Origin of the sequence: Paraburkholderia tropica (assembly GCF_914484835.1) — a bacterium.
Taxonomy (GTDB): Bacteria; Pseudomonadota; Gammaproteobacteria; order Burkholderiales; family Burkholderiaceae; genus Paraburkholderia; species Paraburkholderia tropica_A.
Genome location: NZ_CAJZAR010000068.1, coordinates 1 through 360,604 on the forward strand (window position 1 = coordinate 1; position 360,604 = coordinate 360,604).

General features: G+C 64.7%; 332 protein-coding genes, 1 tRNA gene, 5 pseudogenes and 1 riboswitch. Of the genes and pseudogenes, 154 read left to right on the plus strand and 184 right to left on the minus strand.

Annotation, left to right across the window (positions count from 1 at the left end; all coding sequences use genetic code 11):
* On the plus strand, nucleotides 1-986 hold a 986-nt coding region (locus LDO54_RS24520), incomplete at its 5' end, for an FAD-binding protein (RefSeq protein WP_224013266.1).
* A gap of 30 nt (nucleotides 987-1,016) precedes the next feature.
* A complete protein-coding gene (locus tag LDO54_RS24525; protein ID WP_205997583.1) occupies nucleotides 1,017-1,718 on the plus strand; it encodes a succinate dehydrogenase iron-sulfur subunit in 702 nt (233 codons plus the stop codon).
* Nucleotides 1,719-1,790: 72 nt separating this feature from the next.
* On the opposite strand, the gene LDO54_RS24530 is transcribed toward LDO54_RS24525, so the two are convergent.
* Complete coding sequence (locus LDO54_RS24530; RefSeq protein ID WP_224013267.1) at nucleotides 1,791-2,357, minus strand: hypothetical protein; 567 nt, start codon at nucleotides 2,355-2,357, stop codon at nucleotides 1,791-1,793.
* Nucleotides 2,358-2,468: 111 nt separating this feature from the next.
* Between LDO54_RS24530 and LDO54_RS24535 the strand changes: the two are divergent.
* From LDO54_RS24535 to LDO54_RS24560, 6 genes and pseudogenes are all read left to right on the plus strand, one after another.
* A pseudogene (locus LDO54_RS24535) lies at nucleotides 2,469-2,580 on the plus strand ((Fe-S)-binding protein); the annotation flags it as partial.
* Between the two features lie 304 nt (nucleotides 2,581-2,884).
* Entirely contained in the window at nucleotides 2,885-5,074 is a 2,190-nt protein-coding gene (locus tag LDO54_RS24540) for an FUSC family protein (RefSeq protein ID WP_224013268.1), read from the plus strand.
* Nucleotides 5,075-5,532: 458 nt separating this feature from the next.
* The gene (locus LDO54_RS24545; RefSeq protein ID WP_224013574.1) at nucleotides 5,533-6,552 is read left to right on the plus strand and encodes a sugar ABC transporter substrate-binding protein; all 1,020 of its coding nucleotides are present in this window, start codon (nucleotides 5,533-5,535) and stop codon (nucleotides 6,550-6,552) included.
* Nucleotides 6,549-8,231, plus strand: a complete 1,683-nt coding sequence (locus tag LDO54_RS24550; protein ID WP_224013269.1) for a sugar ABC transporter ATP-binding protein — start codon at nucleotides 6,549-6,551, stop codon at nucleotides 8,229-8,231. Before LDO54_RS24545 ends, LDO54_RS24550 begins: the two co-directional genes overlap by 4 nt.
* Complete coding sequence (locus tag LDO54_RS24555; RefSeq protein ID WP_224013270.1) at nucleotides 8,228-9,301, plus strand: ABC transporter permease; 1,074 nt, start codon at nucleotides 8,228-8,230, stop codon at nucleotides 9,299-9,301. Before LDO54_RS24550 ends, LDO54_RS24555 begins: the two co-directional genes overlap by 4 nt.
* Entirely contained in the window at nucleotides 9,294-10,253 is a 960-nt protein-coding gene (locus LDO54_RS24560; protein WP_224013271.1) for an ABC transporter permease, read from the plus strand. The genes LDO54_RS24555 and LDO54_RS24560 overlap by 8 nt, the downstream gene beginning before the upstream one ends.
* Nucleotides 10,254-10,271: 18 nt before the next feature.
* On the opposite strand, the gene LDO54_RS24565 is transcribed toward LDO54_RS24560, so the two are convergent.
* Both LDO54_RS24565 and LDO54_RS24570 read right to left on the minus strand, forming a co-directional pair.
* Nucleotides 10,272-10,859 carry an isochorismatase family cysteine hydrolase gene (locus tag LDO54_RS24565; RefSeq protein ID WP_224013272.1) on the minus strand — a complete coding sequence of 196 codons (588 nt, stop codon included), beginning with the start codon at nucleotides 10,857-10,859 and terminating at the stop codon, nucleotides 10,272-10,274.
* A gap of 116 nt (nucleotides 10,860-10,975) precedes the next feature.
* Nucleotides 10,976-12,058, minus strand: a complete 1,083-nt coding sequence (locus LDO54_RS24570; RefSeq protein ID WP_224013273.1) for a tartrate dehydrogenase — start codon at nucleotides 12,056-12,058, stop codon at nucleotides 10,976-10,978.
* A gap of 303 nt (nucleotides 12,059-12,361) precedes the next feature.
* On the opposite strand from LDO54_RS24570, the gene LDO54_RS24575 reads away from it, so the two are divergent.
* The gene (locus LDO54_RS24575) at nucleotides 12,362-13,741 is read left to right on the plus strand and encodes an aspartate aminotransferase family protein (RefSeq protein ID WP_224013274.1); all 1,380 of its coding nucleotides are present in this window, start codon (nucleotides 12,362-12,364) and stop codon (nucleotides 13,739-13,741) included.
* A 100-nt stretch (nucleotides 13,742-13,841) separates the two neighbouring features.
* Complete coding sequence (locus LDO54_RS24580) at nucleotides 13,842-14,345, plus strand: Lrp/AsnC family transcriptional regulator (protein ID WP_224013275.1); 504 nt, start codon at nucleotides 13,842-13,844, stop codon at nucleotides 14,343-14,345.
* 12 nt (nucleotides 14,346-14,357) lie between these two features.
* Here LDO54_RS24580 and LDO54_RS24585 read toward each other — a convergent pair whose 3' ends face one another.
* The 11 genes from LDO54_RS24585 to LDO54_RS24635 all read right to left on the minus strand — a co-directional run bounded on the left by LDO54_RS24585 (nucleotide 14,358) and on the right by LDO54_RS24635 (nucleotide 24,899).
* On the minus strand, nucleotides 14,358-14,789 hold the full coding sequence (locus LDO54_RS24585) for a helix-turn-helix domain-containing protein (RefSeq protein ID WP_224013276.1): 432 nt from the start codon (nucleotides 14,787-14,789) through the stop codon (nucleotides 14,358-14,360).
* 23 nt (nucleotides 14,790-14,812) lie between these two features.
* Nucleotides 14,813-15,994, minus strand: coding sequence for an NAD(P)/FAD-dependent oxidoreductase (locus LDO54_RS24590; RefSeq protein WP_224013277.1), 1,182 nt, complete (start codon nucleotides 15,992-15,994; stop codon nucleotides 14,813-14,815).
* Nucleotides 15,991-17,367 carry an NAD(P)/FAD-dependent oxidoreductase gene (locus LDO54_RS24595; protein ID WP_224013278.1) on the minus strand — a complete coding sequence of 459 codons (1,377 nt, stop codon included), beginning with the start codon at nucleotides 17,365-17,367 and terminating at the stop codon, nucleotides 15,991-15,993. The genes LDO54_RS24590 and LDO54_RS24595 overlap by 4 nt, the downstream gene beginning before the upstream one ends.
* A complete protein-coding gene (locus LDO54_RS24600; RefSeq protein WP_224013279.1) occupies nucleotides 17,346-17,657 on the minus strand; it encodes a (2Fe-2S)-binding protein in 312 nt (103 codons plus the stop codon). The genes LDO54_RS24595 and LDO54_RS24600 overlap by 22 nt, the downstream gene beginning before the upstream one ends.
* Nucleotides 17,654-18,430: an amino acid ABC transporter ATP-binding protein gene (locus LDO54_RS24605; protein ID WP_224013280.1), complete on the minus strand. Its 777-nt coding sequence runs from the start codon at nucleotides 18,428-18,430 to the stop codon at nucleotides 17,654-17,656. Before LDO54_RS24605 ends, LDO54_RS24600 begins: the two co-directional genes overlap by 4 nt.
* Nucleotides 18,431-18,437: 7 nt before the next feature.
* Entirely contained in the window at nucleotides 18,438-19,097 is a 660-nt protein-coding gene (locus tag LDO54_RS24610; protein ID WP_224013281.1) for an amino acid ABC transporter permease, read from the minus strand.
* Nucleotides 19,098-19,233: 136 nt separating this feature from the next.
* Nucleotides 19,234-19,995 carry an ABC transporter substrate-binding protein gene (locus tag LDO54_RS24615; RefSeq protein WP_224013282.1) on the minus strand — a complete coding sequence of 254 codons (762 nt, stop codon included), beginning with the start codon at nucleotides 19,993-19,995 and terminating at the stop codon, nucleotides 19,234-19,236.
* 71 nt (nucleotides 19,996-20,066) lie between these two features.
* Complete coding sequence (locus LDO54_RS24620; protein ID WP_224013283.1) at nucleotides 20,067-21,344, minus strand: NAD(P)/FAD-dependent oxidoreductase; 1,278 nt, start codon at nucleotides 21,342-21,344, stop codon at nucleotides 20,067-20,069.
* A gap of 62 nt (nucleotides 21,345-21,406) precedes the next feature.
* Nucleotides 21,407-22,075, minus strand: a complete 669-nt coding sequence (locus LDO54_RS24625) for a haloacid dehalogenase type II (RefSeq protein ID WP_224013575.1) — start codon at nucleotides 22,073-22,075, stop codon at nucleotides 21,407-21,409.
* Nucleotides 22,076-22,299: 224 nt separating this feature from the next.
* The gene (locus tag LDO54_RS24630) at nucleotides 22,300-23,793 is read right to left on the minus strand and encodes an aldehyde dehydrogenase family protein (protein ID WP_224013284.1); all 1,494 of its coding nucleotides are present in this window, start codon (nucleotides 23,791-23,793) and stop codon (nucleotides 22,300-22,302) included.
* A 494-nt stretch (nucleotides 23,794-24,287) separates the two neighbouring features.
* Complete coding sequence (locus tag LDO54_RS24635) at nucleotides 24,288-24,899, minus strand: helix-turn-helix domain-containing protein (RefSeq protein ID WP_205995249.1); 612 nt, start codon at nucleotides 24,897-24,899, stop codon at nucleotides 24,288-24,290.
* A gap of 292 nt (nucleotides 24,900-25,191) precedes the next feature.
* Here LDO54_RS24635 and LDO54_RS24640 point away from each other — a divergent pair, with 292 nt between their 5' ends.
* Genes LDO54_RS24640 through LDO54_RS24660 form a run of 5 tightly spaced genes read left to right on the plus strand, consistent with a single transcriptional unit; the run spans nucleotide 25,192 to nucleotide 29,858 of the window.
* Nucleotides 25,192-26,079, plus strand: coding sequence for a GNAT family N-acetyltransferase (locus tag LDO54_RS24640; RefSeq protein WP_224013285.1), 888 nt, complete (start codon nucleotides 25,192-25,194; stop codon nucleotides 26,077-26,079).
* Between the two features lie 6 nt (nucleotides 26,080-26,085).
* Entirely contained in the window at nucleotides 26,086-27,009 is a 924-nt protein-coding gene (locus tag LDO54_RS24645) for a 2-hydroxyacid dehydrogenase (protein WP_224013286.1), read from the plus strand.
* 34 nt (nucleotides 27,010-27,043) lie between these two features.
* Nucleotides 27,044-28,522, plus strand: coding sequence for an NAD-dependent succinate-semialdehyde dehydrogenase (locus LDO54_RS24650; protein ID WP_224013287.1), 1,479 nt, complete (start codon nucleotides 27,044-27,046; stop codon nucleotides 28,520-28,522).
* Nucleotides 28,523-28,524: 2 nt separating this feature from the next.
* Nucleotides 28,525-29,517, plus strand: coding sequence for a M14 family metallopeptidase (locus LDO54_RS24655; RefSeq protein WP_224013576.1), 993 nt, complete (start codon nucleotides 28,525-28,527; stop codon nucleotides 29,515-29,517).
* Nucleotides 29,514-29,858, plus strand: a complete 345-nt coding sequence (locus tag LDO54_RS24660; protein WP_224013288.1) for a cupin domain-containing protein — start codon at nucleotides 29,514-29,516, stop codon at nucleotides 29,856-29,858. Before LDO54_RS24655 ends, LDO54_RS24660 begins: the two co-directional genes overlap by 4 nt.
* A 48-nt stretch (nucleotides 29,859-29,906) precedes the next feature.
* Here the strand turns inward: LDO54_RS24660 and LDO54_RS24665 are convergent, their stop codons facing one another.
* The 4 genes from LDO54_RS24665 to LDO54_RS24680 are packed head-to-tail and all read right to left on the minus strand — an operon-like array spanning nucleotide 29,907 to nucleotide 33,134.
* On the minus strand, nucleotides 29,907-31,124 hold the full coding sequence (locus LDO54_RS24665) for a pyridoxal phosphate-dependent aminotransferase (RefSeq protein ID WP_224013289.1): 1,218 nt from the start codon (nucleotides 31,122-31,124) through the stop codon (nucleotides 29,907-29,909).
* Nucleotides 31,124-31,771 (minus strand): RraA family protein, encoded by a 648-nt coding sequence (locus LDO54_RS24670; protein WP_224013290.1) that lies wholly within the window; start codon nucleotides 31,769-31,771, stop codon nucleotides 31,124-31,126. The genes LDO54_RS24665 and LDO54_RS24670 overlap by 1 nt, the downstream gene beginning before the upstream one ends.
* Entirely contained in the window at nucleotides 31,768-32,448 is a 681-nt protein-coding gene (locus LDO54_RS24675; protein WP_224013291.1) for an RraA family protein, read from the minus strand. Before LDO54_RS24675 ends, LDO54_RS24670 begins: the two co-directional genes overlap by 4 nt.
* Before the next feature lie 26 nt (nucleotides 32,449-32,474).
* Entirely contained in the window at nucleotides 32,475-33,134 is a 660-nt protein-coding gene (locus LDO54_RS24680) for an RraA family protein (protein WP_224013292.1), read from the minus strand.
* A 166-nt stretch (nucleotides 33,135-33,300) separates the two neighbouring features.
* On the opposite strand from LDO54_RS24680, the gene LDO54_RS24685 reads away from it, so the two are divergent.
* A complete protein-coding gene (locus LDO54_RS24685) occupies nucleotides 33,301-34,221 on the plus strand; it encodes a LysR substrate-binding domain-containing protein (protein ID WP_224013293.1) in 921 nt (306 codons plus the stop codon).
* An 18-nt stretch (nucleotides 34,222-34,239) separates the two neighbouring features.
* Here the strand turns inward: LDO54_RS24685 and LDO54_RS24690 are convergent, their stop codons facing one another.
* Complete coding sequence (locus LDO54_RS24690; RefSeq protein ID WP_224013294.1) at nucleotides 34,240-35,058, minus strand: alpha/beta fold hydrolase; 819 nt, start codon at nucleotides 35,056-35,058, stop codon at nucleotides 34,240-34,242.
* A 199-nt stretch (nucleotides 35,059-35,257) separates the two neighbouring features.
* On the opposite strand from LDO54_RS24690, the gene LDO54_RS24695 reads away from it, so the two are divergent.
* Both LDO54_RS24695 and LDO54_RS24700 read left to right on the plus strand, forming a co-directional pair.
* The gene (locus LDO54_RS24695) at nucleotides 35,258-36,328 is read left to right on the plus strand and encodes a catalase family peroxidase (RefSeq protein ID WP_224013295.1); all 1,071 of its coding nucleotides are present in this window, start codon (nucleotides 35,258-35,260) and stop codon (nucleotides 36,326-36,328) included.
* On the plus strand, nucleotides 36,325-36,858 hold the full coding sequence (locus tag LDO54_RS24700) for a cytochrome b (protein ID WP_224013296.1): 534 nt from the start codon (nucleotides 36,325-36,327) through the stop codon (nucleotides 36,856-36,858). The genes LDO54_RS24695 and LDO54_RS24700 overlap by 4 nt, the downstream gene beginning before the upstream one ends.
* Before the next feature lie 24 nt (nucleotides 36,859-36,882).
* Here LDO54_RS24700 and LDO54_RS24705 read toward each other — a convergent pair whose 3' ends face one another.
* Nucleotides 36,883-37,929, minus strand: a complete 1,047-nt coding sequence (locus tag LDO54_RS24705) for a peptidyl-alpha-hydroxyglycine alpha-amidating lyase family protein (RefSeq protein WP_356791572.1) — start codon at nucleotides 37,927-37,929, stop codon at nucleotides 36,883-36,885.
* A 314-nt stretch (nucleotides 37,930-38,243) separates the two neighbouring features.
* Between LDO54_RS24705 and LDO54_RS24710 the strand changes: the two genes are divergently transcribed.
* Both LDO54_RS24710 and LDO54_RS24715 read left to right on the plus strand, forming a co-directional pair.
* Nucleotides 38,244-39,197 (plus strand): 3-hydroxyacyl-CoA dehydrogenase family protein, encoded by a 954-nt coding sequence (locus LDO54_RS24710; protein WP_224013298.1) that lies wholly within the window; start codon nucleotides 38,244-38,246, stop codon nucleotides 39,195-39,197.
* A gap of 270 nt (nucleotides 39,198-39,467) precedes the next feature.
* The gene (locus LDO54_RS24715; RefSeq protein WP_224013299.1) at nucleotides 39,468-40,754 is read left to right on the plus strand and encodes an ATP-binding protein; all 1,287 of its coding nucleotides are present in this window, start codon (nucleotides 39,468-39,470) and stop codon (nucleotides 40,752-40,754) included.
* A 105-nt stretch (nucleotides 40,755-40,859) separates the two neighbouring features.
* Here LDO54_RS24715 and LDO54_RS24720 read toward each other — a convergent pair whose 3' ends face one another.
* Together LDO54_RS24720 and LDO54_RS24725 are read right to left on the minus strand one after the other, a co-directional pair.
* Nucleotides 40,860-41,804, minus strand: a complete 945-nt coding sequence (locus LDO54_RS24720; RefSeq protein ID WP_224013300.1) for a 2-hydroxyacid dehydrogenase — start codon at nucleotides 41,802-41,804, stop codon at nucleotides 40,860-40,862.
* The gene (locus tag LDO54_RS24725) at nucleotides 41,801-42,214 is read right to left on the minus strand and encodes a VOC family protein (protein WP_224013301.1); all 414 of its coding nucleotides are present in this window, start codon (nucleotides 42,212-42,214) and stop codon (nucleotides 41,801-41,803) included. Before LDO54_RS24725 ends, LDO54_RS24720 begins: the two co-directional genes overlap by 4 nt.
* A 128-nt stretch (nucleotides 42,215-42,342) precedes the next feature.
* On the opposite strand from LDO54_RS24725, the gene LDO54_RS24730 reads away from it, so the two are divergent.
* From LDO54_RS24730 to LDO54_RS24745, 4 genes are all read left to right on the plus strand, one after another.
* Nucleotides 42,343-43,200 carry a LysR family transcriptional regulator gene (locus tag LDO54_RS24730; protein WP_224013302.1) on the plus strand — a complete coding sequence of 286 codons (858 nt, stop codon included), beginning with the start codon at nucleotides 42,343-42,345 and terminating at the stop codon, nucleotides 43,198-43,200.
* 228 nt (nucleotides 43,201-43,428) lie between these two features.
* Entirely contained in the window at nucleotides 43,429-44,322 is an 894-nt protein-coding gene (locus LDO54_RS24735) for an ABC transporter substrate-binding protein (protein ID WP_224013303.1), read from the plus strand.
* 205 nt (nucleotides 44,323-44,527) lie between these two features.
* Complete coding sequence (locus LDO54_RS24740) at nucleotides 44,528-45,691, plus strand: porin (protein WP_436975674.1); 1,164 nt, start codon at nucleotides 44,528-44,530, stop codon at nucleotides 45,689-45,691.
* A gap of 71 nt (nucleotides 45,692-45,762) precedes the next feature.
* On the plus strand, nucleotides 45,763-46,755 hold the full coding sequence (locus LDO54_RS24745; RefSeq protein ID WP_224013305.1) for a threonine ammonia-lyase: 993 nt from the start codon (nucleotides 45,763-45,765) through the stop codon (nucleotides 46,753-46,755).
* A gap of 77 nt (nucleotides 46,756-46,832) precedes the next feature.
* Here the strand turns inward: LDO54_RS24745 and LDO54_RS24750 are convergent, their stop codons facing one another.
* Genes LDO54_RS24750 through LDO54_RS24780 form a run of 7 tightly spaced genes read right to left on the minus strand, consistent with a single transcriptional unit; the run spans nucleotide 46,833 to nucleotide 54,416 of the window.
* On the minus strand, nucleotides 46,833-48,098 hold the full coding sequence (locus tag LDO54_RS24750) for a glutamine amidotransferase-related protein (protein ID WP_224013306.1): 1,266 nt from the start codon (nucleotides 48,096-48,098) through the stop codon (nucleotides 46,833-46,835).
* Between the two features lie 37 nt (nucleotides 48,099-48,135).
* Nucleotides 48,136-49,365, minus strand: a complete 1,230-nt coding sequence (locus tag LDO54_RS24755; RefSeq protein ID WP_224013307.1) for a pyridoxal phosphate-dependent aminotransferase — start codon at nucleotides 49,363-49,365, stop codon at nucleotides 48,136-48,138.
* Between the two features lie 46 nt (nucleotides 49,366-49,411).
* Nucleotides 49,412-50,587 carry a M24 family metallopeptidase gene (locus LDO54_RS24760; protein ID WP_224013308.1) on the minus strand — a complete coding sequence of 392 codons (1,176 nt, stop codon included), beginning with the start codon at nucleotides 50,585-50,587 and terminating at the stop codon, nucleotides 49,412-49,414.
* A 20-nt stretch (nucleotides 50,588-50,607) separates the two neighbouring features.
* Entirely contained in the window at nucleotides 50,608-51,723 is a 1,116-nt protein-coding gene (locus LDO54_RS24765) for a mandelate racemase/muconate lactonizing enzyme family protein (protein WP_224013309.1), read from the minus strand.
* Nucleotides 51,720-52,919, minus strand: a complete 1,200-nt coding sequence (locus LDO54_RS24770; RefSeq protein ID WP_224013310.1) for a M20 family metallopeptidase — start codon at nucleotides 52,917-52,919, stop codon at nucleotides 51,720-51,722. The genes LDO54_RS24765 and LDO54_RS24770 overlap by 4 nt, the downstream gene beginning before the upstream one ends.
* 14 nt (nucleotides 52,920-52,933) lie before the next feature.
* On the minus strand, nucleotides 52,934-53,683 hold the full coding sequence (locus tag LDO54_RS24775; protein WP_224013311.1) for an amino acid ABC transporter ATP-binding protein: 750 nt from the start codon (nucleotides 53,681-53,683) through the stop codon (nucleotides 52,934-52,936).
* 10 nt (nucleotides 53,684-53,693) lie between these two features.
* Nucleotides 53,694-54,416: an amino acid ABC transporter permease gene (locus LDO54_RS24780; RefSeq protein ID WP_224013312.1), complete on the minus strand. Its 723-nt coding sequence runs from the start codon at nucleotides 54,414-54,416 to the stop codon at nucleotides 53,694-53,696.
* Nucleotides 54,417-54,611: 195 nt separating this feature from the next.
* Here LDO54_RS24780 and LDO54_RS24785 point away from each other — a divergent pair, with 195 nt between their 5' ends.
* The 3 genes from LDO54_RS24785 (at nucleotide 54,612) to LDO54_RS24795 (ending at nucleotide 58,307) form a co-directional block, all read left to right on the plus strand.
* Complete coding sequence (locus tag LDO54_RS24785; protein ID WP_224013313.1) at nucleotides 54,612-55,577, plus strand: GntR family transcriptional regulator; 966 nt, start codon at nucleotides 54,612-54,614, stop codon at nucleotides 55,575-55,577.
* Nucleotides 55,578-55,831: 254 nt separating this feature from the next.
* Nucleotides 55,832-56,926 carry a 3-phosphoserine/phosphohydroxythreonine transaminase gene (serC, locus tag LDO54_RS24790; protein ID WP_224013314.1) on the plus strand — a complete coding sequence of 365 codons (1,095 nt, stop codon included), beginning with the start codon at nucleotides 55,832-55,834 and terminating at the stop codon, nucleotides 56,924-56,926.
* Entirely contained in the window at nucleotides 56,919-58,307 is a 1,389-nt protein-coding gene (locus LDO54_RS24795) for a tetratricopeptide repeat protein (RefSeq protein WP_224013315.1), read from the plus strand. Before serC ends, LDO54_RS24795 begins: the two co-directional genes overlap by 8 nt.
* Nucleotides 58,308-58,357: 50 nt before the next feature.
* On the opposite strand, the gene LDO54_RS24800 is transcribed toward LDO54_RS24795, so the two are convergent.
* From LDO54_RS24800 to LDO54_RS24855, 12 genes are all read right to left on the minus strand, one after another.
* Entirely contained in the window at nucleotides 58,358-58,663 is a 306-nt protein-coding gene (locus LDO54_RS24800) for a hypothetical protein (protein WP_224013316.1), read from the minus strand.
* A gap of 53 nt (nucleotides 58,664-58,716) precedes the next feature.
* A complete protein-coding gene (locus LDO54_RS24805) occupies nucleotides 58,717-60,204 on the minus strand; it encodes an alginate export family protein (protein ID WP_224013317.1) in 1,488 nt (495 codons plus the stop codon).
* A gap of 5 nt (nucleotides 60,205-60,209) precedes the next feature.
* Complete coding sequence (locus LDO54_RS24810; protein ID WP_224013318.1) at nucleotides 60,210-61,154, minus strand: VOC family protein; 945 nt, start codon at nucleotides 61,152-61,154, stop codon at nucleotides 60,210-60,212.
* A gap of 43 nt (nucleotides 61,155-61,197) precedes the next feature.
* The gene (locus tag LDO54_RS24815) at nucleotides 61,198-61,929 is read right to left on the minus strand and encodes a YoaK family protein (RefSeq protein ID WP_224013319.1); all 732 of its coding nucleotides are present in this window, start codon (nucleotides 61,927-61,929) and stop codon (nucleotides 61,198-61,200) included.
* Nucleotides 61,911-62,174, minus strand: a complete 264-nt coding sequence (locus LDO54_RS24820) for a DUF1427 family protein (RefSeq protein WP_224013320.1) — start codon at nucleotides 62,172-62,174, stop codon at nucleotides 61,911-61,913. Before LDO54_RS24820 ends, LDO54_RS24815 begins: the two co-directional genes overlap by 19 nt.
* Nucleotides 62,175-62,226: 52 nt before the next feature.
* Entirely contained in the window at nucleotides 62,227-62,928 is a 702-nt protein-coding gene (locus LDO54_RS24825; protein WP_224013321.1) for a phosphohydrolase, read from the minus strand.
* A gap of 62 nt (nucleotides 62,929-62,990) precedes the next feature.
* Nucleotides 62,991-63,395, minus strand: coding sequence for a DoxX family protein (locus LDO54_RS24830; protein ID WP_224013322.1), 405 nt, complete (start codon nucleotides 63,393-63,395; stop codon nucleotides 62,991-62,993).
* A gap of 16 nt (nucleotides 63,396-63,411) precedes the next feature.
* The gene (locus LDO54_RS24835; protein WP_224013323.1) at nucleotides 63,412-65,334 is read right to left on the minus strand and encodes an amidohydrolase; all 1,923 of its coding nucleotides are present in this window, start codon (nucleotides 65,332-65,334) and stop codon (nucleotides 63,412-63,414) included.
* Between the two features lie 145 nt (nucleotides 65,335-65,479).
* Entirely contained in the window at nucleotides 65,480-66,115 is a 636-nt protein-coding gene (locus LDO54_RS24840; RefSeq protein ID WP_065059686.1) for a hydrolase, read from the minus strand.
* Nucleotides 66,116-66,218: 103 nt separating this feature from the next.
* A complete protein-coding gene (locus LDO54_RS24845; RefSeq protein ID WP_224013324.1) occupies nucleotides 66,219-67,211 on the minus strand; it encodes an alpha/beta fold hydrolase in 993 nt (330 codons plus the stop codon).
* A 311-nt stretch (nucleotides 67,212-67,522) separates the two neighbouring features.
* A complete protein-coding gene (locus LDO54_RS24850) occupies nucleotides 67,523-68,434 on the minus strand; it encodes a LysR family transcriptional regulator (RefSeq protein WP_224013325.1) in 912 nt (303 codons plus the stop codon).
* A gap of 91 nt (nucleotides 68,435-68,525) precedes the next feature.
* The gene (locus tag LDO54_RS24855; RefSeq protein WP_224013326.1) at nucleotides 68,526-71,489 is read right to left on the minus strand and encodes an ATP-binding protein; all 2,964 of its coding nucleotides are present in this window, start codon (nucleotides 71,487-71,489) and stop codon (nucleotides 68,526-68,528) included.
* A gap of 488 nt (nucleotides 71,490-71,977) precedes the next feature.
* Here LDO54_RS24855 and LDO54_RS24860 point away from each other — a divergent pair, with 488 nt between their 5' ends.
* On the plus strand, nucleotides 71,978-72,910 hold the full coding sequence (locus LDO54_RS24860) for an AraC family transcriptional regulator (RefSeq protein ID WP_224013327.1): 933 nt from the start codon (nucleotides 71,978-71,980) through the stop codon (nucleotides 72,908-72,910).
* On the opposite strand, the gene LDO54_RS24865 is transcribed toward LDO54_RS24860, so the two are convergent.
* Genes LDO54_RS24865 through LDO54_RS24875 form a run of 3 tightly spaced genes read right to left on the minus strand, consistent with a single transcriptional unit; the run spans nucleotide 72,907 to nucleotide 78,782 of the window.
* Nucleotides 72,907-74,433 (minus strand): efflux transporter outer membrane subunit, encoded by a 1,527-nt coding sequence (locus LDO54_RS24865; RefSeq protein ID WP_224013328.1) that lies wholly within the window; start codon nucleotides 74,431-74,433, stop codon nucleotides 72,907-72,909. The genes LDO54_RS24860 and LDO54_RS24865 overlap by 4 nt on opposite strands.
* On the minus strand, nucleotides 74,426-77,593 hold the full coding sequence (locus tag LDO54_RS24870) for an efflux RND transporter permease subunit (protein WP_224013329.1): 3,168 nt from the start codon (nucleotides 77,591-77,593) through the stop codon (nucleotides 74,426-74,428). The genes LDO54_RS24865 and LDO54_RS24870 overlap by 8 nt, the downstream gene beginning before the upstream one ends.
* Before the next feature lie 13 nt (nucleotides 77,594-77,606).
* Nucleotides 77,607-78,782, minus strand: a complete 1,176-nt coding sequence (locus LDO54_RS24875) for an efflux RND transporter periplasmic adaptor subunit (protein WP_405045117.1) — start codon at nucleotides 78,780-78,782, stop codon at nucleotides 77,607-77,609.
* Between the two features lie 344 nt (nucleotides 78,783-79,126).
* Between LDO54_RS24875 and LDO54_RS24880 the strand changes: the two genes are divergently transcribed.
* On the plus strand, nucleotides 79,127-79,843 hold the full coding sequence (locus LDO54_RS24880; protein WP_224013330.1) for a TetR family transcriptional regulator: 717 nt from the start codon (nucleotides 79,127-79,129) through the stop codon (nucleotides 79,841-79,843).
* On the opposite strand, the gene LDO54_RS24885 is transcribed toward LDO54_RS24880, so the two are convergent.
* From LDO54_RS24885 to LDO54_RS24905, 5 genes are all read right to left on the minus strand, one after another.
* The gene (locus tag LDO54_RS24885) at nucleotides 79,822-81,120 is read right to left on the minus strand and encodes an ATP-binding protein (protein WP_224013331.1); all 1,299 of its coding nucleotides are present in this window, start codon (nucleotides 81,118-81,120) and stop codon (nucleotides 79,822-79,824) included. The two genes, LDO54_RS24880 and LDO54_RS24885, sit on opposite strands and share 22 nt — an antisense overlap.
* The gene (locus LDO54_RS24890) at nucleotides 81,095-81,835 is read right to left on the minus strand and encodes a response regulator (protein ID WP_224013332.1); all 741 of its coding nucleotides are present in this window, start codon (nucleotides 81,833-81,835) and stop codon (nucleotides 81,095-81,097) included. Before LDO54_RS24890 ends, LDO54_RS24885 begins: the two co-directional genes overlap by 26 nt.
* 317 nt (nucleotides 81,836-82,152) lie before the next feature.
* Nucleotides 82,153-82,647: a hypothetical protein gene (locus tag LDO54_RS24895; RefSeq protein WP_224013333.1), complete on the minus strand. Its 495-nt coding sequence runs from the start codon at nucleotides 82,645-82,647 to the stop codon at nucleotides 82,153-82,155.
* Between the two features lie 45 nt (nucleotides 82,648-82,692).
* A complete protein-coding gene (locus LDO54_RS24900; protein ID WP_224013334.1) occupies nucleotides 82,693-83,118 on the minus strand; it encodes a hypothetical protein in 426 nt (141 codons plus the stop codon).
* A gap of 162 nt (nucleotides 83,119-83,280) precedes the next feature.
* Nucleotides 83,281-84,168, minus strand: coding sequence for a LysR family transcriptional regulator (locus tag LDO54_RS24905; protein WP_224013335.1), 888 nt, complete (start codon nucleotides 84,166-84,168; stop codon nucleotides 83,281-83,283).
* 149 nt (nucleotides 84,169-84,317) lie between these two features.
* Between LDO54_RS24905 and LDO54_RS24910 the strand changes: the two genes are divergently transcribed.
* A complete protein-coding gene (locus LDO54_RS24910; RefSeq protein ID WP_224013336.1) occupies nucleotides 84,318-85,610 on the plus strand; it encodes an MFS transporter in 1,293 nt (430 codons plus the stop codon).
* Between the two features lie 65 nt (nucleotides 85,611-85,675).
* Entirely contained in the window at nucleotides 85,676-86,605 is a 930-nt protein-coding gene (locus tag LDO54_RS24915) for an amidohydrolase family protein (protein ID WP_224013337.1), read from the plus strand.
* Here LDO54_RS24915 and LDO54_RS24920 read toward each other — a convergent pair.
* Nucleotides 86,572-87,645, minus strand: coding sequence for an alkene reductase (locus LDO54_RS24920; protein WP_224013338.1), 1,074 nt, complete (start codon nucleotides 87,643-87,645; stop codon nucleotides 86,572-86,574). The genes LDO54_RS24915 and LDO54_RS24920 overlap by 34 nt on opposite strands.
* A 126-nt stretch (nucleotides 87,646-87,771) precedes the next feature.
* Between LDO54_RS24920 and LDO54_RS24925 the strand changes: the two genes are divergently transcribed.
* A complete protein-coding gene (locus LDO54_RS24925) occupies nucleotides 87,772-88,659 on the plus strand; it encodes a LysR family transcriptional regulator (RefSeq protein WP_224013339.1) in 888 nt (295 codons plus the stop codon).
* 34 nt (nucleotides 88,660-88,693) lie between these two features.
* On the opposite strand, the gene LDO54_RS24930 is transcribed toward LDO54_RS24925, so the two are convergent.
* On the minus strand, nucleotides 88,694-89,587 hold the full coding sequence (locus tag LDO54_RS24930) for a LysR family transcriptional regulator (RefSeq protein WP_224013340.1): 894 nt from the start codon (nucleotides 89,585-89,587) through the stop codon (nucleotides 88,694-88,696).
* Nucleotides 89,588-89,773: 186 nt separating this feature from the next.
* Between LDO54_RS24930 and LDO54_RS24935 the strand changes: the two genes are divergently transcribed.
* Nucleotides 89,774-90,757, plus strand: coding sequence for an aldo/keto reductase (locus tag LDO54_RS24935; protein ID WP_224013341.1), 984 nt, complete (start codon nucleotides 89,774-89,776; stop codon nucleotides 90,755-90,757).
* Nucleotides 90,758-90,845: 88 nt separating this feature from the next.
* Entirely contained in the window at nucleotides 90,846-91,586 is a 741-nt protein-coding gene (locus tag LDO54_RS24940; RefSeq protein WP_224013342.1) for an SDR family oxidoreductase, read from the plus strand.
* Nucleotides 91,587-91,604: 18 nt separating this feature from the next.
* Here LDO54_RS24940 and LDO54_RS24945 read toward each other — a convergent pair whose 3' ends face one another.
* The 3 genes from LDO54_RS24945 to LDO54_RS24955 form a co-directional block, all read right to left on the minus strand.
* The gene (locus tag LDO54_RS24945; RefSeq protein ID WP_224013343.1) at nucleotides 91,605-92,063 is read right to left on the minus strand and encodes a hypothetical protein; all 459 of its coding nucleotides are present in this window, start codon (nucleotides 92,061-92,063) and stop codon (nucleotides 91,605-91,607) included.
* Between the two features lie 112 nt (nucleotides 92,064-92,175).
* The gene (locus tag LDO54_RS24950) at nucleotides 92,176-93,426 is read right to left on the minus strand and encodes an MFS transporter (protein ID WP_224013344.1); all 1,251 of its coding nucleotides are present in this window, start codon (nucleotides 93,424-93,426) and stop codon (nucleotides 92,176-92,178) included.
* A gap of 241 nt (nucleotides 93,427-93,667) precedes the next feature.
* On the minus strand, nucleotides 93,668-94,627 hold the full coding sequence (locus LDO54_RS24955; RefSeq protein WP_224013345.1) for a LysR family transcriptional regulator: 960 nt from the start codon (nucleotides 94,625-94,627) through the stop codon (nucleotides 93,668-93,670).
* A 109-nt stretch (nucleotides 94,628-94,736) separates the two neighbouring features.
* On the opposite strand from LDO54_RS24955, the gene LDO54_RS24960 reads away from it, so the two are divergent.
* Nucleotides 94,737-95,903, plus strand: a complete 1,167-nt coding sequence (locus LDO54_RS24960; protein WP_224013346.1) for a mandelate racemase/muconate lactonizing enzyme family protein — start codon at nucleotides 94,737-94,739, stop codon at nucleotides 95,901-95,903.
* A 69-nt stretch (nucleotides 95,904-95,972) separates the two neighbouring features.
* Here the strand turns inward: LDO54_RS24960 and tehA are convergent, their stop codons facing one another.
* Nucleotides 95,973-96,968: a dicarboxylate transporter/tellurite-resistance protein TehA gene (gene tehA / locus LDO54_RS24965; protein ID WP_224013347.1), complete on the minus strand. Its 996-nt coding sequence runs from the start codon at nucleotides 96,966-96,968 to the stop codon at nucleotides 95,973-95,975.
* Nucleotides 96,969-97,162: 194 nt separating this feature from the next.
* Nucleotides 97,163-98,215: an Ig-like domain-containing protein gene (locus tag LDO54_RS24970; protein WP_253074420.1), complete on the minus strand. Its 1,053-nt coding sequence runs from the start codon at nucleotides 98,213-98,215 to the stop codon at nucleotides 97,163-97,165.
* On the opposite strand from LDO54_RS24970, the gene LDO54_RS24975 reads away from it, so the two are divergent.
* The gene (locus tag LDO54_RS24975) at nucleotides 98,205-98,468 is read left to right on the plus strand and encodes a hypothetical protein (protein ID WP_224013590.1); all 264 of its coding nucleotides are present in this window, start codon (nucleotides 98,205-98,207) and stop codon (nucleotides 98,466-98,468) included. The two genes, LDO54_RS24970 and LDO54_RS24975, sit on opposite strands and share 11 nt — an antisense overlap.
* Before the next feature lie 36 nt (nucleotides 98,469-98,504).
* On the opposite strand, the gene LDO54_RS24980 is transcribed toward LDO54_RS24975, so the two are convergent.
* The gene (locus LDO54_RS24980; protein ID WP_224013348.1) at nucleotides 98,505-99,407 is read right to left on the minus strand and encodes a LysR family transcriptional regulator; all 903 of its coding nucleotides are present in this window, start codon (nucleotides 99,405-99,407) and stop codon (nucleotides 98,505-98,507) included.
* Nucleotides 99,408-99,510: 103 nt separating this feature from the next.
* On the opposite strand from LDO54_RS24980, the gene LDO54_RS24985 reads away from it, so the two are divergent.
* From LDO54_RS24985 to LDO54_RS25000, 4 genes are all read left to right on the plus strand, one after another.
* Nucleotides 99,511-100,716, plus strand: a complete 1,206-nt coding sequence (locus LDO54_RS24985) for an MFS transporter (protein ID WP_224013349.1) — start codon at nucleotides 99,511-99,513, stop codon at nucleotides 100,714-100,716.
* A gap of 46 nt (nucleotides 100,717-100,762) precedes the next feature.
* A complete protein-coding gene (gene dkgB / locus LDO54_RS24990) occupies nucleotides 100,763-101,569 on the plus strand; it encodes a 2,5-didehydrogluconate reductase DkgB (protein WP_224013350.1) in 807 nt (268 codons plus the stop codon).
* Between the two features lie 10 nt (nucleotides 101,570-101,579).
* On the plus strand, nucleotides 101,580-101,996 hold the full coding sequence (locus LDO54_RS24995; protein ID WP_224013351.1) for an SRPBCC family protein: 417 nt from the start codon (nucleotides 101,580-101,582) through the stop codon (nucleotides 101,994-101,996).
* Between the two features lie 106 nt (nucleotides 101,997-102,102).
* Nucleotides 102,103-102,321: a hypothetical protein gene (locus LDO54_RS25000; RefSeq protein WP_224013352.1), complete on the plus strand. Its 219-nt coding sequence runs from the start codon at nucleotides 102,103-102,105 to the stop codon at nucleotides 102,319-102,321.
* Nucleotides 102,322-102,336: 15 nt separating this feature from the next.
* Here the strand turns inward: LDO54_RS25000 and LDO54_RS25005 are convergent, their stop codons facing one another.
* Nucleotides 102,337-103,668 carry a cation:proton antiporter domain-containing protein gene (locus tag LDO54_RS25005; RefSeq protein WP_224013353.1) on the minus strand — a complete coding sequence of 444 codons (1,332 nt, stop codon included), beginning with the start codon at nucleotides 103,666-103,668 and terminating at the stop codon, nucleotides 102,337-102,339.
* A 177-nt stretch (nucleotides 103,669-103,845) separates the two neighbouring features.
* On the opposite strand from LDO54_RS25005, the gene LDO54_RS25010 reads away from it, so the two are divergent.
* Both LDO54_RS25010 and LDO54_RS25015 read left to right on the plus strand, forming a co-directional pair.
* Nucleotides 103,846-104,241 carry a DUF3022 domain-containing protein gene (locus LDO54_RS25010; protein ID WP_224013354.1) on the plus strand — a complete coding sequence of 132 codons (396 nt, stop codon included), beginning with the start codon at nucleotides 103,846-103,848 and terminating at the stop codon, nucleotides 104,239-104,241.
* A 5-nt stretch (nucleotides 104,242-104,246) separates the two neighbouring features.
* The gene (locus tag LDO54_RS25015) at nucleotides 104,247-104,975 is read left to right on the plus strand and encodes an MgtC/SapB family protein (protein WP_224013355.1); all 729 of its coding nucleotides are present in this window, start codon (nucleotides 104,247-104,249) and stop codon (nucleotides 104,973-104,975) included.
* A 12-nt stretch (nucleotides 104,976-104,987) separates the two neighbouring features.
* Here LDO54_RS25015 and LDO54_RS25020 read toward each other — a convergent pair whose 3' ends face one another.
* The 3 genes from LDO54_RS25020 to katE form a co-directional block, all read right to left on the minus strand.
* Nucleotides 104,988-105,302: a chemotaxis protein gene (locus LDO54_RS25020; protein ID WP_224013356.1), complete on the minus strand. Its 315-nt coding sequence runs from the start codon at nucleotides 105,300-105,302 to the stop codon at nucleotides 104,988-104,990.
* Between the two features lie 125 nt (nucleotides 105,303-105,427).
* On the minus strand, nucleotides 105,428-106,261 hold the full coding sequence (locus LDO54_RS25025) for a CHAD domain-containing protein (protein WP_224013357.1): 834 nt from the start codon (nucleotides 106,259-106,261) through the stop codon (nucleotides 105,428-105,430).
* A gap of 27 nt (nucleotides 106,262-106,288) precedes the next feature.
* Nucleotides 106,289-108,397, minus strand: a complete 2,109-nt coding sequence (gene katE, locus LDO54_RS25030; protein WP_224013358.1) for a catalase HPII — start codon at nucleotides 108,395-108,397, stop codon at nucleotides 106,289-106,291.
* Nucleotides 108,398-108,598: 201 nt separating this feature from the next.
* Here katE and LDO54_RS25035 point away from each other — a divergent pair, with 201 nt between their 5' ends.
* Nucleotides 108,599-108,859 (plus strand): DUF1488 domain-containing protein, encoded by a 261-nt coding sequence (locus tag LDO54_RS25035; RefSeq protein WP_224013359.1) that lies wholly within the window; start codon nucleotides 108,599-108,601, stop codon nucleotides 108,857-108,859.
* 86 nt (nucleotides 108,860-108,945) lie between these two features.
* Here the strand turns inward: LDO54_RS25035 and LDO54_RS25040 are convergent, their stop codons facing one another.
* Together LDO54_RS25040 and LDO54_RS25045 are read right to left on the minus strand one after the other, a co-directional pair.
* The gene (locus LDO54_RS25040) at nucleotides 108,946-109,212 is read right to left on the minus strand and encodes a DUF1488 domain-containing protein (RefSeq protein ID WP_224013360.1); all 267 of its coding nucleotides are present in this window, start codon (nucleotides 109,210-109,212) and stop codon (nucleotides 108,946-108,948) included.
* Between the two features lie 96 nt (nucleotides 109,213-109,308).
* Nucleotides 109,309-110,214: a LysR family transcriptional regulator gene (locus tag LDO54_RS25045; protein WP_224013361.1), complete on the minus strand. Its 906-nt coding sequence runs from the start codon at nucleotides 110,212-110,214 to the stop codon at nucleotides 109,309-109,311.
* Nucleotides 110,215-110,341: 127 nt separating this feature from the next.
* Here LDO54_RS25045 and LDO54_RS25050 point away from each other — a divergent pair, with 127 nt between their 5' ends.
* Nucleotides 110,342-111,937 carry an MFS transporter gene (locus LDO54_RS25050; RefSeq protein ID WP_224013362.1) on the plus strand — a complete coding sequence of 532 codons (1,596 nt, stop codon included), beginning with the start codon at nucleotides 110,342-110,344 and terminating at the stop codon, nucleotides 111,935-111,937.
* A gap of 110 nt (nucleotides 111,938-112,047) precedes the next feature.
* Complete coding sequence (locus LDO54_RS25055; protein ID WP_224013363.1) at nucleotides 112,048-113,724, plus strand: tannase/feruloyl esterase family alpha/beta hydrolase; 1,677 nt, start codon at nucleotides 112,048-112,050, stop codon at nucleotides 113,722-113,724.
* 78 nt (nucleotides 113,725-113,802) lie between these two features.
* Here LDO54_RS25055 and LDO54_RS25060 read toward each other — a convergent pair whose 3' ends face one another.
* The gene (locus tag LDO54_RS25060) at nucleotides 113,803-114,591 is read right to left on the minus strand and encodes a COG4705 family protein (protein WP_224013364.1); all 789 of its coding nucleotides are present in this window, start codon (nucleotides 114,589-114,591) and stop codon (nucleotides 113,803-113,805) included.
* Between the two features lie 100 nt (nucleotides 114,592-114,691).
* Between LDO54_RS25060 and LDO54_RS25065 the strand changes: the two genes are divergently transcribed.
* Entirely contained in the window at nucleotides 114,692-114,955 is a 264-nt protein-coding gene (locus tag LDO54_RS25065) for a hypothetical protein (RefSeq protein ID WP_224013365.1), read from the plus strand.
* A 49-nt stretch (nucleotides 114,956-115,004) separates the two neighbouring features.
* On the opposite strand, the gene LDO54_RS25070 is transcribed toward LDO54_RS25065, so the two are convergent.
* Nucleotides 115,005-115,412: a TraR/DksA family transcriptional regulator gene (locus tag LDO54_RS25070; RefSeq protein ID WP_224013366.1), complete on the minus strand. Its 408-nt coding sequence runs from the start codon at nucleotides 115,410-115,412 to the stop codon at nucleotides 115,005-115,007.
* A 381-nt stretch (nucleotides 115,413-115,793) separates the two neighbouring features.
* Here LDO54_RS25070 and LDO54_RS25075 point away from each other — a divergent pair, with 381 nt between their 5' ends.
* The 4 genes from LDO54_RS25075 (at nucleotide 115,794) to LDO54_RS25090 (ending at nucleotide 119,306) form a co-directional block, all read left to right on the plus strand.
* Nucleotides 115,794-116,711: a LysR family transcriptional regulator gene (locus LDO54_RS25075; RefSeq protein WP_224013579.1), complete on the plus strand. Its 918-nt coding sequence runs from the start codon at nucleotides 115,794-115,796 to the stop codon at nucleotides 116,709-116,711.
* 185 nt (nucleotides 116,712-116,896) lie between these two features.
* Nucleotides 116,897-117,040 carry a hypothetical protein gene (locus LDO54_RS25080; RefSeq protein ID WP_224013367.1) on the plus strand — a complete coding sequence of 48 codons (144 nt, stop codon included), beginning with the start codon at nucleotides 116,897-116,899 and terminating at the stop codon, nucleotides 117,038-117,040.
* 128 nt (nucleotides 117,041-117,168) lie between these two features.
* Nucleotides 117,169-118,197 (plus strand): GGDEF domain-containing protein, encoded by a 1,029-nt coding sequence (locus LDO54_RS25085; RefSeq protein ID WP_224013368.1) that lies wholly within the window; start codon nucleotides 117,169-117,171, stop codon nucleotides 118,195-118,197.
* A 188-nt stretch (nucleotides 118,198-118,385) separates the two neighbouring features.
* Nucleotides 118,386-119,306, plus strand: coding sequence for a bestrophin family protein (locus LDO54_RS25090; protein ID WP_224013369.1), 921 nt, complete (start codon nucleotides 118,386-118,388; stop codon nucleotides 119,304-119,306).
* Nucleotides 119,307-119,348: 42 nt separating this feature from the next.
* Here the strand turns inward: LDO54_RS25090 and LDO54_RS25095 are convergent, their stop codons facing one another.
* Complete coding sequence (locus LDO54_RS25095) at nucleotides 119,349-120,773, minus strand: PLP-dependent aminotransferase family protein (RefSeq protein WP_224013370.1); 1,425 nt, start codon at nucleotides 120,771-120,773, stop codon at nucleotides 119,349-119,351.
* A gap of 200 nt (nucleotides 120,774-120,973) precedes the next feature.
* Here LDO54_RS25095 and LDO54_RS25100 point away from each other — a divergent pair, with 200 nt between their 5' ends.
* The 3 genes from LDO54_RS25100 to cydB (LDO54_RS25110) all read left to right on the plus strand — a co-directional run bounded on the left by LDO54_RS25100 (nucleotide 120,974) and on the right by cydB (LDO54_RS25110) (nucleotide 125,819).
* The gene (locus LDO54_RS25100; RefSeq protein ID WP_224013371.1) at nucleotides 120,974-123,301 is read left to right on the plus strand and encodes an FdhF/YdeP family oxidoreductase; all 2,328 of its coding nucleotides are present in this window, start codon (nucleotides 120,974-120,976) and stop codon (nucleotides 123,299-123,301) included.
* 90 nt (nucleotides 123,302-123,391) lie between these two features.
* Nucleotides 123,392-124,786 carry a cytochrome ubiquinol oxidase subunit I gene (locus LDO54_RS25105; protein ID WP_224013372.1) on the plus strand — a complete coding sequence of 465 codons (1,395 nt, stop codon included), beginning with the start codon at nucleotides 123,392-123,394 and terminating at the stop codon, nucleotides 124,784-124,786.
* Between the two features lie 46 nt (nucleotides 124,787-124,832).
* The gene (cydB, locus tag LDO54_RS25110) at nucleotides 124,833-125,819 is read left to right on the plus strand and encodes a cytochrome d ubiquinol oxidase subunit II (RefSeq protein WP_224013373.1); all 987 of its coding nucleotides are present in this window, start codon (nucleotides 124,833-124,835) and stop codon (nucleotides 125,817-125,819) included.
* Here the strand turns inward: cydB (LDO54_RS25110) and LDO54_RS25115 are convergent.
* A complete protein-coding gene (locus tag LDO54_RS25115) occupies nucleotides 125,816-126,049 on the minus strand; it encodes a hypothetical protein (protein WP_224013374.1) in 234 nt (77 codons plus the stop codon). The two genes, cydB (LDO54_RS25110) and LDO54_RS25115, sit on opposite strands and share 4 nt — an antisense overlap.
* A 90-nt stretch (nucleotides 126,050-126,139) precedes the next feature.
* On the opposite strand from LDO54_RS25115, the gene LDO54_RS25120 reads away from it, so the two are divergent.
* The 6 genes from LDO54_RS25120 to moaD all read left to right on the plus strand — a co-directional run bounded on the left by LDO54_RS25120 (nucleotide 126,140) and on the right by moaD (nucleotide 133,222).
* On the plus strand, nucleotides 126,140-128,419 hold the full coding sequence (locus tag LDO54_RS25120) for an FdhF/YdeP family oxidoreductase (RefSeq protein WP_224013375.1): 2,280 nt from the start codon (nucleotides 126,140-126,142) through the stop codon (nucleotides 128,417-128,419).
* A gap of 110 nt (nucleotides 128,420-128,529) precedes the next feature.
* Nucleotides 128,530-129,918, plus strand: a complete 1,389-nt coding sequence (locus LDO54_RS25125) for a cytochrome ubiquinol oxidase subunit I (RefSeq protein WP_224013376.1) — start codon at nucleotides 128,530-128,532, stop codon at nucleotides 129,916-129,918.
* Between the two features lie 4 nt (nucleotides 129,919-129,922).
* Entirely contained in the window at nucleotides 129,923-130,930 is a 1,008-nt protein-coding gene (gene cydB / locus LDO54_RS25130) for a cytochrome d ubiquinol oxidase subunit II (RefSeq protein WP_224013377.1), read from the plus strand.
* A gap of 275 nt (nucleotides 130,931-131,205) precedes the next feature.
* Nucleotides 131,206-132,309, plus strand: a complete 1,104-nt coding sequence (gene moaA / locus LDO54_RS25135) for a GTP 3',8-cyclase MoaA (protein ID WP_436975676.1) — start codon at nucleotides 131,206-131,208, stop codon at nucleotides 132,307-132,309.
* A gap of 62 nt (nucleotides 132,310-132,371) precedes the next feature.
* Nucleotides 132,372-132,914 (plus strand): molybdenum cofactor biosynthesis protein MoaE, encoded by a 543-nt coding sequence (locus LDO54_RS25140; RefSeq protein ID WP_224013378.1) that lies wholly within the window; start codon nucleotides 132,372-132,374, stop codon nucleotides 132,912-132,914.
* Between the two features lie 50 nt (nucleotides 132,915-132,964).
* Complete coding sequence (gene moaD, locus LDO54_RS25145; RefSeq protein ID WP_224013379.1) at nucleotides 132,965-133,222, plus strand: molybdopterin converting factor subunit 1; 258 nt, start codon at nucleotides 132,965-132,967, stop codon at nucleotides 133,220-133,222.
* 91 nt (nucleotides 133,223-133,313) lie between these two features.
* Here moaD and LDO54_RS25150 read toward each other — a convergent pair whose 3' ends face one another.
* The 4 genes from LDO54_RS25150 to LDO54_RS25165 all read right to left on the minus strand — a co-directional run bounded on the left by LDO54_RS25150 (nucleotide 133,314) and on the right by LDO54_RS25165 (nucleotide 138,961).
* Complete coding sequence (locus tag LDO54_RS25150; RefSeq protein WP_224013380.1) at nucleotides 133,314-133,727, minus strand: DUF3331 domain-containing protein; 414 nt, start codon at nucleotides 133,725-133,727, stop codon at nucleotides 133,314-133,316.
* A gap of 333 nt (nucleotides 133,728-134,060) precedes the next feature.
* On the minus strand, nucleotides 134,061-135,260 hold the full coding sequence (locus LDO54_RS25155) for a type VI immunity family protein (RefSeq protein ID WP_224013381.1): 1,200 nt from the start codon (nucleotides 135,258-135,260) through the stop codon (nucleotides 134,061-134,063).
* Nucleotides 135,257-136,609 carry a VRR-NUC domain-containing protein gene (locus LDO54_RS25160; RefSeq protein ID WP_224013382.1) on the minus strand — a complete coding sequence of 451 codons (1,353 nt, stop codon included), beginning with the start codon at nucleotides 136,607-136,609 and terminating at the stop codon, nucleotides 135,257-135,259. The genes LDO54_RS25155 and LDO54_RS25160 overlap by 4 nt, the downstream gene beginning before the upstream one ends.
* A 3-nt stretch (nucleotides 136,610-136,612) precedes the next feature.
* The gene (locus LDO54_RS25165; RefSeq protein ID WP_224013383.1) at nucleotides 136,613-138,961 is read right to left on the minus strand and encodes a type VI secretion system Vgr family protein; all 2,349 of its coding nucleotides are present in this window, start codon (nucleotides 138,959-138,961) and stop codon (nucleotides 136,613-136,615) included.
* 592 nt (nucleotides 138,962-139,553) lie between these two features.
* Between LDO54_RS25165 and LDO54_RS25170 the strand changes: the two genes are divergently transcribed.
* The 10 genes from LDO54_RS25170 (at nucleotide 139,554) to LDO54_RS25215 (ending at nucleotide 149,620) form a co-directional block, all read left to right on the plus strand.
* Nucleotides 139,554-140,408, plus strand: a complete 855-nt coding sequence (locus tag LDO54_RS25170; RefSeq protein ID WP_224013384.1) for a transporter substrate-binding domain-containing protein — start codon at nucleotides 139,554-139,556, stop codon at nucleotides 140,406-140,408.
* 39 nt (nucleotides 140,409-140,447) lie between these two features.
* Nucleotides 140,448-141,110, plus strand: coding sequence for an amino acid ABC transporter permease (locus tag LDO54_RS25175; RefSeq protein WP_224013385.1), 663 nt, complete (start codon nucleotides 140,448-140,450; stop codon nucleotides 141,108-141,110).
* Between the two features lie 31 nt (nucleotides 141,111-141,141).
* Nucleotides 141,142-141,795, plus strand: coding sequence for an amino acid ABC transporter permease (locus LDO54_RS25180; protein WP_224013386.1), 654 nt, complete (start codon nucleotides 141,142-141,144; stop codon nucleotides 141,793-141,795).
* On the plus strand, nucleotides 141,792-142,619 hold the full coding sequence (locus LDO54_RS25185; RefSeq protein ID WP_224013387.1) for an amino acid ABC transporter ATP-binding protein: 828 nt from the start codon (nucleotides 141,792-141,794) through the stop codon (nucleotides 142,617-142,619). The genes LDO54_RS25180 and LDO54_RS25185 overlap by 4 nt, the downstream gene beginning before the upstream one ends.
* Nucleotides 142,616-143,875 (plus strand): M20 family metallo-hydrolase, encoded by a 1,260-nt coding sequence (locus LDO54_RS25190; RefSeq protein ID WP_224013388.1) that lies wholly within the window; start codon nucleotides 142,616-142,618, stop codon nucleotides 143,873-143,875. The genes LDO54_RS25185 and LDO54_RS25190 overlap by 4 nt, the downstream gene beginning before the upstream one ends.
* A gap of 40 nt (nucleotides 143,876-143,915) precedes the next feature.
* Complete coding sequence (locus LDO54_RS25195; protein ID WP_224013389.1) at nucleotides 143,916-144,614, plus strand: DUF1989 domain-containing protein; 699 nt, start codon at nucleotides 143,916-143,918, stop codon at nucleotides 144,612-144,614.
* A 79-nt stretch (nucleotides 144,615-144,693) separates the two neighbouring features.
* Nucleotides 144,694-145,470: a cupin domain-containing protein gene (locus tag LDO54_RS25200; RefSeq protein ID WP_224013390.1), complete on the plus strand. Its 777-nt coding sequence runs from the start codon at nucleotides 144,694-144,696 to the stop codon at nucleotides 145,468-145,470.
* A gap of 12 nt (nucleotides 145,471-145,482) precedes the next feature.
* Nucleotides 145,483-146,463 carry an agmatinase gene (gene speB / locus LDO54_RS25205; protein WP_224013391.1) on the plus strand — a complete coding sequence of 327 codons (981 nt, stop codon included), beginning with the start codon at nucleotides 145,483-145,485 and terminating at the stop codon, nucleotides 146,461-146,463.
* A gap of 429 nt (nucleotides 146,464-146,892) precedes the next feature.
* Nucleotides 146,893-148,053: a porin gene (locus tag LDO54_RS25210; protein WP_224013392.1), complete on the plus strand. Its 1,161-nt coding sequence runs from the start codon at nucleotides 146,893-146,895 to the stop codon at nucleotides 148,051-148,053.
* Nucleotides 148,054-148,216: 163 nt separating this feature from the next.
* Nucleotides 148,217-149,620, plus strand: a complete 1,404-nt coding sequence (locus tag LDO54_RS25215) for a DHA2 family efflux MFS transporter permease subunit (protein ID WP_224013393.1) — start codon at nucleotides 148,217-148,219, stop codon at nucleotides 149,618-149,620.
* Nucleotides 149,621-149,657: 37 nt separating this feature from the next.
* On the opposite strand, the gene LDO54_RS25220 is transcribed toward LDO54_RS25215, so the two are convergent.
* The 6 genes from LDO54_RS25220 to LDO54_RS25245 form a co-directional block, all read right to left on the minus strand.
* Nucleotides 149,658-150,902, minus strand: coding sequence for an acyl-CoA dehydrogenase family protein (locus tag LDO54_RS25220; RefSeq protein ID WP_224013394.1), 1,245 nt, complete (start codon nucleotides 150,900-150,902; stop codon nucleotides 149,658-149,660).
* A gap of 48 nt (nucleotides 150,903-150,950) precedes the next feature.
* Complete coding sequence (locus LDO54_RS25225; RefSeq protein ID WP_224013395.1) at nucleotides 150,951-151,715, minus strand: SDR family oxidoreductase; 765 nt, start codon at nucleotides 151,713-151,715, stop codon at nucleotides 150,951-150,953.
* Between the two features lie 46 nt (nucleotides 151,716-151,761).
* On the minus strand, nucleotides 151,762-152,445 hold the full coding sequence (locus LDO54_RS25230) for a histidine phosphatase family protein (protein WP_224013396.1): 684 nt from the start codon (nucleotides 152,443-152,445) through the stop codon (nucleotides 151,762-151,764).
* A gap of 124 nt (nucleotides 152,446-152,569) precedes the next feature.
* Complete coding sequence (locus LDO54_RS25235) at nucleotides 152,570-153,469, minus strand: LysR family transcriptional regulator (protein ID WP_224013397.1); 900 nt, start codon at nucleotides 153,467-153,469, stop codon at nucleotides 152,570-152,572.
* A gap of 107 nt (nucleotides 153,470-153,576) precedes the next feature.
* Entirely contained in the window at nucleotides 153,577-155,409 is a 1,833-nt protein-coding gene (locus tag LDO54_RS25240; RefSeq protein WP_224013398.1) for an SLC13 family permease, read from the minus strand.
* 167 nt (nucleotides 155,410-155,576) lie between these two features.
* The gene (locus LDO54_RS25245) at nucleotides 155,577-156,509 is read right to left on the minus strand and encodes a LysR family transcriptional regulator (protein ID WP_224013399.1); all 933 of its coding nucleotides are present in this window, start codon (nucleotides 156,507-156,509) and stop codon (nucleotides 155,577-155,579) included.
* Between the two features lie 154 nt (nucleotides 156,510-156,663).
* Here LDO54_RS25245 and LDO54_RS25250 point away from each other — a divergent pair, with 154 nt between their 5' ends.
* From LDO54_RS25250 to LDO54_RS25280, 7 genes are all read left to right on the plus strand, one after another.
* A complete protein-coding gene (locus tag LDO54_RS25250) occupies nucleotides 156,664-157,533 on the plus strand; it encodes an NmrA family NAD(P)-binding protein (protein ID WP_224013400.1) in 870 nt (289 codons plus the stop codon).
* 248 nt (nucleotides 157,534-157,781) lie between these two features.
* Entirely contained in the window at nucleotides 157,782-157,853 is a 72-nt protein-coding gene (pqqA, locus tag LDO54_RS25255; RefSeq protein ID WP_110327818.1) for a pyrroloquinoline quinone precursor peptide PqqA, read from the plus strand.
* Nucleotides 157,854-157,937: 84 nt separating this feature from the next.
* Entirely contained in the window at nucleotides 157,938-158,849 is a 912-nt protein-coding gene (gene pqqB / locus LDO54_RS25260; RefSeq protein ID WP_224013401.1) for a pyrroloquinoline quinone biosynthesis protein PqqB, read from the plus strand.
* Between the two features lie 103 nt (nucleotides 158,850-158,952).
* Nucleotides 158,953-159,699, plus strand: coding sequence for a pyrroloquinoline-quinone synthase PqqC (gene pqqC / locus LDO54_RS25265; RefSeq protein ID WP_224013402.1), 747 nt, complete (start codon nucleotides 158,953-158,955; stop codon nucleotides 159,697-159,699).
* Nucleotides 159,700-159,721: 22 nt separating this feature from the next.
* Nucleotides 159,722-159,997: a pyrroloquinoline quinone biosynthesis peptide chaperone PqqD gene (pqqD, locus tag LDO54_RS25270; RefSeq protein WP_224013403.1), complete on the plus strand. Its 276-nt coding sequence runs from the start codon at nucleotides 159,722-159,724 to the stop codon at nucleotides 159,995-159,997.
* A complete protein-coding gene (gene pqqE, locus LDO54_RS25275; protein WP_224013404.1) occupies nucleotides 159,990-161,138 on the plus strand; it encodes a pyrroloquinoline quinone biosynthesis protein PqqE in 1,149 nt (382 codons plus the stop codon). The genes pqqD and pqqE overlap by 8 nt, the downstream gene beginning before the upstream one ends.
* Complete coding sequence (locus tag LDO54_RS25280) at nucleotides 161,104-162,951, plus strand: S9 family peptidase (RefSeq protein ID WP_224013405.1); 1,848 nt, start codon at nucleotides 161,104-161,106, stop codon at nucleotides 162,949-162,951. The genes pqqE and LDO54_RS25280 overlap by 35 nt, the downstream gene beginning before the upstream one ends.
* 44 nt (nucleotides 162,952-162,995) lie before the next feature.
* Here LDO54_RS25280 and LDO54_RS25285 read toward each other — a convergent pair whose 3' ends face one another.
* Complete coding sequence (locus tag LDO54_RS25285; RefSeq protein WP_224013406.1) at nucleotides 162,996-163,304, minus strand: non-heme iron oxygenase ferredoxin subunit; 309 nt, start codon at nucleotides 163,302-163,304, stop codon at nucleotides 162,996-162,998.
* Between the two features lie 51 nt (nucleotides 163,305-163,355).
* Entirely contained in the window at nucleotides 163,356-164,438 is a 1,083-nt protein-coding gene (locus tag LDO54_RS25290) for a fatty acid desaturase family protein (protein ID WP_224013407.1), read from the minus strand.
* 175 nt (nucleotides 164,439-164,613) lie between these two features.
* On the opposite strand from LDO54_RS25290, the gene LDO54_RS25295 reads away from it, so the two are divergent.
* From LDO54_RS25295 to LDO54_RS25330, 8 genes are all read left to right on the plus strand, one after another.
* Complete coding sequence (locus LDO54_RS25295; RefSeq protein WP_224013408.1) at nucleotides 164,614-165,675, plus strand: LacI family DNA-binding transcriptional regulator; 1,062 nt, start codon at nucleotides 164,614-164,616, stop codon at nucleotides 165,673-165,675.
* A gap of 463 nt (nucleotides 165,676-166,138) precedes the next feature.
* Nucleotides 166,139-166,537, plus strand: a complete 399-nt coding sequence (locus LDO54_RS25300) for a hypothetical protein (protein ID WP_224013409.1) — start codon at nucleotides 166,139-166,141, stop codon at nucleotides 166,535-166,537.
* 230 nt (nucleotides 166,538-166,767) lie between these two features.
* A complete protein-coding gene (gene hpnI, locus LDO54_RS25305; protein WP_436975689.1) occupies nucleotides 166,768-167,955 on the plus strand; it encodes a bacteriohopanetetrol glucosamine biosynthesis glycosyltransferase HpnI in 1,188 nt (395 codons plus the stop codon).
* A 58-nt stretch (nucleotides 167,956-168,013) separates the two neighbouring features.
* Nucleotides 168,014-169,069 carry a flippase-like domain-containing protein gene (locus LDO54_RS25310; RefSeq protein WP_224013411.1) on the plus strand — a complete coding sequence of 352 codons (1,056 nt, stop codon included), beginning with the start codon at nucleotides 168,014-168,016 and terminating at the stop codon, nucleotides 169,067-169,069.
* A 40-nt stretch (nucleotides 169,070-169,109) separates the two neighbouring features.
* Nucleotides 169,110-169,898 carry a metallophosphoesterase gene (locus LDO54_RS25315; RefSeq protein WP_224013412.1) on the plus strand — a complete coding sequence of 263 codons (789 nt, stop codon included), beginning with the start codon at nucleotides 169,110-169,112 and terminating at the stop codon, nucleotides 169,896-169,898.
* Nucleotides 169,899-170,037: 139 nt separating this feature from the next.
* Entirely contained in the window at nucleotides 170,038-173,313 is a 3,276-nt protein-coding gene (locus LDO54_RS25320) for an efflux RND transporter permease subunit (RefSeq protein WP_224013413.1), read from the plus strand.
* A gap of 66 nt (nucleotides 173,314-173,379) precedes the next feature.
* Nucleotides 173,380-174,588 carry an efflux RND transporter periplasmic adaptor subunit gene (locus LDO54_RS25325; RefSeq protein ID WP_224013414.1) on the plus strand — a complete coding sequence of 403 codons (1,209 nt, stop codon included), beginning with the start codon at nucleotides 173,380-173,382 and terminating at the stop codon, nucleotides 174,586-174,588.
* On the plus strand, nucleotides 174,585-176,060 hold the full coding sequence (locus LDO54_RS25330) for an efflux transporter outer membrane subunit (RefSeq protein ID WP_224013415.1): 1,476 nt from the start codon (nucleotides 174,585-174,587) through the stop codon (nucleotides 176,058-176,060). The genes LDO54_RS25325 and LDO54_RS25330 overlap by 4 nt, the downstream gene beginning before the upstream one ends.
* An 11-nt stretch (nucleotides 176,061-176,071) precedes the next feature.
* Here the strand turns inward: LDO54_RS25330 and LDO54_RS25335 are convergent, their stop codons facing one another.
* The 3 genes from LDO54_RS25335 to LDO54_RS25345 all read right to left on the minus strand — a co-directional run bounded on the left by LDO54_RS25335 (nucleotide 176,072) and on the right by LDO54_RS25345 (nucleotide 178,668).
* Complete coding sequence (locus LDO54_RS25335) at nucleotides 176,072-177,547, minus strand: heavy metal sensor histidine kinase (protein ID WP_224013416.1); 1,476 nt, start codon at nucleotides 177,545-177,547, stop codon at nucleotides 176,072-176,074.
* On the minus strand, nucleotides 177,547-178,224 hold the full coding sequence (locus tag LDO54_RS25340) for a heavy metal response regulator transcription factor (RefSeq protein WP_224013417.1): 678 nt from the start codon (nucleotides 178,222-178,224) through the stop codon (nucleotides 177,547-177,549). The genes LDO54_RS25335 and LDO54_RS25340 overlap by 1 nt, the downstream gene beginning before the upstream one ends.
* A 153-nt stretch (nucleotides 178,225-178,377) precedes the next feature.
* Entirely contained in the window at nucleotides 178,378-178,668 is a 291-nt protein-coding gene (locus LDO54_RS25345) for a DUF4148 domain-containing protein (protein WP_224013418.1), read from the minus strand.
* Between the two features lie 323 nt (nucleotides 178,669-178,991).
* Between LDO54_RS25345 and LDO54_RS25350 the strand changes: the two genes are divergently transcribed.
* The 9 genes from LDO54_RS25350 to LDO54_RS25390 all read left to right on the plus strand — a co-directional run bounded on the left by LDO54_RS25350 (nucleotide 178,992) and on the right by LDO54_RS25390 (nucleotide 188,323).
* Nucleotides 178,992-179,495, plus strand: a complete 504-nt coding sequence (locus tag LDO54_RS25350) for a sigma-70 family RNA polymerase sigma factor (protein ID WP_224013419.1) — start codon at nucleotides 178,992-178,994, stop codon at nucleotides 179,493-179,495.
* Between the two features lie 12 nt (nucleotides 179,496-179,507).
* On the plus strand, nucleotides 179,508-180,521 hold the full coding sequence (locus tag LDO54_RS25355) for a FecR domain-containing protein (protein ID WP_224013420.1): 1,014 nt from the start codon (nucleotides 179,508-179,510) through the stop codon (nucleotides 180,519-180,521).
* A gap of 140 nt (nucleotides 180,522-180,661) precedes the next feature.
* Nucleotides 180,662-183,124, plus strand: coding sequence for a TonB-dependent siderophore receptor (locus LDO54_RS25360; RefSeq protein WP_224013421.1), 2,463 nt, complete (start codon nucleotides 180,662-180,664; stop codon nucleotides 183,122-183,124).
* 17 nt (nucleotides 183,125-183,141) lie between these two features.
* On the plus strand, nucleotides 183,142-183,900 hold the full coding sequence (locus tag LDO54_RS25365; RefSeq protein ID WP_224013422.1) for a hypothetical protein: 759 nt from the start codon (nucleotides 183,142-183,144) through the stop codon (nucleotides 183,898-183,900).
* A 199-nt stretch (nucleotides 183,901-184,099) separates the two neighbouring features.
* Nucleotides 184,100-184,426: a hypothetical protein gene (locus LDO54_RS25370; RefSeq protein WP_224013423.1), complete on the plus strand. Its 327-nt coding sequence runs from the start codon at nucleotides 184,100-184,102 to the stop codon at nucleotides 184,424-184,426.
* A gap of 18 nt (nucleotides 184,427-184,444) precedes the next feature.
* Nucleotides 184,445-184,864, plus strand: coding sequence for a MarR family winged helix-turn-helix transcriptional regulator (locus LDO54_RS25375; protein WP_224013424.1), 420 nt, complete (start codon nucleotides 184,445-184,447; stop codon nucleotides 184,862-184,864).
* Nucleotides 184,865-185,174: 310 nt separating this feature from the next.
* Complete coding sequence (locus tag LDO54_RS25380) at nucleotides 185,175-186,485, plus strand: chloride channel protein (RefSeq protein WP_224013425.1); 1,311 nt, start codon at nucleotides 185,175-185,177, stop codon at nucleotides 186,483-186,485.
* A gap of 33 nt (nucleotides 186,486-186,518) precedes the next feature.
* Entirely contained in the window at nucleotides 186,519-187,199 is a 681-nt protein-coding gene (locus tag LDO54_RS25385) for a hypothetical protein (RefSeq protein WP_224013426.1), read from the plus strand.
* Between the two features lie 101 nt (nucleotides 187,200-187,300).
* Nucleotides 187,301-188,323, plus strand: a complete 1,023-nt coding sequence (locus tag LDO54_RS25390; RefSeq protein WP_224013427.1) for a D-cysteine desulfhydrase family protein — start codon at nucleotides 187,301-187,303, stop codon at nucleotides 188,321-188,323.
* A gap of 27 nt (nucleotides 188,324-188,350) precedes the next feature.
* Here LDO54_RS25390 and LDO54_RS25395 read toward each other — a convergent pair whose 3' ends face one another.
* From LDO54_RS25395 to LDO54_RS25440, 10 genes are all read right to left on the minus strand, one after another.
* Nucleotides 188,351-189,820 (minus strand): MFS transporter, encoded by a 1,470-nt coding sequence (locus LDO54_RS25395; RefSeq protein WP_224013428.1) that lies wholly within the window; start codon nucleotides 189,818-189,820, stop codon nucleotides 188,351-188,353.
* A 125-nt stretch (nucleotides 189,821-189,945) separates the two neighbouring features.
* Nucleotides 189,946-191,178, minus strand: coding sequence for a type II toxin-antitoxin system HipA family toxin (locus LDO54_RS25400; RefSeq protein WP_224013429.1), 1,233 nt, complete (start codon nucleotides 191,176-191,178; stop codon nucleotides 189,946-189,948).
* Nucleotides 191,175-191,534 (minus strand): helix-turn-helix transcriptional regulator, encoded by a 360-nt coding sequence (locus tag LDO54_RS25405; protein ID WP_224013430.1) that lies wholly within the window; start codon nucleotides 191,532-191,534, stop codon nucleotides 191,175-191,177. Before LDO54_RS25405 ends, LDO54_RS25400 begins: the two co-directional genes overlap by 4 nt.
* A gap of 191 nt (nucleotides 191,535-191,725) precedes the next feature.
* The gene (locus LDO54_RS25410) at nucleotides 191,726-192,385 is read right to left on the minus strand and encodes a glutathione S-transferase family protein (RefSeq protein ID WP_224013431.1); all 660 of its coding nucleotides are present in this window, start codon (nucleotides 192,383-192,385) and stop codon (nucleotides 191,726-191,728) included.
* A 245-nt stretch (nucleotides 192,386-192,630) separates the two neighbouring features.
* A complete protein-coding gene (locus LDO54_RS25415) occupies nucleotides 192,631-193,890 on the minus strand; it encodes an MFS transporter (RefSeq protein ID WP_224013432.1) in 1,260 nt (419 codons plus the stop codon).
* A gap of 344 nt (nucleotides 193,891-194,234) precedes the next feature.
* On the minus strand, nucleotides 194,235-195,176 hold the full coding sequence (locus LDO54_RS25420) for a hypothetical protein (protein WP_224013581.1): 942 nt from the start codon (nucleotides 195,174-195,176) through the stop codon (nucleotides 194,235-194,237).
* Nucleotides 195,177-195,435: 259 nt separating this feature from the next.
* Nucleotides 195,436-197,535: a TonB-dependent copper receptor gene (locus LDO54_RS25425; RefSeq protein ID WP_224013433.1), complete on the minus strand. Its 2,100-nt coding sequence runs from the start codon at nucleotides 197,533-197,535 to the stop codon at nucleotides 195,436-195,438.
* A gap of 113 nt (nucleotides 197,536-197,648) precedes the next feature.
* Entirely contained in the window at nucleotides 197,649-198,020 is a 372-nt protein-coding gene (locus LDO54_RS39050; protein WP_224013582.1) for a DUF2946 domain-containing protein, read from the minus strand.
* 433 nt (nucleotides 198,021-198,453) lie between these two features.
* Nucleotides 198,454-198,538 (minus strand) — tRNA-Leu (locus tag LDO54_RS25435).
* A 120-nt stretch (nucleotides 198,539-198,658) separates the two neighbouring features.
* Entirely contained in the window at nucleotides 198,659-199,378 is a 720-nt protein-coding gene (locus LDO54_RS25440; protein ID WP_436975677.1) for a DUF4232 domain-containing protein, read from the minus strand.
* Between the two features lie 13 nt (nucleotides 199,379-199,391).
* Between LDO54_RS25440 and LDO54_RS25445 the strand changes: the two genes are divergently transcribed.
* Nucleotides 199,392-200,780: a uracil-xanthine permease family protein gene (locus LDO54_RS25445; protein WP_224013435.1), complete on the plus strand. Its 1,389-nt coding sequence runs from the start codon at nucleotides 199,392-199,394 to the stop codon at nucleotides 200,778-200,780.
* Nucleotides 200,781-200,993: 213 nt separating this feature from the next.
* Entirely contained in the window at nucleotides 200,994-201,323 is a 330-nt protein-coding gene (locus tag LDO54_RS25450) for a DUF4148 domain-containing protein (RefSeq protein ID WP_224013436.1), read from the plus strand.
* Nucleotides 201,324-201,344: 21 nt separating this feature from the next.
* On the opposite strand, the gene LDO54_RS25455 is transcribed toward LDO54_RS25450, so the two are convergent.
* Both LDO54_RS25455 and LDO54_RS25460 read right to left on the minus strand, forming a co-directional pair.
* Nucleotides 201,345-202,148 (minus strand): transporter substrate-binding domain-containing protein, encoded by an 804-nt coding sequence (locus tag LDO54_RS25455; RefSeq protein ID WP_224013437.1) that lies wholly within the window; start codon nucleotides 202,146-202,148, stop codon nucleotides 201,345-201,347.
* A gap of 171 nt (nucleotides 202,149-202,319) precedes the next feature.
* On the minus strand, nucleotides 202,320-202,622 hold the full coding sequence (locus LDO54_RS25460; protein WP_224013438.1) for a hypothetical protein: 303 nt from the start codon (nucleotides 202,620-202,622) through the stop codon (nucleotides 202,320-202,322).
* Between the two features lie 201 nt (nucleotides 202,623-202,823).
* On the opposite strand from LDO54_RS25460, the gene LDO54_RS25465 reads away from it, so the two are divergent.
* Nucleotides 202,824-203,189: a DUF3175 domain-containing protein gene (locus tag LDO54_RS25465; RefSeq protein WP_224013439.1), complete on the plus strand. Its 366-nt coding sequence runs from the start codon at nucleotides 202,824-202,826 to the stop codon at nucleotides 203,187-203,189.
* Nucleotides 203,190-203,249: 60 nt separating this feature from the next.
* On the opposite strand, the gene LDO54_RS25470 is transcribed toward LDO54_RS25465, so the two are convergent.
* Nucleotides 203,250-204,800: a methyl-accepting chemotaxis protein gene (locus LDO54_RS25470; RefSeq protein ID WP_224013440.1), complete on the minus strand. Its 1,551-nt coding sequence runs from the start codon at nucleotides 204,798-204,800 to the stop codon at nucleotides 203,250-203,252.
* A 188-nt stretch (nucleotides 204,801-204,988) separates the two neighbouring features.
* Here LDO54_RS25470 and LDO54_RS25475 point away from each other — a divergent pair, with 188 nt between their 5' ends.
* Complete coding sequence (locus tag LDO54_RS25475; RefSeq protein ID WP_224013441.1) at nucleotides 204,989-205,831, plus strand: alpha/beta fold hydrolase; 843 nt, start codon at nucleotides 204,989-204,991, stop codon at nucleotides 205,829-205,831.
* 60 nt (nucleotides 205,832-205,891) lie between these two features.
* Here the strand turns inward: LDO54_RS25475 and LDO54_RS25480 are convergent, their stop codons facing one another.
* The gene (locus LDO54_RS25480; protein WP_224013442.1) at nucleotides 205,892-207,472 is read right to left on the minus strand and encodes a methyl-accepting chemotaxis protein; all 1,581 of its coding nucleotides are present in this window, start codon (nucleotides 207,470-207,472) and stop codon (nucleotides 205,892-205,894) included.
* Between the two features lie 235 nt (nucleotides 207,473-207,707).
* Here LDO54_RS25480 and LDO54_RS25485 point away from each other — a divergent pair, with 235 nt between their 5' ends.
* Nucleotides 207,708-208,229, plus strand: a complete 522-nt coding sequence (locus LDO54_RS25485) for a hypothetical protein (protein WP_224013443.1) — start codon at nucleotides 207,708-207,710, stop codon at nucleotides 208,227-208,229.
* Here the strand turns inward: LDO54_RS25485 and LDO54_RS25490 are convergent.
* The 8 genes from LDO54_RS25490 to LDO54_RS25525 form a co-directional block, all read right to left on the minus strand.
* On the minus strand, nucleotides 208,192-208,998 hold the full coding sequence (locus tag LDO54_RS25490) for a pentapeptide repeat-containing protein (RefSeq protein WP_224013444.1): 807 nt from the start codon (nucleotides 208,996-208,998) through the stop codon (nucleotides 208,192-208,194). The genes LDO54_RS25485 and LDO54_RS25490 overlap by 38 nt on opposite strands.
* Before the next feature lie 142 nt (nucleotides 208,999-209,140).
* Complete coding sequence (locus LDO54_RS25495) at nucleotides 209,141-209,881, minus strand: SDR family oxidoreductase (protein WP_224013445.1); 741 nt, start codon at nucleotides 209,879-209,881, stop codon at nucleotides 209,141-209,143.
* Entirely contained in the window at nucleotides 209,881-211,035 is a 1,155-nt protein-coding gene (locus tag LDO54_RS25500) for an alkene reductase (protein WP_224013446.1), read from the minus strand. Before LDO54_RS25500 ends, LDO54_RS25495 begins: the two co-directional genes overlap by 1 nt.
* A gap of 122 nt (nucleotides 211,036-211,157) precedes the next feature.
* Entirely contained in the window at nucleotides 211,158-211,850 is a 693-nt protein-coding gene (locus tag LDO54_RS25505) for a type 1 glutamine amidotransferase domain-containing protein (RefSeq protein ID WP_224013447.1), read from the minus strand.
* A gap of 116 nt (nucleotides 211,851-211,966) precedes the next feature.
* Entirely contained in the window at nucleotides 211,967-212,572 is a 606-nt protein-coding gene (locus LDO54_RS25510; protein WP_224013448.1) for a TetR/AcrR family transcriptional regulator, read from the minus strand.
* A gap of 105 nt (nucleotides 212,573-212,677) precedes the next feature.
* A complete protein-coding gene (locus tag LDO54_RS25515) occupies nucleotides 212,678-213,316 on the minus strand; it encodes a hypothetical protein (RefSeq protein ID WP_224013449.1) in 639 nt (212 codons plus the stop codon).
* 26 nt (nucleotides 213,317-213,342) lie between these two features.
* A complete protein-coding gene (locus LDO54_RS25520; RefSeq protein ID WP_224013450.1) occupies nucleotides 213,343-214,749 on the minus strand; it encodes a cytochrome-c peroxidase in 1,407 nt (468 codons plus the stop codon).
* A gap of 144 nt (nucleotides 214,750-214,893) precedes the next feature.
* A complete protein-coding gene (locus LDO54_RS25525; protein WP_224013451.1) occupies nucleotides 214,894-217,095 on the minus strand; it encodes an alkaline phosphatase family protein in 2,202 nt (733 codons plus the stop codon).
* Between the two features lie 370 nt (nucleotides 217,096-217,465).
* Between LDO54_RS25525 and LDO54_RS25530 the strand changes: the two genes are divergently transcribed.
* Both LDO54_RS25530 and LDO54_RS25535 read left to right on the plus strand, forming a co-directional pair.
* Nucleotides 217,466-218,443 (plus strand): 2OG-Fe(II) oxygenase, encoded by a 978-nt coding sequence (locus tag LDO54_RS25530; RefSeq protein WP_224013452.1) that lies wholly within the window; start codon nucleotides 217,466-217,468, stop codon nucleotides 218,441-218,443.
* Nucleotides 218,444-218,659: 216 nt separating this feature from the next.
* The gene (locus LDO54_RS25535) at nucleotides 218,660-219,664 is read left to right on the plus strand and encodes a hypothetical protein (protein ID WP_224013453.1); all 1,005 of its coding nucleotides are present in this window, start codon (nucleotides 218,660-218,662) and stop codon (nucleotides 219,662-219,664) included.
* Nucleotides 219,665-219,765: 101 nt separating this feature from the next.
* Here the strand turns inward: LDO54_RS25535 and LDO54_RS25540 are convergent, their stop codons facing one another.
* The 4 genes from LDO54_RS25540 to LDO54_RS25555 form a co-directional block, all read right to left on the minus strand.
* The gene (locus tag LDO54_RS25540; protein ID WP_224013454.1) at nucleotides 219,766-221,781 is read right to left on the minus strand and encodes a polysaccharide lyase family protein; all 2,016 of its coding nucleotides are present in this window, start codon (nucleotides 221,779-221,781) and stop codon (nucleotides 219,766-219,768) included.
* Between the two features lie 65 nt (nucleotides 221,782-221,846).
* Nucleotides 221,847-222,659, minus strand: a complete 813-nt coding sequence (locus tag LDO54_RS25545; protein ID WP_224013455.1) for a DUF6250 domain-containing protein — start codon at nucleotides 222,657-222,659, stop codon at nucleotides 221,847-221,849.
* A gap of 110 nt (nucleotides 222,660-222,769) precedes the next feature.
* Nucleotides 222,770-223,735 (minus strand): FecR family protein, encoded by a 966-nt coding sequence (locus LDO54_RS25550; RefSeq protein ID WP_224013456.1) that lies wholly within the window; start codon nucleotides 223,733-223,735, stop codon nucleotides 222,770-222,772.
* The gene (locus tag LDO54_RS25555) at nucleotides 223,732-224,283 is read right to left on the minus strand and encodes a sigma-70 family RNA polymerase sigma factor (RefSeq protein ID WP_224013457.1); all 552 of its coding nucleotides are present in this window, start codon (nucleotides 224,281-224,283) and stop codon (nucleotides 223,732-223,734) included. The genes LDO54_RS25550 and LDO54_RS25555 overlap by 4 nt, the downstream gene beginning before the upstream one ends.
* A gap of 209 nt (nucleotides 224,284-224,492) precedes the next feature.
* Here LDO54_RS25555 and LDO54_RS25560 point away from each other — a divergent pair.
* The 6 genes and pseudogenes from LDO54_RS25560 to LDO54_RS25585 form a co-directional block, all read left to right on the plus strand.
* Nucleotides 224,493-225,413, plus strand: a pseudogene (locus tag LDO54_RS25560) (TonB-dependent receptor plug domain-containing protein); the annotation flags it as partial.
* A gap of 131 nt (nucleotides 225,414-225,544) precedes the next feature.
* Nucleotides 225,545-226,654, plus strand: coding sequence for a TonB-dependent receptor (locus LDO54_RS25565; RefSeq protein ID WP_253074422.1), 1,110 nt, complete (start codon nucleotides 225,545-225,547; stop codon nucleotides 226,652-226,654).
* 7 nt (nucleotides 226,655-226,661) lie between these two features.
* Complete coding sequence (locus LDO54_RS25570) at nucleotides 226,662-229,520, plus strand: Tat pathway signal sequence domain protein (protein ID WP_224013459.1); 2,859 nt, start codon at nucleotides 226,662-226,664, stop codon at nucleotides 229,518-229,520.
* 186 nt (nucleotides 229,521-229,706) lie between these two features.
* Complete coding sequence (locus tag LDO54_RS25575; RefSeq protein WP_224013460.1) at nucleotides 229,707-230,486, plus strand: amino acid ABC transporter substrate-binding protein; 780 nt, start codon at nucleotides 229,707-229,709, stop codon at nucleotides 230,484-230,486.
* Between the two features lie 13 nt (nucleotides 230,487-230,499).
* Nucleotides 230,500-231,177, plus strand: coding sequence for an amino acid ABC transporter permease (locus LDO54_RS25580; RefSeq protein WP_224013461.1), 678 nt, complete (start codon nucleotides 230,500-230,502; stop codon nucleotides 231,175-231,177).
* Entirely contained in the window at nucleotides 231,177-231,935 is a 759-nt protein-coding gene (locus LDO54_RS25585; protein WP_224013462.1) for an amino acid ABC transporter ATP-binding protein, read from the plus strand. The genes LDO54_RS25580 and LDO54_RS25585 overlap by 1 nt, the downstream gene beginning before the upstream one ends.
* Nucleotides 231,936-231,948: 13 nt before the next feature.
* Here LDO54_RS25585 and LDO54_RS25590 read toward each other — a convergent pair whose 3' ends face one another.
* Nucleotides 231,949-233,169, minus strand: a complete 1,221-nt coding sequence (locus LDO54_RS25590) for an MFS transporter (RefSeq protein WP_224013463.1) — start codon at nucleotides 233,167-233,169, stop codon at nucleotides 231,949-231,951.
* A 2-nt stretch (nucleotides 233,170-233,171) separates the two neighbouring features.
* A pseudogene (locus LDO54_RS25595) lies at nucleotides 233,172-233,420 on the minus strand (serine hydrolase); the annotation flags it as partial.
* 211 nt (nucleotides 233,421-233,631) lie between these two features.
* Between LDO54_RS25595 and LDO54_RS25600 the strand changes: the two are divergent.
* From LDO54_RS25600 to LDO54_RS25630, 7 genes are all read left to right on the plus strand, one after another.
* Complete coding sequence (locus tag LDO54_RS25600; RefSeq protein WP_224013464.1) at nucleotides 233,632-234,540, plus strand: LysR family transcriptional regulator; 909 nt, start codon at nucleotides 233,632-233,634, stop codon at nucleotides 234,538-234,540.
* Nucleotides 234,541-234,687: 147 nt separating this feature from the next.
* Entirely contained in the window at nucleotides 234,688-236,904 is a 2,217-nt protein-coding gene (locus LDO54_RS25605; RefSeq protein ID WP_224013465.1) for an FUSC family protein, read from the plus strand.
* A gap of 77 nt (nucleotides 236,905-236,981) precedes the next feature.
* Entirely contained in the window at nucleotides 236,982-238,469 is a 1,488-nt protein-coding gene (locus LDO54_RS25610; protein WP_224013466.1) for an efflux transporter outer membrane subunit, read from the plus strand.
* Entirely contained in the window at nucleotides 238,453-238,653 is a 201-nt protein-coding gene (locus tag LDO54_RS25615; protein WP_224013467.1) for a DUF1656 domain-containing protein, read from the plus strand. Before LDO54_RS25610 ends, LDO54_RS25615 begins: the two co-directional genes overlap by 17 nt.
* 56 nt (nucleotides 238,654-238,709) lie before the next feature.
* A complete protein-coding gene (locus LDO54_RS25620; RefSeq protein ID WP_436975679.1) occupies nucleotides 238,710-239,672 on the plus strand; it encodes an efflux RND transporter periplasmic adaptor subunit in 963 nt (320 codons plus the stop codon).
* Between the two features lie 195 nt (nucleotides 239,673-239,867).
* Nucleotides 239,868-241,469 carry a Na+/H+ antiporter gene (locus LDO54_RS25625; RefSeq protein WP_224013468.1) on the plus strand — a complete coding sequence of 534 codons (1,602 nt, stop codon included), beginning with the start codon at nucleotides 239,868-239,870 and terminating at the stop codon, nucleotides 241,467-241,469.
* A 172-nt stretch (nucleotides 241,470-241,641) separates the two neighbouring features.
* Nucleotides 241,642-242,775: an NADH:flavin oxidoreductase/NADH oxidase gene (locus tag LDO54_RS25630; protein ID WP_224013469.1), complete on the plus strand. Its 1,134-nt coding sequence runs from the start codon at nucleotides 241,642-241,644 to the stop codon at nucleotides 242,773-242,775.
* A gap of 76 nt (nucleotides 242,776-242,851) precedes the next feature.
* On the opposite strand, the gene LDO54_RS25635 is transcribed toward LDO54_RS25630, so the two are convergent.
* The gene (locus LDO54_RS25635) at nucleotides 242,852-243,898 is read right to left on the minus strand and encodes a LacI family DNA-binding transcriptional regulator (protein WP_224013470.1); all 1,047 of its coding nucleotides are present in this window, start codon (nucleotides 243,896-243,898) and stop codon (nucleotides 242,852-242,854) included.
* 210 nt (nucleotides 243,899-244,108) lie between these two features.
* Here LDO54_RS25635 and hisD point away from each other — a divergent pair, with 210 nt between their 5' ends.
* Together hisD and LDO54_RS25645 are read left to right on the plus strand one after the other, a co-directional pair.
* Nucleotides 244,109-245,422 (plus strand): histidinol dehydrogenase, encoded by a 1,314-nt coding sequence (gene hisD, locus LDO54_RS25640; RefSeq protein ID WP_224013471.1) that lies wholly within the window; start codon nucleotides 244,109-244,111, stop codon nucleotides 245,420-245,422.
* A gap of 226 nt (nucleotides 245,423-245,648) precedes the next feature.
* Nucleotides 245,649-247,040 carry a GntP family permease gene (locus tag LDO54_RS25645; protein ID WP_224013472.1) on the plus strand — a complete coding sequence of 464 codons (1,392 nt, stop codon included), beginning with the start codon at nucleotides 245,649-245,651 and terminating at the stop codon, nucleotides 247,038-247,040.
* 87 nt (nucleotides 247,041-247,127) lie between these two features.
* On the opposite strand, the gene flhC is transcribed toward LDO54_RS25645, so the two are convergent.
* Both flhC and flhD read right to left on the minus strand, forming a co-directional pair.
* Nucleotides 247,128-247,733, minus strand: a complete 606-nt coding sequence (flhC, locus tag LDO54_RS25650; RefSeq protein WP_224013584.1) for a flagellar transcriptional regulator FlhC — start codon at nucleotides 247,731-247,733, stop codon at nucleotides 247,128-247,130.
* 21 nt (nucleotides 247,734-247,754) lie between these two features.
* Nucleotides 247,755-248,072: a flagellar transcriptional regulator FlhD gene (gene flhD / locus LDO54_RS25655; protein WP_224013473.1), complete on the minus strand. Its 318-nt coding sequence runs from the start codon at nucleotides 248,070-248,072 to the stop codon at nucleotides 247,755-247,757.
* A gap of 382 nt (nucleotides 248,073-248,454) precedes the next feature.
* Here flhD and LDO54_RS25660 point away from each other — a divergent pair, with 382 nt between their 5' ends.
* The gene (locus LDO54_RS25660) at nucleotides 248,455-249,246 is read left to right on the plus strand and encodes a PhzF family phenazine biosynthesis protein (RefSeq protein ID WP_224013474.1); all 792 of its coding nucleotides are present in this window, start codon (nucleotides 248,455-248,457) and stop codon (nucleotides 249,244-249,246) included.
* Between the two features lie 95 nt (nucleotides 249,247-249,341).
* Nucleotides 249,342-249,857, plus strand: a complete 516-nt coding sequence (locus tag LDO54_RS25665; RefSeq protein ID WP_224013475.1) for a GNAT family N-acetyltransferase — start codon at nucleotides 249,342-249,344, stop codon at nucleotides 249,855-249,857.
* A 25-nt stretch (nucleotides 249,858-249,882) separates the two neighbouring features.
* On the opposite strand, the gene LDO54_RS25670 is transcribed toward LDO54_RS25665, so the two are convergent.
* Nucleotides 249,883-250,734, minus strand: a complete 852-nt coding sequence (locus tag LDO54_RS25670) for an AraC family transcriptional regulator (RefSeq protein WP_224013476.1) — start codon at nucleotides 250,732-250,734, stop codon at nucleotides 249,883-249,885.
* A gap of 258 nt (nucleotides 250,735-250,992) precedes the next feature.
* Here LDO54_RS25670 and LDO54_RS25675 point away from each other — a divergent pair, with 258 nt between their 5' ends.
* The 6 genes from LDO54_RS25675 to LDO54_RS25700 all read left to right on the plus strand — a co-directional run bounded on the left by LDO54_RS25675 (nucleotide 250,993) and on the right by LDO54_RS25700 (nucleotide 259,869).
* The gene (locus LDO54_RS25675) at nucleotides 250,993-253,188 is read left to right on the plus strand and encodes a TonB-dependent siderophore receptor (RefSeq protein ID WP_224013477.1); all 2,196 of its coding nucleotides are present in this window, start codon (nucleotides 250,993-250,995) and stop codon (nucleotides 253,186-253,188) included.
* A gap of 26 nt (nucleotides 253,189-253,214) precedes the next feature.
* Nucleotides 253,215-254,069 (plus strand): ATP-binding cassette domain-containing protein, encoded by an 855-nt coding sequence (locus LDO54_RS25680; RefSeq protein WP_310631908.1) that lies wholly within the window; start codon nucleotides 253,215-253,217, stop codon nucleotides 254,067-254,069.
* Between the two features lies 1 nt (nucleotide 254,070).
* The gene (locus tag LDO54_RS25685; RefSeq protein WP_224013479.1) at nucleotides 254,071-255,063 is read left to right on the plus strand and encodes an ABC transporter substrate-binding protein; all 993 of its coding nucleotides are present in this window, start codon (nucleotides 254,071-254,073) and stop codon (nucleotides 255,061-255,063) included.
* Complete coding sequence (gene fhuB, locus LDO54_RS25690; RefSeq protein WP_224013480.1) at nucleotides 255,060-257,111, plus strand: Fe(3+)-hydroxamate ABC transporter permease FhuB; 2,052 nt, start codon at nucleotides 255,060-255,062, stop codon at nucleotides 257,109-257,111. Before LDO54_RS25685 ends, fhuB begins: the two co-directional genes overlap by 4 nt.
* 49 nt (nucleotides 257,112-257,160) lie before the next feature.
* Nucleotides 257,161-258,900, plus strand: a complete 1,740-nt coding sequence (locus LDO54_RS25695) for a cyclic peptide export ABC transporter (protein WP_224013481.1) — start codon at nucleotides 257,161-257,163, stop codon at nucleotides 258,898-258,900.
* A 75-nt stretch (nucleotides 258,901-258,975) separates the two neighbouring features.
* Entirely contained in the window at nucleotides 258,976-259,869 is an 894-nt protein-coding gene (locus LDO54_RS25700; RefSeq protein WP_224013482.1) for a hypothetical protein, read from the plus strand.
* On the opposite strand, the gene LDO54_RS25705 is transcribed toward LDO54_RS25700, so the two are convergent.
* Nucleotides 259,870-260,982 (minus strand): alkene reductase, encoded by a 1,113-nt coding sequence (locus LDO54_RS25705; protein ID WP_224013483.1) that lies wholly within the window; start codon nucleotides 260,980-260,982, stop codon nucleotides 259,870-259,872.
* A 41-nt stretch (nucleotides 260,983-261,023) separates the two neighbouring features.
* A complete protein-coding gene (locus LDO54_RS25710; RefSeq protein WP_224013484.1) occupies nucleotides 261,024-261,524 on the minus strand; it encodes a nuclear transport factor 2 family protein in 501 nt (166 codons plus the stop codon).
* A 135-nt stretch (nucleotides 261,525-261,659) separates the two neighbouring features.
* Between LDO54_RS25710 and LDO54_RS25715 the strand changes: the two genes are divergently transcribed.
* Nucleotides 261,660-262,586: a LysR family transcriptional regulator gene (locus tag LDO54_RS25715; RefSeq protein WP_224013485.1), complete on the plus strand. Its 927-nt coding sequence runs from the start codon at nucleotides 261,660-261,662 to the stop codon at nucleotides 262,584-262,586.
* Between the two features lie 287 nt (nucleotides 262,587-262,873).
* The gene (locus LDO54_RS25720; RefSeq protein ID WP_224013486.1) at nucleotides 262,874-263,161 is read left to right on the plus strand and encodes a hypothetical protein; all 288 of its coding nucleotides are present in this window, start codon (nucleotides 262,874-262,876) and stop codon (nucleotides 263,159-263,161) included.
* A gap of 102 nt (nucleotides 263,162-263,263) precedes the next feature.
* Here LDO54_RS25720 and LDO54_RS25725 read toward each other — a convergent pair whose 3' ends face one another.
* The 6 genes from LDO54_RS25725 to LDO54_RS25750 form a co-directional block, all read right to left on the minus strand.
* Complete coding sequence (locus LDO54_RS25725) at nucleotides 263,264-263,599, minus strand: ribbon-helix-helix domain-containing protein (RefSeq protein ID WP_224013487.1); 336 nt, start codon at nucleotides 263,597-263,599, stop codon at nucleotides 263,264-263,266.
* A gap of 134 nt (nucleotides 263,600-263,733) precedes the next feature.
* Nucleotides 263,734-264,312, minus strand: coding sequence for a DJ-1/PfpI family protein (locus LDO54_RS25730; protein ID WP_224013488.1), 579 nt, complete (start codon nucleotides 264,310-264,312; stop codon nucleotides 263,734-263,736).
* 132 nt (nucleotides 264,313-264,444) lie between these two features.
* Nucleotides 264,445-265,980 carry a glycosyltransferase family 39 protein gene (locus LDO54_RS25735; protein WP_224013489.1) on the minus strand — a complete coding sequence of 512 codons (1,536 nt, stop codon included), beginning with the start codon at nucleotides 265,978-265,980 and terminating at the stop codon, nucleotides 264,445-264,447.
* A 47-nt stretch (nucleotides 265,981-266,027) separates the two neighbouring features.
* On the minus strand, nucleotides 266,028-266,420 hold the full coding sequence (locus tag LDO54_RS25740) for a GtrA family protein (RefSeq protein WP_224013490.1): 393 nt from the start codon (nucleotides 266,418-266,420) through the stop codon (nucleotides 266,028-266,030).
* A complete protein-coding gene (locus LDO54_RS25745; RefSeq protein ID WP_224013491.1) occupies nucleotides 266,417-267,406 on the minus strand; it encodes a glycosyltransferase family 2 protein in 990 nt (329 codons plus the stop codon). The genes LDO54_RS25740 and LDO54_RS25745 overlap by 4 nt, the downstream gene beginning before the upstream one ends.
* Nucleotides 267,407-267,977: 571 nt before the next feature.
* The gene (locus LDO54_RS25750) at nucleotides 267,978-268,301 is read right to left on the minus strand and encodes a hypothetical protein (protein WP_224013492.1); all 324 of its coding nucleotides are present in this window, start codon (nucleotides 268,299-268,301) and stop codon (nucleotides 267,978-267,980) included.
* 276 nt (nucleotides 268,302-268,577) lie between these two features.
* On the opposite strand from LDO54_RS25750, the gene LDO54_RS25755 reads away from it, so the two are divergent.
* The 6 genes from LDO54_RS25755 (at nucleotide 268,578) to LDO54_RS25780 (ending at nucleotide 275,315) form a co-directional block, all read left to right on the plus strand.
* The gene (locus LDO54_RS25755; protein ID WP_224013585.1) at nucleotides 268,578-269,660 is read left to right on the plus strand and encodes an ABC transporter ATP-binding protein; all 1,083 of its coding nucleotides are present in this window, start codon (nucleotides 268,578-268,580) and stop codon (nucleotides 269,658-269,660) included.
* On the plus strand, nucleotides 269,650-270,576 hold the full coding sequence (locus tag LDO54_RS25760; RefSeq protein ID WP_224013493.1) for a carbohydrate ABC transporter permease: 927 nt from the start codon (nucleotides 269,650-269,652) through the stop codon (nucleotides 270,574-270,576). Before LDO54_RS25755 ends, LDO54_RS25760 begins: the two co-directional genes overlap by 11 nt.
* The gene (locus LDO54_RS25765; protein WP_224013494.1) at nucleotides 270,573-271,436 is read left to right on the plus strand and encodes a carbohydrate ABC transporter permease; all 864 of its coding nucleotides are present in this window, start codon (nucleotides 270,573-270,575) and stop codon (nucleotides 271,434-271,436) included. Before LDO54_RS25760 ends, LDO54_RS25765 begins: the two co-directional genes overlap by 4 nt.
* Before the next feature lie 137 nt (nucleotides 271,437-271,573).
* Nucleotides 271,574-272,905: an extracellular solute-binding protein gene (locus LDO54_RS25770; RefSeq protein WP_224013495.1), complete on the plus strand. Its 1,332-nt coding sequence runs from the start codon at nucleotides 271,574-271,576 to the stop codon at nucleotides 272,903-272,905.
* A gap of 107 nt (nucleotides 272,906-273,012) precedes the next feature.
* Complete coding sequence (locus LDO54_RS25775; protein WP_224013496.1) at nucleotides 273,013-274,524, plus strand: alpha-N-arabinofuranosidase; 1,512 nt, start codon at nucleotides 273,013-273,015, stop codon at nucleotides 274,522-274,524.
* 17 nt (nucleotides 274,525-274,541) lie between these two features.
* Nucleotides 274,542-275,315, plus strand: coding sequence for a FadR/GntR family transcriptional regulator (locus LDO54_RS25780; RefSeq protein WP_224013497.1), 774 nt, complete (start codon nucleotides 274,542-274,544; stop codon nucleotides 275,313-275,315).
* Nucleotides 275,316-275,372: 57 nt separating this feature from the next.
* Here LDO54_RS25780 and LDO54_RS25785 read toward each other — a convergent pair whose 3' ends face one another.
* Both LDO54_RS25785 and LDO54_RS25790 read right to left on the minus strand, forming a co-directional pair.
* Nucleotides 275,373-276,332, minus strand: a complete 960-nt coding sequence (locus tag LDO54_RS25785; protein ID WP_436975681.1) for a hypothetical protein — start codon at nucleotides 276,330-276,332, stop codon at nucleotides 275,373-275,375.
* Nucleotides 276,333-276,518: 186 nt separating this feature from the next.
* Nucleotides 276,519-276,701: a helix-turn-helix domain-containing protein gene (locus tag LDO54_RS25790; protein ID WP_224013499.1), complete on the minus strand. Its 183-nt coding sequence runs from the start codon at nucleotides 276,699-276,701 to the stop codon at nucleotides 276,519-276,521.
* 333 nt (nucleotides 276,702-277,034) lie between these two features.
* Here LDO54_RS25790 and LDO54_RS25795 point away from each other — a divergent pair, with 333 nt between their 5' ends.
* Nucleotides 277,035-277,349, plus strand: a complete 315-nt coding sequence (locus LDO54_RS25795; RefSeq protein WP_065060806.1) for a DUF4148 domain-containing protein — start codon at nucleotides 277,035-277,037, stop codon at nucleotides 277,347-277,349.
* A gap of 110 nt (nucleotides 277,350-277,459) precedes the next feature.
* Here the strand turns inward: LDO54_RS25795 and LDO54_RS25800 are convergent, their stop codons facing one another.
* The gene (locus tag LDO54_RS25800; RefSeq protein WP_224013500.1) at nucleotides 277,460-279,157 is read right to left on the minus strand and encodes a DHA2 family efflux MFS transporter permease subunit; all 1,698 of its coding nucleotides are present in this window, start codon (nucleotides 279,155-279,157) and stop codon (nucleotides 277,460-277,462) included.
* Between the two features lie 205 nt (nucleotides 279,158-279,362).
* Here LDO54_RS25800 and LDO54_RS25805 point away from each other — a divergent pair, with 205 nt between their 5' ends.
* Both LDO54_RS25805 and LDO54_RS25810 read left to right on the plus strand, forming a co-directional pair.
* Complete coding sequence (locus LDO54_RS25805; protein ID WP_224013501.1) at nucleotides 279,363-279,803, plus strand: hypothetical protein; 441 nt, start codon at nucleotides 279,363-279,365, stop codon at nucleotides 279,801-279,803.
* 63 nt (nucleotides 279,804-279,866) lie between these two features.
* Complete coding sequence (locus LDO54_RS25810) at nucleotides 279,867-280,364, plus strand: GNAT family N-acetyltransferase (protein WP_224013502.1); 498 nt, start codon at nucleotides 279,867-279,869, stop codon at nucleotides 280,362-280,364.
* A gap of 8 nt (nucleotides 280,365-280,372) precedes the next feature.
* On the opposite strand, the gene LDO54_RS25815 is transcribed toward LDO54_RS25810, so the two are convergent.
* Entirely contained in the window at nucleotides 280,373-281,260 is an 888-nt protein-coding gene (locus tag LDO54_RS25815; protein WP_224013503.1) for a LysR family transcriptional regulator, read from the minus strand.
* Between the two features lie 117 nt (nucleotides 281,261-281,377).
* On the opposite strand from LDO54_RS25815, the gene LDO54_RS25820 reads away from it, so the two are divergent.
* Nucleotides 281,378-281,989 (plus strand): NIPSNAP family protein, encoded by a 612-nt coding sequence (locus LDO54_RS25820; RefSeq protein ID WP_224013504.1) that lies wholly within the window; start codon nucleotides 281,378-281,380, stop codon nucleotides 281,987-281,989.
* Nucleotides 281,990-282,314: 325 nt separating this feature from the next.
* On the plus strand, nucleotides 282,315-283,271 hold the full coding sequence (locus tag LDO54_RS25825; RefSeq protein ID WP_224013505.1) for an alpha/beta hydrolase family protein: 957 nt from the start codon (nucleotides 282,315-282,317) through the stop codon (nucleotides 283,269-283,271).
* A gap of 92 nt (nucleotides 283,272-283,363) precedes the next feature.
* On the opposite strand, the gene LDO54_RS25830 is transcribed toward LDO54_RS25825, so the two are convergent.
* Nucleotides 283,364-283,819, minus strand: coding sequence for a GNAT family N-acetyltransferase (locus LDO54_RS25830; protein ID WP_224013506.1), 456 nt, complete (start codon nucleotides 283,817-283,819; stop codon nucleotides 283,364-283,366).
* A 146-nt stretch (nucleotides 283,820-283,965) separates the two neighbouring features.
* On the minus strand, nucleotides 283,966-284,835 hold the full coding sequence (locus tag LDO54_RS25835; protein WP_224013507.1) for a LysR family transcriptional regulator: 870 nt from the start codon (nucleotides 284,833-284,835) through the stop codon (nucleotides 283,966-283,968).
* Nucleotides 284,836-284,963: 128 nt separating this feature from the next.
* On the opposite strand from LDO54_RS25835, the gene LDO54_RS25840 reads away from it, so the two are divergent.
* Nucleotides 284,964-286,145, plus strand: a complete 1,182-nt coding sequence (locus tag LDO54_RS25840; RefSeq protein ID WP_224013508.1) for a multidrug effflux MFS transporter — start codon at nucleotides 284,964-284,966, stop codon at nucleotides 286,143-286,145.
* Between the two features lie 49 nt (nucleotides 286,146-286,194).
* Here LDO54_RS25840 and LDO54_RS25845 read toward each other — a convergent pair whose 3' ends face one another.
* Nucleotides 286,195-286,479 (minus strand): DUF1330 domain-containing protein, encoded by a 285-nt coding sequence (locus LDO54_RS25845; RefSeq protein WP_224013509.1) that lies wholly within the window; start codon nucleotides 286,477-286,479, stop codon nucleotides 286,195-286,197.
* 185 nt (nucleotides 286,480-286,664) lie between these two features.
* Between LDO54_RS25845 and LDO54_RS25850 the strand changes: the two genes are divergently transcribed.
* The 8 genes from LDO54_RS25850 (at nucleotide 286,665) to LDO54_RS25885 (ending at nucleotide 294,677) form a co-directional block, all read left to right on the plus strand.
* Nucleotides 286,665-287,267: an amino acid synthesis family protein gene (locus tag LDO54_RS25850; RefSeq protein ID WP_224013510.1), complete on the plus strand. Its 603-nt coding sequence runs from the start codon at nucleotides 286,665-286,667 to the stop codon at nucleotides 287,265-287,267.
* Nucleotides 287,236-288,054 (plus strand): alpha/beta fold hydrolase, encoded by an 819-nt coding sequence (locus LDO54_RS25855; protein WP_224013511.1) that lies wholly within the window; start codon nucleotides 287,236-287,238, stop codon nucleotides 288,052-288,054. The genes LDO54_RS25850 and LDO54_RS25855 overlap by 32 nt, the downstream gene beginning before the upstream one ends.
* A gap of 1 nt (nucleotide 288,055) precedes the next feature.
* Entirely contained in the window at nucleotides 288,056-288,979 is a 924-nt protein-coding gene (locus tag LDO54_RS25860) for a flavin reductase (RefSeq protein WP_224013512.1), read from the plus strand.
* Nucleotides 288,980-288,990: 11 nt separating this feature from the next.
* The gene (locus LDO54_RS25865; protein WP_224013513.1) at nucleotides 288,991-290,028 is read left to right on the plus strand and encodes an LLM class flavin-dependent oxidoreductase; all 1,038 of its coding nucleotides are present in this window, start codon (nucleotides 288,991-288,993) and stop codon (nucleotides 290,026-290,028) included.
* A 12-nt stretch (nucleotides 290,029-290,040) separates the two neighbouring features.
* Nucleotides 290,041-291,510 (plus strand): aldehyde dehydrogenase, encoded by a 1,470-nt coding sequence (locus LDO54_RS25870; protein ID WP_224013514.1) that lies wholly within the window; start codon nucleotides 290,041-290,043, stop codon nucleotides 291,508-291,510.
* Between the two features lie 129 nt (nucleotides 291,511-291,639).
* Entirely contained in the window at nucleotides 291,640-293,052 is a 1,413-nt protein-coding gene (locus LDO54_RS25875; RefSeq protein WP_224013515.1) for a purine-cytosine permease family protein, read from the plus strand.
* 312 nt (nucleotides 293,053-293,364) lie between these two features.
* Nucleotides 293,365-293,829 (plus strand): hypothetical protein, encoded by a 465-nt coding sequence (locus LDO54_RS25880; RefSeq protein WP_224013516.1) that lies wholly within the window; start codon nucleotides 293,365-293,367, stop codon nucleotides 293,827-293,829.
* Nucleotides 293,826-294,677 carry a DUF2145 domain-containing protein gene (locus LDO54_RS25885; RefSeq protein WP_224013517.1) on the plus strand — a complete coding sequence of 284 codons (852 nt, stop codon included), beginning with the start codon at nucleotides 293,826-293,828 and terminating at the stop codon, nucleotides 294,675-294,677. The genes LDO54_RS25880 and LDO54_RS25885 overlap by 4 nt, the downstream gene beginning before the upstream one ends.
* Nucleotides 294,678-294,735: 58 nt before the next feature.
* Here LDO54_RS25885 and LDO54_RS25890 read toward each other — a convergent pair whose 3' ends face one another.
* The 9 genes from LDO54_RS25890 to LDO54_RS25930 all read right to left on the minus strand — a co-directional run bounded on the left by LDO54_RS25890 (nucleotide 294,736) and on the right by LDO54_RS25930 (nucleotide 304,666).
* Nucleotides 294,736-295,896: a porin gene (locus tag LDO54_RS25890; RefSeq protein WP_224013518.1), complete on the minus strand. Its 1,161-nt coding sequence runs from the start codon at nucleotides 295,894-295,896 to the stop codon at nucleotides 294,736-294,738.
* 157 nt (nucleotides 295,897-296,053) lie between these two features.
* Entirely contained in the window at nucleotides 296,054-296,761 is a 708-nt protein-coding gene (locus LDO54_RS25895) for a GntR family transcriptional regulator (RefSeq protein WP_224013519.1), read from the minus strand.
* A gap of 12 nt (nucleotides 296,762-296,773) precedes the next feature.
* Nucleotides 296,774-297,874 carry an ABC transporter ATP-binding protein gene (locus LDO54_RS25900; protein ID WP_224013520.1) on the minus strand — a complete coding sequence of 367 codons (1,101 nt, stop codon included), beginning with the start codon at nucleotides 297,872-297,874 and terminating at the stop codon, nucleotides 296,774-296,776.
* Between the two features lie 31 nt (nucleotides 297,875-297,905).
* Entirely contained in the window at nucleotides 297,906-298,700 is a 795-nt protein-coding gene (locus LDO54_RS25905; RefSeq protein ID WP_224013521.1) for an ABC transporter permease, read from the minus strand.
* Between the two features lies 1 nt (nucleotide 298,701).
* Nucleotides 298,702-299,583 (minus strand): ABC transporter permease, encoded by an 882-nt coding sequence (locus LDO54_RS25910; protein ID WP_224013522.1) that lies wholly within the window; start codon nucleotides 299,581-299,583, stop codon nucleotides 298,702-298,704.
* An 86-nt stretch (nucleotides 299,584-299,669) separates the two neighbouring features.
* Nucleotides 299,670-300,701 carry an ABC transporter substrate-binding protein gene (locus tag LDO54_RS25915; RefSeq protein ID WP_436975682.1) on the minus strand — a complete coding sequence of 344 codons (1,032 nt, stop codon included), beginning with the start codon at nucleotides 300,699-300,701 and terminating at the stop codon, nucleotides 299,670-299,672.
* Between the two features lie 172 nt (nucleotides 300,702-300,873).
* Nucleotides 300,874-301,830, minus strand: coding sequence for a flavin reductase family protein (locus LDO54_RS25920; RefSeq protein WP_224013523.1), 957 nt, complete (start codon nucleotides 301,828-301,830; stop codon nucleotides 300,874-300,876).
* A 483-nt stretch (nucleotides 301,831-302,313) separates the two neighbouring features.
* On the minus strand, nucleotides 302,314-303,000 hold the full coding sequence (locus LDO54_RS25925) for a GntR family transcriptional regulator (RefSeq protein ID WP_224013524.1): 687 nt from the start codon (nucleotides 302,998-303,000) through the stop codon (nucleotides 302,314-302,316).
* 412 nt (nucleotides 303,001-303,412) lie between these two features.
* Entirely contained in the window at nucleotides 303,413-304,666 is a 1,254-nt protein-coding gene (locus tag LDO54_RS25930) for an NAD(P)/FAD-dependent oxidoreductase (protein ID WP_224013525.1), read from the minus strand.
* A 146-nt stretch (nucleotides 304,667-304,812) separates the two neighbouring features.
* Between LDO54_RS25930 and LDO54_RS25935 the strand changes: the two genes are divergently transcribed.
* On the plus strand, nucleotides 304,813-305,577 hold the full coding sequence (locus LDO54_RS25935) for a class I SAM-dependent methyltransferase (protein WP_224013526.1): 765 nt from the start codon (nucleotides 304,813-304,815) through the stop codon (nucleotides 305,575-305,577).
* Nucleotides 305,578-305,643: 66 nt separating this feature from the next.
* Here the strand turns inward: LDO54_RS25935 and LDO54_RS25940 are convergent, their stop codons facing one another.
* The 18 genes from LDO54_RS25940 to LDO54_RS26025 are packed head-to-tail and all read right to left on the minus strand — an operon-like array spanning nucleotide 305,644 to nucleotide 322,821.
* Complete coding sequence (locus LDO54_RS25940) at nucleotides 305,644-306,084, minus strand: excinuclease ABC subunit A (protein WP_224013527.1); 441 nt, start codon at nucleotides 306,082-306,084, stop codon at nucleotides 305,644-305,646.
* A 19-nt stretch (nucleotides 306,085-306,103) separates the two neighbouring features.
* Nucleotides 306,104-306,553 (minus strand): signal peptidase, encoded by a 450-nt coding sequence (locus LDO54_RS25945; protein WP_224013528.1) that lies wholly within the window; start codon nucleotides 306,551-306,553, stop codon nucleotides 306,104-306,106.
* Between the two features lie 46 nt (nucleotides 306,554-306,599).
* Nucleotides 306,600-307,844, minus strand: a complete 1,245-nt coding sequence (locus LDO54_RS25950; RefSeq protein WP_224013529.1) for a beta-ketoacyl synthase N-terminal-like domain-containing protein — start codon at nucleotides 307,842-307,844, stop codon at nucleotides 306,600-306,602.
* 2 nt (nucleotides 307,845-307,846) lie between these two features.
* On the minus strand, nucleotides 307,847-309,073 hold the full coding sequence (locus LDO54_RS25955; RefSeq protein ID WP_224013530.1) for a beta-ketoacyl-ACP synthase: 1,227 nt from the start codon (nucleotides 309,071-309,073) through the stop codon (nucleotides 307,847-307,849).
* On the minus strand, nucleotides 309,073-309,822 hold the full coding sequence (locus LDO54_RS25960) for a 3-ketoacyl-ACP reductase FabG2 (protein ID WP_224013531.1): 750 nt from the start codon (nucleotides 309,820-309,822) through the stop codon (nucleotides 309,073-309,075). Before LDO54_RS25960 ends, LDO54_RS25955 begins: the two co-directional genes overlap by 1 nt.
* Nucleotides 309,819-310,310, minus strand: a complete 492-nt coding sequence (locus LDO54_RS25965; protein ID WP_224013532.1) for a hotdog family protein — start codon at nucleotides 310,308-310,310, stop codon at nucleotides 309,819-309,821. The genes LDO54_RS25960 and LDO54_RS25965 overlap by 4 nt, the downstream gene beginning before the upstream one ends.
* Nucleotides 310,307-311,536, minus strand: coding sequence for a beta-ketoacyl-ACP synthase (locus LDO54_RS25970; RefSeq protein WP_224013533.1), 1,230 nt, complete (start codon nucleotides 311,534-311,536; stop codon nucleotides 310,307-310,309). The genes LDO54_RS25965 and LDO54_RS25970 overlap by 4 nt, the downstream gene beginning before the upstream one ends.
* Complete coding sequence (locus LDO54_RS25975) at nucleotides 311,536-313,974, minus strand: MMPL family transporter (protein ID WP_436975683.1); 2,439 nt, start codon at nucleotides 313,972-313,974, stop codon at nucleotides 311,536-311,538. The genes LDO54_RS25970 and LDO54_RS25975 overlap by 1 nt, the downstream gene beginning before the upstream one ends.
* On the minus strand, nucleotides 313,974-314,648 hold the full coding sequence (locus tag LDO54_RS25980; protein WP_224013534.1) for an outer membrane lipoprotein carrier protein LolA: 675 nt from the start codon (nucleotides 314,646-314,648) through the stop codon (nucleotides 313,974-313,976). The genes LDO54_RS25975 and LDO54_RS25980 overlap by 1 nt, the downstream gene beginning before the upstream one ends.
* Nucleotides 314,636-315,070, minus strand: coding sequence for an acyl-CoA thioesterase (locus tag LDO54_RS25985; protein ID WP_224013535.1), 435 nt, complete (start codon nucleotides 315,068-315,070; stop codon nucleotides 314,636-314,638). Before LDO54_RS25985 ends, LDO54_RS25980 begins: the two co-directional genes overlap by 13 nt.
* Entirely contained in the window at nucleotides 315,067-316,644 is a 1,578-nt protein-coding gene (locus LDO54_RS25990) for an HAL/PAL/TAL family ammonia-lyase (RefSeq protein WP_224013536.1), read from the minus strand. Before LDO54_RS25990 ends, LDO54_RS25985 begins: the two co-directional genes overlap by 4 nt.
* A complete protein-coding gene (locus LDO54_RS25995) occupies nucleotides 316,631-318,358 on the minus strand; it encodes a glycosyltransferase family 2 protein (RefSeq protein ID WP_224013537.1) in 1,728 nt (575 codons plus the stop codon). Before LDO54_RS25995 ends, LDO54_RS25990 begins: the two co-directional genes overlap by 14 nt.
* Nucleotides 318,355-320,130, minus strand: a complete 1,776-nt coding sequence (locus LDO54_RS26000; RefSeq protein WP_436975684.1) for an AMP-binding protein — start codon at nucleotides 320,128-320,130, stop codon at nucleotides 318,355-318,357. Before LDO54_RS26000 ends, LDO54_RS25995 begins: the two co-directional genes overlap by 4 nt.
* Nucleotides 320,127-320,765: a hypothetical protein gene (locus tag LDO54_RS26005; protein ID WP_224013539.1), complete on the minus strand. Its 639-nt coding sequence runs from the start codon at nucleotides 320,763-320,765 to the stop codon at nucleotides 320,127-320,129. The genes LDO54_RS26000 and LDO54_RS26005 overlap by 4 nt, the downstream gene beginning before the upstream one ends.
* Nucleotides 320,766-320,773: 8 nt before the next feature.
* Complete coding sequence (locus LDO54_RS26010) at nucleotides 320,774-321,025, minus strand: acyl carrier protein (RefSeq protein ID WP_065060839.1); 252 nt, start codon at nucleotides 321,023-321,025, stop codon at nucleotides 320,774-320,776.
* Nucleotides 321,026-321,028: 3 nt separating this feature from the next.
* The gene (locus LDO54_RS26015; RefSeq protein ID WP_224013540.1) at nucleotides 321,029-321,328 is read right to left on the minus strand and encodes a phosphopantetheine-binding protein; all 300 of its coding nucleotides are present in this window, start codon (nucleotides 321,326-321,328) and stop codon (nucleotides 321,029-321,031) included.
* Nucleotides 321,303-322,097 carry a lysophospholipid acyltransferase family protein gene (locus tag LDO54_RS26020; protein WP_224013541.1) on the minus strand — a complete coding sequence of 265 codons (795 nt, stop codon included), beginning with the start codon at nucleotides 322,095-322,097 and terminating at the stop codon, nucleotides 321,303-321,305. The genes LDO54_RS26015 and LDO54_RS26020 overlap by 26 nt, the downstream gene beginning before the upstream one ends.
* Nucleotides 322,081-322,821 (minus strand): beta-ketoacyl synthase chain length factor, encoded by a 741-nt coding sequence (locus LDO54_RS26025; RefSeq protein WP_224013542.1) that lies wholly within the window; start codon nucleotides 322,819-322,821, stop codon nucleotides 322,081-322,083. The genes LDO54_RS26020 and LDO54_RS26025 overlap by 17 nt, the downstream gene beginning before the upstream one ends.
* Nucleotides 322,822-323,356: 535 nt before the next feature.
* On the opposite strand from LDO54_RS26025, the gene LDO54_RS26030 reads away from it, so the two are divergent.
* Nucleotides 323,357-323,956, plus strand: a complete 600-nt coding sequence (locus LDO54_RS26030; RefSeq protein WP_224013543.1) for a LysE family translocator — start codon at nucleotides 323,357-323,359, stop codon at nucleotides 323,954-323,956.
* Between the two features lie 76 nt (nucleotides 323,957-324,032).
* Here the strand turns inward: LDO54_RS26030 and LDO54_RS26035 are convergent, their stop codons facing one another.
* From LDO54_RS26035 to LDO54_RS26090, 13 genes are all read right to left on the minus strand, one after another.
* Nucleotides 324,033-325,070 carry a helix-turn-helix transcriptional regulator gene (locus LDO54_RS26035; protein WP_224013544.1) on the minus strand — a complete coding sequence of 346 codons (1,038 nt, stop codon included), beginning with the start codon at nucleotides 325,068-325,070 and terminating at the stop codon, nucleotides 324,033-324,035.
* Between the two features lie 60 nt (nucleotides 325,071-325,130).
* A complete protein-coding gene (locus LDO54_RS39055; protein WP_356791555.1) occupies nucleotides 325,131-325,424 on the minus strand; it encodes a YkgJ family cysteine cluster protein in 294 nt (97 codons plus the stop codon).
* Nucleotides 325,425-325,452: 28 nt separating this feature from the next.
* Entirely contained in the window at nucleotides 325,453-326,445 is a 993-nt protein-coding gene (locus LDO54_RS26040; protein WP_224013545.1) for a hypothetical protein, read from the minus strand.
* Nucleotides 326,446-326,455: 10 nt separating this feature from the next.
* Nucleotides 326,456-327,091: a hypothetical protein gene (locus LDO54_RS26045; RefSeq protein WP_224013546.1), complete on the minus strand. Its 636-nt coding sequence runs from the start codon at nucleotides 327,089-327,091 to the stop codon at nucleotides 326,456-326,458.
* 48 nt (nucleotides 327,092-327,139) lie between these two features.
* A complete protein-coding gene (locus LDO54_RS26050) occupies nucleotides 327,140-328,744 on the minus strand; it encodes a hypothetical protein (RefSeq protein WP_224013547.1) in 1,605 nt (534 codons plus the stop codon).
* Between the two features lie 113 nt (nucleotides 328,745-328,857).
* A complete protein-coding gene (locus tag LDO54_RS26055; protein ID WP_224013548.1) occupies nucleotides 328,858-329,826 on the minus strand; it encodes a helix-turn-helix transcriptional regulator in 969 nt (322 codons plus the stop codon).
* Nucleotides 329,827-330,225: 399 nt separating this feature from the next.
* Nucleotides 330,226-330,558: a hypothetical protein gene (locus tag LDO54_RS26060; protein WP_224013549.1), complete on the minus strand. Its 333-nt coding sequence runs from the start codon at nucleotides 330,556-330,558 to the stop codon at nucleotides 330,226-330,228.
* 31 nt (nucleotides 330,559-330,589) lie between these two features.
* Nucleotides 330,590-330,916 (minus strand): hypothetical protein, encoded by a 327-nt coding sequence (locus tag LDO54_RS26065; protein WP_224013550.1) that lies wholly within the window; start codon nucleotides 330,914-330,916, stop codon nucleotides 330,590-330,592.
* Nucleotides 330,889-331,047 (minus strand): hypothetical protein, encoded by a 159-nt coding sequence (locus tag LDO54_RS26070; protein WP_224013551.1) that lies wholly within the window; start codon nucleotides 331,045-331,047, stop codon nucleotides 330,889-330,891. The genes LDO54_RS26065 and LDO54_RS26070 overlap by 28 nt, the downstream gene beginning before the upstream one ends.
* Before the next feature lie 346 nt (nucleotides 331,048-331,393).
* Nucleotides 331,394-332,275: an NmrA family NAD(P)-binding protein gene (locus tag LDO54_RS26075; RefSeq protein WP_224013552.1), complete on the minus strand. Its 882-nt coding sequence runs from the start codon at nucleotides 332,273-332,275 to the stop codon at nucleotides 331,394-331,396.
* A gap of 113 nt (nucleotides 332,276-332,388) precedes the next feature.
* Nucleotides 332,389-332,961 carry a TetR/AcrR family transcriptional regulator gene (locus tag LDO54_RS26080; protein ID WP_224013553.1) on the minus strand — a complete coding sequence of 191 codons (573 nt, stop codon included), beginning with the start codon at nucleotides 332,959-332,961 and terminating at the stop codon, nucleotides 332,389-332,391.
* 125 nt (nucleotides 332,962-333,086) lie between these two features.
* The gene (locus LDO54_RS26085; RefSeq protein ID WP_224013588.1) at nucleotides 333,087-335,612 is read right to left on the minus strand and encodes an ATP-binding response regulator; all 2,526 of its coding nucleotides are present in this window, start codon (nucleotides 335,610-335,612) and stop codon (nucleotides 333,087-333,089) included.
* A gap of 17 nt (nucleotides 335,613-335,629) precedes the next feature.
* Entirely contained in the window at nucleotides 335,630-336,853 is a 1,224-nt protein-coding gene (locus LDO54_RS26090; RefSeq protein ID WP_224013554.1) for a hypothetical protein, read from the minus strand.
* A 392-nt stretch (nucleotides 336,854-337,245) separates the two neighbouring features.
* Here LDO54_RS26090 and LDO54_RS26095 point away from each other — a divergent pair, with 392 nt between their 5' ends.
* Nucleotides 337,246-337,755, plus strand: coding sequence for a GNAT family N-acetyltransferase (locus LDO54_RS26095; RefSeq protein ID WP_224013555.1), 510 nt, complete (start codon nucleotides 337,246-337,248; stop codon nucleotides 337,753-337,755).
* 9 nt (nucleotides 337,756-337,764) lie between these two features.
* On the opposite strand, the pseudogene LDO54_RS26100 reads toward LDO54_RS26095, so the two are convergent.
* From LDO54_RS26100 to LDO54_RS26120, 5 genes and pseudogenes are all read right to left on the minus strand, one after another.
* A pseudogene (locus tag LDO54_RS26100) lies at nucleotides 337,765-338,005 on the minus strand (LysR family transcriptional regulator); the annotation flags it as partial.
* A gap of 45 nt (nucleotides 338,006-338,050) precedes the next feature.
* Nucleotides 338,051-339,238 carry a M20 aminoacylase family protein gene (locus tag LDO54_RS26105; protein ID WP_224013556.1) on the minus strand — a complete coding sequence of 396 codons (1,188 nt, stop codon included), beginning with the start codon at nucleotides 339,236-339,238 and terminating at the stop codon, nucleotides 338,051-338,053.
* A 75-nt stretch (nucleotides 339,239-339,313) separates the two neighbouring features.
* On the minus strand, nucleotides 339,314-340,648 hold the full coding sequence (locus LDO54_RS26110; RefSeq protein WP_224013557.1) for a DUF3100 domain-containing protein: 1,335 nt from the start codon (nucleotides 340,646-340,648) through the stop codon (nucleotides 339,314-339,316).
* 37 nt (nucleotides 340,649-340,685) lie between these two features.
* Nucleotides 340,686-342,194, minus strand: a complete 1,509-nt coding sequence (locus tag LDO54_RS26115) for an aldehyde dehydrogenase family protein (protein WP_224013558.1) — start codon at nucleotides 342,192-342,194, stop codon at nucleotides 340,686-340,688.
* 48 nt (nucleotides 342,195-342,242) lie between these two features.
* Complete coding sequence (locus LDO54_RS26120) at nucleotides 342,243-343,124, minus strand: NAD(P)-dependent oxidoreductase (protein WP_224013559.1); 882 nt, start codon at nucleotides 343,122-343,124, stop codon at nucleotides 342,243-342,245.
* A 162-nt stretch (nucleotides 343,125-343,286) separates the two neighbouring features.
* On the opposite strand from LDO54_RS26120, the gene LDO54_RS26125 reads away from it, so the two are divergent.
* Nucleotides 343,287-344,195, plus strand: coding sequence for a LysR family transcriptional regulator (locus LDO54_RS26125; protein WP_224013560.1), 909 nt, complete (start codon nucleotides 343,287-343,289; stop codon nucleotides 344,193-344,195).
* Nucleotides 344,196-344,199: 4 nt separating this feature from the next.
* Here LDO54_RS26125 and LDO54_RS26130 read toward each other — a convergent pair whose 3' ends face one another.
* Nucleotides 344,200-345,411, minus strand: a complete 1,212-nt coding sequence (locus LDO54_RS26130) for a phytanoyl-CoA dioxygenase family protein (RefSeq protein ID WP_436975687.1) — start codon at nucleotides 345,409-345,411, stop codon at nucleotides 344,200-344,202.
* 106 nt (nucleotides 345,412-345,517) lie between these two features.
* Here LDO54_RS26130 and LDO54_RS26135 point away from each other — a divergent pair, with 106 nt between their 5' ends.
* Nucleotides 345,518-346,573 carry a LacI family DNA-binding transcriptional regulator gene (locus tag LDO54_RS26135; protein ID WP_224013561.1) on the plus strand — a complete coding sequence of 352 codons (1,056 nt, stop codon included), beginning with the start codon at nucleotides 345,518-345,520 and terminating at the stop codon, nucleotides 346,571-346,573.
* Here the strand turns inward: LDO54_RS26135 and LDO54_RS26140 are convergent.
* The 7 genes from LDO54_RS26140 to LDO54_RS26170 all read right to left on the minus strand — a co-directional run bounded on the left by LDO54_RS26140 (nucleotide 346,555) and on the right by LDO54_RS26170 (nucleotide 356,527).
* Nucleotides 346,555-347,469, minus strand: a complete 915-nt coding sequence (locus LDO54_RS26140) for an ABC transporter ATP-binding protein (RefSeq protein WP_224013562.1) — start codon at nucleotides 347,467-347,469, stop codon at nucleotides 346,555-346,557. The two genes, LDO54_RS26135 and LDO54_RS26140, sit on opposite strands and share 19 nt — an antisense overlap.
* Before the next feature lie 75 nt (nucleotides 347,470-347,544).
* Nucleotides 347,545-348,516, minus strand: coding sequence for an ABC transporter permease (locus tag LDO54_RS26145; protein WP_224013563.1), 972 nt, complete (start codon nucleotides 348,514-348,516; stop codon nucleotides 347,545-347,547).
* Nucleotides 348,517-348,562: 46 nt separating this feature from the next.
* Nucleotides 348,563-349,561, minus strand: a complete 999-nt coding sequence (locus tag LDO54_RS26150) for an ABC transporter substrate-binding protein (RefSeq protein ID WP_224013564.1) — start codon at nucleotides 349,559-349,561, stop codon at nucleotides 348,563-348,565.
* A gap of 74 nt (nucleotides 349,562-349,635) precedes the next feature.
* Entirely contained in the window at nucleotides 349,636-351,471 is a 1,836-nt protein-coding gene (atzF, locus tag LDO54_RS26155) for an allophanate hydrolase (RefSeq protein WP_224013565.1), read from the minus strand.
* A complete protein-coding gene (uca, locus tag LDO54_RS26160; RefSeq protein ID WP_224013566.1) occupies nucleotides 351,468-355,091 on the minus strand; it encodes an urea carboxylase in 3,624 nt (1,207 codons plus the stop codon). Before uca ends, atzF begins: the two co-directional genes overlap by 4 nt.
* The gene (locus LDO54_RS26165; RefSeq protein ID WP_224013567.1) at nucleotides 355,091-355,744 is read right to left on the minus strand and encodes an urea amidolyase associated protein UAAP2; all 654 of its coding nucleotides are present in this window, start codon (nucleotides 355,742-355,744) and stop codon (nucleotides 355,091-355,093) included. Before LDO54_RS26165 ends, uca begins: the two co-directional genes overlap by 1 nt.
* A 9-nt stretch (nucleotides 355,745-355,753) precedes the next feature.
* Entirely contained in the window at nucleotides 355,754-356,527 is a 774-nt protein-coding gene (locus LDO54_RS26170) for an urea amidolyase associated protein UAAP1 (protein WP_224013568.1), read from the minus strand.
* 56 nt (nucleotides 356,528-356,583) lie between these two features.
* A riboswitch (guanidine-I (ykkC/yxkD leader) is annotated at nucleotides 356,584-356,724 on the minus strand.
* A 69-nt stretch (nucleotides 356,725-356,793) separates the two neighbouring features.
* On the opposite strand from LDO54_RS26170, the gene LDO54_RS26175 reads away from it, so the two are divergent.
* A complete protein-coding gene (locus LDO54_RS26175) occupies nucleotides 356,794-357,078 on the plus strand; it encodes a hypothetical protein (RefSeq protein ID WP_224013569.1) in 285 nt (94 codons plus the stop codon).
* 225 nt (nucleotides 357,079-357,303) lie between these two features.
* On the plus strand, nucleotides 357,304-357,705 hold the full coding sequence (locus LDO54_RS26180; RefSeq protein WP_224013570.1) for a hypothetical protein: 402 nt from the start codon (nucleotides 357,304-357,306) through the stop codon (nucleotides 357,703-357,705).
* 33 nt (nucleotides 357,706-357,738) lie between these two features.
* Here the strand turns inward: LDO54_RS26180 and LDO54_RS26185 are convergent, their stop codons facing one another.
* Entirely contained in the window at nucleotides 357,739-357,951 is a 213-nt protein-coding gene (locus tag LDO54_RS26185) for a DUF1059 domain-containing protein (RefSeq protein ID WP_224013571.1), read from the minus strand.
* A gap of 456 nt (nucleotides 357,952-358,407) precedes the next feature.
* Between LDO54_RS26185 and LDO54_RS26190 the strand changes: the two genes are divergently transcribed.
* Together LDO54_RS26190 and LDO54_RS26195 are read left to right on the plus strand one after the other, a co-directional pair.
* The gene (locus LDO54_RS26190) at nucleotides 358,408-359,802 is read left to right on the plus strand and encodes an FAD-binding oxidoreductase (protein WP_224013572.1); all 1,395 of its coding nucleotides are present in this window, start codon (nucleotides 358,408-358,410) and stop codon (nucleotides 359,800-359,802) included.
* A 56-nt stretch (nucleotides 359,803-359,858) separates the two neighbouring features.
* Nucleotides 359,859-360,152: a GYD domain-containing protein gene (locus tag LDO54_RS26195; protein WP_224013573.1), complete on the plus strand. Its 294-nt coding sequence runs from the start codon at nucleotides 359,859-359,861 to the stop codon at nucleotides 360,150-360,152.
* 34 nt (nucleotides 360,153-360,186) lie between these two features.
* Here LDO54_RS26195 and LDO54_RS26200 read toward each other — a convergent pair.
* A pseudogene (locus LDO54_RS26200) lies at nucleotides 360,187-360,604 on the minus strand (hypothetical protein); the annotation flags it as partial.

Below are 360,604 nucleotides of genomic sequence, written 5' to 3' on the forward strand. Positions count from 1 at the left end.
GTGAAGGCGGCATTCTGCGGAACTCGAACGGCGAGCGTTTCATGGAACGTTACGCGCCGACGCTGAAGGATCTCGCGCCGCGCGACTTTGTTTCGCGTTCGATGGGGCAAGAAATTATCGAAGGCCGCGGCGTGGGTCCGAAGCAGGATCACATTCTGCTCGACCTCTCGCATATTGGCGCCGAGACCATCATGAAGCGTCTGCCTTCGATTCGCGAGATCGCCATTCGTTTTGCGAACGTCGATCCGATCAGGGAGCCGATTCCGGTCGTGCCCACCATCCATTATCAAATGGGCGGCATTCCCACCAACGTTCATGGCCAGGTCGTGGGCACGTCGAAGGGCTTCAAGGACCCGATCAACGGTTTCTACGCCGTGGGCGAATGTTCGTGCGTCTCGGTGCACGGCGCGAATCGTCTGGGCACGAATTCACTGCTCGATCTCGTGGTGTTCGGCCGCGCAGCGGGCAATCACATCATCAATCATGTGAAGGAAATTCGCAGCCACAAGCCGCTGCCCGCCGATGCCGCCGACTTCGCGCTCTCGCGTTTGAACAAGCTGGAAAAATCGACGTCGGGCGAACCGACGCAAAACGTGGCGCGTGACATCCGCTCGACCATGCAAAACCATGCGGGCGTGTTCCGCACCGAAAGACTCATGGCTGAAGGCGTAAAAATGATCGGCGACGTGGCGCAACGCGTCGGCGATCTGCATCTGAAAGACAAGTCGAAGGTGTTCAACACGGCGCGCGTGGAAGCGCTCGAAGTGGCGAACATGATCGAAGTGGCGCGCGCCACGATGGTCTCGGCGGAAGCGCGCAAGGAAAGCCGCGGCGCGCACGCGCCGAGCGAGCACAAGGAACGCGACGATCAAAACTGGCTGCGCCACACGCTGTGGTACAGCGAGGGCGACCGCCTCGACTACAAGCCGGTGCAGATGCAGCCGATGAGCGTCGCGTCCGTGCCGCCGAAGCCGCGTACGTTCTGATCGCGCACGCCTGTCACAAGGAACTGGAAAATGGCTAAACGCATTTTTGAAGTCTATCGCTACGATCCCGACAAGGACGCCGCGCCGCGCATGCAAACCTACGAGCTGGACCTCACGCACGAGCGCATGCTGCTCGACGCGCTGGTGAAGCTCAAGGAAGTGGACGAGACGCTGTCGTTCCGCCGCTCGTGCCGTGAAGGCGTCTGCGGTTCGGACGCCATGAACATCAACGGCAAGAACGGTCTCGCGTGTCTGACGAACCTGAACGATCTGCCGCAGAAAATCGTGCTGCGTCCGTTGCCGGGACTGCCGGTCGTGCGCGACATGATCGTCGACATGACGCACTTCTTTAATCAGTATCACTCGATCAAACCGTATCTGATCAACGATACGCCGCCGCCCGAAAAAGAGCGTCTGCAAACGCCCGATCAACGCGACGAACTCGACGGCGTATACGAGTGCATTCTTTGCGCGAGCTGCTCGACGTCGTGCCCGAGCTTCTGGTGGAACCCGGATAAATTCGTCGGCCCGGCGGGCTTGTTGCAGGCGTATCGTTTTATCGCGGACAGCCGCGACGAAGCGACTGGCGAACGTCTCGACAATCTCGAAGATCCGTATCGTCTGTTCCGCTGCCACACGATCATGAATTGCGTCGACGTGTGCCCGAAGGGTTTGAATCCGACCAAGGCAATCGGCAAGATCAAGGAATTGATGGTGCGCCGCGCAGTTTAACGAAGCGGCCCATCAAGCCAAACGCCCCGGCAAGTTGAAACTGCCGGGGCGTTTTTTATGGCGAAAGAAAATTCAATCAGCGATTTCGAATACGGGAATCACCGATCGGTCGCCGTCCATCAAAAAGTTCAGCAAATGCGCGCACGACGATTCGTAACGATGCGCGGGCAGCGTCTGAAGCTGCCAGTCATGCAGGCTCAACACCGTTTTTAGCGCCTCGATTTCCGCGTCGTTCAAATGCCATGCGCCCTGATCTTCCGCGCGGCCGCTGCATCGGGTCAATGCGGCCTCGGCTTCCTGAAACACGTCGATCTCGCTGCTCTGCTCGCTGACGTCGCTCATCAAATACGTCAGGTAGACCGCGCGAAACAGAAACGTCACGTGCAGGCTCGCGCCGTGACGGCTGCGCAGCGCTTCGAGCGCGAGATGGTTTTGCAGCGACGTGGCCTGCACCATCGCAGCGGAAAGCGGCAACAGCTTGCTGCGGGTGACGCCCTGGCGACCGGCTTGGTTGAATTTGGCGTGACCCATGCGCTGACTCCGTAACTCTAAACTGATCTTTAACTGAGCCTGTATTGTAGAGAAACGGCCTTTTATCAATGCCATCGGGTTTTGAAAGGTGAATCTCAAATCGCTCAACGATCTTCGCGCGGATTGCGTACGCCACCAATTCATGAAATGACATCACATGCCGCGTTACGAATGTAATCCGCGTGCGGCCAGTCGATGGGCAATAGCGACTGCGAAAAGCAGGCCGCCGCCGAAACTCTAGTCGAGTTCATTCACGACGTGCTTCAGTTGCGCGAGTTTCCGTGGGCCTCGTTTCCGCATCAGGTCGGCCTGCACCATAGCTGCGGCACGCTGCGCGCCGCCAGCATAGGCGACGAAAGCCGCCGGTCAGGTACTCGCGCATCCGAAGCGCTATCGCGCGGCCATCAATGGCGCGGGCAAGGCAGTTGCGACATGGCCGCGCGCGGTGCTCTACAATCCGCTCAACGCCCGGGGCAAGCAGCGCGAGCTACCCGAAGCGCTGAAGCAGACCTTCCGCGACGGGTATCGGAAACACAACAAGAGGAACAAGTGATGAGTAGCCGCGACGCCATTCTTTCCCGTCTGCGCGAAGTCGGCCGCGCCGCGCGCCGCCAGCTAGTTCGACGAGGACGCGCATGATCTTTTCGATGGCCGGGCGCGCCGCGCTCCTGCGTTCCCTCTCGCATGGCCGCCACCGGCTGCCGTTTTCCGAATCGGTGCGCGGCGGCCTGATCTGCGCCGCGCCCGCCGTGCTCGCGGCGGCGTGGCACGCGCCGCTGCTGTGCTGGTCGGCGATCGCGGCGTTCTGGACCTGCCTCTGCGACGACTCCGGCACGCGGCCACGCGAGCGCATCGAACAAGGCTTGTTGTTCGCCGTGCTCGGCGCGCTCGCGGCGGGCTATGCGATTGCGGCGGGCGCGGTGCCCGGCCTCGCCATCGTGCTCGCGGGCGTGAGCGCATGGCTCGGCGCGCTGGTGCGCTGCCGGGGCGCGCTGCCCGGCCTGCGCGGCCTGCTCGTGGCGACGGCCTTCGCGGTCTGCGCGGCCTTCCCGGTGCATGGCCTGCAAGACGCGCGCGATTACGCGCTCTACTTCGTCGCCGGCGGCGTCTGGGCCACCGCCTGCAATCTCGCGCTCTGGCAATACAGCGCCGATACGCGCGTGCGTTCTGCGACCTTCGCGTGGCTCTACGCGCTCGGCTCCTACGTCGGCAAACTCGCGCAAGCGCCCGACAGCCGTCACGGCGCCGCCGCGAGCCGCGCCGAACTGCGCACTACGCTCGACACGATGAGCGCCGCGATCTCCGCCGCACCCGGCGCGGTCGCGCCCGCCTGCCGCCGCTGGCTCGCCGACGCCGAACAGGCAATGGCGCTGCTTGCGGGCATCGAAAGCCTGCTGCACAGCCGCAGCCGCGCGCCGCAAGCCGACGCCGAAGCGGCCACGCTCGAACTGATCCGCGCGGTGCTCGAACGCCTCGCCGAAGCCATCGACGCCTGCGCGGCCGACCTGCGCCGCGCCGCCAAACCAGACGCCGCCCTGACCGCCAAGCGTCTGCGCCCGTTCGCCGAGCACGCGGAATTCGCGCGCGAATCCGCCGATGCCGAAGCGCCGTCGATCGACGCCCGCGCGTGGCGCGAGTCGTTCATGACGCTGTGCGCGCGCCTCGCCACGCTGGCCGCCGACGCCGATCCCGACAGCGGCACACGCAACGCCGCCCGCGCCGCCGATGCGGCCGCGTCACACGCGAGCCAGCCGTGGCGCGACGCGCTGCGCGCCGTGGTCGCGCAAGTCCGCACGCATGGCGTGTTCGCGCGCTACGCGGCACGCCTCGCGGTCGCGGCGATGATCGCCGTATCGCTTGCGCGCTGGCGCAGCGGCGAGCAAGGCTACTGGCTCGCGCTCACGACCATGTTCATCGTGCAGCCCACGTTTTCGCAGACGGTGCGCGTGTCGAGCCTGCGCATCGGCGGCACCATGCTCGGCGCGGTGCTCGCTTCGGCGCTCGCGCTGGCGATCCACAGCCCGATCCTGCTCGCGCTGGCGATCCTGCCGCTCGCAACCGGCACCCTCGCGGCGCGCGCGGTCAGCTACGTCTCGTACATCCTGTTCCTCACCTCGCATTTCGTGCTGGTCGCGCATCTGGGCACGCCCGTGGGCGAGCCGTGGGATCTCGCGGTCTCGCGCGTGCTCAACAGTCTCGCGGGCGTGGCCGTGGGCGTCGCGGCGAGTTTTCTCGCGTGGCCCGAATGGGAGCAGCACAAGCTCGGCCCGGCCGCCGCGCACGCGCTCAAATGCGTGAGCGAGTATGTGCAGGCGGTGTTGCGCGGACACGCATCGGCAAGCGAGAGTGAAAGCGCGGACTCCGCCGATGCCGCGCAGCGCGAAGCGCAAGCCGAACGCAATGCCCGCGATATCGCCGCGCTACGCCGCCAGGCGTGCCTCGCCGTCGATGCGCTCGAATCGGTGATCTCGGCCACGCGGCTCGAATCGCTGAGTTCGAATCACCGCGCGGCGCATGCGAGCGTGCTGATGCTGCGGCTGCGCAAGCTCGTGGGCGTGGTGTCGCCGCTCGAAGGCGCCGATGCCGCGCTTGACCACGCGGACCGAGCGCGCCTCGCCGCGCTCGCGCAATCGGTGGGCGCGTTGCTGCGCGCCACGCGTGAACAGCGCGCCGGTTTGCGCGCGCAACTCCAGGCCGCCGATGACGCCGAACCAACCGCGCAGACGCGCTCGTTCTTCGCGCGCCATATCGAACATGAGGTGATCGACGGCGCGCTGGCCGTCTCGATGGTGGTGCCCGATGTGCTCGATGTGCTCGATGCTTGAGCGATACCTCAGCGCATCGAGCATGTCGAAGCAGCGTTAAAGCGTGCCGCTCCAGCCCGTCGCGTTCATGATTTTCTCGACGGGCACCGCGCACACATAACCCGCGCCGGCCGCTGGGCGGCGGCCCCGAGCGGACCACCGTCGCCCGTTTACGGGAGCGCGGTTATGGGCGGGTTTCGGGCGGCCAAGCGGCGGATGACACATGCCATCCGTGCGCCTGCCATCGCGGTTTAAAACCGCTGCAAAAGCATTCCACGCCCGCGCAACTATCCTTAGCTCGATTCGATACTTCGCATCGCGGTCCGTGCCGCTTAGATTCGTAGCGCAACGCTCCCCGCCCGCCCGGGCGGCCGCCAGAACAACGAATCGACGACGACATGAACCGCGAGACAACCCGACCCTTCGCCCTCAAACGCGCCGCCACGGCGTTCGCCCTCGCGCTCGGCGCGTTCGCCGCGATGACGGCGATCAGCCCCGCCGCGCTGGCGCAAGGCGAGGCCCAACCGAGTGCACAATCGAGTGCACCGGCGAGCGCGCTTTCAACCCCGCAAGCCAACGCCGACGTTCCGTCGCTCAAGGGCAAGCGCATCGGCATCACGGCGGCCGGGACCGATCACTACTGGGACCTGAAGGCGTATCAGGGCGCCATCGACGAAGTGAAGCGCCTCGGCGGCACGCCTATCGCGCTCGACGCGGGCCGCAACGACAACCGCCAGATCGCGCAGATCCAGACGCTGATCGCGCAAAAGCCCGACGCCATCATCGAGCAGCTCGGCACCGCGACCGTGCTGGAGCCGTGGTTGCAGAAAATCCGCCAGGCGGGCATCCCGCTGTTCACGATCGACACGGCCTCGCCGTCGAGCATCAACGACACCACCTCGGACAACTTCTTCATCGGCGAGCAACTGGCGCTCAAGCTCGTCAACGACATTCACGGCGAGGGCAATATCCTCGTGTTCAACGGTTTTTACGGCGTGCCCGTGTGCGCGATCCGCTACGACCAGTTGAAGGCCGTGCTCAAGTACTACCCGAAGGTGCATATCATTCAGCCCGAGCTGCGCGACGTGATTCCGAACACCGTGCAGAGCGCCTATGCGCAGGTCAGCCAGTTGCTCGCCAAGTATCCGAAGGGGCAAATCGCGGCGATCTGGTCGGCGTGGGACGTGCCGCAAGTCGGCGCGACCCAGGCGGTCGACGCGGCGCATCGCAGCGAGATCCGCACCTATGCCGTCGACGGCAGCCCGGACGTCGTCACGCTCGTGAAGGACCCGAAATCGAGCGCCGCCGCCGTGGTCGCGCAACAGCCCGCGCTGATCGGCAAGACCGCCGTCGACAACGTCGCGCGCTATCTGGCCGGCCAGCGCGATCTGCCGCCGTACACCTATGTGCCGTCGATTCTCGCGACCAAGGAGAACGCCGCCGAGGTGCAGAAGGCGCTCGGTCAGAGCGCGCAAACCGGCCAGCTCGCGGCGAAATGAGCACGCTCATCGACGACGCGCGCGGCGAATCGCCGACGCCTGCCGCGATCCCTCCCGATACGCAAGGCGCGCAGGCCACCCCCGCGCCCGCGCTCGAACTGCGCGGGCTCGTCAAGCAGTATGGCGGCGTGCAGGCGCTGCGCGGCGCGTCGTTGAGCGCGGCGCGCGGCACCGTGCATGGGCTGATCGGCCAGAACGGCGCGGGCAAATCGACGCTCATCAAGATCCTCGCCGGACTGGAACGCGCGGACGCGGGCGAGATTCGCGTCGATGGCGTGAAGCTCGACGGCGGCGCGCCTGGCGAGATCGCGTTCATTCATCAGGAACGTCTGCTTTCGCCGACGTTTACCGTGGCCGAAGCGCTGGCGCTCGGCGACGAAGCGACGGTGCCGCGCGGCGCGTTGCCAGGCTTCCGCGCATTACGCACGCTGCTGCCGCTCGATCTGCGCCGCATGCGCCGCCGCGCGAGCGACGCGCTCGCCGCGCATTTCGATATCGCGCTGCCGCCCGATAAATTGATCGGCGAACTGAGCGTGGCGGAACAGCAGATCGTGCAGATCACGCGCGCGCTCATGCGTGCGCCGCGCATTCTCGTCTTCGACGAACCGACCGCCGCGCTCGTGAGCCGCGAAGTCGAGCGCCTGTTGCAGATCATCGACCGACTGCGTGCGCGCGGGCTGACGATCCTGTACGTCTCGCACTATCTGAACGAAATCGCCTCGCTGTGCGACCGCGTGACGGTCTTGCGCGACGGCGTCGACGTGGCGCAGGTCGAGGCGCGCACGACGCCCGTCGAAACGCTCGTCGAAGCGATGATCGGCACGCCGCCCGCTGCACGCGCGCGACGCGCGCCGAACACCTCACCGGAAGCACAAGGCGCGGTGCTCGAAGCCCGCGATCTGCACGCGCCGGGCCGCTTCGGCCCGCTCTCGTTCACGCTGCGTCGCGGCGTAGTGCTCGGCGTGACCGGGCTGGTCGGCTCGGGCGGCAAGCCGCTCGTGCGCAGCCTGTTCGGCCTGGAGCGCGGCGTGCTCGGCGAATTGCGCGTGCACGGCAAGACCGTGCGCCTGCGCCGTCCCGCCGACGCCGTGCGCCGCGGCATCGCCTTCGTGCCCGAAGACCGCCGCCGCCAGGGCGTCGCGACCGCGCTGCCGGTGCGCGAGAATCTTTCGCTCGCGAGTCTCGCGCGCTTCAGCCGCTTCGGCCTCGTCGATACGCGCCGCGAGACGGCGGCCGCGCGTGCGCTCATCGACACGCTCGGCGTGCGCACGCCCGGCCCGCATGCGCCCGTGCGGCATCTCTCGGGCGGCAATCAGCAGAAGGTCGCGCTCGGCAAATGGCTGGGCCGCGCGCAAGGCGGCGGCGAGCGCGATAGCGGCGGCATCTACATCCTCGACGAACCGACCGTGGGCGTCGACGTGGGCGCGAAAGCCGATATCTACCGCCTCATCGATCGGCTCGTGGCGCAAGGCGCGTCGGTGCTGATCTTTTCGAGCGATCTGCATGAACTGCTCGACGTGACCGATCGCGTGCTCGTGCTCGCGCGCGGCGCGATCGTGCAGGACGTGGCATCGCACGACGCCAGCACACAGGATCTGCTCGCGTGGGCGACGCTCGCGCGCGGTGGCGCGCACGCCGCGCCGAACGACGCCGCGCCAACCCAGGAGAACGCCGCATGACCGGCAAGGTGATCGAGCGCCTCGACGCGCTGCGCGACAACAACGACGAAGCCGAAATCGAAGCCGATATCGAAGCCGCCGCCCCGCTGCGCGGCCACGCTCCAGGCGCGCAATTCTGGCTGCGCGGCGGCGCGGTGTTCGCATTCGCACTGGTTTTCGCGGTATTCGCGCTGACGTCGCCGCTGTTTCTCTCGGTGGCGAATCTCGCCAACATCGTGCAGCAATCGGCGGTGGTCGGCGTGCTCGGACTCGGGCTCACGGCCGTGCTGATCGGCGGCGGCGCGGACCCGATCAAGGGCGGCCTCGACCTCTCCATCGCCGCGAATCTGGGCCTGTGCGCCGCCGTCTATGCCGTGACGCTGCGCGCGGGCGCAACAAGCGCGCAAGCCGTGGGCCTCACACTCGCGGCGGGCGTGGCCGTGGGCGCGCTCAACGCCTTCGCCGTGCTCGGCCTGCGCATTCTGCCGCTGCTCGCGACGCTCACGACGATGAATCTCTGCGCGGGCCTCGAACTCGTGCTCACGCAAAACACGTCGGTGCCCGCGTCCTCGCCGCTGCTCGGCTGGCTGATCGACGAAGGCGCGTTCGGCATTCCGCATCTGGCGACGGCGCTCGTCGCGGTCGCGGCGCTGTTCACGCTCGTGGTCCACTACACGCCGTTCGGGCTGCGATTGCGTGCGAGCGGCGAACACGCGCAGGCCGCGCGCGCGGCGGGCCTGAACGTGCGCGCCTACGTGGCCGCGAGCTATCTGCTCGGTGGCCTCGCGGCGGGGATTGCCGCGCTCGCCTCGTCGGCGCTGTTGAGCGGCAGTTCGCCGGGCGCGGGCGAAAACCTGCTGGCCGTGGTGGCATCCGCGCTGCTCGGCGTGGTGTTTTCGCGCCGCATGGTGCCGACGATGCCCGGCACGCTGCTCGCGGTGCTGTTCATCGGCGTGGTCAGCAACGGCTTTCAGCTCGACAACGTCTCCAGCTACTGGGTCAATGGCGTGGAAGGCGCGCTGATCCTCTTCGTGGTCGCCACGACGGCGCTGCTGCGCCGCCGTCATCTCGGAACCCATGCTCATGACTGACTGGTTCGCGCGTGTTCAGCGCTTTTCGCTGCCGGGCGCGCTGGTCGCCGTCAGCGTGTTTTTCGCCGTGTGCTCGCCGGGCTTCGCGCGTCCCGCCAATCTTGCGGACGTACTCCTGAATAATTTCGCACTGCTGGCGATTGCCTCGCTCGGCATGACGCTCGCGCTTTCGATTGGCGCGGTCGATCTCTCGCTCGGCACCGCCGTCGATGTGGGCAGCCTCGTGTTCGTGCTGCTCAGCGCGCATCACGTGGGCGTGCCGCTGGCCGCGTTCGCGGGACTCGGCGCGGCCTTGCTGGTCGGCGCGTTCAACGGCGTGCTGGTGGCGGGACTCGGCATCGCGCCGTTTCTCGCGACGCTCGGCACGCTGTTCATCGGCCAGACCTTGCAGCAACTGGCCACCGATGGCGGGCAGCCCATCTATCTGCTCGGCATGAGCCTGCCGCCGCTGTTCGGCGCGCTCGCGCACGGCACCTTCGCGGGCGTGCCTGTGCCCTTGTGGATCGTCGCGGCGCTCGCGCTGGCTGTGCACTTGGCGCTCGCGCATTCGGTGTTCGGACGCTACAGCGCCGCGCTCGGCTCGCAGCCCGGCGTCGCGCGTTATTCGGGCTTGCCGGTCGGCGCCGTGGTGGTCGCGACCTTCGTGGCGGGCGCGCTGATCTATGGCGTGGTCGGCCTGCTGCTCTCGTCGATGGTGAAAGCCTATGTGCCGCAAGCGGGCAACGGCTATCTGCTCAACGCGATTGGCGCGACGTTCATCGGCACCACGCTCTCGCGCGCGCGACGGCCCAATGTGCCGGGCACGCTGCTGGGCGTGCTGCTGCTGAGTCTCGTCGCGAATGGCTTGTTGCTGATCGGCTGGAACTTCTACTGGCAGCAGGTCGCCACCGGCGTGCTGATTTTCGCGGTGCTCGCGCTGAGTTTCGCCTCGCGGCGCGCGGAATTCGCGTGATGCCGTTTTGCCGTTTGCTTACGCGAGCAGGCGCAGCGCCTCGTCGAGTGACAGCACGGTGCTGCGCGTTTCGAATGCCGTGGCAAACAGATGCTCGTGCACGACCTCATCCGGGTCGTAGCAACAGTCCTTGACTGTATAAAGGCAGAAATCCGCATCGCTCGCGTGGGAAAGCGACGAGAGCACCACGCCCGTCGATGCAATCCCCACCATGATCAGCGAATCCACGCCGTGCGCCGCGAGCCGCGCCTGCAAATCGGTGCCGGTGAACACACTCGCGCGATGCGCGGCGATCAGCAGTTCATCGGGCCGTTGCGCCAATTCCGGCGCGGTCTGGTCGTCGATAAACAAACCCAGACTTTTAATACCCTGCCCGTTCTTGTTCAACGCGCTGACTTCCCGATAATCCGCACTGAAACGCAGATTGGCGAACATCACGCGCACGCCTTTCGCGCGCGCCGCATCGCATAACGCGCGCGTATTCGCGAGCAAACCCGGCGCGACCACCGGAAAGAGCCCGAGAATATCGGTTTGATAATGCATGACGAGCAGCGCGGTACGCGCGGGCTCGAAGGCGGCCAACGGTGAATTCGCCTGAGCGCTCATGACGGCTCCGTGAGGAATCGGACCGCCACACGGTAACGCGGCTGTCCGATCCCATCAAGCGATGCAGTCGAGCGATCCCATCGAGCGCTGCCATCGCGCGCCAGGCGCGCCTGCGCTTATTGCAACGCAGCAAGCACCGCCGCGCCCACGTCCGCCGTCTTCGACGTGCCGCCCATATCGGGCGTGCGCGGACCTTCCACGAGCACCTTCTCGATCGCCTGCATGATGGCGTCGTGCGCGGCCTTGAACTGGGCGTCGCCGTTGCCGAGGAAGTCGAGCATCATCGCGCCCGACCAGATCATCGCGACCGGATTCGCAATCTGCTTGCCGAAAATATCGGGCGCGGAACCATGCACCGGCTCGAACAGCGACGGAAACTTGCGCTCGGGATTCAGATTCGCCGATGCCGCGAGGCCAATCGTGCCCGTGCAGGCGGGACCGAGATCGGAAAGAATATCGCCGAACAGATTCGAGGCCACCACCACGTCGAAACGATCGGGCTGCAACACGAAACGCGCGCACAGAATGTCGATGTGCTGCTTGTCCCATTGCACTTGCGGATACTGCTGCGCCATCTCCGCAACGCGTTCGTCCCAATACGGCATGCTGATCGAAATGCCATTCGATTTGGTGGCCGCCGTGAGTTTCTTGCGGCCGCGCTGATTCGCGAGTTCGAATGCGTATTTGAGAATGCGATCCACGCCATGACGCGTGAACACCGATTCCTGCAATACGAATTCGCGCTCGGTGCCTTCGAACATCTTGCCGCCCACCGAGCTATATTCGCCTTCGGTGTTTTCGCGCACGACGAAGAAGTCGATGTCGCCGGGCTTGCGGTTCGCGAGCGGACACGGCACGCCCGGCAGCAGACGCACGGGACGCAGATTCACGTACTGGTCGAATTCGCGGCGGAATTTGAGCAGCGAACCCCACAGCGAAATATGGTCGGGCACCTTGTCGGGCCAGCCCACCGCGCCGAAGTAAATCGCATCGAAGCCCTTGAGCGTGGCGAACCAGTCGTCGGGCATCATCTTGCCGTGCTGCAGGTAGTAATCGCAGCTGGCCCAGTCGAAATGCGTGAATTCGATCGAGAGGCCGAATTGCTTCGCGGCCGCTTCCACCACGCGCACGCCCTCGGGCATCACTTCCTGGCCAATACCGTCGCCGGCAATGGCCGCGATCCTGTATGTCTTGCTCATTGTGTCGGTTACCTGTTCGTGTGTGAAGAATTCATTGGGCCGGAATCGCGAGTGTTCATCCCGCCACGCCACAAAACCGCATCGAATATCGCCGCATTGTAGACGCGAAACGGCGAACAGCGAAGCGCTTCGAAGCACGCGGCATGCGCTGTCAAAGCCCCGGCATAAAATGCCGAATGGCCCGCAAAAAGAGCATGGCGCTGCTGTTTGCGCCGTTTTTTCCCTGCGCGGCGAGGCGCGCGCGGCGCTACCATCGAGCGGTCTTCACTGTCATTCACCGCCATTCAACGGGGCCGTCACGCCATGTCCAACTCGCCGCTCATCGAAGCCGACCGTAAGCATCTGATTCATCCTGTCATCAATTACCGCGCGCACGAAGCGCGTGGGACGACCGTGCTCGAATCGGGTCATGGCGCGTATCTGCGCGATATCGACGGCAATGAATTGCTCGATGCGTTTTCCGGTCTCTGGTGCGTGAACGTCGGTTACGGCCAGCAGAGCATCGTCGAAGCCGCCACGCGCCAGATGACGCGTCTGCCCTACGCGACCACGTATTTTCATTTTTCGTCGGAACCGGCAATCGAACTCGCGCAGAAGCTCGTCGAACTGACGCCCGCTTCGCTTCAGCATGTGTATTTCACGCTCGGCGGCTCCGATGCGGTCGATTCGGCCATCCGCTTCATCACGCATTATTTCAATGCCACGGGCCGCCCGTCGAAGAAGCAGATGATCGCGCTGGAACGCGGTTATCACGGTTCGTCGTCGGTGGGCGCGGGTCTCACGGCACTGCCCGCATTCCATCGCAACTTCGATCTGCCGCTGCCGAACCAGCATCATCTGCCCTCGCCCTATGCGTATCGTCGCGAGGACGGCGCCGACGACGCCGCGCTGATCGCCGCCTCGGTCGCGTCGCTCGAAGCGAAGGTCGCGCAGCTCGGCGCGGACAATGTGGCCGCGTTCTTCTGCGAGCCGATTCAAGGCTCGGGCGGCGTGATCGTGCCGCCGCGCGGCTGGCTCAAGGCGATGCGCGATGCGTGCCGCCGTCTCGACATTCTGTTCGTGGCCGACGAAGTCATTACGGGCTTCGGCCGCACCGGCCCGCTATTCGCCTGCGAAGCCGAGGACGTCGAACCCGACCTGATGACGGTCGCAAAGGGCCTCACCTCGGGTTATGCGCCGATGGGCGCGGTGCTCATGTCCGACGCCGTTTATCAGGGCATCGCCGGCGACAAGAACGACACGGCGATCGTGGGCCACGGCCAAACCTATTCCGCGCATCCGGTGAGCGCCGCCATCGGCCTCGAAGTGCTGCGCCTCTATCACGAAGGCGGTTTGCTCGCGAACGCTCAGGCGCTCGCGCCGCGCTTCTCCGCCGGGCTCGACGGCCTGCTCGATCATCCGCTCGTGGGCGATTCGCGTCATCGCGGCCTGCTCGGCGCGCTCGAACTCGTCGCGAACAAATCGACGCGCGCGCGTTTCGATGCGTCGCTGAAGCTCTCCGATCGCATCGCAGCGGCGGCTTATCGTCATCGTCTGGTGTTCCGCGCATTCGGCGACAACATTCTCGGCTTCGCGCCCGCGCTCTGCTATGGCGAAGCTGAATTCGAGCAGTTGTTCACGCGCCTGAAGCACACGCTCGACGACGTGCTCGAAGACCGCGACGTGCGCGCCGCCCTTTCCTGAAACTCGCGCGCCTTTAAAAAAGCGCGCGTGCTAACATCGCTTAGCTTCCTGCCGCGAGATTCGCCCTGGATCTCGCGGCTTTTTTATGGGCGAAACGATCATGATGCTTCACGGCGACAGCAAACTCGACCGCATCGACTTGCGCATTCTTTCGCAATTGCAGAAGAAGGGGCGCATGACGAACGTCGAGCTGGCCGAAGCCGTCGGGCTCTCGCCGAGTCCGTGTCTCACGCGCGTGAAAAGGCTGGAAAAAGCGGGGTATATCGCCGGTTATGGCGCGCAGATCCAGATCGAGAAACTCGGCGACGTGCAGATCGTCTTTACCGAAGTCACGCTGGCCGACCATCGGCGCGAGGACTTTGCGAAATTCGAAGCGGCGATTCGCCCCGTCGATGAAATCGTCGAATGCCATCTCGCGAGCGGCGGCTACGACTATTTGCTGAAATTCGTCACGCGCAGCGTGCACCATTACCAGAGCGTGATCGAAGGCTTGCTCGAACGCGATATTGGTATTGAGCGCTATTTCAGCTACGTGATCATGCGCACGCCGTTCGTGAAGAACGGCTGGCCGCTCGAAGCGCTGTTTAATTCAAAAGCGGATTGATATTCGTACGATTCACGCGTTCGGACTAAACGGCGCGCCCGCGTTGAGCCATTCCATCGGCGTGCGTCCGAGCACGCGCTTGAAATGGCGGCACAAATGGCTTTGATCGAAGAAGCCCACTTCGGCGGCCACCAGCGAAGGCGACACGCCACGGCGCAGCAAACGCTGCGCGTGGCGCACGCGCACGATGCGCACGTATTGCTGCGGCGAGACGCCCATTTCGCCGCTAAAACGCGCCGCGAAACGCGAAACGCTCAATCCCGCCACGTCCGCAAGCTCGGTCAAACTAATCGGCTCGGCGAAACAGGCGTCGATGAAATCGAGCGCGCGCTGTACGGCGCGTGTCGTTTCCGTGGCGCGCGCGTCCGCTGAACAATCCGCGGAGCGCGTTTCGCCGCTGCGCCGCGAAATAAGCGCGGTCTGCAAAGTCGATGCAATCAACATGGCATGCCTGCGTATCCGTTGAATCAGGTCGCAGGAACCGATTGCGGCGCGGCGTGCGGCCCGCCTTCGGGCGGCTGAAACGCGGCGAAGCGGCGAATATCGAACGGCTCGATTGGCGTGGTGGTCGCGCCCGTGTCGATCAGTTCGGCCATCGTGTCGCCCACGCCCGGCCCGAGTTGAAAACCGTGGCCGCAGAAACCGAATGCGTAGAACAGGCCACTCGTGGTGCCGCTCGCGCCCATGATCGGACGGTCGTCGGGCATATAGCCTTCCACGCCGCTCCAGACGCGAATGATATTGAGCCGCTTGAGCGCGGGCGCCACGCGCTGCGCCTGACGAAATTGCAGCAAGGTGCTTTGCGGCAGCACTTTCGCGCGACGCGCATCGAGAAACGCGGGGCCGCGCGCGCAGCCGCCAATCACGATATTGCCGCGCGCGACCTGACGGAAATACACGACCTCGGCGATCTGCGGCGACGACACGCCCACAGCCGGCGCGATGCTATACGGCACCGGCTCGGTCACGGCCATTTGCGGACCGTGCACGGCGATCGGCACCGGCTCGCCGAATTGCTCGCTCAGCGTGCTGCCCCACGCGCCCGCCGTAATCAGCAACACGGGCGCATGAAACGTGCGGCCGTCGGCGCTGGTGGCGCGAAATTCATTGCCTTCTTTTTCGACCGAGACGATATCGGTATTTTCAAAAATCTGCGCGCCGAGTTTCGCGGCGGCGCGCCCGAATGCGGGCGCGGCAAGACGCGGATTCGCATGGCCGTCGATCGGCGCATACGAACCGGCCAGCACTTCAGGTCCGATAAACGGAAAGCGCTTGCGCAAAGCATCGCCGTGCAGCATTTCCAGATCGAGGTTGTAATGCTTCGCGTCGCGCGCGTAGGTCTCGAACATGTCGGCCTGCTCCGAGCGATAGCAGACGCGCAAATGCCCCGACATCAGAAACTCCGCATCGTGACCGATCAATTCGGGCATGCGCAGCCAGATTTCGCGCGAGCGATTCGCGAGCGGCAATTGCGCGAGCAAACGCCCTTGACGGCGCACGTTGCCGAAATTGGTGCCGCTCGCCTGCTGGCCGATCAACTGGCGTTCGAGCAGAATCACCGACTTGCCGCGGCGACGCAGGAAAAACGCGGTGGCGGCGCCCATGAAGCCGCCTCCCACGATCAATACATCGGCTTGCGCGCGCTTCACTCGGTATCCTCCACAGTCGCGATCGCCAGCGGCTTCACGGGCGCCTGCCCGCGCAAGCGACCGACTTGCTCGAGCGGCACGCGCGCGGCGTCCGCGATGATTTCCGCCGCTGCATGGCCGCAATAACGGCCCTGGCAACGGCCCATGCCCACGCGGCTCAGCGCCTTCGCGCGGTTGGCTTCCTGCGCGCCCTCGTCGCGGATCACGCGGCGCAATTCGCCCGCTGTGATGCCTTCGCAGCGGCACACAATGGTTTCGTCGGGCAGCTTCGCCGCCTGCTGCGCGGGCCACACGAAGGCTTGCGCGAGCCCTTCGCGAAAGCGGTCCATGCGGCGTTGCTCGCGCTTGAGCGCATCGAGCGCGCTCGCTTGCGCGCCGCGGCCCAGATCGATCAGCGCGGCATGCGCGGCGAGACGCCCCGCGTTTTCCGCACCATCCGCGCCCAGCACGCGCACGCCGTCGCCCGCGAGATACACGCCGGGTTCGCTGCTGCGTCCGAGTTCGTCGATTTGCGGCAGCCATTGGCGCGTGAGCGTATCGAAGCGGAACGCACAGCGCGCGAGATCGGCGAGCTGCGTTTCGGGGCGCAGGTGATAACCCATGCCGATGGCGTCGCAATCGGTCTGTTCGATCTTGCCGCTCGCAGTGCGAAAGCGCACGGCGCTCACGCCTTCATTCGGTGTCCCGATGATTTCAACCGGCTCGATGCCGTTGTGAATCTGCACGCCCGCTCGCTTGAGCGACGCCACGAGCGCGCTGCCCTTGCGCAAGACATCGAAGCGCGCCAGCAGCTTCGGCAAGGCGCGAATGCGCGCGCTCGCCGCCGACGTATCGAGCACGGCGGCCACCTTCGCACCCGCCTGCACATACTGGCTAGCAACCAGATACAGCAGCGGCCCCGTGCCCATGAACACCACGCGCCGCCCGATCGAACAGGCCTGCGATTTCAGCGCAATCTGCGCCGCGCCGAGGCTATAGGTGCCCGCGAATTGCCAGCCCTTCACGGGCATCAGACGATCGGTGGCGCCCGGACACAGAATCAGCGCATCGTAATCGAGCGCGCTCGCATGGCCGTCGCGCACGATATGCAGTTTGCGGTCCCAGATATTCCACGCGAGCGTTTGCGGACGGTAATCGATCTGCGGGCGCAAACGCGCAAAAGTCTCGTGCAGATCCTGCGCACGCAGCGCCTCGGTGCCGTAGAGCTTCGCATACGGCCGCGTAAAGCCTTCAGGTTGACGCCGATAAATCTGCCCGCCGTCGCGGCGGCCTTCGTCGATCAGCGTCGGGCGAATGCCCGCGGCCAGCAGCGTCTGCGCGCAGCGCACGCCCGCCGGCCCCGCGCCGACGATCACAATGCGAGGTTCGCCCATTGCGCCTCCGGTTGAGTGGTCACGAGACGCATGCCCGCCTCGACGACGGTCGTGCAGGCGCGCAGACGTTCGCCCGCATCGGTCCAGACCCAGCAGTCCTGGCACGCGCCCATCAGGCAATAACCGGCGCGTTTTTCCTCGCCGAATTCCGACTGGCGCACGTGGCGCACGCTGCACAGCATGGCCGTGAGCAGCGTGTCGCCTTCGAGCGCGTCCACGTTGTTTCCGTCGATCACGATCGACACCTTGGCGCGCGCGGTTTCGCCGAGCCGCACGAATCGTCCGTTCATGCCGCCGCTCCCGCCGCGCCTTCGGGCGCGCTCTGCGCTTCGCCGCGATTGCCCAGCACGTGACGCAGGAATTCGCGCGTGCGGGCTTCGCGTGGCGCGCACAACACCTGCTGCGCGCTGCCTTGTTCGATGATATGGCCGCCGTGCAGGAAGCACACGCGGTCCGCGACTTCGCGCGCAAAACCCATTTCGTGCGTGACGACCAGCATCGTCATGCCTTCCTTCGCGAGCGTGCGCATCACGTTGAGCACTTCGCCGACGAGTTCGGGATCGAGCGCCGAAGTCGGCTCGTCGAACAGAATCGCCTTCGGCTTCATCGCGAGCGAACGCGCAATCGCCACGCGCTGCTGCTGACCGCCCGAAAGCTGATGCGGATAATAGTGAAGCTTGTGGCCGAGCCCGACCTTGTTGAGCAGTTCCTCGGCGTCGCGCTTCGCCACGTGCAGCGGTTCTTTCTTCACATGCACGGGCCCTTCCATCACGTTTTCGAGCGCGGTGCGATGCGGAAACAGATTGAAGCGCTGAAACACCATGCCCACTTGCGTGCGCAGATGATTGATATGACGCGAGCGCTGTTCGACACGTTGATCGAGCAATTTAATCTCGCCCGCGTCATACGATTCGAGCGCGTTGATACAGCGCAGCAGCGTCGATTTGCCGGAACCGGACGCGCCGATCAGGCACACCACTTCGCCCTGTTCGATCTTCAGCGAAATGCCGTTGAGCACGGGCGTGGCGCCGAAGCTCTTGTGGACATCGGTAATTTCGATCATCGCAACCTCACTTCTTCGCCTTGTGCTTGCCGAAACGGCGCTCGAGATGCCGCGTCATGCTCATGAGCGGCAGGCTCATCAGCAGATAACCGATCGCCACGAGCGTATAGACGGTGATGTTCTGGAACGTCGATGCCGCGATCAACTGGCCTTGCCGCGTCATTTCCGCCACCGTGATGGTGGACGCGAGCGACGAGTCCTTGAGCATCATCACCAGCGTATTGCTGTACGGCGGCAGCGCGACCTTCACCGCTTGCGGCAGGATCACGCGCACCATCGTTTTCACGCGACCCATGCCGAGCGATTGCGCGGCTTCATACTGGCCCGGATCGACGGCCTCGATACCCGAGCGGATGATTTCCGCCACATAGGTCGAATAACCGAAACTCAAGCCGATAATGCTCGCCTGCAATGCCGAGACTTCAATATGAAAGTCCGGCAAGACGAAATAAATATAGAACAGCAGGACGATCATCGGCAGGCCGCGCACCACGTTGATCATCGCGCTCACGGCCGTCACCACCGCCGGATAGCGCGACATCTTGAGCAGCGCCCACACGAGACCCAGCGCGGTGCTCAGCAGCAGGCAGCCAATCGTGATGATGATGCTCATCACCGCGCCTTGCAGCAGGATCGGGACAAAATCGACTATGTCGTTCCAACGCATGGTGTGCCTTATGCTTTCGTTCGCGAACGGGGGAATGCCCGCGAGTCATACGCCGCGCCGCAAAGGCGGGCCGGGCCGGAACACGGCGGCGGTCGAACATTCGGGCCGCGCCGCATTCCGGTCATTCAGTCGCGGATCAGCCCGCCAGGTGCCACTTCTTCAGGATCTTGTCGAGCGTGCCGTCGGCCTTCATCTTCGTGAGCGCGTCGTTCACTTTCGCGAGCAGCGCCGTGTTGCCCTTCTTCACGCCCACGGCGATATCGAACTTCTCCATCGGCACGTAATCGTCGTCCACGCGCGTGCCGGCCATCGCGCCCGCGGCTTCCTGCGCCTTGAGAATCGGATAGTCGTTGAAGCCCGCCACGATACGGCCGATCGCAACGTCACGCGTCATGTCGGCGGGGCTGTCGTACATCTTCACTTCCTTGAAGATGCCGAGCTTGACAAGCTGGTCGCCGTAATCGGTGCCCGTGGGCGCGCCCACCGACATACCCTTCATGTCCTGCACCGACTTGTAGTTGGTCTTGTTCGACTCCTTCACGATAATGCCTTCGCCGAACGCCGTGACCGGCTGCGAGAAGTCCACCACTTCGGCGCGCTTGGGCGTGGGCGTCATGCCCGCGACGATGATGTCGATCTTGCCCGAGACCACGGCCGGAATCAGCGCCGAGAACGGCACGGCCTGATACGACACGTCGAAGCCCTCGCGCTTGCCGATCTCGCGCACGACGTCGGGCATGATGCCTTCGATCTTTTGCGTCTTGACGTCGAGGAAGGTGGTCGGCGCGCTCGACGGCGGCGAGCCGGCGGTCACCGTCGGGGCATCGGCATGGGCCGCGCTGCAGAACAGCGAGAACGCGACGGAAGCGGCGGCGAATGCAAGGGTGGTACGCGACATGGTCTGGTTTCCTTGTGGAGAGTCTTGACTATTTGCGCTGCGCCGTGAAAGTGTCGGCGCTTGGCATCGGCTCAATGAAGCACATCCTGCAACCGGTAATACGCGCCGACGAGCGGCAGAAACCACGCGCGCCCGAAATGTCCGGGAATCGCAGGCCATTCGAGCGCTCGCCACGGGTTGCGCGTGGCGGCGCCGAACATCACATCGGCCATCACGCGGCCCATGTGCACCGACATCTGCACACCGTGGCCGCTGTAGCCCATCGAATAGAACAAACCTTCGTGCTCGCCCGCGCGCGGCAGCCGGTCGGCCGTCATGTCGACGAGACCGCCCCAGCAGTAATCGAGGCGCACGTCGGCGAGCTGCGGAAAATACTGGAGCATGCCGTCACGCAAGATGCGGCCGCTCTTTTCGTCGGAGCGCGGATTCGACATCGCGAAGCGCGCGCGGCCGCCGAACAGCAAACGGTCGTCGTGCGTCGGGCGAAAATAATTGCCGATCTGGCGCGTCGTCACATACGAACGGCGCGTGGGCAGCAGCGCGTCGAGCCGTTCCTTGCCCAGCGGCTCGGTCACGACGATGAAGCTGCCGACCGGCGCGATGCGGCGGCGGAACCATTGCAGCGGCCCGCTTTGCGAAGCGCCCGTGGCGAGCAGCACGCGGTCGGCGCGCAGCGTGCCGCGCTCGCATTGCACTTCGTAGGCGTGGCCGCCGAGCGGTTTGAGGCCGACCATCGGCGTGTCCTCGAAGATCTGTGCGCCGTGACGCGCCGCCGCTTCGGCCAGACCCACGCCGAACTTGCCCATATGCAGTTGCATGCCGTTGTGCTGCACGAGGCCGCCGTAAAAGCCGTCCGACGCGATCTCGTCGCGGATGCGCTCGCGCGAAATCAGTTCGACATCCTGATCGACATCGCGCTTGAGCGCTTCGAACGTCTTCGCCAGCGACGCATAGTGATGCGGCTTCGCGGCGAGCTTGATCTTGCCGCTCTTGCGCAGATCGCAGTCGATCTGTTCTTCCTCGACGATCTGCGCGACCGACTTCACGGCTTCGGCGTAAGCGCGATAGAACAGCGACGCGCGTTCCTTGCCGAGCTTCGCGGACAGCGCCGCATAGTCCTGCGCGACGCCCGTGTTGCAATGCCCGCCGTTGCGGCCCGACGCCTGGCCCGCAATGCGGCCCGCCTCCAGCACGGCCACCGAGTGCCCGCGCTTCGCGAGCGCCAGCGCCGCCGAGAGCCCCGTAAAGCCGCCGCCCACCACGACCACGTCCACGCGGCCGGCAAGCGGCCCCTGGGCGGGCTTCGTCAAGCGCGGCGCGGTATCGAGCCAGTACGAATCGAGCTTCATCGTGTTGCGTTCCTGATGACCGACGGTGAGTGCAAGGAGTTGGCTGGGCGGACAGACCGCGATTACAGGCCGAGCTGTTCCGCGAGATGCGGCAGGCTCTTGACTTCGTTGACCTGGTAATACGGCGTAAGCGGCTCGTGGCCGCGATTCACGAAGGCCTTGTGCTTGATGCCCATGTCGTAGGCCGTCATGAGGTCGTAACGGAAGCTCGACGACACGTGCAGCACGTCTTCCGGGTTGCAGTCGAGCTGGTCGAACATGTATTCGAAGGCCTTGCGCAGCGGCTTGTACGCCTGCGCCTGCTGGGCCGTGTAGACCTTGTGGAACGGCGCGCCGAGCTTGGCGACGTTGCTGTCGATCTGCTCGTCGGCGGCATTCGAAAGAATCACGAGCTTGTATTTCGACGCGAGACGCGAGAGACCTTCCGGCGCGTCCGGGTGCGGGCCCCACGTGGGCACCGCGTCGTAAATCTTCAGCGCGGTTGCTTCCTCGAACGGCACGCCCGTGCGCTCGCAGGTACGGCGAATCGAATTCACCACCACGTCGCGATACGGCTTCCATGCGCCGAGCACCTCGTCCAGACGATAGCCGCGGAAGAACTCCACGAACTCGTTCATCTTGGCGGCATCGAGCTTGTCGCCGTAGAGCTGGCGCGCGGTCTCGCCCATCTGGAAGTTGGTCAGCGTGCCGTAGCAGTCGAAGGTGATGTACTTCGGCTCGAAATCGATCATGGTCTGCATCCTGTCGTCGTGGCGAACCTGTTTTTCAGGCTCAATTCAAGTGAGAACGGCGAGCTGCGCATGAATGCCAACTAATCAGTCATGCTGACGAAATCGGCGCGGCCCGGGGTGTCGAAGTTTCCTGTGAAGCGCTGCGCGCAATCCGTGTTCACTGAAATGAACGCTGCACGGATCGTGCGCCCCTACGGCGAAGTTGAAACGAAAACTCGCGCAGATCAGGCGGTGTCGAAGTCGATCAGCACGCTCTTGTGACGCATGCTGGCCTCGAGCGCCTGGCGGCCGAGATCCTTGCCGATGCCCGACTGCTTGAAGCCACCGGTCGGAATGATCATGTCGCCGCTGCGGCCATAACGATTGATCCAGACCGTGCCCGCCGCGATGCGGCGCATCGCGCGCATGGCCTGGCCGATGTCGCTCGTATGCACGCCCGCCGCGAGACCGTAGGTCGGGTGCGCCGCCATGGCGATGCCTTCCTCTTCGTCCTCGAAGGTCTGCACCGTGAGCACCGGGCCGAACAATTCCTCGCGCACCGCGGGGGTGTCGTCGGTGACGTTGGCGAGCAGCGTCGGGCGATGAAACCAGCCGTCGTCCGTGCCTTCGAAAAAGCCGCCGCCGCACAGCACTTCCGCGCCCTGCGCGCGGCTTTCGTCGATCAGCGTGGCGATGCGTTGCGCCTGCGCGGCGCTGATGATCGGCGAATAGCGCGTCGTGCTCGACCACATCGCGCCCGGCGCGATGCCTGCGAGTTCGCGCTGCACGGCCTCGATCAGCGGCTCGGCAATCTGCTTGTGAACGATCAGGCGCGTGCCCGCCACACAGGCCTGGCCGCCGTTCGCGGTGAAGCCGCGCGCCACGCAGCGCGCCGTGTGCGCGAGGTCCGGCACCTGCGCGAACACGAGTTGCGGGCTCTTGCCGCCGAGTTCGAGCGTGACCGGCTTGGTGCCGTGAAAAGCGGCTTCGCTCATGATCGCCGCGCCGGTGCGCGTCGAGCCGGTGAAGCTCACCTTCGAAATATCGGGGTGGCGCGTGATGGCCGAACCGGTGGTTGCACCGCGTCCGTTCACGACATTGAAAATGCCGGGCGGCATGCCCGCTTCGATCGCGAGCTCCGCGAGACGCAGCGTGGAAAACGGCGTCATTTCCGAGGCTTTCAGCACGACGGCGTTGCCAGCCGCGAGTGCGGGACCGCATTTCCACGAGCACATCGAGAGCGGGAAATTCCACGGCGTGATCGCGCCGATCACACCATAGGGCTCCGATGCAACGAAGCCGAGACTGCTCTGACGCGTCGCCGCGATGTCGCCGCCGAGCTTGTCCGCGAGTTCCGCGAAGAAGCGGATCGCCTCCGCCGTGAACGGCACGTCCGACGCATACGCCTCCGCGACCGGACGCGTGGAGCTGACCGCTTCGAGCTGCGCCAGCGCGACCACGTTTTCGTCGATCAGTTGCGCCCAGCGCGTGAGCACACGGGCGCGTTCGCGCGGCGAGCGCGTGCCCCAGCCGCTCGTCTTCCAGGCCTGCAACGCGTTCGACACGGCGTAATCGACGGTCTGCGCCGACGCATCCGGCACGTAACCGAGCAGACGGCCATCCGAGGGACGATGCACGGCGATCGGCGTTTCATCGGTCTGGTAATACGCGCCGCCAATGAAATGACCTTGCGGCAGCGCGATTGCGGACGGATCGAAATCCAGCGACGGAGTAGTCATGCTCAGCCTGTTCGAAAACCGGTTAGCCCGGCGATGGCGCGCTCGCGAGTCGTTGCGTGCGCGGCGTCGCCGCTTCAGCAAGTGGGGGTTCGCTGCCTCAGCGGCAAAATGAACAACCACGCATTGAAGTTCATTATAGTGAACAGACGAGGCTTGGCTAGTGATCAAAAATAATTCTGTGAAAAGCATGCTCATGCGCTTTGCTTACGCGAGAATCGGGCCAGGGCTAACCCGTAGCGGCGATTCGACTCAACTCGATTCATGCGCGCTTAGCAGGTTAGGCACCGGCAATCGACAGAGGAATGAAAAACGATAGCGCGCGCGTTCAGCCGCTTAAAGCGGGCAGCAATCGAGCGGCAAAGAGAATGAACAGACTGAAGATCGCGCAGCGCGTGTACAGGCGCGCGTTCAGGAAGGGGAAACGAAGGGGAAAAAGAAAGAACTGCTGGGACGCGGCGCCGATACAAGCGATAAGCGGCGCCGCCAGAGAAGGCTTAAAGATGAATGACCGGCGGGCGCGTGTTCATGATCCACAACAGCCGCGCCGTCTTGCTGCTTTCATTGCGCACGCTATGCGGGACCGTGCTCTTGAACTGAAAGCTGTCGCCCGCACGCAATTCCGCGCGCTGATCGCCCACGTTCAGGATCACGGTGCCTTCCATCACGAGCCCGCACTTCTCGCCGACGCCCACGAGCACTTCCTCCGACCCCGAGCCCGCCGGCAGCATGATGACCATCATCTGCAGATCGTGCTCGCCGTGCGGCGAAAGCAGCTCTTTCTGCATGCCGTTCTTGCCCACCTCGAACAGCGGACGCTCCGCCGCGCGGCGCACGAAATCGCCCGTGAGCGGATCGGACGGCGCATCGTCTTCTTCCAGTAGCGCGCTCAAGGGCACATCGAGCGCCTGGCGCAGACGCTCCAGAATGCGCACGGACGGATTGGCCTTGTTGCGCTCGACCTGGCTCACCGTGCCGACCGAGACGCCCGCGCGCAGCGCGAGTTCATTGACGGACAGGCCGCGCGCGTTGCGCAGCGCGCGCAGCCGGGCGCCGACATCGGCGTGGCTAGGCAACACCGCAACTTTCTTGCTGGACTGGGTTCGCATGAGTTTCCTGTTGAATTCGGTGCCGGACGCGCAAAACCGGTTCGTTCCCCAACGCCGGCGCACGGTTTCGGTGCATCGCAGCGACACGGCAAGCACGCTGCGTGATAGTGAAAGCACGCACAATGTCACTCATTATATTGAAACTTTCTTGAATGCGATGAACAATAAAAAAGTCGCGCGCTGTCGCCGCTTGCGCACGCTCAAGTCAGGAAGATCATCCTATGAAGCCCGCGAGCCGCATGCGACAGTCGAATCTGAACAGGCCGTCCGCGCCGTTATACAGGAGTCCGCTGTGTCCGAATCCGCCGTCAAGCCCGACCTTCACTACCGCCGTTTCAGCGCCGACGACATCGACGCCGCCCACGGTCTCTCCGTGGCCGTGCGCTGGCCGCATCGTCCCGAAGACTGGCGCTTCGCCTACGAGGCGGGCACCGGTTTCGTCGCCGTCGATAACGGCGTCGTGATCGGCACGGCGCTGTGCTGGAAGTTCGGCGCCGACCGCGCGACGCTCGGCATGGTGATCGTCTCGCCCGATCAGCAAGGACGCGGCATCGGCCGCAAACTGATGGAACTCGTGCTCGAAGAACTCGGCGAGCGCGTGACCTTCCTGCACGCCACGCCCGCCGGTCAGCCGCTCTACGAGAAGCTCGGCTTCGCGGCGTGCGGCGGCCTCACGCAGCATCAAGGCACCGTCGAGCAGGCGCCCGCCGTCGTGCTGCCGCAAGGCGAAACGCTGCGCGCGGTCACGCCCGCCGATCTGCCGACGCTCGTCGATCTCGCCTCGCGCGGCTGCGGCCTCGACCGCAGCGCCACGCTGCCCGCCCTGCTCGCGGTCGCGCAAGGCGGCGTCGTGCTCGAACGCGACGGCGCGATCACGGGCTTCGCGCTCGCGCGCCGCTTCGGCCGCGGTCACGCCATCGGCCCGGTGGTCGCCGCGCCTTCGGACAACGACGCGCGCGCCAAGGCGCTCGTTTCGCACTGGCTCGCGCAACATGTGGGCGGTTTCGTGCGCATCGACGTGCCGGCCGGCGCGGGCATCGAAAGCTGGCTGCCGACGGTCGGCCTCGTGCCGGTGGATTCGGTCGTCAAAATGGTGCGCAACGCGAGCGCCGCGCAGCACAGCGGCGAGCCGGACGCGGCCTGGCGCGCCTACGGCATCATCAATCAGGCGATGGCCTGACGCGCCATGACGGTGCTCTACAAGGCCGATCCGGTGCGCGGCGCGCAGTGGGCGGCGCTGTTCGCGCAGCGTGCGCCCGACTTGCCGTTTCGCGTCTGGCCCGACATCGGCGATCCGGCTGCGATCCGCTATCTGGTCGCGTGGAATCCCGGCGATCTCGCGCGCACGCTGCCCAATCTCGAAGCGGTGTTTTCGGTGGGCGCGGGCGTCGATCAACTCGATCTCGCGAGCGTGCCCGCGCATCTGCCGGTCGTGCGCATGATCGAGCCGGGCATCGTCGAAGGCATGGTCGAATACGTGACCGAAGCCGTGCTGGCGATTCACCGCGATCTGTTCGATTACGCACTCGCGCAGCGCGCGCGTGAATGGAAACCGCTGCCGCTCACGCCTGCGCGCGAGCGCCGTGTGGGCGTGCTCGGTCTCGGCATGCTCGGCGTGGCCGTGCTCGAACGGCTGCGGCTGTTCGGTTTCGATTGCGCGGGCTGGAGCCGCTCCGCGCATACGCTCGACGGCGTGCGCTGCTACGCGGGCGCGGACGAATTCGACGCGTTTCTCGCGCGCACCGACGTGCTCGTCTGCCTGCTGCCGCTCACCGCGGCCACGCGCGGCCTGCTCTCGCGCCGCGTGTTCGACGCGCTCCCCGCCGGTGCGTCGCTCGTGCATGTGGGGCGCGGTCCGCAACTGATCGCCGACGATCTGCTCGATGCGCTCGCGCGCGGCCAGTTGCGCAACGCCGTCCTCGACGTGACCGACCCCGAACCGCTGCCGCCCGAACATCCGCTCTGGACCCAGCCGCGCGTGCGCATCACGCCGCATATCGCCAGCGCCACGCGGCCCGACACGGCCGTGGACAGCCTGCTCGACAACCTGCGCCGCCTGCGCGCGGGCGAGCCGATGATCGGCCTGATCGATCGCCAGCTAGGTTACTAGGCATCCTAAGTATTTTAAAAACGGAAACACGCGCATGAGTCTCGATCTCGAAGCGTCCGCCCGCGCGTTGATTCGCACGGACAATTTCATCGGCGGCCAATGGCTGGCCGCGCAAGACGGCGAGCGTTTCGCCGTCACCGATCCCGCCACGGGCCGCACGATTGCCGAGGTCGCGCAAAGCAGCGCCGCCGACGCGCGCGCAGCCGCCGACGCCGCCTCGCTCGCCTTCCCCGCGTGGCGCGCGACGCTGCCGAAAGAGCGCGCCGCGATCCTGCGCCGCTGGCACGCCGCCATCGTCGCGAACGAAGCGGCGCTCGCCGCGCTGATCTCGCTCGAACAAGGCAAGCCGCTCGCCGAAGCACGCGGCGAAGTCGCTTATGGCGCGTCGTATGTCGCGTGGTTCGCCGACGAAGCCACGCGCATCTATGGCGACGTGATTCCCATGCAGCAGCGCGGCAAACGCATGAGCGCGGTGAAAGAACCCGTGGGCGTGGTCGCCGCGATCACGCCATGGAATTTCCCGCTCGCGATGATCGCCCGCAAGATCGCGCCCGCGCTCGCCGCCGGCTGCACCGTGGTCGGCAAGCCTGCGGAAGATACGCCGCTCACCGCGCTCGCGCTCGTGCAACTCGCACACGACGCGGGCGTGCCGCCCGGCGTGCTCAATCTCGTGACGGCTTCGCGCGCCGAGACGCCGAACACCGTCGACGCCTGGCTCGCCGACTCGCGCGTGCGCAAGATCACCTTCACCGGTTCGACGCCCGTGGGCAAGCATCTCGCGCGCGAATCGGCGGGCACGCTCAAGAAGCTCTCGCTCGAACTCGGCGGCAACGCGCCCTTCATCGTGTTCGACGACGCCGATCTCGACGCCGCCGTGGAAGGCCTGCTCGCCGCCAAGTTCCGCAACGGCGGCCAGACCTGCGTGTGCCCGAACCGCGTCTACGTGCAGCGCGGCGTCTACGACGCGTTCGCCGCGCGGCTGTGCGCGCGCGTCGCCGAATTGCGCGTGGGACCGGCAAGCGATCCGGCTTCGCAGATCGGGCCGATGATCAACGCGCGCGCCGTCGACAAGATCGCGCGTCACGTAGACGACGCCGTCGAATACGGCGCGAGCGTGCTCGTGGGCGGCAAGCGCCTCGATGCGCTCGGCCCGCACTACTACGCGCCCACCGTGCTCGGCCACGCCACGCACGCGATGGCGCTGTGCGGCGAGGAAACCTTTGGTCCGGTCGTGCCGCTGTTCGCATTCGATCAGGAAAGCGAAGCAATTCAATCCGCCAACGACACGCCGTTCGGTCTCGCCGCTTACTTCTACAGCCAGGACCTGCGCCGCATCGAACGTGTGAGCGGCGCGCTCGAAGCGGGCATCGTCGGCATCAACGAAGGCGCGCTGGCGTCCGAGGCCGCGCCGTTCGGCGGCGTGAAGGAATCGGGCTATGGCCGCGAAGGCTCGAAATACGGTCTCGACGATTATCTGTCGATCAAATATCTCTGCCAGGGAGGTCTCGCATGAGCATGGACGCCTATCCGATCGAAGTCGCGTTCCCCGACATCGCCGCGCACGCCGAAGGCAACGCCGGCATCGCCTACGTGCATACGTTCGACTCCGGCGCGCCCGGCCCGCATGTGATGGTGAACGCGCTCACGCACGGCAACGAAGTGTGCGGCGCGATCGTCGTCGATGCGTTGTTGCGCGCGCAGCTACGCCCGCGCCGTGGCCGTCTCACGCTGGCGTTCGCCAACGTCGACGCCTACGCGAGCTTCGATCCCGCGCAGCCCGACAAGGCGCGATTCGTCGATCAGGACTTCAACCGCGTCTGGACCGCCGCCACGCTCGACGACACCGCGCGCCGCTCGTCCGAACTCGATCGCGCGCGCGCCATGCGCCCGGTGATCGACAGCGTCGATCTGCTGCTCGATCTGCATTCGATGCACGAAAAGAGCGCGCCGCTGATCGTCGCCGGTCCGCTCGACAAGGGCATCGCGCTGGCCGCGCAACTCGGCGTGCCCGCCACCGTGATCTGCGACGAAGGCCATCCCGAAGGCCGCCGCATGCGCGATTACGAAGGCTTCGGCGATCCGCTCAGCGCGAAGAACGCGCTGCTGATCGAGTGCGGACAGCATTGGGAAAAGCGCGCCGTCGATGTCGCGCGCGACAGCACCGCGCGCTTTCTGCTGCACGCGGGCGTGATCGACGCGAGCGATCTGCCCGATGGCTGGCTCATGCCGCTGGCCGCACAGATGACCGTCGTGCGCGTGACCGAACCGGTGGTGGCGAGCAGCATGGATTTTCGTTTCGCGGGGCCTTATACGGGCCTCGAAACCTTCGATACGGCGGGCACGATCATCGGCTGGTCGAACGGCGAACCGGTTCGCACGCCTTACGATGACTGCATGCTCGTCATGCCTTCGCTGCGCCAGTTGCGGCCCGGCGTGACCGTCGTGCGGCTCGGCCGCATCGAACAACGTCTCGATCACACTTCACGTCAACAGGAATTCATTCAGTGAAAGTTCAGCAGATCCAGCAAGCCGCGCAGGTCGCGGAACTCGAAGATTGGGGCACGGCCGGCCTGCCCGGCACGGAGCCCGCGCGCGTCACGGGCCGTCAGGTGGTGATTCCCGGCGCGGAAGCCGTCGATACCGGCGTGTTCGAATGCTCGCCCGGTACGTACCGGCGTTCGGTGAAAGAAGCGGAAGTCATGCATTTTCTTTCGGGCTCGGGCAGCTTCACGCCCGATGGCGAAACAACCCTGCATTTCAAGGGCGGCGACACGATGTTCTTCGAAGCCAATACGGAAGGTCTTTGGCAAATCGATGAAACGCTGCGCAAGATCTACGTGATTTTCTAACGTGGCATGGGGACGTGCGCGATGCTTCGCCGCACGCCCCGCTTTCCTTCATGGCGAAAGCGAATCGCAGAACCGCTCGATCGCATCGCACGCGCGCGTGAGCATGGCATCGTCGAGCGCATACGCGATGCGGATATACGGCCCGAGCCCGAACGCGCTGCCGTGCACGGCGGCCACGCCCGCTTCGTCCAGCAGCGCATTCACCACGTCCTCATCCGAGGCGAGAGGCCTTCCGCCAGCCGTCGTCTTGCCGATCAACGCCTCGCACGACGCGAACGCATAAAACGCGCCTTGCGGCACCTCGCAGCGCAACCCGCGTGTGCGATTCAAACGCTCGACCAGCAGATCGCGTCGGCGCTGAAACACCGTGCGCGATTCGCGGACGAAATCCTGCGTGCCCGTGAGCGCGGCAAGCGCCGCATATTGCGAAATCGTCGATGCGCCCGAGGTCTGCTGGCCCTGCAACTTCTCCATCGCATCGATCAGCCATTCGGGTCCCGCGCCGAAACCAATCCGCCAGCCCGTCATCGCATACGCCTTCGACACGCCGTTCATCGTCAGCACGCGTTCGCGCAGGCGCGGTTCGACCTGCGCCATCGTGAAGAACGGTTGGCCGTCGAAAATCAGGTGCTCATAGATATCGTCCGATAGCACCATCACGTGCGGATGCGCGAGCAGCACCCCGGCCAGCGCCTGCAGTTCCGCGCGGCTGTACACCGCGCCGGTCGGGTTCGACGGCGAGTTGAGTATCACCCAGCGCGTGCGCGGGCCGATGGCCTGATCGAATTGCGCGGGCGTGAGTTTGAAGCCGCTTTGCACGCCGCATTCGACGATCACCGGCCGGCCGCCGCACACTTGCACCATCTCCGGGTAGCTCACCCAATACGGCGCGGGCACGATCACTTCGTCGCCTTCGTTGAGCGTCGCGGCGAGCGCATTGAAGATCACCTGCTTGCCGCCCGTGCAGACGAGCGTCTGCCGCCAGTCATAATCGATCCCGTTCTCGCGCCGGAACTTGTCGGCCACGGCTTCGCGCAGCGCGCGCAAACCGGCGACCTGCGTATAGCGCGTCTGCCCGCAGCGGATCGCCGTCACGCCCGCCTCGCGGATAGGCGCGGGCGTGTCGAAATCGGGCTCGCCCGCGCTCAGCGAAACGATGCTCTTGCCCTCGGCGCGGCGCGCGGCCACGCGATCCATCACGCGATAGGTGGCCGATGGTTTCGCCTCGGCCAGAAAGCGGTTCAGCGTGGCGTTGATGGCTTGCATCAGGCTTGTCTCCATTGCGTGAGCCCGAGCAGATCGAGCGTGGTCGCGCCTTGCGCGAGCGCGGCCATCATGTGCGCTTCCTTGTCGGCGCGCGCCTGGCCGTTCGCGAGCGTCGCTGCCGCGTGGGCGGCGGGTATCACGATCACGCCATCGTCGTCGGCGACGACGAGATCGCCTGGCGCGACCGGCGTGCCCGCGAGATGCATCGGCAAGCCGACCGAAGGCGCGCTGTCCTTGCGCGTGCCGCGCACCGAGATGCCGCGCGCGAACACCGGAAAGCGCCGCGCCGCGAGCGCCGCGATATCGCGCACGCCGCCGTCGATCACGAGCCCGGCCACGCCCGCCGCCTGCGCCGCGACCGTGAGCACTTCGCCCCAATAGCCTGCGACGAAGCCCGCCGCCGACACCACGAGCACGCAGCCGCGCGGCGCGCGCTCCATCGCGATGTGGATGGCGAGGTTGTCGCCCGGCGCGCATTCGAGCGGATACGCGGCGCCCGCCACCGCTGCGCCCGTCCAGACCGTGCGGATCGCGGGATCGACCGACGCGGTCGCGATACCCGACGCCTCGTAGAGCGTCGACGTGCCGAGCCGCCGCGCCTGTTCGAGCGCGGCGTGATCGTATGGCGTGCTGGCGTTCGTCATCATGCCTTCCGTTGCAGGGTGTGATAGCCGAGTTCGGCGCGCGCTTCGCGTATCGTCGCGCCTTGCGCGATGCGTTCGCGGATACGGCTCTCGACGGCTTCGATCTGCCGCGCGGTGTCCGCGACTTCACGCGCGCGCTCGCGCGGCACCACGACCACGCCGTTGGCATCGGCGATCACGATATCGCGCGACGCCACGCGCGCGGTGCCGACCGAGACCGTGGCGTTCACCGCCTCCACCTGCACGCGGTCCTTGCCGGTGCGCATGAAGCGGCCCGCCGTGAACAGCGGATAGCCGTCGCCGAGCGCCTTGTTGACGTCGCGGCACACGCCGTCGATCACCGTGCCCGCGATGCCGCGCAAGCCAGCGTACTGCGTGAGGATGTCGCCCCACACGGTGCAATCGGTGCGGCCGTCGTTGTCGATCACGACGACATCGCCCTCGGCCACATCGTCGATGAAATCGCCCACGGTTCCCGCGGGCACCGTGGCGGGCACGTACTTGACCGTGAACGCGGGGCCGACGACCGGCTTCGCGTAGTCGGCGAGCGGCGCAATGCCGAGCGCCTGGCCGTGCAGGCCGAGCTTGTCCATGGCGTCGGAGACGCCGGGCGTGTCGAGACCGTCGAACAGGGCGACCAGCGCCTGGTCTTCGGCGCGGGCTTCGCGGGGATTTTTCATGGTTTGCGATCCTGGGTGTGTGTGATTCAGCGAGCGCGAATGGCTTCGAATTCCTTGTCGTGCATGACGTCCGCGACCGAGCGACCCGCGCGCACGGCGGCAACCATGCCGTCCTGGCGGCGCGCGATGCGCTCGCCGAGATCGAGCACGGCGTCGATGTGCGCGGCGGGCACGAACACCGTGCCGCAGCGGTCGGCGATCACGTAGTCGTCCTCGTGGACGGTCACGCCCGCGATCTCCACCGGCGTGCCGGACGCGATCTGCACCACGCGATTGCGCGCGCTGATCATCGTCACGCCGCGCCCGAACACCGGATAGCCGACGGCCTCGCTGCCTTCGATATCGCGGCTCACGCCGTCGATGATCGAGCCGCGAATGCGCTTCGCGACGGCCGCATTCGCGAGAATGTCGCCCCAGCACGAAATGCCCGGCAGGCCACCGCCGATCACCAGCACGCGGTCGTCGGTGCGGATGGCGTCGACGACCGGCGTGATCAGATGCACGGTGGGCGCGGCGTCGGTTTTCGGGCCCAGTTGAATGGTGCTCGCGCGGCCCACGATCTTCGGGCAGTCCCACAGCGGACGCAGACCGAATGTCGCGCCGGGCTGTTCGAGAAAATCGAGCGCGTCGGAAACCGTGTTGGAATCGAGCGAGGCGAGGCGGTCGAGCGTGCTGTTTGGCTTCATGGCGAGGTTCATCGTTGGGAGCAATGCCGCCATCGTCGCGTCGTGGTGTTGATCTGTAAATTCGCGATCCGGTATGGCTGTGATACGTTTGTCGAATTAGCCGGCGCCACGCGAACGTGGTCTATTGCCGGCCTGTCGATGAACGCGGAACCACGAGAGGCAACGCATGAGCACGATCGATTTCCGGCTGATCCGCCAGCTCTGGATGTTTCTGGCCGTCGCCGAAGAAAAGCATTTCGGCCGCGCGGCGCAGCGGCTGAACATGTCGCAGCCGCCCTTGACCGAGCAGATCAAGGTGCTGGAACAGTCGCTGAAAATGACCTTGTTCGAGCGTTCGCGGCGCGGCACGCAGCTGAGCCCGGCGGGCGCGGCCATCCTGCCCGCCGTGCGCCAGTTCGCCGATCAGGTCGAGCGGCTGGAGCGCGCGGTGCGCGAAGTGGCGTCGGGGCAGTCGGGCGTGTTGCAGATCGGCGCGATCACGTCGGCGATGCTGGATACGGTGCCCGCGCTGCAAGGCGCACTCAGGCGCGACTATCCGCATCTGAGCGTGTTCGTGCGCGAGATCGACAGCGCGGAGGCGATTCCCGCGCTCGAAAACGGCGAACTCGACGTGGCCTTCGTGCGGCTCGACGGCCCGGTCGGTCAAGGTATCGAGAGCCTGCCGCTGGCCGAGGACCGGCTCGCCGTCGCGGTGCCGCGCGGACATGCGCTCGCGGATCAGGCGCGCGTGCGTCTGCGCTCGCTCGCGGGCGAGCCGCTCGTGATGTCGTCGCGTCAGGTGAGTCCGGCCTACTTCGATCTGCTGACCGCGATTTGCCGCTCGAACGGTTTCAGCCCGCGCGTGATGCACGAAGTGCGTTCGGTGACGTCGCAGATCGCCTATGTCGGCTGCGGGCAAGGCGTGGCGCTCGTGCCCGCGTCGATGCGCAAGCTCGCCTCGGAGAACGTGGTGTTCCGCCCGCTCAAGGAGCGCGTGATGGTGGTGACGGCGGCGCTCGCGTGGAACGCCAGGCGGCATCATCCGATGGTGGACGCCGTGGTCGAATGGGCGCGTGGCGTGGGCACGCGCAAGAGTTCACGCGGCTGAACGGCCGCGCGTGGGCGCTCAATCCGCGCCGATGAACGCGGCGATCTCGTCCCACATCTGCACGGGGTTCGAATACATCGGGAAGTGGCCGGAGCGCGCGATGCGCGCCAGCGTCACGCCCGCCGCCTCCAGCTGCGGCAGATAGGAAAGGTGCGCGTTCTGCTCGCCGAGCATGAACATCGTCCTGCACGGCAGACCGAGGAAGCGCGCCATCAGGCCGCCGTGATCGGAGAGTTCGACCATCGACGTGAAGATGCCGCGCACCGCCTCCGCGCGCACCTTGTGCTTCAGACTCGCGGCGTAAAGCGAACTCGAATATTCCGGCGACTGGCGCGCTCGCTCGATGAAATCGGCGAAGAACGCGTGCGGGTCGTCGCCCGGATGCGTGTAGATCTGGCGGCTCAGAAAGCAGTCTTCCGGCGCGACGTTGCCTTCGATATCGACGAAGCTCAGCACGCGGTGCGGCTCGGCGTCGGCGAGCATGAGCGCGGTGAGGCCGCCCATCGAATGACCGACAAGATGGAAGCGCTCGATGCCGTGACGCGCGAGCACGGCGCGCGCCGTATCGACCAGCAGCGGAATATCGACTGACGAAAGATCGCTGCACGCGCTGGCTCCGCAGCCCGGCGCGTCCCAGGCCACGAACGGCCGCCCCGCAAACGCCGCGAGCCGCGCGACATCCGCGTAATCCTCCTTGGTCGAGCCGAAACCGTGCAGGAACACGATCGGCGCGCCCGTGCCGGTGCGCGAGATCGTCGGGAGACGGAGGTCGACATCGTGGACACGGAGTTCGATCGTTGCGTCGATCGTTTCGTTTTTCACGGGGCTCATGCTCATGGCAGTGACTCGGATGGCGGACGGCGGAAGAAGATCGCGCCATCTTGGGACCGCTGCGGGAGGCTGTCTATTCTGGATTGCGTATCAGGGTGATACGCGATGCACGCATAAAAAGGGCTTCATCACGCGCGACAGCGGACGCCCACGTTTTTTTGTCACCTGCTAGATTGCACGAACGCTCAGCTAAGGAGACCGTGCAATGGCTGGCAATAACTCCACCCCACCCTCGAATCCGCCTCCCCTCGGCGCGCTGGCGCTGATCGCCGTCGTGGTGCTGGCGCTGGCCGCCGCGTTCGCGTGGACGGCCGGCTGGCTGTCGCCGCATCGGCTCACGCCCGCGAAGCTGGTCGACCGCTTCGCGCCGCCAGGCGGCCCCGCGCTCGGATTCCGCCGCAATCACGCCAAGGGCATCTGCTTCACGGGGCGCTTCGAATCGAACGGCGCGGGCGCGCAACTGTCGAGCGCGCCGATGCTCGCCGCCGGCACCTTCGCCGCGACGGGCCGCTTCAACCTCGCGACCGCCGATCCGCACGCGCCCGACCCGAGCGTTCACGTGCGCGGCCTCGGCTTGCGCATCGGCACGCCCGGCCGCAGCGAGTGGCGCTCGGCGATGATCGACGCGCCCTTCTTCGCCGTCGCCACGCCGCAGGCGTTCTATGAACTGCTCGGCGCGGCGGGCAACAAGAGCGATCCCGACGCGATGAAGCACTTCATCGCCGCCCATCCCGAGTTCGCGGCCTTCGGCGCGTGGGCATCGAAGACGCCGCTGACCGCGTCGTTCGCGCAGGACCGCTACAACAGCCTGAACAGCTTCATCTTCACGAACGAGGCGGGCGAGTCGCATGCCGTGCGCTGGTCCTTCGTGCCCGCAGCGGCGCCGCAAACGCTGTCCGCCGCCGACGCCGGACAGCTCGCGCCCAACTTCCTCGAAACCGATATCGTCGAGCGCGTGAAGGCCGCGCCGCAACGCTGGACGCTGCGCATCACGGTCGCCAATCCCGGCGATCCGACCGCCGATCCGAGCCAGGCGTGGCCCGCCGACCGGCGCACCGTGGACGCGGGCACGCTCATCGTGACCGCCATCGAGCCCGAAGCGGACGGCCCCTGCCGCGACCTCAACTTCGACCCGACGGTGCTGCCCTCGGGCATGCACGTCTCGGACGATCCGTTCCCGGCCGCGCGCTCGGCGGCCTACTCGGTGTCGTTCAACCGCCGCACCGCCGAAGACAAGGACTACCCGCGCGGCAGCGCGCAAGGAGTCGCGCCATGACCGCCGCACACGACCGCTTCAGTCCCGCACAGCGCGCCCTGCACTGGCTCATGGCGATCTGCATCCTCGCGATGCTGTTTATCGGCGTGGGCATGGTGTCGACGGTGCGCCCCGACTACCTCACGCTCGTCTCGATCCACAAGCCGCTCGGCATCGCGATTCTCGTGCTCGCGCTGATCCGCCTCGTGCTGCGGCTCGTGCGCGGCGCGCCGCCGCTGCCCGCCGCCATGCCCGAACCGATGAAGCTCGCCGCCCGTCTCTCGCACGTCGTGCTCTACGCGCTGATGATCGCGCTGCCGTTGATCGGCTGGGGCATGCTTTCGGCCGCCGATTATCCGGTGATGATCTTCGGCGTGCGCCTGCCCGCGTTCCTGCCGCACAGCAACGCGCTGCATTCGGCGCTCTGGAACGCGCATCGCTTTCTCGCGCTGTGCTTCTTCGCGCTGATCCTGCTGCATCTCGCGGCGGCGCTCCTGCATGCGCTGGTGCGCCGCGACGGCGTGTTCGAGTCGATGGCGTCGTGGCGCTGACACACGCCCAGGCGCCTTTCGCCCTCACGCGTGCAGAACCAGCTTCTGCACGCGCCAGTTCAGCAGCTCGGCCACGTAAAGCACGTTCTCGGCGGGACACGCCATCTGGTGAATCCAGCCGAACTGCTTGAGCTGCTTGCCCGACTGCCCGAGCACGCCGAGCAGTTGCCCGTCGAGCGTGAGCTTGTAGATGCGGCCCGGCCACGCATCGGCGCTATAGAGCACGGGATTCGGCCCCGGCGAAATGCAGATCGCCCACGGCGAGCCCGGCGCGAAGGTGCCCGCGGCCAGCGCCGCTTCGTCGGGAATATTGCCGATCGCGGGACGCGCGCCCGGCGGCACCGGCACGTCGATGGTGAACTGGCGCAGGAACCGGCCGTCGGTATCGAAGACCTGAATGCGCCGGTTGCTGCGGTCCGCCACGTAGACGCGATTCTGCGCATCGACGGCGATGCTGTGCGGCGTATGGAACTGCCCCGGTCCCGTGCCGCGATCGCCCCACGACTTCAGCCAGTTGCCGTCCTTGTCCACCTTCGCGACGCGCGAGTTGATATAGCCGTCGCTGATATAGGCGTTGTCGTCGCTGTCCCAGGCGACGTCGGTGACCTGGCGGAAACGCCCCGGCTCGGCGGGCAGCGGCGGATTCGGATGCTTGAGCGGCGCGGTCTCCTCGTCGGCGGCTTCCTGCTTGCGGCCGAACACCATCTCCACGCGTCCTTGCGGCGTGAACTTGATCACCATGTCCGAGCCTTTATCGGTGACCCAGATATGGTCGTGACGGTCGATCTTGACCGTGTGCGCGAACGACCACGCATAGAGATGCTGGCCGATCTCGCGCACGAAGCGTCCGTCCGGCGCGAACTCGAACAGTTGCGCGGCGGCCGCGCCATAGGCCGGGCCGCTGGTGTTGCCGCGCGAGAGCACGAACACGTGGCCGTGCGAGTTGACGGCCACGCCCGAGCATTCGCCGAAGTATTGATCGACGGGCAGGCGCACCGGATCGGGCACGGACTCATAGGCAATCGACGGCACGTTCGCGGCGCTGCTTTGCGCGTGCGCGAGCGCGGGCATGGCGGCCCACGCCGCAGCGGCGGCGAGAAAACGGCGGCGCGGCCAGGCGCCGCTACAGCACGGACACTGCAAATCATGTTGTTGCGGACTCACGTGATTTTCCCCCTCGACATGGAACATGGATGAAGGCGGCAGACATCGCTCGAAGCAAAAAACATGGCAGGCCGGGCGCGCATGAGCGCGAGGCTCGCGCAACCGTGGAGCGACTGAACCAGTCTAGGCGAAAGAATCCTGTACCCTTGCCGGCTCGGCACATGATTCGTACACATCATTCGGCATTTGATTCGGCATTTCAGGCCCGGAGGGCGATTGGCATGAACCAGGCAGTGGCAGCATCAGTGGCTTCACAGCAGGCAGCGGTAACAACAGCGGGCGTGGTCGGCTCGGGCCTGATGGGCGTGGGCATCGCGACGCAATGCGCGCTGCACGGCCTTCGCACCATCGTCCACGATGTCGATCCCGCGCGCCTCGCGGGCGTGACGGCGAAGGCCGAAGCCGTGCTCGACGAACTGATCGACGCGGGCCGCATCGACGCCACGCAGCGCGCCGCCGCCCTCTCTCGCATTGAAACGAGCGCATCGCTCGACGTCATGGCGCAGGCGCAATTCGTCTTCGAGGCCGTGCCCGAAGTGCTCGAACTCAAGCACGCGCTTTACGCGCGGCTCGGCGCGGTGCTCGCGCCCGAGGCGATCCTCGCGAGCAACACCAGCGGCTTCGAGCCCGATCTGCTCGCGAGCGCGCTGCCCGCGCCCGAGCGCTTCGTGATCGCGCATTTCTGGAATCCGCCGCACATGATCCCGCTCGTCGAAGTGGTGCCCGGCAGCGCCACGCTCGCCGACGTCACGGCGCGCACCGAGTCGCTGATGAGCGCCATCGGCATGGAACCGGTCGTGCTCGCGAAGTCGATTCCCGGCTTCGTCGGCAACCGCCTGCAATTCGCGGTGCTGCGCGAGGCGCTCAATATCGTGCGTTCGGGCGCGGCGAGCCCCGAGGTGGTCGACCGCGTGATGAAGGCGTCGCTGGGTCGGCGCTGGGGCATCGTCGGCCCCTTCGAGGGCGCGGACATGGGCGGGCTCGACACCTTCGTCGATATCTCCTCGCATCTGATGCCCGAACTCGCCAAGGACGAAGGCGTGATCGACGTGCTGCGCGAGCAGGTGGCCGCCGGGCGCGTGGGCGTGCGCAGCGGCGCGGGCTTCTACGACTGGGACGACGCGCGGCTCGCGCGCGTGAAGGCCGCACGGCGCAAGCTGATCGCGGGCGGATAACGGACGATCGACGCGATCAAGACGATCAAGACGAACAAGCGGCTGACGGTCAGCTTACGATGGCCGTTCAATCGCCTCGCCGGAACCTCACGAACGCGTCAATCCGCGCACCTCGACATCGAAAACGACCCGAATTACCGCGCTTTTCGTCGGATTTAAATCATCGCGCATCGCGGACAATACCCGTCATAGCCCAAAAAGCGGCTACTTCAGGGGGCGCCTCACCGCGTCGACCCGAAGTTCGATGTCAATAAAAAAGGGGTGACCGCCGTGTTCGTTCGGATCGTGCTGCTATCGATTGCGTCGCTGATGCTGGTGCAGGTCGGCTTGCGCCAGTTCGATGCGGGCGCGCCGTTCATGTCCGGCGACGCCGCCTTCGATCACGCGTACAGCGCGTCCTCCGCCTGGCAGGACGACCTCGGCGCCGATCTTTCCGCCTCCGCCGAATCCACGGGCATCGCGCCGCGCGTGTCGATCCGTCCGCATATCGTCGATTTGCGCGCGAGCGTGAAGCCGCGTCTGCGCGACGCCGTGTGGGAAGCCGACGCCGCCCTCGCCGCAGCCAGCCGCGACGCAACCGCGCATTGCACCACGGCCCTCTCGTGCATGCAGGCGTTCGCGCGCTCGATCGACGCGCGCCTCAACGCGGACTTCGCCGCGCGCTTCGCCGCGCTCGCGCTGGCCGTCGGCGCGTTTCTGTTCGCGCTGCGCGCCTGGTGGCTGCGCCGCATCCGCGACGATCTGCGCGAATTGACGGCGGCCTTGCGCGCGTCGACGTGCTGCGCGGCGTCCGCAACTTCCACGACTTCATCGGCGTCCGCGCCTTCGGCCCCGCCCGCGTTCGACAGCCTGCGCGAACTGCACGGCCTGGCCCGCGCGCTCGGCGATCTGCTGTGCCGCCGCAGCGGCGCGGCTCAGGATCGCTCGACGACCTTCCCCGCGTTTCTGCGCCAGATCGAAACGCACGCGGCGCGGCTGCGCGCCTATGCGATGAATGGCGCGCGCTGGAATCTGCGCGTCGCGCTCGTCGAGGACATCGATCTCTTTCAGGACCTCGCGCGCCAGTTCGCCGATACGGCGGGCGGCGGCGCGAATCATGCGCCCGTGGGCGTCGAAGCCTATTTGAAGGACCGCTTCATCTACGGCGCGAACGCCAGCGATGCGCGCATCGTGCTGCATCTCGAAGCGGGCGACGCGTTCGAATTGCCGCGCACGGCGCTCGTGCGTCTCGTCGATAACCTCGTGGGCAACGCGCTCGCGCACGGCGCGCCGCCGGTCGAAATCTGCACGGCGCGCGGCCCGCGCTCGTGGACCTTGAGCGTGCGCGATCACGGCACGGGCGTCGGCGCGAATCTGCCCGACGAGGGCGCGCTGGCCGCACCGTCGCTCGCCGCGCGCGCCGCGAGTCTCGGCCTCGGCAAGCACTGGGGCATGGGCATGTCGATCGTGCGCCGCCTCGCGCGCCTGTGCAACGCGAAGCTCAAGATCGGCGATCACCCGGAAGGCGGTTTGTGGGTGCGCGTGATCGTGCCGATGGACAAGGCGCAGCGCGCGTAAAAGAACAACGCAAACACAGCGGGCCGGTCGAAGCATCAAGCTCGACCGGCCCGCTGCGCATTGCGCGAACGTTCAGCGAACGCTCAGTTAACGCTCAGTTAGCGTTCAATACCCGCGCGCCGCATCCACGCAAGGCGGAATCGCCCCGCTTTCACGATACGCCGCGATATTGGCCGCCACGATGCGCGAGGCCGTCGAGCGGTCGGTCGGCGCGGAAATATGCGGCAGCACCGTCACGCGCGGATGCGCCCAGTGCCAGCTCTGGGCGGGCAGAGGTTCGGTGGCGAACACATCGAGCACCGCATGCGTGAGCGCCTCGCGATCGAGCGCCGCGCGCAAGGCCGTATCGTCGACGATCGGGCCGCGCGCGAAGTTGATCAGCGACGCGTGTGCGGGCAATTGCGCCAGCCGTTTCGCATCGACGATCCCCGCCGTCTGCGGCGTGAGCGGCAGCAGGCACACGAGGATATCGGTCTCCCCGAGCATCGCCGCCAGTTCGTCCTCGCCCGCATGACACTGCACGCCGTCGATCGCCTTGCGCGTGCGGCTCCAGCCGCGCACCTTGAAACCCGCCGCGAGCAGACGCCGCGCCGCCGCCTCGCCCAGCGCGCCCAAGCCCAATAGCGACACCGTCTTGTCCTGCGCCCGCACGTAATCCTGCGCGCGCCACGTGCGCGCCGCCTGCTGCGCCGCGTAGCGCGGCATGTCGCGATGCAGATAGTAGGTCCACGCGAGCACGGCTTCGGCCATCGTGTCCGCGAGTTGCGGATCGACGAGGCGCACGATCTGCAACTGCATGTCGGCGAGATCGGCGACGAGGCGCTCGACGCCCGCCCACACGCTATGCACCCAGCGCAGATTCGGCAGCCGACGCAAGTCCTCGGGACGCGGATTCGCGACGATCGCGACCGTGCATTGCGCGCGCTCGGCCTCGCTCATGTCGTCGAGCGCGACGAGCGTTTCCTGCGGCATCGCCGCCTGCAACGCGGCCCGCCACTGCGCCGTGAACGCGTAATCGGGATGCGTGATGAACGGCAGCACGCGCCTCATTTCGCGTACACCTTGCCGAGATTCGCGAAGCCCTTCACCTCGATGGGATTGCCGCACGGATCGAGAAAGAACATCGTGGCCTGCTCGCCGGGCTGGCCTTCGAAACGCATCGTCGGCTCGATCACGAATTCGAGTCCGCTCGCGCTCAGGCGGTCGGCCAGCGCGCGCCAGTCAGGCATGTCCATCACGAGGCCGAGATGCGGCATCGGCACCCAGCGGTCGCCGACGCGCCCCGTGTTCGTGACCGGAAACGGCTCGCCCAGATGCAGCGAGATCTGATGGCCGAAGAAGTCGAAATCGACCCACGTGTCGGTGCTGCGGCCTTCCTGGCAGCCGAGCAGATCGCCGTAGAAGGCGCGCGAGGCGTCGAGATCGCGGACGTGGTAAGCGAGGTGAAAAGCGGTGTGCATGAGCGTTCCAGTAGCAGAAGGAAGCGGGACGGAAGCGGGACGAAAGCAGCGGAAGAATGGAAGCGAGCGTAGCAGCGCGACTTCAAAAGAGATAGCATGGATTTTTTTATGCATCGAAAGGAAAACTTTTGGAAACGCGCTATCTCAAGAGCCTGATCGCCATCGTCGATTGCGGGTCGATCGCCGACGCGGCGCGCACCGAGCACGTCACGGCGGCCGCGATGGGCCAGCGCGTGCAGGCGCTCGAACGCGAACTCGGCTTTGCGCTGCTGTCGCGGCGCGGTCACACGGCGCAGCCCACGCCCGCGTGTCTCGCGCTGCTGCCGCGCGCGCGCCGTCTGGTGCGCGACGCGGCCCTGCTCGGCGGCGACGCCGACCGCGACGGCCTGAGCGGCACGCTGCGGGTCGGTGCGATTTCCACGGCGCTCACCGGCATGCTGCCCGCCGCGCTGCGCGCGCTCACGCGCGACGCGCCGAAGGCCCGGCTCGCGATTGCGCCCGGCACCTCGCAGAGCCTGTTCCAGCAGTTGCAGGCGGGCCAGATCGATGCGGCCATCACGGTCGCGCCGCCGTTCGACTTGCCGAAAACGCTGCGCGCCACCGCGCTGCGCCGCGAACCACTCGTCATGCTCGCGCCCAAGAAAGCGCGCGGCACGCCGCTCACGCTGCTGGCCGAGCGGCCCTATATCCGCTACGACCCGAACGCGTGGGGCGGCCGCTTCGCCACGCGCTGGCTCGCCGATCAGGGCACGGAACCGGCCGTGCTCTGCGACCTCGACGCGCTCGAAGCCATCGCGATGCTGGTCGCGGACGGCATGGGCGTCGGGCTCGTGCCGCGCTGGTCGGGCATCGAGCGTTTCGCGGGCGATTGCCGCGTGATCGCGCTGCCGGGCGCGGCCTACGAGCGCGAGATCGTGCTGCTCGCCGACGCCGATCCCGAGCGTCCGAATCTGCTCGCCGCGCTGGCCAACACGCTCGCGCAGTAAGCGGCGCGGTTTATGTGCGCCTGCACGCGATTGTTCTTTTCTGCGGCCCGCTATGTACAACTGTGCGATAAAAATACAAACAGCCGCGCGCGCCGCGCATAAAAAATTCATGTGATTTCAAGGCCACACGAGGACGGGTTTTTAAATTCTCGCTTGACGTGCATTTTTCACGTTTGTATAAATTTGTACAACTCAAGCAAAACACGATTCCCGCCAACAGGACCCGCCATGAACGCACGCTTGCCCTTTTCCTCTTTTTCCGCCCTTTCCGCTGTCCGCGCCGTTCCCGTTCTTCCGGCCCTCGTGGCCTCCGCCGCGCTGTGCTGCGCGCTCGCCGCGCCCGCCGCCTCGGCGGCCGACGCTGTCAAAACGCTCGATTCGGGCAAGCTGACCTACGGCGTCGCGGCCACCTTCGCGCCGTTCGAATTCACGCGCAGCGGCGCGCTGACCGGCTTCGACATCGACCTCGCGCAAGCCGTCGCCAAGGAGATGAAGCTCGAACCCGCGCCGCAGAACATGCAGTTCAGCGGCCTGATTCCGGCGCTGCAAGGCGGCCGCATCGACCTGATCAATTCGGCGATGTACATCACGCCGGCCCGCAGCGCGCAGGTCGATTTCGTGCCCTATCTGCGCGTGGGCGACCGCATCATCGTGCAGCAGAGCAATCCCGCGAAGATCACGGGCCGCGACGACTCGCTGTGCGGCAAGAACGTGGCCGTCACGCTCGGCGGCATCGAGGAAACCTACGCGCGCGCCGACGCCAAACGCTGCACGGCGGAAGGCAAGACCGCGCCGAACGTCATGACGCTCCCGACCGCGCAGGACGCCGCGCTGAGCCTGCGCCAGGGCCGCGCCGACGCGATCTACAACTCCACGCCCGGCACCGTGCAATTGCTCGCCGAAGTGCCCGACACGTACAAGGCCGTCGGCCCCGAATTCGAACAGACCACCACGATCGGCTTCGCCGTCGCGAAGGGCAACACGGCGATGGCGGGCGCGCTCAAGGACGCGCTCGCGAAAGTGGTCGCGCAAGGCACCTATCGCCAGTTGATCGCGAAGTGGAAGCTGCCTGCTTCCGTGTCGATTTTCGACGGCGCGAGCAACGTCGCGAAGGCCGACTGACCGACGCGCCTCGCGCGCGCTGCGTCTCCTTTCTGTTTCGTTTCGCTGGTTTGCGTTGACGGTTCCGGGGCGGCCTCGCCGCTCCGGCGGGCGCGCTCGCGCCTGCTCGCCCTGACACCACGACGTTCGCTTTATCGCATCTCTCGCTTTTATCCGCCGCACGCTTCTCGCTCACGACCTCAATCACAATTATTTCGTACAACAGATGAACCTCATGAAAGCACGACTCGCACTCACCGGCGCGGTACTCGCCGGCGCCAGCATCGGCAGCGCACACGCGCAAAGCAGCATCACGCTCTACGGCATCGTCGATGCGGGCATCAGCTATCTCAAGACGAACAACGGCAACCGCTTCAGCCTGCTGAGCGGCGGCCTCTCGGGCAATCGCTGGGGTCTCAAGGGCAGCGAGGATCTCGGCGGCGGGATGAAGGCGATCTTCCAGCTCGAATCCGGCTTCGCGATCGGCACCGGCAAGTCGCTGCAAGGCAGCCGCGAATTCGGCCGTCAATCGTTCGTGGGGCTTTCGGGCGACCGTTGGGGCTCGCTCGTCGCGGGCCGCATGTACGATCCGATCGTCGATCTCGTGCAGCCGCTCACCGCCGACGGCGCAGGCGGCAGCGTGCCCTTCGCCACGCCCGGCGACGTCGACAACAACGACTTCAGCGCGCGCGTCTCGAACGCCGTGAAGTACACCTCGCCGAACTTCGGCGGGCTCCAGTTCGAAGCGCTCGCCGCGCCCGGCGGCGTGGCCGGTTCGCTCGGCCAGGGCTACACGCTCAGCGCCGCCGCGCTCTACGCGAACGGCCCGCTCAAGCTCGCGGCGGGCTACTTCCAGGCCGCCAACGCGAACGCGTCGACGGGCGCGCGCACGGGCTGGACCAGCGCCACCACCGACGCCCTCTTCGAAGGCGGCTCGATCAACACCGCCTACCAGAGCGCCCACGTGCTCGGCATCGCCCAGGCGGCGGCGCAGTACCAGCTCGGCGCCTTCCTGCTCGGCGCGGGCTACAGCAACGCGCGCTACACCGCCGACGGCGAATCGACCTTCGCGCACACGCAGCACTACAACACCGGCCGCGTGTACGCGTTCTACCGCGTCTCGCCCGCGCTGCGCTTCGGCCTCGGCTACATCTTCACCGACGCGAGCGGCGACGCCTCCGCGCGCTACAACCAGGTGAGCACGGGCGCGTTCTACACGCTCTCCAAATCCACCGACGTCTACGCCACCGCCGCCTTCCAGCACGCGAGCGGCGAGCAGCGCACGAGTTCGGGCGCGCTCCAGGACGCGCGCGCAACGATCTCGTCGTATGGCGTGGACGGCACCAGCACGCAGGCGATCGTGACGGTCGGTCTGCGGCATCGTTTCTGATCCGGCTCACGCCGGATCGCCTGGCGCGGCGGACCGCATGCGTTCGCCGCGCGTTCATCGAGGATCGCAACATGTTGTCTTTTCAGACCCCCGCCGCCCGCGACGTACTCGACGCCGCCGCGCGCCTGCACAACGTCGCCGTCGACACGCCGCTCGTGCGGTCGGATCTGCTCGACGCGCTCACGGGCGCGCGCGTGGTCGTCAAGCTCGAATCGCTGCAACACACGGGCGCGTTCAAGTTTCGCGGCGCCTATAACTGCCTCTCGCGGCTCGACCGCGCGCTCTGTCCCGACGGCGTGGTCGCCTACTCGACCGGCAATCACGGCCAGGCGATCGCCACGGTCGGGCGCATGCTCGGCCTGCCGACCACGGTCGTGATGCCGTCGAATGCGCCTGAAAACAAGGTCGAAAAAGCGCGGCTCGCGGGCGCGCGCATCGTGCGCTACGACCGCGAGCGGCAAAGCCGCGAAGAAGTGGCCGCTGAACTCGCGCGCGAAGGCCGCTACACGGTCGTGCCGCCCGGCGATCATCATCATGTGATCGCGGGCCAGGGCACGGTCGCGCTCGAATCGCTGGAGCGACTGGGCGCGGCGGAAGTCGATGCGATCGTCGTGCCCTGCGGCGGCGGCGGACTCGCGGCGGGCACCTGTCTCGCGGTCGAGGCGGCGGGCTCGCACGCCGAAGTCTGGGCCGCCGAACCGGCGAGCTTCGACGACACGCGCCGCTCGCTCGCCTCGGGCGCGCGCGAAACGAATCCGGCCGGACGCGTGTCGATCTGCGACGCGCTGCTCGCGCCCGTGCCCGCCGAACTGCCGTTCTCGATCAACCGTTCGCGCCTCACGGGCGCGCTCGTCGCCGACGACGAGGCCGTGCGCCGCGCAATGGCGTTCTGTTTCGAAGCGTTCCGCGTGGTGGTGGAGCCGGGCGGCGCAACGGCGCTCGCCGCGATGATGGCCGATCCGGCCGCGTCGGCGCTGCGCGGCAAGCGTGTGCTGGTGGTCGCGTCGGGCGGCAATGTCGATGCCGAATTGTTTGCGTCGGCGCTTGCATCGCAGGTCGCGTAAGCGCTGAGTCGTCGCAGAATGTGAAAACGGCGCGCCAACGTGGCGCGCCGATTTTGCCTGCGATAACTGAAATGCGTTCAGCGCTCTCGCGCCGCCTTCAACCACGCAAGCAGCAACGGATGCGCCGCGCCCTCGCGCGACGACAATTCCGGGTGCCCCTGCATGCCCGCGAAGAACGGATGATCGCGCGCCTCGATCGCATCGGCGATTTCGCCGCTCGCATCGCGCGCGGCAATCGTCACGCCGACACGCGCCAATGGCGCTTCCAGCGAACCTTCAAGCCGATAGCGATGATTGCAGCGGATCGCCGCTTGCGTGCCAGCGAGCCAATGCACGAACCGCGAATCGTGGGCGAGCGCTATGGGCTGCACGCCCGCGCGATGCACGAGTACGCCATCGCTGGATTCGCGGATCGGCACGAAGCTCGCCACGCGCGCATGCGGTTCGGCTTCGAGCATGCCGATGTCGTCGCGTTCGAGCGCCACGCGGGCGAGCGCCGTCGCCATCGACTGCATGCCGAGACAGAGCCCGACGATCGGCACGCGCGCGGCCCACGCGAAGCGCGCCGCCGCGATCTGCCCGGCGACGCGCGACATGTCCGCGCCTCCCGGCAGCAAGACGGCGTGCGCGCCGCGCAACGGCTCCGCCACATTCGACGCATCGAGCGATTGCGCCGCGACGAAGCGAACATCGATGTCGAGCGCGAGCGCATCGGCGGCGTCGCCGAGCGCGGCGAGGGTTGCCGGATATTGCTCGCGTTGCTCGCTTTCGCTGCCGATCAACGCGATCACAAGCGAAGCACTCGCCACGTGCGAAGGCGCTTGCGCTTGCATATCGGCATCGGCGTCGCGCCATCGGCCGAAGCGGTCTTGCATGGCGGCATCGTGCAGCGTCTGATGCTGATCGATCACGCACGCAACAGACGACGCGCGCGCGACCGCGTAGCGCATCAACGCCACGCCTTCGCGTTCGGCGCGCGTCGCGAACGCCTCGCGCAACGCCGCAAACTCGCCGTTCGCCGGATGCACGGGCACGACCACGTCGCCGTGCCGCGCGTGCATCACGATCTCATCGATATCGAGTTCGCCCTGCACGCCGCCAAGACACGCGCGGTCGCGCCAGAGCAAGCCGCTCGCGACCAGCGCGCCCTGCGTGCAAACGTGCTGCACGGCGTCGGGAAAGCGCGCAGTATCGAAACGCGCGGGCAGATGCGCGAACCTCACCTCGCGCGCCGCCGAGCCCGCGCCCGCGGTCAGCCGCTCCGCGAGTTGAGTCGCCAGCCGCGCCGCGAGCGCACCATACTGCGCGGGCTCGCTCGCGGCATCCTCGATCAGATGCAGCATCGCTCGCCGCCTGAAGTCGCGTGGTGACGGCGCGCGCTCATGCGCCCGCTTCCAGCGGCGCGAGCGTGAGCGTCGCGCACGCGGCTTCGATCCGGCGGCACGCTTCCTTCAGCGTCTCCACCGGCACCGCATACGCGATGCGCACGTGGTCCTCCACGCCGAACGCGCTGCCGTGCACCACGCCCACATGCGCCGATTCGAGCAGCCACGTCGCCACCGCGAGATCGTCGCGCAGGATCGTGCCGTCGGGCGTGGTCGCGCCGATCAGGCCCGCGCAGTTCACGAACGCATAGAACGCGCCGTCGGCGGGCTCGCAATGCAGCCCCGCGCAGCGCGCGATGGTCGCGTTCACGAGATCGCGATTCGCGCGCAGCTCCACGAGCCAGTCGTCGAGAAAGCTCAAGCCGCCGCGCAAGGCCGCGACGGTCGCCGCCTGCGAAATCGTGCTCGGATTCGAGGTGCTTTGCGATTGCAGGATCTGCATCGCGCGCACGAGCCACGCCGGGCCGCCCGCGTAACCAATGCGCCAGCCCGTCATCGAATAACCCTTCGAGACGCCGTTCACCGTGAGCGTGCGCTCGCGCAGACGCGGCTCGACTTCGGCCGGCGTGCTGAACGGGCCGCTGAAACGCACGTGCTCGTAGATGTCGTCGGCCATCAGCAGCACGTGCTCGTGATCGAGCAGCACGTCGGCGAGCGCGCGCAACTCCTCGCGCGTGTAAACCGCGCCCGTGGGATTGTTCGGCGAGTTCAGGATCAGCCAGCGCGTTTTCGGCGTGATGGCCGCGCGCAGCGTCTGCGCGTCGAGCTTCCAGCCATTCGCGGGGTCGCCGCTCAGCACGCGCGCGCGGCCTTCAGCGAGCGCCACCATGTCGGGATACGACACCCAGTACGGCGCGCAGATCAGCACCTCGTCGCCGGGCGCGAGCGTCGCGAGCAGCGCGTTGAAGATCAACTGCTTCGCGCCCGTGCCCGCGATCACCTCATCCATGCCGTAACGCACGCCGTTCTCGCGCGCGAACTTCTCGACGATGGCCGCGAGCAGTTCGCTCGTGCCCGCCACGGCGGTGTATTTCGTGTCGCCGCGCTCGATGGCTTCGATGCCTGCGCGCTTGATATGCGCGGGCGTGTCGAAGTGCAATTCGCCTTCGCCGAGATTGATGACGGATTGCCCGGCGGCGAGCAGCTCGCGCACCTTGTCGGAGATCGCGGCCGTGGGCGAGGGACGCACGCGGCTCATGCGCGGCGCCAGTTGGGAAAAAGACATAGACACCTCTTGATACTTTGGACTGCGCACTAAACCGCGCGCGTAATCAGGCCGCGACGCGCAACAGCGGGCGCGCGATATGGCCGAGCGCGCGATAACCGGTCTCGGTCACCACCACGGTTTCGCTCACGCCCACGGTGAACTCGCCGTAGATGCGCAGCGCGGGCGGAATATGGAACGTCATGCCGGGGCGCAGCGGCGTGGTCACGCCCGTGTAGAGACTCAGGATCGAGCCTTCGCCCCAGTCCGGCGCGAACGAAATGCCGACCGAGTAGCCGGTTCGCTTCTTGAAGTTGTCGGTGTAGCCCGCGCGGTCGATCACGGCCTGGCACGCGAGGTGCGGCGCTTCGCACGGCGCGCCCGGCACGATGGCGTCGAGCGCCGCCTGCAAGGCTTCCTGGCAGACCTTTTCCATGTCGAGCGCTTCGGGGCGCACTTCGCCGATCCACGCCGAACGCATCAGCGCCGCGTGATAGCGGTCATGGCACGCGGCCATTTCGAGGAACGCGGGCGCGTTCGCTTCGAGCGCGCGGCGACGCCACGTGCCGTGCGGCACGCCGGTGCGCGGACCGGCCGAGACCAGCGGCTCCATGCCCACGTATTCCGAACCGGCTGCGATGGCCGCGCCCATCATCGCCGCGACCAGGGTGTTTTCGGTGTTGCCCACATGCACCGCGTCGAGACCCGCGCGCATGCCCGCATCGACATAGCTCGCGGCTTTTTCGAGCTTCGCGATTTCGGCGGGCGACTTCACCGCGCGCAGTTGTTCGACCACGCCCGCCGCGTCGGCGATGGTGCCGAGCTTCGCGCCCAGCGCCTCGTAGACCGCAATCGGCAGGAACCAGCCGCGCTTGTCGATCGCCACGCGCTTGCCCGCGAGACCCTTCTGCTGGATCACGCGCACGAGCACGTCGACGGGATTGTCGCCGTCGCCATAAACCTTGGCATCCGAAATAAATGTGTTGGCGATGAAGTTGAAATATTCGAGCTGGCGAATCACGAACACCGGATCGCCCTCGACCGGCAGCACGAGCGCCTGGAACGTGTAGTAACCCGGCGTCTGCTGGCCCGTGAGATAGAAGATGTTTTCGGGGCCGGTCACGACCATCGCGTCGATCTGGTTGCGCGCGAGCAGTTCGCGGGCGCGCGCAACGCGATGCGCGTATTCGGCGGCCGTGAAGGCCGATTCGCTGCCCTGTGCGGGGCCCTGGTTGGCTTGCATGCTGTGTGTCCTTGTGTCGTTCAAAGTGTCGTGGTGAGGGCGGCGTCGAAGCTCACGCCCAGTCCGTGCGGGTCGGTGACGTTCACGCCGCCGTCGCGGTAGACGATGCCGCGCGCGGGATCGTCGAGCAGGCCGTCCGCGCCGTAGAGTTCCGCCCAGCGCGGGCCGCATGCGCTGCACGCCTGGAGCGCGGCGGCCGTGGCAAGCGCGCCTTCGTTCATCTGGCCGATCATGAGCGCCACGCCTGCCGCCTGGAGCTTGCGCGCCGCGGCCACCGTCGCCGCGATGCCGCCGAGCTTGAGCAGCTTCAGATGCGCGGCGACCGGCAAGCCCGCAAGCGCGCAAAGCGCGTCGATATCGGCGGACGATTGCAGGCTCTCGTCGAGCATCAGCGTGATCGGGCTCGCTCGCGCGACGTCGCGCAGCGCGTCCCAGTCGCCGGCCGCGATGGGCTGCTCGACGTACTCCACGCCGCGCGCAGCGAGCGCCGCGAAACGCGTCGCGCAATCTTCGGGCCGCCACTGCCCGTTCGCATCGACGGAGAGCGTGATGCGTGCGCCGAAACGCGAATGCAGCAGGTCGATGCGGCGCAGGTCGTCGTCGAAATCCGCGACACCCACGCGCAGCTTCAGTTCGCGAAAGCCGCGTTCGAGATACTGCGCGGCGCGTGCGAGCATGGCCTCGTCGCTGGACCAGAACAGCGTCTGGTTGCTGCGCCACGACGGCGCCTGCGCGCTCGCCGCCGCGCCATACAGCGCGGCCACGCTGATGCCGAGTTGACGCGCGCGCAAGTCGTGCAAAGCGCTGTCGATCAGCGTGCGGACCGGCGCGCTATAAGGCGCGATCACTTCGCCGAGCGAAGCGAACAAGGCGTGCGCGCCGCGCGACCAGTCGATCTGCGCGAGCGCCGTACGCGCTTCGTCGACGATCTGCTCCGCCGTGTAACCGTTGAGATACGCGCAGTTGATGCGCACCTCGCCAGTGCCGCACCGCCCCGCTTCGTCGAGCCGCAGATAGAGCGCGTCGAGACTCGCCACGCTGCCCGACGACGCCGTATGCAGCACGAGGCCGCCGCCGTAATGCAGCGCCGCGCGGCGCAGGCTCGCGTGGATTGCGCCGAGCGCGGCGTCGCTCATTGCTCCGCCTTGAGCATGTCCAGCGCGACGTCGCGATAGATCAGGCTCGACGCGAGGAATTCGTCGATCGGCACGAACTCGTCGGGCTTGTGCGCGACTTCGAGCGTGCCCGGGCCGATCACCACGCCCGCCGCGCCCACGCTGCGGAAATGCACGAGATCGCAGCCGCCCTGAAAACCGAACGGACCCGGCTCGCTGTTGCCGTGCGCGCGGCACGCGGCGAGGCTCGCCTGCACGATGCGCGAGTCGGCGGCGGTTTCGGTCGCGCCGCCCGTGGTCGGCTTGTATTCGAGCACTTCCGCGCGCACGCCGAAGCGTTCGCGCGCCGTTTCCAGCAGTTGCTCGATTTCGCGCTTGACGTCCTCTTCGAGTTCGCCGGGCACCATGCGGCGATCGAGCAGCAGATCGCAGGCGCCGGGCACGACGTTATCGGCGTGACCGCCGAACGCGCGCGTGACCGTGAGACTCGCCGAACCGACGAGCGGATGGCAGCGGCAACGCACTTCGTTTTCGTGATGGCCTTCGACGAGCTTGAGCAGTTGCGCCGCGCGATAGATCGCGTTGTCGCCGAGATGCGGCGTACCCGAATGCGCCGTCACGCCGTGCACGCGCACGAGCGGACGCAGACTGCCCTTGTGCGCCGAGAACGTGGCGTTCGAAGTCGGTTCGCCGACCACCACGAAATCGACATGCGGACGGCTCGCCGCGTAGAACTTCGCACCTTCGCTGGCGATTTCCTCGTCGGCGGTGAACACGCCGAGCAGCGTGCCCGACCAGCGCGAGCGGTCGGCGGCGAGCATGCGCATCGCTTCGAGCATGGCCGCGAGCGGGCCTTTCGCGTCGCACGAACCGCGTCCGTAGAGACGGCCATCGGCTTCGCGCAGCACGAACGGATCGGACTGCCAGCCCGTGCCGGCGGGCACCACGTCGAGGTGCGTGTTGAACGCGAAGGTCGGGCCCGGCCCGTTTTCGAGGCGCGCCATCACGTTGGCGCGGCCCGGCTTGTATTCGCTCAGCGAGAGATCGAAGCCCGCTTCCTCAAGCAGACGATGCACGAGTTGCGCAGCCTCGATCTCGCGCCCCGGCGGGTTCTCGGTATTGATGCCGACGAGCGCGGCGAGATCGCGCTTCATGCGCGCGAGATCGGGTTGTGTGGCGGATGTAGCGGAAGACGGCGTGGAAAGAATCGCGGACATGCAGGGGGCTCCGGTCAATGCAGGATCTGGTCGAGAAAGCGGCGCGCGCGCTCGTGCGTCGCGCCGCCGAAGAACTGTTCGGTGGACTCGGTGAGAATCACCTCGCCCGCTTCCATGAAAACGATGCGGTCCGCCGCGCGGCGCGCGAAACCCATCTCGTGCGTGACGACGAGACTCGTCATGCCTTCGGCGCTGAGTTCGGCCATCACCTCGGTGACTTCGCTCACCATCTCGGGATCGAGCGCCGACGTCGGCTCGTCGTAGAGCATGACCTTGGGCTTCATCGCCAGCGCGCGCGCAATCGCCACGCGCTGCTGCTGACCGCCCGAAAGCTGGTCGGGATAGTGATCGGCGCGCTCGCGCAGATGCACCTTGTTGAGCAGTGCGAGCGCGAGATCGTGCGCGTCGAGCCGCGAGACGCCCGCCACCGACATCGGCGCGAGCATGATGTTTTCGATCGCCGAAAGATGCGAGAACAGTTCGAAGTTCTGGAACACCATGCCGATCTGCTGGCGCACCTGATGCACGCGTTTGAGTTCGCGCGTGAGGTCGCGGCCTTCGAACAGGATGTTGCCGGCGTCGACGCTTTCGAGCAGGTTCACGCAGCGCAGCAGCGTGGATTTACCCGAGCCCGACGGCCCGACGATCACGATGGTTTCCTTCGGTGCGACTTCGAGCGAACAGCTTTTGAGCACCTGGGTGCCGCCATAGCTCTTGTCGATGCGGTGAATCTTGAGAAGCGGCGAAGCGGGTACGGTCGACATGAACAAGCCTTTAGCGGACGACGGGTTGCGAGACACCGAGCAGACGTTCGGCGAAGGACGTGCGGCGCACGCTGGTCTTGCGGCGGCGGTTCAGCGCGCGCTCCATCCAGCCTTGCAGCAGCATGAACAGCGTCGTGAACGCGAGGTAATAGACGCCGGCGGCGCTCAGCGCCTCCAGATAGCGGAAGTTCGCGCTGGCCGCCTGATTCGCGACGAGCAGCAGTTCCTGCACGGCGATCACCGAGACCAGCGCGCTCAGCTTGAGCATGCCGATCATCTGGTTGCCGATGGGCGGCAGCACCACGCGCAGCGCCTGCGGCAGCACGATATGGCGGAACACCTTCGCGCCGCTCATGCCGAGCGCGAAGCCCGCCGTGCGCTGGCCCTGCTTCACCGCGTGCAGGCCCGAGCGGAAGATCTCGGACATGAACGCGCCTTCGTTGAGCGAGAGCGCGAGCACGGCGCACACGAAGGCGCTGAAGCGGATGCCGAACGACGGCAGCACGTTGTAGATGAAGATGATCTGGAATAGCACCGGCGTGCCGCGGAACAGCCACAGATAGAGGAACGTGAAGGTCCGCGCGACGCGATTGCGCGTGCCTTGCAGCAGCGCCAGCACGAGGCCGATCAGCATCCCGCACAGCAGGGAAACGACGGTGATCGCCAGCGTCATGGCCGCGCCGCGCACGAAATCGGCCGAGATGAGGTAGTCGAACAACAGGGATAGAGACATTCGCAAACTCCGTTCTTTGCATCACGTTTGTTTCAATTGTCTCAATTTATACAAACGACAAAAACACGGGTCAAGCGATAAAAAAGCCCTCTTGCATGGTTTTTTTTGGCGAGCGAGGATGTTTGCGCCCTCTTTGTGGCACCCAGAATTTGTATTTTTTGTTATTCTTCCGCCATCGATTGGAGGAATGCGGAAATGATCAAGCGCCCGGGCAAAGCCGCCCATGTGCTGGCCAAACAGATCATCGACTTGATTCAGGAAGCGCACTTCGAGGTCGGGCATCATCTGCGTGAGCAACAGCTCGCGGATCTGCTCGGCGTCTCGCGCACGCCCGTGCGCGCGGCCATGGCGCTGCTCGAATCGTTCGGCGTGATCGAGTCGCGCGAGAACCGCGGTTTCTTTCTCGCGAAGCCCGCCGACGGGCTGCATCGCATCGAACTCGAACTGCCCACCTCGGGCGACGAAGACCTGTACAACCGCCTCGTCACCGACCGGCTCGCGGGCACGCTGCCCGCCTCGCTCACGCAGACCGACATCTGCCAGCGCTACGGCGTCGACCGCATGACGATGACGCGCGCGCTCTCGCGGCTCTCCGAAGACGGCCTCATCGTGCGCAACAAGGGGCATGGCTGGAGCTTTCAGCCGTCGCTCGATACCGCGCTCACGCTCAAGAGCAGTTACGACTTCCGTCTCACGATGGAACCGGCGGGCCTGATGCTCGCCACCTTCTCCGCCGACCGCTCGGCGCTGGAGCGCTGCAAGCGCGAGCATCTGTTTCTGCTCTCGCAACTGGGCGGTGAAAACGTCACGCCGCGCCAGGTGTTCGACACCGACGCGAACTTTCACGAAATGCTCGCGGAGTACAGCGGCAACGTGTTCATGCATCAGTCGATGCAGCAGCAGAACCGCTTGCGCCGCCTGCTGGAATTTCAGGGCTATGTGAACCGCAAGCGCATTCGCGAGTGGTGCAACGAGCACATCGAGATCATCGACGCGATTCTCTCGGGCGATATGGAAGCCGCCGCGTCGCGCATGCACGAGCATCTGCGCCACGCGTATCACACAACGGGCGCGGCCGATGCGAACGTGAAGCCTGCAACGAAGGCGGCGGCCAAACCCGCGGCCAAGGCGGCGCGCGCGAAGAAACCCGTGACGGCCTGAGCACGCGCGCGGGCTTCAGGCGCCACGCGGGCAATGCGTGCAATGCGCCTGAAAGCCTCAGATTACAGTTCTGAATATTACTGAAAGCCTGCGGAAATCCACATCCGCGAAATTGGCGTACGTTTGCCCCTTTGCTCCGCTCCTCGTCGCGGCGTCATGCTTGTTAGGCTTGAGCGTCACTGAAACCGGCGTCTGAAGCGCACCTCCGCGCTTTAACGCGCCGCTGAACACACGCTCCGACGCCCCGACGCCCGATGAAGTCCAACGCTCTCAATTTTTCCGGCGGTCCCGGCGCCTTGCCGGCCGCCGTGCTCGACGCCACGCAGACCGCCATCGCCGCCTTGCCCGAAACGGGCCTGTCCGTGCTCGGCATGAGCCATCGCTCGGACTGGTTCGTGCAGATCGTCGACGAAGCCGAACGCAATCTGCGCGCCCTGCTCGGTTTGCCCGACCGCTACGAGATCTCGTTTCTGCAAGGCGGCAGCAGCCTGCTGTTCGCGACGATTCCGCTGAACTTCGCGACGCGCGCGTTCGCGCCGCCCGACTACGTCAATTCCGGCTACTGGAGCCGCCGCGCGAGCAGCGAAGCGAAGCGCGTAGGCGCGTGCCGCGTGGTGTGGGACGGCGCGCCGTCGAGCTTTCGCGAGTTGCCGTCGCTCGACCGGCTCGCCGTCGCGCCGAGCGCCGCGTATCTGCATTACGTGTCGAACGAAACCGTCGAAGGCTTGCAGTTCGCCGCGCCCGACACCACGCCGCGCGTGCCACTGATCGCCGATATGTCGTCGGACTTTCTCTCGCGTCCCATCGACGCGGGGCGCTACGGCATGATCTACGCGCACGCGCAAAAGAATCTCGGCCCGGCAGGCGTGACGGTCGCGCTGATCGACCGCGAACTGCTCGCGCGCATTCCCGACGGCCTGCCGCAGATTCTCGACTTGCGCACGCAGATCGAGCATCGCTCGAACTACAACACGCCGCCCGTGTTCGCGATCTACGTGCTCACGCTGGTCACGCGCTGGCTGCGCGAGACCGTTGGCGGACTCGATGCGATGCAGCGCATCAACGAGGCGAAGTCGACGCGGCTCTACGACACGCTCGACGCAATGCACGACGTGGTCGACGTGCACGCGCTCAAGCCGTGGCGTTCGCAGATGAACGCGGCCTTCACGTTCCGCGATGCGCGTCTCGATCGCGCGTTCCTCGACTTCGCGGGCGAACGCGGCATGGTGGGACTGGAAGGCCATCGCTCGATTGGCGGACTGCGCGCGTCGATCTACAACGCGGTCACGCTGGAAGCGGTCGAAACGCTTTGCGACGCGCTGCGCGAATTCGGAGCGCGTCATGGCTGATGTGCTCATCGCGACGGAAGCGGATTCGATTGAAGCGCTCTCGCAAGCGCTCGACGCCGCGCCGCTCGATATCGGCCTGCATACGCGCATGCTCGCGGCCCTGCGCGCGGCGCACGATCTCGCGGGCAGCGCGGCGCATGAACTGGCGCTCGCGGCCTTTGGCCTCCTCGGTGCGACGCACGGCGATCAGCCCACGGATCAGCACGCCCTGGTGCTCTACAACATCGCGACGGTCTACGCGATGAACGGACGGCGCAAGGACGCGATCCGCTGGTACCGGCATGCGCTGCGAGTCGATCCTGCGCTCGCCATCGCGCATCAGAATCTGGCCGCGACGCTCGACCGCGAAGGACTCGCCGATGAAGCGCGCGTGCATCGCGAACGCGCGTATCGGCTGCAACGCGTGTTCGTCGATCCGGCGATCAGGGCGGAGCAATTGCGCGTGCTGATATTGGGCGTGGGCCAAGGCACCGGCAACGTGCCGATCGACGCGCTGCTCGACGCGCAAACGACCACGCGCATCCGCTACGCGATCGATTGCGCCGACGAAGCGGAAGACGCGCAGTTGCCGCCGCATGACGTGGTGTTCAATGGCATCGGCGACGCCGACGTGGCCGCACGCACGCCCGAACTCGCCGCGCGTCTCACGCGTTTCGCGGCGCGTTGCGAACGGCCGCTGCTCAATGCGCCGGAAGCGATTGGGCGCACGCATCGTCATCGGCTGGAGACGTTGCTCGACGGCGTGCCCGATGTGATCGTGCCGCGCTGCGTGCGCTTCGATGAACGCCCGTCGAACGTGGATGAACTCGCGGCGCACCTCGCGCAAGCGAAGCTCACGCTACCGCTCTTGCTGCGCCCGCTCGCCGCGCACGGCGGCGAAGGCGTGACGCTGCACGCGTCGATCGAGTCGCTGTGGCATGCGCTCGCCGATGTCGATGCGCCCTGCTATCTCACGGCCTTTCACGATTTCCGCGCCGCCGACGGGCATTACCGCAAATACCGCACGCTATTCGTGGCAGGCGAGCCGTATCCCTACCATCTCGCCATTTCGCGTCACTGGATGGTCCACTACTTTTCCGCCGAAATGGCCGGGAATCCGTGGAAGCTCAACGAGGAACAGCACTTTCTCGCCGACCCGCGCGCAGCGCTCGGCGAGCGCGCGAACGACGCGATCCGCGCGATCGGCGAGCGGCTCGGGCTCGCTTATGGCGGTGTCGATTTCACGCTCACGGCCGATGGACGCGTGCTCGTGTTCGAAGCGAACGCGACCATGCTCGCGCATCGCGAAACGCCGCACGGCCCGTTCGCGCACAAGAACCACACCATCGAGCGGATCATCGACGCCTTCGGGCGCATGCTGCGCGACGCGGGCGCGCGTTAATGCGCTAACGCACCAAAGCATTAACGCATTGACGCATTAACGACGCCGCCTCACCAGAATTGCGGCAGCACGAGCGCGCTCGTCTTCGGCGCGCTCTTGCGGCGGCGGTGCAGTTTCACCTGCGTCTGCGCGATGCCGCTCCACGCCTGCTCCGCGCGGCGCACGGCGCAATCGAACGATTCGTCCTCGACCGTGCAACGGTTATCGACCGTAATCTGCCAGCCCTGACGCGTGCGCGTGCAGCGCACGCGGTCGTCCTCCATCAGATCGGCGTACCAGCGCCAGACGCGTGCGTCATCGGCGTTTGCGCGCGCGGCGGCGGACAGCCGCGCGACTTCGAGATTATGCGTCGACATGACCATCTCGTTCCCCTGTTTTCATTACGCTCAACGGTTCCATCGTCAATCCGTCACCAGCCGAATTTCGCTTCGACGCCGACATAATCGGCATTGCGCGCGCCCAAGGCGCGCAGCGAATCGCCTACGTTGAAATGCACGGCTTCGAGCGCGAGCGCCACGTTGTCGTTGACGATCCAGTCCGCGCGCACCTGCGCATACATGCCGGTCCAGCTATTGCCCTTGCCCGCCGTGCCCGGCACCGTCGCCATGCCCTGACCGTAGACCGCGTCGGCAGTCGTTTCGCGCCACTGGAAACCGAGCGCGGTCAGCAGCGTGAGCTTCGGCGTGATCTTGAAGGTCAGCGAAGGCTTCACATGAATCAGGTTGCTATAGCCGGTGTAGCCCGCGAGCGTGAAGTAATAGCCGTTCGGAAACAGCGGATTGAACGTGCCCACGTGGCCGTCGCCGGGATGCCGGTCGCCGGATGCGCCATCGACCTGCAAGCCCACGCGCGGCGTGCCCGGCAGCGCCGCGAGCGTATAGCCGCCCAGCGCGCCGAACGCCCACGCGCTGACCGCGCTCGCGCCCACGTGACCGGTCTGGAACATCGTTTCCACGTCCCAGTCGAATGGCGCCGATTTGCCCGCGTAGCGCGCATCGAACACATCGCGCCGCTCGTTGCCGCTCGCGTCGATGAAGCGCGCGTTGTCGCGCTCGTAGCGCGACCAGTACGCCGAGAGATCGCCGGGACCGAGACTCGCGCGCTCGACACGCACGCCGTCGAAAGTCAGATGACCGTTGGAGACATCGTCGAAAGTCGAATCGTCGCGATACTGCACCGGCTGCGTCAGATAGCCGATGAAGCGCCATTTGCCGATCTCGTAGTCGGCCCAGAGCGCGTCGAAGGCCTGGCGCACGTTCGGGCCGTCGCGCACGGACACGAAGCGCTGCAAGTCGAACGCCATTTCCTGACGCCCGACGCGCGCCTTGAACGTGCCGCCGCCCACGCCGTAGACGAACGCGACGAACGCCTGTTCGATGTCGAGCGGGTTCTTGTCGACGGGCGTGACGGAGTCCTTACCATAGGGACGCGCGTCTTCAAGCTGAAAAAACGCCTGGACGTGTTCGCCGAAACGCGCATCGGCATGCACTTCGGCGCGCTGGATCAGCCAGCTATCCGGTTTGTTCGCACCGAGGCCGAACAGCGGCGTGTTGTTCAGTTCGAAGCGCTCGCGCAGATTCGCGCCGAGCGAGAGATACCACGACGGGTCGCTCGACAGCGGAATGTACTTGAGCGCATCGAGCGGCTTGCGCGGCACGCACGGATTCGCGAGCGCGCCCCAGTCTTCCTGCCAGCGGTTGAACGACGGGATCGGGCGCTGCGCGTTGCAGGCCGCAGCGGTCGAAGCCGATGCAGAAGCAGAAGCCGCCTGCGCGTCCGTACTCGCCGTACTCGCCGCATTCGCCGCGCCCGCGTGCAGCCCGGCGAACGCGGCACCCGCGAGCGCCGCGCGCCGCCATCCCTGCGCCTCGCGGCGCGATCTCTTGCTCGTGCGCATGCTGCTTACTTCGCGCGTTGATGCAGTTCGGCCACGTAGCCGCCGGGGAACTCGACCATCGCCGTGCGCCCTTCCACGTTCTGCGCGACGGGCACCAGCACCTTCACGCCGGCGGCCTGCGCCTTGGCGAGCGTGGCGTCCAGATCGGGCACGTCGTAGCCGGTGGTTTCGCGGCCATACGGGAACGGCAGCTTGCCGTCCGTCACGAACACGAGCATGTTGCCGAAGCCCGATTGCAGACGCACGCGGCGAATCGTTTCGCCCGGCTTGCCGATCTCGCCGCCGTCCGCGCGATGGTTATCGGAGATGATCTTGCCGTGCGAGAAGCGCAGGAATCGCTTGATGAAGTTCTGCGCTTCGTACTTCGAAACATACACGCGGTTGTCCGGCACGTATTCGAGCGGCGCATACGACGGCGCTTTCGTGTGCCAGTAAAGCTGCATCGTCAGACCGCCAGGCCACTGGATGACGGCGTCCTTGCCGATCGGATCGTCGAACGATTCGACCAGCACGTCGGCGCCCGCCGCGCGTGCGGCGCGCACGGCCTTGTCGATATCGGTGACCAGATAGCCGGTGCGCTCGTTGCCGAACGGGTAGGGAACCGGCGTCTGGAACGCGAACACCGAGAGCATGCCGACCGGCGTCTGCACGTATTGCGACGCGGTCTTGCTCGGCGTCGGCGTGACCGTGAAGACGGCGCGCGGCGACGCCTTGCCGCCGAAGGTCGCGAGGAAACTGTTCACGAACGCGTCGATGTCGTCGTTGGCGACGTAGACGTGCGTGGTGTCGTATTGCGGACCGACCGAGACGACCGGCGACTGCGCGGCTTGCGCGGATTGCGGATATTGCGCGTCGTCGGCGAAGGCGCTCGACGCGGGCAGCATGACGCCCAGCGCCGCAAGCGCGACGACGAGCGTGCGCAGGGGTCGTTGAAATGCGGAAAGATTCACGTAGTGCTCCTGATGAAAAAGCGAAACGATAAGACGTAGAGAGTCAGGCGGCGGATTCGACAGGCTCCGCGCGCCACGCCGAGGCGGCCAGCGCGGCGAGCAGCGCGAGCGGCACGATCAGCGCCCAGAACGAGGCGCTGAGCCAGCCGAGCGCTCCGCCGCCCGCGCCCAGCGCGAACGCGAGCACCGGCGGCAGCGTGCGGGCGAGCCGCTCGCGCGTGTCGGCGCGATCCACCTGCGCGCGGCCCGGAAACAGCAGATCGAATACGTCGATCACGGCCTGCGTGACGTTGCCGGTCATCACCGTGTTGGCGACCACGCTGCGCGACGCGAGCCGCGCATGCGCGTTCTGCACGCCCATGCCCGCCGCGCCGAGCAGGCCGCAGACGATCGTGAGCGGCGCGTCCGCATTCGTGATCGGCGCGGCCAGCACGCCCGCGATCATGAACGCGGCGAGCAGCGCGATCTGCAAGGTGTACAGGCCGCCCGCGCGCGTGCCGTGCGCCGCATCGCGCAGCGCGTTGTCGAGCACGCGCGCCGCCACGATGCCCGCAATAAAGGCCGGAAACGCGAGCCACTTGATCAGCAGCCCGCTGCCCGCGCCCGCGAGCCCCGAGCCGATCAGAATGAAATTGCCGGTGACGTGCGCTGTGAACAGCCCGAACAGCGCGACGAAGCCGAGCGTATCGACATAGCCCGCGACGAAGGCGAGCGCGACATTCTCGCCGCGCAACGGCGCGAGCATGGCGGCGGGATTCAAGGCTCGTTGCTGCATGACGTTTGCGCCGTGGCGACGGTGGTGGTCGGGTTGACTGGCTGCGATTGTGATTGCGTCTGCGATTGCGTCTGCGCCACGGGCTGTTTCAGTTGCGCCTGCACGAACGGAATCGCGTGCTCGCCGATCACGATGCCGAGCAGGCCCGCGAGCGCGATCAGCGGCGGCGCGGGCGACTGCACCCGCGAAAAGTAATAGAGGAGACCGACCACGAGGCCCGCTCCCAACGAAATCAGATACGACATGATTGCTTCTCCTTGCTGTGCTGCTGCACCGACCCGCAACGGCGCGGCGCGCTTACCGGGAATGAAGGCGCACGCGCCCATCCGCTGCGTGTGCGTTTCGCCAGCGCGAGCCCAGAATCTGCCCGCAAAAATTCGTGCGGCAATAGTCGGGGTCGACGCGGTCGAGCACGTCGGCGCTCGCGGTGCCGAAAGTCGTGTGCGGCCGGTGCGCCACGCCGCGCCCAATCGCGCCAATGATCTCTTCCTCGAAGCCCTTGCCGCGCGGATACGCGGCCAGCACGCCCGAGCGCTCGCCGCACGTGTAATCGTCGAACTGCGCCGCGACGAGATCCGTGCGCACCGCCGCCGCGAGCACCTCCGCGAGCGGCGAAACACGCGCGGGCACGCCCGGCGTGGTGTGCAGCGCGATCGCGAGCCACGCCTCGTCCTGATCGCGCACGCTCGCGCCGTAGTGACGCAACAGGCGGCGCGCGGCATCGGCGCTGTCGAGTTCGTAGCGCGCCGTCGAATGCGCGTAGGCTGCGCTCAAACCCATGTTCGCGTACATCGAACTGACGTAGAGCGTGCCCTCGTCGCAGGCGAGCCCGCCGCGCCGCGCGTTGAGCGCCGCGAATACGAACACGCGGCTCGCGTGACCGAGCAGGACGGGCGGCAGCGCCGCGTGCGCGCTCTCCGCTGCGGCGATGGCGACCGGCGTGCACGGAATATGCACGCCCGCCACTTCTCCGCCCGCCCTCCATGACGCTGTTCGCATGCCCCGTTTCCCGTCTCTTGTTCTGATTGATTGTCGATGGCGAGCGCTCACGCGCGCCGCCATCAGGCGCGATGCGTCCGCGCGGCGAGCGGCCCCTTCAGCCGGAAACGGCCCGCGCCGCCGATCGCCACGGTGCCGAACAGGATCAGCAGCATCCACGCGAACTGCCCTTGTTCGAGCGTCCAGTCGGGATGCACGAGCCCGAGCGCGACCAGCGTGACGACGAGAATCGGCACCGACGCAAGCCGCGTGTAGAGGCCGAGGATCATCAGCACGGGGCACACGACTTCGGCGAAGATCGCAAAGGCGAGCGTGAAGCCGCTGCCCAGATGCAGCGGATCTTCGATCGCGCCCAGTTGCGCATGCACGTGCAGCGCCTTCGGCAAACCATGCACGAACAGCACGAGCAGGCTCGCGGCCACGCGCAGGAACAGCAGCGCGGCGTCGGTGGTATCGATGCGTTTCATGGCGGCGCGCTCCCGTTCAGAACGCGAAGCAGCTACAGCCGAGCGCGCCCCAGAAACCGTTCTGGTCCGAGACCGGCGCGTTGCTGCGCCACGCGCGGCCGTGTGCGTGCTGATGCACGCCGCACAGATTCACGCAGGCGTCGCTGCACGATTGCGCGAGCGTGGCCGCGTTCGCGGAATTCGCCACCGAATTGGCGACTGAATTTGCGACCACCGGCCGATAGCGCGCATAGCCGCCGAACTCCGCGACCGGCGACCACGTCGGGCTCACCGGCAGCGCGGGCGGTGCGAGCGTATCGAATTCCTCAACGGCGTAGACCACGCGGCCGTTCACCACGGTCAGCACCGAAGTCAGATGCTTGATCGACTCTTCCTCGATCGTGAAGAAGTCGTCGCTGAGCACGGCGAAGTCGGCGTACTGGCCCGGCACGAGCGCGCCCTTCTTCGTCTCGTCGTTCGAGAACCACGCGCTGCCCACGGTGTAGCGGCGCAGCGCTTCCATGCGGTCGAGACGGTCGCGTTGCGCGTACATCGGCGTGCCGCCCACGGTGCGGCCCGAAGCCAGCCAGTAGAGCGAAACGAACGGGTTGTAGCTCGCGACGCGCGTGGCGTCGGTGCCAGCGCCCACGGGCAGGCCCGCTTCGAGCATCTTGCGCACGGGCGGCGTCTGCGCGGCGGCTTCGGCACCGTAGCGCGCGATGAAGTATTCGCCCTGATACGCCATGCGATGCTGCACGGCGATGCCGCCGCCGAGCGCCGCGATACGCTCGATATTGCGTTCGGAAATCGTCTCGCAGTGATCGAAGAACCAGCGCAGGCCGTTGAACGGCGTGTCGGCGTTCACACGCTCGAACACGTTCAGGAAGCGGTCGATCGATTCGTCGTAGGTCGCGTGCAGACGCCACGGCCAGCGGTTCTGCACCAGCAGGCGCACGACGTCTTCGAGTTCCTTCTCCATGCCTTCGGGCAGGTCGGGACGCGGCTCCAGGAAGTCCTCGAAGTCGGCGGCCGAGAACACCAGCATTTCGCCCGCGCCGTTGACCTTGAGGAAGTCGTCGCCGTCGCCGGGACGCGTGGCCTTCACCCACTTCGCGAAGTCTTCCACCTCGCGCTTGGCGTTCTGCGTGAACAGGTTGTACGCGATGCGGATGCTCAGCTGATCGCGCTTCGCCAGTTCCATGATGACGGCGTAATCGTCGGGATAGGCCTGATAACCGCCGCCCGCGTCGATGGCGCTCGTTACGCCGAGGCGATTCAGTTCGCGCATGAACTGGCGCGAAGAATTCATCTGGTCGTCGAGTGCGAGCTTCGGACCTTTCGCGAGCGTGGCGTAAAGCAGGCCCGCGTTCGGACGCGCGATCAGCATGCCGGTGGGATTGCCGCGCCGGTCGCGCTGGATTTCGCCGCCCGGCGGATTGGGCGTGTCGCGGTCGTAGCCCACCGCGCGCAGCGCCGCCGCGTTGAGCAGCGCGCTGTCGTAGAGGTGCAGGATGAAGACCGGCGTGTCGGGCGCGATCGCGTTGATTTCTTCGAGCGTCGGGCCGCGCTTTTCCGCGAACTGGAATTCGTTCCAGCCGCCCACCACGCGCACCCATTGCGGCGCGGGCGTGCGCGCGACCTGCTCGCGCAGCATGTTGAGCGCATCGGCCAGCGACGGCACGCCGTCCCAGCGCAATTCCATGTTGAAGTTCAGACCGCCGCGAATCACGTGCAGATGCGAGTCGTTGAGACCCGGAATCACGGTGCGGCCGTTCAGGTCGATGCGGCGGGCGTCGTCGCGCGCCCATTGCATGACGTCGCGCTCGGTGCCGGTCGCCACGACCTTGCCGTTCGATACGGCCAGCGCGGTGACGAACGAGCGGCGCTCGTCCTGGGTTGCAATCTTGCCGTTGTAGATCACCAGGTCGGCGACGCGGGCAGGTTGATCGGGTGCGCTCATCGACGCTCTCCTGTGTTCTCGATGCGATGGATTGATGCGGCTAATTCGGTGTGCTGCTGCGCGCGCGAAGCCGGCCTTCAGTTTTTTTCAGGCCGCTTCGCGCGCTTCATCCAGCGAGGGCTCGCGCAAGCGCGAGCGTTCAGCTTCAGCCCGCCTCGCTCGCGTGCTCGCCGAGGATCTGCTTGGCGTAACGCACGCCGATGCCGTAGGCGCTGTGCGCCTTGAAGATGTCCATGCAGCCTTCGTAGGTCTCGCCGCGCGCCCAGTCGCGTTGCAGTTCGCACATGAATTGCAGCGAGTTCATCGGCACTGCGCCCGCCTGAACGATGCGCTGCACGGCGCGCTCGTGCGCTTCTTCCGTGATGTCGCCGCACGCGTCGGTCGGCACGTAGATCTCGAAGCCTTCGTTGAGCATCTGGATCGTCGGGAACGTCACGCAGACTTCGGTCCACAGACCGGCGATGACGATCTTCTTGCGGCCCGTAGCCTTGATCGCTTCGCGGAAGCCCGCGTCTTCCCACGAGTTCATCGACGTGCGGTCGATGGGCTTTTGCTGCGGAAACACGGCTTGAACTTCCGGCAGCAGATGGCCGCTGAACGAGTCGGCGGCGATGGTCGTGAGGACCGTCGGCACCTTGAAGAGCTTCGCGGCTTTCGCGAGGATCTGCACGTTGTGCAGCACCGTGGTGCGCTCGTGCGAATGCGTGCCGAAGAACATCTGCGGCTGGTGGTCGATCAGCGCGAGCGCGCAGGTGTCGGGGGTCAACAGTTCTTTTGCCATGAGAGGCTCCGTGTAGAGGTTGAGTCGGCGACGGTGAGATTAGGGCTCACGCGCCGCCGTGTCCTTGTCCGTATCTGAAATGTCCTGAATCGCTCAGGATCGCTTACGACTTCAGGAAAGCCAGCAGATCGGCGTTGACCTTGTCGACGTGCGTGCTGCACATGCCGTGCGGCGCGCCTTCGTAGATCTTCAGCGTGGCGTTCTTGACGATCTTCGCCGAGAGCTTCGCCGAGTCGTCGATCGGCACGATCTGGTCGTCGTCGCCGTGCAGGATCAGCGTGGGCACGCTGATCTTCTTCAGGTCGTCGGTGTAATCGACTTCCGAGAACTGCTTGATGCACTCGTACTGGCCTTTGATCGAACCGGCCATGCCCTGACGCCAGAAGTCCTGCACCAGACCTTGCGAGACCTTCGCGTTCGGGCGGTTGAAGCCGTAGAACGGCAGCGCCAGATCCAGATAGAACTGCGAACGGTTCGCGGCGACGCCCGCGCGGATGTTGTCGAACACCTGCATCGGCAGGCCGTTCGGGTTGGTCGGCGACTTGACCATTTGCGGCGGCACCGCGCCGATCAGCACGGCCTTGGCCACGCGCTTTTCACCGTGACGGCCGATGTAATGCGCCACTTCGCCGCCGCCCGTGGAATGGCCCACGAGCATCGCGCCCTTCACGTCGAGCGCGTCGAGCACGGCGGCCAGATCGTCGGCGTAGGTGTCCATGTCGTTGCCCTCGGACGGCTGGCCCGAGCGGCCATGACCGCGGCGGTCGTGCGCGATCACGCGATAGCCCTGGTTCACGAGGAACAGCATCTGCGCGTCCCACGCATCGGCGCACAGCGGCCAGCCGTGCGAGAACACCACCGGCGTGCCCGTGCCCCAGTCCTTGAAGTAGATCTGCGTGCCGTCCTTCGCGCTCACGTAGCCGCCGCCGTGATGGTGGCCCGTGCCGTGCGCGTGGGGCGCGGCGCCTGCCGGGGTGGCTGCGTTCGCGGCCAGGCTCGACATGGCGGCCATGGCGCCGGCCATGCCCGCGCTGGCCGAAAGCATCCGGCGACGCGAGGCCGAAGGAATGGTCGTGTCGATTTGCTGCGTGTTCATGCTGGATCTCCGTCGTTGCATCGCTGCGTGTGCAGGGGCGATGAGGTTGCGCGTGTCGGCGTGTCGTTGAAGCGCAGTGCGGCGAGCGAGAAGTGATGAAGTGGGCGCCGCATGCGTGAGCGCAGATTACGGAGACGGACCTGCAAAGTCCTTGTCGCGATCTGAAAAGTCCTGAATTCAGAAACGCACGGTTGGACGGAAAACGGACGAGCGGCATCGGCGGCCCAGGCGGGGCCGCGATGTTTCGAGGAATCGGAGGGTGAATCGGAGGGAGAAAAGACGTGCCGCGCGTGCGTTCACGCGCGACGGAGTCAGCGCACGTTCAGGTGTGCTTCGAGAAAGCGCAGCAGCGCGCGCACCTTCGTGGAGTGACGCCGATTCGGCAGATACGCGGCATGCACGACCGCATCACCGCCTTGCGGACTCACCTGCCATCCGTCGAACACGCGCACGAGCCGACCGGCAGCGATCGGCTCGCACACGAGCCATTCGGGCAGCAGCGCGAAGCCCTGCCCCGCGAGCACGGCGGCGAACAGCATGTCGATGCTGTCCGAGACGAGGCGGCCGCGCACGTTCACCGGCTCCTGCGTCTCGCCGCGCGTGAAAGTCCAGATCTGGCGCGCACGATAGCCGCCGCCATAACTCACACGCAGACATTCGCGCTGCGCGAGTCCGGCGGGCTCGTCGGGTACGCCCTCACGATCGAGATAGTCCGCGCTTGCCACCACGACGCGCGCATTCTCCGCGAGCGTCTTCACGACGAGTTGCGGATTCGAATCGGGCAGGCCGATGCGCACCGCGAGATCGATGCGCTCCAGCGCGAGATCGACATAGCGGTCGGCGGCCACCACGTCGAGCGTCATACGCGGATGCGCTTGCAAAAACGCGGCCAGATGCGGCGCGAGCACCACGCGGTTATAGGTGGACGGCACCGCGATGCGCAACATGCCCGCCGGTTCCGCGCCGCTGTCGAGCACGCTTTCGTCGGCTTCCGCGAGATCGTCGAGCACCTTGGCGATCTGCTCGACATAAGTCGCGCCCGCGTCGGTCAGGCTGACGCGGCGCGGCGTGCGCGTGAGCAGCACGGCGCCCACGTCCTGTTCGAGCGCATCCATCAGCCGCGTGACCGACGAGGTGGCGACGCCGAGCCGTTGCGCGGCCTTGGCGAAACCGCCGGCGTCCGACACTTCGAGCAGGGTCTTGAGGGCGAGTAGCTTGTCCATGGCGGGCATTATGCCAGCGCGCAAACTGCGCGGATTTCAGGCGCTCTCGGGCGTTTTCAGGCGTCGCCGGTTTCAGCCGCGCGCGCGGCGCTTACTGCGGTTGAAGCCGTTCCGCGTGCTGCGCGCGCGCCGCTTGCAGCGCCTGCCTGAGCGCCGCGAGACGCTGAAAGTCGGGTGCGTTCGAGGTCAGATCCCAACCCGACGCATTCAAGCCCTCGATCAAGGCCGCCGCGCGCGTCGTCTCGCCCTTGTCCCGCTCATACGCCGCGAGATCCAGCGTGGCGCGCAGCGCCCACAGCGGCGCGCCATCCGCGTGCGCCATCGAGATCGCTTCGTCGAGCAGACGCCGCCCCGCTTCCTCGCGCCGCGCCGCGTCGTCGGGCGGCGTGCCGCGCTGCGCCGCCCGACGCAACTCCAGCCAGCCGCGCGCGCGCTGCAACTCGGGCGCGAAGTAACGTTCGCCATTCGCGCGCGCATTCACAAGCGCCTCGTCGAGCCGCGTGCGCGCTTCGTCGAAGCGGCCCGCGTGCGCGAGCGCCTGCGCGTGCAGCACGACGAACGGCGTGACCACGCGCCGGAAGCCGCGCGATGCAAGACGCGGCAACGCGTTTTCCAGCCGTTCGAGCGCGACGTCGGCGTGGCCCGCGAGCATGTCGCGCTTCGCTGCCAGGCATTCGGCGTAATCGAGCCAGATGCCCAGCCGATGACTCGCCGACTGTGAACGCAGCAGCGACAGATAATTGGCCGCCGCCTGCTTCTCGCCGCAGTCGAGCGCAATCGGCACGGCCACGCAGGCCAGCACATGACTCAGCGACGGCTCCAGCGCATCGCCATGAATCAGGTCGAGCGTGCTCTCCACCAGTTGCATCGCCTTCGCGGGCTGGCATTGCAGCAGCGCGATGCGCGCGAGCGTGCCGCGCGCGTAGATCAGCGGATACACCGTGAGCCAGCCGCGCGACGGCATCGTCGCGCCGAGCGTCGTGAAGGCTTCGACGGTGCGTTCGAGCCGTTCGCGCGCCTGATCGTGCTCGCCGAAACAGTGCAGCGAAATCGCGAGCGTCTGCTCCGCGAGCCAGCGCCGCCACGGCGAATCGCCACTCGCCACCGCCTGCTGAAAACGCGTGGCGTAACGCAGCGACGTGTGGATGTCGCCGCTCGATTGCATCGCGTTCCAGAGGCCCCAGAGCGCGTCGGCGGCAAAGTCGGCATCGTCGGCGGCGCGCGCGAGACGCAGCACGCGCTCCCACAACGCGACGGCCTGGCCCATGTCGTCGCCCACGTGCAGCAGCGAGGTCGCGTAGGCGGCGCACAGCTTCATCTCGCAGACGACGTCGACGGAACCCGCCGGCAGCGCGTCGAGCACCGCGAGCGCGCGTTGCGCGCGCTGGCAGCACTCCTGCACGTGCGAAGTGCTGAGCAAGGTGCCGACGAGCGCGCCCGCGAGCGCCACGCCGAGCACCTTGTCGCCGTCGTCGGAGAAGGCCCAGTCGTAGGCGCTGCGTGCGTCGTCGAGCGAGAGACGCGTGCTCACATCGGCGCCATCGTGTTCCGGCTGCCCGACAAGCGGTCCGCTCTCTTCGATACGCTTGCGCATATAGCGCACGTGGCGCGTGGCGATGATCTGCGATTCGCCTTCGTCGCGCAGCTTTTCGAGCGCATAGGCGCGCGTGCTTTCGGTAAGCCGATAGACGGCGATCGCGCCGCGAAACTCCACATTGAGCAGCGACTTGGTCGCGAGTTCCGAGAGGCTCGACACGATCACCGCGATCGACATGCCGGGCTCGGCCGTCACCGCGCAAACGGCCTCGAACGTGAAGGCGCCCGCAAAACAGCCCGCGCGGCGAAACAGAATGCGCGACGCGCCGTCGAGCAGCATGTAGCTCCACTCGAAGGTTGCGCGCAAGGTTTGGTGGCGCGGCAAGGTCGAGCGCAAGCCGCCCGTGAGCAGATTGAGGCGGTCGTCCAGGCGCGAGGCCACGCCTTCCACGCCGAGCGTGGCGACGCGCGCGGCGGCCAGTTCGATCGCGAGCGGCAGACCTTCGAGGCGGCGGCAGATTTCGGCGACCAACGCGATGCTCGCCTGATCGCGCGCGCAATCGGGCGCGAGCGCGCGGGCGCGGCACAGAAACAGCGCGACGGCGGAATGCGCGAGGATCGCCTCAGTGGACACGCCGTTGGCGGGCACCGCGAGCGGTTCGAGGCGCAGCACGGATTCGGCCCAGATATGCAGCGGCTCGCGGCTCGTCACGAGCAGGCGTGCGCCATGATGGCGCGCGACCAGCGTATCGACGAAACCGGCCACCACGTCGATCACATGCTCGGCGTTATCGAGCACGAGCAGACAATTCGACGCCGCCACGGCCTGGCAGATCGCGTCCTCGCGCGACACGCCCGGCTCGCCGGGCAGATCGAGCGCTTCAGCCAGCGCGGCAAGCACGGTCTCGCGCGAGCTGGCCTTGTTCAGTTCGACGAAGCAGACGGCGCGGCCCTGGCGGCGCTGCATTTCGCGCGCCGCGTGACGCGCGAGACAGGTCTTGCCGATGCCGCCCGCGCCCACCACCGTGGTCACCGGCACGTGCTCGAACTGCTCGACGATGCGCGCGATTTCGGCTTCGCGGCCGATCAGCGGCGCGGTGCGAAGCGGCGGCAACGAAGGCACGGAAGCCGCTTGCAGCTGCGAAGGCGACAGTGGCGGCTGTGGCGGCTGTGGCGGCTGTGGCGGCTGTAGCGTCGAAGGCGGCGCGCTATCACGCACGCTGTGATGCACTTTCGGCACGACGAGCACATAGCCGCGCCCCGCCACCGTCTTGATGAGGTCGCGCTCGACGCCGAGCAGCTTGCGCAGCGCGGCCACGTGCACTTGCAGGCGGTTCTCTTCGACGATCGCGCCGGGCCACACGGCGTCCATGATCGCGTCCTTCGAGAGCATCGAGCCATTCGCGCGATACAGCACTTCAAGCACGTCGAATGCGCGCGCGCCGATGCGCATCACGAGCCCGTTGCGCCGGATCTCGCGTTGCTCGAAACTGACCCGCAATGTGCCAATCTGAATCATGGTCATCTCCAGGACATATTTGCGTGTTTGCACGTGACCTGACACGCACCTGGTTGAACACCGTCATTCGAAACAGCGTGACCGCCCGGTTTCGAACCCAATATCGCGCCTCCTCTCATTGACCTTCGGCTGTCCCCTCTATTTCGTGCCGCGAAGTGTAATGATTGGCAATAAATCCGTCTTGAACAATAATTCGCGTTATGCGCGGCGAGGCGCGCCAAATGGGCCGCACGCATCGCGCGAGGCGATTATTTTTCAAGTCATTTCGGGTTCGAAATTGTTAGCAATCGGCAGCTGATTCACTGCCGAACCGGCATTCAGCGGGCATTCGGCCGGCATTCAGACCGATAAGCGCAAGGCATGGCGCGCGTTGCCGCTGTTTCTGACCAATGGTATAAATGTCACCTCGAATCTGGCGAACCGGTTACAGCGCAGTGTTGTCCGCGCCGTCCAATACATCCGGGCAATCCGGCACGAGGTCACCGTTCATGATTTCGCGAGTCATTTCCGCGCCGGTTGCGGCCACGCCCAAAGACAATCTGGGCTGTGTTTCCAGCAAATTGCGAAAAGATATCCATGTGGACAGCGGGGATATCACGTTCTATCGAAAATGCATGGAAGAAGCGGATCTCAGCCGCGTGACCATGCCCGCCTGCGAACGCGGATTTTTGACGGGCATTTCATTAGGCCATGCGCACCGCCGGAAAATATTTACGGGTGCACGCACGTTAGATCGGCATTTCGATACCGATTCGATCTATATCCGCGATTTTTCTGAAGATTATCAGGCGGATATGTATGGCAATTTCGATTTCGTATTGATCGAATTGTCACGGCCCTTTCTGGACCGCCTCGCCGACGAGCAGGACCTGCCCGCCATCAGCGGCCTGACCTGCGACGTGCAGCAGAAGGATGCGGTGCTCGGCCATCTGGCCCGCGCGCTCGCCGCGAATCTGGAACTCGCGGGCTCGATCAATACCTTGTTCGTCGAGCAGATCGGTCTCGCGATCGGCTCGCATGTCGCGCGCCAGTACGGCAGTTTCAATGCCGCGAACGAACGCGCCAAGGGCGCGCTCTCGGCGGCCAACGAAGCACGCGCGAAGGAACTGCTGCTGGAGCGTTCGCGCGACGGCGTGTCGATTGCCGACATCGCGCGCGAGTGCAATCTGTCGCGCGGCTATTTCATCCGCGCATTTTCGAAGTCGACGGGGCGCACGCCCCATCAGTGGCTGCTAGAACAGCGCACCGACGAGGCGCGCCAGCTTGTCGAACGCACCGACATGACGCTCTCGGAGATCGCCGCGCAATGCGGTTTCGCCGATCAGAGTCACTTGAGCCGCGTGTTCCTCAAACTGGTGGGCGTGTCGCCAGGCGCCTGGCGGCGGCACGCCCTGCGCGCCGCACTGTCTCGACAGGATTAACGCACCGCGGTCGCGGCGCTCGCCGGCACGGCCGCGCGCGACGTTTCCATCGCCGTGCGGTCCGAATCGGCGTTGCGCGGTGCGTCGCCGGTCTGTGCGACCCAGCCGCCGCCCAGATACTGGTAGAGATCCACGAGATTCGTGAGACGGCTCAGATTCGCGCTGATCAGCGATTGCTGCGCGGAATACAGATCGGTCTGCGCGCTCAGCACCGAGAGGTAGCTGTCCACGCCGTTGCGATAACGCAGATCCGAAAGCGTGTAGCGGCGCTGCTCGCTTTCGGTGTACGCGCGCAGATCGCTGATCTGCGAGTCGTAGGTGCCGCGCGCGGCGAGACCGTCCGCCACTTCGCGGAACGCCGTCTGAATCGCCTTCTCGTACGACGCCACGTCCTCGTCTTTTTCGAGCTTCGCCACGTCGAGGCTGGCCTTGTTCGCGCCGCCCTCGAAAATCGGCATCGTGATCGTCGGACCGAAATCCCACGCGAGTTGACCCGGCTTGAACAGCGAGCCGAGGCTCGCGCTCGCATAGCCGAACTGGCCCGTCAGGCTGATGCTCGGGAAGAACGCCGCGCGCGCCGCGCCGATATTGGCGTTGGCGGCCTTGAGCGTTTCCTCGGCTTCGAGAATGTCGGGACGGCGCGTGAGCAGATCGCTGGGCAGGCCCGCCGGAATATCGGCGAGCAGCTCCTGCGAATCGAGCGGCAAGCCCTCGGGCAGATCGGCGGGCAACGGCGCGCCCACCAGCAGCACGAGCGCGTTTTCGGCCTGCGCGCGCAGACGCACTTCGCTCTCGTAGTTCGCGTGCGCCTGCTGCACCACGCCCGCTGCTTCACGCAGATCGAGTTCCGAGCCGGTGCCGGTGTCGAATTCCGTCTTCGTCAGTTCGTACGATTTCTGCGCGGCGTCGAGCGTCTCCTGCGTGACCTTCATCGTGTCGTCGTAGGCGAGCATCGTCAGGTACTGGTCGGCGACTTCGGAGATCAGCGTGAGCTCCGCCGCCTTGCGCGCCTGCGCCGTCGACAGATAGGTGTGCAGCGCCTCGTTCGAGAGGCTGCGCACCTTGCCGAAGAAGTCGAGTTCCCACGACGCGCCCGCAGCCGCGTCGTAGTCGCTCGCGACCGTCGCGCGGCCCACGTACGAGAGGTCGGCCGGCGTGCGCGTGCGCGTGCCGGTGCCGGTCACGGAAACCGTCGGCATCAGGTTGGCGCGCTCGATGCGGTACTGCGCGCGCGCCTGCGCCACCTTGAGCACGGAGACACGCAGATCGCGGTTGTTCTGCAACGCCAGCTCGATGAGCTTTTGCAGGCGCGGGTCCTTGAAGAAGTCGCGCCAGCCGATATCGGCGGCCGAGTGACCTTGCGCGCTGCGCGCGCCGGCACCCGGCTGGCTTTCATAAGCCGGACCCGTGGGATAGGCCGCCGAAACCGGCGCGGCCGGTTGCGTGTAGTGCGGCTCCAGCGTGCAGGCGGCGCTGAGGAACGCCGCCGCCACGCCGAGCGCGGTCAGCGAGAGCTTATTCATCGTGGCTCTCCTGCGTGCCGTGGGCCGCATCGGTGCCGCTCTGCGCGTTGTCTTCGGAGCGGCTGAATTTCGATCGAATGACCACATAGAACATCGGAATCATGAAAATGGCGAGGAACGTGGCCGTGAACATGCCGCCGATCACGCCGGTGCCGATCGCGTGCTGGCTCGCCGAACCCGCGCCGTTGCTGATCGACAGCGGCAGCACGCCGAGCACGAAGGCCATCGACGTCATCAGGATCGGGCGCAGACGCAGGCGTGCAGCTTCCAGCGCCGCCGCGACCGCGGTCATGCCGTGCTGCTCCTGCAGTTCGCGCGCGAACTCCACGATCAGAATGGCGTTCTTCGCCGAGAGACCCACGGTGGTCAACAGCCCCACCTGGAAGAACACGTCGTTTTCGAGGCCGCGCAGCGTCACCGCGAGCAGTGCGCCGATCACGCCGAGCGGCACCACCAGAATCACCGCGAACGGAATCGACCAGCTTTCATACAGCGCCGCGAGACACAGGAACACCACGATGATCGAGATCGCGTAGAGCAGCGGCGCCTGCGAACCCGATTGCAGTTCCTGGAACGAGAGACCCGTCCACGAATAGCCGATGCCTGCCGGCAGCTTCGCCGCCAGTTGCTCCATCGCGCTCATCGCCTGGCCCGTCGACTTGCCTGCCGCCGCCTGGCCCTGGATTTCGAGCGACGAAATCCCGTTGTAGCGTTCGAGCTTCGGCGAGCCGAAAGTCCACTTGCCTGTGGCGAACGAGGTGAACGGCACCATCGTGCCGCTCGTGCCGCGCACGTACCACTTGGCCAGATCGTCCGGGTTCATGCGGAACGGACCGTCGGCCTGCACGTAGACGCGCTTGATCCGGCCATCGGTGTCGAGGAAGTTGTTGATGTACTTCGAGCCCCACGCGATCGAGAACGTATCGTCGATGTCGGCGGCGGCGACACCCATCGCCTGGGCCTTCTCGCGATCGATATCGACCTTGTATTGCGGCGTGTCGTTCAGGCCGTTCGGACGCACGAGCGCAAGGTTCGGATCCTTCGCGGCCATACCGAGCAGTTGATTGCGCGCGGCCATCAGCTTCTCGTGACCGAGCGAAGCGTTGTCGGTCAGTTCGAAGTCGAAGCCCGATGCGGTGCCGAGTTCAGGAATCGAAGGCGGATTGATCGGGATGATCATCGCGTCCTTGTCGCCCGCGAAGTGCGCGAACACGCGGCCCACCAGCGCCTGCACCTTCTCGTTCGACGCGCGGCGCTTCTCGAAGTCCTTCATCTGCACGAACACCATGCCGGAGTTCTGGCCACGGCCCGCGAAGTTGAAGCCGTTCACCGTGAACACCGACTCGACGATGTTCTTCTCGTCGGTCAGCAGATAGTCGGTGACCGCCTTGAGCGAGCGCGCCGTGGTTTCCTGGGTCGAGCCCGGCGGCGTCTGCACCTGCACGTACATCGTGCCCTGGTCTTCATCCGGCAGGAACGACTTCGGCAGACGCACGAACAGGAAGCCCACCGCGACGATCACGCCGAGATAGATCACGAACCAGCGCGACGAACGGCGAATGACATGCTGCACGCCGCTGTGATACTTGTCGCGGCTCTTGTCGAAGTTGCGGTTGAACCAGCCGAAGAAGCCCTTCTTCTCTTCGTGATGGCCCTGCGGAATCGGCTTGAGAATGGTCGCGCACAGTGCGGGCGTGAGAATCAGCGCGCAGAGCACCGAGAGCACCATCGCGGCCACGATCGTCAGCGAGAACTGACGATAGATCGCGCCCACCGAGCCGCCCGAGAACGCCACCGGCACGAACACGGCCGAGAGCACGAGCGCCACGCCCACGAGTGCGCCGGTGATCTGGCCCATCGCCTTGCGCGTGGCTTCCTTCGGCGGCAAGCCTTCTTCCGCCATCACGCGCTCGACGTTTTCGACCACCACGATCGCATCGTCCACGAGCAGGCCGATTGCAAGCACGAGCCCGAACATCGAGAGCGTGTTGATCGAGAAGCCCGCCGCCGACATCACCGCGAACGTGCCCAGCAGCACCACGGGCACCGCGATCGTCGGGATCAGCGTGGCGCGCAGGTTCTGCAGGAACAGATACATCACGAGGAACACCAGCACGATGCCTTCGAGCAGCGTCTTGACCACTTCCTCGATCGACAGACGCACGAACGGCGTGGTGTCGTACGGATACTTCACGACGAGGCCGTGCGGGAAGTTCTTCGACAGTTCCGCGAGCTTCGCGCGAACGAGTTGCTCGGTTTGCAGCGCGTTCGCGCCGGTCGCGAGCTGAATGCCGAAGCCCGCCGCGGGCGCACCGTTGTACTTGGTGTCGAAGTTGTAGTTTTCGCCGCCCAGTTCGATACGCGCCACATCGCGCAGACGCACCTGCGAACCGTCCTGGTTCACCTTGAGCAGCACGTTGCCGAATTCTTCAGGTGTCCGGAGGAACGAGGCTTCCGTGATGGTCGCCTGCATCGCCTGGCCCTTCACGGACGGCGTGCCGCCGATCGAACCGGCCGCCACCTGCACGTTCTGGTTCGTGATGGCCGTTTCCACGTCCACCGGCGTCAGCGCGTACTGGTTGAGCTTGTCGGCGTTGAGCCACACACGCATCGAGAACTGCGTGCCGAACAGCGTGACCGTGCCGACGCCGTCGACGCGGCTCAGCGGATCTTCGATGTGCGACGCCACGTAGTTCGAGAGGTCGTAGCGGTCCATGCTGCCGTCTTGCGAGACGAACGCCATCACCATCAGGAAGCTGTTGCTGGACTTCGTGACCTTGATGCCCGCTTCCTGCACGACGGTCGGCAGCACGGGCGTGGCGAGTTGCAGCTTGTTCTGCACCTGCACCTGCGCGATGTCGGGATTCGTGCCCGCCGCGAAGGTCAGCGTGATGGTGGCCGCGCCCGAGTCGTCCGACGTCGACGACATGTACAGCAGATGGTCGAGGCCGCTCATCTGCTGCTCGATCACCTGGGTCACGGTGTCTTCGACGGTCTTGGCCGACGCGCCCGCGTAACTCGCGCTGATCTGGATGGAAGGCGGCGCGATGGTCGGATACTGCGCCACCGGCAAGGAGAAGATGGAGGCCACCCCCGCCATCATCAGGATGATCGCGATCACCCAGGCGAAGATGGGCCTGTCAATAAAAAATCGAGCCATTTAACGCGTCACCTCACACTGCGCCAGCGGACGCCGCGGCGGGCGAGGAAGCGGAAGCGGCCGCAGCCGCATCCGTTGCTGATACCGGCGTTGCGCCCTGATCGACGGCGTGCACGGTCTCGCCCGGCTGCACCTTCATGCCGCCCGAGATCACCACGCGGTCGCCCACGTCGAGACCCTTCTCGATGATCCAGTTGTTGTTCGTCACGCCGCCCGTGGTGAGCTGGCGCAGTTCGACCTGGTCCTTCGCGTTGACGACGAGCGCGGTCGGGTTGCCCTTCTGGTCGTGCTGAACGGCGGCTTCGGGCAGCAGCACGGCCTGCTCGTTGTAGCCTTCGTCGATACGCGCGCGCACATACATGCCCGGCAGCAGCACGTCGTGCGGATTGTCGAAGGTCGCGCGCACGGTGACCGAGCCGGTCGTCTGATCGACGGTGACGTCGGAGAATTCGAGGTGGCCCGTGCCCTTGTACGGCTGGCCGTCTTCGAGCGTCAGCTGCACCTTCGCGGCGTGCGGGCCGGTCAGCGTGACCTTGCCGTCGGCGGCGGCGCGGCGCAGCTTCAGACCGTCGACGCTCGATTGCGTGAGGTCCACGTACACCGGGTCCATCTGCTGCACGGTGGCGAGTTCGGTCGCGCCGCTCGACTGTACGTACGCGCCCGGCGTCACCGACGACTTGCCGATGCGGCCCGTGATCGGCGAATAGACCGTCGTGTAGCTCAGGTTGATCTTCGCGGTTTCCACGCTCGCGGCGTCGGCTTCGACATCGGCTTGCGCTTCGTCGGTGGCGGCCACGGCGTTGTCGTAGTCCTGCTTGCTGACCGCGTTGGCCGCGACCAGCACCTTATAGCGGTCCGATTGCGCCTTCGCGGCGATCAGCGTCGCGCGCGCTTTCGCGAGCGCGGCCTTGGCGTTGTCGAGCGTCGCCACATAGGGCGCCGGATCGATCTGATAGAGCAACTGCCCGGCCTTCACTTCGCTGCCTTCGACGAAGGTGCGCTTGAGCACGATGCCGGTCGCGCGCGCCTGCACCTCGGCGACGAGATGCGCGCTCACGCGGCCCGGCAGATCGACGGTCACGGGCACGGCAGTGGTCTGCACGCGCATGACGTTGACTTCCGGCGTGGCGGCGGCGGTGTGTTGCGGTTTGTCCGAGCAGCCTGCAAGGCCGATGGCGGCGCAAATCACCGCGCAGTGCGCGGCGAGCGTACGGAGTGACGGCGTTCCCGGTGTGATGGCGTAATTTCCTGAGTGTCTTGTCATATTCGCTAGAGGCGCGCCGGGCCCCTGCCCGGCTAACTTACCAATCCCTTAACCATTGCTTCACGCGGAGGTTACGCAAACTACACATACGCCGCGTTACGTAAAAAACGCTCCGTAAGATTCACTAAGCAAACGCGGCGCGAGCGTTGATAAGATCGGCGCGAGTCGATGTTCCACTCGCGTTCGCGCACCGTTTCGTCACGTCGTCGCGTGGTGGGGCCGGATGCCATGACGGTGTGGGACGCACGGAATTTGAAGGGCCGAGTGATATGAGAAGGACGAGGGAGCAATCGCTCGCGCAGCGTCAGACGCTGCTCGATTGCGCGGAGCAGATCTTCTACAAGAAGGGATTTGCGGCCGCCACGCTTGAGGAAATCGCCAGCAAGGCAGGCGTGACGCGGGGCGCGATCTACGTGCATTTCCGCAGCAAGGCGGCGATTTTCGAGGCGCTGTTCGAGCGCCCCGATCTCTCGCTCGCGCCATTCGATCTGCCCGTGCGGCCGGCGTCGGCGCGGCCGATGGCCTGGCTCGCGCAGGAATTGCGCGCGCGTCTCAAGCGCATGCTGGGCAACCGCTCGGCGCGCCGTCTCTACGGCATCGCGCTCGCGGACGCCGAATCGGTCCGCCGCAACGCGCCGCTCGCCGCACGCATGCAAAGCGCGGCCACGCACGCCGAAACGACCATCGCCGCCGTACTCGACGACGCCGCGCATCTCGGCGAAATCGACGGGCCGCTCGATGCGCTCGGGTCCGCGCGTTTCATCTATTCGGCGCTCACGGGATTTTTCTGCCGCCAGCTATCGAGCGGCCAGCCCGCCGCCGACGATCTACTCGTCGCGCGCGTGGTGGAGACGGTGCTGTGCTGCGTGCAGTTGAGCGTCTCCGATCATGTACATCAACCGGCGGCGATGCGCGAGACACCGGCGCGCGTAACCAGCGCGCCGACGCCCGCCAGCAGCGCCGATCAACCCGCCTTGCGCGGATAAGGAAAGCTCATCGTCACGGCGAAGCCGCCTTGCGGATCGTTGGCGACCTCCATCGCGCCGCCGTGATGACGCACGAGACGGCGCACGATCGCAAGACCGAGGCCGCAATGCGCATCGCCGCTGCGGGCCGCGTCGAGACGCACGAACGGACGCTGCACGCGATGCAGATCCGCTTCGGGCACGCCCGCGCCGTGATCGCGCACGTGCAGCACGTAACGGCCATCGGCGAGCGCGGTCGAGACTTCCACGGGCGGCTCGCCATACGTGAGCGCGTTTTCGATCAGGTTCGAAAGGATGCGGTCGAGATCGACGGCGGGCAGCATGAAGCCCTCGCCCGCCTGGAGATCGAGCTTCACGAGCGCGTCGTCTCCCGCTTCGCCGGATTCGCCCGATTCGCCCGCTTGCGCGCCGTAATCGCGACGGCAATGCTCGTCGACGCTCACGAACACCGAGTCGGTCACGTTCTCGCGCGCGAAGTCGAGAAACTGCGTGACGATGCGCGACATCGATTCGGTCTCGCGCAAAAACGCGGCGCGGTCGGCGGGCGTGGCGAGCAGATCGGCGCGTAGCTGCATGCGCGTGATCGGCGTGCGCAGATCGTGCGCGATGCCCGCGAGCATGATCGAGCGCTCGCGCTCGCTTTCCGCGAGTTCGCTCACCATGTCGTTGAAATCGCTGACCAGTTCGCGCACTTCGTGCGGTCCCGCCTGCCTCACGCGATGCACGCCGCGCCCGATGCGATATTCACGCGCCGCGCGCGCGAGTTCGCGCACGGGCCGCTGCACCTGCCACGCGAAAATCACCGCCGTGACGATCGCGAACACGAGCGTGAGCGCCGAAAAACCCATGAAGCGGCTGAACGGCGGCATGTAGCCCGGCATCACGATCCAGTATGGCGCGTCGCGCTTGCGCACCCACACGCTGCTGGTTTGCGGCTCGACCACCACGTGACTGCCCTCGCCCAGACGCGGACGCAAACTCTCTTCGAGCGGACCGTCCGTGTCCGTGCACGGCGCGGGACAGCCGGTCGCGATCGCGTGCTCCGCGCTCACGTAGCGAATGCCGAGCGTCTGCGCCACGTGATCGGCGAGCACCGGATCGCGCTCGCGCACCTGCGCCGCCACGACGAGATTGTTGAGCGAGCGCTGTGCGTCGATCTTCGCGCGCTCCTTGTCGATCAGCAGCAGCGCCATGACATGCACCATGATCACGAGCCCGACGATCATCAGCGAAAGCCGGCCGAACAGCGTGTCAAGCGGGCGGAAGGGATGCATCATCGGCGTCATCGTCGGGAACGAACATGTAGCCCACGCCGCGCATCGTCTGCAGACGGCGCGGGTTGGATGGATCGACTTCGATCAGGCGGCGCAGCCGCCACACCGGCACGTCGATGCCGCGCTCGGTCACGGCCGCGCCCGGCCCGTGCAGCAGGTCGAGCAGCTTCGCGCGCGAAAGCGTTTCCATCGGATGCTGGGCGAAGATTTCGAGCATCGCGTACTCGCTGCCGGTGAGCTTGACCGGCTCGCCGTCACGCAGCAGCGTGCGCGTCGCGAAGTTCAGTTCGAACGGCCCGAAGCGGCACGGCGCGCGGCGCTCGGGCGCGCCGCGATCCGGTTCGCCCTGGCGGCGCAGCACGGCGCGAATGCGCGCGAGCAGTTCCTGCGGCATGAACGGCTTGCCGAGATAGTCGTCGGCGCCGAGTTCGAGGCCGACCACGCGGTCGGCGCCATCGGCGCGCGCGGTGAGCATGATGACCGGAATGCGGTCGCCGCTCGCGCGCAATTGTTTGAGCGCCGTGAGGCCGTCGACGCCCGGCATCATCACGTCGAGCACGATGACCGAGGGACGCTCGCGTTCGAGGCGGCGTTCGATCTGCGTGGCGTCGTGCAGCACCGAAAACGCGATGTTGCGCTGCTGGAAGAATTCGCGCAGGAGGTCACGCAGCGATTCGTCGTCGTCGACGAGGAGAACCTGGAACTCAGGATCGGACATCGTGGACGCCTCCGGGGAAAGGGCAACGACGGTCGGCGGGAGGATGGCGCTGGATCACGGAAAATCTTTGTCAATCAGGGTGTTGCGGCTCGCAGGGCGAGACATGGCGAGTCGGGGCGGCACGGGGTCGAAGCGGATCGACCGGCGCGCGCTGGGGCTATTGTGCCTGTGTTGGCGGGGATGTGGCGGCGAGGGATGCTGCGGAGAATGAATGCGGGGCGGACTGCGTGAGTCGCAATGGCAGATTCGCAACAGCCTCTGCCTGGCGCATAACCAGGCAAAGGCCGCGCGCATTTCACGATCTAACGATCTAACGATCAGCGCAATTTAATACAAGTCAGCCCTTTCTGGCGCGGGCTGACCTTTCGCAGTTTCACGGGCGTGGCCGGATGGCCGTCGTTATCGACTTCGATCGCGGCCATGATGCACTGGTAGTCGTTCACATGCCCTAACGCGCTGAGCCACGAGCGGTTCGGATCGCTGGGCGCGCGCCCTTCCTGCGCGACCATTAGATAATGCGTGCCTTGGCGCGGCGTGAATTTCGCCTGCATCATGCAGCCGTCGCCCTCGTAGGAGATGACCAGCGGCTTGTCCGGTACGATTTTCACCGGCGCGGCGTCCGAATTGCCATCGACGAGCGTTTTGCCCGCATAGCAATCCTTTTCGTTAAAGGAAAGCAGATAAACCCCGGCGCCGCTCACGCGTAAATCTGCCGATGGCTCCGAGTCTTTCGGGAAAGGATACGGCTTGCCGAGCGTGGTGCAGCCCGCCAGGAGCGCACCCAGGCAGGCGATAATGATGGTCGACTTCACGGTGTATTTTCTTCTAATGTCGTTACGCGAATGGCGAGGCGCGCTTCATTCGAAGCTGAAACGCAGATCCTTGACGATCGGCTCGTTGCCCCATTTGAACGAACACATGCGCGCGACTTCGACGCCCACCGTGCCCGAGCCGGAACTCGACGGCTGCTTTTCGCTGACCGGCACGCATCCGCCTGCGATGGTCACCGTCGGCGTGCCCTGCTTCGAGAGCGGGAATTCAATGCCGGCGTCTTCGGGAATCGTGTGCGTGAGCGAGACGTTTTCGATGTAATCGTCCGGCGCGGTGAGGATCAGCGCCTTGTCGACCACGAGCGAGTAATAGTCGTGCTGGAACGGCACTTCAGTGATGCACACCGTTGCGGTGTGTTGCCCGAGCGTTTGCGATTCGCAGCGCGGAGCCGGTGCAGCAGCCAATGCTGATACTGCGCCGAACAACAGGGGAAGCGTAACGAGTGATTTCATTCAAGTCGAATATCGTGGATATTGTGTCCGTTATTTCGACCGTTTCAATGAAATCTTGAGTCATTTATTACGCCGTGCTTTTATTCATGTTTAAAAAGAAATACACCATTGCGCCATTTATTCGATAAAACAACCCGATAGCGCATGGCAAAAGCCGCTCAATCAACCGGCGCTCAGTAATTCGGCGAATTTATCCGCGAGCGCGGGACGCGAACGATGCGGCCAGATCGCGCTGAGTTCGAAAAACGGCAGCACGTCGCCTTCGCGGACCTCGCACACGCGCACGCCCGCGAACTGAATTGCCTTGACCGACTGCGGCAGCAGCGAAGCCCCGCATCCCGCCGCCACGCAGGCGAGCACGGTGAGCGAGCGATTCGCGTCCTGCACGATATTGGCCTCGCACCCGAACGTGCGAAACGCGCTGAGAATGCCCGCGCGCACCACCGGCAATTGGCCGTGCGGAAACCACACGAGCCCCATGCGCGCGAGTTCCGCGAGGCCGATCTTGCCGTCCTCGCCAAGCGGATGCGACACGGGTACGACCGCCTGCAGGCGCTCACGCACGATCAGCTTTTCGCGCATGCGTCCACGCACGGCAACCGGCGTATGCAGCAGCCCGATATCGATCTCGCCCGACTCCAGCGCGCTCGCCTGCTCCGCGTTGCTCATCTCGCGCAGCGTCAGTTCGACATTGGGCACGGCCGCGCGCAAGGCCGCGATCGCCTTGGGCATCACCTCGAACAGCGCCGCCGAGGCAAAGCCGATGGCGAGCCGCCCGCCGCGTTGCGCACCGATATCACGCGCCCGCTTCTCCGCCGCCTCGATGCGCGCAACGCTCAGACGAATGTCCTCGACCACCGCCTCGCCCGCCGCCGTGAGCGCCGCGCCCCGGCGCGTGCGCGCCAGCAGTTTCACGCCCAGATCCTGCTCCAGCCGCGTGACGGCCTGGCTGAGCGCGGGCTGCGCCATGCCGAGCTGGGCGGCCGCGCCGGTGACGCTGCCCGCGTCGACGATAGCCAGAAAATACTTAAGCGTGCGGATCGATTCCATCGACGGTTTTCCATATCGCGATGCTATGAAAGAACAACATTTCCATAGTATGCACGTGATCCACGCTTTTCTAGAATGGCGTCCAATTATTCAACAGCGAACCAACAGCGGCTGCCCGGCCAACGGCGCGGCACGCACAGGAGACGACCATGCGCTGGTACCGCGACATCACGCCCATCGAAAAACGCACCTTATGGAGCTGCTTTGGCGGCTGGGCGCTCGACGCCGTCGACACGCAGGTTTTCTCCCTCGTCATTCCGTCGCTGCTCGCGACCTGGGGCATCAGCAAGGGCCAGGCGGGTCTGATCGGCGGCGCCACGCTCGTCGCGGGCGCGCTCGGCGGCCTGCTCGCGGGCATTCTGTCCGACCGCGTCGGCCGCGTGCGCGCCTTGCAGATCACCGTCATCTGGTTCTCGCTGTTCACCTTCCTGAGCGCATTCGCGCAGAGCTTCGACCAGTTGCTGGTGCTGAAGGCGCTGCAAGGCATCGGCTTCGGCGGCGAATGGACGGCGGGCGCGGTCCTGCTCAGCGAAACCATGAACCCCAAACATCGCGGCAAGGCGATGGGCATCGTGCAAAGCGCGTGGGGCTTCGGCTGGGGCGCCGCCGTGCTGCTCTACATGGCGGTGTTTTCGTTCGTCTCGCCGCAATGGGCGTGGCGCGTGCTGTTCGCCATCGGCCTTGTGCCCGCGCTGCTCGTGCTTTACATGCGCCGCAACGTGGTCGAGCCGCCGCGCGAAGCGCAGCCCGCGCGTGACGTACATGGCGATCAAACCGGGCGCGGCGTGTTCCGCATCGCCGCCGGCATCTTCGATCCCGCCGTGATCCGCACCACGCTCGTTGGCGGCCTGATCGGGCTGGGCGCGCACGGCGGCTATCACGCCATCACCACGTGGCTGCCGACCTACCTCAAGACCGAGCGCCATCTTTCGGTGCTGGGCACGGGCGGTTATCTCGCGGTGGTGATCGTCGCGTTCATCGTGGGCTGCTTCGTGAGCGCGTGGTTGCAGGATCGCATCGGACGGCGCTGGAACGTGATTTTCTTCGCGGTCTGCTGTGCGGTGATGGTGAACATCTACACGTTCCTGCCGATCGGCGACACCACCATGCTGATCCTGAGCTTCCCGCTCGGCCTCTTCTCCGCCGGCATTCCGGCGACGCTCGGCGCACTGTTCAACGAGCTTTATCCGCAAGGCGTGCGCGGTACGGGCGTGGGCTTTTGCTACAACTTCGGGCGCATCGTCTCGGCGGGCTTTCCGGTGCTGATCGGCCATATGAGCGCGTCGATGTCGCTGGGCGCGGCGCTCGGCATCGACGCGGGCGTGGCCTATGGTCTCGTCGTGGTCGCGGCGCTGATGCTGCCCAACACGCGCCGCCAGCGCAGCGCAACGGCCGCACAAGACGCCACGCATGGCGAGACGGCGATGGCCTCGCGGCACTGAGCGCATCCGAGATGCCGCTGAGCGCAGCTCGCACATCGTCAACCGACTCACAGGGATTCCCCACGATGGACCTCTCCTTGCCCGGCACCCCGGCCGATCCGTTCGACGGTCTTTCCCCGGCGTCTTCCGACTGGCTCGCGGACACCCGCGCGCCCATCACGGGCATCGACTCGCACGCGCACATCTTCGTGCGAGGACTGCCGCTCGCGGCGCAGCGCCGTCACGCGCCCGACTACGATGCCACGCTCGATCAGTACATCGAACGACTTTCCGCGCACGGCATGTCGCAAGGCGTGCTGGTGCAGCCGAGCTTTCTGGGCTTCGACAATACGTTTCTGGCGAGCGTCTGCGCGCGCTATCCGCAGCGCTTTCGCGGCGTGGCCGTGGTCGCGCCCGAGATTTCCGATGCCGAACTCGCGGCGCTGAACGCCGCGCATATCGTCGGCGCGCGCCTGAATCTGATTGGCCTGCCGCTGCCCGACTTTAGCGAGCGCCGCTGGCAGGCGCTGCTGGCGCGGCTCAATGCGCTGCGCTGGCATGTGGAAGTGCAGGCGAATGCCGCCGATCTGCCGGTCGTGCTCGATGCGCTGCTCGCACAAGGCTGCACGGTCGTCGTCGATCATTTCGGGCGGCCCGATGCGCAACTCGGCGCGCGCGACGCGGGCTTTCGCGATCTGCTGTCGCACGCGGCGAGCGGCAAGGTGTGGGTGAAACTCTCGGCGGCCTATCGCAGCGCGCAAGAGACGGACGGCACGGAAAACGCCAACGCCCTCGCCGACGCGCTGCTCGCCGCGTATGGCCCGCAGCGGCTCGTCTGGGGCAGCGACTGGCCGCATACGCAGCATCGTCATCGGATCGATTACGACGGCGCAGTCAACGCACTGCATGCGTGGGTCCGCGACGACGCCGCGAGACAAACGATCCTCACGACGTCGGCGGCCGAACTGTTCCGCTTCGAGGTTCAGACCGCCAGCGCGGCATCGAGCGTCGGATAGTCGGTATAGAACTGCGCGGTGCCGCCAAAGAAGCCTTCGCGGCGCGGCGCGTTCATCGGCGCATTCGTCTTGATGCGCTCGACGAAATCGGGATTCGCCAGCACCATCGCGCCATACGATTCCAGATCGGCCACGCCCGACGCGACATCGTCGCCCACCTGATCGCGCGGACGCCCCGCGCGGTTCAGCATCAGCGTGCCATTCCAGCGCGCGCGAATCTCGGCCAGCAGCGGCTCGTCGCCCTGATGCGCGAGATGCAGATACGCCAGCCCGAGTTTGTCGAGTTCGCTCACCAGGTAGCGGTGCAGCGCCGGACCTTCCGCGCCCTCGTCGATGCCCCACAGCGACATGCCCGGCGACAAACGAATCGCGGTGCGGTCCGCGCCGATCTCCTTCGCGATGGCCGTCGCCACCTCGATCGCAAAGCGCGCGCGATTCTCGATCGGGCCGCCGTATTCGTCGGTGCGCTGATTGGCGCTCGGCGCGAAGAACTGCTGCACGAGATAGGCATTCGCACCGTGAATCTCGACGCCATCCGCGCCCGCTTCGATCGCGCGGCGCGCCGCCTGCGCGAAGTCGTCGACCGTGCGGCGGACTTCGTCGGTCGAGAGCGCGCGCGGCACCGGAATGTCCTGCATGCCCTTCGCGGTGAACATGCCCGAGCCCGGCGCGATCGCCGACGGCGCGACACCGGCGCGATGATGCGGCGTGTTATCGGGATGCGACATACGCCCCGCATGCATCAGCTGAATGAACAGGCGGCCGCCCTGCGCATGCACGGCGTCCGCGACCGGCTTCCAGCCCGCCACGTGCGCGTCGGTGTAGATGCCCGGCGTGCTCATATAGCCCTGACCATCGGCGGACGGCTGCGTGCCCTCCGTGACGATCAGGCCCACGCTCGCGCGCTGCGCATAGTAAGTCGCGGCGAGTTCGCCGGGCGTGCCGTCGAACTGGGCGCGCGAGCGCGTCATCGGCGCCATGACCAGGCGGTTGCGCAGCGCATGACGGCCGACGCGGACGGAATCGAACAATGTATTCACGGCGAACTCCTCGAATGGGTTGAACGCAGGCGATATCGGCCTGCGATGGAGCCATGATCGTCTGCTTCATGAGGAAGATAAAGACGGGTAATCGGATATCATTGATCCACTGATGGAGCAATGACGATGGACGATTACCTCAATGACATGGCGCTGTTCGTGGAAGTCGTGAAGGCGAAGGGCTTTCGCCACGCCGCCGACGCGCTGGGCATGCCGAACTCCACGCTCTCGCGGCGCATCAGTGCGCTGGAGAAGCACATCGGGCTGCGCCTGCTGCATCGCACGACGCGCAAGATCGAGCTGACCGAAGCCGGGCAGATTTATTTCGAGCGCTGCAAACGCATCGTCGACGAGGCGCGGCTCGCGCACGCCCAGCTCGGCTCGTTGCTCGCGCAGCCCAGCGGGACGCTGCGCGTGTCGCTGCCGGTGGATTTCGCGCTCACGTATCTCGCGCCGCTGATCGTGGAATTCGGCGAGCGTTATCCGGGCATCCGCTTCGATCTCGATCTCACGCCGCGCCGCGTCGATCTGGTGAGCGAGCCGTTCGACGTGGCGATCCGTATCGGCGAATCGGAAAACTCGCAGTTGATCGCGCGTTGGCTCGCGTCGCTCACGCCGTCGCTCTATGCGTCGCCCGGCTATCTGAAACGTTCAGGCGTCCCGGAGAAGCCCGCCGATCTCGAACGGCACGCATGCCTGACGATCCTGAAGGCCAGCGCGTGGACGCTGCACGACAGCCAGCGCAAACGCTCGGTCACGGTGCCGGTGAGCGGCCGCTACACGCTCAACAGCGTGGGCATGATCCGGCGCCTCGCGACGCTCGACGGCGGCATCGTGCTGGTGCCGCGCGAAGTGGTCACCGACGATCTCGCGAGCGGCGCGCTCGTGCCCGTCATGCCGCACTGGCACGGCACGCCCACGCCGATCTACGCGATGACGGAAACGCGCTTGCTGCCCGCCAAGACCCAGCGCTTCATCGAGTTTGTGCAGGAGCGTCTCGCGGAACGCACGTAGCGCACACAAACGTCGCGCACCGTTCCGCGCCGTTTCATGCCCCGCGCCGCAACGCCTCGGCCACGACCGTAAAGGCCGGCGTCGGCTGTCGTCGACTCGGGTAATACAGATAAAAACCGGGAAACGGCGCGCACCACTCGCTGAGCACGCGAATCAATTCGCCGCGCTCGATATAGGGCAGCACGCGCGCCTCGGGCACACAGGCGAGCCCCGCGCCCGCGAGCGCGGCCTGCACCGCCAGCGTCGCCGTATTGAAGATCAGCCGCCCTTCCACGCGCACCTTGAGCGCGCGCCCGCCCTTTTCGAATTCCCACGCGTAGAGGCTCCCGGCGCTCGGCAGCCGGATATTGACGCAGTTATGCGCGGTCAGATCCTGCGGCGTTTTCGGCTTCGGATAACGCGCGAAATACGCGGGCGTGCCGACCACCGCCATGCGCATCTCGGGCCCGATGCGCACGGCCACCATATCGCGCGCGACCTGCTCGCCGAGCCGCACGCCCGCATCGAGCCGCTGCTCGACGATATCGGTCAGCCCGTTGTCGATCACGAGTTCGATCGTGATGTCGGGATACGCAGGCAGCAGCTTTTCGATAGCGGGCCAGAGCAGCAATTCCGCCGCGTGCTCGCCCGCCGCGATGCGCACGGTGCCCGCCGGTTTGTCGCGCAGCGCCGTCAACGCGGCCAGTTCGGCCTCGACTTCGTCCAGCCGGGGACCGACCGACTGGATCAGCCGCTCGCCCGCCTCGGTGGGCGAGACGTTGCGCGTCGTGCGCGCGAGCAGCCGCAAGCCCAGACGCGCCTCCAGATTGCGCACGGTCTGGCTCAGCGCCGACTGCGACACGCCCAGCTGCGCGGCGGCTTTCGTGAAGCTGCCCTCGCGCGCCACGGCGAGAAAAGCGGTGATATCGGAAAGATCGGATCGCGCCATTGATAAGCCCAGCTTCTAACTTCATCCCGATTCTAGCGCTTAATCGCAAGGCGACACGCTGCTAAATTGATCGTCGTGCCGCAGTCGAAGGGAAATCGCAGCGCGGGTCTCGCGCGCCACGCGCATTCGCTGCATCCGGCAATGGGCAACAGGCCGCCACGGCCGCCAACGCATAAGGAGTCGATGATGAAAAAACGTGTTCTCGGTAACAGCGGTCTCGAAGTGTCCGCGATCGGTCTGGGCTGCATGGGCCTGAGCTACGGCTACGGCCCGGCCACCGACAAGGCCGACGCCATCAAGCTGATCCGCACCGCGTTCGAGCGCGGCGTGACCTTCTTCGACAGCGCCGAAGCCTACGCGCAAGGCGCGAACGAGGCACTGCTCGGCGAGGCGCTCGCGCCGTTCCGCGACGAGGTGGTGATCGCGACCAAATTCGGCTTCGAGGGCGGCGACGTGCAGAAAGGCGTCAACAGCAAGCCCGACAACATCCGCGCCGTCACCGACGCCGCACTCAAGCGGCTGCGCACGGACCGCATCGACCTGCTCTATCAGCATCGCGTCGATCCCGAGGTGCCGATGGAAGACGTCGCGGGCGCGGTCAAGGACCTGATCGCGCAAGGCAAGGTCAAGCATTTCGGCCTGTCGGAAGCGGGCGCGCAGTCGATTCGCCGCGCGCACGCCGTGCAGCCGGTCGCCGCGCTGCAAAGCGAATACTCGATGTGGTGGCGCGAGCCCGAGAAGGAAATCCTGCCGCTGCTCGAAGAACTCGGCATCGGTTTCGTGCCGTTCAGCCCGCTCGGCAAGGGCTTTCTGACCGGCGCGATCGACGCCACGACGAACTTCGACAAGACGGATTTCCGTAACGTCGTGCCGCGCTTTTCGGAAGAAAACCGCAAGGCCAATCAGCGTCTCGTCGATGTGCTCAAGCAGATCGCGGCGGGCATGAACGCGACGCCCGCGCAAATCGCGCTCGCCTGGCTGCTCGCGCAAAAGCCCTGGATTGCGCCGATTCCGGGCACGACCAAGCTGCATCGGCTGGAAGAAAACGTCGGCGCGGCGGCGGTCGAATTGACGGCGCAGAATCTGCGCGACATCGAAGCGGCGCTCGCAAGCATCGCCGTGCAGGGCGACCGCTATCCGGCGCATTTGCAGGCGCGCGTCGGCAAATAAGCGACGCAAGCCGCACACCCATCCGCACGCACATTTCCGGGCGCGATGCGCACGCGCGCTCGCGCCCGGCTCCGCTCAAGGAATCACCATGTCAGCGAATATCGCGGGAAAAGTCATCGTCATCACGGGCGCGAGCAGCGGACTCGGCGAGGCCGCCGTGCGCCGTCTCGCCGCCAGCGGCGCGAAGCTCGTGCTCGGCGCGCGGCGCGTCGAGCGCCTTAAAACGCTGGCCGCCGAACTCAGCCTGCCCGAGAACGCCGCCGTCGAAACCGACGTCACCGACGCCAGCCAGGTTCTGGCGCTCGTCGATCACGCGGTCGCCGTGCATGGCCGCATCGACGTCATGATCAACAACGCCGGCCTCATGCCGCACTCGCCGCTGGAGCGCGGCAAGATCGCGGACTGGGACCGCATGATCGACGTGAACATCAAGGGCGTGCTGTACGGCATCGCCGCCGCGCTGCCGCACATGACGCGCCAAAAGAGCGGCCATATCATCAACGTGTCGTCGGTCGCGGGGCACAAGGTCGGCAAGAACAACGCCGTGTATTGCGCGACCAAAACGGCGGTGCGCGTGCTCTCCGAAGGGCTGCGCCAGGAAGTGAAGCCGCACAACATCCGCACGACGATCATTTCGCCGGGCGCGGTGCAGTCGGAACTGCCGCAGAGCGTGACCGAAGCCGATGTGGCCGCCGGTATCGCCGACTTCTACGAGAAGTTCGCGATTCCCGCCGACAGTTTCGCGCGCATGGTCGCCTTCGCGATCGAGCAGCCCGACGATGTGGACGTCAACGAAATCCTGTTCCGGCCCACGGCGCAGGAGCTTTAATCGACTGCGTGGCGCGCGTCAGTGCACGACGAGGCCGTTGGACTGCGCGTTGCCCGCGCCCGCCGCGATATTGATGCCGATATTGCCGCTCGCGTTGGCGAGCGCGCCCGCGCCGAGTTCGGCCGTGCCGCTGCCCGTCATGTGCGCGACGCCCTGCACGGTCTGTTGCGTGACGATTTCCGCGCGCGGCGTGTTCACCAGCGCGATCTGGTTGGCCTGCGCGTTGAACGCGCCCGCGGCGAGGTTCACGCCCGCGTTGCCGGTCGCACCGCGCAGCACGTCGGCGCCCACGGTGGCCGATTGCGCGTCGAGATCCGCGCGGCCTGCCGTGTTTTGCAGCGTGGTCAGTTTCACCGGAGCGAACACGGCGGCGCTTTCGTCGGCGGACAGTTCCATCGCACTATCCGCGAACGCCGATGCCGCGCTCGCGCACGCGGCCGCGCAGATCGTCGCGGCAATCCACAAACGCAGTTTCATCGGCGGCTCTCCGGTGTGGGTGAATGATTTGGATAGCTGCGATATCGGCCATCGGCGGCGCGCTTGAAGGGCGGGTTTTCCCGGCACGCGCACGCCGTGCGATCGCATGCGATCACATCACCTTCGTCATCGCTTCCGTCCCTTTCACCGGCAGCAGCACGATCACCAGCACCGCCAGCGCCGCGACCGCCGCGCCCGCGACGTAATTCGCGCCCAGACCGGCCGCATCGACGAGATAACCCGCCAGCACGGTCCCGCAGCCGATGCCCACTTGCGTCGTGAGCGTGAACATCGCCGACACCGTTTCGTCCTCAATTTCGCGGATCTGCCGATGCCACATGTTCAGCGCCAGCGGCAGCGCGCCCCACGACACGCCCCAGAGCGCCACCAGCGCGAGCACCACGCCGCGCAGGCCCGTCACCGCGGGCAGCGTCAGCAAGACGACGGCCATCAGCGCGGTTGCGCCGAGCAGCGTGTTGCGCAAGGTCTTCGCCACGTAGCGGCTCGCGAGCGCGTTCGAGAGGAAGCCGAACGCGCCGTAGGCGAGCAGCACCCAGGTGGCGTCCTTGCCCGCGAAACCGGCCTCGTTGAGCAGCGGCACAAGGAACGTGTAGGTGCCGAAATGCGCGGCGAACAGCAGCGTGATCGTCGCCATGCTGCGCTGGGCCATGCGGTTGCGCGCGAACGCGAGCAGGCGCGCCGCGCCGGGCGTGGCCGCCGCCGTCGCGGGAATCGCGGGCAGCGCGACGATCTGCACGATCAAGGCGATGGCCGAGAGCGCCGCCGCCGCGAGAAACGCGCCGCGCCACGACGTCAGGTCCGCGACGAAGGTTCCGAACGGCACGCCGACGATCATCGCCGTCGTCGCGCCGCCGAACACGGCCGCCGCCGCGTAATGGACGTGATCCGCGCGCACCAGCCGTCCGGCGACCGCCAGCGCCATCGCCCAGAACGCGCCGAGACTGGCGCCGACCATCGCGCGTCCGAGCAGCATCCAGCCGAACTGCGTCGACACCGCCGAGGTGAGCGCCGACGCGAGCAGCAGCACCGAAAGCGCGAGCAGCAGCGTGCGCCGGTCGATACGCTTGCCGACGAGCAGCACGCCCGGCGCGGCGATGGCGGCGAACACGCCGGGCAGCGTCATCATGAGGCCGCCGTGTCCGGCGGTGACGCCGAACGACTTCACCACGTCCGGCAGCACGCCGACCGGCAGAAACTCCGTGGTCACCGATGCGAACGAGCCGAGCGCCAGGGAGGCGACGGCGGGCCATGCGTCGCGCGGCGCTGCGGCGATGGAATCGGTGACGGAATCAGAAACGGAATCGGTGACAGAACAGCAGACTCGGGGATCGATTTCAGACATAAAACGCCAGCCGGCCGAACGAACCGCATTCAGCCGACGATTGAAGAAGGGAGCGGGAGGCGAACGCCTCGCAATGAATGGCGCACAAGTGCAAGCGCCAGCGCAACAACGCGTCAGGGACACATCGCGCGATGCCGCGCCAACCTGATCCGCAAGAAGCGAATGGTAGCGCGACTCGATCGTGACTGGAAGCCGCGCGTAAGCTGCGTGCACCTGGATTGCGCCTGACTTGCGCCTGCGTTCAGCGCTTCGCCCTGCCCGCTTTCTTGCGCTCCGGCGTCGCCTGGCTCACGTCGACCGGCACGAACGGCGCCTCGAAATGCTTGACCAGAAAATCGATGAAGGCCCGCGCGCGCGGCGACTCGTTACGCTGGCCAGGATAGTAGACATACAGATCGGCGGACGGCAGCACGACCTCAGGCAGCACGAGCTTGAGCCTGCCGCTCTGGATATATTTCGCGAGATCCCATTCCGAGCGGATCAGAATGCCGTGGCCGTCCAGCGCCCATCGCAGCACGATATCGCCGTCGTTGCTCGCGAGCGCGCCGCTCACCTTCAAGGCCTCCAGATGATCGGCCTGCATGAAGCGCCAGACGCCCGACGCGTCGTCGTTCTGCGTGTGAATGATGCAGCGGTGATCGACCAGATCTTCCTTGCGCTGCGGCACGCCATGCCGCTCCAGATATTTCGGCGACGCGCACAGAAAGCGCCGGTTGCTCATCAAGCGGCGCGCACGCAGGCGCTGATCGGGCAACTCGCCGAAACGGATCGCCATATCGAACGCGCCTTCGACGAGATCGACGGGCCGGTCGGTGACTTCGAACTGAATATCGACACGCGGATAACGCCGCGCGAACTCCGACACCAGCGGCGCGATCGTGGTGCGCCCGAAGCCGAGCGTCGCGTTGATGCGCAGGCGACCGTGCGGATCGGCGGGCGAACCGGCGATCGCGTCTTCCATCTCGCGCACCTGTTCGAGAATCTGCGCGGCGTAGCGCGCGAAGGTCTCGCCTTCCGGCGTCAGGCTCACGCTGCGCGTCGTGCGGTTGACGAGCCGCGTGCCGAAGCGTTCTTCGAGTATCCCGAGCCGCTTGGTCGCCGCGGGCGGCGTGATGCCCAGCGAGCGCGCCGCGCCGGACAGGCTCTTGAGCCGCGCGAGCTGCACGAAGAATTCGAAGTCGGACGTCGAGTCAGTTCTCACTTTTGGTAAAGAATGAAATGAATTAGGGTGAAGTATAGGGCGCGCCGCGGCGGCTATGCTACGTCCCATTGCGACATCGCACCAACGCCTTATTCCAGGAGACCGCCTCATGAGAATCGTCGAGATTCGCGAGCAAACGCTGCCGATCAGTTCGCCGATCCGCAACGCCTATATCGACTTCAGCAAGATGACGCTGAGCCTCGTCGCCGTGATCACCGATGTGATTCGCGACGGCAAGCCGGTCGTCGGCTACGGCTTCAATTCGAATGGCCGCTACGGTCAGGGCAAGCTCATGCGCGAGCGCTTCATTCCGCGCCTGCTCGAAGCCGATCCGGCCTCGCTCGTCAACGACGCCGGCGACAATCTCGACCCGCACAAGATCTGGGCGACGATGTTCACGAACGAGAAGCCCGGCGGCCACGGCGAGCGCTCGGTCGCCATCGGCACGATCGACATGGCCGTGTGGGACGCCGTGGCGAAGATCGAAGGCAAGCCGCTGTTTCAACTGCTCGCCGAGCGCTACGGCAACGGCGAGCCGAACCGCAAGGTCTTCGTTTACGCGGCGGGCGGCTATTACTATCCGGGCCAGAATCACGACAAGCTCAAGGACGAGATGCGCAGCTATCTCGACCGCGGCTATACGGTCGTGAAGAAGAAGATCGGCGGCGCGTCGCTCGACGAGGATCTGCGCCGTATCGACTCGATTCTGAGCGTGCTCGGCGACGGCCAGAAACTCGCGGTCGATGCGAATGGCCGCTTCGATCTCGACACCGCGATCCAATACGCGAAGGCGCTCTCGCAATACGACCTGTTCTGGTACGAGGAAGCGGGCGATCCGCTCGACTTCGAATTGCAGGCCACACTGCGCAACTACTACGACAAGCCGATGGCGACCGGCGAGAATCTGTTCTCGATGCAGGACGCGCGCAACCTGATCCGCTACGGCGGCATGCGCGCGGATCGCGACTGGCTGCAATTTGATTGCGCGCTGAGCTATGGCCTCGTCGAGTATCTGCGCACGCTGGACATGCTGCATCAGCACGGCTGGTCGCGCAGCCGCTGCATTCCGCACGGTGGCCATCAGATGTCGCTGAATATCGCGGCGGGCCTCGGGCTCGGCGGCAACGAGTCGTATCCGGATCTGTTCCAGCCGTATGGCGGCTTCCCCGATGGCGTGAAGGTCGAGAACGGTTTCATTACGATGCCGGATCTGCCGGGCATTGGCTTCGAGGGTAAGGCGGATTTGATTGCGGAGATGCGGAAGGTTTCGGGTTGAGGTTTCGTCGTTCGCTAACGTAAAAAGGCCTCACGGATGTGAGGCCTTTTTATCGCGTGAATCGCCCGCTCACGACACCGCACGCACCGGCAGCAACTTCCCTTCCCAGAGCAACGCCGCAGTCTTGACGATCAACAACCCGATCACGAGGTTCGCCGCCACGAACAGCACGAACGCCAGTTCATGCTCCCACTGCGGTGCGCCGCGTTGCGCGATCAGCATCGCGAGCGTGGGCAGCGCGGCCGTGCCGAAGCTGAAGGCCCAGTACGAAGGCGCGAAAGCTTGCGCACGGATCCACGGCAGCAGACGCAGCAGCAACAGCGCCTGATACAGTCCATAGCCAAGCAGCGCGTAAGCGATCAGGTTCGTCGTACCACTCGAACCCAAAGTCAAGCCTGTATGCGCGGCCGCTCCCGTGATCGCCATCCACGCCACGCCGCCCACCACCGGCGGCGCGAGTTGCACGCCGAAGCCGGGACGCAGCGCGGGCGCGGTCGGCGCGGCATGCGCGGCGCGATTGAGCAGCATCGATTCGATCGCGAGCCACGAGAGCACGCCCGCGCCGAAGAACAGCATCGCCAGTTCCGGCAGACCGAACGCGGCGGCCGTGGTCGCGGCGACGAAACCCGGCGCGACAGTCGGCAGATAGATCGCCGGGGTCACGAGTTCGGCGTTGCGCGCGCCTTGCCAGAGCCGTCCGTGCAGCATCACGCCGACGCCCAGTTGCGCGACCGCGCCCGCCGCAAACACCGCCAGCGCGAGGTCGTGCGACCAGAGCTTGAGCGCCTGCGCGGCCAGCATCGTCGAGACCGGGCCGAGCGCCACGAACGACGACTGCACTTCGTGCTGCCACTCCTTGCGCGCGGCCTCGCGATGCGCGATCCACTTCAGCGCGTACATCGCCATGATCGCGCCCCACACCACGAGCGCCGCGACCGTCAACGCCTGCGCCGCGACTTCCGGCACCTGCCACAGCTTCGCCGCGACGCGCCACGCGCCCGCCAGCGCCAGCGCGCCCACTGCGATGCCGAAGAAGCCCGCCGGCATCGGTTCATGCTTTGCCATCCATGCGTTCATGACCCACTCCCAGACTTGAGACGGCGGAAGCCGTCGTTCGATGGAGTGACTCTAGGCGCACGCACGCGCCGCGCGAATGCCGCGCGCGCTCAGGAATATGCCCGATCGTCTCAAGCGGCCCGAACGCGCGCGAACGTGCCTAAAAGTGCCGGAAAGCACCGGACAGCGCCCGCCAGGCCTTGTCAGGAAGCCGTCTGCGCGAAATCCATCACGGCCTTGAACCAGCCCGAGGTGGTGTCGATCACGAGCAGCGCGCCCGTCGACGGATCGGTCTGACTGCTCGAAATCCACAGGATGCAGCCGTCCGCGCCTGCCGCGCGCAGCGCATCGAGACGGTAAGTTATCTGGTCGTAGGTCAGCAGGTGCTCCGTGCCCGCGCTGTCGGTCCAGACCGGCGTGATGTACGGCAGCACTTTTTTCGAGGTGCCGTTGAGCGTGTCGAACGCGCGCGACTGCGCGACAGCGAAGGTCGCGGCCGAATTCCAGGTCGTGTCGCCGGTCGAGGTGCCGTCGTAGCTGTAGTTGTAGAGCGACGGGCTGTAGTAATCGACCAGCGCGGCCACGCTCGCGTACTGCGGGTTGAGCGCGCTATAGGTGGCCTCGGTCGACGAACTCCAGCCGAAGGTGTTTTGCGGCACTTCCCCGTAAAGCCCGACCACGGCGCCAGGATTGTCGGCCTTGAAAAGCTGGAGCGCCTCGCTCAGATTCTCGACGATGGTCTGGCCGTTGCCGGTCGCCACGGTCGGATAGAAGCGCTTCGTGTCCCACACTTCCAGGTCGAGCGAGACCGGCGTTTTACCGGTACTGTCGGCGGCCTCGGCGGCGGTCGCGATCTTCGTGCTGTCGACGACGTATTCGTCGGTGCAGCTGGACAGCGGGCAGGTCACGAGATTGCTCGAATAGATCAGATTGAGCGGCTCGACGCTCTCGCTCTCGAACCACGCGTCGCTGATCGAGTGCGTGCCGCTCGCGTCCTGATACTGCTTCAGCTTCAGGAACTCGTAGACGGAAAACGGCTTCGCGCAGGTGACGGCGATCGTCGCCGTGTGGCCGTCCGCCGTGCTCACGCTGATGGTGGCCGAGCCCGCCGCCACGCAGCTCACCGCGCCCTCCGACGAGACCGTGGCGATCGATGAATCGCTGCTCGACCACGTCAGCGCGCTGCTCGCGGGCAGCACGGTCGCCTGCGCCGCCGCCGATTTGCCGACCACCAGCGCGAGCGTGGTGGGCGTCACGCTGACGCTGGATGTCGTGGTGTCGCTGGGCGTGCCGCCGCCGCACGCGTTCAGGGAAACGATCGCGGCGCCCAACAGCACCGCGCGAAAACACTGGAGAGAAATCTGGCGCGAAATTTGCCCCGAAAATTGCCGCCCAATGCGGCTCGAAAACGTCATGTACAACCTTTTATGCGATGGCAGGAAGAATCCGGCGGCGCGCGCGTGGGCGCGTCGCCTTTATCCTTGTCGGCAAAAATGGGGCATGACTTGAGGTCGCGGCGCTCACGATGCGCACGCAGCGACGCGCTCAGCGCGCGAATTCGCTGTCGCGCACGGCCTCGATCAGATAATCGACGAAGGACGCGATGCGCGCCGAAATCGCCGTATTGCGGTAGTAGACCGCGTTAATCGGCTGAAGCACTTCGAGCGTCTGCGCCGCGAAAAGCTGCACGAGCGCGCCTTCGCGGCGGTCGCGCGCGGTCATGAAATCCGAGAGACAGACGATGCCCTCGCCCGCCAGCGCGAGTTGCCGCAGCGTCTCGCCGCTCGACGAACGGATGCCCGGCGCGATGCGGTACGGCTCGTTATCCGGCCCCGCGAGCGGCCAGACGTTGAGCGCCTCGGGCTCGGTGAAGCCCAGCAGCGTGTGCTTCGCAAGGTCCGCCACGCGACGCGGCTGGCCGTGCGCCTTCAGATACGCGGGACTCGCGAGCACGCGCACGCGGCTGCGCCCGACCGGCTTGCTGTGCAGCGTGGAATCCTTCAACTGGCCGATGCGGATCGCCACGTCGGTGCGCCGCTCCAGCAAATCGATGATCCCTTCGTTGCTGTTCAGCTCCAGCTCGATCTGCGGATAGCGCGCGCGATAACCCTGCACGAGCGGCACGATCACATGCAGCATGAACGGCGTGGCCGCATCCACGCGCAGACGGCCCGACGGCCGCTCGCGCCGCGCGGCCATCTGCTCCTCCGCGCCCTCCACCGACGCGATGATCGCCCGCGCGTCGCGCAGGAACGCGCTGCCCTCCTCGGTCAGTTCGAGCCGCCGCGTCGTGCGCCGCAGCAGCGTGGTCTTGAGCTTGTCCTCCAGCCGCCCCAGCGTGCGGCTGGTGGCCGAGATCGTGAGCCCGAGCTGATGCGCGGCCGCCGTGATCGAGCCCGTATCGACCACGCTCACGAAGGCCTGCAATTCGTCCAGTGTGACTTTCATTCTTGATTTGAAATCAAAACTCTTTCGTTTATAGACGACTTTTTCAGCAAAAGTAAAGCGGGCACACTGCGTCCTGTTCAAAAACCGCTGGAGCCTTTCCGCCATGACCCCGCCCCTCACTGCCACGCCCGAACGCCCGGGCCACGCCTGGCTTTCGCTGCTGGCGCTCGCCATCGGCGCATTCAGCATCGGCACGACCGAGTTCTCGCCGATGGGCCTGCTGCCCGTGATCGCCGAGGGCGTGCACGTGTCGATTCCCACCGCCGGCATGCTGATCACCACCTACGCGATCGGCGTGATGGCCGGCGCGCCGCTGATGACGCTCGCGCTTTCGCGCTGGTCGCGGCGCGGCGCGCTGATCCTGCTGATGAGCCTGTTTACGATCGGCAACCTGCTGTCGGCGTTTTCGTCGGACTACACGACGCTGCTGCTCGCGCGCCTCGTCACCAGCCTCAATCACGGCGCGTTCTTCGGCCTCGGCTCGCTGGTCGCGGCGAGCGTGGTGCCGCGCCACAAGCAGGCCAGCGCCGTCGCCACCATGTTCATGGGCCTGACGATCGCCAATATCGGCGGCGTGCCCGCGGCGACCTGGCTCGGCCAGACCATCGGCTGGCGCATGGCGTTCGCGGCGACCGCCGGGCTCGGCGTGCTGACGATGCTGATCCTGCGCGTGGCGCTGCCCAAGGGCGAAGCGGGCCAGGCGCCGAACCTGCGCGGCGAGTTGAAGGTGCTCACGCGCCCCGCCGTGCTCACGGCGATGGCGACCACCGTGCTCGGCGCGGGCGGGATGTTCACGCTCTACACCTATATCGCGCCGACGCTCGAACAGATCACGGGCGCTTCGCCGACCTTCGTGACGGCCATGCTCGTGCTGGTGGGCGTGGGCTTCTCGATCGGCAACGCAGCGGGCGGCAAGCTCGCGGACCGCTCGCTCAACGGCAGCCTCGTCGTGTTCCTGACGCTGCTGGTCGCGATCATGCTGGCCTTCCCACTGCTCGCGAAAACCCATCTGGGCGCGGCGTTCGCGGTGGTCGTCTGGGGCCTCGCCACTTTCGCCGTGGTGCCGCCGCTGCAAATGCGCGTGATGCGCGCCGCCGCCGAAGCGCCGGGCCTCGCCTCCTCGGTCAACGTGGGCGCCTTCAATCTCGGCAACGCCGTGGGCGCGGCGGCGGGCGGCGCGGCGATTTCGGCGGGCTTCAGCTACGCCGCGGTGCCGGTGGTCGGCGCACTGATCGCCGTCTCGGGCCTCGCGCTGGTGCTCGTGCAGATCGCCCAGCAACGCCAGCCCGCGCCGAGCGCCGCGCGCTGATTTCCCTCTTCACGCTTTTCAATCGCATTCTTTTACGGAGCCCAATATGAGCCACATTCCCGCATTCGGTCTCGGCACGTTTCGCCTGCAAGGCCAGGTGGTCATCGACTCGGTGCGCAACGGCCTCGAACTCGGCTATCGCGCCATCGACACCGCGCAGATCTACGGCAACGAAGCCGAAGTCGGCGAAGCCATCGCGGCCTCAGGTGTCGCGCGCGACGAACTGTTTCTGACCACCAAGATCTGGGTCGACCACTACGCGCGCACGAAGCTGATTCCGAGCCTCAAGGACAGCCTCCACAAGCTGCGCACCGACGTCGTCGATCTCACGCTGATCCACTGGCCCGCGCCGAATAACGGCGTCTCGCTCGACGAATTCATGAGCGCGCTCGCCGAAGCGAAACAGCAAGGTCTGACGAAACAGATCGGCGTGTCGAACTTCAATATCGAACTGACGAAGCAGGCCATCGCTGTGGTCGGCAAGGACAACATCGCGACGAATCAGATCGAATTGAGCCCGTACCTGCAAAACCGCAAGCTCGTCGATTATTTGCAGCAGGAAGGCATTCACGTGACCTCGTACATGACGCTCGCATATGGCAAGGTGCTCGGCGATCCGGTGATCCGCGCGATTGCCGAACGCCGTCACGCGACGCCCGCCCAGGTCGCGCTCGCATGGGCGCTGCGGCTCGGTTACTCGGTGATTCCTTCGTCGACGAAGCGCGAAAACCTCGCGAGCAACCTGCTCGCGCAGACGCTCGAACTCAGCGACGACGACATGGCGCAGATCGCCGCGCTCGAACGCAATGGCCGCGAAGTGAGCCCGGAAGGTCTCGCCGCGCAATGGGATTAACGCAATGACGATGGCAAGCGTAAGCGTCTCCGTCGATATCGACGCGCCCGTGGAATCGGTCTGGGCCGTGCTCGGCGACTTCGACGGCCTGCCCGCGTGGCTCGAATTCGTGCGTTCGTCGCGGCTTTCGGATGGCGGCCGCCTGCGCCACCTCGAAGCGATCGGCGGCGCGATCATCGTCGAGGCGCTGCTCGAACACAGCGACACGCAACGGTTTTATCGCTATTCGATCGTGGAAGGCCCGGACCCGGTGTCGGGTTATGAGGCGAAGGTGTCCGCGCAGCGCCTCGACGCGAATCGCACGACCGTCACGTGGGCGAGCCGCTTCGAGCCGCTCGACGCGCAAAACGGCGCTTCACTCATCGGGCATTACGAGGTGTTGTATCGTGCGGGGCTGAACGGCCTGAAAACGCTGGCCGAGCGTTGAAACCCGGGCGGGCGCGCGCAGATCGCACCGCGCCATCGCCGCCCGCCTGGGGACGCGCTATTTCCCTTAGAATGGACGTCCACCCACCCTGCAAGGCGACGCGCCGATGGAACAAGAGCGATACAAGGGCTATGTCCTCTGGGGACATGCCATCGCGCAGCAGGAAGAACTGCTCGCGCCCGAGCGCTATGCTTCGAGCGGCACCATCACGCTCGACCTCAAACTGATCGAAGCCTCCGGCATACTCGGCATTTTCGACACCGAGCTGGAAGCGCAGGACGTCGGGCTCTCGTGGGCGCGCGCGTGGGTGGATTCGCACGGGTAAGGGCCGGCGGCACGCTCATGCCGCCGCTTTCCTCGCCTCCGGTTGCCGATAGTAGCGCCGATAATATCGGCCCAGCACATAGCCCGCCGTCGATCCATGCAGCAGCACGGAGATCACGATCGCGTCGAGCGCCGCGGGCAACACGGGCCGTAACACGTCGCCCGCTTCGGCCAGCCCCCAGACCGCGTAATAGAACGCGCCCACGCCGCGTATCCCCATCCACGCCATCAGGCCGCGCTGCCGCGCATCGGCGCGCGCGCCCGCCATCGACGCGAACACCGCCAGCGGACGCACCACGAACACCAGCACGAGCGCGAACGAGACGGCGCGCCAGTCGAGCATCTCGCGCCAGTGCGCCGACACCACGCAGCCGATCATCAGCAGTACGGAGAACTCCGCGAAGCGCTCGATTTCCAGCGTGAAGCCCGTCATGCTTTCGGCCAGCAGCGCATGCGCGCGCTGCGGATCCTTCGCCGCCTCCACCTGCTCGCCGAGCTGCACGGTTTCCAGCGCCTCGGCGGGCAGGCGCTCCCCGGTCGCACGCAATTCCTCGTGGCGCAGCGCGACGCCCGCCGCAAACACGGCCACGAACGCATACGCGTGCAGCAGCAGCGCCGCGCCATAGGTCACGGACATCAGCCCGATCGCGATGAAGCCGTCGAGGCCCACGGCTTCGCCATAATGCGTGCGCAGATGAAACACGAGGCGCACGCAGAGCGTTGCCAGCGCCGCGCCGATCAGCAACGCGCCCGCGACGCCCCACGCGAGCGAAAGCGCGAACGCGGGCACGCTCGCCATGCCAGCGACGTGCACGCCGCTGAGCGCGAGGCCGAGCAAGGCGAACGGCAGGGCCGCGCCGTCGTTGAGCCCGCCTTCGCCGGATAGCGCGAAGCGCACGGGCTCCGCGTCGCCGGCCGCCTGCACGCGCAATTCGTTGGCGAGCACCGGATCGGTCGGCGCGAGCGCGGCGGCGAGAAAGAGCGCGACGCCTGGCGCTGCGCCCATCGCCAGCCCGAAGGCGAACATCAGCGCAACGCTGATCGCCATCGCGATCACGCCGAGCCGCAGCGGCAAGATCCAGAGCCGGTCGAGCAAGCGCACGCGCAAATGCATGCCGACCGAGAACAGCGAGACCACCAGCCCGGCTTCGGCGAGCACGGCGAGCGTGCGCGCGTTTTCGGCCAGATCGGTATGAACGAGACCCAGCACGCCCGGCCCGGCGACCACGCCGACCGCCAGATAAATCATCGCACCCGTGAGCGGCAGACGCGCAATCGGCCCGCGCGCGAGCGCCACGAACATCAGCAGCACGCCGACCAGCAAGAACCACAGTGCTTCCTCAGGCATCGTCCAGACCTTCTCCTTTTTTTGGCTGCGGCGCTTTGTGCAATCCATCGCGCAATCGAAGGATGATCGAAGGATGATCGCAACGGGCGTGCCACGCGCGTGATCGCGCCCGGACGCCGACGCGGCACGCGCGTTGCGCGCCGTATCGGCAGATCCTCCCGTCCGATGGAGCGCACCATGAACACTTACGATTTCGAGCAGCGCATCGAAGAAATCCAGCTGTCGCTCGCGCAGATTTTCGACTCGCCGAAACAGCCCGCCGTCAGTCTCGTCGACGAAGGCGACGTGCTCGTGCTGCATCTGAGCTGGGTGACGCAATCGGAGCGCGATACGACGCTCGACGCGCGTTGCGCCGCCACGCTACGCGCCACGCGCGCGCAGATCGAGCGATACGCCGGGCTCGACACCGCGCAGCGGCGCACGATCCAGCAGCGTATCGGCGCGCTCGTGCGCGGGCGTTATGAACTCATGCGCGAGTCCTCCGCGCAAAGCGATGACTGCGCGATCGAACTCGTGCTCGACGACGTCCTGTTCGATACCGAAAGCGATCTCGACTATCGTCCGACGCTCTGAGCGCGATGAACACGATGCCGCTCACCGTCACCTGGCTGGATTTCGCGGGCCGCCTCGCGCTCGCGATGCTCGCGGGTGCGCTTATCGGCCTGAATCGCGGCGAATCGGGCAATGCGGCCGGATTGCGCACGACCTTGCTCGTGTGCCTCGCTGCGTGCCTCGCGATGCTGCAAGTGAATGTGCTGCTTCTTCAGCATGGCAAAGATCAGGATTCCTTTGTGATGCTCGACCTGATGCGGCTTCCGTTGGGCATTCTGTCCGGCGTCGGCTTTATCGGCGCGGGCTCGATCCTGCGCAAGGACGGTCTCGTGCAAGGCGTCACCACGGCGGCGACGATGTGGTACGTCACGGTGATCGGGCTATGCGCGGGCGGTGGACAATACGCGCTTGCGATTGCCGGAACCGCACTCGGCCTCGTCGTGCTGCAGGCGCTTCAACTGCTCGAACACCGCTTGCCGCGCGGCCGCCGCGCGCGCGTGGCGCTCGGCCACGACGCAGGCGACGACGTGCGCCCCCTGCTCGACGAAGCGCTGCGCGATTGCCGCGATTGCCATTGCCGCGTGCTCGCGCTCGGCGTCTCGCATCGGCTCTCGGAAAGCATTGCGCATGGACGGCTCAAGGCGTCTTACGAGGTGCGCTGGCAAGCGCGTCCAGGCGACGAAACGGTCGAGTGCGCGCTCTCCGCGCTCGTCGCGCGTCTGCACGACGAGGCGTCGTGGTCCCTGGAAAAATGAATCGATAGTGAACTACAGGTCTTCCGGCCCTTCGATGCGGTCGGGCAAGATATCGTCGTCGGGGCGCAGCGTTTCGTCGCCGTCCGCCGCCGCGCGCTCGCCGGTGCCGCTGCGGTCGGTGTCGCTATGTTCCTCCTCTTCGCCGGCTTCGAGCGCGTGATTGTCGAGTTCCGTGTCGCGGTCGAATTCGTGGCGCTTCGCGCCGAGCGTGTCGCTGCCGCTATCCGACGAGTCGCCGGGACCGAGCGATTCGATATCGTGTCCGGGCGCGGCCGGTTGCGCCGTGTCGCCTGCGTCGTCATTGTCGGGGTCGAGTGTGCTGGTCATGATGATGTCCTCCGTGCGGTTGGGCGTGCGATGCAATCGCGTCACGCGCGCGCATCGTCACGCCTTTAGCACGCAATCGTCGAACCCGGCAACAGCGGACGTGACGCAACATCCGTGACGCAACATCACGCGCCGATCAACTTCGCCGCGCGGCGCATCCGGCGTTTGCGCGTGCGTGCCAGCGCGGCGAGCGTGGCATCGGCGCTCGCCGTGTCGGCAAACACTTCGCGATGCGCGTCAAACAGCTGCGCAACCGACACCGCATCGTTGAGCGCGCCGAACCGGTTCTGCAATCTCTTGAGCGGCTTCAGGCGCTTCACCTCGCGGCGCGGTAAATCGGCAGAAAAAAACTCCAGCACGTAACGCAATTTTTTCGCCGCTTTGCGCACGTCGTGCCACGCGGCGTAATCGCTTCGCTTCGCTCGTTTCGCGCGGCGCTCGCGTTTTTTCAGGGCGCGTTGCGCCGCACGCAAACGCTCGCGCGCGAAGCGTTTGACGGGCACGCGGCGGTGCGCCGTATTCAACTCGCGATTCATCGCATGCAGCATCTCGCGCAACGCGGATTTGAGGCCGGTGGCCGCCAGCGTCGCGCGCGCCCGTTCGCGCGCCTCGGTGCGCGCCGCCTGCATGCGCTCGCCGACGATGGCGGCGGCGTCGGCGTACTCATGCACCAGCGTCATGGCGATATCCCAATCGCGCGCACTGCCCGCCGCCATGCCCGCGCGCTTCAGATACGCGCGCTCGATCTTCACCGCTTCCCGATCCAGCAGCGGACGCCACGCCCACAACAGCGTGCGCAACCGACGCAATGCGACACGCAGTTTGTGCAACGTGTCCGCGCCAGCGTCGAGATGCGCGGCGTGCTGGAGCGCCTCATCCACAAGCGGCTTCGAACAGGTGGAAAAGCGCGTCTGGGCATTGTCGCGCGGCCTGGGTTTCTTGCGACTTCGCGTTGTCATCGTCACCTCGCCTGATGCGGCCCGCGATCACGCGGGCACCGATTCGGCCTGCGCCGCGCGGGTCCAGACACGATGCTGTCCGGCGGCTTCGATAAACGCCTTCAGCACGGCCTTGAGGTCGGACGCGTCGCCTTGCGCCACGCCATCCGCCGGATCGGGCAACCGCGCGGCGCCCAGCAGCAAACGACCCGTGTCGATCGCGGCGAGCGCCTTCAGATGCCGGAACGCTTCGGCCACGAAGTGACGCGCGTCGCCCGACTGCACGAGCGTTTGCGACGCGATCTCGCCGCCCGTCACGAACACCGCGTCGAACATCACCGACGGCATGCCCGCGAGCGTGGCGTCCGGCACGAGACCGTCGATGGGCGCGAGCGTGGGCGCGACGATCAGCGCCGTCGCGCCTTCCTTCGCGAGCGCATCGCGCACGGTCTTGAGCGTGGCCGCGTCCGCGCCCGGCGCCGCCAGCAGCGCGATCTTGCGCGTCTTGATCCCGGGCTTCACGCGATTGAGCAAGCTGAGCGCGGGCGAGGCGGCGGGATTCGGCTTGCCCGGTTTCGCGCCCGTCTTCGCCTTGGGCAAACCGAGCGCGAGCGCGACGCGCGCCGCGAGATCGGCATCGATATTCGCCAGAATGTCGTTGACGGTGCGCTCGCGAATCTCGGGCTTCGTGACCTTGCCGAGCTCGAACGTATACGCCGCCACGATGTGTTCCTTTTCGGGCGTCGACATGCTGTTATAGAACATCGCCGCCTGCGAAAAGTGATCGGCGAATGAATCGCTGCGCACGCGAATTTTCGTGCCTTCCACGCGTTCCTGATAACTCTCGAAACCGCCATCGGCGGGCGCGGTTTCCTTCGGCCAGCCGTCGCTCACCGTATTCGGCTCATACGACGCCTGCCCCACGTTGATGGTCTGCCGGTGCATGGCATCGCGCTGATTATTCACATACGGGCAGACCGGTCGATTGATCGGAATCTCGTGAAAATTCGGCCCGCCCAGACGACTGATCTGCGTGTCGGTGTACGAGAACAAACGCCCTTGCAATAGCGGGTCGTTCGTGAAGTCGATACCCGGCACGATATGGCCAGGGTGAAATGCCACCTGCTCCGTTTCGGCGAAGAAATTGTCGGGATTGCGATTGAGCGTCATCTTGCCGATGATCTTGACCGGCACGATTTCTTCCGGCACGAGTTTGGTCGGATCGAGCAGATCGAAGCCGAATTGATGTTCATCGGCCTCCTCAATAATCTGCACGCCTAATTCATACTCGGGATAATCGCCTCGCTCGATGGCTTCCCACAAATCGCGCCGATGAAAATCGGGGTCCTTGCCGGCGATCTTTTGCGCTTCGTCCCAGATCAGCGAATACGAGCCCAGCACCGGCCGCCAATGCCACTTGATAAAGCGCGCCTTGCCCTTCGCATTGACGAAGCGGAACGTATGTACGCCAAAGCCTTCCATCGTGCGCAGGCTGCGTGGAATCGCACGATCCGACATCGCCCAGATCACGGTATGCGCGCTCTCCGGCACGAGCGAAACGAAGTCCCAGAACGTATCGTGCGCGGTGCCGCCCGTGGGCATTTCATCGGGTGCCTCGGGTTTCACCGCGTGGACGAAATCGGGAAATTTGATCGCGTCCTGAATGAAAAATACCGGCACGTTATTGCCGACGAGGTCGAAATTACCTTCATCGGTATAAAACTTTGTCGCGAAGCCGCGCACATCGCGCACCGTATCGGCGGAACCGCGCGGACCTTGCACAGTCGAAAATCTCACGTACACGGGCGTGGTTTTCGCCGGGTCCTGCAGAAAAGACGCGCGCGTCATATCGGCCTGCGATTCGTAGACCTGAAAGACGCCGTGCGCAGCTGAGCCGCGTGCGTGCACGATCCGCTCGGGAATACGCTCGTGGTCGAAATGCGTGATTTTCTCGCGCATAATGAAATCTTCCAGCAGAGAAGGACCACGCGGACCGGCGCGCAGGGTATTCTGGTTATCGGCGATCTTCACACCTTGATTCGTGCGCAGCGCTTCACCGTCGGCGCGCGAGCGAAACGATTCGAGGCTTTCCGACTTCGCATCGGTTTGGCCCTGGACATGGGTGGCTTTGCCGTGGGATCGGTTGCGAGATGACATGGGACAGCTCCTCATCAGCGTTGGACCCAATCAACTGCGCAATCGATGTGCCGATTGAATGGAATAGGCGCACGGCTGTCACCGCACTTCGAGCGCAACGAGGCAGCAGGTCTGCACCTTGCTGCGCACGACAGGCCCGCCAGATCCGCAAGGATTTTGCGCCGGGCCCTATTTACTACGCCAACTTCACGGAGGATCGAGATGAGAATCGAGTTTACGAATCGGCGTCATAGCGTGGCGGCTTCACGCATTGCCTTCGAAGCCCACGTCGACGACCGGCCCGTCTGGTGCAGCGTGTCGATGGACGCGCTCAATGCGCGCTTCGGCAACGAAGGCACGTCATCGCATGCGCTGCTGAGTGCGTTCGACGCCAACCGGCCGACCATCGAGCGCGCGGCACGACACGCGCTCACGAAGAACGGCGGCCAGTCGCTCGAACTCGAACCCGGCGACTTCTCATGAATAGCGGCGCATGAATCACCGCACGTGAATCACCACGCCGCGCGTCAGGAAGCGCGCGGCGCATCGGTTTAAACCATCACCCCGTTTCAATAAAAATCGCGCGCAAACAGCGGACAGCGTCCCGCTATCGCGCGATGCGGAATGACGCGCTGCGCCACCGCTTCGATACGGCTGCGATGCCGGTCGAACGCGGCGATCAGGCTGTCGCGGCGCGAACGGTTCGCGCCGAAATGATCTTCTATGGCTTCGAGCGACAACTCGCAAATAATCTCGACGCCATCGACGAAAGCCGGAAAGGCGAGCGTGCGATTCGGCGTCCAGGATGCGGGGCCGGATGTGAAGTTTATTAACAACGTCGTTCTCCCACGGAAGCGCGCCCTATGCGCGCTGGGTGGAAGCGCAATTCCCGCTCCCGACATCGCCACACCGCGGCATCGAATCAATAAATATCAGTCGCCGATCATCTCGGGAATCCGCGCCTTCAACGCGTCGATCGCCACGCGCGTCTTCGCGCGTAAATGGCGCGCCTGCGGCCACACCGCGTAAATCTCCTGCGAACGCACGCGATAGCTGTCGAGCACCGGCACGAGCGCGCCGCTCTCCACATGGCGCGCGATCAGCCAGCACGGCAGCCACGCCAGCCCGTGACCGTCGATGGCGGCGGACGCGATCGCCTGAATATCGTCCATGCTGATCTGCGTGCGGATGCGCACCGGACGCGGCTCGGCATCGGCCCCGCGCGCGTCCCACGGTGCGATGGCGCCGCCGCGCGAATAAGCGATGCCCGCGTGATCGGCGAGATCGGCGAGACTCGCGGGCGTGCCGTGTTGCGCGAGATACGCAGGCGACGCGGCAATCACGATGTGCTGCGTGCCGAGATGGCGCGCCGCCAGCGTGGTGCTGTCGCGCAACGCGCCGATGCGCACCGCGAGATCCAGCCCTTCCTCGATCAGATCCGTGTAGCGGTCGGTGAACGACAGATCGATCTGCAACTGCGGATACGCCTTCGCGAGATCGAGCAGCACGGGCGCGACGCACCAATGGCCGAAGGCCTCGGGCACGCTCACGCGCAGCCGCCCGGCGGGCTCCACGCGGCTCGTGTCGAGCGCGGCCTCGGCGCTGTCGAGTTCCGCGAGCGCGCGCACACAACGCTCGTAATAGCCCTGGCCCTCGGTCGTCAGCGTCTGGCTGCGCGTACTGCGATGAAGCAGGCGCACGCCCAGCCGCGCCTCCAGCCGCGTGATCGCCTTGCCGACCGCCGAACGCGTGAGATTCAACCGCTCGGCCGCCAGCGCGAAGCTGCCCGCCTCCACGACCTGCACGAAGGTCGCGACGCCATCCAGTTTGTCGTTCATTGGTGCCTTAGGGGAATCTGCAAAGGGACGCAAACGCGTCAATACGGGAATTCTATTCCCATAAACTGACTGTAGCCGATTCAACTACGCCGCCACAACCCGGCGGCGCACTCTCCCTGGAGTCCCCATGCAGTTATCCGAACTCGGGCGCGACCTCGCCCAAGACGAGCGGCGCCCCGCGCAAACGCGCCAGAACACGCTCGCGCTGATCGCCGTCTGCCTCGCCGCCATGATGTTCTCGCTCGAAATCTCCAGCGTGCCGATGATCCTGCCGACGCTCGAAGTCGTGCTGCACGGCGACTTCAAGCAGATGCAATGGATCATGAACGCCTACACGCTCGCCTGCACGACCGTGCTGATGGCGACCGGCACGCTCGCCGACCGCTTCGGCCGCAAGCGCGTGTTCGTCGTCACCATCGTCCTGTTCGGCGCGGCGTCGTGGCTGTGCGGACTGGCATCGAGCACGACGGCGCTGATCGCCAGCCGCTTCGTGCAAGGCGCGAGCGGCGGCGCGATGCTGATTTGCCTCGTCGCCGTGCTCTCGCATCAATTCCCGCAAGGCGCGCCGCGCGCGCGGGCATTCAGTGCGTGGGGCATCGTGCTCGGCATCGGCCTCGGATTCGGGCCGCTGGTGGGCGGCGCGATCGTCGCGCTGTCGAGCTGGAAATGGGTGTTCTGGGTCCACGTGCTGATCGCCGTCGCGACGCTCGGCCTCGCGCTCGCGGGCGTGCGCGAATCGCGCGATCCGCAGGCGCGCAAGCTCGACGTGGCCGGCATGATCACGCTCTCGGCCTCGGTGTTCGGCTTCGTCTGGACCATCACGCAGGGCGCGGACAGCGGCTTCTTCAGCGCGTCGAGCTTGAGCGTGCTCGCCGCGAGCGCGGCCAGTTTCGCAGCCTTCGTCGCGATCGAATTGCGCGTCGCGCATCCGATGTTCGACTTCTCCGTGTTCAAGGTGCGCCGCTTTTCGGGCGCGCTGCTCGGCTCGGTCGGCATGAACTTCAGCTTCTGGCCGTTCATCATTTATTTGCCGATCTATTTCCAGAGCGTGCTGCGCGAAGGCCCGCTCGCCTCGGGGCTGTCGCTGCTCGCCTACACGCTGCCGACGCTCGTGTTCCCGCCGATCGGCGAACGCCTCGCGCTGCGCTACCGGCCCGCGCTGGCGATTCCGGCGGGCCTGTTCACGATTGGGCTCGGCTTCCTGCTGATGCGCGCGGGCAGCGCGCTCGGCCACGGCGACGCGCTGGCCGTGCTGCCCGGCTGCCTCGTGGCGGGCGCGGGGCTCGGCATGACCAACACGCCGGTCACGAACACGACGACCGGCTCCGTGTCGGCGGATCGCGCGGGCATGGCTTCGGGCATCGACATGAGCGCGCGCATGGTCACGCTCGCCATCAATATCGCGCTGATGGGGGCGCTGCTCGTGGCGGGCGTTGCGCATCGTCTGCAAGATGCGTTGGGCCGCAATGTGGAGGGCGTGTCGTGGCAAGCGCTGGCCGCGCGCGTGGCGGCGGGCAATCTCACGCCCGGCGATGCGTTGAGCGCGCACGCGGGCTTCGATGCCGCGAGCGTTGACGCACACGCCTTCGAAGCGCATTTCGAACCGATCGCGCGCGCCGCGCTCGAAGCCGGTTTCCACGCACTGATGCTTTATGGCGGCCTCGCGGTCTGCACGCTCGCGGTGCTGAGCTACCTGATGTTCTCGCGCGGCGAATCGCGCTGAATCAGGATGCTTTTTGGGCAAGCGAGCCGCCGATCTATGTCATATTGGCGGTCTCGCGCGCGGCCCTCGTGCCGCCGCCTTCCCATTCGACTCAACCGCCCTATGGAGCGATGAAAGCACACCGGCCGTTCGCGCGTAGCATTCGATTCCACGCGGCCGCCGGCGCGGCGCTCACGTTCCTCGCGAGCGGCGTCGCGCACGCGCAGCGCGCGCCCGACCTGCCGCTGCATTGCACCGATCTCGCGGGCGTGCTGCTGCCGCCCGCCGCCATCGCCCTGCCAACCGACGGCGCGCTCGTGCAGACCGCCACGATGATCGCCGCCACGGCCACCGGCAATCTGAACGGCGACTTCTGCCGCCTGACCGGCGTGATCCGCGCGCAGACGGCGGGCGCGCCGGATATCCGCTTCGAAGTGAATCTGCCGAGCCGCTGGAATGGCCGCGCGCTGCAATTCGGCGGCGGCGGCTATAGCGGCGTGGTGGTGACCGGCACCGGACCGATGCCGTTCTCGCCCGACCGCGCGCCGCTCGCGCGCGGCTACGCCACCTTCGGCGACGACTCGGGCCACAACGGCGACTCGTCGGTCGCCACCTTCGGCCTGCTCGACGAAGCCGTGACGAACTTCGGCTACGCGCATCTGAAGAAAACCCACGACGTGGCGCTCGCGCTGATCGAACGCGGCTACGGACGCGTGCCCGAACACATGTATTTCGCAGGCGGCTCGACCGGCGGGCGCGAAGGCTACACGGTCATCCAGCGCTATCCCGACGACTACGACGGCGTGATCGCCAATTCGCCCGCGCTGAATTTTTCCGGCGTGCGATTGATCGGCGTGGAAATCGGCCGGCTCGAATATCGCGTGCCGGGCGGCTATGTGCCGCCCGCGCTGCTCGAACGCGTCTACGCGCGCACGATGCAGGCGTGCGACAAGCTCGACGGCACGGCGGACGGCATCATCAGCAATGTCGTGGCCTGCCGCGCGCTGGAACCGCAGATCATCGATTCGCTGCGCTGTCCCGCCGATGCCACCGATCACAACGCCTCACACGATGCCCACGACGATTGCCTCACGCCGCCGCAACTCGCGACGCTGCAAAAGCTGCGCGACGGTCTGCATCTGCCCTACGCGCTCGCCTGGAACGTCGACCGTTATCGCGGCTACAACGTCTTTCAGGGCACGCGCTTCACGAGCACGCTCGGTCTCGCGCATGTGCCCGACCGTTCGCCGCAACTCACCTTCCGCGCGAACGGCTATCTCTACGCGCAGGGCGACGCGTACATCAAATACTTCATCACGCACGACCCGACCTTCGATTCGTCGAATTTCGACGTGATGCATCCGGGCCGCTATCAGCAGCGGCTCGCCATGCTTTCGGCGACCATCGGCGCGATGAATCCCGATGTCGCGCATTACATCGCGCGCGGCGGCAAGCTCATCACACTGCATGGTCTCGCCGATGAAGTGATCAGCCCGAATCAGACCATCGCCTGGTATGAGAACCTCGTCGCGCGTTACGGCGAGCCGCGCGTGGACAGCTTCATGCGGCTCTATATGGTGCCCGGTTATCAGCACGGCAACGGCGTGTTCATTCCGTCCGTCGATCTGATCGGCGCGCTCGACGATTGGGTGTCGCGCGGCATTGCGCCGGACGCGCTCGTGACCACCGATATCGCACAGGACACCAATGGCCGCACGCGGCCCTTGTGCCGCTATCCCGCGTATCCGCGTTATCTCGGCAAGGGAAATCCCGATCGCGCGAGCAATTACGCGTGCGCGACGCCGTGAATCGCTCGCACGCCGCGAACGTGTCGATGAGCAACGCTCAATGCCTCGCGATTTCGTAATGAATCGAAAGGGAAAGCCTTACACGGAGGAAGAACGGCTTGCGGCCCGTTGCGGAATCAACGCAACGCTCAGCACCATGAAAATCAGCAAAATGCCCGAGGCGTAAAAGCGGCTGACATCGAGACCGCCCTGCGCAACCGGCTTATCGAGCAAGTCGCCGAGCGTCGCGCCAAGCGGCCGCGTCAGCACGAAGGCCGCCCAGAACAGCGCCGTGCGCGAGACACCGCGCCACAGCCACAGCAGCCCCACGACCACGAGGCCCGCGCCGAAAATCGCCGCGCCCATTTCGAAACCCAGACCGAGGCCGCCGCGATCGTCGCCCGCGACCCAGTCGCCGAGCGCGGTACCGAGCGTTTGCGAAAAGAGAATCGTGGCCCAATAAAACCATTCGACGCGCGGCGTGCTTACGCTCTCGATCGACACGGTGCCTTCGCTGCGATACCAGATCGCGAGACTCAGCACGAGCAGCGCGACGATGATCGCCACGCCACCTGGATAACCGATTCCGAGCGAGCGGTCGCAGAAGTCGGCGAGCGTCGTGCCGAGCGTGGTGGTGGCGACGATCGTCGCCCAATAGAGCGCGGCGTTGAAATTTTGCGCGCGCACCTGAGCGGCGACGAGCACGACAAAAGCCGCGAAAAAGATTAGCGTGCCGACGAGATAACCCAGATTCAACGACATGGTGACCCAGTCGCCGCCGGTTTCGCCCAGCGTGGTCGCGGCAATCTTGATGATCCAGAATCCGAGCGTGAGGGCGGGCACTTTCGTGGCCGCATCCAGCAAGGTTTTTTCCGTGGTGGTATTCAAGGGCAGCCTCCAGAAGGACGCAACGTCCATGAAAACTGCCCACGCTATACGCAGGTGACTTAAGAGAACCTTACGGCGACGCAAAAACAGGATCGGGACCTTGATTCCTCAAGTTTCCAATTTATTTGCCGATACGTCGAGAATGAATACAACTATCGCCCACGCACAAGCAGGCAGCATCATCCGCACCGCGACGAAACTCTTCGATCTCGTGCTGGAGGCCAGGCAGATCGATGCGCGCTCACCCGAAGCCATCGAGCTTTATAGCGAGATTGTGCACGGTGCACTGTGGCGCGCCGCGCCGCGCGCGACCATGACGGAACTGCTCGAACTGTTTGACGAGCCGGTTAGCGCGGTGGCTTAAAAGCCGCTCGATCGCGCAAGGCGGCCTCGAAACATCGCGACGCCGACGCTCAATGCCGGGCGTCGCGCGCGCTTTGCTCCTGCACGGTCAACACCGCTTCGGGCAATGCTTTCAGGCGTTCGATGGGAATGGGATCGCCGCTCTGATCGGAAAAACCGTAAGTACCATCGGCGATTTTTTCTAGCGCGCGCTGAATATCGGCAATGCGCTGCACATTCATATTGCGCAGCGCCTGATTCGCAATATCCTGCTCCATTCTCTGCGCGTCGTCTTCGTATTCCTGGGCTTCCGAGCCGGTGGATTCTTCGTCGTTACGCTCCGCGCCTATCGTGTTTTCCTCGCTGCCCAGCACGTCGCGCTGCATCGCGAGCAAGCGCTGACGCTGTTCCTCGATGAACGCTGCGCTCAATGTCTGTCCGGTCATGTCGATTCTCCGAAGAACAGGCCGCGCGTTCATGCGCCAGGCCCTGGAGCCAATTCACAGCGTCCAAGCAGCGTCCAAGCAGTGTCCAAGCGCGCTCGCATTCAATCCGACAAATCGTTTACATCCGATGAAAGCACCGGCCGCGCGCCGCCGGATTGGCTTATCGAGAATAGCACTCGCCCTGCGCAGCCCGATGCCTGGGCGGAAGACACCGCCACTCAAACTGTACTCTCATCAACCGCGCCGATTTGTGCATTCTGCGACTCACTGTGTCCTTTTAATCTGTGACTCATGATGGCGTCGCATTCCTTCCACGCGACGCTTCGGATCAGGAGCGCAAAGCATGCAAGGAGTCGCAGACAGATGGACGGCGCGCACGTACGCGTTATTGCCGCGAACGGCAAGGAGCGGCGCATGAACCTGCTCGAAGCCATGCGGATTTACGTGAGAGTGGTCGAGCGCGGCAGTATTTCAGGCGCCGCGCGCGATCTGGGCATCGGCCAGCCTGCCGTGAGCGAGCGGATCGAACGGCTGGAAAAATTTCTCGGCTGCCAATTGCTGCTGCGCAACGCGCGCACCTTCAAATGCACGCCAGAAGGCATCATCTTCCACGAACGCAGCAAGTCCGTGCTGGGCGCGGTCGAGCAGGCACTCGCGGAAGTGGCCAACGACGAGCAGATCGTCAAAGGCACGATCCGTATTGCCGCGCCGCACTGCTTTGGTGAAACGATCCTGCCGGAAGGTTTGAAGCGCGTGCGCGAGACCTATCCGCGGCTCGATATCGAACTCGTCTTGAACGACAAGATCGCCGATCTCGTGACTGAAGGCGTCGATATTTCGTTTCGCCTCGGCCCGCTCGGTGACGGCGCGTATATTGCCTGGCCGCTCGGGCAGGTCCGTCGCCTGCTGGTGGCGTCGCCCGATTATCTGCTGCGCCACGCGGCCATCGATACCCCTTCGCAACTCGCGGAGCACAACTTCATTCGCGTGAAAGGCACGTTCGACGCGAACCAGTTGCCGCTCGCGCTCGACAGCGCCATCGTCGACAGCGTGCCGATCCGCACGACCATCAAAACCACGCACTGGCGGCCGATGTACGAGATGGTGATCGCGGGCGTCGGCATGGGCGTGCTGGAGGAACCGGCCGCGACCGCCGCCATCGAAGCGGGACGTCTCGTGCGTGTGCTGCCCGACTACGAGGTGCCCGCGCTGGCGCTGAATCTGCTGATCCGTCCGCAACGGCCCGTGCCCGCGCGCGTGCGCAAGATCGTCGAAACCTTGAAGATGTTTGTGGCCGAGACTTTCGAACACCGCGAGAACGCCGAAGTCTGAATAAACGCTGCATCCTGAAGCGCGTCACGCAATACATTAATCAGGAATGCCATCGATTTTGTCGAACGATTTCGTTGGCCGTCTTTCGCGCCACTTCCGCTATCCCGCATCGCCTGCGCCACGTATTGATCGCCGGCGCAAGGCGATGCCATAATGCCCCAGCAGACCTTCAACAGGAGTCGGCCATGAAACGTGAGTCGGGGAATCGCCGCCAGCGCTTTCTGCACGATCTGAAGTGGATTGCCATTCTCTGGTGCGTCGGTTTTGGCGCCACCGTGCTGCTGACCCTGCCGTTTCACTTCCTCGTCATGGCGATGATTCACAAATAGCGCATCGCGCACCGAATTTCATCATACGAATCAGCGCGAATTTATTCCGCTGTTTCCGGCGCCTGGCACTCAAGTTCGCGCGGAAAATGCCGTTGACCTGTGCTCGACGGCAACCCACGGACTCCGCATTGGCCTTTTCCCCTGACGATCGCCTCCCTTCCGCCTTTCATGGCGCGGAAGTCCATGGCGCCCGCGAGTCCGGCGACTCGCCGATCATCGAATGGCTGCTGCACGACGATCAGGTCATGCGCGAGTGCTTCCGCCACGCCGCCGCCATTCTCAAGACCGTCACGGGCGCGTCGATCACGGCCGTGCTGCTGCTCGACGCCGAACATCAGCACTATCGCGCCGAGGCCGGCGCCGTCTTGCATCCGGTCCCGCGCAAACAGTCGCTGAGCAATTACGTGATCGAAAGCGACGAGCTTTTCGTGGTGGAAGACACGCGCGGCGATCCGCGCTTCACGCAATGCCTGCTGGTGACCCACGCGCCCCACGTGCGCTTCTACGCGGCCATTCCGCTGCACGCGCCCGACGGCGAGCGCGTGGGCGCGCTCTGCGCGATGGACCCGGAACCGCGCGTGCTGACCGCGGCGCATCGCGATGTGTTCGAGCATCTGCGCGCCATGATCGAGAATGATCTGAAGCTGCGCTGCGCGACCGCCACCGACCCCGTAACGCGCCTGTTCAACCGCCGCTTCATGCTCGAAAGCGTGCGCCAGAAATGGCACGACGCGCAGCCCGGCGACTGGCTCACCGCCGTCATGGTCGATATCGACTGGTTCAAGCAATACAACGACACCTATGGTCATCCGGCCGGCGACGTCTGTTTGCAAAAGGTCGCCGCGGTTTTGCAGGAAGTGGCCGACGAATATCAGGTGATCGCGGGACGCATGGGCGGCGAGGAATTCGGCATGCTGCTCAGCGGCCAGCCTCGCGGCGAAGTGCCCACCATCCTCGAAAAGCTGCGGCGCGGCGTGATGCAGCTCGACATCGCGCATCGGCATTCCAAGGCGGGCGTGGTGACGGTGAGTGTCGGCGCGGCGCTCACGCAACGCTCCGCACTCGACGCCGCGAGCAGCCAGGCTGCCTTCGCCGCCGCCGATCTCGCGCTGTACCGCGCGAAGCACGCGGGCCGCAACGCGGTCGTGATTCACTAGCCCCAAGGCGCGCCGCGCCCGTTCGCATTTCAATCCGGGACGTCAAAACTGTACTCTTCGGATCGGCGATGAAGTGTGCGTACTCGTGCAAATCGAGCCCGCGTACGCTTCGACTATTCCTGATCGTGCGCACCGTATTCCGCACGATGGTGAATGCGCCCTTCGACGAAACTCCTGACGTCCCTTCTATGATCATCCGCCCCGCGCCGAACTGGTTTCGCATGCTTTTTGTCTGGCATGGCTCCGTCCTCAAGGCGATCATTCCGCAACTTGCGTTTATGACGCTCGTGAGCGTGCTCGCGATGTGCACGCACGGCCGCATTCTCGGCGAAAAGATTCCGCTCAATACCACGCCATTCACGCTGTGCGGCGTGGCGCTGACGATCTTTCTCGCGTTCCGCAATAACGCGAGTTACGAACGCTATTGGGAAGCGCGCCGCTTGTGGGGCAATGTGCTGATTTCCGCGCGCGCGCTCATTTCGCAATTCCGCAACTACGTGCCGGCCAGCGCCGCGCCATTCGAAAATCGCCGCGTGCCGCGTTTGCTGATTGCTTTCTCCTACGCGCTCAAACACGAATTGCGCCATTCCGATCCCAGCGCCGATTTCACGCGCCTGCTGGGCGCGGAGCAAGCGGCCGCGTTGGGCACACGCGTCTTTCGGCCGATCGTCCTGCTCGACGAAGTACGCCGTCACCTTGCCGCGCTCAAGCGCGCGGGCGCGCTTTCCGACACGCAACTGTGGATGATGGATCAGCAGATCAACGATCTCGGCGCGGCCGTGGGCGGCTGCGAACGCATTCTCGCCACGCCGATTCCGTTCGCTTACGGCGTACTCCTGCATCGCACGGTCTACGCCTATTGCGCGCTGCTGCCTTTCGGCCTGATCGATTCGATTGGCTTTGCCACGCCGCTGATCTGCGTGTTCGTTTCCTATACGCTGCTCGCGCTGGAAGCGATTGCCAGCGAAATCTCCGATCCGTTCGGGCTTGCGCCCAACAATCTCGCGCTCGACGCCATGACCTGCACGATCGAACGCGCGGTGCTCGAACTGTGCGACGAAGCCTTGCCGCCCGCCACGCAGCCCGGCCCGCACTATCAGCTCACCTAGAGCCGCGCGGCGCGCACGATGTACTCGCGCGCGCCGCCACGCTCAACGCGCACAAGACGCCGCGAGCTTGCCCACCGTGATAATCGCCTGTTCGATTTCCGGCGACCACGGGCTGCTGTAATTGAGGCGAATGAAGTTCCGGTAATTGTCCGAAACCGAAAACATATAGCCCGGCCCGATCGTAATGCCGCGCGCCAGCGCAAGCTGGTAGAGCTTCATCGAATCGACCTTTGCAGGCAGTTCGATCCACAGCACATAGCCGCCCGCAGGACTCGACATGCGCGTGCCCGCCGGAAAGAAACGCGTGACCATCGCCTTCATCAGATTGGCCTGCTGCGCGTAATTCTTTCGAATGCGTCGCAGATGATGCTCGTAGCCGTCGCGTTCGAGATATTCGGCAATGGCCAATTGCGGAACGACCGAGGTCGTGAGCGTATTCAGAAACTTCAGTTTCTCGACCTGATCGCGGTAACGCCCCGGCAAAGCCCAGCCGATGCGATACGCGGCCGTCAGGCTTTTCGAAAACGATCCGCAGTGCAGCACCATGCCGTTTTTATCATACGATTTAAGCGTGGTCGGATGCGAATCGCCAAAATACAGCTCGTTATAGACGCCGTTTTCAATCACCGGAATCTCCGCTTTCGCGAGCAGATCGACGAGTTCGCGCTTGCGTTCGTCGGGCATCAAAAAGCCGAGCGGATTCTGGAAATTCGGCATCACCATGCAGGCCGCCACCTTTTCCGTTTCGATGATCTTCGCGAGCGCGCCCACATCCATGCCGTATTCGGGATGCGTCGCCACTTCGATGGCCTTCATGCCCGAACGCTCGATGGCGTGCAGCATCGCGTAGAACGTGGGTGATTCCACGGCAATCACGTCGCCCGGTTTCGCCACGGCCTGCAAGCACAAATTCATGGCTTCGGTCGCGCCCACGGTCACGATGATCTCGTTGGGGTCCACGGCCATGCCGTTCTCCAGATAGCGGCGGGCAATTTGCCGCAGCAATTCCGGGTTACCCGGCGGCAAGGCGTTGTTCACACCCCACAGCGATTTCTTGCGCCCCACCGCCGACGCATAGCGATTGATCTTTTCATACGGAAACAATTGCGGATCGGGATACGGCGAGCCGAGCGGCACCGCGTCGTCGGTGCCGATGGAACGTAACGTCGACAACACGAGCCGACTCACGTCCACTGTGGCCGATACGGCAATCGGCTGACTCGGGCGCAATTCATCGGATTGCACACTGCCTTCGCTCACGCGCACGCTCACGAAATAACCCGATTGCGGGCGGCTTTCGAGCACGCCACGGCTTTCCAGCAGCAAATACGCACGAATCACCGTCGTAATACTGATGCGGTGCTGCTGGCTCGCCTGGCGCACCGACGGCACGCGGTCGCCCGGGCGGTACACGCCCTTGCGGATCAACGTTTCAATGTCGTCCGCGAGCTTTTCATAGAGTTTCACTGCGTTCTCCCTTCAGTCGCTCACAGCATGGCTCGCGCAGTGTACTGCGGTGGCGCGGCGCAACTGTACTCTAAGTTGCGAACGGATTTTGTGTGTCATGCACGCCGTCCTTACCTTTTACGCTTTCACCTAAGCAGATACAGCGCTTTACGCCTCGCGGATCGACCCGGGGCCGCGCAACGTCAACGGAGCCAAGGGTAATGGACAAGGCCAAGCCAAAGGGAAAAATCGAGGCGTATCACCACCCCGCCGCGGGCTGGGGCGCACTCAAATATGTCGCCATCAATCTGATCAAGGAGCGCGTGTCGGGCGGCAATTACCGCACGCTGTTCAAACAGAATCAGCCGGACGGTTTCGACTGCCCCGGCTGCGCATGGCCCGACCGCCAGCATGCATCGACGTTCGAGTTCTGCGAAAACGGCGTGAAAGCCGTGGCCGCCGAAGCGACCACCAAGCGCGTCACGCCGGACTTTTTCGAAACGCATACCGTCGAGTCGCTGATGAAGCAGACCGACTACGAACTCGAACAACACGGCCGCCTCACCGACCCGATGGTCTACGACGCGATCACCGACCGTTATCAACCGATCGCCTGGCACGACGCCTTCGCGCTGATCGCGAAGCACCTGAACGAACTCGATTCGCCCGACGAAGCCGCGTTCTACACCTCGGGCCGCGCGAGCAACGAAGCCGCGTTCGTCTATCAGTTGTTCGTGCGGATGTTCGGCACCAACAATTTCCCCGACTGCTCGAACATGTGTCACGAAGCCACCAGCCGCGGCCTGCCGTCGACGGTCGGCATCGGCAAAGGCACGGTCACGCTCGACGACTTCGAAGCCGCCGACACCATCATTATCTTCGGCCAGAATCCGGCGACGAATCACCCGCGCATGCTCGGCGAATTGCGCGAGGCGTCGCGCCGCGGCGCGACGATCGTCTCGGTGAATCCGCTGCGCGAGCGTGGGCTCGAACGCTTCACGAGCCCGCAGCATCCGATGGAAATGATCACGTTCGGCAGCACGAAAATCGCCTCGATGTTTATTCAGCCGAAACTCGGCGGCGATTTCGCGCTGATTAAAGGCGTCGCCAAACGCCTGATCGAACTCGACGACGAAGCGCTCGAAAACGGCACGGAGCGCGTGCTCGATATCGACTTCATTCAGCAGCACACGCTCGGCTTCGCGGCCTTCGCCGAAGATCTGCGCAACGAAAGCTGGCCGCTGCTCGAAGCGGAATCCGGCGTGGCGCGTGAAGATATCGAAGGACTCGCGCGCGTCTATGCGAACGGCAAGCGCGTGATCGCCACGTGGGGCATGGGCATCACGCAGCACAAGCATTCGGTGCAGACCGTGCATCTGCTGTCCAATCTGCTGATGATGCGCGGCAATATCGGCCGCGAAGGCGCGGGGCTGTGCCCCGTGCGCGGCCATTCGAACGTGCAGGGCAATCGCACCGTGGGCATCGAGGAGAAACCTTCGCAAGCGTTTCTCGATCGACTCGGCACGGTATTCGATTTCGCGCCGCCGCGCGAACATGGGCTCGACGTGGTGGAAACGGTCGAGCACATGATCGAAGGCCACCTGAAAGTGTTTATCGGACTCGGCGGCAACTTCGCCATGGCGACGCCCGATACGTTGCGCACATTCGACGGCCTGCGTTCGTGCAAGCTCACCGTGCATATCACCACGAAGCTCAATCGCAGTCACCTCGTCCACGGCGAAAACGCATTGATTCTGCCGACGCTCGGGCGCACCGAAATCGACGTGCAGAACGGCATCGCACAAGGCGTGACGGTCGAGGACTCGATGAGCATGGTGCACATCTCGTACGGCATGAACAAGCCGGCGTCGCCGAATCTGATGTCGGAAACGGCGATCGTGGCGAACATCGCGCACGCGACGCTCGGCGACGCGAAAGTGGACTGGCTCGGCTTCGCGGGCGATTATGCGAAAGTGCGCGACGCCATCGAGCAAACCGTCGAAGGTTTCGACCGCTACAACGAGCGCATCCAGCATCCGGGCGGCTTTCATCTGCGCGTGGCCTCGCGCGAGCGCGACTGGAAAACCGACACGGGCAAAGCGAATTTCATCGTGCACGCCGTGCAGCAGGACACGCCGATCGCACGCGCGAAAGCGCAGCACGGCGACCGCCTGATGACGCTCATGACAACGCGCTCGCACGATCAATACAACACCACGATCTACGCGCTCGACGACCGGTATCGCGGCGTGTTCGGCCAGCGCCGCGTGGTGTTCATCAACCCCGCCGACATCGCCATGCTGGGTTTCAGGAATGGCGACTGGGTCGATATGAGCACGGTCTGGGACGATGGCATCGTGCGCCGCGCCGATCATTTCCGTCTCGTGGAATACGACATTCCGCGCGGCTGCATCGGCGCCTATTACCCCGAGACCAATCCGCTCGTGCCGCTCGCGAGTGTGGGCGACGTTTGCAACACGCCGACTTCCAAGTCGATTCCCGTGCTGTTGCACGCGTCCTCCGAGCCTGCGGCCATGCCCGCGTTTTAAAGCGCTTTTCAAGCTGCTTTTCGAAGTTTTCATGACGCGCGCCGCGCCCGATACGGGCGCACGCGCCGTTCAATCTGCCTGGTGACCCTCATGTCTGTCGAAGCCCTGAATCTGGCGCGCGGCCAGTTTGCCCTGACCGCGATCTTCCACATACTCTGGCCGATTCTCACGATCAGCCTGTCCGCTTTTCTGCTCGTCGTCGAAACGCTCTGGGTGAAAACCAGCGACGTGGTCTGGTATCGACACGCGCGCTTCTGGAGCAAGCTGCTGATACTCAATTTCGCCGTGGGCGTGGTGAGCGGCATTCCGATGGAGTTTCAATTCGGCACCAACTGGGGACCGTTCTCGCAATACACGGGCCAGTTCTTCGGCAATATTCTCGGCTTCGAAGGCGCGATGGCGTTCATGCTCGAAGCGGGCTTCGTCGGCATCATGATGCTTGGCTGGGGCCGCGTGCCCAAGGGCGTGCATCTGTTCGCCACCGCGATGGTCGCGCTCGGCTCCTCGCTTTCCGCGTTCTGGATCATGGTCGCGAACTCGTGGCTGCAAACGCCGCGCGGCGTGGCGCTGGTGGACGGCAAACTCGTGGTCATCGATTACGTGAAAGCCATTTTCAATCCCGACATGGCCTGGGGCGTCTCGCACATGTGGTTCGCCGCGCTCGAAACTGGCCTCGTGGTGATCGCGGGCATCTCGGCCTATTACCTGTTCAAACGCCGCAATCCGACGTTCTTTGTGCGTTCGTTCAAACTCGCGCTGCTGTTGCTCGCCTTCGTTGCCCCCGTGCAGATCTGGCTCGGCGATTCGAGCGGCGTGGACGTGTTCGAAACGCAGCCCGCCAAGGGCGCGGCGATCGAAGGCCACTGGCAAACCAATGCGCCGGGCACGGGCGCGAGCTGGTCGTTGCTCGCGTGGCCCGACGCCGCGAAGCAGGACAACGACTGGTCGCTCGAAGTGCCGGGCATGCTGAGCATTCTCGGCACGCATAGCCTGCACGGCAAGGTCACGGGCATGCGCGACATTGCGCGCGCCGATCAACCGCCCATGCTGCCGCTGCTTTACTACGCGTTCCGCGCGATGGCGGGCATCGGTTTCCTGTTCATGGTGCTCGCGTTCTGGACGCTCTATGCGCTGCGTAAATCGCGCGGCCATCTCGACGCGCTGCTCGCACAACGCAAGCTGCTGCTCGCGTGGGTACTCGCGATTCCGCTGCCGTATATCGCCGTGGAATGCGGCTGGATCGTGCGCGAAGTGGGCCGCCAGCCGTGGGTCGTCTACGGTCTGCTGCGCACCGATCACGCGGCCTCCGCGATTCCGGCGGGCGCGATCACGGGGAGCATGATCATGTTCACCGCATTCTTCGTTGTGCTCATCACGTCCTTCTTCGTGTTCGCGCGCCGCTGGCTGCGCAACGGCCCCGACCTCGCGCTGATGCCGCCCGTCGAACCGGTGCGCCAGGCGGTGCCGCACGCCGTCGACTATTGAACGCCGCCACGTCTTCAAGAACCGCATTCATCGCACAGGAAGTCACATGACCCCCGCTTCAACTCAGGACCTCTTGAACCACGCGTGGTTCGGACTCATCGGCCTGATGCTCGTGCTCTATGTCGTCACCGACGGCTTCGATCTCGGCGTCGGCATCCTCACGCTGCTGCGCCGACGCGAAGCCGACCGCGACCTCATGATCCAGTCCATCGGCCACGTCTGGGACGCCAATGAAACGTGGCTCGTCGCGCTCGGCGGCGCGCTGTTCGGCGCGTTCCCCGCCGCCTACGCGATGATCCTCTCGGACCTCTACGTGCCCGTGATGGTGCTGATCGCGAGTTTCATCATGCGCGGCGCGGCCATCGAATTCCGCCACGCCGCCCACACCAGCAAACTCGTGTGGGACCGTGTGTTCGGTCTCGGCAGCCTGCTTGCGGCGATCTCACAGGGCATCGTGCTCGGCAAGATCCTCACCGGCTTCGTGCCGGGCCTCGCGAGCGCCGGATTCGTGGCCGCGACCGCCGTGGGTGTGGTGTCCGGCTATTGCCTGCTCGGCGCGACCTGGCTCGTGAAGAAGACCACCGGCGACATTGAAAGCCGCTCGCGCCGCCATGCAATCGTGGCCGTGTTCACGACCGTGGCCGCCGCGCTCGTGGTCTCGTTCGCGACGCTCAAGCTGAGCCCCGTGGGCATCACGCGCTGGCAGGAGCAAGGCGTGTTCCATCTGCTGATCGCGCTCGCGGTGCTCGCCGCGCTGACCTTCGCCTACGTGCTCTACGCGATACACATGCGCGGCGAACACGGTCCGTTCGCGGGCGCGACGCTGCTGTTCGTGTTCTCGTTCGCGGGCCTCGCGATCAGCATGTTCCCGTATATCGTGCCCGGCCAGTTGACGGTGGCGGCCGCCGCTTCGGACAGCACGACGCTCACCTTCATGCTGTTTGGCATCGGTATCGTCTTTCCGATCATGATTGGCTACAACCTTTATCAGTATCACCTGTTTCGTGGCAAAGTCGTACCGGTAAAACACTAATGCCATTCACGCCGCCGCCGATAGCTCATATCGGATCGGCGGTAGTTCACGCGCTGAACGCGCGTCCCTAGAATGGGCTGGCACGCTTCAATTCCGCCCTGTTCGCAAGCCGCTTCGGCGGCATTGCGCATTTCGAAGCGCGTTATTTGTCTTGGGAAATCGATATATTCAATTAAACACAACGTGGACCTATCCGCGGAAACATGCGATGGCGAATCGGGGTATTTCATTCTTGTCTCCATATCGGGATTTCCTAAACTGAATCCTGACAACAGGGACTGGATTTCATCCGCTATGCGGAACACCGAATGGAGTTTCCTATGACGAAACTACGTGATGTGCCAGGCGTCCATCCCTACACCGGTCCCGCAGGCGGATGGGGCGCGCTCAAAGCGACCGCGCAGGCGATTCACGATCAGATGGAAAGCATCGAGGCGCCCATCACGCTGATGCGCACCAATCAGCCCGACGGCTTCGATTGCCCCGGCTGCGCGTGGCCCGACAAGGAACATCGATCCACATTCCAGTTCTGCGAAAACGGCGCAAAGGCCGTCACCTGGGAAGCCACCACCAAACGCGTCACGCCGAAATTCTTCGCGGCGAATACCGTCACGTCGCTGCTGCAAAAGACCGATTACGAACTTGAGGACATGGGGCGGCTCACGCACCCGCTCGTCTACGACCGCGCGACCGATACGTTTCGCCCTGTCGACTGGGAAGACGCCTTTGCGCGCATCGGCGAAATTCTGCGTTCGCTTTCGCCGGATCAGGTCGAGTTCTATACGTCGGGGCGTGCATCGAACGAAGCCGCGTTTCTTTATCAGTTATTCGCGCGTGAATTCGGTACCAATAATTTTCCCGATTGCTCGAATATGTGCCATGAGCCGACCAGCGTCGGCCTGCCGCAATCGATCGGCATCGGCAAAGGCACGGTTTCGCTCGACGATTTCGACTCGACGGAATTGATTATCGCCATCGGCCATAATCCCGGCACGAATCATCCGCGCATGATGGGCACGCTGCACGAAGCCGCGCGGCGCAATGTGCCGATCATCGTGTTCAATCCGCTGCGCGAGCGCGCGCTCGAACGTTTCGCCGATCCGCAAAGCATGTTCGAAATGGCGACGTTCGGCTCGACGCGCATCGCCTCCACCTATTTTCAGGTCGATGCGGGCGGCGACGCCGCCGCGCTCAAAGGCGTGATGAAAGCGCTGCTGCAAATGGAAGCGGAACAAGGCGGCGTGCTCGACAAGGCATTCATCGCGCAGCACACCTCCGGCTTCGACGCCTTCGCAGCCGATCTCGACGCCACCTCGTGGGACGACATCGAGAAAGCCAGCGGCCTCGCGCGCCCCGACCTCGAACACGTGGCCCTCGCCTACGCGAAATCGAACGCGACCATCGTCACCTACGGCATGGGCGTCACGCAGCACAACAAAGGCACGGCCAACGTGCGCCTGATCGCCGACCTGCTGCTGATGCGCGGCAATTTCGGCAAGCCCGGTGCGGGCATTTGCCCGCTGCGCGGCCATTCGAACGTGCAAGGCAATCGTACGGTAGGCATTACCGAAAAGCCGTCGAAAGCTTTTCTTAAACTGATCGAGGACGCGTGCGGCTTCACACCGCCCGCCGGCCACGGCCACGACGCGGTGCAGGCCATGCAGGCGATGATCGACGGCACAGCCAAGGCGCTGCTGTGCCTCGGCGGCAATTTCGCGGTGGCGCTGCCCGACTCCGAGCAATCGTTTCCCGCGATGGCCGCACTCGATCTCGGCGTGCATATCGGCACCAAACTCAATCGCACGCACTTGCTGGTGTCGAAGGAAACTTACTTGTTTCCGTGCCTCGGCCGCACGGAACTCGACCTGCAAAGCAGCGGACGGCAATCGATCACCGTGGAAGATTCGATGTCTATGGTGCATGCGTCGGCGGGCAAGCTCACGCCCGCGTCCGACCAGTTGCGCTCCGAACCCGCGATCGTCGCGGGCATGGCGCGCGCGACGCTGCCGAATACCAAAGTGCCGTGGATGGAATTGATCGCCGATTACGACAAGATCCGCGATCTGATCGAACGCACCGTGCCCGGCTTCGAGGACTTCAACCGGCGCATTCGCGTGCCGGGCGGCTTCCGTCTGCCGCTGCCGCCCACCGAACGGCACTGGCACACGCCCTCGGGCAAGGCCGAATTCTCCGTCTACGGCGGCGTGAAAGAAGACGCCGATGTGCTGGGCGCGCAAAACGTGCTGCGGCTCATTACGATTCGCAGCCACGACCAGTACAACACGACGATCTACGCGATGGACGACCGCTATCGCGGTGTGTTCGGCCGCCGCGACGTGCTGTTCATGAACGCCGACGACATGGCGGCCTATGGCATCGAACATGGCGATCTCGTCGATATCGAAACGGTGACGTCGTCGGGGCGCACGCTTCGTCTGAAGAACATTACGGCGATCGTGTACAGCATCGCGCGCGGTTCTGTCGCTGCGTATTATCCTGAAGCTAATGTGCTCGTTCCGCTCGACTATATCGACAAGGAGAGCGGCACGCCCTCGTATAAATCCGTGCCAGTACACGTCATGCGTGCGGCGGGGAATTAGGCGCGGCGAATCAGGCACAGGCATGGCCGCGAGCTGGGCCGGGTACCGCGCGGTCCCGGCACGCGGCCGTGGGCATGCGCATGCAGTCGTTAAGGGAGTGCAAAAGAATCATGGATATCTTCGACGCATTTCATCTCGCCAGGCTGCAATTCGCTTTCACGGTCTCGTTTCATATTGTCTTTCCGGCGATCAGCATCGGTATGGCGAGTTTTCTGGCCGTGCTCGAATGGCGATTGCTGCTGACCGGCGACCCCGCCTATAAAGACATGTACCGCTTCTGGGTGAAAATCTTCGCGGTGGGCTTTGGCATGGGCGTGGTCTCCGGTGTCGTGATGGCGTACGAATTCGGCACGAACTGGAGCGGCTTTTCGACCATAGCGGGCAATATTACCGGTCCGCTGCTGACCTATGAAGTCTTGACCGCTTTCTTTCTCGAAGCCGGTTTTCTTGGCGTGATGCTGTTCGGCTGGAGTCGCGTGAGTCCCAAAGCGCATTTCTTTTCGACGGTGATGGTGGCGGTCGGCACGCTCATTTCCACATTCTGGATTCTTTCGTCGAATAGCTTCATGCAGACGCCGCAAGGCTATGCGATCGAGAACGGCCGCATCGTGCCGGTGGACTGGTGGAAAGTGATTTTCAATCCGTCCTTTCCTTTCCGTCTCGCGCATATGACGATCGCGGCATTTATCGTGGCCGCGTTTATCGTGGCCGCGTGCGGCGCATGGCATTTGCTGCATGGCCGCCGCGACGTGCCGGTCAAGCGCAGTTTCTCGATGGCGCTCTGGATGCTGCTCGTGCTCGCGCCCGTGCAGATTTTCGTCGGCGACGCGCACGGCCTTAATACGCGCGAATATCAGCCCGCGAAAATAGCGGCAATCGAAGGCCTTTGGGAAACCGAACACGGCGGCACCGCGCTCAATCTCATCGGCTTTCCCGATATGGATGCCGAAGTCACGCGCTACGCCATCCAGGTACCGCATTTAGGCAGCCTGATTCTCACGCATAGCTGGAATGGCGAAATTCGCGGCCTCAAGGAATTTGCGCCGCAAGACCGTCCCTATTCGCCCATCGTATTCTGGACGTTCCGCATCATGGCGGGACTCGGCATGCTGATGCTGCTGACCGCCGTGCTCGGCCTGCTGCTGCGATCAGGCGGACGGCTTTATGAATCGCGCTGGTTTCAGCGGCTGGTGCTGTGCATGGGGCCATCGGGCATTCTGGCGCTACTCGCGGGCTGGATCACCACCGAAGTCGGCCGCCAGCCGTGGACCGTCTATGGCGTGGTCCGCACCATCGATTCGGTTTCGCCCATCGGCGCGCAACAAGCGGGCGTATCGCTGCTGATCTTCGTGATCGTCTATTTCCTCGTCTTCGGCACGGGCGTGTATTACATGCTCAAGATGATGAAGAAAGGTCCGGCGACCGGCGTGGAAACAAACGAATCGCTCAAATATCCGGGACTGCACAATCGCGCGCTCGACGCCGTGGTGGGAGAGTAAGGCCATGCAAATCGACCTTCCTGTGATCTGGGCCGCCATTATCGGACTCGGCGTCTTTATCTATGTGATGCTCGACGGTTTCGATCTCGGCATCGGCCTGCTCTTTCCGTTTTTCGAAGGCAAGGGCGAACGCGAGGTGATGCTCAATACCGTCGCGCCCGTCTGGGACGGCAACGAAACCTTTCTCGTGCTCGGCGGCGCCGGATTATACGGCGCCTTTCCCGTGGTTTATTCGACCTTGCTGCCCGCCAATTACATGCCGCTGATGCTGATGCTGGTGGGTCTGATTTTTCGCGGCGCGGCATTCGAATTGCGCGCGAAAGCCACGCGCACGCAGCATGCGTGGGATCTCGCGTTTATCGGCGGCTCGGCGCTCGCCGCCATGTGCCAGGGCATCACGCTCGGCTCGCTGTTGCAAGGCATCAAGATCGTCGACGCTAAATTCGCCGGCGATCCGTTCGACTGGTTCTCGCCATTCAGCGTGTTCTGCGGTTTCGGCGTGCTGCTCACCTACGCGACGCTCGGCTGCGGCTGGCTCATCATGAAAACGGACGGCGAACTACAGCGCAAAATGCGCGAAATCATGCGCCCGCTCGTGGCGGTACTGCTGCTCGCCATCACCGTGGTCAGCCTGTGGACCGTGCTCGGCTTGCCTTCGGTGAGACAGCGCTGGTTCTTTAGCGGCAATCTCGGCTGGTTCCTGCCGGTGCCGATTCTGGTCGTTGCCAGCGTGTTGGGTATTTTCCATTCGCTGCGCGCGCGCCACGAAACCACGCCATTCGTGCTTTCGCTGCTCATCTGCTTTCTCGGCTATACGGGGCTCATTATCAGCATCTGGCCGTATATCATTCCGCCTTCGCTGACGATCTGGGAAGCCTCGTCCACGCATTCGAGCCAGCTTTTCGCGCTCGTCGGCACCGTGATCGTGCTGCCGATCATTCTCGTCTATAACGCGATGCAATATCGCGTATTCCGGGGCAAGGTGCGCGAGGGCGACCCGGGTTATCACTGATCCCATGACGCCGCGCGTCGCCCGTTTTACACGGGCGCGCGCTGGCCGTATCTGAATTGACCCGAGCGAATTGAGCCGGGTGATTCGATCTCGCGTCGCCCCGCAGACCGCAACTGTACTGCTGTGTTCCGTCGCCGACTGTGCACCAGTCTCGGGCGCTCGCGGCACTATGCTCCTTACACGCTCGCGACATCGCGCGATCCGGCCGCCACCAGGCGCCGCAATAGCGCGATGCCGCCGTTTTTCAAACGCTATTTCGCCAGACCACACCGATCGTGAACGCCATCGCCGAAGACGTTATTGTTGAACCCGCCGTGCCCGACCGCGCCGTGGCTTCGCCCGTCGCCGCGGTGCGCGACGGTCGCGACCGGCCGCTGCGCGATTTGCGCCTCTCCGTCATCGATCAGTGCAATTTCCGCTGCACCTACTGCATGCCGCGCGAGGTCTTCGACGAGCACTATCGCTTTCTGCGCGCATCGGAGCGGATCTCGTTCGACGAAATGATGAAGATCGCGCACGCATTCGTCGCGCTCGGCGTCGAGAAAATCCGCATCACCGGCGGCGAGCCGCTGTTGCGGCGCGGACTTGAAACGTTGATCGAACGCCTCGCGCGTATGACCACGCTGAAGGGCAAACCGCTCGACATCGCGCTCACCACGAATGGCTCGCTGCTGGGCGCGCGTGCGCGAGGTTTGCGCGATGCGGGTCTCTCGCGCGTGACGGTCAGTCTCGACGCGCTCGACGACGCCGTATTCCGCCGCATGAGCGATGTGGATCTGCCGGTCGCGCGCATTCTCGACGGCATCGAACAGGCGCAGGCCGTGGGCCTCGCACCCGTGAAAGTCAACACGGTGATCGAGCGCGGCGTGAACGACCATCAGATTCTGCCGCTCGTGCGCCATTTCAAAGGCAGCGAGATTGCGCTGCGCTTTATCGAATTCATGGATGTGGGCGGCGCGGCCGGCTGGTCGAATTCCACGGTATTGAAAGCGCGCGATATTCGCGCAATCGTCGAAAAGGAATTTCCGCTCATTGCCGCCGATCACGCGGATAGCGGCGCCACCTCGGTGAATTATCGTCACGCGGACGGAAAAGGCACGGTCGGTTTTATCGCCAGCGTTTCCGAACCCTTTTGCGGGGAATGCTCACGCGCACGCGTTTCCGCCGACGGCCAGCTCTACACCTGCCTGTTCGCGACACAAGGCGCGGATCTGAAACCGTGGCTCGGCGAAGCCGTGCCCGGCGAGCAATTGATGGACGCCATTCACGCGCGATGGAATGCGCGCGACGACCGCTATTCGGAATTGAATGCAGACCGCCGCCGCGCCGGTACCGGTAAAACCTGGCCCACCGTGCGCATGTCGCTGGTGGGCGGCTGAACCGCTCGCGCGGCTTTGCACCTCACGAATCCCGCGCTGCGGACCTTCGAGGACATCACGCAATGACACAGCACTCCGCCCAGGACGAGCGGCAAGCCAGCGATACGCCACTCGTGCCAGACACCCCGACGCCAGCCGGCGGCATTGCGGCGGGCTTCGAAGTGCGCGTGCAACACGCCCCTATCGACGTCGTCGCCGAGGTCTCGCCGATCATGCGCAATCCCAACGTGGGCGCCGTGGTGGATTTCATCGGCATCGTGCGCAATAACGGCGACTGCGACGACATCGTCGCGCTCGAACTCGAACACTATCCGGGCATGACCGAGCATTCGCTCTGGGGCATCGTCGAGGAAGCGGCGGCGCGCTGGTCGCTGGATGCGGTGAAGATCGTGCACCGGGTCGGGCGCATCGCGCTCGGTCACGCCGTGGTGTTCGTCGTGGTGGCATCACCGCATCGCGCGGCCGCCTTCGAGGCCTGCGAATTCATCATGGACTTTCTGAAGACGCACGCGCCATTCTGGAAGAAAGAAATCAACCGCGACGGCAACGCGCATTGGGTCGAAGCCAAAACGCGCGACGAGCAGGCCATGCTTCGCTGGGGTTAAAAAACGCTTATGAAAATACGGCTGCCGTACTTCGCATCAGGAACGCTTTCATGAAACTCACCATTAAATATTTCGCGAGCATTCGCGAGAAACTCGGCATGGCGCAGGAAATCGTCGATATCGACGCCACGCAGATCACGATAGACGGGCTGCGCAATCGGCTCATGGAACGCGGCCCAAATGCCGCCGAGGCACTCGATATCCAACGGCCCGTGCGCGTGGCCGTGAATCACGAAATGGTGGCCAATAATTTCGTGGTCCGGCAGGACAGCGAGATTGCGTTTTTCCCGCCGGTGACCGGTGGATAAGAAGCGCCGCCGATAATCGACATCGGCGGCGCTCGCGATCTCCGAAGTCAGACCTTCTCACTCCCCAAGGCGCGCCGCTTTGGGGAGTTTTTTATGCCTTCGCGCGCGGCTCCAATGCGGAGGCCAGCACGGCCCAGTCCGCGTTGATCGGCGCCACGCCGCGCGTAAAAGGCCGATAGATCTTGTCGCCGCGCTGAATATCCGCGCCCGTGAGCGCGCACAGACCGCGCTTTCTCGCGATGCACAGACGCCACGGCTGCTCCGCATAGCGCCCGCTGGTGGGATCGCTCCACGATACCGAAATGAGGTTGTCCGACCACGCCTCGACGAAGGCAAGATGCGCGCGCAGCGCGGGTACGGACCTGGGCACGGAAGGATCGGCCATCGCGGCACGACTGGCGCACGCGCGGCGCGGATTGCGGCCCGCATGGGCATGAAGCACCGAGCCGCCACCGAGCAGATTGAGCGTGTATTGCCACGCATTGCCGCCACTGAGTTGTCGCATCGTGCGCCTCTCCTTGAAGATCGGGATCATCTTGTTCGATTCATACCGTATGACGATTCTTTTATTGATGACGGAATGAACCCCGATTCATTTCCATGCTAGCACCCGAAACGGGGAAATGATCTATTTCATTCCGATACGATGAATCGGTCAATATCCCTTGAGCACGATTCAGCACGGGAGCCGGCCAGTGAATACCATTGCGAGCAGGATTGAAGCGAGCTATCACCAACGCGACCTGCTCGATAAGCGGCCGCCCCGCGGTGGAACCGCGGGCCGCGCATGTGTACGATGGCAGAATCGTGACGTACCGAACGAGCGCATGTCACACCGTCAAAGTGCCTTGTGTAGTCTCCATGTCACTTTTCGCCCGTCGATCTCAGGCATGGGTACGCCATGAGCGATAGTCTGCGGGCCAAGGTGTTCAACTTCATCGCATAGCCATACTCCCGGCCAGGGACAGGGTGTGCCCGACGCTACACGAAGAAAGCCGCGAGCTTCTCCCTTGACAGTCGCTGGATCACCCGTAGGCGTGACAGGATCATCAGTAGTTACTGGCGACGGCGAATCAAAGCGCCGTAGCCACAAATTGCTGGTGCGCTTGTTAAAGCGCACTTCGCCACCCACGGAGCCGTAGTGCAATGAGCCTATGTCCTCCACCCGCAAAGTTTTAATGGCTTCGTTGACCTTCACATATAGCTCAGGTTTCGGATTGATGTCGGTCTTGCCTAGTTGCGGCCAATCGCCCGCGCGAATCATACTGCCCCATTCGTAGGGGATAACAGCGATGCGCTCGTCGTCTAACTGGGCTTTCAGCTCTTGGGGTGTGCCGAGTTTGGCCAGCCAATGATGGGCGATGAAGGTGTACCAGTTAAGATTGGTGTATCCCTCACGCCATGTTTTGTTATCACTCGGTATACAGACGTCAACACCGCGATATGCCCAGGCGGTCTCATACTCTATATGCTGAAAATCTTCCCAAGTATGGCATTCCTGTATGGCGAATCCCGCGGAACCGTGCAGCGGCCTTAGCAGCCGGCACAAGTCCGCCAGCATTTCTTCGAGACGCAAGCGGCCACCATTCCGCAATTCGTCTATGGGAAGGTAAATGCGTATTTTTGTAAGTGATCCGTGAATTTTTTCATACCAGCCCTCGGGAGAATACACTCCAAACATGTAATCACTGACGAGCTCGAAGCTCGAACGCGACATCCATTTGAATTCTACTGCGTCATTCGAACCTATGGTTTCAATGTACTTGATGCAATCGAGAAATTCATTGCGACCATAAGGGATAATCTTCATTCCTATATCCTCCCTATAGCCTGCGACTAGCTTTTCTCCAAAATAATTATTATAGATAGTGAACGCTTCGGCGATATTTTTTCGTCTGAAAGGTAAATATGCGTCCACGAGATGAAAGACAGCGACGATTCCGACCTGCTGCACGGGCTTAGTCGTGTCTGCTTCATCCATAAAGGTGAAATTCCAGCGCTCAGCTTCGAACGCGTCGAAGAATTCTTTTTCGTTCATCGTGTGTTCCCCGGCGCGTCGGGCCAAAAAAGGTAATGCCTTTCATTTTGCTGTTGAGATTGCTGCTGACTATCCCAAGCCGAGTAGGCATCCCACTGACGATACTGCTCAGAGGATGCCGCTGCTGCGGTTGGTTGCTGCACGCTTGCTGGCTGCGCCGCCAACTTGTCGGCGGCGGTTGCCGCCACCCCAGCGGTGGTAGCCGCGCGGGCTACACGGGCTGCACGTAAATAACGATCAAAGTGAATAACCTTGGCACCGGCATTCGCGGCAACGGTGGCTTCCTCTATGACAACAGCGACACCAGCCTCCAAGCTGGTTGCAATCGCGAGTATGGAAGTGCCAACCAGCACAAACGGCGCAGCCAGCGTCATTTCGATCTGCGCTACACCTTGACGGCGGTTTGCTTCGGCTTCTCCGGCATCGGGCAAAGCACTCATTACGTGAGTACCTGGTGGTGGCGGTCTGACTTCGAGTCGCCTCCGTGCTAACTCGTGTTCCGCGTCGATCATGCCAACCAGTAACTGATAAGGATCGGCCATCGAGCGCATTGGCAAGCTCATAGGCTTGCTAACGGGCTTATAGACTGGTTCCTTTTGTGCCGCCCGCATCCAGTCTCGTCGAAGGCGCTTGTCCGCCAGTTCACATCGACTTGTTTCTAGCAACCGAAAATTGCTCTTCAAACCGGCTATATTTTCGTAGGCGCGCTGCTGCCTTTCCGAGAGCCTATCCCCCGGAAATTTCATCTCGATCACGCAAGCCAAATTCGGTTGGCTGTACTGCGCCGTGCTTGGATTAGTGAAGCTATGAAGTCGCAGCACGTCGGGAATGCGCAGCAGGCCGCGCATGCCGCCCTGTATATCAGTCCATACGCCACGCGTCTCCACATCATCAGGTAGCGGGAGCGCAATGGCAGCTTCAAGTTCGTCTTTTCCCAAAAGATCGCGATCGATTTCCAGCGTCGTGTAACCGGGTAGTGTCTTGCTGCTAATCTGGCTGTAAAACGAAAGTGGAAAACGACTAGGCCGCCACTTGTCCTTCCGGCTCATCAATGGCTTGGGTGGTGAAGCGGTCATGTCAAAGCCAACTTCACCGCAGTAAGGAAAATGATACTCAAAGAGCTCGTTGTCGGCGCGTACCAGCGTAGTGACTGTACGCTGGTACATAGGCCGGTTGTCTTTCGCTCGCCGGTACGGGTTGCGCTTGGCATAGACTGCCTTTTCGCAGAGATACCAGAGATCCAGCGGGTTGACCACGGGTAGTGCTGTTCCCGTGGCTTTGGTTTTGGTTGTGGTTCTGGCGCTACCGCCTGGCGCACGCGAAGCGGTGCGCGGCATATTGCCTGCCATGATTTAGTCTCCCTCCGGGACAGGATGGCGGCGAAAGTCGATCTGAAAATCAGCGGACTGATCCCAGTATGACGTGTCGAGCATCAGTTGTTGTGCAGGATCGGGTTGCGCCTCTGCGTCCAGCAATTCGCTGATTTCCGTGTTGACCGCCTGTGTCCGGCCCAGCGCGTCCGTGCGACTCTCCATGGCGCCCTTTCCCCAGCGTCGCAAACGGTAGGGATGATCGGGCATCGGTTTCCCGGTGAGCGCGTCCTGCAGAACGAAGAACTCCTGATAGGGGCCATCCGGTAGGCCGTCCACAGGATTTCCCTCGACCGTCGTGGCATGGCCAACGCCGCTATTGCTTTGCGCCATTGGCCCCTTGAACTTGATGGCAATTCCTTCAATAGTGACGCCACTATCGTCCACCGTGATGGACCCACCCGGCCCACGAAACACCGCACGCTCCCCCGCCTTCAGTTCGAAGTGCTGTGTCTGCTCCTGAATGCTCTGGCCGGCCGTCAGCCTGTCGTGGCCCTGGACGGACTGCTCAACGTGCCCGCCCACGTCGATGATGTGATTGGCGGTCGTCTGGTCCTTACGATGGTTGCCTACCTGTTCAATGCGATCCTTGCCCACGTTGATCGTGTGATTACGCTCGATCGCAAGCAAGGCATCCTGGCCAACGCAGTGCGTGCGGTTGTGCCCGATGCTCACCCGTTCGTCGTTACCGACGCTCTCGGTGCGATCGTGGCCAATATCGATGGTTTCATCGCGCTCGACGTTTTCCCTACGATCGTTGCCGACGAACGTGCTTTCATCGTGGTTGACGTGAATGTTCTGATCCTTCTGCGCGTGAACGTAGATTTCCTCCTGTCCGGCCTCGTCTTCGAAGCGCAGTTCGTTGTAACCGTCGCCCTTGTGTGCCTGGCTCTTGATGGTCATGCGCGTCTTGTGACGCGGCAGTTCGTAGGGCGGCAGGTTTAGCGCATCGTATACGCGGCCAATGATGATCGGTTGGTCGCAATCGCCATCCAGATACGAGACGATCACCTCTTGGCCAATGCGCGGTATCGCCATGTGCCCCCAGGTCGCTCCAGCCCAGTTTTGCGCCACGCGTATCCAGCAGGTGCTGTGCTCGTCGTTGTTGCCCTGACGGTCCCACGGGAGTTGCACCTTCACCCGCCCGAACTGCTCGCAAAAAATTTCCTCGCCAGCGGGGCCGGTGACGAACGCGGTCTGCGGGCCGTCGATCACCGGCTTGGGCAGCAGTGCCGGTTTCCATTCCATGTCGTCGGGAATGATGTCGGCCTCGTAGCTGTAGCTGGTGCCCTGGTTGGTATCGGCGGCGTCTTCTTCCTGGCTCGTATGCTGTACGCCGTGGTGCTTCATGCGCACAGTACGCCAGTTGCGGCCCCACTCCTCGCGAGGATGGCCCTCCAGTTTGAAGGCCATGCCGGGGATCAGACGTGCGTCGTCGCCCTCGACCGTGGCAACCTGCGCGTCGTTTCTCATCGCCAGCAAGCGCGTCTGGTTAAACGGCTTTCCCGCGGCATCTTCCTTGTATCGGCCCGGGTAGTGAAATTTTTCGTAGTCGCGTCCCTGCCGGTCGAAGCTCGCCGCTTCGCTGAGGTGCTCCTGTGAATAACGCGGATTCCGGTATGTGTAATCACGTGACACGCTGCGGGCGGTTCTCACACTCTCGGCATACTGGAAGGTCCACAGGCACGGCTCGGTCTGATCGCCCCCTGGCGTGGGGTTGTAGATGACCGGCTCACCGCCAATGGCTCCATGCACGATGATGCGGTCGCCGTGAATGAGTCGATGGCCAGTACGCGAAAATTCATACGCCGCGTAGATTCCCTCCTCCGCCGCCACGCGATTTATAAAATGCTCCGTGGTTTCACCCGGCTGCACGCAGTATTCTCGGATCAGGTGTTCGGCGTAGATGCACTGCTCGTACTCGGTGATGCCAAGTTCCCTGATCCGGGCGGCCAACAACTGCGGAATGGACACATGCTGATGGATGCGCCAGTCGCTACACAATTCGGCGCGCTTGAGCAGCGGCTCGATCACGACACGGTAGCGTGTGCGCCTGAAGCCGGTCAGGCCTTGCTCGAAGAGGCTGACGACCCCATTAACGTGGCGTAACGGTCTTTCGCCACGCCGGATGGTCAATGTCGCGGACTGGTCAAGAATCTGGCCGAAATCGACAGCAGCGTTGTCACTGGAAAGTTCCGCGGTGAGTTTGAAGGACTCGGAAAGGCCTTCAGTGAGATCAAATTCCACGACTTCGAAATGGGCGGAGCTCGTGCTTTCGAAGGTAAAACGCATATCGCTCTGTCTTGGCATAGGCGCTTGCTGGCTGGACAAGGGGAAGTGTCCGAAGCAACGTGCTTTTCCCGGCTTCGGGTTGTTTCGCCATCGAGTGCGCGAACAACTGATCGAGATTACCGGCGCCCGGTAGAACACGAATTCAGAAGAATCTGATTTTGATGCAGCTGGCGGATTCTTTTTGATCTATTTGCTTATGTGCCAAATGCGCTACGTGATCCGGTAGTAGCAGCGCTACAACGCAGAGGCATATCGCCTGTCCGTGTCTGCCTGCCGGTCGAGTACACGCGTATCCATCGTATTCGCGCCGCACAATACTAGCGCCGCGCATCGCGCAGAGACCATCACACTCCGGCACCGCACCAAAGAGCACAGTTCCGCGCTTCCTTTTCCCCACACGCACCCGTCTGAACCCGCATCCCCATCACGGTGCATCGTGCCTTTTATGCGGTGCACATCGCCGCACCACTCACACTCGCGGTGCACGCCGCGCCGTGCTCATCGACGGCTCTCCCTTGTGCAGCGGCGTTTCCCGCCGCTGGCACGCATCATGCTAATTGAACATCATTCAAGTTACTTGAATACGATTCCTGTCACTTTCACCACTCGCCACGGTTTTCCAGGGAACATCATGCACAAGTCAGTCCGCCGTTTCGTCCTCGCCCTGAGCGGCGTCTTCACGCTCGCCGCCGCCGCGCCCGTGCTCGCACAGGACGATCTGCTCGCGCGCATCAAATCGAACAAGGAAATCACGGTCGCCACCGAAGCGCGCTACGCGCCGTTCGAATATGTCGACAACGGCAAGATCGTCGGTTACGACGCCGACCTCATGGCCTACGTGCTCAAGTCGTTGCCGGACGTGAAAGTGAAGCAGCTCGATCTGCCGTTTCAGGGCCTGCTGCCGGGCCTCGATGCGAAGCGCTTCGACATCGTCGTGACCGCCGTCACCGTGAACAAAGACCGCGCCGATCACTTCGCCTTCACGCTGCCCGTGGCCGACGCTACGACCGGCGTGCTGCTGCGCGCGAACGAAAGCGCCATCAAGTCGCCGAGCGATCTGAACGGCAAGGTCGTCGGCTCGCAAACGGGTTCCGCGCAACTGCAGGCGCTCATCGCGCTCGACAAGAAGCTCAAGGAAGCGGGCGGCCCCGGCATCAAGCAGATCAAGCAGTACGTGTCGTTCGACGAAGCGTATGCGGACCTCGCGGTCGGCCGTCTCGACGCCGTCGCGCAATCGGTCGCCAATCTCGGGCCGCTCATGAAGTCGCGTCCAGGCGTGTTCACGCTGCTGCCGCAAACCATCGGCCCGAAGAGCTACTTCGCATGGGTCGCGCGCAAGGACGCGGACAGCGCCGCGCTGCTCAAGCTCTTTAGCGACGGCATCGCCCGCGCGAACAAGGACGGCACCATGAAGAAGCTGCAGGAAAAGTGGTTCGGTTCGACCATGGACGTGCCCGCCGACGCCCTGCCCGCACCGACGCTTTAATCCACGCACTCACTCACGTTTCATCGGACCTCGCGCAACATGAACGCACCCGATCTGCTCACGCGCTGCGCCGGCTATCTGCCGCAGCTTCTCGACGGCGCGCTGACGACGCTCTGGCTGTCGGCCGTCGCCGTGGGCTGCGGCTTCTTCGTCGGCGTGTTCGTTCACACCATGTCGGTCAGCCACAGCCGCCTGTTGCGCGGCGCCGCACGCGTCTATGTGAGCGTGCTGCGCGGCACGCCGGTCCTCGCGCAATTGCTGGTGTTCTACTACCTGCCCTCGGCGCTCGGCATTGAATTGCCGGGCGTCGTGGCCGCCGCGATCGGGCTCTCGCTGAACACGGGCGCCTATCAATCGCAGATTCTCGGCGCGGGTTTTCGCGCCATCGCGCCCGGCCAGATCGAGGCCGCGCTCACCTTCAATCTCACGCGCCGCCAGGTGCTCTGGCATATCGAGGTACCGCAGGTCGTGCGCGCCACGCTGCCCGCGCTGGTGTCCGAAATGATCGACATCGTCAAGGCATCGGCGGTGGTCTCGGTGATCTCGGTGACCGACCTGATGCGCGTGGGTCAGCAACTCTCGTCGTCGAGCTACCGGCCGCTGGAGGTCTATTCGCTCGCGGCGGTCTTTTATCTCGCGATCACTTCGCTGCTCGCCTGCGCCGGCCACGTCTTCGCGCGACGCACGGCGCGGCGCGCCTGATTCGGCACGGATAGCCCGCACGGATGCCCTCATGGACTCGCTGATTGCCCTCATTCCCCGCTTCGCCGCCGCCACGGCCGTCACGCTCGAAGTGAGCGTGCTCGCCGCGCTTATCGGCATGGTGGCGGGCTTCGCGCTCAACGCGCTGCGCCTCGCATTCGGACGCGCCTTCGCGCTGCCGTATGGCGCATTCATCTGGCTGATTCGCGGCACGCCGTATCTCTCGCAGCTCGTCATCGTTTACTTCGGATTACCGATGATTGGCGTGACGATGAGCGCCGTGGAAGCCACCGTCGTCTCGCTCGCGCTCTACGCCAGCGCCTATTTCGCGGAGATCTTCCGCGCCGCGTGGGCCAGCGTGCCGCGCGGCCAGCTCGAAGCGGCCGCCGCATTCGGCGTGAGCCGGCGCGCGACGTTCCGCGCGATCGAACTGCCGCAGGCGCTCGCTTTCGCGCTGCCGCTCGTCGCCAATCAAACGATTCTCGTGATCAAGGAAAGCGCGGTGGCGTCGATCATCACCGTGCCCGAACTGACGATGACGGCGAGCGACGTAGTCGCCTCGACCTATACGTATATCGGCCCGTACGCGCTGCTGATCGCGTGTTACTGGCTGTTGACCCAGGCCGTCTCGCTGCTCGCGCAGCACGCGACGGCACGCATTCCCTTTCTGCGAAAGACCTCATGAGCGCCCTCCCGATTCTCCAGCTGCGCGCCGTCGGCAAGTCATACGGCGCAAACCGCGTGCTCAAGGGCATCGACCTCGACATCATGCGCGGTGAAATCGTCACGCTGATCGGGCCGTCCGGCTCGGGCAAGACGACCGCCCTGCGCTGCATGAATTTTCTCGAGGCCTACGACGAAGGCGAAGTGTGGATCAAGGGCCAACTCCTCGGCTATCGCTCCACCGGACGCACGCCGCGCGATCGCGACAGTGAAGCGAGCATTGCCGAAGTGCGCCGCCCTGTTGCGATGGTGTTCCAGCAATTCAATCTGTGGCCGCACATGAGCGTGCTCGACAACGTCGCCGCGCCGCTCGTGCTCGCCAAGCACATGCCGAAGCGCGAGGCGCGCGAGAAAGCGCAGAAGGCGCTCGAACGCGTCGGCATGGGTCACAAGGCCGACGCCTGGCCCGCGAGTCTCTCGGGCGGCCAGCAGCAACGCGTGGGCATTGCGCGCGCGCTCGCCATCGAGCCCGAGGTGATGCTGCTCGACGAACCCACGTCCGCGCTCGATCCCGAACTCGTGGAAGAAGTGCTCAACGTAATCCGCTCGCTCGCGCAGGACGGCATGACGATGGTGATGGTCACGCACGAAATGAGCTTCGCCGCAAAGATCTCCGACAAGGTCGTGTTCATGGAAGCGGGCAGCATCGTCGAAGCGGGACCGCCCGCGCAATTGTTCGGCAACACGCGCACGCCGCGTCTGCAGCAGTTTCTCAAACCGTGGCTCGAACGCAGCCTGACGTTCGCCGCCGAACCCGCGCTCGCCGCGCAAGGAGCCGCATCGTGAACGCGCCGCTTGAACTCGCGAACCGCATCGCGCAGCACGTCGATGCCGAGCGTTTGCTCGCTTCCGTCGAGACGCTCGCATCGTTCGGCGCTCGCGACGACGGCGGCGTGAACCGCCCCGCCCTCAGCGCCGACGATCTCGACGCGCGCCGCTACCTGATCGAGCGTGCTCACGCACTCGGCTGCACCGTTTCCGTCGATGCGTGCGCAAACCTGTTCATCCGCCGCGCGGGCACTGAAGCGCTCGCGCCGGTCGTGACCGGCAGCCATATCGACACGCAGCCTTCAGGCGGCAAGCTCGACGGCTGCTATGGCGTGCTCGCGGGCTTCGAAGTGCTCGAAGCGCTCAACGACGCCAACGTGCAAACGCGCCGCCCGCTCGAAGTGGCGATCTGGACCAACGAGGAAGGCACGCGTTTCGCGCCGGGCGCGATGGGGTCGAGCGCCTTCGTCGAACCGCAGCGCATGGCGCGTTATCTCGATGCGCGCGACGCGCAAGGCGTGACGCTGCGCGAAGCGCTCGACGCACACCGCAAGGCATTTCCCGAACTCGACGCGCGTGCCAGCGATGAACGCAGCGAAGCCGCACACGCCTTCGTCGAATTGCATATCGAGCAAGGCCCGCAACTCGAAAACGCCGACCTGCCGCTCGCGGTCGTGAGCGGCATTCAAGGCGTGCGCTGGTACGCGTTCCATTGCACCGGCGTGGCGGCCCACGCGGGCACCACGCCCATGCCGCTGCGCCGCGATGCGATGACGCTCGCGCTCGCGCTGCACGCCGAACTCGACGGCATCGCGCAGCGTCTGGGCGCGGAGCACACGCGCGTCACCTTCGGGCGCTGGAGCGTCGAGCCGAATTCGATCAACACGATTCCGTCGAACGTGAGCTTCACGGTGGATTTCCGCCATCCCGACTCTGCCGTGCTCGACGCCTTCGACGACGCCGTACACGCGCTCGCGAAACGCCACGAGGCCCGCCTCGAAGCGCTGTTCGCACACGCGCCGGTGGCTTTCGACGATACGGTGCTCGCGACGCTCGACGACGCCTGCGAGGCGCTCGGCGCGCCGGCCACGCGACTGACCTCGGGCGCCTTTCACGACGCCATGTATCTCGCCGGGCATTGCCCGAGCGCGATGCTGTTCGTGCCGAGCATCGGCGGCATCAGCCATAACCCGGTCGAAGCCACGCATCCGCATCATCTCGTGCTGGGCGCACGCGCGCTCGCTCACAGTCTCGTCACGCTCTGCAACGCCTGAGCGATTCACCCACTTCACCCGCACCACATCAGGAGTACAAATGAATTTCCCCGCCGCCACCGCCACGATCGCCGAAGACAACGGCACCGAAAACGGCATCAACGCCACGCTGCATGAGCCGATTTCCGCAGACGGCACGCCCGAACTGGGCAAGACCTACACGGTGCCCGCGCGTTGCGGCCGCGCCGTGCGCGTGAAGGCCGGCCAGACCATCCGCATTGCGAATCCGCACGGCACGCAGGTCTGCGATACGTGGATCTTCAACGCGCAGCATCTGAACGAGTTCCTGTCGTTCGAACACACGCGCGCGTACCTCGACAAGATCATTCCGCAGCCGGGCGATCCGCTCGTGACCAACCAGCGCCGCCCGATCGCCGAACTCGTGACCGATACTTCGCCCGGCGTGCACGACACGCTGATCGCCGCGTGCGATCTGTATCGCTATCGCAATCTCGGCGTGGAGGGGTATCACGACAATTGCGCCGACAATCTGCGTCTCGCGCTCAAGGCCATCGGCCTGCGCACGCGTGAAGTGCCGCAGCCGTTCAACCTGTGGATGAACATTCCCGTGAAGCCCGATTATTCGATCGACTGGCTGCCGCCCGTTTCGAAGGCTGGCGATTACGTGGAAATCAAGGCGGTGATGGACTGCGTGGTGGCGATGTCGGCGTGCCCGCAGGATATCATTCCGATCAACGCGCTCAACCCGCTCGAAGTCGAGTTCACGGTGTTCGCGTAACACGCGCAATACCGGCGAGGGCGGCAACCAATACGATGCCGCCTTCGCCCTGATCTCTCCGATCGACGGAAACACACACGTGGCCAACGACAAACGTTCTTCCTCGACGGGCGCCGCCCGTCCTCAACGCGCGGGTACGGGCACGCGCGCCGCCGCTTCCGGCACCCCGAAGGCGGAGCCAAAAGCCGCCGTGAAGGTCGCGCGAAAGGTTGCCGCAAAACCGGCGCCGAAATCCGCCACGCGCGCGGCAAGCGGCGCGCACGCCGCCGCGTCCAATGGCTCCGACGGCCTCGGCACGCGCCTGCGCCACGCGCGCATGGTGCAGCAGATGACGCTCAAGGCGCTCGCCGAACAGGCGGGCTGCTCGGAGAGTCTGCTGTCGAAGGTCGAAGGCGGCCACGCCACGCCCTCGCTTGCCACGCTGCACCGGCTCGCGCTGGCGCTCGATACCAATGTCGCGGCGCTCGTCTCGGGGCCGGTTGCGTCGGCTTCGCCGGTGCAGCGCGCGAGCGAGCGTCCCGCCGTGCGCTTTCCGGCGGCACAGGGCGCGCGCGGTCGTTCGGCGCAACACACGATCGTGCTCGAACGCCTCGTCGTGCCTGGGCCGGGACGCCTGCTGCAAGGCGACATCCACGTGCTCGAACCGCAGGCGCGCAGCGACGAACAGATCAGCCACGCGGGCGAAGAACTCGGCTACGTGCTCGAAGGCGAACTCGAACTCACGCTCGGCGACGAGAGCTGGCGTTTGCAGGCCGGCGACTCGTTCTATTTTCCGAGCACCGAGCCGCACAGCTATCGCAATCCCGGCGACACCGTCACGCGCGTTTTGTGGATCAACACGCCGCCGACTTTCTGAGTGCACCCGCAGATGACCCAGACCGACCTCTCGCAAATGCAGATGCCGCGTTTCGCCGGCATCCCCACGTTCATGCGCGTGCCGTTCGCGCGCGACCCGCAGGACTACGACATCGCGCTCGCAGGCGTGCCCTACGACGGCGGCGTGACCGCACGGCCCGGCGCGCGCTTCGGCCCGCGCGAGATCCGCAATATGTCGACGATGATGCGCGCGATTCATCACGTCACGCGTTTCAATCCGTTCGAAGCGTGCCGCGTGGCCGATATCGGCGACGTGCCGTTCGAACATCTCTACGACATCGAGCGCGCGCACGCCGATATCCGCGCGTTCTTCGAGCCCGTGTTTCGTGCCGGAAAACGCGCGTTGATCGCGGGCGGCGACCATTCGATTACCTTTCCGATTTTTCAGGCGATGGCCGCGGCGAAGGCGGCGAATGGCACACACACGCCGTTCGCGCTCGTGCACATCGACGCGCACACCGACACCTGGGACGCGTATAAAGGCTCGAAATTCACGCACGGCGCGCCCTTCCGGCGCGCGGTGGAAGCGGGTCTGCTCGACCCCACGCGCACGATCCAGATCGGCATACGCGGCGCGCAAAACACCGACGAAGGCTGGCGCTACTCGCTCGATCACGGCATGCGCGTGGTGTTCATCGAGGAATTCGAGGCGCTCGGTCCCGCCGCCATCGCGGCCGAAGCGCGACGGATCGTGGGCGACATGCCCGTCTATCTCTCGCTCGACGTGGACGGACTGGACCCGGTCTTCACGCCCGGCACCGGCACGCCGGAAATCGGCGGTCTGACGACGCGCGAAACGCTTGCGCTGCTGCGCGGACTCGATGGCCTGAACTGGCTAGGCGGCGACGTGGTGGAGGTCTCGCCGCCTTACGATCCGTCAGGTAATACCGCGCTGGTTGCGGCCACACTGATGTACGAAATGCTCTGCTTATTCGCTCGCAACCACGGTATTTCAGGCGACCAACACAGATGATTGATATCGGCCACTTCAATTTGTGAACGAATCTATTGCTGAATCCGCACTAATTACGATTTCTTGATGCCATACAATGGCGCCAACTGTTTTGAGTTTCAAACAGTTATCCACGCTTGATAGCCTCGCCTGAACGGCGGGGCTTTTTTTCTGGCGCGAAGGTTCTCTTCTGCGGCTAAAACCCCTTGAAATGCGGCATTAAATCACTTGCGCAACGCGCCGCACGCCATCATTCATTACCATTTATTTCACCGCTTTCAATACGTTGGCGCAATCCGCGTTGTGACGGCGTGCAGGCATTTAGCTGATTTTTCTCTCCGTGTTGTCACAAATTTGCTACGGCTTTTTTAATTGCTTGCGCATCAATGAGGGCACGCGATAGCCTTCGCCTCTCGTTTCAAACGACACACTACAACAACGGAGTTACAGATGAAATCACGCGCCCTTACGCTTGCAGCACTGGCTACGTTCGGCATCGCCGGCGCCGCCCACGCACAATCGAGCGTCTCGCTCTACGGTGTGATCGACACGTCGATCACCTACGTCAACAACGCACAAGGCAGCCAGAATCTGTGGGCCCTCGGTAACAGCAGCGCCGGCAACCTGTCGGGTTCGCGCTGGGGCGTGAAGGGTTCGGAAGATCTGGGCAACGGCCTGAAGGCAATCTTCCAGCTCGAAAACGGTTTTAACCCGTCGACGGGCGGCCTCGGCCAAGGCAGCAAGATGTTCGGCCGCCAGGCATTCGTCGGCCTCGCAAGCGACCGCTTCGGTACGGTTACGCTCGGCCGCCAATACGACCCGCTGGTCGACCTGGTTCAAGGCATCACGGAAGACAACTACTTCGGTTCGGCATTCGCAACCGCTGGCGACGTCGACAACTACGACAACAGCTTCCGCGTGAACAACGCCGTCAAGTACACCTCGCCGATCTATCGCGGCCTGCAAGTGGAAACGATGTACTCGTTCGGCGGCGTTGCCGGCTCGACGGGTTCGGAGCAGTCGTACTCGGCCGCCGTGTCGTACAACAACGGCCCGCTGGCAATCGCAGGCGGCTACTTCTACGCAGCGAACAGCGCAGGCGATCGCGCGTCGACGGGCTGGACGAGCACGTCGGACGGCGGCACGTTCGACAGCGCGGTCAACACCGGCTACGAAACCGCGCACTCGCTGCAAATCGCACGCCTCGCAGCGCAGTACACGGTGGGTTCGTACAACCTGGGCCTCGCTTACAGCAACGCGCAATACGCGGCTGACGCTGACTCGGCGTTCAACACGACGCAGAAGTACAACACGGCGCAAGCGTTCGTGAACTACCAGGTGAACCCGGCACTGCTGCTGGGCGTGGGCTACAGCTACACGCACGCAAGCGGCGACACGTCGGCGAACTACCACCAGATCTCGCTGGGCGGCGACTACAACCTCTCGAAGCGTACCGACGTGTACCTGACGGCGGCTTACCAGCACGCAAGCGGCACGACGCGTGACGGCGACAACGGCGTCGTCGCGGCGCAAGCTTCGATCGGCTCGTACGGCTACAACGGCACGGCTTCGCAGACGATGGTCAACCTCGGCATCCGTCACCGCTTCTAAGCAATACCTCACGAATGCGCCGGCTCCGCCGGCCACTCGCGTCGTACCCGAACCGCCCGAAACGCCCTGCGTTCCGGGCGGTTTTGCATGATGGGCCATGATGGCGCAAGCCGATGCGGGCTATACTCGACCGCTCGATGCCGCCGACCTTCGCCCGCCCGTTATGAGACTCGCCCTCGACCGCCGCACCGCGACCGCCCTGCTCGTCGCCGCCGTGTTCTTCATGGAGAACCTCGACGCCACCGTGATCGGCACCGCGCTGCCCACGATGGCGCGCGACTTCGGCACTGCCGCCGCGCATCTCTCGATCGGCGTCTCCGCGTACCTCGTCGCGCTCACGGTATTCATTCCGATCAGCGGATGGATGGCCGACCGCTTCGGCGCACGCAACGTGTTCTGCGCCGCCATCGTCATCTTCACGCTCGCCTCGCTGCTCTGCGCCGCGAGCGGCGATCTGACCGCGTTCACCGCGGCACGCACGCTGCAAGGCGTGGGCGGCGCAATGATGGTGCCGGTCGGACGGCTCGTCGTGCTGCGCCATACACCGAAAGAAGAGATCGTGCGCGCCATCGCGATCCTCACGTGGCCCGCGCTCGTCGCGCCCGTGCTCGGCCCGCCCGTGGGCGGCTGGATCAGCACGCACTGGAGCTGGCACTGGATCTTTCTGCTGAATCTGCCGCTCGGCATCGCAGCGCTGATCGCGGCCATCGCGCTCGTCGACAATGAGAACGCACGCCGCGCGCCCTTCGACGTGACCGGCTTCATCTTGACGGGCGCGGGCTTCGGCCTCTTCATGTCGGGACTCGAAGCGGCAAGCCGCGCAGACGTCTCGCGCTGGCTCGCACTCGCGATGCTCGCGGCGGGCCTCGCGCTGCTGGCGATTTCCGCATTCCACCTCAAGCGCGCCGCGAATCCGCTATTCGGCCTCGCACCGCTTTCCATCGCCACGTTTCGCGTGACGGCGCTCGGCGGCTCGCTGTTTCGCGTCGCCATCGGCACCGCGCCGTTTCTGCTGCCGCTGATGTTCCAGCTCGCGTTTGGTTATAGCGCGGTCGAAGCGGGCACGCTGCTGCTCTGGCTATTCGCGGGCAATCTGGCGATGAAGCCGGCCACCACGCGCATCATGCATGCGTTCGGTTTTCGTCAGGTGCTGATCGGCAATGGCGTGCTGGTCGCGCTAGGCTTCGCGGCCTTCACGCTGCTGAATGCGGATACGCCGCGCTGGATCGTTTGCGCGCTGCTGTTCGTGAGCGGCATGACGCGCTCGATGCAGTTCACGGCGATGAACACCATCGGTTTCGCCGACGTGCCGCAAGCGCAGATGAGCCACGCCACCACGCTCTTTTCGGTCCTGCAGCAGATGAATGCAGGGATGGGCATTGCGATTGGCGCGCTCGCGTTGTCGATTGCGCAATTGCTGCGCGGCACGCCTGCGAGCACGCCGGGCGCGAGCGATTTTCATCTGGCGTTCGGCATGATCGCGGCCGTCGCGGCGCTGGCGATCGTCGACAGCCTGATGCTCGCGCACGATGCGGGCGAACGCGTGCTTGCGCGCGAACGGTCCTAGTTTTTAGGCATGAGGCCATGCCTCATGCCCGAACGCCCTACACAGAAGGCTTCAAATACGGGTTGCCGTCCGCCGTTTCGCGACGCAGCGCCTTCACTTCCATGCGCGCAATGCTTTGCAGATGCACTTCGTCCGGGCCATCGGCGAAACGCAGCGCGCGTCCCCAGGTCCAGCTATCCGCGAGCGGCGTGTCGGGACTCAGCCCCATCGCGCCGAACACCTGCATCGCGCGATCGCACACAGCGGTGTGCACGCCCGGCACGAGCGCCTTGATCATCGAGATTTCCTTGCGCGCGTCTTTCGCGCCCACGTTGTCGATCATCCACGCGGTTTTCAGCACGAACAGCCGTGCCTGATCGATTTCGATACGCGACTTGGCGATCCCTTCGGCGACCGTGCCGTGCTCGAACAGCGTCTTGCCGAATGCCGTGCGCGTCTGCGCGCGTTCGATCATCAGTTCGAGCGCGAGTTCGGCGGCGCCAATCGAGCGCATGCAGTGATGAATGCGGCCCGGACCGAGACGCGCCTGAGCCAGCGCGAACCCGCTGCCTTCCTCGCCGAGCAGATTCTCGCGCGGCACGCGCACGCCCTTGAATTCGATCTCGCAGTGCCCCTCGGGCGCAACGTGATTGAGCACCGAAATATTGCGGATGATCTTTACGCCCGGCGTATCGCGCGGTACGAGAATCATGCTTTGCTGACGATGCGCGGGCGCATCGACATCGGTCTTGCCCATCACGATAAACAGCTGGCAATTCGGATGCGCCGCGTTCGTAATAAACCATTTGCGGCCATCGATCACATAATCGTTGCCGTCTCGCCGGATCGACGTGGTGATATTGGTGGCATCCGACGACGCCACCGCGGGCTCCGTCATCGCGAACGCCGAGCGGATCTTGCCGTCCAGCAGCGGATCGAGCCATTGCGCGCGCTGTGCGGGCGTGGCGAACATATGGAGTAATTCCAAATTGCCCGTATCCGGCGCGTTGCAATTGAACACTTCCGACGCCCACGACACGCGCCCCATGATTTCCGCGAGCGGCGCATAGTCCAGATTTGTCAGCCGCGTGCCGGGTTCGTCGTCGTGCAGATGCGGCAGGAACAGATTCCAGAGACCTTCCGAACGCGCCTTGTCCTTGAGCGCTTCCATGAACGAAACCGGATAGATTCCGGCATTCACTTCCTCGTGCCATTGATGAATGCGCGGCACGATATGCGCGTCCATGAACGCGCGCAATTGCGTGCGCAGCGCCTCGACTTTGGGGCTAAACGCAAAATCCATTTCATTCTCCCTGAAGGGGATTCATTCAACCGCGCACGGTGCGCGCACTCAGATCGTCTGTCCGCCGTCGACGACAATACATTCGCCAGTCGTAAAACTCGCAGCATCGGAAACCAGATACAGCACGGTGCCGGCCATTTCGCGCGGCTCGGCGTGACGACGCAGCGGAATCGTCTTCATCCAGCCGTCATAGAGCGCTTGATCGTCGAACAGCGCCCCCGCGAAGCGCGTCTTCGTGAGACCGGGCAGCAAGGCATTCACGCGAATGCCGAGCGGCCCGCATTCCTTGGCAAATGCGCGCGTCATATTGACGATGGCGGCTTTCGTGATCGAATAAACAGCCTGTTTGTCGCCCGGTTGCAGCGCATTCACCGACGCCGTATTGACGATGGCCCCGCCGCCCTTTTCGCGCATCATCTTTCCGGCTTCGACCGACATGAAGAAATAGCCGCGCAGATTGACTTCGACGGTTTTCTCGAACGACGCGAGATCGGTATCGAGAATATGGCCGTAATACGGATTGGTCGCGGCGTTATTGACGAGAATATCGAGGCGGCCGTGCTTTGCGCGAATATGCTCGAAGATCGCCTGAATATCCTCCATGCGGCCCACGTGGCATGGATACGCCTCGGCGCTGCCGCCCGTATCGCGAATCGCACTAGCTACGCTTTCACAGTCGTCGCGCTTGCGGCTCGACACGATCACATGCGCGCCCTGTTGCGCGAACAGCCGCGCGATTTCCTCGCCGATTCCCCGGCTCGCGCCGGTCACCAAAGCGATTTTTCCCGTCAAGTCGAATAGATTCGTCGTCACATTCCACCTCCTTGATTGTCGATTGATACGTGCCGTCGCGCGCGCGTCAGCCGTAAGTGACGAATTCGCGCCGATCGGCGTGATCGAGATGCGGCAAGGCGTTGAAGCTCACCAGCGACATCGCCTGCTCGTTGAAAACATAATGGCTCACGCTGCTATTGCGAATCTGCATGTTTAGCGCGATCGACGCCGCGGCGGGCGCCTGCAAGATCTGCTGCGTGAAAACGGAAATCGGGCCGCCCGAACTGACCACCAGCACGCGCTTGCGCCCCATGCGCTGAATGGCGTGGCGCGCGCGTTCGACGCGCGTCTGAAACTGCGCCCAGCTTTCCGGCAAGTCGCCGGGCAAGCGGTCCTCGGACCACAGTTGCAGCGTTTGTTTGAGGACCTTGTAGAAGTGTTTGGGCGAGCTTTCTGGCGCGATGCCGGACGCGAATTCCTGCTCGCCGCACTCGCCGCGCGCCGCGAACAGCGCACGAAAATCGTATTCGTTGAGATCGGCGTCCCGCACGACGTCGATACGCAAACCGCGCATGGCCCAGAGAATGGCGTCGGCGGTCTGTTCGTGACGACGCATCGTGCCGATCACCACGCAGTCGAATTCGAGCGCCTGCTGCGCGAAATATTCGCCGAGCCAGCGCGATTGCGTGCGCCCCGAAGGCGAAAGCTCGTCGTAGTTCTCAGCGCCGAACGACGCCTGACCGTGCCGTACCAGATAGAGTTCCGCCATGCCATCCTCGCCTGAACATGGCAGTCACGATACCTGGCCGCGAGGCATTCAGGAAATTTATTCTTTTGATACCCGGTCATAACGAATGGTGATTACCCATCGCTGCCGTGGCACACGCGGAAATTCAGTGCTTGCGCGAACGCATGAGACGCCCGATCTGCTCGCGCAGCCAGCGATGCGCGGGGTCGCCCGACACACTGCGATGCCAGTATCCATGCGTTTCGAGTTCGGGCAACGCGAACGGCAGCGCGAGGATGCGCGCGTCGTAGCGGCGCACGAGCGCGAGCGGCGCGGTCAGCACGAGATCGGTGCGCATGGCGATCAGCGGCGCAACCAGATAATGCTGCACGCGTGTCTGAATCGTGCGCCGCAAGCCGAGCTTGTTCAATTCGGTATCGACGAGACCGGGCCCCTGCCTGCGGCTCGACACGTGAATATGACCAAGCCGCAAATAATCATCGAGCGTGAGTTTCTTTTTCGTGAACGGATGATCCTTGCGCAGCAGGCACGCATAGCGGTCGCGGCCCAGCGCCTGCTGTTCGAGTTGCGGATCGTCGATCAGCGGCGCGTCGATGGCGAGATTCACCGCGCCGCTCGCCAGCGCCTCGGGCACTTCGCGACGCGTGGTGAAGTAGCTTTCGATGCGAATGCCGGGTGCCTGACGTTGCAGCACTTCTTCGAGCGCGGGCAGCAGCAGGGCCTCGGTGAGATCGTTCATGCTGAGCCGGAAGGTGCGCTGCGACGTGGCCGGATCGAATTGCTCGCCCGCGTGCGTGCTCGAATCGAGCAACTGAAGCGCCTCGCGCACGCGGCCGATGATGTTCTCGGAAACGGGCGTCGGCATCATGCCCGCGGCCGTGCTCACGAACAAGGGATCGCCGAACGATTTGCGCATGCGCGCGAGCGCATTGCTCACGGCAGGTTGCGTGATGAAAAGCAGTTCCGCCGCGCGCGTGAGATTGCGCGTGCGATACACGGCTTCAAAAACCACAAAGAGATTGAGATCGATCTTCGTCAGGCTCATGGGCGAATTCCTTACCGGCTCGCGCGAGACTAACCGGCGCGGCACCGCGCCGTCAATCGGCTATTCAACCGTTTCATGCGGAATTCAATGCCGCATTCCATGCCGCTTCAATGCGGATAAGCCGGCCACAGCAACGGCACAAGCAACACGTTGATGACCAGCGCCGCCAGCGAAGCAGGCAGACCGACACGAAAGAACTCGCCGAAACGATAGCCGCCCGCCGTGCTCACGAGCGAATTCACGGGCGTAGACACCGGCGACATATACGCCGCCGACGCGGCCACCGCCACCGTCATCGCGAACGGATACGGCGAGGCCTGCAAATGCGCGGCCATCGCGATCACCACCGGTGCCATCAACACCGCCGTGGCCGTGCTCGATATGACGATGCCGACCACCAGCGTCAGCACGAACATCGCCGCCAGCAGACCGTGCACGCCCCAGCCGCCCGCAACACGCAACACCGCGTCCGCCGCGATATCGATGCCGCCCGTGCGTTGCAGTGCGATCGAAAACGGCAGCATGCCGACGATCAGCACGAGGCTGCGCCAATGAATCGCGCGATAGGCGCTATCGAGATTCACGCAGCCGAGCGCGCCCATCAGCAGGCAGCCGATCAGGCCCGCGAGCACGTTCGGCACCCACGGCGTGAGCAGCATCGCGATCACCAGCGCCATGCAGGCGAGCGCGTGCGGGGCCTTGTGCGGCGCGGGCACGAAAGCCTCGCTTTCGACCGGCATCGCGAGACAGACGATATCGTGCTCGACCGAGTCCATCGTAAAGAGACTGAGCCACGGACCGACCACGAGCAGCGTGTCGCCGACCTTGATTTTGGTGTCCTGCAGGCTGCGCGCGAGCGGCGCGTCGCCGCGTCGCAAACCCACCACCGTCACGCCATGACGACGCAGCGCCACCGAGCTGCGCGGCTCGCTGCCGACGAGCTTCGAATCGGGCGGCACGATCACCTCGGCCATGCCCACATCGTGCGTTTGATCCGTGAAATACGCGCCCGACATGCGCATCCGCACGAGCGCGAAACGCGTGCAGAACGCCTGCACGTCGAAGCCTTCTTTTTCGACATCGAGCAGCAGCACATCGTTGGGCGCGACGTTGCTGTCCGATGTCGCGAGCAGCACCGTCGTACCCATGCGCGCGCGGCGCTCGATGGCGACCACGTGCGCGTCGGGATCGTCGTCGAGTCCGCATTCGCCGAGCGTCTGGCCCACCAGCACCGAATGCGCGCGCACGCGCAAACGGAACGCGCGCCCTTCGAGCGAATAATGCTGCACCCAGTCGTTGATCGAGGGACGCACGGCCGTCGCGCCTCGTTCGGCGCCCCGCAAATGACGCTTCGCGAACAGCATCCACGCAATGCAGGCGAGCAGAATCGGCACGCCGATGGGCGTGATTTCGAAGAAGCCGAAGCCGCGATGGCCGCGATGCACGAGCGCGCTGTTGACCACCAGATTCGACGTGGTCGCGACCAGCGTGAGCATGCCGCTCGTGAGCGCGGCCATGCTCATCGGCATGAGCAGGCGCGCGCGAGAAACGCCCGACTGACGCGCGATGCGCAGCACGATCGGAATGAAGATCGCGACGATGGCGGTCGAACTCATCACCGAACCCATCAGGCCCACCACCGCCATGATCAGCACCACGAGCCGCCCTTCGTTCGAGCCGCCGCGCGCGATCAGATAGTCGCCCACGCGCTGCGCGACGCCGGTGCGCACGAGTCCGTCGCCGAGCACGAACAGCGCCGCGATCAGCACGATGTTGGCGTCGGAGAAACCGGCCAGCGCCTCGGGCACGGTGATCACGCCCGCGAGCGGCAGCGCGACGATCATGATGAGCGCCACGGCATCGGCGCGCGGGCGGCCGATCAGGAACATCGCGATGGCGCTCGCGAGACAGCCAACGGTAATCAGGAGGTCGGTGGACACGATAAACGCCTGGCGAGTCGGTTGGCCGGGTTGCTTCGCGGAGTGTGCCGGATTATCGCCGCGCGTGAATCGAGTGGCAGTAAGCCACTGTTTTGTCGGGATAATTCAGTCGATTATAAAGTCTAAAGAAAAGCCGCCCGCCAGAAAGATTTCGCGCCGCGAGCGCCTCAATACCACGGCACATCCTTCAACGTCGCGCCGGTCATCTTGACGATAAAGTCGAGAAACGCCCGCACTTTCGCCGACGGCAAACGCCGCGACGGATAAAGCGCGTAAAGCGGAAAACGCTCGTCGGGCCAATCGGGAAAGAGATCGACGAGCTTGCCGCTGTCGAATAACGGCTGTGTGCCGAGCGCCATGATCTGCGCGATGCCGTGGCCCGCGAGACACGCGCCATGCATCGTCGAGACGTCGTTCACCATCAGCCGCCCGCGCGCCGCGATCGTCACTTTCTTGCGCGGCCGATGAAATTCCCACACGAATGGCCGCCCCGTTTCCGGGTCGCGATACTGAATGCACTGATGCGGCTCGCGTTCGAGATCGGCGGGTTTGAGCGGGCGTCCGTGCTTCTTCAAATAGGCCGGCGACGCCGCCGTGACGATGCGCGTATCGAGCAGTTTGCGCGCGATAAGCGTCGAAGGACGCGGCACGCCGAAGCGCACCGCGAGATCGAAGCCGTCGGCGACCATATCGCCAAGTTCGTCGCGCGTGATGAGATCGACATCGAGTTCGGGATGACGCTCGATGAATTGCCCAATACGCGGGCTCAACACGATCTTCGAGAAGAACGGATCGACGTTCACGCGCAAACGCCCACGCACCGCGCTCGCGCCGCCTGCCGCCGATGCCGCGGCTTCTTCGAGCCCGTCGAGCAGCGGCACGATTTGCGCGTGGAAACGCCGGCCCTCGTCGGTGAGCGTGACGGTACGCGTGGTGCGATCGAACAGGCGAATGCCGAGCCGCGCCTCCAGCCGAGCGACCGAACGGCTCACGCCCGATTGCGTCATGTCGAGCCGCTCCGCCGCCGCCGCGAAACTGCCGCTGTCGACGATGGCCGTCATCACGCCCATGCCGTTGAGAATGCGTTCGTCGAAGGACATCGTGAGTCTCCTGTAGCGTCAATCACGCCCATCGCTTGGTCATGCCATTGTGTCATGAGTCCAATGCCGTTCATGTCATGGTGTAACGCGCAACCCGCACCCAGAATGACGAGCGTCGAACACTTTCCTCGAACCATTGAACGGGAGCATGACGATGTACGCCATTACGGGAATCACGGGTCAGGTCGGCGGCGCGCTCGCGCATACGCTGATCGAACAGCAACTGCCAGTGCGCGCAGTCGTACGCAGCGCGGAAAAAGGCGCGCCGTGGGCGGCGCGCGGTTGCGAGGTCGCGCTCGCCGACATCAACGACGCCGACGCGCTGCGCCGCGCATTCGACGGCGCGCTTGGCGCGTTTGTCTTGCTGCCGCCGGTATTCGATCCGTCGCCGGATTTCGCGGAATCGCGGCGCGCGATCGAGGCGCTGCATACCGCGTTGAGCGCGGCACGGCCGGAACGCGTGGTCGTGCTCTCGACCATCGGCGCACAGGCGCGCGAACCGAATCTGCTCACACAGCTCGGCATGATGGAAACCGCGCTGCGCACGCTGCCTTCGCCGGTCGCCTTTCTGCGTGCGGCGTGGTTCTTCGACAATGCCGCGTGGGACGCGCAGCCCGCACGCGACTCGGGCGCGATCGCGAGCTTTTTGCAGCCGCTGGACAAGCCCGTGCCGATGGTCGCCACCGACGACATCGGCCGCGTGGCGGCGCAATTGCTTCAGGAAACCTGGCAAGGCGCGCGCGTCGTCGAACTCGAAGGACCGCGCCGCGTGACGCCCAACGAGATCGCCGCCGCTTTCGCGCAGGCGCTCGGCCAGCCCGTGCACGCGCACAGCGTGCCGCGCGAGGTCTGGGAGGCGCAATTCCGCGCGCAAGGCATGCGCAATCCCTTGCCGCGCATGCGCATGCTCGACGGTTTCAACGAGAGCTGGATCGAATTCGAAACGCCCGCCGAGTCCTGGAAAGGCCGTGTGACGCTGGAAACGGCGATTCGCCGGATCTGTGAGCGCAGTGAAATGGCGTGAATCGTATGACGCTTACATTTCTATAATGCCCGCCATTCAGTGCAATATTGCCATTCAACCCTCAATTCTTGCACCAATAGAAATAATCAGAGGAATTAGCGTGCATTCATGTAGCGGAAAACACCAATTGCAAACGTCAATGCGGCATTGCGCCCAAATTTGATACGATGCGCGTGAGGCGGATGGCGCGCGTGTACGCTCACCCGGCGTCCGCCTGATCAACCTGTTTTAATGAAAGGAGTTCCGCCATGTGGACCAAGCCCGCTTATACCGATCTGCGTCTCGGTTTTGAAATCACGATGTACATCTCGAACCGTTAATTCGCAGCATCGACGGTCACGATAGCCCCGGCCCGCCGGGGCTTTTTCACTTGACGCGCGCCACGGCGTCGCCTTTCATCAAGCATGCATATTCAAATTCTCGGCTCAGCGGCCGGCGGCGGCTTTCCGCAATGGAACTGCAATTGCGCCAATTGCGCGGGCTTTCGCAGCGGCCGCATTCGCGCCCAGGCGCGCACGCAATCGTCGATCGCCGTCTCGGACGACGGCGTCTCGTGGGTCCTGTGCAACGCCTCGCCGGACATCCGCGCGCAATTGCAGGGCTTCGCGCCGATGCAGCCGAACCGCGCGCTGCGCGACACCGGCATCGCCGCCATCGTGCTGATGGACAGCCAGATCGACCATACGACCGGGCTGCTGAGCCTGCGCGAAGGCTGCCCGCACGAGGTCTGGTGCACGGACATGGTCCACGAGGATCTGAGCACGGGCTTTCCGCTTTTCACCATGCTGCAGCACTGGAACGGCGGCTTGCGCTGGAACCCGATCGTCTCGGGCGAGGCGTTCCAGATTCCCGCCTGCCCCAATCTGCGTTTCTCGCCGTTCGCGCTGCGCAGCGCCGCGCCGCCGTATTCGCCGCATCGCCACGATCCGCACGAAGGCGATAACATCGGTCTCGTGATCGAAGATCTGCGCACCGGCGGCAAACTGTTCTACGCGCCCGGACTCGGCGAAGTCGATGCGGCCTTGCTCGAACGCATGCATGCCGCCGACTGCCTGCTCGTGGACGGCACGCTCTGGACCGACGACGAAATGCAGCAACGCGGCGTGGGCACGCGCACGGGACGCCAGATGGGCCATCTCGCGCAAAGCGGCGCGGGCGGTATGCTGGAAGTACTCGAACAGTTTCCGCGCGCGCGCAAGATTCTCACGCACGTCAATAATACGAATCCGATTCTCGATGAGGATTCGCCCGAGCGTGCGGAACTTGCGCGACGCAACGTGGAAGTCGCGTTCGACGGCATGAGCATCGAGATTTAACGAACACGCTTCCGACATCACGCACGCCGCCATCCACCGCGCGCCGGGCGCGATTTCCGAAGCCCCCGCGCGCGAATTCGCCGCGCAGCCACAGGACCGAGTCATGAGCCAAACCGCCCTCACTCCCGAACAATTCGAACAGGCCCTGCGCGCGAAAGGCGCGTTCTACCACATTCATCATCCGTATCACGTGGCGATGTACGAGGGCCGCGCGACCCGCGAGCAGATCCAGGGCTGGGTGGCGAACCGCTTCTATTACCAGGTCAACATTCCGATGAAGGACGCGGCGATTCTCGCCAATTGTCCCGACCGCGAAGTGCGCCGCCAATGGATCCAGCGCCTGCTCGACCACGACGGCGCGCCGGGCGAAGACGGCGGCATCGAAGCGTGGCTGCGTCTGGGCGAAGCCGTCGGGCTCGATCCCGAGCAATTGCGCTCGCAGGAACTCGTGCTGCCCGGCGTGCGTTTCGCAGTGGATGCTTACGTGAATTTCGCGCGCCGCGCGAGCTGGCAGGAAGCGGCGAGCAGTTCGCTCACGGAATTGTTCGCGCCGCAGATTCATCAGTCGCGTCTGGATACGTGGCCCGCGCATTATCCGTGGATCGATCCGCGCGGCTACGAGTATTTCCGCTCGCGTCTGAGCCAGGCGCGCCGCGATGTCGAGCATGGTTTGCAGATCACGTTGCAGCATTACACGACGTATGAAAGCCAGCAGCGTATGCTGGAGATTCTGCAATTCAAACTCGATATTCTGTGGACCATGCTCGACGCGATGTCGATGGCCTACGAACTCGGCCGCCCGCCCTATCATTCGGTCACGAACGAGCGCGTCTGGCATAAAGGTCTTTAAAAGACCGCTAAAGGAACACACTGTGAATTTCGACCGCAATCTGAAACCGGTCTGGCGCCGGGGTTATCGCTTTCAGTTCGAGCCCGCGCAAGACGCGCACGTGCTGCTCTATCCCGAGGGCATGGTGAAGCTCAATGAAAGCGCCTCAGCCATCGGCTCGCTGATCGACGGCGAGCGCAGCGTCGCGGCCATCATCGACCAGTTGAACACGCAATTCCCCGGCGTGCCCGAACTGGCCGAAGACGTCGAGCAGTTCATGCTCGTCGCGCGTGAAAAGCACTGGATCGATCTTGTCTGAACTGAAACCCTCGCCCGCTGCCCCGAGCGTCGGCCTGCCGCTGTGGCTGCTCGCGGAAGTCACCTACCGCTGCCCGCTGCAATGCCCATACTGTTCGAATCCCGTGGATTTCGCACGTCAGGGCAACGAGTTGAGCACGCAGGACTGGATTCGCGTAATGACCGAAGCGCGCGCGATGGGCGCGGCGCAAATCGGTTTTTCCGGCGGCGAGCCGCTGGTGCGCCAGGACCTCGCCGAATTGATCGGCGAGGCGCGCAAACTCGGCTATTACACCAATCTGATCACGTCGGGCATTGGTCTGACCGAGCAGAAGATTGCCGATTTTCAGCGCGCGGGCCTCGATCATATTCAGATCAGTTTTCAGTCGAGCGACGAGCAGGTGAACAACATGCTCGCCGGTTCGAGCAAGGCGTTCGCGCAGAAACTCGCGATGGCGCGCGCCGTGAAGGCGCACGGTTATCCGATGGTGCTGAACTTCGTCACGCACCGCTATAACATCGACGATATCGATCGCATCATCGAATTGTGCATTGCGCTCGAAGCCGATTTCGTCGAACTCGCGACCTGCCAGTTTTACGGCTGGGCCAAGCTCAATCGCGCGCAATTGCTGCCCACGCGCGAGCAGCTCGAACGCGCCGAACGCATCACCAACGAATACCGCGAAAAACTCGAAGCGAGCGGCAATCCGTGCAAGCTCATTTTCGTGACGCCCGATTATTACGAGGAGCGTCCGAAGGCCTGCATGGGCGGCTGGGGCGCGATTTTCCTCACCGTCACGCCCGACGGCACCGCGCTGCCGTGCCACGGCGCGCGCCAGTTGCCAATTCAGTTTCCCAACGTGCGCGATCACGATCTGCGCCACATCTGGTACGACTCGTTCGGCTTCAACCGCTTTCGCGGCGACGCATGGATGCCCGAGCCATGCCGCTCGTGCGACGAGAAACAGAAGGACTTCGGCGGCTGCCGCTGCCAGGCGTTCATGCTGACCGGCGACGCGGCGAACGCGGACCCCGTGTGCGGAAAATCGCCCGAGCACCGCATCATCGTGCAGGCGCGCAGCGAGGCGGCGCAGCCGGTGCCCACGACCCAACCGCTCATTTTCCGCAATGACCGAAACTCCCGCACGCTCGGCAATCCCTGAGCGCATTACCGCCGAGCAGGCCGTCGCGGCCGGCAAGGATTTCATCGAACTGGCCGCGAGCGATCGCGGAGTCTTCTGGACTGCGTACGATCCCGCCGATGCGGCCTGCCGCATCTGGCGCGCCGTGCCTCATGAAGAAGGCCATGCGCCGCGCTGCCTCACGCCCGATGGCTTCAGCGTGCGCGGACGCGTCTACGAATACGGCGGCGGCTCGTTCTGCATCGCTGGCGACGCGCTGGTGTTCGTCAACGAGAAGGATCAGCAGCTTTATCGGCAGCCGATTGAAGGCGATGCCGCGCCCGTCGCGCTCACGCAGGGCACGCGGCGTTATGGCGATCTGCGTTTCAGCCACGGCGCGATTCTCGCGGTCGAAGAGGAAGGCGGCACGCATCGCATCGTCTCGATCGCGCTCGACGATGGCGCGCGCACGGTGCTCGCCGAAGGCGGCGATTTTTACGCCGCGCCCGGCATCAGCCCCGATGGCTCACGGCTCGCGTGGATCGAATGGCAGCGCCCGCATCAGCCGTGGACGTCGACGCAATTGCGCGTCAGCGAACGCGCCGCGCAAGGCTGGAGCGCGCCGCGCACGCTTGCGGGCGACGCACGCGAGGAAGCGCTGCAACAGGCGCATTTCGACGCGCACGGCCACCTGTATTGCCTCAGCGATCGCGCGGGCTTCTGGCAGCCCTGGCGCGAAGCCAACGGCGCGCTCGAAGCGCTGCCGGGCACGCCCGCCGATCATGCGGCCGCGCCCTGGCAACTCGGCGGACGCAGCTGGATCGCGCTCGACGACGGCACGAATCTGGGCGCGTGGATGGAGAACGGCTGGGGCAAGCTCGGTCATCGCGATGCGCATGGCGCGTGTCATGAACTCGCCGCCGGCTACAGCCGCTTTCGCAATCTCGCCGCCGACGCCGACCATCTTTACTGCATCGCCGCGTCGCCGACCTGCCCCGCCGCCGTGCTCGCGATCGGACGGCGCGATCATCGCGTGCGCGTGCTGGCCGAGGTCTCGCCGATGATGCCAGACGCACGCATTCCGCAGCCGGAGATCCTGCGTTTTCCGAGCGGCGATCAGCACGCGCACGGCTATTTCTACGCGCCCGAAGGCGATATCGACGCGCCGCCCGTCGTGCTGTTCATTCACGGCGGCCCGACCTCGGCCTGCTACCCCGTGTTCGATCCGCGCATTCCGTACTGGACGCAGCGCGGCTTTGCCGTCGTCAATCTGAACTATCGCGGCAGCACTGGTTACGGCCGCGCGTTCCGCGAAGCGCTGCGCGACAACTGGGGCGTGGCCGACGTCGACGACGCCTGCAACGCCGTTGCCTGGCTCGCCGCGCAGCACCGCATCGACCCCGCGCGCGCCTTCATTCGCGGCGGCAGCGCGGGCGGCTACACGGCGCTCTGCGCGCTGGCGTTCCGCGACGTGTTTCGCGGTGGCGGCAGCCTGTATGGCGTGAGTGATCCGCTCACGCTCGGCGAGCACACGCATAAATTCGAAGCCGATTATCTCGACTGGCTGATCGGCGACCCGGTTGCCGATCTCGAACGTTATCGCGCGCGCACGCCGCTGCTGCATGCAAGCCAAATCCACGTGCCGGTGATTTTCTTCCAGGGTGAACTCGACGCCGTGGTCACGCCCGATCAAACGCGCAGCATGGTGACCGCGCTGGAACAAAACGGCGTGCGCGTGGAAGCGCATTATTACGCCGACGAGCGTCACGGTTTTCGCAAGGCGGCCAATCAGGCACACGCGCTCAAGGCCGAATATGCGTTTTACTGCGCAATTCTCGGCTTGCCTGTGGAATAACGCCCGGCGGCGCGCCCTGGATATCGATTTCAGATTTATCGACTTCAGATTTCGAGCAGGATGCGCCCGCCCTCCACTTTCGCGGGCCACGTCTTGAGTTTTTCGCAGACAGGCGCGCACAGCGGGCGTCCGTCGCGCACATCGAATCGGCCATTGTGTTTGGGACATTCGATCACGTGGCCCATCACGAGTCCATCGCTTAGATGCACCTGCTCATGCGTGCAGAGTCCATCGCTCGCATACACATCCTCGCCGATGCGATAAATCGCGTAAGTATGGCCCGCGTGATCGAAGCGCATCACGTCTTCGTCTTCGATATCGTCGAGCGCGGCGGCGTCGATCCATTGCGTCATGTTCGTCTCCTGATTGTCGTGTCGTGTTTTCGCGTTACGTTGTTGCGCGCGTCATGCCTGCGCGACGCCCGCGCCCGGAATCGGCCGCGCGACCGCATAGGAAGGATCGCGCGTCTGGCGCACCAGCGCCGGAATGATTTCCGCATACGCCGCAATCGTGCTGGAATACGGCGTGGGCATATCGTCTTTCACCACCTCGTGCAATTTCGGCAAGGCATGAAACGGCACCATCGGAAACATATGATGTTCGACGTGGTAATTCATGTTCCAGTAAAGAAAACGAAATAGCGGATTCATCCTCACCGTGCGGCAATTGCGGCGATGATCGAGCACGTTCTCGGGCATGCCCGCGTGTTGTGTGAGTCCGAAATACAGATACAGCCACGCGCCATACAAACTCGGCAAGCCGATATACAGCAGCGGCAAAATCGAGCGAAAGCCAATGCACGCGGCAATCACGAGCGCATAAACCGCCAGCGCGATACGCGCCTCGCGAATCACCTTCGGCCATTCCGAAGCCGGAATAAAGGTCTCTTCTTCCGCGCCGATACGGCCGAACGCTGCGCTCACCATGCGTGGCAGTTCGTGCGCCACATGTTTGATCGCGAAGATATTGAGCCCGAGCGCAAGCCAGTCGGTGGGACGCTGCGCGCCGATTTCCGGGTCGCGCCCGACCACGAGCGTATCGGTATGGTGACGCGCGTGGCTCCAGCGCCAGACCGTCGCGCGCCGGAATACCTGAAACGACGCGACCTGATACAACGCGTCGTTCATCCAGCGCGTTTTAAACGCGGTGCCGTGACCGGATTCATGCCAGCGCGAATCCGCGGGGCTGCAATAGAGCGTGCCGTAAAGCAGAAAGGCGGGAATCGCCCAAAAAGAATGCCAATGCCACGCGTAACCGGCCAGCGCGCCGCTCGCGATAATCGACGCGTACCAGAGCAAGGTGTCGCGAATCGCGCGGCCGTCGCTGCGCTGCATCAATTGCTTCATCGTCGCGCGCGGAACCGCGCATTTGTACCAGTCCGCGTTGACGAGGCCGGCCGCCTGCGCGCGCTCGCCCGCGCCGCCGATCAGCCGATATGCCTCGCGCGCCGAGGCACCGGCCGTTTCCGCAGTCTCCGTATGCGCCACTTGTGTCTCCTTGTCGGAAGGCGCCGCATCGTGTGCGCGGCGCTCATGTGACGAACATAGGTGAGCGCGCGGCGCGCCTCAATGCCAGGATTGACGAAATTTCGTCTTTCTTCTAGCGTTAGCACGACGCGCGCACCTCACCGTGCAGCGCAACATCGCCACCAGGAGACGCCACGTGTCGAAAACAACGCCGCCGCATTGGCGCAAGCGCACGGCCCGCTTCATCGAAATTGCGGAACTCGCGGGCGTCAGCACGACGACCGTCGACCGTGTGCTCAACGAGCGCGGCAGTGTTTCCGCGCAGGCGCGCGAGCGCGTGGTGGCCGCCGCGAAGCAGCTTGGCGTGCCGCGTTCGATGCCGGACACGCAGCACGGCCTCGTCCATATCGACGTCTTGCTGCCGGACAGCGACCTGCCGTTCTTCAGCCGATTGCGCGAGGCGTTGCAGCGCGCGATGCAAATGCTCGACCGCCGCGTGGTTGTGCATCGCACGCTATTGAGCGCCGCTGACGAAGCGCGTCTGCCGGAATCGATCGGTCACACGCGCCATCGCCGCGCCGCGCTCATCGTCACCGCGCAGGACACGCCCGACGTGCGCGCCGCGCTCGCCGCCGCCATCGCGCGCGGCGAAACCGTCGTGACGATGGTGACCGATATCGGCGGCATCGAGCGGCGGCATTTCGCGGGTATCGACAATCTGCGCGCGGGCCGCACAGCGGGCTATTTTCTCGGCCGACTCGCGAAGCCCGGCCGCGTGCTGCTCTTGCCCGCACGCCTCGACTATCGCGCGCACGCCGACCGCATCGCGGGCTGCCGCGAACAGATCGCGGAGCATTTCCCCGCCCTGGCGTGCGAAGTCTCGCCGAGCGAATCGCACGACGCCGACGACCGCTGCTATCGCGCCGTGAACGCCGCGCTGCGGCGCGGCCCGCTCGCGGGCATCTACAACACCGGTTATGGATCGGCGGGCATCGAAGCGGCGCTGCGCAAAGCGGGACTCGCGGGCGAGGTCGTGTGGATCGGCCACGAGATGCTCGACATTCATCGGCACTATATCGACGCGGGCATCATGGATATCGCCATCGATCAGGACCCGGACGGTCAGGTCATCGCGGCGCTTCAACATGCGCTGCACGCGGGCGGCATCGTCGCCGATACGCCCGCCGCCGAGCCCGTGGAGTTTCGCGTGTTCTGTCCGGCAAACGTGAGGCGCAGCGCGTATCTGGTCAACGCCTAGCGCACCGGAAAGTTTTGGGAATGTTATGTAAGCACCCATGCGAATCACGCGAATCGATTATCGATTTCATTAAGGTGATTCTGCGAATTCGTTGCATGCGGGAATAGTTTCAGCACGCATATTGCGCGCGTTGAGCATATCGTGCAGATCGCGACATAAAGCCGACACACGGGTGTCTCAATTGGTTTGCTATCCTGATCGCTGACAAAAAGCTTTCCATTAGCACACGTTGGCATTGATAAAACATTAATAGCGCAAGCGCTGTAACGATCCGTCAAGAAATAGGCCGCGCGAATCATCGTGGCCTTAAGCAAGCCTTCAGCTAACGGCTCGTACGATCACAGGATCTCGATCTGCAGCGCGTTAAAAGACGCACGTTTTACCGCAATCGAAATGCATGGTTCCGCATGGAATTTGAAATCCACTCATGCCTGTCGCGGTACGCACCGCTGGAGTCGCATTCGTGAAATTCTGGACGATTCGCCAGTGGCAAGCGCATATTCTCGTCGCCGCTCTCGCCGCCCTCAGTATTCAAGGCATGGTCTTTATTGACGTGCTGATAATGGGCGCACCGGCCGAGCGTTTCGACACGCCAACCTTTCATCTGACGGCAGCAGTGTCGGTCGCATTGATCGTTCTGATCGTGCGCGTGATCGCGCATGCCGCTTATCGTCACGCGGCCAGCCGCGGCATGCTGCGCAATGCATGCGGCCCGCAGGAAATAATGGGGCTGCCACACGATTGCCCTCATCGTGTGCTGATCACCTTGCATTGCCTGCTCTGCGAGCCGAGACTCGACGATGTCCACGGCGCATTCGCAGGCCGTCGCGATGCGCCCCGTTATTCGGACCCGAAGTTCTGACTTCGCTGCGTCACCTGACTCACCGACACTATGACCAGGCATGGACTGATGCAGGGCGACACTCGACTTATGACAACGCTGTTCTGGCTGATTCCGTCGAACGAGACATTCGACGGCAGCGCGCGCTCGCGCATCCGGGTGCGCGCCGCATGATGCGCCCGCCTCGCTCCTACGACGACCTCTCGCTGAAGGCGCTGGCCATGGCGAGCGTGGGCCTTTCGCTGCTGGCGATGCTCGCCCTCGACGATACCGCGACGCATACTGTCGCGCATTTCGCGGCGTGGCTCGCGACCGTGACGTGTTCCGTTTTCGCGGCCATCGGCGTGGCATACACCCTGTTCGCCGCCGTTCTGGTCGATCGCTTTTTCAAGCGCAAAGCCGCGGCGCCCACGCATTTTCCGGGCATCACGCTCGTGAAGCCGCTGCATGGCACCGAATGGCGGCTCGAAGAACATCTGGCGAGTTTTTTCGATCAGGATTATCCGGGGCCGGTTCAGCACGTGTTCGGCGTGCACGACGCCAACGACGCCGCGCTCGACATCGTGAACGCGTTGCGCGCGCGCTTTCCCGCTGCGGACATCGACGTGGTTGTCGATTCGCGCCTTTATGGCCCCAATCGCAAGGTCGCGAATCTCGTCAACATGCTCGATCATGTGCACCACGACGTGCTGTGTTTCGCCGATAGCGACGTGAGCGTCGAGCGCGGCTATCTGCGTGCGATCGCGGGCGAACTCGAACAGCCCGGCGTCGGCATCGTCACCTGCGCCTATCGCGGCGTCGCCGCGCCCGGTTTCTGGACACGCGGATCGGTCGCCGCCACCCACTATCAGTTCCTGCCCGGCGTGATCACCGGACTCGCGATTGGCCGCGCGCGCCCATGCTTTGGCCAGACGATTGCGATGACGCGCGCCACGCTCGACGCCATCGGCGGCCTGGCGCAGTTCTCGCATCATCTCGCCGAAGATCACGCGCTCGGCGAAGCGGCGCGCCACATCGGCACGACCGTCGCGGTGCCCGCGCATCTGGTCAATCACGCCTGCACCGAGGCCACGTTTAGCGCGCTGTTCACGCACGAATTACGCTGGAGCCGCACGATCCGCGCCGCCGACCGGCTCGGCCATCTCGGCTCATGCCTGATGCATCCGGTGCCGTTCGCACTGCTGGCGCTGCTCGCGTCGGGCGGTACACTCGCTGCCTCGGGCTTGCTGCTGCTCGCCCTCGCGGCGCGGCAACTGCTGCGCTGGCGCGTCGACCGCGCGACGGCCCAATCCGCGCGAGGCTGGTGGCTGCTGCCGATGTGGGATATCGTGCAATTCACGGTGTATCTCTGCAGTTTTCTTTCCTCGCATGTCATGTGGCGGGGCCACCGCTTCCGCGTCAACCGCGCGGGCATGCTGACGCTTTCATCGGATGAATGAGCCGTTGGCCGCATCGGATAAGCGTGTTCTTCCTTATATAAGCTGGACCAGAATGAATATGAAGCATGTCGGTCGCGTCGCCGCACTCTGCGGTTTGCTATTCGCGATCTGGCTCGTTTGGCGAGACAACCCTGCAACCATCGTCGATTTGATGCGCAAGGCCGGCGTCGGCCTCGTGATCGCGGCGCTCGTGCACGTGCTGCCGATGCTCGCGAACGCGTGGGACTGGCGCCTGCTGATCCGGCGCGCGCAGCGCCCGACGTTTGCGTTCATGCTCAAACTCGTGTGGATACGCGAATCGGTTAACGGCCTGCTGCCGGTCGCGCGCATCGGCGGCGAACTGGTGTCGTTCCGGCTGCTCGGCCGCGAAGGCGTGCGGCCCGCCGCGATCGTCGCGAGCCTCGTCACCGACATGCAGCTCACGCTGATCAGCCAGGTGATTTTCGCGCTGCTCGCAATTGCGTACCTGCTCGCTCAGGCGAGCAGCATGGGCGCGCGCGTCGCCGCGCATTTCGCGCTCGGCATTGCGCTCTTTACGCCGATTCTTTTGCTGTTTGCGCTCGTGCAGCACGCACGTCCGTTCGAGCGCGCGGCGAATCTCGTCAATCGCGTAACGGGCGGTAAGGTTTATGGGCTGATTGGTAATTCGCGGCGTATCGACGATTCGATTAAATCAGTCTGGCGTCAGACTTCCGTGGTGATGCAATACCTCGTGATCTGGCAAACGCTGCAATGCCTCGGCCTCGCGCTCGAAATCTGGGTCGCGCTGCACGCATTAGGTGTGGACGCAACGTTCGCCGAGGCCTTCGTATTCGAAGCGCTCATTCAACTCGCGAGCAGCATCGCGTTTCTGGTGCCCGGCAGTCTGGGCGTGCAGGAAGGCGGCTTCGTGCTGATCGGCTCCGTGCTGGGCATCGACGCGCCCACCTGCCTCGCGCTCGCGGGCGCGCGCCGCGTGCGCGATCTGCTGTTCTATCTGCCCGGACTCGTGGCCTGGCAGATCGCGGAGAACGCGACTCCGGCACCTGAACCCGCGATTGCAGCATGCACGAGCGATCATGCAAACGGCGCGCCTGCAAGCGAAGCTGCACCCAATCGGCTGGATTCGCGATAATACGCAGCGTTAGATTCTCCGCTTCGTTGGCAGGCCCCTTATGCGTATTCAGATCGCTTCCGATCTGCACCTCGACGCGCTCGATGCGCGCTTTGCCGAGGCGCCCCCTTTTCCGCCCGCCCCGGACGCCGACGTGCTCGTGCTCGCCGGCGACATTCATCGCGGCACACACGCCATCGACACCTTCGCGAACTGGCCCGTGCCGGTGGTCTACGTCAGCGGCAACCACGAAGCCTATGGCGGCGCGTGGCCCGACGTGACCGCCGCGCTGCACGCGAAGGCCGAAGGCACGTCGATCCACTTTCTGGAGCGCAGCGCGGCCGTGATCGGCAACGTGCGTTTTCTGGGCTGCTGCCTGTGGACCGATTACGCGCTCTACGGCAATCGCGCGCGCGACATGCAATATGCGCTCGACACCAATTCGGATCACAGCGCGATCACGCTCGACGGCCGCGCGCCATTCAGCCCCGCTGACGCCTTGCTCGAACATCAGCGTTCGGTGGCCTGGCTCGTGCGCGAACTGGCGACGCCATTCAAGGGCAAAACGATCGTGGTCACGCATCACGGCATTTCGCCCGATTCGATTCACGACCGCTTCGCCACACATCCCGACAATCCCGCCTTTCTCAGCGATCTGCGTTATTTGCTGCCCTACGCGGATCTCTGGATTCACGGCCACGTGCACGATTCGTTCGACTATCGCGCGAATGGCGCGCGCGTCGTGACCAATCCGCGCGGCTATCCGCTCAATGCCGGCGAGGCGCATCGCGCCGGCGAACTGGTCTGGGAAAACCGCGCCTTCGATCCGCTGCGCACCCTCGAGGTCTGATCCGCCTCGCCACATGACGATTTTGTAATCCGACGGTCACCCTGCGGCAAAGCCCCCGACGTCAGACTGCCGACTTCTGCCCGCATTGCGCGCGCGTTGTCCTGCACGCCGCGCGCGCTCACCGTCAAACAGGTTCGTCATGTGGATTGTCCGGCTCGCCCTGCGCCGCCCTTATACGTTCGCCGTTCTCGCGATTCTCATTCTGATCGCGGGACCGCTCGCGATTCTGCGCACGCCCACCGATATCTTTCCGAACATCGATATTCCGGTGGTCAGCATCGTCTGGTCGTATAACGGCTTTTCGGCGCAGGACATGGCGCAGCGCATCACTTCGAATTACGAACGCGCGCTGACTTCCGATGTGGACGATATCGAGCATATCGAATCGCAATCGCTGAACGGCGTGTCGGTCATCAAGGTGTTCTTTCATCCGGGCGCCGATATCAATCGCGCCATCGCGCAGGCCGCGAGCAATTCGGCGTCGATTCTGCGCGTGCTGCCGCCCGGCACGCTGCCGCCGAACATCATCACCTATAACGCCTCGACGGTGCCGATCCTGCAACTGGGCCTGTCGAGCGCCACGCTCGCCGAACAGCAGCTTTACGACCTCGGCAACAGCTTCATCCGCACGCAGCTCGCGACGGTGCAAGGCGCGTCGGTGCCGCTGCCGTTCGGCGGCAAGGTACGCCAGATCGTGGTCGATATCGACCCGCACGCGTTGCAGGCGAAAGGTCTCGCGCCGCTCGACGTGGTGAATGCGATCAACGCGCAGAACCTGATCTTGCCGGGCGGCACCGCGAAAATCGGCGCGCGCGAATACAACGTGCAAATGAACGGCAGCACCGACAGCATCGCCGCGCTCAACAATCTGCCGATCAAGACCGTGAATGGCAGCGTGATTTATGTGCGCGATGTTGCTCACGTGCGCGACGGCTACGCGCCGCAAACCAATATCGTGCGCAGCGACGGCAAGCGCGCGGCGCTGCTCACGGTCGAAAAGACCGGCAGTACCTCCACGCTCACGATCATCGATCAGGTGCGCGCGCTGCTGCCGCATATCGCCGCGGGCCTGCCGAAAGCGCTGAAGATCACGCCGCTCGGCGACCAGTCGGTATTCGTGAAGGCCGCGATTGGCGGCGTGGTGCGCGAAGCGCTGATCGCCGCCGCGCTCACCGCGCTGATGATCCTGCTGTTTCTCGGCAGCTGGCGCGCGACGCTCATCATCGCCGTGTCGATTCCGCTCGCGGTGCTCACGTCGATACTCGCGCTTTCCGCGCTCGGCCAGACCATCAACATCATGACGCTCGGCGGCCTCGCGCTGGCCGTGGGTATCCTCGTGGACGACGCGACGGTCGCCATCGAAAACATCACGCATCACCTCGAAAACGGCGAACCGCTCTACGACGCCATTCTCAATGGCTCGGGCGAAATCGCCGTGCCGACATTCGTTTCCACGCTGTCGATCTGCATCGTATTCGCGCCGATGTTTCTGCTCACCGGCGTCGCGCATTATCTGTTCGTGCCGATGGCGGAAGCGGTGATATTCGCCATGTGCGCGTCGTATTTCTTTTCGCGCACGGTGGTGCCCACGCTCGCGCTCTATTTGCTCAAGCAACGTGCGCCGGGCAAGACGCGCGCAAATGCGTTCGTCACGCGCATCACGCAATTTCAGGCCGCGTTTGAAGCCCGTTTCGAAGCGTTGCGTTTGCGCTATCGCGCAGCGCTCGTAGGCGCCATCGCCAATCGCCGCCGCTTTATTCCGGTCTTTCTCGGCTGTTGTTTCGCCTCGCTCGCACTGCTCGCCTTCACGGGCCGCGACTTCTTTCCGAGCGTCGATACCGGCGAAATCCGCCTGCATCTGCGCGCGCCCACCGGCACGCGAATCGAACAAACCGCGCGTCTCACCGACGAAGTGGAAGCGCACATTCGCAGCGTGATTCCCGCCGCCGATCAGGGCGCGATCCTCGACAATATCGGCGTGCCCGTCAGCGGCATCAATCTCACTTACGATTCCTCGGACCCGATCGGCACCGAAGACGCGGACGTGATGGTGTCGCTCAAACCAGGCCATCGACCGACTGCGCAATACGTCGCGCAATTGCGCGCGGCGCTGCCGAAGGCGTTTCCCGGCGTGACCTTCGCGTTCCTGCCCGCCGACATCGTGAGCCAGATTCTCAACTTCGGCTTGCCCGCGCCGATCGATATTCAAATCGTCGGCAACAAGCTCGCGGCGAATCGCGTCGTCGCCAACGATCTGCTCACGAAGCTGCGCGGCGTGCACGGTCTCGTCGATGCGCGCCTGCAGCAACCGGGCGACGCACCCGCCATCAATGTCGACGTGGATCGCACCAAGGCGATGCAATCGGGCCTCCTGCAACGCGACGTCGCGCAGAATCTGCTGATCGCGCTTTCGGGCAGCTCGCAGACCACGCCGAATTTCTGGCTCGATCCGAAGAACGGCGTGAGCTATCCGCTGCTGGTGATGATGCCGCAGTACGACGTGAATTCGCTGCAAGCGCTCGCGAATCTGCCGCTCACCGGTTCGAGCGCGAGCAACGTGAACGGCCCGCAAAACGCGGCGCAAAATGCGAACGGCGCGCCGCCCGTGCAGAATCTGCTCGGCTCGCTCGGCAGCTTTACGCGCGCCACGCAGCAGGCCGTGGTCTCGCATTACAACGTGCAGCCCGTGCTCGATATTTTCGGCTCGGTGCAGGGCCGCGATCTCGGCGGCGTGGCGAACGATGTGGCCGCCATCGTGCACAGCGAGGAAGCCAAGCTGCCGCCCGGTTCGTCCATCGTGATTCGCGGCCAGGTCCAGGCCATGCACGAAGCTTTCTCAGGCCTCCTGACCGGTCTCGTGTTCGCCGTCGCGCTCGTCTATTTGCTGATGGTCGTGAACTTCCAGTCGTGGCTCGATCCGCTCATCATCCTGAGCGGCCTGCCCGCCTCGCTCGCGGGCATCGCGTGGATGCTGTTCGCCACCGACACGACGATCAGCGTGCCCGCGCTCACCGGCACGATCCTCTGCATCGGCATCGCCACCGCGAATAGCATTCTGGTAATCACCGCCGCGCGCGAGCGTCTGGCCGAAGGGCTCTCGCCCGCCGACGCCGCCGAACAAGCGGGCTTCACGCGCTTTCGCCCGGTGATGATGACCGCGCTCGCAATGCTGATCGGCATGTTGCCGATGGCGCTCGGGCTCGGCGACGGCGGCGAGCAGAACGCGCCGCTCGGCCGCGCCGTGATCGGCGGGCTCGCGTGCGGCACGCTGTCCACGCTGATGTTCGTGCCGGTGGTGTTCAGCATCGTGCATGGCTGGCTCGCCCGCCGCAAGGCGCGCGCCGAAGCGCGGGACGCTGAGCAAGCGCAGGACGCCGCCGCGCTCGACGTGCAAGCCGCCGACGCCGACCAATAACACCACGCGCTTCGCATTCCGCACTTAGCACCTGGCGCTTCCCTCTCTCTCGCTCGATTCACGATCATGAACGACATCGACCAATCACCCGAAAGCGGCACGCATGCCAAACGCCGCTCGCGCTCGTACGCCCTGCCCTTGCTCGCCGCGCTCGCGCTTGCGCTGCTCGCGGCGGGCGTGGTGCCGCGGCTGCGCGCGAGCCAGGCGCTCGCCGCGCAAACGGACACGCAGAACACGCTCACCGTTTCCGTGGTGCAGCCGAAGCACGCACCCGCGAGCGAAGACCTCGCGCTGCCCGGCGCCGCCACGCCTTACGCCGATGCCGCGATTTACGCGCGCACGAGCGGCTATATCGCGCACTGGTACACCGACATCGGCACGCACGTGAAGGCGGGCCAGGTGCTCGCCGATATCGCCGCGCCCGATCTCGACGCGCAACTGCGCGCCGCGCGCGCCGACGAAGTCTCCGCGCAAGCCGCGTATGCGTATGCGAAAACGACCGCCGCGCGCTGGCAAACCATGCTGCAAAGCCAGTCGGTCGCGCAGCAGGACGCCGACGCCAAGACCAGCGACATGCAGACGAAACAGGCCGCGCTCGCGGCCGCGCAAGCGAACGTCGCGCGCCTGACGCAACTGGTCTCGTATGAAAAAGTCACCGCGCCGTTCGACGGCGTGATCACGTCGCGCGACGTGGACGTGGGCGCGCTGGTCACCGCGGGCGGCACGCCGGGCACGCCCACGGCCGCGAACGAGTTGTTCCATCTTTCGCAAACGCAGACCTTGCGTGTGTTCGTGGATGTGCCGCAAGACGACGCCGCGAGCATCACGCCCGCCACGCAGGCGTGGCTCACGACGCAGCAATATCCTGGACGGCATTTCAACGCGCGCGTCGCGCGCACGGCGGGCGCGCTCGATCCCGTGAGCCGCACGTTGCGCGTGGAAATCGACGTCGACAATGCGGACGGCGCGCTGCTGCCGGGCGGCTACGTGCAGGCGCATCTCGCGCTCACGACCGCGACGCCCGCGCTCGACATTCCCGTGAGCGCGCTGCTGTTCCGTCCCGATGGCGTGTCCGTCGCCACCGTCGATGCGAGCGGCAAAGTGCACATCAAGCTCGTGCATCTGGGCCGCGATTTCGGCACGCATGTGGAAATCACTTCGGGTCTCGCCGACACCGATCGCGTGATCGACAATCCCGGCGACAGCATCACGAACGGCGAAGCGGTCAGCATCGCCACTTCTTCGCCTGGCGCGGGAGCGAAGCAATCATCATGAGTCTCTGCATGCTGCCCAAACGCGCGCTCGCTGCTGCGCTAACCTCGACCGTGATCGCCGCGCTGGCCGCGTGCTCGACGGTCGCGCCGTATCAGCCGCCCAAGGTCGAAGTGCCCGCGCATTTCGCGGGTTCGTCCGACGCGTCGGTGAACAAATCGGCGCAAGAATCGGCACAAAAATCGGCGTGGCAGGTCGCGACACCCGCCGACGCCACGCCGCGCGGCGCGTGGTGGACCGTTTTCAACGACACGGAATTGAATACGCTCGAAGCGCGTATCGACGTGTCGAATCAAAGCGTGCGCAAGGCGCTCGCGAATCTGAATCAGGCGCGCGCGTTGACCGATTATCAGCGCGCGGGCTTTCTGCCGACCATTACGGCGGGCGTCGCGCAGGACCGCTATCGCACGTCCGCGAACAAGCAGGGTTCGTCGCTCGCGGGCAAGACGATTCCCGACTACGCCGTGGGCGTATCGGCCACATGGGAACCCGATGTGTTCGGCCGCATTCGCGACGAAGTCACCAGCGCGAGCGCGAACGCCCAGGCCAGCGCGGCCGATCTCGAATCCGTGCGGCTGGCGATGAGCGCGCAACTCGCGGTCGATTATTTCGACCTGCGTTCGCTCGACGCGCAAAAGCAATTGCTCGATGCGAGCGTGCAGGCGTATGCGGACGCATTGCGCATCGTGCAGAATCAGCAGCGCAATGGCGCGATCGATGCTTCCGCGGTCGCGCAGGCGCAAGCGCAGCTCGACAGCACGCGCACGCAGGCCCGCGATATCGACGTGAACCGCGCGCAACTCGAACACGCGATGGCCACGCTGATCGGCGAACCGGCTTCGATATTCTCGCTGCCTGCCGCGCAAACGCGTTTCACGCTGCCGACCATTCCGCCGGGCCTGCCCTCGCAATTGATCGAGCGGCGTCCCGACATTGCCGCCGCCGAACGGCGCGTCGCCGCCGCCAATGCGCAGATCGGCGCGGCGCATGCAGCGTTCTTTCCCAATCTCGTGTTGAGCGCGACGGCAGGTCTCGAAAGCTCGTTTTTCGCGCCGTGGCTCAGCGCGCCGAGTCTGTTCTGGTCGATCGGTCCGCAACTCGTCGGCACGCTTTTCGATGGCGGCAAGCGCACGGCGACCTTGCATGGCGCGACCGCGCAATACGACGGCACAGTGGCCGATTATCGGCAAGCCGTGCTCGTCGCGTTCGAACAGGTGGAGAACAATCTCTCCGCGCTACAGGCGCTCGCCGACGAATCGCTGACGCAGCAACGCGCCGCACAAGCCGCACAGCAGGCCTTGCAACTGACGACGAATCGCTTCAATGCGGGCGCGGTCAGTTATCTCGACGTGGTCACGTCGCAGACGATTGCACTCACGAACGAACGCGACGCAGTGGTGATCGAAGGACGAAGAATGGATGCCTGCGTGCGATTGATTCAGGCGCTGGGCGGCACGTGGAGCGCTACGGAATAAAGCGCGGCCATTCAGACAGCGTCGCGCGTGAAGCGGAGAATGAAGCGCGTGCTGCGTGCGTCGCTTTCCGCGCGCACGTTGCCGCCGTGCAACTCCATCACCGTGCGCACGATAGCGAGCCCGAGTCCGGCGGACGCGCCCGCGCCCATCGCTTCGGGCGCGCTCGTGCGCGAAGGATCGGCGCGATAGAAGCGCTCGAAAATACGTTCGAGATGTTCAGGCGGAATCGGCGTACCGGGATTCTCGACCACCACTTCGAGCGCGTCGGCAGACGGCGTGGCCGTCAACGCGATCGTGCCGCCCGTCGGCGTATAGCGCAGCGCGTTCGCGATCAGATTGCTCAAGGCGCGGCGAAACAGTTCGACGTCGGCGTTCAAGGTGCCGCTGCCGTCGACGCGAATCGCCAGCCCCGCCTCTTCCGCCAGCCCTTCGAAATAGCCCGCAATACGTTCGAGTTCGTCGTACACGTCGAAAGTACGGCGGCGGGTTTCGAAGCGCGGATGCTCCGCGCGCGCGAGAAAAATGACGTTCTCGATCATGCGCGAAAGTCGTTCGCATTCCTCCAGATTCGAAGCGAGCACCGTTTGATATTCCTCTTCGGGACGCGGCCGCGCGAGCGCGATTTCCGTCGCGCCGCGAATATTGCTCAGCGGCGTGCGCATGTCGTGCGCGAGATCGGCGGTGAATTGCGAAAGACGCTGAAACCCCGCGTGCAAACGTTCGAGCATGGCGTTCAGCGACGCCACCAGCGTCGCCAGTTCACCAGGCAGGTGCTTCACGCGGATTGGCTGATCGAGCCGGTACGCGTTGACCTCGCGTGCCTGATCGGCGATCTGGCGCAGCGGCCGCAGCGCGAGACTAATCCACGCGTAGCTGCCGAGCAGCACGACGAGCGTACCCACGCTGCCCGCGAAGCCGAGCGTGTCGCGATATGAATCGAGCAGGCTCAGCGGTCCGCGCATATCGCGCGCGATCGCCACACGCACAGTCGCGCCGTCGCGCAGCGTCACGTCGAACGCGACGCTGCGCAGTGGCACGCCGCGCGCGCTGCGCCATTCGCGAATCGCGCTATCGGTAATACGCGCGTCGGGCGCAAGCACGAGCGCGCCCGCATGCGCGGGCGACAGATCGACATCGGCGGCCGTGACGGCGTTGTGGAGCGGTGTGGGCGGTTCGTCGAAGGTCTCGCCTTCGTCGTGCGCGGCGAGCTGACGGCCTTGCGCATCGACGACCTGCATGGCGAGCGCGGGATTGCCGAGCACGGCGCTGGAGAGCCGCTGCGCGTGCGCGAGCGCGTCCTGCGCGGTGCCGAGTTCGACCGCGAGACGGCGCACGTGGCGCGCGGCGAGCACCACGTCCTGATCGTCGTGTTTGCGCACCTGTTGCGCGAGCGCGAGATAGAGATACCAGCCCACGCAGACGAACACCGCGAGCGTGGTGGCGCTGAACGCCACCGCGAGCGTGACCGCGAGCGAGCGGCGCGCCATCAGTCGGCGTCCTTTTCTTCCATCACGTAGCCCACGCCGCGCACCGTGTGGATCAGCTTGTTCGGATACCCTTCGTCGATTTTCGCGCGCAAGCGGCGAATGGCGACTTCGACCACGTTGGTGTCGCTGTCGAAATTCATGTCCCAGACGAACGAGGCAATTTGCGTGCGGCTCAGCACTTCGCCCTGGCGGCGTGCGAGCAGTTGCAGCAAGGAGAATTCGCGCGGCGTGAGATCGATGCGTGTGGTGCCGCGCTTCACGCGGCGGCGAATCACGTCGATTTCCAGGTCGGCGATGCGCATGCTTTCCGCTTCGCGTGGCGGCCCTCGGCGCGCCAGCGTGCGCACGCGCGCGAGCAATTCCACGAAGGCGAAGGGCTTGACGAGGTAATCGTCGCCGCCGAGTTCGAGGCCTTGCACGCGGTCGGCCACATCGTCGCGCGCGGTGAGAAACAGCACCGGCGTGGGCTTGCTCGCGCGCAGGCGCTTGAGCACGGCCCAGCCGTCGAGCACCGGCAGCATCACGTCGAGCACGATCACGTCGTACTCCTCCTCCTGCGCGAGCAGCAGCCCCTGAGCGCCGTCGGTCGCGAGGTCCACGCTGCAGCCCGATTCCTCCAGGCCTTTTTTGACGTAGGCGCCCGTCTTGGGCTCGTCTTCGATAACGAGGACTCGCATAGCTTTTCTCCCGCTTTATTCCGCCTCCCTGATGGCGCGATTCTACCGGGTTCGCGCGCGCATGGCGGTCAAGCGGATAACGGCCGCATTACATTTTCGACATATTCGCCCGCCCGCGGATAAAGACCGCGAATGGCGAATTATCGTGGCGCTTCAATGGTGTTCGTAAATCGCTTTGACGGCCATCGGCGCGGCGGATGCGCCCGACTCCGAATAGCTCGCGGACGTCATGCCATATCCGCTGTCGTTTTGCGTATATGCCTGAGCGCGGATTGCCGGGTCGGGATAGCGCGTATTGGACGGATGCAGCGTGCCGTCATGTTCGGCCTGAACGATTTGCGCCTTGACCTCGGCACGCGAGACCGGGTCGTGCGATTGGGCGAACACCACGCTCGGCAGCATGGCGGCGGCAACGATCATCGAAACAAACAATTTGGCTTTCATGGATTCATCCTCGAATAAGAGCAATCGAATTGACTGCGGGGTAATGACGAGTCCATTTTGTGTTTGGCTGCCTTAAGAGAACATGAAAACGCGCAGAGATAACGAATTGGTAATCCAGCGGTTATGTGCGTGCAATTTCGCTTATTCCGCACTCAATGCCCATCTAACTCTCAAAATAAAGGGTCAGCTAAAGCGTCGATGCAAACCGAGTTTTCGAGAACAATTCTCATTTACTTTTGCGAAGCCGGCGTGTAAGCTACGCGACAGAATTGGTCACCCAACCCCTTACTCGCCCGCCACGCGAATCGCCCGTGTAAAGACGCATGAACGCCCTTCCGCCCACCGTGCACCTCAAAATCGAAGCGCTCTATCGGGCGCATCACGGGTGGCTGCACGGCTGGCTGCGGCGCAAGCTCGGTTGCGCGCATCGCGCGAGCGATCTCGCGCACGACACGTTCACGCGCCTGCTCGATCGCGAGGAGCCGATCGAAGCACGCGAGCCGCGCGCGTTTCTCACCACCGTCGCGCAGCGTGTGCTTTATAACCACTGGCGTCGCGAGCAGGTCGAACGCGCGTATCTCGACGCGCTCGCGCACGTGCCCGAAGCGCTCGCGCCATCGCCCGAAGAACAGGCGCTGCTGCTCGAAACGCTCTGCGAAATCGACAAGCTGCTCGACGGCCTGCCCGTCATCGTCAAGCGTGCGTTTTTGCTCGCGCAACTCGATGGCGCGACGCATGCGGAAATCGCCGAGTCGCTCGATATTTCGCTGGCCACCGTGAAGCGCTATCTGGCGAAGGCCGCCGCGCAGTGCTTTTTCGCGCTCTGAGCGGAGCGCACGGTGAATGTCACTCCGCCCAATGTGGCGCCCGAAGTCGCGCATCGCGCCGTGGAATGGTGGCTCGATCTGAGCAGCGGCAGCGTGACGCCGTCACAGCGCGCCGACTTCGACGCGTGGCGCGCAGCGCATGCCGATCACGAACGCGCCTGGCAGCATATCGAAGCTGTTTCCCGACGCTTTCAATCGATTGGCGATAGCGGCGCCGCGAATGCCGCGCGCGCGGCGCTCACGCGTGCCAAGGCGACGACGCGCAACGGCGCGGGACCGGCCTCGCGTCATCGTCGCGCGGGCATCAAGGCGCTCGCCGTGCTGCTGTTCGCGGGCGGCGCGACGTGGAGCGCGCGCCATCGCTCGGCGTGGCCCGGCTGGACCGCCGATCTGCACACGGCCACCGGCGAAGTGCGCACGCTCACGCTCGCCGACGGCACCACACTCACGCTCGATACCGCCACGGCCGTCGACCTGCGCTTCACGCCGGACGAACGGCGCATCGTGCTTCGGCGCGGCGCGATCATGGTCGCGACCGGCCATCGCGATGGACCCGCGCCACGGCCCTTCGTGGTGGAAACCGCGCAAGGCACGGCCACGCCCATCGGCACCCGCTTTTCGGTGCGCCAGGCGCGCGACGCCACGCAACTCGCCGTGTTCGAAGGCGCCGTGCGCGTGGTGCCGAACGCCGCGCCGTCGGCCGCGCAAACGCTCAACGCGGGCGAACGCGTGCAATTCACGGCCGATGCCGTGCTCGCGAAAGAAGCCGTTTCGAATGCAGCGGCCGCGTGGACGAAAGGCATGCTCGTCGCGAGCAATCAGCGTCTGGACGATCTGCTCGACGAACTCGCGCGTTATCGCGAAGGCATCGTGCATTGCGATCAGCGCGTGGCTTCGCTGCGTGTTTCCGGCACCTATCTGCTCGCCGACACCGACCTCGTCCTCGAAACGCTCACACGTGCGTTGCCGCTGCGCGTGGATTACCTGACGCGCTTCTGGGTCACCGTGGGCCCCGCTCGCGCGTGACGATGCGCACCGCGCGCTCATTTCCCCACGCTATTTCAGCACGATAAAAAATTTCGAAAAAAGCTGAGCTGTTTTCGAATCTCGCGGGACAAGCCCAATGAGAGCACTTCTTCATCGGACTTTTTCCAGGCTTCACGACCATGCATTCACCTCATCACGCCGAGGCGGCACCCGCCTTGCGTCAGCGCCACTGGATCGGCATCGCGGCGCTCGCCCTCTTTGCGATCAGCGCGACGACGCCCGCACTCGCCGCCGCGAATGCAAACGACACCGCACAACAGGCCTCGGCGCGGCAAACCTATGACATCGCCGCGGGACCGCTCGACGCGGCGTTGAATCAATTCGGCCAGCAGGCCGGCGTGATGATTGCGTATCCGGGCGCACTCGCGGCGAATCGCACGAGCGCGGGACTGCATGGCGAATATGGCGTGGCGGAAGGCCTCGCGCGCATTCTGCGCAACACGGGTCTCTCGGCGAACGCACAAGCGAACGGCAGCTTCACGCTGACCGAAGACCCCACGAATACCGATCTCGACGATCGCGCGGTGCTGCCCGCCGTGAAAGTGGGCGCGTCGACGATCAAGGCCGGCAGTTATCGCGCGCCCGCCGAAGCGAATATCACGCGCTCGGACACGCCCGTGCTCGACACGGCGCAGGCGATCAACGTGGTGCCCGCGCAGGTGCTGCGCGATCAGCGTCCGCGCAATCTCGACGACGCGCTCGCGAACGTGAGCGGCATCGTGCAGGGCAACACGCTCGCGGGCACGCAGGACACGCTGCTCAAGCGCGGCTTCGGCGGCAATCGCGATGGCTCGATCATGGAAAACGGCATGCCGCTCGTGCAGGGCCGCGCGCTGAACGACGCCGTGGACAGCGTGGAAGTGCTCAAGGGGCCGACGTCGCTGCTCTACGGCATCATGGACCCGGGCGGCGTGGTCAACGTGGTCAGCAAGCAGCCCATGCTCACGCCGTATCATGCGATTTCGGTGCTCGGCTCCACGTATGGACATGGCCGCAACGGCGGCGGCGCGACGCTCGACACCACCGGTCCGATCGGCGATACGGGTCTCGCTTATCGCCTCGTGCTCGATCAGGTTAACGAACAATACTGGCGCAATTTCGGCGAGCATCGCGAGACGCTGGTCGCGCCTTCGGTCGCGTGGTATGGCCGCGATACGCAGGTCGTGCTTTCGTATCAGTACCGCAAATTCCTCTACCCGTTCGATCGCGGCACGGCGCTCGATCCGAAGACCAATGCGCCGCTGGCGATCTCCGCGCGCGAGCGTCTCGACGAACCGTTCAACGAAATGCGCGGCGAGTCGCATCTCGCGCAATTGCTCGTCGATCACCAGATCGATCCGAACTGGAAGGTTCATTTCGGCTATAGCTATAACCGCGAAACCTACGATGCAAACCAGTTGCGCGTGCAGGGCGTGAACAGCACGACGGGCGTGCTGTCACGCAGCAACGACGCGACCCACGGCGCGGTCAGCACCGACAGTTACGGCATCGCTTACGTCGACGGCCACTTCGATATCGCGGGTCTGCGGAACGATCTTCAGGTCGGCGTCGACGACGAATATCGGCGTATTTATCGCGCGGATCTGCTGCGCCAGGCCACGCAATATACGTTCAATTATTTCAGTCCGGTTTATGGGCGCGAGAGCCCGTCGAGCACGGTATCCGCGAGTGACAGCGATCAGACCGACACGCTGCACGACACCTCCGTGTTTCTGCAGGACAGCCTGCATCTGACCAGCAAGTGGATACTCGTGGGCGGCGCGCGATTTATTTCGTATAACCAGGTAGCGGGCAAAGGTCGTCCGTTCAAGGCGAATACCGATCTGAGCGGCACCAAATGGCTGCCGCGCGCGGGCGTGATCTACAAGTGGACCGAGAATTTCTCGCTCTACGGCAGCTATACGCAGTCGCTCAAGCCGACTTCGACGATCGCGCCGCTGAGCACGGGCGTGGTGATCGATTCGTCGGTGCGGCCCGAGGAAGCCACGTCGTGGGAACTCGGCGCGAAGATCGCCATGCCCGCCGGTCTCACCGGCACGCTCGCGCTGTTCAACATCGACAAATCGAATGTGCTGGTCTCGCAGTACAACGACACGACCAAGGAAACCGACTGGCGCACCTCGGGCAAGGCGCGTTCGCGCGGCGTGGAGCTCGACGTGTCCGGGCAGATCGGCGAGCACTGGAGCGTGATCGCGAGCTACGCGTATATCGACGCGAAAACCACCGAAGACCCCGAATACGCGGGCAACCGGCTCTGGAACGTCGCGCAGAATACGGCGTCGCTCGCGGCGGTCTACGACTTCGGCGCACTGTTCGGCGGCGACCAGTTGCGCGTGGGCGCAGGCGCGCATTACGTGGGCGCGCGCCCCGGCGACTCCGCCAACAGCTTCACGCTGCCCGCCTACACGGTCGCCGACGCGTTCGCCACCTACGACACGAAATGGGGCGGCCATCGCGTCTCGTTTCAGTTGAACGTGAAGAACCTCTTCAACAAGACCTATTACCCGTCGAGCGCGAACCGCTATTTCGTCGCGGTCGGCGACGCACGCCAGGTCTCGCTGCTCTCCACTTTCGAATTCTGATGCGCACACGAACCCTCATGAAATCGCGTCCTTCGTCATCCAGGCCCAACACGCCTTCGCGGCGCAACGCGCTGCTCACGCTCGGCGCCCTCGCCGCTTCTTTAACCACAGCGTTCGCCTCGCCCGGCGCACGCGCACAACAGCCCGGCACGTCCGGCACCGTGCTGATGGTGGTGCAGTTCAAGGGACCGAATCTCGCCGTCGATCAGGCGATCGCGGCGCATCTGCAAGCGCGCGGCTATACGGTTCGGCTCGTCGATCAGGATGTCGATCCCGCACTCGCACACGACGCGCGGCTCGTCGTCATTTCGTCGACGGTCTCGGCCAAGGACGTGTCTGCGGGCTGGCGCAACGCACCCGTGCCGCTGCTCACGTGGGAAAACGACCTGCTCGACGATCTCGCGATGAGCGGCAAACGGCACGACACCGACTTCGGCGAAGTGGCGAAGGAGCGCTATCTGTGGCTCGTGAACGCGCCGCACGCCGCCTCGGGCGGCTTGAGCGCGGGCGTGTCCAACGTCTTCCGCAAGCAGGCGCCGATGAGTTGGGGCAAGCCGGGGCTCGGCGCGTCGATCATCGCGACGATTTACGGTCAGCCGGAGAAGGCCGCGATTTTCACCTACGAAAAAGGCGCGACGATGGACTACGAAGCGCTCGCGCCCGCGCGGCGCACGATGTTCTTCATGGACAACGATTCGTTTCCTAACCTCTCCGAAGCGGGCCTGCGCCTGTTCGACGCCGCCATCGACTGGACCGCGTCGCGCGAGCGCACGTAAACCCAAGGCCCGATCCGGCACGCAAAGAAAACGCTGCACACGCCGCCGGATCGCCGGTCATGTCACGATGTGAAATACCTTCACTTCGTAAGAAACGTATAATGCACGCTGATTTCCCGCGCATGCGGGCGTTCGGCGTTGCACGCGCAACGGGGAGCGCGCCGCGCCGAGCGCAGTCTTGATTCAGCAGAGGATGCCCATGAAGCGACTTTTCCTGGCCGCGTTGGCCGGCGTCTGGACCGCGAGTGCGTTCGCGCACACCTGCACCGAAGGTTCGCAAGTGCGAATCGAGGGCGATGCGCCGGGCGCGATCAGCTACGACATCTACACCCATCTCTACCCGCTCAGCGCGCACAAGCTCGCGCGGCTCGCGAACGCGCAGCAGGTCACGATGATCCCCGACGGCACCATTGCGTGCACCATCGCCGACGACGGCGTGGACGATCCGCACGCGGTGCTCATCAACGGTCCGCACGGCCAGATGAGCTACTGGCTTTCGGAAGATTACGTCAAGCCGCTGAGCTGACCGGCCAGGCAACCTGTCATGGCATCGCCACGCCGCAAGGCCACGGAACCCATTTCTCGCGCCGATCTGGAGGAGCTTTCCGAGTTCCGCTATCGCCTGCGCCGCTTCCTGCGTTTTTCCGAAGAGATCGTGCACGCCGAAGGCGTGACGCCGCTGCAGTACATGCTGATGCTGCACACGCGCGCCTTTCCCGACCGCGACTGGGCCACGGTGGGCGAACTCGCGGAACGCCTGCAGGCGTCGTCGCATGGCACCGTGGCGCTGGTCACGCGCTGCGAGGCGGCCGGTCTGGTCGAGCGCGTGCCGAGCGCGCACGACCGGCGCCAGGTGCAGGTGCATCTCACGGCCGCTGGCGAAAGCTGTCTGATGAAGCTGGCCGCCCTGCACAAGTCGGAAGTGCAGTCGTTCGGCTGGGCGTTCCGTGAAGAAAACATCTGAGGCAGGCGGCGCAAGCGATCCGCGCCGTTTAAGTTTTTTTAAGTTTCCTTTAAGTATCCCGGCTTAAATTGGCACATATGTCATATCATGATCGTTTTTCGCGGCGCGCCTGCAGCGGGTGCGGCGCTCGATCGCGTGACATGGTGGTGTCCTCAGCTTGCCGGACTGCACGTCCAGTTGCCACCTGCGCCAACTGGTGGCGGCTTCCCCTGACCCAGCGTGATCGCTGGGTTTTTTTTCGATCGTCGAAAACGACGCTCGCGAAGGCGCCACCCATAGAATATTGTTCGACCACAGGAGAGACCGCACCGTGCGCATTTTTGGGCTGATCGACCGGCGCGCGCTGCAGCGCGCCAACCGGCTGTGGCTGCACTACGGCGTGTTCTGGCTCGGCGCAGTGGCCGTCGGTCTCGTCGCCGTGCTCTACGCGAAGCTCATCGATTTCGGCTACGCGCTCTTTCTGCGCTACGCCGCGGAACACTTCTGGCTGCCGCTTTTCGTTGCGCCCGCGATGGGCGCGTTGACGGTCTGGCTCACGCGGCGCTTCTTCAACGGCGCGGAAGGCAGCGGCATTCCGCAAGTGATCGCCATGCTGCACGGCCCCGATACGCTCGGCCCGAAGCTGCTCACGCTGCGCATTCTCGTCGGCAAGATCTTCGTGTCGTTTCTCGCGATTCTCGGCGGCTTCACGATCGGACGCGAAGGCCCGACCATTCACGTGGGCGCGGCGCTCATGTTCAGCTTGCGCGGCTTTTATCCGCAGCGCTTTCGCGCGATCAGCCACGGCGTGCTCGAACGGCGGCTCGCACTCGCGGGTGCGGCGGCGGGCTTGTCGGCGGCGTTCAATGCGCCGCTCGCGGGCGTGGTGTTCGCCATCGAGGAACTCATGCGCAGTTTCTCGGAGCGCACCAGCGGCGTGCTCATCACGGCCATTATTTTCGCGGGTATCGTCTCGCTCGGCCTTCAAGGCAATTACGTGTATTTCGGCACCATCGACATCGGTTCGGGATTGCCGAAATGGCTCATGCTGGCCGTCGTGCTGATCGGCGTGATCGCGGGCGTGCTGGGCGGCTGCTTCTGCTGGCTGCTGCTCAACACGCAGCGCTGGATGCCCGCGAAACTGCTCGATATGCGCGCGAATCGGCCCGTGCTGTTCGGCGCCGTGTGCGGGCTGATCATCGCGATCATCGGCGTGATCTCGCACGGCCACGCGTTCGGCAGCGGTTATGCCGAGGCACGCAGCATGCTCGAAGGCAATGCGCAGGTGAGCGCGGCGTATCCGCTGTTCAAGATCGTGTCGATGGTCGGATCGTATCTGCCGGGCTCGCCGGGCGGCCTGTTCGCGCCGTCGCTCGCGATTGGCGCGGGCATCGGCAATACGCTGCACATGATGTTTTCGCAGATGCAGCTTTCGATGCTGATCGCGCTCGGCATGGTCGGTTATCTCGCGGCGGTCACGCAGAGTCCGATCACGGCGTTCGTGATCGTCATCGAAATGATCAACGGTCATGCGCTCGTGCTGTCGCTCATGGCGACCGCGCTGATCGCGAGCCGCGTCTCGCGCATCTTCGCGCCGCCGCTTTATGACGCGCTCTCGCAACGCTATTTGCGAGAGCCTTAACTTACGCTATCGCGCACAATCGTCGGGGATGAAATGAGGATCGCGGACAATCTGGAACGGCGCCTGCTCGGCACGGCGCGTGTGTTGTGCATCGTGGCGCTGGTCGGCGCGGTGCTGGCGATGATGGCGGTGATCGCCGCGCTGGCCGCGTCCGGCAACGCCAACGTGAGCGCCGATCCGCCCGTGAGCGCGAGCGCCGTGCTCGCCTCGATTCCGGGCACGGAAGCGGCCAACGACGCGATCTCCAGCAACGGGGCGAATGGTACGAATGGCGCATACGGCGACGAAGCCGCGCTCGAATTGCCCGCCGCCGCCGGACTCGCGCTGCCCGCGCCGTTGCGCGCCGTGCTCTATCAGCACAATGCGAGTCAGCCGATGCTCGACGCGTGGCTCGACAACGTGCCGCTCGCCGACCGCCAGCAATTCGTCGATGAACTCAGCCAGGTGATCGCGCACGCGACGCACCACGCATCGGCATGGGAATGGGACGATCGCGACCGTTATGTGGCGACGGCGATGAATCAATACGCGCGCTTCAAGATCGAACGCATCGCGTCGGCGCAATCGCTGATCGAGGCGGCGCAGGCGCGTAGCGCGCAATTCCGCTCGTCGCTCGGCACCCTGCTCGCCCTGGCGGGCTTTCTCACCGTGCTCCTGCTGCTTCTCGCGATCGAACGCAATACGCGCGCGCTGCGCGTGCAGAAGCCCGGCTGATTGCGATTGCAAGCCCGCACGCGCAACGCGCCAATAGCGCCCGTCACGTCGATCACGCTAACCAGGCAGTTCATCGCCACGAAACGTTCTTCGTCCCGCCCATGAACACGACCTCACTCGATCTTTCTGCGTTTCCCCGGTACGCGCTGCTCGAAGGCCCGACGCCCATTCAACATCTATCGCGGCTGAGCGCGCGGCTGGGCGGCGCGAACCTCTATGTGAAGCGCGACGATCTGAACGGACTCGGCGGCGGCGGCAACAAACTGCGCAAGCTCGAATTCCTGATGGGTGAAGCGCTCGCGCGCGGCGCCGATACCATCATCACCGTCGGCGCGCGCCAGTCGAATCATGCGCGGCTGACGGCGGCTGCCGCCGCGCGCGCGGGGCTTCAGTGCGAGCTGGTGCTCACGCGCGCGGTGCCGCGTTTCGACGCGGAGTACCTTGAAAACGGCAATATTCTGCTCGACGATCTGCTCGCGGCGCACGTGCACGATCTGCCCGCGGGCTCCGATTCGCTTCAATTCGCCGAAGCGCGCGCCGATACGCTGCGCGCGCAAGGCCGCAAGGTTTATGTGTGTCCGCTCGGCGGATCGAGTCCGGTCGGCTGCCTCGGTTATGCGGATGGTGCGGCGGAGATCGCCGCGCAGTCGCGCGCGAGCGGCGTCGCGTTCGACCATATCGTCATGCCCAACGGCAGCGGCGGCATGCACGCGGGCTTCGTGGCGGGCATGACGGCGCTTGGGTTGAATGCGGCCAGCGTGACGGCGTTCGCGGTGTACGCGAGCGCCGACAAAGCCCATGCCGCGACACTCGAAAAAGCGAATCAGACCGCGCAACTCATTGACGCCAGTTTGCAGATCGACGCCAACGCGATCGTGATCGACGAATCGCAACTCGGCGACGGTTACGGCGTGCCCACCGACGCCATGCGCGACGCCGTGCGTCTGCTTGCATCGACCGAAGGTCTGCTGATCGATCCGGTTTATGGCGGCAAGGCGTTCGCGGGCCTGCTGGCGAACGTCACGAGCGGGCGCTATCGCGCGAATGAAAACGTGCTGTTCGTGATGACGGGCGGCTTGCCCGGTTTGTACGCGTATCGCAGCGCGTTTCAGCGCGAATCGTGACGCCACGCCACGCGACGTGACGCGACATCACGCATCGTCAATAGCGGAAAGCGGCGTGGCCACGTGTTCGAGCGACTTGCGCTCGGCGTCCACGCCCCAGATCGCGGCGATCAGCGCTGCGCCCAGCATCAACGCGGAACCGACGAGATAGCCGGTGAACACTTCGCTGCGCTGATGCGTATCGATCAGTCGTCCGAAGAATGCGGGACCGACGATGCCGCCGAGTCCTGTTCCAAAGGCATAAAACACTGCAATCGCGAGCGCGCGAATTTCGAGCGGAAACGATTCGCTCACGGTCAGATACGCCGAACTCGCCGCCGCCGAGGCGAAAAAGAAAATCACCATCCACGCGATCGTCTGCTGCACGACAGTGAGCCAGCCCTGCGCGAACAGATAGCCGCTCACGCTTAGCAGCACGCCCGATAGCGCGTAGGTGGCCGCGATCATCTTGCGGCGGCCCAGCACGTCGAACAATCGTCCGAGCACGAGCGGCCCGAGGAAATTGCCGAGCGCGAACGGCAACAGATAAAGGCCGACATCGCTGCCTGGCACGCGATAAAACTCGGTGAGCACCAGCGCGTAGGTGAAGAAGATCGCGTTGTAGAAGAAGGCCTGCGCCGTCATTAGCGACAAACCGACGAACGCACGGCGGCGATGGCGCACGAAGATCGCGTGCAGCACTTCGCGCAATGGCGTGTGTCGACGCGCGCGCAGGCGCAGCGGTTTTTGGACGCTGTTATCGAGCGTGTGTCCGGCTTCGCGAAAGCGCGTTTCGATGCCTTCGACGATCGAGCGCGCATCGTCGTGATCGCCGTGCGTGAGCAGCCAGCGCGGGCTTTCGGGAATCCAGCGGCGCATCGGCAGAATGATGAGCGCGAGCACCGCGCCGATAAAAAAGCACGCGCGCCAGCCCCAATCCGGTGGCAGCCAATGCGGATCGAGCAGCGCGTAAGAGCCCAGCGCGCCGATGCCCGCGCCCACCCAGAAGGTGCCGTTGATGCTCAGGTCGGTCCAGCCGCGCACGCGCGCGGGCGTGAATTCCTGGATCGTCGAATTGATGGCCGCGTATTCGCCGCCGATGCCCGCGCCGGTCAACGCGCGAAACACCACGAAGCTCCACGAGCACGCCGTGGCGGCCGTCGCGAGCAGATAGACCGCGAGCGTGATGAAGAACAGCTTGCGGCGGCCGAGCCTATCGGTGAGCCAGCCGAACCCGAGCGCGCCCAGCACTGCGCCCGCAATATACGCGCTGCCCGCGAGCCCGACTTGCGCGTTGTCGACGTGCAGCACCGGGCTGGCCTTCAACGCGCTCGCGACCGCGCCCGCGAGCGTCACTTCGAGTCCGTCGAGCAGCCAGGTCACGCCGAGCGCGACCACGATCAGCACGTGAAAGCGGCCCCACGGCAGGCGGTCAAGGCGTGCCGGTAGATCGGTTTCCAGAACGGCGGGTTGATCGCCGATCTCGGCGGTGGCGCGGGTTGGGGTCTCGCTGGGCATGGGCGCGGCTCGCATTGCACGAAAACGTGCTGGATCGCGACATCGGCAGCAGGTTGCGTACCTGGCGTGTGTTGCTCGCCGTGTTCGTTTAGCGCCTGTATATCGTGCGTGTATATCGTGTGCGTTTAACTCGCGGCGCGCATGCGCGAGCGGTTCGCCTCCACGGCCTCCACGATTTCCGCGACCGTGGCCGCCGCAATCGGAAACGCCGAAGCACGCACCGCCAGTTCGCCCGCAATGTCCGACGTGCGCTCGATGATGCGCGCCGCGCTCGCCGCCTTCACGCCGCTATCCTTCGCGAGTTTCAGCAGATGAGCGCGCGCGGGCGCACGTGCCTCGCCGCCGATATCCATCTGATGCTGGCCCGCCGGTCCGCGATTGAACGTGATGTCGTACGCGGGCGCGATGCGCCAGTGATCGTCGCGATCGAGGCGGAAAGAAAAGTTCTTCGCGTGATCGTCGCGATTATTGAAGATCACGTTGAAGACGCAGCGCGCGTACAGCGCCTCGACTTCGCGCACGTCGCGCGTAACGAAGCCCGCAAGGCGCAGCAGATTCGTATAGTCCAGCGACGGCAAACGAAAATCCACGTGCGCGACGCCCGCCGCCGTATGCACGGGCACGCGCAGACCGTCCTCGCGATCGAAGCGCGCAATGCCGAACGCCGCGCCCTGCGCGCCAAGATCGAAATGCGCCGTAGGCGGCATCTCGATCCCGCACGAACGCGCGAGATCCGAATAGAGCATTTCGATCGCACAGACTTCCGGCGCTTCGTTTTGCGCCGGAAACTTCACGAGCCACGGCTCGCCGGGCGCGTCCTCCGAATTCCACATGCGATTGGCGGCACGGTCCACGTTGACCAGCACCTTCGGACGCGCGCCATGCGGCGAGCCGCCCATCAGCACGAGTTCGCGCAGCACCGCTTCGCTCGCGCCCGCCATGGCCTGCTGCACTTCGTCGGCGATGGTGTGGAGATTCACATCGGCGACGACGATGGGCGCCTCGCTCTCGGGCGCGTAACTCAGCGCGCCCATGCCGCGACGGCCGACCACGGCGAGGCGGTCGAGCGGCGAAACCGCATAGGGATCGATGCCGCGCACGCGGAACAGGCGGTCCATCAGCAGCATGCCCCAGCCGTCGGGCAGACTGTCGGCGACGAGGCCGGGCAAGCGCTGCTGATGCGCGGGGAAATCGCCGAACGCGGCGCTTTGCAGGGGCAGTTTGAAGCGCGACAGTTCGAGGCCGCGATCGCGCGCCGCCTGCGTGTATTCGAACAGGAGATGCTGGCCGTCGTCCGCGAGCACGCCGAGGTCGAAATGTTCGCCCCAGCCTTCGTAGATCACGCGCAGGCGTTTCATCGGCTGGATCTCCTGGACACGGATTTGGCGGCGGGTTTGGCGACTGGTTTGTCCGCCGATACGCGGCGCGGCGCACGCTGACGGGTCTCGCTCGCCTGCTCCATCGCGCGGATCGAACGGACCTTGAGTTCGAACAGCGCCTCCAGATCGGCCGCCCGCCCGAGCGCCTGCGCCACGCGCAGGAACGTCTCCAGCGTCGCCTGGCCGCTGCGTTCGAAATTGCGTAACGCGCGCTCGGACACGCCCGCGCGCGCCGCCAGTTCGGCCTGCGTGAGCGCCTGCTGAAGCCGCAAGGCGCGCAGTTTCTGTGCGAGCGCGCCCGCGATTTCCTCGACCGTCGCGAGATCGAACAGCATGGCCTGCTCCACGGTGGATAACAGGCACAATTATACCGTTTATCGCGGAAATTCACCGATAATCGGTAGAAATATGCCGGTTAATGTGGATCAATCGTCAGCGATTCCTAACCGGCGCAAATCTACCGTTTATCGAGAAAATCCTGGCTTAAGCGGCATTTTTCTTCCGATTACACACCACAAGCGCACAGTCAATCCCGATCGGGCGCGCCCAGCGGAAACAAGGGCCGATACGGCCTCGCCTCCTCCACCGCGCGCGCAAACGAGGGCCGCGCGAGCAGCCGCGCACGATACGCGCGCAGCACGGCGAAATGCTCGGGAATGCGGTGCGTCCAGTCGGCGTAAAAGAGCGAAGGCGCGGCCGCGCAGTCCGCGAGCGTGAAGTCCTCGCCCGCCGCCCAGGTCCGCCCCGCGAGCCGCTTGTCGAGCCACGCGTAGGCCAGATCGAGCTTGCTCGCCGCATACGCGCGCGCGTCGTCACGCTGCGCGGGATCGCCCGTCAACGCGCCCTCGACGGCGCGCTGCACCGGCGTCATCACATGCAGATCGAAGAAGCGATCGAGAAAGCGCACATCGAGCGCGGCCATCGGGTCATGCGGCAAAAACCGCTGCGCGCCGCCATGCGCGAGCTGAAGATATTCGATGATGATGCTGGTCTCCGCCACGCTGCGCTCGCCGTCGACGAGCACCGGAAATTTGCGTAACGGCCACAGCGTCAGCCACGCCTGCGTGTGCTGCGGCGTGTCGGGCCCAATCGCGCGCAACTCGAACGGCGTGCCGTTCTCGTACAGCGCGATGAGCACCTTCTGCGTATAAGAAGAAAACGGATGACCATAAAGCGCGAGCGACATCGTGAGACCTCCCGGTTCGAAGCGGACAGCGCAGGCGGGTGGAAGATGCGTTGAACGACGGCTTGAACGATGCGCCAGGCGCGCGCGCATTGCAAGCGTTCGCGTGCGGCGATAGTCGTGCGGTTCGGCTTGGGAGGGAGGTTCGATCGTGACGCGATCGAGAAGGAGTCTGCGATGGCGGAGCGCCACCGCGCTGGCGCAGGGGCAAGCACCAAGCCTGCCCCACGCCTTCTACACAACGCGCATCAGTCGAGCGATGCGCCGCCGCAATTGCATCCGCGTTCGAGCGACGAAGCCGCCGCCGAACGCGGCCGCTCCATCGCAGCCAGGCGCTGCAACGTGATGAGGCCCAGCACGGCGAGTCCGCAGCCGAGCACGAAATCGGCGCGCACGCCCGCATGATCGACGATCGTGCCGCCCACCGACGAACCCAGCGCAATCGCCACCTGAATCACGCTGACGAACATCGCCGAGCCGGCTTCAGGACGATCGGCCGTGCCGCGCTGAATCCACACGCTGAAGCACAGCGGCAGCGCGCCGAACGCGACACCCCACATCAGCATCGCCGCGATTTCGCCGATGCGCACGTGATCGAGCAACAGCATCGACGACAGCGCGCAAAGCAGCAGCGCTGTCATGGCCGCAACCGATGTTTTCAAACGATTCGCGATCACCATCGACAGCAGCGCATTCGAGAAAAATCCGATCACGCCGAATGCGAGCAGCAGCAGCGTAATGGCGTTCAACGAAAAGTCCTGCTGCAACAGCGGCGCGATAAAGGTGTACGTCGAAAAATGCGCGCCGAAAACCAGCGCGACCATCAGCATGCTCAGGCGCGTATGCGGACGACGCATCAATTCGACGAAATCGGCGATACGCAGCGCGGTGGCGGACGGCAGCGACGGCACGAGCAACGCCTGCGCGATCAGCGCGACCGCGACGAGGCCGCCCGTCGCGAGAAACGACGCGCGCCACGATGCGAAGCCCGCGATAAAGGTGCCGAGCGGCACGCCGATCACGGTCGCGCAGGTGACGCCCGTGAGAATGATGGCGGTTGCACGCGCGGCGTCGCTGAGTTGCACGAGACGTCCGGCGGCGGCGGTCGCGAGCGTCCAGAAGCCGCCGAGCGCCGCGCCGAGCATCGCGCGGCCGATCAGCATGACAACGAAATTCGACGACATCGCCGAAACGATATTCGACGCGAGCAGCACCGCGGTGAGCAGCAAAAACACGCGGCGCCGATCCATGCGGCCCGCGAGAATCAGCATGCCGGGCGCGAAGATCGCGGCCAGCACGCCGGGCGTGGTGACCATCAGACCCGCTGTGCCCGGCGTTACGCCGAGGTCGCGCGCAATCTGGGGCAGGAGCCCGACCGGAAGAAATTCGGAGGTGACGAAAGCGAATGCGCTAATGGCGACGGCAAACACCGCGAGCCATTGGCGCAATGTCGTTTCGGCGCCGGGGCGTAGCGACGCCGCATCGACGGGTTGTTCGTTGATGTGCATGGAACTGTTTTAGAGAGGCGAATAATAAAAGCGATTGTTCGGTCAAACTGCGCTAAAACGCGGGAGAAAATGCGGATAACCGAATTCGCTGCGGGGTTCTTTCTAACTTAACATCGCAGAAAGAAAATTGTGTGAGTGTTTTAAAAAACGCGTTCGTCAGTAGGGTCTTGATGCGCGCGGAAACACGTACGCGAAACGAATGCCGCGCCTGATATCTGCGTCAAAAGGACGCAAATTTCAGGCGCAAAGCGCGGCGATCGGTAAAAAAGAAACGGCGAAAAAAATAAATACGTGGCGTGGCCGATCAGAAGGCATTCATCAGCCGGAAGCGGTATGCCGGTATTTTACCAACGGTAGCCCACGCCCGCAAAAATGATGTCGGTGTCGCGGTTATAGCGCGTGACCACGCGATTCCATTCGAGCCGTCCGTCCCAATGCCGGGCGAAGCGATACGAACCCGCAATCGTCACGAGCCCCGAGAATTTGCCCGCGCCCGGCCCAGGCGATTCGCCGTTCTCGTTTTCGTTGATGGCGTAATACGCACCCGCGCCCACGGCCAGCGTGACCTTGTCGTTGAGAAAGGCGCGCGTGGCCCATAACTGGCTCGTGATGCCGTCGCGCCGCGCGGTTTTGCTACTGCCTTCGTGCAGATAGCCGAGCGTGACGTCCATATACTTCATGAGTCCGCGCTGATATTCGATCGCGCCGCCCAACGCGTTCGGCGAACTAGTCGAATTCACGATGGTCTCGCCCAGATAAACCGCGACTTCGTTATTCGTGACCTTCGACGACGAGCCCGACGCCCAATCGCGCGGCCCAGGACTATCCGGCGCGTCGAGTTGATAACCGATGCCCAGCATCACGCTCGTAGCGTCCGGGCCGCGCTGCACATGAACGCGATTGAGTTGAAGTTGCGTGATCCAGCGGCTGGATGCGTAATACGCCGCGCGCACGCTATAGACAACGCCCCAGCCATGCACGTCGGAATAGCTGCCGCCCTGCTCCGCCGTGGTGGTGTCGAAATAGCGATACGGTCCGATACCCGCTTGCAGCACGAACTTCGGATTGCCGAGCGGCACTCTGCCCCAAAGCTGAATTAACTGACCGTCACGGTGATGATCGGGAATATGCCCTTCGTTGAGCCATGAAAAGCTCGCGGCGAAATATGGCCCAAGCCCCTCCTGATAATTGAACGCCCATGTGTAGGTATTGGTGCTTCCCGCGCGCGAACCGCCGCCAAACAGCGAAAACTCCTGTGCGTGCGCAACGCTCGCGTGAAGCAGCATGAACACACTCGACCACTGCAGATATCGCTTGATCGCCTTGAAGCGGACACATCGTTCTTTCATGCGGAAGCTCCTGGCGTGCGCGATGCACTCGACGGTCACCAGCTTGCGTCGGCGCAACCTGATCGACGCTAGATGAAATGAGCCGCGTCTTGACGCATAAACGGTAATTCCCGACAAAGAAGGGGGCAACGTGCAATGGCGCCTGCCCCGCATTCGCATCAATAAATGAGCAACGCGCCACGCTGTTCATCGCCTGTCACATGCGCAAGCGCAATCTGCCCCAAATAGTGCGTCCCGGCTCCATCACCGCCACGCCGCCTGGGTAGCCGAAACCCGCATTGCCCGCGAGATTCAGATGTTCGCTATAAGCCTTGTTAAACAGATTATCGACACCGATGGATAATTGCGTGCGCTTATCCAGATCGTATTGCGCATGCAACGACACGACGCCAAATCCCGCGCTCGGACCGAAGTCCTGCCCCACGACATTGCCCTCGTGCATCGCATAGCGGCGCTGCGGCGCCACGATGCGCCAGAGCGCGCCGACCGACCACGCACGCCACGCATAGTCGGCATTCAAACGCAAGTCGAGCGGCGGAATTTGCGGCAACGGTTCGCCGCTGCTCGCGTTGCGCCCCCACGCATAAGCCGCCGACATGCCGAATTTCCATCCCGCGCTCATGCGCCATGTCGCGCCCAATTCGCCGCCCAGAATTTGCGCATTCACGTTAGTGGCTTGCGAAACATTTGCGTTGGCGCCCGTGCCGTAGGTGAACAAAATGAAATCGTCGACATAGCCCGCATAAGCCGAAATCCACGCATCGACAGCGTCATTCCGATAATGCGCGCCGATATCGAATTGCGTGGTTTTTTCCGGCTCGATGCCCGCGAATGCGTTGGCGGAATTCGCGGGTCCGTTTGACGGCGAAAACAGTTCCCAGTAGTCGGGAAAACGTTCGGTATGGCCTACGCCGGCGTACCACGTCAGAGGCACGGCACGCGCGCTTTGCTCATAGCGGATAAAGCCGCCAGGCAAGACGCGCGTGCGGGTCTCGTTCGCGGTCGGATTGGGCATCGACATCGCCGCCATGGCCGCACGCGTGGACGTGCGTTCGTCGGTGGCCGCCGCGCGATCGAGACGCAGGCCGGCAACGACGCGCTGCGTTTCGCTCGCATCCCACGTCAATTCGGAAAAGAGGCCGTAATTCGTCATGTGCGCCGATGGCGTCCACGGCAAACCGGACGGACTTTGCAGCCCCATCGCCGAACGCGCATCGAGCCAGTTCGACTGCGCGTCGAAACCGGCGATCCCTTGCAGGTTGTCGCCCAGATCGAGCGTCGCCGCCACGCGGGCGCCTGCCGTGCGGCGGCGCACATCCGACGCCATCGCCATGCTGCCGGACGGCGTCTCGCGCAATGTATAGTTATCCATACGATGTTCGAAGGCGTTGTAATAAACCTGCGCCTCGATCTTGCGGATCACGCTGTTGAGATGCTGTTTTTCGAAGCGCAACGCGACGCTGTCGCGCTTGAAACGCACGCCATCCATGCTGCGTCCCGCGTAGCGCGCGTGACCGTCGCCAGTGCCCGCATCGAGTTCGATTTTCGTATCGGCGTCGGGCGTCATGCCGAGCGCGATATCGGCATTCCATTTATCCCAGGCGGAGGGCACGGATTGACCGTTGCCGTCACGATAATCCTGCGCGTGCGATTTATTCGCGTTCACGCGCGCATAGACATCGGGATTGCCCGCTGCGAGTTCAAGATTCTCGTCGTTGCGGCCGTTCGTGCCGCCCATCACACTCGCGTCGACGTGTGCGCCGGCCGTATCGAAGCGCGGCGTCTCGCGCTCGAACAACACGGTGCCCGCCGACGCGCCGGGACCATACAACACGGTTTGCGGGCCTTTTATGACCGTGACCTTGTCGTAACTCTCCGGCGCGACATACGACGAAGGCGCGTCCATGCGCCCCGGACAAGCGCCCTGCGTGGGCGCGCCATTCGCAAGCAGATTCAGACGCGAACCGAACATGCCGCGCAATACGGCATCGCCATTGGTGCCGCCGCTGCGAATCGCCGTAAAGCCCGGCACGGTCTTCAGATAATCCGCCCCGTCGCTCGCTGGCAGCGGCTGACGCGGTGTTTTCGGATCGGTGACGGAAACGAAGGGATTCTTGAGCGGACGCGCCACGACTTCGACACGCGGCAACATGGCTTCGGTTTCCGATACCACGCCGCCTGACGCATCGTCTGGAGACTCGGCGCGTGCATCAACCGATCGGCAAAAAATCGAAGCCGCGAGAAACGCCACTTTTGCGGCGGCCTGAATTCTGGAAGCAGTAATTGAATTGAACATTCGATAAATCCGATTCGACAAACCTGATTCGACAAGCGCAATAGCGCCCGCCGCGCGACGCAGGGCAATCGCGCGATGAAGCAATGACTAGCAATGGAAATCGCGAAGCACGATCAGGCGTCGAAGGGAGGTGCGCGCAATGGGCGGTGCAGATAGCGCACGCGCGGGAGATCGATACCGACATTTCCTGGCGCGGACAAACGCGCGCCAGGATCGGCACCCACGATCGCTGTCGAAGCGGTATTTAAAGCGGGCGAATGCGCGAGCAGACTGCAATAGCCGCACGCATCGAGATGCACGGCCAACTGCTTGCCGGAATGCGAAGCACCGCTGCCCGGCGAGTCATCGTGGCTGGCAGCGCTGCAAAGCACATCGGTGGGCACTTGCCCGCGCTCGATCAGTTGCGAGCCAAGCGGCGCAAGCACGGCGAGCAGGATCGCGAGGATCCCGAGCCAGGCAGTAACGCGAATCGATCGGCGGAACATCAGGAGCAAGAGGGCTTCGTGGCGCGGGCGGACGTTCAGGTGTGAACCGCAGCGCGATCAGCCATCGGCATTCGCGCTACGGGCGCGGCCATTTTGTTGTCCGCGAGCGCGAAAAGAAACCCGATGCTCAGTGCGAATTGATATGTATCACGGCGAGGAGCAATGTAGCGTGCAGCACCGCGACGTGTTGTCCGCGCTGACGTTCATGCGCGAATAGACGAGCGAATTCACGCACGACTAGCGGCGATCGCTGAAAACGCAGCATCGCACCGACGAATATCGAAACCGATCGAGATGAAAATGAAAAAGCCGAAGCATCGTTTGCGCCGCAAAAAACGGCGTGAATGCTGGCAGATCGAATAAGAAATGGAAAAGACCCGCTGGGCCTTTTACCTTTTCGATCATCAGTATCCTTAGAGAAAAGGATACTCTCTGGTGCTCAGGGCGGGACTCGAACCCGCATGCCTCGCGGCGCTACCCCCTCAAGATAGTGCGTCTACCAATTTCGCCACCTGAGCAAGAGGGTCGCCATTGTATCGACAAATTTTCGATTTGCGAAGCCCTTTTTTCATTGCGTGTTTCAAGACGCGATAAACGCATCACGCGCGCGCCGCTTCGGGCACGCGCAACGACTTCGATTACGGCGTCCAGGGCCCAAACGGTGTGAACTGATAACGCGGACCGTCGTCGGCCGAGCCGCATAGATGGCCGCGAAAACGCGCCGTCAACGCGCCCTGTCCAACGCGAAGCCGCAAATAAGCGGGATCGATGCAATGCGTGTTGTCGAACACTTCGCCGGAAACCCAGCGCACGCTGCCTCTCGCTGCGCCCTTCGCGGCGAGCGTGACGGGCCTCAGCGCCGGACCGGGATGCATGCCGGGCATCGATTGCATCGATGCGCGCAGCACGCGCTGACGTTTATCCAGAAACGAGAGCGGTACGCGCGCGGGCAGCAGACAGGCCGTGTTGCTGCGATTGCGCAGCACGATATACGTGCCGCTATGCGACATGCCGTTGAAATCGCCACCGCCGTCGTCCAGTTGCAAGGCGAGTTGATCCGCGCGGCACGCCGGAAGATTGGCAGAAGCCTGCGTGGAAGAATTGGCGGCGCCCGCGCCTCCCGCATAAGCCGCACCGCACGCGAATAACAGCGCGAAACCGCCGGCCATCATCGCGCGTAAGTGAATGCGTATTGTCATTGTGCTGCTCGCCTCCATGGAATTGGCCCCAGTAAATAAGGGGGCCAGGAAGCCGAAAAGTTCCAGCCGGATGCGCGCCGCGCGCGCGAGTCGCGGCCGCCGTCGGCCATGGCCCGCGCCAACCCGGTAAAATCCCGCCTTTTCCTTTCCACCCGCCATTTCCGTCTCGCCGATGCAACCCGCTTCCTCCGCTCCGCGCGCCACTCAGGGCGCCGACGACGCCGATCTCACGCACGACCTCGTCTACGGCCCCGACGACCGCCCCGCCCCGACCATCGCTTTCGTGGCGGCCCTGCAGCATCTGCTGGCCATTCTCGTGCCCATCGTCACGCCCGGCCTGCTGATCTGCCAGGCGCTCAACGTGTCCAGCCGCGACACCACGCTGATCGTGTCGATGTCGCTCGTGATTTCCGGCATCGCCACCTTCCTGCAATGCAAACGCTTCGGCCCGCTGGGCGCGGGGCTGCTCATCGTGCAGGGCACCAGTTTCAATTTCGTCGGGCCGCTGATCGCGGGCGGCAGTCTGATGGTCAAGCAAGGCACGCCCGTCGAAACGGTGATGTCGGCCATTTTCGGCGTCGTGATCGCAGGATCGTTCGTGGAAATGGGCGTCTCGCGCATCCTGCCTTTCGTGAAGCGCCTCATCACGCCGCTCGTCACGGGCATCGTGGTGCTCCTTATCGGCCTCACGCTCATCAAGGTCGGCCTCATCAGCATGGGCGGCGGCTATAGCGCGATTGCGAAGGGCAATTTCGCGAGCCCGCAGAATCTCGCGCTCTCGTGCACCGTGCTCGGCACGATCATCCTGCTCAATCGCGTGCCCGTCGTGTGGGTGCGTAGCACGGCGCTCGTGATCGCGCTGGCGATCGGTTATCTCGTGGCGGGCGCGCTCGGCCGTCTCGACTTCACTGGCGCGCGTGAAGCCGCGCTGTTTCAGATTCCGACCCCGTTGCATTTCGGCATTAGTTTTTCATGGTCGCTTTTCGTGCCGATGCTGATCATTTATCTCGTCACCTCGCTCGAAGCGATTGGCGACGTCACGGCCACCAGCAAGATTTCGAAGCAGCCCGTCGAAGGTCCGGTCTGGATGCAGCGCATCAAGGGCGGCGTGCTCGTCAACGGTTTCAATTCGCTGCTGGCCGGCGTGTTCAACACGTTCCCGAGTTCGGTGTTCGCGCAGAACAATGGCGTGATTCAACTCACGGGTATTGCGAGCCGCCATGTGGGCCTCTGGATCGCGGGCATGCTCGTGGTGCTCGGTCTGTTTCCGCCGGTCGCAGGCGTGCTGCAAGCGGTGCCGGAACCGGTGCTGGGCGGCGCGGCCATGGTGATGTTCGGCGCGGTGGCCGCATCGGGCATCAACATTCTCTCGGGCATCACGCTCGATCGCCGCGCGCTGCTGATCATCGCGGTGTCGCTGGCGCTGGGACTCGGCGTCTCGCAGGTGCCGGAAATTCTCACCAGCCTGCCGCACGCGCTCAAGAACGTGCTGGAGTCGGGTGTCGCCACGGGCGGCATTTGCGCGCTCGTGATGAACTGGTTCCTGCCCGAGCGGAAATAAGCGACGGCAATAAGGCAAAAGCAATAAGCCTCAGCGGAAAGCGGCGCATCCATCGCGCCGCTTTCCGGCAACGACGTTAGCGTTCGTCCGCAGCGTCGTTACAAATACGCGGGAATAGCGTGCGGCCCGCGACGGTATAACCGGTGCAGTCTCCTTTGCACCGGCCGGACATCTTCTTCCTGCCGAATTCCCCATCATCCTCAGGAGTTCGAAATGAAGCCCTACCGCACACTCATTGTTTCGCTGTCCGCGCTCGCCTGTGTCGGCGTATCGGCCAGCGCCTCCGCTCAAGCCCTCACGCGCGAACAGGTTCGCGAACAACTGATCGAAGCGCAGGCCAACGGCTCGCGCTTCGTCACCGACGCTTCGTATCCCGATGTGAGCCCCGTCTTCGCTCAGCAGGTCGCACATAGCCCGACCGCGAGCCCGGCCGCGCAACCGAGCGGCATGGGCGCGCCCATGCAAGGCACAAGCGACACCGGCGCGCCGCAGACCGTCTGCGTCGGGCCGATGAGCTTCTGCAATCTCTATACGGGCGGTTGATTGCCGATCAGGGCGGCGCGCTTATTGCGCAATCGGCACCGTCACATCGCTGCCGAACCAATGCATCGAGATTTTCTTGAGCGTGCCGTCCTGCTTTAATTGCGTCAGCGCGTCGTTAATTGCTTTCTCGAACTTCGGATTGTTCTTGCGGAACGGAATGCCCATTTCCTGATTCGCGCCCTTGAGCACCGCGCCGGGACGCAGCGGCAAATGCGAAGTCTTGATCATGTACGGCAACATCAAACGATCGTCGATCGTAGCGTCGATTCGTTTGGCCGCCAGATCGCGCAATTTCTCCGGCGCGCCGGGATAAGTCTGCACGTTGATGCCGGGCACGGCGCGCGCCATCTGATCGTAATTCGTGCCGAGCGTCACGCCGAGTTTCTTGTCGCCCTTGAATTCGTCGAGCGCTTTGAAGTCGCGTTTATCGTCGGCGCGTTGAATCAATTGCGCCGCCGAATACGTATAGGGTTGACTGAAATCCACCGCCTGCTGACGTTGCGGCGTGATGGTCACCTGATTGACGATCACGTCGAATTTACCCGCCTGCAGCGCCGCGATAATGCCGCTCCATTCGGTGGGAACGAATTCCGGTTTGACGCCGAGTTTCGCCGCCACCGCCTTTGCGATATCGACGTCGAAGCCTTCGAGCTGCCCTTCGCTATTGCGCGAATCGAATGGCGGATAGGTGCCTTCGAGGCCGACCTTGAGTACGCCCGACTGCTTCACGCTATCGAGCAGATCTTCCGCATGCGCGGACACCGACACCGCGCCCCATGCCGAGGCGGCCAGCACACCCGTGAACAGCAGCTTCGCGATCTTCATTCGACGTCTCCTCGTTATCGGCTGATTCGTTATACGAAAATCGAATGCACCATGATTCACGACGAACATCTACGACTCAAACCAGGCACGCGATGGCGATGCGGCCCGGTTTCGCCCAAGCATACTACGAACCCGAACACGCGTCGGCGCGATTGAGCGAAGCGCGATTTTTTAGTATTCGCCGTATGCGGCCATCACGATCCACATGGCGCGGTCGTCGTTGCAGACTTCGACGGCCAATGCATACGGATCCTCCGGGCTGCACGCAACCTGAAGCGCCTTGCGCGCCTTCTCCGCGTTGTCGTAACACTGATCCGACAACGCGCGGACTTCGTCGCGGCCCTCGAACATCTTCTGATTCATGCGATAGACAAGCGGTTCGCTTTTCCATGCAACGAAGCATTCGCGCACGTGACGAAAATCGCCGCGGCAAATATTGACCTGGTAATGCGGGCGGTTGGAATGGGCGTTCATGATTCACTTCCTCCTTGCAACTGGCGCTGCGCCTGCATGGATTCCCTGACGCTTCGACGCACGCATGCACAGTTCGATCAATACGATGCATACACCATGCCCGCCCCTGAGAACGCGCAAAACGTCGAAAAGAACGAGCGCAGCAAGGCACCGGAATTGCGCGCACTGTGCGCAATTTCCCCCAGTTCATGGTGATTCTCTATGGCAACCCGCCCTCATTCCTCGACGCGCCGCAAAGGCAACCGCCCGGCCCGCCAACGCCACGCGCGCGCCGCCAATCGCACTGGCAATGCTACGCAGCGCTGGTCGAAACACGTCAACGAAACCAGCGACGCCATGGATATCGAATCGGGCGTGTTTAAAAGCGGCAATGCCGAAGAAATCGCCCAGTCGCTCAAGGCGTCGTCACTGCATAGCCGCCGGCGCAAAGGAACGCCTTATCAATCCGCGATGTCGATGCTGAACTTCTACATCAATCGCGCAGGCCGCAATTTGCCGAAAACGCGCAAGGAAACGCTGCAAAAAGCGAAGGGTAAATTGCGCGAGGCTTTTGGGCGCAAACCGTAATCGGCAACGGGGAATTGCCGCGTCTGCACCCAGATATCAATCAGCAAGATTAAACGCGATTCAAACCGCAAACACCCCAACCGCGCCCTGCAAGCGCACCGCCTGCTCATCGAGCGCGTGCGCGGCGGCGGCCGCCTCTTCCACGAGCGCGGCGTTTTGCTGCGTGACCTGATCCATCTGCGCGATGGCCTGATTGACCTGTTCGAGTCCGCGGCTTTGTTCGTTCGATGCCTGTGCGATGGTCTCGAACACGTCTTTCGCGGTCGCGATATCGGCGCGCAAACGCGTCATCGTCGCGCCGACATCATGCGCGCGCGTCACGCCGCCCGAGATCGACGTCGTCGATTGCTCGATCAACTCCTTGATCTCCTTCGCGGCCGTCGACGAGCGCTGCGCGAGCGAACGCACTTCCGATGCAACCACCGCGAAGCCGCGCCCTTCCGTGCCCGCGCGCGCCGCCTCGACTGCCGCGTTGAGCGCGAGAATATTGGTCTGGAATGCAATGCCTTCGATGATCGCGGTAATCGACGCGATCTTTTCCGCGCTGCCCGACGCCTCGTTCATCGTCTCGATCATTTGCGACGACATCGCATTGCCCGCATTCACGGCGTCCATCGCGCGCACGATCACTTCGCACGCGTGGCGCGCGTTGTCGGCGTTCTGGCGCACGGCCTCGGTGAGTTCATGCGTGGTCGCCGAGGTTTCTTCGAGCGCCGCCGCCTGTTGCTCGGTGCGCGACGACAAATCCGTGTTGCCCGCCGCGATCTGCGAGGCGCCCACCTTCACGGCTTCCACGCCTTGCGTGACCGAACCGACGATCGTCTGCAACGATGTCTGCATCGCATCCATCGCCGCGAGCAGGCGGCCGGTTTCGTCGGTGCGATCGCGTTCGATACGGCTGTCGAGACGGCCGGCGGCAATCGCCTGCGCGGTGTCGACCGCGCGCGCGAGCGGATCGCGAATCGCCTTGACCAGCCAGCGCCCCGCGAGGCCCGCGCACAACACCGCGAGCGCAGCGGCCAGCGCAACGCTCACATAGATCGTGTGGCGCAGCGCCGCGAGTTCCGCGGTGCGCGTGTCGATGCGCTGGCTCTCGGCCTTGTCGAGTGCATCGACAGCGGCAATCATGTCGCCCGTGCCCAGATAGCTGCCGAAGCTTTCGGTCAGCGCGCTCAACTGTGCGAGCGTGGCGCTGCCCTCGTTCACGTGCGTGCGCATCGCGAGCATCGGATCGACGACTTTCGTTTCCCACGCGTCGTACTGCGCGACGGCCGTATCGATGAGCTGATTGCGCTCCGTGTCGGCGGGATCGAGCGCCTTGATCGCGGCCATGCGCGTGCGGAAATCGCCGATGTGATCGACCTTCCACTTCATATGGCCGGGCTGGCCGTCGAGGTTATAAGCGAGCAGCGCCCAGATGATGTTCAGATAATCGGCGTTCGCATCTTTCACGAGCCGCTGCGCCTGCACCGACACGGCGTTTTGCTGCTGCTTCTGATCGATGGCGTTGAGGCCGTACCAGCACACGGCCGAGCTCACGAGAAACACGGCGATAACGACGCAGAACGCCGAGGTCAACTTCTTGCCGATCGAAAGGTTCTGCATCTTCATGTTCAGGTTGGAATCGAAACCGGCCGCGAGCTTTGGCTCACGGGCAATCAAAATTGTAATACGGTATACCAACCAGAATTCGCCGACAAGCGCTTTCGTGACGAGCGCGCGAAGGTGTGGCGTGGAAAATGGGGCGGAATATCGCCGGGTCTTCGAGTGTTGTCGTCGAATCCAGCAAGGAGATTGCCATGCACGCTGCCATTCGCCACAGCACGGTCACGACGTCACACGGTTCGATTGCGTTTCAGGAAAGCGGCGCGGGCGCGCGCGCCGTGTTGTTTATCCACGGCAATTCGTCGTGCAGCGAGGTTTTCAGGCAGCAGTTACGCGGACGGCTCGCACACGGGCGACGCCTGATCGCGCTCGACCTGCCCGGACACGGTCTATCGAGCAATGCGCCCGATCCGTCGCGCACTTATACGCGCGGCGGTTTCGCGGATGCCGCGGTCGAATTGCTGCAAACACTCGATATCGCCGAAGCGGTGGTGGTCGGCTGGTCGCTCGGCGGGCATATCGGCATCGACATGCTCACGCGCTATGCGGGCATGCACGGGCTGATGATCGTCGGGACGCCGCCGGTCGGCCGCGACACCATGCGCGAAGGCTTCATGGGATTGCCGCAAGCGGGCGCGGCGGGCCGCAAAACGCTGTCCGATGCCGATATCGACGGCTTCATGCAGGCGATATTCGGCGAGCCACCCGAGCCTTTCCTGAGAGATGCCATGATTCGCTCGGATGGCCGCTTTCGCGAGCATCTTTTTCAGGCCATGCGCGCCGACGATTACGCCGATCAACGCGTGCTGGTCAAAAACAGCGCCGTGCCCATTGCGGTGCTGAACGGCGCCGACGACAAGATCATCAATCTCGACTACCTCGATCGCGTGGCATTTCGCAATCTCTGGGAAGCACGCTGCCATCGGCTGCCCGACGCCGGACACGCGCCGTTCTGGCAGCAAGCGGCGCATTTCGATAGCGTGCTCGAACGCTTTCTCGACGATGTGGAATCGGGACGCGCGGCGCGCCCGATTTGAGCGGCCGCTCTCAATGTCCACAATAATTCGTCACCCTAACTTATTTGCCGGTCCGCATTCTCACCGCAACCCCGACGCCGCCTCCACCTTGAAAATCGAAACCGCCGCGCGCAGCGTTTCGGCCTGATCGGCCAGCGCCTGCGCGGCGGCGCTCGCCTGTTCAACGAGCGCGGCGTTCTGTTGCGTGACTTCGTCCATCTGGGTCACGGCGGTGTTGACCTGCTCGATGCCCGTCGTCTGCTCGACCGAAGCGGACGTGATCTCGCCCATGATGTCGGTCACGCGCTGCACCGAGCGCACGACCTCGTGCATGGTTTGCCCCGCGTCCTGCACGAGCGCCGACCCGGTCCGCACATGAGAGACCGACGTTTCGATCAGCTCCTTGATCTCTTTCGCCGCCCCGGCGCTGCGCTGCGCGAGCGCGCGCACTTCGCCCGCCACGACCGCGAAGCCGCGCCCTTCCTCGCCCGCGCGCGCCGCTTCGACGGCGGCATTGAGCGCGAGAATATTGGTCTGAAACGCAATCCCTTCGATAACCGAAATAATCTCGACGACCCTCGACGAACTCGACGAAATATCCTCCATCGTGCTGACGACGCGGCGCACCACATCGCCGCCCGACGTCGCCGTCTGCGAGGCGGTGCCCGCCAGCGTGCTGCCCTGGCGCGCGTTGTCGGTGTTCGCTTTCACGGTCGACGTCAACTCTTCCATGCTCGCGGCGGTCTGTTCGAGCGACGCGGCCTGTTCTTCCGTGCGCTGCGAGAGATCGAGATTGCCCTGCGCGATCTCACCCGCCGCCGACGCAATCGATTCCGCCGAAGTCTTGATGTCGGTGACGATGCGGGTTAGCTGCGCGCGCATCGCTTCGAGCGAGGCCATCAGGCTGCGGTCGTCGCCCTGCGTCAACGTAATCGGCACGAGCAGATTGCCCGCCGCGATCTGCCCGGCGATGTGTTGCGCCTCGCTGGGCTCGCCGCCCAACTGACGCAGCACGCTGCGCGTCAGCACCACCGCCGTGACAATCGCCACAAGAACTGCCAGCGCAACCAGCGCGCCGACCAGCATGCGGATGCTCGCATAAGTCGCAATCGCTTCCTTGTGCGACCTGGCGTTCTGCTCGTCGGCCTGCTCCGCGAGCGCGACGGCCTTGGCGAGCCACACGCGCTGAGGCGGCCGCGCTTCGTGCATGATCGTGCGGGTCGCGCCCGCGATATCGCTGGCGAGCGCAAGGTCGATGGCCTTGTTCATCGGCGGGACGGCTTGCGCTTCGAGTTGATCGACTTCGGCCAGCAGCTTGCGCTCGGTGTCGCCCGTGGCGGGTTCCTGCTGGAACATCTCGCGCAGCTGCCGCGACGCATCGGCGTAAATGCGATCCTGTTTGCGGATGCGCTCGACTTCGGCGAGCAGATCCTGGTGGCTCTCCAGGAATGCGAGGTTGCGCACCGCAATCGCACGGTCCTGAATCGACGACTTCAATACATTGGCGAGGCGCGATTCGGTATTGTTGACGCGCGCGATCTCGTCGAGCCGGCTATTCAGTTGCGAAAGGCCGTAGAACGCCACGCCGGCCACGCCGAGCAGCAGGAAGGTCAGCAAGGAAAAACCCGCAATCAAACGCGTCGACAACTTCGTATTCTTCATAGGCCTCCCTGGGCAGATGCGCGTCACGCAGATGTGCTGAATACGTCTGTGGTTACGGCATGGCGTCGGGCTTCTGAAGGGTTTTCGAAAGCTCTTTTTCTAATATGATTCGCGCAAAGGTTTGCGCGCTGCTTCAGCCCGTGTTTAAGATTCAGACAAGCAATAAAATAGTGCCGGAATCGGCGGCAAGATGTCGGATGGGTATCCGTGCTTTTGCGAGGAGAAATCGACTTTCATGAGCGCCCAACACGAATCGGCAAAACGGTCTTTTGCGCGGATCCAGTTCGGCTGGCTGGGCTACATGATTTACTCGGCGGCGTGCGCTTATGCGCTGATGCTGGCGTTTGATCCGCTGGTCACGCAGACGTTGGCGGTCAACTTTCGCGGCAACCATGCCGCCCCGCCGATGACGCGCGTTCATTGGATCGGAGCGGCATTGGCCGTATGTTTCTATTTCGCGGGCGCGGTCTGCGCCGGCTGTATCGAGCGCACCGGCGCATGGCGGTTGAAGCGCGAGGCAATCGTCGCGGCGCTGAGCGTCGCGACGGCCTTGCGCGGGATCGGCCTGTTCCTGCTTCCGATCGTCGCGACGATCGCCACCGGCGCGGCACTCATCGCGGCGGGTCTGCATGGCGCTACGCTATTCATCGTGCCAATCGGCGCCCTGCTCGCGAACTGGTTGTGCTTCATCGCCGTGGCGTGGTTTCGCCCGTCGCAAATCACATCACACGAACGCCGCAATCGCCGATCAACATGACCGCCTGATCGACAGAAAGAATCGTGCCTTTCAGATGCTGCTGGACGTCCGACAAACGCAGACCGCTGAGGTCGACCTGGCGCAGATCGGCACCGTCGAAACGCGTATTCAGCAGGCGCACGTTGCCAAGACTGCCGCCGTCGAACACGGCGTCGCGGAAGTCGCAATCCGCCAGATCGGCATCGGAGAAATTCAGTTTCTCGAGTGTTTGTTTGCGAAACGACAGTCCTCGGAGCGTAGCGCCCACGAGCAGCGATTCATGGAAACTCAGGCCCAATGCGCGAGTATCGATGAAACGCGCGCCCGTCAATTTCACTTCGGTGAACAGGGTCGAGCCGAGTTTGGCGCCGGTCCAATCGGTATTATTCAAATCGCTGCGGATAAATCGCGCATCGCCCGCATTCGAATAACGGAAGCTCGCCGACGCGCCTTTGCAGCCGACCCATCGCGTTCGCGACAAATCGCTGTGTTCGAAACGGGTCTGGCCGATATGGCATTGAGCGAATCGCGCCGCGCGAAAATCCAGATTGGAAAGATCCTCGCCTTCGAAATCGCAGCGCTCGAAAGTCGGTTCGTCGCCGGCCGCTCGCAGTGCGCGAGCCAACTCGTCGCGCGTGAAGCTCATTTCGGTGAACACCTCGCCGTTGCCGGCCGACGGGTCGTTTGCGTGATTGCTCATCGGTACACATCCCATTCGCGAGGAGCGCGCATGGAAACCACGGTGCGCCCCCTCGACTTGTGAAAGTAAGGTTGACGCCGCGGCATGCATAGAACCCCTCATGGGGCGCAGGAGATACCAACCTGCCACTCTATTTTCGGCGAGACGAATTCTACCGCCCGCGCGATCCGCTTCGCAACGGCAAGCGCGCGAATTGCATACGAATCACACGCGCATCACGCGGGCGTGGCGACTAGAATTCCTGACGCGTCGGGCGAATCACGATCTCGTTGATATCGACGTCCGCCGGTTGTTCGATGGCGAACGCGATCGCACGCGCCACCGATTCGGCGGGCACGGCCTGCTTGTAAAAGTCGAGCACGGTTTGCTGCGCGGTCCCTGTCGTGCTGTGTTTCAGCTCGCTATCGACGGCGCCGGGTTCAATCGACGTTACGCGAATATTCTCGCCCACTTCCTGGCGCAGCCCTTCGGAAATCGCGCGCACCGCGAACTTGGTGCCCGAATACACCGTGCCGCCCGGCGCAAAAACCTTGATGCCCGCCACCGAACTGAGATTGATGAAATGGCCGCTTTGCTGTTGCAGGAAACGCGGCAGCGCGGCGGCAATACCGTATAGCGTGCCTTTGATATTCACGTCGATCATCGCGTCCCATTCGTCGGTGTTCACCTCGGCCATCGGACGAATCGGCATCAGCCCCGCATTGTTGATCAGCACGTCGAGACGCCCGAAGTCGGTCACGACCGCCGCCACCACGCGCTCCACCTGTGCCTTGTCGGTGACGTCGAGCGCATAGGCTTTCGCGCGTCCGCCTGCGGATTCGATTTCCGCGACCAGTTCGTCGAGCCGATCCGTGCGGCGCGCGGCGACGGCCACGTGCGCGCCCTGCGCCGCGAGATGACGCGCGGTCACCGCGCCGATGCCACTGCTCGCGCCGGTAATCAGCACGACCTTGCTTTCAATGTTCTTGCTCATCACAGAACCTCTTCGGTAGCGATACGTTGGGATGCACTGTAGGTCGGATAATCGGTCAAGCCTTTTTCCGTGCCGCCATACAGCGTGGCGGCGTCGACTGCGTTAAGCGGCCAGCCGTTTGCAATGCGCGCGGGCAAATCGGGGTTCGCAATAAAAGGACGGCCGAATGCAATCAGATCCGCGAGGCCGCTTGCCAGCAGCCGCGCGCCGCGTTCCGCCGTATAGCGCCCCGCATAGAGAATGCGGCCGCGGAATGTCCCGCGCACGGCACGGCGGAAATCTTCCGGCAGCTCGGGCGCGTTGTCCCAATCGGCTTCCGCAATCGAGAGATACGCCACGCCGACTTCGTCGAGAATCTTGATGGCTTCGATATAGGTGCGATGCGGATCGTCCTCGACGAGACCGATATACACGCGGTCCTCATCGGTACCGGCGAACAGCGGCGCGAAGCGCACGCCCAATCGGCCCGGACCAACGACTTTCGCCACCGCCTCGACGACTTCACGCAGAAAGCGTAGACGGTTTTGCAGCGAGCCGCCGTATTCGTCGTCGCGCTGATTCGAATGCGCGGAAATAAACTGATTGACGAGATAACCGTTGGCCGCGTGAATTTCCACGCCGTCGAAACCGGCGGCGAGCGCGTTGCGCGCGGCCTGCGCATAAAACTCGACGATTTCGCCGATCTCCGCCGTGGTCAGCGCGCGCGGCACCGGCGGCGCGACCAACGTGCCCGTGTCGGGGCCGGTTGCAATGAAAGCCTTCGCTTGCTTCGCCTGAATCGCCGAGGGCGCGACCGGCGCCGTGCCGTCCGGCTGCAGCGCGTTGTGCGACACGCGGCCCACGTGCCAGAGCTGCGCGAACATGATGCCGCCTGCTTCGTGCACGGCGTCGGTGACCTTGCGCCAGCCCGCGATCTGCGCCTCGCTGTAGATGCCCGGCGTCCACGCATAACCCTGCCCGCGCGGCTCGATCTGCGTGCCTTCGCTCACGATCAGCCCGGCACTCGCACGCTGACGATAGTAGTCGGCCATCAGGTCGGTCGCAACGTCGCCATCGCGCGCGCTGCGCTGACGCGTGAGCGGCGGCAGCACGATGCGGTTCTTGAGTCGATACGGTCCGAGCGTTGCGGATTCAAATAATTCGGAGTGCTGCATAACTAGTCCTTGAAACGTGTTGCGAGAGGGAGCGGGCGACATCGCCCGCACCGCGTGATATTCATGCTGTCGATGACATCGACGGAGCCCTGTGCCGGGCTCTTGTTTTTAGCGCAGGCTTTTTAGTGCTTACCAGCGAGCGCCGGATGCGCGAGCAACTCGACGGCAGCCGGACCCGAAGACGCCGGATTCTGGCCAGTGATCAGCACGCCGTCGGTCACGACATAGACCGCCCAATCGTCGAGCTTCGAATAGATGCCGCCCTTCGCCTTCAATTCGTCCTCGACGAGGAACGGCACCACGTCGGTCAGGCCCACGGCCTCTTCCTCGGTATTCGTGAAGCCCGTCACCTTGCGGCCTTCGACGAGCGGACGGCCATCCGGCGTCTTCACGTGACGCAGCACGCCCGGCGCGTGGCACACGAGCGCCGTGGGCTTGCCGGCCGCGTGGAAAGACTGGATCAGCGCGATCGAAACCGGGTCTTCGGCCAGATCCCAGAGCGGGCCGTGGCCGCCCGGATAAAAGACCGCGTCGAAGTCGTCGTGCGAGACGCTGTCGAGACGCACGGTGGCGGCAAGCTGCGCCTTCGCGACGGCATCGGCCTGGAAGCGATGCGTCAGTTCGGTCTGGAACGCCGGCTCGTCGCTTTTCGGGTCGAGCGGCGGCTGGCCGCCCTGCGGCGACGCGAGGACGATTTGCGCGCCCGCGTCCTGGAACGCGTAATAAGGCGCCGCGAGTTCTTCGAGCCAGAAGCCCGTCTTGCGGCCGGTGTTGCCCAGTTGATCGTGCGAGGTCAGAACCATCAGGACTTTCATGTTGCTTCTCCGTCGAGCGAGGCAATGCGCCCCATATAGTAGACCGGTCGTCTAGTAACCGGGCCTAAAAAAGGCACTTCCACCGAAGTGCCTGGAAAAAATCCGTTGCTACGCGTTCAGGACGGCAAATGCAGCGTCCGCCGCGTGGTGTCGAGCGCGACCTCGAAAGGCTGCAGATTGCGCACGATCTTGACCATCACGCTGGAGCCGAGCCAAAGCTGATACAGGCTTTGCGCGACGACGCGTGGTTCCGCGTCGACCGCGAGCGAGCCTTCGGCGACGCCCGCCTCGATGGCGCCCGCCAGCCGCGCGACGACGCCAGCCGTGCCGCGATTGAGCGTCGCCCGCATGGCCTCGGACATATCGGCCACCTCGGCGCCCAGCTTCACGGCGAGGCATTTCCCCTGGCAGTCGAAAAACGACTGCGTTTCGCGCCAGGTTTGCCAGTACTGCATCAGCCGTGCGGCCATGGTCATGCCGGGCAGGCTCAAGGTTGTGTCGAGTTCGGCGAGATAATCCTCGAAATAGCTGTCGAGCAAGGCCACGCCAAACGCGTCTTTCGACGCGAAGTAATAGTAGAACGACCCCTTCGGCACGCCCGCCGCGGCGAGAATCTCGCTCAGGCCCACCGCCGCAAAGCCTTTCGCGCCGATGATGCTCTGCCCGATCGCGATGATTTTCTCGCGAACGTCAGCGGTTTCCGGGGTGAGGGTCGTTTCCATGGGTCGAACTATGGCACATAGTCGACCGGTCGTCTAGTAAATTTTTCGACGTGAAAATTGAGCGCACCTTCACCGCCCAGGCGACGAACGCTTCGCCCAACACACTCAAAGCGGATGCCAACCGTCATCACCCGCCACGAGCATCTGCTTCAACTCCAGCGAACCGCTCCCGTTGACGACACGCGCGAGCACGGGAAACGCGCCCTGCACCGCCGCGTCGCGCGCCCACGGCGCCGGGTCCAGCGTGTAGGTGTAACGCACCGTGGTGACGAGATGCGCCGGGTCGTCCTCGCTCTTGTGCGGCGCGTCCCAGCCCGCGACTTTCGCCAGACGCACATGGCCGTAGCAGAGATCGGGCTGCGCCGCGTCCGCGCCGCGAGCGGCCGTGTGCGGATGCGCATTGAACAGCGCCTTGCCCTTCGCGGTCAGATCGTATCGACGCGCTTTCACGGTCTCATCGGCGCCATCGCGTCGATGCAGCTTCATCTCCGCATCGACATGCTCGACGAGTCCCGCATGTTCGAGCGCGGGCATCTGAATGCCGTCGCGCAGACGCCCGGCGGCGGGCACATCGGGCACATCGACCGGCCAGCTATGACGGCCGATGCACAAATCGCCATGCGCTTCGAAATGCTGCTCCAGCGCGGCGCTGAAATTCGCTTGATTGGCGGCATCGCGCGAATGGCAGCCGCCGAGCGCGAGTGTTGCCGCCGCGATCATCGTGGTGAGAAAAACAGTTTTCATCGCTATATTCAAGGGGTTTTATCCGCTCACTGCACTTGCGGCTTATGAGCCGCAGGATCGTTGATCGCGTTCGCCACGCTATGCATGTGCGCGCCATCAGCGTCGGCATCGGCATGCGCGGGCGGCACGTAGCCATCGTTGAGCGTCTTGAGGAACACGATCAGATCGCGCATTTCGTCGTCGGTCATCGGCGGACGGCTGCCGGCGCGGCGCAGATCCAGCGGCATCTGCTTGTCGATATTCGCGCGGTATTTCGCGGGCAGATCGTCGAATTTATTCACCCGTCCATGCGAATCACGCGGATACCACTTCTCCGGTTCGGTGTCGCGCGTGTTGTAGAAACGCACGACGTCTTCCAGCGAAGTGAACACGCCGTTATGCATGAACACGTGGCGCGTGGCGACGTTGCGCAGCACCGGCGTCTTGAACATGCCGCACGTCGCGCTCGCGCCTTTGTCCTTGCCCGGACGATGATCGGTACGCAACGGGCCGCACAGGCCGAGATCGACATACGTCGGATCGGCGTTCGCGGGAATCGCCTTGTTGCGCGGCACGCCAATCGCGTTGAATGAGTAATCGCTGGTGATGTCCTGACTGCCGTCGTTGCCCCCGCCGATCAAATGACACGCCACGCAATTGCCCTTGTTCGGATCGAGGAACACGCGCAGGCCGTGCATTTCGGCATCGGTCAGCGCGCCGCCGACCTTGTTGTTGCGATAGCGGTCGAACTTGCTGCTATACGGATGGAAGCTGCGGTCCTCGACCTGATACGCCTGCAAGGCCGCGCCGACCAGCGCGAACGCGCGGTCCGTGTCGTCGAAGACGTTCGCGCCGTAGGCCGCGCGGAACTGCTCCGCGTAAGCGCCCTCGCGCACGGCGTCCACCACCGCCGCCTTGCTCGGCGCGGCCATTTCGTTCGGCGCGAGCAGCGGAATGGCCGCCTGCTCGGCGATCGTATTGGCGCGGCCGTCCCAGGTGAGGCCGCCGCCGGGTCCAGGATCGCTGATCATGTCGGGATTCTGGAACGTGTCCGAATACGGGTTCGTGTAGTCCTTGTACATCAGCGTCGGCACGGCGCGCGTGCCGGGCTGCAGGCCGTCGCGGCCGCCCAGTTGCACGGCCAGATCGTTGGCGGGCGCATACGCGTGCTGGGGATCGTGACAGGTCGCGCAGGACATTTTCCGCGAGCCCGACAACGCCGGATCGAAGAACAGTTTCGCGCCGACTTGCGCGGCGGGCGACAGCGGCGAAGCGGGCGCGAGCGGCACTTCGGCCTTGACCGGCACGATGGCCCTGGTTGCCGTGGCCGCTGTTGCGGTGGCGGAACCGGATGGCGCTGCGGGCTTGCAGGCGGCAAGAGCAACAGCGAGCGCGGCTGCCGTGAAGCCGGCAGCGAGCAGGGTTTGGCGCATGATGATGACGGTGATCGCCAATCATTCGGATTCCAGATCAATCGCAGATGGCGAGGATCGGAATCGCCGATGACCGGCATGACATTCTGAAAGCACGGACAAAACCGAAGCGCCCCGCTTTCGCGCGGGCGCTTCGGCTGCCGTGGACGGACCGTGTGTCCGGCCTTAGGACTTGATCGCCCAGATGCTGGTCTGCGTGGCGTCCGGTCCGGTGGCCGTGTTGTTGCCGCTGCCGACCGAGCCGCTGCCGCTGACACCCTTCGTGTTGCCGCCCGACTGGAGGTCGCCGGCCTGCGTCACGTACTTGTGGTTCATCGGCCGCACCGAATCGAAGTGCGTATTGGCGCTGCCCGAGTACTCGGCCAGATTCGCGAGGTTGTCGGCGATGAACTTCTCGGTGTACTTCGAGCGGTTCATATACGACGTCGCCACGCCCGGATCGGCCAGCGCGAACATGTCCTGCATCGTGCGCACGAACGAGAAGTGGCTATACGAATCGGAATCGACGATCTGCTTCGGCGCCTTGGGCTGATTCGTCAGCAGCGAGAAAATCGTCGGGCCGTCGCCCTTGTTGCCGCCGCTGTACTTCGGAATCGCCGTGGTGATGCCCTCGCCCAGCGGCGCGCCGCTGGTGGTGCCGCCGCCCACGTTCCAGCCGCAGCACGACGAGCTGCCGTAGAAGCTCGTGCCTTCGTCGAACAGCATGACGATGGCCGCGCGCCGGTTGGTGTTCTTCCAGATCGGCGAGGCCTCGATCTTGTCCACGAGGTACTTGGCGTAGGCGTCGCCGCGCGAGATTTCCGTCGACTTGCAGGTGCTCACGCCGTGAATATCGTCGCACTGGTCGGGCACGATGTAGTTCAGCGCGCCGATGTCGCCACTCTGAAGATCGTCCTCGAACTGATGTGTGTTCCAGGTGATCTTGTTGGCCGTCGCGTAAGCCGCGATCGACGTATCCCACTGGCCGCCGCCCACCGAGCGCGACAGGTTCTTGAAGAAGTCCGGGCGGTTGCGCACGTCATCGAAGTTCACAGCCGGATGATGCTTGGTCTTGTAGAGACCGGCGGGCATCGTCTCGGTCGCGCCCGAGACCGAGTTCGTGCCCGAGATGGAAGCGTTGGCGACGCCATCCACGCGCGGATCCTGGCCGGGGTTCATCGACTCGCTGTACACGCGCGTGCCGAGGCCCGCGTTATACATCGCGCTGAACATGTTGCGGCGGCCCTTGATGTTGTGGACCTTCGTGTCGGCATTACACGCCGTCACCGGCACGTAGACGTCGCTCGGCTGATTCGCCGTATCGCCTGCGGGCAGACAGTTCCAGGCGTTGTCGTCGGCCACGCCCCAGTCGTCGGCGCTCGCGAGCGAGATGTAGTTCGGCTCGCTCGGATTGCCCGTCGAGAAGTAATTCGCGGCCTTGTTGCCTTCCGTGTGCAGATACTTGTAGAAGTTCGGATAGGACGGATCGTCGATCGTCTGGTTGCTGTGATTCTCGAAGATCACGACGAACAGATGGTCGTAGCGCGGAATGCCTTCGGGATTGAACGCGGCGTCCTGCGCGGCCTTCACCGTCGTGACCGGATCGGTCGTGACGTCGCTCACATAGCCGCGATCGAGGATCTTCGAAGCGAGCGTGTAGCGGCTCGCCAGCGCGTTGGCTTCGGCCAGCAGCGCGGTGCTGCCGCTGCCGGTGCTGGACAGCGCGCCCACCACGTCGTCGGCCTTGACCGTCACGTCCGTCGTGCCGCCCGTGAAGCTCAGGCGGCCCGCGATGGCGCTGCGCGCGTCGTCGTAGCTCAGTTGCTCGGCTTCGGTCAGGCGCACGACTTCGGTCGTCAGCGGGCTGATGACCACGTCGCCGCCCGCGCTGGCCTGATCGGCCGCGCTGCGCAGCACCATCCTGCTCGCGACGTTTTTGGTGCCGGCGCTCGGGTCGGTGTAGGTCGCGTCGGTGTCGATCACGGCCACGAGTTTCGTGCTCGACGCGGCGAGCGTAAAGCGGCCGCTGCTGTCGGTGCGCGTGGAGACTTCGCCCTGGTCGCAGACGCCGTTGTTGTTCGTGTCGGCGCAGACCGTGGCGTTCGCATACGTGATGGGCACGAAGGTCTGGTCGACGCCGTCGCCCGTGCTGCTTTTCGCGTAGTCGACGCCCGATACGGACGAATTGGCGACGCCGCCCGGATTCTTGATCGTCGCGCCGCTGACCACGCCGCTGAGCGTTTGCTGCGCGCCGCTCTGGTCGTTGCCCGACGCGTTGTTGGCGTTGTTGTTGCCGTTGCCGCCGCAGGCCGCGAGCATGGCGGCCGTGGCGAAGGCGGTGAGCAGCGGGACGAAAGTCGGGGGATTGCCTCGGATTCTCTGGTGCATTCTCATTGTTCTGTATCGCCGGCGCGTCGCGGCGTTTCAATGGTTGTCGTTGTGCGCCGCGCCGACAGGCATGCTCCGCGCCCGCGAGGCGGCGCAGGCCACCACACGGAATGTCTCCCGGCCGACGGCACCCGTGGGTCGCTGTCGATCATTTGCAGCAGCCGGGATGCTAGGCAGGAGATGTGACTATTTAATTACTAAATAACAAAAACATTCGATATAGCTTTCGCGTACCGAAAAAGATGAAATGACATCGAAACTGGTTGCGAATACAACTGCAAGGAAGCGATACTTGCAGCCCCGTTGCGACCCCGCGCGCTGAGTGCAGCGTCACATGCATCGGCAAACCACGCGCATTCGCCCATTCACCATGAACGTTATTTCGCCGACCGCTTCCGCCCGTTCGTCGTCGCATTCATCGCTCGAACCTACCGCATCGCCACGGCAGCTCGCCACGCTGCACTTCTCCGCCGAGTTGCGCGACTGGATTCTCGATGCCTTGCGTCGCGGCGCCGATCCCGATGCGCTCGTGCAAGCGCTCGCCTCGCGTCAGTTCGATCCGCAGATGGCGCGCGAACTCGTGCTCGCGTTCGCGCGCGTGCTGCGCGAAGGCTTGCCGATTCCCGACGGGCAAATCACGGTCGAACGCGAAGCGCCCGCTCAGACCGTTCGCGCAGTTCATGACGCGGGACGCCTGCCGCGCACCTCGGTGCTACGGGGCGGCGATCGCGAGATCCGCGTGTTGTCGCGAATCGAGCAACCGCTCATTGCCGTGCTCGAAGGCGTGCTGAGCCACGCCGAATGCGATGCGCTGATCGATGCCGCGCGGCCGCGTCTCACGCCATCGACCATCGTCGATCCGCGCACGGGCGAGGCCATTACATCGGCGGATCGCAGCAGCCTCGGCATGTTTTTCCGCCTGGCGGAAACGCCCTGGCTCGCGACGATCGATCAGCGCGTATCGGCGCTCATGCAGATGCCGATGGAAAATGGCGAAGGGCTGCAAGTCCTGAATTACGCGCCCGGTGCGCAAAGCCGTCCGCATTTCGATTTTCTGATTCCGTCGAATGCGGCCAATCAGGCGTCGATTGCGCGCAGCGGCCAGCGCGTCAGCACGCTCGTGATCTATTTGAACGATGTCGAATCGGGCGGCGAAACCGTATTCCCGGAAATTGGTTTATCGGTTGTGCCGCGCAAGGGCAATGCCGTCTATTTCGAGTATTGCGACGGCAACGGCCAACTCGACGGCAAAACGCGCCACGCCGCCGCGCAAGTGCTGCGCGGAGAAAAATGGGTCGCCACGAAATGGATGCGCGAGCGGCGGTTCATTGCTGCGGGTGAAATCTGACGCGAAAACGCGGCACACGGTCTGTTTCCGCAATGGACGTTGTCCAACTCTTCAGAAGAATCGGAATGCAAGCACGATCGGTTTGAAGCCCGTGTATTTCGAGCAGTCATTTCGCACCCCAGATCCCGCGGCACGCTTTCTGCTGACCGGTCAGCGACACGCGCGGCGGCGGGTACCTCGCCCGGCGCCACGCTCCAACCGGACAGGGGAGGCGTCATGGACCAAACAGGCCGACTGGATGCGCGATTCGCCGCCGAGCGCGCCGTGCAAGCCACCGAAGTGCGCGACGAACTCGCAACACGCGACGGCATACGCGGACGCTCCGCCGTATCGTGGTCCGCCGTCGTGGCGGGCGCCGTCGCGATGGCCGCGTTCGCGCTGATCCTGCTGATGCTCGGCACCGGGCTCGGGTTGTCGTCGCTGTCGCCGTGGCCGGGCAGCGGCGCGCACGCGAAAGCCTTCGGCTTCGCCGCCATCGTGTGGATCTGCGTCACGCAGATCCTGTCGGCGGGTCTGGGCGGCTATCTCGCGGGACGCCTGCGGCGGCATTGGCCCGGCGTCGGCGTCGACGAAACCCACTTTCGCGACACCGCGCACGGCTTTCTCGCCTGGGCGCTCGCCACCTTGCTGACCGCGTTCGCGCTTACATCGGCGCTCTCGGGCCTCGCGCGCGAAGGCGTGAGCGTGGCGGCGGCGCACGAAAGCGCGTCGGGCGGCGCGCCGCTCGCGAGCGGATTGTCGACGCTCGATCGCGGCAATGCGCTTGCCGCGTATCGAAGCTGGCCGATGGGTTACATGATCGACGGCTTGCTTCGTCCTGTTGCGGGTGCGCCTTCATCGTCCGCAGCGTCCACACAAAACCCCGCACAAAGCGCCGATGCCGCACTCACTAACGTCGAGCAAAAGCAGGAAATCGCGCGCATTTTCCTCAACAGCCTGCCCGCGAAGGGCGCGCTCTCGCCCGAGGACAGCGACTACGTCGCGGCCATCGTCGCGCAACGCACGGGCCTCGCGCCCGCCGATGCGCACGCCCGCGTGACGACCACCTGGGCGCGCTTGCAGGACAAGGCGAGCCAGCTCGACAACGCCGCGCGCGCGGCCGCCGATGCGGCGCGCAAGGCCACCATCCACGTCACGCTGTGGCTGTTCGTTTCGCTGCTGCTGGGCGCGTTCGTCGCCAGTCTGATGGCGACGGTCGGCGCCCGCCTGCGTGAATGGTGACGACCGGCAACGGCATCGCGACGATCCACTTTTTTCGAAACGCCAGGAGACTGACATGCGCTCGATTCTTCTTTATCTGCTCGGTGTGCCGATTCCGATCATCATTCTGATTGCGCTGTTCTGGCATTGAATGACGACTGGCGCGTCGCGGCGCCGCCGCTATCGACATCGAGCCGCAGCGCGTCGTACATCACCTGGCCCGGCGTCGTGTTGGCGGGCACGCGCTGATCGCTGCCCGCGAGCGTGAACCGCGCATACGGCACGCCATCGGCGTGAAAGAGGCTCACCGTGTTCTCGCCCGCCTTCAGCAGCGCCGCGTCGAACACGATCGCGCGTACGTTATACGGCGAATCCTGCGCGCTGCCGCGATAGCCCGCCGTCCCCGTCTTGGGCAGCCGGATCTGCGCGACCTCGGTGCCGTTGACGGCCACGCGCAGATCGGTCAGCGTTTTGCCCTGAGCGGGCTGCGCCGAGGCAAAACCGATCGTCAGCGTGGCCTTGCCCGTGCGCGCGCGATCGAGCGCGAAGTGAATGCGCCAGTCGGGACGCGCGGCGTAGACGGTCCATTGCGCGTAATTCCAGTCGCGCGCCGCGTCGCTCTTGCCGACCGTGAAATCGACGTCGTGCGGAAACTGCTGCGCATAGCGGCGGAACATCTGATAGTTGCGCGCGTCGTCGCCGTTGCGGAATTCGGCGGCCGAGCGGTCGAAACTGCCGATCTGCCATAGACGCTCGCCCTTTTCTTCGGCCGGCCACGCGATCGCGCCCAGATCGAGACGCTGATCCGCGCTCACGCGCACGCGGCGGACCACGAGATCTTCGGGCTGATCCGCGCCGCTCACGTGCAGGTCGTAGACGCCCGGAATCACGTGGCGCAGATCGAAGCGGCCCGCGTCGTTGAGCGCGCTCCAGAACGCGTAGCCTTTGTTCTGCGCGCTCCACGGCACATCCGGGTCGGAGAGAATCGCCCACGCGTGCGTGGCGGGCGTCGGTTTTTCGCCCGCCAGATTCACGCTGCCGCTCACCTCGCCGCGCGCCTGCTGATAGGCAGGCGAATCGACCCACGTGTAAGGCCAGGCCGCCACTTCCTGGGCGTGCGCGCGTTCGGCGTCGGCCCAGAGCGCGGCGGGACCGTCGGCGCGATTGGCGTAGACGAGGAACGGCCCGTAGACCTTGCGCCAGTCCTCGCCGTCCTTGAGCACGACCGGCGACGCGCCGAAATGCACCGACTGCAACACGCGCAGCAGCACGTTGTCGTGCAGCGTCTGCCCCTGCTTGACCGGGCCGCCGTTGTGATACTCGGGACTCGCCTCGATCATCCACAGACCGCGCTGCGCGCCCACATAGCCGTACACCGGCACCTGCGACCAGAACACGGAATTCATGTACTTGGTCTTGATGGTGCCGTCGTCGAGCTGGAAGGTCGCGTCGCTGAGTTCGCGACTGATCGAGCCCTGCGGAATCGGCACGAATTTGCCGTCGCCCACGGCCCAGTGATCGAAGGTGCCGTCCATCACCGTCTTCACGACGAAGCGGTTCTGATAGAACGTCGCCGCCGGTTGATCCGCGCCGTGATGCACTTCGGCCTGTGCGTAAAAGCCGCTGTGGCCGCGCAGCAGCGTGTAACGCACGTCGATATCGAACGGGAACACGGGCGTCGGGCGCGAACGCACGCTGATTTCGGCACGCTCGGGCGTGTCGGCGACCACGCTCACGCGCGCCTCGCCCGGCCGCATGCGGAAATAGCCCTTCTTCTCTTCCTTGTAACCGGGCGGCACGACCGCGACGTCGGCGTTCGCGTCCCAGTACATCGCCTTCTCGGGGTCGTTCTCGAAGTCGTCGCCATGCGCCTCGTAGGCCGCGCGCTGCGCGGTCACGCCGAGGTCGTGCCAGCCCGTGGCGTCGTGTTGACGGATCGAGGCAAGGTAGCCGTCGTCGCGTTCGACGCGGATCTGCACGATGCCGTTGTCGAGCGTGAACGTGCTGGCGTCCTCGCTCACGGTGACGGGCGCGTCGGCGGCGTGCGCCGTCACGGCGCACAGCGCGAGCGCGGCGAACAGCGGGGAAAACCGCAGGCTTGCGCTACGCGGGCGGAAAGAATGCGGGAATGTCGTCATCGGCTTCGAAGAGTGAAGTTCAGTGGCTGGGCGCGGCGCGCTCAAGGCGTCAAGGCGTCAAGGCGTCAAGGCAGCGCGCGGATGGTGAAATCGCGGATGGTCTGGCGCGAGGCCGTCGAGCGAAAGCCGAACCAGCCCGCTTCGGGCAGCGGCGGCGAGGCCGCGAAATACGGCTTGCCGTCGAGATAGAAACGCGTGCCGCGCCCGTCGACCACGATGCGCACGCGGTACGCGTGATTCGCGCGCAGCAGCCGCGACGGCGACGTGTATTGCGCGAGCAAGGGACGCGCGCTCGTGCCGTCGTAATGGCGAAAACGCGTCGTAGTGTTGCCGTTGCCGCCGACGCCCGCGTAGAACAGATCGAGCGCGTCGTAATCCTCGAAGCGTCCCGAGCCGCCGAACGGCGCGACGCGCCCGTTCGAGCCGCGTGCGCTCGCCAGCCAGAACTGGTTCAGGTCGGAGACGCGGTCGTGCGGGCCGCCTGCATCGAGCACGGTGCGCGTGTAGGCGATCTCGTAGTGGCCCGTGAGCCGGCGGTCGAGCCACACGGTCAGGCCGCGCGCGCTGTCGAGCACGAGCGCGTGTTTGTCGGTGTAAACGGGCGGCGGCTGCAAATGCGAGCGAACGCTCGCTTTCGCCGATGGCGAGGAATCTGGCGCGGAATCTGGCGCGGAATCTGGCGCAGAATCTGGCGCAGACGCAGCGCCAGACACAGACGCCGACGCCGACGCAGGCTCGGCCTCGACGATCCAGCGCCGCGCGTCGAACGACGCGAAGTCGTCGCGAAAGATCGTGCGCGGCGCGGCATGAAGCGGCAGGGCCGCGAGCAGTGTCAGCGCGGCTGGCAGCACGCGCATGGCGAAGGGAGATCGGCGCACGTCGAGGGTTCCGTCACGTTGCATCGGTTGTCGGGACAGCCGCGCAAGCGGCTCCTGCCCACCTTGTGCAACGAAACGCGCGAAGCGTCAGCGCGCGCGACAAAAAATCGCTAGCTGAACACGCTCACATAGCGGCCCACGCGCGTGAGCTCGACCGGCGCGCTCTCCGCGACCTGCGTGAGCGCACGCGGAATGTCGTCGAGCAGGAACACGCCGCTCACGCGCACCTCGCGCGCCCCGCCCGTCACGCGGATCACGCCGGGCTCATAACGGTTGAAGACATCGACGAGCGCATCGAGCGAGAGGTTGTCGGCGACGAAGATGCCGCGCGTCCACGCGCTCACCAGATCGAAGGGCTGCGCGAGACGGCGCGCGCCGTCCGCCGAAAACGCGAAGCTCTCGCCCGCCGCCACACGCAGCGCCGCGCGGCCCGGCTGCACGATAACGGCCTCGCCCTTGCCGACCGACACCACGCTATGCCGATAGATGCGCCCGACGTTGAGCACGCCGCCTTCGCTGCGCACCGCGCCATGCTCGGTTTCGATGCTGCGCACGAGGCCCGCGTGCGAGGGCCGCATGCTCACGAGCACCTGCCCCGCCGAGACGCGCAGCACGCGGTCGCCGCCCGCCGCGCCGCGATCGGCACGATAGACGCGGCTGCCCGCGTCGATCGTCATGCGCGAGCCGTCCGCGAGACTCACGGTGCGCCGCTCGCCGATGGCGCTCTGCCAGTCGGCGTCGAGCCCGAGCCGGTGCACGCCCTCGCGCAACGCAACGCCCGCGAACGCCAGCGCGAGGCCGCCGAAGCCCGCGCGCAGCAGCTTGCGGCGCTGCGCCGACGGCACCCGCAGCGCCTCGGCCGCCGCCGCGCGTTCAGCCGCGCCGCCGGGCCGCATGCGCGTGAGCCGCGCCTGCAACGCCGCCCACGCGCGGCCATTCGCCTCCTCGCGATGCCAGGCTTCGAACGCGGCGAGTTCGCGTGCATCGAGTTCGCCTTCGCGCAGGCGCACTTCCCATTCGATGGCGCTGCGTGCACTGCCCGCCTCGCGACCCTGCATCACGCGCGCCGCCGTCATGCCGCCTCGCAACAGAGCACGAGCGCCTGCGCCACGTACTTGCGCACCATGCTCACGGAAACCCCGAGCCGCGCGGCGATATCCGCGTATTTCATGTCTTCGAACTGGCTCAGGATGAACGCCTCGCGCGCCCGCGCGGACAACTGCTGCAAGGCCGCGTCGATCAACAGGATTTCCTGCACGGCTTCGAGCGCCACCTCGGGCGCGGGCGCGACCGGCTCCGGTGCGAGCGCGAGACGCGCGAGATACGCGCGTTCGATATCACGTCGGCGCCAATGCTCGAACGTCAGGCGGCGCGCGATGGTCGTGAGCAAGGCGCGCGGCTGGCGAATCGCGCTCACGTCGGGATGCGCGGCGAGTTCGGTGAAGGCGCTCGCGGCCAGATCCTCGGCGTCGCTGCTCGAACCGACGAGACGATGCATGCAGCCCGTGAGCCAGCCGTAGCTATGGCGAAACTCGTCGGACAGGAAGCGTTGGCGCGCCGGATTCGTGAGCGCCTCGGCGTCGGCGGCGCGGCCGGCGGACAGGCTTTGGGATTGGATCGCCATGACGGTCGGGCTGAACGCGTTGCGCGCAACGCGTGAGCAGGCAAGATGGGCTGAGGCTGGAGCGGCGATTCTAAAGTTGCCGGCGCGGCCGTCCAAAGCACGGTTTCTCGAATCGATATGACGCGCGCGCTGCTGCGCATTGCATAAATGATTCGGAGCGCCACACAAAAAAATCGCCGCAAACAGCGCACGCCCGCTGACGCTTTTCGATGCTCGTTGCACATGCCCACCGTTCCCCCGCGCATCGGCATGCCGCGCAGCCCGAACGCTTCGATCATCGACATAACGACAGGCATAACGTGAAACGACCCCGTACCCCGGCGCCGCAGTCCGCCGCGCGCCGCCCGGCGAGCGCCATCAGCGCGCTTTCGGCCACGCTTTCGGCCGCGCTTTTCCTCGCGACCGGCGCAGCCCTCGCACAAGACGCCGCCACGCACAGCTTCCATCTCGCGGCGCAGCCGCTCAACCGCACGCTGCTCTCGATCGCCGCGCAAAGCGGTGTGCCGCTCAGCTACGATCCGCAACTCGTCGCGCACGTGCAGGCCGCGCCCGTGAGCGGCGACCTCACCGCGCAAGGCGCGATCGTCCAGGCGCTCAAGGGCACCGGGCTCGAAGTCGTGACGACGGACAGCCACGCGCTCGCCGTGCGACGCGCAGCGGCCGCCGCCACCGCCACGGAGGACGCGCGCCCAAAAGCTGACCGGCCGAAGCGGCCGGTTCCCCCGCCCGCCGCCGCCGAGACCACCACCACGCAACTGGGCACCGTGACCGTGAGCGCCACACGCACGCGCCGCGACGATCCGCAGCGCGTGCCCACGTCGAGCTACCGCGTGACGGGCCGCGAGCTGGACCAGCAGCACATCACTTCGCTCGCCGATCTTCAGCAGCTCGTGCCCGGCCTGAACGTGCAGACGACCGATCCGTCCGACACGCAGATCACGATACGCGGCGTGGGCGACGGCGGCGGCCAGACCAGCGGCGAGCAGAACATCGGCATGCCGAGCAGCGTGGCCGTCTATCTCGACAACGTGTATCTGCCGCGCCCCGGCATGCTCGCGGGCGCGCTCGCCGACGTCGACTACGTCGACGTGCTGAGCGGCGCGCAAGGCACGCTGTTCGGCGCGAATTCGACGGGCGGCGTGATCGACATCCACACGCCGCTGCCGAGCTTCAAGCTGACCGGCTCCGAAAGCCTCTCGGTCGCCTCGCGCGGCACGGTGCTCAATCACACCATGTCGACTGGGCCGTGGGCGCGACCTACATGGGCGAGAACGAAGCGACGCAAGCCTTCACGCGTTACGCCGACAGCAAGCTGCCCGGCCTCTACTACGGCAGCACGGCCTACGACGGACTCGACGTCATCCGCTACGGCACGCTGCACGACGAAGTGTGGTCGGGCTTCGGGCAAGGCACCTTCCATGTGACGCCGCGCTTCGACATCACCGCGGGCGTGCGTCTCACCTACGACAAGAAAGGCGGCCAGTTCATCCGCTATAACAAGGCGCCGTTCAACTCCGGCTATCTGGTCCAGTACAACACGCTGCCCTCGGCCACGCTCGCGTTCAAATACCTGCTCACGAACGATCTGAGCAGCTACCTCGCGCTCTCTTACGGCGAAAAGGCGGGCGGCCTGAACGTCTCGGCGGGCGCGGCTTCGAAGGCCGGCACCGACTCGCTCGTGATCGCGCCCGAACGCACCAAGAGCGCGGAACTGGGCATCAAGGGCACGCTGGCCGGCGGCACGCTCAACGCGAAAGCCGACGTGTTCCTCACCTACGTGAACGCGTTCCAGACGCAGAGCTACGATCCCAGCACGCAGTCGACCTATCTCGTCAACGCGGGCACGTTCCGTTCGCGCGGCGCGGAATTCTCGCTGCAATACACGCCCGACGATCATCTGCTGCTGCAAACATCCGCGGTCTATAACGACGCGCGCTACCTCAACTATCACCACGCGATCTGCCCGCCCGAGGTCACGCTCGGACCGGCAGGCTCGACGGCGATCTGCGATCTCACGGGCAACCAGGTCTTCAACGCGCCGAAGCTCACGTTCAACGCGACGGCGCGCTACACGTGGCACACGCTCAACGGTCTCACGTCGTTCGTGAGCGCACGCTATTCGTACCGCACGTGGATGTACGGCACCGTCGACGACTCGGCGTTCACGCGCATTCCGGGCTATGGCCTCGTGGCGCTCTCGGCGGGCACGGGCGGCAAGTTCAGCCGCGGCAGCTGGACCGCCTCGGTCTGGGTGAACAATCTGTTCAACAAGACCTACTATCAGCGCCTCGTCGAAAGCGATTACGGTTCGGTGCTCGGCTGGGTCGGCGAACCGCGCACGATCGGCGGCACGCTCACTTATCAGTTCTGAGGCGCGCATGAGCAACGGATTCGATCGGCGCACCTTTTTCAAGCTCGCCTCGCTCGCGGTCGGCACGCTCGCCGCGTCCGGCGCGCAAGCGGACGACATCACGCCCGCGCCACGCGGCGCACATTCCGATGATGCCGCGGACTCGGGCGGCGAAGCGCGCGCGCACTGGCTCGACGGCTCGCCGCCCGTCGCCTTCACCGGCGCAACCTGGGGCGTGCCGTGGCCGCGCGGCGCCGTCGACGCACGCAGCGCATTCGACTTGCGTCTCGCGCCACGCGGATCGCCCGATGCGTCTTCTCGCGATCGCGTCGCGCTGCACTCCTGGCCGCTCGCCTACTGGCCCGACGGTTCGCTCAAATGGTCGGCGCATGCGCTCGCGCCGCAAGCGCTCGCGGACCTGACTCACGGCGACGCGTCGCGAGCGGGCTTCGTGGTCGAGCCTCGCGCAAACCACACAAACGCCAACACGCACGACAACGACAACGCGCCCGACACCACCGCCCTCGCCCGCATCGACGGCGACGTCATCCTGATCGACACCGGCACGCTGCAAGCGACCGTGCCGCTCGCGGGCGAGCGCGTGTTCGCAAGCCTGAGCCGCAACGGTCAGGCCAGCGTGCGCGACGGCCGGCTGATCGTGCTCGCCGACGATGCGCCCACCGCGCAACACGACGAGGAATCGCATGCTCCCGCGCGCAAGCGCTACACGAGCCGCATCGCGCACGCGACACTCGAACAGCGCGGTCCCGCGCGCGCCGTCGTCAAGCTCACGGGCACCCATGCGCGCGATGACGATGACGATAGCGACGACAACGCCGCGGACACCGTGCTGCCCTTCGTGCTGCGCCTCTACTTCTATCGCGGCTCGGACGCGCTGCGCATCGTCCACAGTCTCGTCTACGACGCCGATCCGCAGCGCACTTTCATTCGCGGCGTGGGCCTGCGTTTCGACACGCCGCTCGACGGCGAGCCGCACGAACGATTCGTGCGCTTCGCGGGCGACAACGGCGGCGTCTTCGCCGAAGCCGTGCGCACGCTCACCGGCCTGCGCCGCAGCCCCGGCGCCGCCGTGGAAGCCGCGCAGTTCGCGGGCGAGGCCACGCCGCCCGCCGATGCGCTCGGCCCCGTGTTCGCCAAGGATCTGCGCTTCGTGCCCGCGTGGGGCGACTACACGCTGCTCCAGCCGAACGCCGACGGCTTCACGATCGACAAGCGCACGCAAGGCGGCTGTGGATGGATTCGCGCGGCAAGCGGCACACGCGCGGCAGGCACCGGCTATCTCGGCGGACTCGCGGGCGGCGTCGCGTTCGGCATCCGCCACTTCTGGCAGAGCTATCCCGCACAACTCGACATTCGCGGCGCGCACACGAACGCCGCCTCGGTTACCTTGTGGCTCTGGGCGCCCAGTGCGCCCGGCATGGATCTGCGGCCCTATCACGACGGCATGGGCGAAACGAGCTACGCGTTGCAGCGCGATGCGCTCGACATCACTTATGAGGATTACGAACCACAATTCATGACGCCGTATGGCGTCGCGCGGACGAGCGAAATCGAATTGCAATTGCTGCCGCGCACGCCCACGCATGCCGAGCTTGCCGCGATCGCGCAACGCATTGAAACGCCGCCGCGCCTGATGACGTCGCGCGCCTGGATGCATCGCGCCGGCGCATTCGATCCGTACTGGCGCCCCGCCGCGCCGCGTGCCGGCGACACGCCGCTGATCGCGCGCACGCAGCACGCGCTCGACTGGCTCTACGACTTCTATCGCGGCCAGATCGAGCAGCGCAAGTGGTACGGCTTCTGGGATTTCGGCGATGTCATGCACACCTACGACGCCACGCGCCACGTCTGGCGTTACGACGTCGGCGGCTTCGCGTGGGACAACGGCGAGCTGAGCAGCGGCATCTGGCTCTGGCATTACTGGCTGCATTCGGGCCGCGCGGACGCCTTCCGCACCGCCGAGGCGATGACGCGCCACGGCAGCGAAGTCGACGTCCACCATATCGGCCCGTTCAGCCCGCTGGGCTCGCGTCACGACGTCCAGCACTGGGGCGACAGCGCGAAGCAGTTGCGTGTCTCGACGGTCGCGAATCATCGCTTCTACTACTATCTGAGCGCGGACGAACGCATCGGCGACCTCATGCGCGCGCAGGTGAACGCCGTCGAGCGTCTGCGCGACGTGCTGCCGGGACGCAAGATCGGCGAACCGTTTCCGCAGGCCGACCGCGAACATCACGCGACCGTCTCGTTCGGCACCGACTGGGGCGCGGTCGCCGCCGCATGGCTCACCGAATGGGAACGCGCCGGCGACACCGCGTATCGCGACAAACTCACGGCCAGCATGACGACGATCGCCGCGCAGCCGCACGGCTTTTTCACGGGCTATGGCGTGATGGATCTGCGCACCGGCGCGTTCGCGCGCGACACAGGCGGCGCGTTGTCGGTCTCGCATCTGAGCGCCGTGTTCGGCCTGCCCGAGATCTGCGGCGAGCTTCTGCGCGTGCTCGACGTCCCCGCGTTTCGCGCGGCCTGGCTCCAGTACTGCACGCTCTATTCGGCGAGCGCCGCCGCGCAGCGCGCCGCGCTCGGCGAGGCGCTCGGCAAGCTGAATCTGAGCCAGGGTCACGCGCGCCTGCTCGCTTACGCGGCCAGCGAAACCGGCGACCGCGCGCTCGCGCATCGCGCGTGGACCCAGTTCCTCGCGGGGCGCGCGGGCAGCACGTTCGAGGACTTCGTGGTCGAGCGCGTACGCGTGCCCAGCGTGCTTTACGACGTCGATGAAGCGCCGCGCGTGTCGACCAATTCGACGGCGCAATGGGGACTCGGCGCGATCGGGCTGCTGGCGCTCGTACCGGACGACGCTTGAGCGTCGATGTGACTCACGCAGCGGAATCGGCGAAAACGTGCTGGATGCGCCGACTCCGCCCTCATATTCTGCGCGGGCATATGGATAGCGCATCATCGCTTTTGTGGTCGAACGCGCGGTCAGTAGAATCGGGCGGCTCAGTCATCGAGCCCATGATTCAGGACCTCTTACACGCGAGTCACCACCATGAAAGCCCTCCGCTCCCTCTTGCTCGCCGCACTTATCCCGGCGTTCGCCGCCGCCCCCGCGATCGCCGCCGACGATCTCGCCCAGGTGAAGACGTCCGGCGTGTTCCGTGTCGGCACCGAAGGCACCTACGCGCCGTTCACGTACCACGACGAAACGGGCAAGCTGACGGGTTTCGACGTCGACATCGCGAGCGCCATCGCGCAACGTCTGGGCGTCAAGCCGCAGTTCGTCGAAGGCAAGTGGGACGGCCTCATCGCCGGGCTCGACGTCAATCGCTACGACGCCGTGATCAACGAAGTGTCGATCACCGACGCGCGCAAGGCCAAATACGACTTCTCGTCGCCGTATATCGCCACGCACGCCGTGCTGATCGTGCGCGCGGATAACGCCACGATCCACTCGTTCGACGACCTGAAAGGCAAGAAGTCGGCCAATACGCTGACCAGCAATTTCGGCAAGCTCGCCGCCGCGCATGGCGCCGACGTCGTGCCCGTGCAGGGCTTCAACGAGTCGATCGATCTGCTGACTTCGGGCCGCGTCGACGCCACGGTCAACGACTCGCTTTCGTACCTCGATTTCCAGAAGCACAAGCCCGACGCGAAACTCAAGATCGCCGCGATCGACACCTCCAGCGCCGGCGATCAGTCGGGCGTGCTGCTGCGCAAGGGCAACCCGGCGCTGGTCGCGGCCATCGACAAGGCGCTCGCCGACATCAAGGCCGACGGCACCTACGCGAAGATCTCGCAGAAGTACTTCGGCAAAGACGTTTCGCAATAAGGCGGGCTGAACGATGCCGGCATGGCTGCACCTGATGGGGCAATCGCTCTGGCCGCTGCTTCACGCAGGGCTCGTTTTCACCGTGCCGCTCACGCTGGCGTCGTTCGCGCTCGGCATCGCGCTCGCGTTCTGCGCGGCGCTCGTGCGGCTGTTCGGCCCGCGCTGGGCCGTCGCCGCCGTGCGCTTCTATATCTGGCTGTTTCGCGGCTCGCCGCTGCTGGTGCAGCTATTCGTGATCTTCTACGGCTTGCCGAATGTCGGCATCGTGCTCGATCCGTTGACGGCGGCCGTCGTCGGCTTTTCGTTGAACGTGGGCGCGTACAACGCCGAAGTGATACGCGGCGTGATCGAATCGATTCCGCGCGGACAGTGGGAAGCCGCCTATTCGATGAACATGACGCGCGCGCAGGCGCTGCGCCGCGTGGTGCTGCCGCAGGCGCTGCGCGTCGCGCTGCCCGCACTGTCGAACTCGTTCATCTCGCTCGTGAAGGACACGTCGCTCGCCGCCGTGTTGACGGTGCCCGAGATTTTTCAGGCCGCGCAGCGCATTGCGGCCGTCACCTACGAACCGCTGATTCTCTATAGCGAGGCCGCGTTGATCTATCTGGCGTTCAGTTCCGTGCTGTCGCGCGCGCAGTTCCGGCTCGAAGCGCGCTTCGGCCGTCACGCCTTGTTTGTGCCGGGGCGCTGATGATCCGCCTCGAACAGATCGGCAAATCGTTCGGCGAACACCGCGTGCTGAGCGCCATCGATCTCACGCTGAAAGCGGGCAGCGTCACCGCGCTGATCGGCCCGTCCGGCAGCGGCAAGAGCACCTTGCTCCGTTGCGTGAATCTGCTCGAAGTGCCCGATAGCGGCGCGCTGAGCGTGGGCGAGGCGCGCATCGACTTCGCGCCCGGCCAGCGCATCGCGCAGGCGCGGATCGCAGCGGTGCGCAGACAGACCGGCATGGTGTTTCAGAACTTCCAGTTGTTCCCGCACATGAGCGCGATCGAGAACGTGATGGAAGGACTCGTGACCGTGCTCGGCTGGGAACGCGCGCGCGCCCGCGAACGCGCAGCGTCGCTGCTGGAGAAAGTCGGCCTCGCCGCGAAAGCCGACGCGTGGCCGGGCACGCTCTCGGGCGGACAGCAGCAGCGCGTCGCCATTGCGCGTGCGCTCGCGCCTTCGCCGCAAGTGCTGCTCTGCGACGAACCGACTTCGGCGCTCGACCCCGAACTGTCCGCCGAAGTCGTGGACGTGCTCAAGCGGCTCGCCGACGAAGGCACGACCATGCTGATGGCGACGCACGATTTGCGGCTCGCCGCGTCCATCGCGCACGATGCCGTGTTTCTCAAGGACGGCGCGGTGGTGGAAAGCGGTGCGTCGCGCGAACTGTTCTCGCGTCCGCGCGATGCACGCACCGCGCGTTTCATTTCGACGCTGACGCAGGCCGCGCCGGTTTTTTAGGTCTCGGCACGCGTTATCGGCTGCAACGTTCGGCAGGCGCGAGTTCCGTTTCGCGGGTTTCCATCCGCGCCGGGAAACCCTTGCTTCGCGCCGACCACACCACCACGAACGTGACGCCCAGCAACACCAGCAGCACCGGAAAAAACGCGCCGATACCGATACGATCGAGCAACACGCCGCCGACAACGCCGCCGCCCGCGATGGCCAGATTCCAGACCGTCACGAGCACGGCTTGCGCGGCGTCCATGGCCTCGCCTGCCGCATCGGCGAGCGCGGTCTGGAACAAGGTCGCCGCGCCGCCGAACGCGAGACCCCACACGCCGACCGACGCATAAACCGCAATCGCTCCATCGGCGAAATCGAGCATCCATACGGCGATCGCGAACAGGAACGTGCTCGCGAGCGTCAGCACACGCAGATACCGGTCGATCAACACGCCAACAATCAGGATGCCGAACAATGAAGCCAGGCCGAACATCAGCAAAACGCGATCGATCGACTCGCTCATGCCCGCCGTCGCGAGAAACGACGCGATATACGTGTACAACAGATTATGCGCAAGCACGAACGTCAGCACGACGAGCAGCACGGGGCGCACGCCCGGCAGCCTGAGCACGGCGCGCAACGCGGGCCGCCGCGTGCGCGCCTGCCCCGCAAAATCCGGCACGATCGCGCGCACCCAGACGAGCAGCATGACCGCCAGCACGCTCATCACGCCGAAGGCCACGCGCCAGCCGGTCCACGTGCCGAGCAGCGTTCCGGCGGGCACGCCCAGCGACAGCGCGAGCGGCGTGCCCGCCATCGCCACCGCAATCGCCGCGCCCTTGCGATGCTCGGGCACCATGCGCGCCGCGTAGCCCGCGAGCAACGCCCAGATCAGCCCCGCCGACACCCCCGCAATGAAGCGCGCCGCCATCGTCAGCGCGTAGCTGGCCGAGAGCGCGGTGAGCGCGTTCGTGACGACGAAGCCCGCGATCGCCGCGAGCAGCAGCGGACGCCGCCTCAGCCGCTGCGTCAGGATCACCAGCGGAATCGCCGCCAGCAACGATCCGGCCGCATACGCCGTTACGGTCTGACCGACGGCGGCCTGCGATATGCCGAGCCCCGCCGACATCTGCGCGAGCAATCCGGCGGGCAAGGCTTCGGTCAGAATCGTGACGAAGGCCGCGAGCGCAAGCGGCAGCAGTTTCGCGAGCGGCAGGCGGTCGCTACGTTCGTCGAGGGCGCGAGTCATCGTCATGCCTCCCCGGCGCCGTAGACGGCGTCGCGCAAATCGCCGACGAAGCAGCCCGACATGCCCTCGTACAGCGTATTCGTCAGCGCGACGACGCTGAGTGCCCGCGCCGGGTCCACGAACCACGAATGGCCGTATGCGCCGCCCCAGCGCCAGGTGCCGTTCGATTCGGGCGAGGCGGCGCGCACGCGGTCGCGCAACTCGATGGCCGCGTCGAGATCGACCGCGCCCACCCGCCGCCGCTCATCGAGCGCGCGCCGGACCACCTCGTGAACGCGCGCAGACAACTGCGCCGAAGCAGCGTCCGGGCGCGCGGAAAATACGAAATTCGTCATCGGTTCAGCCTCGTTGAATGCCTCGTTGAAAGTCCATCCCCTCCACGATAGTGAGCCGGCGATTGAAGAAAAAGTGGGGTAGAGTTCCGCGTTATGCGGACATCGGTGTCCGCAATGGAGACGTGGCGTGGAAAGTCTGAATGGCTTCGTGGTGTTCGTGCAGGTCGCCGAAACGCGCAGTTTCGTGGCGGCGGGACGCGTGCTGGGCGTATCGGCTTCGGCGATCGGCAAGAGCGTCGCGCGGCTCGAGGACAAGCTCGGCGTGCGGCTCTTTCATCGCAGCACGCGCAGCATCACGCTGACGTCGGAAGGCGCGCTGTTTCTCGAACGCAGCCGCCGCATCCTCGCCGAAATCGAGGCGGCGCAGATGGAGATTTCGCAGGCGACCTCCGCGCCGCGCGGGCGTCTGCGCGTGAGCCTGCCGCTCGTCAGCGCGCTGATGCTGCCGGTGCTCAGCGACTTCATGCAGGCCTATCCGCAAATCGAGCTGGATCTCGATTTCACCGACCGCGTCGTCGATGTGATCGACGAAGGCTTCGATGCCGTCGTGCGCATCGGCGAGCCTGGCGATTCGCGGCTCGCGGCCCGCAAGCTCGGCACGTTCCGCTGGTGCGTGGTGGGTTCGCCCGACTATTTCGAACGGCGCGGCACGCCGAAAGCGCCCGCCGATCTGCTCGACCATACCTGTCTGCACTACCGCTACCCGAGCACGGGGCGGCTCGAATCCTGGGCGCTGCGCCGCGATGAGGACGAGCCCGAACTCGCGCTGCCGGTCTCGATGATCTGCAATAACATCGAAACGCGCGTGTGTTTCGCGCTGGAAGGACGCGGCGTGGCCTACCTGCCCGACTTTTCGATCCGTGCGCCGCTCGCCGATGGGCGCCTGCGCGCGGTGCTCACTTCGCATCTGGCGCGTCCGGGCGTCGTCCATGTGCTGTGGCCCGCTAGCAAACATCCGTCGCCGAAAGTGCGCGCGCTGGTCGATTTTCTGAGCGCGAACGTGTTTCCACCGAGCCGCAAGACGCCTGCTCGCTGACGCGTCGTCCACGCGTGGCGCGGATACCACTGCGCTTAAGCGCACGCGTTTTTTCTCTGTGCAATCCTATGCCGCGCGCCTGAACCGGCCGACGCGGATCGGCCCCGCTCGCGCGCGCCGCACAGACTCATCTCGACAAGGACACCCATGAACGTGACGCCCGCCAGCGCCACGCCGACGCGCCTGCGCGACGAATGGCTCGCTTACTGGCGAGACGACGCGCCGCGCCTGCTGCACATCGCCAAGGTCGGCCTCGCGGTCGCGCTCGCGATGGGCCTGTGCATGCGCCTCGAACTGCGCTCGCCCGCCACCGCCATGCTGTCGTGCGTGATCGTGATGATGCATCAGCAAAGCGGCATCGTGATCGCGCGCGGCGTGTATCGCGGGCTCGGCATGGTGGGCGGCAGTCTCGCGGGCCTCGTGCTGATCGCGCTGTTCTCGCAGCAGCCGTTGCCGTTCTTTCTCGCGCTCGCGGCGTGGATCGGGCTGTGCGCGTTCTGCTCGGCGTACTTCCGCAATTTCCAGTCGTACGGGCTCGTGCTCGCCGGCTTTTCCACGGCGATCACGGCGATGCCCGCGCTCGCGAATCCCTACGGCGTGTTCGACAACGTGATCCACACGATCAGCGAAGTCGCGATCGGCGTGCTGAGCGCGAGCGTGGTGAGCACCGTCGTGCTGCCGCGCGCCGTCGCGCCCGCGCTCTATGCGGCGAGCCGCGCGAGCTTCACGCATCTGCTCGGCGTGCTGCGCGCGACGCTCGCGCGCGATGCCGCGACGGTGCAAAGCGGCGCACAGGCCGGTGCACAAACCGGCACGCTGCTGAGCCTGATCGGCGAGCGCGCGAACGTGGAATTGCTGCGCACCGGCGCGCTGTTCGAAGATCCGTCGATGCGGCTGCGCCAGTCCGTCTTTCTCGATCTCGATCGCGGTTTTCTCGACACCGTCACGTGGCTCTACGCGCTCCAGCGCGTCAAGACGCACGCGAGCGCCGACGCGCATCCGCGCGCGCAAGCGGCCATCGCCGCGCTGACCGACGCGACGCTCGCGCTGCTGCCCGACACCGCCACCGCCTCCCCGCCCGGCATCGCCGACGACGCCGTGGCCGCCCTGCTGCCGCGTCTCGACGCCTTCGAAACGGCGCTGCCCGCACGCATCGCCGCACAACTTCGCGCGCTCGACGATCTGCCGCCCGCGCAACGCCAGTTCGTCGAGAGCACGGGCGCGGCGCTGCTGTTCATGACCGACGATCTGCGCCTGCTGTGCCGCCGTTATCTCGAAGCGCGCGCGGCCGACCGCCAGCCGTGGACCGTCTCGGTGCTGCAAGCCATCGGCCGCATCGCACGCCAGCGCGTGGTCGGCAACCGCACGGCCGCGCTGATCGCGGGCGTGCGCGCGGCGCTCGCGGTGCTGCTGGTCGCCGCCGTGTGGATCGCCTCGGGCTGGGTGGGCGGATCGACCGCGATCGTCGCGGTGGCGATCACGAGCACGCTGTTCGCGCTCGTGCCGGACCCGCCCACGGCCGCGTGGCAGATCTTCACGGGCTGCCTCGCGGGCTGGCTCGCGGGCTTCGCGTTCAGCTTCTTCGTGCTGCCGTCGCTCGGCACCTTCGCGCTGCTCGCGGCGGTCATCGCGCTGTTCGTGATGGTCGGCGCCTACGTGAACACGTTCCCGAAAACGGCCGTGCTCGGGCTCGGCTTCAATATCTACTTCTGCTTTATCGTCGGCATTTCGAATCCGGCCGTCTATAACCCGAGCGCGTATCTCGACACCGGCTTCGCGCTGCTGAGCGGCATCGCCACGGCCGCCGTGGCCTTCTCCGTGCTCGCGCCGCGCGCGGGCGAATGGATCGCGCGCCGCTATCTCGCGGATGTGCGCGCGCTGGTCGCGGACGACGCGCGCGACGGCGAACTCGACGACGATCTGCTCTACGACTTCGAGCGCAAGCTGCGCGACTGCATCGTGCAGATCGCGGGCGCGCCCGCCGATCCGCGCGTCGATCGCGAGCGCATGATCGCGTGGGCGTTCGCGGTGCTCGAAGCGGGCCGCGCGATGATCCTGATGCGTCTCGACACGCAGCGGCTCGGCGACACGCTGCCCGCCGCGTGGACGGCGCGTTTGCAAACGTGGCTCGACGCACTCGCCGATCTGTTCGATACGCCCACGCCCGAAAACGCCGATCGCGCACAGACCGCCACGCAGGCGGCGCTCGCCGCGCTGCCGCCCGGCATCGAGCCCGCCGCCGACGCGCCCGTCGGTCCCGACGCCCTCGTCCGCTGCCGCATGCACGCCCTGCTCCATTTCACCGACTTCGCCCTGCGCGACGCCACGCTCGCGCTCTGGACCCGCACGGAGCGTATGGCATGAGCGCACGCGCCTTTTTCTCGTTTCGACGCGTGCTTCGTGGCCTGGATCGTCGCTTGCATCGTGGATTGCCAGGCCGCGTGCTCGCCCTCACAACCGCGACGGCCGCCGCCGTCCTGCTGAGCGCCTGCATCGACAGCGGCGGCATCCACAAGAAAGCGTCGATGCTCGACGCCGCCTCGCTCGATCCCGGCGCCGCCTTGCGCGCGACGCAAGCCGACGCGCAATGGCCGCGCGGCGACTGGTGGCGGCAATGGCACGACGCGCAGCTCGAGCGCGTGGTCGCCGACGCCACGGCGGGCAATCCCGACCTCCAGGCGTTCGCGGCGCGCGTGGACGCCGCGCGCTTCCAGACCGAGATCGCGGGCGCGAGCGCCTGGCCGCAAGCCAACGTGGACGGCGAGTTCGAGCGCCGCCGCTACGCGCGCTACACCACGCCCGCGCCGCCGGGCGGCACGACGGTCTGGAGCAACAGCATCGGCGCGACGCTGACCTACGACCTCGACCTGTGGGGCAAGCAGCGCGCGATCCGCGAAGGCGCGCTCGATCGTCTGCACGCGAGCGCCGCCGACGCGCGCTTCGCCGAAGTCGAATTGCAGACCGGCGTCGTGCGCGCCTACGTGCAGCTCTCGCTCGACTACGCGCTCGCCGACGCCTATGCCGCGATTCAAGACCAGCAGCGCCGCACCTTCGACATCGCCACGCAGCGCTGGCACGCGGGCATCGGCAGCCGCCTCGAAGCGGCTCAGGCGCAGACGCAGCTCTCGACGAGCGCGACGCGCCTGCAACGCGCGCAGCAGCAGATCGCGCTGGATCGCCTCGCGATTGCGGCGCTCGCGGGCCAGGGCCCCGGTTATGGCGACGCGCTCGCGCGGCCCACGCTCGCGCTCAGCGTGCCGCTCGCGCTGCCGTCCGCCTTGCCCGCGGAACTGGTCGGCCATCGCGCGGATGTCGTGGCGGCGCGCTGGCGCGTGCTCGCGTCGGAGCAAGGCATCGACGCCGCGCACGCCGACTTCTATCCCGACATCAACCTGCTCGCGACGGCTTCGCTCGGCTCGGCGGCGACCTTCGGCGGCTTCTTCAACTTCGTCAACAGCGACGGCGTCGGGCACGGCGTGGGCGCGGCGATCTCGCTGCCGATCTTCGACGGCGGACGGCGGCGCGGCCAGTACGGCGTGGCGGTGTCCTCGCGCGACGCCGCCGTGGACGCGTACAACCGCACGGTCATCGACGCGATGCGCGACGTCGCCGCCCAGGCCATCTCGCTGCGCGCGCTCGACGAGCAGCAGGCCAGCACCGAAGCGACGCTCGACGCCGCGCGCACGGCTTATCGTCTCGCCGACGAAGGCTATCGCAGCGGCATCAGCGAATTTCTCAACGTGCTCGCCGCGCAGAACGCGCAACTGCTGCAGGAGCAGAGTCTCGCGCTGGTGCAGGCGCAGCGGCTCGACGCGTGGGCGCAGTTGATGCGCGCGCTCGGCGGCGGCTACGTTGGCGAAGCGACTGCCGCGAATGGCGCACCCACCGCGCCAACCGCGCAAGGAGCCAACGATGCCGCGCGAAATTGAGTGGTTTTCGCTGCTCATGCCGGGCCTGCTGCCGATCCTCGCGGCCTGCGTGCTGCTGTTCGTGATCGTCGATCTCGCGTTCGCGCGGCTCGGCGTCTATCGCTATGTCTGGCATCCCGGCCTCTTTCGCGTCGCGCTGTTCGCGGCGCTGTTCAGCGGCGCGGCCCTGTTGTTGCGGCCATGACCGCGCCGCTTTTTCCCGTGTGACCGACGCATCGACGACGACCCGATGATGACCCGATGATAACTACCCGAACCCTCCTGCGCGCCGCCACCACGCTCGTGCTGCTCGCCGTGTCCATCGCGCTCGTGCGCGCGCTCTGGCTCGACTACATGGACTCGCCGTGGACGCGCGACGGCCGCGTGCGCGCCCAGGTCGTGCGGATCTCGACCGACGTGTCGGGCCTCGTGAGCGAGGTGCGCGTGCGCGACAACCAGTACGTGCACAAAGGCGACGTCCTGTTCGTGCTCGATCCGGCGCGCTTCCAGTACGCCATCGCGCAAGCCGACGCCGAACTGCTGCGCGCCCAGGCGCAACTCGCCGAAACGAAGGCGCGCATGACGGCCGCGCAAACCGAACTCGCGATGAAGCGCGCCCAGGCCACGCGCCGCGCGCGTCTCGCGGGCGACGCGATCTCCGAAGAAAGCCGCGCCGACGCGGACTCGCTCGCGCGTCAATCCGAAGCGACGTACGCGGGCGCGGCGGCGGCGTTCGCCTCGGCGCAGGCGCAGGTGAAAGCGGCGGAAGTGGCGCAGCGCACTGCCACGCTCAATCTCGCGCGCAGCGAGGCGCACGCGCCCGCCGACGGCTACATCACCAATCTCGATCTCTATCCCGGCGATTTCGCGAGCGCGGGCGTCGCGCGCATGGCGCTCATCGACGCGCATTCGTTCTGGGTCTACGGCTATTTCGAGGAGACGAAGCTGCCCGCCGTGCGCGTGGGCGACCGCGCGCAGGTGCGGCTGCTCTCCGGCGGCGAGACGATCGAAGGTCATGTCGAAAGCCTCGCGAGCGGGATCGCCGATCGCGACAATCCGACCAGCAGCGGCGACCTGCTCGCCAACGTCAATCCGATCTTCACGTGGGTGCGCCTTGCGCAACGCGTGCCGGTGCGCATCCATCTCGACCGCGTGCCCGCCGACATCAAGCTCGCGATGGGCATGACCTGCACGGTGAGTCTCACGCCTTCCGCGCGGCGGTGAGTTAGCGGCCAGGGCTGCGGATAGGTCTGCGCCTGCGCTTAAGCGCATCGCAAGCGGAAAGCCTCTATCCTTTCACCGGCCATTCAACTCGCTGACGCGCGCCCGCCGCGCGCGGCGGCCCAACCTGGAACATCTCATCATCGTGATTTCGCTTCAATCCGGCGCCCGCGCGCCGCTCGTCGAGCCCGCGCGCGCATGAGCAACGTCGAGCTTTTTCATTACCTGCTGCTGTTGATCTGCGGCGCGGGCGCGCTCACGTGGCTCGCCGAACGCCTGACGATTCCGCCCGCCGTCGTGCTGCTGTTCGGCGGCTGCGTGGTCGCGGTCGCGGGCAAGCGCGTGCCGGACATGGACCCCGGCCTGCTGCTCGCCGCGGTGATGCCGCCGCTCCTGATGTCGAGTTCGTTCTACACGGCGTGGAAGGAATTTCGCAGCGAACTGGGCACGATCGTTTCGCTCGTGCTCGGCGCGGTGACGTTCACGACCGTCGCGGTCGCGTTCGCCGTGCATGCGTTCAATCCCGCCTTGCCGTGGGCCGCGTGCTTCACGCTCGGCGCCATCGTCTCGCCGCCCGACGCGGTCGCCGCGAAAGCGATCCTGCAACGCAATCCGCTGCCCGCGCGGCTCGTGGCCGTGCTCGAAGGCGAAAGCCTCGTGAACGACGCCTCGGGCCTGCTGATCTATCAGATCGCCGTGTCGGCGGCGCTGGCCGCGACCACGATCACCGTCGCGCAAGGCACCGGCCTGTTCTTCACGCTGATCCTGATCGGCATCGCGGTCGGCCTCGTGTGCGGCCAGGCGATGTGCATGGTGCTCGCGCGTCTCGTCGATCCGATGCTCGGCATCGTGCTGAGCTTCGCGATGGCGTGGGCGAGCTATGGCGTCGCCGAAGCGGTCGGCGGCTCGGGCGTGCTTTCGGTCGTGACCTGCGGGCTCGTGCTCGGCATCCGCCAGCATCGCGTGTTCAGCGCCGACATGCGCATCAAGGCCAAGGCGACGTGGGAAGCCATCGTGTTCGTGCTCGACGCGCTCGTGTTCGTGCTGATCGGCCTCGCGCTGCACGGCATTCTCGCGCGCGTGAATCACGAAGGCGCGGTCGTGATCGAAGGCCTGCGCGTGGCGCTGCCCGCGACCGCCGCGGCCATCGTCGCGCGGCTCGTGTGGGTGTTCGCGACGATCTGGCTGCCGGGGCGCTTGCGCTCACACAATGCGAACGGCGCAGGCAACGGCAACCGCCGTCCCTGGTCCTTCGGCGAAGCCGCCGTGATGGGCTGGGCGGGCATGCGCGGCGTGGTCAGCCTCGCGGCTGCGCTGGCGTTGCCGGGCAGCTTTCCGGGCCGCGACGTCATCGTGTTCAGCACCTTCCTGCTGATCATCGCCACACTGGTCGTGCAAGGCGGCAGTCTCGCGCTGCTGATCCGTCTGCTCAAGCTGCGTCCGCCCGCGCGTCACACGATGTCCGAACACGAAACGCGCGCGCGTACCTTCGGCGCATCGCTGAAGGCGCTCGACGAGATCGGCCAGCGCGCCGACGCCATCGAGCCCGCGATGCTCGAACGCCTGCAAGCGGAGTACCGCGTGCGCGTGCGCGCGAACGAGGACGCACACACCGAGGGCGAGGCGCGCATCGCGCACCGCGAGCGCTTCCTGCGCGTCGAACTCGAACTCGTGGGCGTGTCGCGCCAGACGCTGCTCGGCCTGCATCGCGCGGGCAAGGTCGACGACGCGGTGCTCCATCGCATCGAGTCCGAACTCGATCTCGAAGAGTTGCGGCTGTTGCGTCTGTTGGAGCCGTAACCAAGGACAGGATGCGTTGCGTGTGGCGCGTGCGTCTTACGTTGCGCCGCGCGCAACGCCACGTTCCGCTTTGTGCTGATTCTCCGCGCGAGCGCCGCCGCGTAAGCTCTGTTCCAGCGTTTCGCCACGATGCGAAGCCCCGAAAACGCAGCACTCACGCAAAGGAATCGTCATGTCCAGCCAGCTGTTCTCCCCCGTCGATATCGGCCCGGTGCGCCTGCGCAACCGCATCGCCATCGCGCCCATGTGCCAGTACAGCGCCGCGCACGGCGAGGCGAACGACTGGCACCTGATGAACCTCATGCAGTTCGGCATCTCCGACGCCGGCCTCGTGATGCTCGAAGCGACCGCCATCGAGCCGCACGCGCGCATCACGCACGGCTGTCTCGGCCTCTACGACGACGACACCGAAGCCGCGCTGCGCCGCGTGATCGAATCGGCGCGCGCGGTCGCGCCGCAAGGCACGCGCTGGGGCATTCAGCTCGGCCACGCCGGACGCAAGGCATCGGCGCAACGGCCGTGGGAAGGACGCGGCGCGCTCGGTGAGAATGAAGATCCCTGGGATACCGAAGCACCTTCGGCCATCCCTTTCGCCGAGGGCTGGCACACGCCGCGCGCGATGCAAGCTGCGGACCTCGCACGTGTGCGCGATCGCTTCGTCGAAGCGGCGCAGCGCGCCGTGCGTCTGGGTTTCGACGTCGTCGAAATTCATGCGGCGCATGGCTATCTGCTGCATCAGTTTCTTTCGCCGCTCGCGAACCAGCGCGACGACGCGTATGGCGGCAGCCTTGAGAACCGCATGCGCTTTCCGCTGGAGATCGCGGACGCGGTGGCGGCGGTGCTGCCCGCACACGTCGCGCTCGGTTTTCGCATCACCGGCACCGACTGGCTGCCAGGCGGCATCACCGTTGAGGAAGCGGCGGTGTTCGCCAGCGCGTTGAAAGCGCGCGGCGTGAGCTATGTGTGCGTGACGTCGGGCGGCGTGGCGCATGCGTCGATCAAGGCCGTGCCCGGTTATCAGGTCGCGCTCGCCGAGCATGTGAGAAAGGCCAGCGGCATCGTCACGCGCGCGGTCGGCATGATTGTCGAACCCGAGCTTGCGGAAGCGATCGTGGCCGACGGTCAGGCCGATATCGTCGCCATCGGCCGCGCGTTTCTCGACGATCCGCGCTGGGCCTGGCACGCGGCCGAGCGCCTCGGCGCGGTCGACGCCATCGATTACCCGCCGCAGTACGAACGCGCGGGCGCACCGCACTGGCGTGGCGCGGCGCTGCTGCGGCCGCGCGAGACGGCAACGACGGTGTGAGACGAATGCGCTGCCGCCTCGCGAAGCGAATCTTCATGCAGGCGGCAATCGCACCCGCCGATTCACGGCGCGACGCTCACTTCACCGCCCCCGTCGACTCGCGCCTGAGCAGTTGAATCGGCAACACGTCGCGCGTGGGCGCGCCCATGCCGCCCGCGCGAATGCGCTCGACGAGGCGTCGCGCGGCCGTGCGCGCCATCGCCTCGACCGGCTGCCGGATCGACGTGAGCCCGACGAGCGGCGAGCCCGCCATCGGCATGTCGTCGAAACCGATGATCGACAGTTGCTCCGGCACCGCAAAGCCGCTGCGGCTCGCCGCTTCGAGCACGCCGAGCGCGATCGTGTCGTTGCCCGCGACGATCGCCGTGACCGGCTCCGCCTCGCCCAGTAGCGCCATCGTGCTCGAATAGCCCGCTTCGGTCGTGTAGTCGCCCCACACGATCGACAGCGCATCCGCTTCCACGCCCGCCCCCTTGAGCCATTCGAGCGCGCCGCGCGCGCGGTCGCGGCTCGTGGACGTGTTCTTCGGCCCCATCACCAGACCGATGCGCCGATGCCCGAGTTGATACAGATGCTCGGCCGCGACCGCGCCCGCATGCACGTTGTCGATCTCGACGGTATCGACCGCCACGTCGTCCACCGAACGCACCACCAGCACGAGCGGAATGCCACGCCGCTGCATCTCGGCGACGACGGGCGAATCGAGCGTCGCCGTCGCGAACACGAGACCGTCGAGATAACCGTCGATCAGCGGACGAAACGCGAGCAGATTCCCGGCGTCGTTCATCGGATCGATCATCAGCGTGATCTGGTAGCCGAACTCCTGCAACGCGTCGTGCAAGTGCGTGAGCAGCACGGTCATGAAGCGGTTGTGCAGCGCGCCCACGACCACGCCGATCAGCTTGGTCTCCGACTTGCGCGCGCGCCGCCCTTGCGTCGGAATGCGATAGCCGAGTTCGGCCGCGACGGCCTGCACCGCGCTGCGCGTCTCCGAACTGATGGCCGGATGACCGGCGAGCGAGCGCGACACCGTCGAGACCGATACGCCGAGCCGCGCGGCCACGTCGTCGAGCTTGACCTTCGTGCTTTTCGGCCACCCGGTTTTGCTTGCATTTTTTTGCATGAATCTCCCCTCCCAATCTTTCCGATTCTGTCCGCCAATCTGCCCCTCACACGCCTGTCGGCGTGTATACCCCAGGGTAAGTCGGGACTATTTGCACAGCATTTGCATAAAAACTTGCGCTAAATTTGCGTCCAATCGTAACGCAAAGCCGACGCAAACGGCAGCGCAAAACGGGTCCCCCGCCCTTTCAGGAATCATCCAGGAACAACCATGGCAATCCACTACTTGAAGCACGGCCGCACCGCTGAAGATTCGTCGCAGGACGCCGCCAAGGTGCGCGACACGGTCACCGGCATCCTCGCCGATGTCACCGCGCGCGGCGACGAAGCCGTGCGCGAGTTGTCCGCGAAATTCGACAACTGGTCGCCCGAGCGCTTCCGTCTGTCCGACGACGAGATCGCCGCCGCCGTGCGTTCGCTCTCGCAAGGCCAGCTCGACGACATCAAGTTCGCCCAGGCGCAGGTGCGCAACTTCGCGCAGGCGCAGCGCGATTCGATCCGCGATATCGAGGTCGAAACGCTGCCGGGCGTGGTGCTCGGCCACAAGAACATGCCGGTCGACAGCGTCGCGTGCTATGTGCCGGGCGGCAAGTTTCCGCTCGTCGCGTCGGCGCATATGGGCGTGGTGACGGCCAAGGTCGCGGGCGTGCCGCGCATCATCACGGCGTCGCCGCCCGTGCAGGGCCGCCCGAATCCGGCCGTGGTCGCGGCCATGCACCTGGGCGGCGCGGACGAGATCTACACCTTCGGCGGCGTGCAGGCGATCGCCGCGATGGCGCTCGGCACGCAGAGCATCGATCCGGTCTCGATGGTCGTCGGCCCCGGCAATGCGTTCGTCGCCGAAGCGAAGCGCCAGCTGTTCGGCCGCATCGGCATCGACCTGATCGCCGGGCCGTCCGAAACGCTCGTGATCGCCGACGATAGTGTGGATGCCGAAATGTGTGCAACCGACCTGCTCGGCCAGGCCGAACACGGTTTCAACACGCCCGCGATCCTGCTGACGAACTCGATGCAGCTTGCGCAGGACACCATCGCCGAAGTCGAGCGCATCCTCAAGATTCTGCCGACGGCCAACACGGCGGGCGTGTCGTGGCGCGATTTCGGCGCGGTGATCGTCGCCGACAGCTACGAGGAAATGGTTCAGGAAGCCGATCGCATCGCGTCGGAGCACGTGCAGGTGATGACGCGCGACCCCGACTACTTCCTCAACAACATGAAGAACTACGGCGCGCTGTTCCTCGGCGCGCGCACCAACGTGGCGTTCGGCGACAAGGTGATCGGCACGAATCACACGCTGCCGACGGGCAAGGCCGCGCGTTACACGGGCGGTCTGTGGGTCGGCAAGTTCATCAAGACCTGCACGTATCAGAAGGTGCTCACCGACGAGGCGAGCGCGCTGATCGGCTCGTACTGCTCGCGTCTGTGCGCGATCGAAGGGATGATCGCGCACGGCGAACAGGCGAATATCCGCGTGCGCCGTTACGGCCAGAAGGACGTGCCTTACGGCTCGGCTGTGCCGGCGTAACAGACGCGATCGCATCGCAGCGTACGGCGGCGGGGCTGATGCCCCGCCTGAAGGAGACCGCCGGTTTCATCGGCGCGGCCGCCGCGCCGCGCGCATGAAAACGCACCCCCACGAAGGTCGGAACGGGACGCGGGATCGCACGATTGCGCGTCCCGCGCCTGCGCGCGCGTGGCACTCGCTGCCCCACGCCGCCACCCGACCGGCACGACAATAATCAGGAAATTCGATGAGTGTCATCATTGCGCTGGCCGCATTGTGCTTTCTCATGCTGGCGGCGTATCGCGGCTATAGCGTGATTCTGTTCGCCCCCGTCGCCGCGCTCGGCGCGGTGCTGCTGACTGACCCTTCCATGACCGCGCCCGTGTTTACCGGCCTGTTCATGGACAAGATGGTCGGCTTCATCAAGCTCTACTTCCCCGTCTTTCTGCTCGGCGCGATCTTCGGCAAGCTGGTCGAATTGTCGGGCGCATCGCGCTCGATCGTCGCCGCCGTGATCGGCCTGCTCGGACGCGACCGCGCGATTCCGGTCATCGTGATCGTCTGCGCGCTGCTCACGTATGGCGGCGTGTCGCTGTTCGTGGTGGTGTTCGCCGTCTATCCGTTCGCCGCCGAAATGTTCCGCCAGAGCGGCATTCCCAAGCGGCTGATGCCCGCGACCATCGCGCTCGGCGCCTTCACGTTCACGATGGACGCGATGCCGGGCACGCCGCAGATCCAGAACATCATCCCGACGACGTTCTTCAAGACCACGTCGTGGGCCGCGCCCTGGCTCGGCCTGATCGGCTCGGCGTTCATCTTCATCGCGGGCGTCGTGTACCTCGAAGTGCAGTGCCGCCGCGCGCAAGCCAGGGGCGAAGGCTACGGCACGAATCTGCGCAACGAACCCGTGACCGCCGACGACGTGAAGCTGCCGCATCCGGCCATCGCGATCCTGCCGCTCGTGATCGTCGGCGTGGTGAATCTGGTGCTGACGCATCTGATTCCGCAGTGGTATCCGGCCACGTACAGCTTCGCGCTGCCGGGCATGAGCGCGCCGATCAGCATCGAAATCGCCAAGATCAACGCGATCTGGGCCGTGCTCGGCGCGCTGTGCAGCGGCATTCTCGTGGTGCTGCTGTTCGGCTTCGCGTCGATTCGCGGCAGCTTCGCGGACGGCTCGAAAGCCGCCGTCGGCGGCGCCATGCTCGCGACGATGAACACCGCATCGGAATATGGTTTCGGCGCCGTGATCGCCGCGTTGCCGGGCTTTCTCGTGGTCGCCCACGCGCTTCAGTCGATCTCGAATCCGCTCATCAACGAAGCGGTGACGATCAATCTGCTCTCCGGTATCACGGGCTCGTCGTCGGGCGGGATGAGCATTGCGCTCGCGGCGATGGCGGACCGCTTCATCACGGCCGCGCACGCGTCGGGCATTCCGCTGGAGGTGCTGCATCGCGTGGCGTCGATGGCGGCGGGCGGCATGGACACGCTGCCGCACAACGGCGCGGTCATCACCTTGCTGGCGGTGACGGGGCTCACGCACCGCGAAGCGTATCGCGACATTTTCTTCATGACGGGGATTAAAGTCGCGGCATCGTTTCTCGTGATCGCGGTGTTTCTCACAACGGGTCTGGTTTGACGCGATTCCGCATCCGGCTGCAATTGCCGCGCGGATGAAAAACGCCAGCGTTTTGAGCGCTGGCGTTTTTCATTGAAAGCCTCGATCTCAAGCCGCTTCCGCTGCCGCCTCGTTCACGGCCGCTTCATGCGTTTCCTCGCCGACCACCACGGCAATCGCCTCTTCGACCGCACGCACCGCTTTCCTCGTCTTACCCGCGCGCGAAGGCGGCTGACACGCGGCACACACCACGCCCTTCTGCAAATCGTGCTTGTGCGCGACGAATTTGCCCGTGCAGCGGCAACACGGCGTCAATTGCAGCAATTCGGCTTCGAAGAAACGCACCAGCGTCCACGCGCGCGTCAGATCGAGCACGGGTTCGCCCTCGGTGCGTTTGCAGTGTTCGAGATAAAGCCGATAGCCTTTGGTAAGCGCGTCGAGATGCGAACAGCTCGCCTCGCGCCTGAGAAACAGATACGTATTGAAGAACAGCGAGGCGTGAATATTCGCCAGCCACGGCATGTACCAATCGGCGGAAAACGGCAGCATGCCCTTCGGCGGCGACACGCCCCGCACCTCGCGATACAGGCGGATCAGCCGGTCGCGCGACAGATTCAACTCGCTCTCCAATACCTGCATGCGCGCGCCGAGTTCGATGAGCGCGACGGCGCGAAACACCTCTTGCGCGTCTTCGGTGACGCTTTTCCTGGGCATCGTATTCATGACGAATCGCGCCTAAATAAGCAGTTCGACCGGATGACCGGCCATCAGGATCGCCGCATGCGTCGAGACGATCTCCGCGTGCTTCGACGGCTGCGTGAGCGTCGAAAGCAGCATCTGATCGTTGAAGCGGAACGCACACAATAAATGATCCGATGTGGCGAGCTTTACGACCTGCGCCAGTGACAGACCGGCAAGCAGGTCGGCGACCTCCGCCGACAAACCGAGCCGGAACATGCCGACGGCGCGATCCTCGCGCAACATGCGCTGCGCCAGCACGAGATAAGAGAGATTGACGTCGCGAATGCTTTCCTGAATGTCGAGTGTATTCATGGTTCTTAGCCCCGATCGCTGTTTATGAGCGGCCACGCTAAACGCCTGAATCGCTTCATCGGAAAACTTCGCGTTGATGCGGTCTTTATGCGGTCCGAGTGAAGGCCGATGAATCAAGCGCGGTGAATGTTTGCATTTCCAGATTAGTCCTGGCCCACGAGTCCGGTCAATGTTCACACGAATGAATTTAATCAATCGCTAACGGGAGGCGGTGAAGAGTCGTTATCGCGTGGGGGGTTGGGCATGGATCTTTCTTGCATTCCTGCACAGTCGGTATTTACGTCGATATGCGAAATGGCGACCGGTCATTTGTGCTCAACCTGCGGAACGGCCTGCGAATACGCGATAATCGCCTCGACCAGAAACCCGAGACGTCCCGTCAATGAAAATCTATCGTGTTCAATGTTTTGGACGTACCCATGAAAGTGGCAATGCCGCCATCGTCGTCGAAAACGCAGCGTTGACCGAGCCGGAACGGCAGGTGTTCGCGCGGCAACAAAATGCAAATGCAACGGTCTTCGTGGACGTCAACGCCGAGGGCGAAAGGCAACTCGACTATTACTACCCGCATACTCGCAGCCCCCTCTGCCTGCACGCGACGCTCGCGGCGAGCGCTGTGCTTTTTCATGACTCGCCGGATCGCGCCAGCGCCCGGTTCGTCACCCGCATGCATCGCCAGACGCTTGAGATCGAGCGCATGGACGCGACGATCTTCGTTGCCGTGAAAGCGCAGCCCTGCCCGGACCTGGATTTCGATATCGCGGAGATTGCGGAACTGCTGCGCGCCGATCCGGCGGATCTGATCGCGGTGCGCGGCCCGTCATCAGTCGGCAGCGCAAAGCTGCTTGTCGAAGTGGCGAGCCCCTCCGCACTCGAGGCGTTACGACCGGATCTTGCAGGGATCGTCGGTTGGGGGCGACAGCACGCGGTGTCGGGCATGTACGCGTATTGCCGTCTCGACGACGGTGTTTACGCTGGCCGAAATTTCAACCACCTCGACCCGAGTTTCGAAGACACGGCAACAGGTGTCGCTGCGGGCGCACTGGCGTTATCGCTCGAACGGAACCTGACACTGTTGCAAGGCGACTTGCTCGGCCAGCCATGTACGCTCGTCGCGCGCTACCAATCTGGGACCGTGCAAATTGGCGGACGGGCGGTGCTGCTTTCAGCCTGATTCGCTATGGCTGTTATCACTATTGCTATTGAGTCGATCGCACGACTCGATAGCAACGTCTTAAACTAACGGCAATCATCGCTCCCGGATACGCCATGAATTGGCAAACCGCCCCGCACGAAACGCGTATTAGCGACGCCATTCCCTTCGAATTGATTCCCATAGCCGAAGGACAGACTGACCGGCAAGCGCTATTCGCGCTTTATCAATCGTCGCTGCACGATTACATCGATCAGACTTTCGGCTGGGACGACGCGTTTCAGCAAGCGCGCTTCAATACGTCGTATCGCGATGCCGATTTCGAATGGATCGCTCAGGGAAAGGAAATCGCGGGCTATCTTGCGCTCAGCCATGAAGCGCAAGCCGTTCATGTGTCGCTGCTGATCGTGAAGCCCGAATTTCGCAATCGGGGCATTGGACGCGCGGTCATGCGAACGATCATGTCGCGCGCGTCGCAATCGAATCGGTCGATCACACTGTCGTGTTTCCTCTGCAATCACGATGCCGTGCGCTTCTATGAGTCGCTCGGTTTTCAGATCGAGGCGAAAGACGAACACTTCGTCACGTACCGATTCCCCGCAGACGGAAGCGGCGCGCCTCCCTTAGCCTAGCGGCCGCCAACGTTTCAACCTCCGCTCACCCCCTGTTCAAACTCTGTCGAAACTGCTGCGGCGTGCTGCCGAACGCGCGCCGGAACATCACCGTGAACGTGCGCACGTCGGCGTAACCGAGCGCCTGCGCCACATCGCCGGGCGCGTGGCCGACCGAGAGTTTCGACAAGGCGTCTTCGAGCCGCAGCCGCTCGCGCCATTGCACGAAGCTCATGCCGGTCTGCTGGCGAAACAGCCGCGCGAGCGTGCGCACGCTCGCGCCCGTGCGCTCGGCCCATTGTTCGAGTGTGTCGGCGTTCGCGGCATCGGCGATCAGGCTCTCGCAGATCGTACGCAGACGCAGGTCGTCTGGCAGCGGCAGGCGCGGCTCGTCGGCGATATCGGGGATATAGGCGGCATCGGCATCTGCATCGGCGTCGGCGTCGGCGTCGGCGGCGCTCGCCAGGCGTTCCGCCAGCAAATGGAGAATCAGCGGTACGATCACGGCCGTGCGCCGTTCGGCGGCTTCGCCGTCGCCGGCCTCGCACATCGCCGCGATGCTCGCGCGCAGCAGGTCGTCGAGCGCGATCATGCGGCAGTCGCCCGCGAGCGGCGGCAGCGTGTCCGGGTCGATATAGAGCGTGCGCAGCGCGGCCTGGCCGACCATGTGCAATTCGTGCTCGATTTGCGTTCCGATCAGCAAGGCCATGCCGGGCTTGAGCGTCCACAATCCGCCCGGCGTGATCACGCGCACGATGCCGCCCGCCACGTAGATGAGTTGCGCGCGATGGTGAATGTGGGCGATTTCGTGGGCGCCGTCCGCGTAGTTGATCGCTTGCGCAATCACCTTTTTTGCAGCGGCGCTCTGTCCGAAGGTCTGGAGCCGAGGTGCGGCCATGTCCTGTTCGATGACAAAGTTGCAGCGTGATACTTCCAATACGCCAAAAATGTCCTTTTTGACGACAAAGTTGTCCTGACGTAAGTCAGGGTCTCCGATTATAGTGCCTCTGGGCGCGCTTTCGCGCCGCCTTGATCTGTCGTACTCCCCCACGGTTTTGCCCAATTAGCGCCACCAAGAGCACGCTTTTTTGTTTTTTACGATGTAACTACGAATCACTCTCATTCACATTTATCGACAGTAGCGGGTAGATCACACATGAAGACCGGGGTACGCGTATCGAGCGCGTTGAGCAATGCCTTGCTGTTCTGCCTGTTGAGCGGCTTCCACGCCGCTCAGGCGCAGACCGCGACGACGACCAACACCACCGCCAGCACGGACGAGCAGTTGCCCGCCGTCAAGGTGACGAGCAACCACGACAACCACGCCACCGGCACGGCGGACGGCTATGTGCCGATCACCTCCGTGTCGGCGACCAAGACCGACACGCCGCTGATCGAGACGCCGCAATCGGTCTCGGTGGTCACGAGCGACCAGATGAGCGCGCAAGGCGCGCAGACCGTGGCCGAAGCGCTGCGCTACACGGCGAGCGTGACATCGGAGATTCGCGGCGCGTCGGCGTCGGGCGCGCCTTACCTCTTTAGCCGCGGCTTCTACCTCGAACAGTTCCTCGACGGCTCGCGCATTCCGAGCGACGCGAGCTTCGGCTACGCGATCCCGAACTTCGACCCGTACGGTCTCGAACGCATCGACGTGCTGCACGGCCCGGCCTCGGTGCTCTATGGCCAGGCCAATCCGGGCGGCGTGGCGAATCTCGTCAGCAAGCAGCCGACCACCACGCCGATCCACGAAGTGTTCTTCACGACCGGCAGCCACAATCTCCTGCAGGCGGGCTTCGATCTCGGCGGCGCGCTGAGCGCGGACGGCAAGCTCTCGTACCGGCTCACCGGCACGGGCCTCGACTCGACCACGCAGGTGAACGGCACGCGTCAGAAGCGCGTCTACATCGCGCCCGCCGTGACGTGGAAGCCCGACCAGAACACCACGCTCACGGTGCTCGCGAAGTATCAGCGCGACCCGGACGTCGGCTATTACAACTTCGTGCCCGCTGTCGGCACGGTGCTGTTCAATCCGGCGGGCAAGATCTCGTCGCACACAAATGTTGGCGACCCGGATTTCGATCATCACTCGCGCACGCAGCTTTCCGTCGGCTATCAGTTCGAGCATCGCTTCAACGAGACCTGGACGGTGCGCCAGAACACGCACTACACGTATGTGAAGGACGACTTCGCGAACGTGTTCCCCTACGGCTACGCGTCGGGCTCGAATACCACGCTGAACCGCTACTCGTTCTATAACCGCGAAAGCGCGAACGTCTTCACGATCGACAATCAGGCGCAGGCGAAATTCTCGACCGGCCCGGTCAAGCACACGGTGCTGGCCGGCTTCGACTTCCAGCGCGTGATCTACGGCGAAGACGTGGGCGCGGCCTTCGACGCGTCGTCGCTCAACGTGTTCGATCCGATCTACGGCAACAACACGATGCCCGCGCAAACCTCCTACGACCACATCCGCCAGAAGCAACTCGGCGTGTATGCGCAGGACCAGATGGCGTTCGGCAAGTGGCGCTTCCTGCTGGGCGCGCGCGAGGACTGGGTCGACGCCGACGACAACAATCCCGTCACCTCGACCTACGAGTCGCAGTCGGCGCGCGCGTTCACGTGGCGCACGGGTCTCGTCTATCTGTTCGACAACGGCATCGCGCCGTATGCGAGCTTCTCGAAGTCGTTCGACCCGCAGGTGGGCGAGCTGTACGGCGGCGGCATGGCCAAGCCGACCACGGCGCAGCAGTACGAAGTGGGCGTGAAGTATCAGCCGACGGGTTACAACAGTTTCGTCACGGCGTCGCTGTTCAACCTGACCGAGCACAACGTGCTGACCGCCGACCTCGATCACTCGGGCTACTACACGCAGGCGGGCGAAGTGCGTGCGCGCGGGCTCGAACTCGAAGGCCACGCGAGCCTCACGAACGACCTGAACCTCGTGCTCTCGTACACGTATCTGAACGACGTGACGACCGAGTCCAACGACACGGCGACCACCATCGGCGGCACCAGCACGTCGCTGGAAGGCAAGAGCGTGTGGGGCATTCCGCGTCATTCGGCGTCGGCGTGGCTCGACTACACGATGCACGGCGGTCCGCTGCGCGGGCTCGGCTTCGGCGGCGGCGTGCGCTACATCGGCGCGACCTACGACGAGAGCAACACGATCCACGTGGGCGCGGTCACCGTGTTCGACGCGGCGGTTCACTACGACACCGGCAAGCACTGGCTGTTCTCGGTGAACGCGAAGAACCTGTTCAATCGCCAGTACATCGCGTCGTGCTTCAGCTCGACGACCTGTACCTATGCCGATGGCGTGGACGTGCTCGCCTCCGCGCGCTATCGCTGGTAAGCCCGAGGAAGCGTGTGTTGAACGACATGACATCGACAGCATCGACTGAAGCGACTGAAGCAACCGACGCCCGCACAGCGCGCGCGCCGCTCGCCTCGTCATCGCCCGCGCCGCTGTTCGAACTCGAAGGCGCCGCCTTCGAAGCGGACGGGCGCGTCCTGTTGCAGCCGCTCGACCTCGTCTTGCCCGCCGGCCGCATGACCGCGCTGATCGGTCATAACGGCTCGGGCAAGAGCACGCTGATCAAGCTGCTCGCGCGCCAGCAGGCCTGCACGCGCGGCGTCGCGCGTCTGCGCGGCACGGCGCTGCGCGACTGGCCCGCGCGCGAGTTCGCGCGGCAGGTCGCGTATCTGCCGCAGAATCCGCCCGCCGCGACCGACATGACCGTGCGCGAGCTGGTCGCGCTCGGCCGCTATCCGTGGCACGGCGCGCTGGGCCGCCTGAGCGCCGACGATCACGCGCATATCGACGAGGCGCTGCGTCTCACCGACACCGCGCGTTTCGCCTCGCAGCTCGCCGACCATCTGTCGGGCGGCGAGCGTCAGCGCGTCTGGCTCGCGATGCTGGTGGCGCAGGCCGCGCCTTGCCTGCTGCTCGACGAACCGACTTCCGCACTCGACATCGCGCATCAGATCGAGGTGCTGCGCCTGCTGCGCACGCTGACCGACGAACGCGCGCTCACGGTCGTGATTGTGCTGCACGACGTCAATCTCGCGGCGCGTTTCTGCGACGACATGATCGCGCTGCACAGCGGCCGCCTGCTCCAATGCGGCACGCCCGACGAGATGATGGACGCGCGCGTGCTCGAATCGATCTACGGCATTCCGATGGATATCCTCGCGCATCCGCATAGCGGCAGCCGACTGGCGGTCGCGCGCTGACATGAATCGACGGACCTTGTTGCGGCGCGCCGCGTTGTTGCCTTCGTGGTTGCCTTCGTTGTTGCCGCTTTTATGCCTCGATATGCCGCGCACGTTCGCGGCGTCATCCACGCCTTCCGTGCTGTCCGTGCCCGCGCGTGCGCCGCGCGTCGTCGTGCTCGACTGGGGGCTCGTCGAGACGCTGCTCGCGATGGGCGTGATGCCCGTCGGCGTCGCCGAAGTCGACAGCTACAACGCGAGCGTGGTCGCGCCCGCCGTGCCGCCAGGCGTGACGGACGTCGGCCTGCGCCTCGCGCCGAGTCTCGAACTGCTCCAGCAACTCGCGCCCGACCTCATCCTCATCAATTCGAGCCAGGAGTCGCAGCGCGAGATGCTCGAACGCATCGCGCCGGTGCGCGCGTTCGCGGTCTATACCGATGCCGGTTCGCCGTATCGGCGCTCGTGCGAGGTGACGCTGCAACTCGGCAAGCTGTGCAACGCTGAAGCGGCGGCGCAGGCGCTGATCGACGGCACGCAACACGTCATCGATACGGCACGCGCGCGGCTCGCCGAAGCGCGCGCACGCACGCCCGCGAGTGGCACGCCGAGCCCCGCCGATCCGCTCTATCTGATCCGTTTCTTCGATGGCCGCCATGTGGGCGTCTACGGCGCGCGCAGCGTGTTTCAGGACGTGCTGGACGCGCTCGCGCTGCGCAACGCGTGGCGCGGCCCGACCGATTACTGGGGCATCGGCGTGGCCGGTCTCGAACAACTGGCCGCCGTGCCCGACGCCGCCCTGCTCTACTTCAACCCGCTGCCCGCGGGCGTCGACCGTCAGCTCGCGAGCAATCGCCTGTGGCGCGCCCTGCCGCCCGTCGCCGCCGGACGCGTGGCCGCGCTGCCGCCGTTCTGGGGCTTCGGCATGCTGCCCTCGGCGGCGCGTTTTGCCACCGTGCTCACCGATGCGCTCAGCAGCCCCGCCCGCCTCGCGACGCCAGGCACGTCACGCTCATGAATACCGCTCGCATCGCTCCGCTTCGTCTTTTCCGCAGGCTTGCGCCCGGCGGCCTCGCCGCCTTGTTGACGGCCGCGCTGCTGGCCGCCGCGCTCGCGCTCAGCCTCGCCAATCTCGACGCGCTGCTGCCCGCCGCGCAATGGTGGCGCGCGCTGCGCGCGCCGCTCGGCATCCAGCAGATCGTCGTGCACGACAGCTGGCTGCCGCGTCTCGTCGTGAGCTGGTTGTGCGGCGCGATCCTCGGCCTCGCGGGCACGATCTTCCAGCAGGTGCTGCGCAATCCGCTCGCCGAACCGATGACGCTCGGCGTCTCGGCGGGCGCGCAACTCGCGCTGACCGTCGCGACACTCGCGGCCCCCGCGCTCGTCGGCGCGGCCGGTTCGTGGATCGCGCTCGGCGGCGCGTTCGTCGCCGCGCTGCTGGTGTTCGGGCTCGCGTGGCGCAGCGGTCTCGCGCCGGTGCCGGTGGCCGTGGCGGGCATGGTCGTCACGCTCTATTGCGGCTCGATTGGCGTGGCGTTGCAGATGTTCTACGCGCCCTATCTGCGCGGCCTGTTTATCTGGGGCGGCGGTTCGCTCGTGCAGCAGGACTGGCAAGCTGCGACGATGCTGGCCACGCGGCTCGCGATCGGCGCGGTGGTGACGCTTCTGCTGCTGCGCCCGATGACGCTGTTCGGTCTCGCCGACGCCAACGCGCACAGCCTCGGCCTGCCGCTGCGCCGCATGCGTCTGCTGGCGCTCGCGCTGGCCGTGATGCTGAGCGCGGCCGTGGTGAGCGCGGTGGGCGTGATCGGCTTCATCGGGCTCGCTGCGCCGCCGCTCGCGCGCATGGCCGGTGCGCGTCGGCTCGGGCCGCGCCTCGTGGCCGCGCCGTTGTGCGGCGCGCTGATTCTCTGGGTCGCCGATCAGGCCGTGCAGCGCTTTTCCGGCGTGATGGGCGATCTGCTGCCGACCGGTGCGGAGACCGCGCTGTACGGCGCGCCCGTCATGCTGATCCTGCTCGCGCGGATGCAGCGCGGCGCGCGGCTCGTCGCGTCGCCGTCGTCGCCCTCGCTCGCCGGGCATGGCCGTCACGCCTCCTCCGCCGCCTTGCGCTGGCGTTTCGCGGCGCTGATGCTGGCGCTGCTCGGCGCGCTCGTGCTGAGCCTCGTCTGCGCACGCGGCCCGCAAGGCTGGCACCTCAGCGGATGGAACGAACTCGCGCACGTCACGATCTGGCGCGCGCCGCGCGCGTTCGCGGCGCTGGCCGCCGGCGCGATGCTCGCCGTCGCGGGCACGCTGATGCAGCGCCTCACCGGCAATCCGCTCGCCAGCCCCGAACTGCTCGGCGTGAGCGCGGGCGCAGCGCTCGGGCTGGTCGTGCTCGTGACCGGCGCGGGTGGCTTCATGGCATCGATCGGCGCGAGTCACACCGCGCGGCTCGCCGCCACGAGCCTCGGCGCACTGGCGGCACTGCTCGCGATCCTCGCGTTCTCGCATCGCTCGCGCTACGCGCCCGAGCGCGTGATGCTTGCGGGCGTGGCGATCGGCGCGTTGTTCCAGGCCGTGGTCGCCGTGTCGATCGCGAGCGGCGGCGAACAAGCCGCCGCGCTGCTGCAATGGCTCTCGGGCTCGACCTACACGATCACGCCCGCCGACGCCGCTTTCGCGCTCGCGCTGTGCCTCGCGCTTTGCGCATGCGTGCCGTTCACGCAGCGCTGGCTGCAAATCCTGCCGCTCGGCGACGCGCCCGCGCGCGCGCTCGGCGTGCCGATGCGCGGCGCGCGCCTCGCGCTGCTCGCCCTGATCGCGCTGCTGACGGCGGCGGCCACGCTGATCGTCGGCCCGCTCTCGTTCGCGGGACTGATCGCGCCGCACTTCGCGCGCCTCTTCGGCGCGCGCCGTCCGCTCGCGCAACTCGCGCTCGCCGCGCCGACCGGCGCGCTGACGCTGGTGCTCGCCGACTGGCTGGGCCGCACGCTGCTGATGCCGCGCGAGTTGCCTGCCGGGCTCGTCGCAACGCTGATCGGCGCGCCCTATCTGATGTGGCTGCTCGGCCGACGCCGTTGAGCGGCCCGCCGCGAGAACGCATGAATCACCGATATTTCTGGGGAACACGATGCTTGTGCAACTGCTAAGACTGCTCCGCCGCCTGTGGCCGATCACCGTGCTCGCCACGCTGATGGGCGCAGCCAGCGGGATCGCCACCGCCGCGCTGCTGGCGGTCACCAACCGCACGCTGCAAAGCGGCCACGGCGCGCTGCCCACGCTGCTGTGGAGCTTCGCGGGCCTGTGCGCCATCGCGCTGATCGGCGAAGTGGCGTCGGACATCGGCAATAACATCGTCGGACAGCGCGTGATCGCAATGCTGCGCAAGGACCTCAGCGAACGCATTCTCGCCGCGCCCATCGGCCAGATCGAACAGTTCCGCAGCCATCGCCTGGTCACCGCACTTAATCAGGACATCGATACAATCAGCGGCTTCTCGTTCCTGTTTTCGAGCCTCGCCATCGCGACCGCGACGATCGTCGGCTGCCTCGGCTATCTGCTGGTGCTCTCGCCGCTGATGCTGCTGGTCGCGCTGGCCGCGATCGCGCTCGGCTCGGTCGTGCAGACGCTCGCGCGGCGCGCCGGCATCGCGCGCTTCGGCCTCGCGCGCGCCGCCGAGGACCGCCTGCAAAAACACTATCGCTCGATCACCGACGGCGCGAAGGAACTGCGCCTGAACGGCCCGCGCCGCCGCTACGTCTACGAGCACGAACTGAGCGGCACGATCGACGAAATCCGCCGCTTGCGCGTGCGCGCAGCGAACGTGTTCGTCTCCGCGAATGCGTTCGGCTCGCTGCTGTTCTTCATCGTGGTCGGCTTGATGCTCGCGCTGCAAAACGGCGTGGCGGACGCGGATCGCGCGGTGACGACGGGCTTCGTGCTCGTGCTGCTCTACATGAAGGGGCCGATCCAGGAGATCGTCGGCGCGTTGCCGATCATCGGGCGCGCGCAGGTGGCGTTCCAGCGCATCGCCGAATTGCAGGCGCGCTTTTCGACGCGCGAGCCTGCGCTCGTGGCGGCGGATTCGCGCGATGTAAACGGGGAAAGAGGGGAAAAAACCGAAGCGGCAACGGCCGTCATCGACTGGGAAAACTTCACGACGATCTCGCTCGATCGCGTGCATTACCGCTTCGCCGCGCCGCCCGCCGCCGACGACGGCGCGAACCGTCAGGACGCGAAAGACGCGCCCGGCGGCTTCGAACTCGGCCCGGTCGATCTCACGATCACGCGCGGCGAAACGCTCTTTATCGTCGGCGAAAACGGCTGCGGAAAAACCACGCTGATCAAGCTGCTGCTCGGCCTCTATCGGCCCGACGCGGGCCAGTTGCGCGTGAACGGCCAGCCCGTCGACGACCGCGGTCTCGACGCGTATCGCCAGCTTTTTTCGGCGCTGTTCTCGGACTATTACCTGTTCGATACGCTGATTCCCGGCGAAGCGCGCCTCGGCGCCGAAGCGCAGCGCTATCTCGAACGCCTGGAGATCGCGCACAAGGTGCAGGTGCGCGACGGCGCGTTCACCACCACCGACCTCTCGACGGGCCAGCGCAAGCGCCTCGCGCTCGTGCATGCGTATCTCGAACAGCGGCCGGTGATGGTGCTCGACGAATGGGCCGCCGACCAGGACCCGACTTTCCGCCGCGTGTTCTACACCGAGATCCTTCCCGACCTGAAGCGTCAGGGCAAAACGCTGATTGTGATCTCGCACGACGACCGCTATTTCGACGCATCGGACCGCTATATCCGCATGGAAAACGGCCGCATCGTCGAGGAAGTGCGCCCGCAGCACGCCGCGCGCACCGGCACGCTCTGATGACACGCACGGATTCTCGCGCATCGAAGCTCGCGCATCCGACCTGAACCGACTCTGACGTGGAGGCCTCACCGCATGTCAACCATCGTCACGCAACCGGCATCGACGCAACGACACGGCACGACGCGAACGCAACGAACCCAGCGAACGAGCCGGACGAAGCGCACCCAAACGGCCGCCGCGCCGCATTTCGACACGCATCGGCTGACGCGCAGCTTCCCCGCGCAACTCGCGGCGCCGGGCGCGGGCGTGCTGCATCTGTGGCGCTTTCGCGCGAGCTGGCTGCCCGTTCCGATCCACGAAAGCGAGCAATGGCTCTCGGACGCCGAACGCCATCGCGCGCGTCTGCATCCGAACGCGGCGCAACGCCATCGCTACATCGCGAGCCGTGTGATGCTGCGCTGGATCGGCGCGAATCTCTCGGGGCAGGCGCCGCGCGATGTCGTTATCGCCGAGGGGTATGGCGAGCAGCGCGGCGCGCGGCTCACGGTCGGCGACCAGCATTTGAGCGTCGATATCGCGTTCGGCGGCATCTGGGTGCTGATCGCCATCGCGCAACCGGCGCTCGCGCTGGGCATCGCCATGCCGCGCCCGGGTGGCGAAGCGGCGGACATCATCGAAGCAGGCAGCACGCAGCGCCGCGCACGCGCGAACGTGTGGGACGTGATGCGGGCCCGCGCGCGGCGCTCGCAGGAAGGCGCGAGCCAACGCCGCGCCGCGCGCATGGCGAGCCTCGCGGGCGCGCTACAGCGCGCGGACAGAACCTCGCCCGTGGATGAACTCGACACGCTCGACACGCTCGACGCGCTCGACCCGCTCCACGACGACGGCCCCGCCCTCTGGCTCGATCTCGCCGACGCGGGCCGCTGGCACGTGATCGACCTGCCGATGCCCGGCGAGATTCGCGGTGCGATTTCGGTCGCGCAGCGCATCGAGCAGATTCATGCGGTGGGGTGGTTTGGGCCGTGATTACGCGCCCGTCGAACGATACGCCGGATAGTCGGTATACCCGCGCGTGACGGCGCCGTTGACGCCATACAGCGTGACGCGGTCCGCTTCGGCAATCGGCCAGCCGTGCTGCATTCTCGCCACCAGATCCGGGTTCGCGATAAACGGGCGGCCAAATGCAATCAGATCGAGTTCGCCGCTCGCGAGCGCCGCCTCGGCGCTAACGCGCGTAAAACCGCCCGCCGCCATCAACGTGCCGCGATAGGCCTCGCGAAAACGCGCCGCGAAACCGGCGGGAATCGACTCCGCGCCGATGGTCAATTGATCGCTCAAATGGACATAGGCGAGGTCCATGTCATTCAACACTTCCGCGACGCGCAGCCACGTTTGCGCTTCGTCCGCATAAGGCTGCATATCGAATAAGCGGCCAAACGGCGACAATCGCACCGCAACGCGCGAATGACCGATTGCATCCGCGATCGCTTCGAGCGTTTCATGCATGAAGCGAATACGATTCTCGATGGAACCGCCGTAATTGTCGTGACGCGTATTGAGCGCGCCATTCAAAAACTGCTCGAACAGATAACCATTCGCGCCATGCAATTCGATGCCGTCGAAACCGGCGTCGATGGCGCGACGCGCGGCGCGCACGAAATCGGCGCGAATACGCGCGATATCGGCGGCTTCGAGCGCGCGCGGGCGGCTCGCCTGAATCGCGCCAGGCTGCCCCGGCGCGATCCAGGCATAGGCGTTTGAATTCGCCGCCGTCTGCGCCATCGAGGAAACCGGCGCCAATCCATCGGGCTGAATCGACACGTGCGACATGCGGCCAACGTGCCACAACTGCGCGAATATTTTTCCGCCACGGGCCTGCACGGCGTCCGTGACGTGACGCCACGCTGCGGCCTGTTCGTCCGTATAAAGACCAGGATTGAACAGATATCCGCAACCTTCGCGAGACACCGGAATGCCTTCGCTGATCATCAGACCCGCGCTCGCGCGTTGCGAATAATAGAGCACGGTGTGTTCGTCGGGCATGTCGTTGAGTGCTCGTGCGCGCGTCATAGGCGCCATGACAATACGGTTGGAGAGCGGCGTGCCGGCGAGATCATACGATTCAAATAAGAGGCTCATGGACATTCAAATAATTCAGGTTGTTGACGCAACGTTTTTGATTAATCGGGAAGCACCAGACCCTTGCCAGGATCGCCGCCACCGCCATTGTTTTCCGGCCAGACGACATCGAGCCGCGTGCGGCTGATCAGCCATTGGCCATCGACCCGGCGATATTCATCGGCGTAAAGACCCAGCAGCAAAAATGGGCTTTCGGTGCGCGGCCGCGTTGTCACCAGATCGATCAAATAGCAGCGCCCTTCGGCGCGATCGTCGCCGAGTAATTCAACCCATTGATTGGCGATGGCATGCAGAAACGGATAGCGCCCACGGTTTTGCGTATCGAACGCGCGGAACGCCGCCGCCAATCCTTCGCGAATCGCGTCCCTGCCGCGCCAGATGCCGCGATCGACCTCGCAGATCGCGTCGGACGTGAACAACTGCGCGAGCGCATCCATTCGATTTGCGTCCAGATAGTGGCAATAGCGCGTGCGGACGTTCTTGATGGCCTCGATCGCCAATAACTCTTCCAGTGACTTCGCGGTTTCGGTTTCGGTGGACACGGATTCCTCGCTTCAAAAATCAGTGTCGCCAGCTTAATCCCATCCACCAAACCGATAAATCGCTTGCGAATCCACTCACTTGATCCTCACAGGCTAAAATCACGGGACTTTCGGCTGAAATGAGAGGAGCGATCCATGGCCTATCAACGCTTCGACGGCATCGCCGAATTCGTACTCGCGGCGCAACTGCAGAGCTTCACGGCGGCCGGGCTGCAACTCGGCGTCACCAGTTCGGCGATCGGCAAATCGGTCTCGCGACTGGAGCGCCGCCTGGGCATCAAGCTGCTGCATCGGACCACGCGCCGCCTGTCGCTGACCAGCGAGGGCGAGATCTATCTGGGTAGTTGTCTGCGCGTCATGGAAGATCTCGACGATACCGAAGACAGCCTTTCCACGGGCCAGCCGGAACCTCGCGGGCAACTGCGCGTCACCTTGCCCGGCGCATTCGGACGCCGCCATATCGCACCCGCGTTGCTCGCACTCGCGCGGCAATATCCGCAACTGGACCTGACGATCACCTTCGGCGACCGCACGGTCGACATGGTGAGCGAAGGCATCGATCTGGCCGTGCGCATCGGCGATTTAAAGGACGACGCGGAACTCGTCGCGCGCCGGCTCGGCGAACAATATCTCGTGATTTGCGCTTCGCCCGACTATTTGCGCAAGCATGGCCCGGTGGACGGCAAAGCGGCGCTGCTCGAACACGATTGCATCGTGGGATGGCGGCGCGGGGCGCGCTCGACGTGGCTGCTGCGCGGCCCGCAAGGCGCGCTGGAGGAACAGGAGATTCGCGTGCGCCACGAACTCGGCGATGGCGAAATGATGGTTCAGGGCGTGCTCGACGGCTGCGGGCTCTCGCAACTGCCGACCTGGCTCGTGCATGAGCATCTGCAATCGGGCCGGCTCGTGACGGTGCTCGACGCATTCGCGGGCGGCGGCATGCCGATACACGTGATCCGGCCGCGCACGCGCTATGTGCAGCCCAAAGTGCGCGTTGTCAGCGACGCACTCATGAAGCTCGCGAAAAAACGCCCCGACATTTTTCTGTGTGCGCGCGATTAACCGCTTCATGGCGTGACATTGGCGATGAATTCAGAACGATCGATGCGCGCGCAAAGACCCTGAGCGCATGAGTGCTTTCTATTCGGCATCAAAAATCGAAATTCACCATTGCGTACAACGTGCTTAACTATCGGCCGCTCCTTTTCTACACTTGGCATCACGTGGCGCGAACTCGATTTCGCGCCGTCGATACACGGCATGGCGCGATTTACGCCATCGGGCAATACGAAAACTTCGTTTTGCGCGGTTTATGCCGGAAATTCAGTCCAATAATGGAGGAGCACATCATGAAACAAACCACTCGCACGCTATTCGCCGGCGCGGCCGCCGCCGCATTGATGATGTCGGGCGCCGCATTCGCGCAAAACAACACGCTGGCAACGCCGAGCGTGAAGTCGCCGGTCGCGCCGCCTGCAAGCGGCTACGGCACCCCGGGCCTCGCCAATTCGGATAGCGGCGCACGCACGCAGAATTCGACTCAGGCGAATGGCACGAACACGACGTCGATCACCCCGGCTTACGGCACCAACAACACGCTCGCGACGCCTTCCACGAAGTCGCCGGCCGGCCAGTAAGGCCTCGCTTAAGGCCTGTGCCCAATGAAAAAAGACCGTTACCCCTGTTCGGGCAACGGTCTTTTTTCTTGCTGACGCACTTAACCCGCGCTTAACTCCCGATTAACCCGCTCGCACGACTTTCGGCTGAAAGGCCGTAACGCGCGAACCGTCGCCCGCAGCCTCTTCGCGTGGCGCAAGCGTCGACAGATAACGCAGGCAGCACACGCGCAGAAACGAAGCGAAATTGAATGGCTCGTCGCCACGCAGCGCGTGCAATTCGTCGTAAAGCTTCACGGCGAACTGGCTCGTCGTGAGTTGCTCGCGATGCGCGATTTCCTGCAGCACATCCCAGAACAGATTTTCGAGGCGCACAGTGGTCACCACGCCGTGAATGCGTAGCGCTCGCGTGCGCGGCTCATAGAGAATGGGATCCGCGTTGACATAGATTTCGCACATTCTATCGGCTCCTTTTTCCTGCATTCGGGACGGCGCATGGCTAACGCGCGAATAGCACGCGTGCTCTGGCGATACGCAATACTCTCAAATCCTGCGCGGCCCCGCTACAACAATGCACGCGCGCGCCGTCAATCTTAAAGCGTAATGCGCGTGCCGAGCAGCGCGAGGAATTGCGCGAGCCAGTTGGCGTGCGACGTCCATGCGGGCGCGGTGACGAAATTGGCGTCGGTGATCGCATCGGGCCAATCGAGCGCGACGTATTGCCCACCCGCGAGCTTGACCTCGGGCGCGCATGCCGGATACGCGGAAATGCGCCGCCCTTCGATCACGCCCGCTGCCGCGAGCAATTGCGCGCCGTGGCACACCGCGGCAATCGGCTTGTTCGTTTCGGCGAAATGGCGCACCCAGCCGATTACCGTTTCGTTGAGCCGCAGATATTCGGGCGCACGGCCGCCGGGAATCAGCAACGCGTCGAATTGCGCGGGGTTGATCGACGCGAAATCGGCGTTCAGCGTGAAATTGTGGCCGCGCTTTTCGGTGTAGGTCTGATCGCCTTCGAAATCGTGAATCGCCGTGCGGATCACGTCGCCCACCCGTTTGTCGGGCGCGACCACCGAAACCGAATGACCGACTGCCGCGAGTGCCTGAAACGGCACCATCAATTCGTAATCTTCCACGAAGTCGCCGGCGAGGATGAGAATGCGCTTGGACATGTTCCGTTTCCTGTCTGTGATTGGCTGGAATGCGGGAAACAATGTAGCAAGCGCGGTGGCGAATCGGGTAATAGAGGGTTAAATGCGGAGCATCTTTTTCGGCACGGCAGGCGACGATGGAGCCCTTCCGCCTCACGAACTTGAGGCAGGCGGTAACACGTAAATCGCATACTGACGTGCGGGAAGTGTCATTCCCCACGCGCGCCTGCGAATATCAATCGGCGTCGCCAGTGCATGACTGAACGTCTTCGCTTCGTCATGACAGGAAGCATCATCGCGGCGGCAAACAATGAGCATCCCCTCGCGTCGAACATCATCGCTTCGCAACCACGGCGTCGTTCGCGGAGCACTCAGATCCCAATAGCGGGTTCGGCCACCCGAATAAAACGCGACGGATTGCGCTTCGTGAACCGAGCCCGAAACCACCGGAATCGTGTCCTGGCCGGATTGCCGTTTCCAGATCGCGCGAGCAGCGTCAGCTAGCTCTGCGCGCGGCTCTGCGGCATCGTCGGTATTGCGACGCGCGCCCGCATAGCCCACGGCAGCCGTGCCGATCAGCACGAGCATCCAGTAAACAATCAGCACACGCATGGAACGCTCGACCCGCAACGACACATCCATGCGGAAAAGCACGCAGACCCACATCGGCACAACGGCAAACCACTCGGCCATTCCCCATACAGAGGCCATCTGCGCTTTGGCGGCGATGGCGATGATTCCAATCACCATGAACGGGCCGAACGTGAGCACCCACAAATCGGGGTACATCCTCGGTGAGATACAGCTTGCCAGCATCTGCTTCGCCGCCTTCACCCTCGCTCCCTTCACGAGAAGGATGACGAAGACGAAGCTCGGCAACAGATAGCCGATCTGGGCAAGCGTATAAATGGAAAATCGCCCCATTGCCACCGCCATGGGACTTCCCGATGTTCTTTGCGCGGCGTATTCAAAGGTCTGGAATTGATGCTCGACCAGCCAAACCAGATGCGGGAGCAGCACGATGAATCCCGCTGCCACAACGATCAGCGACTGCCAGCTGAATACGCGGCTACGCCAGCGCGGACGCGCAAATGCCGCCATAAGAAGCGCAATGAGCAACACGACCGAGAAATACTTCCCGAGAACGGCGGCGCCGGCCAGCGCGCCCAACGCAAGCGCCGAATGCCATTTTCCCGATTGCATGAAGCGCACAAAAAGATAGGCCGTCCACGGCCATAGTGACAGCAGTACGGCATTCGCGTTGAATTTAATCGAGAGCGTCGAATAGAGAGGTGAGACAGCCATCGCAAGGCCAGCGACAGCAGCAAGCCACCAGGGCAGGAACCGGCGTGCCAACGCGACGATACCGAATAGCCCGACCATTGCATTGAGCGCGGACAGTGCGAAGTACGCGAGATCCGTGTGAGGAAATATCTGGAACCAGAGCGCCGTGATCCACGCAAAGAATGGAGGATGTTTCGCATAACCCGCCTGCCACTCGATACCCCACACGTAGTTCTCGACCATATCGCCGGGTATATCGAGGTTACCGCGCGAGAGCCACGCGCCGATGGTCCACACGATCGCGTTGACGGGCAGCAGGGCTAACAACCAGGCCGCCTTCTGTTTTGCGACTGAATGGGTCGGCGAATCGATTTCAGTATTGATCGACAGATTGGATTGCATCATCAGTGGAGTATTCCGAAATGCGGAATTCACGAAGCAGCCAGAGGCTGTCAGGTTTTGGAGACGCGGAAGGTCCAGACTGAACTAGCCGTATAAGTCAGCACGAGCAGGACGGCAGTCGTCACGCATTGCGCGACCATCCATGCCACATCAGCCAGATGCGTGAGCACAAGCATGAGTGCGCCGTTCAGCGCAAGTCCCGCGGCGGCGATGACAAAGAATCGGGGGGCACTTTTTGCGTGCGGAAGTCCGCTGCGAAACGTAAAGCGATGGTTGAGGTAGTAATTAATCAGCGCACCCGCAACAGCCCCGAGACACGAGGCGACCACCGGCCCGACCGTGTGTGCCATGACCAACGCAGCGAGTGTCATGTACTGCACCAGCGTACCGGTTGCACCGACGCACGCGTACCCGACGAACCTGGTCAGCGCGACCCGCCTCACGATTTTCCGAACCGATAGGTATTGCGCACGATATAGACAGGCCGACGCTTCGACTCCATATAAATGCGACCGATATATTCGCCAACCACGCCAATTCCCACGAGTTGTATGCCACCAAGAAAAAGCACGGCGACGATGAGCGATGCGTAGCCCGGCACATCCACGCCTTTTAGCCAGGTGCGCACGATCAGATAGATTGCATAGCAGATTGCGAAGACGGCTGTGAAACCGCCCATGTAGGTCCATATGCGTAAGGGCAGCGTACTAAAACTCGTGACGCCTTCCAGTGCGAGATTCCACAACTTCCACCCCGAGAATTTCGTCTTTCCACCGACGCGCGGGCATCGGGCGTACTCGATCTGCGCGGTACGAAAGCCAACCCAGGCGAATAGCCCCTTCATATAGCGCCGGTTCTCGGGCAAACGCTTTAGCGACTCCACCACTTGTCGGGACATGAGCCTGAAATCGCCGGAGTTCTCAGGAATGGTGATATCGGCGATGGCGTTATGAATACGGTAGAACAGTGCTGCCGTTCCGCGTTTGACATAGGTGTCGCTGCGGCGCTCGACGCGCTTGGCGAGCACAACATCGTAGCCCTCTCTCCATCGCTCAACCAGTTTCGCAATGACTTGCGGCGGGTCTTGAAGATCCGCGTCGAACGGAATCACAACCGATCCCGTCGCTGCATCGATGCCTGCCGTGAGCGCCGCTTCTTTCCCAAAGTTGCGCGACAAATCGACCACCTGAATACGGAAATTGTCCTTGCAGGCTGCCAGCAATTTATCGAGCGTTGAATCAGTACTGCCATCGTTGACACAAACGATTTCGTAGTCGGCGTCGGAAATTCCGCGGAGAACCGGCACAACTGCATCGAAGAACGCGGCGATGATCGGCGCCTCGTTGTAGAAGGGGACCACGAGCGAGATGAGCGCGTGCGCGCAGGATTTTTTGTCTCGATACTCGATCATCGCTGTGGTGGTCTCCATTTATATTTTTTTGAACGATGTCTTTAAATGAAAGCTTTAAATGAAGTTCTAATAAAAAGCCAATAATCGACTATGAATCCGCAAGCACACACGCAATTCACAGCAACATAAGTGTCTACCTGCTTTCCTTGAACGGGAAAGAAGGTGTACGCATCGTGTCTCAATCTCGAAATTTAGACTACTTGAAACCGTGACAGTTTGACGATTTACGGTATCGAATCACTCGAACGTCCATGCGACGCGCCGTTCACTCTAGAAATTTGACATTCAACAAATTCAATCCATATTTCTGGAAAAATCGATGATTCGATACTGGCCCCATAAGTACCGTGCAGGCGAAATCCCGGCTCTTTGATTTGCCTTCCGGGAAGCGGTGGCCTCCTTTTCCGCATCGCGCAGTGGCAATGCTTGCAGACCAGCACAAAGCCAGGGAAAACATGCGCAGGAAGATTTGGCTGACGATCGAAACAGGCATATCGACAGAAATTAGCTCGTCAACAAAAAAGCCGCCAACCGAAGGTCAAGCGGCTTTTCCAATCGCTGCTATTCAACAAGGCAATAAGCCCCCATTTTAATTCCCCACCGGCGACTTCACGCTCGGCGTCGCCAGCGTGTTATTACTCTTCGGCGCGCTAGTCCCGGATGTCGAGCCGTTAGTCATACCCGGTTGCTGCCCCATGCTCGCGCCTTGCCCGCTCATGCCACTGTCCGAATTGGCGGCACCAGGCATGCCGTAACCGCTCGACGTGTCGTTCATTTGATTCGTCGCCGGGCTGGCCGTGGTGCCGTGGCTCGACGATCCGCTGCTCATTCCGCCGTTCGTTTGTGCAAAAGCGCCGCCGGACAATGCGAGTGCCGCGAATGCAGCGAGGAAAGTTCGGGTTCCCTTTTTCATGATCCGTTCCTCCGTGAATTGGACAGGAAGATCGGCGCACGCGTACGCACACTCGACCCTGCACTTTCTTGCGCAATCACCGTGCCGCACGCGCCATTAACTCGACCCGCTCAATCCGCACTGAATTATTCGCATCGCATCAAACGATTAACTGCTCATTATTTGGGATTACGGATGATCAGTGTTTACACGAATGGGTCACGCCCCCGTTCTTTTCATAATATCAACGCACTAAATCAAGAAGCGACGGTACGAGACAACCACCCAGGAGGCACCGTGACGGGCATCCGGCTGAGCGGCGTAACGAAGCGGTACGGAGACACCGAGGTCATTACCGGCCTCGACCTCGACATTCACTCCGGTGAATTCCTTGTTTTTCTCGGCCCTTCCGGCTGCGGAAAATCCACCTTGCTGCGCATGATCGCCGGGCTCGAAACCGTGAGCGACGGGCAGATCAGCATTGGCGAGCGGCGCGTGAACGAGCAGCCGCCCGGCAAACGCGGCGTGGCGATGGTGTTTCAGCATTACGCGCTCTATCCGCACATGACCGTCTACGACAACATGGCGTTCGGTCTGCGCAATACGGGCGTGAATGCGGGCGAAGTCGACAAGCGCATCAACGAAGCCGCCCGCATGCTCGAACTCGGCACCTTGCTGCAGCGCCGTCCGGCGCAGCTTTCCGGCGGGCAGCGCCAGCGTGTCGCCATCGGACGCGCCGTCGTTAAGGAACCCGAAGCGTTTCTTTTCGACGAACCGCTGTCCAATCTCGACGCCGCGTTGCGCAACCGCACCCGGCTCGAACTCGCGCGTATTCATCAGCGCCTGCACGCTACGATGGTTTTCGTCACGCACGATCAGGTGGAAGCGATGACGCTCGCCACCCGCATCGTGGTGATGAACCGGGGGCGCATCGAGCAGATCGGCGCGCCGCTCGACATTTACCGGCGGCCCGCCACGCGTTTCGTCGCGGGCTTTATCGGCGCACCGGCGATGAATTTCATCGAGGTCGAACGCGCCGGCGACAACGGCGGCAGACTGACCGTCTCGCTGCCGTTCGATGCCGTGACGGTGCCCACCGCCGTCGCCGCCGCCAGCCTGCCTTCGGGCAAGCTCACGCTGGGCGTGCGCGCCGAACACGTCCTGCTCGATCCGCAAGGCCCGATCACCGCACGCGCCGAAGTCATCGAACGGCTCGGCGACCGCTCACTCGCCCACGTAAGCCTGCCCAACGGTCAGTTGATCGTGGCGGAACTGCCGCGCGAGCGCGAACTCAACACCGGCGACACGGTTCGCCTGAACCTCGACGCAGCGCACCTGCATCTGTTCGACGAATCGGGCACGGCATACCATGGCCTCTGACCGCTCGCTCGCCATGCCGCTGCCGAAGACGCACGAAGGCCGCCGCCGCAGGCTGCGCGCGCCGTGGTCCAACGCGCTGTTCGTGCTGCCCTTCGTGATCGTCTACGTGCTGTTGCTGGTCGTGCCGCTGGCGTTCGGCTGGTGGCTCAGCTTCCAGCGCGTGGACCTGCTCGCGGGCACGAGCGACTTCATCGGCATCCGCAATTATCTCGATCTCGCGTTCGATCCGATCTTTCGCGGCGCGATGCGCAACACGTTTTATTTCGTCATCCTGACCGTACCGGTATTCGTGTTGCTCGGCCTCGCGCTCGCGCTGGTGCTCAACCGGCCCGGCCGCTTCGGCGCGGCGCTGCGCGCGCTCTTTTTCGGCTCGTCGGTGCTGTCGGTCACCATCGTCACGCTGGTCTGGAAGCTCGTGATGATGCCCGGCAACGGCCTGCTCGCCGACGTGAGCCACGCCTTCCACTGGCCCGAATTCCTGCCGCTCATGCACGAGGCCACGGCGCTGCCGGCCATCGCGGTCGTGACGGTCTGGTGGATCGTCGGTCTGCCGATGATGCTGTTTCTCGCCGCGCTCCAGCAGATTCCGCAAGAGCTTTACGAAGCGGCGTCGCTCGACAACGCCACGCGCTGGCGCACCTTCACGAAGATCACGCTGCCCTCGATCTGGCGCACCGTCGCGCTCGTGGCCGTGATCGAGGCGGTGCTGCAATTCCAGATCTTCGGCCAGGCGCAACTGCTCACCGATGGCGGCCCCAACAATTCCACGCGCCCGCTCGTGCAATTCATCTACGAGACCGGCTTCCGTCAGTGGTCGTTCGGTTATTCCGCCGCGGCGGCGCAGGTGCTGTTCGCGTTGATGCTGATCGGCGTGGTCGCGCAAGCGTGGCTGCTGCGTAAAAAGGAGAAGGCATGAGCACGCTCGCATTCGAATCGCGGCCGCGCGGCGCGCTGGCCGGCCGCCTGGGCGACCGGCTGATGCTGGGCGCGGTGGTCGCGCTCGCGCTGCTCTGGATCACGCCGCTGGTCTGGGTGCTGTGTCTCTCGTTCAAGCCGAACGCATTTCTCGAACAGCACACCGACGTCCTGTTTTCGCCGCCGTTCACGCTGCAGAACTACACGAACATTCTGCAGACTTCGGCGGTCGGCGGCTGGCTCGTGAACAGCCTGATCGTTTCGATCGGACAGACGCTGCTCACGCTGATTATCGCGTCGCTCGCGGGTTACGGTTTTGCGCGCACGGAGTTTCCCGGCAAGCGTTATGTGTACGTGATTTGCCTCTGCGGACTGGCCGTGCCCGAACAGGCACTCGTGATTCCGCTGCATCATATCTTCGCGACGCTCGACTGGCATAACACCTATGGCGCGCTGATCCTGCCGCGTCTCGCCTCGCCGTTCGGCGTCTATCTGATGACGCAGTATTTCAAGGCGGTGCCGGTCGAGATCGAAGAAGCCGCGCTGCTCGACAATGCGTCCCGTTTCAAGGTGTTCTGGCGCGTCGTGCTGCCGCTTTCGCTGCCCGCGCAAGCCACGCTCGCGATCTTCACGTTCCTCAGCGCATGGAACGATTATCTGTGGCCGCTGGTGTCCGCTTCGAAGCCCGAGATGTACACGCTGACGATCGGCCTCGCCTCCACGCAAGGCAACTTCGCGCAGTCCGAAGGCATCGGCTATCTGATGGCGCAGGCGATCTTTGCCGGCCTGCCCATCTTCGTGCTCTATCTGTTCTTCCAGAAGTACATCGTGGCGGCCGTGGCCGGCACGGCGGTACGCTAGTCCCCCGCATTGAGCAACAGGCATGACATGTCGATCGACGCACGTCACGCGTCCGATACAGATTAATTCGTAGTGCAAATAAGACAGCGTCCTGTGCGCAACCCAAGCGCGCCGCCGGACGCCCACAGGAGAGAGACATGAGAAGAACGTTGGTGCGCGGCGTGCTCACGCTCGCGGCGCTCGGATTCGCGGCAACCTTGACGGCGCCGGTGCAGGCCAAGACGGAAATCACGCTGTCGCGCTTTTTCGGCGCCTGTGACGCCGAATACGGCAAGGTCAACGACGTGAGCAAGGCCTCGGGCGAATGCGGCATCATCACGACGCTCGTGAACCAGTTCAATGCCACGAACAAGGAAGACATCGTCGTCAAGCCGCAGATCATCGAATGGTCGCCCTACTACACGCAAATCGACGCGCGCATTCTGAGCCGCGACGTGCCGACCATTTCGGTGATGCACGAGGCCGTGCTCGGCGACTATGTGAAGCGCAATCTCGTCGAACCGCTCGACGACGGCTTCAAGTCGGTCGGCGTCGACAAGAACGATTTCACGCCGCAGGCGCACCGGGCCATCACGTTCGGCGACAAGACCTACGCGCTGCCGTTCGACACGCATTCGTGGCTCTGGCACATCAACGTGAATCTGTTCAAGAAGGCGGGCCTCGTGGATGCGAGCGGCAAGCCCATCCTGCCGAAGACGCCCGACGAACTGCTCGCGCAGGCCAAGCAGTTCAAGGACAAGACGGGACTGCCCTATTTCGCGGTGCCGATCGCCAATGAATCGGCGGCGCAAACGCGCACGTTCTATACGTGGGTGTATCAGCAGAACGGCACGCTGTTCCCGAACGGTCCCACGAAGATCGACATGCATACGCCGGCGGCCACCAACGCGCTCACGCTCTACGACAAGCTCATGAAGGCCGGTGACATCACGCCTGGCCTCGACTACGGCGCGGCGAACCAGGCGTTCGAAAACGGCAAGGCCGGCGTGCTCATGTGCGGCACGTGGGTAATCGAGGACTTCACGAATCTGTCGAACAAACCGGGCACCGCACTCGCGAACGGTTACGACGTCGTGCCGTTCCCGAACCTGTTCCAGAAGAAGGCCGTGTGGGCCGACGGTCACTCGTGGGTCATGCTCAAGGGCGGCGCGAAGGACGAAAAGACCCGCCACGCCGCGCTGGTGTTCCTGAAGTTTCTCTATGACCACGACGGCGACTGGGCCCGCACCGGCCATCTGCCCGCGCGTCAGTCGGTCATTACGAGCGCCGCCTTCAGCGCGCTGCCGCATCGCGATGCGATCAAGGAGATTTCGAGCACCGGCTATGCGCTGCCGAACACGGTGCCGCGCCAGTTCGCGATCCAGCAGATCGTGGGCGAGGAAATCAGCAATATGCTCTCGACCGGCAAGTCGGTCGCCGACGTGGAGAAGGAAGCGGAGCAACGCACCAACGCCCTGCTGGCGCGATAAGTCCGCCAGCGATTTATTCGTCATGCCAGGTAAATTCAGGTAATGGCGCGCGAGCCCTACGAGCCGCGCGCCATCCGACAACGCTACAGGATGGATAGAGGAACACCATGATCGCTTCCCGCCTCATTGTCGACCGCGACTTTGTCGTCTCCGATCTCGACCGGCGCGTGTTCGGCGTTTTCGTCGAACACATGGGCCGCTGCGTCTACACCGGCATCTTCGAGCCCGGTCATCCGCAGGCCGACGAACGCGGTTTTCGTCAGGACGTGATGGCGCTCACGCGCGAACTCGGCCCGACGATCGTGCGCTATCCGGGCGGCAATTTTTTGTCGGGCTACAACTGGGAAGACGGCGTGGGTCCGCGCGAGAAGCGTCCGCGCCGCCTCGATCTCGCGTGGTACTCGACCGAAACGAATCAGTTCGGCACCAATGAATTCATCGAGTGGTGCCGCGAGCTCGATATCGAGCCGATGTACGGCGTGAATCTGGGCACGCGCGGCCCCGACGAAGCGCGCCGTTTCGTCGAATATTGCAATCACCCGAGCGGCACGGCGCTGTCCGATCTGCGCCGCGAACACGGTCACGAAAAACCGCACGACATCAAGTTCTGGTGTCTCGGCAACGAGATGGACGGCCCGTGGCAAATCTGCCGCAAGACTGCCGAGGAATACGGCCGCGCGGCGCTCGAAACGGCCAAGCTGATGCGCTCCGTCGATCCGACGATCCAGCTTGCGGCCTGCGGTTCGTCCACGCATGAAATGCCCACGTATGGCACGTGGGAAGACCGCGTGCTCGATCATTGTTTCGAGCAGGTCGATTTCATTTCGCTACACACTTACTTTGAAAACAAGCGCGATTCGACCGCCGAATTTTTCGGCAATATCGAAGTGATGGATCTGTTCATCAAGGAAATCGTGGCGGTGGCGGACAGCGTGGCGGCGCGCAAGCATTCGTCCAAGCGCATCATGCTGTCGTTCGACGAATGGAATGTCTGGTACAAGGCGCGCACGATCAACGATCTGCGCAAGCCGGGCTGGCCCGAAGCGCCGCGTCTGATCGAAGAGGTCTATAACCACGAGGACGCGCTCGTGGTGGGCGGCGCGCTCATCACGATGATGAACAATGCCGACCGCGTGAAGACCGCGTGCCTCGCGCAGCTCGTCAACGTGATCGGCCCGATCATGACCGAGCCGGGCGGCCGCGCGTGGCGTCAAACGATTTTCCATCCGTTCTCGCAGGCCTCGAAATTCGCGCATGGCCGCGTGCTCAAATCGGTGGTTGAATCGGCCACGTATGAAGCGGAAACGTTCCCCGAGATTCCGTATCTGTGCGCGGCGGTCGTGGACGATCGCGCCACCGGCACCACGGCCATCTTCGCGCTCAATCGCCATTTGAGCGAGGAGATGGAACTCGATATCGAATTGCGCGGTCTCGGCCGGGAACGCACGCTCGATCACGCGCTCGAGTTGTATCATGCCAACATGAAAGCGGTGAACACGGTGGAGGCGCCGTCGACGGTGGCGCCCGCGATTAACGACGCCGTGTCGGTCGACGGGGAACGCGTGCGCGCGAAGCTCAAACCGGGCTCGTGGAACGTGATTGTGACGACCGCCCGATAACACGGCGCGGACACGCCGTGCACGATGTCTACGAAGGGGAAGTGATGTTCGAGCGCGAACCGATCGTCGGCAATATCACGACGCAGATCGCCAAGATTATCGGCATGCGCGTGGTCTCGGGCGAGTTCGCGCCCGGCGACGCGCTGCCGGTCGAAAGCGAACTGTGCAGCGCGTATGGCGTGAGCCGCACCACCCTGCGCGAAGCCATCAAGCAACTGGCGGGCAAGCGTTTGATTGCCGTGTCGCCGAAAATCGGCACGCGCGTGCTGCCTTTCTCCGACTGGAATCTGCTCGACCGCGACGTGCTCGCGTGGCGGCTCAATGCGCAATTCGATTCGAAGATCGTCGAGGACATTTTCGAAATGCGCATCTGTTTCGAGCCGCGCGCGAGTTTTCTCGCGGCGCGTCATGGCAACGAGGAGACCGTGCAGATCATCGAGCGGCGTTACCTCGAACTCGTGGCCGCCTACGATCAATCGGCGCAGCACGGCGCATCGGCGATTCGCGCGGCAGCGGACGCGAACCTGGAGTTTCATCTCGCGATCATCACGGCCTCGCAGAACGGCATGTTCATCACGATCGGCAATGCGATCAAGGCGGCGCTGCGCGTGTCGTCGGAGATGATGCAGCGCGAGGCCGCGCAGCCGAGCGAGGATCTCGTGCTGCACGACGCCGTGCGCGGCCATATCGTGGCGCGCGAGGCGGACGCGGCGGCGGCGGCGATGACGCGTTTGCTGGAGACGTCACGCGACCGCATCCTGCGTTATACGACGGCGCCAATCACGCCATGAGAACCGACGCTTTTCGCGGGGAGGGGGTGCGCAGCACCCCGCCGTCAGGGCATCCGCTTACGGCCTGAGCGCCACCTGATCGGCCTTGATCCAGCGAAGCAAATGGCGGCCTGACGCGCCAACGTAATCCACGTACATCCAGCCCTCCGGCGCCGCCTTCACCACGCTCACCGCATCGTGCTGAACGAGATAGGCGCGGCTCGCGTGGGCGTCGTCGGGCGCGGTATAGAGCGTCGCCTTCTGCGCCGTGACCGTGGCCTCGCGACGCCCGCCATCCGCCGCGACGGGCGTGCTGTCTATGCTGCTTGCGCTGTTATCGCCGCCCACACCGGCAAGCGCAGCGTCGATCAGCCTCGCATCGCCGTGACCGCCCGCCGCCTGCAATTTGCCCGCAATGTCCCGGTACGCCTCGCGATTACCCGGCGACGGCGGATCGCAGCGCAGCAGATTGCGGACGCCCGCGTCGTCGTCCACGACCGGCCGGATCGGCTGCCCCGATTTCACGAGGCGCAGCAACCGGCTCGCCGAGGGGCGGTCGTCGCTCAGCATCAAACGCGTCTGATCGTCCGAACCCCACTGCGCGGGTTGACCGCGCTGCCAGCGCTCGCCGCAAATCTCGCCCGTTTGGTCTGCGCTGATACAGCCCGTGCGGATCTCGATGGCGGAACAGTATTCGCGGCTCGACACGACCTCGGGCTGCCCCGGTCCCGTCGACACCGTCCCTGAACTGATACGCGCAACGACCACGTATTGACCGGACGGCGAGATATCGTCGCTGGATGGGGATTCCATCTGCGTGCCCGCCGCGTTCCATTCGCCCGCCCCCGGCAGCAGACTGAATGCCGCGCCGTTCGGGAACTGGAAGACGGCACGCTGCCACGCGCGTTCGGGCAACGCAGCCTTTGGGTTCAGGGCTTTGTCGTAGAGAATCGCCCCGCCGCCCGGCAAGGCAAACCGGTACGTGGAGGGCGGCGCAGCGGCCATTGCCTGCGCAGCGAAGCCCGCGCTCAGAACCAAGGACGAGGCGACGCGCGTGGCGCGCTGACGAAGCGTGCTCGCCTCAGTCGTGTGGCGTGAATTCGCGCGGTTCAGAATGACACTCCCCGAGTCAAAAAATCGCATCATCATAACGGCGGCACTGCGCCGATTGCGCGTGAGCGACCGACGCTTTTCGCGGGGAGGGGGGTGCGCAGCACCCCGCCGTCAGGGCATCCGATCCCGAATCGCCATGAGCAAATCGATGTGCCGCTCCACGAGCAGCGGAATCGCCGACTGACCGTTGATCCATCGGCCGATGGTACGGCGGTCGTAGCCTGAATAATCGGCGAATGTGACCTGGGTCCAGCCGAGGCGCGCGAGAGCGTAGGAAAGATCTGCGGGTTTCATGGGATTCAGCGATATCGACAAAATGTCCCGCCTCATCGAGACTCAAAGCGACATTTTGTCATGATTGCGCCCGATCTGGCACCCCGATTTCGCCCTAAAAATCGCGTCGGAACCTCATGAAACACCATCCTGCGCGGCCGACCGCCCATTCGCCTCACGCCATTCCACCCCACTCCCATCGCCGCCGCAAGGCACTCTCCGATCTTGCTTCCAACTGGAAGAATCCCTTCGCCAAATCATGGTTAACCCCAGGGCGTGAAACTCCTAGACTCTGCTCATCGGTTGCGACAAATCAGCCCAACCGAAAACCAGAACACCAAGGAGGTTGTAATCATGAAGTCCCTGATCCAGGCCGTTGCAGTTGCCGTTGCTCTCGTTGTCCCGGTTGCTTCGTTCGCCCAGTCGAATGGCCCGCTGACCCGCGCTCAGGTTCGCGCCGAACTCGTCCAGCTCGAAAAGGCCGGCTACAGCCCGTCGCGCGGCAACGACCCGCACTACCCCGACGACATCCTCGCCGCCGAAGCCAAGGTCGCCGCGCAGAACAACGCGGTCGGCGGTGTGGCGAACGGTTCGGCTGCCTCGGGTGCGCCCGTCGCCGCGGTGCGTCCCGCCTACGACGGCATGAAGCCGGTCTATTTCGGCCAGTAATCGCAGCATCGACGTTCCGCTTCGCGCTTCACCGCCTCATTTCACCGCCTCATCGATCCACGCACTGAGCCGCGCATGCCGGGCACGCAGCGACGCGCGATCTGAGGCGGTCACGCCGAAGGTTTGAAGGGCCGGATGGTCGCCCGCGCCAGCCCTGCCGCCACGAAGGCGCAAGCGGCCGACACGAGCGCCACGGCGCGCAGCGCATCGGCGATCGCATCGGCCTGTGCGCGGACGATGGCGGTCGCGAGCGGCGCAAACGCCCTGTTTGTTGCGGCGCTGATGGCGCCGCTTGTTTCGCCGCTCATCGCCCCGCTCGCCGCCGTCGACACCACGCTCGATGCCGCCTCCGGCTCCAGCAATCGCCCGCTCTGCCGCGTCTCGCGCGGCACGTGCAGCGCATCGAGCCGCGTCGAGAGCGCCGCGTCGTGCGCCCACACGAACACGATCCCCAGCACCGCAATCGCCAGCAAGCTCGCCACGCGCGCCACCGCGTTGTTGATACCGGACGCGACGCCCGTGCGGTCCGCCGGCACCGCGCCCATCACGACCGTCGTCAGCGGCGCGACGGTGATCGTCATGCCGATGCCGAGCACGGCGAGCGCGGGAAACAATCCGCTCCAGTAATTGCCGCCGCGCACCCAGGGCGCCGCCAGCAACGCAAAGCCGATCCCGGCCACGCCCGGCCCCACCGTCAGCAACGCACGCGCGCCGAAGCGGCTCGTCAAGCCGCCCGTCAACCGCGACAGCAATCCGATGATCACCGGCACCGGCAGCAGCGCCGCGCCCGCTTCGGTCGCGTGATAGCCATAGGCGCGAATCAGCGTGAACGGCAGGAAAAACAGCGCGCCGCCGAGCCCGAAATACAGCAGCAATGTGACGAGATTCGCGCCGCTGAAGTCGCGCGAATGGAACACGTCGAGCGGCATCATCGGGTTCTCGCTGCGCGCCTCTATCCGCAGGAACACGGTCAGCAGCAGCGCGCCCGCGCCGATCGCGCCCAACACGCTCGCGTGCGCGAAGCCGTGCGCCGAGGCGAGCGTCAGCCCGAACGTGAGCGCCGCGAGTCCCGTGGTCACGCTCGCCGCGCCTGGCCAGTCGAGCCGCTCGGGCGCGTCGGCCTTGTGGCTGTTGGGCACCGCCGCCAGCGCGAGCGCGATCGTCAGCACGGCGAGCGGCAGGTTCAGGAAGAAGATCGCGCGCCACGACAGCGTATCGACGAGCCAGCCGCCCGCCACCGGCCCCACCGCCGACGTGATCGCGCCCACGCCCGCCCAGGTGCCGATGGCGCGTCCGCGCGCGGCGTCGTCGAACACCGCGCCGATGATCGCGAGGCTGCTGGGCACGAGCAAGGCCGCGCCGATGCCCTGCACCGCGCGCGCGCCGATCAGCGCGGCCACGTTCGGCGCGAATCCGCACGCGGCGGAAGCGAGCGTGAACAACGCGATGCCCGCGATGAAAATCGTGCGGCGGCCGAGTTTGTCGCCCAGCGCGCCGCCGACCAGCACGAGCGAGCCGAGAAACAGCAGATACGCGTTGACGACCCACTGCATCGCCGCGACGCTCGCGCCGAGTTCGCCCTGGATCGACGGCAGCGCGACGTTGACGACCGAGCCGTCGATGAAGGCCATGCTCGACCCGAGGATCGTCGCCGCGAGCGCGAGGCGCTTGCGCCGGCACGGGCAATCGACGGCCGTGGGCTGGGCGCGGATAACGAGTTCGTCGCACGGGCTCGCCTGCGCGGCGACGACATGCGCGGCTTTAGGCGCCGAGCCAGGCGCGCGCTCGATGAGATCGGGGTTGGCCAAAATCGCTCCGTGCGTGACGGGCCCTGCATGGCGTCGAAACCGCGTGGACATTGCGTCGCATTTGCCCGGATGTTCGCAACGAATGTCCGCAACGCATGCCGCAGCAATCGACGTAACGCGAAAAATTGATGACAATGCCACGCTGAAGCGTAGGTGAATCAAGCGCCGCATTCAAATCCATCCGGCGCGCAATCTGGAAAGACAAATGAAACGACTGCTTCTCGCTGCACTCGCGGCCGCCTCCATCGCCTCAATCGCCACCGGCGCGCACGCGCAAAGCAACACGCCCGGCCCTGTGGTCACGCCCGGCGGCACGGTGCAATTCGTGCGCGACGACCGCGATTTCGTCGCCATGCTCAACAACGATATTTTCGATCGTTTCGACGCGAAGACGCTGACCCATTTCGACGAAGTCGCGCGCGACAATGAAACCGTCACGCGCATGCTCGTGCAAACCGCGTTCGGCCCCGTGCTCTACGACTTCAGCCGCCGTCCGCCGCTCGTGCAGCGCGCGAACGCGCGGCTGACCGTCAAGCGCGTGTTCTGGCAGCGCGGCGAAGTCGTGATGCAAGGCACCGATGGCTGGTATCGCATTCAGGATGGCAAGCTCACGAAGCTGCAATCGACGAAATCGATCTATCACTGATCGCGGTTCCCGCCGATCCCTAACCGGTCACACACGCACATGATGGAAACCCAACGTCTTGTCATGCGCCCGCCTGAACTGCGCGATTTCGACGATCTGTACAGCATGTGGTCGGATCCGCAAGTCGTGCGTTTTGTGACCGGCGCGCCGCTCACGCGCGAGGAGGTGTGGACGCGTCTGCTTCGCAGCATCGGGCATTGGGCGGCGCTCGGATTCGGTCACTGGATCGTCAGCGAGAAGTCCAATGCGGCCTTCGTCGGCGAAGTGGGCTTCGTGCAGCATCGGCGCGGTATCAGTCCCGAGTTCGATGCGAGCCCGGAAATCGGCTGGATGATTGCGCAGCGCGCGCAACGTTTCGGCTATGCGTCGGAGGCGATCGCCGCCGCGCTGAATTGGGCGCACACGCGCTGGCCCGGCGCGGAAACCGTCTGCATTATTTCGCCTGAGAATGCCGCGTCGATGAAGGTTGCGAATCGCTTCGACTATCGGCCCGATCACGAAACGACCTATAAAAACAAGGTCGTTTCGGTTTGCAGGCGCGCGCCGGGACACGCCGGATAGCGCATGCGCTAGCGCCGCTGGCGCGCTTGCTTTTGCTCCGCGAAATGCGGTTCGTCCGCGACGCACGCAACCAGAAACGCCATCACGATTTTCACCGCCCCGGTGCGCCGCACATCGGGATACGTCACGAGCCACAGCGGCGTTTCAGGCGGCGCGGATTGCGCATCGAGCCTGATCAGTTCGCTATCGTTTTCGCCGATCAAGGTCGGCAGAAGCGCGACGCCTACGCCGTTGCGCGCCGACGCCTGCTGCCCCATCACATCGCCGGTTTCGAAAACGATGGGCCGCCCGTCGAGATAGCCGCGCAGCCAGCGCTGATGGCTCACATGATCGAGCGAGGCATCGTACGCGATGAACTCCCATTGTTTCGCGGGACGCGCAGCGTAATCGCGGTTTGCATACAAACCGAAGCGAATCGCGCCAACGCGCCGCGTCACCAGACTCGCCTCTTTCGGCTCGATCATGCGAATGGCGATATCGGCCGCGCCGCGATCGAGCGGCGCGATGCCCGCCGCGCCTTCCATGACGATCTTCACGCCCGGATTCGCCTCGCGAAACGCGCGCATGCGTGGCGCGATGCAATGGCTGCCGAGCGTGGGCGGCACGCTGATGCGCACCGTGCCCGATAGCGCGGCGGATGCGCGCAACGCATAGGCCTCGACGGCCTGCGCGCCGTCCGGCATCGATGCGGCCAGCGCGGCAAGCGCCTTGCCTTCGTCGGTCAAACGCACGCTGCGCGGCATGCGATAAACGAGTTTCAGCCCCAGCGCCGTCTCCAGCGAAGCGACGCGACGCCCGATGGTCGCGTGCTCGACCGCGAGTTCATTCGCCGCGCCTGAGAGCGTGCCTACGCGCGCGAGCACGAGAAAATAGCGTAAATCCTGCCAGTCGAACATAGCGACTTCCGCACAGAGTCTGTGAATAAAGCGGGAATTCCCTTCGAATGCGCACCAGTCTAATCTGGTTTATCGAATGGCGTTGAACGCGTCGTTCATGTACACAGGAGTGTCGCGATGTTTTACGAACTGACGACCTTGTCGTCGCATATTCTGAAACTCCCGCAAGTCATCGGCCATGCGCAAACGTGGCTCGATCGGTCGGATACGATGGGCCGTTTGCTCGGCATCTGGACGTCGGAAAATGGCCGGCTCGGCAGCGTGCGTATTCTGCGCAGTTTCGCGAGCGGCGATGAACTGGCGCAAGAGCGCATCCGCGAATTGCATCACGCCGATCCCTTTGGCGCGGCCAGCAGCGCCTGCACATTCGAATGCGAAAGTTATGCCGCGTTTCCCTTTCTGCCCGCCGTGGAGCCGGGCGTTTTTGGCCGGTATTACGAATTTCGCACTTACTGGCTGAATCCCGGCGGGCTCCAACCGACTATCGACGCGTGGGAAGCCGCCATGCCCGAGCGTTCGAAGCGTTCGCCTTTGACCGTCAATATGTTCGCGCTCGACGGCGCGCCGCGCATCACTCATATCTGGCCCTGGCATAGTCTCGACGAGCGCATTGCCATTCGCGCGCAGACCTATGCCGATGGAATCTGGCCGCCTAAAGGCGGCCCGCAGCAGTTTTATGAAGCGACGTCGACGATCTGGATTCCGAGTGAGGATTCGCCGCTGCGGTGAGTGAATTGCGCATTACTATGGAATCCGTATCATATTATTTTTATGCACACCGCGCGCGTTGACTCAACGTCAGGACGGAAAAATCACTACATCGGCGGCTGGGTGCTGAGCGTGAAGCTCGATACCATCGCGCCGCTCGACCTGTATTGCAGCACGGGCGAACCGGCGCTGTTAAAAGGCGTGCGCATGCATGCGCGTCATTCGTAACGCCTGCGCGCGCGCAAACGGATAAGATCCGCATCTGATCGAATCTCGCCGTCACGTCATGCTTTCGTGAATGTTTGGAAAGCGGATCGTAAGCCGGCGCATCGTCCCTCAGGATCTTATGAAAACGCTCATCCCGGCCGTTTTGCTGTTCCTGTTGTCGACCTTCGCGCACGCGGCGGGCATCAAGTTCGTGCAGATTCCCGCCGATGCCAACGGTCCCGCGCTGCGCGCGATCGTGTGGACGCCCTGCGCCGATCCCGCCGAGGACGTGCCGCTCGGCCCGTATGTGCTCAGAGGCCGCCGCGACTGCGCGACCCTCGGCGACAAGCTGCCGCTGGTGGTCATTTCGCACGGCCACACCGGATCGTTCCTCGGCCATCACGATCTCGCCGAGACGCTCGCCGACGCGGGCTTCGTCGTCGCCGCGATCAATCATCCCGGCGATTCCTTCGTCGATCCGAGCCGCGCGGGCGATTACTCCGTGTTCGTGGAGCGCCCCACCGACATCAAACGCCTGATCGATTACCTGCTGGGCGCCGGGCCCGATGCACGCAACATCGACGCACAACGAATCGGCTTTTTCGGCTTTTCGCGGGGCGGCTATACGGGTCTCGTGCTCGCCGGCGGCGAACCGGATTTCCTGCACGCCGGCCTGACGTGTCCGACGCCAAGACCGCCCATTTGCCAACAGATCGAAAACAAGACGCTGCCCGCCACGGCCATGACGCACGACCCTCGCATCAAGGCGCTCGTGCTTGCGGACCCGCTCAACGCCTTCCCCGCGCCGGACGATCTGAAGAACGTGCACGCGCCCATCCAGTTGTGGGCCTCGCAATTCGGCGGCGATGGCGTGATGCCGCACGACGCGCCCGCGCTCGCTCGCACGCTGGCGCAGCGGCCCGACTATCACAGCGTGCCCGATTCGGCGCATTTCGCTTTTCTCGCGCCGTGCTCCGAGCGGATGAAAAACCAGGAGCCGGAAATCTGCACCGATCCCAAAGGCTTCGATCGCGCCGCGTTTCATCGGCAATTCGACGAATCGGTGCTTGCGTTTTTTAAAGCGAATCTGAATTAATTCGGATCGCGAAGTAATGGAAATGTGTGTGCGGTCCGCTCACCATCGATCGGCGGTCGCAGGCGTTTGAAGTCCCGCCGTTGCGAAGCGGATCACGCGATCGTCAGGTTGTACGTATAGAAAACCTCGTCGCGCTTCCAGCCGAGCGACTCATACAAGGCCTGCGCTTTCAGATTGGTTTTAGCGGTGGTCAAATCCATGCGCACTTTGCCATCGCGCTTCGCGTGCGCCGCTGCCGCCTGCAACAGATGCTTTGCTACGCCCGCACGCCGCGCAGACTCCGCGACAAACAGGTCGTACAGCACATAAATCGGCGCGGCCTCGACCGAGCAAAACGAAGGATAAAGCTGACAAAATCCGGCCAGTGCATGATCGCCGGTATCGCCCGTATCGGCGACCAGCAACACCGACTCATTCGCCTGCGTTCTTTGTGCAATGAATTGCGTGGCGAGCGGCAGATTGGACGGCTGCTCGTAAAACACGCGATAGTCGTTAAACAAACGCGCCACCGCATCGAGATCGCGCGCCGCGTATTGCCTGATTTCCATATTCGCCACTCCGCTTCCATTCATGACCGCCCGATTCGGGAAGCCGCGACTATACGAGAGCGGGCTTCACCACGAAAGAGCCACGCGACGCGCCGTCGCTGGGGCCATGCCGTGTGGCGTCGTTCTACATCGCGTACCGGCAAAATTCAGGCCCCAAACCGCTCCGCAATCGCATCGACGACCACACGCACGCGCGACGTGTGCGCCAGATCCTCGTGCAACACGAGCCACGCCTCGTAGTTTTTCGCGCGCCGTTTGTGCGGCCAGATGCGCACCAGTTCCGGGTAACGCTGCTCCACATACACCGGCAATTCGCCGAGCCCGAGCCCTGCGCGCACGAATGTGCTGAGCATGAGGCTCGAATCCATTTCCGCGACCACGCGGCCTTGCGCGCGCGATTCGCCCACGAGCGTGGCGTCCTGTCTCGTCGTGACGCCAGGCTGGTATAGCGCGATATCGTGCCCCGCGAGTTGCCTGCCCGTGCGCGGCTCGCCATGCCGCGCGATATAGCTGCGCGACGCGTACAGCCCCACTTCCCAACTGCCGAGCCGCCGCACGATCAGACCCGGCTGCTCGGGGCGCTGCGTGCGCACGGCGACGTCGGCCTCGCGACGCGACAGATCGAGCAGACGCGGCGTGGTAGTCAGGATCGCGCGGACCTCGGGATGGCGCAGATGCAGCCGCTCGATCGCGGGAATCACGAAGTCGATGGCGAGCGTGTCGGTGGTCGTCACGCGCACTTCGCCCGCCACGCGCTCGTCGGCGCCTTCGCTTTTGCGCGCGAACGAAATGGCCAGGCGCTCCATCTGCTCGGCGGTTTGCAGCACGTGTTGTCCGCTTTGCGTGAGGACGAGACCGGCCGTGGTCCGCAGAAACAACCGGCTGCCGAGTGTGCTTTCGAGACCGGCAAGACGGCGGCCCGCCGTCGTCTGATCGATGTCGAGTTGCTGGGCCGCGCCGCGCAAGGTGCCCGCGCGATACACAGCGAGAAAGATTCGAACGTCGTCCCAGTTCATGTGATTGGCGAAATTTACCGAGGTTTCCCGATGCTGCAAATTTGCAGCCCATGGCTGCATTCGCATGCATTTTCACATGGAAGCGCGCTCGCTAGCATGACGGCTCATTCATCGGATCTTCCGTTCTTATGCCACGACTCTCTTTCATTCTGACCGCCGCGATGCTCAACGCCTTTGGGCTGATCGCCTCCGATATCTATTTGCCCGCGATGCCCGACATGGCGCGCGCATTCGCCATCGCCGACTGGCGCATGCCGCAAACGGTCTCCGTGTATCTGCTCGCGCTCGCGGTCGCGCAACTCGTTTATGGGCCGCTTTCGGATCGATACGGCCGCAAGCCCGTCGTGCTCGCGGGCATCGCGCTCTATATGGCGGGGTCGCTGGGTTGCGCGCAGGCCGCGGGCTTCGCCGCGTTTCTCGGCTGGCGCGTGGTGGAAGCGGTGGGCGCGGCGTCGGGCCTCGTGATCGGCCGCGCGATCATCGCGGACACTTGCAGCAAGCACGTGTCCGCCAAGGTCTACGCCGTGGTGTATCCGCTGGTGTCGTTGTCGCCGGCGCTCGCGCCCGCCGTGGGCGGCCACCTGGCCGCGTCGTTCGGCTGGCACGCCGACTTCCTGTTCGTCGCGGCCTTCGCCGCCGTCGCGTTCGCGCTCGTGTGCGCGGTGCTGCCGGAAACGCATCCGCGCGCGTCGCGAAGCCGCGTCACGTCGCTCGCAGGTTTCGGCGATGTGCTGCGCGACGGCGCGTTCCGCCGCTATACGGTCGTGGTTTGCTGCATCTACGGCGCGTGGTTCGTCTATCTCACGCAGTCGCCGTTTCTGTTCGCGCGGCTCGGGCTCGGCGAGGCGCATCGCGGCTGGCTGTATCTGCCGCTCACGGGCGGCATCATCGTCGCGAATCTGCTGGCGCGGCGCTGGCTCGACCGCTGGCCGTACGACCGCATCGTGACGATGGGCGTGCTCAGTTTCGTGCTGGGCGGCGCGGCGTTTATCGCGGTGGCCGCGCTCGGCGTGACGGGCATTCCCGCCGTCGTGCTGCCGATGTGCCTCGTCAGTCTCGCCAATGGTTCGTCGCTGTCGCTCGCGGTGTCCGGCGCCATCGCGGCGCCGCATGGACGCGCGGCCAGCGCATCGGGGCTCGTCGGGTTCTGCCAGATCGGCAGCGCCGCGTTGCTCGCGAGCGGCATCAGCGCCGTGTTCGGCACGAGCCTGCCCGTGGTGGCGGTGTCGATCGCAGCGCTCGGGCTGCTTGCGCTCGGCGCGTGCCTGAGCGTCGGTCGTTCGACAGCCGCCGCCGCGAATCGCGTCTGATTGTTCACACCAACACAAACGCGATCCTCGGGCGGCGGCTCACCCGCCCTTACAACCCTTCGACGATCGAAATCTGCGCGATGCAATGTCCGTCGCGCTTCAGCTTCGCCGACTGATATTCCGGCGAGTTGTAGCAGTCGAGCGCCGTGTCCATGTCCTTGAACTCGATCACGACATGGCGCTGAAACGCCTCGCCCTCCAGCACGCGCGACTCGCCGCCGCGCGCCAGAAACACCGCCCCGTACTTCTTGAACGCCACCGGCGCGATGTCCGTGTAGTCCTTGTATTTCACCGGGTCCAGCACGGTGACATGGGCAATCCAGTAAGCCGCCATCTCTTCCTCCTGTCTGCGAAAAGTCTCGGGCGCTCGCGCGCCGATTGGTCGAACCCTACTCCAGCGGGCCCGTTTTTTCCCGCGATTCCGGCCTCGCGCCGGATCGATAGGGTTAACACGCATGGTACGCCGTACTATGGCATACCACAATGCCTTCCATCATCAACGGACCCAGGAACCTTGCTATGAGCCTGATTCGCAAATCCATTCTTCACGTCGAAACCGTCTATGTGGATGGCGACAAAGCCGCTGCGAAGCCGCTCAAAATGATCGGCGCGGCGGTGGTCATCAAGAACCCGTGGGCGGGCCGCGGCTACGTGGAAGACCTCTCGGCGGACATTCGCGCGATCGCGCCGCAACTGAGCGAGCACCTCACGAAGCTGATCATCGACGAGGCAGGCTCGGGCGAAGCGGTCGAGGCGTTCGGCAAGAGCGCCATCGTCGGTCTCTCGGGCGAACTGGAGCACGCGTCCGCGCTGATCCACACGCTGCATTTCGGCAACACGTACCGCTCGGCCGTCGGCGCCAAGTCGTATCTGGCGTTCAACAACACGCGCGGTCCGGCGAATGCGCCGCTGCTGATTCCGATGATGGACAAGAACGACGAAGGCCGCCGTTCGCACTATCTGACGCTGCAATTTTCGATCCCCGATGCACCCGCTGCCGACGAACTCGTGATCGCCATCGGCGGCGCGACCGGCGGCCGTCCGCACCACCGCATTGGCGACCGTTATCAAGACCTCGCAGAGCTCGGAAATGATCTCAAGAACCCTGCAGCTGTCAAATAATCGCGCCGCGCACTATCTGGAACAGGGCGCCGGCGAACCGCTGGTGCTGATTCACGGTGTGGGCATGCAGGCGCAGGCGTGGTATCCGCAGATCGACGATCTGTCGCGCGATTTCCGCGTGATTTCCGTCGATATGCCGGGCCACGGCGAAAGCGGCGCGCTCGATGAGAACGCCAGCCTGCAGCAGTTCGTGGCCTGGGCGATCGAATTCATCGAAGCGCTGAACGCGGGTCCGGTCAATCTGGCCGGCCACTCGATGGGCTCGCTGATTGCGGCAGGCGTGGCCGTCACGCGGCCCGACCTCGTCAAACGCGTGGCAGTCCTGAACGGTGTGTACCGCCGCACGCAGGAAGCGCGCGACGCCGTGCTGCAACGCGCCGCCGAACTGCGATCCGGCACCATCGACATCGATACGCCGCTCAAGCGCTGGTTCAACGCCGACGAGGCCCAGCGCCTCGCCGCGCAAAAGGTCGAAGCGTGGCTCAAGTCCGTGAATCTCGCGGGCTACGCCACGGCTTACACGGCCTTCGCCAAAGGCGACGAAGTCTATGCCGACGGCTGGCACACGATTGCCTGCCCGGCGCTCGTGCTCACGGGTTCGGACGATCCGAACTCCACGCCGGAGATGGCCCGCCAGATGGCCGCCGCGGCGCACCACGGCCAGGCCGTCGTGATCGAGGACGAACGCCATATGGTGAACCTGACGGCGCCCGAAGCCGTCAATCTCGCCCTGCGCGCCTGGTTGCAGACCGCGCCGGTTGCGGAACTCACAAAGTCGGAAGTGTGAAATGAGCCAAGAGACACTCAAACTCAACACCCGGGAATTGCGCGACGCCTTCGGCGCGTTCATGACGGGCGTGACCATCGTGACGACCGCGCGCGACGACGGCCAGCCGCTCGGCTTCACCGCGAATTCGTTTTCGTCCGTGTCGCTGGACCCCGCGCTGCTGCTCGTGAGCATCGCGAAGACGTCGAGCAATTATCAGACGTTTTCCACCACCGGCCACTTCGCGATCAACATCCTCGCGGAGAACCAGAAGGATCTGTCGAATACGTTCGCACGCCCGAGCGACGATCGTTTCGCGAACGTGAACTGGCAACTGAGCACGAACCGCAATCCGCTGATCGATGACGTGAGCGCCTGGTTCGACTGCACCACGCACGCGATCATCGACGCGGGCGATCACGCGCTCATCGTCGGCAAGGTCGAAGCATTTCACTCGGCGGGCTATGCGGGCCTCGGCTATTACCGCGGCGGCTATTTCACGCCCGCCAAGGTCTCGGCGGAAGTGATCGCTGGGCCGAAGGTCATCGTCAACGCGATCATCGCGCGCGACGACAAGGTGCTGCTCACGCGCACCGCCGACAACAAATGGGGTCTGCCTTCGAAGGAGATCGGCAACGAAGGCGCGGACAAGGCGCTCGCCGCCCTCTTCAGCCAGTACCAGCCGGACGCGTCGGCGAGCTTCATCTATTCGGCGTACAACAACACCGAAACCCATTACCAGTACATCTCGTTCCTCTGCAGCGCGCCCGATGAAGCGGCCGTGGCAGGCGATTTCGTGAGCCTCGACGACATCGCGCCGGACCAGTTCGCGGACAGCGCGCTGGCCAGCATGCTCCAGCGCTATCGCAAGGAGAGCCAGCTCAAGAGCTATGGCATGTACTACGGCGACCACAGCAACGGCACGGTCCGGCCGCTTCTTTCCTGAAAGGTATCCCCATGCGTTTTTCGCTTTTCGTTCACATGGAGCGCGTCTCCGACCAGACGAGCCAGAAGCAGCTTTACGAAGAAATGGTCGAGCTGTGCCAGATCGCGGATCGCGGCGGCATGCACGCGGTCTGGACCGGCGAGCATCACGGCATGAACTTCACGATCGCGCCGAACCCGTTCCTCAATCTCGTCGATCTGGCGAGCAAGACGAAGAACGTGCGCCTCGGCACGGGCACCGTGATCGCGCCGTTCTGGCACCCGATCAAGCTCGCGGGCGAAGCCGCGATGACCGACATCATCACGAACGGCCGTCTCGATCTGGGCATTGCGCGCGGCGCCTATTCGTTCGAATATGAACGTCTGATGCCGGGCCTCGACGCCTGGAACGCGGGCCAGCGCATGCGCGAACTGATTCCCGCCGTGAAGAAGCTCTGGGAAGGCGATTACGCGCACGAGGGCGAGTTCTGGCAGTTCCCGTCCACCACGTCGTCGCCGCTGCCGCTGCAACAGCCGCATCCGCCGATCTGGGTGGCCGCGCGCGATCCGAACAGCCACGAATTCGCCGTCGCCAACGGCTGCAACGTGCAGGTCACGCCGCTGCATTTCGGCGACGATGAAGTCGAAAAACTCGTCGGCCATTTCAACGCCGCGTGCGAAAAGTTCAGCGAGATGCCGCGTCCGCAGATCATGCTGCTGCGCCACACCTACGTGGCGAGCAGCGAAGACGACGCGCAAGTGGCCGCCGACGAAGTCAACGTGTTCTACAACTACTTCGGCGCATGGTTCAAGAACGAGCGTCCGGTCAGCAAGGGCATGATCAAGACGCTGAGCCCGGAAGAAATTGCGGCGCACCCGTTCTACACGCCGGAAGCGATGCGCAAGAACAACGTGATCGGCACGCCCGAGGAAGTGATCGCGCGCCTGAAGGCTTACGAGAAACTCGGCTTCGACGAGTACTCGTTCTGGATCGATACGGGCATGAGCTTCGAGCGCAAGAAGGCGTCGCTCGAACGGATGATCAACGACGTGATGCCGGCGTTCAAGTGAGGTCGTAATTCCATGAGTGTTCATTTTCAGCTGTATATCGACGGCCAGTTCGAATCCGGCGCCGCGACGTTCGGCAGCGTGAATCCGGCCACGGGCGACGTGTGGGCGCAAATGCCCGAAGCGCGCCGCGACGAAGTCAACCGCGCCGTGAACGCGGCGAGCCGCGCGCTGAACGACGCGGCGTGGGCCGGGCTCACCGCATCGGCGCGCGGCAAGCTGCTTTATAAACTCGCTGCGCTCGTCGAACAGGCCGCGCCGCGACTCGCTGAAATTGAAACGAACGATACCGGCAAGATCATTCGCGAGACGACGAGCCAGATTGCGTACGTCGCGGAGTATTACCGCTATTACGCCGGTATCGCCGACAAGATCGAAGGCAGCCACATTCCTGTCGACAAGCCCGACATGCAGGTCTGGCTCGAACGTCAGCCGGTGGGCGTGGTGGCCGCGATCGTGCCGTGGAATAGCCAGTTGTTCCTCTCCGCCGTGAAGCTCGGCCCGGCGCTCGCCGCGGGCTGCACGGTGGTGCTCAAGGCTTCCGAAGAAGCGCCCGGCCCGCTGCTCGAATTCGCGCGTCTCGTGCACGAAGCCGGTTTTCCGCCGGGTGTGGTGAACGTCATTACGGGCTTCGGCGCGGAATGCGGCGCGGTGCTCAGCAGCCATCCGAAGGTCGATAAAGTGGCCTTCACGGGCGGCCCGGAAACGGCGAAGCACATCGTCTCGAACACCGCGAACAATCTCGCCAAGGTCTCGCTCGAACTCGGCGGTAAATCGCCATTTATCGTGTTTGCCGACAGCGATATTCAAAGCGCAGTGAATGCGCAGGTCGCGGCGATTTTCGCGGCGAGCGGTCAAAGCTGCGTGGCGGGTTCGCGCCTGTTGATCGAAGCGTCGGTGAAGGACGAGTTTCTCGCGCGGCTGGTCGAGCGCGTCTCGCGCATTCGCGTGGGCCTGCCCAACGACATGGCGACCGAATACGGCCCGCTGTGCACCGAGCGTCAATTGCGCAACATCGAAGCGGTGGTCGAGCGTTCCGTCAAGCAAGGCGCGAAAGTGCTCGCGGGCGGCAAGGCGCTCGATCGCGCGGGCTTCTATTACGCGCCGACGATACTCGATTGCAGCAGCGTGCCCGACGCCGACAGCATCACGACCGAACTGTTCGGCCCGGTGCTCTCCGTCGACACGTTCAGCAACGAACAGGAAGCGATCGAGAAAGCCAATAGCACCGCTTACGGTCTCGCCGCCGGTATCTTCACGACCAATCTCACGCGCGCGCATCGTGTGTCGAAGCGCGTGCGCTCGGGCATCGTGTGGATCAACACGTATCGCGCGGTGTCGCCGCTGGTGCCGTTCGGCGGCTTCGGGCTTTCGGGCCACGGACGCGAAGGCGGCTTCGCGGCAGCGCTCGAATACACGACGACGAAATCCGTTTGGCTGCGCACCTCGGATGAACCGATCAGCGATCCGTTCGTGATGCGGTAGTGGTACATCAGGCGCGCTCAGCGCGCTTCGTGAGGCCATGCCGCCACGAAGCCGCAACGACGCCATAGAGGCCGCACGCGCCGCACGCTAACGCGCGGGCGGCGGCCAGGCAATAAAGATGGAGACATGATGACTAACCCGACGAACGACAATAGCGTTCTGACCATCGAAAGCAATTCGATCGAATACGTTTCCCCGGAACACCGGCATGGCAAACCCGTCGATCTGTTTACGCTGTGGTTCTGCACGAATGTCGCGCCGCTGGCCGTGATTTCCGGCGCCACCTCGGTGCTGATTTTCCACCTCGATCTGGTGAGCGCGATTCTCGCCATCGCGGCAGGCCAATTCTTCGGCGCGATCTTTCACGCGCTCACTTCCGCGCAAGGTCCGCTCGTGGGCGTGCCGCAAATGATTCAAAGCCGCGCGCAATTCGGCCGCTACGGCTCGCTGCTCGTGGTGGGCTTCACGACGCTGATCTATCTCGGGTTCTTCGTTTCGAACATCATTCTCGCGGGCAAGACGCTGCACACTGCGGTGCCGCCCGTACCCATTTCGCTGGCCACGGTGCTGGGCGCCGTGTTCGCCACGCTCGTGGGCGTGATCGGCTATAACTTCATTCACCGCTTCAACAAGATCGGCGCGTGGTTCATGGGCGGCGCACTCGTGATCGGCATGATTCTGATGGTGCCGAGCCTCAACGCCAGCGTGCTTCAGCAAGGTCATTTCAATCTCTCGGGCTGGTTCGCGATGTTCGGCCTGTGCGCGGTCTGGCAAATCAGCTTTGCGCCTTATACCTCCGATTATTCGCGTTATCTGCCGGAATCGACGGGTTTCGCCAGGACCTTCGCGTTCACGTATTTCGGCACCTCGCTGGGCACGATCTTCGCCTTCATCTTCGGCGTGATCGCGGTGAGCACCGGACACGCCACCGACGCGATGCAGGCCATCCGCACGCAAACGGGCGCGTTCGGTTATGTGCTGATCTTTCTTTTCCTCGTCAACATCATTGGCCACAACGGCATGAATCTGTATGGCGGCGTGCTGTCGTGCATCACCGCCGCGCAGACGTTCCGTCCGAGCTGGACGCCCGGCCGCAATGTTCGCGTCGCCGTCTCGGCGATCCTGCTGGTGGCGTGCACGGGCACCGCGCTGTGGGCATCGAGCAATTTCATCGCCATTTTCCTGACCGCGATCTTTGCGATGCGCATCGTGCTCGCACCGTGGATCGCGATTAATCTGGTCGACTTTTATCTCGTCAACAAGCGGCACTATCAGGTTTCGGAAATCATCAGCAGCACGGGCGGCATGTATGGCGCATTCAACGTCAAGGCGCTCGCGCTGTATGTTTTCGGTATCGTGATTCAGGTGCCGTTCATGGAAGAGAGCTTCTTCCATGGCCCGTGGGCCTCGCTGCTCGGCGGCGCGGATATTTCGTGGATGGTCGGGCTCGTCGCCACTGCCCTCGCCTATTATCTGCTTGCGCCGAATAGCGGTTCGCGCTCCCCGCGCCGTTCGACTGCCAGTGCGGGTGCTTCGGATTAAATTCCTGACACCGTTTCACTGAATTGAAAAAGCCGGCTCGTTGATAAAACGAGCCGGCTTTTTTATTGGCGATTCAATTTTCAATTGCCGTGTGCGCAGCCATATTGTGCGCCACGGACTACGCGAGCGTGAGGTTATGGCGACTCACGCTTCATAGTTGATGACTTGCTCTGTCCTGCTGACGGCCCCTTCTTGTCAAGCAGCAAGATCCCGGCAGTTACGCGTTGCCTCCCCAACATCGATACCGCACGATCCGCCGGCTTGCCGTGTTCATTCGTTCGAACACTTTGAATTCCATGCCCAGGAGGTACCGTGAATTTCCAGAAAACACTTATTGTTGCCTCGGTTGTCGGTCTCGTTGCGGCGGGGTCTTTCCCCGCGTTTTCCAAAAGCGCGTCGGAAATGAGTGCTGCCGGTGCAATGTCGGTAGCGGCTTCCCCGCTGATCTCCGTCACCGGCCATCCGTTTGAAGGGTCAGTCGTGGGCGCAACCGGTTCCGGGCTGATCGTTTCCAGTATTGTCGAAGGCACGGTCGACACCCTCACGGTGGTGTTCGCAGCGGCCGCAGACGGCAGCAAAGCAACCGTCGCGGTCTCTGCGGACGCGGCTAAAAAAGCGGGCTTGTCGGTGGGAAGCGCTGTCAAGGTGGTCTCTGAAGCCACGGGCTATGCGCTGATCGCTTCGGGCGAATTGCTGGCCTTCATTCCCAATGAGGCAGGTAAAGCGTTGCTGCACCATTCGCGCGTGGACGCGGAATCGACGGCGATGCCCGAATGAAAACGCGCCTGAAACGTCGCTTGATGCGTAGTTTGCGGCCTGGCTTACTCTCTTTCGCCGCCGCCCTGCTGCTTGCAAACTCCGCGTGGGCCGGGCAAGGTTGCAGCGACAAACCGATTGAGCCCGGCACGGTGCGCACGGCCCTGCAAACCGCAGCGCAATTGCAGCAGCAACTCGATCAACTGTCGCCCAAAGTGGCGCTGGTTGCCCGCGTAGGTCAGGATTTGTCGGCCTATGGGTTGCGCTATTCCCATCTGGCCTTTGTCTCGCGCACAGCGCCTGACCAGCCCTGGCGAGTCAGCCATCTGCTCAACGATTGTGGAGCGGCGACATCGGCGCTGTGGCGCGAAGGTCTGGGGAACTTCTTCATGGACGATATGTTTTCGTTCGACTCGCTGCTGATCGTTCCCGATGCGCCGACCCAGGATCGGCTGGCGCGCCTGCTGCGTAGTCCCGCGGCGCTGGAGCAAATGCATTCGAGCAGTTACAGCATGGTCGCCTATCCGTTCTCTGTTCTGCACCAGAATTCCAATCAATGGGCGCTGGAAATTCTGGCCGAAGGCTTGAGCGGGCAGCAATTCGTGAAGCGCGCCGATGCACAGGCCTGGTTAAAGACAGCGGACTATCAGCCCGACACGTTAAAGATCGGTACATTGAAACGTCTCGGCGGACGCGTGTTCAAGGCGAACGTGGCATTTGACGATCACCCCACCGATCAACGCGTGGCGGGCAATATCCAGACCATCACGGTCGACTCGATGGTTCGCTTTCTGACGAAAGCCTCGCCAGCGACGCAAGTCATTCCGGTTTCCGCACCCCGCATGTCGGACCTGCTGGCAAAACAATAAAGCCCGAATTGAAAAAGCCGGCTCGTCAATACAACGAGCCGGCTTTTTTTTCGATCGGTCAGAACTGGTGATACATGCCGATACGCACCATCGTCTGATGATTATTCGACGATGCCGACGCCACCGAGCCGTCGAAGATATCGGCATTCGAGGCCGCGCCCGCCGCCTTCTGCCACACACCCATCGCATAGAGCGACGTGCGCTTCGACAAGGCGTAAGCCGTCGTCAGACCAACCTGGTGATAAATCGGAATTGCCTGGTTGTAGCCGATATTGCCGTGCGTGTACACGTATTGCGCGCCCACGTACCACGCGGACGTCAGGTTGTAGCGGCCCCACGCTTCGTAGTTCGTGAAGATGACCGTGCCCTGCGTGCCGTTCGCCTCGTTGAACTTGGTATTCGTGTAGTCGAGACCGAGCGTGGCCGAGCCCAGCGCGTAGTTGATCGCCGCGCCGAAAATCTGTTCGTTGGCCGGATTGCCCACGTAGCTGAACGGACCGCTCGCGCCAATCTCCGCGCCCGTGGTGTTGCTCACATAGTTGCCGTCCGTGAGCAGCGCCGCCGGCTGCTTCGCATACAAATACGCACCGGCAATCGTGAAGCCGCCAAACGCGTAATTCGCGCCGACGCTCCACAAACCCGTCGTGCCGCGCCCGGCTGCGTTCGTATTCGTGAAGGAATACAAACCGCCGAAGGTCAAGCCGCCGATCTTGGGACTGGCGTATTTAACGGCATTATCGACACGAAACGAATTATCGGTATTATCGATATCGCCGCCGTGGACGAGCGGTCCGCCGAGTTGTCCCGGCGCGGTCAGCGGCTGAAGATAATCGACCACCGAATCGTACTGCCGGCCGAGCGTAACCGTGCCGAAGCGCGTATCCGAAAGACCCACATACGCCTGGCGGCCAAACAGGCGGCCACCCTGGCGCATCTGGCCGTTCTCCGTGCTGAAGCCCGATTCGAGCCGGAACAACGCACTCAAACCGCCACCGAGATCCTCGCTGCCTTTCAAACCCCAGCGGCTGCCATAAACGCCGTCATAGGTGCCGTCACGCATGCGCCAAAGCGAATGGCCGCCGCTGTTGCTGACGTAGTCGATCCCTTCGTCGATCACGCCATACAGCGTGACGGACGACTGGGCGTGCGCATTCAATGCGACGAATGCGCTTGCGGCCACTAGCCACGTGACAGGTAGTCTGTTGCCCCGATGTTCCATGCGTGCTTCTCTCCTCGTCAAATGCGCGCGTACCCGCCGCCGAACGGTCGGGCGCGCGGTGGGTTGTGATGCTTCGTTGAATTTCTATTTGCACTACAAACTAAAAAGACGAGAGCGGACGCGGCTCCATCTGAAGGAGCCGCATCGCTTCAAACGATCAACTCGCGTGCTTCAGCAAGACGGGTACTAGTCCGCTAGCCAGCAGTTTTTCGGCGATTTCGGCGACGCGGTTCACATGGGCGAGCGCTGCACCGCGCGCCGCGTCGATATCGGCGGCGCGAATCGCCGCGAGAATCCGCTGCATTTCCTGAACCGCCTGATCGCCGCGATCGTCGGACGCAATCGTCAGTGCGCGCAGCCGGTTGATTCTCGCGGTCAGCGACTGCACGATTTCCCACGCGACATGCTTGTGTCCCGCCGTGAACATGCGCTCATAGAACGCCGTCGTGAGCGCACGAACCGCGCGATGATCCTGCGCGTAAAAAGCCTGCTGAATCTCGTCGATACGCGTTTGCAGATCCGCGATCGTCGCCGCATCGGCGAATTGCGCACAGGCTGCGGCGGCCTCGCTTTCCAGCAGTCCGCGAATCTCGTAGATTTCACTGGCCGTGCTGAAATCGAGCACGGCTACGATCGGCCCCTGGTTCGGCAAAAGCTCGACGAGCCCTTCCGTTTCCAGATGCCGCAGCACCTCGCGCACGACGGTGCGGCTCACGCCGAGTTCCTCGCACAAGGCGCGCTCGACCAGCCGGTCGCCCGGCAGAAAGCGCGCGTCGAAAATCGCGCTGCGCATTTTCTCCAGCGCGAGTTCCCGCAACGTGGTGGTCCGGCGCTCGACCTTCAGGGACGCTAGCGTGTCTTGCATCGCGGCACCCATTCAAGCCTGCGCGAACAGCCGCACGTCGCGCGCGTCCCAATCGATCCACGCATGCGTGCCGATGACGATACCGCTGTCGCGATGATCGCCCGCCGGCATGCGCACCGACATGTCCTGCTCCCACGGCGTGGTCACCGCGTAGTGCATCGCATCGCCGAGATAGGTAATGTCGCGCACCGTCACGGGCAGGCCCGCTGCGCTGTTCGTCGACTGATTCGCGGCTTGCGCTGCGCGAATGCGGATTTGCTCAGGACGCACCATCAGCGTGCCGTCGCCGCCCACGGGCAGCGCGATGTCGCCCGCCGCCGCCACGGCGTGACCGCTCGGGAATACCGCGCTCGCCTGCTCCGCCGCGCGACCGGTAATTCGCACGGGCAGGAAATTCGAATTGCCGATAAAGTTCGCGACGAAGCGCGAAGCCGGATTCGCATACAGTTCCTCGCCGGTCCCGCACTGCTCGATACAGCCTTTATTGAATACGGCAATGCGATCCGAAAGCCGCAACGCTTCTTCCTGATCGTGCGTCACGTAGAGAATCGTCACGCCGGTTTCCTGATGAATGCGGCGCAATTCAAGCTGAATCTCTTCGCGCAATTTCTTGTCGAGCGCGGAAAGCGGTTCGTCCATCAGCAAGACCGGCGGATCGTAGGCGAGCGCACGCGCAATCGCCACGCGCTGCTGCTGACCGCCCGAGAGTTGCGCGGGCATACGATCGCGAAACTCCGAGAGATGCACGAGCGCGAGCATCTGCTCGACCTTCTTGTTGATTTCGGCTTCGGGACGGCGGCGAACGCGCAGCGGGAAGGCCACGTTTTGACCGACCGTCAAATGCGGAAACAGCGTATAGCGCTGAAACACCATGCCGATATTGCGTTTATTCGGCGCTATCGAGAGCAGCGGTTTACCGTCGAGCAGCACGCGGCCCTCGGTCGGCTCCTGAAAGCCCGCGACAATATAGAGCGTCGTGCTCTTGCCCGAGCCCGACGGCCCGAGGAAGGTCATGAACTCGCCCTTGCGGATATCGAGCGACACCTGATCGATGGCGACGACGTCGTCGTAAGTCTTGCGCAGGCGCTGGATTTGCAGGAATGCGGAAGTCATGGCGGGTTACCTCAGTAATCGCGTGATCGGTTTAGCGCGCGCGGCGCAGTAGCGCGCCGGCCAGCATCAAAAGGGTCGTCAGTCCGACGAGCAGCGAAGACGCCGCCGCGACGACAGGCGTCAGGTCCTGACGCAGCGTCGCCCAGATGCGCACGGGCAGCGTCTGCAAGGTCGGGCTCGACATGAAGATCGACACCACCACTTCGTCCCATGAAGCGAGGAACGCGAAGATCGCGGCGGCGAACAGGCCGAGCCGGATGGCGGGCAAGGTCACGCGCAGTTTCACTTCGAGCGGCGACGCGCCGCAAATCAGCGCAGCGTCTTCGAGCGCGGTGTCGAAACTCGACAGCGAATTACTGATCGAGATAATCGAAAACGGCAGGGCGATAATCAGATGTCCGATCACGAAGCCGACCATCGTGCCGTTCAAACCAATGCGTAAAAAGAAGGCGTAGAGCGCCACGGCCAGCACCACCACGGGCAGCACCATCGGCGTGAGAAAAAACGCCTTGACCGCATTGCGTCCGCGAAATTTTCCGCGTACGAGCGCCTGCGAAGCGAGAAAGCCAATCAGCACGGAGAGCACGGTGACGATAACCGCGAGTTTCGCGCTCGTCAGCAGCGAGTCCAGCCAGCCCGGATCGGTGAACAGCTGGCGATACCACTCCAGCGTCCAGCCCGGCGGCGGAAAAATCAGCCACTGCGAATCGCCGAACGACAGCGCGACGATAAACACAATCGGCAGCAGCAGAAACAGCGCGACGGCAGCGCCAATCGAGAGCAACGCCCAACGCAGCGCGCCCAGACGGTCGAAATCCAGCAACATGTCAGAGCCCTCCGTTGGCGCGCGCGCCGCCCGTGAAGCGCAATTGCAGCGCGTAAAGCGAGAGCGTCACGGCGAGCAGCACGAAAGCCGCCGCGCCCGCGAGTCCCCAGTTCAGCAACTCCTGCACCAGTTGCGCGACGAGTTCGGCGAGCATCATGTATTGCGCGCCGCCGAGCAGCGCCGGCGTGACGAAATAACCGAGCGCCATCACGAACACCATCAGCGCGCCCGAAGCGATGCCCGGCATCGCCAGCGGCACGAGGATGCGCCAGAAGGCTTGCCAGCGGTTCGCGCCGCACACGGCGGCCGCGCGCAAGGTGGAAGGATCGATGCTGCGCAGCGTGGCGTGCAGCGGCATCACGAGGAACGGCAACATAATGTAGGTCATGCCGATCGTCACGCCGACGAGATTGTTCACGAGCGCCAGCGGTTCATTGATGAGGCCGGCCGCCATCAGCATCCGATTGATCGGCCCCGTGGCCTGAAGCAGCACCATCCACGCGAACGTGCGCGCCAGCAGATTCGTCCACATCGACAGCAGCAGAATCGAAAACAGCAGCGAACTCAGCTTGCGCGGCGCGATCGCCAGCAGCCATGCCGTCGGAAAGCCGATCGCCACTGTCGCCACCGTCACGACGGTCGCCACGAGAAACGTGTTGCCGAATACGCGCAAATAGGTGGACGAACCGAGCAACTGCTCGTAGTTGTGCAGACCCGCTGTGGGCTCCAGCACGCTGCGCAGCAGCAGCGAGAGCACCGGCAGCATGAAGAAAATCACGAGGAGCACGATCCCCGGAATCAACAGGCGGATGTTGCGCCAGTCGCGGCGCGCGCGCGTCGGCGTGGCCGGCGGATGGGCAACGGTACTCAGAACGTTGGGCATGATGTCTCCTACGGGTCTCCTGCGGCGATCGTTCGCGATCAGGCGCGTGCGTTTATTTCGATGCTATTTCGGTGCTATTTCTATGCTTATTTCGATTGCCATGCGTACCAGCGCTTCGCGATGGCGTCGCGATTGTCGGCCCAGTACTTCATGTCGAGATTGATCTGCGAGGTCTTGTACTGGTCGGGCAAGGTCTTGGCGACGGCAGCCGGCATCATGGCCGCCGACTTCACGTTGATCGGCGCATAACCGGTGTCCTGCGCGAATTTCGCCTGCGCCTGCGGGCTCGTCGCGACGGCGAGAAACTTCATCGCTTCGGCTTTGTGCTTCGCGCCCTTGGGAATCACGAGCATGTCCGCAGCGGTCAGGTTCTGATTCCACGAGATGCCGACCGGCACGCCCGTCTGTTCGAGCGCATGCAAACGCCCGTTCCAGAACATGCCGATGGGCGCTTCGCCCGACGCCAACAACTGTTGCGACTGCGCGCCGCCGCTCCACCAGACGATGCTGCTCTTGATGGTGTCGAGTTTCTTGAAGGCGCGGTCGAGATCGAGCGGATAGAGTTTGTTGGGCGGCACGCCGTCGGCGAGCAGCGCGATTTCGAGCACGCCGGGCGCCGACCACTTATAGAACGTGCGCTTGCCGGGGAATTTCTTCGTATCGAACAGATCGGCCCAGGTTTGCGGCTGCGCGCCCTTGTAATTCGATTTGTTATAGCCGAGGACAAACGAGTAATAGAAGCTGCCCACTGCGCTGCCACTCGAAAAGCGCGGATCGAGTTCGTCCTTTTTGACGACGCTGTAATCGATCGGCTCGATCAGACCCGCCTTCTGCGCGGCGTAAGCGAAGTCGCCTTCCACGTCCACGACGTCCCAGTTCACGTTGCCGCTGTCGACCATCGCCTTGAGCTTGCCGTAGTCGGTCGGGCCGTCCATCAGCACGTTGACGCTGCTCGATTGCGTAAAGGGCTGCGCCCAGTTCTTCTGCTGCGAGGACTGCGTGGTGCCGCCCCAGCTCGTGAATACGATCGGATCGGCGGCAAGCGCGGGCGCGGCGTTGAAAGCCGACGCGCACAGCGCGATCAGCGGCGTCATCATCAGGGTGCGTGTGCTGTTCATTTCCATGTCCTTGGGAATCAATGGTGCTGAATCGTGTAACGGTCAGGCCAGCGTCGAACGTCGCGCGGGCTTCAGAATGGTTTGCTGCCTCTTATTTACTTCGTGATACTGAATTTTTTGTCTGATTGATTGCCGGATGCGCCGATTGACTCAACCGGCCTGCGATCTGTGATCAGTGCGCGGCGGCGAGCGTCTGAACCGTGCCCGCTTCCGTATCGCCGACATAGATGCCGAAAGCGTCCTCGCTGCGTTCGCGCACATAACGCTGCAACATCGAGCGCACGGCTTCGTCGCGCAGTTCGCCCCACGGAATCCGCGCGAGCGGCACGATATGAATCGCGTTGTCCATCATCGCCGCGCCGCTGCTGTTCACTCGGCCACGGTAATACACGTGCACGCTCGACGACGGCCCCTGTCCCGCTTCGAACACGGCGAACAGAAAGTCCAGATGCGCCACCAGGCCAAGTTTCGCGAGCACGCCGCGCAGACTGGCCGCGTCGCTCGCCGGTTCGAGCTTGACGCCCGTCGGCAACGCGAAACCCTCGGGCGTTTCGAGCAGCACCAGGCCGTCGCGGTGTTCGAGAATCGCGCCCACTTGCGCACGCGCCCCCGTGGCGGCCAGCGCATCCTGCGAGAGGCTGAAGTTGACATACGCGCCGCGGCAATAGCCCAGCGGCGATGAGTTCGTGTGGACGAAATCGACGACGCGTCCGATCAGAATGATGTGATCGCCCGCATCGACGACTTCATGCGTGCGGCAATCGAACGTCGCCGACGCGCCTTCCATGACAGGCGCGCCCGTCGCGCGCGCACGCCAGGCGACCTGCGCGAATTTGTCGGCGGATTTCGACGCGAAGACGCTGGAGACGTTTTTCTGGCTTTCCGCGAGCACGCTGACTGCGAAATGATCGGTGGTGGAGAACACCGCGTGGCTCGATGCGGTCTTTGCAATGCACACGAGAATCAGCGGCGGATCGAGCGACACCGACGTGAACGAATTGGCCGTGAAGCCGCGCGGCGAGCCGTCCGGCTGGATCGTGGTGACGACCGTCACGCCCGTGACGAAGGCACCCAGCGCACGACGAAATTCGGCGACGTCGAAAATCGGTTCGATGATCGGCTCAGACATGATGTTCTCCACGATTCCTGATAGTGGGCAGAGGGCTTCGACGACCTGGCGGGCCGTCTTGAGTTGCTTCGTCGCTTCGTCGAATTACGCAGCAATTACATAGGATGGCGAATCGTTAGCCGTGGTCATGGCGACCGCAAGTTCGCTCCAACCTCACCCGCTTCACCCGCCCCAACCGCCTGCCCGTGCTCCCGTCGATGCGGAAGATTATGGTATGCCATACTATCGACTACCATGCGGACTAAATATTATGGAATACCATAGGTAGACGACGCGCATGGCTGGCACGAATGCCGCCTGCCGGCGGTCGTGCACAAGGGCGATCAAAGATGCGATGAATGGGGCGTCAGGCGCGCCGGAGGCGGCGCTGTGAGGGCTCAGACAGGGAAAGCGCGCGGGCCGCCGCTGCGGGCGGACGAACGCAGGCCGCCGGGCACCTGGCCGGCGGCCGCAGGCGCGTGATGCGCCAAAGGAAGATCAGGCTCAGGCGGCTTCGCCGCCTTCTCCGCGCGCCGCCAGTGCGGCCAGCGCGAGTTCGGCCGTCCGCTTGATATGCGCAATCGAAGCCGCGAAGGCCGCGTCGCCGTCGCGCCGCTCGATGGCATCGAGCATCTTGTTCATTTCGCGATTCGACTCGCCGCTGCGTCCGGGCGTGGCGATCGTCAGCGCGCGCAGGCGGTTGATGCGCGCGTTCAGCGTCTTGACCACCGCGAGCGACACCGTCTTTTGCGCGCCCTCGAACAGCGCCTCGTAGAAACGCTCCGTATGCGCGAGCACGGTCGGCAGATCCCCGGACTTGAACGCCGCCTCGATCTCCTTGCGGATATCGCGCAACTGCTTGACGAGCTCGGGCGTGGATTGCTCGGCGCAGGCGCGCGCAGCGTTCGCCTCGAGCAGACCGCGCAATTCGTAAATCTCGCTGACCTGCGCGGGATTCAGTTGCGCGACGACCGGCCCTTGACGCGCGATCACCTCCACGAGCCCTTCCGTTTCCAGGTGCCGCAGCACCTCGCGCACGATGGTGCGGCTCACGCCCAGTTCATCGCAGAGCGTGCGTTCGACAAGGCGCGCGCCCGGCTTGAAATAGCCCTGCACGATGGCGTCGCGCAGCTTATCCAGCGTCAGTTCACGGAGGGTTTTGGTTTCGCGGACGATTTTTAGATCTGACATAGGGCGCGTAAGGTGAACGGAGAGGAAAGCCGCACGATGACCAATCGGCGACTTGGAATGCCATATTATCCCGCATACGGAAAGTGTGCCACTTTTGTAAGGTATTTCACTGAGAAAGGGATTCGTCTCGATGAAATCCCGGCACTTCGGCGCGCGCGTTTCTGCAAAACGGTGGTGCCGTGTCTTTTGAAGGCGGGTTGTAGCGGGGCTTGACCGTTAGTTGCAAACGGTAGATCAACGCGAATAGCCGTGGGCAATAAAAAATCGCGTTCAATGGAAATCGAAAAGGAATGAAAAGCGCGAAAGCGCTTTCGGGCTATCGGCGTCTAGCGGCAAGCAATCGCGTGGCTCAGCGCGAAAGCGAGAGCGAAACACCGATCTCGCCCGCTCCCGCACCTCTCCCTGCATCAGATCACATGCGCTTGCACGCCTCATGCAGCGTATTCAGCCGGCGCACCGGCTCCGCGACATACGGATTGCTTTCGTCCCACGCATAACCGGCCAGCACCGAGCTAATCATGCGGCGAATCAGCGGCGTCTGACGCGGGTAATAAATAATGTCCTGCAATTCGCCCGAATACCAGCGCTCGACGAAAGCACGGAACGTATCGATACCCTTGCGCAACGGCACATCGTATTCGTTCTGCCAATCCGCCGCTTCGCCATTCAGCACGCGATCCACGACCTTCGCGGCCATATGCGCGGAGCGCAGTGCAATCGTCACGCCCGACGAAAAGACTGGATCGAGAAACTCGCCCGCATTGCCGAGCAACGCATAACCCGCGCCGTGCAAACGTTCGACATTCGCCGAATAGCCGCCGATCTGCCGAACCGGCATCAGGAACGGCGCATCGCCGATCAAGCGATTGAGCGTCGGCTCCTCGCGAATCAACGCGCGCAGACGCGCCTCGCGCTCGGCCTCCGGGATATCGAAGAACGCCGCCTCGGCCACGCAGCCCACCGACGAGCGGCCGCCCGCCAGCGGAATCATCCAGAACCACACATCGCGATGCTCGGGGTGCGTCGCCACGCAAATCTTGTTGCGATCGAAATCGTCGAGCGCGAGACCATCGCGCACGTGGCTGAAAATCGCCGCGCGCGTCGGCAGACCGGTGGGCGCTTCCAGGTTCAGAAGGCGCGGCAGCACGCGTCCGAAACCGCTCGCGTCGAGCACGAAACGCGCACGCACTTCATAGCGCGTTTCGCTTTCGTCGACGACTTCGAGCAGCGGCTCATCGCCCGGCTGCATCGCCAGCACCGTATGGCCGAAGCGCACTTCGGCGCCCTGTTGCGCGGCGCACTGGATCAGCAGCTCGTCGAATTTCGCGCGCTCCACCTGGTACGTGGTGCCCCAGCCCGGCGAATGCTTGTCGCGGAAGTCATACGCGGTGAACTGATCGCGCCACATAAACTGCGCGCCGTTCTTGTACTGAAAGCCGGCCTCGACAACGGCCTGCAACATGCCCGCTTCCTCGAGATATTCCATGCTCTGCGGCAGCAGGCTTTCGCCGATCGAGAAGCGCGGAAAATGCTGACGTTCGAGCACCAGCACCGAACGCCCGCTCTTGCGCAACAGCGCCGCCGCCACTGCACCCGAGGGACCGGCGCCGATGATCGCCACGTCAACGCTTTCGCTACGGCCAGCGCGTTCCGATTGCTGATTCACTGACTCCTCCCGACTCTGTTCCATACACCTTCCTGTACCTTGATTGCGCGTTGCGCATTCGTTGACGACTTCACCGCCTCGCGCAGCATGCTTGCCATTACAATGCCCGTTCTTTGTCCACGACCGAATATGCATCGGGGAAAAATATGTCGGTTTCCGAATCAAATGTTGTGCCGTTCGTGCCGGAAACGGCATTCGGCATCTGGTTTCTCCGCACCCACACGTGGGAGCATCACGTCCTGCGCGTGGCGATCAACGATCTCAAGCGACTGATCGATCAGCCGCTGCCTCAAGCGCCCACGATCGTCGACGTCGGCTGCGGCCAGGGCAAGTCGTTCCCTCTGCTCGCCGAGGCCTTCCGTCCGCGCCGCATCGTCGGCATCGACTATCACGAGGCTTCGCTCGAACTCGCGACGCAAGCGGCGCGCGCGGTTCAGCAGCGCCAGCAGTCACAGGCATCGCAGACGCAGACGCAGACGCAGACGGCATTCGACGTGCTGCACGGCGACTGCGCGAACCTGCCCTTGCCTTCGGCCAGCGCCGACATCGTGTTCTGCCACCAGACCTTTCATCATCTGGTCGAGCAGGAGCGCGCGCTCGCGGAATTCCATCGCGTGCTGAAGCCGGGCGGCGTTTTGCTGTTTGCCGAATCCACCGAAGCCTATATTCGCTCGTGGGTCATTCGTCTGCTGTTTCGCCATCCCATGCAGGTGCAAAAAAGCGCCGACGGCTACCTCGGCATGATACGCCACGCAGGTTTCCGCTTCGCCGAGCACAATGTCTCGCTCCCTTATTTGTGGTGGAGCCGCGCGGCGGATTTCGGTCTGTTCGAGCGCCTCGGCCTGCATCATCCGAAGCCCGGCAAGCGCCGCGAAACGCTGGTGAACGTTGCCGCGGTGAAAGCGCAGTAAACCAGGCGCGCAAACGGCGCGGCGCGTATTGTCACGCGCCGCGGCCCGAAAAAAATCGAAAAATAATTACTTCGCGCCCTTCAACGCCACCACGTCGCCCACCAGCGCCACGCCCGCGATCATCGTGCCCGCGCCGCACGTGAAGTCCGTCGGGCTCTCGGTCAGGTTGTTACGGTAATTGCTCTTGATGTTGATGACCGCGTTGCCGCCCTGCTGGCGCGCGCGCTCCTGCAACTCGCGCACCGCCGAAAGAAACACGTGCTGGCAGGCTTCTTCATCGCTCTTGTTGAGCGCGTTCGTCTTCTTGTTGGTCGCGATGGTTCCCATCGTTTTTTTCACGGCCGGATGCTTCTGGCCCGCGAAATACAGCGCAATATCGTCGCCCACTTTGCCCGGCTCGCTTTGCAGCGCGTCGGCCACCGGATAGGTGTCCACCGTATCGCGCGCCCAGGCATGCGTCGTCACGAAAGCCGCGCACAGCGCGGTCGTCATCCACAGTTTTTTCATTGTTGCTCTCTCCGCTGGATCACTGGGCCTGCAGCACGACGAGATCGCCCTTCACGGCGATCGCCGCCGCGCTCGGGCTCACGCCGCAGGTGTATTCGGTCGCCGACTTCGATTCGTTTTCGTGAAAGCGCGTCGAGACGTTGATGACCGCGTTCGCGCCCTTGCTGCGCGCGTCGGCGCGCAGTTTGCCGACCGCGTCGGCGAGCGCCTTGTTGCACGAGACATCGGGGCCGTCCGTCGAACGCGCGATACGCACGGAATGCGACGCTTCGCCGACACGGCGCGCGACCTCGGCATGCGGCTGCGTGCTGAAGTAGATCGCGATGTCCGCATTGCCTGTCGTCGTCAATGCAGCGGGCGCGGCGGACAGCGCCGGCTGGATCGGCAATGTCTTCAACTGCGTGCCGCAAGCGGCCAGCGTGAGGCTGACGAACGCGGCGGCGGTCAGCGTGAGGCTCGGTGTTCTCATAGGTTTTCCTCGTGGTTTTCAGGAGCGCCTGTCACTCACGGCGCGTTCAGTGCGCATGCAGTGCGCGAAACATCAGGCTGGCGCAACTGCCGCCAAACCCGAACGAAACCGACATCGCCGTCTCGATACGCGCGTCGCGCGTTTCGCGCACGAGCGGCAGCGTGGCGGCGAGCGCATCGAGTTCGTCGATACCCACGGCGCCCGCGATCCGGCGATCGCGCATCATCAGCAAGGTGTAGATCGCTTCGTGTGCGCCGCACGCGCCGAGCGGATGGCCGCTGAGCGCTTTCGTCGACGAAAACGCCGGGACGTCCGCGCCGAACACGTCGCGCAGCGCGAGCAGTTCCTCGACGTCGCCCGAGAGCGTGGAAGGCGCATGCGTGTTGATGTAGTCGGGGCGGCACGCCGCCTCGGCGAGCGCGGCGCGCATCGCGCGCGCGATGCCGCCCGCCTGCGGCGCGACCATCTGCGCGCCGTCCGTGCAATGGCCGAAGCCCGTCACTTCCGCGTGGATGCGCGCGCCGCGCGAGCGCGCGTGAGCGAGCGATTCAAGCACCAGCACGCCCGCGCCCGAGCCGATCACGAAGCCGTCGCGACGCGTGTCGTAAGGCCGCGACGCGCGCTCCGGCGTGTCGTTGAAACCGCGCGAGAGCGCGCCCATGGCGTCGAACAGCAGCGTCATGTTGTCGTGCAGCGCTTCGCTGCCGCCCGCGAGCACGAGGTCCTGACGACCGGTCTGGATCAGCTGCATCGCCTGGCCGATCGCGAGCGCCGACGTCGTGCACGCCGACGACGGCGAGTACGTCACGCCTTCCATGCCGAACACGTGCGCGAGATTCGCCGATGCCGTGCTGCTCATCGCCTGCGGCACCGTATAGGGCGGCACGCGGTCCACGCCGCGTGCGCTCGCGCACGCCATCGCCGCGTCGTAAGCCGACATCGTGCCGACGCCCGAGCCCACCACCGCGCCCACGCGCGGCTGGCGCAGCGCGGCCTCGTCGAGTCCCGCGTCGGCGATGGCGCTGCGCGCCGCATGACACGCGAAGCGCGCCGTGTCGCCCATGAAGCGCTCGGCCTTGCGCGCGAACGGCCTCTCGTCGTCCACCGATGCGACCGCCGCCACCTGGCTCGCGAAGCCGCGCTCGCGCCACGCCGCCACGCGCGTGATGCCGCCGCGTCCGTCGCGCAGGCGCGCGGCCACGCCGTCGAGCGTGTTGCCGAGGCACGAGACGATGCCCATGCCCGTCACGACCACGCGTTGCAATCCGTTCGACGTTAAGGATTCCTGCATGCTCACCGGACGCGCTTGAAGATCAACGACGTGTTCACGCCGCCGAACGCGAAGTTATTGCTCATCACGTAGTCGGCGTCGATCTCGCGCGGCGCGCCCATGATGTAGTCGAGCGGCGCGCAGGCCGGATCGACCTCGTGCAGATTCAGCGTCGGCGCGTAGCGATTGCGCTTCATCATTTCGATCGTCCACCACGCTTCGATCGCGCCGCACGCGCCGAGCGTATGGCCGATATAGCTCTTGAGCGAACTGATCGGCATGCGCGCGCCGAAGGTTTCCGCCGTGGCGTGGCTTTCGGCGATATCGCCGCGATCGGTCGAGGTGCCGTGCGCGTTCACGTAGGCAATCGCTTCGGGCGCGAGTTGCGCGTCGGCGAGCGCCTGGCGCATCGCGACCGCCATCGTCGCCGCCGTGGGCTGCGTGATATGCGCGCCATCGGAGTTGCAGCCGAAGCCCACGACTTCCGCGTGAATGCGCGCGCCGCGCGCCAGCGCGTGCTCGTACTCTTCGAGCACGAGCGTGGCCGCGCCCTCGCCCACCACGAGCCCGTCGCGCGCGGCGTCGAACGGACGCGGCGTGGATTGCGGATCATCGTTGCGCGTGCTGGTGGCGTAGAGCATGTCGAACACGGCCACGCCCGGCCCCGAGAGTTCTTCCGCGCCGCCCGCGAGCATCAGCGCCTGCTTGCCGCTCGCGATCATTTCATACGCGTAGCCGATGGCCTGGCTGCCCGAAGCGCACGCGCACGACGTCGGCACGATGCGGCCCTTCAGGTCCCAGAAGAGGCTCACGTTCACCGCCGTCGTGTGCGGCATCATCTGCACGTAGCTGTTCGACGTGACGTCGCTCATCGAGCCGGTTTCGAGCATCTTGCCGAACGCGCGCACGGGTTCCACCGAGCCCGCCGACGATCCGTACGCCACGCCCATGCGGCCGTCCTTGATCGACGCATCGTCGAGCAGGCCCGCGTCCGCGAGCGCGTACTCGCTCGCGCGCACCGCGTAGAGCGAGACCGGCCCCATCGAGCGCGTCTTCTTGCGCGGATAGTAGTCGGGCGTCTCGAACTTCGGCAGCGGTGACGCGAGGCGCGTATGCAGCGCCTCGATGTAATCCCAGTCGTGCACGCGCCGCACCGCATTCGCGCCGCGTTCGAGCGCGGCCTCCACCTGCTCCCAACGGTCGCCGAGCGCGGTCACGCCGCCCATGCCCGTCACCACGACGCGCTTCATCAGACCATGCCTCCGTTGACGCCGATGACCTGGCGCGTCACATAGGACGCCGCATCCGACATGAGGAAGCCGACCACCGAAGCGACTTCGGCGGGCTGGCCCACGCGGTTCATCGGCACGGCCTTGAGCGCGTGATCGAGCGGCACTTCGTCGAGCATGCCCGTATCGACGAGACCCGGCGCGACGCTGTTGACCGTGATGTTGCGCGTGGCGAGTTCGACCGCGAGCGCCTTGGTCGCGCCGATCAGGCCCGCCTTCGCGGCGCTGTAGTTCACCTGGCCGCGATTGCCCGTGACGCCCGACACCGACGCCACCGTGACGATGCGCCCGCCCTTGCGCGCGCGCACCATCGGCATGACGAGCGGATGCACGACGTTGTAGAAGGCGTCGAGGCCGGTTTCGAGCACGATGTCCCAGTCTTCGTCGGTCAGTGCGGGGAAGGCCGCGTCGCGCGTCACGCCCGCGCAGCAGACGATGCCGTAGTACGCGCCGTGCGCGGTCACGTCGGCTTCGAGCGCCGCGCGGCAGGCGGCGCGGTCGCGCACGTCGAATTGCAGCACGCCGGCCGAGCCGCCTTGCGCGGCGATGCCCGCCGTGACGGCTTGCGCTTCCTTCAGGCCCGTGCGGCAATGCACGGTGACGGCGAAGCCGTCGGCGGCCAGTTGATAGGCGATCGCGCGGCCAATGCCGCGGCTCGCGCCGGTCACGAGTACGCGCCGGTTCGGGGTCTGGCTCGGAGTCGGGCTCATGCTCGGGAGTTTTCCTCGATGAAAGTCTGAAAATCGTGCGGCTGATACACCTTGACCGTGGCCTCGGCGCACAGCACGCCTTCCTGTTCGATGGTGCAGCCGTAGGCGCCGTGGCCTTCGTCGCTGCGCAGCAGTTCGTTCACGCTCACGCGCAGCGACGCACCGGCCGCGAAGGTGTCGCGCAGCGCCGTGAAGCGGCGCGTGCCAAGCAGCACGCCAGGGCGCGCCGCCTTGCCCGCGCGCATCGACAGCAGGCCCACGTGGGCGGCAATGGCCTGCGCCATCAGTTCGATGCCGATCCATGCGGGCATCGCGCCCTGCGCGTCGGCGTACCACGCATCGGCGCGCACGCTGGCTTCGGCGCTCAGCGATTCGTCGCTGCACGCGCACACCGCGTCGAGCAGCAGCATCGTGCCGCGATGCGGGATGATCGATTCGATCGGCGGGAACGCTTCGGCGCCCGATGCGGAATTCAAGGCGACGGTCATCGTGCGAACACCAGCGAAGCGTTGCTGCCGCCGAACGCGAACGAATTGCTCATGACGTACTGGCTCCCCGTCCCCGCGCCGCGCGGCAGATAACGCTCCGACTCGACGAAATCAAGCGGCGGCAGTGACGCGTCGGCCTGACCGTCCCAGAGATGACGCGGCAGCGCGACGTCGTCGCGCGCGAGCGTCAGCCATGCGAGGCCCGCTTCGGTCGCGCCCGCCGCGCCGAGCGTGTGGCCCGTGAGCGGCTTGGTGCCGCTCGCGGCCACGCCGTCGGGGAACACGCGCGCCATCAGCTGCGCTTCCATCTGATCGTTCTTGATCGTCGCGGTGGCGTGCAGGTTGACGTAGCCGATCGCGCCCGCGCCGATGCCCGCGTCCGCGAGCGCCGCGCGCAACGCGATCTCGCCGCCCGCGCCCTGCGGATCGGGCGCGGAGATGTGATGCGCGTCGCTCGACTCGCCCGCGCCCGCGAAGCGCACCGGGCCTTCCTCGCGGCTCATCAGAAAGACCGCTGCGCCTTCGCCGATATTGATGCCGCGCCGGTTCGCGCTCATCGGATTGGTGCGCGCGGCGCTCGTCGATTCGAGCGACGCGAAGCCTTGCAGCGTGAGTTCGCAGAGCGTGTCGACGCCGCCGACCACCACCGCATCGCACAGCCGCGCACGCAACAGGCGGCGCGCCGCAACGAACGCTTTCGCGCTCGACGTGCAGGCCGTCGAAATCGTGAACGCGGGGCCGCCGAGGCCGAGCGCGGCCGCTGCGAACGGGGCCGCGGTGCCGATTTCCATCTGGCGATAGTCGAAAGGCGTCACGGCGGGTGCATCGCTGTCCGCATCGCTGCCTGCCTGCGCGAACGTCGCTTCCACCGCGCCGATGCCCGATGTACTCGTGCCCAGCACCACGCCGATGCGGCCCGCGCCGAAGCGCTCGCACGCGGCGTCGACGGCGGGCTGGATCTGCGCCAGCGCCGCGAGCAGCAGGCGGTTGTTGCGGCAGTCGTAGCTGGCGAGCGCGGCGGGCGGCGCAAAGCCGGGCTGCGCGAGCGGCGCGAGCACGCGGCCCGCGAACGCCTCGCCGATGCGCGTGCGGATCGTCCCCATGCCGGGCGCTTCTGCGCGTGCGAGTGCGGCGGCGATGGCGCTCACGTCGTCGCCGAGCGCGTTGACCATGCCGAGCGCGTGCAGATAAACCGGTCGGGCAGATTGAGAGGCGGGCCGCGCCATCAGTTCGTTCTCCGTGAATTCGAGGGCATGCCGACCGGCGCGAACAGGACCGACACCATGATGCCGAGCGACAGCGTCGCGCCGAAGCTCTTGAGCGCGGGCATCGAGGTCATCGCGAGCAGGCCGAACGAGAGCAGCGTCGTGGTCGCCGAGAGCAGCACGCCGGTCCAGACCGCGCCGGTATCGGCGTTCGCGCGCATCGCGCCTTCGCGCAGGAACACCGCGTAGTTCGCGCCCACGCCGAGCACGAGCATCAGCGCCAGCAGGTTGAATAGATTGATGCGCACGTGCGCGTAGCCGAACACGGCCAGCGTCACGCCGATCGCGAGCCACACGGGCAGCGCGACCGCGAACGCCGCGCGCCAGCCGTAACGCAGCGTCAGCAGCGCGAACACCAGCACGAGCGCGCCTGCGAGCCAGAGCGCGCCGTCCTCGCGATAGACGCCGAACAGATGCGAGACGCTCGCCGCCTTGTCGACGAAACTCACGCCGGGCAGCGTCGGAGCGAGCGCGCGCAAGGCGGGCTCGTTCGCGTTCGACACGCCCTGCGGGATCACGACCGTCGCGAAGGCGCCCGGTGTGCTCGCGGAGCGGCCGAGCCACAGGTGGCGGAACGGCTGCGACCACGGTTCGGCCAGCCATGCGTCCACGCTCAGCGTGCTGGAACCGGATCGCGCCCACGCGCGCGGCCACGCCTGCGCAACGTCGTCGCGAAAACCCGCCGCGCCCAGCATCGCGCCCAACGCGGCCGGATCGTTGAAGACGTGCGCGGCCAGCAAGGCGCGATCGGCGTCCTGCTGCTTGTCCGACGGCACGAACGACGTGACCGACTGCCAGCCGCTCACGGCCGCTGCGCCCGTGAGCGTGCCCAGCCGCGCGCACAGCGCTTCGGCGCGTTCGAGCACGGTTTCGGGCGACGCGCCGCGCACGACGAAGAACTGCGCGCTGTTGTCGACGCCCACCGCGTTGCTCACCACGCGCTCCTGCGCGACCAGCGAAGGATCGCGCTGGATCAGCAGATGGATGTCGTCGTCGCTGCGCAGTTGCAGCCAGCCTGGCGCCGCCACGACGCCCACCGCGAGCGCGACGAGCCACGCGCGACGTCCGCCGATCAGCGCCTGCCATTTCGCGAGCGTCACGGCGGCCACGGCGAACAGCGTGCGCGGACTGCGGCGCGCGGGGCGCGTCATGAGGCTCGGCAGCAGGCCGATCACCGAAGCAAACGCGATCAAGATGCCGACGATCGCGAAGCACGCGATCTGCTTGAGCGCCGGGAACGGCGCGAAGGTCAGGATGGCGTAGCCGAGTACGCTCGTGCCGAACGCCACCGCGAGCGCGGGCATCACTTCGCGCGCGCCGCGCCGCGCGTTCCAGTGCTCGCGCGCGCCCAGATAGACGACGAAATACTGAATCGAATAATCGACGGCCTCGCCAATCAGGCTCGCACCGAACACCAGCGTCAGCAGATGCAGCTTGCCGAAGATCAGCATGGTCGCCGCGAGCGCGCACAGAATGCCCAGCGCCGTCGAGACGAAACCGAGCGCAATGAGGCGCGGCGAGCGGAAGATCCAGAGCATCAGCAGCGCGATGCCGACCGCCGAGACGATGCCGATCACGTGCACGTCGCGCTCCGACGCGCGTCGCGCCGACTCCGCGTAGAACACCGCGCCCGTGCGCGCGACGCTGACGTCGGGCCATGCCGGCTTCAGCGCGCTTTCGCCTTGCGCGACGGCGTGCAGCACGTTTTGCTGCACCGACGATTCATACGCCGATCCCGTCAGCGTGCCGACCACCAGCACGCTCGTGGTCGCGCCGCGATGCGCGACCAGCAAGCCGTCCTCGACGGTCAGATTCGATGCGGCGAGCGGCAGGCCCGCGAGCCAGTGCTGAAGCCAGCCGAACGGATCGTCGGCGAGCGAAGTCGAGAGGCCCACGCCGGGCAGGCCGTAGAGGCGCTCGGTGAGCGCGCTGGACAGCGCGGCCGGGCCGCCCCTGGCGTTCGTCAAGCTCGCGCGATCCTCGGACGTGAGCAGGCCGAAGCGATACGGCAGATAGAAGCGCGCGATACGCCCGAGGTCGAACGGCGGAATGCGCGCGGTCACCGACGCGAACGCGTGACTCGCGCTCAGCGACGCGCCCAGTTGCAGCGCCGCCGCTTTCGCGTGCGCGTCGTTATCGCTGGACACGAGCAGCACGGCGCGATTGCCGAGCACGTTCGCGAGTTGATCGACGGCTTCTTCGGCGACGGGATCGGCCTCGGTGGCGGGCAGCAGCGCGAGCAGATTCGTCTGCAATGGCGACGGCCCCGCGAAACGCCAGCCGCAATAAAGCGCGGCGGCCACGGCGAGCAGCAGCCACGCGGCGCGCAGCGCCCAATGCCGCCACGCGCTGCGTGCGGTTCGTGTAGTGGATGCGGCACGAAGCTCCGGCGAATTCACTACGGCGTTCCGAACAGTTTCTGGTCGGCGGGCGCGAGTTCGCTCACGGGCGTGCTGCCGCTGAACGCGTACTGCGTGACGTCACCGTTCGCGAGCGTGATGCGCAGACCTTGCAGGAACTCGCCGCCGTCCATCTCGATGCCGCGCAACGCCTGCGCGATCTGCGGCTGACGCGGCACGAGGCGCATCTGCCAGCGCGCGGGCGTGCCGCGCGCCTGCACGTCGAATTGCGTGTAGAGCCCGCTCAGGTCGCCGCCCAGCATCGCGCGCATCATCTTCGCGATTTCAGCCGCGCCGCGCGCGCCCTGCGCGCCGCCGTTCGCGACGCGCTGACCGGTCGCGTCGAGCACGGTCATGCCGCTGTCGCTCATCACCCAGGTTTTTTTATAGGGCGCGTCGATTTGCCAGATCACGCCGCGATCGCGGAAAAACAGCAGCGATCCCGTGCTGACGAGCGGCGTCTTCAGCGCGGCGAGCGTCTGGGTCTGCGTGAAGTGCGAGCGCACGCCTTTCGTCTGCGCGAGGCGCGCGGCGATCTGCGAAACGAGTGCCGCGTCGGCGTCGCTTGCGCTTGCACTCGCGTTCGAAGCCGATGTCGCCGCCTGCACAGGCAAGCATACCGACTGAAGCGCGATCATCGCCGCGAACACCGCGCCGCGTATCAACGTGCCCATGCGCGCTCCAGTTTTTCGAACACGACCGGCGGCGAGACGAACTGCAATTCCTGCGTGGCGGCGTTCACCGCGACCTGAATCGTATAGCCCTTGGTGAGCCGCGCGCGCGTGGCGCAATCGAAGATTTCGTAGCCGATTTTCAGGCGGTTTTCGTGTTCGAGCAGATGCGCGCAGACCTCGATCTGCTGTCCGTAAATCGCCGGACGCACGTACTTCAGATGCGCCTCGACCACGGGCCACACATAGCCCGACGCCTGCATCTCGCGATAGTCGTAATCGAACTTGCGCAGCAGCGCCGCGCGGCCGAATTCGAAGTACTTCAGGTAGTGGCCGTGCCAGCAGACGTTCATCGCATCGACGTCGTGGAACGGCACTTCCACGGTCGCGCTCGCGCTCAATACGGCCTTGTCCGCCACGCTCATGCCGCGTCTCCTTCCTGTGCGCCGATGAATTCGCCCGCCGCGATCCGCGCCGTCATCGCGCGCAGTTCGTGTTCGAGCGCGCGGTCTTCGTCGACGAACGGCGACACCGCCGCCACGTCCGTCATGAACGCGCGCAGCGGCTCAGGAATCACGGTGCCCGCGTTGCCGCGCAGACGTAATTGCGCGGCCTGCACGGTCGCGAGCGCATGCGCCGCCGCGACCTGCTCGGTCAGTTGCAGCACGCGCAAACAATCGCGCGCCGCGATCGTGCCCATGCTCACCTTGTCCTGGTTGTGCGCCTCGGTGGAGCGCGAAAACACGCTCGCGGGCATCGTGTGCTTGAGCGCCTCCGCCGTCCACGCCGACGACGAAATCTGCACCGCCTTGAAGCCGTGATTGATCGCCGCGCGCGCCGCGCTCGCGCCCGTGAGATTGCGCGGCAGGCCGTTGTTGAACTTGTCGTCGACGAGCAGCGCAAGCTGGCGATCCATCAGATCGGCGAGATTCGCAACGGCGTTCTTCAGGCCGTCCATCGCGAACGCGATATGGCCGCCGTAGAAGTTGCCGCCGTGCAGCACGCGCTCGCCGTCGGGGTCGATCAGCGGATTGTCGTTGGCGCTGTTCAGTTCGTTTTCGATGTCGCGGCGCATCCAGGACAGCGCGTCGCCGAGCACGCCGATCACATGCGGCGCGCAGCGGATCGAATAGCGGTCCTGCAGGCGATGGCCCGGCGTGTCGGGACGCCCGGCGAGATCGGCGCGAATCCACGCGGCGGCCTCGCCTTGCCCGGCGTGCGGCTTGGCTTCGAAGATCAGCGGGTCGAAATGCGCGGCGCGGCCGTCGAGCGCGACCGTCGCGAGCGCCGTGAGGCGCGCGCTCAGGCGCGCCAGTTGCGCCGCGCGCGCGAACGCGAGACACGCGAGGCCGGTCATCACGGCCGTGCCGTTCATCAGCGCGAGCCCTTCCTTGGGCGCGAGCGTAAGCGGCGCGTGGCCGAGCGCCTGCCAGGCGTCGCGCGCCGTGCACGACGCGCCGCGAAACTGCACGTCGCGCTCGCCCGCCAGCGCCGCCGCCACGTACGACAGCGGCGTGAGGTCGCCGCTCGCGCCCACCGAGCCTTCGGCGGGAATACGCGGCAGCACGCGATGATTGATGAGATCGGCGAGACGTTCGAGCAGCACCGGACGCACGCCCGAGAGCCCATACGCCAGCGAATTCAGACGCGCGGCGATCACCGCGAGCGCCGACGCATCGTCGAGATACTCGCCCATGCCGCAGCCGTGATAGCGCGTGAGTTGCAGCGGCAGCGCCTCGACGAGCGCCATCGGCACGTCGACCACGCAGGCGTCGCCGTAACCCGTGTTGACGCCGTAGACCGTCGCGCCCGCGTCCAGATGGCGGCGCAGGAATTCCGCGCCGCGCGCGATGCGCGCGCGCCAGGCCGGGTCGTCGCTGAGCCGCACGGCAGCGCCTTCGCGCGCCACCGCCACCACGTCCTCGATCGTCAGACGGCGGCCGCCGATCACCACGTCGGCGGTCGCGGCCTGGACGCCGTTCAGGTCATGTTCGGCCATTCGTCTTCCTCGTATTCCCGCCTGGGCGCGCCCAGAAATCGTAAAAATTGAACCATTGATAAGGCGCCTTGCGGCAATAGTGTTCGAGGCGGCTCGCGAAGCGCTGCGCCCAGCCCGCGATGTGTTCCGCGCGGTCGCGTCGCGGCAGTTCGATGCGCTCGGCGAAGGGCTCGAAATAGAGCCGGTAGCCGCTGCGCTCCTTCAGGCAGAACAGCAGATAGACGGGACACGCGAGCGCGTGCGCGAGCACGTACGGCCCTTGCGCGAACGGCGCGGTTGCGCCGAGGAACTGCGCTTCGGTCAAGCGTCCGCTTTCGTGCGCGGGCGTGCGGTCGCCGACGATCACCAGCAGTTCGCCGCGCTCGATGCGCTCCTGCATCATCAGCGCGGTTTGCGGCCCGAAGTCGCTCACCGGCACCAGATGCTGCGTGAAATCGCGGTTCGCGCCCGCCAGCACGCTGTTGAAGCGCTTCGCGTGCTCGGTGTAGACGATCGCGGTCACGCGCGTCTGCGCGCCGCGCACGGCGAGCGCGCGCGCCATTTCCAGATTGCCGAGATGCGAGCCGATCACGAGCGCGCCGCGTCCGCTCGCGAGCAGCGCGTCGAGCGCGTGGGCGTCGTCGATCTCGACATCGGAGAAGTCCACGCGGCCGGTCCACGCGGCGAGCTTGTCGAAGCCCGACTGCGCGAACGCGAGCATGTGACGGTACGAGGTCACCCAGCCGGGGCGCGGCGTCGCGGGCTGCGGCACCGCTTGGGCGAGACGCGCGAAATAGCGGCGCGACGCCTCGCGCGCGGGGCGACCCGTGAGCAGGAAATACGCGACGATCGGATGCAGCCAGAGCGCCGTGAAGCGCCGCCCGAACAAACGGCAGCTCAGCGCGAGCAGACTCATGCCGAGACGGCTGCCGCGTTCGGCGCGACGCCACCAGGGCGCGGGCGCGCCGCTCGCAGCGCTCTCCATGCGACGGCGCGGCAAGACCTTGTGCGCGAGCAGCAGCGGCAGGCGCGCGAGCATGCCCGCGACGAGCCGCGTGTGGCTGCGGCTGATCCGCACGTTGTCCCAGAGCACGTCGAAATGCGAGACGCCGTCGGTCGCGTAAGTCACGGCAGTCGGGATCGACACGAACTCCACGCGCCGCCAGTACAGGCGCACCAGAATCTCGATGTCGAAGTCCATGCGCTCGGGCAGCTTCACGCTGTCGATCAGCGCGCAGGCGAGATCGAGCGGATAGAGCCGGAAGCCGCACATCGAATCGCGGATCGTGAAGGACAGCGTTTCGACCCACACCCACACGTGCGTCAGATAGCGGCCGTAGAGACGCGCCTTCGGCACGCTCTCGTCGTAGACGGGCTGGCCGAGCACGACCGCGCGCGGATTCGCGGCGGCGGCGGCGAGAAAGCGCGGCACGTCGGCGGCGTCGTGCTGGCCGTCGGCGTCGATCTGCAAGGCGTGCGTGTAGCCCGCGTCGCGCGCGGCGCGCAGCCCCGCCATCACCGCCGCGCCCTTGCCGCCGTTCACGGGCAGGCGCAGCAGCGTGAGCTGGCCCGCGTGGCGCTGCGCGAGCGCGGCGAGCACCTGCTGCGTGGCCTCGTCGCTGCCATCGTCGACGACGAACAGCGGCAGGCCGTGCACGACCAGATTCGCCACGGTGCCGCCAATCGCGTCCTTGTGGTTGTAGATCGGAATGACGACGCAGGCCGCGAGACTCATGCGGGCTCCCGGTACACGATGACGCCCGACGCGCAGTCGCGCTCGCCGAAGCGCCAGACGAACGCGATGCGGCGGCGCGCCGCGTCGTGCTTCAGCACGAGTTTCAGCAGCACGCCCGGCGGCACCGGCGCCATGAATTTCAGTTGCTCGACCGAGGCGAGCGCGCGTGCGCCCGGCACCCATTCGTCGGCGAAACGCAGCGCCCAGTCGACCTGCACGACGCCCGGCAGGATCGGCAAGCCCGGGAAGTGGCCCGCGAAATGCGCGAGCGTGTGCGGCACGCGCAATTCGAACGCGCGGGCGGGCGGCGTGGGCGCTTGTTCAGCATGTTCAGCATGTTCAGCGCTTTCCGTCTCGTCCCATTCCGCGAGCAATTCGAAGCCTTCCTCGCGTACGTCAAACGCCTCGGCGACGGCGCGCGCCTGAATCTTGCCGCGAGCATCGACCGGCAGCGCGCGGCGGATGCGCCAGTGGCGCGGCAGCACGACGGCGTCGAAATAGGCGGCGAGATGGCGGCGCAGCGCCTTGACGAGCGCGACGCGGCCTTCGAGGCGCAAGCGTTCGCGGCCCTGCGCCGAGAGCACGACGAGCGCGCCGATGCGCTGGCGCGTCGCGCCCGCGAGCGGCACGGTCCGCACGTCGGCGAGGTCGGGATGCAATAGCAGACGGCTGTCCATCTCGCCGAGCGAGACGCGCTTGCCGTCGAGCTTCAGCACGCGGTCGAGGCGGCCGCGCAGACGGAAGCGGCCCGCTTCGTCGAAGGCGGCCTGGTCGTCGGTGCGATGCCAGTCGTCGTGGCCGAGATGCGGCGAGCGCACTTCGAGCGCGCCGCCTTCTTCCGCCGCGCCCGCGCGCACGGCGATGCCGTGCAGGGGCGTCCACGCGTCGGTTTCGCTTTGGCGCCGCCACGCGATACCGCCCGTCTCCGTGCTGCCATAGATCTCCAGCGGCGCGGCGCCGAACGTCGCGGCATAACGCAGCGCGGCGTCGGCGGACAACGGGCCGCCCGACGAGAAGAACGCGCGCGGCGCGGGCGCAAGCGCGCTAAAGCCCGGCAGATCAGGCCAGCGCGAGAGCTGCGCGGGCGTCGAGACCACCACGGCCGCGCCGCATTGCGCGATACGCGCCTGCAATTGCGCGGGATCGGCGCAGGTCGCGCGGTCGAACGGCCGCCCCGCCGCCAGCGGCCAGAACACGCGGAACAGCAGCCCGTAGATATGGTGATGCGGCACGCTCGCGAGCACGGTCGCGTCGCCGACCCACGCGCCCCACTCGGCTTCGAGCGTGCGCACTTCGGCGTCGAATTGCGCGAGCGTCTTGTGGACCGGCTTCGGAGTGCCGCTGCTGCCCGAGGTGAACAGCGTGAGCGGCGCGTGGGCGTCGATGGCGGCGCTAGTGGCGCTTGTGGCAAGCGTCGCGATGCCAGGCGTAGCGTTGTCAGCACACTTCGCGGCGCACCACGCGGCGAGTTCGCCATCGTCGAGCATGGCGTCGTAATGGTCGCGCAGATCGGCGAGATAACCGGGCGCGGCATTGGCCGGGATCACCGGCACCTTGCCCGCCGCGAGCACGCCGAACAGCGCGCACGCGAAGACGTAAGGATCGTCGCTCCAGAGCGCGATGCGCTGGGCCTCGCGCTCGCGCAAACGCGCGGCGATACCCAGAGCCTGCGCCTGAAACGTCGAAAAGCGCGTGATGCCCGCGCCGTCGAGGCAGACCACGGCCTGCGGCTCGCGGCGCGACGCCGCGAGCAATGCGTGCAGCGCGATCACAGCGCCTCCTGTCGCGCCGCGCGCGGCAGCATGATCCATTTGCGCCATGCGATTTCGCCGACGATCAGAACACCGATGAGCCCATACGCGAGCGCGCCGTTATAGAGCGACCACAGCTTCGGCGGCCACGCGAAGGCCGTCCACGCGGAAAACGCGCCGTTCGCGGCGAAGAACGCACACCAGAGCTGCGTGACGCGGCGCGTGTAGCGCACGATGTGCGGAGGCGGTTCGGGATAGGTCCGCTGCGCGAACTTCTCGATCATCGACGGACCTTTGACGAGCGTCGCGCCAAACGCGACGAGCAGCCCGAGATTCACGCACGCCGGATACAGGCGCATGATCCGTTCGCTATTGGTGAACACGATCGCCACCGACGCCACGTTGAGCGTGATCGCCACGGCCCAGTCGACCGGCGTGAGCTTGCGCAGCTGCGCCGCGATCGCGCCCGTGCCGGCCACGCGTTGCAGCCAGAGCAGCGCGAGCAGCATCAGCCCGACGAGGCGCGGCGAATCCCAGCGCCACGCGCACAGGATCACGACCGGATACGCGAGATTGGCGAGCAGGCGCAGCTTGCCCGGCGCGCGCGTGGCGGCGGGCGCGAGCGGCCCGGCGGCGTGCGCGGAACGAACCGTCACGGGATGCCTCAGGCCTGGGTTGCGAGCAGCGACTCCACGGCGGCGATGACGTCGCCGACCGTGCGCACCGACTTGAACTCTTCCGGCTTGATACGGCGGCCCGTCATTTCCTGGAGCTTGATGGCGAGATCGACGGCGTCGATGCTGTCGAGATCCAGTTCTTCGAACAGATGCGCTTCAGGCGTGACGCGCGACGGCTCGATATCGAAGTTTTCCTGAAAGATCTCGCGGATACGTCCGAGAATTTCTGCGTCGTTCATGGTTCAATCCCCCTTGCCTGCAATAGCTTCCAGCGATGCGTTTTCGTTGCGATGACTCGCGACGAGCGCCGCGAGCGTGTTGATCGAACGAAACTGGCCGCGGACGTTTTCGTCGTCGGCGGCGATGGTCAGTTGATAGTGTTGGCGCAGCACGATGCCGATCTCCAGCGCGTCGATCGAATCGAGCCCCACGCCGTCGGTATCGAACAGCGGTGCGTCGTCGTCGATATCGGCGGGCGTGAGGTGCTCCAGATCGAGCGCCTCGATCAAGAGCTGCTTAATTTCCAGTTTTAAAGAATCCATAGTCGAACAGGTACTGGGTGATGTGCGCCTCGATGGCGCGCGTGACGTTGCGTGCTGCGAGCGCCGACGGCATCTCGCGCGGCGCGAGCCGCTCCACGCCGATAGGCGCCAGCACGTTCACGGTCATGCGGAAAGGCCGCTCCGGTACGTGATACCAGCGCATCTGCTTGGTGAAGGCGGGCGGGTCGCAATGCATCAGCACGGGCAGGATCGGCGCACCGGCCTCCAGCGCCGTGTGCGCGAAACCGCGCGAGAACGCATGCAGGCGGTTCGGTGCGGGGCTGCGCGAGCCTTCGGGAAAAATGATCATGCTGTAGCCGTTCGCGAGCTGGCGCGCGCAGTCTTCCACGAAGCCTTGCGGGTCGGCGTTGCTCACGTACTCGGCGGCGCGCACGATGCCCCAGAAGCACGGATTGCTCCAGTGCGCGTTCTTGACGACGCAGCAGGCCGACGGCATGAGTGCGAGCAGCACGACCACGTCGAGATAAGTGGGATGGTTCGCGACCACGATGGCAGGCGTGCCCGAGCGCAGCGCCGCGACGCCTTCGACGTCCAGCGTCATGACGCCCACGCGTTGCAGCGCGGCCACGAGCGCGCGGAAGAATGCGTGAATGATCGCCGACACCGCGCGTTGACGCGAAGCGCGATGCGGCCAGACGCACGCAACCGGAAACGCGACGAGCGAAAACAGCAGCCCGCACACGCCGAACATCGCGAAACTGAAGGCCGTGGCGAACAGGCGCCAGCCGTAGTTAAGCCGCGCCGACATGCCAGCTCCATTGCCATGTGCCGCCGCTGCCGTCCCACGCCGCGCTTTCGCGAGCGCTCAGGCAATGATGCAGCGCTTCGCTTTGCGTCGCGAATCTGCGCACCGATGCTTGATTGGGTGCTTGATTTGCCGCTTGATTGGACGTTTGAGCCTGCGCGCCGGCGTCCGGCGTGACGGAGCACGCGAGCCGGCCTTGCGCAGCCGCGCCCGCATCGAGCAGCAGCGCCAGCGCACCGCCCTGCACTTCGTGTTCGACCGCACCGTAGCGCGCGTCGGCAGGTTCGTCGGCGTAGATGACGAGAATGGGGCCGCCCGGCTCGTCCGCGTATTGCGCGTGCGCTTCGAGCAGCGCATAGCCAAGCGTTTCGGCGCCCGCCGACAAGGCCGTGGCCGCCGAGCGGTCGCCGCGCGCCATGCCGAACAGCCCCGACATCGCATTGAGCACCGAAAGACTGAACGCATTCGGCGAGACCGGCTTATTGGCTTCGATGTCGCGCAGAATATCGGTCGTGCGGCGCAGCTCGCCATGCCGCGAGGCAAACACCACCCGCACCGGCGTATGCGCGTCGACGCAATCGCCCGCCACTTTCAAGGCCATCCGGGAAAGCGAACTCAGCCGGCGGCGCATCATCGGATCGACGAATTCGACAGCAGGCGGGCTTTCCGAAACGGAAGACCAGAAGGACCACCGCGCAACGGGCAAGGTCCAGGCTAAATCAGGCATAGGAGATGGTGTCGGCGACACAAGCGAGTGTGTCGCGCCCCGAACGGTGTATGTTTATTGTTCCTGGCCCGCGTAGTCATGGCTCAGGATCTCGCGCACACTTTAACGGCATCTCATGCGCTTTATTTAGGGATAACGTTGAAATATTTTTGAATCCCACGACCTTAATCAATACTCACTTTCTAAATCAATGACTTAACAATGTTTTAGCATCGCCATGAAATCGACAACAGCAACGAGTCGAATCGCCGAAGCGATTCATCTCGCATAGGAAAAACCCGTGCATCACGCACGCGTTGATCTCACTTTTTCATCTCGATCGTTGCATTGGCAACGTTGTCGCTCTCCATCCGGCGCGTATTACGTTTGCGAAAGCGTTAAACCCTTCAATCCCCGTTAACCCTCTTTAAACCTGGAAGCGGCGACGAAAGTCGTAGAATGTCGGGCTCACGGCAAGGTTGCGCGTCTATGCGACCACCCTGTCCCTTTAGCCGCGCCGCTCGACCGGGCACGGCACGCTTGCATCGGCCATCTCATGCTCACCCTTTCCTCCGCCGCATTGATGGCGTCGGGCTGCGCGATCGTGCTGCTCATGCCCGGACCGACCAATACCCTGCTCGCCGCCGCCGGCCTGCGGCTGGGATTCCGTCGCGCCACGCATCTGACCGCCTTCGAACTGGCGGGCTATCTCGTCTCCATCACGCTGTGGGGCCTGTGCTTCACGCACGCTTCGCAATCGCTGAGCTGGCTGCCGAAAGTCCTGCGCATCGCCAGCAGCCTCTATCTCGCGTGGCTCGCGATTCGCCTGTGGCTCACGGCCAATACGATCGAAACATCGAGCGCCAAAGTGATCGGGCCGCGCATCTTGTTCAGCGCGACGGTGCTTAATCCCAAAGCCATTTTGTTTGCCGGTTCGATTTTTCCGCCCGAAGCCTTCGCGAAATTCGCCACGTGGATGGAAGCCATGGCGTTATTCGCCATTCTGCTGATTCCGATTGGCTGCGCGTGGATTGCGATTGGCGCCGCGCCGCGTGAAGGCCGTCTGCCGCATTTGCGTCCGGCGCTGATTCAGCGCTGTGCATCGGTTGTCGTCGCACTGTTTTCCGGTTCGCTAATCTGGACGCTCGCGCATTGATGGTTTGAATAACGGGCGCGAATCTGGCACGAATCCGCGCGTAAATCCGGTGCGTTCGGCTCGCGCGCGGCTGAAATCAGGCCGGTAGCGGCGCGGCATATCGGCTGGCCGCCGCCATCAAGGTCTGCGCAATCTCCGCACGCAGATGCGCGGGCGACAGCAGCTCCACCGTCGGCGCATGTTCGAGCAGCAAATTGCGCAAGGCGCGCGAAGGCGTCAGCGTCGCTTTGAGCATAAAGCCGCCCGGCGCTTCCTCGATCACCTGATCGTGCGCGAGCGGCGCCGCGCGAAACGCACTGGGAATGCCGTTCACCTCGGTCACGCGCAATACGCACTGCTCGGGCATTTCCGGAAACCATTCAAACACGCGTTCGCTGCGAATGAAGGCGGCGAGATCGAAACTGGTATCGCGCTTCAGTTCGTAGCCGCGCGGCTCGACCGACACCACGCGGTCCATGCGCAATAAGAAGGGCGCGCCCTGCGCTCCGCTCGACCGGCGCAGACTCACGACCAGATACCAGAACGGCGCTTTCTCGACGATGGCATACGGCAGCACGACATAATCGCGCGTGACGCCTTCGCTCGCTTCCGCGGACCGATACGTGATTTGCAGCGTTTCATCGCGATAGAGCGCGGAGCACACGGTATCGAATACGGTTTCGTCGATTTCCGGTTCGAGCACTGGATAACCGGGCGCCACGCGCGCCGTCTTGCCGATCCAGGCCTGCGCGCTGCGCGTGCGGGAATCCGGCGGCGGCACGCCGAGCACACGATTCGCGCCCGCGAGATATTCGCGGAAATCGCCAATCTTGCCCGGCGGTAGATGATGCCGCGCCAATTGCCGCAATTTCAGCAGCGCCAGCGAAATATCGACGGGCGGCCGCACGGTTTCACTCGGCCCACGCACGAGCAGCATCCACGTGGTGTTGCGGCCGTTGCCGTCGCGCTCGATCAACGATTCTTCTTCGAGCTTCACGAACAACCGGCGCACAGTCTTCTCGCCGAATTCCGGCAGCCGCGCCAGCACGGCTTCCTTGAGAATATTCGAAGGCCACGCGCGATCCGGCTGCGTGCCCATGATGTCGAGGACGGTTTTCTCTTCCTGAGTGAGCATGGAGACTGCTGATAGTTTTGTTATCCGCGGCATTCATCCACGGCTGTTTTCCGCGCCATGTCAGGCCGCGTGCATTGCGGCGAGCGCGGCGCAGACTTCGAGGTTCATTTCCACGAACGTGTCCCAGCTATACAGATGGACATAGTGCGTGTCGTAGTGCAAGTCCACGCGGCAAAACGCCGGCCGCGTGGCGTAAATCGAGCACGATTTTCCATCCGCATCGTAATGCCTGCAGACGCCGTCGCCACGGTCGAGATAGCGGCTTTGTTCCGCTTGATCGACATGCTGGCAACACAAGCCGCATTGGTTGCAGGGAAAGGCGCGGCGTGGGGCGATGGCGTCTTGCCCGGACATGACTGGCGGATTCCGGTTGGCGTTTGGCTCAGACCGCCAGCGCGGCAATGTCCTCGACCTGCTTCTCGGTCGACAGCACGAGATTGCCGTCCTTGTCGAGAATCGGCGTATCGATCATCGCCTTGAGCAACTGCGCGAATTTCACCGAGCGCAGCACCGTCTCGCGCGCTTCGACGGGGAACAGCGCGTAATTCTCGCTGTGCTCCTCGATGGCGCGGTTGAGATCGCGTACCGCGAGACGCAGATGCGAGCTGATTTTCGAGAACGTGCCATTCGCAAGCGACGATACGCGCTGGATCGATTCGAGTTTCGTGTGCATCAACGTGGCCGCATCGCGGAACGTCTTGGCTTGCTGAAGGTTGCTGCGCGCATTGTTCAGCGCTTCCTCACCCTTGTTGCCGACGATATGGCCAAGAATCGCCAGTGCCGGACCCACTGCCACGGCACCGAGAATCATGGTGCCGAGCGCCATGCCGCCGCCGCCCGCCGCGATCGAACCGCCGCCGAGCCATGCGAGCGTGGCATTCGTGGCGGCCGCGCCGCTCAGCGTCGAAATGGCCGTGCCCGTGCTGGCCGTGGCGAGCAGCATGGTGCCGTTATAGGCGCCGAACGCCACTGCCGCACCGCCGCCGATGCCCGATCCGAGACCCAGCCCCGAGCTTTTCAGCAGCGCGTAGTCGTTCTTCAGACCTTCGAGCGTGACCGTGGAGAAGTCGCCGAGATTGAGTTTTTCCAGTTCCGGCGAACGCAGCGTCTCCACATTCTTCAGTTTTCCGAATGTTTCGATGAATTCGGCGATCACGCCGTTGAAAGCACGCAGTTTGCGCGAGCCGTAGTCTTCGAGAACGGCATTGGTCGATTGGCGCTGCGTGTTTACGCGCGCGTTGGCGCGGTCGACGATCGACTTCGCGTCGTCGTTGATATCGCTCGCGTTGTTGTGATCGATCGCGCCGCTCACGCCCTTATAGGCACCGTACAACGCCGTGCCCGCAGCAAATGCACCGAGAATAACGGGAACCATGCCTGCCTCCTTATTCGAGAATGATTGCGATCGTCTTCTGGGCTTCGCGATAGGTCAGTTCCGCGCGTGCCAGCAGATCATCGAAAATATGATCTTCAATCTGATAGTGATGCTTGAATTCGTTGAGCACTTGCCACTCGATGCTCGACACGGCGCCGTCGGTCAGGGCCAGCATCATCAGTTCGAACAGCATCAGTTTGGGTACCGAGGGCAGAATCGACTTCTTTTCCTTCAGCTGATCGCGCAGTATTTCGAGCGCGGCGCTCGCGCGCGCGGCCGGGTCGTCGGCGGTTTGAAGGGGCAGTTTCTTGATTCGCGCGAGCAGCGAATACTCGATGGAATTCGCGCCCTGAGCCATCGCAGCGACTTGCTGAAACAGATTGCCCAGATTGCCCAGGTTGGCCCAACTGCCTGACGCGGCCGGTTCCGCCTTATCTTCCGAAACCTGCAAGGCCAGATGCAGGTCCTCCAGCGCCAGCGTTTCGCGTTCGCCACGCTGAATCTTGATGTCCGAGAGATTGGTCGTCGAAGTAATCTCTTCTTTACGCTTGCCGCCCCAGAGAATGGGTTTGTCGCTCAAGCTCAGCAATTCGGCAACGCGCAGGAACAGCCGCTTATCATCATTGGAAAGCTGCTTCAGCAGCATGGTCTACTCCTCGTGCAATGCAAACAATAAACGATGTAATGGATGCGTTCACAGCCGCAGCGGTTCGTCGGAGGCCATGAAGCCGTCGAATTCTGCGAGCGTCGAAAACTGCAAATGTTTTCCCAGCAAGGTCGCATAGCGATTCACAGCCGCCGCCAGATCGTCGACCGATCCATGCCCTGCGCTCTCGACCACCACAAACAATTCCAGCGTCTCGCGATGCAATTGCGGCAGTTCGCGCTGCATGAAGCTGTCGAGCGCCGCCTGCTCTTGCGCAATACGCGCACGCGCAGCTGTTTCGAATGCCGTGATGCGCGCAAGATTGACGCGCGACGCGGCAGCGGCTCGCGCCGCGTCGACTGCACTTTGATAAAACATCGTCGACAGCGTATAGCCCACCATGCCGCCAATCGCGGCGCCGACGAACGGAATGGGAATGGCGATCTGCCCGATCGCGGCCATCATGCCGCTGGACAACATGCCCGCGCCTTTCTCGCCCACTTCGATGAGCAATTCCGTTTCGTTAATCTCGCCGCACACATAGCGCTTGATCGAGACGCCCAGCGACAGACACACGTTGACCGCCATCGCCGGCGCGCTCGTTTTCGCCAATGCGCGCGCCATTTCCGAACTCGACTGCTGCAAGCCCGCCTTGATCGTCGCGCCGGCTGCCGCCGTGGCATAACCGAGCGCACCCGCCTTGGCCGTGTCCTTGCCCACTTCGACGGCGGCCTCGCGCCATGCCATTTCGCCTTGTGCCGCGGAGAACGCATTTTTCAGCAGCGAAATACAGCCGCCAATCACCGCGCCGCATTTCGCGCCATCCATACCCGCGCGATGGCTCGTGCGCGCGATATCGCGCAATGTCGCCAATTCGGGATGCTCGCGATAGAAAATCGCTTGCTTCGTCGTCAAACCACTGTCGCTGACGTTTTCCGCCAATTGATCGTAATTCGCCGCCTCACGACGCAATCTGGCCGCGATATCGGCCTTGCCAAGCTGCTCTGCTTGCTGCGCGTTCTTGCGCAATTGCTCGGCTTGCTGCTGGCAGAACTCTTTTGCACCCGCATATTGCTCGGATGGCAATTCGAGCTTCACGCCGCGATAGCGCGCGAACTTGCCGTCTTCGCCCGCAATGCGCTTGAATAGCTGATTGCGGTCGCCGACGAATTTCATTTGCGCCTGCGATCCCTCGATCACCTGACCGTCGAGAAGCTGCACACGGTCGACCACATTGTGATTCTTGCCGTATTGCGGCAGGTCGTCGGTACGCGAGGTGCGCACCTTCGAACCGTTGATGATCGCCTCGGCGTTATCGTGACTGGTCGCCGCAACCTCGGCGGAAAAGCCTGCCTGCTGCTTGATATTCTTCGCCGCTTCAAGCGGATCGGCATTGACCTTGTGGCCCGCGATCTCCTTGAGGCCCTTGGCGAAAACCTGCCCCGTCTCCTGGTCGATCCCCGTATAGCCCTTGATGTATTCCGCGTTCGCGCTGCCGAAGCGCTCGACCGTCTCGCGCGCCGACATGGCCACGCCCGCACGGATGCTGTCTGCGTGGTTTGCGTCGTTCGTGCGCCGTGCGTTGCCGCTGGCGTCGTTGCCCGGTTGCGCTTCCCCGTCGGCCGCGGAAAACAACGAATCGTTCGAAGTCATGTTCGCTCTTGATAAAGACTGTCGATGGAACCGGCGCCCACTCGCGGCCGGTTCGGCTATCCCTGTTGTGTGGCTGAAAGCGATTGTCCCCAGTCACGCGACAAGATGTGTCGCTACGCGACGGGCTCCACCTCTTCGCGGCGGACGTCCCAGACCTTGTCGCCGAAACCGCGCAGCCACCAGTGCAATTGCGCCGTATCGGCGACCGTCGCGGTGATTTCATAACTGCCGCTGGATTCGTCGATCCGCTGATCCAGCGACAACGGCGATTCGCGCAAATGCAATCCTGCCTCTTTGTCGATCTGGAAGTGCAAGCGAATGCGTTTGCCATTGCCGAAACCGAAATGACCATCGGCGTCGTATTGTTCGAGATCAAAATCGGCGGGACGCTCGAAGGTTCTCGTCGTGGCTTTCGCAGAGGCGATGCGGTGCAGCGCCAGAATGCGCTCCTCGTCGTAGCCTTCGTAGCGGCACACGAGATAAAGCCGCACGCCCTGTTGCGCGAGACCGAGCGGCATCACGCTGGCACGTTTGCACTTGCCCGCGACGTTGCGATAGTCGATCTCCAGCCAGAGATTCGCGTAGAGCGCATTGCTCACGCTTTCGAACACGCCGTCCTCGATTTTCGGCGGCAAGAGCGGCTGCGTCGTGCTGACCACGCGCACCTTGTTCAGCCATTGCCGCGCGCGCAGATCCGGGCTGGCCGGACCCAGCTTGTCGCGTGCCTGCTGAAAGAAACCGTGCATCGATTTCATGATGCCGCTGGGCAACAGATGGCGCAGGTGACTTTCCGCGAGCAACATCAGCAGCGCTTCCTGCTCGTTGAGCATCGGCAACGACAAGCCGCCCGATTGCTCCTTCCAGCGATAACCGTAGGGTTTGCTGCGCTCGTCGCGGTCGATGTCGAAATGCTCGCTGAGTTTGTCGAGCTGGCGCTGAATGGTGCGCAAATCGCGCTCGACGCCGGCGTGCTGAAGCTGCTCGTGCAATTCCACCGCGGTAATGCGGCGGTTGCGCGGAATGCGCCGCAGCAGTTCGAGCGCGAGCCGCGTGGTTTCCAGGGTATCGGGACGCTTGGACATGAGATGGAGCGCAAGCGGGCAATCGACCGCAGCGCAATGGCATTGCCGTTGTTATCGTTGAGCGGTCGTGTGCGTGGCCCCGCCATAAGAGGCAACGCCGACAATATCGATCGAGGAATAGACGTGGGCCATGCTTTTTCAGTTTTATGAGGCGTGGTCAGGATCACGACACCGCCGCTGTGTCGTCTGTCCTTGTATTTATCGTCAGACCACGCAAAAACTTTACAGCGAGTTTAGCGAAAACTCGTTGAATGACTTTTTCATTTATAGCAATGATTGATTCATAGAATGCGAATCAATCTTTTCTCGCGCGAGAAAACCCGTTAAACGCAAACGTTTGCCAATCGCGTTATGGTGTTTTAAATCGCACCAAAGAAAAAGTGATGCGCCTAAGGAGAATCAGGCGTGAAGAAAGAAATCGTCGACGATTTTGCGCGCGGCGCTATAGCCGCCCATCAGCGCATCGACATCGCTGGCAAACGGGCGACCGCCGCCCTCGCCGAATCTCAGCGGCGAAAACACGGAGACCACCTGGCCTCGCCAGGAAATAGTGACGACCGCCACATAGCCCGCGCGCTCCGGTGCATGGCGGACCGCCCCGATCATGACGTCGGACTCGACGGACACTTCGAACGTGTAGCCTTGATACTCGTAGTTGCGCAACATGGTCCACACCATCCAGCAGGCGAAAACAGAGTTGCGCCTGACCAGCGCATCGTCGATATGCAGCAATTTCGATTCCTGCTTGCGCCCGTCAGGCGATTCAGGCGCGAGCCGCGCAACGCCGCGAATTCTCCAGCCGATCGAGGCGTGCGAGCAGCGCTTTCGCCTGTTTCTCGATATGTATCGGCAACAGCGGCAAGGCCAGCAAGGTGCGCACGCGCGCGCGCCAGTACTCCAGGCTGATCACCGCTCCGACCGCCGCCGCGCGGTCGTTCCCGGCCGTATGTTCCAGATGGCCGAGAATGTTCTGAATGTGCGCCAGATCTTTTTCTGCGAAGTCGTAGCCCACGATGCCCCCGTTTTCTGCAAGTCGTTGAACCCGCATCTCGATCAGGATCACTAACGACGCGCGCGCGTCCAGCGACACCAGTCATGGTGATCCAGATTGCGCAGCAGCTCGGCGCGACGGCGTTCGCGGCGATAGTGCGCCCGCGTGGACATCGCCACCATCGCCAGCAGGATTGCACCGATAACCAGCCCGATCCAGGATTGCTCCATCTTCGCCTCCTCTGCTTCGCCGTCATCGTTGTGTACGCTCGCGCACACATCGCATTCACTTCTCGTACGCACCTCGGGCCGCGTTCCCGCCGTTATTTTCGCGGCCTAGAGATTTCATTCTAACTTTGTTAAATCCGTGTGGACGCGTTATGCGGTTTGGGATTTTCCCCAATATATGGAATGCAAACAGGCGAGAAGCCTCTGTTTGCAAGGGCGCCGAGAGAGGCATGACGGTAATTTGACTTTCGCGTGAACGATATAAGGCGGAAAAACCGTGCGGCCGCCCGCTCGGCAACAAGCGGGCGAATATCACGTACCAGCACACACCCATGCGAATCCACCCACATCAACGCGAAAAAAGCTGACTATTGGCGCGCACGAAGTCTTCGACGGTTTGCGGCGCCTTGCCGGTCACGGTCTCGATAATGTGATCGGTGCCTTTAAACACACCATTGCGATAATCGACGGCGACTTCGAGGAAATGCTGGATCGCAAACTCCGGCAGATCGTAGCGTTGCAGATGCGCACGATATGCCTCCAGCGTGCCGGGGCGATAAACGATCTCGCGGCCGATCACCTCGCTGATCTTCTGCGCAATCTCGTGATGATCGAGTTCGACCGGCCCGCACAGCTCGTAGGCCTTGCCGATATGATCAGACGGTTGCGTGAGCACCGCCGTGATAAATCGCGCCTGATCCTCCGCCGCGATCGGCGCGTGACGCCCTTCGCCATACGGCAGCGTGATCTGGCCGTCCTTGACGATGGTGTCGCGCACCCACGGGAAAATCAGCCATTCCGAGAAGAAGGTCGGGCGAATATGGACCGTCGGCACGCCCGACCAGTCGAGCACGCGCTCGGCAATCCAGTGATCGCGCGCGGCGTGGCTTTTGGCGTTTTCACGCGCGGAAATCTGCGACATTTCCACGACGACATCGAGACCGGCGCGGCGTGCGGCATCCGCGAAATAGGCGGTGCCCTGAATGAAACCCGGACGCACGGGATAGCAGAGATACGCGCCCGACACGCCATCCGTCACGCGAATCAGGTCGTCGTGATCGAGCAGATCGCCCACCACGACTTCGGCGCCGGCTTCACGCAGCGCGGCGCTGCGCGCATCCTCGCCGTGGACCATTGCGCGGACTTCATGGCCCGCCGCCAGCAGATTATTGACCGTGTACACGCCGGTTTTGCCGGTTGCGCCGGTGATCAGGTATTTGCGCTTTTCCATGATGACTCTCCAGTTTGAGTGACTACGACGAATCGACAATCGATCCGTTATCCTTATCAGTGCATATGCACACGTAAAGCCGAAAAAAACGAGGCGACGTGCGCCCCGCTTGTTCAAATCGTTTCGAGCTGCTGTTTGAGGGTGTCCAGCAGCAACGCGGAAGCGTCCGGGTCCGCGATCATGCGCGAGAGCGTCAAGCCGCCCACCATCGCCGAGAATGCAAACAGCGCGCGCGAGCGGTCCGCTTGTGCGTCCTCGCCGTCGCTACGGCTGGCGAGCAGATCGACGAGTTCGTTGAAGCCTCGCGCAGCCACGTCGCGCGTCGCGTCGTCGGCGCGGGCCAGTTCGCTGCCCATGCCCGCGAGCGGGCAGCCGCGCTCCGGCGCGTCGCGATGGCCGGTCGACAAATAGGCCTCGACCACGGCCTTGAATCCGTCCGCGCCTGCGCGCCCTTGAGCGGCGGCCGCCAGCGTCTCGACGATACTGCTCAGGCCCGCCTCGCAAGCCTCCGCGACCAGTTGATCCTTCGATTCGAAATGGCGGTAGAAGCCGCCGTGGGACAGGCCCGCTGCGCCCATCACGTCGGCGACACCGGTAGCGTGAATGCCGTTGGCCCTGAATGCTTCGGCGGCGACCACCACGATGCGCTGGCGCGTTTCGGCGGTTTCGGCCCTCGATTTCCTCATGATGCGCCCTGCTCCGTGATTCGACGTTGTTTAGATGCTAATCGTCATCTAAATCGAAGTCAAGGAACACGAGTGGTCAAACGAGGAGCACGCGATTCGTTGATGAAGTTAGCAAACAAGCCATTTCACGCGTTCGACGCGCGGTCGAATTCGCGCATCGGCGAGACCGATTGAAAATAGGTTTCCAGCGCGTCCGCCGAGCGTGTGCCGAGCGCCGCGATCTGCTCGATCCAGTCGGGCTCCAGCGGCCATTGGCCGTCGACGATACGCGGATAGATCGTGCGCCCGAACGTATGCAGCGATTTCGCGCCGATATTGCCGCTCACGCCCAGCAGCCGATGCAGCGCCGTATGCGCGGGCTCGGACTCCATCGAGCGCGCCCTGCGCACGAGTTCGTCGACGAGCACGCGAATCTGCGCCACGCCGTCCAGAAAGGTCTGGTCGATCAAGCCGAGTGCCGTCAATTCGCCCAGTTGCATTTCGTCGAGCAATTCGCGTCCGCCCGGTTGCGAGCGATCGCGCGACTCCGGCACAGGCGCGGTCTTCGCACCAAGCCGCGCAATCTGCGTGGAAACCGACGCGCAGAGCACCGCCGCCTGAACCGGTTTCACCAGCACGTCGTCCATGCCCACGCTCAGGCATTCGCGAATCGCCTCCATGTCGGACTGCCCGGTGAGCGCGATGATCGGCACGTTCGCATAGGCGTCGGTGCGCGCGCGGATCGCCGCCGTGGTGTCGGGGCCGCCCATGCCGGGCATGTTCATGTCCATCACGATGGCGTCGATCACCGCGCCCGCGCGCAAGTGGTCCAGCACCGCGAGGCCGTGCTCGGCCTCGATCACGTGCGCGCCGCTGCGTTCCAGCCAGGCCTTCGCGATCGAGCGGCTATAGGTGTCGTCGTCGGCGACGAGAATCGACTTGCCCGACAACCGCTCGACGCCGTGGCGCGCGACGCGCCGGTCGCCGCTCTCGAACAGCGCTTGCAGCGCGCCGATCAACTCCAGCACGCTGCCCGACCTGCCGAGCAGGACGTCCATGCCGGCGCGGCGCGCGAGCACCTGCGCCACGCCGCCCGGTTGGGCCGCGAAGCCCGCGACGAGGATGTTCTGGATCGCCGGGATATTCGACGCGCGAATGCGCTCCGTGACCGCATAGCCGTCCAGCACCGGCATATTCACGTCGATCAGCACGAGGTCGTCACGCTCGCCGCCGCGCTCGCGCAGCATGGCCAGCGCGAGTTGACCGTTATCGGCCTCGCTGACGAGCGCGCCCATGCCCGCGAGCACGCGGCGCGTTTTCGCGCGCTGATACACGTCTTCGTCGACGAGCAGAATGCGCTTGCCTTCAAAAACAGGCCGCGCGCGATCGAGTATTTCGCGCTCGTATTCGGCCACTTCCCGATCGGGAATCGCCGGAAAACTCAGCGCGAATTCCGTGAATTGCCCGACTTCGGAACGGCACGCGATCGTGCCGCCGAATGCCTGCATCGCGCGCTGACAATACGCGAGACCAAGCCCCGTTCCCGCCGCATTACCCGACGTGCGAAACGGCTCGAACAAATGCGCGAGCATCTCGGGCGCCATGCCGGAACCCGTGTCGCGCACGGTGATGCTTTGCCGCTCGACCGTGAGCGTCAACGTGGACGAAGCGCGCGCCGCCATATGATGCAGCGCGTTTTTCATGAGGTTGAACAGAATGAACAGATAAACCGTTTCGTCGACCTTGAAAGTGAAATCTTCGCGCACGAGCAGTTTGACTTTGCCGCGTTCGTCGTCGTCGTCGAAACCGTATTCGTCGAGCGCCTTGCGCGTGGTGGCGGCCGCGCTCAAATACGCGAGCCGGTCCGAGCAAATGGGTTTGGCGCTCACTTCGTCGAGCGTCATGGCGATGATGCGCAGGCCGCGCTCGATCGAGGTTTTGCCCTGCGCGAGATGCCGGTACAGCGACGCCGCCTTGTCGTGCGAAAGCACCGCCGGACGATTCGGCTCGGTGGCGGCGGGCAGATTTTCCTCGACGTTTTCGAGCACGTGTTTCAACTGGCTCAGCGGATTACGCATTTCATGCGCAATAGATCCCGCGAGCGCCTGCAATACGCGATTCTTTTCGACGAAAATCCGCCCAATGCTGATTGCATGGCTAAATGCCATGCTGCACAACATCACCACGGGCAGCAAAGCGAGATCGGATTGATTGGCCGTGCTCAACACGATAGGCACCGGCGACGTGACGAATGCCGCCACTGAACTGGTTGCCACGCCCACGCCAATACAGGCCATCAGTAAAAGCGGACTGTCGATGCAGAGCGCCATGATAAAAATCATCATGACTTCCGTCATCATCCACATCGTCGAAAATCCATTACGGATAGCCAGAAACGTGCAGACGAACGGCAGAACGTAAATCAGGCAGGCGTGCCAGTAGAGCAGCAGATAGTGATTGAAGCGGCGCGGCCAGTACGCCTGGAAGATCAGCGGCACGCAAACGAGCGCCGCGCTTAGACGCAGGGTGAGATTATCGTAGGGCTGCGGCAGGACATAGGTCCAGACCACGTAATAGATGGGGTGGCACAGGAGGCCCAATATGCCTCCCCATCGGATAGCCAGCCGGCTACGTTCCAGCATCTCCCCCATGCGCTCGCGCGACATCACGATTGGGCCTCCGTTAATCGTTATGGTCCTACCAGTTCCGGCTTACCGTCATGGCGCATTTCCATTTCAATCGGCAAACCGTTCTTGCCGTGAAATGGACCGACTGAAAAACCGTATTTCTTTACCAATCCATGCGTATAGGATACGGACCACACAGGCGGACTGCCGATAATGAAATCGGACGCAATCCCCTCTTGCCACGCGGCATAACCTTCGGCGAAACAGGTATAGCAGTCGCGAGTGGACGGCAGCCGGAACGGGAATGCCGTGTCGAGCCCAACGGGGCCACGAGCAAAGCACTCAATATATAGCGTATGGCCACGCGAAGCGAGTTCCGCTTCAACGCTCGCCGCGCGCGGATGCGAATCGTCAATCCAGAACTGCGCGCGCTTGAGATCGGCCGCCGTCAAATACGGCACGCTGGTGCTGCTCGCGAGAATGGCGCCATCGAAATGTGGCAGCGGTGTGTCGGGGCTGAACGTATGCACCGAGACGCGCGTCTTGCCGAGCAGATCCGCCGCCAGCAATTCCTTCGCTTGCTCGTGCAGCAGATTCACCTTGTCGGGCAGATCGATCAGGATGAGTTCCTTCGGCGCATCCTTGTAGGTCGCGTAGCGCGCGACCGTCGTGCCCAGCCGTCCGGCGGCGCCGAACAGCGCGAGCCGCGTCTTGCCGAAATCGAGCCCGACTTCATTGCAGCAGTGCATGGCCCATTCCTTGAGCATCGCCGCCGTGGCCGCGTGACCGGTGGTGATATGCGGCGGCTTGATCGGACGCGGCAGCGCGCCGTAATTGCACGCATACGGCGTGGACGCGCCCATCGCCACCATGTTCAGGCCCGCGCGCCGCGCCAGTTCGAGCGCCGGAAAAAATTGCGTCTCGCGAAAGCGCTTGATGCCGCGCGGACTGCCGAGCCACATCTCCAGCGGCACCGGACACGCGATGTTCGCGCCGATCATCTGCGATCCCGAATAGATCGGCGACGCAATGAAAGGCGGCGTGCGCCACAACTCCTCCTCGAACGCCTCATTGCGCGTCTTGACGTTGTGGAAAGAGAATGAAAGCGTCTCCCAGTCGGTGGCGTGAAAGAGAAAACCAATGCCGCCCTGACCGGCCGGCAGGTTGTCGCGAATCGATTCGGGATGAATCGTGCGTTTGAGTGCTAACGGCGCGTGGACATCGCCCAGGTTGACGTCGGCAAGCTTGAACTCCGCAGCGAGTTCGTGGTGATAAGTCGTGCTCATCTAATTTTCCTTGGGTTGAAGTTGCGCCGGACTTCGGCGCGGCATCGCCGGTCACGGATGACCGGCGATCCTTCAACTCTAGAGAAAACCCATAGCGCGTGGCCGTCTGTTCGGGCCCATGGGGTTCAAGCCATGCAAATCGAATCGCATAGCTGACGGTACTCGTCGGTTCGAATACTGGCTCCAATTCACCCACACTCATTTTTTATGCAATTTGGATTGCGCCGATAAGGCCCGCAATTGACACCGCATTGCCGATTTACGTGCGATTTTTTATTGAACACTGGGTGAATTTGCTATCTTTCGCTCCCCCGCCGCTTATTGCTGTCATAAGTGCGGTCATTACTGCGGTCATTACCGCGCCCCTTACTCCGTCCATTGCCCGGATTGCCATGAACGCCATACTGCTCAATCGCGTCACGCGCGCCGACGCGCCCGACCTGATCGCCGCGAATATCGAAAGCCAGGCGCATCATCTGCCCTGGGTCACGTCCTTCACGGATCAGGCGGGTTTCGACGCCTGGTTCGGGCGCGGCCTGAGCGGCCCGAACGTCAGCTTGATCGCGCGCGAATCGGCGAGCGGCGGGATTGTCGGCGTCATCAATCTCAATGAGATCGTCGCCGGGGTGTTTCAGAGCGCGTATCTGGGCTACTACGGCATGGCGCGTTTCGCGCGCCAGGGCTTGATGACCGAGGCGCTGCGCGCCGCCGTGGCGCACGCCTTCGACGACCTCGGCCTGCATCGGCTCGAAGCGAACATTCAGCCTGAAAACGTGGCGTCGATTGCGCTGGTGCGGCGCGTAGGCTTCAGCAAGGAGGGGTTTTCGCCGCGCTATCTGCGCATCGGCGGCGTCTGGCGCGATCACGAACGCTGGGCGCTCGTTTCGGATCGCGAGTCGTGAGCGCGTGAATCACGCCTCGCGGAAAAGGTGCTCGCACATGAAATCGACGAACACGCGCAGCTTCGGCATCCACTGCCGGTTCGACGGCCAGAGAATCGAAAACTGACCGGGCGCGATCGTGTGTGCACGGCGACGAGCGAGCCGCCGATACCGAAGCCCGCGTTCACGGCTGCAACTTGCCCGTGGTCGGCAAGCGGTGGCGCACGCAACGATGCTGCGCCAGTTCCGCGAGCGTGCGCGGCCGCGCAGCAAGCGGCTCGCGCTTCAAGCAACGCAACCTCAAGCAACGCCAACTTCAGCCGAGAAACCGCTCGACCAGCTTAACGAAATAACTCGCGCCCACCGGCAGCAGCGCATCGTTGAAGTCGTAACTCGCGTTGTGCAGCAGGCACGGACCCGCGCCATGCCCCACCGCGCGATGATCGCCGCTGCCATTGCCGATAAACCCATAACAGCCCGGCTTCGCGCGCAGCATGAACGAGAAGTCCTCGGCGGCCATCGTCGGTTCGGCGGTGGCGTTCACGTGGTCGTCGCCGACCAGTTCGCGCATCACCTCGACCGCCAGCGCGGTCTGCGCGGGATCGTTGATCGTCGCCGGATACTGGCGTTCGAAATCGACCTCGCTCTCGCAGTCGAATGCCGATGCGGTCGCCGCCACCACGGCCTTCATGCGCCGCTCGATCAGATCGAGCGTCTCGTCGGAGAACGTGCGCACGGTGCCGCCGAGCCACGCGTCGGTCGGCACTACGTTGAGCGCCTCGCCCGCGTGGATCTGCGTGACGGACAGCACCGCGCCGTCGATCGGATTGCGGTTGCGCGTGACGATGCCCTGCAATGCGCTCAGCACCTGCCCCGCCGCGAACACCGGATCGCGGCCCAGATGCGGCATCGCCGCGTGGCAGCCCGCGCCGCGCAGCGTGATGCGAAAGAGGCTCGTCGACGCCATCAGCGCGCCAGGACGCACCGCGAAATCGCCCTCGGGAATGCCGGGCCAGTTGTGCAGCCCGAACACGGCATCGCACGGAAAGCGCTCGAACAGGCCGTCGTCGATCATCGCGCGCGCGCCGCCGCCCGCCTCTTCCGCGGGCTGGAAAATCACGTTCACGGTGCCGTCGAACGCGCCGTGCGCGGCCAGGTGCTGCGCCGCGCCGAGCAGCATCGCCGTGTGGCCGTCGTGGCCGCACGCGTGCATTGCGCCCGCCACGGTCGAGCGGTGCGCGAAGGTGTTCGCCTCCTGCACCGGCAGCGCGTCCATGTCGGCGCGCAGGCCGATGGCGCGACCGCTCGTGCCGCGCGTGAGCGTGCCCACCACGCCCGTCTTGCCGACTTCGCGCGTGACCGCGAAGCCCCATTGTTCAAGCCGCTCGGCCACCAGCGCGGCGGTGCGCTGCACGTCGTAGCCGATCTCGGGATGAGCGTGAATATCGCGGCGGATCGCCTGGAGCGCACCAGCGTTCGCCTGAATGGAATCGATCAGTTTCATGCGGAAGGAATGCGGTAGAAAGCGCCGCGCGCCCGCCGCCGCATAAGGGCGGCGCGGGCGCGCAAGCGTGTGGGATCAGATGTGGAAAAGCTGGGCGACGAGCGTCGCGCCGATGAACGTCCCCGCGTTGGCGACGAACGACACCAGCACGATGCGCCAGCCGAGACGGCGGAACGCCGGAATGTCCTTGGCGATCGAGAGGCCCGCGAAGGCGAGCATCGGGGTCGTCACGCCGAGGAAGTCGTTGTGCGAGCTGAGCACGGCGATCTGCGAACCCCACGGGCACCACGGCGAGGTCAGGAACATCGCCACCACCGAGACCCAGCAGACGGCCGGAATCTTGCTGCCGGTCGCGCGCGCCAGCGCCTCGCCGACGATCGTCGCGCCCACCATGATCGCGATGCCGGGCAGCCCGACCAGCGGCGTGGTGCCGTGGGCCATCCAGTCGCAGACGAGCGCCATCGCGGCGGTCACGACCCACGCGAGCAGCTTGCCGCGGTAGCCGAGCACAGGCGCTTCGGTCTGCACGTCGCCGAGCGACGGACGCGACGTGTCGTCCTGCGTCGAGGCCTTCGTGGTGCGCCCGATCAGCGGTTCGAGCACGCGATAGCCCCAGACGGCGAGCGGCAGCGAGATGAACAGCGTGAAATAGGTGCCGATGGTCGTCGTGATCAGGTTGCTGGCCGCCGCGAACGCGAGCACCGACTTCGCGGTTTCGGCGTCCTGCTGCGCGGCGATCGCGCCCGACGCGGCCGCCATCATGCTGCCCGAGCCGACGCCCGAACCCATCGCCATCGCGAGCGGATCGAAGATGCCGAGGCTCGCGATGAAGCCCGCGAAGATCGCGATGAACACCGCGCCGAACACGGTGCCGGTCAGGTATTCGGCCAGCACGCCGCGCCCTTCGGCGGAATCCATGCCGTACTTCTCGCCGATGATCGCAAGGCTCGGCTCGCGGCCCACCGAGAAGGTCGCGCCGATCGCTTCGCGCTTGATGCCGAGCAGCAGCGCGAGCGGCAGACCGAGCAGAATCGTGCCGACGAAATGCCCGAACTCCTGGAACGCGAGCGCCCAGCCCGCCGCCGCGAGCTTCGGCAGCGCGCTGCCGACCATCAGCCCGAGCTTCGAGACGAACAGCAGCAGCGCCGGTTGCAGAATGGCCGCCGCGAGAAACTGATTCGACGTGTCGAGACGCGCGGCGCTTTTCCAGCGCTCGCTCGCAAGCCCGAGTGCCGCGCCCAGCAGCAGCGCCCAGATCATCGGCAGCAGCACGACCTTGCCGGGCCCGATCTTGAACGTGAACGAGCCGATTGCTTCCGCGATCAGCAGAATGCCCGCCGCGTACAGCATGACCTTGGCCGTGCCGCTGCCACCGGCGTGTTGCCGTTCGATCCCCATGGTGTGCTCCATCTCAGTCTCCTTCGTCCAGGCCGCTCACGCAACCGTATTACAGATAGCCGAATGCGGTCGGCGGCGCCTCGGCCGTCTCGACCCAGACGCTCTTGGTCTGCGTGTACTCGTACAGCGCCTCGACGCCGCTCGAACGGCCATAGCCGCTCAGGCCGTAGCCGCCGAACGGCGACGCCACGTTGATCGTCTTGTAGCCGTTCACCCAGAAGGTGCCCGCGTTGACCTGCGCGGCGACGCGATGCGCGCGCGCCACGTCGGTGGTCCAGACCGCCCCCGCGAGGCCGAAGTCGGTGTCGTTGGCGATCGCCACGGCTTCTTCCTCGGTGTCGAACGGAATCGCCGCGACCACCGGCCCGAAAATCTCCGTGCGCGCTACGTCCATGTCGTTCGTCACGCCCGCCAGCACGGTCGGCGAAACGAAATAGCCGCCGTCGCCGCGCTCGGCCGAACCGGCTGCGAGCGTCGCGCCGTCCGCCACGCCGCGCGCGATCATCGACATCACGTGATCGTATTGCTTGCGGTTGTTGATCGGGCCGACTTCGGTCGCGTCGTCGAGCGGCGCGCCCACGCGAATCTGCTTCGCGCCCGACGCCACCATCGCGACGAATTCGTCATACACGGCCCGCTGCACCAGCAGACGCGAGCCCGCCACGCAGCTCTGGCCCGCGCCCGCGAAGATCGCGGCCTGCGCGGTGAGCGCGGCGCGCTTGAGGTCCGAGTCCGCGAACACGATATTCGCCGATTTGCCGCCCAGTTCGAGCACGCAGGGCACCACGCGGCGCGCGGCCGCTTCGGCGATACGCGCGCCAGTCGCGGGCGAGCCGACGAACACGACCTTGCTGACCGTGCGATGCGCGATGGCCGCCTGGCCGACCGTGTGGCCGAAACCCGCCAGCACATTCACGAGACCGCGCGGCAGACCCGCCTGCTCGGCGATGCTTGCGAGCGCGAGCGAGGTGAACGGCGTCAGTTCCGAGGGCTTGAGCAGCACGCCGTTACCCATCGCGATGGCGGGCGCGACCTGCCAGCCGCACGTGAACACGGGCGCGTTCCAGGGCGTGATCTGCAGCACCACGCCCGCCGGTTCGCGGCGCGTGTAGTTGAGGTGCGAAGTCGGCACCGGAATCACGCTGCCGTAGAACTTGTCGGTCCAGCCCGCGTAGTACTCGAACATCTCCGCGACCTTGGCGACTTCGCCGCGGCAATCGCGGATCGGCTTGCCCGAGCCCAGCGATTCCAGCCGCGCCATCGGTTCCACCTGGGCGCGGATCGCGCGCGCGACGTCGTGCATCACGCGTCCGCGCGCCATGTGCGTGAGCGCCCACCATTCGCGCTGCGCGCGGCGCGCGCTCGACGCGGCGTGATCGACCAGCGCCGCGCCCGCATCGCGATACGCGAGCGACGCGAGGCCGGTGGCCGCATCGTAAAGCTGAACCGGTTCGCCCTGGCCTTCGACCAGTTCACCGTCGATATACGAGCCGAGCGTCGTCGCGCCGGGGAAGAAGTGCGCGAACGCGGCGAGCAAGAGGTCTGCGTGCTGGGTCATGTGCGTGATTCCGTGCTGAAGTAGGTACGTAGTAACGATGCGGCGCGCTCAGTCCTGCGCGACCGTTTCGACGAATTCGACGATGCGGTTGAAGTCCTCCGCGTCGCCGATCGACGCCGCGCTTTCGGCCCACAGGCGGCCCGCTTCGCGCGCGATCGGCGCGTGGCTGTCCATCTTGTCGAGCAGCGCCATCGCGAGGCGTACGTCCTTGCGCATCAGCTTCATCGTGAAGCCGGAATCGAACGCGCCGTTGAAGATCCACGTCGGGTAGTTCGTGAGCGTCGCGCTGTTGCGGCCCGAGCCGCCGTTGAGCGCGTCGACGAGCTTCTCGGGATCGACGCCCGCCGCGCGCGCCGTGCGCACCGCTTCGCTCGCGACCAGCAGATGCACGCCCGTCAGCAGATTGTTGAGCAGCTTGGTCACGTGACCCGCGCCGACCGGCCCGACATGCACGCGCTTCGCGCTGATGGTTTCGAGGATCGGCGTGACGGCTTCGATATGCGCGTCCGCGCCGCCGAGCACCATCGTCATGGTCGCGGTGGCCGCGCCCTTCGGGCCGCCGCTCACGGGGCCGTCGATGAAGCCGATTTCGCGCCCGGCCAATTCGGCCGCCACGCGGCGCGTGCTGTCCGGGTCGGCCGTCGTCGTGTCGATCACGATCGTGCCGGGGCGCGCATTCGCGAGCACGCCGTCTGCGCCGAGCACCACTTGTTCGACGATGGCCGAGGTGGGCAGCGAGAGCAGCAGCACGTCGGCGTCGCGGGCGATATCGGCGATCGATTCGCGCGCGCTCACCACGCCCTGCTCGGCCAGCGCGGCCGCGACGCCCGGCGCCGCGTCGTAACCCAGCACGTCGAAACCGCCGCGTTGCAGCGAACCGGCCATGCCGCGGCCCATATTACCCAGACCAATCACGCCTACCGTTTTCATGCGCGTCTCCAGAAAAACCCTTGGTTTGCCCGGCGGCAAAGGCCCGCCAGCGCTCGATTGATCTCATGTTCGGCGACACGAGCCGTATAATCAATCTCATCCAATATTGAATTTGTTCTAATTTTTAGAACACTCCGCCGACACCTCACTTCAGGCACGACGATGAGCGACACCCTGACCGACAGCCGAATCGTCTATTTTTACGAGGCCGTGCGCTGCGGCACGATCCGCGCGGCCGCCGACTGGCTGGACGTTGCGCCGTCCGCCGTGAGCCGCCAGATCGGCCTGCTGGAACAGGAACTCGACGCCGCGCTGATCGAGCGCCACGCGCGCGGCGTCACGCCCACCGAGGCCGGGCGCTGCGTGATCGAATATTTCCGCGAGCAGCTTGCGCACCGCGACGACCTGCTCTCGCGGCTCGAAGAATTGCGCGGCATGAAGACGGGGCAAGTGAACGTGGTGCTCGGCGAAGGCTTCGTCTCCGACGTGCTCGCCGGGCCGATGCAGCAGTTCTGCCGCCAGTTTCCGGGCATCCGCGTGAATCTCGACGTGGGCGGCACGAACGACGTGATCCGCAAGATTTCGAACGACGAAGGCGAGATTGGCCTCGTCTACAATCCGCCGACCGAGCCCAAGCTCGTCTCGCGCGCCTCGAAGCGGCAGCCGATGATGGCGATCGTCGGCCCGGCGTTTCCGCGCCGCACGCACAAGGTGTTGACGGTGCAGCAGCTCACGGCGTATCCGCTGGCCGCCACGCATCCGTCCTATGGCACGCGGCAAATGCTCGAAGCCGTGGAGTACGCGGAACGCGTCAAGCTCGCGCCCACGGTCACCACCAATTCGTTCGCCATCCTGAAAGAATTCGTGCGCTCGGGTCTGGGCATTGCGGTGATGCCGTCATTCGCGGTGGCCGCCGAATTGCAGGCGAAGGAACTCTACGCGATCGATATCGCGCATCCGATCCTGGAGAACGCCGAAGCGCATCTGGTCACGCGCGTGGGCCGCAAGCTCTCGGTCGCCGCCAACAAGATGCTGCAATTGATGACGGCGCAGATGCGGGCGTTTCGTTGACGCGTTATTGCTCTGATGCGCCGCGTTTCGCGTCGTAAGCGCGCAATGCGTCATGAAGCGCGGCATCGGTCCAGTTTTCCTGAAGTGCCTGTCGAACGATCGCCTGCTGGCTCGGCGGCGCGAGTCCGCCCAAAGGCGGATCGCGGTCGAGATCGGTGGGAAACGGATAGCCCTCGGCGCACGACGCAATCACCGCTTCGATGTCCGCCGACGACAAGGCACCGCTCGCGCGCGCCTCGCGCAACACCGGAAACACCGCCTCGCTCATGCGTCGCCGGTTCAAGGTTTCCATCGCACGCCCGAACGGCGACGACACCTGCAACAGATTCGCCATGCGCTGCACGTCGGCGGTATGGTTTGCGCCCGCCGCGTGAAAGAGCGCCGGATTGAAAAACAGCGCGTCGCCTTTCGCGAGCGGCAATTGCACGCAATGCGCCTCGAAATACGCGCGAAAATCCTCGCGCCGCCACGCGACGTAACCGGGCGCGTAGCGTTGCGAATGCGGCAGCAGTTTGGTCGGCCCGCTTTCGACCGGCATGTCGCTGTGCGCGACCGCGCCCTGTAACGTGAGATACGCCGACATGCGATGCACATGCGCGGGATAGCGCTGCGCCGCGTCCACGCTCAGAAAGCCGAGGTGATAGTCGCGATGCGCGCGCTGCGCCTCGCCGCCGGGCCGCACGACGTTGACCTGCGAAGTCATCTGATAGCACGGCCCGAGCCACGCTTCGGCGGCGGCCGCGAGCATCGGATTGGCGAAATAGCGCGCGAATACGTCGGGCGCGCGCACGCAGAGTTTTTCCTGCGCGTTCCAGATGCGGTCGTTCGCGCCCGCCTTCGCGAAGTGATCGCCCGCGCCGCCGCCCTGTGCGCGTTCGCTGGCGATGATGGATTCGAACACGGCGGTCGCGGCATCGACGGGCTCAAGGTCGGCATACGCGCCGCGCAGCACGAAGACGCCCGCGCCCTCGTCGAGCACGCTCGCCCACTCCGCCAGCAGCGCGGCGCGGCGGTCCGGATCGGCAAGAATTTCTGCCAGCGCGGCGCAATCGTAAAGCGGAATCTTCTGCTGAATCTCGCTCGCGTGGTGCGTCGCGTGCGCGCCTTGCGGCGCTTGCTCGATCAGCGCGGCAAAGTCCTCCAGCGAACACGCCTGCTCCGTGTACGCGCTCGCCGCGCGCGCGGCCTCGGCCATTTCGATGCCTCGATGATTCATCGCGTCTCCTGCGGTTTTTATCGTGCTGAAATCCAGCATAGCGGCTCGCAGCGGTGCTGGGCTATCATGAATCCATCAAAAAACCATCAAGGCCGAGGTGAGGTTCGTGGCGCACCGCTTTCTGGTCAAGGAGATCGCGCTTCAAGCCGGCGTCGGCCCGGCAACCGTCGACCGCGTGCTCAACGGGCGCGCGCACGTGCGCGAGCACACGCGGCGGCGCGTCGAGCAGGCCATTCGCGAGCTTGAAGATCAGCAATTGCAGATGGCTCGCACGGGCCGCAAGCTTGTCGTCGATGTGGTGGTGGAAGCGCCGTCGCGTTTCGCGCACGAAATCCGCGACGCGCTCGATGCCGAATTGCCCGGTCTGCAACCCGCCGTGTTCCGGCCGCGTTTCGATCTGCGCGAGACGATCGGCACTGGCGAACTCGTGGCGACGCTCGAAGCCATCGCGCGGCGCGGCAGCCACGGCGTGCTGCTCAAGGCGCGCAACGTGCCCGCCATTGCCGCCGCCATCGGCGATCTGCAACAGCGCGGCATTCCGGTCATCACGCTATTCACCGATCTGCCGGACTCGGGCCGCGTGGCCTATGCGGGTCTGGACAATCGCGTCGCGGGCGCGACGGCCGCGTATCTGATCGGACAGTGGACGCGCGCGCAGCCGGGCCGTGTGCTCGTCACGATGAGCGACGAACGTTTTCGCGGCGAAGAGGAACGCGAAATCAGCTTCCGTCACGCGCTGCACGCGCGCTATCCGCATCTGAGCATCGTCGATGCGAGCGGCGGCCACGGACTCGACGCGCCCACCGAAGCGCGCGTGCACGCGGCGCTCGCGCAGCACGGCGAGATCGCCGCCGTCTATTCGATGGGCGGCGGCAATCCCGCGATCCTGCGCGCGCTCGCGCAGCGGCAAGCGCGGCCCGTCTGCTTCGTCGGCCACGATCTGGACCGCGACAACGTGCGTCTGCTGCGCGAGGGCCAGATTCACGCGGTCCTGCATCACGAATTGCGTCAGGACCTGCGCTCGGCTTGCCATCACGTCATGGCCTTTCACAAGCTGCTGCCGGTTTCCGCCGTGTCGTCTTCGTCGTCGGTGGTCGTGGTGACGCCGGAAAACATACCGGCGTCGATCATCGCCCGCCTCGGTTATTCAACCGAGTCGTGAATATCGGTGAGACGAATCATGTGCGGCTTCACGCTCGCGTCGTCGTCGGATTCGGCTTGCGCGGGCGGATGAATCAGCGCGTCGAGCCGCGCCCGCGTGGCGAGAAATTCCGGCGAGTTGAACTGCGCATAACTGCGCGGACGCGGCACCGGCACTTCGATCAGCTCCTGCACTTCGCCGGGATTCGCCTTGAGCACCAAAATGCGGTCAGCGAGGAAGATCGCTTCATCGAGATCGTGCGTGATAAAGAAAATGGTGATGTCGACATTGCGCCAGATATCGAGCAGATGCGCCTGCATTTTGGCGCGCGTCTGCGCGTCGAGCGCGCCGAACGGCTCGTCCATCAGCAGAATGCCGGGCCGGTTGGCGAGCGCGCGCGCAATCGCCACACGCTGCTTCATGCCGCCCGAAAGCTGATGCGGATACGCATTGGCGAACTTCTCCAGCCCCACCAGATCGAGCCATTGCAGCGCTTCGCGCTCGGCCTGCGCCGCGCCCTGCCCGTTCATCTGGAGTCCGAACATCACGTTCTTCTTCACCGTGAGCCACGGAAACAGCGTGTAGCCCTGAAACACCATGCCGCGATCGGCACCGGGTCCGCGCACGGCCTTGCCATTCACACGCACTTCGCCCGAGGTCTGCGTTTCGAGGCCCGCGAGCATGCGGATCAGCGTGGACTTGCCACAGCCCGACGGCCCGATCACGCAGACGAACTCGCGTCGATGCGTGGTGAAGCTGACGTTGGACAGCGCCGTATGTTCGCCTTGCGGCGTCGAAAAGCGCTTGGTGAGATTGCGCACTTCGAGGATCGGCTCGCGGGCTTTGAGGCGCGCGAAACGCTCGCGCACGGCCTCGGACTGGAGGAGATAGTCGGGAACGGGCTGCGGATTGAACATGGCGGCGTCCTGTGATGTGAAAGCGTGATGCGTGCGCAAACGACAAACGACAAACGAAGCTTTTAGCCCTGAAAATCAGGCCTTCAGCGTGCGATCCCACGGAAACAGCTTGCGTCCGAGAAACCCGAGCACGATATCGGTGCCCAGGCCGATGATGCCGATCATCATGATCGCGGCATAGACGTTGTCGAAATGCTGGTAACGCGCCTGCTGCGTGATGTACCACGTGATGCCCGAACTCGTGCCGACGAGTTCCGCCACGATCAGATAAGTCCACGCCCAGCCGAGCAGAATCCGCTGGTCGCGATACAGGTCCGGCAGAATGCCCGGCACCACCACATGCGTGAGCAGCTTCAGGCGCGAGGTGCCGAGCGTCATGGCCGCTTCGAGCAGGCCGAATTCGAGCTTGCGCGTGGTGTTCGCGATGATCAGCACCTGCTGGAACAGCGTGCCGATCACGATGATGGCGATCTTCGGCGCGTCGTAAATGCCGAGCACGGCCACCATCAGCGCGCCGAATGCGGGCGCGGGCAAATAGCGGAAGAATTCGAAGAACGGTTCCTGCAAGCGCGCGAGCACGCTATAGGTGCCGCACACGATGCCGACCGGCACGCCGATCAGCGACGACACGAGAAAGCCCCAGAAAATGATCTGGATGCTGTGCCACAGACTCTGATGCAGCCACACGCCGTCCACCGAAGCGGGCGGCGTCGTGAACGCGGTATAGAACGCGCGCAGCACTTCATGCGGCGCGGGCAAATACACGGGATTGGCGGCGACGCCGGTTGGCAGCGCCGTGTGCGCCTCGCGTGCGTGCGCCAGTTCGTCGGCGAATATCGCCTTGTCGACGCGCATGCCCGGCTGGAAATAATCCACGCTGCCGGGCTGCGTAATCAACATCTGCGGATGCCAGACGAACGGCACGTAACTCACCACGCACCACACCAGCAGCGGCAGCAGAAACGAGCCGAGGCCCAACATCCATTTGCCGCGCGGCGTCAGCTCGCGGCGCACTGCAAACACTCCGGTCTGGCTGATCTCTGCCATGAGTTTCTCCTGCTGGTGGGGGCGGGTGCGTTACACGCCGATACGCTTACTTCAGGCTGCTCGTGAGCGACGGATCGACATAGGCGCTCACGTCCTGCGGCGCCTTGTAAACCTGATACTTCACGTTGAACGCGTCGGCGGCGCGGCTCGAACCGTACAGCGACTTGAAGCCATCGGCATTCACGTAAGCCTGTTGCGCTTCCGGCAGCGTGAGCAGCTTGGTGCCCTTGAGCAGCGGCAGATATTGCGCGGGCGTGAGGCCGACGCGCGCCGACATGATCTTCACGGCGTCGCCCTGCGTGGCCGGATCTTCGATGTAATGCACCACGCGATACCAGACCTTCGCGAGCTTCGCGTAATCGGCCTTGTGCGCGGCGAGGCTCACGGGATTCACGGCGAGCACGTCGTAGATCAAGCCCGGTTCGTCGGCGGACGTGAACACCGGACGCGCGCCCGGCACCGCGCGCTGCGCTTCGCCCGCGTTCGGCTGCCAGGCTGCAATGGCCGCGACATCCGACGACGCGAGCACTTGCGGCGTCTCGGTCGTCTTCGCGTTCACGAGCGTCACGTCGGTTTCCTTCATGCCCGCGCGTTGCAGCGCGTCGAGCAGCAGCAGGTGATCGACCACGCCGAACTCCACGCCGATCTTCTTGCCCTTGAGGTCCTGCATCTTGCGCGCGGGCGGCTTGGCGATGACCATGTCGTTGCCGTTCGAATAATCGGTGATGAGCGCCATCACGTTCTTCGCGCCGTTCGCGCCCATCGTGAGCGCGTCGCCGTTGGTCACGAGCACGGCGTCGAGCTTGTTGGCCGCGAACGCGTCCATCGACGCGGCGTAGTCGAACCAGTCGAACTTGACGTCGAGGCCCGCTTCCTTGAGCCAGCCCTTGTCGATGGCGACCTGCCAGGCCACCCAGCCCGGCCAGTCGCTATAGCCGATGCGCAGCGGCGCGGCGTTCGCGGCTTGCGCGCCAGCGGCGAAAAGGCCCGCCGCGAGCGCGAGCCCCGACGCGATGCGTGCGAACGTGAAGTGCTTGGTCTTCATTGCGGTTCTCCAGGTGTAAAAGTGCAGCGTGTGTTCGGTTGAATCATGTCGTCGTCGATAGACGTAAAGCGCGTTCAGGCCGCCTGCATCGCCGCGCGCCGATAAGCGCGCCAGCCGCCAAGCGCGCTGATATCCTCAGCGCCTTCGAGTGCCAGGCTTTCGCACAAAAAGCCTTGTACGAAGGCACCATCCGCCAGTTCGAGCGTGCCGATGCCGAGCGGTGACGGGATCAGTGCGACGAACGAACCGTAGTGCTCGACGGGCATCTCCCAGACCTCGACTTCGATCGCATGGCCGCCTTGCGCCACGCGCACGAGACCCGGTTTTTCGATGCCTTGCGAAGCGGCCTTCGGCAGCGCGTAGAGGCGATAATTTTTCGATGTCGTAGTCGCCGCGACGAGTTTCGCATCGCGCGATGTCAACTGTGCGTTCAGCGGTTCGCCGCCCAGATGCGCGCCCACTACAGCCACGCGCACCGTTGCGGGCGTAGCGGAAGCGGCCTTCGTGTTCGAGGCCGCTTCGCCCAGCCACGCACGCGCGATATCGAGCAGCTTCGCGTCTTCGTGCGCGCGTGCGACGAAGGTGATGCCGAACGGCTTGCCCGCGTGCGGCCCGCTTTCGCACGTGCCAGCCGGCACCGCAAGCGCGGACAGATCGAGCAGGTTCACGAAGTTCGTGTAATAGCCAAAGCGCGCGTTCACGCCGATGGGATCGGCTTCGAGTTCCGCCACCGTGGACGTGGTCGGCGAAGTCGGCGTAACGATGGCATCGAGATCGGGCCACACGCGTTCGGCCTGCATGCGCAGCGCGGCGAGCGTGTCTTGTGCGGCGAACGCATCGGCCGCGCTCCAGCGCGCCGCGCCGCCGATGATCGCGCGCGTGACGGGATGCAGCGCATCGGGATTCGCTTCATGGAACGGACGAATCGCGGCCAGCCGTTCAGCGACGAACGGCCCTTCGTACAGCAGACGCGCCGTCGCGAGAAACGGCTCGAAGTCGATCTCGACGAGTTGCGCGCCCGCCGCGCGCAGTGCCGCCAACGCGGCGTCGAAGGCTTGCGCATACGACGCATCGCCATAGAACTCCAGTTGCGAAGCGCGCGGCACGCCCAGACGCAAACCCTTCAACGCAACTTGCGCGCTCACCTCATCGCCTTGCCATTCGCGCGCATACGGATCGTCCTCGGCCACGCCGTGCGCGCTCTCGAACACGCGTTGCGCGTCATCGGCGGTATGCGCGAAGATCGAGACGCAATCGAGCGAGCGGCATGCGGGGACCACGCCGAGCGTGCTGAGCACGCCCTTGGTCGGCTTGAGCCCGACGAGCCCATGAAACGCCGCCGGCACGCGGCCCGAACCGGCCGTATCGGTGCCCAGCGAGAACGCGGCGAGCCCCATCGCCACCGACACCGCCGAGCCCGAACTCGACCCGCCCGACGCGTACTCGGGATCGAGCGCATTGCGGCACGCGCCATGCGGCGAACGTTGCCCCGACAAGCCCGTGGCGAACTGATCGAGATTGGTCTTGCCGATCGGAATCGCACCCGCCGCGATCAGGCGCTCGACCACGGGCGCGCTTGTTTCAGGCTGATACGCGTAGTCGGGACACGCTGCCGTGGTCGGCACGCCCGCGAGATCGATGTTGTCCTTGATCGCGAACGGAATGCCGTAGAGCGGCAGCGTGGCCGGATCGCGGCCCGCGAGCGCGTCGGCGTAACGCATCATCTCGTCGCGTGTGAGCGCGCGAATCCAGATGCGATGCGGATCGTCGCCCGACGTATGCGCCGCGATCCGCTCGACGAGTTGCGCGGGCGTGAGGCTGCCGTCGAGATAGCGCGCGCGCAAGGCGGCGATCGTCATCGGCGTATGCGCCGTATCGGACGTGTCCGGGGTCGTGGAAAGCAGATTCATTGGCATGCGGCCTCCTCGCCGCTCGGGCTGGTCGTCGTGTCGGTCGTCGTGTCGGTTATCGTTGCGCTCACGCGGATCGCCATCAAGCGCTGGCCCGCGGTCACGGCGTCGCCTTCATGACAGGCGAGCGCTTCGATCACGCCGCTCGCGGGCGCGGCCACCGTCACTTCCATCTTCATCGATTCGAGGATCGCCACGTCCTGGCCTTCCTCCACGGCGTCGCCTTCCGCGACGAGCAGCTTCCACACGCTGCCCGACACGTCGGCGCCGATCGCGCGGCAATCGTCGTCGAGGTCGCTCAGCGATTGCGCGTTCGCGCCGCTATCCGCGCCCGGCTCGCCTACGTATTCGGCCTGGCCCGCCTCGCGCCAGCGCTCGCGTTCCGCTTCGAAAGAGGCTTGTTGCGTGGACTTGAACGCAGCAATCGATTCGGCTTCGTCGCGCAGGAATCGCTCGTATTCACCGAGGTCGAACACCGATTCCTCGATACGCAAGCTGCGCCGTCCTGCGATGAATTCGCTGCGCCATTGCGCGAGTTCGCTTTCGCTCACTTCGTAGAAGCGGATCTCGTCGAAGAATCGCAGCAGCCACGGCTTGCCCGCTTCGAACTCCTTCGTGGTGCGATAGCGATTCCACATCTGCACTGTGCGGCCGACGAACTGATAACCGCCGGGGCCTTCCATGCCGTACACGCACAGATACGCGCCGCCGATACCGACCGCGTTTTCAGGTGTCCACGTGCGCGCCGGGTTGTACTTCGTGGTGACTAGCCGATGGCGCGGATCGACGGGCGTCGCGACCGGCGCGCCGAGATAGACATCGCCGAGACCGAGCACGAGATAGCGCGCGTCGAACAGAATGCGCTTCACGTCGTCGATGCTGTCGAGACCGTTGATGCGGCGAATGAACTCGATATTGCTCGGACACCAGGGCGCATCGGGCCGCACGCTCTGCATGTAGCGCTCGATCGCCACGCGCGTCGACGGATCGTCCCAGGACAGCGGCAGATGCACGATGCGGTTCGGCACGCGCATCGCATCGACGGCAGGCAATTGCGTTTCGGCGAGCTTGAGATGCGCGAGCAGCGCGTCGAGCGCGAGCGTGTCGGGATCGAAATGGACCTGAAGCGAACGGATGCCCGGCGTGAGATCGACGATGCCGGGCAGGCGATGTTCCGCGAGCCAGTTCATCAACGCATGCACGCGAAAACGCAGCTTGAGGTCGAGCACGGGCGGCCCGTATTCGATCAGCAGATTGCGATCGCCCGAACGGCGGTAGACCACGGCCACGCTTTTTTCATCGGCGTTTTCATCGTCGGTATTTTCGCTGCGATAAAGCACGCACTCGTGCGTCGCGTTCGCTTTCGCGGGTACGAAGCGCACCGTATCGCCGGGACGCAGCTGGCCGAGCTTCCACAACTCCTCGCCGATCACCGTCACCGGGCAGACGAAGCCACCGAGACTCGGGCCATCGGGACCGAGAATCACGGGCATATCACCGGTGAAATCGACCGCGCCGATCGCGTAGGCGTTGTCGTGGATATTCGACGGATGCAGGCCCGCTTCGCCGCCGTCCGTGCGCGCCCATTGCGGCTTCGGGCCGATCAGACGCACGCCCGTACGGCTCGAGTTGTAGTGCACGGTCCAGCGCGCCTCGTAAAGCATGGCGATGTCGTCGCGCGTGAGGAAATCGGGCGCGCCGTGCGGGCCGTCGAGCACCGCGAGTTCCCATTCATGCGTGAGTTCGGGCACGCGCCCGGTCGGCAGCGTCGCGCCCGCCTCGCCCTTGCCCGCGCCCGGCGCGAGATGCAGCACGTCGCCCTTGCGCAGCGCGCGGCCCGCATGGCCGCCGAACTGGCCGAGCGTAAACGTGGCCTTGCTGCCGAGATAATCGGGCACCTGCAAGCCGCCGCGCACCGCGAGGCACGCGCGCACGCCTGCGCCCGTCACGCCGCCGAGCTTGAGCACGCTGCCCGCACGGGCGCGCACGACTTGCCAGAACGGCACCGCCACGCCGTCGAGCGCCGCCGCGAGCGGCGCGCCGCCGAGCACGAACAGCGTCTCGCAGTTGAAGCGCAGCGTCGCGCCGACCATCGTGAATTCGAGGCCCGCCGCGTCCGCTGCATTGTCGAGCAGCGCGTTGGCGAGCGTGAACGAGCGGTCGTCCATCGGGCCTGAGGGCGGCACGCCCACGTCCCAGTAACCCAGACGCCCCGGCGTCTGCTGCACGGTCGTCTGCACGCCGCCGTCGAGCACGTCGATGGTGTGCGGCGCGAACACGAAGCGGCCGAGGAAAGCCGTGGTCTGCTCGCCCGCCGCAAAGGTCGCCGACCCGACCACCGCACGCAGATAGTCGAGATTGGTTTCGATGCCATAAAGCTGCGTGCGATCGAACGCATTGGCGAGCGTCGCCAGCGCGGCTTCGCGCGTCTCAGCGCTCGCGATGATCTTGGCGATCAGCGGATCGTAGAACGCGCTGACTTCCGTGCCCGCGTCGACCCAGGTGTCCACGCGCACATCGTCGGGGAAACTCACGTGCGTGAGCAGCCCCGAACTCGGCTGGAAATGGCGATTCGGATCTTCGGCGTAGACGCGCACCTGCACGCTCGCGCCGCGCGGACCGTCGCTCAGCGACTGCGCGAGCGCGGGCAGCGGCGCGAGCGTGCCTTCGGCCTGGCGAATCATCCACTCGACGAGATCCACGCCGTAGACCTGTTCGGTCACGCCGTGCTCCACCTGCAAACGCGTATTCACTTCGAGGAAATAAAACGCGCGTGCATGCGCATCGAACACGAATTCCACCGTGCCCGCGTTCGCGTATTGCACGGCGCGCGCGAGACGCACAGCGGTCTCGTGCAGCGTGCTGCGCTCCGCCTCGCTCAGACCCGGCGCGGGCGTTTCCTCGATGACCTTCTGGTTGCGCCGCTGCACCGAGCAATCGCGTTCACCGAGCGCGATCACCTCGCCCTTGCCATCGCCGAAAATCTGCACTTCGATATGGCGCGCGTGCTCGACGAATTTTTCGAGGTACACGCCCGCGTTCGCGAAGTTGCTCTGGCCGAGCCGCGCGACCGAGGCAAATGCCGCGTCGAGTTGCGCGGCGTCGCGGCACAGCGACATGCCGATGCCGCCGCCGCCCGCCGTGCTCTTGAGCATGACCGGATACCCAAGCGACGACGCCGCGTCGAGCGCGGCCTGCACGTCGGCGAGCAAGCCGGTGCCGGGCAGCAATGCCACGCCGTTTTGCTGCGCGATCTCGCGCGCCGTGTGCTTGAGGCCGAACGCTGTCATCTGCTCCGCGCGCGGGCCGATGAAGGCGATGCCCGCCGCTTCGCAATCGCGCGCGAATGCTGCGTTCTCCGAAAGAAATCCGTAACCGGGATGCACGGCCTGCGCGCCGGTCTGGCGCGCCGCGTCGAGAATCGCCGCGGCGTTCAGATAGCTCTGCGCGACCGGTGCCGGTCCGATGCAGACAGCTTCGTCGGCGAGCATGACGTGCATCGCGTGACGGTCCGCTTCCGAATACACCGCGACCGACGCGATGCCGAGCCGCTTGAGCGTGCGGATCACGCGGCACGCAATCTCGCCGCGATTGGCAATCAGGATTTTGTCGAACGCCATCATGCCTCCCACACGAGCAGGCGCACGGGCGTCGGGTTGTAGCCGTTGCACGGATTGTTCAGTTGCGGGCAGTTCGAGATCAGCACCGTCACGTCTTCTTCGGCACGCGCTTCCACGTATTTGCCGGGCGCGGAAATGCCGTCCTCGAACGTGAGCTTGCCGAGCGGCGTGACCGGCACGTTCATGAAGAAGTTGATATTACTGACGAGATCGCGCTTGCCCAGTTGCGAAGCCGCACCGCAGGTGCAATGCGCGAGCGCGTTCAGATAGCTGTCGCGGCAGCTGTGCATATGGCGCTTGTCGAGCGCGTAACGCACCGTGTTGCTCTCCGCCGCGCACGCGCCGCCGAGCGTGTCGTGACGCCCGCAGGTATCCGCGGTGATGGTGAGCATCGGGCGGCCGAGATTCGACATCAGCACGCTGCCCGCGCTCAAGTACAGATTGCCTTGCGCGCGAATGGTGTCTTGCGCGCTATAGCGTTCGGCGGGATCGTCGCTGCGATAGAACAGCGTATCGACGGCCTGATTGCCTTCGAGGTCGACGATACGCAGCGTCTCGCCGCGCTTGATGTCGTAAAGCCAGGGCTCGCCGGCAGGCAGCGTGAAATCGTAACGGGCGGTGCGCGCTTCGAGCGCGCTTTCGATGATCGGCATGGCGGCTCCTCAGGCGAACAGGCGGTCGGTGTTGGTGAAGGCGCGGCCGTTCTCGGCGCACGCGTTGCGGCACAAATCGTCGGCGGGCGCGGCGGCATCGGCGGGATACGCGCGCCACGCGATCAGCTTCACCGGCTTCGGCGCGTACTCGCGCTGCGGATCGAGCGGATGCGGCGCGGTGGAAAGCGCCGCCAGCGTGTTCATGTCGAAGCGCAGATCGAGCGAAGCGCCCGCGCGCGAATGGCCGCTCACGTAGCTGAGCGCGCCGTCGTCGCCCACGGCGACCTTGCTGAAGAAGTTCACGTTCGCCGCGAGATCGCGCGGCCCCAGACCGTACTTCGCGAGTTCGAGCACGAGGCTGTCGCGGCCATTGCGGATCATCTCGTTGCGATGCGCCTGATAGCGGCGCTCGCCGTACTTGCGCGCGAACAGCGCCGCGTCGCCGACCCCGCCGAGCGGATCGTGCCAGCCGAGCGTGTCGCCCGTGATCGACGCGATCACGCGGCCCATGTCGGTATGCAGCGCGTGGCCGCGCGTGAGGTGAGCCGTGTGCTGCGCCTTCAGCGTGTCGGCCATGTTGTAGCGTTCGAGCGGATCTTCCTGGCGATGAAACACGGCGGCGAGATTCGCGCCGCCTTCGATATCGACGATGCGCAGCGCGAGGCCGCGTCGCAGGATGCCGGACCAGTGCGTGCCCGCGGGAATCACGGCTTCCCAAAGCGGCGCGGCGACCGGCGCGAGGTCGTTGAAATCGTCGAGTTCAGTGAGGAGGCTGGACGGCATGGAGGCTCCGGGTGGCGAAGGGAATAAGCGTGAGAGGGCGACCGAACGACATCGCAACCTCCCGGGCTTTTATCCCTCCGTGGAGCCTCATCGCCGCCTTGCATGCAAGGTGGGAGACGAGACCGGATTGCTCTCGGACCAGGCATCGGCCACACAACTGAAGCTGCGCGCCGACCGGAACCCTAGCGATCCTAAGATGATGCAAATTGCTTCGCACCTCTCGCAGGCTGATGTAGCGAGATCCGTGCCAATGCGCGGCGAATTGCATGAAGCGCCTTGAATCATGGGGTTTCGCGCGGGTTGGGAACGCACGCGCCGCGCTGTGCGTTGCACCGCGAAGCGGCATCGGTTTGCCCCAAGATGGTGATCGGCATGGCGCCGATTCGCGCGCGGCACATTTTCAGGGCGGCGCTTTCCACGCGATGACGGGATTGCTGCGCTTTCGATTGGCTTATCCGCGCTTTACATGCTCACTGCTGATTGGCATGGCTGTTGCATGTAGCACCGCATCCATTCACATCCCTCCGAATCATCGACGGAAACCAGCATGAGCCGAGCAACGCGACTTCGACAATTTCTTTACGCGCTTTTCGCCGCGCGTTTCATCGAATTGCAACGCGGCGACGCGCAAAACGCACGCCACTGACTCCACGACCGTTTAATCGCGCGTTGATATTCCGACTCTCCAAATAGCGTTTCCCCGCACCGGACGCCTCGCGCGCGCGGTGTACCATGCGAATGAGCCGCATACCGCGGCCTCGCCCGGAGAGCGCGCCATGAAAGTGTCGTGGCAACGCCGCATCACCTTGTTCGTCCAGCGTTTCTGGCAGCCGACCAGCGCGTGCATGACCTGCATGCCGGGCAGCTGGGGCAACATCATGAGCCTCGCGCACTGGGCGATCGCCTTCAAGACCGGTCTGCTCACCGGCGGGCTGGCGCTGCTGCTGACCTTCACGCCGGCGGCGAGACTCTACGCGAATCGATATGGCAACGCCTTGCTGGTCGGCTGCCTGACCGCGATAGGCGACGCGTATTCGCACACGAGCCACTACCGCATTCATTTTCTGGAGCACCTCGTCACGGGCGCGATGGCGGGATTGTTCGCGCTCGCGGCGTCGTATCTGTTCGAAGACCGCGCGCGCCGCATCCGCACGGTCTGGGTGCGTTTGTTCGGATGATTGAGACGATCCGGTTGTTTCGATTCGCTGCACTCACGCCGGGCGCGGCGACGCAACGGGCGGCGAGCCTTCATGGAACAGACCCGCGATTTGCGTACGCAACTCCGGCGAATCGGTGTGATGATGGACGCTGACCGCGTGTTGCACGGCCGCTTCGAGCAGTTCCTGATCGGAATCCGCCGAGATGGCCACGGAGCAGTTCATTTCGCTGGGAAACTCCCTGCAATCGATGTATTTGCGAGTCATGACAAGACTCCTCGTTAATCAATTAACTTCAGTCCGATGCATGCCCGCACAACGCGTAAAGCATGCGACAAAATTATAGGACCCCCGCATTTCACTTGCTAAAATAAGCAGGAGACGACGCTGCGCGCGCACTTTAAAACAACCGCAACGCGCGTTTTCAAACGGACACCCGAAATAATTAGTCAGGTTATCTAATCATTCAGGAAACGTGTCCGGCAATCTGAATTCAGCCCGGCCACGTTCACAAACGCACATCGGCCGGGTTGCGCGGCCTCGCCTCCTTCATGCGCCTGCTGCCTTCCCGAAAGCACGGCATTTCCGGCTTTCCCTACGGGACGCACACTGCGTCTCGCGTACGACCCCTTCCGCATTGATCGCCGCGCGCCGGCCCTCGCATGGGTTCGCCGCGCCCGGCGCGCCATGCGGATTCGCGAACTGCCGAATGAGAGGTGTGCGATGTCCAGCCTGTCGAGCGATTCCATCGAAACATTCAAACGCGCGCTGCGCGGTCAGGTGCTGCAACCGGACGACACGGGCTACAACGAAGCCCGCCAGCTCTGGAACGCCATGATCGACCGGCGTCCCGCCTTGATCGTGCGTTGCCGGGGCTGCGCCGACGTGCGCCAGGCCGTGTCGTTCGGGCGCGACAACGGCCTCGCGCTCGCCGTGCGCGGCGGGGCGCACAACATCGCGGGCAGCGCGATGTGCGACGGCGGCCTCGTGATCGACCTGTCGTCGATGAAGTCGGTGCGCGTCGAACCCGCCACGCGCCGCGCCTATGTCGAGCCGGGTGCAACGCTCGGCGACTTCGACCACGAAGCGCAGGCCTTCGGCCTCGCGACGCCGCTCGGCATCAACTCCACCACGGGCGTGGCCGGGCTCACGCTGGGCGGCGGCTTCGGCTGGCTGAGCCGGCGCTTCGGCATGACGGTCGACAATCTCGTGGCCGCCGATGTGGTGACCGCCGACGGTAATCTGCTGCGCGCGAGCGCCGACAGCCACCCCGACCTGTTCTGGGCGATTCGCGGCGGCGGCGGCAATTTCGGCGTGGTGACGATGTTCGAATTCGCGCTGCACGCCGTGGGCCCCGAAGTCTATGGCGGACTCGTGGTGCTGCCCATCGCCGCCGCGAAGGAAGCGCTGCAACGCTATCGCGAAGCCTCCGCGTCGATGCCCGAGGATCTCACCGTCTGGAGCGTGCTGCGCTTCGCGCCGCCGCTGCCCTTCCTGCCCGCCGACGTGCACGGCAAGCCCGTGATCGTGTTCGCAATCTGCTATTCGGGACCGCCCGAACGCGCGGCGGCCGCCGTCGAACCGGTACGGCAATTCGGCACGCCCTGCGGCGAGCATCTCGGGCCGATGCCCTACGCGGCGTGGCAGCAAGCCTTCGATCCGCTGCTCACGCCGGGCGCGCGCAATTACTGGAAGTCGCACAATCTCGCGCAATTGCCGGACGGTCTCATCGATACGCTCACCGCCGCGATCGGCAATCTGCCTTCGCCCGAGTGCGAAATTTTCTTCGGGCAGATCGGCGGCGCGACCACGCGCGTCGCGCCCGACGCCACCGCGTATCCGAATCGCGATGCGCTCTATGTGATGAACGTGCATGGCCGCTGGAGCGAGCCCGGCGACGACGCCCGCTGCATCGGCTGGGCGCGCGACTTTTTCGACGCCTCGGCGCCTTATGCGCTCGGCAGCGTCTACGTGAATTTCCTCACCGACGACGAACGCGCGCGCGTGACAGCCGCCTATGGTCCGAACATGGACCGGCTGATCGCCGTGAAGACGCGCTACGACCCGCACAACCTGTTCAACCGCAATCAGAACATCGCACCCGCAGCCAACACGTAGTGCCCGTGCCGTTATCGCCAGGCGGCCATCGCCTGGCAATCCTCAGGAGAATCGTCATGCAGACTTATGTGGTGCTTGCGCAATTCACCGATCAGGGCATCCGCACGATCAAGGACAGCGCGAAACGCGCCGGCCACGCCGCGGAACTGGCCCGCACGTTCAAGTGCGAAATGAAGCAGATTTACTGGACGCTCGGTCAATACGATCTGGTCACGATCGTCGAGGCCGAAGACGAAGCGGGCTTCATGGCGTTCGGCCTCGCGCTCGGCTCGGCGGGCAATATCCGCACGCAAACGCTGCGCGCGTTCGACAAGGACGCGTTCAGCGCAATGCTCGGCAAGCTCGGTTGAGCGGATGATCGGCGCGCCCAGTCGGCCGCGCCGGTCAATGGTGGCTCCACACCGGCAGTTCGCGCGACAGCACGGCGGCGTCCTGCTCATCGCCACTCGATGACTTGCCCGCGTAGCGCGTGCCCGAGCTGTGTTCGAGCGAGGCACGCGCGATCCACCATTTCGCTTCGCGGCTCGATGCGTCGACGGCCAGCGCGCGTGCCGCGTCGTGACGCACGCAGCCCCACTGGCCTTCGCGTCCGCAACGGTGCGCGGACGCGAGCCAGGCGTCGCGGTCCTGCTCGCGTGACGAGAGGTCGGCGCGCATGCGCTGGGCGTCGGCGTTGCCCGGTTGCGCGGCGAGCGCGCTGGCGAGCGACGCGTGCGCCGCCGCGAGACGGTTCTTGTCGAGACTCGCGCGTGCGCTGGCGAGATTCGCGGTGACGTCGCTGCGCGCGGCGGGCGGGCGCGCG

Bases quoted from the DNA above. Each gene is read 5' to 3' on its own strand.
- LDO54_RS25840 (WP_224013508.1), top strand. From the start codon at position 284,964: ATGCCACGACTCTCTTTCATTCTGACCGCCGCGATGCTCAACGCCTTT.
- LDO54_RS24525 (WP_205997583.1), top strand. From the start codon at position 1,017: ATGGCTAAACGCATTTTTGAAGTCTATCGCTACGATCCCGACAAGGAC.
- LDO54_RS24565 (WP_224013272.1), bottom strand. From the start codon at position 10,859: ATGAGCGCTCAGGCGAATTCACCGTTGGCCGCCTTCGAGCCCGCGCGT.
- LDO54_RS26170 (WP_224013568.1), bottom strand. From the start codon at position 356,527: ATGCCGTCCAGCCTCCTCACTGAACTCGACGATTTCAACGACCTCGCG.
- tehA (WP_224013347.1), bottom strand. From the start codon at position 96,968: ATGGCAAAGCATGAACCGATGCCGGCGGGCTTCTTCGGCATCGCAGTG.
- LDO54_RS24605 (WP_224013280.1), bottom strand. From the start codon at position 18,430: ATGATCGAAATTACCGATGTCCACAAGAGCTTCGGCGCCACGCCCGTG.
- LDO54_RS39055 (WP_356791555.1), bottom strand. From the start codon at position 325,424: ATGTCCGGGCAAGACGCCATCGCCCCACGCCGCGCCTTTCCCTGCAAC.
- LDO54_RS25605 (WP_224013465.1), top strand. From the start codon at position 234,688: ATGAACGTGACGCCCGCCAGCGCCACGCCGACGCGCCTGCGCGACGAA.
- LDO54_RS25245 (WP_224013399.1), bottom strand. From the start codon at position 156,509: ATGTCCTTCGACGAACGCATTCTCAACGGCATGGGCGTGATGACGGCC.
- LDO54_RS25865 (WP_224013513.1), top strand. From the start codon at position 288,991: ATGCGTTTTTCGCTTTTCGTTCACATGGAGCGCGTCTCCGACCAGACG.
- LDO54_RS24910 (WP_224013336.1), top strand. From the start codon at position 84,318: ATGCGCTGGTACCGCGACATCACGCCCATCGAAAAACGCACCTTATGG.
- LDO54_RS26020 (WP_224013541.1), bottom strand. From the start codon at position 322,097: ATGTCGGCGCGGCTTAACTACGGCTGGCGCCTGTTCGCCACGGCCTTC.
- LDO54_RS25195 (WP_224013389.1), top strand. From the start codon at position 143,916: ATGAATTTCCCCGCCGCCACCGCCACGATCGCCGAAGACAACGGCACC.
- LDO54_RS24985 (WP_224013349.1), top strand. From the start codon at position 99,511: ATGACCCCGCCCCTCACTGCCACGCCCGAACGCCCGGGCCACGCCTGG.
- LDO54_RS24815 (WP_224013319.1), bottom strand. From the start codon at position 61,929: ATGCAGCAACGAGCCTTGAATCCCGCCGCCATGCTCGCGCCGTTGCGC.
- LDO54_RS26150 (WP_224013564.1), bottom strand. From the start codon at position 349,561: ATGAAGACCAAGCACTTCACGTTCGCACGCATCGCGTCGGGGCTCGCG.
- LDO54_RS26045 (WP_224013546.1), bottom strand. From the start codon at position 327,091: ATGCTGCTGAAGCAGCTTTCCAATGATGATAAGCGGCTGTTCCTGCGC.
- LDO54_RS24935 (WP_224013341.1), top strand. From the start codon at position 89,774: ATGAAAAAACGTGTTCTCGGTAACAGCGGTCTCGAAGTGTCCGCGATC.
- pqqC (WP_224013402.1), top strand. From the start codon at position 158,953: ATGAGCCAAACCGCCCTCACTCCCGAACAATTCGAACAGGCCCTGCGC.
- LDO54_RS25280 (WP_224013405.1), top strand. From the start codon at position 161,104: ATGACCGAAACTCCCGCACGCTCGGCAATCCCTGAGCGCATTACCGCC.
- LDO54_RS25855 (WP_224013511.1), top strand. From the start codon at position 287,236: ATGATCTCAAGAACCCTGCAGCTGTCAAATAATCGCGCCGCGCACTAT.
- LDO54_RS25790 (WP_224013499.1), bottom strand. From the start codon at position 276,701: ATGAAACCCGCAGATCTTTCCTACGCTCTCGCGCGCCTCGGCTGGACC.
- LDO54_RS24670 (WP_224013290.1), bottom strand. From the start codon at position 31,771: ATGATGACGAACGCCAGCACGCCATACGATCACGCCGCGCTCGAACAG.
- LDO54_RS24995 (WP_224013351.1), top strand. From the start codon at position 101,580: ATGGCAAGCGTAAGCGTCTCCGTCGATATCGACGCGCCCGTGGAATCG.
- LDO54_RS25825 (WP_224013505.1), top strand. From the start codon at position 282,315: ATGAAAACGCTCATCCCGGCCGTTTTGCTGTTCCTGTTGTCGACCTTC.
- LDO54_RS25450 (WP_224013436.1), top strand. From the start codon at position 200,994: ATGAAGCCCTACCGCACACTCATTGTTTCGCTGTCCGCGCTCGCCTGT.
- LDO54_RS25885 (WP_224013517.1), top strand. From the start codon at position 293,826: ATGAAAACGCGCCTGAAACGTCGCTTGATGCGTAGTTTGCGGCCTGGC.
- LDO54_RS25535 (WP_224013453.1), top strand. From the start codon at position 218,660: ATGGACCAAACAGGCCGACTGGATGCGCGATTCGCCGCCGAGCGCGCC.
- LDO54_RS25770 (WP_224013495.1), top strand. From the start codon at position 271,574: ATGAGAAGAACGTTGGTGCGCGGCGTGCTCACGCTCGCGGCGCTCGGA.
- LDO54_RS26030 (WP_224013543.1), top strand. From the start codon at position 323,357: ATGCTCACCCTTTCCTCCGCCGCATTGATGGCGTCGGGCTGCGCGATC.
- LDO54_RS25050 (WP_224013362.1), top strand. From the start codon at position 110,342: ATGCAGTTATCCGAACTCGGGCGCGACCTCGCCCAAGACGAGCGGCGC.
- LDO54_RS24820 (WP_224013320.1), bottom strand. From the start codon at position 62,174: ATGTCGTATCTGATTTCGTTGGGAGCGGGCCTCGTGGTCGGTCTCCTC.
- LDO54_RS26105 (WP_224013556.1), bottom strand. From the start codon at position 339,238: ATGAAACTGATCGATTCCATTCAGGCGAACGCTGGTGCGCTCCAGGCG.
- LDO54_RS25625 (WP_224013468.1), top strand. From the start codon at position 239,868: ATGAGCAACGTCGAGCTTTTTCATTACCTGCTGCTGTTGATCTGCGGC.
- LDO54_RS25370 (WP_224013423.1), top strand. From the start codon at position 184,100: ATGAAGCGACTTTTCCTGGCCGCGTTGGCCGGCGTCTGGACCGCGAGT.
- LDO54_RS24825 (WP_224013321.1), bottom strand. From the start codon at position 62,928: ATGCGAACAGCGTCATGGAGGGCGGGCGGAGAAGTGGCGGGCGTGCAT.
- LDO54_RS25775 (WP_224013496.1), top strand. From the start codon at position 273,013: ATGATCGCTTCCCGCCTCATTGTCGACCGCGACTTTGTCGTCTCCGAT.
- LDO54_RS25045 (WP_224013361.1), bottom strand. From the start codon at position 110,214: ATGAACGACAAACTGGATGGCGTCGCGACCTTCGTGCAGGTCGTGGAG.
- LDO54_RS25525 (WP_224013451.1), bottom strand. From the start codon at position 217,095: ATGCACCAGAGAATCCGAGGCAATCCCCCGACTTTCGTCCCGCTGCTC.
- LDO54_RS39050 (WP_224013582.1), bottom strand. From the start codon at position 198,020: ATGTTCCGCCGATCGATTCGCGTTACTGCCTGGCTCGGGATCCTCGCG.
- LDO54_RS25860 (WP_224013512.1), top strand. From the start codon at position 288,056: ATGAGCCAAGAGACACTCAAACTCAACACCCGGGAATTGCGCGACGCC.
- LDO54_RS25340 (WP_224013417.1), bottom strand. From the start codon at position 178,224: ATGCGAGTCCTCGTTATCGAAGACGAGCCCAAGACGGGCGCCTACGTC.
- LDO54_RS25635 (WP_224013470.1), bottom strand. From the start codon at position 243,898: ATGCAAAAAAATGCAAGCAAAACCGGGTGGCCGAAAAGCACGAAGGTC.
- LDO54_RS25980 (WP_224013534.1), bottom strand. From the start codon at position 314,648: ATGGGCACGTTGATACGCGGCGCGGTGTTCGCGGCGATGATCGCGCTT.
- LDO54_RS25425 (WP_224013433.1), bottom strand. From the start codon at position 197,535: ATGTTCAATTCAATTACTGCTTCCAGAATTCAGGCCGCCGCAAAAGTG.
- LDO54_RS25285 (WP_224013406.1), bottom strand. From the start codon at position 163,304: ATGACGCAATGGATCGACGCCGCCGCGCTCGACGATATCGAAGACGAA.
- LDO54_RS25410 (WP_224013431.1), bottom strand. From the start codon at position 192,385: ATGTCGCTCGCGCTTTATGGTCATCCGTTTTCTTCTTATACGCAGAAG.
- LDO54_RS25590 (WP_224013463.1), bottom strand. From the start codon at position 233,169: ATGACTCGCGCCCTCGACGAACGTAGCGACCGCCTGCCGCTCGCGAAA.
- LDO54_RS25000 (WP_224013352.1), top strand. From the start codon at position 102,103: ATGGAACAAGAGCGATACAAGGGCTATGTCCTCTGGGGACATGCCATC.
- LDO54_RS25100 (WP_224013371.1), top strand. From the start codon at position 120,974: ATGGACAAGGCCAAGCCAAAGGGAAAAATCGAGGCGTATCACCACCCC.
- LDO54_RS24880 (WP_224013330.1), top strand. From the start codon at position 79,127: ATGAGAAGGACGAGGGAGCAATCGCTCGCGCAGCGTCAGACGCTGCTC.
- LDO54_RS25705 (WP_224013483.1), bottom strand. From the start codon at position 260,982: ATGAGCCTCTTATTTGAATCGTATGATCTCGCCGGCACGCCGCTCTCC.
- LDO54_RS24940 (WP_224013342.1), top strand. From the start codon at position 90,846: ATGTCAGCGAATATCGCGGGAAAAGTCATCGTCATCACGGGCGCGAGC.
- LDO54_RS26115 (WP_224013558.1), bottom strand. From the start codon at position 342,194: ATGACCCAGCACGCAGACCTCTTGCTCGCCGCGTTCGCGCACTTCTTC.
- LDO54_RS25715 (WP_224013485.1), top strand. From the start codon at position 261,660: ATGGCCTATCAACGCTTCGACGGCATCGCCGAATTCGTACTCGCGGCG.
- LDO54_RS25615 (WP_224013467.1), top strand. From the start codon at position 238,453: ATGCCGCGCGAAATTGAGTGGTTTTCGCTGCTCATGCCGGGCCTGCTG.
- LDO54_RS24585 (WP_224013276.1), bottom strand. From the start codon at position 14,789: ATGTTGATTGCATCGACTTTGCAGACCGCGCTTATTTCGCGGCGCAGC.
- LDO54_RS25805 (WP_224013501.1), top strand. From the start codon at position 279,363: ATGAAACGACTGCTTCTCGCTGCACTCGCGGCCGCCTCCATCGCCTCA.
- LDO54_RS25440 (WP_436975677.1), bottom strand. From the start codon at position 199,378: ATGGCGGGTGGAAAGGAAAAGGCGGGATTTTACCGGGTTGGCGCGGGC.
- LDO54_RS25570 (WP_224013459.1), top strand. From the start codon at position 226,662: ATGAGCAACGGATTCGATCGGCGCACCTTTTTCAAGCTCGCCTCGCTC.
- LDO54_RS25630 (WP_224013469.1), top strand. From the start codon at position 241,642: ATGTCCAGCCAGCTGTTCTCCCCCGTCGATATCGGCCCGGTGCGCCTG.
- LDO54_RS25700 (WP_224013482.1), top strand. From the start codon at position 258,976: ATGTCAACCATCGTCACGCAACCGGCATCGACGCAACGACACGGCACG.
- LDO54_RS25965 (WP_224013532.1), bottom strand. From the start codon at position 310,310: ATGACCGTCGCCTTGAATTCCGCATCGGGCGCCGAAGCGTTCCCGCCG.
- LDO54_RS24615 (WP_224013282.1), bottom strand. From the start codon at position 19,995: ATGTCGCGTACCACCCTTGCATTCGCCGCCGCTTCCGTCGCGTTCTCG.
- LDO54_RS24950 (WP_224013344.1), bottom strand. From the start codon at position 93,426: ATGTCTGAAATCGATCCCCGAGTCTGCTGTTCTGTCACCGATTCCGTT.
- LDO54_RS25480 (WP_224013442.1), bottom strand. From the start codon at position 207,472: ATGAAGAATACGAAGTTGTCGACGCGTTTGATTGCGGGTTTTTCCTTG.
- LDO54_RS25325 (WP_224013414.1), top strand. From the start codon at position 173,380: ATGAACGACATCGACCAATCACCCGAAAGCGGCACGCATGCCAAACGC.
- LDO54_RS24900 (WP_224013334.1), bottom strand. From the start codon at position 83,118: ATGAAATCACTCGTTACGCTTCCCCTGTTGTTCGGCGCAGTATCAGCA.
- LDO54_RS24745 (WP_224013305.1), top strand. From the start codon at position 45,763: ATGTTGTCTTTTCAGACCCCCGCCGCCCGCGACGTACTCGACGCCGCC.
- LDO54_RS24785 (WP_224013313.1), top strand. From the start codon at position 54,612: ATGATCAAGCGCCCGGGCAAAGCCGCCCATGTGCTGGCCAAACAGATC.
- hpnI (WP_436975689.1), top strand. From the start codon at position 166,768: ATGCTCGCCCTCGACGATACCGCGACGCATACTGTCGCGCATTTCGCG.
- LDO54_RS25920 (WP_224013523.1), bottom strand. From the start codon at position 301,830: ATGTCTGAGCCGATCATCGAACCGATTTTCGACGTCGCCGAATTTCGT.
- LDO54_RS26035 (WP_224013544.1), bottom strand. From the start codon at position 325,070: ATGCTCACTCAGGAAGAGAAAACCGTCCTCGACATCATGGGCACGCAG.
- LDO54_RS24855 (WP_224013326.1), bottom strand. From the start codon at position 71,489: ATGATTCAGATTGGCACATTGCGGGTCAGTTTCGAGCAACGCGAGATC.
- LDO54_RS25675 (WP_224013477.1), top strand. From the start codon at position 250,993: ATGAAGACCGGGGTACGCGTATCGAGCGCGTTGAGCAATGCCTTGCTG.
- LDO54_RS24915 (WP_224013337.1), top strand. From the start codon at position 85,676: ATGGACCTCTCCTTGCCCGGCACCCCGGCCGATCCGTTCGACGGTCTT.
- LDO54_RS25565 (WP_253074422.1), top strand. From the start codon at position 225,545: ATGGGCGAGAACGAAGCGACGCAAGCCTTCACGCGTTACGCCGACAGC.
- LDO54_RS25420 (WP_224013581.1), bottom strand. From the start codon at position 195,176: ATGCTGCTTCACGCGAGCGTTGCGCACGCACAGGAGTTTTCGCTGTTT.
- LDO54_RS26015 (WP_224013540.1), bottom strand. From the start codon at position 321,328: ATGGATTCTTTAAAACTGGAAATTAAGCAGCTCTTGATCGAGGCGCTC.
- LDO54_RS25820 (WP_224013504.1), top strand. From the start codon at position 281,378: ATGTTTTACGAACTGACGACCTTGTCGTCGCATATTCTGAAACTCCCG.
- LDO54_RS25415 (WP_224013432.1), bottom strand. From the start codon at position 193,890: ATGCACATCAACGAACAACCCGTCGATGCGGCGTCGCTACGCCCCGGC.
- LDO54_RS26185 (WP_224013571.1), bottom strand. From the start codon at position 357,951: ATGACTCGCAAATACATCGATTGCAGGGAGTTTCCCAGCGAAATGAAC.
- LDO54_RS24540 (WP_224013268.1), top strand. From the start codon at position 2,885: ATGATCTTTTCGATGGCCGGGCGCGCCGCGCTCCTGCGTTCCCTCTCG.
- serC (WP_224013314.1), top strand. From the start codon at position 55,832: ATGAAGTCCAACGCTCTCAATTTTTCCGGCGGTCCCGGCGCCTTGCCG.
- LDO54_RS25250 (WP_224013400.1), top strand. From the start codon at position 156,664: ATGTACGCCATTACGGGAATCACGGGTCAGGTCGGCGGCGCGCTCGCG.
- speB (WP_224013391.1), top strand. From the start codon at position 145,483: ATGACCCAGACCGACCTCTCGCAAATGCAGATGCCGCGTTTCGCCGGC.
- LDO54_RS25490 (WP_224013444.1), bottom strand. From the start codon at position 208,998: ATGCATGCCGCGGCGTCAACCTTACTTTCACAAGTCGAGGGGGCGCAC.
- LDO54_RS24885 (WP_224013331.1), bottom strand. From the start codon at position 81,120: ATGATGCATCCCTTCCGCCCGCTTGACACGCTGTTCGGCCGGCTTTCG.
- LDO54_RS26075 (WP_224013552.1), bottom strand. From the start codon at position 332,275: ATGGAAAAGCGCAAATACCTGATCACCGGCGCAACCGGCAAAACCGGC.
- LDO54_RS24960 (WP_224013346.1), top strand. From the start codon at position 94,737: ATGAGAATCGTCGAGATTCGCGAGCAAACGCTGCCGATCAGTTCGCCG.
- LDO54_RS24560 (WP_224013271.1), top strand. From the start codon at position 9,294: ATGACTGACTGGTTCGCGCGTGTTCAGCGCTTTTCGCTGCCGGGCGCG.
- LDO54_RS24650 (WP_224013287.1), top strand. From the start codon at position 27,044: ATGAGTCTCGATCTCGAAGCGTCCGCCCGCGCGTTGATTCGCACGGAC.
- LDO54_RS25150 (WP_224013380.1), bottom strand. From the start codon at position 133,727: ATGCGACAACTCAGTGGCGGCAATGCGTGGCAATACACGCTCAATCTG.
- LDO54_RS25970 (WP_224013533.1), bottom strand. From the start codon at position 311,536: ATGGCGCGGCCCGCCTCTCAATCTGCCCGACCGGTTTATCTGCACGCG.
- LDO54_RS25455 (WP_224013437.1), bottom strand. From the start codon at position 202,148: ATGAAGATCGCGAAGCTGCTGTTCACGGGTGTGCTGGCCGCCTCGGCA.
- LDO54_RS24725 (WP_224013301.1), bottom strand. From the start codon at position 42,214: ATGCACACCGCTTTTCACCTCGCTTACCACGTCCGCGATCTCGACGCC.
- LDO54_RS25220 (WP_224013394.1), bottom strand. From the start codon at position 150,902: ATGGATTTTGCGTTTAGCCCCAAAGTCGAGGCGCTGCGCACGCAATTG.
- LDO54_RS25475 (WP_224013441.1), top strand. From the start codon at position 204,989: ATGCACGCTGCCATTCGCCACAGCACGGTCACGACGTCACACGGTTCG.
- LDO54_RS24905 (WP_224013335.1), bottom strand. From the start codon at position 84,168: ATGGAATCGATCCGCACGCTTAAGTATTTTCTGGCTATCGTCGACGCG.
- LDO54_RS25470 (WP_224013440.1), bottom strand. From the start codon at position 204,800: ATGAAGATGCAGAACCTTTCGATCGGCAAGAAGTTGACCTCGGCGTTC.
- LDO54_RS25330 (WP_224013415.1), top strand. From the start codon at position 174,585: ATGAGTCTCTGCATGCTGCCCAAACGCGCGCTCGCTGCTGCGCTAACC.
- LDO54_RS24675 (WP_224013291.1), bottom strand. From the start codon at position 32,448: ATGAAAAATCCCCGCGAAGCCCGCGCCGAAGACCAGGCGCTGGTCGCC.
- LDO54_RS26040 (WP_224013545.1), bottom strand. From the start codon at position 326,445: ATGGTTCCCGTTATTCTCGGTGCATTTGCTGCGGGCACGGCGTTGTAC.
- LDO54_RS25720 (WP_224013486.1), top strand. From the start codon at position 262,874: ATGAAACAAACCACTCGCACGCTATTCGCCGGCGCGGCCGCCGCCGCA.
- LDO54_RS25320 (WP_224013413.1), top strand. From the start codon at position 170,038: ATGTGGATTGTCCGGCTCGCCCTGCGCCGCCCTTATACGTTCGCCGTT.
- LDO54_RS25015 (WP_224013355.1), top strand. From the start codon at position 104,247: ATGAACACGATGCCGCTCACCGTCACCTGGCTGGATTTCGCGGGCCGC.
- LDO54_RS25170 (WP_224013384.1), top strand. From the start codon at position 139,554: ATGCACAAGTCAGTCCGCCGTTTCGTCCTCGCCCTGAGCGGCGTCTTC.
- LDO54_RS25510 (WP_224013448.1), bottom strand. From the start codon at position 212,572: ATGGAAACGACCCTCACCCCGGAAACCGCTGACGTTCGCGAGAAAATC.
- LDO54_RS25660 (WP_224013474.1), top strand. From the start codon at position 248,455: ATGAAAATCTATCGTGTTCAATGTTTTGGACGTACCCATGAAAGTGGC.
- LDO54_RS24755 (WP_224013307.1), bottom strand. From the start codon at position 49,365: ATGTCTTTTTCCCAACTGGCGCCGCGCATGAGCCGCGTGCGTCCCTCG.
- LDO54_RS26175 (WP_224013569.1), top strand. From the start codon at position 356,794: ATGAAGCGCCTTGAATCATGGGGTTTCGCGCGGGTTGGGAACGCACGC.
- LDO54_RS25940 (WP_224013527.1), bottom strand. From the start codon at position 306,084: ATGAAAAAACTGTGGATGACGACCGCGCTGTGCGCGGCTTTCGTGACG.
- LDO54_RS24795 (WP_224013315.1), top strand. From the start codon at position 56,919: ATGGCTGATGTGCTCATCGCGACGGAAGCGGATTCGATTGAAGCGCTC.
- LDO54_RS24870 (WP_224013329.1), bottom strand. From the start codon at position 77,593: ATGGCTCGATTTTTTATTGACAGGCCCATCTTCGCCTGGGTGATCGCG.
- LDO54_RS26130 (WP_436975687.1), bottom strand. From the start codon at position 345,411: ATGAATCATCGAGGCATCGAAATGGCCGAGGCCGCGCGCGCGGCGAGC.
- LDO54_RS26010 (WP_065060839.1), bottom strand. From the start codon at position 321,025: ATGAACGACGCAGAAATTCTCGGACGTATCCGCGAGATCTTTCAGGAA.
- LDO54_RS25905 (WP_224013521.1), bottom strand. From the start codon at position 298,700: ATGTTGCTGGATTTCGACCGTCTGGGCGCGCTGCGTTGGGCGTTGCTC.
- LDO54_RS24575 (WP_224013274.1), top strand. From the start codon at position 12,362: ATGTCCAACTCGCCGCTCATCGAAGCCGACCGTAAGCATCTGATTCAT.
- LDO54_RS25745 (WP_224013491.1), bottom strand. From the start codon at position 267,406: ATGGAGACCACCACAGCGATGATCGAGTATCGAGACAAAAAATCCTGC.
- LDO54_RS25750 (WP_224013492.1), bottom strand. From the start codon at position 268,301: ATGAAAAAGGGAACCCGAACTTTCCTCGCTGCATTCGCGGCACTCGCA.
- LDO54_RS25090 (WP_224013369.1), top strand. From the start codon at position 118,386: ATGATCATCCGCCCCGCGCCGAACTGGTTTCGCATGCTTTTTGTCTGG.
- LDO54_RS25215 (WP_224013393.1), top strand. From the start codon at position 148,217: ATGAGACTCGCCCTCGACCGCCGCACCGCGACCGCCCTGCTCGTCGCC.
- LDO54_RS25870 (WP_224013514.1), top strand. From the start codon at position 290,041: ATGAGTGTTCATTTTCAGCTGTATATCGACGGCCAGTTCGAATCCGGC.
- LDO54_RS24550 (WP_224013269.1), top strand. From the start codon at position 6,549: ATGAGCACGCTCATCGACGACGCGCGCGGCGAATCGCCGACGCCTGCC.
- LDO54_RS25985 (WP_224013535.1), bottom strand. From the start codon at position 315,070: ATGAGCGTGGCGGACAAGGCCGTATTGAGCGCGAGCGCGACCGTGGAA.
- LDO54_RS25845 (WP_224013509.1), bottom strand. From the start codon at position 286,479: ATGGCGGCTTACTGGATTGCCCATGTCACCGTGCTGGACCCGGTGAAA.
- LDO54_RS25385 (WP_224013426.1), top strand. From the start codon at position 186,519: ATGAGGATCGCGGACAATCTGGAACGGCGCCTGCTCGGCACGGCGCGT.
- cydB (WP_224013373.1), top strand. From the start codon at position 124,833: ATGACCCCCGCTTCAACTCAGGACCTCTTGAACCACGCGTGGTTCGGA.
- LDO54_RS25945 (WP_224013528.1), bottom strand. From the start codon at position 306,553: ATGAGAACACCGAGCCTCACGCTGACCGCCGCCGCGTTCGTCAGCCTC.
- LDO54_RS24865 (WP_224013328.1), bottom strand. From the start codon at position 74,433: ATGAATAAGCTCTCGCTGACCGCGCTCGGCGTGGCGGCGGCGTTCCTC.
- LDO54_RS26025 (WP_224013542.1), bottom strand. From the start codon at position 322,821: ATGCCTGATTTAGCCTGGACCTTGCCCGTTGCGCGGTGGTCCTTCTGG.
- LDO54_RS25645 (WP_224013472.1), top strand. From the start codon at position 245,649: ATGAGTGTCATCATTGCGCTGGCCGCATTGTGCTTTCTCATGCTGGCG.
- LDO54_RS24760 (WP_224013308.1), bottom strand. From the start codon at position 50,587: ATGCAAGCCAACCAGGGCCCCGCACAGGGCAGCGAATCGGCCTTCACG.
- LDO54_RS25950 (WP_224013529.1), bottom strand. From the start codon at position 307,844: ATGCAGGAATCCTTAACGTCGAACGGATTGCAACGCGTGGTCGTGACG.
- LDO54_RS25850 (WP_224013510.1), top strand. From the start codon at position 286,665: ATGAGCCTGATTCGCAAATCCATTCTTCACGTCGAAACCGTCTATGTG.
- LDO54_RS25580 (WP_224013461.1), top strand. From the start codon at position 230,500: ATGCCGGCATGGCTGCACCTGATGGGGCAATCGCTCTGGCCGCTGCTT.
- LDO54_RS24830 (WP_224013322.1), bottom strand. From the start codon at position 63,395: ATGAAACGCATCGATACCACCGACGCCGCGCTGCTGTTCCTGCGCGTG.
- LDO54_RS25575 (WP_224013460.1), top strand. From the start codon at position 229,707: ATGAAAGCCCTCCGCTCCCTCTTGCTCGCCGCACTTATCCCGGCGTTC.
- LDO54_RS25665 (WP_224013475.1), top strand. From the start codon at position 249,342: ATGAATTGGCAAACCGCCCCGCACGAAACGCGTATTAGCGACGCCATT.
- cydB (WP_224013377.1), top strand. From the start codon at position 129,923: ATGCAAATCGACCTTCCTGTGATCTGGGCCGCCATTATCGGACTCGGC.
- LDO54_RS25315 (WP_224013412.1), top strand. From the start codon at position 169,110: ATGCGTATTCAGATCGCTTCCGATCTGCACCTCGACGCGCTCGATGCG.
- LDO54_RS25670 (WP_224013476.1), bottom strand. From the start codon at position 250,734: ATGGCCGCACCTCGGCTCCAGACCTTCGGACAGAGCGCCGCTGCAAAA.
- LDO54_RS25830 (WP_224013506.1), bottom strand. From the start codon at position 283,819: ATGGAAATCAGGCAATACGCGGCGCGCGATCTCGATGCGGTGGCGCGT.
- LDO54_RS25460 (WP_224013438.1), bottom strand. From the start codon at position 202,622: ATGAACGCCCATTCCAACCGCCCGCATTACCAGGTCAATATTTGCCGC.
- LDO54_RS25730 (WP_224013488.1), bottom strand. From the start codon at position 264,312: ATGTCCAAGCGCATTCTCATCCTCGCCGGCGACTTCGTGGAAGATTAC.
- LDO54_RS25495 (WP_224013445.1), bottom strand. From the start codon at position 209,881: ATGAGCAAGAACATTGAAAGCAAGGTCGTGCTGATTACCGGCGCGAGC.
- LDO54_RS24630 (WP_224013284.1), bottom strand. From the start codon at position 23,793: ATGACTACTCCGTCGCTGGATTTCGATCCGTCCGCAATCGCGCTGCCG.
- LDO54_RS25020 (WP_224013356.1), bottom strand. From the start codon at position 105,302: ATGACCAGCACACTCGACCCCGACAATGACGACGCAGGCGACACGGCG.
- moaD (WP_224013379.1), top strand. From the start codon at position 132,965: ATGAAACTCACCATTAAATATTTCGCGAGCATTCGCGAGAAACTCGGC.
- LDO54_RS24980 (WP_224013348.1), bottom strand. From the start codon at position 99,407: ATGAAAGTCACACTGGACGAATTGCAGGCCTTCGTGAGCGTGGTCGAT.
- LDO54_RS25120 (WP_224013375.1), top strand. From the start codon at position 126,140: ATGACGAAACTACGTGATGTGCCAGGCGTCCATCCCTACACCGGTCCC.
- LDO54_RS24580 (WP_224013275.1), top strand. From the start codon at position 13,842: ATGATGCTTCACGGCGACAGCAAACTCGACCGCATCGACTTGCGCATT.
- LDO54_RS25155 (WP_224013381.1), bottom strand. From the start codon at position 135,260: ATGAACGAAAAAGAATTCTTCGACGCGTTCGAAGCTGAGCGCTGGAAT.
- LDO54_RS25105 (WP_224013372.1), top strand. From the start codon at position 123,392: ATGTCTGTCGAAGCCCTGAATCTGGCGCGCGGCCAGTTTGCCCTGACC.
- LDO54_RS24850 (WP_224013325.1), bottom strand. From the start codon at position 68,434: ATGGACAAGCTACTCGCCCTCAAGACCCTGCTCGAAGTGTCGGACGCC.
- katE (WP_224013358.1), bottom strand. From the start codon at position 108,397: ATGTCATCTCGCAACCGATCCCACGGCAAAGCCACCCATGTCCAGGGC.
- LDO54_RS26140 (WP_224013562.1), bottom strand. From the start codon at position 347,469: ATGTTCAATCCGCAGCCCGTTCCCGACTATCTCCTCCAGTCCGAGGCC.
- LDO54_RS24595 (WP_224013278.1), bottom strand. From the start codon at position 17,367: ATGGGCGAACCTCGCATTGTGATCGTCGGCGCGGGGCCGGCGGGCGTG.
- LDO54_RS25735 (WP_224013489.1), bottom strand. From the start codon at position 265,980: ATGATGCAATCCAATCTGTCGATCAATACTGAAATCGATTCGCCGACC.
- LDO54_RS24625 (WP_224013575.1), bottom strand. From the start codon at position 22,075: ATGATCGATTTCGAGCCGAAGTACATCACCTTCGACTGCTACGGCACG.
- LDO54_RS25390 (WP_224013427.1), top strand. From the start codon at position 187,301: ATGAACACGACCTCACTCGATCTTTCTGCGTTTCCCCGGTACGCGCTG.
- LDO54_RS25075 (WP_224013579.1), top strand. From the start codon at position 115,794: ATGAACCTGCTCGAAGCCATGCGGATTTACGTGAGAGTGGTCGAGCGC.
- LDO54_RS24925 (WP_224013339.1), top strand. From the start codon at position 87,772: ATGGACGATTACCTCAATGACATGGCGCTGTTCGTGGAAGTCGTGAAG.
- LDO54_RS24845 (WP_224013324.1), bottom strand. From the start codon at position 67,211: ATGAACACGCAGCAAATCGACACGACCATTCCTTCGGCCTCGCGTCGC.
- LDO54_RS24720 (WP_224013300.1), bottom strand. From the start codon at position 41,804: ATGAGGCGCGTGCTGCCGTTCATCACGCATCCCGATTACGCGTTCACG.
- LDO54_RS25955 (WP_224013530.1), bottom strand. From the start codon at position 309,073: ATGAAGCGCGTCGTGGTGACGGGCATGGGCGGCGTGACCGCGCTCGGC.
- LDO54_RS25175 (WP_224013385.1), top strand. From the start codon at position 140,448: ATGAACGCACCCGATCTGCTCACGCGCTGCGCCGGCTATCTGCCGCAG.
- LDO54_RS25695 (WP_224013481.1), top strand. From the start codon at position 257,161: ATGCTTGTGCAACTGCTAAGACTGCTCCGCCGCCTGTGGCCGATCACC.
- LDO54_RS24635 (WP_205995249.1), bottom strand. From the start codon at position 24,899: ATGCGAACCCAGTCCAGCAAGAAAGTTGCGGTGTTGCCTAGCCACGCC.
- LDO54_RS25070 (WP_224013366.1), bottom strand. From the start codon at position 115,412: ATGAACGCGCGGCCTGTTCTTCGGAGAATCGACATGACCGGACAGACA.
- LDO54_RS25815 (WP_224013503.1), bottom strand. From the start codon at position 281,260: ATGTTCGACTGGCAGGATTTACGCTATTTTCTCGTGCTCGCGCGCGTA.
- LDO54_RS25005 (WP_224013353.1), bottom strand. From the start codon at position 103,668: ATGCCTGAGGAAGCACTGTGGTTCTTGCTGGTCGGCGTGCTGCTGATG.
- LDO54_RS26090 (WP_224013554.1), bottom strand. From the start codon at position 336,853: ATGAGCACGACTTATCACCACGAACTCGCTGCGGAGTTCAAGCTTGCC.
- LDO54_RS24780 (WP_224013312.1), bottom strand. From the start codon at position 54,416: ATGTCTCTATCCCTGTTGTTCGACTACCTCATCTCGGCCGATTTCGTG.
- LDO54_RS25530 (WP_224013452.1), top strand. From the start codon at position 217,466: ATGAACGTTATTTCGCCGACCGCTTCCGCCCGTTCGTCGTCGCATTCA.
- LDO54_RS25500 (WP_224013446.1), bottom strand. From the start codon at position 211,035: ATGCAGCACTCCGAATTATTTGAATCCGCAACGCTCGGACCGTATCGA.
- LDO54_RS25765 (WP_224013494.1), top strand. From the start codon at position 270,573: ATGAGCACGCTCGCATTCGAATCGCGGCCGCGCGGCGCGCTGGCCGGC.
- LDO54_RS24685 (WP_224013293.1), top strand. From the start codon at position 33,301: ATGAGCACGATCGATTTCCGGCTGATCCGCCAGCTCTGGATGTTTCTG.
- LDO54_RS26070 (WP_224013551.1), bottom strand. From the start codon at position 331,047: ATGGAGCAATCCTGGATCGGGCTGGTTATCGGTGCAATCCTGCTGGCG.
- LDO54_RS25995 (WP_224013537.1), bottom strand. From the start codon at position 318,358: ATGAGTCTCGCGGCCTGCGTCGTCATTCCGATCTACAACCACAAGGAC.
- LDO54_RS25405 (WP_224013430.1), bottom strand. From the start codon at position 191,534: ATGCTGTTCGATCTCGCGACGGTCGAGGAAATCGCGGGCGCGCTCGCA.
- LDO54_RS25360 (WP_224013421.1), top strand. From the start codon at position 180,662: ATGCATTCACCTCATCACGCCGAGGCGGCACCCGCCTTGCGTCAGCGC.
- LDO54_RS25395 (WP_224013428.1), bottom strand. From the start codon at position 189,820: ATGCCCAGCGAGACCCCAACCCGCGCCACCGCCGAGATCGGCGATCAA.
- LDO54_RS25055 (WP_224013363.1), top strand. From the start codon at position 112,048: ATGAAAGCACACCGGCCGTTCGCGCGTAGCATTCGATTCCACGCGGCC.
- LDO54_RS24765 (WP_224013309.1), bottom strand. From the start codon at position 51,723: ATGAGCGACGCCGCGCTCGGCGCAATCCACGCGAGCCTGCGCCGCGCG.
- LDO54_RS26110 (WP_224013557.1), bottom strand. From the start codon at position 340,648: ATGGAGCACACCATGGGGATCGAACGGCAACACGCCGGTGGCAGCGGC.
- LDO54_RS25620 (WP_436975679.1), top strand. From the start codon at position 238,710: ATGATAACTACCCGAACCCTCCTGCGCGCCGCCACCACGCTCGTGCTG.
- LDO54_RS25760 (WP_224013493.1), top strand. From the start codon at position 269,650: ATGGCCTCTGACCGCTCGCTCGCCATGCCGCTGCCGAAGACGCACGAA.
- LDO54_RS25505 (WP_224013447.1), bottom strand. From the start codon at position 211,850: ATGAAAGTCCTGATGGTTCTGACCTCGCACGATCAACTGGGCAACACC.
- LDO54_RS26180 (WP_224013570.1), top strand. From the start codon at position 357,304: ATGAAAGTGTCGTGGCAACGCCGCATCACCTTGTTCGTCCAGCGTTTC.
- LDO54_RS25925 (WP_224013524.1), bottom strand. From the start codon at position 303,000: ATGTCAGATCTAAAAATCGTCCGCGAAACCAAAACCCTCCGTGAACTG.
- LDO54_RS25375 (WP_224013424.1), top strand. From the start codon at position 184,445: ATGGCATCGCCACGCCGCAAGGCCACGGAACCCATTTCTCGCGCCGAT.
- LDO54_RS25915 (WP_436975682.1), bottom strand. From the start codon at position 300,701: ATGAACAGCACACGCACCCTGATGATGACGCCGCTGATCGCGCTGTGC.
- LDO54_RS25935 (WP_224013526.1), top strand. From the start codon at position 304,813: ATGTCGGTTTCCGAATCAAATGTTGTGCCGTTCGTGCCGGAAACGGCA.
- LDO54_RS24705 (WP_356791572.1), bottom strand. From the start codon at position 37,929: ATGCCCGCGCTCGCGCACGCGCAAAGCAGCGCCGCGAACGTGCCGTCG.
- LDO54_RS24680 (WP_224013292.1), bottom strand. From the start codon at position 33,134: ATGAAGCCAAACAGCACGCTCGACCGCCTCGCCTCGCTCGATTCCAAC.
- LDO54_RS24610 (WP_224013281.1), bottom strand. From the start codon at position 19,097: ATGCGTTGGAACGACATAGTCGATTTTGTCCCGATCCTGCTGCAAGGC.
- LDO54_RS24735 (WP_224013303.1), top strand. From the start codon at position 43,429: ATGAACGCACGCTTGCCCTTTTCCTCTTTTTCCGCCCTTTCCGCTGTC.
- LDO54_RS25345 (WP_224013418.1), bottom strand. From the start codon at position 178,668: ATGAAAGCCAAATTGTTTGTTTCGATGATCGTTGCCGCCGCCATGCTG.
- LDO54_RS25895 (WP_224013519.1), bottom strand. From the start codon at position 296,761: ATGCAAGACACGCTAGCGTCCCTGAAGGTCGAGCGCCGGACCACCACG.
- LDO54_RS25235 (WP_224013397.1), bottom strand. From the start codon at position 153,469: ATGAGCCTGACGAAGATCGATCTCAATCTCTTTGTGGTTTTTGAAGCC.
- LDO54_RS24600 (WP_224013279.1), bottom strand. From the start codon at position 17,657: ATGAACGGACGATTCGTGCGGCTCGGCGAAACCGCGCGCGCCAAGGTG.
- atzF (WP_224013565.1), bottom strand. From the start codon at position 351,471: ATGAATCTGCTTTCCACGACCCCGGACACGTCCGATACGGCGCATACG.
- LDO54_RS24570 (WP_224013273.1), bottom strand. From the start codon at position 12,058: ATGAGCAAGACATACAGGATCGCGGCCATTGCCGGCGACGGTATTGGC.
- LDO54_RS26165 (WP_224013567.1), bottom strand. From the start codon at position 355,744: ATGCCGATCATCGAAAGCGCGCTCGAAGCGCGCACCGCCCGTTACGAT.
- LDO54_RS24945 (WP_224013343.1), bottom strand. From the start codon at position 92,063: ATGAAACTGCGTTTGTGGATTGCCGCGACGATCTGCGCGGCCGCGTGC.
- LDO54_RS24750 (WP_224013306.1), bottom strand. From the start codon at position 48,098: ATGCTGCATCTGATCGAGGATGCCGCGAGCGAGCCCGCGCAGTATGGT.
- LDO54_RS25035 (WP_224013359.1), top strand. From the start codon at position 108,599: ATGAGAATCGAGTTTACGAATCGGCGTCATAGCGTGGCGGCTTCACGC.
- LDO54_RS24770 (WP_224013310.1), bottom strand. From the start codon at position 52,919: ATGTCCGCGATTCTTTCCACGCCGTCTTCCGCTACATCCGCCACACAA.
- LDO54_RS25210 (WP_224013392.1), top strand. From the start codon at position 146,893: ATGAAATCACGCGCCCTTACGCTTGCAGCACTGGCTACGTTCGGCATC.
- LDO54_RS25685 (WP_224013479.1), top strand. From the start codon at position 254,071: ATGAATCGACGGACCTTGTTGCGGCGCGCCGCGTTGTTGCCTTCGTGG.
- LDO54_RS25550 (WP_224013456.1), bottom strand. From the start codon at position 223,735: ATGACGGCGGCGCGCGTGATGCAGGGTCGCGAGGCGGGCAGTGCACGC.
- LDO54_RS25010 (WP_224013354.1), top strand. From the start codon at position 103,846: ATGAACACTTACGATTTCGAGCAGCGCATCGAAGAAATCCAGCTGTCG.
- LDO54_RS25910 (WP_224013522.1), bottom strand. From the start codon at position 299,583: ATGCCCAACGTTCTGAGTACCGTTGCCCATCCGCCGGCCACGCCGACG.
- LDO54_RS25900 (WP_224013520.1), bottom strand. From the start codon at position 297,874: ATGACTTCCGCATTCCTGCAAATCCAGCGCCTGCGCAAGACTTACGAC.
- LDO54_RS24740 (WP_436975674.1), top strand. From the start codon at position 44,528: ATGAACCTCATGAAAGCACGACTCGCACTCACCGGCGCGGTACTCGCC.
- LDO54_RS24665 (WP_224013289.1), bottom strand. From the start codon at position 31,124: ATGCAAGCCATCAACGCCACGCTGAACCGCTTTCTGGCCGAGGCGAAA.
- LDO54_RS25725 (WP_224013487.1), bottom strand. From the start codon at position 263,599: ATGTGCGAAATCTATGTCAACGCGGATCCCATTCTCTATGAGCCGCGC.
- LDO54_RS25125 (WP_224013376.1), top strand. From the start codon at position 128,530: ATGGATATCTTCGACGCATTTCATCTCGCCAGGCTGCAATTCGCTTTC.
- fhuB (WP_224013480.1), top strand. From the start codon at position 255,060: ATGAATACCGCTCGCATCGCTCCGCTTCGTCTTTTCCGCAGGCTTGCG.
- LDO54_RS25680 (WP_310631908.1), top strand. From the start codon at position 253,215: ATGACATCGACAGCATCGACTGAAGCGACTGAAGCAACCGACGCCCGC.
- LDO54_RS25350 (WP_224013419.1), top strand. From the start codon at position 178,992: ATGAACGCCCTTCCGCCCACCGTGCACCTCAAAATCGAAGCGCTCTAT.
- pqqB (WP_224013401.1), top strand. From the start codon at position 157,938: ATGCATATTCAAATTCTCGGCTCAGCGGCCGGCGGCGGCTTTCCGCAA.
- LDO54_RS24620 (WP_224013283.1), bottom strand. From the start codon at position 21,344: ATGAAGCTCGATTCGTACTGGCTCGATACCGCGCCGCGCTTGACGAAG.
- LDO54_RS24805 (WP_224013317.1), bottom strand. From the start codon at position 60,204: ATGCGCACGAGCAAGAGATCGCGCCGCGAGGCGCAGGGATGGCGGCGC.
- LDO54_RS25465 (WP_224013439.1), top strand. From the start codon at position 202,824: ATGGCAACCCGCCCTCATTCCTCGACGCGCCGCAAAGGCAACCGCCCG.
- LDO54_RS26125 (WP_224013560.1), top strand. From the start codon at position 343,287: ATGAGCGACACCCTGACCGACAGCCGAATCGTCTATTTTTACGAGGCC.
- LDO54_RS24835 (WP_224013323.1), bottom strand. From the start codon at position 65,334: ATGAGCGCACCCGATCAACCTGCCCGCGTCGCCGACCTGGTGATCTAC.
- LDO54_RS25540 (WP_224013454.1), bottom strand. From the start codon at position 221,781: ATGACGACATTCCCGCATTCTTTCCGCCCGCGTAGCGCAAGCCTGCGG.
- LDO54_RS25890 (WP_224013518.1), bottom strand. From the start codon at position 295,896: ATGGAACATCGGGGCAACAGACTACCTGTCACGTGGCTAGTGGCCGCA.
- LDO54_RS26145 (WP_224013563.1), bottom strand. From the start codon at position 348,516: ATGGCAGAGATCAGCCAGACCGGAGTGTTTGCAGTGCGCCGCGAGCTG.
- flhC (WP_224013584.1), bottom strand. From the start codon at position 247,733: ATGCCCAGGAAAAGCGTCACCGAAGACGCGCAAGAGGTGTTTCGCGCC.
- LDO54_RS24555 (WP_224013270.1), top strand. From the start codon at position 8,228: ATGACCGGCAAGGTGATCGAGCGCCTCGACGCGCTGCGCGACAACAAC.
- LDO54_RS25555 (WP_224013457.1), bottom strand. From the start codon at position 224,283: ATGGCGATCCAATCCCAAAGCCTGTCCGCCGGCCGCGCCGCCGACGCC.
- LDO54_RS25990 (WP_224013536.1), bottom strand. From the start codon at position 316,644: ATGGCCGAACATGACCTGAACGGCGTCCAGGCCGCGACCGCCGACGTG.
- LDO54_RS25310 (WP_224013411.1), top strand. From the start codon at position 168,014: ATGAAGCATGTCGGTCGCGTCGCCGCACTCTGCGGTTTGCTATTCGCG.
- LDO54_RS25835 (WP_224013507.1), bottom strand. From the start codon at position 284,835: ATGAACTGGGACGACGTTCGAATCTTTCTCGCTGTGTATCGCGCGGGC.
- LDO54_RS25400 (WP_224013429.1), bottom strand. From the start codon at position 191,178: ATGAAACGCCTGCGCGTGATCTACGAAGGCTGGGGCGAACATTTCGAC.
- LDO54_RS25485 (WP_224013443.1), top strand. From the start codon at position 207,708: ATGAGCGCCCAACACGAATCGGCAAAACGGTCTTTTGCGCGGATCCAG.
- LDO54_RS25795 (WP_065060806.1), top strand. From the start codon at position 277,035: ATGAAGTCCCTGATCCAGGCCGTTGCAGTTGCCGTTGCTCTCGTTGTC.
- LDO54_RS26050 (WP_224013547.1), bottom strand. From the start codon at position 328,744: ATGACTTCGAACGATTCGTTGTTTTCCGCGGCCGACGGGGAAGCGCAA.
- uca (WP_224013566.1), bottom strand. From the start codon at position 355,091: ATGGCGTTCGACAAAATCCTGATTGCCAATCGCGGCGAGATTGCGTGC.
- LDO54_RS25230 (WP_224013396.1), bottom strand. From the start codon at position 152,445: ATGGCGGAACTCTATCTGGTACGGCACGGTCAGGCGTCGTTCGGCGCT.
- LDO54_RS24545 (WP_224013574.1), top strand. From the start codon at position 5,533: ATGACGGCGATCAGCCCCGCCGCGCTGGCGCAAGGCGAGGCCCAACCG.
- LDO54_RS24710 (WP_224013298.1), top strand. From the start codon at position 38,244: ATGAACCAGGCAGTGGCAGCATCAGTGGCTTCACAGCAGGCAGCGGTA.
- LDO54_RS25080 (WP_224013367.1), top strand. From the start codon at position 116,897: ATGAAACGTGAGTCGGGGAATCGCCGCCAGCGCTTTCTGCACGATCTG.
- LDO54_RS26080 (WP_224013553.1), bottom strand. From the start codon at position 332,961: ATGAGGAAATCGAGGGCCGAAACCGCCGAAACGCGCCAGCGCATCGTG.
- LDO54_RS25140 (WP_224013378.1), top strand. From the start codon at position 132,372: ATGACACAGCACTCCGCCCAGGACGAGCGGCAAGCCAGCGATACGCCA.
- LDO54_RS25365 (WP_224013422.1), top strand. From the start codon at position 183,142: ATGAAATCGCGTCCTTCGTCATCCAGGCCCAACACGCCTTCGCGGCGC.
- LDO54_RS24655 (WP_224013576.1), top strand. From the start codon at position 28,525: ATGGACGCCTATCCGATCGAAGTCGCGTTCCCCGACATCGCCGCGCAC.
- LDO54_RS24695 (WP_224013295.1), top strand. From the start codon at position 35,258: ATGGCTGGCAATAACTCCACCCCACCCTCGAATCCGCCTCCCCTCGGC.
- LDO54_RS24700 (WP_224013296.1), top strand. From the start codon at position 36,325: ATGACCGCCGCACACGACCGCTTCAGTCCCGCACAGCGCGCCCTGCAC.
- LDO54_RS25875 (WP_224013515.1), top strand. From the start codon at position 291,640: ATGACTAACCCGACGAACGACAATAGCGTTCTGACCATCGAAAGCAAT.
- LDO54_RS26190 (WP_224013572.1), top strand. From the start codon at position 358,408: ATGTCCAGCCTGTCGAGCGATTCCATCGAAACATTCAAACGCGCGCTG.
- LDO54_RS26120 (WP_224013559.1), bottom strand. From the start codon at position 343,124: ATGAAAACGGTAGGCGTGATTGGTCTGGGTAATATGGGCCGCGGCATG.
- LDO54_RS24645 (WP_224013286.1), top strand. From the start codon at position 26,086: ATGACGGTGCTCTACAAGGCCGATCCGGTGCGCGGCGCGCAGTGGGCG.
- LDO54_RS25115 (WP_224013374.1), bottom strand. From the start codon at position 126,049: ATGAAATACCCCGATTCGCCATCGCATGTTTCCGCGGATAGGTCCACG.
- LDO54_RS25025 (WP_224013357.1), bottom strand. From the start codon at position 106,261: ATGACAACGCGAAGTCGCAAGAAACCCAGGCCGCGCGACAATGCCCAG.
- LDO54_RS24800 (WP_224013316.1), bottom strand. From the start codon at position 58,663: ATGTCGACGCATAATCTCGAAGTCGCGCGGCTGTCCGCCGCCGCGCGC.
- LDO54_RS25810 (WP_224013502.1), top strand. From the start codon at position 279,867: ATGCGCCCGCCTGAACTGCGCGATTTCGACGATCTGTACAGCATGTGG.
- LDO54_RS25515 (WP_224013449.1), bottom strand. From the start codon at position 213,316: ATGAAAACTGTTTTTCTCACCACGATGATCGCGGCGGCAACACTCGCG.
- LDO54_RS25160 (WP_224013382.1), bottom strand. From the start codon at position 136,609: ATGGCAGGCAATATGCCGCGCACCGCTTCGCGTGCGCCAGGCGGTAGC.
- flhD (WP_224013473.1), bottom strand. From the start codon at position 248,072: ATGAATACACTCGACATTCAGGAAAGCATTCGCGACGTCAATCTCTCT.
- LDO54_RS24860 (WP_224013327.1), top strand. From the start codon at position 71,978: ATGATTTCGCGAGTCATTTCCGCGCCGGTTGCGGCCACGCCCAAAGAC.
- LDO54_RS24690 (WP_224013294.1), bottom strand. From the start codon at position 35,058: ATGAGCATGAGCCCCGTGAAAAACGAAACGATCGACGCAACGATCGAA.
- LDO54_RS25585 (WP_224013462.1), top strand. From the start codon at position 231,177: ATGATCCGCCTCGAACAGATCGGCAAATCGTTCGGCGAACACCGCGTG.
- hisD (WP_224013471.1), top strand. From the start codon at position 244,109: ATGGCAATCCACTACTTGAAGCACGGCCGCACCGCTGAAGATTCGTCG.
- LDO54_RS26095 (WP_224013555.1), top strand. From the start codon at position 337,246: ATGAACGCCATACTGCTCAATCGCGTCACGCGCGCCGACGCGCCCGAC.
- LDO54_RS25445 (WP_224013435.1), top strand. From the start codon at position 199,392: ATGCAACCCGCTTCCTCCGCTCCGCGCGCCACTCAGGGCGCCGACGAC.
- LDO54_RS25180 (WP_224013386.1), top strand. From the start codon at position 141,142: ATGGACTCGCTGATTGCCCTCATTCCCCGCTTCGCCGCCGCCACGGCC.
- LDO54_RS24930 (WP_224013340.1), bottom strand. From the start codon at position 89,587: ATGGCGCGATCCGATCTTTCCGATATCACCGCTTTTCTCGCCGTGGCG.
- dkgB (WP_224013350.1), top strand. From the start codon at position 100,763: ATGAGCCACATTCCCGCATTCGGTCTCGGCACGTTTCGCCTGCAAGGC.
- LDO54_RS26195 (WP_224013573.1), top strand. From the start codon at position 359,859: ATGCAGACTTATGTGGTGCTTGCGCAATTCACCGATCAGGGCATCCGC.
- LDO54_RS25960 (WP_224013531.1), bottom strand. From the start codon at position 309,822: ATGAGCCCGACTCCGAGCCAGACCCCGAACCGGCGCGTACTCGTGACC.
- LDO54_RS24890 (WP_224013332.1), bottom strand. From the start codon at position 81,835: ATGTCCGATCCTGAGTTCCAGGTTCTCCTCGTCGACGACGACGAATCG.
- LDO54_RS25185 (WP_224013387.1), top strand. From the start codon at position 141,792: ATGAGCGCCCTCCCGATTCTCCAGCTGCGCGCCGTCGGCAAGTCATAC.
- LDO54_RS25335 (WP_224013416.1), bottom strand. From the start codon at position 177,547: ATGGCGCGCCGCTCGCTCGCGGTCACGCTCGCGGTGGCGTTCAGCGCC.
- LDO54_RS24840 (WP_065059686.1), bottom strand. From the start codon at position 66,115: ATGGCAAAAGAACTGTTGACCCCCGACACCTGCGCGCTCGCGCTGATC.
- LDO54_RS26055 (WP_224013548.1), bottom strand. From the start codon at position 329,826: ATGTCCAAGCGTCCCGATACCCTGGAAACCACGCGGCTCGCGCTCGAA.
- LDO54_RS24775 (WP_224013311.1), bottom strand. From the start codon at position 53,683: ATGTCGACCGTACCCGCTTCGCCGCTTCTCAAGATTCACCGCATCGAC.